Origin of the sequence: Rhizobium sp. NPDC092011, assembly GCF_044756305.1 — a bacterium.
GTDB lineage: Bacteria > Pseudomonadota > Alphaproteobacteria > Rhizobiales > Rhizobiaceae > Rhizobium.
In genome coordinates, this window is sequence record NZ_JBIVSO010000004.1 from 225,603 (window position 1) to 630,016 (window position 404,414).

358 protein-coding genes, 3 tRNA genes, 1 pseudogene and 2 riboswitches (1 of these 364 only partly in view) are annotated in these 404,414 nt (G+C 60.2%); of the genes and pseudogenes, 175 read left to right on the forward strand and 187 right to left on the reverse strand.

Annotated features, from left to right (window positions below; all coding sequences use genetic code 11):
- Nucleotides 1-119, forward strand: the 3' portion of a protein-coding gene (locus ACIQJ2_RS19400; RefSeq protein ID WP_199143839.1) for an SRPBCC family protein. 325 nt of this gene lie to the left of the window's left edge; 119 of the gene's 444 nt are visible here — the last part of the coding sequence; its start codon lies beyond the left edge, outside the window; the stop codon is at nucleotides 117-119.
- 185 nt (nucleotides 120-304) lie between these two features.
- Here ACIQJ2_RS19400 and ACIQJ2_RS19405 read toward each other — a convergent pair whose 3' ends face one another.
- Nucleotides 305-1,312: an MBL fold metallo-hydrolase gene (locus ACIQJ2_RS19405; protein ID WP_400674638.1), complete on the reverse strand. Its 1,008-nt coding sequence runs from the start codon at nucleotides 1,310-1,312 to the stop codon at nucleotides 305-307.
- On the reverse strand, nucleotides 1,309-2,286 hold the full coding sequence (locus ACIQJ2_RS19410; RefSeq protein ID WP_400674636.1) for a hypothetical protein: 978 nt from the start codon (nucleotides 2,284-2,286) through the stop codon (nucleotides 1,309-1,311). The genes ACIQJ2_RS19405 and ACIQJ2_RS19410 overlap by 4 nt, the downstream gene beginning before the upstream one ends.
- Before the next feature lie 374 nt (nucleotides 2,287-2,660).
- Between ACIQJ2_RS19410 and ffh the strand changes: the two genes are divergently transcribed.
- The 5 genes from ffh (at nucleotide 2,661) to trmD (ending at nucleotide 6,553) form a co-directional block, all read left to right on the forward strand.
- Entirely contained in the window at nucleotides 2,661-4,229 is a 1,569-nt protein-coding gene (gene ffh / locus ACIQJ2_RS19415; RefSeq protein WP_199143845.1) for a signal recognition particle protein, read from the forward strand.
- 17 nt (nucleotides 4,230-4,246) lie between these two features.
- A complete protein-coding gene (locus ACIQJ2_RS19420; RefSeq protein WP_199143847.1) occupies nucleotides 4,247-4,549 on the forward strand; it encodes a chorismate mutase in 303 nt (100 codons plus the stop codon).
- A gap of 108 nt (nucleotides 4,550-4,657) precedes the next feature.
- Nucleotides 4,658-5,017, forward strand: coding sequence for a 30S ribosomal protein S16 (rpsP, locus tag ACIQJ2_RS19425; protein ID WP_400674632.1), 360 nt, complete (start codon nucleotides 4,658-4,660; stop codon nucleotides 5,015-5,017).
- Nucleotides 5,018-5,245: 228 nt separating this feature from the next.
- Complete coding sequence (gene rimM / locus ACIQJ2_RS19430; protein ID WP_199143849.1) at nucleotides 5,246-5,836, forward strand: ribosome maturation factor RimM; 591 nt, start codon at nucleotides 5,246-5,248, stop codon at nucleotides 5,834-5,836.
- 24 nt (nucleotides 5,837-5,860) lie between these two features.
- A complete protein-coding gene (gene trmD, locus ACIQJ2_RS19435) occupies nucleotides 5,861-6,553 on the forward strand; it encodes a tRNA (guanosine(37)-N1)-methyltransferase TrmD (protein WP_400674629.1) in 693 nt (230 codons plus the stop codon).
- Nucleotides 6,554-6,687: 134 nt separating this feature from the next.
- On the opposite strand, the gene ACIQJ2_RS19440 is transcribed toward trmD, so the two are convergent.
- Nucleotides 6,688-7,407 (reverse strand): alpha/beta hydrolase, encoded by a 720-nt coding sequence (locus ACIQJ2_RS19440; RefSeq protein WP_400674707.1) that lies wholly within the window; start codon nucleotides 7,405-7,407, stop codon nucleotides 6,688-6,690.
- Nucleotides 7,408-7,687: 280 nt separating this feature from the next.
- Between ACIQJ2_RS19440 and ACIQJ2_RS19445 the strand changes: the two genes are divergently transcribed.
- The 7 genes from ACIQJ2_RS19445 to leuC all read left to right on the forward strand — a co-directional run bounded on the left by ACIQJ2_RS19445 (nucleotide 7,688) and on the right by leuC (nucleotide 14,398).
- The gene (locus ACIQJ2_RS19445) at nucleotides 7,688-9,298 is read left to right on the forward strand and encodes a winged helix-turn-helix domain-containing tetratricopeptide repeat protein (protein WP_400674626.1); all 1,611 of its coding nucleotides are present in this window, start codon (nucleotides 7,688-7,690) and stop codon (nucleotides 9,296-9,298) included.
- Between the two features lie 136 nt (nucleotides 9,299-9,434).
- Complete coding sequence (locus ACIQJ2_RS19450) at nucleotides 9,435-9,851, forward strand: DUF1801 domain-containing protein (RefSeq protein WP_400674624.1); 417 nt, start codon at nucleotides 9,435-9,437, stop codon at nucleotides 9,849-9,851.
- Between the two features lie 276 nt (nucleotides 9,852-10,127).
- Nucleotides 10,128-10,670: a 50S ribosomal protein L19 gene (gene rplS / locus ACIQJ2_RS19455; RefSeq protein WP_199151661.1), complete on the forward strand. Its 543-nt coding sequence runs from the start codon at nucleotides 10,128-10,130 to the stop codon at nucleotides 10,668-10,670.
- Between the two features lie 214 nt (nucleotides 10,671-10,884).
- Nucleotides 10,885-11,682 (forward strand): basic amino acid ABC transporter substrate-binding protein, encoded by a 798-nt coding sequence (locus tag ACIQJ2_RS19460; protein WP_400674621.1) that lies wholly within the window; start codon nucleotides 10,885-10,887, stop codon nucleotides 11,680-11,682.
- 34 nt (nucleotides 11,683-11,716) lie between these two features.
- A complete protein-coding gene (locus ACIQJ2_RS19465) occupies nucleotides 11,717-12,595 on the forward strand; it encodes an amino acid ABC transporter permease (RefSeq protein ID WP_199146395.1) in 879 nt (292 codons plus the stop codon).
- 201 nt (nucleotides 12,596-12,796) lie between these two features.
- Nucleotides 12,797-12,919, forward strand: a complete 123-nt coding sequence (locus ACIQJ2_RS19470; RefSeq protein ID WP_280949825.1) for a hypothetical protein — start codon at nucleotides 12,797-12,799, stop codon at nucleotides 12,917-12,919.
- Nucleotides 12,920-12,988: 69 nt separating this feature from the next.
- The gene (leuC, locus tag ACIQJ2_RS19475) at nucleotides 12,989-14,398 is read left to right on the forward strand and encodes a 3-isopropylmalate dehydratase large subunit (RefSeq protein ID WP_400674618.1); all 1,410 of its coding nucleotides are present in this window, start codon (nucleotides 12,989-12,991) and stop codon (nucleotides 14,396-14,398) included.
- A gap of 75 nt (nucleotides 14,399-14,473) precedes the next feature.
- Here the strand turns inward: leuC and ACIQJ2_RS19480 are convergent, their stop codons facing one another.
- Nucleotides 14,474-15,370 (reverse strand): EamA family transporter, encoded by an 897-nt coding sequence (locus ACIQJ2_RS19480; RefSeq protein ID WP_400674615.1) that lies wholly within the window; start codon nucleotides 15,368-15,370, stop codon nucleotides 14,474-14,476.
- Nucleotides 15,371-15,452: 82 nt separating this feature from the next.
- Between ACIQJ2_RS19480 and ACIQJ2_RS19485 the strand changes: the two genes are divergently transcribed.
- Complete coding sequence (locus ACIQJ2_RS19485) at nucleotides 15,453-15,944, forward strand: MarR family winged helix-turn-helix transcriptional regulator (RefSeq protein WP_400674613.1); 492 nt, start codon at nucleotides 15,453-15,455, stop codon at nucleotides 15,942-15,944.
- Here the strand turns inward: ACIQJ2_RS19485 and ACIQJ2_RS19490 are convergent.
- On the reverse strand, nucleotides 15,914-16,843 hold the full coding sequence (locus ACIQJ2_RS19490; RefSeq protein WP_400674610.1) for a LysR family transcriptional regulator: 930 nt from the start codon (nucleotides 16,841-16,843) through the stop codon (nucleotides 15,914-15,916). The two genes, ACIQJ2_RS19485 and ACIQJ2_RS19490, sit on opposite strands and share 31 nt — an antisense overlap.
- Nucleotides 16,844-16,977: 134 nt before the next feature.
- Here ACIQJ2_RS19490 and ACIQJ2_RS19495 point away from each other — a divergent pair, with 134 nt between their 5' ends.
- A complete protein-coding gene (locus ACIQJ2_RS19495; RefSeq protein WP_400674705.1) occupies nucleotides 16,978-18,438 on the forward strand; it encodes an MFS transporter in 1,461 nt (486 codons plus the stop codon).
- A gap of 40 nt (nucleotides 18,439-18,478) precedes the next feature.
- Here the strand turns inward: ACIQJ2_RS19495 and ACIQJ2_RS19500 are convergent, their stop codons facing one another.
- Entirely contained in the window at nucleotides 18,479-19,189 is a 711-nt protein-coding gene (locus ACIQJ2_RS19500) for a glutathione S-transferase family protein (RefSeq protein WP_400674607.1), read from the reverse strand.
- A gap of 113 nt (nucleotides 19,190-19,302) precedes the next feature.
- Between ACIQJ2_RS19500 and ACIQJ2_RS19505 the strand changes: the two genes are divergently transcribed.
- Nucleotides 19,303-20,235, forward strand: coding sequence for a LysR substrate-binding domain-containing protein (locus ACIQJ2_RS19505; protein WP_400674605.1), 933 nt, complete (start codon nucleotides 19,303-19,305; stop codon nucleotides 20,233-20,235).
- Between the two features lie 71 nt (nucleotides 20,236-20,306).
- Here the strand turns inward: ACIQJ2_RS19505 and ACIQJ2_RS19510 are convergent, their stop codons facing one another.
- Nucleotides 20,307-21,137, reverse strand: coding sequence for an aldo/keto reductase (locus tag ACIQJ2_RS19510; RefSeq protein ID WP_400674602.1), 831 nt, complete (start codon nucleotides 21,135-21,137; stop codon nucleotides 20,307-20,309).
- 485 nt (nucleotides 21,138-21,622) lie between these two features.
- Here ACIQJ2_RS19510 and ACIQJ2_RS19515 point away from each other — a divergent pair, with 485 nt between their 5' ends.
- Together ACIQJ2_RS19515 and ACIQJ2_RS19520 are read left to right on the forward strand one after the other, a co-directional pair.
- Nucleotides 21,623-22,306, forward strand: a complete 684-nt coding sequence (locus tag ACIQJ2_RS19515; protein ID WP_199146377.1) for a response regulator transcription factor — start codon at nucleotides 21,623-21,625, stop codon at nucleotides 22,304-22,306.
- A gap of 9 nt (nucleotides 22,307-22,315) precedes the next feature.
- A complete protein-coding gene (locus ACIQJ2_RS19520; protein WP_199146375.1) occupies nucleotides 22,316-22,771 on the forward strand; it encodes a cyclic nucleotide-binding domain-containing protein in 456 nt (151 codons plus the stop codon).
- 41 nt (nucleotides 22,772-22,812) lie between these two features.
- Here ACIQJ2_RS19520 and ACIQJ2_RS19525 read toward each other — a convergent pair whose 3' ends face one another.
- The 6 genes from ACIQJ2_RS19525 to tesB all read right to left on the reverse strand — a co-directional run bounded on the left by ACIQJ2_RS19525 (nucleotide 22,813) and on the right by tesB (nucleotide 30,418).
- Nucleotides 22,813-23,616, reverse strand: a complete 804-nt coding sequence (locus tag ACIQJ2_RS19525; RefSeq protein WP_400674597.1) for an exodeoxyribonuclease III — start codon at nucleotides 23,614-23,616, stop codon at nucleotides 22,813-22,815.
- Nucleotides 23,617-23,831: 215 nt separating this feature from the next.
- The gene (locus tag ACIQJ2_RS19530) at nucleotides 23,832-24,482 is read right to left on the reverse strand and encodes an outer membrane lipoprotein carrier protein LolA (RefSeq protein WP_199146371.1); all 651 of its coding nucleotides are present in this window, start codon (nucleotides 24,480-24,482) and stop codon (nucleotides 23,832-23,834) included.
- A gap of 154 nt (nucleotides 24,483-24,636) precedes the next feature.
- A complete protein-coding gene (locus ACIQJ2_RS19535; protein ID WP_199146370.1) occupies nucleotides 24,637-27,294 on the reverse strand; it encodes a DNA translocase FtsK in 2,658 nt (885 codons plus the stop codon).
- A 273-nt stretch (nucleotides 27,295-27,567) separates the two neighbouring features.
- Entirely contained in the window at nucleotides 27,568-28,941 is a 1,374-nt protein-coding gene (locus ACIQJ2_RS19540) for an ammonium transporter (RefSeq protein ID WP_199146369.1), read from the reverse strand.
- Nucleotides 28,942-28,968: 27 nt separating this feature from the next.
- Nucleotides 28,969-29,319, reverse strand: coding sequence for a P-II family nitrogen regulator (locus ACIQJ2_RS19545; RefSeq protein WP_034509110.1), 351 nt, complete (start codon nucleotides 29,317-29,319; stop codon nucleotides 28,969-28,971).
- 214 nt (nucleotides 29,320-29,533) lie between these two features.
- Nucleotides 29,534-30,418, reverse strand: a complete 885-nt coding sequence (gene tesB / locus ACIQJ2_RS19550) for an acyl-CoA thioesterase II (protein ID WP_400674592.1) — start codon at nucleotides 30,416-30,418, stop codon at nucleotides 29,534-29,536.
- An 83-nt stretch (nucleotides 30,419-30,501) separates the two neighbouring features.
- Between tesB and ACIQJ2_RS19555 the strand changes: the two genes are divergently transcribed.
- On the forward strand, nucleotides 30,502-31,716 hold the full coding sequence (locus ACIQJ2_RS19555; RefSeq protein ID WP_400674590.1) for a ubiquinone biosynthesis hydroxylase: 1,215 nt from the start codon (nucleotides 30,502-30,504) through the stop codon (nucleotides 31,714-31,716).
- 42 nt (nucleotides 31,717-31,758) lie between these two features.
- Here ACIQJ2_RS19555 and ACIQJ2_RS19560 read toward each other — a convergent pair whose 3' ends face one another.
- Nucleotides 31,759-32,538 carry an AraC family transcriptional regulator gene (locus tag ACIQJ2_RS19560; protein WP_400674587.1) on the reverse strand — a complete coding sequence of 260 codons (780 nt, stop codon included), beginning with the start codon at nucleotides 32,536-32,538 and terminating at the stop codon, nucleotides 31,759-31,761.
- Between the two features lie 101 nt (nucleotides 32,539-32,639).
- Between ACIQJ2_RS19560 and ACIQJ2_RS19565 the strand changes: the two genes are divergently transcribed.
- Nucleotides 32,640-33,059 (forward strand): nuclear transport factor 2 family protein, encoded by a 420-nt coding sequence (locus tag ACIQJ2_RS19565; protein WP_400674585.1) that lies wholly within the window; start codon nucleotides 32,640-32,642, stop codon nucleotides 33,057-33,059.
- Between the two features lie 77 nt (nucleotides 33,060-33,136).
- Here the strand turns inward: ACIQJ2_RS19565 and ACIQJ2_RS19570 are convergent, their stop codons facing one another.
- The 4 genes from ACIQJ2_RS19570 to ACIQJ2_RS19585 all read right to left on the reverse strand — a co-directional run bounded on the left by ACIQJ2_RS19570 (nucleotide 33,137) and on the right by ACIQJ2_RS19585 (nucleotide 35,957).
- Entirely contained in the window at nucleotides 33,137-33,325 is a 189-nt protein-coding gene (locus ACIQJ2_RS19570) for a Trm112 family protein (protein ID WP_037154712.1), read from the reverse strand.
- 112 nt (nucleotides 33,326-33,437) lie between these two features.
- Nucleotides 33,438-34,100 (reverse strand): LON peptidase substrate-binding domain-containing protein, encoded by a 663-nt coding sequence (locus ACIQJ2_RS19575; protein ID WP_199146363.1) that lies wholly within the window; start codon nucleotides 34,098-34,100, stop codon nucleotides 33,438-33,440.
- A gap of 214 nt (nucleotides 34,101-34,314) precedes the next feature.
- On the reverse strand, nucleotides 34,315-35,289 hold the full coding sequence (trxA, locus tag ACIQJ2_RS19580) for a thioredoxin (RefSeq protein ID WP_400674581.1): 975 nt from the start codon (nucleotides 35,287-35,289) through the stop codon (nucleotides 34,315-34,317).
- Nucleotides 35,290-35,447: 158 nt separating this feature from the next.
- Nucleotides 35,448-35,957: a prolyl-tRNA synthetase associated domain-containing protein gene (locus ACIQJ2_RS19585; RefSeq protein ID WP_199092343.1), complete on the reverse strand. Its 510-nt coding sequence runs from the start codon at nucleotides 35,955-35,957 to the stop codon at nucleotides 35,448-35,450.
- 243 nt (nucleotides 35,958-36,200) lie between these two features.
- On the opposite strand from ACIQJ2_RS19585, the gene ACIQJ2_RS19590 reads away from it, so the two are divergent.
- Nucleotides 36,201-36,275: transfer RNA gene (locus tag ACIQJ2_RS19590), tRNA-Gly, on the forward strand.
- A 210-nt stretch (nucleotides 36,276-36,485) separates the two neighbouring features.
- Entirely contained in the window at nucleotides 36,486-37,127 is a 642-nt protein-coding gene (locus ACIQJ2_RS19595; protein ID WP_199092341.1) for a DUF1007 family protein, read from the forward strand.
- A 38-nt stretch (nucleotides 37,128-37,165) separates the two neighbouring features.
- Here ACIQJ2_RS19595 and ACIQJ2_RS19600 read toward each other — a convergent pair whose 3' ends face one another.
- Entirely contained in the window at nucleotides 37,166-37,912 is a 747-nt protein-coding gene (locus tag ACIQJ2_RS19600; protein WP_400674578.1) for a phosphatase PAP2 family protein, read from the reverse strand.
- A 607-nt stretch (nucleotides 37,913-38,519) separates the two neighbouring features.
- Between ACIQJ2_RS19600 and ACIQJ2_RS19605 the strand changes: the two genes are divergently transcribed.
- Nucleotides 38,520-39,368, forward strand: a complete 849-nt coding sequence (locus tag ACIQJ2_RS19605) for a MipA/OmpV family protein (RefSeq protein WP_199146355.1) — start codon at nucleotides 38,520-38,522, stop codon at nucleotides 39,366-39,368.
- Here the strand turns inward: ACIQJ2_RS19605 and ACIQJ2_RS19610 are convergent.
- The 12 genes from ACIQJ2_RS19610 to ACIQJ2_RS19665 all read right to left on the reverse strand — a co-directional run bounded on the left by ACIQJ2_RS19610 (nucleotide 39,309) and on the right by ACIQJ2_RS19665 (nucleotide 51,159).
- Nucleotides 39,309-40,640, reverse strand: coding sequence for a cyclopropane-fatty-acyl-phospholipid synthase family protein (locus ACIQJ2_RS19610; protein WP_199146353.1), 1,332 nt, complete (start codon nucleotides 40,638-40,640; stop codon nucleotides 39,309-39,311). The two genes, ACIQJ2_RS19605 and ACIQJ2_RS19610, sit on opposite strands and share 60 nt — an antisense overlap.
- On the reverse strand, nucleotides 40,640-41,110 hold the full coding sequence (locus ACIQJ2_RS19615) for an EamA family transporter (RefSeq protein ID WP_199146351.1): 471 nt from the start codon (nucleotides 41,108-41,110) through the stop codon (nucleotides 40,640-40,642). Before ACIQJ2_RS19615 ends, ACIQJ2_RS19610 begins: the two co-directional genes overlap by 1 nt.
- Nucleotides 41,110-42,258, reverse strand: a complete 1,149-nt coding sequence (locus ACIQJ2_RS19620; protein ID WP_199146349.1) for a GNAT family N-acetyltransferase — start codon at nucleotides 42,256-42,258, stop codon at nucleotides 41,110-41,112. The genes ACIQJ2_RS19615 and ACIQJ2_RS19620 overlap by 1 nt, the downstream gene beginning before the upstream one ends.
- Nucleotides 42,239-43,054 (reverse strand): alpha/beta fold hydrolase, encoded by an 816-nt coding sequence (locus ACIQJ2_RS19625; protein ID WP_199146347.1) that lies wholly within the window; start codon nucleotides 43,052-43,054, stop codon nucleotides 42,239-42,241. Before ACIQJ2_RS19625 ends, ACIQJ2_RS19620 begins: the two co-directional genes overlap by 20 nt.
- A complete protein-coding gene (locus ACIQJ2_RS19630) occupies nucleotides 43,044-43,916 on the reverse strand; it encodes a fatty acid desaturase family protein (RefSeq protein WP_400674572.1) in 873 nt (290 codons plus the stop codon). Before ACIQJ2_RS19630 ends, ACIQJ2_RS19625 begins: the two co-directional genes overlap by 11 nt.
- Nucleotides 43,913-44,266: a permease gene (locus ACIQJ2_RS19635; protein WP_400674571.1), complete on the reverse strand. Its 354-nt coding sequence runs from the start codon at nucleotides 44,264-44,266 to the stop codon at nucleotides 43,913-43,915. The genes ACIQJ2_RS19630 and ACIQJ2_RS19635 overlap by 4 nt, the downstream gene beginning before the upstream one ends.
- A complete protein-coding gene (locus tag ACIQJ2_RS19640) occupies nucleotides 44,263-45,216 on the reverse strand; it encodes an arginase family protein (RefSeq protein WP_199146341.1) in 954 nt (317 codons plus the stop codon). Before ACIQJ2_RS19640 ends, ACIQJ2_RS19635 begins: the two co-directional genes overlap by 4 nt.
- A gap of 4 nt (nucleotides 45,217-45,220) precedes the next feature.
- Complete coding sequence (locus tag ACIQJ2_RS19645; RefSeq protein ID WP_400674570.1) at nucleotides 45,221-46,639, reverse strand: aspartate aminotransferase family protein; 1,419 nt, start codon at nucleotides 46,637-46,639, stop codon at nucleotides 45,221-45,223.
- A 20-nt stretch (nucleotides 46,640-46,659) separates the two neighbouring features.
- Complete coding sequence (locus ACIQJ2_RS19650; protein WP_400674568.1) at nucleotides 46,660-47,343, reverse strand: MtnX-like HAD-IB family phosphatase; 684 nt, start codon at nucleotides 47,341-47,343, stop codon at nucleotides 46,660-46,662.
- A gap of 103 nt (nucleotides 47,344-47,446) precedes the next feature.
- On the reverse strand, nucleotides 47,447-48,823 hold the full coding sequence (locus ACIQJ2_RS19655) for a sensor histidine kinase (protein WP_400674566.1): 1,377 nt from the start codon (nucleotides 48,821-48,823) through the stop codon (nucleotides 47,447-47,449).
- Nucleotides 48,820-49,476: a response regulator transcription factor gene (locus tag ACIQJ2_RS19660; RefSeq protein ID WP_199146333.1), complete on the reverse strand. Its 657-nt coding sequence runs from the start codon at nucleotides 49,474-49,476 to the stop codon at nucleotides 48,820-48,822. Before ACIQJ2_RS19660 ends, ACIQJ2_RS19655 begins: the two co-directional genes overlap by 4 nt.
- Nucleotides 49,477-49,746: 270 nt before the next feature.
- Nucleotides 49,747-51,159 (reverse strand): PLP-dependent aminotransferase family protein, encoded by a 1,413-nt coding sequence (locus tag ACIQJ2_RS19665; protein WP_400674564.1) that lies wholly within the window; start codon nucleotides 51,157-51,159, stop codon nucleotides 49,747-49,749.
- Between the two features lie 108 nt (nucleotides 51,160-51,267).
- Here ACIQJ2_RS19665 and ACIQJ2_RS19670 point away from each other — a divergent pair, with 108 nt between their 5' ends.
- The 4 genes from ACIQJ2_RS19670 (at nucleotide 51,268) to ACIQJ2_RS19685 (ending at nucleotide 54,809) form a co-directional block, all read left to right on the forward strand.
- The gene (locus ACIQJ2_RS19670) at nucleotides 51,268-52,131 is read left to right on the forward strand and encodes a DMT family transporter (protein ID WP_400674561.1); all 864 of its coding nucleotides are present in this window, start codon (nucleotides 51,268-51,270) and stop codon (nucleotides 52,129-52,131) included.
- 85 nt (nucleotides 52,132-52,216) lie between these two features.
- Nucleotides 52,217-52,681: a DUF1348 family protein gene (locus ACIQJ2_RS19675; RefSeq protein ID WP_400674560.1), complete on the forward strand. Its 465-nt coding sequence runs from the start codon at nucleotides 52,217-52,219 to the stop codon at nucleotides 52,679-52,681.
- Between the two features lies 1 nt (nucleotide 52,682).
- Nucleotides 52,683-53,246, forward strand: a complete 564-nt coding sequence (locus ACIQJ2_RS19680; protein WP_400674558.1) for a TetR/AcrR family transcriptional regulator — start codon at nucleotides 52,683-52,685, stop codon at nucleotides 53,244-53,246.
- Nucleotides 53,247-53,492: 246 nt separating this feature from the next.
- On the forward strand, nucleotides 53,493-54,809 hold the full coding sequence (locus tag ACIQJ2_RS19685) for a glucoamylase family protein (protein WP_400674556.1): 1,317 nt from the start codon (nucleotides 53,493-53,495) through the stop codon (nucleotides 54,807-54,809).
- 139 nt (nucleotides 54,810-54,948) lie between these two features.
- Here ACIQJ2_RS19685 and ACIQJ2_RS19690 read toward each other — a convergent pair whose 3' ends face one another.
- Both ACIQJ2_RS19690 and ACIQJ2_RS19695 read right to left on the reverse strand, forming a co-directional pair.
- On the reverse strand, nucleotides 54,949-55,938 hold the full coding sequence (locus ACIQJ2_RS19690; RefSeq protein ID WP_400674553.1) for an Ldh family oxidoreductase: 990 nt from the start codon (nucleotides 55,936-55,938) through the stop codon (nucleotides 54,949-54,951).
- 141 nt (nucleotides 55,939-56,079) lie between these two features.
- Nucleotides 56,080-57,363, reverse strand: coding sequence for an NAD(P)/FAD-dependent oxidoreductase (locus tag ACIQJ2_RS19695; RefSeq protein WP_400674550.1), 1,284 nt, complete (start codon nucleotides 57,361-57,363; stop codon nucleotides 56,080-56,082).
- A gap of 290 nt (nucleotides 57,364-57,653) precedes the next feature.
- On the opposite strand from ACIQJ2_RS19695, the gene ACIQJ2_RS19700 reads away from it, so the two are divergent.
- On the forward strand, nucleotides 57,654-57,890 hold the full coding sequence (locus ACIQJ2_RS19700; RefSeq protein WP_004125824.1) for an Lrp/AsnC ligand binding domain-containing protein: 237 nt from the start codon (nucleotides 57,654-57,656) through the stop codon (nucleotides 57,888-57,890).
- Nucleotides 57,891-58,123: 233 nt separating this feature from the next.
- Nucleotides 58,124-59,326, forward strand: coding sequence for a glycosyltransferase family 4 protein (locus ACIQJ2_RS19705; RefSeq protein ID WP_400674546.1), 1,203 nt, complete (start codon nucleotides 58,124-58,126; stop codon nucleotides 59,324-59,326).
- Here the strand turns inward: ACIQJ2_RS19705 and ACIQJ2_RS19710 are convergent.
- Nucleotides 59,293-60,147 (reverse strand): glycosyltransferase family 2 protein, encoded by an 855-nt coding sequence (locus tag ACIQJ2_RS19710; RefSeq protein ID WP_400674544.1) that lies wholly within the window; start codon nucleotides 60,145-60,147, stop codon nucleotides 59,293-59,295. The genes ACIQJ2_RS19705 and ACIQJ2_RS19710 overlap by 34 nt on opposite strands.
- A 184-nt stretch (nucleotides 60,148-60,331) precedes the next feature.
- On the opposite strand from ACIQJ2_RS19710, the gene ACIQJ2_RS19715 reads away from it, so the two are divergent.
- The 4 genes from ACIQJ2_RS19715 to ACIQJ2_RS19730 all read left to right on the forward strand — a co-directional run bounded on the left by ACIQJ2_RS19715 (nucleotide 60,332) and on the right by ACIQJ2_RS19730 (nucleotide 65,784).
- A complete protein-coding gene (locus ACIQJ2_RS19715; RefSeq protein ID WP_400674541.1) occupies nucleotides 60,332-61,846 on the forward strand; it encodes a lipopolysaccharide biosynthesis protein in 1,515 nt (504 codons plus the stop codon).
- A 70-nt stretch (nucleotides 61,847-61,916) separates the two neighbouring features.
- Entirely contained in the window at nucleotides 61,917-63,647 is a 1,731-nt protein-coding gene (locus ACIQJ2_RS19720) for an alpha/beta fold hydrolase (protein WP_400674539.1), read from the forward strand.
- A 63-nt stretch (nucleotides 63,648-63,710) separates the two neighbouring features.
- Nucleotides 63,711-64,379 carry a response regulator gene (locus ACIQJ2_RS19725; protein WP_400674536.1) on the forward strand — a complete coding sequence of 223 codons (669 nt, stop codon included), beginning with the start codon at nucleotides 63,711-63,713 and terminating at the stop codon, nucleotides 64,377-64,379.
- A complete protein-coding gene (locus ACIQJ2_RS19730; RefSeq protein ID WP_400674534.1) occupies nucleotides 64,369-65,784 on the forward strand; it encodes a sensor histidine kinase in 1,416 nt (471 codons plus the stop codon). The genes ACIQJ2_RS19725 and ACIQJ2_RS19730 overlap by 11 nt, the downstream gene beginning before the upstream one ends.
- 246 nt (nucleotides 65,785-66,030) lie before the next feature.
- Here ACIQJ2_RS19730 and ACIQJ2_RS19735 read toward each other — a convergent pair whose 3' ends face one another.
- The 4 genes from ACIQJ2_RS19735 to ACIQJ2_RS19750 all read right to left on the reverse strand — a co-directional run bounded on the left by ACIQJ2_RS19735 (nucleotide 66,031) and on the right by ACIQJ2_RS19750 (nucleotide 70,143).
- Complete coding sequence (locus tag ACIQJ2_RS19735; RefSeq protein ID WP_199094836.1) at nucleotides 66,031-66,912, reverse strand: ABC transporter permease; 882 nt, start codon at nucleotides 66,910-66,912, stop codon at nucleotides 66,031-66,033.
- 14 nt (nucleotides 66,913-66,926) lie between these two features.
- A complete protein-coding gene (locus ACIQJ2_RS19740) occupies nucleotides 66,927-67,745 on the reverse strand; it encodes an ABC transporter ATP-binding protein (RefSeq protein ID WP_199146307.1) in 819 nt (272 codons plus the stop codon).
- 121 nt (nucleotides 67,746-67,866) lie between these two features.
- Complete coding sequence (locus ACIQJ2_RS19745) at nucleotides 67,867-68,880, reverse strand: ABC transporter substrate-binding protein (RefSeq protein ID WP_199146305.1); 1,014 nt, start codon at nucleotides 68,878-68,880, stop codon at nucleotides 67,867-67,869.
- 249 nt (nucleotides 68,881-69,129) lie between these two features.
- Nucleotides 69,130-70,143 carry an ABC transporter substrate-binding protein gene (locus tag ACIQJ2_RS19750; RefSeq protein WP_400674531.1) on the reverse strand — a complete coding sequence of 338 codons (1,014 nt, stop codon included), beginning with the start codon at nucleotides 70,141-70,143 and terminating at the stop codon, nucleotides 69,130-69,132.
- 275 nt (nucleotides 70,144-70,418) lie between these two features.
- Here ACIQJ2_RS19750 and ACIQJ2_RS19755 point away from each other — a divergent pair, with 275 nt between their 5' ends.
- From ACIQJ2_RS19755 to ACIQJ2_RS19765, 3 genes are all read left to right on the forward strand, one after another.
- Nucleotides 70,419-70,727 (forward strand): hypothetical protein, encoded by a 309-nt coding sequence (locus tag ACIQJ2_RS19755; protein ID WP_400674529.1) that lies wholly within the window; start codon nucleotides 70,419-70,421, stop codon nucleotides 70,725-70,727.
- 192 nt (nucleotides 70,728-70,919) lie between these two features.
- Nucleotides 70,920-71,378 (forward strand): helix-turn-helix domain-containing protein, encoded by a 459-nt coding sequence (locus ACIQJ2_RS19760; protein ID WP_400674528.1) that lies wholly within the window; start codon nucleotides 70,920-70,922, stop codon nucleotides 71,376-71,378.
- A 300-nt stretch (nucleotides 71,379-71,678) separates the two neighbouring features.
- Entirely contained in the window at nucleotides 71,679-71,921 is a 243-nt protein-coding gene (locus tag ACIQJ2_RS19765; protein ID WP_400674525.1) for a hypothetical protein, read from the forward strand.
- Between the two features lie 218 nt (nucleotides 71,922-72,139).
- Here the strand turns inward: ACIQJ2_RS19765 and ACIQJ2_RS19770 are convergent, their stop codons facing one another.
- Nucleotides 72,140-72,823, reverse strand: a complete 684-nt coding sequence (locus tag ACIQJ2_RS19770) for a TetR/AcrR family transcriptional regulator (protein WP_199146295.1) — start codon at nucleotides 72,821-72,823, stop codon at nucleotides 72,140-72,142.
- Between the two features lie 96 nt (nucleotides 72,824-72,919).
- Here ACIQJ2_RS19770 and ACIQJ2_RS19775 point away from each other — a divergent pair, with 96 nt between their 5' ends.
- Complete coding sequence (locus tag ACIQJ2_RS19775; protein ID WP_400674522.1) at nucleotides 72,920-74,224, forward strand: efflux RND transporter periplasmic adaptor subunit; 1,305 nt, start codon at nucleotides 72,920-72,922, stop codon at nucleotides 74,222-74,224.
- A 9-nt stretch (nucleotides 74,225-74,233) separates the two neighbouring features.
- Complete coding sequence (locus ACIQJ2_RS19780; RefSeq protein WP_400674519.1) at nucleotides 74,234-77,386, forward strand: efflux RND transporter permease subunit; 3,153 nt, start codon at nucleotides 74,234-74,236, stop codon at nucleotides 77,384-77,386.
- A 408-nt stretch (nucleotides 77,387-77,794) separates the two neighbouring features.
- Here ACIQJ2_RS19780 and ACIQJ2_RS19785 read toward each other — a convergent pair whose 3' ends face one another.
- From ACIQJ2_RS19785 to ACIQJ2_RS19800, 4 genes are all read right to left on the reverse strand, one after another.
- Nucleotides 77,795-80,905, reverse strand: coding sequence for an efflux RND transporter permease subunit (locus tag ACIQJ2_RS19785; protein WP_199146291.1), 3,111 nt, complete (start codon nucleotides 80,903-80,905; stop codon nucleotides 77,795-77,797).
- The gene (locus ACIQJ2_RS19790) at nucleotides 80,902-84,021 is read right to left on the reverse strand and encodes an efflux RND transporter permease subunit (RefSeq protein WP_400674516.1); all 3,120 of its coding nucleotides are present in this window, start codon (nucleotides 84,019-84,021) and stop codon (nucleotides 80,902-80,904) included. Before ACIQJ2_RS19790 ends, ACIQJ2_RS19785 begins: the two co-directional genes overlap by 4 nt.
- Nucleotides 84,018-85,541 carry an efflux RND transporter periplasmic adaptor subunit gene (locus ACIQJ2_RS19795; protein ID WP_400674513.1) on the reverse strand — a complete coding sequence of 508 codons (1,524 nt, stop codon included), beginning with the start codon at nucleotides 85,539-85,541 and terminating at the stop codon, nucleotides 84,018-84,020. Before ACIQJ2_RS19795 ends, ACIQJ2_RS19790 begins: the two co-directional genes overlap by 4 nt.
- Nucleotides 85,542-85,757: 216 nt before the next feature.
- Nucleotides 85,758-86,864, reverse strand: a complete 1,107-nt coding sequence (locus ACIQJ2_RS19800) for an RHE_PE00001 family protein (RefSeq protein ID WP_400674510.1) — start codon at nucleotides 86,862-86,864, stop codon at nucleotides 85,758-85,760.
- 173 nt (nucleotides 86,865-87,037) lie between these two features.
- Between ACIQJ2_RS19800 and ACIQJ2_RS19805 the strand changes: the two genes are divergently transcribed.
- From ACIQJ2_RS19805 to ACIQJ2_RS19820, 4 genes are all read left to right on the forward strand, one after another.
- Nucleotides 87,038-89,551, forward strand: a complete 2,514-nt coding sequence (locus ACIQJ2_RS19805; RefSeq protein WP_400674508.1) for a heavy metal translocating P-type ATPase — start codon at nucleotides 87,038-87,040, stop codon at nucleotides 89,549-89,551.
- Nucleotides 89,552-89,654: 103 nt separating this feature from the next.
- Nucleotides 89,655-90,041: a Cu(I)-responsive transcriptional regulator gene (gene cueR, locus ACIQJ2_RS19810; RefSeq protein ID WP_199150854.1), complete on the forward strand. Its 387-nt coding sequence runs from the start codon at nucleotides 89,655-89,657 to the stop codon at nucleotides 90,039-90,041.
- Nucleotides 90,042-90,156: 115 nt separating this feature from the next.
- Complete coding sequence (locus tag ACIQJ2_RS19815; protein ID WP_400674506.1) at nucleotides 90,157-90,384, forward strand: type II toxin-antitoxin system VapB family antitoxin; 228 nt, start codon at nucleotides 90,157-90,159, stop codon at nucleotides 90,382-90,384.
- Nucleotides 90,384-90,779, forward strand: a complete 396-nt coding sequence (locus ACIQJ2_RS19820) for a type II toxin-antitoxin system VapC family toxin (protein WP_199150852.1) — start codon at nucleotides 90,384-90,386, stop codon at nucleotides 90,777-90,779. The genes ACIQJ2_RS19815 and ACIQJ2_RS19820 overlap by 1 nt, the downstream gene beginning before the upstream one ends.
- A gap of 22 nt (nucleotides 90,780-90,801) precedes the next feature.
- On the opposite strand, the gene ACIQJ2_RS19825 is transcribed toward ACIQJ2_RS19820, so the two are convergent.
- The 7 genes from ACIQJ2_RS19825 to hutI form a co-directional block, all read right to left on the reverse strand.
- A complete protein-coding gene (locus tag ACIQJ2_RS19825) occupies nucleotides 90,802-91,104 on the reverse strand; it encodes a hypothetical protein (RefSeq protein ID WP_400674504.1) in 303 nt (100 codons plus the stop codon).
- Nucleotides 91,105-91,195: 91 nt separating this feature from the next.
- Nucleotides 91,196-92,647 (reverse strand): MFS transporter, encoded by a 1,452-nt coding sequence (locus ACIQJ2_RS19830; protein ID WP_400674503.1) that lies wholly within the window; start codon nucleotides 92,645-92,647, stop codon nucleotides 91,196-91,198.
- A gap of 196 nt (nucleotides 92,648-92,843) precedes the next feature.
- A complete protein-coding gene (locus tag ACIQJ2_RS19835; protein WP_400674501.1) occupies nucleotides 92,844-93,506 on the reverse strand; it encodes a sulfite oxidase-like oxidoreductase in 663 nt (220 codons plus the stop codon).
- A gap of 736 nt (nucleotides 93,507-94,242) precedes the next feature.
- Complete coding sequence (locus ACIQJ2_RS19840; RefSeq protein ID WP_400674499.1) at nucleotides 94,243-94,812, reverse strand: HutD family protein; 570 nt, start codon at nucleotides 94,810-94,812, stop codon at nucleotides 94,243-94,245.
- Nucleotide 94,813: 1 nt separating this feature from the next.
- Entirely contained in the window at nucleotides 94,814-96,499 is a 1,686-nt protein-coding gene (gene hutU, locus ACIQJ2_RS19845) for a urocanate hydratase (RefSeq protein ID WP_199150846.1), read from the reverse strand.
- Between the two features lies 1 nt (nucleotide 96,500).
- On the reverse strand, nucleotides 96,501-98,036 hold the full coding sequence (gene hutH, locus ACIQJ2_RS19850; protein ID WP_199150845.1) for a histidine ammonia-lyase: 1,536 nt from the start codon (nucleotides 98,034-98,036) through the stop codon (nucleotides 96,501-96,503).
- Nucleotides 98,033-99,301, reverse strand: coding sequence for an imidazolonepropionase (hutI, locus tag ACIQJ2_RS19855; protein WP_400674495.1), 1,269 nt, complete (start codon nucleotides 99,299-99,301; stop codon nucleotides 98,033-98,035). The genes hutH and hutI overlap by 4 nt, the downstream gene beginning before the upstream one ends.
- A gap of 101 nt (nucleotides 99,302-99,402) precedes the next feature.
- Here hutI and ACIQJ2_RS19860 point away from each other — a divergent pair, with 101 nt between their 5' ends.
- Both ACIQJ2_RS19860 and hutC read left to right on the forward strand, forming a co-directional pair.
- Nucleotides 99,403-100,746, forward strand: a complete 1,344-nt coding sequence (locus ACIQJ2_RS19860; protein WP_400674493.1) for a formimidoylglutamate deiminase — start codon at nucleotides 99,403-99,405, stop codon at nucleotides 100,744-100,746.
- A gap of 80 nt (nucleotides 100,747-100,826) precedes the next feature.
- Entirely contained in the window at nucleotides 100,827-101,546 is a 720-nt protein-coding gene (gene hutC / locus ACIQJ2_RS19865) for a histidine utilization repressor (RefSeq protein WP_199151422.1), read from the forward strand.
- A gap of 13 nt (nucleotides 101,547-101,559) precedes the next feature.
- On the opposite strand, the gene ACIQJ2_RS19870 is transcribed toward hutC, so the two are convergent.
- Entirely contained in the window at nucleotides 101,560-101,715 is a 156-nt protein-coding gene (locus ACIQJ2_RS19870; protein ID WP_199151418.1) for a hypothetical protein, read from the reverse strand.
- Between the two features lie 401 nt (nucleotides 101,716-102,116).
- Between ACIQJ2_RS19870 and ACIQJ2_RS19875 the strand changes: the two genes are divergently transcribed.
- Nucleotides 102,117-102,731 (forward strand): hypothetical protein, encoded by a 615-nt coding sequence (locus ACIQJ2_RS19875; protein WP_400674492.1) that lies wholly within the window; start codon nucleotides 102,117-102,119, stop codon nucleotides 102,729-102,731.
- A 129-nt stretch (nucleotides 102,732-102,860) separates the two neighbouring features.
- On the opposite strand, the gene ACIQJ2_RS19880 is transcribed toward ACIQJ2_RS19875, so the two are convergent.
- Both ACIQJ2_RS19880 and ACIQJ2_RS19885 read right to left on the reverse strand, forming a co-directional pair.
- Nucleotides 102,861-106,019: an efflux RND transporter permease subunit gene (locus ACIQJ2_RS19880; RefSeq protein WP_400674490.1), complete on the reverse strand. Its 3,159-nt coding sequence runs from the start codon at nucleotides 106,017-106,019 to the stop codon at nucleotides 102,861-102,863.
- Entirely contained in the window at nucleotides 106,019-107,188 is a 1,170-nt protein-coding gene (locus ACIQJ2_RS19885; RefSeq protein WP_400674487.1) for an efflux RND transporter periplasmic adaptor subunit, read from the reverse strand. The genes ACIQJ2_RS19880 and ACIQJ2_RS19885 overlap by 1 nt, the downstream gene beginning before the upstream one ends.
- A gap of 197 nt (nucleotides 107,189-107,385) precedes the next feature.
- Between ACIQJ2_RS19885 and ACIQJ2_RS19890 the strand changes: the two genes are divergently transcribed.
- Nucleotides 107,386-108,012 (forward strand): TetR family transcriptional regulator, encoded by a 627-nt coding sequence (locus tag ACIQJ2_RS19890; protein ID WP_199151494.1) that lies wholly within the window; start codon nucleotides 107,386-107,388, stop codon nucleotides 108,010-108,012.
- Here ACIQJ2_RS19890 and ACIQJ2_RS19895 read toward each other — a convergent pair.
- A complete protein-coding gene (locus ACIQJ2_RS19895; RefSeq protein ID WP_199151495.1) occupies nucleotides 108,009-108,479 on the reverse strand; it encodes an Lrp/AsnC family transcriptional regulator in 471 nt (156 codons plus the stop codon). The genes ACIQJ2_RS19890 and ACIQJ2_RS19895 overlap by 4 nt on opposite strands.
- Nucleotides 108,480-108,627: 148 nt before the next feature.
- On the opposite strand from ACIQJ2_RS19895, the gene ACIQJ2_RS19900 reads away from it, so the two are divergent.
- From ACIQJ2_RS19900 to ACIQJ2_RS19920, 5 genes are all read left to right on the forward strand, one after another.
- The gene (locus ACIQJ2_RS19900) at nucleotides 108,628-109,377 is read left to right on the forward strand and encodes a tryptophan 2,3-dioxygenase family protein (protein WP_400674484.1); all 750 of its coding nucleotides are present in this window, start codon (nucleotides 108,628-108,630) and stop codon (nucleotides 109,375-109,377) included.
- A gap of 508 nt (nucleotides 109,378-109,885) precedes the next feature.
- On the forward strand, nucleotides 109,886-111,244 hold the full coding sequence (locus ACIQJ2_RS19905) for an Nramp family divalent metal transporter (protein ID WP_400674482.1): 1,359 nt from the start codon (nucleotides 109,886-109,888) through the stop codon (nucleotides 111,242-111,244).
- Nucleotides 111,245-111,376: 132 nt separating this feature from the next.
- Nucleotides 111,377-113,212 carry a M23 family metallopeptidase gene (locus tag ACIQJ2_RS19910; RefSeq protein ID WP_400674479.1) on the forward strand — a complete coding sequence of 612 codons (1,836 nt, stop codon included), beginning with the start codon at nucleotides 111,377-111,379 and terminating at the stop codon, nucleotides 113,210-113,212.
- Between the two features lie 280 nt (nucleotides 113,213-113,492).
- Entirely contained in the window at nucleotides 113,493-114,110 is a 618-nt protein-coding gene (locus tag ACIQJ2_RS19915; protein WP_400674478.1) for a TetR/AcrR family transcriptional regulator, read from the forward strand.
- A 143-nt stretch (nucleotides 114,111-114,253) separates the two neighbouring features.
- Nucleotides 114,254-114,631: a DUF427 domain-containing protein gene (locus ACIQJ2_RS19920; RefSeq protein WP_400674475.1), complete on the forward strand. Its 378-nt coding sequence runs from the start codon at nucleotides 114,254-114,256 to the stop codon at nucleotides 114,629-114,631.
- 96 nt (nucleotides 114,632-114,727) lie between these two features.
- On the opposite strand, the gene ACIQJ2_RS19925 is transcribed toward ACIQJ2_RS19920, so the two are convergent.
- The 4 genes from ACIQJ2_RS19925 to ACIQJ2_RS19940 form a co-directional block, all read right to left on the reverse strand.
- The gene (locus ACIQJ2_RS19925; RefSeq protein ID WP_199151463.1) at nucleotides 114,728-115,798 is read right to left on the reverse strand and encodes a sn-glycerol-3-phosphate ABC transporter ATP-binding protein UgpC; all 1,071 of its coding nucleotides are present in this window, start codon (nucleotides 115,796-115,798) and stop codon (nucleotides 114,728-114,730) included.
- A gap of 20 nt (nucleotides 115,799-115,818) precedes the next feature.
- Nucleotides 115,819-116,667 (reverse strand): carbohydrate ABC transporter permease, encoded by an 849-nt coding sequence (locus ACIQJ2_RS19930; RefSeq protein ID WP_400746569.1) that lies wholly within the window; start codon nucleotides 116,665-116,667, stop codon nucleotides 115,819-115,821.
- A complete protein-coding gene (locus ACIQJ2_RS19935) occupies nucleotides 116,660-117,598 on the reverse strand; it encodes a carbohydrate ABC transporter permease (protein ID WP_199151465.1) in 939 nt (312 codons plus the stop codon). Before ACIQJ2_RS19935 ends, ACIQJ2_RS19930 begins: the two co-directional genes overlap by 8 nt.
- Before the next feature lie 72 nt (nucleotides 117,599-117,670).
- Entirely contained in the window at nucleotides 117,671-118,972 is a 1,302-nt protein-coding gene (locus ACIQJ2_RS19940) for an ABC transporter substrate-binding protein (RefSeq protein WP_400670798.1), read from the reverse strand.
- Nucleotides 118,973-119,192: 220 nt separating this feature from the next.
- Here ACIQJ2_RS19940 and ACIQJ2_RS19945 point away from each other — a divergent pair, with 220 nt between their 5' ends.
- The 3 genes from ACIQJ2_RS19945 (at nucleotide 119,193) to ACIQJ2_RS19955 (ending at nucleotide 122,404) form a co-directional block, all read left to right on the forward strand.
- Nucleotides 119,193-120,395: an ROK family protein gene (locus ACIQJ2_RS19945; protein WP_400670801.1), complete on the forward strand. Its 1,203-nt coding sequence runs from the start codon at nucleotides 119,193-119,195 to the stop codon at nucleotides 120,393-120,395.
- Nucleotides 120,396-120,535: 140 nt separating this feature from the next.
- Nucleotides 120,536-121,636, forward strand: coding sequence for a Gfo/Idh/MocA family protein (locus ACIQJ2_RS19950; RefSeq protein ID WP_400670803.1), 1,101 nt, complete (start codon nucleotides 120,536-120,538; stop codon nucleotides 121,634-121,636).
- Between the two features lie 126 nt (nucleotides 121,637-121,762).
- Complete coding sequence (locus ACIQJ2_RS19955; RefSeq protein ID WP_199088379.1) at nucleotides 121,763-122,404, forward strand: ThuA domain-containing protein; 642 nt, start codon at nucleotides 121,763-121,765, stop codon at nucleotides 122,402-122,404.
- 78 nt (nucleotides 122,405-122,482) lie between these two features.
- Here the strand turns inward: ACIQJ2_RS19955 and ACIQJ2_RS19960 are convergent, their stop codons facing one another.
- On the reverse strand, nucleotides 122,483-123,781 hold the full coding sequence (locus ACIQJ2_RS19960; protein WP_400670807.1) for an ABC transporter substrate-binding protein: 1,299 nt from the start codon (nucleotides 123,779-123,781) through the stop codon (nucleotides 122,483-122,485).
- A gap of 152 nt (nucleotides 123,782-123,933) precedes the next feature.
- Between ACIQJ2_RS19960 and ACIQJ2_RS19965 the strand changes: the two genes are divergently transcribed.
- The 4 genes from ACIQJ2_RS19965 (at nucleotide 123,934) to ACIQJ2_RS19980 (ending at nucleotide 128,578) form a co-directional block, all read left to right on the forward strand.
- Nucleotides 123,934-124,956 carry a LacI family DNA-binding transcriptional regulator gene (locus ACIQJ2_RS19965; RefSeq protein ID WP_400670810.1) on the forward strand — a complete coding sequence of 341 codons (1,023 nt, stop codon included), beginning with the start codon at nucleotides 123,934-123,936 and terminating at the stop codon, nucleotides 124,954-124,956.
- 41 nt (nucleotides 124,957-124,997) lie between these two features.
- Entirely contained in the window at nucleotides 124,998-126,854 is a 1,857-nt protein-coding gene (locus ACIQJ2_RS19970; RefSeq protein ID WP_400670812.1) for a DUF2264 domain-containing protein, read from the forward strand.
- Nucleotides 126,851-127,876, forward strand: a complete 1,026-nt coding sequence (locus ACIQJ2_RS19975; protein ID WP_400670815.1) for a hydroxyacid dehydrogenase — start codon at nucleotides 126,851-126,853, stop codon at nucleotides 127,874-127,876. Before ACIQJ2_RS19970 ends, ACIQJ2_RS19975 begins: the two co-directional genes overlap by 4 nt.
- A 114-nt stretch (nucleotides 127,877-127,990) precedes the next feature.
- Complete coding sequence (locus ACIQJ2_RS19980) at nucleotides 127,991-128,578, forward strand: transglycosylase SLT domain-containing protein (RefSeq protein ID WP_400670818.1); 588 nt, start codon at nucleotides 127,991-127,993, stop codon at nucleotides 128,576-128,578.
- Between the two features lie 51 nt (nucleotides 128,579-128,629).
- Here the strand turns inward: ACIQJ2_RS19980 and ACIQJ2_RS19985 are convergent, their stop codons facing one another.
- From ACIQJ2_RS19985 to ACIQJ2_RS19995, 3 genes are all read right to left on the reverse strand, one after another.
- Nucleotides 128,630-129,892, reverse strand: a complete 1,263-nt coding sequence (locus ACIQJ2_RS19985; RefSeq protein ID WP_400670821.1) for a Gfo/Idh/MocA family protein — start codon at nucleotides 129,890-129,892, stop codon at nucleotides 128,630-128,632.
- Nucleotides 129,893-130,003: 111 nt separating this feature from the next.
- Nucleotides 130,004-131,425 (reverse strand): mandelate racemase, encoded by a 1,422-nt coding sequence (locus ACIQJ2_RS19990; RefSeq protein WP_400670824.1) that lies wholly within the window; start codon nucleotides 131,423-131,425, stop codon nucleotides 130,004-130,006.
- 284 nt (nucleotides 131,426-131,709) lie between these two features.
- Entirely contained in the window at nucleotides 131,710-132,444 is a 735-nt protein-coding gene (locus ACIQJ2_RS19995) for a TetR/AcrR family transcriptional regulator (RefSeq protein WP_400670826.1), read from the reverse strand.
- A 180-nt stretch (nucleotides 132,445-132,624) separates the two neighbouring features.
- On the opposite strand from ACIQJ2_RS19995, the gene ACIQJ2_RS20000 reads away from it, so the two are divergent.
- From ACIQJ2_RS20000 to ACIQJ2_RS20025, 6 genes are all read left to right on the forward strand, one after another.
- Nucleotides 132,625-133,911: an ABC transporter substrate-binding protein gene (locus tag ACIQJ2_RS20000; RefSeq protein ID WP_400670828.1), complete on the forward strand. Its 1,287-nt coding sequence runs from the start codon at nucleotides 132,625-132,627 to the stop codon at nucleotides 133,909-133,911.
- A 37-nt stretch (nucleotides 133,912-133,948) separates the two neighbouring features.
- On the forward strand, nucleotides 133,949-134,884 hold the full coding sequence (locus tag ACIQJ2_RS20005) for a carbohydrate ABC transporter permease (RefSeq protein WP_400671257.1): 936 nt from the start codon (nucleotides 133,949-133,951) through the stop codon (nucleotides 134,882-134,884).
- Complete coding sequence (locus ACIQJ2_RS20010) at nucleotides 134,877-135,761, forward strand: carbohydrate ABC transporter permease (RefSeq protein WP_400746572.1); 885 nt, start codon at nucleotides 134,877-134,879, stop codon at nucleotides 135,759-135,761. Before ACIQJ2_RS20005 ends, ACIQJ2_RS20010 begins: the two co-directional genes overlap by 8 nt.
- Nucleotides 135,762-135,834: 73 nt before the next feature.
- The gene (locus ACIQJ2_RS20015; RefSeq protein ID WP_400670835.1) at nucleotides 135,835-136,860 is read left to right on the forward strand and encodes a Gfo/Idh/MocA family protein; all 1,026 of its coding nucleotides are present in this window, start codon (nucleotides 135,835-135,837) and stop codon (nucleotides 136,858-136,860) included.
- A 7-nt stretch (nucleotides 136,861-136,867) separates the two neighbouring features.
- A complete protein-coding gene (locus ACIQJ2_RS20020; protein ID WP_199146460.1) occupies nucleotides 136,868-137,938 on the forward strand; it encodes a Gfo/Idh/MocA family protein in 1,071 nt (356 codons plus the stop codon).
- A 44-nt stretch (nucleotides 137,939-137,982) separates the two neighbouring features.
- Nucleotides 137,983-139,062, forward strand: coding sequence for an ABC transporter ATP-binding protein (locus tag ACIQJ2_RS20025; RefSeq protein ID WP_400671260.1), 1,080 nt, complete (start codon nucleotides 137,983-137,985; stop codon nucleotides 139,060-139,062).
- A gap of 21 nt (nucleotides 139,063-139,083) precedes the next feature.
- Here the strand turns inward: ACIQJ2_RS20025 and ACIQJ2_RS20030 are convergent, their stop codons facing one another.
- From ACIQJ2_RS20030 to epmA, 7 genes are all read right to left on the reverse strand, one after another.
- Nucleotides 139,084-141,552, reverse strand: coding sequence for a glycoside hydrolase family 2 protein (locus tag ACIQJ2_RS20030; protein WP_400670838.1), 2,469 nt, complete (start codon nucleotides 141,550-141,552; stop codon nucleotides 139,084-139,086).
- Between the two features lie 77 nt (nucleotides 141,553-141,629).
- A complete protein-coding gene (locus ACIQJ2_RS20035; protein WP_400670840.1) occupies nucleotides 141,630-142,589 on the reverse strand; it encodes a DUF1839 family protein in 960 nt (319 codons plus the stop codon).
- Nucleotides 142,590-142,597: 8 nt separating this feature from the next.
- The gene (locus ACIQJ2_RS20040; protein WP_400670842.1) at nucleotides 142,598-143,506 is read right to left on the reverse strand and encodes an amino acid--[acyl-carrier-protein] ligase; all 909 of its coding nucleotides are present in this window, start codon (nucleotides 143,504-143,506) and stop codon (nucleotides 142,598-142,600) included.
- Between the two features lie 5 nt (nucleotides 143,507-143,511).
- A complete protein-coding gene (locus ACIQJ2_RS20045) occupies nucleotides 143,512-144,705 on the reverse strand; it encodes an acyl-CoA dehydrogenase family protein (protein ID WP_400670845.1) in 1,194 nt (397 codons plus the stop codon).
- The gene (locus tag ACIQJ2_RS20050; RefSeq protein WP_069611561.1) at nucleotides 144,705-144,956 is read right to left on the reverse strand and encodes an acyl carrier protein; all 252 of its coding nucleotides are present in this window, start codon (nucleotides 144,954-144,956) and stop codon (nucleotides 144,705-144,707) included. Before ACIQJ2_RS20050 ends, ACIQJ2_RS20045 begins: the two co-directional genes overlap by 1 nt.
- A 439-nt stretch (nucleotides 144,957-145,395) precedes the next feature.
- Complete coding sequence (locus ACIQJ2_RS20055) at nucleotides 145,396-146,463, reverse strand: lysine-2,3-aminomutase-like protein (protein ID WP_400670849.1); 1,068 nt, start codon at nucleotides 146,461-146,463, stop codon at nucleotides 145,396-145,398.
- Entirely contained in the window at nucleotides 146,460-147,524 is a 1,065-nt protein-coding gene (epmA, locus tag ACIQJ2_RS20060) for an EF-P lysine aminoacylase EpmA (protein ID WP_400670852.1), read from the reverse strand. The genes ACIQJ2_RS20055 and epmA overlap by 4 nt, the downstream gene beginning before the upstream one ends.
- A 151-nt stretch (nucleotides 147,525-147,675) precedes the next feature.
- Here epmA and efp point away from each other — a divergent pair, with 151 nt between their 5' ends.
- Entirely contained in the window at nucleotides 147,676-148,245 is a 570-nt protein-coding gene (gene efp / locus ACIQJ2_RS20065) for an elongation factor P (RefSeq protein WP_199088411.1), read from the forward strand.
- A 213-nt stretch (nucleotides 148,246-148,458) separates the two neighbouring features.
- Here efp and ACIQJ2_RS20070 read toward each other — a convergent pair whose 3' ends face one another.
- Nucleotides 148,459-150,309 (reverse strand): ABC transporter ATP-binding protein/permease, encoded by a 1,851-nt coding sequence (locus ACIQJ2_RS20070; protein ID WP_199146448.1) that lies wholly within the window; start codon nucleotides 150,307-150,309, stop codon nucleotides 148,459-148,461.
- A 165-nt stretch (nucleotides 150,310-150,474) separates the two neighbouring features.
- On the opposite strand from ACIQJ2_RS20070, the gene ACIQJ2_RS20075 reads away from it, so the two are divergent.
- The 9 genes from ACIQJ2_RS20075 (at nucleotide 150,475) to ACIQJ2_RS20115 (ending at nucleotide 159,585) form a co-directional block, all read left to right on the forward strand.
- Nucleotides 150,475-151,317 carry an AAA family ATPase gene (locus ACIQJ2_RS20075; protein WP_400670856.1) on the forward strand — a complete coding sequence of 281 codons (843 nt, stop codon included), beginning with the start codon at nucleotides 150,475-150,477 and terminating at the stop codon, nucleotides 151,315-151,317.
- A gap of 214 nt (nucleotides 151,318-151,531) precedes the next feature.
- Nucleotides 151,532-151,609, forward strand: a riboswitch (SAM riboswitch).
- Between the two features lie 47 nt (nucleotides 151,610-151,656).
- Nucleotides 151,657-152,583: a homoserine O-succinyltransferase gene (metA, locus tag ACIQJ2_RS20080; RefSeq protein ID WP_400670858.1), complete on the forward strand. Its 927-nt coding sequence runs from the start codon at nucleotides 151,657-151,659 to the stop codon at nucleotides 152,581-152,583.
- Nucleotides 152,584-152,586: 3 nt separating this feature from the next.
- On the forward strand, nucleotides 152,587-153,780 hold the full coding sequence (locus ACIQJ2_RS20085; RefSeq protein WP_400670860.1) for a VWA domain-containing protein: 1,194 nt from the start codon (nucleotides 152,587-152,589) through the stop codon (nucleotides 153,778-153,780).
- A gap of 106 nt (nucleotides 153,781-153,886) precedes the next feature.
- Nucleotides 153,887-154,309, forward strand: coding sequence for a hypothetical protein (locus ACIQJ2_RS20090; RefSeq protein WP_400670862.1), 423 nt, complete (start codon nucleotides 153,887-153,889; stop codon nucleotides 154,307-154,309).
- A 254-nt stretch (nucleotides 154,310-154,563) separates the two neighbouring features.
- Nucleotides 154,564-155,589, forward strand: coding sequence for an aldose epimerase family protein (locus ACIQJ2_RS20095; protein ID WP_400670864.1), 1,026 nt, complete (start codon nucleotides 154,564-154,566; stop codon nucleotides 155,587-155,589).
- A gap of 121 nt (nucleotides 155,590-155,710) precedes the next feature.
- Entirely contained in the window at nucleotides 155,711-156,484 is a 774-nt protein-coding gene (locus ACIQJ2_RS20100) for a GntR family transcriptional regulator (RefSeq protein WP_199146436.1), read from the forward strand.
- Complete coding sequence (locus ACIQJ2_RS20105) at nucleotides 156,481-157,512, forward strand: SIS domain-containing protein (RefSeq protein ID WP_400670867.1); 1,032 nt, start codon at nucleotides 156,481-156,483, stop codon at nucleotides 157,510-157,512. The genes ACIQJ2_RS20100 and ACIQJ2_RS20105 overlap by 4 nt, the downstream gene beginning before the upstream one ends.
- A complete protein-coding gene (nagA, locus tag ACIQJ2_RS20110; protein WP_400670869.1) occupies nucleotides 157,512-158,669 on the forward strand; it encodes an N-acetylglucosamine-6-phosphate deacetylase in 1,158 nt (385 codons plus the stop codon). Before ACIQJ2_RS20105 ends, nagA begins: the two co-directional genes overlap by 1 nt.
- Before the next feature lie 187 nt (nucleotides 158,670-158,856).
- Nucleotides 158,857-159,585, forward strand: a complete 729-nt coding sequence (locus ACIQJ2_RS20115) for an SIS domain-containing protein (RefSeq protein ID WP_400670871.1) — start codon at nucleotides 158,857-158,859, stop codon at nucleotides 159,583-159,585.
- Between the two features lie 208 nt (nucleotides 159,586-159,793).
- Here the strand turns inward: ACIQJ2_RS20115 and ACIQJ2_RS20120 are convergent, their stop codons facing one another.
- The 5 genes from ACIQJ2_RS20120 to ACIQJ2_RS20140 form a co-directional block, all read right to left on the reverse strand.
- Nucleotides 159,794-162,973, reverse strand: coding sequence for an efflux RND transporter permease subunit (locus ACIQJ2_RS20120; protein ID WP_400670874.1), 3,180 nt, complete (start codon nucleotides 162,971-162,973; stop codon nucleotides 159,794-159,796).
- A complete protein-coding gene (locus ACIQJ2_RS20125; RefSeq protein WP_400670876.1) occupies nucleotides 162,970-164,151 on the reverse strand; it encodes an efflux RND transporter periplasmic adaptor subunit in 1,182 nt (393 codons plus the stop codon). The genes ACIQJ2_RS20120 and ACIQJ2_RS20125 overlap by 4 nt, the downstream gene beginning before the upstream one ends.
- A 315-nt stretch (nucleotides 164,152-164,466) precedes the next feature.
- Entirely contained in the window at nucleotides 164,467-166,296 is a 1,830-nt protein-coding gene (locus tag ACIQJ2_RS20130; RefSeq protein ID WP_400670878.1) for an ABC-F family ATP-binding cassette domain-containing protein, read from the reverse strand.
- Between the two features lie 2 nt (nucleotides 166,297-166,298).
- Nucleotides 166,299-166,952, reverse strand: a complete 654-nt coding sequence (locus tag ACIQJ2_RS20135; protein ID WP_400670880.1) for a thiamine diphosphokinase — start codon at nucleotides 166,950-166,952, stop codon at nucleotides 166,299-166,301.
- 73 nt (nucleotides 166,953-167,025) lie between these two features.
- Nucleotides 167,026-167,553 (reverse strand): MarR family winged helix-turn-helix transcriptional regulator, encoded by a 528-nt coding sequence (locus ACIQJ2_RS20140; RefSeq protein ID WP_199146422.1) that lies wholly within the window; start codon nucleotides 167,551-167,553, stop codon nucleotides 167,026-167,028.
- A 166-nt stretch (nucleotides 167,554-167,719) separates the two neighbouring features.
- Between ACIQJ2_RS20140 and ACIQJ2_RS20145 the strand changes: the two genes are divergently transcribed.
- From ACIQJ2_RS20145 to ACIQJ2_RS20165, 5 genes are all read left to right on the forward strand, one after another.
- Entirely contained in the window at nucleotides 167,720-169,255 is a 1,536-nt protein-coding gene (locus tag ACIQJ2_RS20145) for an MDR family MFS transporter (RefSeq protein WP_400670884.1), read from the forward strand.
- 167 nt (nucleotides 169,256-169,422) lie between these two features.
- Nucleotides 169,423-169,539, forward strand: a riboswitch (TPP riboswitch).
- Between the two features lie 50 nt (nucleotides 169,540-169,589).
- A complete protein-coding gene (gene thiB, locus ACIQJ2_RS20150) occupies nucleotides 169,590-170,618 on the forward strand; it encodes a thiamine ABC transporter substrate binding subunit (protein WP_400670886.1) in 1,029 nt (342 codons plus the stop codon).
- Nucleotides 170,619-170,628: 10 nt separating this feature from the next.
- The gene (thiP, locus tag ACIQJ2_RS20155; protein WP_400670889.1) at nucleotides 170,629-172,263 is read left to right on the forward strand and encodes a thiamine/thiamine pyrophosphate ABC transporter permease ThiP; all 1,635 of its coding nucleotides are present in this window, start codon (nucleotides 170,629-170,631) and stop codon (nucleotides 172,261-172,263) included.
- Entirely contained in the window at nucleotides 172,260-172,988 is a 729-nt protein-coding gene (locus tag ACIQJ2_RS20160; protein ID WP_400670892.1) for an ATP-binding cassette domain-containing protein, read from the forward strand. Before thiP ends, ACIQJ2_RS20160 begins: the two co-directional genes overlap by 4 nt.
- 401 nt (nucleotides 172,989-173,389) lie before the next feature.
- A complete protein-coding gene (locus tag ACIQJ2_RS20165) occupies nucleotides 173,390-174,790 on the forward strand; it encodes a M48 family metalloprotease (RefSeq protein ID WP_199146476.1) in 1,401 nt (466 codons plus the stop codon).
- 37 nt (nucleotides 174,791-174,827) lie between these two features.
- On the opposite strand, the gene ACIQJ2_RS20170 is transcribed toward ACIQJ2_RS20165, so the two are convergent.
- The 5 genes from ACIQJ2_RS20170 to ACIQJ2_RS20190 all read right to left on the reverse strand — a co-directional run bounded on the left by ACIQJ2_RS20170 (nucleotide 174,828) and on the right by ACIQJ2_RS20190 (nucleotide 181,160).
- Complete coding sequence (locus ACIQJ2_RS20170) at nucleotides 174,828-175,691, reverse strand: RNA polymerase factor sigma-32 (RefSeq protein WP_199146412.1); 864 nt, start codon at nucleotides 175,689-175,691, stop codon at nucleotides 174,828-174,830.
- A gap of 408 nt (nucleotides 175,692-176,099) precedes the next feature.
- Nucleotides 176,100-176,672 (reverse strand): CarD family transcriptional regulator, encoded by a 573-nt coding sequence (locus ACIQJ2_RS20175; RefSeq protein WP_199146411.1) that lies wholly within the window; start codon nucleotides 176,670-176,672, stop codon nucleotides 176,100-176,102.
- Nucleotides 176,673-177,069: 397 nt separating this feature from the next.
- On the reverse strand, nucleotides 177,070-177,408 hold the full coding sequence (gene fdxA / locus ACIQJ2_RS20180) for a ferredoxin FdxA (RefSeq protein ID WP_004127002.1): 339 nt from the start codon (nucleotides 177,406-177,408) through the stop codon (nucleotides 177,070-177,072).
- Nucleotides 177,409-177,614: 206 nt separating this feature from the next.
- Nucleotides 177,615-178,019, reverse strand: a complete 405-nt coding sequence (locus ACIQJ2_RS20185; RefSeq protein ID WP_400670898.1) for an RNA-binding S4 domain-containing protein — start codon at nucleotides 178,017-178,019, stop codon at nucleotides 177,615-177,617.
- Nucleotides 178,020-178,022: 3 nt separating this feature from the next.
- Complete coding sequence (locus ACIQJ2_RS20190; RefSeq protein ID WP_400670900.1) at nucleotides 178,023-181,160, reverse strand: helicase-related protein; 3,138 nt, start codon at nucleotides 181,158-181,160, stop codon at nucleotides 178,023-178,025.
- Nucleotides 181,161-182,453: 1,293 nt separating this feature from the next.
- On the opposite strand from ACIQJ2_RS20190, the gene ACIQJ2_RS20195 reads away from it, so the two are divergent.
- The 3 genes from ACIQJ2_RS20195 to ACIQJ2_RS20205 all read left to right on the forward strand — a co-directional run bounded on the left by ACIQJ2_RS20195 (nucleotide 182,454) and on the right by ACIQJ2_RS20205 (nucleotide 183,240).
- Nucleotides 182,454-182,609 carry a DUF3309 family protein gene (locus ACIQJ2_RS20195; RefSeq protein WP_120666106.1) on the forward strand — a complete coding sequence of 52 codons (156 nt, stop codon included), beginning with the start codon at nucleotides 182,454-182,456 and terminating at the stop codon, nucleotides 182,607-182,609.
- 44 nt (nucleotides 182,610-182,653) lie between these two features.
- Nucleotides 182,654-182,911 (forward strand): YMGG-like glycine zipper-containing protein, encoded by a 258-nt coding sequence (locus ACIQJ2_RS20200; RefSeq protein ID WP_199088468.1) that lies wholly within the window; start codon nucleotides 182,654-182,656, stop codon nucleotides 182,909-182,911.
- Between the two features lie 155 nt (nucleotides 182,912-183,066).
- The gene (locus ACIQJ2_RS20205) at nucleotides 183,067-183,240 is read left to right on the forward strand and encodes a hypothetical protein (protein ID WP_199146408.1); all 174 of its coding nucleotides are present in this window, start codon (nucleotides 183,067-183,069) and stop codon (nucleotides 183,238-183,240) included.
- 42 nt (nucleotides 183,241-183,282) lie between these two features.
- On the opposite strand, the gene phbB is transcribed toward ACIQJ2_RS20205, so the two are convergent.
- On the reverse strand, nucleotides 183,283-184,008 hold the full coding sequence (phbB, locus tag ACIQJ2_RS20210) for an acetoacetyl-CoA reductase (protein WP_400670904.1): 726 nt from the start codon (nucleotides 184,006-184,008) through the stop codon (nucleotides 183,283-183,285).
- Nucleotides 184,009-184,111: 103 nt separating this feature from the next.
- Nucleotides 184,112-185,293, reverse strand: coding sequence for an acetyl-CoA C-acetyltransferase (locus tag ACIQJ2_RS20215; protein ID WP_400670907.1), 1,182 nt, complete (start codon nucleotides 185,291-185,293; stop codon nucleotides 184,112-184,114).
- 241 nt (nucleotides 185,294-185,534) lie between these two features.
- Here ACIQJ2_RS20215 and phaR point away from each other — a divergent pair, with 241 nt between their 5' ends.
- On the forward strand, nucleotides 185,535-186,107 hold the full coding sequence (gene phaR / locus ACIQJ2_RS20220) for a polyhydroxyalkanoate synthesis repressor PhaR (protein WP_199096913.1): 573 nt from the start codon (nucleotides 185,535-185,537) through the stop codon (nucleotides 186,105-186,107).
- A 332-nt stretch (nucleotides 186,108-186,439) separates the two neighbouring features.
- Here phaR and rpmF read toward each other — a convergent pair whose 3' ends face one another.
- The 4 genes from rpmF to mtgA all read right to left on the reverse strand — a co-directional run bounded on the left by rpmF (nucleotide 186,440) and on the right by mtgA (nucleotide 189,101).
- Complete coding sequence (rpmF, locus tag ACIQJ2_RS20225) at nucleotides 186,440-186,625, reverse strand: 50S ribosomal protein L32 (RefSeq protein ID WP_003543812.1); 186 nt, start codon at nucleotides 186,623-186,625, stop codon at nucleotides 186,440-186,442.
- A gap of 169 nt (nucleotides 186,626-186,794) precedes the next feature.
- Nucleotides 186,795-187,442, reverse strand: a complete 648-nt coding sequence (locus ACIQJ2_RS20230) for a glutathione S-transferase family protein (protein ID WP_199146405.1) — start codon at nucleotides 187,440-187,442, stop codon at nucleotides 186,795-186,797.
- A gap of 16 nt (nucleotides 187,443-187,458) precedes the next feature.
- A complete protein-coding gene (locus ACIQJ2_RS20235) occupies nucleotides 187,459-188,181 on the reverse strand; it encodes a DUF1868 domain-containing protein (protein WP_400670933.1) in 723 nt (240 codons plus the stop codon).
- A gap of 95 nt (nucleotides 188,182-188,276) precedes the next feature.
- Nucleotides 188,277-189,101 carry a monofunctional biosynthetic peptidoglycan transglycosylase gene (gene mtgA / locus ACIQJ2_RS20240; protein WP_400671263.1) on the reverse strand — a complete coding sequence of 275 codons (825 nt, stop codon included), beginning with the start codon at nucleotides 189,099-189,101 and terminating at the stop codon, nucleotides 188,277-188,279.
- A 100-nt stretch (nucleotides 189,102-189,201) separates the two neighbouring features.
- On the opposite strand from mtgA, the gene ACIQJ2_RS20245 reads away from it, so the two are divergent.
- Nucleotides 189,202-190,116, forward strand: coding sequence for a polyprenyl synthetase family protein (locus ACIQJ2_RS20245; protein WP_400670936.1), 915 nt, complete (start codon nucleotides 189,202-189,204; stop codon nucleotides 190,114-190,116).
- A 176-nt stretch (nucleotides 190,117-190,292) separates the two neighbouring features.
- A complete protein-coding gene (locus ACIQJ2_RS20250; protein WP_400670939.1) occupies nucleotides 190,293-190,934 on the forward strand; it encodes a LysE family translocator in 642 nt (213 codons plus the stop codon).
- An 80-nt stretch (nucleotides 190,935-191,014) separates the two neighbouring features.
- Here ACIQJ2_RS20250 and ispG read toward each other — a convergent pair whose 3' ends face one another.
- Both ispG and ACIQJ2_RS20260 read right to left on the reverse strand, forming a co-directional pair.
- The gene (gene ispG, locus ACIQJ2_RS20255) at nucleotides 191,015-192,268 is read right to left on the reverse strand and encodes a flavodoxin-dependent (E)-4-hydroxy-3-methylbut-2-enyl-diphosphate synthase (RefSeq protein WP_199151552.1); all 1,254 of its coding nucleotides are present in this window, start codon (nucleotides 192,266-192,268) and stop codon (nucleotides 191,015-191,017) included.
- Between the two features lie 127 nt (nucleotides 192,269-192,395).
- Nucleotides 192,396-193,595: an MFS transporter gene (locus ACIQJ2_RS20260; RefSeq protein WP_400670942.1), complete on the reverse strand. Its 1,200-nt coding sequence runs from the start codon at nucleotides 193,593-193,595 to the stop codon at nucleotides 192,396-192,398.
- Nucleotides 193,596-193,850: 255 nt separating this feature from the next.
- On the opposite strand from ACIQJ2_RS20260, the gene ACIQJ2_RS20265 reads away from it, so the two are divergent.
- Together ACIQJ2_RS20265 and ACIQJ2_RS20270 are read left to right on the forward strand one after the other, a co-directional pair.
- The gene (locus ACIQJ2_RS20265; protein ID WP_400670945.1) at nucleotides 193,851-194,723 is read left to right on the forward strand and encodes a DMT family transporter; all 873 of its coding nucleotides are present in this window, start codon (nucleotides 193,851-193,853) and stop codon (nucleotides 194,721-194,723) included.
- Nucleotides 194,724-194,943: 220 nt separating this feature from the next.
- Nucleotides 194,944-195,531 carry a hypothetical protein gene (locus ACIQJ2_RS20270; protein WP_400670947.1) on the forward strand — a complete coding sequence of 196 codons (588 nt, stop codon included), beginning with the start codon at nucleotides 194,944-194,946 and terminating at the stop codon, nucleotides 195,529-195,531.
- A gap of 14 nt (nucleotides 195,532-195,545) precedes the next feature.
- On the opposite strand, the gene ACIQJ2_RS20275 is transcribed toward ACIQJ2_RS20270, so the two are convergent.
- Nucleotides 195,546-196,076: a GNAT family N-acetyltransferase gene (locus ACIQJ2_RS20275; protein ID WP_400670950.1), complete on the reverse strand. Its 531-nt coding sequence runs from the start codon at nucleotides 196,074-196,076 to the stop codon at nucleotides 195,546-195,548.
- Between the two features lie 219 nt (nucleotides 196,077-196,295).
- Between ACIQJ2_RS20275 and ACIQJ2_RS20280 the strand changes: the two genes are divergently transcribed.
- From ACIQJ2_RS20280 to ACIQJ2_RS20295, 4 genes are all read left to right on the forward strand, one after another.
- Nucleotides 196,296-197,069 (forward strand): amino acid ABC transporter substrate-binding protein, encoded by a 774-nt coding sequence (locus ACIQJ2_RS20280; protein WP_400670952.1) that lies wholly within the window; start codon nucleotides 196,296-196,298, stop codon nucleotides 197,067-197,069.
- An 87-nt stretch (nucleotides 197,070-197,156) separates the two neighbouring features.
- The gene (locus tag ACIQJ2_RS20285) at nucleotides 197,157-197,837 is read left to right on the forward strand and encodes an amino acid ABC transporter permease (RefSeq protein WP_199151596.1); all 681 of its coding nucleotides are present in this window, start codon (nucleotides 197,157-197,159) and stop codon (nucleotides 197,835-197,837) included.
- The gene (locus ACIQJ2_RS20290) at nucleotides 197,834-198,595 is read left to right on the forward strand and encodes an amino acid ABC transporter ATP-binding protein (protein WP_400670954.1); all 762 of its coding nucleotides are present in this window, start codon (nucleotides 197,834-197,836) and stop codon (nucleotides 198,593-198,595) included. The genes ACIQJ2_RS20285 and ACIQJ2_RS20290 overlap by 4 nt, the downstream gene beginning before the upstream one ends.
- A gap of 259 nt (nucleotides 198,596-198,854) precedes the next feature.
- On the forward strand, nucleotides 198,855-200,096 hold the full coding sequence (locus ACIQJ2_RS20295; RefSeq protein ID WP_400670956.1) for an MFS transporter: 1,242 nt from the start codon (nucleotides 198,855-198,857) through the stop codon (nucleotides 200,094-200,096).
- A gap of 43 nt (nucleotides 200,097-200,139) precedes the next feature.
- On the opposite strand, the gene ACIQJ2_RS20300 is transcribed toward ACIQJ2_RS20295, so the two are convergent.
- The 4 genes from ACIQJ2_RS20300 to ACIQJ2_RS20315 all read right to left on the reverse strand — a co-directional run bounded on the left by ACIQJ2_RS20300 (nucleotide 200,140) and on the right by ACIQJ2_RS20315 (nucleotide 205,895).
- Entirely contained in the window at nucleotides 200,140-200,598 is a 459-nt protein-coding gene (locus ACIQJ2_RS20300) for a GNAT family N-acetyltransferase (RefSeq protein ID WP_400670958.1), read from the reverse strand.
- 76 nt (nucleotides 200,599-200,674) lie between these two features.
- The gene (locus ACIQJ2_RS20305) at nucleotides 200,675-201,496 is read right to left on the reverse strand and encodes an MBL fold metallo-hydrolase (protein WP_400670960.1); all 822 of its coding nucleotides are present in this window, start codon (nucleotides 201,494-201,496) and stop codon (nucleotides 200,675-200,677) included.
- 80 nt (nucleotides 201,497-201,576) lie between these two features.
- A complete protein-coding gene (gene pyc, locus ACIQJ2_RS20310; protein WP_400670963.1) occupies nucleotides 201,577-205,038 on the reverse strand; it encodes a pyruvate carboxylase in 3,462 nt (1,153 codons plus the stop codon).
- A gap of 116 nt (nucleotides 205,039-205,154) precedes the next feature.
- Nucleotides 205,155-205,895: an autoinducer binding domain-containing protein gene (locus ACIQJ2_RS20315; protein ID WP_400670966.1), complete on the reverse strand. Its 741-nt coding sequence runs from the start codon at nucleotides 205,893-205,895 to the stop codon at nucleotides 205,155-205,157.
- A 368-nt stretch (nucleotides 205,896-206,263) separates the two neighbouring features.
- Here ACIQJ2_RS20315 and ACIQJ2_RS20320 point away from each other — a divergent pair, with 368 nt between their 5' ends.
- A complete protein-coding gene (locus tag ACIQJ2_RS20320) occupies nucleotides 206,264-208,033 on the forward strand; it encodes a glucan ABC transporter ATP-binding protein/ permease (RefSeq protein ID WP_400670969.1) in 1,770 nt (589 codons plus the stop codon).
- A 771-nt stretch (nucleotides 208,034-208,804) separates the two neighbouring features.
- Here ACIQJ2_RS20320 and ACIQJ2_RS20325 read toward each other — a convergent pair.
- From ACIQJ2_RS20325 to ACIQJ2_RS20380, 12 genes are all read right to left on the reverse strand, one after another.
- The gene (locus tag ACIQJ2_RS20325; RefSeq protein ID WP_400671266.1) at nucleotides 208,805-209,959 is read right to left on the reverse strand and encodes an OpgC family protein; all 1,155 of its coding nucleotides are present in this window, start codon (nucleotides 209,957-209,959) and stop codon (nucleotides 208,805-208,807) included.
- A gap of 700 nt (nucleotides 209,960-210,659) precedes the next feature.
- Nucleotides 210,660-210,818 (reverse strand): hypothetical protein, encoded by a 159-nt coding sequence (locus ACIQJ2_RS20330; RefSeq protein WP_199150978.1) that lies wholly within the window; start codon nucleotides 210,816-210,818, stop codon nucleotides 210,660-210,662.
- Between the two features lie 163 nt (nucleotides 210,819-210,981).
- Complete coding sequence (locus ACIQJ2_RS20335; protein ID WP_199150977.1) at nucleotides 210,982-211,170, reverse strand: hypothetical protein; 189 nt, start codon at nucleotides 211,168-211,170, stop codon at nucleotides 210,982-210,984.
- Nucleotides 211,171-211,430: 260 nt separating this feature from the next.
- Nucleotides 211,431-212,180: an ABC transporter ATP-binding protein gene (locus ACIQJ2_RS20340; protein ID WP_400670974.1), complete on the reverse strand. Its 750-nt coding sequence runs from the start codon at nucleotides 212,178-212,180 to the stop codon at nucleotides 211,431-211,433.
- Nucleotides 212,177-213,010 (reverse strand): ABC transporter ATP-binding protein, encoded by an 834-nt coding sequence (locus ACIQJ2_RS20345; protein ID WP_199150975.1) that lies wholly within the window; start codon nucleotides 213,008-213,010, stop codon nucleotides 212,177-212,179. The genes ACIQJ2_RS20340 and ACIQJ2_RS20345 overlap by 4 nt, the downstream gene beginning before the upstream one ends.
- Nucleotides 213,007-213,933, reverse strand: coding sequence for an ABC transporter permease (locus ACIQJ2_RS20350; protein WP_199150974.1), 927 nt, complete (start codon nucleotides 213,931-213,933; stop codon nucleotides 213,007-213,009). Before ACIQJ2_RS20350 ends, ACIQJ2_RS20345 begins: the two co-directional genes overlap by 4 nt.
- Complete coding sequence (locus ACIQJ2_RS20355) at nucleotides 213,930-214,997, reverse strand: ABC transporter permease (RefSeq protein WP_199150973.1); 1,068 nt, start codon at nucleotides 214,995-214,997, stop codon at nucleotides 213,930-213,932. The genes ACIQJ2_RS20350 and ACIQJ2_RS20355 overlap by 4 nt, the downstream gene beginning before the upstream one ends.
- Before the next feature lie 21 nt (nucleotides 214,998-215,018).
- The gene (locus ACIQJ2_RS20360; protein WP_199150972.1) at nucleotides 215,019-216,659 is read right to left on the reverse strand and encodes an ABC transporter substrate-binding protein; all 1,641 of its coding nucleotides are present in this window, start codon (nucleotides 216,657-216,659) and stop codon (nucleotides 215,019-215,021) included.
- A gap of 35 nt (nucleotides 216,660-216,694) precedes the next feature.
- Entirely contained in the window at nucleotides 216,695-217,765 is a 1,071-nt protein-coding gene (locus ACIQJ2_RS20365) for a dipeptidase (protein WP_400670979.1), read from the reverse strand.
- A gap of 276 nt (nucleotides 217,766-218,041) precedes the next feature.
- Nucleotides 218,042-219,067, reverse strand: coding sequence for an ABC transporter permease (locus ACIQJ2_RS20370; RefSeq protein WP_400670982.1), 1,026 nt, complete (start codon nucleotides 219,065-219,067; stop codon nucleotides 218,042-218,044).
- A 32-nt stretch (nucleotides 219,068-219,099) separates the two neighbouring features.
- Nucleotides 219,100-220,641, reverse strand: coding sequence for a sugar ABC transporter ATP-binding protein (locus ACIQJ2_RS20375; protein ID WP_400670985.1), 1,542 nt, complete (start codon nucleotides 220,639-220,641; stop codon nucleotides 219,100-219,102).
- Nucleotides 220,642-220,713: 72 nt separating this feature from the next.
- Nucleotides 220,714-221,643: a sugar ABC transporter substrate-binding protein gene (locus ACIQJ2_RS20380; protein ID WP_400670987.1), complete on the reverse strand. Its 930-nt coding sequence runs from the start codon at nucleotides 221,641-221,643 to the stop codon at nucleotides 220,714-220,716.
- A gap of 477 nt (nucleotides 221,644-222,120) precedes the next feature.
- Here ACIQJ2_RS20380 and ACIQJ2_RS20385 point away from each other — a divergent pair, with 477 nt between their 5' ends.
- Entirely contained in the window at nucleotides 222,121-222,627 is a 507-nt protein-coding gene (locus tag ACIQJ2_RS20385; RefSeq protein WP_400670989.1) for a DUF1993 family protein, read from the forward strand.
- 6 nt (nucleotides 222,628-222,633) lie between these two features.
- Here the strand turns inward: ACIQJ2_RS20385 and ACIQJ2_RS20390 are convergent, their stop codons facing one another.
- From ACIQJ2_RS20390 to ACIQJ2_RS20405, 4 genes are all read right to left on the reverse strand, one after another.
- On the reverse strand, nucleotides 222,634-224,202 hold the full coding sequence (locus ACIQJ2_RS20390; RefSeq protein ID WP_400670992.1) for an alkaline phosphatase family protein: 1,569 nt from the start codon (nucleotides 224,200-224,202) through the stop codon (nucleotides 222,634-222,636).
- Complete coding sequence (galE, locus tag ACIQJ2_RS20395) at nucleotides 224,180-225,163, reverse strand: UDP-glucose 4-epimerase GalE (protein WP_400670994.1); 984 nt, start codon at nucleotides 225,161-225,163, stop codon at nucleotides 224,180-224,182. The genes ACIQJ2_RS20390 and galE overlap by 23 nt, the downstream gene beginning before the upstream one ends.
- Nucleotides 225,164-225,312: 149 nt before the next feature.
- Nucleotides 225,313-225,996: a DUF1275 family protein gene (locus tag ACIQJ2_RS20400; RefSeq protein WP_199151227.1), complete on the reverse strand. Its 684-nt coding sequence runs from the start codon at nucleotides 225,994-225,996 to the stop codon at nucleotides 225,313-225,315.
- 1,257 nt (nucleotides 225,997-227,253) lie between these two features.
- Complete coding sequence (locus ACIQJ2_RS20405) at nucleotides 227,254-227,442, reverse strand: hypothetical protein (protein ID WP_246762464.1); 189 nt, start codon at nucleotides 227,440-227,442, stop codon at nucleotides 227,254-227,256.
- A gap of 261 nt (nucleotides 227,443-227,703) precedes the next feature.
- On the opposite strand from ACIQJ2_RS20405, the gene ACIQJ2_RS20410 reads away from it, so the two are divergent.
- Nucleotides 227,704-228,990 (forward strand): nucleotide sugar dehydrogenase, encoded by a 1,287-nt coding sequence (locus tag ACIQJ2_RS20410; RefSeq protein WP_400670996.1) that lies wholly within the window; start codon nucleotides 227,704-227,706, stop codon nucleotides 228,988-228,990.
- 17 nt (nucleotides 228,991-229,007) lie between these two features.
- Here ACIQJ2_RS20410 and ACIQJ2_RS20415 read toward each other — a convergent pair whose 3' ends face one another.
- The gene (locus ACIQJ2_RS20415) at nucleotides 229,008-229,943 is read right to left on the reverse strand and encodes a UDP-glucose 4-epimerase family protein (RefSeq protein WP_400670998.1); all 936 of its coding nucleotides are present in this window, start codon (nucleotides 229,941-229,943) and stop codon (nucleotides 229,008-229,010) included.
- A gap of 190 nt (nucleotides 229,944-230,133) precedes the next feature.
- Here ACIQJ2_RS20415 and ACIQJ2_RS20420 point away from each other — a divergent pair, with 190 nt between their 5' ends.
- Nucleotides 230,134-230,709, forward strand: a complete 576-nt coding sequence (locus tag ACIQJ2_RS20420; RefSeq protein ID WP_400671270.1) for a sugar transferase — start codon at nucleotides 230,134-230,136, stop codon at nucleotides 230,707-230,709.
- A gap of 258 nt (nucleotides 230,710-230,967) precedes the next feature.
- Nucleotides 230,968-232,344, forward strand: a complete 1,377-nt coding sequence (locus ACIQJ2_RS20425) for an O-antigen ligase family protein (RefSeq protein WP_400671000.1) — start codon at nucleotides 230,968-230,970, stop codon at nucleotides 232,342-232,344.
- A 95-nt stretch (nucleotides 232,345-232,439) separates the two neighbouring features.
- Here the strand turns inward: ACIQJ2_RS20425 and wecB are convergent, their stop codons facing one another.
- The 20 genes from wecB to ACIQJ2_RS20525 all read right to left on the reverse strand — a co-directional run bounded on the left by wecB (nucleotide 232,440) and on the right by ACIQJ2_RS20525 (nucleotide 254,774).
- Nucleotides 232,440-233,567 carry a non-hydrolyzing UDP-N-acetylglucosamine 2-epimerase gene (gene wecB, locus ACIQJ2_RS20430; RefSeq protein ID WP_400671002.1) on the reverse strand — a complete coding sequence of 376 codons (1,128 nt, stop codon included), beginning with the start codon at nucleotides 233,565-233,567 and terminating at the stop codon, nucleotides 232,440-232,442.
- Nucleotides 233,568-233,615: 48 nt separating this feature from the next.
- On the reverse strand, nucleotides 233,616-234,623 hold the full coding sequence (locus ACIQJ2_RS20435) for a polysaccharide biosynthesis protein (RefSeq protein WP_400671004.1): 1,008 nt from the start codon (nucleotides 234,621-234,623) through the stop codon (nucleotides 233,616-233,618).
- A 1-nt stretch (nucleotide 234,624) separates the two neighbouring features.
- A complete protein-coding gene (locus tag ACIQJ2_RS20440; protein WP_400671006.1) occupies nucleotides 234,625-235,497 on the reverse strand; it encodes a dTDP-4-dehydrorhamnose reductase family protein in 873 nt (290 codons plus the stop codon).
- Nucleotides 235,498-235,499: 2 nt separating this feature from the next.
- Nucleotides 235,500-236,735, reverse strand: coding sequence for a glycosyltransferase family 4 protein (locus ACIQJ2_RS20445; RefSeq protein ID WP_400671008.1), 1,236 nt, complete (start codon nucleotides 236,733-236,735; stop codon nucleotides 235,500-235,502).
- Complete coding sequence (locus ACIQJ2_RS20450) at nucleotides 236,732-237,760, reverse strand: glycosyltransferase (protein ID WP_400671010.1); 1,029 nt, start codon at nucleotides 237,758-237,760, stop codon at nucleotides 236,732-236,734. Before ACIQJ2_RS20450 ends, ACIQJ2_RS20445 begins: the two co-directional genes overlap by 4 nt.
- Nucleotides 237,757-239,433 carry a glycosyltransferase gene (locus ACIQJ2_RS20455; RefSeq protein ID WP_400671012.1) on the reverse strand — a complete coding sequence of 559 codons (1,677 nt, stop codon included), beginning with the start codon at nucleotides 239,431-239,433 and terminating at the stop codon, nucleotides 237,757-237,759. Before ACIQJ2_RS20455 ends, ACIQJ2_RS20450 begins: the two co-directional genes overlap by 4 nt.
- Nucleotides 239,430-240,398: a glycosyltransferase family 2 protein gene (locus tag ACIQJ2_RS20460; RefSeq protein WP_400671015.1), complete on the reverse strand. Its 969-nt coding sequence runs from the start codon at nucleotides 240,396-240,398 to the stop codon at nucleotides 239,430-239,432. Before ACIQJ2_RS20460 ends, ACIQJ2_RS20455 begins: the two co-directional genes overlap by 4 nt.
- Before the next feature lie 23 nt (nucleotides 240,399-240,421).
- Nucleotides 240,422-241,177: a TylF/MycF/NovP-related O-methyltransferase gene (locus tag ACIQJ2_RS20465; protein WP_400671017.1), complete on the reverse strand. Its 756-nt coding sequence runs from the start codon at nucleotides 241,175-241,177 to the stop codon at nucleotides 240,422-240,424.
- Between the two features lie 62 nt (nucleotides 241,178-241,239).
- Nucleotides 241,240-243,147 carry an asparagine synthase (glutamine-hydrolyzing) gene (asnB, locus tag ACIQJ2_RS20470; protein WP_400671020.1) on the reverse strand — a complete coding sequence of 636 codons (1,908 nt, stop codon included), beginning with the start codon at nucleotides 243,145-243,147 and terminating at the stop codon, nucleotides 241,240-241,242.
- 1 nt (nucleotide 243,148) lies between these two features.
- Nucleotides 243,149-243,952 (reverse strand): hypothetical protein, encoded by an 804-nt coding sequence (locus tag ACIQJ2_RS20475; RefSeq protein WP_400671022.1) that lies wholly within the window; start codon nucleotides 243,950-243,952, stop codon nucleotides 243,149-243,151.
- 208 nt (nucleotides 243,953-244,160) lie between these two features.
- Nucleotides 244,161-245,408, reverse strand: coding sequence for an ABC transporter ATP-binding protein (locus ACIQJ2_RS20480; protein WP_400671025.1), 1,248 nt, complete (start codon nucleotides 245,406-245,408; stop codon nucleotides 244,161-244,163).
- Entirely contained in the window at nucleotides 245,405-246,217 is an 813-nt protein-coding gene (locus tag ACIQJ2_RS20485; RefSeq protein ID WP_400671027.1) for an ABC transporter permease, read from the reverse strand. The genes ACIQJ2_RS20480 and ACIQJ2_RS20485 overlap by 4 nt, the downstream gene beginning before the upstream one ends.
- A 3-nt stretch (nucleotides 246,218-246,220) precedes the next feature.
- The gene (locus ACIQJ2_RS20490) at nucleotides 246,221-247,570 is read right to left on the reverse strand and encodes a glycosyltransferase family 4 protein (RefSeq protein WP_400671030.1); all 1,350 of its coding nucleotides are present in this window, start codon (nucleotides 247,568-247,570) and stop codon (nucleotides 246,221-246,223) included.
- 2 nt (nucleotides 247,571-247,572) lie between these two features.
- Nucleotides 247,573-247,920, reverse strand: coding sequence for a hypothetical protein (locus tag ACIQJ2_RS20495; RefSeq protein WP_400671033.1), 348 nt, complete (start codon nucleotides 247,918-247,920; stop codon nucleotides 247,573-247,575).
- A 5-nt stretch (nucleotides 247,921-247,925) separates the two neighbouring features.
- Nucleotides 247,926-248,915, reverse strand: a complete 990-nt coding sequence (locus ACIQJ2_RS20500) for a class I SAM-dependent methyltransferase (RefSeq protein WP_400671036.1) — start codon at nucleotides 248,913-248,915, stop codon at nucleotides 247,926-247,928.
- Nucleotides 248,912-249,889: a class I SAM-dependent methyltransferase gene (locus ACIQJ2_RS20505; protein ID WP_400671039.1), complete on the reverse strand. Its 978-nt coding sequence runs from the start codon at nucleotides 249,887-249,889 to the stop codon at nucleotides 248,912-248,914. Before ACIQJ2_RS20505 ends, ACIQJ2_RS20500 begins: the two co-directional genes overlap by 4 nt.
- A 91-nt stretch (nucleotides 249,890-249,980) precedes the next feature.
- Entirely contained in the window at nucleotides 249,981-252,845 is a 2,865-nt protein-coding gene (locus ACIQJ2_RS20510; RefSeq protein WP_400671042.1) for a glycosyltransferase, read from the reverse strand.
- A 430-nt stretch (nucleotides 252,846-253,275) separates the two neighbouring features.
- Nucleotides 253,276-253,349: transfer RNA gene (locus ACIQJ2_RS20515), tRNA-Gln, on the reverse strand.
- 236 nt (nucleotides 253,350-253,585) lie between these two features.
- A complete protein-coding gene (locus ACIQJ2_RS20520) occupies nucleotides 253,586-254,221 on the reverse strand; it encodes an NrsF family protein (RefSeq protein WP_400671044.1) in 636 nt (211 codons plus the stop codon).
- The gene (locus ACIQJ2_RS20525) at nucleotides 254,208-254,774 is read right to left on the reverse strand and encodes a sigma-70 family RNA polymerase sigma factor (protein ID WP_199148607.1); all 567 of its coding nucleotides are present in this window, start codon (nucleotides 254,772-254,774) and stop codon (nucleotides 254,208-254,210) included. Before ACIQJ2_RS20525 ends, ACIQJ2_RS20520 begins: the two co-directional genes overlap by 14 nt.
- 243 nt (nucleotides 254,775-255,017) lie before the next feature.
- Here ACIQJ2_RS20525 and ACIQJ2_RS20530 point away from each other — a divergent pair, with 243 nt between their 5' ends.
- The 5 genes from ACIQJ2_RS20530 (at nucleotide 255,018) to ACIQJ2_RS20550 (ending at nucleotide 257,820) form a co-directional block, all read left to right on the forward strand.
- Nucleotides 255,018-255,284 carry a DUF2282 domain-containing protein gene (locus ACIQJ2_RS20530; protein ID WP_199148606.1) on the forward strand — a complete coding sequence of 89 codons (267 nt, stop codon included), beginning with the start codon at nucleotides 255,018-255,020 and terminating at the stop codon, nucleotides 255,282-255,284.
- Between the two features lie 46 nt (nucleotides 255,285-255,330).
- Nucleotides 255,331-255,615, forward strand: coding sequence for a DUF2282 domain-containing protein (locus ACIQJ2_RS20535; RefSeq protein WP_199148605.1), 285 nt, complete (start codon nucleotides 255,331-255,333; stop codon nucleotides 255,613-255,615).
- An 81-nt stretch (nucleotides 255,616-255,696) separates the two neighbouring features.
- Complete coding sequence (locus ACIQJ2_RS20540; protein WP_400671047.1) at nucleotides 255,697-256,551, forward strand: DUF692 domain-containing protein; 855 nt, start codon at nucleotides 255,697-255,699, stop codon at nucleotides 256,549-256,551.
- 9 nt (nucleotides 256,552-256,560) lie between these two features.
- Entirely contained in the window at nucleotides 256,561-257,316 is a 756-nt protein-coding gene (locus ACIQJ2_RS20545) for a putative DNA-binding domain-containing protein (RefSeq protein ID WP_400671049.1), read from the forward strand.
- A gap of 18 nt (nucleotides 257,317-257,334) precedes the next feature.
- Nucleotides 257,335-257,820, forward strand: coding sequence for a DoxX family protein (locus tag ACIQJ2_RS20550; RefSeq protein ID WP_400671051.1), 486 nt, complete (start codon nucleotides 257,335-257,337; stop codon nucleotides 257,818-257,820).
- A 39-nt stretch (nucleotides 257,821-257,859) separates the two neighbouring features.
- On the opposite strand, the gene ACIQJ2_RS20555 is transcribed toward ACIQJ2_RS20550, so the two are convergent.
- Entirely contained in the window at nucleotides 257,860-258,816 is a 957-nt protein-coding gene (locus ACIQJ2_RS20555; RefSeq protein ID WP_400671054.1) for a phytanoyl-CoA dioxygenase family protein, read from the reverse strand.
- A gap of 475 nt (nucleotides 258,817-259,291) precedes the next feature.
- Between ACIQJ2_RS20555 and ACIQJ2_RS20560 the strand changes: the two genes are divergently transcribed.
- Nucleotides 259,292-260,209, forward strand: a complete 918-nt coding sequence (locus ACIQJ2_RS20560) for a DUF1003 domain-containing protein (protein WP_400671057.1) — start codon at nucleotides 259,292-259,294, stop codon at nucleotides 260,207-260,209.
- Between the two features lie 141 nt (nucleotides 260,210-260,350).
- Here the strand turns inward: ACIQJ2_RS20560 and ACIQJ2_RS20565 are convergent, their stop codons facing one another.
- Nucleotides 260,351-261,532 (reverse strand): TCR/Tet family MFS transporter, encoded by a 1,182-nt coding sequence (locus tag ACIQJ2_RS20565; RefSeq protein ID WP_400671059.1) that lies wholly within the window; start codon nucleotides 261,530-261,532, stop codon nucleotides 260,351-260,353.
- A gap of 75 nt (nucleotides 261,533-261,607) precedes the next feature.
- Here ACIQJ2_RS20565 and ACIQJ2_RS20570 point away from each other — a divergent pair, with 75 nt between their 5' ends.
- On the forward strand, nucleotides 261,608-262,219 hold the full coding sequence (locus ACIQJ2_RS20570; RefSeq protein ID WP_199148598.1) for a TetR/AcrR family transcriptional regulator C-terminal domain-containing protein: 612 nt from the start codon (nucleotides 261,608-261,610) through the stop codon (nucleotides 262,217-262,219).
- 51 nt (nucleotides 262,220-262,270) lie between these two features.
- Here ACIQJ2_RS20570 and ACIQJ2_RS20575 read toward each other — a convergent pair whose 3' ends face one another.
- Nucleotides 262,271-262,933, reverse strand: a complete 663-nt coding sequence (locus ACIQJ2_RS20575) for a flavin reductase family protein (RefSeq protein ID WP_199148597.1) — start codon at nucleotides 262,931-262,933, stop codon at nucleotides 262,271-262,273.
- Nucleotides 262,934-263,094: 161 nt separating this feature from the next.
- On the reverse strand, nucleotides 263,095-264,459 hold the full coding sequence (locus tag ACIQJ2_RS20580; protein ID WP_199148596.1) for a GGDEF domain-containing protein: 1,365 nt from the start codon (nucleotides 264,457-264,459) through the stop codon (nucleotides 263,095-263,097).
- A gap of 533 nt (nucleotides 264,460-264,992) precedes the next feature.
- Between ACIQJ2_RS20580 and ACIQJ2_RS20585 the strand changes: the two genes are divergently transcribed.
- The 5 genes from ACIQJ2_RS20585 to ACIQJ2_RS20605 all read left to right on the forward strand — a co-directional run bounded on the left by ACIQJ2_RS20585 (nucleotide 264,993) and on the right by ACIQJ2_RS20605 (nucleotide 270,316).
- A complete protein-coding gene (locus tag ACIQJ2_RS20585; protein WP_400671064.1) occupies nucleotides 264,993-266,063 on the forward strand; it encodes an ABC transporter ATP-binding protein in 1,071 nt (356 codons plus the stop codon).
- Between the two features lie 136 nt (nucleotides 266,064-266,199).
- On the forward strand, nucleotides 266,200-267,159 hold the full coding sequence (locus ACIQJ2_RS20590; protein WP_400671067.1) for an ABC transporter substrate-binding protein: 960 nt from the start codon (nucleotides 266,200-266,202) through the stop codon (nucleotides 267,157-267,159).
- Nucleotides 267,160-267,170: 11 nt separating this feature from the next.
- Nucleotides 267,171-268,850 (forward strand): ABC transporter permease, encoded by a 1,680-nt coding sequence (locus tag ACIQJ2_RS20595; RefSeq protein ID WP_400671070.1) that lies wholly within the window; start codon nucleotides 267,171-267,173, stop codon nucleotides 268,848-268,850.
- Nucleotides 268,851-269,103: 253 nt separating this feature from the next.
- On the forward strand, nucleotides 269,104-269,691 hold the full coding sequence (locus ACIQJ2_RS20600; protein WP_400671072.1) for an IMPACT family protein: 588 nt from the start codon (nucleotides 269,104-269,106) through the stop codon (nucleotides 269,689-269,691).
- Between the two features lie 229 nt (nucleotides 269,692-269,920).
- Nucleotides 269,921-270,316, forward strand: a complete 396-nt coding sequence (locus ACIQJ2_RS20605) for a cupin domain-containing protein (RefSeq protein ID WP_400671074.1) — start codon at nucleotides 269,921-269,923, stop codon at nucleotides 270,314-270,316.
- Between the two features lie 58 nt (nucleotides 270,317-270,374).
- Here the strand turns inward: ACIQJ2_RS20605 and ACIQJ2_RS20610 are convergent.
- A tRNA-Ser gene (locus ACIQJ2_RS20610) sits at nucleotides 270,375-270,464 on the reverse strand.
- 305 nt (nucleotides 270,465-270,769) lie between these two features.
- On the opposite strand from ACIQJ2_RS20610, the gene rplU reads away from it, so the two are divergent.
- The 11 genes from rplU (at nucleotide 270,770) to modC (ending at nucleotide 280,655) form a co-directional block, all read left to right on the forward strand.
- Nucleotides 270,770-271,087 (forward strand): 50S ribosomal protein L21, encoded by a 318-nt coding sequence (rplU, locus tag ACIQJ2_RS20615; protein ID WP_400671076.1) that lies wholly within the window; start codon nucleotides 270,770-270,772, stop codon nucleotides 271,085-271,087.
- A gap of 32 nt (nucleotides 271,088-271,119) precedes the next feature.
- Nucleotides 271,120-271,389, forward strand: coding sequence for a 50S ribosomal protein L27 (gene rpmA / locus ACIQJ2_RS20620; RefSeq protein ID WP_092846384.1), 270 nt, complete (start codon nucleotides 271,120-271,122; stop codon nucleotides 271,387-271,389).
- A gap of 129 nt (nucleotides 271,390-271,518) precedes the next feature.
- Nucleotides 271,519-272,154 (forward strand): GNAT family N-acetyltransferase, encoded by a 636-nt coding sequence (locus ACIQJ2_RS20625; RefSeq protein WP_199149566.1) that lies wholly within the window; start codon nucleotides 271,519-271,521, stop codon nucleotides 272,152-272,154.
- On the forward strand, nucleotides 272,151-272,738 hold the full coding sequence (locus ACIQJ2_RS20630) for a GNAT family N-acetyltransferase (protein WP_400671080.1): 588 nt from the start codon (nucleotides 272,151-272,153) through the stop codon (nucleotides 272,736-272,738). The genes ACIQJ2_RS20625 and ACIQJ2_RS20630 overlap by 4 nt, the downstream gene beginning before the upstream one ends.
- Nucleotides 272,739-273,005: 267 nt before the next feature.
- Entirely contained in the window at nucleotides 273,006-274,118 is a 1,113-nt protein-coding gene (gene obgE, locus ACIQJ2_RS20635; RefSeq protein ID WP_400671083.1) for a GTPase ObgE, read from the forward strand.
- Complete coding sequence (gene proB, locus ACIQJ2_RS20640; protein ID WP_400671085.1) at nucleotides 274,115-275,284, forward strand: glutamate 5-kinase; 1,170 nt, start codon at nucleotides 274,115-274,117, stop codon at nucleotides 275,282-275,284. Before obgE ends, proB begins: the two co-directional genes overlap by 4 nt.
- Nucleotides 275,277-276,560 (forward strand): glutamate-5-semialdehyde dehydrogenase, encoded by a 1,284-nt coding sequence (locus ACIQJ2_RS20645; protein WP_400671088.1) that lies wholly within the window; start codon nucleotides 275,277-275,279, stop codon nucleotides 276,558-276,560. Before proB ends, ACIQJ2_RS20645 begins: the two co-directional genes overlap by 8 nt.
- A gap of 37 nt (nucleotides 276,561-276,597) precedes the next feature.
- Nucleotides 276,598-277,179, forward strand: coding sequence for a nicotinate-nucleotide adenylyltransferase (locus tag ACIQJ2_RS20650; RefSeq protein ID WP_400671273.1), 582 nt, complete (start codon nucleotides 276,598-276,600; stop codon nucleotides 277,177-277,179).
- Between the two features lie 656 nt (nucleotides 277,180-277,835).
- A complete protein-coding gene (gene modA, locus ACIQJ2_RS20655) occupies nucleotides 277,836-278,627 on the forward strand; it encodes a molybdate ABC transporter substrate-binding protein (protein WP_400671091.1) in 792 nt (263 codons plus the stop codon).
- A 256-nt stretch (nucleotides 278,628-278,883) separates the two neighbouring features.
- The gene (gene modB, locus ACIQJ2_RS20660; protein WP_199149559.1) at nucleotides 278,884-279,585 is read left to right on the forward strand and encodes a molybdate ABC transporter permease subunit; all 702 of its coding nucleotides are present in this window, start codon (nucleotides 278,884-278,886) and stop codon (nucleotides 279,583-279,585) included.
- Nucleotides 279,582-280,655, forward strand: coding sequence for a molybdenum ABC transporter ATP-binding protein (gene modC / locus ACIQJ2_RS20665; RefSeq protein ID WP_400671094.1), 1,074 nt, complete (start codon nucleotides 279,582-279,584; stop codon nucleotides 280,653-280,655). The genes modB and modC overlap by 4 nt, the downstream gene beginning before the upstream one ends.
- A gap of 106 nt (nucleotides 280,656-280,761) precedes the next feature.
- On the opposite strand, the gene ACIQJ2_RS20670 is transcribed toward modC, so the two are convergent.
- Nucleotides 280,762-281,145 (reverse strand): winged helix-turn-helix domain-containing protein, encoded by a 384-nt coding sequence (locus ACIQJ2_RS20670; RefSeq protein ID WP_400671097.1) that lies wholly within the window; start codon nucleotides 281,143-281,145, stop codon nucleotides 280,762-280,764.
- A 276-nt stretch (nucleotides 281,146-281,421) separates the two neighbouring features.
- Between ACIQJ2_RS20670 and rsfS the strand changes: the two are divergent.
- From rsfS to ACIQJ2_RS20700, 6 genes and pseudogenes are all read left to right on the forward strand, one after another.
- Nucleotides 281,422-281,864 (forward strand): annotated as a pseudogene (gene rsfS / locus ACIQJ2_RS20675) (ribosome silencing factor).
- 169 nt (nucleotides 281,865-282,033) lie between these two features.
- On the forward strand, nucleotides 282,034-282,516 hold the full coding sequence (gene rlmH / locus ACIQJ2_RS20680) for a 23S rRNA (pseudouridine(1915)-N(3))-methyltransferase RlmH (protein ID WP_199149555.1): 483 nt from the start codon (nucleotides 282,034-282,036) through the stop codon (nucleotides 282,514-282,516).
- Nucleotides 282,517-282,686: 170 nt separating this feature from the next.
- Nucleotides 282,687-284,138, forward strand: coding sequence for a murein hydrolase activator EnvC (locus tag ACIQJ2_RS20685; RefSeq protein ID WP_199149554.1), 1,452 nt, complete (start codon nucleotides 282,687-282,689; stop codon nucleotides 284,136-284,138).
- On the forward strand, nucleotides 284,128-285,456 hold the full coding sequence (locus ACIQJ2_RS20690) for a S41 family peptidase (RefSeq protein ID WP_199149553.1): 1,329 nt from the start codon (nucleotides 284,128-284,130) through the stop codon (nucleotides 285,454-285,456). The genes ACIQJ2_RS20685 and ACIQJ2_RS20690 overlap by 11 nt, the downstream gene beginning before the upstream one ends.
- Nucleotides 285,457-285,682: 226 nt before the next feature.
- Nucleotides 285,683-286,867: a divergent polysaccharide deacetylase family protein gene (locus tag ACIQJ2_RS20695; RefSeq protein WP_400671101.1), complete on the forward strand. Its 1,185-nt coding sequence runs from the start codon at nucleotides 285,683-285,685 to the stop codon at nucleotides 286,865-286,867.
- A gap of 16 nt (nucleotides 286,868-286,883) precedes the next feature.
- The gene (locus ACIQJ2_RS20700) at nucleotides 286,884-287,423 is read left to right on the forward strand and encodes an RNA pyrophosphohydrolase (protein ID WP_199149551.1); all 540 of its coding nucleotides are present in this window, start codon (nucleotides 286,884-286,886) and stop codon (nucleotides 287,421-287,423) included.
- 106 nt (nucleotides 287,424-287,529) lie between these two features.
- Here ACIQJ2_RS20700 and bfr read toward each other — a convergent pair whose 3' ends face one another.
- The 5 genes from bfr to ACIQJ2_RS20725 form a co-directional block, all read right to left on the reverse strand.
- Nucleotides 287,530-288,015 (reverse strand): bacterioferritin, encoded by a 486-nt coding sequence (gene bfr, locus ACIQJ2_RS20705; RefSeq protein ID WP_069611399.1) that lies wholly within the window; start codon nucleotides 288,013-288,015, stop codon nucleotides 287,530-287,532.
- Complete coding sequence (locus tag ACIQJ2_RS20710; protein ID WP_199095147.1) at nucleotides 287,981-288,292, reverse strand: (2Fe-2S)-binding protein; 312 nt, start codon at nucleotides 288,290-288,292, stop codon at nucleotides 287,981-287,983. The genes bfr and ACIQJ2_RS20710 overlap by 35 nt, the downstream gene beginning before the upstream one ends.
- A 142-nt stretch (nucleotides 288,293-288,434) precedes the next feature.
- Complete coding sequence (locus tag ACIQJ2_RS20715) at nucleotides 288,435-291,908, reverse strand: error-prone DNA polymerase (protein WP_400671106.1); 3,474 nt, start codon at nucleotides 291,906-291,908, stop codon at nucleotides 288,435-288,437.
- The gene (locus ACIQJ2_RS20720) at nucleotides 291,905-293,332 is read right to left on the reverse strand and encodes a Y-family DNA polymerase (protein ID WP_400671275.1); all 1,428 of its coding nucleotides are present in this window, start codon (nucleotides 293,330-293,332) and stop codon (nucleotides 291,905-291,907) included. The genes ACIQJ2_RS20715 and ACIQJ2_RS20720 overlap by 4 nt, the downstream gene beginning before the upstream one ends.
- Nucleotides 293,333-293,372: 40 nt before the next feature.
- Nucleotides 293,373-294,341 carry an ImuA family protein gene (locus tag ACIQJ2_RS20725; protein ID WP_400671109.1) on the reverse strand — a complete coding sequence of 323 codons (969 nt, stop codon included), beginning with the start codon at nucleotides 294,339-294,341 and terminating at the stop codon, nucleotides 293,373-293,375.
- A gap of 277 nt (nucleotides 294,342-294,618) precedes the next feature.
- On the opposite strand from ACIQJ2_RS20725, the gene ACIQJ2_RS20730 reads away from it, so the two are divergent.
- The gene (locus tag ACIQJ2_RS20730; RefSeq protein WP_199149548.1) at nucleotides 294,619-295,056 is read left to right on the forward strand and encodes a metallopeptidase family protein; all 438 of its coding nucleotides are present in this window, start codon (nucleotides 294,619-294,621) and stop codon (nucleotides 295,054-295,056) included.
- Nucleotides 295,057-295,123: 67 nt separating this feature from the next.
- On the opposite strand, the gene ACIQJ2_RS20735 is transcribed toward ACIQJ2_RS20730, so the two are convergent.
- Together ACIQJ2_RS20735 and ACIQJ2_RS20740 are read right to left on the reverse strand one after the other, a co-directional pair.
- Complete coding sequence (locus ACIQJ2_RS20735) at nucleotides 295,124-295,330, reverse strand: DUF1737 domain-containing protein (protein WP_400671113.1); 207 nt, start codon at nucleotides 295,328-295,330, stop codon at nucleotides 295,124-295,126.
- Between the two features lie 20 nt (nucleotides 295,331-295,350).
- Entirely contained in the window at nucleotides 295,351-296,283 is a 933-nt protein-coding gene (locus ACIQJ2_RS20740) for an HpcH/HpaI aldolase/citrate lyase family protein (protein ID WP_400671116.1), read from the reverse strand.
- A gap of 111 nt (nucleotides 296,284-296,394) precedes the next feature.
- On the opposite strand from ACIQJ2_RS20740, the gene ACIQJ2_RS20745 reads away from it, so the two are divergent.
- The 3 genes from ACIQJ2_RS20745 to ACIQJ2_RS20755 all read left to right on the forward strand — a co-directional run bounded on the left by ACIQJ2_RS20745 (nucleotide 296,395) and on the right by ACIQJ2_RS20755 (nucleotide 298,522).
- Nucleotides 296,395-296,631: a hypothetical protein gene (locus ACIQJ2_RS20745; protein WP_199096262.1), complete on the forward strand. Its 237-nt coding sequence runs from the start codon at nucleotides 296,395-296,397 to the stop codon at nucleotides 296,629-296,631.
- 187 nt (nucleotides 296,632-296,818) lie between these two features.
- Nucleotides 296,819-297,427, forward strand: coding sequence for a 3-isopropylmalate dehydratase small subunit (gene leuD, locus ACIQJ2_RS20750; protein WP_400671119.1), 609 nt, complete (start codon nucleotides 296,819-296,821; stop codon nucleotides 297,425-297,427).
- A 276-nt stretch (nucleotides 297,428-297,703) separates the two neighbouring features.
- On the forward strand, nucleotides 297,704-298,522 hold the full coding sequence (locus ACIQJ2_RS20755; RefSeq protein WP_199149544.1) for a sugar phosphate isomerase/epimerase family protein: 819 nt from the start codon (nucleotides 297,704-297,706) through the stop codon (nucleotides 298,520-298,522).
- Nucleotides 298,523-298,779: 257 nt separating this feature from the next.
- On the opposite strand, the gene ACIQJ2_RS20760 is transcribed toward ACIQJ2_RS20755, so the two are convergent.
- The gene (locus ACIQJ2_RS20760) at nucleotides 298,780-299,073 is read right to left on the reverse strand and encodes a GIY-YIG nuclease family protein (RefSeq protein WP_199149543.1); all 294 of its coding nucleotides are present in this window, start codon (nucleotides 299,071-299,073) and stop codon (nucleotides 298,780-298,782) included.
- A 360-nt stretch (nucleotides 299,074-299,433) separates the two neighbouring features.
- Between ACIQJ2_RS20760 and leuB the strand changes: the two genes are divergently transcribed.
- The 7 genes from leuB to ACIQJ2_RS20795 all read left to right on the forward strand — a co-directional run bounded on the left by leuB (nucleotide 299,434) and on the right by ACIQJ2_RS20795 (nucleotide 306,490).
- A complete protein-coding gene (gene leuB / locus ACIQJ2_RS20765) occupies nucleotides 299,434-300,546 on the forward strand; it encodes a 3-isopropylmalate dehydrogenase (RefSeq protein WP_199149542.1) in 1,113 nt (370 codons plus the stop codon).
- 287 nt (nucleotides 300,547-300,833) lie between these two features.
- Entirely contained in the window at nucleotides 300,834-301,634 is an 801-nt protein-coding gene (gene lpxE / locus ACIQJ2_RS20770; RefSeq protein ID WP_400671123.1) for a lipid A 1-phosphatase LpxE, read from the forward strand.
- Between the two features lie 165 nt (nucleotides 301,635-301,799).
- Entirely contained in the window at nucleotides 301,800-302,090 is a 291-nt protein-coding gene (locus ACIQJ2_RS20775; RefSeq protein ID WP_400671126.1) for an ArsR/SmtB family transcription factor, read from the forward strand.
- 159 nt (nucleotides 302,091-302,249) lie between these two features.
- A complete protein-coding gene (locus ACIQJ2_RS20780) occupies nucleotides 302,250-302,999 on the forward strand; it encodes a glucose 1-dehydrogenase (protein ID WP_199150537.1) in 750 nt (249 codons plus the stop codon).
- A gap of 400 nt (nucleotides 303,000-303,399) precedes the next feature.
- Nucleotides 303,400-303,909 (forward strand): DNA starvation/stationary phase protection protein, encoded by a 510-nt coding sequence (locus ACIQJ2_RS20785; protein WP_199150536.1) that lies wholly within the window; start codon nucleotides 303,400-303,402, stop codon nucleotides 303,907-303,909.
- Between the two features lie 376 nt (nucleotides 303,910-304,285).
- Nucleotides 304,286-305,320 carry an aspartate-semialdehyde dehydrogenase gene (locus tag ACIQJ2_RS20790; protein WP_199097163.1) on the forward strand — a complete coding sequence of 345 codons (1,035 nt, stop codon included), beginning with the start codon at nucleotides 304,286-304,288 and terminating at the stop codon, nucleotides 305,318-305,320.
- Between the two features lie 348 nt (nucleotides 305,321-305,668).
- Complete coding sequence (locus tag ACIQJ2_RS20795) at nucleotides 305,669-306,490, forward strand: lytic murein transglycosylase (RefSeq protein WP_199150535.1); 822 nt, start codon at nucleotides 305,669-305,671, stop codon at nucleotides 306,488-306,490.
- A 73-nt stretch (nucleotides 306,491-306,563) separates the two neighbouring features.
- Here ACIQJ2_RS20795 and ACIQJ2_RS20800 read toward each other — a convergent pair whose 3' ends face one another.
- Together ACIQJ2_RS20800 and pdxY are read right to left on the reverse strand one after the other, a co-directional pair.
- The gene (locus ACIQJ2_RS20800) at nucleotides 306,564-307,208 is read right to left on the reverse strand and encodes a carbonic anhydrase (RefSeq protein ID WP_199150534.1); all 645 of its coding nucleotides are present in this window, start codon (nucleotides 307,206-307,208) and stop codon (nucleotides 306,564-306,566) included.
- 72 nt (nucleotides 307,209-307,280) lie between these two features.
- Nucleotides 307,281-308,156 carry a pyridoxal kinase PdxY gene (pdxY, locus tag ACIQJ2_RS20805; RefSeq protein WP_400671131.1) on the reverse strand — a complete coding sequence of 292 codons (876 nt, stop codon included), beginning with the start codon at nucleotides 308,154-308,156 and terminating at the stop codon, nucleotides 307,281-307,283.
- Nucleotides 308,157-308,450: 294 nt separating this feature from the next.
- Between pdxY and ACIQJ2_RS20810 the strand changes: the two genes are divergently transcribed.
- Both ACIQJ2_RS20810 and ACIQJ2_RS20815 read left to right on the forward strand, forming a co-directional pair.
- Nucleotides 308,451-313,241 (forward strand): NAD-glutamate dehydrogenase, encoded by a 4,791-nt coding sequence (locus ACIQJ2_RS20810; RefSeq protein ID WP_400671133.1) that lies wholly within the window; start codon nucleotides 308,451-308,453, stop codon nucleotides 313,239-313,241.
- Between the two features lie 50 nt (nucleotides 313,242-313,291).
- Nucleotides 313,292-314,683: an MFS transporter gene (locus tag ACIQJ2_RS20815; protein ID WP_400671136.1), complete on the forward strand. Its 1,392-nt coding sequence runs from the start codon at nucleotides 313,292-313,294 to the stop codon at nucleotides 314,681-314,683.
- A 66-nt stretch (nucleotides 314,684-314,749) separates the two neighbouring features.
- On the opposite strand, the gene purH is transcribed toward ACIQJ2_RS20815, so the two are convergent.
- From purH to htpX, 4 genes are all read right to left on the reverse strand, one after another.
- Entirely contained in the window at nucleotides 314,750-316,366 is a 1,617-nt protein-coding gene (purH, locus tag ACIQJ2_RS20820; protein ID WP_400671139.1) for a bifunctional phosphoribosylaminoimidazolecarboxamide formyltransferase/IMP cyclohydrolase, read from the reverse strand.
- Nucleotides 316,367-316,533: 167 nt separating this feature from the next.
- Nucleotides 316,534-318,237 carry a heparinase II/III family protein gene (locus ACIQJ2_RS20825; RefSeq protein WP_400671141.1) on the reverse strand — a complete coding sequence of 568 codons (1,704 nt, stop codon included), beginning with the start codon at nucleotides 318,235-318,237 and terminating at the stop codon, nucleotides 316,534-316,536.
- Nucleotides 318,238-318,440: 203 nt separating this feature from the next.
- The gene (locus ACIQJ2_RS20830; protein ID WP_400671278.1) at nucleotides 318,441-319,856 is read right to left on the reverse strand and encodes an RsmB/NOP family class I SAM-dependent RNA methyltransferase; all 1,416 of its coding nucleotides are present in this window, start codon (nucleotides 319,854-319,856) and stop codon (nucleotides 318,441-318,443) included.
- Nucleotides 319,847-320,833: a zinc metalloprotease HtpX gene (htpX, locus tag ACIQJ2_RS20835; RefSeq protein ID WP_400671143.1), complete on the reverse strand. Its 987-nt coding sequence runs from the start codon at nucleotides 320,831-320,833 to the stop codon at nucleotides 319,847-319,849. The genes ACIQJ2_RS20830 and htpX overlap by 10 nt, the downstream gene beginning before the upstream one ends.
- Nucleotides 320,834-321,013: 180 nt before the next feature.
- On the opposite strand from htpX, the gene ACIQJ2_RS20840 reads away from it, so the two are divergent.
- Nucleotides 321,014-321,232: a DUF1674 domain-containing protein gene (locus tag ACIQJ2_RS20840; RefSeq protein ID WP_199150526.1), complete on the forward strand. Its 219-nt coding sequence runs from the start codon at nucleotides 321,014-321,016 to the stop codon at nucleotides 321,230-321,232.
- Between the two features lie 132 nt (nucleotides 321,233-321,364).
- On the opposite strand, the gene acs is transcribed toward ACIQJ2_RS20840, so the two are convergent.
- On the reverse strand, nucleotides 321,365-323,323 hold the full coding sequence (gene acs / locus ACIQJ2_RS20845) for an acetate--CoA ligase (RefSeq protein ID WP_400671146.1): 1,959 nt from the start codon (nucleotides 323,321-323,323) through the stop codon (nucleotides 321,365-321,367).
- A gap of 223 nt (nucleotides 323,324-323,546) precedes the next feature.
- Between acs and ACIQJ2_RS20850 the strand changes: the two genes are divergently transcribed.
- On the forward strand, nucleotides 323,547-324,254 hold the full coding sequence (locus ACIQJ2_RS20850) for a DUF1013 domain-containing protein (protein ID WP_199151389.1): 708 nt from the start codon (nucleotides 323,547-323,549) through the stop codon (nucleotides 324,252-324,254).
- 314 nt (nucleotides 324,255-324,568) lie between these two features.
- Nucleotides 324,569-324,832 carry a hypothetical protein gene (locus ACIQJ2_RS20855; RefSeq protein WP_400746575.1) on the forward strand — a complete coding sequence of 88 codons (264 nt, stop codon included), beginning with the start codon at nucleotides 324,569-324,571 and terminating at the stop codon, nucleotides 324,830-324,832.
- Between the two features lie 38 nt (nucleotides 324,833-324,870).
- On the opposite strand, the gene ACIQJ2_RS20860 is transcribed toward ACIQJ2_RS20855, so the two are convergent.
- Complete coding sequence (locus tag ACIQJ2_RS20860) at nucleotides 324,871-325,530, reverse strand: YggS family pyridoxal phosphate-dependent enzyme (RefSeq protein ID WP_400671151.1); 660 nt, start codon at nucleotides 325,528-325,530, stop codon at nucleotides 324,871-324,873.
- Between the two features lie 199 nt (nucleotides 325,531-325,729).
- Between ACIQJ2_RS20860 and leuS the strand changes: the two genes are divergently transcribed.
- Genes leuS through holA form a run of 3 tightly spaced genes read left to right on the forward strand, consistent with a single transcriptional unit; the run spans nucleotide 325,730 to nucleotide 329,922 of the window.
- Complete coding sequence (gene leuS / locus ACIQJ2_RS20865; protein ID WP_400671153.1) at nucleotides 325,730-328,360, forward strand: leucine--tRNA ligase; 2,631 nt, start codon at nucleotides 325,730-325,732, stop codon at nucleotides 328,358-328,360.
- On the forward strand, nucleotides 328,350-328,871 hold the full coding sequence (locus ACIQJ2_RS20870; protein ID WP_400671156.1) for a hypothetical protein: 522 nt from the start codon (nucleotides 328,350-328,352) through the stop codon (nucleotides 328,869-328,871). Before leuS ends, ACIQJ2_RS20870 begins: the two co-directional genes overlap by 11 nt.
- A 13-nt stretch (nucleotides 328,872-328,884) precedes the next feature.
- On the forward strand, nucleotides 328,885-329,922 hold the full coding sequence (gene holA, locus ACIQJ2_RS20875) for a DNA polymerase III subunit delta (RefSeq protein WP_400671159.1): 1,038 nt from the start codon (nucleotides 328,885-328,887) through the stop codon (nucleotides 329,920-329,922).
- 27 nt (nucleotides 329,923-329,949) lie between these two features.
- Here the strand turns inward: holA and ACIQJ2_RS20880 are convergent, their stop codons facing one another.
- The 8 genes from ACIQJ2_RS20880 to hemE form a co-directional block, all read right to left on the reverse strand.
- Nucleotides 329,950-330,834, reverse strand: coding sequence for a ParB/RepB/Spo0J family partition protein (locus tag ACIQJ2_RS20880; RefSeq protein ID WP_400671162.1), 885 nt, complete (start codon nucleotides 330,832-330,834; stop codon nucleotides 329,950-329,952).
- Between the two features lie 30 nt (nucleotides 330,835-330,864).
- A complete protein-coding gene (locus ACIQJ2_RS20885) occupies nucleotides 330,865-331,662 on the reverse strand; it encodes a ParA family protein (RefSeq protein WP_004127412.1) in 798 nt (265 codons plus the stop codon).
- A 21-nt stretch (nucleotides 331,663-331,683) separates the two neighbouring features.
- Entirely contained in the window at nucleotides 331,684-332,301 is a 618-nt protein-coding gene (rsmG, locus tag ACIQJ2_RS20890; protein ID WP_400671165.1) for a 16S rRNA (guanine(527)-N(7))-methyltransferase RsmG, read from the reverse strand.
- A gap of 26 nt (nucleotides 332,302-332,327) precedes the next feature.
- On the reverse strand, nucleotides 332,328-334,208 hold the full coding sequence (gene mnmG, locus ACIQJ2_RS20895; RefSeq protein WP_400671168.1) for a tRNA uridine-5-carboxymethylaminomethyl(34) synthesis enzyme MnmG: 1,881 nt from the start codon (nucleotides 334,206-334,208) through the stop codon (nucleotides 332,328-332,330).
- 108 nt (nucleotides 334,209-334,316) lie between these two features.
- A complete protein-coding gene (gene mnmE, locus ACIQJ2_RS20900) occupies nucleotides 334,317-335,636 on the reverse strand; it encodes a tRNA uridine-5-carboxymethylaminomethyl(34) synthesis GTPase MnmE (protein WP_400671170.1) in 1,320 nt (439 codons plus the stop codon).
- Nucleotides 335,637-335,883: 247 nt separating this feature from the next.
- Entirely contained in the window at nucleotides 335,884-337,149 is a 1,266-nt protein-coding gene (gene rho / locus ACIQJ2_RS20905) for a transcription termination factor Rho (protein ID WP_004127423.1), read from the reverse strand.
- Between the two features lie 199 nt (nucleotides 337,150-337,348).
- The gene (gene hemJ / locus ACIQJ2_RS20910; RefSeq protein ID WP_199145794.1) at nucleotides 337,349-337,894 is read right to left on the reverse strand and encodes a protoporphyrinogen oxidase HemJ; all 546 of its coding nucleotides are present in this window, start codon (nucleotides 337,892-337,894) and stop codon (nucleotides 337,349-337,351) included.
- On the reverse strand, nucleotides 337,894-338,928 hold the full coding sequence (gene hemE / locus ACIQJ2_RS20915) for a uroporphyrinogen decarboxylase (RefSeq protein ID WP_400671174.1): 1,035 nt from the start codon (nucleotides 338,926-338,928) through the stop codon (nucleotides 337,894-337,896). Before hemE ends, hemJ begins: the two co-directional genes overlap by 1 nt.
- A gap of 400 nt (nucleotides 338,929-339,328) precedes the next feature.
- Here hemE and ACIQJ2_RS20920 point away from each other — a divergent pair, with 400 nt between their 5' ends.
- The 5 genes from ACIQJ2_RS20920 to dnaQ all read left to right on the forward strand — a co-directional run bounded on the left by ACIQJ2_RS20920 (nucleotide 339,329) and on the right by dnaQ (nucleotide 343,064).
- Nucleotides 339,329-340,150, forward strand: a complete 822-nt coding sequence (locus ACIQJ2_RS20920; protein WP_199145790.1) for a pyruvate, water dikinase regulatory protein — start codon at nucleotides 339,329-339,331, stop codon at nucleotides 340,148-340,150.
- Between the two features lie 137 nt (nucleotides 340,151-340,287).
- Nucleotides 340,288-340,887 (forward strand): Maf-like protein, encoded by a 600-nt coding sequence (locus ACIQJ2_RS20925; protein WP_400671176.1) that lies wholly within the window; start codon nucleotides 340,288-340,290, stop codon nucleotides 340,885-340,887.
- Nucleotides 340,880-341,737, forward strand: coding sequence for a shikimate dehydrogenase (locus ACIQJ2_RS20930; protein WP_400671178.1), 858 nt, complete (start codon nucleotides 340,880-340,882; stop codon nucleotides 341,735-341,737). Before ACIQJ2_RS20925 ends, ACIQJ2_RS20930 begins: the two co-directional genes overlap by 8 nt.
- Nucleotides 341,737-342,336 carry a dephospho-CoA kinase gene (gene coaE, locus ACIQJ2_RS20935; RefSeq protein ID WP_400671180.1) on the forward strand — a complete coding sequence of 200 codons (600 nt, stop codon included), beginning with the start codon at nucleotides 341,737-341,739 and terminating at the stop codon, nucleotides 342,334-342,336. Before ACIQJ2_RS20930 ends, coaE begins: the two co-directional genes overlap by 1 nt.
- A gap of 17 nt (nucleotides 342,337-342,353) precedes the next feature.
- Nucleotides 342,354-343,064, forward strand: a complete 711-nt coding sequence (gene dnaQ / locus ACIQJ2_RS20940) for a DNA polymerase III subunit epsilon (RefSeq protein WP_400671182.1) — start codon at nucleotides 342,354-342,356, stop codon at nucleotides 343,062-343,064.
- 118 nt (nucleotides 343,065-343,182) lie between these two features.
- Here the strand turns inward: dnaQ and secB are convergent, their stop codons facing one another.
- Both secB and ACIQJ2_RS20950 read right to left on the reverse strand, forming a co-directional pair.
- Nucleotides 343,183-343,665: a protein-export chaperone SecB gene (gene secB / locus ACIQJ2_RS20945; RefSeq protein WP_199145780.1), complete on the reverse strand. Its 483-nt coding sequence runs from the start codon at nucleotides 343,663-343,665 to the stop codon at nucleotides 343,183-343,185.
- Between the two features lie 93 nt (nucleotides 343,666-343,758).
- On the reverse strand, nucleotides 343,759-344,277 hold the full coding sequence (locus tag ACIQJ2_RS20950; RefSeq protein WP_199145777.1) for an FxsA family protein: 519 nt from the start codon (nucleotides 344,275-344,277) through the stop codon (nucleotides 343,759-343,761).
- A 146-nt stretch (nucleotides 344,278-344,423) separates the two neighbouring features.
- Between ACIQJ2_RS20950 and ACIQJ2_RS20955 the strand changes: the two genes are divergently transcribed.
- From ACIQJ2_RS20955 to gyrB, 5 genes are all read left to right on the forward strand, one after another.
- Entirely contained in the window at nucleotides 344,424-345,125 is a 702-nt protein-coding gene (locus ACIQJ2_RS20955) for a Tim44/TimA family putative adaptor protein (RefSeq protein WP_199145775.1), read from the forward strand.
- Nucleotides 345,122-346,240: a murein transglycosylase A gene (locus ACIQJ2_RS20960; protein WP_400671187.1), complete on the forward strand. Its 1,119-nt coding sequence runs from the start codon at nucleotides 345,122-345,124 to the stop codon at nucleotides 346,238-346,240. The genes ACIQJ2_RS20955 and ACIQJ2_RS20960 overlap by 4 nt, the downstream gene beginning before the upstream one ends.
- Nucleotides 346,240-346,824 carry a Smr/MutS family protein gene (locus tag ACIQJ2_RS20965; protein ID WP_400671190.1) on the forward strand — a complete coding sequence of 195 codons (585 nt, stop codon included), beginning with the start codon at nucleotides 346,240-346,242 and terminating at the stop codon, nucleotides 346,822-346,824. The genes ACIQJ2_RS20960 and ACIQJ2_RS20965 overlap by 1 nt, the downstream gene beginning before the upstream one ends.
- The gene (locus ACIQJ2_RS20970; protein WP_199145770.1) at nucleotides 346,821-347,186 is read left to right on the forward strand and encodes a helix-turn-helix transcriptional regulator; all 366 of its coding nucleotides are present in this window, start codon (nucleotides 346,821-346,823) and stop codon (nucleotides 347,184-347,186) included. The genes ACIQJ2_RS20965 and ACIQJ2_RS20970 overlap by 4 nt, the downstream gene beginning before the upstream one ends.
- A gap of 147 nt (nucleotides 347,187-347,333) precedes the next feature.
- On the forward strand, nucleotides 347,334-349,769 hold the full coding sequence (gene gyrB / locus ACIQJ2_RS20975) for a DNA topoisomerase (ATP-hydrolyzing) subunit B (RefSeq protein ID WP_199145768.1): 2,436 nt from the start codon (nucleotides 347,334-347,336) through the stop codon (nucleotides 349,767-349,769).
- A 113-nt stretch (nucleotides 349,770-349,882) separates the two neighbouring features.
- On the opposite strand, the gene ACIQJ2_RS20980 is transcribed toward gyrB, so the two are convergent.
- Nucleotides 349,883-350,482 (reverse strand): nitroreductase family protein, encoded by a 600-nt coding sequence (locus ACIQJ2_RS20980; RefSeq protein ID WP_400671194.1) that lies wholly within the window; start codon nucleotides 350,480-350,482, stop codon nucleotides 349,883-349,885.
- Between the two features lie 57 nt (nucleotides 350,483-350,539).
- Nucleotides 350,540-350,839, reverse strand: a complete 300-nt coding sequence (locus ACIQJ2_RS20985; protein ID WP_400671197.1) for a DUF2218 domain-containing protein — start codon at nucleotides 350,837-350,839, stop codon at nucleotides 350,540-350,542.
- Nucleotides 350,840-350,999: 160 nt separating this feature from the next.
- Here ACIQJ2_RS20985 and ACIQJ2_RS20990 point away from each other — a divergent pair, with 160 nt between their 5' ends.
- The 11 genes from ACIQJ2_RS20990 (at nucleotide 351,000) to ACIQJ2_RS21040 (ending at nucleotide 363,071) form a co-directional block, all read left to right on the forward strand.
- A complete protein-coding gene (locus tag ACIQJ2_RS20990; protein ID WP_400671200.1) occupies nucleotides 351,000-351,953 on the forward strand; it encodes a glutathione S-transferase family protein in 954 nt (317 codons plus the stop codon).
- 64 nt (nucleotides 351,954-352,017) lie between these two features.
- A complete protein-coding gene (locus tag ACIQJ2_RS20995) occupies nucleotides 352,018-353,436 on the forward strand; it encodes a pyridoxal phosphate-dependent decarboxylase family protein (RefSeq protein ID WP_400671203.1) in 1,419 nt (472 codons plus the stop codon).
- A 254-nt stretch (nucleotides 353,437-353,690) separates the two neighbouring features.
- The gene (locus ACIQJ2_RS21000) at nucleotides 353,691-354,533 is read left to right on the forward strand and encodes a fumarylacetoacetate hydrolase family protein (RefSeq protein WP_400671206.1); all 843 of its coding nucleotides are present in this window, start codon (nucleotides 353,691-353,693) and stop codon (nucleotides 354,531-354,533) included.
- 302 nt (nucleotides 354,534-354,835) lie between these two features.
- The gene (locus tag ACIQJ2_RS21005; protein ID WP_199145754.1) at nucleotides 354,836-356,113 is read left to right on the forward strand and encodes a polyhydroxyalkanoate depolymerase; all 1,278 of its coding nucleotides are present in this window, start codon (nucleotides 354,836-354,838) and stop codon (nucleotides 356,111-356,113) included.
- A 321-nt stretch (nucleotides 356,114-356,434) separates the two neighbouring features.
- Nucleotides 356,435-356,875, forward strand: coding sequence for a DUF2852 domain-containing protein (locus tag ACIQJ2_RS21010; protein ID WP_199145752.1), 441 nt, complete (start codon nucleotides 356,435-356,437; stop codon nucleotides 356,873-356,875).
- Between the two features lie 202 nt (nucleotides 356,876-357,077).
- Nucleotides 357,078-357,839 (forward strand): M48 family metallopeptidase, encoded by a 762-nt coding sequence (locus tag ACIQJ2_RS21015; RefSeq protein WP_400671211.1) that lies wholly within the window; start codon nucleotides 357,078-357,080, stop codon nucleotides 357,837-357,839.
- Nucleotides 357,840-357,931: 92 nt separating this feature from the next.
- Nucleotides 357,932-358,606 carry a phosphoribosylanthranilate isomerase gene (locus ACIQJ2_RS21020; RefSeq protein ID WP_199145749.1) on the forward strand — a complete coding sequence of 225 codons (675 nt, stop codon included), beginning with the start codon at nucleotides 357,932-357,934 and terminating at the stop codon, nucleotides 358,604-358,606.
- The gene (gene trpB / locus ACIQJ2_RS21025; RefSeq protein ID WP_199145748.1) at nucleotides 358,603-359,817 is read left to right on the forward strand and encodes a tryptophan synthase subunit beta; all 1,215 of its coding nucleotides are present in this window, start codon (nucleotides 358,603-358,605) and stop codon (nucleotides 359,815-359,817) included. Before ACIQJ2_RS21020 ends, trpB begins: the two co-directional genes overlap by 4 nt.
- Nucleotides 359,818-359,827: 10 nt before the next feature.
- Nucleotides 359,828-360,667, forward strand: a complete 840-nt coding sequence (gene trpA / locus ACIQJ2_RS21030) for a tryptophan synthase subunit alpha (protein ID WP_199145747.1) — start codon at nucleotides 359,828-359,830, stop codon at nucleotides 360,665-360,667.
- 107 nt (nucleotides 360,668-360,774) lie between these two features.
- Nucleotides 360,775-361,686 carry an acetyl-CoA carboxylase, carboxyltransferase subunit beta gene (accD, locus tag ACIQJ2_RS21035; RefSeq protein WP_199145745.1) on the forward strand — a complete coding sequence of 304 codons (912 nt, stop codon included), beginning with the start codon at nucleotides 360,775-360,777 and terminating at the stop codon, nucleotides 361,684-361,686.
- Between the two features lie 32 nt (nucleotides 361,687-361,718).
- Nucleotides 361,719-363,071 (forward strand): bifunctional folylpolyglutamate synthase/dihydrofolate synthase, encoded by a 1,353-nt coding sequence (locus ACIQJ2_RS21040; protein WP_400671216.1) that lies wholly within the window; start codon nucleotides 361,719-361,721, stop codon nucleotides 363,069-363,071.
- Between the two features lie 277 nt (nucleotides 363,072-363,348).
- On the opposite strand, the gene trxA (ACIQJ2_RS21045) is transcribed toward ACIQJ2_RS21040, so the two are convergent.
- The 12 genes from trxA (ACIQJ2_RS21045) to ACIQJ2_RS21100 form a co-directional block, all read right to left on the reverse strand.
- A complete protein-coding gene (trxA, locus tag ACIQJ2_RS21045; protein ID WP_400671219.1) occupies nucleotides 363,349-363,669 on the reverse strand; it encodes a thioredoxin in 321 nt (106 codons plus the stop codon).
- A 75-nt stretch (nucleotides 363,670-363,744) separates the two neighbouring features.
- Complete coding sequence (addA, locus tag ACIQJ2_RS21050; RefSeq protein ID WP_400671222.1) at nucleotides 363,745-367,311, reverse strand: double-strand break repair helicase AddA; 3,567 nt, start codon at nucleotides 367,309-367,311, stop codon at nucleotides 363,745-363,747.
- Nucleotides 367,304-370,495: a double-strand break repair protein AddB gene (gene addB, locus ACIQJ2_RS21055; RefSeq protein ID WP_400671225.1), complete on the reverse strand. Its 3,192-nt coding sequence runs from the start codon at nucleotides 370,493-370,495 to the stop codon at nucleotides 367,304-367,306. Before addB ends, addA begins: the two co-directional genes overlap by 8 nt.
- Before the next feature lie 4 nt (nucleotides 370,496-370,499).
- Entirely contained in the window at nucleotides 370,500-371,231 is a 732-nt protein-coding gene (locus ACIQJ2_RS21060) for a nucleotidyltransferase family protein (protein WP_400671227.1), read from the reverse strand.
- Nucleotides 371,232-371,306: 75 nt separating this feature from the next.
- Complete coding sequence (tsaE, locus tag ACIQJ2_RS21065; protein ID WP_400671230.1) at nucleotides 371,307-372,818, reverse strand: tRNA (adenosine(37)-N6)-threonylcarbamoyltransferase complex ATPase subunit type 1 TsaE; 1,512 nt, start codon at nucleotides 372,816-372,818, stop codon at nucleotides 371,307-371,309.
- Complete coding sequence (locus ACIQJ2_RS21070) at nucleotides 372,815-375,262, reverse strand: ATP-binding protein (protein ID WP_400671280.1); 2,448 nt, start codon at nucleotides 375,260-375,262, stop codon at nucleotides 372,815-372,817. Before ACIQJ2_RS21070 ends, tsaE begins: the two co-directional genes overlap by 4 nt.
- Nucleotides 375,263-375,711: 449 nt before the next feature.
- A complete protein-coding gene (gene ahcY / locus ACIQJ2_RS21075) occupies nucleotides 375,712-377,112 on the reverse strand; it encodes an adenosylhomocysteinase (RefSeq protein WP_199145733.1) in 1,401 nt (466 codons plus the stop codon).
- 179 nt (nucleotides 377,113-377,291) lie between these two features.
- On the reverse strand, nucleotides 377,292-377,567 hold the full coding sequence (locus ACIQJ2_RS21080) for an HPr family phosphocarrier protein (protein WP_400671233.1): 276 nt from the start codon (nucleotides 377,565-377,567) through the stop codon (nucleotides 377,292-377,294).
- An 18-nt stretch (nucleotides 377,568-377,585) separates the two neighbouring features.
- Nucleotides 377,586-377,987 carry a PTS sugar transporter subunit IIA gene (locus ACIQJ2_RS21085; RefSeq protein ID WP_199145731.1) on the reverse strand — a complete coding sequence of 134 codons (402 nt, stop codon included), beginning with the start codon at nucleotides 377,985-377,987 and terminating at the stop codon, nucleotides 377,586-377,588.
- Between the two features lie 153 nt (nucleotides 377,988-378,140).
- A complete protein-coding gene (locus tag ACIQJ2_RS21090; protein ID WP_400671236.1) occupies nucleotides 378,141-378,593 on the reverse strand; it encodes an HPr kinase/phosphorylase in 453 nt (150 codons plus the stop codon).
- An 8-nt stretch (nucleotides 378,594-378,601) separates the two neighbouring features.
- Nucleotides 378,602-380,395, reverse strand: coding sequence for a sensor histidine kinase (locus ACIQJ2_RS21095; protein WP_199145806.1), 1,794 nt, complete (start codon nucleotides 380,393-380,395; stop codon nucleotides 378,602-378,604).
- Between the two features lie 195 nt (nucleotides 380,396-380,590).
- Nucleotides 380,591-381,322: a response regulator transcription factor gene (locus ACIQJ2_RS21100; RefSeq protein ID WP_199087150.1), complete on the reverse strand. Its 732-nt coding sequence runs from the start codon at nucleotides 381,320-381,322 to the stop codon at nucleotides 380,591-380,593.
- Between the two features lie 348 nt (nucleotides 381,323-381,670).
- On the opposite strand from ACIQJ2_RS21100, the gene ACIQJ2_RS21105 reads away from it, so the two are divergent.
- The 4 genes from ACIQJ2_RS21105 (at nucleotide 381,671) to ACIQJ2_RS21120 (ending at nucleotide 385,973) form a co-directional block, all read left to right on the forward strand.
- The gene (locus tag ACIQJ2_RS21105) at nucleotides 381,671-383,281 is read left to right on the forward strand and encodes a phosphoenolpyruvate carboxykinase (protein WP_400671239.1); all 1,611 of its coding nucleotides are present in this window, start codon (nucleotides 381,671-381,673) and stop codon (nucleotides 383,279-383,281) included.
- Nucleotides 383,282-383,497: 216 nt separating this feature from the next.
- The gene (gene arfB, locus ACIQJ2_RS21110) at nucleotides 383,498-383,932 is read left to right on the forward strand and encodes an alternative ribosome rescue aminoacyl-tRNA hydrolase ArfB (RefSeq protein WP_184704982.1); all 435 of its coding nucleotides are present in this window, start codon (nucleotides 383,498-383,500) and stop codon (nucleotides 383,930-383,932) included.
- 176 nt (nucleotides 383,933-384,108) lie between these two features.
- On the forward strand, nucleotides 384,109-384,717 hold the full coding sequence (locus tag ACIQJ2_RS21115) for an alpha-ketoglutarate-dependent dioxygenase AlkB (RefSeq protein WP_400671242.1): 609 nt from the start codon (nucleotides 384,109-384,111) through the stop codon (nucleotides 384,715-384,717).
- Nucleotides 384,718-384,758: 41 nt separating this feature from the next.
- A complete protein-coding gene (locus ACIQJ2_RS21120; protein WP_400671245.1) occupies nucleotides 384,759-385,973 on the forward strand; it encodes a glycosyltransferase family 87 protein in 1,215 nt (404 codons plus the stop codon).
- Here ACIQJ2_RS21120 and coaA read toward each other — a convergent pair.
- Genes coaA through hisB form a run of 7 tightly spaced genes read right to left on the reverse strand, consistent with a single transcriptional unit; the run spans nucleotide 385,960 to nucleotide 390,628 of the window.
- On the reverse strand, nucleotides 385,960-386,955 hold the full coding sequence (gene coaA, locus ACIQJ2_RS21125) for a type I pantothenate kinase (RefSeq protein WP_199087131.1): 996 nt from the start codon (nucleotides 386,953-386,955) through the stop codon (nucleotides 385,960-385,962). The two genes, ACIQJ2_RS21120 and coaA, sit on opposite strands and share 14 nt — an antisense overlap.
- A gap of 6 nt (nucleotides 386,956-386,961) precedes the next feature.
- A complete protein-coding gene (locus ACIQJ2_RS21130; protein ID WP_199145723.1) occupies nucleotides 386,962-387,276 on the reverse strand; it encodes a phosphoribosyl-ATP diphosphatase in 315 nt (104 codons plus the stop codon).
- Nucleotides 387,277-387,290: 14 nt separating this feature from the next.
- On the reverse strand, nucleotides 387,291-388,079 hold the full coding sequence (gene hisF / locus ACIQJ2_RS21135; protein WP_199145721.1) for an imidazole glycerol phosphate synthase subunit HisF: 789 nt from the start codon (nucleotides 388,077-388,079) through the stop codon (nucleotides 387,291-387,293).
- Nucleotides 388,076-388,819 (reverse strand): 1-(5-phosphoribosyl)-5-[(5-phosphoribosylamino)methylideneamino]imidazole-4-carboxamide isomerase, encoded by a 744-nt coding sequence (gene hisA, locus ACIQJ2_RS21140; RefSeq protein ID WP_400671250.1) that lies wholly within the window; start codon nucleotides 388,817-388,819, stop codon nucleotides 388,076-388,078. The genes hisF and hisA overlap by 4 nt, the downstream gene beginning before the upstream one ends.
- Nucleotides 388,820-388,844: 25 nt before the next feature.
- Nucleotides 388,845-389,495 (reverse strand): imidazole glycerol phosphate synthase subunit HisH, encoded by a 651-nt coding sequence (hisH, locus tag ACIQJ2_RS21145; RefSeq protein ID WP_199145719.1) that lies wholly within the window; start codon nucleotides 389,493-389,495, stop codon nucleotides 388,845-388,847.
- Between the two features lie 2 nt (nucleotides 389,496-389,497).
- Nucleotides 389,498-389,995, reverse strand: coding sequence for a DUF2628 domain-containing protein (locus ACIQJ2_RS21150; RefSeq protein ID WP_400671253.1), 498 nt, complete (start codon nucleotides 389,993-389,995; stop codon nucleotides 389,498-389,500).
- Nucleotides 389,996-390,019: 24 nt separating this feature from the next.
- Complete coding sequence (gene hisB / locus ACIQJ2_RS21155) at nucleotides 390,020-390,628, reverse strand: imidazoleglycerol-phosphate dehydratase HisB (protein WP_015338215.1); 609 nt, start codon at nucleotides 390,626-390,628, stop codon at nucleotides 390,020-390,022.
- Nucleotides 390,629-390,841: 213 nt separating this feature from the next.
- Between hisB and hslV the strand changes: the two genes are divergently transcribed.
- The 5 genes from hslV (at nucleotide 390,842) to ACIQJ2_RS21180 (ending at nucleotide 397,853) form a co-directional block, all read left to right on the forward strand.
- Nucleotides 390,842-391,369 carry an ATP-dependent protease subunit HslV gene (gene hslV, locus ACIQJ2_RS21160; protein ID WP_199145717.1) on the forward strand — a complete coding sequence of 176 codons (528 nt, stop codon included), beginning with the start codon at nucleotides 390,842-390,844 and terminating at the stop codon, nucleotides 391,367-391,369.
- Between the two features lie 47 nt (nucleotides 391,370-391,416).
- Entirely contained in the window at nucleotides 391,417-392,727 is a 1,311-nt protein-coding gene (gene hslU / locus ACIQJ2_RS21165; RefSeq protein WP_400746577.1) for an ATP-dependent protease ATPase subunit HslU, read from the forward strand.
- Between the two features lie 162 nt (nucleotides 392,728-392,889).
- Entirely contained in the window at nucleotides 392,890-393,843 is a 954-nt protein-coding gene (locus tag ACIQJ2_RS21170) for a DUF1402 family protein (protein WP_199145715.1), read from the forward strand.
- Between the two features lie 184 nt (nucleotides 393,844-394,027).
- A complete protein-coding gene (locus ACIQJ2_RS21175; RefSeq protein ID WP_400678167.1) occupies nucleotides 394,028-395,422 on the forward strand; it encodes a cytochrome P450 in 1,395 nt (464 codons plus the stop codon).
- Nucleotides 395,423-395,684: 262 nt separating this feature from the next.
- Nucleotides 395,685-397,853, forward strand: coding sequence for a malate synthase G (locus ACIQJ2_RS21180; protein ID WP_400678166.1), 2,169 nt, complete (start codon nucleotides 395,685-395,687; stop codon nucleotides 397,851-397,853).
- Between the two features lie 266 nt (nucleotides 397,854-398,119).
- On the opposite strand, the gene ACIQJ2_RS21185 is transcribed toward ACIQJ2_RS21180, so the two are convergent.
- Nucleotides 398,120-398,794 carry a L,D-transpeptidase gene (locus tag ACIQJ2_RS21185; protein WP_400678164.1) on the reverse strand — a complete coding sequence of 225 codons (675 nt, stop codon included), beginning with the start codon at nucleotides 398,792-398,794 and terminating at the stop codon, nucleotides 398,120-398,122.
- Nucleotides 398,795-398,974: 180 nt separating this feature from the next.
- On the opposite strand from ACIQJ2_RS21185, the gene ACIQJ2_RS21190 reads away from it, so the two are divergent.
- The gene (locus ACIQJ2_RS21190; RefSeq protein WP_199145709.1) at nucleotides 398,975-399,463 is read left to right on the forward strand and encodes an MmcB family DNA repair protein; all 489 of its coding nucleotides are present in this window, start codon (nucleotides 398,975-398,977) and stop codon (nucleotides 399,461-399,463) included.
- Nucleotides 399,464-399,498: 35 nt separating this feature from the next.
- Here the strand turns inward: ACIQJ2_RS21190 and ACIQJ2_RS21195 are convergent, their stop codons facing one another.
- From ACIQJ2_RS21195 to hrpB, 3 genes are all read right to left on the reverse strand, one after another.
- The gene (locus ACIQJ2_RS21195; protein ID WP_199145707.1) at nucleotides 399,499-400,086 is read right to left on the reverse strand and encodes an ActR/PrrA/RegA family redox response regulator transcription factor; all 588 of its coding nucleotides are present in this window, start codon (nucleotides 400,084-400,086) and stop codon (nucleotides 399,499-399,501) included.
- Nucleotides 400,087-400,161: 75 nt separating this feature from the next.
- Nucleotides 400,162-401,499, reverse strand: a complete 1,338-nt coding sequence (locus ACIQJ2_RS21200; protein ID WP_199145705.1) for an ActS/PrrB/RegB family redox-sensitive histidine kinase — start codon at nucleotides 401,497-401,499, stop codon at nucleotides 400,162-400,164.
- A 2-nt stretch (nucleotides 401,500-401,501) separates the two neighbouring features.
- On the reverse strand, nucleotides 401,502-403,991 hold the full coding sequence (gene hrpB, locus ACIQJ2_RS21205) for an ATP-dependent helicase HrpB (RefSeq protein ID WP_400678162.1): 2,490 nt from the start codon (nucleotides 403,989-403,991) through the stop codon (nucleotides 401,502-401,504).
- Nucleotides 403,992-404,414 lie beyond the last annotated feature (423 nt).

Below are 404,414 nucleotides of genomic sequence, written 5' to 3' on the forward strand. Positions count from 1 at the left end.
AAGTGAATATCACCCAGGCCGGCGTGCCTGATGTCATTCCACCGGAAGCCTGCTATCTCGGCTGGCAGGAATCGCTGCGCAATCTGGCAAAGCTGGTCGAGCCTGAAATCAACCAGTAAGGTCCACCGTACTGGAGCTCCTGCATAATTCCTTAAATCGGAATCGATTTGAGGATAAAATTATGCAGCAGATTTAGAGTGCTGCAGCGACCTTTGCGCGTCATGTATGACGCGCGGCGCTGTAGTAGCAAAAGCCGCCTCGAAGAACAGGGCGGCTTTTTTTGCGTGACCATAAAGGTCGCGGCTTAAACGGCGGGCACGTCGAAGATTTCGCCGGCCCGCAGCGGGCGAAACCGATCCGGCTCCACACCCTCAGCCTTCAACGCCACATCGAGCGCATGAACGGGTTCGTCAATGCCTTCATCGGTCAACTGGAACGTCGCGAAGTGATGCCCGGCGACATAGGCTGCGTTGCAGAGCTTCATGCCCTTCACCGCCTCTTCCGGATTTTGGTGCTGCCCCTTCATGAACCAGCGCGGCTCGTAAGCGCCGAACGGCAGGATAGCGAGGCGGAAGCCGCCGTGCTTGCGGGCAGCCGCTTCGTAATTGATGCCATCGTGAAAGCCGGTGTCACCGACATGATAGATCTTGCCAACTGGCGTGGTCAGTACGAATGCCGCCCAGAGCGCCATGCGCCGGTCGCCCATACCGCGCGCCGACCAGTGATGGCAGGGCTCGACATCGATGGTCACACCAGCATCGAAGGCGATGCGATCGCCCCAGTCGACAACGGCAATCTCGGCATCGGGAACGGCGCGCCGGATGATCGTGTCGTTGCCGAGCGGCGTCACGATCCTGGGCCGGTGTGCCTGATGCAGGCGAGCCAGCGTTTCAAGATCGAGATGATCGTAGTGATTATGCGTCACCAGCACGAGGTCGATATGCGGCAGGTCTTCGAAACGGATGCCAGGCGGCACCACGCGCTTCGGCCCCATGGAGCGAAAGGGGCTGACCCGCTCCGACCAGACGGGATCGGTCAAGATGTTCAACCCTGCAATCTGCACCAGCATCGAAGCATGGCCGACCATCGTCACCCGCATCTGCTCGCCGAAGACGTGGCGATCGGGCCTTGCCGGGGGAAAGGCGCTGATAACGGGATTGGGCCAACGCACCCGCCCGCCACCGAACTGCCATCTCAGCAAAGCTAGAATATTGCCCGGCGCGACACCGCCGGGATTGAAGAAGCGACGGCCGTCGAAATGGTCAGAAACCGGGCCCTGGTAATAGGGATTCTTCTTATCCGAGACGGTCATGGCGTATCGGCTTCCTGCGATCCCGGTTGCACGCCGACTTTCGCGAGCCATTCCTCCGCTTCTTGCACCGTCAGCGTCTCCTCAAGCACGACATTCGCCGGCATGGCGAAAAGCTGCGGCGTGAAGAAGCTCGTATCCCAGAGCGCCGCCCCTTCGACCGGAGGAGAAAGCAGGATAACCTGCCGGCCATCGATGCGGGCAATCGTCTCAACGGGCGCCTCGCCGGAAATCTCGACGGGTCCCGGCGCATCCGGCCGAACTGTCTGGTAACGCCACCAGGGTTCGTCGTTGCCCTCCTCGGCCACCGTCACACAGCGCGCCATGTCGACGATGAACCTGTTGGGCGCACGGCCACCGGGCAATGTCTCGCCGAATAGAGCCTGGATCAGCGTGAACAGATGAAAGCCGTTGACGATATTCTCGTAGCACAGGCGAAAGCCCCGCCTGCTCGGCAGATGCAGCACCAGCAGGGCGTCGCTCCGGCTCATAAGTACCTGGCGAACCCAGGCCGCACCCGGCGTATAATCCTGCAGCTCGGCAAGCTGCGCCATCAGCGCCCTGTTGTCCGCCGCTTGCTTGCGTTCCTGCGGCATGGCGGAGAGATGCGAAACCGCGGACTGACTGAGCAGCTGGAAGGCATCGAGCAGCTGTCTTTGCCGCGGGCTCAGCTCCTTGCGGCCGGCAAAGCCGCGGTGGATCTGCGGCAGCCATGCTAAATAGAGATCCCATACGGCAGCGCCGCTACGCTCCACAGATCCGCCCTTCTCGATGATGGTGCCGAGCATATTGGCAAGGATCGCGGCGCCTGGCGGCGGCAGGCGGCCAAGCTCGCGCGCCGCACGCGCCACGATCTTGGGCTGCGCCTTGGCGCTCGCATAAAAGGCTTGTGCCGCTGCGTTGAAGCGTTGGTCGACACGACCGCCGGCGTAAGCACGGCAGGCGGCAAGAAGATCGGTCAGGGCTGCATCATTCATTCGGTCTGTCTCGGGGAATCGCTTGACGGCGGGGATCGATACAACATTTCGGTGACGGCATTGCCGATAAACCGACATTCATATAGCGATCTCAGCCGCACATCCCAGGCATTTCCGCCGCTTTGGGTTGACTTTGCCGGGCTTTTCCTGTTTATCGCCCGCAATCTGCGACGAGCACAAGCCTCCGAGCCACCGACCGGGACCCATAAAGGTATAAAGAGATCCCGGAGGTCAACACCCGACAGCGCGATGCGCCCTCGGGTGGTTTTTGGCTTTGCGTCTTGTTTTCGTCATGGAAAAGCACGACGTTTTCGGGCAACGACGCGCGCCTATGCGCAAATCCAAAGCTCCAAGCGATCGATAAGGAAGAACTGATGTTTGAAAACCTCCAGGACCGTCTTGGTTCCATTCTGAATGGACTGACAGGCCGCGGCGCGCTTTCGGAAGCCGATGTTTCCGCAGCACTTCGCGAGGTTCGCCGTGCGCTCCTCGAAGCCGACGTGGCGCTGGATGTCGTTCGCTCCTTTACCGACCGCGTCCGTGAAAAGGCCGTCGGCGCCGAGATCCTGAAGTCGATCAAGCCCGGCCAGATGGTCGTCAAGATCGTCCATGACGAGCTGATCGAGATGCTCGGCGGCGAAGGCGTAGGCATCGACCTCAACGCTCCGGCCCCGGTCGTCGTCATGATGGTCGGTCTGCAGGGTTCTGGTAAAACCACGACGACGGCCAAGATCGCCAGCCGCATGACGAGCCGCGACCGCAAGAAGGTCCTTATGGCCTCGCTCGATACGCGCCGCCCGGCTGCTCAGGAGCAGCTGCGCCAGCTCGGCGTGCAGACGGGCGTCGACACGCTTCCGATCATTGCCGGTCAGTCCCCGACCGATATCGCCGCCCGCGCCGTGCAGGCTGCCAAGCTCGGCGGACATGACATCGTCATCCTCGATACCGCCGGCCGTACGCATATCGACGAGCCGCTCATGGTCGAGATGGCGGATATCAAGAAGAAGTCCAATCCGCACGAAATCCTGCTGGTCGCCGATAGCTTGACCGGTCAGGACGCCGTCAATCTCGCCCGCAATTTCGACGAGCGCGTCGGTATCACCGGCCTCGTGCTGACCCGTATGGACGGCGACGGCCGCGGCGGCGCGGCCCTTTCGATGCGCGCCGTGACAGGCAAGCCGATCAAGCTCATCGGCGTCGGCGAAAAGATGGGCGAGCTGGAGGAATTCCATCCCCGCCGTATCGCCGACCGCATTCTCGGCATGGGCGACATCGTTTCGCTGGTCGAAAGAGCCGCTGAAAACATCGACGCTGAAAAGGCGGCTGCCATGGCCGCCAAGATGGCCAAGGGCAAATTCGACCTGAACGATCTGGCGGATCAGCTCGGGCAGATGCAGAAGATGGGCGGCATGGGCGGCATCATGGGTATGATGCCCGGTATGTCCGGCATGAAGGACAAGATGGCCGCAGCCGGCCTCAACGACAAGCTTTTCGGCCGCCAGCTCGCCATCATCTCCTCGATGACCAAGGCAGAGCGCGCCAACCCTGACATTTTGAAGCATTCCCGCAAGAAGCGCATCGCCGCCGGCTCCGGCACCGACGCCTCCGACATCAACAAGCTTCTGAAGATGCACCGCCAGATGGCGGACATGATGAAGATGATGGGCGGCAAGGGCAAAGGCGGCATGATGAAGCAGCTGATGGGCGGCCTTGCCGGCAAGATGGGTCTCGGCGGCGGAATGGGCGGCATGCCTGACTTGTCGAACATGGACCCCAAGCAGCTTGAAGCCCTGCAAAAGCAGGCCGAAGCCGCTGGTCTCGGCCGTCCCGGCGGTCTGCCAGGTCTCGGCGGCGGCGGTGGATTGCCAGGCCTGGGCGGCGCCAAGCTGCCAGGCCTCGGCGGTGGTTTCCCGGGACTTCCCGGTCTGCCGAAGAAGAAGTGAGAAGGATCGCTGACACCATGATTGATCCAGACATCAAGGCCCAACTGGGCAACTATCGCCAGTCGATCGACAATATCGATGCCGCACTGGTGCACATGCTGGCCGAACGCTTCCGCTGCACCAAGGAAGTCGGTGTGCTGAAGGCCAAGTACGACCTGCCGCCGGCTGATCCGGCGCGCGAAGAATACCAGATCGAACGCCTGCGCCGACTGGCAAAGGACGCCAATCTGGACCCGGATTTCGCCGAGAAGTTCCTGAACTTCGTCATCAAGGAAGTCATCCGGCATCACGAACAGATCGCTGCCGATCTGAAGGCGTGATCCCGAAATGCGTAGAGCGGCTTATCGAAAGAGCGCCGGCGACACGTACAATAGAAACGAACATGCCGCCCAAACGAAGCGGTCAAGAAAAGCCTAAGGAGAATTAACATGGCACTGAAAATTCGTCTCGCCCGCGGTGGCTCCAAGAAGCGCCCGTACTACCACGTTGTTGTTGCCGACGCTCGCTCGCCGCGCGACGGCCGTTTCCTGGAGACCCTCGGCTCCTGGAACCCGATGCTTGCCAAGGACGACGCCAAGCGCGTTGAACTGAAGGCCGAGCGCATCAAGCATTGGCTCGACCACGGCGCACAGCCGACCGACCGCGTTCTGCGCTTCCTCGCCGAAGCTGGCATCGCAACGCGCGAAGCCAAGAGCAACCCGGAGAAGGCAAAGCCGGGCAAGCGCGCTCAGGAGCGTGCTGCTGAAAAGGCACAGAAGGCAGCTGACGCCGCTGCTGCTTCCGAGTAATCGGCCACTGCAATTATCAAAAGCGGGCGGCATGGCGACATGTCGCCCGTTTTTTTATTTCCCATCTCCGGGTGTTGAGCCTATGAGAGAACGCGATTACAGCGCCGCGCGTCATATATATGATGCGCAAAGGTCGCTGCAGCATTTTAGATCTGCTGCATAGTTTTGTCCTTGGATCGATTCCGATTTAAGGAGGTATGCAGCGACCCGGCAATCGGCGAAGAGACCATGACGAAACTGCAAAACCCGGTATTGATGGCCAGCATCGGCGCGGCACAGGGCCTGCGGGGCGAAGTGCGTGCCCGCGCCTACACTTCGGACCCGACCGCGCTCGGCGACTACGGCCACCTACACAGCATGGACGGCCGCAGCTTCGAAGTGCTGGAGATCCGCGAAGCCAAGAACGTCGTCATCGTCCGCTTCCGCGGCATCAACGACCGCAATGCCGCCGAGGCGTTGAACGGGCTCGAGCTCTATATCGAGCGCGACAATCTGCCGGATGACGAACTCGACGACGACGAATTCTTCTACACCGATCTCGAAGGGCTGGAGGCCGTCGACGACGAGGGCACCGGCTACGGTACGGTCAGCGGCGTCTATGATTTCGGTGCAGGCGACCTCCTCGAATTGAAGGGACCGGGCAAGCGGCCCGTACTGATCCCCTTCTCCGAGGCTGCCGTGCTCGAAATCGATCTCGAGGGCGGCAAGATTTTAATCGACCCGCTGGCAGCCGGTTTGGTCGACAACCCCGACGACCTCATCGGCAAACCGGAAAAGCCGGAAAAGCCGGAGAAACCACAGGGCAAGCCGAAGAAGTGAGCCTCATAGGGAAATGACGACGCCATGAGTTTCCGGGCGACCATCCTGACGCTTTATCCCGAGATGTTTCCCGGCCATCTCGGTACGTCCCTTGCCGGCAAGGCGATGGAGCGGGGACAATGGGCTCTCGATACCCTGCAGATCCGAGATTTTACCACCGACAAGCACCGCACCGTGGACGATACGCCAGCCGGCGGCGGCGCCGGCATGGTGCTGAAGCCGGATGTGCTGGCCCGCGCTATCGATCATGCCAGTGAAAACGACAACCGCCCCCGCCTGTTGATGAGCCCGCGCGGCAAACCCTTGACGCAGAAGCGCGTGCGCGAACTTGCAAGCGGCGACGGCGTCATCATCGTCTGCGGCCGCTTCGAAGGCGTTGACCAGCGCGTGATCGACGGCCGGAACCTCGAGGAAGTCTCGATCGGCGACTATATTCTCTCCGGCGGCGAGCCGGCCGCGTTGATTTTGCTCGATGCCATCGTCCGCATCCTGCCCGGCGTCATGGGCAACGATCTCTCCGGCCTGCACGAAAGCTTCGAGGGTGGCCTGCTGGAGCACCCGCACTATACCCGCCCACAGATCTGGGAAGACCGCGAAATCCCCGCCGTGCTCACCTCGGGCAACCATGCGGCCATCGCCAAATGGCAGAAGGAGCAGGCCGAACGACTGACGCGGGAGCGCCGGCCGGATCTGCTGGACAAGCCCCAGGGCAAGTAAGCCGGCGCACGCTCATCGTCGCAAGACTCTGCTTGCAGCCTCACCTTCACCCATCGGGATCGCCGAATGAAACGGGCATCCCGCGCGGAGACGACGGGATGCCCTTGGCCAATCGGTAGCCGAGCCTTGCTCGGTTACTTCTTTGCGCCTTCCGCTGCAGTTTCGATGAGCTTGGCGACTTCACCGGGCTTCGAAACATAGATGGCGTGGCTTCCGGCCACCTCGATGGTGGTGGCACCGGCACGCTTCGCCATCATCCGCTGTACGGCCGGCGGAATCATGCGATCTTCCGTGGTGACCATGTACCAGCTCTTCTTCTCTTTCCATGCCGGCGTCGTGACCGTGCCGCCTGCGGCGCCAAGTCCCCATGGAACCTGAGAGGCTGCCATAAACTGGGCAATATCCGGCTTCACGTCGGCGGCGAAGGCCGCCGCGAACTTGGCCTTGTCGAGAAACAGGAAGCCATCCTGCGGCGGGAGGATTGGGGGCGGAGCGGCATCCTTCGGCGAATTGGCCTTCAAGACGGAGATGACCGATTCTCCCGCGTCGGGGGCAAAGGCCGTGATGTAAACCAGAGCTGCAACCTTTGGATCGTTGCCCGCCTCCGTGATGACGGCGCCGCCATAGGAATGCCCCACCAGCACGACGTCTCCCTTGGTGGCGTCGATCGCACGCTTGGTCACGGCAACGTCGTCGGCAAGCGAGATAGTGGGATTCTGCACCACCGTCACGTCATAGCCGTCCTTCTTCAGCTTGGCGTAGACGCCCTCCCAGCCGGATCCATCGACAAAGCCGCCATGCACAAGAACGATCGGCTTCTTGGCGCCTTCAGCCGCAAGGGCCGGAACCGCCATAAGGCTCGCCGCCGCGATTGCCAGAACCGAGGATAATGATATCAATGGACCTCTCCCTTGCTTGATACAACGGAGGAGGTTGTACAGAGGCAGCAAGGACCGGTATCGAAGCTTTGCCGAAAAATTTCCGAAAATTGAGTATCCGCACCTGTAACAGACGGCTTACACTCCGCGTAAAATACCAAACCAGGGGCGGCATGGATCCATCCCGCGCCGCGACATTCAAATGACCCGAACACGGGTTCGACAACGCGCCTAAAACCGGCGGAAAACACACTTGATGCTGAGACGTCGTTTTGCCTTCGGCGAATTCCTCCTAAACCCTGAGAACGGTACGCTGACCAAGAGCGGAAAAAGGGTAGCGATCGGCCGAAGAGGCGCCTTGCTGCTGGAGACATTGCTGAAACGGCAAGGTGAAATCGTTACCAAGGAAGAGCTGATCGATGCTGCCTGGACAGGCAGATGCGTTGAAGAGAGCAACCTTTCCGTCCAGATCGCCCTTTTGCGCAAGGCGATCGGACTCGATCCCGAGGGGCGTGAGTGGATCGACACTATCCCGCGTGTTGGCTATTGCCTTCGCGCCGATCCGGCCCAGGCGGGATCGCGCGCCACACCACGGGAAAGGCAATCCCTCGCAGTACTGCCCTTCATCAACCTCGGGCCGGAGCAGGACGAGGATTTCTTTGCCGACGGCCTGGTCGACGAAATCATCTCGACCCTGTCGAAAGTGCCCGGCCTCATGGTCACAGCCAGAACATCGAGCTTCGTCTATCGCGGACGCTCGGTGGATATCCGGAACATCGCCGAGGAACTCGGCGTCCGCTTCATCCTGGAAGGCAGCATCCGCAGGAGCGGCGCCCGCATTCGCATCGCCAGCCAACTTTGTGACGGCGCCACGGGCAGCCAGCTCTGGAGCGAAAGATACGAGCGGGATTTTGCCGATATATTCTTGTTGCAGGACGACATTGCCCGCCGGGTCGGCATTGGGCTGCTTACCGTGCTGAACCCTGTCGAGGCCGCCGAATGGCCAGCACTGCCCTCGGCGGGAACGGCAAATCCGGAGGCCTATCTGGCCTATCTTCGCGGCCGCGCCATGCAGCGCGGCGCAACCCAAAATGCAGAAGTGTTCCGCCGCACGACGGAGTTCTTTCGCCAGGCCATCGCCTGCGATCCGAAATATGCGGCACCTTATGCGGCGCTCGCCATGGCCCTCGCGCACAATCACTACAACCGCTGGACCGAGGATGCGGATCGATCGCTGGACGAAGCCGAACGTCTCGTGGCGGAAGCTATGGCTAGGGACAGCAACGATCCTCTTTCGCACGGCGTCGCCGCGCTGATCGCCAAATATCGCAAAGACTATGAAAAATGGGAGACGGAGGTCGAGACGGCACTCGCCCTGAACCCGAATTTCGCGCCGGCCCTATCGCTGCGAGGGACCTTGCGGATGTATAGCGGCAATCCGCAGGCGGCGATCCGCGATCTCGAGCGCGCGATCCGGCTGGATCCTCATTTTTCCCAGGCCTATCTTCACCATCTCGGCGTCGCCCACATCGTGATCGGCGAGTTCGAAAAGGCTCTCACAATACTTAAGGATAGGATCGCACTGGTTCCGCAAACCGATATGAGCCGGGCATGCCTGGCCTCGGCGCTTGGAAACCTCGGGCGCATCGACGAAGCCCGGCAGATCTGGAGCGAGCTTCTCGCGATCCACCCGCAATACACCTATGCCGACGGAATCGGCCAGATGCCTTTCAAGAACCCCGATGACCTCGCCAGGATCGCAGCTGGCCTTGTGCGAGCCGGCCTTGTGCGAGCCGGACTATGTACCGCAGATCAGAACAATTTCGATGGTAGCGAGCGGGATCAGGCGATAAAACCTGGAGCATGATGCCGAAAAGTGTGAGCTGTTTTCAAACGACGCCGCGCTCCAATTCGATTCCATTGCGGATTCAGATTTAGGCCGAACCGACTTAGAGTCCTTTGGCTCTGTGCCGCAGGCCACGTCAACGAGGAGGACAAAGAGGATGACGAAGAACGACGCCGCGGATGATCAGGAAATCTCCCCGTCCCGACTGATAGACCCGCGGATCCAGGAACTCGACGATTGGCGCGGCAAGACCTTGGCGAAAGTCCGGACGCTCATCAAGCAAGCCGAACCGGATGTGGTCGAGGAATGGAAATGGCGCGGCGTGCCGGTCTGGTCGCGCGACGGCATCATCTGCACCGGCGAAACCTACAAGAGCGTCGTGAAGCTCACTTTCGCCAAAGGCGCCTCACTCGAGGATCCCTCCCGCCTCTTTAATTCGAGCCTCGAAGGCAACACGCGGCGGGCCATCGATATCCGCGAGAACGAGGATATGAACGAAGAGGCGTTGAAGGCGCTCGTTCGCGCGGCAGCAGCGCTGAATGCATCCACGCGGAAAAAGCCAAAGAACGGCTGAGCGGTATCCCAGGCGCTGATGTCTATGATAAATTGCCGTTTAGGCCGCTGACACGGCAGTAAAGCCCACTTAATTCCGCCGCAAGGGGTGACAAGGGCGCGACAATAGGGTATGTGCGCGCCCGGTATGGGAAACTTCCCATCAACCACCAAAGAAAAGCAGACGTATTCGCCCCTGCCTTTGCAGGCATATATCCGAGGCGAGACCTTGATGGTCCGACCGGGGATAGATCGTTCAGGGCGCTCTGGCTGTTGAAGCAACAACGAGGTTGATACTATGAACATCATTCAGCAGTTGGAAGCCGAACAGGCTGCCAAAATCGAAGCCAAGCGCACCCTTCCCGAATTCTCCGCTGGCGACACCGTTCGCGTCAACGTGAAGGTCACGGAAGGCAACCGTACCCGCGTTCAGGCCTATGAAGGCGTTTGCATCGCTCGCTCGGGCGGCGGTCTGCAGGAAAACTTCACGGTCCGCAAGATCTCCTACGGCGAAGGCGTCGAGCGCGTATTCCCGGTTTACTCGCCGATGATCGAAAGCGTCGAAGTCGTTCGCCGCGGTAAGGTCCGTCGCGCCAAGCTCTACTACCTCCGCGACCTGCGCGGTAAGGCTGCTCGTATCGTTGAAAACACCGGCACCCGCGCCCGCAAGCTCAACGACGCCGAACGTCAGGCATTCGCCGAAGAAAAGGCTCGCATCGAAGCCGAGAAGGTTGCAGCCGCTCAGGCTCTCGCAGCCGAGAAGGCAGCAGCAGAAGCCGCAGAAGCAAAGGCAGCTGCCGAAGCTGCTGCAGCCGCAGCAGCCGAGCCGGCCGCAGAATAAGTTTCGATCCAAAAGGATCGCGATGCTTGAAGGCGACCTCGGGGTCGCCTTTTTGCTGCCTGCCGCAGGCGCTCGCCGGCAAACGGGAAATTTCTCCTTCTGCCGCTCGATTTAGAGTTACTTTTCCATTTTTGTGATTGCGGCCATGGCAACGGCCTTGCCATAGGCTTTCCAAATATGACACCTTTCCGCCGCGCTAATCGGGGAGATTTCCATGGCATTCCGTCGTTCGTTCCTTCTGGGCCTCAGCGCCCTCGTGCTTGCACCTTTCGCTTCCTTCGCCGCCGATCTTCCGAACCTCAACGGCAAGACCGTCATCGTCGTCACGGAGAACGCCTACCCGCCGCTTCAATTCGTCGACGCCAAATCCGGCAAGGCGATCGGCTGGGAATATGACGCGATGAACGAGATCGCCAAGCGGCTGAATTTCAAGGTCGAATACCAGAACACCAGCTGGGACGCGATGATCCAGGCGGTCTCGGAAGGCCAGTACAACATCGGCATGACCGGCATCACCATCAAGGATGAGCGCAAGCAGAAGGTCGATTTCTCCGATCCCTACATGCGCTCCGAGCAGTTCATGCTCGTGCGCGGCGACGAGAAGCGCTTCACCGATGCCAAGAGCTTCGCCGCCCTCAAGGAAGGCCTGATCGGCGCGCAGCCGGGCACCACGCCCTTCTACACGGCGGTATATTCTGTGCTCGATGGCAACGAACAGAATCCGCGCATCAAGACCTTCGAAACCTTCGGCGCCACAGTTCAGGCACTGAAGACCGGCGACGTCGATCTGGTTCTGACCGATGGCACTGCCGGTAAGGGCTATGTCGACGCCTCCAACGGCGGCCTGAAGCTCATCGGTGGCCCGCTCGGCTCGGAAGACTTCGGCTTCATCTTCCAGAAGGGTTCCGATCTCGTCGCTCCGATCAATGCGGCAATCGCCAGCCTCAAGGCCGACGGCACCTTCGACGCTTTGAACAAGAAGTGGTTCCTCGACTACAAGATGGGCCAATGAAATTGGCAGATCGACATACTGGAAGCCCGCTCTGATGGCGCCTTTGTCAGGCCCGGGCGGGCACCGCGGCAAGGATGACTTTCCCTGGTGGTTGGTTGCCCTTGCCATTCTCGGCGTTGTCGCTTCCGTCGCTATCGCGGCGAACGGCCTCTATGCTCAGATATTCTCGCTATTGCTCAACGGCATCGGTGTCACGATCTTCGTGACGCTGGTGGCGTTCACGCTTGCCATGCTGCTTGGCCTTGGGCTTGCGCTACTCGGGCTGTCCGATTTTCTCGTACTGCGGCAGGTAACACGCTTCTACATCGAGATCGTGCGCGGCATCCCGATGCTCGTACTGCTCTCCTACGTCGCCTTCGTCGGCACCCCCGCCTTCGTCGCCGTCTACAATTTCATCATCTCGCCGTTGATATCAGCCGGTTGGGCAAGCCCCCTCGTCACCCGCGACGTACCGTTCGTCTGGCGCACCATCATCGCGCTGACGATCGGCTATTCCTCCTTCATCGCCGAGATCTTCCGCGCCGGCATCCAGGCGGTCGACCAGGGCCAGATCGAGGCGGCAAAGGCGCTGGGTCTCAGCCGCTTCCAGCGTTTCCGCCTCGTCGTCTTTCCGCAGGCGATCCGCGTCATCCTGCCGCCGCTCTCGAACGACTTCATCGCCATGGTCAAGGACAGTTCGCTGGTGTCAGTGCTTGGGGTTGCCGATATCAGTCAGCTCGCCAAGCTCTACTACTCGGCCAATTTCCGCTATTTCGAAACGCTGTCGATCCTCGCCTTCATCTACCTGCTGCTGACGATCGGCCTGTCGCTGTTGCTGCGGCAGCTCGAAGCCTGGATGCGTCGGCGTTCGGGCAGCGACCGCTCCGCCTTCCCCCGCATGGCGGCCGGCCAGCCGCCCGGCGCACAGGTGTGATCGAGACAAGCGTGATCGGTGCGGCCTACTGCATAATTCCTTAAATCGGGATCGATTTAAGGATAAAATTATGCAGCAGATTAAAAGTGCGACAGCGACCTTTGCGCGTCATGCATGACGCGCGGCGCTGTAGCGCCGACCGTACCGACACGCCCACAGTCGCCATTGCCGAAGGTTTTGAAAATTGATATGAGCATGCTCATGAGTAAGATCATGAGCAAGGACGGACAATACGTCACGGCTTTCGTGCTGCAGGACCACAAGCGCCTGCCGGCACGTTTCTTTGCGATGATTTCGGGCGCGCTCAACAGCCGACTTCGCTGATCACACCCGAGGCCGGCGGTCCTGATCCGTCACCCCCACCTTCGACAATGCCAATATGGATCTTTAGCCATGAGCGCTCCACGCACACTTTACGATAAAATCTGGGATGACCATCTGGTCGACGCGCAAGACGACGGCACCTGTCTTCTCTATATCGACCGCCACCTCGTTCACGAGGTGACGTCACCGCAGGCATTCGAAGGCCTGCGCATGACCGGTCGAAAGGTTCACGCTCCCCAGAAGACGCTGGCTGTCGTCGACCATAACGTTCCGACCTCGGCCGATCGCCACCTCGGCATCAAGAACGAGGAAAGCCGCATCCAGGTCGAGCAGCTGGCCAAGAATGCCGCCGAATTCGGCGTGGAATACTACTCCGAGAGCGACAAGCGCCAGGGCATCGTCCACATCATCGGCCCCGAGCAGGGCTTCACCCTGCCCGGCATGACCATCGTCTGCGGTGACAGCCATACCTCGACGCACGGCGCCTTCGGCTCGCTGGCGCACGGCATCGGCACCTCCGAGGTCGAGCATGTGCTCGCGACCCAGACGCTGATCCAGAAGAAGGCCAAGAACATGCTGGTGCAGGTCGACGGCCAGCTGCCGCCGGGCGTCACCGCCAAGGACATCATCCTTGCGATCATCGGCGAAATCGGCACCGCAGGCGGCACCGGATACGTCATCGAATATGCCGGCGAAGCTATCCGCTCGCTGTCGATGGAAGGTCGCATGACCATCTGCAACATGTCGATCGAAGGCGGCGCCCGCGCCGGCCTCATCGCTCCCGATGACATCACCTTCGAATACATCAAGGGCAAGCCGCGCGCGCCGAAGGGCGAAGCGCTGGAGCAGGCAATCGCCTATTGGAAAACCCTGCAGTCGGACGAAGGCGCGCATTACGACCGCATCGTCAAGCTCGACGCCGCAAGCCTGCCGCCGATCGTGTCCTGGGGCTCCTCGCCAGAAGACGTCATCTCCATCCAGGGCATCGTTCCGAACCCTGACGAAATCCAGGACGAGACCAAGCGCACCTCCAAGTGGCGCGCGCTTGACTATATGGGCCTGAAGCCGGGCACGCCGATGACCGAGATCAGCATCGATCGTGTCTTCATCGGCTCCTGCACCAACGGCCGCATCGAAGACCTGCGCGCCGTCGCCAAGGTCGTCGAAGGCAAGACAGTGGCTGCCACGGTCGACGCCATGATCGTTCCGGGCTCCGGCCTCGTGAAGGAACAGGCGGAAGCCGAAGGCCTCGACAAGATCTTCAAGGCTGCCGGTTTCGACTGGCGCGAGCCTGGCTGTTCCATGTGCCTCGCGATGAACGACGACCGCCTGAAGCCGGGTGAACGCTGCGCTTCGACCTCGAACCGCAACTTCGAAGGCCGCCAGGGCTTCAAGGGCCGTACGCATCTGGTCTCGCCGGCGATGGCCGCGGCAGCTGCGATCGCCGGCCACTTCGTCGATATCCGCGAGTGGAACTGATCCTCTCAAAGGCATTGATGTCAAAGGGCGGCCCAATGGCCGCCCTTTTCATTTGTTGATGCAGAATGTGCGCTATCACTTCGATACGACGGGCTGGTTTCCAGGGCTGGCTTGAACCGGCTGCGGAGCCTGCTGCGCTTTCTGGCTGAGCCAGACGCTGCCGAGTACCACGACGATGCCGAAGATCTGCATCGGGCTCAGCTGCTGGCCCAGCACTGCCCAACCGAGGATCACGGCCATCGCAGGGCTGAGAAAGCCGAGTGGCGAGACAACGGATGGCTCCAGCCTCGACAGGCCGCGGAACCAGAGAATATAGGTCAGCGCTGCACCGATCAGCCCGAGATAGGCAAAGCCGAGAATGTTTGCGCCGGTCAGATGCGGCAAGGGCGGCTCAAGCAGCAAGGCGACCGGCAGCAACAGGAGGCCACCTGCGGTCAACTGCCAGGCCGTAAAGGTCAGCGGCGATACATCAGGCCGCCAGCGGCGGCTGAGGACGGTTCCAGCCGCCATGGAGAAGGCGCCGGCAATACCGGCAACGATGCCGATCGGATCGAGCGTCGCATTCGGCGTCAGGATCAGCAGCGCAACACCGGCAATGCCGGCAATGGCAGCGACGATCGAAAGACTGCGGATCGGCGACCCCAGCAGCAACCGCGCCAGCAGGATGACGATCAACGGCTGGATCGAGCCGACCGTCGCCGCCACACCTCCAGGCAGGCGATAGGCCGAGATGAACAGCAGCCACCAGAAGATGGAGAAGTTCAGCGCCCCGAGCACGAGCGACTTCAGCCACCAGATCCCGTGCGGTAGACGCCGTACGATGGCAAGCAGCAGCAACCCGGCAGGAAGGGCGCGCAGCATGGCAACCGTGAGGGGATAGCCGGCCGGCAGCAGCTGTGTCGTCACGATATAGGTGCTGCCCCAGATCGCGGGGGCGATAGCGGTCAGCAGCAGGTCGAAATTGCGGTTCATGGCCTTGGCCTCAAATTTATCTTGACCTCAAGATAATCCGAAATATCTTGACGTCAAGATAAATCCATGGCGATGTCACGCCATGGATCGCATCGACAAAATTCTTGCCCAATGGCGCCGCGAGCGGCCGGATCTCGATACCACGGCGATGGGCCTCTTCGGGCGCATGCGCAACCTTACGCTCCATCTCGCGCGCGAAATGGAAAAGACCTTCGCAGGCTTCGACCTCAATTCGGCAAACTTCGACATGCTGGCGACCCTGCGCCGCTCGGGCGAGCCTTATACCCTCTCCCCGAGCGACCTGATGGAAACGATGATGGTGACATCGGGTACGATGACCAACCGGATCGACCAGCTGGAAAAAGCCGGCCTCGTGGCCCGTAGCCAGAACCCGAATGACGGCCGCAGTTTCTTGGTATCGCTGACGCCGAAGGGTTTCGAACTCATCGACGCGGCGGTGACGGCGCATGTCGAAACGCAGGTCCGGCTGATCTCGACGCTATCGGAAGAGGAACGGACAGCGTTGGATGGCCTGCTCCGCACCTATTTAGCCAGCTTCGAATCCAGCACCTGATCCAAACGCCGCTCGGAGCAAACATCGCGAATGCAGCCGCGTAGCCAGCGATGCGCCGGATCTGCGTCCATCCGCGGGTGCCACAGCAGCGAAATCGCCACGCCTGACGTCGGAACAGGCAGCGTGAAGCTATGCATGTCCGTTCGCAGATTACCCGTATATCGTTCCGGCACGCTGACGATCATATCGGAAGCCCGGGCCAAAGCCAAAGCCGCCGAAAAGCTGCCGACAATGGTCGCGATCTGCCGTTCCAACCCCACGCCTGCAAGCGCCTGATCAATCTCCCCTTTTCGCAAGCCGCGTCGCGAAACGAGAATATGCCGACCGGCAGCGTAGCTCTCCGGCGTCATCGAACCCACGCTCAAAGGATGCCCACGGCGCACGACGCCAACAAATCGGTCGTGAAACAAGGCCTGCGTCCGCAATTCCGGGCCGGTATCATCACCCACAACGCCGGTTTCCAGGTCGATCGTGCCGTCACGCAATGGCGCGCTGTCCTTGTCGAGCTTCTGCGTGAAGTAGAGCCGCACTCCGGGCGCCTGTTCGGCGAGGCGTGCGATCAGCTCCGCACCGAAATTCTCCACGAAGCCCTCGCGGGTGCGAATCGTGAAGGTCCGGGCAAGCTGCTTGAGGTCCAACACCTCGGAGGGCCGCAAGGCTGCCTCCGCTTCCTGAACAAGCTGCCCGACCCGCTCGCGCAACTCCAGAGCCCTCGGCGTCGGCACAAGCCCGCGCCCGGCCCTGACCAGCAACGGATCGCCGGTCGTCTCACGCAAGCGGGCGAGCGCCCGGCTCATGGCAGACGGGCTCAGCTGCAAGCGCCTGGCCGCGCGGGCAACGCTGCCCTCAGCAAGCAGGACATTGAGAGTGACGAGAAGATTGAGATCAGGCGTGGACATGAGGCGACCATAACATGATTTCATCGATATATAGCGTCAGGCGCACGAATGAAGTGCAAATGCTGCGCATTCCGCCACATCAGGTGAATGACTACGATCCGCGAGACCTTTGGACCTCGTCAGAATCGGAGCACATGTTGAAACCAATCGCCGAAACATCGGAGAAAACGACACCCGGGCGCACGCAAGCCGCGCCTTCGATCCGCTGGGCACTCGCCAGCCTTTCGCTTTCCATGCTGATGCCTTCGCTCGGCACCAGCATCGCCAATATCGCTCTGCCGACGCTGGCCCAGGCATTCGGCGCACCCTTCCAGCAAGTGCAATGGATCGTGCTTGCCTATCTGCTCGCCATCACGACACTGATCGTGAGCGTGGGACGCCTTGGAGACATGGTCGGCCGCCGCAGGCTGCTGTTGGGCGGAATAACGCTCTTCACCCTTGCTTCGCTCTTGGCCGGGATTGCACCGACGCTGTGGCTGCTGATTGCAGCTCGCGCCGTACAGGGCCTCGGCGCCGCCATGATGATGGCGCTGACGGTTGCAATGGTCGGTGAAACAGTGCCGAAGGAGCGGACAGGTAGTGCCATGGGCCTGCTCGGCACCATGTCCGCCATCGGCACAACCCTTGGCCCTTCCCTCGGCGGCATCCTGATCGCCGGCTTCGGCTGGAAAGCCATCTTCCTCATCAACATCCCCCTCGGCATCGCGAACTTTCTTCTCGCCATGCGCTTTCTGCCAGCGGATCGGCGGAACCATGGGGCAAGCCAGGGACGGCTGGATACGATCGGCACCCTGCTCCTGGCTCTTACCTTGGCCGCCTACGCGCTCGCAATGACCATTGGACATGGCAGCTTCGGAGCGGTGAATGTCGGCCTGCTACTTGCCGCAGCTTGCGGCGTCGCTCTCTTTGTGGTCGCCGAAACGAAAGTGAAATCGCCGCTGCTGCGCCTTTCGATGTTCCGCGATACGGCGCTGAGTGCCGGCCTTGCCATGAGCACCCTCGTTTCGACGGTCATTATGGTGACACTGGTGGTCGGGCCTTTCTATCTATCGCGCGCACTCGGCTTTGATGCCGCTCATGTCGGCGCCATCATGTCTGCCGGGCCACTGGTTTCGGCACTGACGGGCGTGCCGGCCGGCCGTATCGTTGATCGTCTCGGCGCTCACCGCATGACTGTAACAGGTCTCGTCGGCATGATGATCGGCCTGTCCTTGCTCGCAGCCCTGCAAGGCAAGTTCGGAATTGCCGGCTATGTCGGCCCACTGGCCATTGTCAGCGTGAACTATGCGCTGTTTCAGGCGGCCAACAACACCACGATCATGAGCAACATTTCTCAAGAGCAGCGCGGCGTCATTTCCGGCATGTTGAGCCTGTCGCGGAACCTCGGGCTGATAACAGGCGCATCCGTCATGGGCGCGGTTTTCACATTCGCCTCCGGAGCTACCGACATCACGGCAGCGCGTGCGGACGCAGTTGCCGCCGGAATGCAGGTAACATTCATCACTGCCGCTCTGCTGATCGCCGCGACGCTCGGTGTCGCACTGACGAGCCTTCTTTTTACCCGACGCTCCAACCTTCTCGAAGACGTGTCATGAAAGGAAAAGCCTGAAGCATTGACTTCAGGCTTTTCGAAGTTCAGGCGTTCGGACGGACGCGCTTCAGCGCATCATCCACGCTGATGCCGCCGAGATAACCGCCGGCCGACTGCGCCGGCTTTTCGTCCTCGATCGCGTGGGCGAATTTGACGGCTGGGTCCTCTTCCAGCTGCAGGTATAGCCGCTCGATATTGGGATAGTCGGCACGATCCACCACGTCGTGGTAGTCGGTCCAGCGGGCGATGCCCAAGAAATAGGCGTCGGCCAACGACTTGCGATCTCCCAGCAGCCATTTCTTGTCGCCAAGCATCCTGTCGAGATCCGCATGCGCCTTGCGCACCTTGAAGCCCCCATACTCTCGCAATGCCGCCTTTGCCGCTTCGTCTCCACCGTGTTCATACACATACCAAAGCGGCGCAAACGAGCTGAAGAAGCTGGTATTGAGATAGGCAAGCATGCGGTTGAGCCTGTCAAACTCTTCGGTTCCCTGCGCAAACGCCAAACCCGTATCGGTGCTCTCAGCGCCAAGATGGTTGAGAATGGCGATGCTTTCCGTCAGCACGGCACCGCTGCCCGTGATCAGGGCAGGCGTCTCACCGACAGGATTGATGAAGCGATAGCCGCCGCTCATGAAGTCTTCCTTGATCATCTCGACGCGGGAGAGCCTGTAGGGCTTTCCCAACCACTCGAGTGCGACGATCGATCCGAAGGAGCATCCCGAGGGGACTCCGTAAAACAGTATCGGTTCCATATTTTCTCCTGAAGTTACGAGGCACAACCTCGATATCAGCAATATGGATTTGTGGACTTTAAACCGGTAGACCGTTAAATTCGAACCAAAAGTCTCCCCATGTGGACATTTCTATGCCGCTAAACCTCAATGATTTGCAGATCTTCGTCCACGCGGTCGACAATGGCGGCTTCGCCGCCGCCGCGCGCAGGCTGGACATGCCGAAATCGACGATCAGCAAACGCATTGCCGCTCTGGAAGCGGATCTCGACACGCGCTTGCTGCACCGCACCTCGCGCAGCTTCATGCTGACCGATTCCGGACGGGACTTCTACGAGCACGCGACAGCCGCGCTGATCGAAGCGGAAGCAGCTGAAAACGCAGTGCGGCGACGTCACACCGAGCCGAGCGGCGTCGTTCGTATCACCGCTTCCGTGCCGTCAGCCCAATTCGTGCTCGCGGATCATCTTCCCTCGCTTGCCGTTGCCTATCCCAAGCTGACACTGCAGATCCATGCCACCGACCGTTTCGTCGATCTGGTGCAGGAAGGTTTCGATATCGCCGTGCGCAGCCACTTCTCGCCGCTGCCGGATTCCGAACTGGTCCAAAGGCAGGTCGCGGTTGACGACGTGATTCTGGTGGCTGCCCCCGCCTATCTCGAAAAGCACGGCTCGCCCACCGATCCGCAGGCGCTGCAGCATCATGACGGCTTGCTCGTTTCGCAGACCGCCAAGACATGGCAGCTGCAGAATGCGAAAGGCTTATCGCTTGCGGTTTCCCCCCGCTGCCGATTCGTCGCCGACGAGACGCTTGTCTTGCTGCGGGTGACGATCTCGGGCCTCGGAGTCGCCTGCCTGCCGGAAGCCGCGTGCGAAGCGGCACTTGAGCGCGGTCAGATCGTTCGGGTCTTGCCAGGCTGGACGGCCGGCAGCGTCACCACCACGATCCTCACCACCCACCGCCGCGGCCAATTGCCGGGCGTGCGCGCCGTCGTCGAGTTTCTCGCAAGACGCTTGGCGGCCCGCCATGGCGATACGGATGACCCAACACACCGGGAGATGCGCTGAAAAGAAGAAGGCCCGATGCGATTGCACCGGGCCTTCCTTTGAAATTTCAGATTATTCGCGCGAGCCAGATATCAGAACGTCGCCGTCATCGGATCCGGGCCGATACGGCCGCTGGCCGAATCGAGCTTGGCGATTTCGGCCAGATCGTCGCTGTCGAGCTTGAAGTCGAAAACCTTGAGGTTTTCCTCGATACGGCTCGGCGTTACCGACTTCGGGATGACGATCAGGCCGTTGTCGATGTGCCAGCGAATAATGACCTGCGCCGGCGTGCGGCCGTGCTTGGCCGCGACCTTGCCGATCGTGGCATTTTCCAGAAGCTTGCCCTGGCCGAGCGGGCTCCAGGACTGCGTTTTGATGCCGAGCTTGTCGTGCACTTCACGCAGCGCCTTCTGCTGGAAGGTCGGATGCAGCTCGATCTGGTTCAGGACGGGCGTGACGCCCGTCTCGCCGATGATGCGGTCGAGATGCTCCTTGGCGAAGTTGGAGACGCCGATCGAGCGGGCACGGCCCTCTTCCTTCAGGCGCACAAAGGCTTTCCAGGTATCGAGGTAACGGTCGCGATGCGGCGACGGCCAGTGGATGAGATAAAGATCGATATAGCCGGTTCCCAGCCGCTTCAGGCTTTCGTCGAAGGCCTTCAGAGTGGAATCGAAGCCTTGCGCCTCGTTCCACAGCTTGGTGGTCAGGAAGATATCCTTCCGGGCAACGCCCGACTGGCGGATACCTTCGCCGACGCCATCTTCGTTGGCATAGATGGCTGCGGTATCGACATGGCGATAGCCGGCTTTCAAAGCGGTGCTGACGGCCATCGGCGCGACGTTTTCCGGCGTCTGCCAGACACCGAGGCCAACCTGTGGAATGGAATTGCCGTCGTTGAACGTAATTGTCGTTTGCGTAGTCACGGTAAGTCTCCAGGTGATCGATAGGGAATGGAGTGAAGGCGTGATTTAAATTTTGAAAGAAACAATTTGGGCCAAGCCCGCGCGGGCGCGCCGGTAGAAGACCTATATAATGGAAAGGTTCCGGATTTTAACCCCAGGCGATAATTGAGGCAACGTGAACGGTCGGCCTTTTGCTGCAGAACAGTTGCCCATCGCATCGCCGACACTCGCTGTCATCGCAATTCCAAGGCAGGAACGATCGAGGACTTTAAACGAGCAAGGCGATAACGGTTACCCGGCGTAGCAGACACAGCACATGCGAAAGCAACCCGGATGAGCCCACCCTTGCCTTTTCCATTTCGCTCACATGTTTTTGCTTTGCGCGTGATTTCATTTGAAATCATAGCAGTTTCAAGCAAACCACCAAGCCTAGGCTGCGTCTCGACTTGCTAAAAATGCAATTTGGCGTAGGACTTAGGAGGGATTAGAACGAGGATCCGAACGGCATGACCGCACGCACCATTCTCCTGGTGGACGATGACAACGACCTGCGCGAGATGCTGGTCGAGCAATTATCGCTCTACGAGGAATTCAACGTCCTGCAGGAAGTGACGGCTGGAAAGGGTGTGCAGACCGCTCGCACCGTGCCTGTCGACCTCCTCATCATGGATGTCGGGTTGCCTGACATGGATGGCCGCGAAGCCGTGAAGCTGCTGCGTAAGAACGGCTTCAAGGCGCCGATCATCATGTTGACGGGCCATGATACGGATTCGGATACCATTCTCGGCCTGGAGGCCGGCGCCAACGATTATGTGACGAAGCCCTTCCGCTTCGCCGTGCTGCTTGCCCGCATCCGCGCTCAATTGCGCCAGCACGAGCAGAGCGAGGACGCGACCTTCACTGTCGGACGCTATCTCTTCAAGCCGAGCCAGAAGCTTTTGACCACTGAAGACGGCCAGAAGATCCGCCTTACCGAAAAGGAAGCGGCGATCATCCGCTATCTCTATCGCGCCGACCAAAAGGTCGTGACCCGCGATATCCTGCTCGAAGAAGTCTGGGGCTATAATTCCGGCGTGACCACCCACACGCTCGAGACCCACGTCTATCGCCTTCGCCAGAAGATCGAGCGCGATCCATCCAATGCCGAAATTCTGGTGACGGAAAACGGTGGCTACAAGATCATTCCATAGGCCACAGACATGGCACTGAACGACGATATCCGCCTGCTGTCGCAACTGCCGCTCTTCCACGGCATGGGCGATGAACCGTTGCGGCTGATCGCCTTCGGCGCCGATCGCCGTCGCGTGTCCGAAGGGCAGACCCTGTTTCGAGAGAAATCGCCGGCCGAATGCGCTTATGTCGTCACGCGCGGCAGTTTCGAGCTCAGCACCGTCGACACCTCGGGGCAAAGGCAGGTGGAAGCCGTGGTGCAGGCCGGCACAATGCTCTCCGAACTTGCCCTGGTGACGCTGGTGGAGCGAAAATATACGGCCGTCGCCGCCGAGGAGTCTGATGTCATCCGCATCACACGCGCCCTCTTCCACCGGCTGATCGAGGAATACCCCGACGCCGGGCTGCTGATCCAGAATCGCATCCGCGAAAACTTCGCGGCCCTTGCCCGGCAAACGGCCGCGCTTCTCGGCCGTTTTTCCTGAGGGCCTGCGATCAAGGGCCTTCGACTAGATCGTCCTAAAGATTAGAGATCGAAATGCGCCACGACCGGCACGTGATCTGACGGGCGATCCCAGCCGCGCGCTGCCTTCAGAATCTCGATTCGCTGGAGGTGCGGACCAAGATCCGATGACGACCAGATATGGTCGAGCCGGCGGCCGCGATCGGCTGCTTCCCAATCCTTGGCGCGATAGCTCCACCACGTATAGAGCTTCTCACTGGCAGGCACCTGCTGGCGCATCAGGTCAAGCCAGGCGCCGCGCTTCATCACTTCGATCAACCCGTCGGTCTCGATCGGCGTATGGCTGACGATCTTCAGCAGCTGCTTGTGCGACCAGACATCGTGTTCCAGCGGCGCGATGTTGAGATCGCCGACGAGAATTGCAGACGTGTTCTGCTCGGCATTGGCATGCAGCTTCTTCATCTCCTCGATGAAGTCGAGCTTATGGCCGAATTTCGGATTAATAGTGCGATCCGGCTCATCGCCACCAGCCGGAACGTAGAAATTGTGCAGGCGGATACGGCGACCACCGCGCTCGAAGATCGCGGAGATGTGCCTGCTGTCCCCGACATTGCAGTAATCCTGGCGGTGATCTTCAGTCAGGGGAAAACGCGAGGCGATCGCCACGCCGTGATAACCCTTCTGGCCGTGGATGATGATTTGCTCGTAGCCGAGCGCCTTCAGCGGCGCATAGGGGAAAAGCTCGTTCGGAACCTTGGTTTCCTGCAGGCAGAGAATGTCGGGCCGAGCCTGCATGACGAACTGTTCGACGATGGGCATGCGCAGCCGCACCGAATTGATGTTCCACGTCGCAATCGAAAATCCCATGCCCAAGCCTTTCCCGTCGTGAGCGTAAGGCTTTAGACCGGCTGCAGCGGAAAGAAAAGGTCATTCCGGCACGTCTCCAGCCCCGGAGTCATTCGAGGATAAGCGCGAGGCGGTTTTCCGTCCGGAATTGCGGAACGACAAAAAGAAAAAGCCTTTCCGCGATTCGAAGAAAAACGGAAAGGCTCTGGGGCCGGAGATACCGGTCGGTGCTTGCGTCAGCGCGTGTAATCGATGCGGAAAACGCTGTCGTCGAAGGCGATGTTGGTCTTGACGTTGTTGATGATGACGTCGGTCGTCTTGCCCTGCGGATCGATCACCGTCCACTGACGCAGGTCGTAGGTCTTCGAATCGAAGATCATCGTGATGGTCGAATCGCCAAAAACGGTACGATTGCCGAGCGTGATCTTGGTGAGATCCGGCTTCGAGTCGACATCCCTCACCATGTCGGCAGAAAGGTCGATCTTGTTGGCAAGCAGCAGGCTCAGCGGTGTCTTCGACAGCTGATACATGTTTCTCGTCTGCGTCTGATCGTTGAGGACCTGCACGTTGTTTCCGTCGCAAATTACGCGCATGCGGGACGGTGGATCGTAGTTGAAGCGCATCTTGCCCGGGCGCAGAATGAAAAACGTGCCGCTCATCTGGTCGCCGCGCGGCCCGATCTGCAGAAAGCCTCCCTTCATCGACTTGATGGACGAGAAGTGATCGGCGATGGCTTGCGCAATGCTGGGATTGACGGCCGCGGCCTGCGCCTGCGCAAGGGCCGAAACCGGCAGAGCGCTTGCCGCACCGACCGCGACCACGGCGCCGAGAAAATGTCGGCGGCTCAGGGAAAGTCGGGTGGACGGCTGCGCATCAAACTTTTTCATCGAATTCTCCTTCATGCTTCGTCCATGGCGCGCAAAATCGGCGTCTTCATGGCGCGGCGACTCAGAGCCCCTGAGGGGCCGCGATCAAATTTGCCTGATCATAGGCGCAGTTACGAACATAGGCAGGGATAGGTGACACGGAAAGTGGATCGCCTCAGCGATCCAGAATATCCGCCTCGGTGGGAACGAGAATTTCGCGCTTGCCTGCATGATTGGCAGGGCCGATCACGCCTTCCTGCTCCATGCGCTCGATCAGCGAAGCGGCCCGATTGTAACCGATGCCGAGCCGGCGCTGGATGTAGGAGGTCGAAGCCTTGCCGTCGCGCAGCACGATCGCAACGGCCTGATCGTAAGGGTCGTCCGATTCGGAGAGGTTGGAGGTGCCGGCCGGCCCGTGGCCGTCTTCGTCCTCATCCTCGTCGATGGTGATGGCATCGAGATATTGCGGCGCGCCCTGGGTCTTCAGATAGGCAACGATATCCTCGACTTCGCCATCGGCGACGAAAGGACCGTGCACGCGCTGGATGCGGCCGCCTCCGGCCATGTAGAGCATGTCGCCCATGCCGAGCAGCTGCTCGGCGCCCTGTTCGCCGAGAATGGTGCGGCTGTCGATCTTTGACGTCACCTGGAAGGAGATGCGCGTCGGGAAGTTTGCCTTGATCGTGCCGGTGATGACATCGACCGAGGGGCGCTGGGTCGCCATGATGACATGGATGCCGGCTGCACGCGCCATCTGCGCCAGGCGCTGCACCGCGCCTTCGATATCCTTGCCTGCGACCATCATCAGATCGGCCATTTCGTCGATGATGACGACGATATAGGGCATCGGCTTCAGGTCGAATTCTTCCGTCTCGTAGATCGCCTCGCCGGTGTGGCGGTCGAAGCCGGTCTGCACCGTACGGCTGATCGCTTCGCCCTTGGCGACGGCCTGTTCGACGCGCGTGTTGAAGCCGTCGATGTTGCGCACGCCGATCTTCGACATCTTCTTGTAGCGCTCTTCCATCTCGCGGACGGTCCATTTGAGCGCGACGACGGCCTTCTTCGGATCGGTAACGACAGGCGACAGCAGGTGCGGGATACCGTCATAGACGGAGAGTTCCAGCATTTTCGGATCGATCATGATCAGGCGGCACTGTTCCGGCGTCATGCGATAGAGCAGCGACAGGATCATGGTGTTGATGGCGACGGACTTGCCCGAGCCGGTGGTGCCGGCAACGAGCAGGTGCGGCATCTTGGCGAGGTCGGCAATGACCGGCTCGCCGCCGATCGTCTTGCCAAGCGCCATGGCCAGCTTGGCTTTCGACGACTCGAAATCGCGGCTGGCAACGAGTTCGCGCAGATAGACGGTCTCGCGCGTGGAATTCGGCAGCTCGATACCGATGGCATTGCGGCCGGGAACGACTGCGACGCGGGCAGCAATCGCGCTCATCGAGCGGGCGATGTCGTCGGCAAGACCGATGACGCGGGAAGACTTGATGCCGGGCGCCGGTTCCAGCTCGTAAAGCGTGACGACGGGGCCGGGACGAACATGGATGATCTCGCCCTTGACGCCGAAATCTTCCAGCACGCCTTCGAGCATGCGGGCATTCTGCTCCAGCGCGTCGGCCGAGAGCGTTGCATCGCGGGTGACGGCCTTCGGTTCGGCGAGCAGATGTACGGCTGGAAGCTGGAAGCCGTATGGACGAATGAAGGAGGTCTGCGCTTCGCGCTCCGCCCGCGCGCCCGGCTTCGGACGCGATGCGGGGGGAACGACACGCTGACCGGCTGCCGCCTTCGGCGAGGCAGGACGCAACGGCCATTCATCGTCATCCTCGTCGTCGGGCAGAATCCCGGCAGGGCGCGGCGGATCTCGGTCATAGGCCGAATCATCGTCCTCATCGTCGCCGAGGCTGATGGAGGGCGCGGATACGACGCGACGCGCAGCCGAGCCTTCGAGCGACGGTTCGACGCGGGCCATCGGCGCCTTGGCTCGAGCCGGCTCATTCAAGGTGCCGAATTCGTCGTCATTGAAATCGTAAGGAGCATCAAATGCATGGTCGCGGCGCTTGCGCGGCCCCATGCCGAACAGGCGGCGAAGGCGGGCCTGCGTATTGTACCAGGCGTGCATGACCGCACCGAAGGCCATGAAGTTGCTCAGGAAGCTGCCGCGGTCGTCATCTTCGTCTTCATCACCGACACGGCGCGCGCGGCTGCGTGTTTCCTCGTACTCTTCTTCATCCTCTTCGTCTTCGACGGGGCCCTCTCCGATCACGCCAGCGCCGAAGAGCATGAGCCAGATCGCGGGAACGGCAAGCACGGAACCTATGACGATAGCAACGACGCCGCTTGGATAGGTGCCGATGAAGAGCGCGGGAAAACGCAGCAGGATATCGCCGATAACCCCGCCGATACCGTTCGGGATCGGCCAGGTCGGCGGCGCTGGGAAGCAGGCCATGGAACCGGCCGCGACGATGCAGCCGCCGAGCCACGCGCCGAGACGCGACGGTACGCGGTTGAGCTTGCGATTGGAGATGAAGGCGAAGGCCCAGGCGGCAACGGGCAGCATTGCGACCAGGGACGTCAGGCCAAGGGCTTGCATCATGATGTCGGCAAATGCGGCACCGGGAAAACCGAGCAGGTTCGTCGGAGCATTGCCTGTGGCGTAAGAATAGCTGGGGTCCATGACGTTCCACGTCGCCAGCGCCGCAACGGCGAGCGCTAACAGGAACAGCAATGCGAAGCCGGCCAGACCCTTGACCTGACGCCAAACCACACTCGATAGCGATAAACGGTCGGGGCGACCGCTCAACGCCGCCGAATTGCTTCTGCCCATGATATCCAGCCCCGTTCCGTGTCGAAAGCGCAAGCGAATCGGTCTATGCCCACTCGCCGGCAGGTTAGCCCTACCTAATCAGAGGAGGGTTAATGGCATATTAACCATGCGCCCCAAGCTCTCGGATGACAGTCATTTGCAGGCAAATGGTAGTGCATAAACAAAAAGGGCCCGAACCGAGGTTCGGGCCAAAAGCAACCCGCTTGCGATGAAGCGGGCTGCGACGGGACGTTCAGCGATGCCGGCTTCTGGCACCGGCATCGCAAGCTCCGATCAGGAATTGTGGTAGGCGGCTTCGCCATGCGAGGCGAGGTCGAGACCTTCGCGCTCAGCTTCCGGAACCACGCGCAGGCCGATGATGACGTCGACGATCTTGTAGAGGATTGCCGAGCCGATACCGCACCACAGGATGGTGGTGACGACGGCGGTCAGCTGCACCATCACCTGGCTGCCCATGGTGACGCCATCGGCATAGCCGACGCCGCCGAGCGATGCGCTGGCGAAGATGCCGGTTGCGATAGCGCCGAAGATGCCGCCGATGCAGTGTACGCCGAAGACGTCAGCCGTATCGTCGTAGCCGAACTTGTTCTTCACCACGGAAACGAAGAAGTAGCAGAGCGGCGAGACGATCAGGCCCATGATGATCGCGCCCATCGGACCGGCGATACCAGCGGCAGGCGTGATGGCGACGAGGCCGGCAACCATGCCCGAAGCGCCGCCGAGCATGGAGGCTTTGCCGCGGGTAAAGGTTTCAACCAGCGACCAGGAGATGATGGCAGCTGCGGTTGCGACGAAGGTGTTGACGGTTGCGAGCATCGCACCGCCGGAGGCTTCGAGGTTGGAACCGGCATTGAAGCCGAACCAACCGACCCAGAGCATGGAAGCGCCGACCATGGTCAGCGTCATGGAGTGCGGGGCCATCATGTCCTTACCGAAGCCGATGCGCTTGCCGACGAGCAGCGCGCCGACGAAGCCGGCGATACCGGCATTGATGTGAACGACCGTGCCGCCAGCGAAATCGAGAGCGCCCATCTTGAAGAGCATGCCGTTGGAATCCCAGACCATATGGGCGATCGGGAAGTAGACGAAGGTCGCCCACAGTGCGCAGAAGAGGATGGCAGCGCCGAACTTGATGCGTTCTGCGAAGGCGCCGATGATCAGAGCCGGCGTGATGGCGGCAAAGGTCATCTGGAACAGCATGAAGATGAATTCAGGAATGACGACGCCCTTGGAGAAGGTCGGAGCGGTTGTCGCGGTCGAGACGCCCGAAAGGAACATCTTGGCCGTACCGCCCCAATAGGGGCTGGTGCCGCCGCCGAACGCGAAGGAATAGCCATAGAGAACCCAAAGGAGCATCACCACGGCGCCGATCATGGTGCACTGCATCAGGACCGAGAGCATGTTCTTGGAGCGGACGAGACCGCCATAGAACAGGGCAAGGCCCGGCACGAGCATGAACAGCACGAGAATGGTGGAGATGAACATGAAGGCGGTATCGCCCTTGTCCGGCACCGGCGCAGCGGCGGTTGCCGCAGCCGCAGCGGCAGCCGGAGCTGCATCCTGCGCGAAAGCGATCGCCGGCGCGAGCACCGCCGCAGAAAGCATGCCGACCCGTGTCAGGGCGGAGGAAAGCTTGGAAATTGACATGCAAATAACTCCCTGATCAGCCGTGTTTTACAGAGCTTCAGAATCGGTTTCGCCCGTACGGATGCGCACGGCATGGTCGATCGAGTAGACAAAGATCTTGCCGTCGCCGATCTGGCCGGTCTTGGCGGCAGACGCGATGGCCTCGACGGCCTTGTCGACGATCTCGGACGCGACCGCGACCTCGATCTTCAGCTTCGGCAGGAAGCTGACGGCATATTCCGTGCCGCGATAGATCTCGGTGTGCCCCTTCTGGCGCCCGTAGCCTTTCACTTCGGTAACAGTCAGGCCCTGAATGCCGACAGCGGTAAGGGCCTCGCGGACCTCATCGAGCTTGAACGGCTTGATAATGGCCATCACAATTTTCATCTGGTTTCCCATCCTTTGTTTAGCCTCGGCATGGAGCCGACTCTCCTTGCCGCCGACGAAAGTTTCAGCAGCGACTGGAGATAGACATTCAAAGGGCGTGCCAGATTCGGAGCGCCGTCTTAAATTATTGAAATTAAACGGATTTATTGCCGAAGCCTAATAAGTTGGCGTTCAGCGGCAACGCAATAGCACAAATAAAGTGCATCTTTATAGGTTTGCACCTTATTTAATCATTTGCCTTCTTGCGAATCAGGCCCTCCTGCGCCACCGACGCAATCAGGACACCGGATCGCGTAAACAGGCTGCCGCGGGTGAAACCGCGCGCGCCGGAAGCGCTGGGGCTTTCCTGGCTGTAGAGCAGCCAGTCGTCGAGTTTGAACGGACGATGAAACCACATGGCGTGGTCAAGGCTCGCCACCTGTATGCTCGGGTCGAGGACCGAAGTGCCATGTGCATTAAGGGCAACGTCGAGCAGGGTCATGTCCGAGAGATAAGCGAGCACCGCCTTCTGATAGAGCCGGTCATCCGGGACAGGCCCGGTCAGGCGCACCCAGATATTCTGCTTCTGGCTCGGCTGAGAGCGGGAAAAATAGCTCTCGATCGAGACGGGGCGGATCTCGATTGCTCGCCTGCCGGCCCAGTAGCGACGCACATTCTCAGGCGCATGAACGATGTAGCGCGCCTTGATCTGCTCTTCATCCATCAATTCCTCTGGCATCGGTACGGCTGGCATGTCTCCCTGATGCTCGAAGCCGGGTTCATCAACCTGGAAAGAGGCCGTCAGGGCGAAGATCGCCTTGCCGTGCTGGATCGCCAGCACGCGCCGCGTGTTGAAGCTGGATCCGTCGCGCAGCCGATCCACCTGATAGAGGATCGGCACCGAAGGATCGCCCGGCAGCATGAAATAGGCATGCAGCGAATGCGCGAAACGATCGCCCTCAACCGTCCGCTGCGCCGCCATCAGCGCCTGACCGATAACCTGGCCGCCGAAGACGCGCTGCCAGCCCACCTGCGGGCTGTTGCCGCGAAACAGGTTCATCTCGATCGTTTCCAGATCGAGCGTCGCCAGCACGGTTTCCATGGGGGTGGGCTTTTCCGTCTCTCGCGACATTTTGCTTGAACTCCGATGGTAGGAACCGTGAACAGGATGATCTATATAGAGCAGGAAGTGACAGTAAGACACAGGGAAGCGCTATGTTGGACATGCTGGTAGTGGGTGGCGGATACGTGGGTCTTGCCGCAGCGGTCGCAGTCAAGCAGGCAGCTCCGCATCTCGACGTCATGGTCGTGGAGGCCGCTCCGGAATCCGTATGGAAGAAGGATATGCGGGCATCGGCGATCATTGCCGCCGCATCCAAGATGCTGGAGGTTCTCGGCGTCTGGAACGAGATCGCGCCGGAGGCCGAGCCGATCACGCGCATGATCGTCACCGATTCGCGCACCAGCGATCCCGTGCGGCCGGTCTTTCTCACCTTTGACGGCGAGGTTGCCGAAGGCCAGCCCTTCGCCCATATGGTGCAGAACGTCACCATGGTCGGCGCATTGCGCGGCGCCTGCGAGTGCCTGGGCGTCACCATACGCCACGGGCTCAGCGCCACCGGCTTCGTGACCGATGACAGCAAGACCACGCTCACCCTTTCGGATGGCAGCACACTGGAGACGAAGCTTCTGGTTGCCTGTGACGGCGTCCGCTCCAAACTGCGCGATATGGCCGGCATCAAGACGGTCAACTGGGACTACGGTCAGTCCGGCATCGTCGTCACCGTCGAGCACGAGCGGCCGCACGAGGGCTGCGCGGAGGAGCATTTCCTGCCCTCCGGTCCCTTCGCCATCCTGCCGCTGAAGAACAACCGCTCCTCGCTTGTCTGGACGGAACGTACCTCCGATGCCGAACGACTGGTCGCCTCCGACGACCTCATCTTCGAAGAGGAGCTGGAACGCCGCTTTGGCCACAAGCTCGGCACGCTGCGCACAGTCGGCGATCGCCGCGCCTTCCCGCTTGGTCTGACGCTTGCCCGCGCCTTTGTTGCACCGCGCTTTGCGCTGGCGGGCGATGCCGCCCACGGCATCCACCCGATCTCCGGCCAGGGCCTCAATCTCGGCTTCAAGGATGTGGCGGCGCTCGCCGAAACCATCGTCGAAGCCGACCGCCTCGGCCTCGATATCGGCTCGATCAATATCCTCGAGCGCTACCAGACCTGGCGCCGCTTCGACACCTTCCGCATGGGGGTGACCACCGATGTGCTCAACCGGCTGTTCTCCAACGACAACACGCCGCTGCGCATCGCCCGCGATTTCGGCCTCGGCATCGTCGACCGCCTGCCCAGCCTCAAATCCTTCTTCATCGGCCAGGCCGCCGGGACCACAGCCAAGGACAATCCGCGCCTGCTGGCTGGTGAAGCGATCTGAACGCGCCGGAGCAAGCGCATTTGATCTCGGGCAAGGGGCCAATCAGGCCGAATGCTTGAAATACAGCGCTGGTGTCGTGCCGAAATGCGCGCGAAACAGTTCGATAAAAGCGCTGACCGTTTCGTAACCAAGGTCAAAGGCGACCGTAGTTACGGAGTTTCCGGCTGCCAGCATTTCCAGAGATCGCAGCAATAGTGCGCGCTGGCGCCAGGAGCTGAATGTAAGGCCGGTCTCCAGCACGAACCGCCTGCTCAGCGTGCGCGGCGCGATGCCGGCCCAAACAGCCCAATCCTCCAAGCGCCGTCGTTCCGCTGGTGTATCCGAGATGACGCGGGCAATTCTTTGCAGGCGGGGATCAGCGGGCATGGGTAGGTCAAGGGCTTCTCCCGGTATCACGGCGATCTCATCCAGAATGACGCCCGCAATCCGCCACTGCGCTTGGGAAAATGGCCCCTCCTGCCAACTCGCGGCTCGCGCCACGGCCTCATTCAGCAAACCAGAGAGGCGGATCACCCGCGGGGTATTCGGCAAGGCGGCACACGCGGCTTCTGCAACATAGACGCTCCAGCCGTGAAAAGCGCCGTGCGAGACGAAATCATGCTCGATGTGCGGCGGAAGCCATACCGCGTTGACGGGTGGTATGAGCCAGCGGCCATGATCCGTACCGATGGTGACCACCCCCCGCACCGTGCCAAGCAATTGACCTCGCGCATGGCTGTGTCGCTCCGTGCGCCGAATTTCAGCCTGTTGGCGGCGACTGACCAGGATGACTGACTCCGCCGTCGAATCGAGGCGTAGGGGATCGATAAGGAAATCGCACATGGCCTCAAAGCCGTATTGAATGGCATTGATACGTTAGCAAGGCAAAAGCCGGCAGGCTAGATGAAAGGCACTCCCAACCTGACAACACAATGGAGATAATGATGACGACCGAAGCTGTGATGACACAAGGCGAAGTTCATGAACTGCTCCACCGCATGTTTGCTGCCTTCACCGATCCGGCTACCAAACCGGAAAAATTCGCCGAGTTGCTGACACCCGATTACATCCAACGGGTCGACGGAAAGCAGCTCGATTACGAGGGCTTCCTTCGCCACAGCCGAGCGCTTCAGGCCGACCTTGCCTCAAGCAGCGTCAACTTTGAGCATGTGGTAACAGACGGCGTTTCCGCGGCCACGGTGCACATCGCCGAAGCAGTGAAGATCACCGGCGAGCGCATTCGTCTCAAGGTGATCGCCTACTATCAGTTTCGCGGAAACCGCATCAGCCTGGTGGACGAGCTGACACACCTGATCGAGGGAACGGCGCATGATCGGGATCTGGGTTCGAGAATGCCGGATTGAGCGCTGGTGCACGGTATGGCGGCGGATCCAAACCCGGCAGACCCAATGGAATTCAGCGCCCTGATCCTGAAAGGACCTCAATCCTCGATGCGGCGCGCTTCCGAAATCAACATGATCGGAATGCCGTCGCGGATCGGATAGGCAAGGCGCGCTTTTTCTGAAATCAGCTCGTTCTTTTCCCGATCGTAGCTCAGCCGCCCCTTGGTGAGCGGGCAGACGAGCAGATCGAGCAGTTTCGGATCAACCTTGCTGACCGTGACGTCCATGGACAAACTCCCAGAGCAATTCCAGGAAAAGTGAAGAGCGGTTTTCCATCCGGAATTGCGTGACAACAAAGAGATAGAGCATCTCCGCATTTCGAAGAAAAGCGGAGATGCTCTATTGCAGGATTGATCCGGTATCGCCGGAGCCCGCGAGCACGATCTTGATGATGGCGATGAAGGTTTCCGCTCGTGTCTTCAGATCGTGAGCTTCGAGAAGCGCCTGCTTCTCGGCGGGCTCAAAGGGCGCCATCATCGACAGCGAATTGACCAGCATCATATTGTCGGCCCGTTCGACGCTCTCCCAATCCGCCTCCAGCTTATTGGCATCGAGATAACTGCGGAAGGCCGCAAGCAGCGCCGCGCGATCGACGGTGCCTTCTTCGTGGTGCGACTTGAGGTCCGAGATAAACGGCGTGATGCGGAACGTGCGGTAAGGTTGCTGATGACCGGTGACTTCGTCCATCAGCCGAAAACGGCAGATGCCCGTCAGCGCCGTAATATAGCGGCCGTCGCCGGTTTCGGAGATAGAGGTGATACGGCCGAGGCAGCCGACATGGGAGAGATTGGGCGAGTCCGCCGGTTCTCCAAGTGCCGGTTGCACCATGCCGATCAAACGGTTGCCGGTGATGGCCGCGTCGAACATGGCGAGATAGCGCGGTTCGAAAATATTGAGCGGCAATTGCGCGCCGGGCAGCAGCAAGGCACCGGACAAAGGAAAGACGGCGGCGGTTTCAGGCAGATCGCTTGGCTTCAGATATCTGGCATTACCTACTTGCATGTTTCCATCCCGCTAGATCACTGCGCCGCGCGCCGCAGTGGGCGCGCAGGAACGACATCCAGTCGCGGCCGTTGCCCATCTCGCGCCGCGCACCCGACAATGTGGGCTCGTCTGCCGAAAACACAAGAGTATTTTGCAGCAAAATGCCATCCACTTCCCTCTCGGCCGCCTCAAGGCGCTCGAGAGCAGGAAGGGCAGCGCCGTCTCTGCCTGTTCAGGAAAACAGGATCGACGAAAGCTTGCGGCGGGCGGCAATCGTCGCAGGATCCTTCGGGCCCCAGACATCGAAAAATTCGAGCAGCTGGCGGCGAGCGCCATCATCGTCGAAACCACGATCCTTGCGCATGATGAGAAGCAGATGTTCGGCCGCCTCGTCACGCTTGCCTTCGACATTGCGGATCTTGGCGAGCTTAACCCGCTGCTCGTGATTGTCGGGGTTGGTCGCGAGCTCATGCTCGATCGCGACGGGATCGCCGAGCTTGCGGGCTTCCTCGATCTGGTCGAGCTTCTTGACCACGGCCTGGATGCCGGCATCGTTGGCAAGCGTTTCCGGCAGGTCCGTAAGAGCTTCGCGGGCACGCTGGCTCTGGCCGGCGGCAATCATGCATTCCGCCATGCCGGCGAGCGCCTTGGCGTTCTCCGGATCGGCCTGCAGCACGGCGCCGAAGAGTTCGGCAGCGCCATTGACGTCGCCGGCGGCAAGCAGGCCACCAGCCTCTTCCAGAACGGCGGCGATTTCGGCGGCCTGATCGTCAGCGCCGCCGGCCGGACCGCCGAGGCGATCGATGAACTGGCGGATCTGGCTTTCCGGAACCGCACCCATAAAACCATCGGCGGGGCGGCCGTTGACGAAGGCGATGACGGCCGGGATCGACTGGATGCCGAGCTGGCCGGCGATCGACGGATGATCGTCGATATTCATCTTCACCAGCTTGACCCGACCCTGGGCTTCCGTGACGACCTTTTCCAGAACAGGCGTCAGCTGCTTGCAGGGACCGCACCAGGGCGCCCAGAAATCGACGAGTACGGGCTGGTTGCGCGATTCCTCAATGACATCCTTGGTGAAACTTGCCGTCGTCGTGTCCTTGATCGGCGAGGCGCCGGATGCCACAGGCGCAGCGCCAAAGGATGCCGAGGCCGACATCTGCCCGCCAAAGGAAGCGTTATAGGGATTGTTCGGACCGCTCATAAGTGTCTCCCGCCTGCCGGCATCCATGATCCTGTGAAAAGCATGTACCTCTACGAACCCATCAGGTCCGGATAGTTGCACGCTCTATGACGTCGTCAAAGCGACGGGACCATCCGAAGACATCCCGCTCGCGATAATCTCAGCGCTAAAATCGTACCTTACGCCGTTACTTTCAAGACTAGCGGCGCATGTCCCGTCGCCTCCATGAAGCGCAGCAGATCGGCGCTGGCAATCGAGGTGGTCGCGTCGTTCGATAGAGGATGGCAATTGACGATATCATGCGCCATCAGCTCGGCATCGAGAATGAAGGTGACGTTCTTGCCGATATCGTTGATCGCGCCGAATGCCGTGACCGAGCCTGGAATGACGCCGAGATATTCCATCAGCTTTTCCGGTTTGCCGAAAGAAACCTTGCTGGCCGCGCCGATCAGCGTGTGCACGGTCTTCAGATCGACCGTCGCGTTCTCTTCGACAGTCAGGAGGAAGAAATTGTCCTTCTTGTCCTTCACGAACAGGTTCTTCGTGTGGCCGCCGGGAATCTCGTCGCGCAGCGACACCGATTCGGCAACGGTGAAGACCGGCGCGTGATCCTTGGTGCTGTGGCCAATGCCAAGCCCATCAAGGAATCGGAAAAGATCGTCTCGTGTTTTCGGGCTTGTCTCTGTCATGGCATCTCACGGCATAAATGATCTGCTCCTGATACGTCGCCGATAATTTCATTGCAATCTTTCAGACGCGAAAGGCCGACGTTTCCGGGCTTTTCGAAGGCCACGGCAAAAAAGCTGAAATTTTTCTTGGCTATCTCGTCATTTCCCTGTTGCATTTGAAAAACGGTTAGGCCATATAGCGCCCGTCGCCGCAAGACGACGCCCAGCGGTCCAACACACTACCCCGGATCGCGACGGGAATGAGCGGGTGTAGCTCAGGGGTAGAGCACAACCTTGCCAAGGTTGGGGTCGAGGGTTCGAATCCCTTCGCCCGCTCCAATTTTCTCAGAAGCATGTATTGACGACTAGGCCGGTAACGGCCTTTCGTCGTTTTCGACTCGATGAGCGGAGTTACCGCAAGCCGCGATGTCTCGCATTCTGCGAATCGGAATGATCGATGGTTGCGGAAGTTCTTCAGGTCTCAAATCAGTCTCAATTGACGTTCAGGTCTGCGGCTCAGGCTGACGGACAAAACGCGGTATTGCTTGCATGAAAAGAAAGACGCCCCTGCTGATTGCGATGTTGTCGCTTCTGCCCGGGCCCGTGCTTGCCCATCCGCATATCTTCATCGACGCAAAGTTCGAGGTCGTAGCGGCGCCGGACGGCTCTATCAGCGAGCTTCGCAACGTCTGGAGCTTCGACGAGGTCTTCTCTTCGTCGGTGGTCATGGATTTCGACAAGGCCGGCAATCCGACGCTCACGCCGAGCGAGCTCAAGGCGGTCGGCAAGACGGTCAGGGATTCGCTTGCGCAGTACGGCTACTATACGAACGTGACCAGCAACGGCAAAGCGGTACCGATGGCCAAGCCCGATGCCATCCAGGCCGATTACAAGGACGGCTCGCTGATCCTCACCTTTTCGCTGAAACCCGAGCAGAAGACCTTCCTCAAGGGAAATACGATCTTCGGGATCTATGACAAGACGCTCTACACGGCGGTCGATTTTGCTACCGACAACGACATGACCGTTTCGGGCGCGAATATGGGCCGCTGCAAGCGCAAGGTCATCAGACCCAACCCCAAGGAAGTCATGGCGGAGAATCAGGCGGCACTGACCAGCATGTTCTTCAGCGACCCGCAGGGCACGGACTATTCGCTGCTGGTGGCGACGCGACTGGAAGTCCAGTGCTGACCCCCAATCCACAGCCTTGAGGCGCTCTGACGCCCCTCTCACGCCAATGGCGGCAGATCCGTGCGTATCGAACCATCCGCTCGCCGTGAGGGCGATATGAAGCGGCGAGCGACAATCCAGCAGGCGAGCGCCCAGGTCGCCCCGGCACACCAGCCTCCAAGCACGTCGGTCGGATAATGCACGCCGAGATAGAGGCGGCTCATACCGATCAACAACGTCAGCAGGATGCCGACCGCGATGATGAAAATCCGTGTCGACCGATGAGGACGCGTGCCGGAAATCAGGGCGGCCAGCGTCAGATAGGTCACGGCCGAAACCATTGCGTGGCCGCTCGGAAAGCTCAGATCGTTCACCTCGACCAGGTGCGGCACGATATCCGGTCTCGGGCGCGCCACGCTTAGCTTCAACACGGCGCTCAGCGCCCATCCGCCAAGCACGGACACCAGCACGAAGATGGCGATCGCACGGCGTCGATCCAGCAGCAGGTAGATCGTCACCAGCACCGTCATCATTGCCAGCACGGTCGTTCCACCAAGGCTTGTAATGTCCTTGACGGCATGGGTTAGCCAGCCCGGCCCTATCGGAACAGACAGATCGCCCGGCTGGCGCAGGGCCAGCAATATCGCTTCATCGAAGCTCTTCGTACTTCCCTCGAGCACCTCGCCCGTCAGGTAGACGAACAACAGGATTCCACCGGAAAGGGCGGCGAACATTAGGAGCAGCAATGGCTCGTAGCGGCCCAGCCGTCCAATTATGCCCGTGTCGTGAGATCCCTGATCGTTCATACCCTGTCGCCTGCCTACCCTATCTTGCTGTTGCCGTTTCCATACTTGGAGCGATCTGTCGTCGCCCGCAGTTCTGTCCGAAATGAGGACCATCGCTATCTAGTGATGGAATTCATGCAATCCAACCGCAAAAAGCCGCTAATCGGATCGCGTTTTTCGCGAGGTTTCAGGTTCGTGAAATATTGCGCCTTTATTCTCACGCTGACCCTTTGCGATCATCGTCGACAGCAGGGCACCATTTGCTCATGAGGGAGAGCATCCCGGATGCCGCCAAACGAACGCAGTAGCGCCGTCAAGTTTCATCGCCTCCGAGGACCGCAGAGAGCCTTTCCTATGCAGATTGCCAAGCACCTGCCAAATCTCGTCCAGGACGCCTTCGGCCGGTTGGACACAGGCATGGCGAAAACCGGCTCGCGGAATCGCCTCCCCTTTATGGGCGGCGGCCTATGAAACCAGGTAGACGCCACTCCCGGCTTTCCACAGGCGGAGCAAGACGCTCGATTAATAAGTCAACCTTACAGTATGCTTCTCAAATTTTCTCTATTTTGGGAACCTCGAGCTGTGCTATTGGTGCAGCAAGGGCGATCAGGGACCGGGTATTGTCAGAGTGTTAAGTGTTGGGACATCTTTCGCCGCCCGGTTGCTGGCGACGGCCGGATTGAGCCTGCTGGCGGCATCCGCTGCCGTTGCGCTTCCCGCCTCATCCACGACCTCAGGCTCCCAGAAAGCCACCTCGGACACATGGGTGGTAACGCTGGGCGCCACGGTGGAGTATGGCCCGACTTACGAGGGATCGAAGCACTATAGCTTCGGCGCCTTGCCATCCTTCGATATCCATCGCCTTGGCGAGACCCCGGAATACAGTGCACCCGACGACAATTTCGACTATGGCCTCTTCGATTTCCACGGCCTCGAAATCGGGCCAGTGGTCGGCTTGAGGGACGATCGTCTCAATCTCGATAATCTGCAGCTGGAGAGCCAGCGCAGGGTGCATTGGGACTTCGATGCCGGCGGTTTCGCGCAATATTGGTTTAGGGACAATCAGCTCAGATTCCGCACGGAAGTGCGCCAGTCCCTTTGGGGCGGCGACGGCCTTGTCGGCGATCTCTCGCTCGACTGGTTCCAGCCTGTCGGAGACAAGTGGCTGCTATCGGCGGGGCCGCGACTGTCGCTGGCAAACGGCACCTATATGCGCAGCAACTTCGGCATCTCGCCGGCCCTTGCGGCAAGAAACGGCCGCGTCAGCGCCTTCAACGCCGGTGGCGGCTTGAAATCCGTCGGCGTTACGGTCGCTGCGACCTACACATTCTCGCCCGAATGGAGTGTGCAGGTCTACGGAAAGTATAACCGTCTGGTGGGCGACGCCGCCGATAGCCCGATTACCTCGCGCTTCGGCTCACCCAACCAGAACATTATCGGCTTTACGCTCAACCGAACCTTCAACATCAATTTTTGAGCCATTGCGCGCTTCGTGATCGCCGATGTAGTTTCGCGTCAGCGGAATAATGTCGTTGCGCTTGGCGATCTGGATCTGAAAGACGACGAGATCCTCGTAACGAAACGCGGCTTCCGCCGTCGACAGATAGTACTCCCACATGCGGCAGAAGCGTTCGTCATAAAGCTTGGCGACCTCGTCCCAGCGCGCCATGAAACGCTCGCGCCAGTGTTCGAGCGTCATCGCATAATGCAAACGCAATATCTCGACATCGGTGATTGCGAGCCCTGCCGCCTCGATTTCGGGAACGATTTCCGAAAGCGCCGGAATATAGCCGCCCGGGAAGATGTACTTGTCGAGCCACGGCGTCGTGAAGCCTGGCGTCGCGGAGCAGCCGATGGTGTGAAGCACCATCACGCCGTCATCCTCGAGCAACTCCGCGCATTTGCGGAAGAAGGTACGATAGGAGGCAAGGCCGACGTGCTCGAACATCCCGACCGAAACGATCCGGTCGAAGCGGCCGGTCAGGCTGCGATAATCCCTGAGCGCGAACTCAACCTTTGCCGGCGTCCCGCCCGCCTTTTCGGTCACGCGCCTGGTGGCATATTCATGCTGCTCCTCGGAGAGCGTGACGCCGAGAACCTGGCCGCCGGGTGCATGCTCGGCCATATGCAGCGCCAGGCCGCCCCAGCCGCAGCCGATGTCGAGAATTCGGTGCTTGGGTTCGATCAGGAGCTTGGCGGCAAGATGCCTCTTCTTTGCGATCTGCGCGTCGTCCAGGGACTGGCCGGCATGTTCGAAATAGGCGCAGGAATATTGCCGGTCCGGATCGAGGAAAAGCTCGTAGAGCTGGCCGTTCAGATCGTAGTGATGGGCGACATTGGCCTTCGAGCGACCCGGCATGTTGCGGTGGCGAAAGATCCGCAGCCGGGTTCTGATATCGTCGATGATACGGGCGATCAGAGGATGCGTGCTGTTCTGCGCCTCGCGCAGCATCATCGCCACGAAATCATAGAGCGTGCCCTGCTCCACGATAAACCGGCCGTCCATGTAGAGCTCCCCAAGCCGCCCATCGGCGTCGATCAGGAGGATCCATTCGGCCCGGTCGTCGGTGAAGCGGACGCGAACGGGCTGCCCGGTGCCGTCGCCGAACGTCAGAACGCGGCCGCTTGCCGTCGTCACCGTCAGCGCGCCGCGCGTGACAATGGACGACAGCGCGCGCTTCACGCACCAGTCGACAAGGCTGGAGAAAATACCCTTCGAGCTGTTGTCAGCTTGCTGCACGTTGGTCATTACCTATCCTTGCCAGTCCCCGTGCGCAGTTCATCGCGCTTGGCGTCCCAATCGTTTTGGTCTCTTTTTGTCTCGCCATGGCTCTCCTCCGCATCGCCATGATCGCCGTTCTTTTCGACACTGGCGCCTGCGATCAGCCAGACGCCCGCAAGAATCAAGCCGCTACCGACCAATTGCAGCGCCACCACCTTTTCGTCGAAGACGAACCAGCCGGTTGCGATGATCAGCACATAGCTGATCCCCGAAAGCGGGAAGGCGCGGCTGAGATCAAGCTCGGCCAGCACATTCATCCAGATGAAGAACGTAACGACTTCGACGGCGATCGCCGCCAATATCCAGTAGGAGGAGAGCGCCTGCCACAGCCATGCCTCGACGTCGCCATGCCCCAGTTCCTCCGCACCGAGCTTGATGAAAAACTGGAACAAGGTGTTGAGCACCGGCACGGCCAGCCAGGAAAGACGCATCGACATTACGCATCCGCCTCATCTGTGGAGAACAGCGGCGACACCAGTCGCAGCAGCCCCTGGAGCACAGGGTTGCGATGGCGGAAGAACATCGCATTCGCCGTCAGCTTGCTGCCGAGGCGCACCTTGTTTTCATAATAAGCCTGGCCGCTCTGGTACCGGCTTATGCCGTGATCCAGGCAATAACGCAGATTGGTGAACCAGCTGAGGAAATAGAGGTTATAGGGCCGCCCCTTTTCGCCATCCATGCAGAAGAACTTGTCGATGGCGACGCGGTCGTCATGCACGATGAGATTGGCGGCCAGCAATGTTTCTTCAGCGAAGTAGAAGGCGCAGTAGGAGCGCCCGCTCATACGATCGAGAATTCCCTGGAAATATTCCGGAGTAAGCTCCTCGAACTGCCAGTCGCTGCGATTGCGCGTATCGTGGTAGAGCGCCATGACCTGCGGCAGGAACTCGCCGAAATCGGTCCTGATCTCGACCTTCACCTGCTCGAAGGACTTCATCTTGCGGCGCATGTCCTTGCGGGTGCCGGAAGAGAGCCGTGCGAGATACTCGTCGATCGTCTTGAAGTCGACGTCGAGCCAGGCCGTCGGCAAACCGCCGATCGAGGCATAGCCGCGGGTGGACAGCACGGTTCCGAACTCGGCCGATGTCGGCTCAGGAATGTCCTTCAATCCGACCAGCGAGCAGCCTTCTTTCGCCGCAAAGCGTTCGAAGAAGGTGACAAGCTCCGCAAACAGCGCGCTGCGGCGCTCCTGCGGAACATCGGGGTGGAAGCCGATCGCTCCCGTCTCGGTGCAAGGCGAGCCGAGGCAGGCAAGGCGCAGTTTCAGGAACTTCGGGAAAATGCCCTGCACACGGCGGACGGCCCGGCGCAAGCCGCCTTCTTCGAGCGTCGTGTCAAGCGCATAAAGGCAAAGGAAGGCCGGCATGGCAGCACTGATGCGCCCGTCTTCGACGACGGTGATATAACGCCACTCGAAACCCTCGATACCAGCTTCCTCGATGGCAAGCAGGCAATCATAGTCCTCGACCTGGCCTTGGAAGCAGGCATTCCATGCGTCACGGCCGATCGAGCGGATGCTGGAATGAGCTTCCGTTACTGGATTGCCGGCTGGTTTGGGCACGAGCTTAAGCTGCGGCTGCGACATGGCGCGCCTCGAAGAATTCCGCGGTAAAATCGGCCACCTGACGGTGCTGTCGGTCGACATGGATCATGTGATAGCTGTCCTTGATCCACTTCAGCTCATGCGGGCTGCCGATGTGATCTGAAATATAGCGGGCGTGTTTCGGGCTGGCGAGGTCGTCGTCCTCGGCATGCAGGATCAGCGTCGGCGTCTGCATCTTCGGCAGGATACCCTTCAGGGTTTTGCCCAGTCGGTGCATTTCGACCAGGCCCTTGCCGGGGAATTTTTCCAGAACGCCCTCGCTTGCCATGCCCTCGATCAGCCGCCGCATCCGTTCGTCCTTGATCCCGAGCGAGTTCGTCTCGCTGAAATTCAGACGATCGAGGAAGGGCACGCGCGAAAGCCAACCGATCTGCGACGAGAGCAGCGGATAGTAGAAGGGAACGTCCCAGCCGTCATACCTGAAGCAAGGCGAATAGATCGCCGCTGCGCCAATGGTGCGCGGCTGCTGCTCGGCGGCAAGCATCGCCAGCTTCCCGCCAACGCAGATACCGGCGGCGAAGACCTCCTGGGTCCTCGTCGCCAGCAAGGCTGCCCCTTCGACGACGCTTTCTAGCCAGTCCTCCCAGCGGGTGCCGCGCAATGTTTTCGCATCGACGCCGTGACCCGCCAGAAGAGGCGCATAAATGCTGTAGCCTCGACGGTTGAGATGGCGGGCAATCAGCTTCATTTCGGCTGGCGCACCCGTCAGCCCATGCACGAGAAGAATGCCTTTTCCATTTGAGCCTTCCATATGGAAGCTCAACTCATCAGCTTTCATGTGAGAGCTCCGACTGCCGGTTCTCCTTGGCCATGAAGCCAAGGGCATGGCAGGTGCTGATGACATGCGTGCCGGCCTTTTCCTGCTCGTCCTTGATCTGCTCGTGCAGCTGAGGGAGCTTCGTCCAATGTGTACGGGGGCGGTAATGATGCTCTGCATGATAGCCATTGCCGAACCAGAGCCAGTTGTAGAACGGCTTGTGGCTCGAAACGCCCCAGGCGATCGGCTCGTCGGGATCGCCATGCAGATGCTCGTAGTAACCATTCAGCGACGACAGGCAGTTGCCGAGATAGTAGAACGGTACGAAGAACAGCACGGCCTTCCAGTCGTAAAGAAGTGCGGCGGCGGCAAGAGCCAGGAAGAAGAACAGTTCGAACCGGCCCCAGGCCGCATCGAACGGACGATTGCGAGCGATGGCCTTATGAATGTCGCCGAGGCTATCGCGGAAGAAGCTCAGGAACGTATAGGACCAAACGTTCTCCGGCTTGCCGTCATGACCATGGCGATAGATCGACAGCAGGTCGATGGTGTCGCCCTTTTCGTCCGGCCGGTCGCTGTTGCCGGAATGATGGCGCATATGCACCCAGTGATAATAGGTCTGCGAGAAACCGATCGCGGCGGATTCCAGCAAGCTGAAGCCGTAGTTCATCCAGCGCGGCTTGAAATAGGGCGTATGGATGAAGTTGTGCGATATGCTGTTGATGTTCCAGGAAATCGACACGGCATAAAGGCTGCCGAGGATGACCGAAACCCACAAAGGGCGGCTTTCGAAACCGACGATCAGATAAACGTCGAAAGCGAGATGCGCAACGGCAGCAAGAACCGGCGCCACATCCCATCTGGTGTGCGCAAAGATTTTCATAATCCGGTAACTCCCACACAGGCCACGCCGGCGGTCACGAGAAACACGCCCGTCGCGTGGCGCAGGTTGATGGTTTCTTTAAAAATAAAGGCGCCGGCGAATACGATCACAACGTAGCTCAGCGCCATGAGGGGAAATGCGATGGTGAGGGGAACATGCTCCAGAACCGCAGTCCAGGCAAAAAGCTCCACAGCCCAAAAAACGATGCCGAGCCAGGTGATCGGCCTGGCCATCGCCGAAAGGAGGGCATGCTCGTTGGCGGACTGCTTGAAGCAGACCTCGCGAGCCGTCTCCGCCAAAATGCAGAAGAGGATCAGCCCGAGCATGGGAAGTGTCAGGATGCCGCTCATTCCATATACTCCGCCAGCACTTCAAGCAGCGCATGATTGGCGGCGCTGTTGATGTTTCTGGTCGTTTCGGCCCCCTGCCGGACACGAGGCTGGTCGATGAAGATCTCAGCTCGCTTCATGAACTGGGTCCGCAGACCGCCAGCATAACTCGGAACAGAATAATCGCCTATGACATCCGCACCGATGATTCGATGACGGCTGCCGATTTCGCTGATCAGAGCCAGCAGATAGGGCAGCCGCATGCGGCCCTGATCCCAGTTCGTCACGGCGTCGTCCGCAGCCAGCACATCCTTGTCGATCGTCACGTAAACCGCTTCCGTGCGAATGCGGCTGAGCATGCGGTCGATGAAATTCTCCTCGCCGATCTCCGAGATCGACTTCCAGTGCAACGCACCTTTTTCCTGCCGATAGCTGGCGCCATTGCCGTAATCGGCAACGACGCGGCTCGGCGGATGCTCGTATGGGTAAAGCTCCAGCTTGCCTTCGCCGAGCCAGTGCAGATTGGCACCCTTGCGCTCGGGACTGCGAAGATCGTGGCTGCAGACGCCGATCGTGATGACCTTCTGGATGTTCGAATTGGCAAGGGCGCTGTTGACCCACGAGCCGCAGTGCATGCCGCCGTCGAAGGTGACCCAATCCGGATGGTTGTCGAAATGGATCAGCGTCGCCGGACCGGGATTCCGTTCCAGTGCGCCCTCGAGAAGCAATGCGGTAATGTGATGGAAGTCGCCGGAACCCATGAAGCAGAGCTGGGGATCCTTGCCGGTTGCTGGCGTATTCTTGACGATTTCGCGACCGAGTTCGGCAAGGGCATTCTGCTTGCCCCAGAGCCGAACCGTACGCCCCGCGTTCTTGTCGAAATACTGGTGCGCGCCGGCAAATTTGCAGGCGCGCACGAAATCCGGCTGCAACTCCAATGCGTCATCGAGATGAAGAAGCAGGAGTTGCACCGTCTTATCTCCGGGCAGCGCGCGTCAGAAGCTGATCGAGCAGGACAAGCGCCAGATCGATCTCTTCGCGAGTGATGAGCAGGTTCGGCGCGAAGGTAATGACGTTCTTGTGGTAGCCGCCGACGTCGAGCACGAGGCCGTAGGTCTTGCCGCCGACCTGAAGATCGCCCTTCATGCCTTCGTCGCACATCCAGTCCATCGTCGCCTTGCTAGGCGTGTAGCTGTCTTCCTCGCAGATTTCCATGCGCAGTGCGAGGCCGAGACCATCGACTTCGCCAACGATGGCGTGGCGCTTCTGCAGCTGCTGCAGGCCGTCGAGGAAGTGCGCGCCCTTTTCCATGATGGCAGCGCCGAAATCTTCTTCTTCCAGCATCTTCATCGTTTCGAGCGCGACGGCAGTACCCATCGGGTTGCTGGCGAAGGTCGAATGCGTGGAGCCGGGCGGGAAGATGGTCGGATTGATCAGCTCTTCGCGAGCCCAGACGCCGGAAAGCGGGTTGAGACCGTTGGTGATGGCCTTACCGAACACCAGCGCATCCGGCGAAACGCCGAAATGCTCGATCGACCAGAGCTTGCCGGTACGATAGACGCCCATCTGAATTTCGTCGACGACGAGCAGGATGCCGTGATCGTCGAGCACCTTCTTCAGTTCGACGAAGAAGTTCATCGGCGGGATGACATAGCCGCCGGTGCCCTGGATCGGCTCGATGTAGAAGGCGGCATATTCTGACTTGCCGGCCTTCGGATCCCAGACGCCGTTATATTCGCTCTCGAACAGGCGGGCGAACTTCTGGACGCAATAGTGACCGTATTCTTCCTTCGACATGCCCTTCGGGCCGCGGAAGTAGTAGGGGAATTCGACGAACTGCGCGCGGTCGCCGAAGTGGCCGTAACGGCGGCGGTAGCGGTAGCTCGAGGTGATCGCCGAAGCGCCGAGCGTACGGCCGTGATAGCCTCCTTCGAAGGCGAACATCAGGCTCTTGCCGCCGGTGTAGTTACGCACCAGCTTCAGCGAATCCTCGACGGCCTGCGAGCCGCCGACGTTGAAGTGAACGCGGCCCTTGTAGCCGAACTTGCTCTCGGCATCCCGGGCGATCATCGCTGCAAGCTCGACCTTCTCGCGGTGCAGGTACTGCGAGGCGACCTGCGGCAACACGTCGAGCTGGCGATGAGCGGCAGCATTCAGACGCTCGTTGCGATAGCCGAAATTGACGGCGGAATACCACATCTGCAGATCGAGGAACGGCGTTCCCGTGCGATCATACACGAAGGAGCCTTCGCATCCTTCGAAGAATTTCGGCTTGTCGGTATAATGAACCGTATCGCCATGGGAGCAATAGACTTCCTCAAGCGCGCGCAATTCTTCTTCGGAGCGGACGGACTCGGTCGCGCCGCTGAAGGCTTCGGCTATGTTCGTTTTCATTCAATGCCTCTCGGTCAAATTCACGCTGTCTTGAAATGCGGCAGCGCACGGGAGCGTCGCTCGACGCTCGGGAGAACGGCTTCCATCTTTGGAAGCAGATCGGAAAAGTCTTCGAAACCGACATAGGGGATGTCGTTTTCTTCGCAGTAATCGACAAGCTTGGCCTTCGCGAACACGAGGTCGACCTTATCGGAAACGCAAAAATCGCTTCGCCCGTCACCGATATAGACCTGAAGGTCGTTGCTATCGACAACGCGACATTTGCAGACGCCGGCGCCGGACACGCAGCCCGTCGCCTGAAACGGCGGGAACAGCGAATAGGCCTCACGGCCCTGGGTAACGCTGCAGGTGAGCACGTTGGCAACGATCGGCAAGCTGTTGATGCCGTGACGCGCCAGGATCCGGCGGATGAAGTAATCGACGCCGTCGCTGACGACGGTCACGGGCAATTCGCCGCTGCGGCAATAAGAGAGGAAGCCTTCGAAGCCCGGATCGATCGACACCGTGTCGAGAAACTGGTCAAGCTCCGACCTGCTTGCCTGAATAAGAGCGATCTGCCGGCGCATACATTCGCCCGAACCGATCTGGCCCTGCTTCCACAGCTGCTCGATATCTTCCCACTCGGAACCGGCGAAACGTGTCAACACCATATCCGTCGCGTCTTCGATGGATATGGTTCCATCAAAATCGCAAAACACCTGCATGAAATACCCTTTCGCCTTATCCCAAGTTGCGTCTAACAACCTTGGATGAGCCGGGCATGAGGGGAAAATGAAGCGAAAATGAAAAACGATGGGAAGTTGATTTTCAGCCCGCGAGCAATCTCAGGTCTACTTGCAGACCTTTGCTCCACCGTGGCGTGGAAAGCTCGACGGTCGCTGAAAGCCGGTCGGCGGTATCGGCGACAATCGCAAGGCCAAGCCCGGCGCCTTCGGTATGAAGCGTGTTGAGCCGATAGAACCGCTGGAACACCGCCTCGCGCTCCTGAAGCGGAATACCGGGCCCGCTGTCGCTGATCGAGATCTGCCCGACGCCATCGTCCGAAGAAATCGCAACCCTGATCTTCCCGCCGACGGGTGTATATTTGATGGCATTGTCCAGCAGGTTGCTGACCATCATGCGCATGAGGGATTCGTCTGTCTTGACTTGAACCTCTTCGTCGCCTTCGAGCGCGACGTCGAGTTCGCGGCTGGTGATGATCTTGCCGAATTCGGCAAGCACCGACGCCACCAGATGATGAAGCGTCACCGAGGTCGGATTAAGGGGATGATGGCTCACCCTTGCCAGCCGCAGAAGCTGCTCGATGAGGTAAGTGGCATTGTTGTTGCTCGCCACGAGGTCGGCAATGATTGCCTGCCGCTCGTGCTCGTTTTCGCTGTTGCCAAGCATCTGCAGGAGCAGCTTCACGCTGGCCTGCGGCGTGCGCAGCTGATGCGCGGCAAGGTCTGAAAAGCGCCGCTCCAGCGTCAGCGAGCGGCCAAGCTTCTCCAGCAGCTGGTTGATCGAGCGGCCGAGCGGCAGGAGATCGCGCGGCAGGCTTTCGACCGGGATGGCCGAGAGATCGTCCGGCGAGCGGGTGCGGATCTGCCGCACCAGCCCGTGGATGGTGCGCAGGCCGCTATTGATGCCGAGCCAGATCAGAAAGCCGATGACCGGTACGAGGATCAGCAGCGGGAAGAAGAGATTGAGGAGAATGTTGGAAACGAGGGTCTCGCGCAGCTCGATCTTTTCGCCAAGCTCGATCACGATGGTCGTGTTCGGAATGGGCAGCGAATAGATGCGCCAATCCTCGCCGCCATAAGTCAGTGTCGTGAACCCCACCTTCTGCTGCGGCACGTCGGACAGAAAGGCCGTGCTGCTGTAGAAGCGGATCTTGCCGTCGACCCAGGCGCGAAACATATGCGCATCGGCGTAGTCGTCGGCATCCTCGTTAAAGGCCAGCTGATTGTCCATGTTGAAGTCGATGTCGTCGATCTGCTTCGCGGCATGCCCGGGCGTCTTTTCCAGCGGGTGGCGCAGCAGGCTCCAGATGACGTTGGCATCGTCGATGAGCTGGGCATCGTAGATATTGTTGATCTCTCGCGTCGCGCTGTTGAAGGCGAAGGCGCCGATCACGACGATCGTCACAACGACAACAGGCGCAATGCGCAGAAACAGCTTGCGGGTGAGCGTGGAGTTGTTCATCGCTCGATCATGTAGCCTACGCCGCGGATCGATTTGATGAAATCCGTGCCGAGCTTCTTTCTGAGATTGTAGATCGTCACTTCGATCGTGTTGCTCTCGACGGTGTTTTCGGCGTCGTAGAGCGCATATTCAATATCGTTCTTGGTCACATAACGGCCGCTGCGCTCCATCAGCAGCTTCAGGAGATGGAACTCCTTGGCCGTCGTGTGCACCGGCGTGCTGCCCTTGCGCGCAACCATGGCGGAAGGATCGACCTCTACGTCGCCACAGCGGATGACGCTTTCGGTGCGGCCGTCGCGTCGGCGGATGAGGGCACGCAAGCGGGCCAGCAATTCATCGAGATCGAACGGCTTGACCAGGTAGTCATCCGCGCCCTCATCAAGACCCTCGACCTTCTGCCGCACGGAATCGAGTGCCGTCAGCAACAGAACCGGCACGGAATTGCCGCGCTGCCGGATGTGCCTCAAAACCTCCATGCCGCCGAGCCGGGGAAGATTGATGTCCAGGACGATCGCCGCGAAATGCGAATGCTCGGCAGCTTCCAGGCCAGACTCGCCATCGCGCATCCAGTCGACACCATAGGCGTGCTTCTCCAGGGCCTTCTTCAGCGAGGACCCAAGGATATTGTCGTCTTCAACAAGCAAAACGCGCACGCTCGACCCCATTTAGCCGAAAATTCTGTAGGACATGATGCCGAAAAGTGTAAGCGGTTTTCGGACGACGTCATGCTCTACTTATTTGATTCTAGAACGAATTCAGATTTTAGGTCGAACGGGCCTAGAATTATCCGGTTCTAGCAGATGCGGCCGCAATTGGCGTGGCCTTGTGGCAAAGCTATGACGGATCATTTCCGTATGGCAAGAGCATCGGCCTCTTTGATCTCGAAACACGGGTGCCACGATCCACATTCGGCCTCCCGGCGGCTACAGACGCAACCTCCGCATGGATGCTTCCAATGCGCTGAATATCCGCGCGTCGGTCGATTGCGCAACGTTGAAACGCATGAAGCTGCCGGCATTCTCGGCCATGCTGAAAACATTGCCCGGGGCAAGGACAATGCCTTCGGCAATGCACGCCCGGGCGACATCGGCTGCATTCGTCCCTTCGGGAAGCCGGCACCAAAGGAACATGCCTGCTTGCGGCTTCAACCATGGAATAATGCCGATCGCCTCCAGCCGCGCCGTCACGTCGCTCATGGTCTTGGCAAGTCGGACGCGCAATGCCTCCGCATGCTTGCGATAGCTGCCATCCTTCAATGCGTGATAAACGAGCTCGGCCGATAATTGTCCGCAGCTGAAGCTGCTTGCGACCTTGAGATCGACGAGCCCGTCGATCCAATCCCGCCGCGCCGCGATGAAGCCGCATCGCACCGAGGCGGAGAGCGTCTTTGAAAAACTGCCGATATGGATCACCCGGTCGAGCCCGTCATAGGCAGCAAGGCGTGGGGCCGCGACATCCTCGAGATCGGCGAAGATATCATCCTCGATGATGATGAGATCGGAGGCATCCGCCAGTTTCAGCAGGCGATGCGCCGTCACCGGCGAGAGCACGGCGCCCGTCGGATTGTGAATGGCCGAGTTGGTGATGTAGAGCCGAGGCTTGTGCCGCTCGAGCGCCTGGCCGAACAGATCGACATCCGGCCCCGTCGGCGTAAAGGGTACGGTGACGACGTTGGCCCGATGCGCGCGCAGCAGCGCATGGAAATTGAAATAACAGGGGTCGTCGACCAGCACGGTATCGCCCGGCTCAAGCAGGAAGCGACACAGCAGATCGATCGCCTGCGTGCCGGACTCCGTCAGCAGGATCTGATCCGGCGGCACGGTAATGCCGTGATCGCTGAGGCGCCTGGCCAGAAGCTGCCGCAGCGGCGGCAGGCCGAGCGGCGTCCCGTAATTGGCGAGCGCCCCGACATCGCCGCGCGCCAGTGTCCGCATCGCGCGCCGCAGCGCCGCCTGCGGCAGCCAGGAGGGCGGAAGCCAACCGCAGCCGGGCTTCAAGACATCGTCACCCACCTCGAGCGACTGACGCGAGATCCACAGCGGATCGACATTGCGATCCGAGTTCGCGTCGGCCTCAGACAGCAGGAGCGGCGGCAGCGGGCCACACACATAGAAACCCGAGCCCGGCCGGGACCGGATCACGCCTTCGCCAGCAAGCCGTTCATAGGCCTCGACCACGGTAGAAACCGATACCTGCATCGTCTTGGCGAAGCTTCTTACGGAGGGAAGCCGCGCCCCCGGCACCAGGCTGCGAGCCGCGATTCGATCCGAAATCGCCGCCATTACCCCTTCGATGCGGGTGCCCCCAAGAGCCTCTGTTGCCGACAGATTACCCATTCGTACTGTATCCATATCCATAACAGTTCGCATGAATTGTACTGCACTGTCTCTGGTTTGACCAGACGAACTCGCCGATACCGCGAGAGAGCAAGAAGGAGCTTATGAATGGACAAGGCGACGGCAGGATGGGTCTATGGATTGATCGGGGTGGTGATCTTCAGCGGATCATTGCCGGCGACGCGCGTGGCCGTCATGGACTTCGACCCGCTATTTCTGACCGTTATCCGCGCAGTCATCGCCGGCCTGCTGGGTCTGGGCCTGCTACTCCTCTTTCGCGAAAAGCGGCCCGTGCACAGCGATATCGTGCCCTTGGCGATCGTATCGCTCGGCTGCGTGATCGGCTTTCCGTTGCTGACGGCGCTGGCGCTCAAGCATGTAACCTCGGCACATTCCATCGTCTTCATCGGATTGTTGCCGTTGGCCACGGCCATTTTCGGCGTCTTGCGCGGCGGCGAACGTCCGCGTCCGGCCTTCTGGATCTTTTCCGCCATCGGCAGTGCGCTCGTCAGCGGCTATGCGCTCGGACAAGGCGTGTCGGCCTCGCCGGTCGGCGATCTCCTGATGCTGGCGGCCGTCCTTATCTGCGGTCTCGGCTATGCCGAAGGAGCGGTTCTGTCGCGCCGGCTCGGCGGCTGGCAGGTCATCTGCTGGGCGCTCGTCCTATCCCTGCCGGTCACGATCGTGCTCTGCTTCGTCACCATGCCGCACAGCATTGTCGGCATCGGCGGCCCCGCCTGGATCGGCCTTGGCTATGTTTCGCTCTTCAGCATGCTGATCGGCTTCGTCTTCTGGTATCGCGGCCTTGCCCAAGGCGGCATCGCAGCCGTCGGCCAACTGCAGTTCCTCCAACCCTTCTTCGGCTTTGCGCTTGCTGCTGCATTGCTCAAGGAAAGCGTCAGCTGGTCCATGCTCGTCGTGACGATCGCCGTCGTCGGCTGCGTCGCGGGTGCCAGGAAGTTCGCGCGCTGAGCCGGCACGCCAGCTCCAATCGCGCCGCTTGACCTTCTAAACCGATCAGTCTATTAAAAACCAATCAGTTTAGAAGGAGCCCGCCATGCCGACCCCTCTTGTCCCGCCATTCACTCTTGAAACCGCGATCGCCAAAGTCCGCATGGCGGAAGACGGCTGGAACAGCCGCGACCCCGAGCGCGTCTCCAAGGTCTATACGGAAGACAGCCAATGGCGGAACCGCGCAGAATTCCCGCGCGGTCGCAAGGAGATCGTCGAATTCCTGACACGCAAATGGGCAAGGGAACTCGATTACCGGCTGATCAAGGAACTCTGGGCCTTCGACGGCAACCGTATCGCCGTGCGCTTTGCCTATGAATGGCACGACGACAGCGGCCATTGGTTCCGCTCTTACGGCAACGAAAACTGGGAATTCGATACCAACGGCCTTATGCAGCGCCGTTTCGCCTCCATCAACGACATGCCGATCACGGAAGAAGACCGGAAGTTCCATTGGCCGCTCGGCCGCCGACCGGACGATCATCCCGGCCTTTCGGAACTCGGCCTCTGAGATGGTGCGCACCGTCTTCGAAAAAGCCGATGCCATTGCCCTTGTCGCCGAGGTCTTTCGCGAGCTCGGCTACGAGGGGGCGTCGATGAGCGAGATTACCGCCCACACGAAACTGTCCAAAGGCAGCCTCTATCACTTCTTTCCCGGTGGCAAGGAAGAGATGGCAGCGGAGATCATGGCTCATATCGACGGCTGGTTCGTGACGGAAATGTTCAGACCGCTCGAAGAGGAGGAGCCGAGCGTCGCCATTTCCCGCATGTGGGAGACGACGGAAGGCTACTTCCGTTCCGGCCGCCGCATCTGCCTGATCGGAGCTTTCGCCCTTGACGACACCCGAGACCGTTTCCCAAGCGTGATTCAGGGCTATTTCCAGCGCTGGATTGACGCGCTTGCCGGATCTTTGATCAAAGCCGGACTGCACGACGACGACGCGAAGGCACTGGCCGAAGACGCCGTTGTCGCTATCCAGGGCGCATTGACGCTCGCCAGAGCCCTTTGTGACGACACCATATTCGGCAGAACCCTCACAAGACTGAAGCTGAGAATGGAAGCCGCATTGAAATAGGCCGGGGACCAAATCGAATCACCCGCTTTCATGCGACACGCGCACCGGGAACGCGTGACCTCGAATGGGCCAAACACCTGCTGAACTCGCGGGATCGATGGCAAGATCTGATTATGAACGGTGCATAAGGCCCTGATCTTAAACAATCCTCCATAAATATGTGGCATTATTAACCATGTTTGATTTGCAACTATCCAAGCTCCCATGTTCAGCAGGAAATGGGAGCGCCGAGGAGACGGATAGACGATGCTGCAGCAGGTAAACGAAACCGACGACGCACTGATCGATCGCTTGCAACGGTCCGCGTTCGAATATTTCATGCTTCATACCAATCCGGAAAACGGACTGGTGGCCGATACATCGATCAAGACGAGCCATTGCAGCATCGCCGCAGTCGGCTTCGCACTGTCGAGCTATCCTGTCGCGGTGGAACGCGGATGGATCAGTCGGGCCGACGCCGCCAAGCGCGTGCTGACCACGCTCGATTTCCTCGCCGACAGCCAGCAGGGCACCGAGCGCGGCGCCACCGGCCATCGCGGCTTCTACTACCACTTCCTCTACATGGAGACCGGCAAGCGCGCGTGGAACAGCGAGCTTTCAACCATCGACAGCGGTCTGTTTCTGATCGGCGTGTTGACGGCGGCAGCCTATTTCACCGGCAACAGCCAGACCGAGCAGGATATCCGCAAACAGGCGAAATTCCTCTACGAACGCTGCGACTGGCATTGGGCTCTGAACAGGGGACCAACGATCAGCATGGGCTGGAAGCCGGGGAGCGGTTTCCTGCGCTGGCGCTATCAGGGCTATGACGAGGCGATCTTCCTCTATGTGCTGGCGCTCGGCTCGCCGACGCACCCGATCCCACCGTCAAGCTACGATGCGTTCGCCTCGACCTATACGTGGATGATGTTCCAGGAAACGCCCTATCTGTATGCCGGGCCGCTGTTCATTCATCTGTTCTCCCACGCCTGGATCGACTTCCGCGATATCCGCGACAAGCACGTTGCCGAAAAGGGTGTCGATTATTTCCGCAATACGCAGACGGCAATATCAGTCCAGCGTGACTATACGGACCGCAATCCGAACCATTTCGCCGGTTACGGGAAGGATATCTGGGGCCTCTCGGCCTGCGATGGTCCCAATCAGACGGGTACGAAACATAGCCTGCGTTATGCTCCGAAGCTTCTAGGTTACGCCGCCCGTGGCGCACCGCTCGGACCCGATGACGGCACGATCGCGCCATGGGGCCCGCTGTCCTGCCTACCCTTCGACCGTCAGGCCGCGCTCGACGGCACGAAGGCGATCCTTTCGAACTACCCGAACCTGCTGCTCGACGGCCGCTTCCCCGGCGGCTTCAATCCGAGCGTCAAAGGTCCTGGCGTCGAAGGCTGGGTGGACGACCGCTCGGTCGCGCTCGACCAGGGCTTGCTGGTCATGATGATTGAAAATGCCCGCACGGGCATGATCTGGAACCTGATGCGCCAGTCGCCGATCCTTCGCACCGGCCTTGAACGCGCGGGCTTTACCGGTGGCTGGCTGAACGAAAAGCCAGCTGTCGCGTGATTTGAAGATCACCAGCCGGTCTCGGTGCTCGCACTTATCCCCTCACCATAACCCTCTCCCCGCGGGGAGAGGGCTGGGATCTGGGGCCATATCTAGCAACACGGCAAAACATCGCTCCCCCCATCATCTCTCCAGCACTTCAAAGCTGCCTGATCGCCTCGATCACCTCATCCTCGACGGTGATGCCCTCGGCCAGGGCAAGACGCCGTAACGTCTGACCGCGCCGACCGGGCAGGCGGACATCGGGATCTCGAGTGATCTCGTCTGCAAGCCGGGCCAGCCGATGCGCGGTATCGGCGGTGCTCGTTGCGGCGGGATTGATGGCTATGATTGTATGGCCGAGCGCCGGCGGCGCTCCCTTATCGTCGAAGAGCGAAGAGGCTTCGAAGGCGTAGTTGGCGCCGGTGAGGCCAGCCGCGAGAATTTCTACCATGAGAGCAAGGGCGGCGCCCTTGGCATCGCCGGAGGGAGCCATAGTGCCCTCAAGCGCCTCTTCGGCGCTGGTGGTCGGCCTTCCCTCACGGTCGAAAGCCCAATCCGCAGGAATGGGAGCGCCCTGCTGCCGCGCTGCCATTACCTTGCCGCGCGCCACCTTCGAGAGCGCTAGATCAATGACGATAGGATCCTCGCCGGGAAGCGGCGCAGCAAAGGCGATGGGATTTGTGCCGAAAACCGGCCTCCTGCCGCCCCAGGGCGCCATGGCCGCCGGCGCGTTGGCAACCATCAGCGCCACCAGCCCCAGATCGGCAAAGCGCTCCACGGTCAGGCCCATGACGCCGGCATGGTGGGAGCGATTGATGGCGGCAAGCGCAATCCCCTGCTCGCGGGCGATGTCCGGAAGCTCGGCAACGGCAAGATCGAGCGCAGGATAGGCATAGCCATTGCCGGCATCGATACGCAGCACGGCGGGGAACGGCCTGCTCCTCCCCGGCACGGCGAAACCATCGGCCTTACCGGCTTTGGCCTGCCCGGCATAGGCTAGCACGCGGCGCAGGCCATGGCCTTCCTGCCCGGCAGCCTCTGCCGCCACCAATGCCACTGCCACGGAGCGGGCATTCTGCGCACTCACCCTGTTGCGCCGCAGCGCCTCCACGACCAGCGTTTCAGCTTCGAGGAGCGACAGGTGCATGATGTGAAACCTTAAAAAGAAGGAGAGCAGAGGCTTTCTACGCCTTCACTCTCCTTATCGCAATGCAGCAAGGCGCCAACCGTTCCATTGTGCCGCATGGTTATCGGCAGCTTGCCCTTCCCGTGGCGGTGACGCGTTCTTTTAAACCCTGGCGCCGACGAAATGCGCGGCCTGGGCGCCGGCCTCGTACCACATCTCTTTCACTGTCCTGAAACTTGGCTCGATGACATCAGTCACCGGCAGCGGCAAATCGGATTCGGGGACATGTCCAAGGACGTGACCGGCCAGCACCTTGCCGAAGACAGTTCCTGGCGCGATGCCGCGGCCATTGTAGCCGGAAAAGCCGACGACATTCGGCGCGAACCTGTGAAAGCGCGGCAGCGCGTTGTCGGTCATGCCGATCTTGCCGTACCACTCGCATTCGAAGGGAATCTCGCCGAGCTGCGGGAAGAGTTTCCTCAGCGATCGCCGCGCCCAGTTCTTGTGCACCGAAAGGCCGGTGTTGCGCAGCGCCCCGACACTGCCGAACACCAGCCGACCGGCTTGATCCATGCGGAAAGACGACAGGATTTCCTTGGTATCCCACGCGCCTTCGCGGCCGGGCAGCACGGATTTTCTAAGATTGTCGCCAAGGGGCACGGTGGCGAAATTGAAATAGGGCAGATGCACCTGCTCGTTTCGCACCTGCTCCCAAGGGCCTGTGCTGTATGCATCCGTCGCGACGACGATCCAATTGGCGCTGACCTTGCCGCCATCGGTCGTTACAACCCATTTCGTGCCGCTTTTTTCCGTTGCCGTGACGCGGCTACTGGTGTGAATGGCAACGCCGGCCTTGGTGACGGCATGGGCAAGGCCGCGCGCATAGGCAAGCGGCTGCAGCGTGCCGGCACGCATGTCGAGCAGGGCACCGGCATAGGCGGAGCTGCCGATGCGGCGCTCCGTCTCTTTCGCATCGAGCACCGTCACCGGCGCACCGCGCTTGCTCCACTGGCGCGCCCGCTCTTCGATCTCCTTCAATCCCTCCTGTCCGACGGCGCAGTGCAACGTGCCCTCGCGCTCGAGCTCGCAGGCGATGCCATGCTTGTCGATCAGCTCCATAACCAGTCGCGGCGCATTGCCCAGAAGATCGAGGAGCCGTTCGCCATGAACGGCGCCAAGCTCGCCGGGCAGATCGTCCGGCATCACCCACATGCCGGCATTGATGAGACCGACATTGCGCCCGGCACCGCCGAAGCCGATTTCGTTTGCCTCCAGCAACACGACGCTGCTGCCCGCTTCGGCAAGATGAAGCGCCGACGACAAGCCGGTATAGCCACCGCCGACCACAACGACATCGGCCGAAACCTGACCGGATAGCGGCTTCGTCACCGGCGGTTGCGGCGCGGTTTTTTCCCAGAGACCGTGAGAGCGGGGGTCATTCAGCATGAAATCGGTCCAATCGACGGAGACAATTCAGCCACTGTAACGTTCCGTTTCCGGTTGCGAAAGCGGCAAGAACGACATCCGGTAAGCGGAGCATGATGCCGAAAAGTGTGGGCGGCTTTTGAACGATATCATGCTCCAGCTCCTTGGTTCCGGAGCGGATTCAGATTTTAGATCGAACAGACCTAAAATCATCCGGCTCTGGAGAAAAACTTGCGTGGCCACGGCGCTTTCGAGCATTATAGGGAAACGCTGGCCGCCGTTTCGGCCGCCGAAAGAACCAGGACAATCTCATGAAGCCCATTTTCGTTCAGCTCCAATGCGCCCCCGGTAAGACCTATGAGGTCGCCGACGCAATCTATCAGACGGAGCTGGTGTCGGAACTCTATTCCACCAGCGGCGAATACGACCTGCTGATGAAAGTCTACATCGCCGAGGAACAGGATATCGGCAAGTTCATCAACGACCACATCGCCAATATCCCCGGCATCATCCGATCGCTAACAACCCTGACCTTCCGAGCGTTCTGAAAGGATGAGGTGAGGGGCGATGCGAATCGCCCTGTCACCTCACCTCGCCAGCGCACTGCTCTCCAGCATCTGCTCCGTCATTAACCCTCTTGCCCGAAACAGCATGGCCTCCACCCGCGATTAAGCCCTTTTTAACCGCCCGGGTGATCTGCTTTGCCGACTGATCAACAAGCGGCGCGCTGCAGCGTCGGGCTGCCGGCGCTTCGCGTGGCATAGGGGTCGAGGGTGGATCGATGACATCGGCTGTTGCGGATAATCAGGCGAACAGGCAGGCCGCGCCGCTGATCGTGCATGTCGTGCGCCAGTTTCTGCCGAACAAGGGTGGCCTGGAAGATGTCGTTGCCAATCTCTGCCGGCAGTTGATCGCCCGTGGTTATCGCGTGCGCGTCGTCACCTGCAACAGCCTGTTCTCCGATCCCGACCGTGAATTGCTGGCCAACGAAACCATCGACGGGATTGAAATCGTCCGCATTCCCTGGTCAGGCTCCACCCGCTATCCGTTGGCGCCGCAGGCTTTCCGTCATATCGCCGACGCAGACCTTGTGCATGTCCATGCCGTCGATTTCTTCTTCGACGCGCTCGCCTGGGGCAAGCTCATGCACGGCCGTCCCATGGTTGCCACGACGCATGGCGGCTTCTTCCACACATCCAAATACGCCGCGATCAAGAAGATCTGGTTCAACACGGCGACAAGGCTTTCGGCACTCGGCTACAACTCCGTCATCTGCTGCAGCCAGTCCGACGCCAAGCTTTTTTCAAAGATCGCCAAAAGCCGCGTCCGTCTCATCGAAAACGGCGCCGATGTGGCCAAATTCGCCAATTGCGCTGCCCTGGAGGCGCGTCGCCGCATCGTCACCATCGGCCGGTTCTCGGTCAACAAGCGGCTCGATCGTATGCTCGACGTCATGAAGGTGCTGGCTGCCCGCCACACCGACTGGCATCTCGATATCATCGGCGCAGTCTCGGATCTCGACCGGCCGACGCTCGAAAGGGAAATCGCCGTTCGTGGCCTGCAGCGGAACGTCTCCTTGCATGTGTCGATCGACGAATGCTCGATCCGCAACATCATCGCGCGCGCGTCGCTCTTTGCCTCCGCCTCGGAATATGAAGGCTTCGGCCTGGTGGCGATCGAGGCGATGAGCGCGGGTCTCCTGCCCGTACTGAACACCAACGAAGCCTACAAGGCGATGGCCGAAACCCATCCGGCCCTGATGCTCTCGGATTTCTCCAATCCGCAAGCAGCGGCCGATAGCCTGACCGCAGCTTTCGAACGCCTTCAGGCCGACGACCTCACCCTGCGGCAGGAATTGCTGCGCGACGCCCGAGCCTATGCCTGGGACGAGGTGGCGCAACGCTATATGGATGTCTATGCCGAAACCCTGACGCCGAAGGGCACGCCGCCTCAGTTGCTGCGCCAGCGCGGCCAGGCCGCATAACCTTCCAGGATCCCCATGAGCCAGGCGCGCCTGTAACGCGCGGCATCAAGGTTGAAACGGACCAGAGCCAAAAGCCAGCCGATAAGGGGCCGAAGCAACCGATACGCCACATAAGGCAACGGAAAGGCTTGCTTGCGAATAAGCGCACCGAAGCCCCGCCCGTATTTGCGCGCCCGCTCGACCTGTCGCGGACCATAATCCGTTGTGACCCGGTCGTGATGAACGATCAGGTTCGGGAAGAACCTCACCCGCTTGCCGACGGCCAGAGCCCGCAACAGAAAATCTGCTTCTTCGCCGCTCTGAAAAGGGGAGTGCGAGCCGACGCCGAGATTTTCATCGAAACCGCCAATTTCGGCAAGCGCAGCACCGCGCACGAAGATCCCGTTCGAGTTGCCGCACTTGAGATAGTTCCAACGGGTCAATGCGAGCTCCACCTCGCCGGTCGGGCTGACGGAGGATATCCCTTCCGCATCCAGCGTCCGGCCGGTGACGATCGCAAGCTCCGGATGATTGATGAACAACGTCTCGGCGGTGACGAGCGTATCAGGCTCGTACCAGCAATCGTCGTCCGGAAAACAGACATAGTCGCCCTTGGCGACCGCAATGCCATTGTTGCGTGCCCGCGAAAGTCCTTTTGGCGACCGGATGTGCCGGATGGTGAATTGAGCCACGAAACGTTCGATGAGGGTATGGAGACGATCATCAACATTCTGGTCGACAACGATCACCTCGAAATCGCGATGGCGTTGATCGACCAGCGAGCGAAACAGGCGCTCGAGCTGGTCGAAGCGATCGACCGTGCAGACGATGAGGCTGAACAACGGAACCCTCCGGGCAAGTCCGATGCGGCCAACATCAGAGGAACGAATATTAGCCGAAGTAAAAAGTGAACTTGGTGCAGCATTAAACCCTAAATATTAAGGCATATGAAATAAAGCTGACGCTATCTCCACGAAGAGCCGACATGTGCATTGAGTTTCGGCGAATTGAGGGACGGTCATCTTCATGACGAAGAGCATCATGGCAAATTCGGTATTGAACGCGGTGGCGGGTTTGAGCCTGCTCGCGACCGGCTTTGCATGTTCGATCATCGCCGCGCGCCTGCTCGGCCCGGAAGCCAACGGTATCATCGCCTTCTCACTGTGGCTGACGACGACGGGAGCGCTCGTTGCCGAGCTCGGCGCCGGCGTTACCTTGCTGCGCCTGCTGCCGCAATTGAAGGGACGAGGCTATTCGACGGAGGAGCGGCTGGGCTTTGCCGCCTATCTCCTGCAGCCGACCATCCTTGCAACGGTGGTCCTGCTCGTTGGCTATACCGCCTATTATTGGGATACGGAGCGATTGCATTGGGCCGGCGACGCATCCGCGGTCGTTGCCATCACCGGCGTCTTCTTCGTCCTTCAGTCGCTCGGCGCCTATAGCAAGAATTACCTGATCGGCGAGCAGCAGCTCGGCGTATTCCTGCGCCTCACCCTGATGAGCTCGGGGTTGCAGCTCGTAACCGTACTCATCGGCGCGATCTTCTATGGCGTGAGCGGCGCCCTTGCCGGCTACGCGATCGGCCAGCTGCCGATGTTCTTCGCGACCCTCAGGATCGCCATCGCCCGCAAAAACAGCTGTGGCGTCGGGCTCGCCTCGCTCGTCAGCTCCTCGCTTGTTCTTTCCGTCGAGCTCATCAACAGCTCGATCTTCCTAAACCGCATCGAGCTGTTGTTCCTGCAGCATTACTGGGGCATCGAAGCGGTCGGCTTCTATGCCGTCGGCCTCTCGCTCGCCAATCTGGCGTTGCAGCTACCGGTGCAGCTGAGCGGCAGCCTGCTGCCCTATTATTCCGAGCAGATGCATGCCCGCGCTTCCGACAAGCTGCCGGTGCACGTCTTTGCCGGCGTGGCGCGTAGCTTGGCCTACATCACCCTGCCGATGAGCTTCGGCCTTGCCGCCATCGCGCCCGAGCTGGTCGTGACGATCTTCGGCAAGCCCTTTGAGCCGAGCGGCAGCATGGTGGCGCTGCTATCGCTGACCGCGGCACCCTACGTCGTCATGCAGATCTGCACGCAATATCTCTATTCACTCGATCGCGTGCGTGAGCGCACCATTATCGGCCTCGTCGGAAGCGTGGTCATGGTCGCAGGCTGCTTCATCGCCGTGCCCTTCTATGGTGGCGAAGGCGCCGCGCTGGTCCGCTTCCTCGCCTTCACCGCCATCTGCCTGCTGATGGTGCGACGCATGGAATTCGAGGGATCGACGCGCGGAATGCTGATCAACCTCGCCAAGGTGACGATTGCAGCCATCTTTTGCGCCGCAGCCGCCTACAGCTTCGTTCAAGCCCTGCCGGGTATTGCAGGGCTGGTGGGCGCCGTCATTGCAGGTGCCCTCGCCTATGGCATCGCTCTCAGGCTGTTGAAAGCCGTGCCGGCCGAGGACATCGACGTCCTGCAGAAAATTGCGGCACGACTGCCCGCCCGCGCGCATCCGATTGCTATTCATGCTCTGGCGTTGCTGGCGCCGCGCCGAATGTGAGGAGAAGTTAATGGCTGGTTGGGGAGCCGCCGGAGATCAAAGTCAAGCGAGAAAGATAAGATCGGCAGCAATGCCCGTCACCTTCGCCGGAACGGTCGGGCTGTTCATGGCCGCCGCCAAGCCATCGACAGGCACGGCGGTGCTGTTTCTCAGCCCTTGGGGCTTCGAAGAAATGTGCGTCCGCAAGTTCTGGCGGATTCTCGCGGAAGATCTCGCTGATATCGGCATAGCCAGCCTGCGTTTCGACTATGCCGGCACTGGCGATGCTCTTGATGTCCTCGATGGCGGCGAAGGTTTGTCGCCATGGGAAGACACGGCGTTTGCCGCCGCGACAAAGTTGAAGTCGCTCTCCGGCTGCGAACGGCTCATCCTCATCAGCCAGGGCCTCGGCAGCACTCTCGCCGCTCCGCTGGCGGAACGGCTTTCCAATATCGACGGCATTGCCTTTCTCGCACCGGTCATCTCGGGGCGGGCGCATTTACGCGAACTGGCAATCTGGTCGAAGATGATCGACGAGAGCATGGGGCTTTCTGAAACGCAACGGCAGACGGAAGGCGTTACCGTTGCCGGCCTGCGCATGCCGGACACTGTCGCCGACGCCGTCAAGAAACTCAATCTTATGAACCTTGCCGGGCTCGCAACGCCGAACTGCCTGGTGCTGACGCGGCCCAATCGGCCCGGCGACGCGGACTTTGCCTGTCATGTCAAAGCACTGGCTCCGCATGTCGATCAGGCTGAATATGAAGGCTACGACGAGCTGGTGTCCAACCCGACTATCGCCGTGATGCCGGCGGAGACCGGCCGCGCGGTGGTGGCATGGACAGGATCGATCGCCGGCGAAACCCATGCCGCAGCGCCGGTCGGCTTCGAGGCGGCGAGCGCCGCACCTCTCGTCGGTGACGGCTTTGCCGAGACGCCGCTGCGTTTCGGCAGGAACCATCGCCTCTTCGGAATTCTCTGCGAGCCCGGGGGCAAACGGACCGGCGCTACGGCGCTGCTGCTGACCACCGCCTATGACAGGAATGCCGGCTGGGGGCGCATGTCTGTCATCATGGCCCGTGCGCTTGCCCGCGACGGCATTGCTTCGCTGCGCTTCGACACCGCCAATGTCGGAGATAGCCCACCGCTTCCAGATGCACCGGAGCAGGTGCTCTATTCACGGGAACAGCAGCACGACGTCGCCGAAGCGCTCGATTTGCTGGAAACTCGCAATCTTCTCCCGGCCTTTGTCGTCGGCCGCTGCAGCGGCGGTTATCTGGCCTTCCAGGCGGCGGTGCACGATGCCAGATGTCAGGGCCTCGTGACGGCCAATCCCTACAGCTTCTCCTGGGACGAAAGCCGATCGGTTGACGAAGCCCTGCGCTTCGCGCCACGATCCCTCGAAACCTACGGGCGGAAATTCCTGCAACTGGAAACGCTGAAGCGGCTGGTTGGCGGGCAGATCGACGCGAAAAGCGCCCTGCGCAACCTTGCTACAGTGCTGAGCCGTCGTGCGGCGCGTTCGGCCCGCAGGCTGCTCGGCGTGCTGCCTTTCCTCGCCGGCACGCAAGGGCCAGTCATCAATGGCTTCCGCACGCTCTCCAAGCGCCGGGTCGACATGTCGCTGATCTATAGCGCCCACGACATCGGTCTCGATCATCTCCATGAACATTTCGGACAAGATGCCTCCGGCCTGAAGCATTTCCCGGAGATACGTCTCACGCTCATTGCCGAGGCAGATCACAATCTGACCCCGCCCAATGCGCGCAGGATCTATCTGCAGGAGGTGAAGGAGATGGGATTGAGGCTTGGAAAGGCTTGAATCTCGACTGCAATCAGCGCCCGCAATACTCGCCATCTCAGGCCGTTGTTGTATAGTTAGTCCATGAGGCTCCTGATCGTCGAAGACAACCGCGAACTGGCGTCCTGGCTCGGCAAAGCGCTGCGTCAGGCGCAGTATGTCGTCGACATCGCCTATGACGGCGAGGATGCCGAGCACATGCTGAAGGTCGCAGCCTATGCGGTTGTTATTCTGGACCTCTCACTGCCGAAAATGGACGGGCTGACGGTGCTGAAACGCCTGCGCCAGAGCGGCAACAAGGTGCCGGTCATCATCCTGACGGCCAATGCCAGTCTCGACGGCCGAGTGGCCGGCCTCGACAGCGGCGCCGACGACTACCTCGCCAAGCCTTTCGAGATTGCGGAACTCGAGGCGCGCATACGTGCAGCCGTACGCCGCGGCCACGACCGCGCCGCTCCCGAGATCGCTGTCGGCGACTTGCTGTTCGATGGCGGAACCAGGCAATTCTACCTTGGCGGCGAAGCGCTGTCGCTGACCCCACGCGAACATGCCGTGCTCGAGCACCTCATCATGAAGGCCGGAACGACCGTGACCAAGACGACCCTCTCGGAGAGCATCTTCGGCTTCGACGATCTTGCCGATACCAGCGCCATCGAAATCTACGTCCATCGCGTTCGCAAAAAGCTCGAAGGCAGCACCGTGCAGATCGCGACGCTGCGCGGCCTGGGTTACCTCCTTCGCCATGCGCAATGAGGACGCCCCCCCGGCAAAAGGGCATCTCAGCCGAACTATTCGGGCATTGACGAGCAGTCTGCGCGCCCAATTGTTCGCCTGGGTGGTGCTGACATTGATCGGGGCGATCTGCGTCAATCTCTATCTCAGCTTTCGCTCGGCCGATGTCACCGCCAAGCTCGTCACCGACCGCATGCTGCTCGCCTCAGCCCGCGTCATTGCCGAGGCCGTGCATGTCGATCCCAACGGCAATGTCCAGCTCGACATTCCGCCGTCTGCACTGGAAATGTTTGATACGGGCTATGGCGATCGCGTCTTCTATCAGGTGGTGACCGCCTGGGGGAACCTCATAGCCGGCTATCCGGGCTTGCCGCGACCGAAGCGGCAGCAAACCGGCGAGGATATGACGTTTCGCACCGACGGGATGCGGCTGATGATGCTGGATCATCCGATCGTGGGCCTTGGTCAGGACAGCACCATTTCCGTTACGGTCGCCGTCACCCATCACAGCCAGTACGCGATGCGGCGTAGGCTATGGCTCTCGGATTTTACCAAGCAACTCGTGCTGGTGCTGATCGCCGGCCTCGTCACCATCCTCGGCCTGCAGCGTGGCCTGTCACCGGTGCTGCGGTTGCGCGACGCCGTCCGCGAACGCGGCCGCGAGCGGCTGGATCCGCTTGAACCGGACATGGTACAGAGCGAACTGCGCCCCTTGGTCCACGCCCTCAACGATCACATGGAACGCGTGCAGAACCAGATGGCGGCGCAACGGCGCTTCGTCTCCAACGCCGCCCATCAGCTGCGCACGCCGCTTGCCCTCATCTCGACGCAGGCAAGCGTGGCTGCACGCGAAACGGATGATCGCAGCCGCGACGAGGCGCTCGCCGCTCTGCGCTCCAGCACCCGGCATGTGACGCGGCTAGCCAGCCAGCTCCTGACACTCTCCCGCGCCGAGCCCGGCAGCCGCCGGCCGCGAAATGACACCATCGATCTCGCGGAAACGGCCCGGCAGGTGCTGCAGATCCTGGCGGAGGAAGCGCTGCGTCGAAATATCGACCTCGGGCTGGAAGCGGACGAAACACCGGTGCATGTCGAGGGCGACGGCACGATGCTGCGCGAGATGGTGGTCAATCTCGTCGACAATGCCCTGCGCTATACGCAGGCCGGCGGGCGGGTGACGGTCGGCATCGGGCGAGAAGGCGACACCGCACTGCTCTGGGTGGAAGATAACGGGCCGGGCATTCCGGAGGCAGAGCGCGCCCAAGTGTTCGAACGCTTCTACCGCATCATGGGCACCGAGCCGGAAGGCAGCGGCCTGGGACTTGCCATCGTCCGCGAAGTCGTCGACGGCGCCGGCGGCTCGGTTGCCCTTGGCGACGCGGCCGATGGCGGCCTGGTGGTCCGCGTGCGACTGCCGGCTGTTTGAGAGTGGTTCTCCATCACCCGCCCTCGTGGTTCGAGGCTTCGGCTTTTCGGCCTGCGCGCCTCACCATGAGGGCTAGCCTTCCGTGCAAAACCGGATATTGACTCCGTCATGAGCTGCAGCACTCGCTCCATCCTCACCCTGAGGAGCAAGCCTCGAAGGCGAGGGTGGCCCCCGGCTTCTGACTGACAAAAAAGGCCGGGCAAGATGCCCGGCCCCTGACCTTGGGAGGTACCAGTAATCGGCGGCCTAGTGCGTATCGAGGCTCTGCTGCGGACGCCAGCGCGTGATGTGGTTCTCGATGAGTGTCATCACGTATTCGGCGCCGAGCGTCACGATCATCACCAGAATGATCGCAGCATAGAGGCCGGCCGCGTCATAGGTGCCCTTGGCGATGGAGATGAGGTAACCGATACCGGCCAACGAACCGACGAACTCGCCGACGATCGCACCGATGATGGCGAAGGAGAACGAGACGTGCAGGCTGGCGAAGATCCAGCTCATCGCCGATGGCAGGATGACGTTGCGGGTGACCTGCCAGTTGGACGCGCCGAGAATGCGGGCATTGGCGATCATGTTGCGATCGGCTTCCCGCACGCCCTGAAAGGCGTTGGCGAACACGACGAAGAACACCATGATGAAGGCAAGCGCCACCTTGGAAGGCAGTCCCAGACCCATGATCATCACGAAGATCGGTGCGAGAACGACGCGCGGGATCGAGTTGATCGCCTTGATGTAGATCGACAGGATATCGGAAGCCAGCTTGTTGCGACCAAGAGCGACGCCGACAAGCACGCCGGCCACGGAGCCGATGACGAAGCCGATCAACGCTTCTTCCATGGTGACGCCGAGATGATACCAGAGCGAGCCGCTTTCGGTGCCCTCGGTGATCCACTCCCACATGCGCATCGCGATGCCGTAAGGGCTGGAATAGAAGAAGGGGTCGATCCAGTGCAGGTCCGAGGCGATCTGCCAGAGACCAAGGATGGCGGCGAGAATGGCGACCTGCCAGAACAGCACGACATATTTGCGCCGTGTCATCGCCTTCAGTGCTGCGGCTTCGATTTCCGCGTCCGAGGTGCCGGCGCGAAAGATCGGGGCGTTGCCTGCTTCAAGAGCTGTGTTTGCCATGATCAATCCTCCCCCTATGCCGCTTCCGCGGCACGGCGATAGCTGGTTTCGACTTCTTCGCGAAGGTCGTCCCAGATCGTCTTGCAATAATCGATGAAATTCTGCTCGTAGCGGATCTCTGAGACCACACGCGGGCGCGGCAGGTCGATCGTGTAGACCGATTTCACCGTCGCCGGGCCGGCTGTGAGCACATAGACCTTGTCGGCAAGAGCGACCGCCTCTTCGAGATCGTGCGTCACGAAAACCACAGAGGCCTGGCGTTCTGCCCAGAGCTTCAGAAGCTCTTCATGCATGACCGTGCGGGTCTGCACGTCGAGCGCCGAGAAAGGCTCGTCCATCAGCAGGATTTCCGGCTCGTTGATGAAGGTCTGCGCCAGCGACACGCGCTTGCGCATGCCACCCGAAAGCTGATGCGGATAGTGATGCAGGAATTTCGTGAGGCCAACGCGAGCGAGCCAGTCCTTGGCGCTCTTTTCGGCCTCAGCCTTCGACTTGCCGCGGAACAGCGGGCCGGCCATCACATTTTCGATGACGTTTTTCCACGGGAAGAGCGCATCCGTCTGGAAAGCGAAACCGACGCGCGGGTCGATGCCGTTGACCGGGCCGCCCATCAGGCGGACTTCGCCGGCGCTCGGCTTGGCAAGGCCGGTGACGAGGTTAAGCGTCGTCGACTTGCCGCAGCCCGTCGGTCCGACAACGGCAACGAATTCGCCGCGCTCGACGGTCATGTTGAAATCGCGCAGTGCGGTCAGCGACTTGCCGGTCGGGGATACGAAACGGCGACTGACATTGATGAGCTCGATCGCCGGGGTGCGGCGTTCATCCTGTTGCATGGTGCTGATCCTGACGCGTGCCTTTAGGGCGTGCACGCAAAGCCCAGTGAACTGCAAAGTCTCTTGAACTGCCGCTTCCGGAACTCGCCTGAAAACTGGCCGGAAGCGGCGTTCTGACTGCTTACTTGACGTTCTTCACGAATTCCGTGGTGTAGGTCTTCGACAGATCGATCGTCTTGCCCTTGACGTTCTTGGAGAACTGCGAGAGCACGGCGAGAACGGTCTTCGGACCATCTTCCGGCATCACGCCATCAGGCGTGAACATTTCCTTGCCGGCGTCGAGAGCCTTGATGTAGCCCTCCTTGTCGCCGACGTAGAAATCCTTCGGCATCTTTTCGGCGATTTCAGCGGCGGAGTGCGTGTTGATGAAGCGCAGCGTCTTCACGAAGGCGTTTGCAAGCTTCTGAACTTCATCCTTATGAGCGTCGACCCATGCGGCATCCATATAGAGCGAAGCGGCGGGATAGGTACCGCCGAGCGCTTCCTCGGTGCCCTTAAGCGTGCGCAGATCGACGAGAACCTTGGCTTCGCCCGTTTTCAGCAGGCGAGAAATCGTCGGCTCGGTGGTCATGCCCACCTGAATGGCGTCCTGCTGCATGGCGGCGATGAAAGTCTGGCCGGCACCGACTGGAACCGGCGTGATGTCGGCAGGCGACAGGCCGGCCTTCGATGCCATGTAGAGCGTTAGAAAGTTGGTGGACGAGCCGAGGCCGGTGACGCCGGCGCGCTTGCCCTTCAGATCGGCGAAGGACTTGATATCAGGATATTTGGACGACACCAGCTCGACTTCGCCGGGCGCCTGGCTGAACTGCACGACCGACTTGATGAACTTGCCTTTGGCCTGCAGGTCGACACAGTGGTCGTAGAAGCCGACGACGCCCTGGACTGCGCCCGCCAGCAACTGGTTTTCAGCGTCGACGCCGGCGGATTCGTTGAGGAGCTCGACCTCGAGGCCTTCATCCTTGAAGTAGCCGAGGGATTCGGCGAGCTTGGCCGGCAGATAGATCTGCTTTTCGTAGCCGCCCACCATGATGGAAATCTTGTCGGCCGCGTTGGCTGCCGTGGCTGCAAGCGAGGCAGCTGAGATGACAAGGGAAAGGGCTACGGTATGAAAAAGGCTGCGCGATGGACGCATCAATGTCTCCTCCAGATTGAATAGCTGCGCCACACGACGCTGCAAAAATGTGCTTCCTCCACGAAGCTCGGCGAACCTAACGTGGGCAACCTTTCAGTCAGCTTTCAGCACACAATCCCTGTAAGGCAGCATTGCAATTTTATTTCAGTGGGGCCGGCGGCACGATTATGGCCGCCGACGCTGTCTTCTACTTCGGGTAGGGAGATGAGGCCCCGAAGCATCCGGTCAAAACCGGAAGCGATACTGGAGCTACTTGGCCGCCTTCACGAACTCGGTCGTGTAGGTCTTCGACAGATCGATCGACTTGCCCTGAACATTCTTGGAGAATTCGGAGAGCACGGCGAGAACGGTCTTCGGACCGTCTTCGGGCATAATACCGTCGGGCGTGAACATCGCCTTGCCGTTTTCGAGCGCCTTCACATAACCTTCCTTGTCGCCGACATAGAAATCCTTCGGCATCTTGTCGGCGATTTCGGCAGCCGAGTGCGTGTTGATGAAATGCAGCGTCTTGACGAAGGCGTTCGCCAGCTTCTGCACTTCCGCCTTGTGATCCTTGATCCAGGACTCCTGCATATAGAGCGACGCTGCTGGATAGGTACCGCCCAAGGCGGCTCTTGTTCCGGCCATCGTGCGCATGTCGATCAGAACCTTGGCTTCCCCGGTCTTCAAGAGATGCGAAACAGTCGGTTCCGTCGTCATGCCGGCCTGGATCGCGTCCTGCTGCATGGCGGCGATAAAGGTCTGACCGGCCCCGACGGGAACGGAGGTGAAGTCCCCGAGCTTCAAACCGGCCTTGACGGCCAGATACTGCGTCAGGAAGTTGGTAGAAGAACCGAGGCCGGTGACGCCAAGGCTCTTGCCCTTGAAATCGGCGGCCGACTTGATTTCCGGATGCTTGGCCGACACCAGCTCCACCTCACCCGGCGCCTGACTGAACTGCACGACGGATTCGACGAATTTGCCCTTGCCCTGAAGATCGATGCAATGGTCGTAGAAGCCAACGACGCCCTGCACCGCGCCGGCAAGCATCTCGTTCTCTGCATCGACGCCGGCCGGCTCGTTGAGAAGCTCGACGTTCAAACCCTCGTCCTTGAAGTAGCCGAGCGCTTCGGCAAGCTTGGCCGGCAGGTAGATCTGCTTTTCATAACCGCCCACCATGATCGAGATCTTGTCGGCAGCCCGAGCGGCCGTCGCCGCAAACGTTACGGCAGTCACCGCGAGGGAAAGAGCCACTGAATATTTGAGAATGCCTGATGCACGCATGAAGTCCTCCTCTCCATTGATGTGCCCGTGTCGGCTGAACGCGGCACGGCACGCGCTTCCAGGTGAAGCGGGAAAGACATGCACATCCAACCTTTCATTGAGCTGAAAGGGGGTCTCGCAGACATTCCGGAGTAGAGAGCCCGATAGCATCGATGATTGCTATCGTCATCGCATTGCAGAGCCGGATCACTTTGCAACGAGAGGCATCGGCCGACCTTGGCAATTCCCCTCCGGCGACTATCTAAGACCTATCGCTTTCACCAAGAGGACGACCAATGAGAACGGCAGCCGCGGCTCTCATTTTGACGACGCTCATGACTGCCGCTCCAGCGGCGGCGATCTCACGCTATGAGTCGCCGGGCAAGGACTGCGCCGCCGTGCAGCAGCTCATAGCAAGCGAGCGCGCCGTGATTTTGCGCTATCCCGCCCGCAGCAACCGTCTGGTTCTTTATGATCGTTATGTGTCCGACAGCGCGCAATGCGGCATGTCCGACTATGCGGCACGCGCCTATGTTCCCACCAGGGACAATCCGCTTTGCCCGGTCTACAATTGCAAGCCGTCTTCCGTCTTCAATCCACATTGACGCGAATCGGCTTTTCTGCCGTTTATTCATCCGCCTTGACACAAGGCTTTACAGAAAAAAGACTTTTGGTTGAACTTTACTCATATTTAACACACATTTTGCGGGCAGGTTACGCACATGCCGCTTACTCTATTGTGTCGTAGGTAAGGTGGCGTCCACCGGGGCCCCCTATACTGATAAGGAGATTGCGCAGTGAGTGCAAAAGTACCGAATCCGATCGACGCTTACGTCGGCTCCCGTGTGCGCACACGGCGGTTAATGCTCGGCATGAGCCAGGAGCGGCTCGCCGAACAGATCGGGGTCACCTTCCAACAGGTGCAGAAATACGAAAAGGGCAGCAACCGCATCGGCGCCAGCCGGCTGCAGGCCATTGCTGGTGTTCTCGCCATTCCGGTTGCGTTCTTCTTCCAGCAGGACAGCAACCAGCCGCTGAACACCGACGGCCTGGGTACGATCAACGGTCTCGAAGATCTGTCGGAGTTCCTGACTTCCAAGGAAGGTCTGAACCTCAACAAGGCCTTCATGAAGATCACCGATCCGGGCATCCGCCAATCCGTGCTGACGCTGGTCAAATCCCTGGCGACTGCGTCCGAACCGCAGACCGGCCATACGGCGCGAGCAAGCGATACCTCGATCAGCCTTCACAGCTGAGGTTCGGGTGACCGAATAGAACAGAACAGAGGCGTGCATCGGCCCGATGCACGCCTTTGTTCTTTCAGCCTCGGCGTCATGCACCGTCATCGATCGCGAAAGAGGTATTTTACCTGCCGAACCGGCATCAAACTCCCTCCTCTCACGTCTCTTGGATTGCGGTTCGCACTTCTTCCACAATCAAAAATAGTGTCACGCTTTATGTCACGCGCCAAGCCGCGAAACACTCGTTATGATTTACTTATATTCTGGGCTGGATGCGGTTCGTCTGCCCGGAATCGGGGCAATAGAGGGTGTAGCATGACAGCAATATTTCCGATCGGAGCAACAAACCAGGATCCGGACTCTCTCAAGGAACTGGCATCGATCGCTCGGCTTATCACTTATGCGCGTCAGAGCGCGAAAAACCTCAATGCGGAGTTTCCGGTCTGGTGCCTGGATCTGGCACTGGGGGCGGTGCTGCAGGAAATGTATACGAACGGCCTGCAATCATCTTTGCTGGAAGAGGGCGCAGACGCGGCGAATATGGCCGTGGCACATTGACGGAGCCATATCAGGCTCTAAGGGCAACGTGTAAAATGCCGATATGGTTGGGGCACTCTATCGGCATCCTCGCGGAAGCAACAGAAATGCATCAGGGAAATCGAAAGACACAAGGTTTCCCGAAAGGGGCATGGCGGCTGTCAGCCCGCGGCGCCTGGAGAAACAATTGATGGAGCGCGCTCGCCATTCGAGGAAAGGCGGAAATACTCGGGGGTTGACTATCGGCCATTCGCGCGCGGCTGCACGCCAGCCACGAAAATTGCGATGCACTGCCGCAAGTGCCGCAAGCGTGTTTCCCGATCCGGCCAATCATTGGGGTGGCCGGGCTTAGAGGTCATCGCACCGAAAATCATCGTCATCAGCATGCGCGCGCCGCTTGGGATATCGCCAATCTCGATCAAACCGCGCTGACATTGCTGGTCCAGCCAGTCGGCGAGCATCTGCTGCGACTGTTTTGCCCCGTAGGTATGCAGCAGCATCGCGACCTCCGGATATTGCCGGGATTCGCTTATGGCGAGATGCACGAAGGCTTCGCGCTCGCGCTCCCTGGCTTCATCGATATCGATCATGAAAATCTGCTCAAGCGCCTCGTCGAGCGGCAGATTCTCGTTCGGGTCACGCGGCAAGGCCAGCATGGAAGCGCGATGCTCGGCGATAATCGCCATGAAGAGATCCGTCTTGCCGGGAAACAGACGATAAAGGGTCTGTTTCGAGATCTTGCAGCGCGCAGCGACGAGATCCATCGTCGTACCGCCGTAACCCAACTCGTAGAATGTGTCGCGTGCCGCCTTGACGATTTCGGCCCGCCGCGCGTCGTCGCTGACAGTTTTTGGGCGGCCGCGTGGGCGGCGTATCGCGGCCTGATCCGCCTTGCCTCCCCGCTCTTTTGTCAGTACCTCCATCTTAACCTCGACGACCGAATGCGATTGACATTTCAAGTAATACAAATATTTTCCGTACGACCCCGTACTGTAAATAAGGCAACAGGAAATAGCAACGTGCGAAAGCTTGCCTCTTCCACCTCTGCATCCGTATCTCCCACGGTATCCACTCGCCTTCTGTCCACCCGCACGGCGCTGATCGCCGCGGGTGTTGCCGCCATGACGCTTTTGGCCGGCTGCAATGACCAGAAGGCCGCCCAGAACAATGCACCCGTCGTAAAGATCGACGTCAGCGCCATGGCGCTGCACCCGCAATCGGTCGCCATCACTGCCGAGCTGCCTGGGCGCACCAGCGCTTACCTCGTCGCAGAAGTGCGACCGCAGGTCGGCGGCATCATCCGCAACCGTAATTTCAAGGAGGGCAGCGAGGTCAAGGAGGGCGACGTCCTCTATGAAATCGACCCGGCCTCCTACCAGGCGTCCTACGACAGCGCCGCGGCAGCCCTGCAGAAGGCGCAGGGCGCCGTGCCGAGCGCCCAGTCGAAGGTGGACCGTTACAAGAGCCTCACCCAGCAGGACGCGGTCAGCAAGCAGAATCTGGACGATGCGATTTCCACGTTGGCGCAGGCGAATGCCGACGTGGCATCCGCGAAGGCGGCCCTTGAAACGGCACGCATCAATCTCGACTACACCAAGATGCGCGCGCCGATCAGCGGTCGTGTCGACGCCTCCACCGTCACCGTCGGAGCTCTCGTGACCGCCGCCCAGACGACGGCGCTGACCACGATCCGCAAGCTTGATCCGATCAATGTCGACGTCACGCAATCAAGCACCAATCTGCTCGAGTTTCGTCGTGCGGTTGCCGACGGCCGGCTGAAGACCAGCGGCGACAACGTCTCGGTTCACCTGACGCTCGAAGACGGCAGCCAGTACAAGGAAACCGGCACGCTGGAATTTGCCGAATCCTCGGTTGCCGAAACGGTCGGCACGATCACAGTGCGCGCCACCTTCCCCAATCCCGATCGCATCCTGCTGCCAGGCATGTACGTGCGCGCCACCATTCAGGAAGGCATTGCCGAAAACAGCTTCCTCGTGCCCCAGCGCGCCGTTTTCCGCAACACCAAGGGCGAGCCGACAGCCATGTTCGTGACCGCCGACAACAAGATCCAGCAGCGCGTCATCAAGGTGCAGCGCAGCATCGGCAACAGCTGGCTCGTTAACGAAGGCATCAAGGATGGCGACCGCGTTATCGTCGAAGGTAGCCAGCGCGTCCGCGACGGCCAGGAAGTCACGGTCTCTCCCGTCACCATCGATGACGCAACCGGCGAAGTGAAGCAGGCAGCCGCCGCGGAAACCAAGTCCACGGAGCATGCCGAATTGGAAAAGACCGATATCAAGGCCGCCTCCGGCGCCCAGAAGTGAGATTAGACGATGTCTCGTTTTTTCATCGACCGGCCGATCTTTGCCTGGGTCATCGCCATTGTCATCATGCTGGCAGGTGCGCTGTCCATTTTGACGCTGTCGATCTCGCAGTATCCGCAGATCGCACCGACCACGGTCAGCATCAGCGCCACCTACCCTGGCGCTGACGCCGCAACCGTCGAGAACTCGGTGACAAAGGTCATCGAGCAGGGCATGACCGGTATCGACAACCTCGACTACATGACGTCGACTTCGACCTCGACGGGCCAGGCCTCGATTTCGGTAACCTTCAACAACAAGGCAGACCCCGACGTCGCGCAGATGCAGGTGCAGAACAAGCTGCAGCTCGTTACCGCGCAGCTGCCGCAGACCGTTCAGTCGACAGGTATCGTCGTTTCGAAGTCGACCTCGAACTTCCTCATGGTCGTCGGCTTCGTCTCCACCGACAACAAGCTCAGCTCCAACGACCTCGCAGACTATGTTTCCAGCACGCTCAACGATACGCTGAAGCGCATCGACGGCGTCGGCAACACCCAGATCTTCGGCGCTGGTTATGCGATGCGCATCTGGGTCAACCCGGACAAGCTGGCCAAATACCAGCTAATGGTGAGCGACGTCACCGCCGCGATCCAGGCGCAGAACTCGCAGGTTTCGGCCGGCCAGCTCGGCGCCCTGCCGCAGCGCAAGGGCCAGCAGCTCAACGCGACCGTGACGGCCAAGAGCCGCTTGCAAACGCCGGAACAATTCGAAAACATCATTCTGAAAAGCCAGCCCGACGGCTCGCTGGTGCGCATCAACGATGTCGCCACCGTCGAGCTCGGGGCCTCGTCCTACACGACGTCGAGCACCTATAACGGTCACCCCTCCGCCGGTCTCGCCGTGATGCTCGCATCCGGCGCCAACGCCATCAGCACGGCGGAATCGGTAAGATCGGTCATCGGCAATCTGAGCCAGACCCTGCCGCCGAATGTCGAGATCGTTTATCCCTATGATACGACGCCGTTCGTGAAGCTCTCGATCGAGGACGTGGTCAAGACGCTGTTCGAAGCCATCGTGCTCGTCTTCATCGTCATGTTCGTCTTCCTGCAGAACATCCGCGCCACATTGATCCCGACGCTCGCCGTCCCGGTCGTCCTGCTCGGCACCTTCGGCGTGTTGTCGCTGTTCGGCTATTCGATCAATACATTGACTATGTTCGGCATGGTGCTCGCCATCGGCCTACTCGTGGATGACGCCATCGTCGTGGTCGAAAACGTCGAGCGCGTGATGGAGGAAGAAGGGTTGTCGCCACGCGAGGCGACGATCAAATCGATGCAGGAAATCACCGGCGCCTTGATCGGTATCGCCACGGTCCTGTCGGCCGTGTTCATCCCGATGGCCTTCTTCTCCGGTTCGGTCGGCATCATCTATCGCCAGTTCTCGGTGACGATCGTCTCGGCGATGGTACTGTCCGTGATCGTTGCCTTGATCCTGACACCGGCACTTTGCGCCACGCTTCTGAAGAAGCCCAAGCATGGCGCGAAGGAAAAGGGCGTCTTCGGCTGGTTCAATCGCGGTTTCGAGCGCGCCACGCATGGCTATCAGCGCGGCGTGCACGGCATGATCAAGCTCAGCATCGTCTTCCTGCTGGTCTTTGTGCTGATCGGTGGCGCCGTCGCCTATCTGTTCAATCGCCTGCCGAGCTCGTTCCTGCCGGACGAAGACCAGGGCATCCTGCTGACGGCGATCCAGCTGCCTCCAGGCGCGACGGAATCACGCACTTGGACGGTGCTCGATCAGGTTCAGAACTACTATCGCAATAACGAGAAGGACTATGTCGACGGCGTGTTCGCCGTGGCGGGCTTCGGCTTCAGCGGCCAGGGCCAGAACGTCGGTATCGTCTTCGTCCGTTTGAAGGATTTCGATCTGCGCAAGACGCCGCAGTCGAAGGCACAGGCTATCGCCGGTCGCGCCATGGGGGCGTTCTCCAAGATCAAGGACGGCAGCGTCTTTGCGCTGGCGCCACCGGCAATCCCGGGCTTCGGTAGCTCGAGCGGCTTCGACTTCTTCATCAAGGATATCAATGGCGCCGGCCACGCAGCGTTGATTGCCGCTCGCAATCAGCTGCTCGGCGCAGCCTCCAAAAACCCCAAGCTCTTCGGCACCCGTCCGAACGGACAGGAAGATACGCCTCAATATTCCGTCAATATCGACCAGGAAAAGGCGAGCGCACTCAATATCACCCTGTCTGATATCGACTCGACCCTGTCGACCGCCTGGGGCGGAACCTATGTCAACGACTTCATCGATCGCGGCCGCGTCAAGCCTGTCTACGTTCAGGCCGACAAGAACTTCCGCATGCAGCCGGAGGACTTCGGCCGCTGGTACGTGCGCAACTCCAGCGGCGATATGGTGCCGTTCTCCGCCTTCTCGAGCGGTGACTGGACCTATGGTTCGCCGCGTCTGGAGCGCTATAACGGCTCGTCGGCCGTCGAAATCCAGGGTGCAGCAGCACCGGGCGTCTCATCGGGCGATGCCATGAACGAGATCGACAAGATCATGGCCACCCTGCCGCCCGGCTTCAGCCACGAGTGGACCAGCCTGTCCGCCCAGGAAAAGCTCTCCGGCAACCAGGCAACCCAGCTCTACGCCATCTCGATCCTGGTCGTCTTCCTGGCACTCGCAGCCCTCTATGAGAGCTGGTCGATCCCGCTCGCCGTCATGCTGTCAGTTCCGATCGGCATCTTCGGCGCGCTTCTGGCAGCCACCCTGTTCGGACAGTCGAACGACGTCTACTTCAAAGTCGGCCTGCTGACGACAATCGGCCTGGCGGCCAAGAACGCCATTCTGATCGTCGAATTCGCCATCGAGCAGCAGAACCAGGGCAAGAGCCTGATCGACGCGACGCTCGAGGCGTCCAGGCAGCGTCTGCGACCGATCCTGATGACCTCGCTCGCTTTCATCCTCGGCGTCATGCCTTTGGCCATCGCCAACGGTGCGGGATCGGGCAGCCAGAACTCGATCGGTATCGGCGTCATGGGCGGCATGATTTCGGCGACCGTGCTCGGCGTGTTCTTCATCCCGCTGCTCTTCGTCTCGGTGCGCCGCATCTTCAAGGGCGGAGTGAAATCGACGGTAACGACACCGCCCGGCGACACACCGGCCACGGACACCGCACACTAACAGGCGACCTGCCCGCCTCCGACTCGGGAAGCGGGCGTCGACCCAGATACCGACCACTCAAGCAAAAGGGCTCCTGCGGCACCGCCGGAGCCCTTTTTCTATTGATGCGTACTTGCAGTTTAGAAGACAGGCTATCGCAACAATGCTTGTGCCCCCCTTGCAAGTCGGCACAGATCTCGGAACCGGCTCCGGAACGGTCCTTTTCATCAGCGAGCATGAGCTTCGTTTGCCTTCAACGAAACCAAAGACAAAGAACAATTGCAGAATTCCAGCTGCGGGACGTCCTTGTCATCCGCGCCCGCAGTCCGGTTGGACCGCATCCGGGAAAGGGCGCGGCGGCTCTCCGTCAAGGATTGCGTGAGCGCAAAGAGATTGAGCGATCGGGCATTCCAGGAAAAGGCGAACGCTTTAGCTGGATGGTGAAGCGGCAGGCGCTGCAGGCTGCTGCGGCTTCGGTGACCATTTTGCATGAAGCTTGGCGAGCATCAGATAGATGATCGGCGTGGTATAAAGCGTCAGTATCTGCGAGACGACCAGGCCGCCAACGATGGTGATACCGAGCGGACGGCGCAATTCGGAGCCGGGACCGGTCGCAACGATCAGCGGGATGGCGCCCATCAGTGCCGCCAGCGTCGTCATCAGGATCGGGCGGAAACGCTTGAGACAAGCCTGATAGATCGCTTCCTCGGGCGGCAAGCCGAGCGTACGCTCGCCCTGCAAGGCGAAGTCCACCATCATGATGCCGTTCTTCTTGACGATGCCGATCAACAGGATGATGCCGATGAAGGCGATAATCGTCAGCTCGGTGCCGCTGATGACAAGCGCCAGCAGCGCGCCGAGGCCGGCTGATGGCAGCGTCGAGATGATCGTCAGCGGATGCGCCAGGCTCTCGTAGAGAATGCCGAGAACGATGTAGACCGTCAGCAACGCGGCCAGAAGCAGCAGCGGCTGACTGCCCGATGACTGCGTGACGCTCGCCGCATCGCCGGCGAAATCCGCATGCAGCGTATCCGGCAGATGCATGTCGAGCACCGCCTTCTGGATGGCGTCGTTGGCCACTTGCAGCGGTGTGTTGAGCGCCAGATTGTAGGAGATGGTGACGGACGGATATTGCCCCTGGTGATTGACCACCAACGGCGCGAGCGTCCGGTCGATGGAGGCGACGGCGCTGAGCGGCACCTGCCTGCCGCCTGAGGCCGGCACGTAGAGCTTGGAGATGTCGTGCGGGTCGAGCGCATAGTTCGGATCCGCTTCCAGCACGACCCGATACTGATTGCGCTGGGTGTAGATCGTCGAGACCTGACGCTGCGCGAAGGCGTTGTTCAGCGCGGCGTCGATGGATTGGATGCTGACGCCGAGTTGCGAGGCCAGGCTTCGGTCAATATTTACAGTCGCTTGCAAGCCGTTGGGCTGCCTGTCGGTTGCAACATCGGTCAGGCCCGGAACGGCCTGTAACCGCTCCATCACCTTCGGCGCCCATTCCACCAGCTCGTCGTAGTTCGCGCCCCAGACCGTGAACTGATACTGCGATTGCGACTGGCGCGCGCCGGCGCGAATGTCGCCCGGCGAGAACAGAAATGTGCTGACCCCCGGGACAGCCATGAGCTGCTTGCGGAGCCTGTCGATGATCTCGGCAGTCGGCGCCCGTTCCGATTCCGGCTTGAGCGAGATGTAGAGCTGTCCGCGGTTGACGGAGCTGGAAAAGCCGCCGCCGCCCACCGAGGAGCCAAGGCCGGACACAGCCGGATCCTGAGCGACGATGTCAGCCGCCTGCTGCTGCAACTTGACCATGGCCGGATAGGAGATATCGGTCGCAGCCTGCGTTCCGCCCTGGATGAAGCCGGTATCGTCTTGCGGAATGAAGCCCTTCGGCACCTTGACGTAGAGATAGGCCGACATGACGACGCAGGCGATGATAACGAGCACCGACAGAAAGCGATGATGCAGCATCGCTTTCAAGGTCCGGCCGTAAAAATCGATCATTGCATTAAGCGTGCCCTCGACGATGCGGCCAAACCGGCCGGGCTTGGCATCGATATCGTGCGGACGGAGCCGATGACCGCAGATCATCGGCGTGAGCGTGAGCGACACCAGCGTCGACACGACGATGGTAAATCCGAGCGTCAGCGAAAACGTCTGAAAGAACCGGCCGACAATGCCGCCCATGAAGAACAGCGGAATGAAGGCGGCGAGCAAGGACAGGCTGATGGAAACGACCGTGAAGCCGATCTGCTTGGCACCTTCGAGCGCCGCCTTCATCGGCTTCATACCGGTTTCCAGATTGGCATAGATGTTCTCGATCATGACGATGGCATCGTCGACGACAAAGCCCACCGAGACGGCGAGCGCCATGAGAGAGAGATTGTCGATGGACAATCCGAAGAGCCACATCGCGGCGAGCGTTCCGGCCAACGACAACGGCACGGTAACGCCGGCGGCAAAGGTCGGGGTCGCACGCCGCAGGAAAACGAAGACCACAGCCATGACCAGACAAATCGTGGCAAGCAGCGTCCACTGCATGTCGTTGACGCTGGCGTGGATCGTCGTGGTCCGGTCGGACAGCACATCGATCTTGACGCCGGCGGGGATGAGCCGCTGCAGTTCCGGGATCAGCTGCTTGACGCCATCGACCGTCGCAATGACGTTCGCATCCGCCTCCTTGGTGATGTTGAGCAGCACGGCCGGTTTGCCGTCGAACCAGGCATCGGAGCGGCTGTTGCGCACACCCGGCTCGACTGTCGCAATATCGGAGAGCCGGACAGCCGTACCGTCACCGCTCTGTATGACAATCCTGCCGTAAGCTTCCGGCGTCCGCAATTGCCCGTTCACGGCAATGGAGAAGGCCCCTCCGCTGCCGTCCAGCGAACCGACGGGACCAAGCACGCTGGCGTTGACGATCGCCGTTCGGACGGCATCGAGCGACAGCCCCATGGCCGAGAGACGGTCCGGGTTGAGCCTGACGCGAACCGCTGGCTGATCGGCGCCGCTGACCGTTACGCCTCCAACGCCATCCACCTGCGAGATACGCTGAACGACCACCGTATCGGCTGCGTCATAGATGGCGCTCGGTGCCACATTGTCCGATGTCAGGGCCAGGATCAGCACGGGTGCAGCGGCGGGGTTGATCTTGCGGAAAGCCGGCAATGTCGGCAGATCGCCCGGCAGGTCCGTCGCCGCAGCGTTCAGCGCTGCTTGCACATCCTGGGCCGCGCCATCGACGCTGCGCGAAAGATCGAATTGCACGATAATGGTGCTTGAGCCGAGCGAGCTGACGGAGGTCAGCTGAGTGACGCCGGCAATAGTTCCGAGATGCCGCTCCAGCGGCGCCGCGACGCTCGCCGCCATGCTGGCCGGATCGGCGCCGGGGCGGCTGGCGGAAACGACGATCGTCGGCAGGTCGACGGTCGGCAGGCTCGCGACCGGCAGGAAGCGATAAGCGACGAAGCCGAGGATCATCAATCCGATCGCCAGAAGCGTCGTCCCGACCGGGCGTTTGACGAACGGCTCGGAGATATTCATGTCTCGCCACCCGCCATTTCATTCATCTCGGGGCTGGGCATTCCGCTCGTGCGGCCGACGACGCGGGCGCGCAGGCGCTCGAAGGCCAGATAGATCACCGGCGTCGTGTAGAGCGTCAGGAGCTGCGACAGCACCAGGCCGCCGATGATGGTAATGCCGAGCGGAATACGCAGCTCCGCGCCCGTGCCCTGCGCCAGCGCAAGCGGCAGGGCGCCGAAGAGGGCCGCCAGCGTCGTCATCATGATCGGCCGGAAACGCAGGATCGAGGCTTTCAGGATGGCTTCGCGCGGCTCCAGGCCTTCCTTGCGCTCGGCCTCAAGCGCGAAGTCGATCATCATGATGGCGTTCTTCTTGACGATACCCATCAGGAGCACGATGCCGATCAAGGCGATGATGGACAGATCCTGCCCGAACAGCATCAACGCCAGCAACGCCCCGACGCCGGCCGAAGGCAGCGTCGACAGGATCGTCACCGGATGGACGGCGCTTTCGTAGAGCAGGCCGAGCACGATGTAGATCGTCACCACGGCAGCAAGGATCAGCCAGGGCTCCCCGGCGAGCGAGGAGGCAAACTCTTCCGCATCGCCCGAGTATTTGCGCTGAATGTTGTCGGGCACGCCGACGTCCTGCTCCGCCGCTTTGATCTCGGCCACCGCATCGCTCAGGGAAGCGCCCTTGGCGAGATCGAAGCTGATCGTCACGGCCGGGAACTGCTCGTCATGACTGATGACCAGTGGCGCGGTCGTGAAGGTTGCCGACGTGAAAGCGTTGAGCGGCACCTGCGTGTCGCTGGCGCCGGCGACATAGAGCTTGTCGAGCGACTTAGGATCCGATTGATATTGCGGCGCCGCCTCCAGGATGACGCGATACTGGTTGGCCTGTCCGTAGATGGTGGCGATCTGGCGCTGACCGAACGCATCGTTCAGCGTATCGTTCACGGCCTGCATCGATACGCCGAGCCGCGAGGCCGTCTCGCGATCGACATCGACGAAGATGCGGCCGCCGCCCATCTCGACCTCGGAAGCGACATCCATGAGCTTCGGGCTTTCCTGCAGCCGCTTGGCAAGCTTCTGCGACCAGTCAACCACCGTATTCGTGTCCGTGCCTGTCAACGTATATTGATAGGGCGCGCGGCTGGCCCGCGTGCTGATCGAAATGTCGCGCACGCTCTGGAAGGTCACGTGGATGCCCGGCATGCCGGCGACCTCGTCGCGCATCCGTTCGATGATCTGATCGGCGGAGACGTTACGCTCGCTGCGCGGCTTCAGCACCAGGCTGAGATTGCCCGTATTGAGCGTCAGGTTGCTGGCGCTGGCGCCGATGACGGCCACCACGCCGGTCACGTCCGGGTCCTTGCGCAGCCGGTCGGTCACCGATGCCTGGATCTGCTTCATGGTCTCGAAGGAAGTCGTCGGCTCCGCCTCGATGACGGCGGTGATGAGGCCGGTATCCTGCGCGGGCAGGAAACCCTTTGGAATGGCGACGTAGAGCGCGATCGTCGCAGCCAGCGTCACGACCGTAATCAGCAGCATGAGCGCGCTGCGATCCACGGCCCAGACGAGACTGCGTTGATAGCCTTCGATCATCCAGTCCGTAAAGCGGTCGGCGCCAGCCAGCAGGCCGCCCTGGCGATCCTTAGGCTTGCGCAGGATGCGGGCGCACATCATTGGCGTCAGGGTCAGCGACACGACGGCCGATACGACCACGGCGATGGTCAGCGTCAGCGCGAATTCGCGGAACATGCGGCCAACGATGCCGGTCATGAACAGCAGCGGAATGAACACCGCGACCAGCGAGACGGTCAACGAAATGATCGTGAACCCGATCTCGCCTGCACCCTTCAAGGCCGCCTGCATCGGGTTCTCGCCCTCTTCGATGTGGCGGGCGATGTTCTCGATCATGACGATGGCGTCGTCGACGACGAAGCCCGTCCCGATGGTCAGCGCCATCAGCGAGAGATTGTCGAGGCTGAAACCGGCGAACCACATGACGCCGAAGGTCGCAATCAGCGACAACGGCAGAGCGACGCCGGCAATGAAGGTCGCCGTCATCGTCCGCAGGAAGAGCAGCACCACGAGGATGACGAGGCCGATACTGATGACCAGCGTCCATTGCACGTCATGGATCGAGGCCCGGATGGTTTCGGTACGGTCGTTGACGATATCGAGGGAAACGCCGGCCGGCATGGCCTGCTTCAGCTTTGGAAGCTGCTTCAGGACGTTCTCGACCGTCTGAATGACGTTGGCCCCCGGCTGCCGCATGATGTCGAGAATGACCGCGGGCTTTCCCTGATACCAGGCGCCGACGCGATTGTTCTCAAGCCCCTCGACAACATTAGCGACATCCTTCAGCTGCACCGGAGCGCTGTTGCGATAAGCGATGATGACCGACTTGTAGACGTTCGGGTCGACGATCTGGTCATTTGCAGCGAGCGTGAAACTCTGCTGCGTGCCGTCAAGCGCACCCTTGGCACCGGCGACGCTGGCATTGGTGATGGCCGAGCGAATATCCTCCAGTGCCAGACCATAGGAGGCAAGACGCGGCAGATCGACCTGAATGCGAATCGCCGGCTTGACGCCGCCCTGAATGCTGACATTGCCGACGCCGGAAACCTCGCTCAGCCGCTGCGCCATCATCGTGTCGGCAAAGTCGCTGAGTTCGCGGATCGAGTAACTGTCAGAATGCAGGGCCAGCGTTACGATCGGCGTGTCGGCCGGATTCACCTTTGAATAGGTCGGCGGATAGGGAAGCGTGCGCGGCAGGGTCGAGCCGGCGGCGTTGATTGCCGCCTGCACGTCCTGCGCTGCACCGTCGATGTCGCGGCCGAGGTCGAACTGAAGGGTGATCTGGCTGATGCCGAAGGCGCTGGAAGAGGTCATGGAGGCCAGCGACGGAATCTGCCCGAGCGGACGCTCGAGAGGCGCCGTCACCAAGGCGGCCATCGTATCGGGATCAGCTCCCGGAAGCTGCGTCGTCACCTGGATCGTCGGAAAATCCACCTGCGGCAGCGGCGCGACCGGCAGGAACAGAAAACCGAGAATGCCACCCAGAAGAACCGCGACCCCGAGAAGCGAGGTGGCGATGGGCCGGGAGATGAAGAGCGACGAGACGTTCATTGTTGCTGTGTCGGCGTTGCGGCGGAATTGCCGGGCGCGGTGCTGGCGCTGGTGTCTGCACCCTGGCCGGCGCCGGTAGCAGGCTGGGCGTTGTCGTTTTGGCCATCCTGGCCGGCATTGGCGCCGTTACCGTTTTTGCCACCGTGGCCATTCTTGCCGCCCTGGCCGTTGTGACGATGATGCTGCTGCCCGCCGCCACCGGCATTGGCACCATTGCCCTGACTGCCCTGCGCATCATTCTCCGCGACGGGCTGCCCCTGCTCAGTCGCTGCCGGCGCATTCGGCGTCGCCTGATCCGGGCTTGCCGAGATCTGGATTTTCGCTCCGTCCTGAAGCCGCGCGAAGCCGGTGGTCACCACCTTGTCACCCGCGGAAACGCCATCGGCGATAACGGCAAGCGTATCGTCCTGCTGCCGCACCTTGACGGACTTCATGGCCACGGTCTGTTCGGGACTGATGATATAGACGAAAGTGCCGTTCGGCCCGCGCTGGACGGCAGCGCTTGGAATGACTGTCACGCCCTTCAGCGTCTCTACGAGCAGGCGGGCATTGACGAAAGCGCCGGGCCAAAGCGCCAGCTTCTCGTTCGGAAAATTCGCCTTCAGCTTGACTGTGCCCGTCGTCGGGTCGACCTGGTTGTCGACGACGGCCAGCTTGCCGTTGTCGACAACAGTCTGGCCATCATTGTCCATTGCCTGAACGGCAAGCGTTCCGGCAGCGCTTGCGGCGTTGACACGCGCGAGCTGCTGCTGCGGAATGGAAAACAGCAAGGAAATCGGTTTGATCTGCGACAGGGTCACGATACCGGTCGCATCGGACGAGCTGACGAGGTTGCCGACATCGACGTTGCGGATGCCGGTTCGCCCGTCGATGGCAGCCTTGACGGTCGTATAGTCGAGCGTGGCCTGCGCGCTTTCGATCGCCGCGCCGTCGGCCTGGACCTGGGCCGTATATTGCGCCACCAGCGATAGCTGCGTATCGACCTGCTGCTGCGTGCCCGAAGCGCTCTTCACCATCAGCTGGTAGCGTGCAAGATCGCGCTGGGCGCCGGCCAGGAGCGCTTCATCCTGCGCTTTTTTGGCAACCGCCTGATCGAGCTGCGCCTTGTAGACGGAATCGTCGATGCGGGCGATGACGTCGCCCTTCTTGATATCCTGGCCCTCGACGAAATCGATTTCCACGATTCGTCCGCTGACCTGCGCTCGTACCGTCACCGTATTCAGCGCCTTCACCGAGCCGACGCCATTGATGTAGACGGGAACGTCGGCCGTCGTCGCATTGGCGGCCAGCACGGGAACCGGACCGCTGAACTGGCCCGCACCGCGTCGCCTGCCGCCGCCACTGCCTTGTCCCTGGCCGCTGCGGCGCTCGCCCTGGGCCTGCTGGGCAGGTGCCGAGGCGCTCTGATAACCCAGCATCCGTTCGGCGCTGGCAAGCCAGAGATCACGGGTCGCATAGGCGCCATATCCCACCGCGCCAATTACCGCCAAAGACATTACGACCCGAAATGCACGAGGCATCAGTCTACCTTCCTTCAAAGCCTTCGGCGATCAACGATCGGCCGTTATCCTATGGCGCGACTCTAGCTTGCATCGTGTCGCTTAGGAATTTGGTATAGCCATTAAATTTTGTCCATTTTTGCGGCGACTTAGCGAAATAAATTGTCACATTACATAAAATCAGGGTTGTGGCCGCAAACGCTCGCTGCCGACGCAAGTTGCTGTTGCCGTTGGGCGTCAGAGCACACCCCAACCGCGATAACGTCCGCGACCCGTCATCTCGCGCAGGCCAAGCTCGTTGACCAGATTGAGCGCGCCTCTGGGTGTCACACCGACATGCCGGGCGATCATCTTTGCCGAAACGATCGGCCGCGACAGCACGATATCGATCACCTCTGGCAGGCTGCTGTTCGATCGCCGGTCCTTGAGGCGCAGTTCCATCTGCAGCTTGGCAAGCGAAAGGCGGTCGAGCTCCTTGAGGCCCGAATCCGCTGCATGCACCATGGCTTCGAGAAATGCCGTCAGGCGCGTGATGCGATCCGATGCACGCCGGCGATCATGTCGCACCGCCTTCAGGCCGACGTTCAGGCAGAAAAGATGCGAGGTGACCTTGCCGCGACTGCGCAAATAGGCGCTGACCAGCAAACCGCCGAGCCAATGCTGCCGCCGCAGCGGCTCGATCCGCTCCCAGGCGTCGAAAAGCACGGCCGCGCCGAGAACGGGGGGCAGAAGATCAGCCTCGCGGATGACGCTACGCCAGTTTTCCAGGCGCTCATCCTCGTCCCAATCCTCATCATGCACGAGGGCGAACGGATCGTCGATCGTCTCCGGTCTCGCCTCGGGAGCGCCGCCGCTCAGGATCTTTTCCGATCGGGCGAGAATGGCGTCGATCTCGGCGAAATCGACGCCGAAATCGTTCTCCTCATCCTCTTCCTGGCTGTCCGGCTCCGCAATCTCCGGCGAGAACGGACGCCGCGCGACGGCCTCCTCGACGTCTCCCACATCGCCGCGCAAGGCGGCAAGGCCTGCCGCATCCAGCCCCCAGGAAGGGTCGGCATTCCAGAGGCGCCGCCGAACCCGCAGCACCGCGTGGGCGATGGTCAACTCATGCGTCGGCGCACGCGCATCCATGCGCGCATCGTGCAACACCAGATCCTCGACATGCACCAGCTCGCCGCCGACCCAAAGCGCGCCTGCGGCATCGAAAAAGTGCCCGCGCTCGCGAAAGCCTTCCCCCACGACATGCCGCAAAACGCGCTCGTCCAATCGCGCCAGCATGTCTTCCGCCTTGACGATAGCAGGCAGAAGCGTTGGCAAAGGAAGCGCGGTCAGATCGTATCGCATTGGAATCGCATCATTGAATCGGTCTTACGGAACCTATCATTGCCGCATGCTGCAAGATAGAAAGGAGCCTCTGTGAACTGTGGACGATAATTCCTATTTTTGGCCTTGACCTTCCAGTGACAGGAAGGTTCATAACCCTATCCAACGCTCCCTTCGGGGCAATGGAGTTTGATATGGCATTGCACGACGAACACGATCACAGCCATCACGGCCATGGTCATCACGACAATCACGACCACGGCGGCCAGCAGCAGGAGGCCATAACGCGCGATCCCGTATGCGGCATGACGGTCGATCCGAATGCGGGCAAGCCGTCGGTGGATTATCAGGGTCGCACATTTCACTTCTGCAGCAATGGTTGCCGCACGAAGTTCGAGGCGACGCCCGAGAACTATCTGACCGCCAAAGACCCGACCTGCGGCATGACGGTCGATCGCGCCACCGCACGCCATCTTGCAAAGCACGAAGGCGAGAAATTCTACTTCTGCTCCGCCGGTTGCAAGACCAAGTTCGAAGCTGACCCGACGGCCTATCTGAACGGCAACAGGCCCGCACCGAAGCCGGTGCCGAAGGGCACGCTCTATACATGCCCGATGCATCCCGAGGTGGTCAGCGACCATCCGGGCGATTGCCCGAAATGCGGCATGGCGCTGGAGCCCATGGGCGTGCCCGCCGCCGACGAAGGGCCGAACCCGGAACTGGTCGACTTCACGCGCCGGCTCTGGATCAGTGCCGCTTTGTCGCTGCCCTTGCTTGTCATCAGCATGGGCCCGATGGTCGGCCTGCCCTTGCGCGACCGGATCGGCGAACCCCTCGCCACCTGGGTCGAGCTTGTTCTTGCGACACCCGTCGTGCTTTGGGCAGCGCTGCCCTTCTTCCGGCGCGCCTGGAACTCGATCGTCAATCGCAGCCCCAACATGTGGACGCTGATCGGGCTCGGCGTTGGCACCGCCTATCTCTATAGCGTCATTGCCACGCTGGCGCCCGGCCTGTTCCCGATGAGCTTTAGAGGGCATGGCGAAAGCGTACCGGTCTATTTCGAGGCGGCTTCGGTCATCATCGCCCTTGTTTTCGTCGGCCAGGTTCTGGAGCTGAAGGCCCGGGAACGCACGGGCTCGGCCATTCGCGCCCTGCTCGATCTGGCGCCGAAAACCGCGCGCCGCATCGGCACTGATGGTAGCGAAACCGATGTGCCCGTGGACGAGATCCAGGCCGGAGATCGGCTGCGCGTGCGCCCCGGCGAGCGTGTCCCGGTAGACGGTTCCGTTATCGAGGGGCAATCCACCATCGATGAATCGATGATCACGGGTGAGCCCCTGCCGGTCGAAAAGGTGAAGGGCGACGCCTTGACCGGTGGCACGATCAACAAGAACGGCGCGCTCATCATGCAGGCGGAAAAGGTCGGCGCAGAAACGACGCTGTCGCGCATCGTGGAACTCGTCGCCAAGGCGCAGCGTTCGCGTGCGCCAATCCAGACGATGGTCGATCGCGTCTCCGCCGTTTTCGTGCCTGCCGTCGTCGCGGCCGCAATCATCGCCTTTGCCGTCTGGGCCTTCGTCGGGCCGGAGCCACGGCTTGCACATGCGCTGCTCGCCGCCGTCGCCGTGCTGATCATCGCCTGCCCCTGTGCGCTTGGCCTGGCGACGCCCATGTCCATCATGATCGCGACTGGCCGTGGCGCGCAGGAAGGCGTGTTGGTGCGCGACGCCGAGGCGCTGGAACGCTTCGCCAAGGTCGACACGCTGATCGTCGACAAGACGGGCACGCTCACCGAAGGCAAGCCCAACCTGACCGATATCGTCGCCGTCAACGGTATGGAGCAAGGGCGACTGCTGTCGCTCGCCGCCAGCCTCGAACGCGGCTCGGAACATCCGCTCGCCGAGGCAATCGTTGCCGGTGCCGAGGAGCGCGGAGCAGGTCTTGTCGACATCTCCGGCTTTTCGGCGATAACGGGCAAGGGCGTGAAAGGCAGCGCCGGCAACACGCCGATCGCACTCGGCAATGCGGCGATGATGGCCGATCTCGGCATTTCCACGGAGGCGTTGAAGGTTGAGACCGAACGTCTGCGCGGCGAAGGCAAGACCGTGATGTTCGTTGCCATCGACAACAGGCTCGCTGGCCTTGTCGCCGTCGCGGATCGGATCAAGCCGACCACGGCAGCCGCGATCAAGGCACTGCACGAGAGTGGCCTCACGATCGTCATGGCGACCGGAGACAACGGCAAGACTGCGGCCGCCGTCGCAAGGCAGCTTGGGATTGACGAAGTGCGTGCCGACATGCTGCCGGAAGGCAAGAAGGCGCTCATCGACGAATTGCGGGCCAAGGGCCACATCGTTGCCATGGCCGGGGACGGCGTCAACGACGCTCCGGCGCTCGCCTCCGCCGATGTCGGCATTGCCATGGGCACAGGCGCCGACGTTGCGATGGAAAGCGCTGGGATCACCCTGGTCAAGGGCGACCTCAACGGCATCGTCCGGGCACGCCGCCTGTCGGAAGCAACCATCCGCAACATCAAGCAGAACCTCGCCTTCGCCTTCGGCTACAACGCCCTTGGCGTGCCCTTGGCAGCCGGCGTGCTATATCCGATCTTCGGCCTGCTTCTGTCGCCGATGATTGCTGCAGCCGCGATGAGCCTGTCCTCGGTCTCGGTCATCGCCAATGCGCTCAGGCTGCGGCTGGCGAAGTAAACAATCCGGGGAGGATCGGCTAGCGACTCCCCGGAGTTACATGAAGACATGCAGAAGGGCTCGTCGATCCCGTCAATCGACGAGCCGTTTCAAGGAGAAGCAGATGAACATTGGTGAAGCATCCGGCCGCTCGGGCCTGCCGGCCAAGACGATCCGCTACTATGAGGATATCGGCCTCATACGACCCGATCGTAGCGACAACGGTTATCGCGACTATGGCGCCGACGACGTGCACAAGCTGCGCTTCCTGCACCGCTCGCGCAGCCTCGGATTCTCGGTCGAGGAATGCCGGCAGCTGCTGGCGCTCTATGAAGACAAAAGCCGTGCCAGCGCAGACGTCAAGGACATGGCGAGCACGAAGCTTGTCGAGATCGACCGCAAGATCCGCGAGCTGACGGAGCTGCGCCATACGCTGGAACATCTGGTGCATGCCTGCCACGGCAATGCGCGGCCCGACTGTCCGATCCTGGAGGAACTGTCGGAGGGGTGAAGGCTGGAATGAGGAGCCTTTCGGCAACAGCTCAAGACCCGTAAGGACCCAGCGGCAGATTGCCGTTCCGGAAAACATGGCCTAAGGATATCGTAAGTTTGAAAATGGATATCCTATGCCTCTCTACATCAAAGACGACGCCATCGATCGCCTCGCACGGCGCTACCAGGCCTTGACGAAAAGCCCCACTAAGACCGAAGCCGTGAGGCTCGCCTTGCAGAAGGCGTTGGATGAAGAACTGACCAAGCCCGCACTTGCCGATGTCGCCGTCGCCTTCTGCCGCAATCTCAAGCAGAAGGCGACGGTGAAGGCCGAAACCGAGAGCCGTGAGGGGAACGTCTGATGTTTATCGACGCTTCGGTCCTGTCGGCAATGATGACCAATGAGGAGGATGCGCGCGGCTTCGCCAATCGCATGCAGTTGGCGACAGCAAGAATGACATCGCCGCTGGAGGCTATGCATGCGGCAATCGGAATTTCGGCGATACTGGCACTTTCGCCAATCGAGGCAGGAGAAGCGGTGCGCACCTTCCTGCAGCTCATGAACATTCAGCTGCTCGCCGTGCCACCCCGCGCCGCCTTTATCGCTGCGGAGACGTATGAGCGTTATGGCCAAGGCGGCCACCCGGCCCGCCTCAGCCTCGACGATTGCATGACTTACGCCTGCGCTCGTTACTATCGCCAGCCGCTATTGTCGAAAAGCGGCCGGTTCGATCACACCGATATCGAGCTGGCTTGAAACGGGTCGATCCGACAAACCGTTACGGGCAAAGGGACGACGGGCCTGCCGCAAATGTCGAGCGCACGCCGACTGCGTTCGGAGCAGCAGCGCATTGCAGACGGGACATGGAGTCGCCGGCGCGGATCGGGCCGGTCACGGACGGGTCGGTGTTGATACGGCCGTCCGGAAGGATCGCATCCTTCGAATGGTCGACATTGCCGACATCGGTCTGAATTGCCTCAACCTTGAGGTTCTTTGGACGATGCTTGTGCACCTGCTCGGCCATAGCGGCGCTGGACATGCCGATGACGAGAGCGGAGATAGCGAGAGTTTTGAGCAGCATAAGACTGGCTCCTATAGGAGTTGAGGCCCCACACATATGGGAACTGACAAGTGAATTTACAGCGGCTTGCCTGTCAATATCGTTAAGAGCTTTAAGGTTTTGATGACGACTTTACCCTGTGCCGCGACACCTCGGCGCCGGCGTCGTGGGGCAGGCTGATGAAGCGCAATGCCGAGACGGCACCGATAAGACCAACGACGAGGAAAGCCCAGTGAAAATCGACAAGCGAAAGCGTTTCCCCACCATGAATCGTGCGCGAAAGATTGAGCACGGCGGCGGCGACCGCAACGCCGAGTAGCAACGAAACCTGCTGCAACATGCTCGACAATGTCGAGGCAGAGCTGCGTTGCGCTGCATGGATATCGGCAAAGCCGAGCGTGTTCAGCGCCGTGAAGTTCATCGACCGGGAAAGTCCGGCGATGAATAGCAGGCAATAGATCAGCAGATCGGGCGTCGACGGCGACAGGAACGCGCATCCGGCAATGCTGGCCGACGAAATCAGGCCGTTCACCACGAGCACGTTACGGAAGCCGAAGGCCCGCAGCATCTGCGTCGTGATCGCCTTCATGCCGAGATTGCCGGCGAAATAGAACAGCAGATAGGTGCCGGCGTCGATCGCCGTGCGTCCAAAGCCGACCTGGAAAAGCAGCGGAATCAGGAACGGCGTGGCGTTGATCGCCACACGGCTCGCCGTACCCGCCGAAAGCGTCGACATGGCGAAGGTCTGCACTTTGAAGGCCGAGAGATCGAGCAAGGGCGCATCGACCTTCATGAAGTGGCGGGTAGCGATGACGGAGAAAACCACGCCCACAGCGATAAGCCCGATGCTGGGCGCCAATCCCGTCGTCCCCTGAACCACGAACTCCAGACCGGCGAGCAGGAATGTCAGCCCGGCTGCCGACTGCAGGAAGCCGACGAAATCGAGCCGCGCGACCTTCTCCTCACGCTGATCCGGCACGAAGCGGAGGACGAGGCCGAGACCGATAATGCCGATCGGGATATTGATCAGGAAGTTCCAGTGCCAGCTGAGATAAGTGGTGATGAAGCTGCCGAGCACCGGGCCGATGACGGGCGCCGTCAACGCCGGCCAGGTGATCATCGACATGGCATGGACGAGATCGGATTTGCGCGCGCTCTTCAGCACGATGATGCGGCCGACGGGCGTCATCAGCGCGCTGCCGACCCCCTGGACGGCGCGGGCAATAATGAATTCCGCGAGATTGCCCGAGAGACCGCAAAACAGCGACGCCACGGTGAAGATGGTGATTGACGCCAGAAACACCCGCCGCGCGCCGTATCGATCGCCCGCCCAGCCGGCCAGCGGCACGAAAGCCGCCATGGTGAGCAGATAGACGGTGATGCCGATGCTCATCGACACTGGCTCGACGCCGAAGGTTTTCGCCATCTGCGGCAGGGACGTCGTGACGATGGTCCCGTCCAGGATCTGCATGAAGAAGGAAACGGCGACGACGAAGGCGACGATGCGGGATTGCCGGCCGAAACTTTCTTCGGAAGGCTGTTCTGTGGTCCGGACAACGGTCATGGTATGAAATTTCGGAGGACGAGGTTTAGGGAGGCCGGGCTCTCCCGACAGCAATCGTGGGATCAATGAATACGCCCATCGTTGCGGCTTGCAAAGCCGCAAACCCATGCGGAGATCATCAAATATTGACATGGTGACATAAGAAACCCGGATCCGCCCAGGCAGAATCCTCAGCACGCCGGACATCGCTCGAGCATCAATCGTCCGAGTAGCGCTGCTCCCGCCATGGATCGCCGTACATATGATAGCCGTTTTTCTCCCAGAATCCGGCTCTGTCGGCGCCGATCAGTTCGATGCGGTTTAGCCACTTCGCACTCTTCCAGAAATAGAGATGGGGCACGACGAGACGCATCGGTCCGCCATGTTCTGGGGTCAGCGGTTGTCCTTCCCAGGCGGTTGCGAGGATGGCGTCTTCGGCGGCGAAATCTGATAGCGGCAGGTTGGTGGTGTAGCCGTCATAACTCGTCAGCAGCACATGCTGCGCCTCGGCCGTCGGCGTGACGAGATCTAGGAGATCGCGCGTCGAAATCCCTTCCCAGCGATTGTCGTAGCGTGACCAGGTCGTCACGCAATGAATGTCGCTGACATAAGTGCTTTGCTCGATCGCCTGGAAAGCCGCCCAATCGAGGCTGAGCCGCTTTTCCACGAAGCCGAACACATCGAGCCGCCAGCTGGACAACGAGATTTGCGGCCGCTCGCCAAGATCGAGCACCGGCCAGTTCTTCACCAGATGCTGCCCCGGCGGCAACCGCTCCGTCTCCGGCCGGCTCATACGCCCCGTCAGAAACTTGCCCTCCGCCGCCCAGCGGCGCTTGGAGGTGGTGAGCTTGCTATCGGCGGGGATCTGGTCGTCGCTCATAGAGGCATCCTTGCAAAGGCCGACCATTGGAACGCTGGAGAGGCTGGGGTGTCAAGAAGATCAACCCAGCCCGAGGACGGAATATGCTTGTCCGAAGCCTTTAGACTCTGACTTTACATGATGGTAATAGTAATGGCGTGTTTCAATCTTGGCGGTCAATTTGCCTTGCCTAGCGATGAATTCCTCTATGACGATGTTGCCGTTCATCGCATTCACGAGATCCGCTATTCGAAATTTGCGGCGATTCGTGCAACCATACTGATTTAGACAATAATGGCCTTCTTTATTGGGTTATTGGTTGTTACCCGTCATCAAAATTCCGACCCGCTAATTTGGCGATTTCGCATCAATGATGCCGTCATTCTCATTCTATTTTGTGCGGCAGCGATAGTGCGTGTTTCGATCTACATTCGCCGAAACTACGAAGATCCGATCATCATTATTGGCCCGGATGGCATCCAAGATACACGCGTCGCCGAGACTGTCATTCCCTGGACTAATATCGCAAATGCCGATCGTATATCGGCTGGCAAAGTGTCCGGGTGCCTTACGCTTCACTTGATAGCAAATGACGCCTCGCTCGCCGGGCCAGCAGTAAGAACCATCACCAATGCCTCAGGTGGTCGAGAGACTGAAGTTCAGATCAAGGCAGACCTGTTCGACCGACGCTGTTCAGACATCTACAACATAGCGATGGCGTTCCATCGAGCCTATCGTTTCGGCTGGCTATCTTCGCCTAGCGACGGCGATTGGTTTGAATATCAATCTGAAACAGCTCCGCTTTTCCGGAAACGTTTATTTCCTGCCCACCCGCTTCCAGAAGCAGGCAATCCAATGCCGAAAGCGAAAGCGTGGCGACTTCGGCATGGCCACGATGACAAAGAATAAGGGTCGCACCGCTGCGAAGGGCAAATTTGATCGTCCCATCGACGGAAACACGTCGCACCGAATGCGTGAGACGGCCACGCCGCGTCATGACATTGAGATCTGTAATCGTGCCGTCGATCAAGGTCGCGGAAGTCGGCGCATCCGCCGCAAAGGGCAGCGGATCGCTTGCCTGCGTCAGACGCTCGGGCTCGCGTCCCTCAATGAAGAGGGTCATTCCCTCTCCCTCGAGAATGGATAGCGTGCGATCGATGCCTGGAAAGACCGAGAACGGTCCGTCCGAAGCAACCGTCGCCATGCTGACGCGCCAGTCGAAGTCGGCAAGCCCGGCGCCGTCGGGCGAAACGGCGATTTCCACCGTTTCCCCGCCGCCGTTTTTCCAGGGCATGCGCTTGTGATCACTGGCGCGTAGCAGCTTCATCTCAGTTCCCCAGGATAGCCGGCAGGCGCAGACCCTGCTGCTTGGCCCAATCGAGCGCGATGTCGTAGCCTGCATCGGCATGGCGCATGACGCCGGTTGCCGGGTCGTTCCAGAGAACGCGCTCTAGACGGCGGGCTGCATCATCCGTGCCGTCGGCGCAGATGACCATGCCCGAATGCTGGCTGAAGCCCATACCGACGCCGCCGCCATGATGCAGCGACACCCAGGTGGCTCCGGAGGCGGTGTTGAGCAGTGCGTTCAGCAGCGGCCAGTCGGAAACGGCATCGGAGCCGTCCTTCATCGCTTCTGTTTCGCGGTTCGGCGAAGCGACCGAGCCGGAGTCGAGATGGTCGCGGCCGATGACGACAGGAGCCTTCAGCTCGCCATTCCTGACCATTTCGTTGAAGGCGAGGCCGAGGCGGTGACGATCGCCGAGACCGACCCAGCAAATGCGCGCCGGCAGGCCCTGGAAGGCGATGCGCTCGCGCGCCATGTCAAGCCAGTTGTGCAGGTGGGTATTGCCGGGGGTGAGTTCCTTCACCTTGGCGTCGGTCTTGTAGATATCTTCCGGATCGCCGGAGAGAGCAGCCCAGCGGAACGGACCGATACCGCGGCAGAACAGCGGACGGATATAGGCCGGCACGAAGCCCGGGAAAGCGAAGGCGTTTTCAAAACCTTCGTCCTTGGCGACCTGGCGGATGTTGTTGCCGTAGTCGAGCGTCGGCACGCCGGCATTCCAGAAGTCCACCATCGCTTCGACATGTACCTTCATCGAGGCGCGGGCGGCAGCTTCGACGGCCTTCGGATCGCTTTCGCGCTTGGCTCTGTGTTCGGCGACCGTCCAGCCGGCCGGCAGATAGCCGTTCAGCGGATCGTGCGCGGAGGTCTGGTCGGTGACGATATCCGGGCGCGGACCGCCGGCCTTCATGCGCTTCACCAATTCCGGGAAGATTTCGGCGGCATTGCCGAGCAGGCCGACAGACTTGGCTTCGCCGGCCTTCGTCCACTTGTCGATCAGGGCGAGCGCTTCGTCGAGGCTCGATGCCTTCTCGTCGACATAGCGGGTGCGCAGGCGGAAATCGATGCGGGTTTCGTCGCTCTCGACGGCGAGGCAGCAGGCGCCGGCCATGACGGCCGCCAGCGGCTGTGCGCCGCCCATGCCGCCGAGACCGCCGGTCAGGATCCACTTGCCCTTGAGATTGCCATTGTAATGCTGGCGCCCGGCTTCGACGAAGGTCTCATAGGTGCCCTGCACGATGCCCTGCGTGCCGATATAGATCCACGAGCCGGCCGTCATCTGGCCGTACATGGCAAGACCCTTCTTATCCAGCTCGTTGAAGTGGTCCCAGGTTGCCCAGTGCGGCACGAGGTTGGAGTTGGCGATCAGCACGCGCGGCGCATCCTTGTGGGTGCGGAACACGGCGACCGGCTTGCCGGACTGCACCAGCAGCGTCTCGTCTTCGTTCAGCGTCTTCAGCGTCGCGGCGATGCGGTCGAAATCGTCCCAGGTGCGGGCAGCGCGGCCGATGCCGCCGTACACGACCAGTTCGTTCGGGTTTTCCGCAACGTCCGGATCGAGGTTGTTCATCAGCATGCGCAACGGCGCTTCGGTCAGCCAGCTCTTGGCATTGAGTTCCGGGCCGCGAGGAGCGCGGATTTCGCGGATATTATGGCGTGGATTGGTCATATCACATCTCCAAGGAAGGCAGGATGTCGGTTGAAATCGAGGCATTGAGCGCGCCGGAAGCGATCAGATCGCTGGCGGCCTTGAGGTCGTTTGCCATGTAGCGGTCCACCTCCAGCGACGGCACGGCGGCGCGGATTGCCGATATCGCGAGTGTCAGTTCCGGGCTGGTGACGAGAGGCGCGCGCAGCTCGACACCCTGGGCAGCCGTCAGCGCCTCGATACCGATGATGCCGAAGAGGTTTTCGGTCATGCCGAGCAAGCGGCGCGCACCATGGCAGGCCATTGAGACATGGTCTTCCTGGTTGGCCGAGGTCGGGGTCGAGTCGACGGAGGCCGGATGCGACATCTGCTTGTTTTCCGACATCAGCGCCGCCGAGGTCACTTCGGCAATCATCAGGCCGGAGTTCAGGCCCGGCTTCTTGGCCAGGAAGGCCGGGAGGCCGTAGCTGAGTGCCGGGTCGACCAGCAGCGCGATGCGGCGCTGTGCGATCGCACCGATTTCGCAAACCGCAATGGCGATCTGGTCGGCGGCAAAGGCAACCGGCTCGGCATGGAAGTTGCCGCCGGAAACGACGGAATTGTCCGACAGCACGAGCGGATTGTCGGTAACGGCGTTGGCTTCGATTTCCAGCGTGCGACCGACGGACCGCAGCAGATCGAGGCAGGCGCCATCCACCTGCGGCTGGCAGCGGATGCAATATGGATCCTGCACACGCTCGTCGCCTTCAATATGGCTTTCGCGGATCACGGAACCGGCGAGCAGGCCGCGAAGGGCAGCAGCGGTATCGATCTGGCCCTTATGGCCACGCAGCGTGTGGATATCAGGATGGAACGGAGCGGAAGAGCCCATGGCCGCGTCCGTCGACATGGCGCCGGTAATCAGGGCGGCCTGGGCGGCGCGATGGGCACGGAAGAGGCCGGCAAGCGCAAGACCGGTCGAGACCTGCGTACCATTGATGAGCGCCAGCCCTTCCTTGGCGGCGAGCACGACCGGCTTCAGGCCAGCCTTTTCGAGCGCAGCTGCGCCGGAAAGCTGCTCGCCGGCATAAAAGGCTTCGCCATGACCCATCATCACCGCGGTCATGTGCGCCAGCGGAGCAAGGTCGCCCGATGCGCCGACAGAGCCTTTTTCGGGAATGAGGGGTACAACACCCTTTTCAAGCATGGCTTCGATCAACCGCACCAGTTCCAGCCGCACGCCGGAGGCACCGCGGCCGAGCGAAACCAGCTTCAGCGACATGATGAGACGAACGACATTCTCAGGCAGCGGCTGGCCGATACCACAGCAATGCGAGAGAATGAGATTGCGCTGAAGCGTGGCGACGTCAGCGCTGTCGATCTTGATCGACGCCAGTTTGCCGAAGCCGGTGTTGATGCCATAGACGGGCGCATTGCCTGCGGCAATTTCCGCGATGCGGGCTGCGGCCTTGGCAATGCCTGCATCGAAAGATGCATCGAGCCTGGCCGGCTCGCCGGTCCAGTAGATCGCCGCCAGTTGCTGTAGCGAAACGGAGCCTGGATGGAGAACGATAGTCATCGGTTGAACCTTTTTCCCTTGAAAACATGGGCATGAAGGGGATTGAAGCCGATGCGGTAGACAAGCTCCGCCAGGCTTTCGACATCCCAGATGGCGAAATCGGCCGACTTTCCGGCTTCCAGCGTACCGGTTTCGGAGAGCAGCCCGAGGGCGCGCGCGCCTTCGCGCGTTGCACCGGCAATGCATTCCTCGACCGTCAGACGGAAAAGGGTGGCAGCCATATTCATGGTCAGCAGCATCGACGTCAGCGGCGAGGTGCCGGGATTGCAATCCGTGGCGATGGCGATCGAAACGCCCGCCTCGCGGAGCGCGTTGACCGGCGGCTTCTGCTTTTCGTTGATAGCATAGAAAGCGCCCGGCAGCAGCACCGCAACGGTCCCGGCCGCAGCCATCGCCTTGACGCCATCCTCGTCGAGATATTCGATATGATCGGCCGACAGCGCGCCATAAGAGGCCGCAAGCTTGGCGCCGCCGAGATTGGAAAGCTGTTCCGCATGCAGTTTCACGGGAATGCCGAGCGACTTGGCAAGATCGAAGACGCGGGCGATTTCGGCCGTCGAGAAGGCAATCCCTTCGCAGAAGCCGTCGACGGCATCGACGAGGCCTTCCGCGTGCGCCTGGCTCAGGCCGGGCAGTACGACATCGCTTATATAGTCGCCGTTTCGACCCTTGTATTCGGCCGGCGTGGCATGGGCACCGAGATAGGACGTGACGACCCGGACGGGACGCACCGTCTCCAGCTTGCGCGCCGCCTGCAGCATCTTCAATTCGGATGGGATATTCAGGCCATAGCCCGACTTCACCTCAATGGTGGTGACGCCTTCGGAAAGCAGCGTATCGAGGCGCGGCAACGCAACGGCAACCAGTTCATCCACCGAAAGCGCACGCGTCGCATTGACGGAAGAAACGATACCGCCACCTGCGCGAGCGACTTCTTCGTAGCTCGCCCCTTCCAGCCGCATTTCGAATTCGCGGGCGCGATTGCCGCCATAGACAATGTGCGTGTGGCAATCGACGAGACCTGGGGTCACCCAGCGGCCTTCGAGATCGATGCTTTCTGCACCGGCGACGTCGGACAGATCCGCTTCCGGACCAGCGAAGACGATGCGGCCGCCCTTGGTCAGGATCGCACCCTTCTCGATCGTGCCGAGCCGGGCCTCGCCCTCTTTCAAGGTCGCAAGGCGGGCATTGCGCCACACGCGGCTTGCCGCGCCGTTTTCCTTGCCACCGTTGGGGCCATCTGCGGAAAAATTGTTCCCACCCATAAGCTTTACGCCTTTCCTCGTTGGCTCATAATGTATATACATATTAAAAAGGCTGACAAGAGGGATTTTGGACTCTGTGTCCGAAAGGAAAGGGTGAGACCATGACGATACTTCATGCACGCTCGGCACTGCTTGGCGACGGATGGCACGAAAATGTGCGGATTACCCTCGAAGGCGGTCGCATCACCGACGTCGCGACAGACGTCGCGCCAGAGGCCGGCGACGACAGACAGGATATTCTGATACCTGCGATGCCGAACCTGCACAGCCATGCCTTCCAGCGCGCCATGGCCGGCCTTGCCGAAGTGCGCGGTCCAGCGAACGACAGCTTCTGGAGCTGGCGCACCGTGATGTATAAATTCGCGCTGTCGATGACGCCGGATCATGTCGAGGCGGTTGCGGCACAGCTCTATATGGAGATGCTGGAAGCCGGCTTCTCTCGCGTCGGCGAATTCCACTACCTGCACCACGACAAGGACGGCAGCCATTATGCCAACATCGCCGAGCTGGCGGAGCGCATTGGCGCCGCCAGCACCGAAACCGGCATTGCGCTGACACTGCTCCCTGTCTTCTACGCCCATTCCGGTTTCGGAGGTGCAGCGCCCATTGAAGGCCAGCGCCGCTTCATCAACTCGCTCGAAAGCTTCGAAGCATTGATGGCCGGCTGCCGTAAGGTGACGAGCCGTCTGCCCGGAGCCGAACTCGGCATTGCGCCGCATAGCCTGCGCGCAGTCACGCCCGAGGAACTGGCAAAGCTTATTCCCATAGCAGGCGATGGACCGATCCATATCCACGTCGCCGAGCAGGTGAAGGAAGTGGAAGACTGCATTGCCTGGTCGGGCGCCCGCCCGGTACAATGGTTGCTCGACAACGCGCCCGTTAATGAGCGGTGGTGCCTGATCCATGCCACGCACATGACCGAGGATGAAACCCGGCGCATGGCAAAGAGCGGCGCGATTGCCGGCCTTTGCCCGATCACCGAGGCCAATCTCGGCGATGGCGTCTTCGCAGCGCCCCTCTTTCTTGATGAAGGCGGCCGCTACGGCGTCGGATCCGATTCCAACATCATGATCTCCGTTCCGGAAGAACTGCGACAGCTGGAATATTCGCAGCGCCTCGCATTGCGCGCCCGCAACGTCATCGCCATGACAGGCGGTTCGACCGCCCGCAAGCTGTTCGACAGCGCCCTCCTCGGTGGCGGCGCGGCACTGAAAGCGCAGGCAGGAATCGCCGTCGGCAATTACGCCGACATCGTCTCCCTCGACGCCAGTGCCGTGCCCTATCTCTCCGGCGACCGCGTTCTCGACCATTGGACATTTGCAGGCGGCTTTAAAGTCGATAGCGTATGGGCCTTGGGCAAGAAGCAGGTCGAAGGCGGCCGGCATATCAAGAGAGAGGCGATTTCCGCGCGCTTCCGCCAGACCATGGCCGAGCTGATCGGTTAAGAAACCGCTTTTCCTGCCGCCGATTGGCCCTTAAATAACTCGCGGAAAACCCGATGTCTTACACGGAAAAGATGGGCGGCATGGCCACAGGCAAAGAGGCGACCCTACATCAGCGGATCCTGAGCGATATCGAAAGCCAGATCGTCTCCGGCGCTTGGCCTCCCGGTCATCGTATTCCGTTCGAAATGGTGCTGGCCGAGCAATATGATTGCTCGCGCATGACGGTGAACAAGGCGCTGACCCAGCTCGCCCGTGCGGGGCTGATCGAGCGGCGCAAGCGCTCGGGCAGCTTCGTCACTCATCCGCACGCCCAATCAGCCGTGCTGGAGATCCACGACATCAAATCGGAAATCCAGTCGCTCAACCTGCCCTATTCACACAGGCTGGTGAAAGTCGCCGAGCGACGAGGACGAACGGAAGACTCCCGCCGGCTGCAATTTGCCGGTCCCGTCAATGTGCTCGAAATCAGCTGTATCCACTATGCCGGCTCACGACCCTTCTGCCTGGAGGATCGCGTCATCAATCTCGATGCCGTGCCCGACGCAGCCGAGGCCGACTTCGCGACCCTGCCGCCCGGCCCGTGGCTGCTCAATCAGGTGCCCTGGAGCACGGCCGAACATCAGATCCGCGCCATCGCGGCCGAGGGAGATGCCGCCGCGAGCCTCGACGTCGCCAAGGGTACGGCCTGCCTCGTGGTCGAGCGGCGCACCTGGAGTTCGACCGGCCCGATCACCCATGTCCGGCTGACATATCCTGGCGATCGTCACAGCCTGGTGGCACGTTTTACGCCTTCAAGCTGACCGACAGCTGCAGCTACGGCCGTTGCTGCGCCGGCTCGGTGTGCATGGGAATGAGGCTTTCCGATTGCCGAAAGGGCTGCGCGGGATCGACAAGCAGAATGCTGAGCGCAACCAGCACCAGTGCCAGAATCAAAAGAATCCCGATCAACAGTGGACGAATCGCGGTCATTTCGTTCTCCAATCTCCCCAGCCCGGCGCCGTGGCGCGATAGGGAATTCGAGACAGCCCGCATAGTCTAGCATGAAATATTAAGTAATGTTTTATGTTCCGGAAATTATCCGGCTACAGCATCGGCCCGAAAATCGGAATCGATTTTCGGAAAGCCTGATGCGTATATTCAAAAAGATAGAGCGACCTTTGTGCTTCCCAAAGGAAGCACGGCGCACCAGTTCAAAGGATTATACTGTCCTGGGAGCCGGAAAGGCCGCCTCACGCTTGTTTGAATGGCGAACCGCAGAAGGGACGAATAGGATTTCGGCTGCTGGCGGCTATGCTCGCCTGGCCGCGGCCGGAAATCCTGCCGCCAAGCCCATTCATTGCTCGACCGACAATTCAAGAGAGGCAATGCCCATGCATCGCAAACGTCTGACTACGGGCGTGCTGACGCTCACCATCGCAACGCTCGCCGCCCTTCACAGCGTTTCTGCCGCAGAACGCGTCAAGGTGCGCGGCACCGTCGAAAGCCTTGACGGCGACACGCTCAAGGTCAAATCCCGGGATGGCAACGAGGTGAAGGTGGCGCTGAAGTCCGGCTGGAACGCCACCGGCGTCGTCAAGGCAGACGTGGCCGACATCAAGCCGGGCGATTTCGTCGGCATCGCCTCGCAACCGACCGATAGCGGCATCAATGGCGCCATCGAGGTCGTGATCTTCCCGGCCGCGATGAAGGGAACCGGAGAAGGCGATCGTCCCTGGGATTCCGCGCCGAACGGCTCCATGACCAATGCGACGGTCGCCAATGCCGTCACCTCGGTCAACGGCCCGACGCTGACACTCACCTATAAGGGCGGCGAGCGGAAGATCAACATTCCCAAGGGTACGCCTGTCGTCACGCTGGCATCGGCGACGAAAGCCGATGTGAAGCCGGGCGCGGGCGTCTTCATCAGCGGAGAACGCACCGACGATAGCACCGTATCAGCCGACCGCGTCGCTGTCGGTCTCAACGGCACTATGCCGCCGATGTGACCTCGCCGTTCGACTGCTTCCGCATTATTGGATAGCCGGCAATCAAACGAAAACAGGCGGATCGCAAGACTGCGATCCGCCTGTTTTCATCTCAATTCGGCGCAAGACGCTCGCACCGGATAGGAAACCCTACTCCGCCGCTTGCGCATGCGGGCGTTGCTCGATTGCTTCGTCCTCGTCATCCTCGTCCGGCTTCGGCTGTTTCCAGGCGATGAGGCGATAGAACATCGGGATGAAGAAGGTGGCGATGAAGGTCGCCGCCAGCATCCCGCCGATGACGCCGGTGCCGATGGCATGGCGGCTCGCAGAACCCGCACCGCTGCTGATGGCAAGCGGCACGACGCCGAGGATGAAGGCGAGCGAGGTCATGACGATCGGGCGGAAGCGCAAGCGCGCCGCCTCGAGTGCCGCCTCGGCCGCACCCATGCCTTCCTTGCGTTTCAGCACTGCGAACTCGACGATCAGGATGGCGTTCTTCGCCGCCAGGCCGATCAGCGTCACCATGCCGATCTGGAAGTAGACGTCGTTGGTGAGCCCGCGCAGATAGGTCGCAAGCAGCGCACCGAACAGCGCGAAGGGGATCGCGGTGATGACGGCGAGCGGCAGGCTCCACTTTTCATACTGGGCGGCCAGGATCAGGAACACCATGATGATGCCGAAGATCATCGCCTGCGTGCCCGCGCCGCTGGTCTCCAGTTCCTGATAGGCGGAGCCTGTCCAGGCGATCTGGAATCCCTCAGGCAGGCTCTCCGCCGCCACCTGCTGCATGGCCTTGATCGCATCGCCGGACGTATAGCCGGGTGCCGGGTTGCCGGTGATCTTGGCGGCATTGAAGGCGTTGTAGCGTTCGAGCTGGTCCGGGCCGATGACGCGCGACACCTTGATGAGCGTGTCGAGCGGGATCATCTTGCCGCTGTCGGAGCGCACGAAGACCTGACGAAGATCCTCGGGCGATTCGCGGAACGGTGCCTCCGACTGCAGGTTGACCTGATAGTTGCGGCCGTAGAGCGTGAAGTCGTTCACGTAGAGGCTGCCGAAGGTCGCCTGCATGGCGTCGAAGACCAAATTGATCGGCACGCCGAGCGCCTTGGCCTTCTCTCGGTCCAGATCGGCGCGGAACTGCGGAACGTTGGTGTCGAGCGTCGTGCGGACACCCGCAAGCTCCGGACGCTTGGAGGCGGCCGCGACCAGCTTCTGTGCCTGATCTGAAAGCCCTGCCACGCCCTTGCCGCTGCGATCCTGCAGATAGACTTCGAAACCGCCCGTCGTCGACAGACCCATGATCGGCGGCGGATTGAAGGCAAGCACCATGGCATCCTTGATGCCCATATTGGCGCCGATGATCGGACCTGCGAGATTGCGGGCATCGAGTTCCGGCGTCTTGCGCTCGCTCCAGTCCTTCAGCGTCACGAAGGCGACGCCGGCGCTGGTCTTCAGACCGCCCGACAGAAGATCGAAGCCCGAAACTGCAAAGACGTTTTCGACGCCCGGCAGCTTCTTGGTATTGACCAGAGCCTCGTCCATGACAGCCTGCGTGCGCGTGAGCGAAGCAGCCGGCGGCAGGATGGCGATCTGGAACAAGGCGCCCTGGTCTTCATCCGGCACCAACGATCCCGGAAGCGTGTAGAAGAGATAGCCGGTCACGCCGAGCAGGCCGGCAACCAGCACGCAGCCGACGATGACGCGCTTCAGGAAGAAGGCGACACCGGCCGCATAGCCCGCCGTCAACCGGTCGAAAGCTCGGTTGAAGATACGGAACGGCAGGATCGGCTCGTGATGGCCGGGCTTCAGGATCAGCGCGCAGAGTGCTGGCGTCAGCGTCAGCGCCACGATACCGGACAGGGTGACCGAGATCGCGATGGTGACGGCGAACTGCTTGTACATCTGGCCCGCCAGCCCGCCCATGAAGGAGACCGGGATGAACACGGCGCAAAGGACGAGCACGATAGCGATGACCGGGCCGGTCACTTCGCCCATCGCCTTGATGGCAGCCTTTTTCGGCGACAGCTTCTCCGTCGCCATCAGGCGCTCGACGTTTTCGAGCACGACGATGGCGTCGTCCACCACGATACCGATCGCCAGCACCAGGCCGAACAGCGTCAGAAGGTTGATCGAGAAGCCGAGCAGATACATGCCGGCGAAGGTGCCGACGATCGAGATCGGCACCGCGATGATCGGGATCAGCGTCGCCCGCCAGTTCTGGAGGAAGACGAAGACAACGATGACGACGAGAAGGATCGCCTCGATGAAGGTGTGCACCACCTCCTCGATCGACACCTGGATGAACTTCGTCGTGTCGTAGGGAACCTCGTAGGCAACGCCGTGCGGGAACGACTTCTGCAGCTCGTCGAGGCGCGACTTGAGCGCAGCCATCGTGTTCAAAGCATTGGCGCCCGGCTGCAGGTAGACGGCGATCGGAACCGCCGGCGTGCCGTTGAGACTGCTCTGTACCGAATAGCTCTTGGTGCCGAGTTCGATACGCGCCACGTCCTTCAGCCGGAGCGTTGCGGCATTGGCCGTCGAGCGAAGGATGATTTCGCCGAAAGCGTCGACATCGGGCAGGCGTCCCTGCGTCGTCACGGTATAGGTGAAGGCCTGCGGATTGTTGCTGGGCTGATCGCCGAAGCGGCCGGCCGCAAACTGGGAGTTCTGCTCCCGGATCGCAGTCGCGACGTCGCTCGGTGTCAGATTGTATTGCGCCAGCTTGTCCGGCCGCAGCCAGATGCGCATCGAGTAATCGACATCGCCAAGCAGGTTGACGTCGCCGATGCCGGGAATGCGCTTGAGGTCGTCGATGACGTTCAGAAGTGCATAGTTACCGACAAAGGTACGGTCATAGCGGCTGTCGGTCGAGTACATCGCCACGAAGCCGAGGATCGACGTCGAACGCTTGGTCACGACGACGCCCAATCGCGTCACGTCCTGCGGCAGCGTCGAGACGGCGCGCTGGACACGGTTGTTGACGTTGATCGCAGCCTGGTCCGGATCCGTGCCGAGCGCGAAGGTCACGGTGATCTGCATCGCTCCGCTGTTGGAGTTCGTCGACTGCATGTAGAGCATGTTTTCGACGCCGTTGATCTGCTGCTCCAGCGGAGCGGCAACGGTCTGCGCTACCGTCTCGGCGCTGGCGCCGGGATAGGTTGCTGTTACAACCACCTGCGGCGGCGTCAGCTCGGGATATTGGGCGATCGGCAGGATACGCAGGCAGACAGCGCCCGCAAGCAGGATGACGATCGAGATCACCGCCGCGAAAACCGGGCGGTCGATAAAGAATCGGTTGCCTAACATCAGTTCTGCACCACCTTTTTCGCGTCCTTAGGCGTTGCGTCCGCCGTCGCCTGCACCGGTGCGCCGGGGCGTACCTTGATGATGCCTTCGGTGATCAGCTTGTCGCCGGCCTTAAGGCCGGACAGCACCAGCCAGGTATCGCCGATCTTCTGGCCGAGCGTCACAGGATTGATGTGTGCCTTGCCTTCCTGGTCGATCGTATAGACGAACTGGCCCTGCGGGCTCTGCATCAATGCCACTTCCGGGATGGTGATGGCGTTGTCGAGCGACACGCCCGTCACCCGCGCACGAACGAACTGGCCGGGCAACAGCCGGCGGGTGGGATTGTCGACCACGGCTCGAGCCTGCAGCGTCCCCGTCGACACGTCGATCGTGGAGGAGGTGAAGTCGACGACACCGTCATGATCATAGGTGGTGCCGTCACCGAAGGAGATCTTGACGCCCAGATTCGGCGCCTCGCCCTTGGCCTTCTTCATGTCGATCAGCCGGCGCACTTCCGCCGCCTCGGCATCCGAGAAGGAGAAGTTGACGTAGACCGGGTCGAGCTGCGTGATGCTGGTGAGCAGGCCGCTATCGCCCGTAGTCCCGATCAGGCTGCCTTCGGAAACCTGCTCGAGGCTGGTAATGCCACCAACCGGCGCTGTCACTTGCGTATAGTCGAGATTGAGCTGTGCCGTCTGAACCTGCGCCTGCGCGGCGGCAACCGATGCTTCCGCGAGCTGGCGCGTCGAAATCGCGTCGTCGCGGGCCTTCTGCGTCGCGGCATTCTGTCCAAAGAGATTGATGTTGCGCTTTTCCTCGCGCTGCGCCTGCTCAAGCTGTGCTTGCGCCTGCTGGAGCTGCGCCTTGGCCTGGGCGAGCGCTGCCTGGTAGGATGCCGGGTCGATCAGGAACAGCACGTCGCCGGCCTTCACCTCGGCGCCTTCGACAAAGTTCCTTTTCAAAAGGATACCGCCGACGCGAGCGCGCACGTCGACTTGCCTAAAGGCGGAGATGCGCGCAGCATATTCGTAGGAGAGCGCCACGGTCTGAGGCTTGAGATCGATAGCCGTCACCTGCGGCGGCGGCATCTGTCCGGCCTGCTGCGCGAGGGAGGGAGATACGCAGAAAAAGAGGAGCCCGGCGGCAACGAGACCGTTGCGCAGAAGGGAGGATTTATACGTCGTCATGGAAAAATCACCGTGAGATTCGACATTTTTATTGCGTCGCAACATACAAACATTCATGAATGATTGTAAATAACAAATCGACATGGTTTTTATGACTCATATCGGGAACCACATGTGGGTTTCGGATATTGAGATATAAAATCAAACATATGAGTGAGACGACAGCCCCTCGTCTCGCGGAAACTTCGAGGAGGAGCATGCGCAGAACCAAGGAAGATGCGGCCAAGACAAGAGACGAAGTTCTCGCCGCGGCCGCCGATATTTTCTATGAAAACGGCGTCAGCGGCTCCAGTCTCGAAAAGATCGCCCAGCGCGCCGGCGTAACGCGCGGCGCGATTTATTGGCATTTCAAGGACAAGGCCGAGGTTCTGACGGCTCTGCATAGCGAAATCCGCCTGCCGCAGGAAACCATCGTCGACTATGCGATAGAGCATGGCCATGACGACCCGCTCGGACTGATCGAGCAGGGCACAGTCCAGGTTCTGCAGAATCTTGCCAAGGACGAACATCTGCAGCAGGTCTTCGCCATCATGATTCTCGGGTGCGAATTCACCAAGCATCGCTCTGACGCCGCGCAGAGAATCGTGACCGCCAATCAGCAGATGTTCGGCAAGCTGCAGCGGCTGATCGAGATGGCCGACCAGCAAAAGACGCTGACGCCGCTATGGACCCCCGATGCCGCCGCCCGCGCTATTCAGTGTTCCATGAACGGTCTGCTTGCCGAATGGCTTCGGTCGAGCAAATCCTTCTCTTTGGTCGATATAGGCGAGCGGCTGATCCACAGCCTGGTCGGCTCCATGCGGCTGAAAGGCCATAGCAGCTAGCCGCCAGCATGCCTCCTGGCTTCGGCCAGCGAGATGTCCGACTTGATCTCCCGCGTCGACATCGACGTTACGGTGTGACGTACGCCGGGAAGTCTGTTGAGTTCCTGTCGCAGCAGTCGATCGAGCGCTGCCATGTCGGTGGCCAGGATATGCAGGAGATAATCCGCCTCGCCCGTCGTCGCGTGGCAGCGCCAGATGAGCGGATGGCGACGCACGGCGGCCTCGAAGACATCGAAGCGCTCGACATCGATCGACACCTGCACGAAAGCCTCGAGGCCGAAGCCGAGCCGCGACGGATCGAGAAGCGCCCTGTACCCCCGAATTACACCCGCCTCCTCCAACGCCTTCACCCGCTTCCAGCACGGCGTCTTGCTGAGCCCCACGAGATCGGCAAGCGCCGCAAACGAGATGCGGGCATCGGCCTCCAGCGCGGCAATGATCTTGTGATCGAGCGCATCCAGCTCCATCGTTCTCTCCCTTCACTTTAGAGGAGCCAATCGTACTCCTATTCCGCAATTATGAATGACAAATAGGAACAATGTTCAAGGCAAATTGCTTATTCTTGGAAAAGGCAAACATGCTTGTCGGCCAAAGGCCGGAACAAAGGGAACGAAGATGCAGAAGCAAGACTATTACGCCCGCATCGAGGCGCCTGACATGCTCGACTACGGCGTCTATCTGCAATGCGACAAACTCCTCGCCTGTCAGAAGCCGTTGAACGGCATGGTCAACGGCGACGAGCTGCAATTCCAGATCGTTCATCAGGTGGAAGAACTCTGGATGAAGCTGATGGCCTATTCGCTGGTCGACGTCATCGGCTTCATGGAAGAGCGCAACACCCATCGCGTCGTGACGCTGATGGGCCGCGTGCACAAGATCATGCGCATGATGACCACCCAGCTCGATCTTCTCGAAACCATGTCGCCGAAGGAATATCAGCAGATCCGCCTGCAGCTCGGCAATGGCAGCGGCCAGGAATCGCCCGGCTTCAAGTTTCTGCTGCGCATGCCGCCCGATCTCTGGCACGCCTTCAAGGCGAATTATCTCGATGCGCCCGGCCTGACGATAAAAGATATCTATGACGGCAAGTACGATCATGGCGACAGCTATGTGGTCGCCGAAGCGCTGGTGGAATATGACGAACTGTTTCAGAAATTCCGCGCCAACCACATGTATCTGATCCAGCGCTCCATCGGGCTCGGCTCGAAATCCCTGAAGGGACGCCCGGTCGAGCTGCTGCAGGCAGGCGCCCGCCACCGCTTCTTCCCCGAGCTCTGGGATATTCGCCACGAAATGACCGACAGTTGGGGCAGCCAATACGGCGTGGTGCGCGATTCCATTTCCAAGCATGACGCCGCCGAATAGACGCTGATCGAATATCGCCTTCCGTTGCCTCTTGCGAGGCAACGGAGAGCGCTCATACAGAATAGCAGGCCGACCGTTGGCGTCCGCACGAAAGTGCGATGACAAATCATCCCGGTATCGGCTTTTCCGGCCGGATCTATCGCCACTGCCGGGCATCCCTCTTCCCCTGAGCATTCCAGCACCATCCTCTCCCTGACCGCATGCCGCGTGCGGGGTTGTCCTAGAGCATGTCGCGCAAAAGTGTGCAGCGGTTTTGCGACTACGACATGCGGGAAATCAAAGAGCTAAAGCGCATGAAGCGAATCTTAGAGATCGCGACGCGCTTTAGTCTGCCCATGTCTCCCTCAGAATGAGCGGTGAACGCGATCGCCCGCGCTGCCGGGAATGGCGTCAGTGATGCAATCTCCATTTGCAAAAAGCTAGAACCAAGAAATATAGCATATTGCATAAATCTATTATTGTGCGTAGTTCTTTAGCCAATTCACACCACGATTCTCCCGGAGACGTCATGACACCAATTCAGGAAGCCGCTGCGCAGGAACGCGCGTGGAAATTTGCCAGTGCAGGGGACAGCGTTCGCCCCAGCCTTCCCGAGGTTAACTCCACAATAAAAGTGCCGCATGGCGGCAGCTGGATCCGGCGCCTGCTTGCCTTCATCGGACCGGGCTACATGATCTCCGTCGGCTACATGGATCCCGGCAACTGGGCGACGGACCTCGCGGGCGGCGCGCAGTTCGGCTACACGCTCCTTGCCGTCATCATGCTGTCCAATCTGATGGCGATCCTGCTGCAGGCGCTGTCGGCTAGGCTCGGCATCGTCACCGGCCGCGATCTCGCCCAGGCCTGCCGCGATCACTACCCACGACCGGTCAATCTGGCTCTCTGGTTTGTCTGCGAACTCGCCATCATCGCCTGCGATCTCGCCGAAGTCATCGGCACCGCCATCGCCTTGCAGCTACTCTTCGGAATTCCGCTGATCGGCGGCGCGCTGATCACCGCGCTCGATACGTTCCTGCTGCTGCTTCTGATGAACAAGGGCTTCCGTTATCTCGAAGCCTTCGTGATCGCGCTGCTCATCGTCATCGCCACCTGCTTTGCCGTGCAGATCGCCGCCGCCGCACCGCCGATTGCCGCCGTTCTCGACGGCTTCATCCCTTCTCCCGAGATCGTCACCAATCCCGCGATGCTCTACATCGCCATGGGCATCATCGGCGCGACCGTCATGCCGCATAATCTCTACCTGCATTCCTCGATCGTGCAGACCCGCGCCTACAAGCGCAATGACGAAGGCCGCCGTGACGCCATCAAATGGGCAACCCTCGACAGCACCATCGCACTGATGCTGGCCCTGTTCGTCAATGCGGCGATCCTGATCGTCGCAGCCGCCGCCTTCCACAAAACAGGCCATTCGGACGTTGCCGAAATCGACCAGGCATACGAGCTGCTCTCGCCGCTGCTCGGCCTCGGCATCGCCTCCACCCTCTTTGCGGTCGCTCTGCTCGCATCGGGCCTCAATTCGACCGTGACCGCCACGCTTGCCGGCCAGATCGTCATGGAAGGCTTCCTTCGTCTGCGCATCCCGCACTGGGCAAGACGACTTTTGACCCGCGGCCTTGCAATTATTCCGGTTGTATTCGTGACTGCAATTTATGGTGAAAAAGGCACCGCCAACTTGCTTGTGCTCAGCCAGGTCATCCTGTCCATGCAGCTGCCCTTCGCGGTCATTCCGCTGGTCCAATTCGTGACGAATCGCGACAAAATGGGCAGTTTCGTCGTCTCCAGGGGTGTCGCGATCCTCTCCTGGCTGGTCGCGGCAATCATCCTCGCGCTGAACTTCAAGCTGCTCTACGACACCATCTTCAGTTGACGAATCATCTTGAACGCGCGAATCTGGACTTGTGGACGATCACGGCAATTAACAGACTCGTAATATTTGCCTAGATTTCGCCATGATTTGCCCTAGTTTGGGCCCACCGCAATCTGCAGGGTTCCTCACTTCATGGCCGAAAGTCCATTGCGCGTTCAATTTCCTGCAGAGGCTGCGATCCAGGCGCGGCCGCATCATGATTTTCATATTCCTTTTTTGCCCCGCTCGGCGCATCTGCGCCACCTGATCGCCATCGGGTTGGCCGGAACCGCGTCTTTCGGCCTGCTGGCCACCGTGCTTTATCCGCTATTGGCGCGTCACGAGATCGAGCAGGCTGTACCCGTGCGCACGGCCATGCTGACGCCGCAGCAGCCTGCCATGCCAAAGAGCACCCGACTGGCCGCCAAGCAGCGCTTCGACGGCGCGCGCTTCGCGCAGGTCGCTGAAAAGGTTTCCAGCGGCGAAACCCGCATTTTCACCTATCACCGCACCACCCTGGTGTTTAAGTCCGGCGAAACCGCAAACACTCATGCCAGCGCCAGCGCCATCAATGCTTCCTATGGCCGGCAGCACCCTCGGGAAGTCGCCTTCGCTCCGACATCGCTGTCGGATATGCGTAACGGCATCTATCCGCAAACCACGCATTACGACGCGGTGCGCCGCTCGCGCTTCCCGGTTCGCGGCGTGCCGCTGAACGTCAGCGTCTCGCGGGCGACGACCGGAGAACCCGGCCGCGAATTCCGCCGGCTCGTCTCCATGCCGAAGGACAAGCAGGACCTTCAGGATATTCTGGCATCTGCCGGTTTGAGCAACGATGCCGGCGACGAGCTGCAGCGCGCGCTCGAAACCGATACGGTTTCCCCGGGCGACAGCCTGGAACTGCTGCTGGAGAAAAAAGGCCCCGGCGCTCGACCGAAGCTGGTCATGGCCCGCCTGAGCGGCGACAAGACGCCGGAACGGGTCGTTGCTCGCGACGACGCGGACAGTTTCGTGCCAATGGCCAACGACCGGCTGTTCTCAACGCTTTACAGTGAGAGCCAGGCTGACACGCCGGCCTCTTCGGACGTTGCCGCAGTCGACCTCAAGAATATCGACGATAGCGATGAAGCAACCGTCGCCGCCAAGCTCGAAAGGGCGGGACTGACCAAGGAATGCGCGTCACAACTGGTCAAGCTCGCCAAAGCCAAGGGCGTTTCCCTTACCAGCATCGAAGACGCGCCCGACAGCGTCGATCTGCTCTTCCGTAAGGCGGAAGATGGCAAGAGCGAGCTGATGTTCATCGAATTCCATGCCGATGGCGATACGCACCGCTTCTATCTGCATAGGAACGGTGGCGAAGGCCCTTCGGAATTCTACGACGAAGGGGGTCATTCGGTCGCCAAGTCGCTGGTACATCGCCCCGTGCCCAACGGTACGCTCGGCGATGGCTTTGCCTGGCGCGTCCACCCTATTCTCGGCGTGAAGAAGTTCCACAACGGCGTCGATTTCCGCGCGCCGATGGGCAGCCCGATCCAGGCCGCCGGCGATGGTGTCGTCGAAAAGATCTCCTGGGAAACCGGCTACGGCAAATACGTCCGCATTCGCCACGACGGCGGCTACGAGACGACCTATGCCCATATCTCTGCAACGCCGTCTGATCTGCGCGTCGGTCAGCGCGTCACCCAGGGACAGGTCATCGCCTATGTTGGCTCGACCGGCTATTCCACCGGCCCGCATCTCTATTACGAGCTGCGCGTCAACGGCCGCTATGAAAACCCGCTGACGGCACAATTGCCGGCAGGCACCAACCTGACGGGCAAGTCGCTCGACAGCTTGCGCTCGCAGGTCAGCCACGTCGAAAACATCATGAGCTATCTCGATGTTCCGGCAGCGCGCAACGCCCCGTCGCAGCCCTTTGCCGCCTTCGGACAGGGACCGAACCTGGGACCGAGTTTCGGACCGAACCACTTCGGCGCACCATCCCCATAATCCGCCAGAAAGCCTGCATCGCGCATCCAGGAGTCCCCGGTGATGAAGGCGGCGATGGCGCCCTGATGCCGAATGCGATAACACTCTTCCTCTAGAGCATGTCGCGCAAAAGTGTGCAGCGGTTTTGCGGCCACGACATGCGTGAAATCAAAGAGCTAAAGCGCGTGAAGCGAATCTTAGAGATCGCGACGCGCTTTAGATGCCACGAAGAAAGTCTCCGCGAACCCTCGTGCGGCAGGCTCTCGCGGCGTGGTCGTACGGAGTTCGCAAGGAGTTGAGGTTGGCGCGCAAGCCGTTGCCGGAACAGAAGGAAACGATGCCGAACGAAAACCGGCCTCTGCGTGCCGATGCGCGCCGCAATCGCGACAAGCTGATCGAGGTCGCGGCACTGGTCTTTGCCAGCCACGGCACCGCCGCATCTCTCGAGGATATAGCCCGGCAGGCCGATGTCGGGATCGGCACGCTCTATCGCCATTTTCCCAGCCGGGAGCATCTGGTCGAAGCCGTCTATCGCCATGAGGTGGAGGCGCTTTGCGATGCCGCCCAGGAACTCGCCACGCGGCTAGCACCCGATCAGGCCCTGGAGGAATGGATGCATCGCTTCGTCGGATATATCGCCACGAAACGTGGTATGGCCGACAGTCTCCGCATCCTGCTCAACAGCAACTCCAAGCTCTTTGCCGAAAGCAACGGCAGGGTGCCGGTGGCGCTCTCCGGCTTGATCGCAGGGGCGGTCGACGCGGGTACGATCCGCCCCGACGTTGACGGCACCGATGTGCTGCATGCTCTCTCAGGCACCTATTCCATGCCCCATTCGCCCGAATGGCACGATCGCTCCCGCCGTCTCGTCGGGCTGCTGATGGACGGGCTGCGCTCGCGGGCGCCTAAGGCGCAATGACAATAGAGCCCTGATAATCGCCGACGCGCTTCCTATATCCTCCTAGAGCATCAGGCTTTCCGAAAATCGAAGCCGATTTTCGGAAAGCCTGATGCGTAGATTCAAACAGAAGAGGTGTCCGCCTCTTATCCCAGGAGCCCCTCATGTCGGAAAAGCCAGTCAAGATCCCCGGTCCCGATCATCCCATCACGATAGAGGAAAAACATGCGCATGTCACGGTTTCCGTCGCCGGCAAGGTGATTGCCGACACGCATGAGGCGCTCTCGCTGAAGGAGGCGTCCTACCCGGCGGTCATCTATATTCCGCGCAAGGACGTCGACATGTCGTTGCTGCAAAAGACCAGCCACGAAACCTATTGCCCCTACAAGGGCGAATGCTCCTACTACAGCATCCCCGCCGGCGGCGAGCGCTCCGTGAACGCCATCTGGACCTACGAGAACCCCTATCCTTCGGTCGGTCAGATCAAGGACTACATGGCTTTCTATCCCGATCGCGTCGATTCCATCGACATCGTTACCTAAAGCATTTACGTTTTCTTTGAATCGCGAAAACGCTCTATCTCTTTGTTTTTACGCATTCCAAACGGAAAACCGCTGCGCACTTTTCCTGGAAATGCTCTAAAGCGCCAGACCACTTGAGGCGTCGAAGACATAGACCTGCTCAGGACTGACGGAGACGTTCAGCGGCTGGCCGTAGCGCACCGGCGCTTCGCCATCGACCACGGCCGTCACCTGATCGCCGGCAAGGTCGAATAGCACATGCGTCTGCGCGCCGGTTGGCTCCACCAGCAGGGTCTGGCCTGACAGCGGCGAACCGCCGCTGGCAAGGCTCAGATGCTCGGGCCTGAGACCGACCTTCACACTCTGCCCTGCCTTCACCTTGCGTTCCCCAGCAATACGGATCGGTGTGCTATCCTTCAGCCGCACGGCTGGCGAGCCATCGATCCCATCCACCACACCATCGAGGAAGTTCATCGCCGGCGAACCGATGAAGCCGGCCACGAAGAGATTGGCCGGCTTGCGATAGAGCTCGATCGGCGTGCCCTGCTGCTCGATGCGGCCCTGGTTCAGCACCACGATGCGGTCGGCCAGTGTCATGGCTTCGATCTGGTCATGGGTCACATAGATCGAGGTGGTCTGCACCTTCTGATGCAGCGCCTTGATTTCGGAACGCATCTGCACGCGCAGCTTCGCATCGAGATTGGAGAGCGGCTCGTCGAACAGGAAAACGGCGGGATTGCGCACGATAGCGCGCCCCATGGCGACACGCTGGCGCTGGCCGCCGGAAAGCTGCGCCGGCTTGCGGTCGAGCAGCTTGGTGAGATCGAGCATGCGCGCAGCTTCGTTGACCCGCTGCTCGATGGACTGCTTCGTCTCGCCCGATAGCTTCAGGTTGAAGCCCATGTTCTCGGCAACCGTCATGTGCGGATACAGCGCATAAGACTGGAAGACCATGGCGATGTTGCGCTCGCGCGGCGTCATGGCGTTGACCACCTGTCCGCCGATCGACACATCGCCATCGGTGATTTCCTCGAGACCGGCGATCATCCGCAGCAACGTCGATTTTCCGCAGCCCGAAGGACCAACCAGAGCGATGAACTCGCCATCATCGATCGAAAGCGAGATATCGTGGATGACGGTCAGCGCGCCATAGGCCTTGTGGATGTTGTGCAGTTCGACGGATGCCATGCTTTTTGCTCCAGTAAGGCTCAGGACTTCACCGCACCGGCGGTGAGGCCGGCGATGATGTGCTTCTGCGCCAGGAAGAAGACGATGATGGTGGGAAGGATGGTCAGCGTGATGAACGCGAGCACCAGTTCCCATTCGGTGCCGAATTCGCCGCTATAGACCATCATGCCGAGCGGCCAGGGATAGATCGAATCCGAATTCAGCATGATCAGCGGCAGAATGTAGCTGTTCCAGCTGCCGACGAAGGAGATGATGCTGACGGTCGCGATGATCGGCCGCGAGAGCGGCAGCGAGATATGCCAGAAGAAGCGGATATAGCCGCAGCCGTCGACAAAGGCGGCCTGGAACAATTCTTCCGGAAGGTTTCGAAAATAATTTCGGAACAGCAGAATGCTCATGCCGAGGCCGAAGGCCACCTGCGGCAGCACCACGCCCCAATAGGTATTGAGCAGGCCGAGATCGCGGATGCGGATGAACAGCGGCAGGATGGCGGTGGCGGCCGGGAACATCAGGCCGATCAGGAAATAGTTCAGCAGGAAGTTCGAGCCGAAGAATTTGACATGCGCGAAGGCGAAGGCGGCCATCGCCGAGACCGACACCGTCAGGAATACGGTGAGAACGGCGATGATCAGGGAATTCATCATCTGCCGCCAGTAGCGGTCGCCGAAGAGGATGCTGGTGTAATTCTCGACATGCCACTCGGCCGGCAGGCCGAAGGGATTGGTGCGGAGATCACCGAGCGTCTTGAAGCCGCCAAGCGCGGTGGTCAAAAGCGGAATCAGCACGATGGCGGCGATGATGGTCAGCGACACATAAAGATAGATCTTCGTGCCGGCGGTCAGTCGAACGGATGAGGCGATATCAGTCATTGCGCATAAATATCCGTTTGTAGCCGAAGGCGAGGGTGACGCAGATCACGAACAGCACGACGCCGACGGCGCTGCCGAGGCCCACCTGCATGCGGGTGACGCCGAAATTGTAAAGGAAGGTCACCATCGTCTGGGTCGAGTTGAACGGGCCGCCGCCAGTCAGCGGCATGATCATGTCAAAGAGCTGCAGCGATCCCACCACGGCGAAGAAAACAGAGAGACGCAGCGTCGAACCGAGCAGCGGCAACGTCACGTAGCGGAATTTTTGCCAGCCGGTGGCGCCATCGATCTCGGCCGCCTCCAGCACGCTCTTGTCCAGCGACTGCATGCCGGCGATGAACAGCATCATGTGAAAGCCGAAATATTTCCAGACGATCACGCCGAGCACGGCGTACATCGCCAGATCCTTGTCGGCGAGCACGTAAGGGGTCGCGGTGCCGAGGAAATGCGCGAGCGCGGCAAAAAGACCGTAGTCGCCATCATAGACGAAGCGCCAGATGAGGCCTGCCGCCACTTCGGCCAGCACGTAAGGCAGGAAGAAAATCAGGCGGAAGAGCACGACGCCGCGAATGCGATTTGCCAGCATGGTCGCCAGCCAGATGGCAAGCGGCACCTGGATCGCGATCGACACCAGGATGATCAGCGCATTGTTCTTCAGCGACGTCAGGAACGCGCCGTTCTTGAACAGTACCTCGAAATTGCGTGTGCCGACGAACTCTGTCGGCAGGCCGTAGCCGTTCCAGCGATAGAGGCTGTACCAGGCCGCTTCGCCCATCGGCAGGATGACGAAGATGGTGAAAAGCAGAAGTGCGGGCGGCAGAAACAGCAGGATAACAGGCATACGCCCCTGTGCGGCAGGCGATTTTCGCTTTGCAGCGGGTCTCACTCTGGCGACGTTAGGCATAGCAGTCGTGGCGCTGACATCGGTCATGGGCGGTCTCGACAATTGCAGTTCAAAGAAAAGTCGGCGCCGGCACAAGGGAGCGGCCGGCGCCGGATGCCGCTAGAGCTGGTCCTGTTCGAAGGCGTCCTGAACCTGCTGTGCGCCATCCTTTGGCGTGATCTGGCCGGAGGCGATACCGACGGAGATGTCGTTGACCACACGGCCTACGGACGGGCCGAGATCCTGGTCGAAGAAGTTCTGGTGCCAGGTCGAGTGCGCCAGCTGATCGGCCGCGCCGCGCATCAGCGGAGACTTGATGCCATCCTCCGCACCGATAGCCACCGGAATGATCAAGCCGGACTGGGCAATGGTGCGCTCATTCTCGGCATTGGTGAGATAAGCGAGGAAATCGAGGGTCTCAGGCGGCGCCTTCTTGGTGACGGCCCAGCCATTCAGGCCGCCGAGCGTATCGGTCGGAGCGCCAGCTCCGCCTGTTACGGCCGGGAACGCGAAACGACCGATATTGTCGTCCGCCAGGCCCTTCCCGTCGCCGGAATTGACGCGCTGGGTGGCAACCGTCGTCTCGAAGCTGAGGATCATCGCCGCCTTGCCGTCACCGAAGACACCAAGCGTCTGCGGCCAGGTGGCGCCGAGGTAGCCGGGCTGGAAGGGCTCCAATTTGCCGAGCTCGGCGAGCTGCTCGCCGGCCTTGATGATGGCCGGATCGTTGAAGCCGTTGCCCTTGCCGTTCTTGGCATCGTTGAAGACCTGCTGACCACCGTCACGCATGACGAGGTAGCTCCAGTAGAAATGGATCGGCCACTTCTCGCCGCCGCCGCCCGCGATCGGAACGATGCCGGCCGCCTTGATCTTCTTCACCGCGGCCAGATAGTCGTCCCAGGTCTTGATGGCGTCGGCATCGACGCCGGCCTTGGCGAAGAGTGCCTTGTTATAAAAGAAGGAAACGGTGCCCATCTGATAGGGAACGGCGCTGACCTTGCCGTCGAAGGTCAGGCCCTTGATCGCAGCCTGATTGTAGCTCTTCTTCCAGGCGCCGTCCTTGGCATCCATCGCCGAGGTCAGGTCGAGCAGCGTGCCGGTCTGCTGCTGCTGCTTCAGCACGCCGCCGCCCCAGCTATAGAACAGATCGGGGGCGTCCTTGGATTGCAGAAGGGTCGGCAGCTTGGCCTTGAAGGCTTCGTTTGCCAGGAACTGCATCTCGATCTTCGTGCCGGGATGCTTGGCCTGATATTCGTCGGCGATCTTGCGCCAGATCGCAACGTAAGCCGGATTGGCCTCAAGATGCAGCCACTTCACGGTGGTCTCGGCTACAGCGCTCGTGACGCCAGCCAGAATCGCCAGCCCGCTCGTCGCGGCAATAGCGGCAATGCGAAGGGCTTTCGCCCCACGTAGATGGATCATGATTTTCTCCTCCCAAGGGAACCAAGAACCTCAATATTTTTTCCCTTATGCGGAATAATTCAACGGAGCTTTGATGAAATGTCAACCGCCGCAGCTAAATTTTCGGCAGATCGACCGCGAAACGGCTTGACATTGGGCGGTCACCATAGGTTATTTAATTCGCATTCCGTTAAAAATACCAGGCCGCAGCCGAGCGGGTTCATCATTCGGCACCAATCTCATGAAAACAGCAGATCCCGAGCTTATGCGGGCGATAAACCGCTTCAACGTGCTGGATACGATCCGGCGGGCAGGCTCCATCGCACGTATCGAAATCAGCGACCGCACCCAGCTTTCGACCACGACGGTCTCGGCAATCACCGCCTCGCTGCTGGATGACGGGCTGATCCTCGCCCGCACCGAAGGCGACCTGCGCGAGGCAGCCACACGCGGCCGGCCCCGCGTCATGCTGGAACTCAATCCCGATGCTGCGCGCGTCGTCGGCGCGAAAATCGCCGCCAATCGCATGGTCTTCGTCGTCACGGATTTTTGCGGCGAGGTTCTCTCGACGCTGACGCTGGCACTGCGCGTCGATCGGCAACCCATCGGCGTCATCGCCGATCTCATCGAGGACGGCGTGCGCCGCTGCGTTGTCGATGCCAATCTGGCTCTGGACGAGATCGATTCCGTTTGCCTCGGACTGCCCGGCGTCATCGAACACCGCACCGGCCATGTCCGCACCAGCCCGATCTTCCGCGAGACAGGCGTCGACTTCGCCAGGGAAATGTCGGAGCGCCTGGGCGTTACCACGATCGTCGAAAGTGATGCCCACGCCATCACGCTCGCGCATCACTGGTTCGGCAAGGCGAGAGACCTGGATGACATGGTGCTGGTGTCGCTGGAACAAACACTGGGGCTCGGCGTGCTGCATGGTGGCCAGCTCTTTCGTGGCGCCGGCGGCCTCAGCCACAATCTCGGCGATCTCGTACTCGGCATCGGGCCGCAGGGCACGATCAGGCTGGCAAGCCTTGCCGGCGAAAGCGCCATTCTCGGCGACCAGCCAAGCGGCCGATTTGCCGAAGCCATCCGCCTCGGCCGGGGAATGGCACATGCCAAGACATTGATCGACGCGGAGGACAACGCACTGATCGGCGCGGCCATCCGTGCCGGCGAAGCCTGCGGCATGGCACTCGCCAATATCGTCACGCTATTTGCTCCGCCGCGCGTCATTCTGGTGGGATCGAGCCTGGCGCTCGGCCAGCCCTTCCTGGACAGCTTGCGGGAGGCCTATTCGCTGGCGATCCCGCCATCGATCAAGGGCGTGACCGAACTGGTTTTCGATCAGTCGACCGACGAGACCTGGGCGCAGGGCGCTGCGGTCGTGGCGCTGCGCGAACTTTACGAATCGCCCTGGGGAACGACGGGGCCGGCACCGGCCCTCTGATCCCTACAGCAATTCCGGAAAACTGCGCAGCTGTTTTCCATCTGGAATTGCATCGAAACAAAAGGATGGAGCGGCTCAGCGCTCACATGAAACGCCGAGCCGCTCCAGGACAGCAAAGACAAGTCATCTGGAGGAAGCTTATGAACAAGGTCGGCATCGGCATTATCGGCTGCGGGAACATTTCCGGCGCCTATCTCAAAGCCATGAAATCCTTTCCCATTCTCGACATCAAAGGCGTCGCCGACCTCAATCGCGAGCTTGCCGAAGCGAAAGCTGCCGAATTCGGCCTGAAGGCGGTCGATATCGCCGCCCTGTTCGCTGATCCCACGATCGAGATCATCGTCAACCTGACCATCCCGAAGGCGCATGTCGCTGTCGGCCTGCAGGCGCTGGACGCCGGAAAGCACACCTATTCGGAAAAGCCGCTCGGCATCAATTTCGCCGAAGGCAAGAAGCTTGCGGATGCGGCTGCCGCCAAGGGTCTGCGCATCGGCGCGGCACCCGATACCTTCCTCGGCGGCGGCCATCAGACGGCTCGCGCCATCATCGACGAAGGTGCGATCGGCATCCCGGTCGGCGGCACCGCCACGTTCATGTGCCCGGGCCACGAGCGCTGGCATCCGAATCCGGCTTTCTATTACGAAGTCGGCGGCGGCCCGATGCTCGACATGGGTCCCTACTACATCACCGATCTCGTCAATCTGCTCGGTCCCGTCTCCCAGGTTGCCGGCTTTGCGGTGACGCCACGCAAGGAGCGCATCATTACCAGCGAGCCACGCAATGGCGAGCATATCCCCGTGCATGTGCCCACCCACGTTGCCGGCGTCATGGCCTTTGCCAATGGCGCGGTCGTGCAGATCGGCATGAGCTTCGATGTCGCCGGCCACAAGCATGTGCCGCTCGAAGTCTACGGCACCGAGGGCACGCTGATCGTGCCCGATCCGAACCATTTCGGCGGCGCGGTCGAGTATCTCAAGAAGGGCGGCCAATTCGAAGACCGTGAGGTTGCGGCTCCCTATGCCGATGGCAATTACCGTTCGCTTGGCGTCGCCGATCTCGCGCATGCCATCCGCTCCAACCGGCCGCACCGCGCCAATGGCAGCCTGGCGCTGCATGTGCTCGAGGTCATGGAAGCCTTCCAGACCGCCTCCGAGACCGGGCGCACGGTCACCATCACGACCCAAACCGAACGTCCGGCCCCTCTGTCCGAATCCCTCGTGGACGGAAAAATCGGCCGCTAGAACGGTTCAGCGTTTCATAGAACCGCCGAACCGTTCTCGCTCTTTGTTCTCTCGCAATTCCGGACGGAAAACCGCTACGCACTTTTCCTGGAATTGCTTTAACCACACAATTTCAGGAGGAATATCATGCGTGAAGCACTTATCGTCTGGGGCGGCTGGAGCGGCCATGAACCGCAGGAATGCGCTCATATCATCCGCGACATGCTGGAGGAGGACGGCTTCAAGGTCTACCTCGAAAACAGCACCGAAGCCTTCGCCGATCCCTCGATCCACGATCTCAGCCTGATCGTGCCGATCGTCACCATGTCGAAGATCGAGAAGGAAGAGGTGAAGAACCTCGCCGCTGCGATCGAAAGCGGCGTCGGCATCGCCGGCTATCATGGCGGTGCAGGCGACTCGTTCCGCGAAAGCGTCGAGTATCAGTTCATCATCGGCGGCCAATGGGTCGCCCATCCCGGCAACATCATCGATTACACAGTCAACATCACGCGCCCTGATGATCCGATCATGGAGGGGATCACCGATTTCCCCTACACATCGGAGCAATATTACATGCATGTCGACCCGTCGAACGAGGTGTTGGCGACCACGACCTTTACCGGCGACCATGCCTACTGGATCGACGGCGTCGTCATGCCGGTTGCCTGGAAGCGCAAATACGGCAAGGGCCGCGTCTTCTATTCATCGCTAGGCCACCAGGCCAAGGAATTCGCGGTGCCGCAGATGAAGACCATCTTCCGCCGCGGCGCCAACTGGGCTGCGCGGTAAAGATTGAGAAGTTGACGGTGGAATTCAAAAAGGGGGCGCGAACGCCCCCTCAAATCAAAAAGCCTCGATCGACCCCGCTTAGCTCTTCTTGATCTTCAGCTTCGCCTTACCTTCATCCACCAGCTTCTGCGCGGCTTCCGCAACCGTGATCTTGCCGAAGGCAAGCTGATCGGCGACGGGGCGCATCACATTGCCGTCGAATTCCTGAGACCCCATCGGGGCAGGCGGCGGATAATCGCCCACCTGGTCTTTCAGCAGCTCGACATATTTCACCGTCAACTGCTCCGTGGGATTGAGCTGCGGCAGGATAGCTGCGCGCACGCTCGGAGACATCGGCACGCCACGCTCGACGCCGAGAATCTTGCCGGCTTCGATATCATTGACGAAGAAATCGATGAATTTCGCTGCCGCTTCGCCATTCTTGCTCGTGGCGCCGACGCTCCAGATCAATGCCGGGCGGTAGTAGTGACCGGAAGGACCGTCCTTCTTTTCACGCGGCAACATGGTGATCGCCAGCTTGCTCTTGACCACGAGCTGATAGCCGACGAGCTGGTTGGAATAAGCCATGCCCATGGCGGACTTGCCGAGCGCCAGGCAGTTGCTTTCGATGACATTCTGATCGAGCGTCTGCACATCCGGCGGCACCGTGCCGCCGCGCTTGCGCAGCTCCTCCCAGTAGGAATACCATTCCTTGGCGTCATCGACGCCGAAGCCAAGCTCACCTTCCTTGGTGAAGAGGCTTTTGCCACGCTGGCGCATCCATGCATCCAGCACATAGTTATAACGCGCGCCGTAGGGACCGCCCCAATAGGCCCGCTTGCCGGCAGCCTTCGTCATCTCGACGGCGAGATCGGCATATTCGGCCCAGGTCGTCGTCGGGCCAGGCGGGGTCAGGCCCGTTTTCTTGAAGATCTCCTCGTCGTAAAGGAGCGTGAATGAGTTGAGGCCGAGCCCGACACCATAGAGCTTGTCGTTGACCGTCGTCAGCTTCAGCATGTCCTTGCCGAACGCATCGACCTTCAGCGTCGAGGGCACGAACTGATCGAGCGGCAGGCAGGCGCCGCGTTGCGAATAGTCCGAAATCGAGCTGGGCTCGAGTTGGAAGACATCGGCAATGTTCTGGCTGGCCATGCTTGTCGCAAGCTTGGCCCAATAGCCGTCGCCGGCGAGACTTTCACCGATAACGGAAAGGTCCGGGTTCTTGCTGTGAAACAGCTCGGCAACCGCAACAGTGCGCTTGCCTCGGTCGGGCGAGCCCCACCACATGGCGCGCAGCTGCGTCGCATCGGCGAATGCCGGCGACACCCCTCCCCCGAAGGCGAGACCAGCCGCGGTTCCCGCAGCTCCGATCATGAATGAACGGCGATTCATGCGCATGAGATTCCTCCTTCTCTTGCGTTGTCGTCCGCAGCGATCTCCCCGACGCCTCAAGCGGACTAAGGTGGCGCGACGATATGCAACTTCATTGCAATGTGCAATAAAAAAACTTTCTATTGCAAATTTGCATAATTTTGCATACCGTTTGCAATATGAACGACATTCGCTCCAAACGTATCAGGCAGGCCGATATTGCCGCTGCCGCTGGCGTCTCCGTCTCGACGGTGTCGCGCGTCCTGACCAATGAGCCAGGCATCAGCGAAACGATCCGCCAGCACATCTTCAAGGTCGCAAGCGATCTCGGCTATCCGCTGAAAACCGCGGCGGAGACAGCAACCGGCGGCCTGGCGCTGATCGCCAGCGACAGCGTCACCGGGGGCTTGAGCGTTTTCTACGAAGGCATTCTCGAAGGTCTGCGCGCCGGTGCTGCGGAACGCGGCATGCGTTTCGACATCCGACTCATCCGCGAAACGAGAACGGAGCCGGACCTGGTGCAGGAATATCTGCAAACCGCGGGCGCCGAGGGCCTGTTCCTCGTCGGCATCGACCCCTCGGAGGAGCTATGCCGGTGGCTTGAAGCAAGCGGTACGCCGACCGTGCTCGTCAACGGCACCGACCCAAAGCTGCGTTTCGACGGCGTCTCACCTTCGAATTTCTTCGGTGCCTATAATGCAACCCGACGCCTGCTCGATGCCGGTCATCGCCGCATTCTGCATCTCACAGGTTCGCATCGCCAGACGATCCGCGAGCGCATCCGTGGCTTCGAAGCTGCGGTCGCTTCCGTCGAAGGCGCCGAAGGCCGGCTTGTCGAAATGAATTTCCGCGGCAGCTCCAGTCATGAGGCCCATGACGCGACAGCAGCGATCTTAGCCGCAGACGAAGCTTATACCGCCGCCTTCTGCATGAACGATTTCATCGCCGTCGGCGTGCTCGATGCCGTGATCGAAGCCGGCCTGCGCGTGCCGGAAGACTTCGCCATCGTCGGCTTCGACGATCTTCCCTGCGCCTTGATGACCAATCCCCGGCTGGCAACCATGCGCGTCGACCGCGCGGCGCTCGGCCGCGAAGCCATCGGCCTGATGATCGCACGTTTCCGCGATCGCGATGCGCCGGCCCGCCAAATCTGTCACGGCGTCCCCCCCATCGCCGGCGGCACGCTGCCACCCGAAACCTGAAGCCCAATCCCGCCGCGGAAACGATCGAGAAAGCCGAACCGATGATCTACGACCCCGCCAGCTCCAATCCGCTCGCCGGTAACCCGCTTGCCAACCGCGCCGACATGCGCCGTGCGCTGACCGACCTGTTCGATCCGCTGCTGCCCTATTTTTCCGAAGGCAATGCCCGCGTCCGCATCGATGGCGCCGGGGCACATTTCGATCGGGCGGCCGCCGATCTCGAAGGCTTCGCCCGCCCGCTCTGGGGCCTTGCACCACTCGGCGCCGGCGGCGGCGACTTCCGCCATTGGGCCCGCTACGCCGAAGGTCTTGCCAATGGCGTCGACCCCAAACATCCGGAATATTGGGGCACGGTGAACGGCCGTGACCAGCGCATGGTCGAACTCGCAGCCCTCGGCTTCGCGCTTGCCCTCGTGCCGGAAAAGATCTGGGAGCCGCTCGATCAGCGCGCGCGTGACAATCTCATCACCTACCTCAAGCATGCACGCACCTTCGATTATGCCGATAACAACTGGAAATTCTTCCGCATCTTCGTGGATATCGCGCTCGACCGGCTCGGCGCCTCTTTCGACCGCAGCCTGACGGAAAGATACCTGAACGAACTCGACGGTTTCTACATCGCCGACGGCTGGTATCGCGATGGCGATGTCCGGCGTATTGATCACTACATTCCCTTCGCCATGCATTTTTACGGGCTGATCTACTCCAAGCTCGTCAACGACGATCGCTCGGAGCGATACCGCGAGCGTGCAATGTTGTTCGCAAGGGACTTCCGCCATTGGTTTGCGCCGGATGGCGCTACCATCCCCTTTGGCCGCAGTCTGACCTACCGCTTCGCCTGCGCCGGCTTCTGGTCGGCGCTTGCCTTTGCCGATGTCGAGGCGCTGCCGTGGGGTGAGGTCAAGGGGCTGTGCCTCCGACACTTGCGCTGGTGGGTCGACAAGCCGATTGCCCATCGCGATGGCACCCTGCCGATCGGCTTTGCCTATCCCAATCTGCTGATGTCGGAAAACTACAATTCCGCCGGCTCGCCCTACTGGGCTTTCAAGGCTTTCCTGCCCTTGGCGATCCCCGAAACGCATCCATTCTGGACGGCGGAAGAAAAGCCGCTGGAAAATGAGCCGGCTATCATCCCACAGAAGCATCCCGGCATGGTGCTGATGCGCAGCAAAGCCGATGTCGTCGCGCTCTCTTCCGGCCAGGAAAACCAGCAGATGCGCTTCGGCGCCGAGAAATATTCGAAATTCGCCTATTCCGCCCGCTACGGCTTCAGTGTCGAAAGCGACGAGCGCATCTTCGCCGGCGGCGCCTTCGACAGCATGCTCGCCTTCAGCGACGACGGCCTGCATTACCGCGTGCGCGAAACCAATGAAGAGGCCAAGCTCGCCGGCGATACGCTCTATGCCAAGTGGTCACCCTATCCGGATGTGACCGTGGAGACATGGCTCGTCCCTGCCGCACCGTGGCATATTCGCCTGCACAAGATCAGCACGCCGCGGCCGCTGCAGACGGCAGAAGGCGGGTTTGCCATCGCAAGGCGCGACCTGGAGAAGGATACGCTGGTCTCTGCCACGGATGCCGCTTATGTCGTCGGCGAAGAAGATTTCAGCGGCATTCTCGATCTCGGCTCGACGATCAGGCGCGAAGGCATTGCGCAGAAAGCACCGCCGAACACCAATCTCATCGCATCGAAGACGCTGGTGCCACAGCTGCGCGGCACCATTCCCGCTGGCGAGACCACTCTCGTCTCGGCCGTGCTTGCAGAGAAGGACATTTCGGCCGTCGATCACGCCTGGACCAGACCGCCAGCGAGACCCGATATCGACGCTCTGCGCGCCCTTGTCCGGGACAAGGGCATCACGGTCAGCGCCATCGAGGCGCCCGGTCGCCTGCCATGACGCAATTTGCCTCCGGCCGCCCGGCCATCGCCCTTGCCATGCAGCCGTCGCGCACACAGCACGTCCTCCCGGAGGCGCTCCTGCAGCGCCTCGATACCGTCGGCCGTGTGCTGGATGTCGCGCCGATGCAAAATTTCAACGGCGCACGCGCGGCAAAGCTGCTTGCCGAAACCGAGATCCTTGTCACGGGCTGGGGCTCGCGAACCATCGATGCTGCGGCGCTCGCACAGGCGCCGCGTCTGAAGCTGGTCGCTCATTCCGCCGGCACGGTGAAGGGTCTGCTTGGTGATAGCCTGTTTGATCGCGGCATAGTGGTCAGCCACGCAGCCCAGGCCAACGCTCTGCCCGTTGCCGAATTCACGCTTGCCGCCATCATCTTCGCCGGCAAGAAGGTCTTCCAGTTCCGCGATTTCTACGTTGCCGACCGCGACCGGAAGAGAACCGTGCCGATGCAGGCCGAAGCCATCGGCAACTATGACCGCACTGTGGGCATCATCGGCGCTTCGCGGATCGGCCGGCGTGTAATCGAGCTTCTATCGCCCTTCGACTATCGCATCCTGCTTTACGATCCCATGGTCGGCAGCGCGGAAGCAGCCCAGATGGGCGTCGAGAAAACCGAGCTGGATACCTTGATGGCATCCGCCGACATCGTTTCGCTGCACGCTCCTTCCCTGCCCGCCACGCATCACATGATCGACGCAGGTCGCCTGTCGCTGATGAAGGAAGGAGCGACCTTCATCAACACGGCGCGCGGCGCCTTGGTCGATGAAGCGGCTTTGATCGCCGTACTCAAGACCGGCCGCATCGACGCGATCATCGACGTCACCGACCCTGAAATTCCGGAGGCGGCATCGGCCTTCTACGACCTGCCGAATGTCTTTCTAACCCCGCATATCGCCGGCGCCGTCGGGCTGGAACGCATTCGCCTCGGCGAGATGGCTGTCGACGAAGTCGTTCGCTTCATCGAAGGCAAGCCGTTGCTCTACGAGATCCGCCGCGAGGACATGGCGCGCATGGCATGATGCGCCGCAGCAGTTCCACGAAAACTCCCTGAAATCGCCCCATTTCGGCACAGGCGAACAACTCGTTTTTAATCATTCCGCGCTAGCAATCTCTTGAGTAAAGAGGTTTTAGTAATGCGTACCCGCGTCATTTCCATTCTGGCCGTAATGCTGCTCGGCGCGCTGGCGGGCTGTGCGACCGCACCCCATCATACCCGCAACATCTGCGCGATCTTCGATCAGCGCGACGGCTGGTTCAACAACTGGCAGCGGGCCGCAGAGCGAACGGAACGCAAATACGGCGTACCGGTGCCGATTCTGATGGCCACGATCTACACCGAATCCGGCTTCCGGCCGCGCGCCCGCCCACCGAGACGCTATCTGCTCGGCTTCATTCCCTGGAAACGCCCGACGACGGCCTATGGCTATTCGCAGGCGCTCGACGGCACCTGGGACAAGTACAAGCGCGAAACGGGCAACTGGGGCGCAAGCCGCACCGACTTCTCCGACGCCATCGACTTCGTCGGCTGGTATCACTACCAGACGCACCTGCAGACCGGCATTCCGCTGAACGATTCCTACAGCCTGTACCTCGCCTATTATTCGGGCGCGAAGGGCTATCTGCAAGGATCGTGGCGCGGCAATTCGACCGCTCTGGCCGGCGCCAAGCGCTTCAACGGCATGACGAGAATCTACGCGCAGCAGCTGCCAAGCTGCAACTGATCTCGGCATCTGTTTCGGATAAAGCACCCCGAAAACCGATCAGTCGTCGCCTCAGGGCCGCGGCTCCAGCAGATTGAGACCGCCATCTTCGCCCCAGATATCGGCGACCGATACCTGCTGGCCCGTGCGGCTGCTCTGCAGAGCAGCGATACCGCATAGGACGGACATCGCCCCCGCCCGCGAACCAGCGCGCTGCTTGAGCTCGTCGTTCGGTCCCGAGCGCAGCAGCATGTTGCGCAGCCGGTCGTCGCCGCCATAATGCCCACCGGACGAATGCGGCACCCAGATGCGCTCGACATCGCCGAAATTCTTCATCACGACGATTTCGTCGGCAGGCGGCGTCGTCCATTTCTGCTTCTCGTATTGGCGCAGCTCGATGCGGCCCTTATGCCCGTTGAAGGCGATGTGATGCCCTTCGATCGGCATGTAGGTATTGAGGGAATAAGAGACGTTGACGCCGTTGCGATAACGGATCGAGGCGACCATCGTATCGGGGATATCGATATCCTCACGGAAGACGCAGGCGTCGCGCACATAGCCATCGACGGCCGAAGGATCCTCATAGAGGCTCTCGAGCAGCGGCGTTGCGCTGATATCGAGATAGTAGTTGCACTCATCCTTGTACCGACAGCCACGACAGCGCTCGCCGCGAAATGGACCTTTGCGGCCGTAATGCTTGAGATCGGCAAAGGCGGCGACCGTTTCCGGATCGGAATCCAGATACCAGTTCAGAAGATCGAAATGGTGTGTCGCCTTGTGAACGAAGAGGCTGCCGGAATTTTCCGTAAACGCATGCCAGCGGCGGAAGTAGTCGGCACCATGGCTGGTGTCGAGATACCAATGGAAATCCACCGACGTGACATCGCCAATGACACCCGAATTGATCAGCTCCTTGATCTTCGCCGGGGTCGGCGCAAAGCGGTAATTGAAGGAGATATCCAGCCGCTTGCCGGTGCGGGCTTCGGCATCGAGGATGCGCTTGATCTTGTCGACCGTCGTCGTCATCGGCTTCTCGCTGATGACATTGGCGCCCGCCTCCATCGCCTTGACGATCAGATCGTCATGGGTGGAATCGCGGGTGCAGACGATGACGAGATCCGGCTTTTCCGCCTGCAGCAGCGCGTCGAAGTCGGTATAAACCGGCACGGACACGCCAATATATTCCAGCGCCCGCTTCGCGCGCATGGCATTGAGATCGCAGACCGCAACAAGCTCGACATCGTCGCTCCAGCCCTCGATCAGCTCCTTGCCCCACATGGTCGCGCCACGATTGCCCGTGCCGACCAGAACGTAGCGTTTCTTCGATGACTGCATCTGCTCCTCCAGAATCTGCAAACAACGATGACGAGGCCTCAGCGGCCTAGATTTGTCTCGATGGGGCCATGCCTGAGAGGACTGAAGGCCCTCATGACCTTGACCAAAATCCTATGCCGGCGACCTTTCCATCGCCGCCCAATCCGGCGCAACCGCAGAACCAAGGCCGACAGCGGCGATAACGGAGCCAATGGCAAGCTGTCCCGCCTCGATCCGCAACCGCGTGCGGCCATTGCTGACGCGGTAGAGATCGGAGTGTGCCTCAGCAAAAGCCGCTTGCTCGGCCTCCGGCGCGCCGGCCATGCCGTCGACATAGTGATGGCCGTTGCGCTCGATATGGGTCATGCCGATCAGCGAGGCGAGCGCGAGATCCTGCTGCACGGCAAGGCCACCTTGCGTCGTCAGATCCTCCGCCGACATGAAATAGGGAACACCATCTTCCGCACTCCATTTGGCAACGCGTGCCCGGTTCAATAGCGAGCGATAGAACCCTTTGCACGATTTCGAGGAAATGCCAGTGTAGCCAAGCACCCTCGCCGTGACGAAAGCATCGATGTCGGCATCGGATTCGTCGATCTCCACCGGCTTGAAACCGGCAAGCGCCTTCACCGGCTTCTCGAAGGCATGGGCGCGGGCGATCGGCTGCTCAACAAACAGGATGGAGGCGGCAAACCGCGCCAGCCTCGGCTCCTCCTTCACGCGGGCGAGCAGATCGGCGACCGCTTCGGCGGATGAAAACTGCTCGTTACCGTCAAGCGTCACCGAATAAGCGGGCACCTTGGCGTCGATAACGGCAGCAACGCGGCAGAGGCGGTCGATATCGGCATCGGCAACGCCGGAAACCTTGACCTTGAAGAAGGTCAGGCCATAGGCATCGATGGCCTCCTCGAAACTCTCTGGCAAACCGTCATTCAACCGCTCGTTTGTCGCAATGTCGCCAGCCACGATGGCATCGACCAAGCCGACGGTATGGCGCGCGGCAAGGCTAGCCGCCGGCTCCAATGTCGAGAGAAAACCTGAAAGGTCGAAGCCCGCGAGATCGCGGGCTGTCGAAGCATCGATGCCTGGGCGATTGGCCTTGATCGCCTGCGCAATGTTCAGCGCTTCCAGCCGGCAGAGCGCATCAAGAATGGCCCTATTGGCGAGTGCCAGGCCGAAAGAGGCCACCAGCCCGTTCAGCTTTTCTCCCGCGGCCCGCGCATGATGCGAGGCTTCGACAGCCGCATGCAGTCCGAAAGCCGTTCCCGGACCTGCATTCCTCAGCGCATCGAGCGCCAATGCCAACGAACGGCGGAGCTGGTTTTCGTTGTCTGCATTGGAAAGCTCCGGCGATTTGTCGAACCATTTCGGCACCATCAGCTCGGCGGCCATCCCTTCGGCAGAGCGTCCCCGCGCGTCTTCGATGCGCACGCGCAGAAAAATCTGCCGCGCCTCGCGCAAGGTCGCCGCCCCGAAGCGGAAGGGCAGCCGCAGCTTGACCGGGCGTTCGAACGTCTCGGCCTCGACAAGCCTGATTTTCAATGAATCGGTCATGATGCTAGGCGGCTCCCGTGATTGTCAGGCAAGTCTGCTTGCATAGGGGGCAATATACATGGCCCGTTACCCCACCCTCTTTTCAAAGTGGAGAGGCGGGTGTGCGGCCATTCGTTCGTCGCAGAAGCGGCTCTTAAAATCACCAGCCACGTCGCATGGCAGCCAACAGATTTCACGATGTCTCCTCCTCGCCTGATTCCCTCCAGAATCAAGAAAAGCAAATGCCCTGCCGCCTAAGCAATGTAACCATATGGTTACAAGATCGCGCGTTACCTCCGGCCTTGTCAATCGTCTTTTGAAAATTTTCCGGAACGCCCCGCATCTGCGGCCTTGGGGAGCTGGATCGAAGCAAGCGTGACCGCGACAATATGCTCGCCCCAGGCATTCAGCGCCTCCTGCGATGTCAGCTTGCGCGCGAAAATCGTCGATAGCGTGTGACGGTTCGACAGATAGAAGAAGCCGAGTGCGGCAATGGTAAGATAGACGGAAATCGGGTCGACGGCCGGCCGGAAAATACCGAGCGCCTCCCCACGGCGCAGCACATCGGCAAGCTCGTCGATCAGATGCGAATGCATGATCGAAACCTTTTCCGACCGCTGCAGATAGCGCGCATGATGCAGATTTTCCGTCGCAAGCAGGCTTAGAAACTCTGGATGCGCAAGAAAATGCCGCCAGGTGAACAGGGCAAGTTCCCGCATTCCCTCCTCGGGGTGGCGGCGCGCGAGATCGAGCTGTTTTTCAGCATTGCGGATCGTCGCATAAGTCGCTTCCAGCACGGCGAGATAGAGGCCCTCTTTATCTCCGAAATAATGATAGAGCATCCGCTTGTTGGTCTGCGCCCGTGCCGCGATCGCATCTACTCGAGCGCCACCGAAACCATGGGCCGCAAATTCTTCCGTCGCCGCCTCCAGGATTGCAGCCTGGGTGCGCTGCGGATTGCGCGAGAGCCGCTTCTCCGCAACCTTGCCGGCGCTCACTTTCGCTTTATTTTCAGCCTGTTGTCTCGCCCTGCCCGCCATGGACGATCTCCTTTCGGGCCGATGCCTTTTGCGATTGACGCAGCCGGCGCCGGCATGCCCGTTTCGATTGTGATGCGATTGACGCTTGACAGCGGTCGCGTTTCTATCCAACTTGTAACCAAATAGTTATATCATGCAAAGCAGTTCGTAAATCATCGGTTCGCTGGGGAGGAGACCAGGATGACGTTGACGATCGACCGCCGGCAGTTGCTTGCCAGTATGGCAGCGACGCTTGCCTTCAGTAGTTTGGGACTTTCCCGCGCCAATGCGGCAACAGCGATGCGCCTTCTTTGGTGGGGTTCAAAGGAGCGTGCCGACCGGACTTTTGCAGCGGTGAAGGCCTATCAGGCCAAAAACCCAGACATCACCATCGCCGGCGAATCCTTCGGCTGGGACAGCTACTGGACGCGCCTTGCGACGCAGACGGGTGGCGGCAACGCGCCTGATCTCATCCAGATGGATTATCGCTACATCTTCGAATATGCCCGCCGCGGCGCGTTGCTCGACATGACGCCCTATCTTGGCAAGAGCCTCAGAATAGAAGATTTCGGCGCCGCCAACATCGATTCCGGCAAGGTCGACAACAAGATCTATGGCGTCAGCCTCGGCGTGAATTCCTTCATGGTCGTCGTCAACTCGGCCGCATGGGCCGAAGCCGGCGTCGAGCCGCCGCATGACGCCATGACATGGGAGCAGATCGGCGATGCCTGCACCAAGGTGACGTCAGCCAAGAAGCGGCGCGGATTCTATGGCACTGGCGATGCGAGCGGCAACGAACCGGCTTTCGAATGCTGGCTGCGCCAGCGCGGCAAGGCGCTCTATACGGCAGACGGCAAGCTTGCCTTCGAAGCTAAGGACGCAGCCGACTGGTTCGATTTATGGGGCCATATGCGCAAAAGCGGCGCCTGCGTGCCGGCAGACGTCCAGGCACTCGATCAGCTGACCCTCGAAACCGACATGCTCGTGACCAAGAAGGCGGCGATCAGCTACGCTCATTCCAATCAGTTCGTGGCCATTCAGGGCCTGGTCAAGGAAAAGCTCGAGATCGTCTCCTATCCGGTCGCAGGCCCGGACAGCAAACCTGGCCAATATCTGAAGCCGTCGATGCTGATGTCTGTTTCGGCTACCTCGCCGAACAAGGATGCCGCCGTCGCCTTCGTCAATTATCTGGTGGAGGATCCGGAGGGCACCAAGACACTTGGCCTCGAGCGCGGCGTTCCGCCGTCGCCAAAGATCCGCGATCTTCTGACGCCGGATCTGGATCCCGTCAGCAAGCAGGTCGTCGATTATATTGGCCGGCTAACGCCGCATGTCGGAGCGCTACCGCCGTCTCCGCCGAACGGCGCGGGCGAGAATTCATTCCTGCTGAAGAAGATCGCCGAGGAAGTGGCTTTCGGCAAAACCAGCGCGCAGGACGCTGGCGCCAAGTTCACCGAACAGGCAGCAGCAAACATTACGCGAGGCTGATACCGTGGGTACAAACAGCAAGAGCGTTGCCGGCGGCTTGGCCGTCGGTGCGCGCGCGCCGTTGCGCGTGGAAACCGCCTACAAGGCGCCGGGCGCTTTCGCGCGCAACGCGCCTGGATACCTCTTTCTCCTGCCGTGGTTCATCGGCTTCTTCGGCTTGACGCTGGGGCCGGCAATTGCCTCGCTCTACCTTTCTTTCACCGATTACAATCTGCTGCAGTCACCAAACCTTGTGGGACTGGACAACTATGTCCGCATCGCCACCGCAGACGACAAATTCCTGTCGTCGCTGAAGGTGACGCTGTTCTATGTCGTCTGTTCCGTGCCACTGAAGCTGGCCTTTGCGCTGCTCGTCGCGCTGCTGCTGAACCGCGGCATCAAGGGCCTGCCGGTCTATCGCGCCATCTTTTACCTGCCGTCGCTGCTCGGCTCCAGCGTCGCGATCGCCGTGCTCTGGCGGCAGATCTTCGACGCCGACGGCATCGTCAACACGCTGCTCTGGTATGTTTTCGGCATCAACGGCCCGAGCTGGATCTCCAATCCGGACTATTCGCTCTACACGCTTGTGATCCTTGCCATCTGGCAGTTCGGCTCGCCGATGATCATCTTCCTGGCCGGCCTGCGCCAGATCCCGACTGATCTCTATGAGGCCGCGAGCCTCGACGGCGCCTCGAAAGTGCGGATCTTCTTCAAGATCACCCTGCCGCTTTTGACGCCGGTGATCTTCTTCAACGCCGTGGTCCAGACGATCGATGCCTTCAAAGCCTTCACACCGGCCTATGTGATTTCCTCCGGCACCGGCGGACCAATCGATTCGACGCTGTTCTACACGCTCTACCTCTACCAGGAAGCCTTCGGTTATTTCCGCATGGGTTATGCCGCCGCGCTCGCCTGGGTCCTGGTGATCATCATCGCCATCTTCACCACCTTCTCCTTCCTCTCCGCTCGTTATTGGGTTCATTACGATGACTGACGCGAAGCTCACCCATTTTGCCGAGGACATGAAGCCGCCGCGCGAGCGCCCGTGGTTCCTCTCCGCCCTCATCCACATCGCCCTTATCGCCGCATCGATCGTGATGCTCTATCCGCTGCTGTGGATGCTCTCCGGTTCGATCAAGGACCAGAACGAGATTTTCGGCACGGCATCGCTGATCCCAACCCAATTCGACTTCAGCGCCTATGCCCGTGGCTGGTTCGGCGGTCAGGTTACTTTCGGAACCTTCGTCTGGAATTCGGCCGTCATCGCCGTGCTTTCGGTCATCGGCAACGTCATTTCCTGCTCACTGGCGGCCTATGCCTTCGCCCGGCTGAGTTTCTGGGGCAAGAATTTCTGGTTCGCGCTGATGCTCGGCACGCTGATGCTGCCCTATCACGTCACGCTGATCCCGCAATATATCCTCTTCCTGAAACTCGGCTGGGTGAAGACCATGCTGCCGCTGGTCGTGCCGAAATTCCTTGCGGTCGACGCCTTCTTCATCTTCCTCATGGTGCAGTTCTTCCGCGGCATCCCGCGCGAGCTGGACGAGGCTGCCATGATGGACGGCTGCAGCGCATGGCGCATCTACTGGCGCATCATGCTGCCCCTGTCTCTGCCCGTTCTGGCGACGGCCGCCATCTTCTCGTTCATCTGGACCTGGGACGATTTCTTCGGGCCGCTGATCTACCTCTCCGACATCAATACCTACACGGTGCAGCTCGGCTTGCGGTCCTTCGTGGACTCCACCGGAAGCTCCGACTGGAGCAGCCTGTTCGCCATGTCGAGCCTGTCGCTGATCCCGGTCTTCCTGATCTTCCTCTTCTTCCAGAGGCTGCTGATCGACGGTATCGCCACGGCAGGTCTCAAACGCTGATACGAACCGCGCGGTCCCGAACTCCCAAGGCTTGGGACCGCATATTGAGAAACCCATTGAAAGGAAATGTCGCATGAGCGCGCTGCGCTTTGCCGCCATCGGCCTCAATCACGATCATATCTACGGCCAGGTCAACGTCATGCTGCGAGCCGGCGCGGAGCTGGTCGCCTTCCACGCCGAGGAAGACGACCTTGCCGCCGTCTTCGCCGGTCGCTTCCCGCAGGCGAAACGTGTCGCCGACAAGCGCGAAATCCTGGAGGACAACTCCATCGCGCTGATCGTCAGCGCCGCGATCTCCAGCGAAAGGTCAGGCCTTGCCATCGAGGCCATGCGCCACGGCAAGGACGTGATGCTCGACAAGCCCGGCATGGTGACGCTGGATCAGCTCGCAGACGTCCGAAAGGTGCAGGCCGAGACCAGGTGCATCGTCTCCATTCTCTATTCCGAGCATTTCGAGACGGCGTCGACCGTCAAGGCCGGCGAGCTGGTGAAATCAGGCGCCATCGGCAAGGTCATCCACACGACGGGCCTTGGGCCACACCGGCTGCGCAAGCCGACCCGGCCGGACTGGTTCTTCGACCGCAAGCGCTATGGCGGCATCATCACCGACATCGCCTCGCATCAATGCGAACAGTTTCTGTTCTTCGCCGATTCGCTCGAAGCCGAGGTGCTGTCGGCTACGGTTTCCAACCGGGCTAATCCTGACACCCCCGGCCTGCAGGACTATGGCGATTTCCACCTGCGCACGCCCGATGTCACAGGCTATGTCCGCGTCGACTGGTTCACGCCGGATGGTCTTTCCACCTGGGGCGACGGCCGCCTCTTCATCGTCGGCACCGAGGGGACGATCGAGCTGCGCAAATATATCGACGTTGCCGGTCGGCCCGGCACCGATCACCTCTTCCTCACCGATCGTAAAGGCATGCAGCATATCGACTGCACCGGCTTCGACTTGCCCTATGGCCGCCAGCTTGCCGCCGACATAAGGGACCGCACCGAAACGGCGATGGGCCAGGAACATTGCTTCAAGGCGATGGAACTGGCGCTGAAGGCGCAGGCGCTCGCCGAAGCGACGTCGCTCAAGAACATTCAGAGGTAATTGCGTTATGTCCGACATCAAGAAAGTCGCGATCATCGGCCTCGGTATCGGCCGCTCCCACATTACCGAAGGCTATCTGCCGCATTCAGATCGCTACGAAGTTGCCGTCCTCTGCGATCTCAACGAGGAACGCCTGAATGCCGTCGGCGACGAATTCGGCATAGAGAAACGCGTCAAGGATTTCTCCGAAGTCCTCAACATGCCCGATATCGACATTATCGACATCTGCACCCCGCCCGGCTCGCATTTCCAGCTGATCATGCAGGCGCTATCAGCCGGAAAGCATGTGGTCTGCGAGAAGCCGCTGGTGGGATCGCTCGCCGATGTCGATGCCGTCATCGCAGCCGAGAAGACCTCCAAGGGGCGGCTGATGCCGATCTTCCAGTATCGCTACGGCGACGGCATCCAGAAGGCCAAGCGCATCATCGATGCAGGCATCGCCGGCAAGCCCTATGTCGCGACCTCCGAGACGCATTGGGTGCGCGGCGCCGACTATTATGCCGTCCCCTGGCGCGGCAAGTGGGAAACGGAACTCGGCGGCGTGCTGATGACGCATTCCATCCACCTGCACGACATGCTGACCTATTTGATGGGGCCGATCGCGGGCCTCTTCGGCCGCGTCGCCACCCGCGTCAACGATATCGAAGTCGAGGATTGTGCCAGCGCCAGCCTGCTGATGGAAAACGGCGCGCTCGCCACCATCAGCGCCACGCTCGGCTCGCAGGAACAGATCAGCCGTCTGCGCCTTGCCTTCGAAAACGTCCTGATCGAAAGCAATCACGAGCCCTATAGCCCCGGCCAGGATCCCTGGAAGATCGTTCCGGCCAATGACGAGATCGCAGCCAAGATCGATGCGTTGCTCGCCGACTGGTCACCGATCCCGATCCGCTTCAACACGCAGATGAAGCTCTTCCACGAGGCCCTGGTATCGGGCGGCCCGCTGCCGGTAACCACAGCAGATGCCCGTCAGGCCCTGGAACTGGTCACGGCACTTTATGAATCGTCTGAAACGCGCACCGAAGTCCGCTTCCCTGTCGGGCCGGAAAGCGCAAAATACAAAAGCTGGAGGCCGGCATGAACGTTGCGCCGCGAGCCATCAGAACCAACAAGGAGGAAGCGCCCATGGCGACGAGCGTATCGCTGCAGAAAGTTATCAAGCGCTATGGCGAGCTTCAGGTGGTTCACGGCATCGACCTGGAAATCGAGCCGGGAGAGTTCACCGTTTTCGTCGGCCCATCGGGCTGCGGCAAGTCCACGCTCCTGCGCATGATCGCCGGTCTTGAGCCGATTTCGGGCGGTGGGCTCTATCTCGACGGTAGCCGCATGAACGATGTCCCCGCCTCCAAGCGCGGCATCGCCATGGTCTTCCAGTCCTATGCGCTCTATCCGCATATGAGTGTCTACAAGAACCTCGCCTTCGGTCTTGAAACCGCCGGCATGAAGAAGCACGAGATCCAGCCGCGTGTCGAAAAGGCGGCCGAGGTGCTGCAAATCACCCAGTTGCTGCAGCGCAAGCCGAAGCAGCTCTCCGGTGGCCAGCGCCAGCGCGTCGCGATCGGCCGCGCCATCGTGCGCGAGCCCAACATCTTCCTCTTCGACGAGCCGCTGTCGAACCTCGATGCCGAACTGCGCGTGCAGATGCGCGTCGAGATCGCCCGCCTGCACCAGCGGCTCGGCAATACGATGATCTATGTTACGCACGATCAGACGGAAGCCATGACCATGGCCGACAAGATTGTCGTGCTCAACGGCGGCAAGATCGAGCAGGTCGGCGCTCCCCTTGACCTCTACAACAAGCCGAAGAACAAGTTCGTTGCCGGCTTCATCGGTTCGCCGAAAATGAATTTCCTCGAGGCGAAGATCGTCGGCTCCGACGACGGATCCGCCGTCATCGATCTCGCCGGCCAGACCGTTCGCCTGCCGCGTCGGCTGGGTGGCATCCAGCCGGGAGAAGCCGTGACCCTCGGCGCACGTCCCGAGCATCTCAATGTCGGCGATCGCGGTGTCGCTCTCGGCAGCGCGCGCGTCGATCTTGTGGAGCATCTGGGTGGTCAGACCATTCTCTATGCCACCTTGCACGGCGGCCAGACGCTGACGGTCGCGCTGGAGGATCAGCAGGCCATCCGCGCCGGAGAGATGGTCAACATCCGCATTGATCCGGAACGCTGCCATCTGTTCGGACCGGACGGTACGGCCTTGTAACCGCAACCGGCAGCGGATCGATCAGATCTCGATGACCCGCCGGCCGCCGATCGTGCGGACCTGGCCCATCGGAATGGCATCGGCCGGAACACCCTCGCGCCGGTGCAGCCGGAGCCGCCGGCTGCCGGGCGCAAGGTGGAACCAGTCATCCTCGGCCCGGTAGGCTTCCAGATCGATCTGAACCGATTGCGCCAGCCGATCCGTGCTTAGATCGAGGAACCAATCCTCGCCCTCCTGAACGGCCAATGCCGTGATCTCGGCATCATGAAACGCCTTCGTGCGGCCAAGCGGGAAGTAAAAAGCATGGGCGATCGTCGCGCCGGTCGCCGGCGCGGTCAGACGCGCCACGGCCACATCATGCGACGGCGGCCCGAAGCGGAAGGCATAGGTCGCATCGAAGAAAGCGCCGAAAAGATCCGTGCACGCTATCTTTTGCTTGCTGCGCGCTTCGAGGACCAGATCGCGACCACCGCCGACGACAACCTGACGGCCGTCGCGCAGGCAAGAAACCTCGACGGTCAGGTCGAGCGCCGCATCGCTTTCGTTGATGATATGCACGTCGAGACCATTCGTGCCCTCGTCCATCAATAGCACCTGCACGGGCCGGAAGGCACGGCGAAGCGCATACCAAACCGGCTTTGGCTCCCCGGTCGAGTCGATCACGCCCCAGCCGGCGCCGGGAAGCAGGTCCTGCAGCGTCCAGACGAGTGCTCCGTTGCAGCCGGAACCGTGCCGCCGCCACTCGGCATAGGTCTCCTCGGCGACTTCGCCGGTCACGGCTCGGGAAAGGTTGAGATAGAGATCAGGGTCTTCCCGCCGCAGGCGGTTGGGCTCAAAGCCGTAAAGCTCCTGAAGATAGTGATCGCGCACGTCCTCGAAATCCCAGGATGCGCCGCGATCTCGCGGCACACGCTCTTTCCATAGCGGGCTATGAACGGCGGGAACGGGCAGATGGCGCCCGAGCGTCCTTGATTGCGGCACATGCGCGAAAGCCAGGCTCTCCGCCGCGAAGCGCACATCAGCGCGACGCGCATCGGCGAGCGGCCGCATGTAGGCGCCGACGCCGTAATAATGTGTAACGCCAACATCCGAAGAAAACGGCATCGCGCCGCCGGAGGGCGAATTGGCGACATAAGGCACATCCGGCCGCAGCGACTGAACCAGCGGTGGGATGATCTCCTCGACAACAGGACTTTTCCAGAACTGTTCGGGCAGCCCCATCATCGCCGCCTGCTGGTGGATTTCGCTGCCGCCGCAAAGAACCGCCAGCGAGGGCGAGAGGCGCGAGCGGTTCAGAAACTGTGAAACCTCGGTCTCGACATGAATGTTGAAGGCCTTGTCGTTCTTTGGATAGTCGAAATTGGCGAACATGAAATCCTGCCAGACGAGCAGACCAAGTTCGTCGCAGAGGCGGAAGAATTCCGCCGTCTCATAGGCCATCGTGCCGCCGATGCGGATCATGTTCATGCCTGCCTCGACCGTAAGCCTTAGCCAGGGTTCGTAATCTTCGCGACCACCGGGCAACCGCGCAATATCGGCTGTCGTCCACACCGCACCTCGGCAGAAAATCCGCTCGCCATTGACGATCACAGCGAAATCCTGCCCGTCGGCACCGCGATCGACCGATAGCCGGCGAAAACCGGTCTGCCCAAGCGCATGCTGGACGCCATCGACGATGAGTGTGACATCGAAGAGCTGTGGCGCGCCATGCGTATGCGGCCACCAGGGCTTTACATCCGGAATTCTGAGGATCGCGGTATAACGGTCTGCCCCGTCTTTCTCGAAAGCCTGTTCGGCTTCTCCGCACCGCAGCACCAGATGTTCGACATCGCCTTCAATCGAAAGCGAAGCATAGAGCCTGCCTTCGCCGTTCTCGAGCAGATCCGGCCGCAGGGAAAGATCGCGGATGACGGGCGCGCTTGGTCGTAGAAGCCAAATCGGCCGCCAAGGACCAACGGCCTGAACCTCCGAGCACCAGCCGGGCATATGGCCGAGCAGCGTCGTGCGCACCATCCGCAAGCCTTGCGGCGTCATCATCTGCGGCCGCCAGCGGGCGCGCGGACCTGGCTCGGAAAGCCTTGGCTCCAGCGCGCGGAAGCATAGTGCCAGCTCATCGCCACCAAGCAAAGTGACGTCGACGTCATGGGCCTCGAACATGCTTTCGGACACAAGGATCTTCTGGCCGTTGAGGAAGACGTCGCAAAGCGTCGCCAGCCCTTCCAGCCGCAAAACCGCCTCGCCCGCCTCGGCATCCACCAGACGGCAGATGTACCAGGCATCTCGGTCGTTAAGGGGTAGAGGCTTCGTTCGATCGAAACGTCCGGCCTTTTCCAGTGCCTCCGCCACCGTGCCCGGCACCGGCGCGGGAATGAGCCCGGACATCATTGGTACATCGGACGGCGAGTTGCAGGCGCCTGCATCCGTCAACACCAGATTCCAACCTTCGCTCAGCCGCATTCCGCCGCCGAGATCCGCCAAGCGCCCGCCCATGACATCTTCCGAGGGATTACCCCCGCCCCAATATTTTCAGAAATGACCCATCCGCATCGCGATCGAACGGAAGCCGCTTACAGCTTCCGTTCGAGTTCGCTCATCATGGCATCCCATGCATCTGCGGCAGGATCAAGGGCTGTCCGCAGCGGCTCGAATTTCTTGCGCGTGATGGCGCGGGCAAGCTGGAACTGCACCGATTTCGCGATTTCGGAAATTTTGCGCGCCTCGCCGGCCGCATCGGACAAATCGGCCGAAAGCCAATCGAAGTGACTGCCGGCAAGCTCGAAATTGGCGCCGAGCTGACGCAGCGTGTTGAACGCATATTTATGGAAGAAGCCGAAGGGCCTTTCGGCGACCGCCTCTACCTGCGCCGGGAAAACCTCAGCAAAGGCTCGGATAGGATTGGCGTTCGGGCGACGGCGGAAATGGAACGACAGGATCTGCCGTGCGACCTGACGGATCGCGGCTTCGCCCGGCACTTTCTCAGGAAACTTGGCAAATTCCGTGTAAGGCAGGAAGGGCAGGTCCTCATCCGTCAGATGCAGCTGGAACAGACCGTCGAAATCCTCGCCCGACAGCTGAAAGAACCCACCATTGTGGAAGTAATCAAGCGTTCGGCCTTCCATGTCGAGCCGATTGATCGCCACCGTCGTCTTGCCGTGTTCGCGGCGATAGCCGATCCCTTGAGTATCCGGCATGAAGAAGGAATCCATCTCCACCAGGCAGAGCCGGCCGCGGCCGATCTGCGCGGCGACATGGTTCTCGACCTTGTCGTAGATCGCAAGCTCGGTGCAGCGCACACCGTAAAGAGCCTCCAGATCTTCCAGCGGCACCTTGAAGAAAGTGAATTGGTCGCCCTCGAAGTCCTGCGTCACCGTGAAGCCGAGCATGGCTTCAGGCGGCAGCTTCAGGCTCGAAAGCACTTCGATCCACAGATCGATATAGCAATTCGTCTCGGGCCACATGCGCTCGCTGTCGTGCAACGCATGTGGCCTATAGGCGGCGGGATTCAGTCCCTGAAACACTGAAACCATGGAAGCGATCAGCCCCACAGCGTCTTGCGCACGCTCTCGGGCCATTCCTTGACGTCGAGACCGTGGGAGTGGAAGAGCGCCAATGCAATGCGCTCCAGCCCGAAGCCAACGCAAGCCGTGTGCACGACACTGCCGTCAGCAAAGTTCAGGCCCCACTTCGTGCCGAAGGCATCCTGGTGATAGTTGAAGCTCATGCAGGCGGTCGGCTTGGCGACGGAGGTAATCGGGATCAGCAGCTCGAACTTGAGGTTCTGGTCGCGCTGGTTGTTGGCGAGCATCTTGCCGGCGCGGCCGAAGAACGGGTCGTTGGCGACGTCGATGGTCACGTCGAGGCCGACGGCTTTCATCATCTCGACACCGCGATCCATCCAGCTCTGGCGGAAATCCGTCACGTGCTTTTCGCTGCCCATGCAGACATATTCGCGCATGCGGAAGAGTTGCTGACGGGCAGGGTCCTTGGAAGGCTCGTGGCGGAAGCAATAGGACTGAAGGTCGTAGAGCGCGCCGTCTTCCGAAATGGCGCCGCGCTTGGCGACCGTCGGATAGAGCGGATAGCAGGCCGCCGGTGTCAGCACGATATCGGTCGCCTGCTGGTCTTTCGTCCAGTCGTCGCCGACTTCCATGCACTTCAACAGGCTCATATGATCGAGTTCGTTGCCGCAGAAGCTGTGCACCGTGCCGGCAAGCTGCGGGAAGCTCTTCATATAACCGCTGGTTTCGAAGAAAGCGCGGTTCATGCCGGGCGGAAAGCGGATGGCCTCGGCGCCATCGGCACCGCCGAACTTGTCGATCAGGCGTTCGAAAGCCGAAATGACGTCTTCGAACTGACCGCTGCGGCCGTAGAGGCCGTCAACGCCGGTATCGATCAAAAGACCAGAATCGAAAAGACGGTCGAGAAACGAGGATTGCATATCCATGGCGGTTACCCCAACAGGCTGGTGTCTTGTTTGTGGACGAGCAGCATCGTCGACGTATTGCCGAGGATGCGGTCGTTCGAGATCATCAATTGCGCCGAATGCGCGTCGCGCAGGTGGCGGCCGAGGCTGTAGGGCGTACCGTTCTTGTAGCCCATGATGCCGCAGATCAGCATCGCGTGGTTGATGATCGGCAGGATCATCTCGGATGATGCGATCTTGACGTTGTTCATCGCCACGGCAAAGGCCATCGACGACAGCCGATCCGCATCGAGCTTCGCCTCTTCATAGGCCTTCAGCCCGGCAACCACATTGGACTTCACCATCTGCAGCATGCTGGAGGCTTCGGCGAGACGCAGCGCGCCGGGCGGTGGCGCACCGGGAGACTTGCGGGCGGCGGCCCGCACGAACGCCTGCGCGCGGGAAACCGCATCGGCGGCTATGCCGTACCAGACGCCGCTCCAGAGCAGATGCGAGCTTGCCAGCATCGATTGCGCGGCAATCTCGGCAAACGGCTTCGGCAGGATCTGCGTGGCCGGAGCCTCACCCTTGAAGAGGAAGCCGTCGGAGCAGGTGCCGCGCATGCCGAGCGTGTTCCACTCGACTGTGCGCTTGATCTCGTACTGATCTCTAAGGAAGCAGGTCAGCACCTGGTCGGAAGACGCAGCGTCAGCATGGCTGCGCGAGGTGATCAGGATAGCATCGGCATGCGCGCCATAGGAAATGACGGTCGCATCCTTCTCGAGATAGCAAGTATCGCCTTCGACCTTGATGGCGCAAATACTGTTGCGCAGGTTGCCACCGATCCCGCCTTCGGTCGTGGCCGAGGCCAGCAGCAGCTGTTCCCCAGCGATGCGGCGCATGAATTCGCGATGCCAGTCGCTGTCGGCGCCATGCTCGACCAGGCTCGAAAGCTTGATGTGGTGCATGGCGAAAACCATGGCGCTTGCCGCGCAGGCCTGACCGAGAATGGAGCACAGCTCAGCGATTTCGGTGATCGACGTACCCTCGCCGCCAAGCGCGACAGGGATCTGGATCGAAAGCAGCTTCTCGGCGCGCATCGCGTCGACGGCTTCACGCGGGAACCGGCCCTCGAGATCGACGGCATCGGCGTGCTGGCTGGCGATCGCTGCGACGCGGGCGGCGCGCACCGCCGCTCCCTCGCCCGTCCCAACCTCGAGTAAAGCGACCGCCACACTCATCACGCGACCTTTCTGCCGTCCAGGATCATGCCGACGGTTCTTTCGATCGCGGCGATGCTGGCAAAGGACTTGCGGTTCAGCAGGTTATCGGGAAACTCGATGTCGAATGCCTCTTCGATACCGAGCATCAACTGAACGGAAGCGAATGAGGACAATCCTGTCGCATAGAGATCGGCATCGTCTTCGATCTGATCGATAGCAACGGGAAGCGCACCGAACTTGGCCAGCAAATCGCGAATCGTCTTGTTCATAGTCTAGTCCCTTCTGGCAATTGCAAGCATAACCGTGGTTACGCAGTCTTATTTTCGCCAAGAAGTAACAGACAAAATAGAACATTCCGCTAATCGACGTGGTAAATACAACCAACTTATACTTTGCAGAACAATTCTATATTCATCATTTGTTTGATAAAAATTTACTAAACATAAACCATGCAAACTGCCGTCCGCACGCACATATTCAATAATCCCAATATTATGTGTCGGTGATTTTGTGAAAAGACGGTACGCGCAAGAAGGTTAACGCGCCAACTCGCCGCCACGTTTTATTCGACAAATCTCATAACAATCATAGCGTCAGTAAAAGTATAGAATGGAAGGGCCTGTTCTACAGCGCCGCGCCGCATGCGACGCGCAAAGGTCGCTGTAGCACTTTAAATCCGCTGCATAATTCCTCAAAATCGAATCCGATTTACGGAACTATGCCGTGGCCCTCGGGCGGATAGCGGTGCTCGCCGCCGCGATAATCCGAAACAGAATAGCAACCTTCGCCAACTGGGCGAACCGAACTCCCCCCAATGTCAGCCTTGCCGTAGCCACCTGGGATATCGAGGATATAAGTCGGCTGGCAAAGACCGGAGATCCGGCCGCGCAACGCCCCCACGATCGCCTGCCCCTCCGCGATGCCAAGACGGAAATGGCTGGTGCCGGGGGCAAGATCGGGGTGATGCAGATAATAGGGCTTTACCCGCGTTTCGACGAAAGCCTTCATCAGCGCCGCCAATACATCGGGGTCGTCGTTGACACCCTTGAGCAGCACGGACTGGCTGACCAGCACGATCCCCGCATCGACCAGCCGTGCGCAGGCAGCCCGGGCCTCCTCCGTCAGCTCGCGCGGATGGTTGGCATGGAGGGCGACATAAACGGTCTTCCCGCTTGCCTTCAGCGCCGCGATCAATGCCGCATCGACCTTGGAAGGATCGACAACGGGAATGCGCGTATGGAAGCGAACGATCTTCACATGATCGATATCGGCAAGCTGCCTGAGAATCTCTTCCAGCCGCCTCGGCGAAAGAACCAGCGGATCGCCACCGGTCAGGATGACCTCCCAGATCTCCCTGTGATCGCGGATATAGGCGAAAGCACCATCGAGCGCATCGCCGTCAAGCATGCCGAGCCCCTGCGGCCCGACCATTTCGCGGCGGAAGCAGAACCGGCAATAGACCGGGCAGACATGCACGGCCTTCAGCAGCACGCGGTCCGGATAGCGATGCACGATGCCTTCGACCGGGCTGTGCGCGTGATCGCCGATCGGATCGGCGCGTTCCTCTGATGTAACCAGCAACTCGGCCGCATCGGGTACGAATTGGCGGGCGATGGGATCGGCGGGATCCGCAGGGTCGATCAAGCGCGTGACTGATGGCGTCAGCGCGACGGCATAGCGCTCCGCCACCGCTTCGAGCGCCATCGCCTGCTCGGCATCGATCAACCCGGCACGCTCGAGCTCACCGATATTGCGGATCGGACGCATCGAATTCATGCGCCATACTCCGCGACGGGCGCCCAGAGCACCTGCTCGATGCGCGAAGCACCGGTTGCCAGCATGACGAGCCGGTCGAAGCCGAGCGCGATGCCGCTTGCATCGGGCATTAGGGCCAGCGCCTGCAAGAAATCCTCATCCAGCGGATAGGTCTCGCCGTAGACGCGCTGCTTTTCCGCCATTTCGATCTCGAACCGGCGGCGCTGTTCCTCGGCATTGGTGAGCTCGCCAAAAGCATTGGCAAGCTCGACACCGCAGGCATAAAGCTCGAAACGTTCGGCGACGCGATGATCCCTTGCCGACGGGCGGGCAAGCGCCGCCTCCGAAACGGGATATTCGTCGAGAATGGTGGCGCGGCCGAAGCCGAGATTGGGTTCGATCTTCTCGACCAGCACACGGCTGAAGAGATCCTGCCAGAGGTCGTCGTCGGCAAAACGAATGCCTGCCTGGCGCATATCGGCCGCCAATCGCTCGCGATCGGTCGATCCATCGAGGCCGATGGAGGCAAACAGGTCGATGCCGGCATAGCGCTCAAACGCGGCTGCGACGCTGATCCGCTCCGGCTGCAGGAACGGATCGATCTCGGCGCCGCGATAGGTGAGTTTCTTCGCGCCGACCGTCTCGGCTGCCAGCGCCAAGAGCGCTGAGCAATCGGCCATCAGCATCTCATAGCTCTCGCCCGCCCGATACCACTCCAGCATGGTGAATTCGGGATGGTGCAGCGGCCCGCGCTCGCGATTGCGATAGACGTGGGCAAAGCAGGCAATGCGCTCCTCGCCGGCCGCAAGCAGTTTCTTGCAGGCAAATTCGGGCGAAGTATGAAGGTAGAGAGGCGATGCCTTGCCGTCCGTCGTCAGCCCCTCGGTCTCGAAGGCATGAAGATGCGTCTCGTTGCCCGGCGACACCTGCAGCGTCGCCGTATCGACCTCGATAAAATCGTTGCTTGCAAAGAACACGCGCATCGCCGCCTGGATCGCATTGCGGCCGATCAGGAACGGCCGCCGGTCCGCATGGACATTGCGGGTCCACCAGGGGGACGCTTTGCTCGTCGTTGGCTTCATTCCTAGCTTTCTTCGGGGCGCAAGCCGCGTTGGGGGTGGCAATTTCCATTGATTTAGGGTAGTTGCGCCCCCAAGCAAACAATTGCTGCGTCTCGGAGAGCATTTAGACAGTCCCTCTACGACGCAAAGCGCAGCGTTACAAGGAAGTCTTATGGTCAAGGTCATCGCCTCTTCGGTCCGCAAGGGCAACGTTCTCGACGTCGACGGCAAGCTCTACGTCGTTCTCACCGCTCAGAACTTTCATCCGGGCAAGGGCACTCCGGTCACCCAGGTCGACATGCGCCGCATCGTCGACGGCGTGAAGGTTTCCGAGCGCTGGCGCACCACCGAACAGGTCGAGCGCGCCTTCGTCGAAGACGTGAACTTCCAGTACCTCTATGAAGACGGCGAGGGCTTCCACTTCATGAACCCGGCCACCTACGACCAGGTCGTCGTCGATGTCGACACCATGGGCGACCAGAAGGCCTACCTGCAGGAAGGCATGACCTGCATCCTGTCGATCCACGAAGGCATTCCGCTGGCGCTCGAACTGCCGCGCCACGTCACTCTTGAGATCACGGAGACCGAGCCGGTCGTCAAGGGCCAGACGGCATCCTCCTCCTACAAGCCTGCCATGCTGTCGAACGGCATCCGCACTCTCGTGCCGCCGCATATCAACGCCGGCACCCGCGTCGTCATCGCCACGGAAGACAATTCCTACGTCGAGCGCGCCAAGGACTGATCTTCAGGCTTTTAGCTTGCATCAGAAGCGCCTCGTCCTCGCGACGGGGCGTTTCGCGTTTCAGCTGGATTGAAATCGCATCGCTGTGGCCGCGCCGGCAGGCAGGATCACACTACAGCATCGGCCCGAAATCGGAATTGATTTTCGGAAAGCCTGATGCGTAGATTCAATAAGATAGAGCGTCTTTGTGCTTCCGAAAGGAAGCACGACGCCCTAGCGCGTGCTGGCTTTTTTACCGCTCTTTTCTTCGGCTTTGGCGGGTTCCGAAGGCGCATCTGTTTCGGTGCTGTGCTCGTGCGGGGCCAAAGCCTGCATGTGCAGAACGCGTGGCGACATCGCCTGCATGTAAGCATCAGAGCGGCCGATATAGATCATCGTCGCATCGGTGAGGTCCGCCAGCATGGCGCAGGCCTTTGCCTGAACTTCAGCCTCCAGCCCTTCAAAGGCATCGTCGAGGATGATCCATTTCGGTTTCGCCAACAGCAGATGCGCAAAACCGACGGCCTTCTGCTCCTCGGTATCGAGCAACCGATCCCAGCGGGCTTGGGTATCGAGGCGGCTCTTCAGGCGGCCGAGTCCCACCTTGTCCAAGACGGCATCGACGGCGGCATCGTCATAGGCGTCCCTGTCGTCCGGGAAGCAGATCGCCTCCCGAAGGGTGCCCGTGGGAACATAGGGTATGTGCGGCACGAACATCATGTCTTCCATCGGCGGAAGGCTGACCGTTCCGGCGCCGCTGTACCATTGATGTGCCAACACCTCGAACAACAGCCTGCGGTTCACGCCATGGTCGCCGTTGATCATGATGTGCTCGCCGGCATTGATGGTGACGGTGCCCTCGGCGATCCGGAAACCATTTTCCGTGGCCTCGTCATTGGTCTTCGTCGACACCTCCAGATCGGTCCAGACCATCGTGCCCGGAGCAGCCTTGTCGAAGGTAAGGGTGTGCGGCATCGGCGGCTTGTCATCCATCTCCGTCAGTGCCTGCCGGAAATCGGTGACGCGCATCAGCGTTGCGCGCCATTCCGCGATCGGCCCGAAATTGGCGACGTACCAGCGCAGGGCCGAATTGACCTGATTGAAGGCGCCGACCGCCACCATGAGCTGGCCGAAAGTCAACCCGCCGGAGAAATAGGCGGGCGCCGCCACCAGGATCGGGATGATCAGCACCAGCCAGCCATAGCCGGCGGAAACCCAGGTGAGGTTGGTGTTGGCGATGGCAAGCTGACGGATGACGCCAAGCACGGCCGATATATCGAGGTTGATCCGCTTGCGCTCATTCTCCTCACCGCCGGCAATGGTGATCGCCGGCATATGCTCGTTGGCATGCATGAGCGCGAAACGCAGCTCGGCTTCCTTCGAATAGCGATCGGCATTCAATCGCACCAGACGACGGCCGACGAACTGGCTGAGAAAGGATGCGGAACCGGCGTAGAGGATTGCCGCCCAGACCATGTAGCCCGGGATGGAGAAGTTCGCTCCCTTGAAATGGAAGACCATGCCGCTCGACAGCTCCCAGAGCACGCCGATGAAGCTCAAGAGCAGGATCGTCGCCTGGACGAGACCGATGGCAAGGCCGGTGGTGCTTTCGGCGAGGTTGCGGGCATCCTCGTGCAAACGCTGGTCGGGATTGACGCCGATCAGGCCGGAGGACGCGAGGCGAAGCGCCCGCTTGGCCTGCAGCCACTGGTTCACCAGATCTCTCGCCAGCCCCTCGCGCATGTAGAGCGCCGTCATCTGGTTCAGCCACGCCTGGATGACGTTGAGCACCAGCAGCGAGCCGGCGATGATGCCGAAAACGCCGAGTTGATGGAAGAAGGCTGAGATATCGCGCCGTGCCAGTGAATCGTAAAAAGGCGCATTCCAGCTGTTCAGCAGCACCTGGACGTAGGCGGTGAGCAGGATGATCACCAGGAGCGCTGCCGTCAGCGAAATAATCTTGATGCGAACCGGCGAATTCCAGAAGGCCGAGAACATCATTTTCAGCCGAAAGAAAAGGCTGAAATCGTATCCGACCTGCTCGTTCCCCTGGATATTCGGCTTGGCTTGCGCTTCAACTGCCATCAGCACTTCCCTGCGACGCACGTCCCGTCAATTAATCATGACCCGCCCTCATGTCCATCCTTGCAACAGATCGGTGCGATCACGTTCCTATATACACGGTTTCGCGTCTTGAACCGAATTAGGTCAGCAATTAGCTTGCACTCGAAAGATTGAGAAAGCCTTCCGATGCAATTTCAAGGAACTGCCGACTATATCGCCGACAAGGACCTGATGGTCGCCGTCAACGCCGCTATCCGGCTGGAACGCCCCCTGCTGGTAAAGGGTGAACCGGGCACGGGCAAGACCGAACTGGCCCGCCAGGTGGCGGCGGCGCTCGGGCTCGAGATCATCGAGTGGAACGTCAAATCGACCACCAAGGCGCAGCAGGGCCTCTACGAGTACGACGCCGTATCGCGTCTGCGCGACAGCCAGCTTGGCGATATCAGAGTTCACGACGTCGGCAATTATATCAGGCGGGGCAAGCTCTGGCAGGCCTTCACCTCATCCCAGAAATGCGTGCTGCTGATCGACGAGATCGACAAGGCTGATATCGAGTTCCCAAACGACCTGCTGCAGGAACTCGACCGCATGGAATTCCATGTCTACGAGACCGGCGAAACCATCCGTGCCGCCATCCGCCCGATCGTCATCATCACATCGAACAACGAGAAGGAACTGCCGGACGCCTTCCTGCGCCGCTGTTTCTTCCACTATATCCGCTTCCCCGACATGGAGACGCTGGCCCGCATCGTCGAGGTGCATTACCCCGGCATCAAGCAGGCCCTGGTACACGCCGCCCTGACGCAATTTTTCGAAATCCGCGACGTACAGGGCCTGAAGAAGAAGCCCTCGACCTCAGAGGCCCTTGATTGGATCCGCCTGCTCGTGGCTGACGACGTCGACCCCGCCACGCTGCGCGCCGATGCGAAGAACGCGCTGCCGAAGCTGCATGGCGCATTGCTGAAAAACGAACAGGACGTGCATCTCTTCGAACGGCTGGCGTTCATGGCGCGGGGACAGGGAAAGTGAAGGAAGCCAACCACCCGTCCTCGTGGTTCGAGACGGCCCTGCGGACCTCCTCACCATGAGGTCTGATCTTTCGCGCAATGTCGGAAACTCTCTCCGCCTCACCCTGAGGTGCCTTGGCGTTGAAGCGCGAGCGCAAACGCCGAGGCCTCGAAGGGCGAGGCGGCCTCTCGGCTATCCGTTAGCCCATTGACCCGCCGCGACAGCGGGTTTATGGATTTTGCTCTGTGGTGATTTGGCCGGCCGGCTTGCAGCCACGTTAAATAAGTCGCTAAAGGGCCGCGTGCGGACCGGTAGCGATTCATCGCGGCCGGTTTTTTTGTATTTGGTTGAGTGGAAACAATGCCCATCAAGATTCCCGATACGCTGCCCGCATTCGAAACCCTCCAGAGCGAGGGCGTGCGGGTGATGACCGAAACGGTGGCGTTCCGTCAGGACATCCGCCCGCTTCAGATCGGGCTCCTCAACCTCATGCCGAACAAGATCAAGACCGAGATCCAGATGGCGCGCCTGGTCGGCGCATCGCCGCTGCAGGTCGAGTTCTCCCTGGTGCGCATCGGTGCTCACAAGGCGAAGAACACCTCCGAGGAGCACCTGCTCTCCTTCTATGAAACCTGGGAAGAGGTGAAGCACCGCAAGTTCGACGGCTTCATCATAACCGGCGCACCGATCGAGCTGCTCGAATACGAAGAGGTTACCTACTGGGACGAGATGCGGCAGATCTTCGACTGGACGACGACCAATGTCCATTCGACGATGAACGTCTGCTGGGGAGCCATGGCCGCCGCCTATCATTTCCATGGCGTGCCGAAGCATACGCTGAAGGAAAAGGCCTTCGGCGTCTATCGCCACCAGAATCTCGCGCCATCCTCCGTCTACCTCAACGGCTTCTCCGACGACTTCGCCATTCCCGTCTCTCGCTGGACGGAAGTGCGCCGCGATGACATCGAGAAGGTGCCGAGCCTGCAGATTCTGATGGAATCGAGCGAAATGGGCGTCTGCCTCGTGCACGAGCAGGCCTGCAACCGGCTCTACATGTTCAATCACGTCGAGTATGATTCCACCTCGCTGGCGGATGAGTATTTCCGCGATGTGAATGCGGGCGTGCCGATCAAGATGCCGCACAACTATTTCCCACATAATGACCCGGAAATTCCGCCGCAGAACCGGTGGCGCAGCCACGCCCATCTATTCTTCGGCAACTGGATCAACGAGATCTACCAGACCACGCCGTATGATCTGGAGGAGATCGGCCTGGAAAGGACCTGAGGCTTGTTCATTCCCTTCTTCCTGAAGTTGAGGCAAGCGAAGGTTCCGGTCACACTCCGGGAATTCCTGTCGCTGCTTGAGGGAATGGAAGAGGGGATCGCCGACTATGACGTCGAGGCCTTCTACTATCTGGCGCGCACGACGCTCATCAAGGACGAGCGCTTTATCGACCGCTTCGACCAGGTCTTCGCCGATTATTTCCGCGGCGTGGAAGCGATCGGCGGCAATGCCGAGGGGGAGGTGGTCGAAGCGTCAGCCATTCCTGAGGAATGGCTGCGCAAGCTCGCGGAACGGCATCTGACCGAAGAGGAAAAAAGAGAGATCGAGGCGCTTGGCGGCTTCGACAAGCTGATGGAGACGCTGCGCGAGCGGCTGGCCGAGCAAAAGGGCCGGCATCAAGGCGGCTCGAAATGGATCGGCACGGCTGGAACCTCGCCCTTCGGCGCCTATGGCTACAATCCGGAAGGTGTGCGCATCGGCCAGGAAACCTCACGCCATCGCCGCGCGGTCAAGGTGTGGGATCGCCGCGACTTCAAGAATCTCGACGACGGCGTCGAGCTTGGCACCCGCAATATCAAGGTGGCACTGAAACGACTTCGCCGATGGGTGCGCGAGGGCGCCGCCGAGGAGCTCGATCTTTCCGGCACCATCCGCTCCACCGCCGAGCATGGCTATCTCGACGTCCAGACGCGGCCGGAACGGCGCAATGCCGTCAAGCTATTGATGTTTTTCGATGTCGGCGGCTCGATGGACGATCATATCCGCGTGGTCGAGGAGCTGTTTTCCGCCGCGCGATCAGAGTTTCGCCACATGGAATATTTCTATTTCCACAACTGCCTCTACGAAGGCGTGTGGAAGGACAATCGCCGCCGCCGCGTCGACATCACGGCGACAACCGATCTCATCCGCACCTTCGGCCCCGACTACCGCGTCGTCTTCGTCGGCGATGCCTCGATGAGCCCCTACGAAATCAACCATCCTGGCGGTTCTGTCGAGCATTGGAACAAGGAAGCGGGCGAAGCCTGGCTTGGCCGAGTAACCGGCCATTTCCGCAAATGCATCTGGCTCAACCCCGTACCCGAAAACGACTGGGGCTACACGACCTCCATCTCCATCATCCGCCGCCTGATGAGCGACCGCATGTATCCGCTGACGCTCGGCGGGCTGGAAAAGGCGACGAAGGAATTGTCGCGCTGACGGATCGGCATTTGCATGCCGTGGCGCCACCAAATAGACACAACCATTTGCGGAAATGTGCAGGGGATATCTTCCCGCATCGCTGGGAAAACCGGTGGAGATGTGCGTGCGCCACGCTTTGAAACTGCTTCTCTCCATCGCAACCATTTTGCTCGTCTCGCAGCAGGCACGATCCGAAGAGGGAGGCTTCTCCGGGCAGTGGGACCAAGTTTATTCCAGCACCGGCGCCCGAGAAAAATGTCGCGCCGGAATAATCAGGCAGGGCAGGTTTATGAGGATCAGCACCAGCAACGGCTGGAGCGCCACCGCGGAGACGAGCGGCTATGGAAATGCCAGCTATGCGGCAGGCATGGGGCGCTGGCGCTCCTATGTGGAAAAATACAGTCAAAAAGCGTTCTATGTGCTTCTCGCCGTTCGCGGCGACAGGTTGATGGTGATCATGAAGGCCGAAAAAGCGGATGGGTCGAACCAACTGATCAAAACGGTCTTCAGTAGGCGGACAGCCAAACCTCTCAGGAACCAGCCCTAATCGCCGGAGGACGAAACCGACAACCTATCATGCGCGCGGCACATTCAACGCGTAGCCTGTCGGTCCGATGTGCAGATTCCGAGGCCAAGGAGCCTTTTACGCCTCCGAACGGAAGCGCCGCGCTCCGGGAACAAATCACAATCAGACCCTGATCCCACCACCGCTCCTAAATTTCATCACTCGATCGGTTGCGGAACGACGAGAATGGGGGCAGGGTCTGGCCTTGCCTTTTCGATAGCCATGGATGAGCTGATATGACGGAAAATACTTTGCAGCGGGAAGCTTTTGGGACGACGGCCGATGGGGAAACCGTCTATCGCGTCAAGATCGTCGGTGGCGGCCTCACCGCGCATGTCATCTCTTGGGGCGCCGTCATCCAGGACCTGCGGCTCGAGGGCCACCAGCCTGCGCTGTTGCTCGGCTTCGACAATTTCCCCGATTATCCCGCCCACTCCTCCTATTTCGGCGCCACGCCCGGCCGCTGCGCCAACCGTATCGGAGCCGGCCGCTTCACGCTGGATGGCAAGCAGTACCAGCTGGAGCTCAACGAAAAGGGCGTTACCCACCTGCACGGCGGCAAGGACAATATCGCCAAACGCAACTGGACCATCGTCGAGCACGATACCGACCGCGTCGTCCTGAAGATCGTCGATCCCGATGGCCGCGCCGGCTATCCCGGCAACTGCACGATCCAGGCGACCTATCGCGTGCATGGCAATGGCGAACTGTCTGTCACCTACGAATCGACCACGGACCAGCCGACGCTGGCCAATGTCTGCCAGCATGCCTATTTCAACCTCGACGGCCGCGACGACACGCTTGGTCATGACATCATGATCGCCGCCGATCACTATACCCCGACCGACGAAAAGCAGGTGCCGACGGGGGAAATCCGCTCGGTCGAAAGCACAATGTTCGATTTCCGCGAGATGTCGCCGATGAAGCGCTTCGAAGGGTCGGAGCAGGCGCTTTACGACCACAATTTCTGCCTTTCCAGCGAGCGCACGGCCAAGCGCTCCGTCGTGCTCGCCCGCAGCGTCAATTCAGGCGTGTCGCTGGAAGTCCGCACGACCGAGCCAGGCGTTCAATTCTACACCGCCTTCAAGCTCAACGTTCCGGTTCCGGGCCACGACGGCCAAAAGATCGGGCCGTTCGCGGGCTTCTGCCTGGAAACCCAGGTCTGGCCGGATGCCATCAATCATGAAGGCTTCCCCAATGCGGTGCTCCGCCCCGGCGAGGTATTGCGGCAGGAAACGGACTATATCTTCACCAAGAACTGAGCCGGGCATGCCCAACGCTCACAATCATCGGCCGGGCGCTCCAAACGCCCGGCCGTTTCTTTTTGCCCTGCGAACAGATTCATCTTGTAAATTGGTTCTAAATAGGTTCTAAATAACATTCATGGATAGAACCAGTTTGATCGCTGAATTGAACAATCGCGGTCTCGGCGAGGGCACCGGGAGCGGGCCGCTCTATAAGCGGCTGGCACGGGCATTGACCGGGCTTATCCAGGAAGGCCTGCTGAAATCGGGCACGGCGTTGCCGGGCGAGCGCGATCTTGCCGGCGCCCTGCAGATCGGCCGGGTCACGGTGCGGACGGCCTACCGCGACCTGCTGGCCTCAGGCGTCATCGAATCGCGCCACGGCAGCGGCACTTTCGTCTCGCAGCACGTCGAGCGCATCGAGCAGCCGCTCTGGCGGCTCTCCTCCTTCTCCGCCGACATGCGCTCGCGTGGTCGCGAGCCGGCTGCCCGCATCCTTCAGCGCACCATCAGTCCGCCAGCGCCCGAAGAAACTTTCCTTCTCGGCCTCGGCCTTGACGAACCCGTGCTGCGGCTGGACCGCCTGCGCCTCGCCGACGGCCAGCCGCTCGCCATCGAGCGCGCCGTGGTTCCGATGAAGTTTCTGGGCGAAGACGCCATAGCCGAAGGGTCGCTCTACGATGCGCTCGCCGCACGAGGCTTCAAGCCAGTGCGCGCGCAGCAGAGGCTGACCGCCGTGACGCTGGACCCCACTTCCGCATCGATCCTGACCGTCAAGGCCGGGGCGCCCGCGCTTCTGATCGAGCGTGTCTCTCGCCTCGCCGACCAACGCGTCGTTGAATATACCCGCTCGCATTATCGCGGCGATGCCTATGATTTTGTTACTGAATTAAGAATTGGAGATGACCTATGAGCAACACCCAATCCCTTATGCTGACGGAAGCCGGCCAGTCGCCCGACGTGGTCGCGACGCTGCTTGAAAAGGAAAAACCCGCCTTTGCGGAAATTGCAAAACTCTTCTCCTCCGCTCGCCCCTCGCTGATAACGACGGCGGCACGCGGCTCGTCCGACCACGCGGCAACCTTCTTCAAGTATCTGTTCGAAATCTCCTGCGGCGTCCCGGTCGCCTCGGTCGGCCCGTCGATCGCCTCCGTTTATGGCGCCCCTCTCCACCTTAAGGGCGGCATCCACTTCACCGTGTCGCAGTCCGGCGGAAGCCCCGACATCATCGCGCTGCAGGCCGCGGCGAAGAAGGGTGGCGCAACCACGATCGCCGTCGTCAACGTCACCGACAGCCCCCTCGCCCATGAAGCCGACATCGTGCTCGGCCTCAATGCCGGCAAGGAACAGAGCGTCGCAGCAACGAAATCCTTCATCGCTTCGGTCGCAGCGCTTGCCGGCGTTACCGCCGCGGTTTCGCAGGACAAGGCCCTCGCTGACGGTCTTGCCAAGCTGCCGGAAGCACTGGCCGCAACCTCGGGCATCGACGGCAAGGCGGCAGAAGACGTGCTCTTCAATGCCTCTTCGCTCTACACCGGCGGCCGCGGTCCCGCCTTCGCCATCGCGCTTGAAGCAGCCTTGAAGGCCAAGGAAACCGCTGGCATCCATGCGGAAGCTTTCTCGCTCGCCGAACTGATGCACGGCCCGATGCGCCTCGTGCAGCCGGGCTTCCCGATCGTTGCCTTCTCGCCCGACGATGCCGCCTTCCCCAACAACGCTCAGGCGCTGGAGCGCCTGCAGAAGCTCGGCGCCACCGCCGTCTCCTTCTCGACGGCGCCGCTTGCCGGCATCAATCTGCGCATGCCGAGCACCGGCAATGGCCTGCTCGACCCGCTGGTATCGCTGCTCTGCTACTATCGCCTGATCGAAGCGGTCACACGCCGCAAGGGTTTCGATCCGGACAAGCCGGCTAACCTCCTCAAGGTAACGGAGACCATGTGATGGACTACAGGGTCTTTACAGGTGCGCGCATCTTCGATGGCGATCGCTTTCACGAAGACAGCGCTTTGGTGATCGGCAACGGCCGCATCCACGCCATCACCGGCGTCAACGATGTGCCGGACAATGCCGAAACCATTCAGCTGAAGGGCGGCGTCCTTTCCCCTGGCTTCATCGATGCGCAAGTAAACGGCGGCGGCGGCCGCATGCTCAACGACGAGCCCTCGCCCGCATCCATGTATATGATCGCGGAGGGGCATCGCCCCTACGGCACGACGTCGGTGCTGCCGACGCTGATCACCGATGTCGCTGCAGCAACCACCGCATCCATCGAGGCAGCGGTCGAAGCCGTGAAAGCCAATCGCGGCGTCGCTGGCCTGCATCTGGAAGGCCCGCATCTCGCGCCGGCCCGCAAAGGCGCGCATCTCGCCGAACTGATGCGTCCGGTCGAAGACAGCGACGTCCGCACTTTCATCCGCGCTCGCGAAGCCATCGGCACGCTGCTGGTCACCATGGCCGCCGAACAGGTGACAGAGCGGCAGGTGCAGGCGCTTGCCGAAGGCGGCGTCATCGTCAGCATCGGCCATAGCGATTGCACGACGGAAGCGGCCAACGCGCGTTTCGACGCCGGTGCCCGCGGCGTCACCCATCTCTTCAATGCCATGAGCCAGATGGGCCATCGCGCACCCGGCCTCGTCGGCGCCGCCATCGACCACCCCGCGCCCTGGTGCGGTATCATCGCCGACGGCCATCATGTCGAGCCGACGGCGCTCAGAGTGGCGCTGCGCGCCAAGCGTGGTGAAGGACGGCTGTTCTTCGTGACGGACGCCATGTCGTTGGTCGGCACGGATCTCCCGAGCTTCACGCTCAACGGCCGCACGGTCTACCGCACCGAGGGCGGCTATTGCTCGAAGCTGACGCTGGATGACGGCACGCTGGCCGGCTCCGACGTCGACATGGCCTCCACCATCCGCTACGGCGTCAACGTGCTCGAGCTGCCGCTGGCGGAAGCCCTGCGTATGGCAACCTCCTATCCCGCCCGCTTCCTGCGGCTTACGGATCGGGGCCACCTGACACCGGGAGCCCGTGCCGACCTCGTTCATATCAACGACGGTATCGAGGCCACCGAAACATGGATCTCCGGCCAGCCTTCGGCCTGAAATATTGGAGCGTTTCCGCCCATTCTTTGAATAGCGGAAGCGCTCCATCTTGTTGTTCTCACGCATTCCGGACGGAAAACGGCCGCGCAGCTTTCCCGGCAATGCTCTAAACTTTTGTTGTTACGCAATTCCGGACGGAAAACCGCTGCGCACTTTTCCTGGAATTGCTTTAAAATGGAGGCTCGGCATGACCGCAGTCACGGACAGCTATTTCTCCGCTCTCATCGGCCGGCTGGAAACCCTGCGCGAAACGCTTGCCGAGCCCATGTCCAGGGCTTCCGCCGCCATTTGCGCGGCAGCGCGCAGCGATCGTCGCGTCTACATCTTTGGCACCGGTCATTCGCACATGCTAGCGGAAGAGGTGCATTATCGCGCCGGCGGGCTGGCCTTCACCATCCCCGTGCTCATCGGATCCGCGATGCTGCATGAAGGCGCCGTCATCAGCACGGTCTATGAGCGTATCGAGGGCCTCATCCGCCCGGTTCTCGAACGCTACGGCATGCAGCCCGGCGACGTGCTGATCATCGCCTCCAATTCGGGGGTCAATGCCGCACCGATCGAGGCGGCGGACTACGGCCGCGAGATCGGCGCCACGGTAATCGCCATCACCTCGCTCGCCTATTCTTCCGCCATCGCCGATGGTCGCAGGAAGCTCGCCGATCTGGCCGATATCGTGCTTGATAACGGCCTGCCGCCGGGCGACGCCATGATCGATCTGCCGAGCACGGAGCTAAAGGTCGGGCCGGCATCGACCGCCGTCGGCACCACGGTATTGAACGCCATCTTCGCCGATGTCGCCGCCGAGCTTTGCAAGGACGGCAATCCGCCCGTCTACCTCAGCGCCAACATGCCCGGCGCCAAGGAGATCAACCAGCAGCTGGTCAAGAAGTATCGACCGCGCAATCCGCACCTCTGAGCATTTCCAGGAAAATGCGCAGCGGCTTTCCGTTCGGAATGCGCAAGAAAACAAAAGGTAGAGCGCTTTCGCGTTTCGAAGAAGAACCGAGACGCTCCAAGCCAAGAACAGAAAAGCCCGGCAGCTGTTTCGCCGGGCTTTTCATATTGGGCAAACGGTAGGAGCGGTCGAGTGATTCCCGTGAAACGCCGAACCGCCCCAATTGTCGTTATTGTGCCGCTGCGTCGTTCGACAACGGCTCTTCTGCAGCAGTCTCAGCCTGCTTGCGCCGCCGGCGCAGGACGACATAGAACACCGGCGTCAGGAACAGACCGAACAGCGTCACCCCAAGCATGCCCGAGAAGACGGCGGTGCCCAGCGACTGGCGCATTTCGGCACCCGGGCCAGTCGCGATCATCAGCGGCACCACGCCGAAGATGAAGGCGAAAGCCGTCATCAGGATCGGACGCAGGCGCAAATGGCTGGCCTCGATCGCCGCCTCCACTGCACTCTTTCCTTCCGCCTGTGCCTGCCGGGCGAACTCGACGATCAGGATCGCGTTTTTGGCCGCGAGGCCGATCAGCACGATGAGCCCGATCTGCGTGAGGATATTGTTGTCCATCCCCCTCAGATGCACGCCGATCAACGCCGCAAGGACGGCGAGCGGCACGATGAGGATGATGGCGAGCGGCAGGATCCAGCTTTCATATTGCGCCGACAGCGCCAGGAAGACGAAGATCACCGACAGGGCGAAGATATAGATCGCCGTATTGCCGGTATGCTTCTCCTGATAGGCAAGCTCCGTCCACTCGAAGGTTGTGCCCGACGGCAGCAGGTTCTTTGCTATGCCTTCCATGGTGTCGAGGGCTGACCCGGTGGAGACGCCCGGCCCCGGATTACCCTGAACCGGCACGGAGACATACATGTTATAGCGCTGCACGAGCGCCGGTCCGGTCGTGTCGCGGATATCCACCAGCGTACCGAGCGGCACCAGCGCGCCCGTCGCCGAACGCACCTTCAGCGCCAGAATATCGTCGCGATCCATACGATACTGCTGATCGGCCTGCGCCCGCACCTGGTAGACGCGGCCAAAGGCATTGAAGTCGTTGACGTAGGACGTACCGAGGTTGATCGACAAGGTTTCGAAGATATTCGGGATCGGCACGTTCAGTGCCCGCGCCTTGTCACGATCGATTGCCAGGAAATATTGCGGGCTGTTGGCGGAGAAGGTCGTGAAGACGCCGCTCACGCCCTTGTTCTGCGCGGCAGCGCCCATCATCTGGTAGGCGAGCGGCAGAATGCGGCGCATGTCCGGATTTTCGCGGTCCATGATCTGCATCTTGAAGCCGCCGGAATTGCCGACGCCGCGGATCGAGGGCGGCGGAATGGCGATGATGAAAGCCTCCTGGATGCCCTGGAGGCTACCGTAAAGCGTGCCGATGATCTTGCTGGCGGTATCGCCGGATTTCAACCGTTCTTCGAAAGGCTTGAACGGCGTAAAGATGACGCCGGAATTCGAGGCGTTGGTAAAGGTGGCGCCGTTAAAGCCGGCAAAGGCGACGGCATTCTCGACGCCCGGCGTCTTGTTGATGATTGCGGTCGCCTTCTGGATGACGGCGTTGGTGCGCGCCAGCGACGCGCCGTCGGGCAGCTGCACGACGACGATGGCGTAGCCCTGGTCCATCGTGGGAACGAAGCCCTGCGGTACGATCCTGCCCATATACCAGGTGCCGGCGAGGAGAACGGCAAAGACGAGAAGCGCGCATGCAAGCGCTGTCCAGGTCGTAACGAGGTGGCGCACGATCCAGGAATAGCCGCTGCTCATCCGCTCGAAACCGCGATTGAATCCATCGCCCAGGGCTCGGCCGAAACGCGAGAAGACATTGTTCGACTTCTTATGGTCATGGGGGCGCAACACGATCGCGGCTATCGCCGGCGAGAGCGTCAGCGAATTCAGACAGGAGATCGCCGTCGCGACAGAAATCGTCACGGCGAACTGCCTGTAGAATTGCCCGGTAATGCCCGGAATGAAGGCCGTCGGCAGGAAGACCGCAATCAGCACCAGCGAGATTGCCAGAACGGCGGTTCCCACCTCGTTCATCGTCACATGTGACGCCTCCTTCGGCGTCATGCCAAGTGCCAGATTGCGCTCGACATTCTCGACCACGACGATGGCGTCGTCGACGACGATACCGATGGCCAGCACCAGGCCGAACAGCGTCAGCATGTTCAAAGAGAAGCCGAAGGCCAAAAGGAAAGCGAAAGTGCCTATCAGCGAAACCGGAATGGCGACGATCGGAATGATGGCCGTCCGCCACGATTGCAGGAACACCAGCACGACGATGGCAACGAGAACGGCCGCCTCGAAGATCGTCTTGTAGACTTCGTTGATCGATTCCGCGATGAAGTCTGTGGGGTTGTAGATGATGCGATATTCGAGCCCCTGCGGGAAATCCTGCGACAGGCTCTGCATGGTCTTCTGGATGTCGGCGGCGGCATCGAGCGCATTGGTGCCGGGCCGGGCGAAGACACCGAGCGCGACCGCCGGATTGCCGTTCAGATAGCTGTTGGTGACATAGTCCTGCGCGCCGAGTTCGATGCGGGCGACATCCTGCAGCTGCACGAGACGGCCGTTGCCTGTCGCCTTGACGATGACGTAGCGGAATTGCCGCGCGTCGGAAAAGCGCCCTTGCGTCGTCACCGTATATTGGAAAGCATTGGTACCCGAGACGGGCGGTCCGCCGATCGTGCCGCCGGAGACCTGCACGTTCTGGTCCCGAAGCGCCTGCACGATATCGCCTGCGGTCATGCCATAAGCGGCGAGCTTCTGCGGATCGAGCCAGATACGCAGCGAATATTGCCGCTCGCCGAAAAGCTGCACATCGCCGACACCATCAAGGCGGACGAGGACGTCGCGTAGACGCGTGCGGGCATAGTTGGAGATATAGAGCTGGTCGTAGCGATTGTTCGGCGACAGGAGATGCACGACCATCATCAGGTCGGGCGAGCTCTTGACCGTGGTGATGCCGATGCGGCGGACATCGTCAGGCAGGCGCGGTTCGGCGATGGCCACGCGGTTCTGCACCAGCACCTGCGCCTTGTCGAGGTCGGTGCCAAGCTTGAAGGTGATCGTCAACGACATCGAGCCATCGGCGCTGGAATAGGAGGACATATAGAGCATGTCCTCGACGCCGTTGACTTCCTGCTCGATCGGCGTCGCCACCGTATCGGCGATGGTCTGCGCATCAGCACCGGGATAGGAGGTGCGAATGACGATAGTGGGCGGCGCAACCTCGGGATATTGCGCCACCGGAAGCTGGAAATAGGCGATGCCGCCGACGATCAGCAGCACGATTGACAGCACCGATGCGAAAATCGGTCGGTCGACGAAAAAATGGGAGAACCTCATTGATCCGTCCCCTGTGTATCGGCCTGTGCCGGCGGCTCATCATTCGTCGCCTGCTGCGGCAATTCGATCAGCTGCGGCGCAACCTTGACGCCCGGCCGGATCCGCATCAGCCCGTTGACGATGATGGTTTCGTCGCCGGTCATGCCGTCGCGGATGACGCGATAGCCGTAGAGCTTCGGCCCGAGGCGAACGGATTTCGGCGTGATGTTGCCGGCGGTGTCGACGGTATAAACCACGCGCTGGTTCTGGTCCGAACCGATGGCTTCGTCCGGAACGAGGATCGCCTTGTAGCTGTTGGATCCCTGCACCTGAACGCGCCCGAAAAGGCCGGGTTGAAGGATGAGATCCGGGTTCGGGAAGCGGGCGCGAACGCGGATCGTCCCCGTTTCGTTGTCGACGCGGTTTTCGGCGAAATCCAGCTTGCCCTTGAACGGCTTCTGCTTGGGATCGGCGATCGTCACCGTCACATCGAGCCCGCCGCCGCCCTGTTGCAGGGCGCTGCCGTTCTTGCGCGCCTCATCGGCGTAGGAGAGCAGCCGCCGTTCGTCGACGTCAAAATAAAAATCGATCGGATCGAGCGACACGATCGTCGTCAACGCGGTCTGGTCGGCCTGCACGAGATTGCCGACGGAGATCAGCCGCCGGTCGATGCGGCCGCTGAGCGGCGCGGTAATCCGGGTAAAATCCATGTCGAGATTGGCGCGATCGACGGCGGCTTGCGCGCCGCGCACATTCGCCTGTGCGGCAAGAAGATCGCGACGGCGGTCATCCAGTGTCGAGGCCGACTGGCTGCCCGTAGTCGACAGGGATTCCGCCCGCTTGTACTGCGCATCGGCGAGCGTGAGCGACGATTTCGCCACCTCCAGTGAGGCAGTCGACTCGTTCAACGTGGTGATGAAGGGTCGTTGGTCGATGACGAAAAGCAGGTCGCCCTGCTTGACCAAGGTGCCATCCTTGAAATGCACCTCCTGAAGATAACCACCGACGCGCGAGCGCACGGAAACTTCATCGACTGCCTGAAAACGGCCGATGAATTCATCGCTATCGATGACATCGCGAACGACGGGTTTGGCGACAGTTACGGGCGGAGCCGGCGGCGCGCTCTGCGCAAGCGCCTGAGCTCCGGAGAAAGCAACGATGAGACAGCTGAACAAAATGGCACGCGGCAGCACTGGCATGAAGGCCCCCTCGAAAAACCGCGCACGGTGAGAGGCACCGCCGCGTTAAGCGTCCACGATATTTGCCTGCAAATTTTCACGAAGGATCTGTTCGCCATGGGGGCGAAATTCCAATCAGATCGCTTCGAACTTCCCCAACATGCGCCACGGGCCACGTCGGCCCGGGGGTATAAACCGGCTCTCCGTCCGGCAACATGCCTTAATGTATAAACGGTTTATCGAATTCGACAACAGGGAAAGAAGCGGTTGTCGCTGAGCGCAACCGCTTGTTTTTCTTGATATAGATAGACCCGCATAGGATGAGCTGGCGGCGGCTTAGCCCTCCAGCTCCTCGCGCAGCATTTCAAGCTCCAGCCATTCCTCTTCCATCTTCGTGAGGCTCTCGCGCAGCTTTTCCATCTCGACCGCGAGACGGTTGAACGTTGCAGGATCCTTGGTGAAGAGGTTCGGATCGGCCATCTTCTTTTCGCGAGCGGCGATCTCGGCCTCTGCCTTGGCCATTTCCTTGGGCAGGTTTTCGAGCGCGAACTTCTGCTTGTAGGAGAGCTTGCTCTTGCCTTTCGAAGCATCATTAGACGACGGCGATGCTTCGGCAGTCTTCGGCTTCTCCGCAGCCTTCTCGGCTCGCTTGCGCTCTTCGATCGCGCCCTTGCGCTGGGCGAGCATGTCGGAATAACCGCCGGCATATTCGATCCAGCGGCCATCGGGATCATCCGGATTGGCGGGCGCGATCGTCGATGTCACGGTGCGGTCGAGAAAGTCGCGGTCGTGGCTGACGAGGATGACCGTGCCGGAAAAACCGGAGACGATTTCCTGCAGCAGATCGAGCGTCTCGATGTCGAGGTCGTTCGTCGGCTCGTCGAGGATCAGGAGGTTGGTCGGTCGTGAGAGGATACGCGCCAGCATCAGCCGCGCGCGCTCGCCGCCCGAGAGGTTCCTGATTGGCGTGCGCGCCTGCTCCGGCTGAAACAGGAATTCCTTCATGTAGCCGGTCACATGCCGCTGTTCGCCGTTGACGAGGAGGTTCTCGCCGCGACCGTCTGTCAGGTAATTGGCGAGCGTATCCTCAGGATTGAGCTCTTCGCGCTTCTGGTCGAGCGTAGCGATCTCAAGATTGGTGCCGAGCTTTACCGTGCCGCTGTCGGGCTCCAGCTGACCGGTCAACATCTTCAAAAGCGTCGTCTTGCCGGCACCGTTCGGGCCGACGAGACCGATGCAATCGCCGCGATGCACGCGGATCGAAAACGGGGTGACGATGGCGCGATCGCCGTAGGTCTTGGTGATCTTGTCAGCCTCGATCACCAGCTTGCCGCTTTCCTGCGCATCGGACGCCGCCGCCTGCACGGTACCCAACGCACCCTTGTGCCCACGATGGCGCGATCGCATGTCCTGCAATTCGCCGAGGCGGCGCATATTGCGCTTGCGCCGGGCGGTCACGCCGTAGCGCAGCCAGTGCTCCTCACGCTCGATCGCCTTGCCGAGCTTGTGCTGTTCCAGCTCCTCGGCCTCAAGCACCTGATCGCGCCAGGCTTCGAAATGACCAAAGCCTCTGTCCAGCCGGCGCGACGTGCCGCGGTCGAGCCATACGGTCGCCGTAGACACTTTCTCAAGGAAACGACGGTCGTGCGAGATCAGCACGAGCGCGCTGCGGCTCTTCTGTAGTTCGCCTTCAAGCCATTCGATGGTCGGCAGGTCGAGATGGTTCGTCGGCTCGTCGAGCAGGAGAATATCCGGCTCCGGCGCCATGACGCGGGCGAGAGCGGCGCGACGGGCCTCGCCGCCCGAGAGGTTTTTCGGATCCTCCTCTCCAGTCAGGCCGAGATGCGAGAGGAGATAGGTGACGCGATAGGGATCGTCGCCCGGCCCGAGGCCGGCCTCGGCATAGGCCGCGACCGTCTTGTAGCCGGCAAAATCAGGTGCCTGCTCGAGGTAGCGCACGGTCGACGACGGATGGCGGAACACTTCGCCCGATTGCGCCTCGACCAGGCCGGCCGCAATCTTCAGAAGCGTCGACTTGCCGGAACCGTTGCGCCCGACCAGGCAGATCTTGTCCCCCGGCTCCACCTGCAGCCCGGCGCCGGCCAGAAGGGGGGCGCCGCCGAAGCTCAGGAAGATATCGTCAAGTTTCAGAATGGGAGGGGCCAAGATCAGACTCCGGTAAGATCATACGGGCGGGCAAGGACGACTGCCCTGCCGCTGCCGAGCGAAAAGCGCACTGGGCCCTCCGCCACGTTGGAAATAGTCCGCGATCCTCCGAAAGGCAGATGGAAATCTCTGAGGGGATAGCGGGCATTGTCGATGAACAGGCCATCGAGATCGCTGAAACCGAGAACGGAAAACAGCGAACCGGCCGGGAGATCCATCTCCAGTTTTCCCGGCGGGAGCGGCACCGCCTCTTCATCGCCCGAAGTCAGCAGCACATCGAAACCCTTCTCGGCAAGCTGGAGTCCATAGAGCAAGTGCTGGATGGCATGATCCGAACGCTCGCCGCCCATGGCGCCGGCCAGGATCAGCCTGACGGCGCCACGATCAATCGCCTCCGATACGGCAATCTCGCCGTCGGTCGCCGCTTTCGCGGCCGGATAGGGCTGCCTCGTCACGCTGGGAAAGGCTTCGAGCAAATCCGCCGGCGTGGAATCGAAATCCCCGACCCATAGTTCCGGCTCGATTCCGAGCGCGATGGCATGGCGCATCCCGCCATCGGCCGCAATGAAACGGCTGCCGGAAACAGCAGCACGCAGCCGGTCCGTCAGACGAAGCGCGCCGCCAAGCAGGATGGTGAAGGTGGTGGACTGGTTCATGGGCCAAGCCCATAGCGCAAAGTCCTACACCTAGGGAAGAGCGCCGTTCGCCAGAACGGCCCAGACGGGCCGGTCAGTCGGTGGTTTCCTTCATGCAGTCCTGGAAAATGCGTTCATAGCCGGTGACATACCGATCAAACAGCCATGAAAAATTCTCGACATCCTCGGGCGACCAATCGGCGAAAATGCTTTCGATCACGGCGTGCTTCTGCGCCTGGATATCGGCCAGCAGGCGTTGCCCGAGTGCAGTCAGCACCACGACGATACGCCGCGCATCCGCCTGCGATGCCTTGCGCCGCAACACGCCGCGCGCCACCATGTCGGCGACGATGCGGCTTGCGCGCGAAGGATCGATGCGCAGCAGTTCGGCAATTGTGCCGACGGTCACTTCGCCCGTATCCTCAGCCCGCCTCACGGCATCGAGCACATCGAGATGCGAAAGCTCGAGTCCCGGGGCAACGTTGCGAATGGCAAGCCTGCCGATCATGCGACGGCCGGTCAGCAGACGCATGCGCAACATCGCCTGGCCGATGCGCTGGAACGTCTCGTCCTCGGCCGGCGTCTGGGCTTCAACTTCGCGTGTATTCGTCACAGATGTCATCTTTCCACCATAGCAGAGGTCGGGCGGAAACGAAACATGCAAATAGCATTCAACTGCCATTGACAATTATATGCTAATAGCACATATGTTTTGGCCATGAAGACTGGGCGTCCCGCGCATTCGCTCGATAGCGCAACGCTCCGGCCAAGCTCGGATTTTTTGCCCCATGAATATGCAGACAACGTTCACGCCTCTCGTGGCGGACCATAAACGGCGGCTTATTCTCTTCCTGCTCCTCATGACGGCCATGTTCATGGCGACACTCGACAACCAGATCGTATCGACAGCGCTTCCGACGATCGTCGGCGAGTTCGGGCATCTGGAGCGCTTCGGCTGGATCGGCTCGGCCTATCTGCTCTCCCTTTCCGCCGTCATGCCTGTCTACGGCAAGCTCGGCGATCTCTTCGGCCGCAAATATGTGATGATGACGGCGATCGCCATCTTCACCGTCGGCTCCGCCGTCTGCGGCCTTGCCGTGTCGATGAACACGCTGATTGCCGCCCGCGTTCTGCAGGGCTTCGGCGGCGGCGGCATCATGGTCTCGATCTTCGCCGTCAATGCCGACCTCTTCGAGCCGCGCGAACGTGCCCGCTACCAAAGCTATTCCAGCCTCGTTCTGATGGCCTCCGGCGCCGTCGGTCCCGTTCTCGGCGGTACGATGAGCGATCTGTTCGGCTGGCGTTCGATCTTCCTCGTCAACGTGCCGATCGGCTTCCTCGTACTGACCGGCCTCGCATTCATGCTGCCCTACCGCAAGCCTGCCCGTCGACCGAAGATCGATTATGCCGGTGCAATCGTCCTTGCCTTGACCACAACGAGCATCGTGCTTGCGGCCGACGGCAGCGAGCTGTTCGGATCGCTCTTGTCGCCGCAATGTCTCGGCATCATCGCTTTCGGCGTCATCTGTGCCATCACCTGGGTCTTCATCGAGCGCCGCGCGCCGGAACCCATCGTGCCGATGACGCTTTTCCGCAACCCGACATTCGGACTTCTGTTGATCATCTCGATCACCAGCGGCGCCGTCGCCATCGGCATGGTCAACTACTTCGCGCTGTTCCTGCAGACCACGACGGGACTTTCGCCCTCGATGACCGGGTTGCTGTTCATCCTGCTGACCGGAGGCCTCGTCTGCGGCTCTCTGTCCGCCGGGCGGTTGATCGCGGCAAGAGGACGCTACAAGCCCTTTGCCATCGCCAGCGCCACCTGCAGCACGATCGCCTTTGCCTCGCTCGCCTTCGTTCATGCCGGAACGTCCATCGCAATCCTCGGCGCCCTGATGCTGTTGCACGGCATCGGCATCGGCCTTGCCCAGCAAGTGCCTGTCATCGGCGTGCAGAATGCTGCCGGCAGTCGCGACGTCGGCGCCGCCACCGGTGCCGTGACACTATCGCGCATGGGCGGCGCGTCGATCGCCATCTCTATCTACGGCGCTATCATTGCCGCCAAGCTCGGGAATGTCGGCACTTCGATTTCAGGCGTTGCCGACATCGAGCAATTGACGCCGAAGATGATGGCCGCCTTGCCGGAAGCCACCCGCGAAGCCGTCGCCAACGCCTATGCAAGTGCCTTCAGCCCGCTGTTCATGACGGCCGCCGGCATCTGCCTGCTCGGTCTGCTGACGTCTCTCACGCTGAAAAACGTGCAGCTTCCCGGCGCCAGCAAGAAGCACGAAAGCCCGGCCGTAGCGGAAGCTGCCGAGTAGAGCGTTTCCGGGAAAAACGCGCAGCGGCTTTCCGTCCGGAACGCACAACAAAGACAACGAGCGTTTTCGCGCTTCAATGAAATGCGGAAGCGCTCTGGTTTTCTGCCCTGCAATCGACAGGCGAATCATTTCCCTTGTCATCCCTTCGTCACGGGGCTAAATCTGCCGACGCTCTAACGGGGTGCCTTATGTCCTATCGGATATCTGGCTGAGAGGCTTTCACCGGCCAACCCGCGGAACCTGATCCGGTTAACACCGGCGGAGGGATTAGACGCGTGACGAAATCATAGCGCCCTTTTCCCCTTCCAGACGAAACCAAAGAGGAGGCGCTGTCATGCACGACCGTTCGCTAATGTCATTCATCACCGGCCTGGCACTCGCCGCCGGAACGACGTTTTTCGCCGCCCAGCCTGCCGCTGCCGCCGACAAGACGCTGACCATCTACACCTATGAGAGCTTCACCTCCGAGTGGGGTCCCGGCCCGAAGGTGAAAGCCGCCTTCGAAAAGACCTGCGGCTGCACGGTCAATTACGTCAGTGTCACCGATGGTGTGGCTCTCCTGTCCCGGCTCAAACTCGAAGGCGCCGGCACCAAGGCCGATGTCGTCCTCGGCCTCGATACCAATCTCGTCGACGAAGCCAAGGATACCGGCCTGTTCGACGCAAGCGGTGTCGACACATCGGCCCTCAGGGTTCCCGGCGACTTCAAGGATGATGTGTTCGTGCCTTATGATTACGGCCATTTCGCCGTCATCTACGACACGCAGACGATCAAGAATCCGCCTAAGAGCATGAAGGATCTCGTCGAGGGTGACCCCAAGCAGAAGATCGTCATCGAGGATCCGCGCACCTCGACGCCTGGCCTCGGCCTGCTGCTCTGGGTAAAGTCGATCTATGGCGACAAGTCAGCCGATGCCTGGGCCAAACTCAAGGGCCGCATCCTGACGGTAACGCCTGGCTGGTCGGAGGCTTACGACCTCTTCACCAAGGGCGAAGCGCCGATGGTGCTCTCCTACACGACATCGCCGGCCTATCACATGATCGAGGACAAAACCGATCGCTATCAGGCGGCAGCCTTCTCCGAAGGACATTACATCCAGATCGAGGTCGCCGGCCTCATCAAGTCGTCGCAGAACAAGGATCTTGCTCGCGACTTCCTGAAATTCATGATCTCTCCCGGCTTCCAGGACATCATCCCCACCAGCAACTGGATGATGCCGGTTTCCGCGACCTCGACGCCATTGCCGGACGCTTTCGGCAAGCTCGTGGTGCCGTCGAAGACCTTCCTCATGAGCCCCGCTGACGTCGATAAGAACCGCAAGGCCTGGATCGACGAGTGGCTGACGGCCACCAGCGGCAACTGATATCGCGACCATGCTCACGGCATCCGAAAGAAGGCGCGCCATTTCCGGTGGGGCGCTCAGCCTTGCTGGCATCGCACTTTTCGTCGGGATCGCCGTTGTGATCCTGCTTGCCGCCGGTATCGAATCCGGCGGCGACACTACGCTCGCCGATCCCTATCTGCTGCGCGTGCTGCGCTTCACGCTGCTGCAGGCAACATTATCAACGCTGTTATCCGTGGCACTTGCCATGCCCATCGCCCGCGCCTTGGCCCGCCAGCCGCGCTTTCCCGGCCGGCTGTGGCTGATCCGGCTGATGGCCGTGCCCATGGGTCTGCCTGTCTTGATCGGCGCGCTCGGCCTGCTCGGCATTTGGGGTCAGCGCGGATTGCTCAATCAGGCGCTCGCAGCCCTCGGCCTGTCGGAACCCGTCAGCATTTATGGCCTGACGGGCATTCTGCTGGCGCATGTCTTCTTCAACATGCCGCTCGCCTGCCGGCTGATGCTCGCCGGGCTGGAGCGTGTCCCCGCGGAATATTGGCTCGTGGCCGGCGGCCTCGGCATGAAATCCGGCTCGGTCTTCCGCTTCATCGAGTGGCCCGTGCTGCGCGGCCTTATCCCAGGTATCGCCGGGTTGATCTTCATGCTCTGCGCCACCAGCTTCACGCTGATATTGACCCTCGGCGGCGGGCCGGCCGCAACGACGCTGGAAGTGGCGATCTATCAGGCGCTGCGGTTCGATTTCGATCCCGGACGGGCGGTGATGCTGTCACTGCTGCAGATCGGCGTGACATTGGTCATCCTCGCAGCGATGACGCTGTTTCCCTCACCGGATGATCATGGCCTGACGAGCGGCCGACCGCTACGGCGCATCGACGGGCAAATGCGCGGCGCGCGATGGGCAGATGCGGCACTGTTGCTGGCCGCCACACTTTTCATCGGCCTGCCGCTCGCATCCGTCATCCTTGCCGGCCTCGAAGCCAATCTCTTCAAGCTCGCCGGTCAGGCTATCTTTCTTCAGGCGGCGGTGACGAGCCTGGCAATCGCGCTCGCCGCCGGGCTTCTCGCCGTCGCCATATCCTTCGCCATCATTCACGCCCGCTCCGTCATCTCTGCCGAACGCAAGAGCGCGCTGGGATTGCGCGGCCTGGCCGCAGCCCTGACAGGAGCCTCCTCGCTCATCCTGCTCGTTCCGCCGATCGTCCTGGCGACCGGCTGGTTCCTGGCGCTGCGTCCCTTTGGCGACCCCAGTCGATTTGCCGCAATCCTGATCGTCGTCATCAACGCGCTGATGTCGCTTCCCTTCGTCATCCGCGTGCTGGAGCCGGCCTATGCCGTGCATCGCCGCCGCACCGCGCGGCTGGCGGCAAGCCTCGGCCTGCGTGGAATTTCGCGCCTGCGGCTGATCGACTGGCCCGGCCTTCGCAAGCCGCTGTTCACGGCGCTCTCCTTCGCCATGGCCCTCTCGCTTGGCGATCTGGGTGCCGTCGCCCTCTTCGGCTCCAGCAGCCTGATGACCCTGCCATGGCTGGTTTACAGCAAGCTCGGCAGCTACCGCACCAATGACGCCGATGGATATGCCCTGATTCTCGGCGTGATATGCTTTCTCCTCACCATCGCCGGCACGGCGGGCCAGGGCGCGCGCGACGACGAAGGCAGACAAAAATGACTGACGGCAGCACCATGATCTCGCGCAGCATCACCATGACCGACGTCGAGTTGCGGCTCGGCACCCATGATTTTCGCTTCGACTGCGCTTTGCCGCAGGGACAGATCATTGCCGTCGCGGGCCCATCCGGCTCCGGCAAATCCACCTTTCTCAATCTGCTTGCCGGCTTCGAACAGCCCGATCGCGGCCGCATCCTGCTTGCCGGAGAGGACATGACGGGCAAGCATCCTGCCGAACGGCCGGTATCGCTTGTCTTCCAGGACAACAATCTCTTTGCTCATCTCGATCTCTTCACCAATATCGGCCTCGGCATCAGCTCCTCGCTGAAGCTCTCGACACGGGATCGGCAAAGGGTTTCGGAGGCGCTCGTACGCGTTGGGCTTGCCGGCTTCGAACGCCGCAAACCGGGAACATTGTCCGGCGGCGAGCGCCAACGCGCGGCCTTTGCCAGAGCATTGGTGCGCGACAAGCCGATCCTGTTGCTGGATGAGCCTTTTGCCGCGCTCGATCCGGGCCTGCGCTCGGGCATGGTCGAACTGCTGAAAACCCTGCATCGAGAAACCCGCAATACGGTTCTTATCGTCTCGCACGACCCGGCCGAGGTGCGGCGTCTTGCCGACCACGCCGTCTTTGTCGATGGCGGCAGGATCGCACTTTCAGCCCCGATCGAGGCCTTTCTGAACACCGCTGACATCCCCGCACTTGCCACATTTCTCCGCCATTGACGGCGTCGCGGCATCATGCCGCCGGCTTTGCCTTAATTTCGTCGCGCCGTGCGGCTGAAAGTCCAGGGAGATGCTTGCTAAAATACAACGCTGCCACATTTAAACGGAGTCTCGCTATGCAACCGGTGCCAAAATCGGCTACAGCAAGGGGTGGAGACCGTCCGGGCAAATGCGGATCGATGGGGTAAAGGCAACCTCTATCGGCGCGCGACGATGATCCGCCCGGTCACGATCAACCGGATTTGGCGCCGAGCCGGCATGGCAGCGAAATGAGTGATACACTGGTAGACGAGCAGAGCGAACGAGCAAAACGAAGGATCAGCGTGACCGTCGCAGCCCGCTTGCGCCGCCTGGCCCCGCTCCTTGTCGCCGCGGCGATACTGAACAGCTGTCAAACGGTGATGGATCAGTCGTATCAACCGAGCGTTTCGCCTTCGGCCAATCCGCAGATCGTTTCCGAGGTACAGAAGAACGACCCGCGCGCGCAGATGGGCGCTCGCGAGCATCCGCGTATTCTCGCCAGCTATGGCGGCGAGTACAAGGACGCCAAGACGGAGCGCCTCGTTGCCCGCATCGCCGGAGCCCTGACCAGCGTGTCGGAGAATCCGCAGCAGTCCTATCGCATCACCATCCTCAATTCGCCGTCGATCAACGCCTTCGCGCTGCCGGGCGGCTATCTTTATGTGACGCGAGGCCTGCTGGCACTGGCCAATGACGCCTCGGAAGTCGCCGCTGTCCTGTCGCATGAAATGGCGCACGTCACTGCCAATCACGGCATCGAACGGCAGAAGCGCGAAGAGGCTGAAGTCATCGCCAGCCGCGTCGTTGCCGAAGTTCTGTCGAGCGACCTCGCCGGCAAGCAGGCGCTTGCCCGCGGCAAGCTGCGTCTCGCCGCCTTCTCGCGCCAGCAGGAATTGCAGGCCGACGAGATTGGCATCCGCACGCTCGGCCAAGCCGGCTACGACCCCTATGCCGCCGCGCGCTTCCTCAATGCCATGGAAGACTACAGCCGTTTCATGACGGCCAATTCCGACGCCGATCAGAGTCTGGACTTCTTATCGAGCCATCCGAGCACGCCGCAGCGTATCGATCTTGCCAAGGCGCATGCACGCCAGTTCGGTGAGGAAGGTAAAGTCGGCGATACCGGGCGCGACTATTATCTGAGCGGCATTGACGGCCTGCTTTATGGCGACAGCCCCGAAGAAGGCTATGTGCGCGGCCAGACCTTCCTGCATGGCGGCCTCGGCATCCGCTTCGACGTGCCGCCCGATTTCCGCATCGACAACAAGGTCGAAGCCGTCATGGCGACCGGCCCAGGCGACATCGCCATCCGTTTCGACGGTGTTGCCGATACCCAGAACCAGAATCTGACGAACTATATTTCCAGCGGCTGGGTAACCGGCCTCGATCCCTCGTCGATCAAGTCGATCACCGTCAACGGCATGCCGGCCGCGACTGCGCGCGCCTCCGCCGACCGTTGGGATTTCGATGTCACGGTGATCCGCGACCGCACGCAAATCTTCCGTTTCCTGACGGCCGTTCCGAAGGGAAATATCGCCCAGCTGGATCAGACGGCCAATGTGCTGCGCTCAAGCTTCCGGCATATGACACCGGAGGAGGCTGCCTCGCTGAAGCCGCTGCGCGTCCGCGTCGTCACGGTAAAGCCCGGCGACACAATCACCACGCTTGCCGCCCGCATGATGGGCACCGACCGCAAGCTCGACCTGTTCAAATTGATCAATGCCCTGCCCACCGGCGCAAGCATAGCACCGGGCGACAAGGTCAAGATTATCGCCGAATAGGGGTCGTTACCTTCTCCCGACCGGGAGAAGGTTGTTCTCAAGCATAGCTTGCCATGCGCGGATCGGCATCGACCAATGCGCTGCGGAGCTTGTCCATTGCACGGCTTTCGATCTGCCGGACGCGCTCCTTGGAAATGCCGAGATCGGCGCCGAGCTCCTCCAGGGTCGCTCCGTCTTCGACAAGGCGGCGTGCACGGATAATCTTCATTTCGCGCTCGTTGAGATGCTTCAGAGCGGATGCGAGCCAGACGCGGCGGCGCTCGCCGTCGATCATGTCCGATACCTGCTCGTCCGGAAGTGGCTCGTCGCTGATCAGGAAATCGATGCGCTCAGCGCTGTCGGAATCGCCTGATATCGACGGCGCCTGCAACGAAGTGTCGCTGCCGGAAAGACGTGCATCCATCGTCTGGACATCGGCGAGACTGACGCCGAGCGTTACGGCGATTTCCTCATGGATGGCCTGAACGGTGACGTTCGAATCGCTTCGCGCGAGCTTGGCGCGCAAGCGGCGAAGATTGAAAAACAGCGCCTTCTGGGCCGAACTCGTGCCGCCACGAACGATCGACCAGTTGCGCAGGATATAATCCTGGATCGAAGCACGGATCCACCAGCTGGCATAAGTCGAGAAACGTACTTCCCGCTCCGGTTCGAACCTTGCCGCCGCTTCCAACAGACCTACATAGCCTTCTTGTACCAGATCGCTCATCGGCAGGCCGAAATTGCGAAACTTGCCCGCCATGGAAATAACAAGGCGCATATGGGCGGTTGCGATCTGATTGCGCGCGCCGCGATCCTCATGGTCCTTCCAGCGTATGGCTAGGTCATGCTCTTCGTCGCGATCGAGATAGGGAGCAGCCATCGCGACTTTTATCATACGCCGATCTGCAGACATATTCGTCATATGCATCTCCTGGGTTCGGCCTCAAATCGTCTCTATGCCGCGGTCGACGAAAAGGGCAGCAGCCATCGTTTCCGAACATTGCCGTTCGGATGAAAATCAATTGAATGAAATGCGAAATTGGAGACCGATCTCCGGCGGCGCCGGGCGATCGATGACTAGTCTAGTTCGATCTCATCGAACGGGTCTGACGATTGAAGCATCTTCAGGTCGCCGGGGAGCTTCGAATGAAAACGCATAGGCCGGTCCTCGTGAACGTTCATGAAGCGGTCTGCCTGGAAACACTCCTACCGGAGTGCCCCCACACCAACCGCCAACACGAGGCTATAACGCGGTAGACCAAAAAAGGTTCCAAAGAAAAAACCCGGCACGAAGGCCGGGTTTTTAAAAGCGGTATGTGTTGTCTCAGCCTTATGCGGCTTCGTCCTGGGAATCGTCTTCCTCGATGACCTTGCCACGCTTCGGACCCTTGTTGAGGTTTGTCTCGACAAGGCGAACGGCTTCCGTTTCCGACATCTTGTTGACGGCGGCAATTTCGCGCGCCATGCGATCAAGCGCAGCTTCATAGAGCTGACGTTCGGAATAGGACTGTTCCGGCTGGTTCTCTGCGCGATAGAGGTCGCGAACCACTTCCGCGATCGAGATCAGATCGCCGGAATTGATCTTGGCATCATATTCCTGGGCGCGGCGCGACCACATGGTGCGCTTCACGCGGGCCTTGCCCTGCACGACCTTCAATGCACGCTCGACGAAATCCGTCTCGGAAAGCTTGCGCATGCCGATGCTCATGGCCTTGGCCACCGGCACCTTAAGACGCATCTTGTCTTTCTCGAAATCGATTACGAACAGCTCGAGCTTCATACCCGCGACTTCCTGCTCTTCGATCGCAGTGATCGTACCGACACCGTGGGCCGGATAAACGATCGCTTCGCCAGTCTTGAAGCCATGGCGTGCTGCTGAAGGTTTTTTCTGCTGGGTCGTCATTCTTTTCAAAAACTCCCTGTTACGCGCCCGGATTAAGGGCCGGGGCCGGGTCAGTCAGGCCCGGATGAGACGGAAGTACCGTCAAGGACTTCATCCTGGTCCAGCCAGACTCATGCAAACACTAACCCATCCATCGCGACCCCAGACCCGACACACAAAACGTTGATATGGCAGGGAAACCGCGTACGGATTGGTTATTTGCTTTCGTGATGGTTTTGGGCATGCGAAATGCCGCTGTGGATCAGTATGAGCAAGCTATCACAAAAATCTGAGGAAATCAATAATTTGCTTCACGCGCGCCAAAATGGCCACGTTGACCACCATGCGGCTCAGCCGTGGTGATTCGCTCCGTGCAATATCGACTACACCTTTATGGGCGGCCTGTCACCGCCCCCGATCAATCGCCGGCGCCGGGGTTCGTCGAGAAATATTTCTCGAACTTGCCCTGCTCGCCATCCATCTCCTTGGCCTCCGGCAGCGCATCGCGCTTGACGGTGATATTTGGCCAGATGGATGCGTATTCGGCATTGATCTTCAGCCACTTGTCGAGACCCGGCTCCGTATCGGGCTTGATCGCCTCGGCAGGACATTCCGGCTCGCAGACGCCGCAATCGATGCATTCGTCAGGATGGATGACGAGGAAATTCTCCCCCTCGTAGAAGCAGTCTACGGGGCAGACTTCTACGCAATCGGTATACTTGCAGCGGATGCAATTGTCGGTCACGACATATGTCATGAAGCACTCCAGGAATGTCTCTAGCTTCCGCGGTTGCGCAACCTGGAACGTCGCACCCTTCCACGGAGCCGAACGAGCAGACGAATGCGCATTGCGCAAACTCGCCGTCCAGCTGGTTACCGGCAGGTTGATCGTGAGGTATCGACTTTATCAGCCAATTTCAAGGACAAACAATCTTCAAAACCGCCAGTGGCAGACAGAGTTTTCTAATCATCATCCGAGATCAGACGATCGATCGCACGCCGATCGCGCTTTGTCGGCCTGCCGCTACCCGGCGCCCGCTGAGCCTGCTCGAAGGGGGTGAGGTGTTTTGTCTCACTTGGGGGTGGCGTCAGGTCTTCGTAAAGCAGCCTGGCTTCCTCGAAAGGCCCCCTGCGCTCGCCGGGCGCCCGCACGACGAGGATGATGTCGCGGCGCTCGAGAGAAAGTTCTATCCGGTCGCCGACCTTGAGGTTGTGGCTGGGCTGCACGACGCGCTCGCCATTCACCTGCACATTGCCGTTCTGCACATAGACTTGCGCCAGCGACCGGGATTTCACCATACGGGCAAAGAAGAGCCATTTGTCGATGCGCTGACGCGAACCGGAAAATGGCTGCTTCTCGTCCTTCATGGCTTATTTCTTCATTTGCTCCTTGAGGGCAGCGAGCTTTGCGAACGGAGAATCCGGATCGATCGGCTTTTCCTTGCGCGGCGGCTTGGCTTCGAAGCGCAAAGGCTGCGATGCGCCGCGATTATTGCGATCATTCCGGTTGTTGCGGTCGTTCCGATCGCCCCGCTCCTGCCGGTCGTTGCGCTCGCCACGGCCACCCTGCTGCTGCGGACGTCCGCCCTCGCGATTGTTGCCGCGCGGACCCTTGTCTCCACTGCGGGCTTCGCGCCCGTCGCGGCGATCCCGGCCTTCGCGATTGCCTTCGCCGCTTGCCTGCTCGCCGCCACCGCGACGATTGCCCTGTTGGCCGCGGCCTTCGCCCTGCTGGCCGCGACGATCGCCGTGACCCCGGCCGCCTTGGCGCTGCTGCTGATCGCTGCGTCCGCCAAGACGCCAAAGCAGAACCGGCTTCGGCTCCACGGGCTCGGCAGCAACGGCGTCGGTTGCGGTCGCTTCCACAGCTTCGGTAACGTCCGTTACCACGGGCTCCTCAGCGGGCGCGGCTTCTTGCGCAACGGCTTCGGTTTCCTTAGCCGGCTCGTCGCCTGCCGCGTCAGCATCGTCGTGATCGGTCCTTTCCGCAACGGCTTCGGCAGCGGGTGCCGGCGCCGCGCTGGCATCCTGCTGAGCGAGGAAGGCCGAAGCCTCCTCCGGCTTCACGGAATCGGCGCGATAGCCGAGACCCTTGAGGATTTCTTCCATATCTTCAAGCGTTGCGCCGAGGATCGAGAGCATCGCCGTCGTCGTGGTGAAGCGGCGGCCGTCATAAGCACCTTCGGGGCGCGAAGCCTGACCGGGCTTCCACTGCAGCAGCGGGCGGATCAGATCCGCCAGGCGCTCGAGAATATCGATGCGCACCGCGCGCTTGCCGAGGAACCGGAAGCCCGCGAGCTTGTAGAACATGCGCTCGTAGCTCGGATCGGTGACAACAGACGTGCGGCCAGCCGCCAATACCGGGATCAGATCGCCATAGCCCGGCTTGTCCAGACCATCGTTCTTCAATGCCCAGAGCAGCGTGATGAGCTCAGCCGGAGCCGGCTTCAGCAGCGCGGGCACGAAAATATGATAGGCGCCGAAGCGAACGCCATAACGGCGCATGGAAGCGCGACCATCCTGATCCAGCGACTTCACCTCTTCGGTAACGTCGCGGCGGAACAGAACGCCGAGATTTTCCACCAGCTGGAAGGCCAGCCCCTTGGCAAGGCCTTGCAGATCCTCGGCGCGCGACAAATCGTCGAGCGGCTTCAGGATCGTGCTGATGTGATGATTCACAAAACGCTCGATACGAGCGGCAACATGATCACGCGCATTGCCCGTCAATTGCTCGTCGGCGAGCAGGATGACGCGCGGCCGCATGATATGATCGCTACCCGACAGGCGCGCCACGGGGTCGCCGAGCCAACGCACCAGGCCATCGGCACTGATCGCAAGATCTCCATTGCCGGCCGCATGCATGCGGGCGGCACGCGCCTCGAATTCCAGCGCGAGCGCCTTCAGCGAGGCAGCCTGGACAGCCTTGGCGTCCGGCCCCTCGGTTCCCGAGATAGGCGTGAACCGGAATCCGGTCAACTGTCCCACATGATGTCCCTCAACGAAGACATCCCCATTCACACTGATTTCAGCTTCCAGCATCGCATTCTCTCTCAGGCGCTTCATGAGCACAGATGTCCTGCGATCAACAAAGCGTTTCGTCAACCTCTCATGTAACGCGTCGGACAATCGATCTTCGATTTCCCGCGTCTTTTCTTGCCAGTGTGTCGGATCGGCAAGCCAGCCGGGCCGATTCGACACATAGGTCCAAGTCCTTATCTGCGCGATTCGCGCCGAAAGCGTGTCGATCTCACCATCCGTCCGATCGGCGCGATGCACCTGTTCAGCGAGGAAATCCTCTTTCACCGTGCCATAGCGCACAAGATCGGAAAAGAGGGTAGCAATGAGATCTGCATGCTGGGCAGGCGTAATGCGCCGGTAGTCCGGAAGCGCACAGGCTTCCCATAATTTTTCAACCCGGGCCGGGTTGTTGGCAAGATCGACAATCTCCAGATCGCGTGACAGATATTCCAACGCCTGCTGGTCTACCGCAGGCAGCGCCCGCGTCAAGCCCTGCACGCGTGGCGCGTCTTCCAGACTGCTGCGCAACGCGGGAATCGAGGAGAAATCGAAATCCTTGGTGCGCCATTGCAACACCTTCACCGTATCAAACTCGTGCCCTTCGATCCGGCGTACCAGCTCGTCATCGAAAGGATCGACCTGGCCCGTCACACCGAAAGTGCCGTCCTTGAGGTGACGACCGGCACGGCCGGCGATCTGGCCGAGCTCGCCCGGATTGAGATTGCGGAACTGATAGCCGTCGAATTTGCGATCCTGAGCGAAGGCGACATGATCGACGTCGAGGTTCAGGCCCATGCCGATTGCATCGGTCGCCACCAGATATTCCACGTCGCCGGCCTGATAGAGCGCGACCTGGGCATTGCGGGTACGTGGGCTGAGTGCCCCGAGCACGACGGCGGCGCCACCGCGCTGACGGCGGATGAGTTCGGCGATCGCATAAACTTCGTCGGCGGAAAAGGCGACGATCGCGGTGCGCTGTGGCAGGCGCGTGATCTTCTTCTGGCCGGCATAGAAAAGATGCGAAAGCCGTGGCCGCTCAAGGACGGTGATCCCGGGCAGGAGCTGCTCGAGGATAGGCCGCATCGTGCCGGCGCCGAGCAGCAACGTCTCGTCCCGGCCGCGCAGATGCAGAATGCGGTCCGTGAAGATGTGGCCACGTTCGAGGTCACCCGCCAACTGCACCTCGTCGATGGCGACGAAGGCGGCGCGCGTCTCGCGCGGCATGGCCTCCACCGTGCACACCGAATAGCGCGCGTTGGGCGGCGATATCTTTTCTTCACCCGTCACCAGCGCGACGTGCTGCGCCCCGACCTTCTCGACCACACGCGTATAGACCTCGCGCGCCAGCAGCCGCAGCGGCAGGCCGATAACGCCGCTGCCGTGCGCCACCATACGCTCGATGGCATAATGGGTCTTGCCGGTATTGGTCGGTCCGAGCACCGCGGTTACGCCGCGTCCGCTCAGGATCATAGGCTGCGAATTTTTAGTCATTGGTCCATGCATGGGCGAGAAACTACCGTCTTCCGATCAGCAAGCTCCTCTTGGAAGAAAGGAAGAGATGACGACCATATGTGACAAAGGCAAGACCTGAATGAAAAAACAACAGCCGCAACAATCGATTTCACAATGAGTCGCCTCAACCAAAAGCTACATTATCGATACAGCCCATACGAGTCTTGAAGATTCCGGAACAGCCTGAGAACGAATCGGAGACGAATCGCTGACTCAATCACGTTCCCTATTCGTTCACTACTATATGTGGATTTCAATTCATAGAGTCCCACCAGATACTGAATCACAATTTCCCCACCTTCATTCTGGCACGGCGAGTCTCGCAACACGTCCGAAGTCGCCTGCTATCCCGATGCACTTTTGGTTAATCATTTGTAAAATATCGATATTTTCACGAATTCGACCGCCCGGTTAAGATTCGGGCCAAAGCCTGAACGAATCAGCGACGAATCGGCGATTCCAACCGATTCCTCCTTTGTTCTCCACAATATGTGGTGTCTCCCTGCCGAAATCGCACAGGACTCTGAAGGGTTGAAGCCGTGATTCGCACCGAATCCTGGATTGCGATTAACCTTTCAGCGAGCGCAAATATAAAAATCAATTGATACAATCATAAGATGTGCGCATTAACACTTCGATCAAAGCCGGAACGAATCGGCGACGAATCATTGTTTCACCCGCGTATTTCATTTGTTCACGGCTATATATGGTAGCCCCGGATTGATGATATCGCGACATGGAGAATTGCGATCGGCGGTAGGCCGCTCGTAAAGGCGCCGTCGTTAACGATTGAAACGCCCGAACGCTACTTTGCGGCGACTATGGGCGGCACCTATCGGCTGATGCCTCGCCTTTGTTCCCACCCCCGCCTGGGAGCAGAGCCCTGGTCCTGGCGGCTTCGATGTTAACCAAAGCCCAAATGCAGAACGAATCATCGACGAATCGCTGACGTCGCCGTTTTCCCGTTTCGTTCACCACAACCCATTGTATTTTAACTATATTATAACCATAGAGCCAGTTCGCACATCTCGGCCATCACAGCCTATCTGAGGCCGCCCGTTAATATTTTGCTGACCATGGAAACAGTCCGCAGTGAGGATTTTTATTTCTCAGCCGGAACAATTTTCGAGGAAATAAGTTTCTACAGCAGAAATACAGGGAACTCCGGCCGCACTTCCTACGAGTGGATATGGCGGAGACGCTGAGGCATATCGCTAGGTGGCTTAGGCCCCGGGGGACTATTTCCAGCGACGGACATAGAGGAGACATATCATGCTTGGTACGGTATTGCTCATAATACTGATTCTGCTGCTGGTTGGCGCACTTCCTAGCTGGGGTTACAGCCGCGCTTGGGGGTACGGCCCGTCGGGTGGTCTCGGGCTTGTTCTCGTCATTGTCCTTATTCTGCTATTGATGGGGCGGATCTGATCCGCAGATCATTGTTGAAAACCTCGAAACACCAGGGAGCTAACATCATGAAGAAGATCATCGTCGCGATCGCCCTCGTCGGCGCACTGGCGTCGTGCACGTCAACCGAAAAAGGCACGGCCATCGGCGCAGGTACGGGCGCGCTGATCGGCGGCGTTGCCACGCATAGCTGGGGCGGCGCAGCCGTCGGCGCTGTCGCAGGTGGCCTCGTCGGCAACCTCATCGGACAGTCCGAAGATCGTCGCGGCTACTGCATCTATCGCGACCGCTACGGCCGCCGTTACGAAGCTCGTTGCCGCTAACAGCATCGTCACATGACCAACCGCCTGATCGGTCGGTCATGTGATCTTCAGGCTCCCCGCACGCCGGATGCTTGAGACTGAAGTTGCTGAGACAATTCTCTTCCCGCACCGATAGGCTGCGGGGAGAAAGCAGTGTTTTGAGAAGGAACGGCATCATGGCCGCAATTATCGCAAGCATTGCAGCACTGGTATTCGTCGGCACGACCTTCTACGCGCTCGGCAGCGCGGCAAGGGCCCGCGACAAGGAAAAGCGCCGTCCGGCGCTCGAAGCTGTTGTATTGGAATTCAAGCCGCGGGACCGGCGTTCGGCCAACTCAGGCCGGGGATGATTGCCGGGCTAACCCGGCAATCCCGAAGATATAGAGATCACCTTAAGAGAAGAACTGTCCGCCATTGGCGCTGATGGTCGATCCTGTGATGAAGCCGGCATCGTCGCTGGCAAGGAAAACCACGATGCGTGCGATTTCCTCGGGCTCACCCAAACGCCCGACCGGAATCTGCGGAATGATACGCTCGTTCAATACCTTCTCCGGCACGGCAAGCACCATTTCAGTCCCGATATAGCCGGGGCAAATGGCGTTGACGGTGATATTCTTAGCAGCGCCCTCCTGCGCAAGCGCCTTGGTGAAGCCGAGATCGCCTGCTTTAGCGGCCGAATAGTTGGCCTGCCCCATCTGACCCTTCTGACCATTGATCGAGGAAATATTGATGACACGGCCGAAGCTGCGATCGCGCATGCCCTGCCAGACGTGATGGGTCATGTTGAACAGGCCGGTGAGGTTGGTACTGACGACCTCGTGCCATTGCTGCGGCGTCATCTTGTGGAACATCGCGTCGCGGGTGATGCCGGCATTGTTGACCAGGATCTCCACATGGCCGAGATCGTGCTCCACCTTGGCGATGCCTTTGCCGCACGCCTCATAATCAGCCACATCCCACCTGTAGACGGAGATACCCGTGACCTCGTGGAAAGCATGAGCCTTTTCCTGGTTGCCGGCGTAAGTCGCCGCAACCTTGTAACCCGCATTGTGGAGCGCCATTGAAATGGCCGCCCCGATACCGCGCGTTCCACCGGTTACCAATACCACTCTGCTCATGTGCCACTCCCCTTTGTTGCGACGGAGACGTGACAACCGATCGTGAGGTCGCCCGCTCCGCCTCTCTTCACCACTTCTTCCGGAAAATATTACTGGCGAGGCGTCAGAGCGCCTCGAAGCACATGGCGACACCCATGCCGCCGCCGATGCACAGCGTGGCAAGTCCCTTGCGGGCGCCGCGGCGCTTCATTTCGAACAGCAGCGTGTTGAGAACGCGCGCACCGGATGCACCGATCGGATGACCGATGGCGATGGCGCCGCCATTGACGTTGACGATCGACGTATCCCAGCCGAGATCCTTGTTGACCGCGCAGGCCTGGGCGGCAAAGGCTTCGTTGGCCTCGACGAGATCAAGATCGCCGACCGACCAGCCAGCCTTCTCCAGCGCCTTGCGGGATGCCGGAATGGGGCCGGTGCCCATGATCTGCGGATCGACGCCGGCCGTTGCCCAGGAGACGATGCGGGCGAGCGGCTGGATGCCGCGGCGCGAGGCTTCCGCCTCGGTCATCAGCACGGCGGCAGCGGCGCCGTCATTGAGGCCGGAAGCGTTGCCGGCGGTGACTGTGCCTTCCTTGTCGAAGGCCGGACGCAGCTTCACCATGCCGTCCAGCGTGGCGCCATGGCGGATATACTCGTCGGCATCGACGGTTACGTCACCCTTTCGCGTCTGGATGGTGAAGGGAACGATCTCGTCCTTGAAGCGTCCCGCCTTCTGCGCCGCTTCCGCCTTATTCTGCGAGGAAACGGCGAACTGGTCCTGCTCCTCGCGAGAAAGCTGCCACTGACGCGCGACATTCTCGGCCGTGATGCCCATGTGATAACCGTAGAAGGCATCCGTCAGGCCGTCCTTGATCATGGTGTCGATCATCTTCATGTCGCCCATCTTGGTGCCGGCACGAAGATTAGCGGCGTGCGGGGCCATCGACATGGATTCCTGGCCGCCGGCGACGATGATTTTCGCATCGCCGGTCAGGATCTGCTGCATGCCGAGCGCCACGGCGCGCAAGCCCGAGCCGCAAAGCTGGTTGACGCCCCAGGCGGTCGCTTCCTGCGGAATGCCGGCCTTCATGGCAGCCTGCCGGGCAGGGTTCTGCCCTTCGCCGGCCTGCAGCACCTGGCCGAGAATCACTTCGTCGACTTCCTTGGCATCGACGCCTGCGCGTTCCAGCGCGCCCTTGATGGCGGCAGCACCAAGCTCATGAGCGGGAACCGCCGCAAACGCGCCATTGAACGAGCCGACGGCTGTACGGGCCGCGCTGGCGACAACGATGGATGAATTGCTCATGGAAGCCTCCTCACAGGATGAACATATATATGAGGCGAAACTGTCAAAGCTTTGCGTCCGAGTCAAACAGCAAGAATTTCCGGCGCGCAGATTTCATGAAGCCGTCATTGCCCGCAAAAAATCCAATCAAAGGAAAGGGCTTGCCGCATCGCACAAAGCGATTGTCACCAAGCTTCTTTTGCGTCTACACTCAGCGGTGGAGGAGTATTCCATACAATCAGACGGGGCCAGGAGACTGATAATGGCGAAGAATGACGGCCAGATCGTAATCAAGAAATACGCCAATCGCCGCCTATACAATACCGGAACCAGCACCTACGTGACGCTGGACGACCTGGCGGAGATGGTGAAGAAGGGTGAGGAGTTTACTGTCCAGGATGCCAAGAGCGGTGAAGACATCACGCATTCGGTCCTGACTCAGATCATTTTCGAGCAGGAATCAAAGACCGGCAACACTTTGCTGCCGATTTCCTTCCTTCGTCAGCTGATCGGCTATTACGGCGACCAGATGCAAATGGTCGTGCCGAGCTTCCTCGAGCATTCCATGCGCGCCTTCACCGAGCAGCAGACGCAGATGCGCGAACAGATGAACCGCGCCTTCGGCGAGACGCCGCTTAGCAAGAACCTGCAATTGCCGATGCAGATGGTCGAGGAACAAGTTCGTCGAAACACCGAAATATTCCAGCAGGCCATGCAGATGTTCTCGCCCTTCATGAAGCCGCCAGCCAAGGAAACGCGCAAGGCGGAAGCCAAGGACATCGATGAGCTGAAGGAACAGCTGCGCGCCATGCAGAGCAAGCTGGATAGTTTGTGAGATATACGGCGCATCAGTGCGCTTACGGAGAGCTCTTAGCCCCCTCTGTCCCCGACTTGACGTCTCCCAGCAGGGGGGATCGGTAACTCGCAGATCCCTCTCACCTCAAGCAAATGGCGAAGCCATGGAAACTGCGGTTTGTAGGTTTGACGATGGTGGGTAGCATATTTCAGCGATCTCCCTTGCGGGGGGATGCCCTGAAAGCGATAGAGGATTAACGGAGCTTCGGCCTGCAGAGACGCGCGCTTTCACCCGCGGCATGCACAGATCAAACAGAAAAAGGCTGGCGAAACGCCAGCCTTTTTATTCATGCCATCGAGGCAGCGCTTAAATTATGCGCTTTCCTTCGGCGTCAGAACCTGACGACCGCGATACATACCGGTCTTCAGATCGATATGGTGCGGGCGGCGCAGTTCGCCGGAGTTCTTGTCTTCGACATAGGTCGGAGCCTTCAGTGCGTCAGCCGAGCGGCGCATACCGCGCTTGGACGGGCTCGTTTTTCTCTTCGGTACAGCCATTCTCGTTACTCCAATTGGCGGACGAAACATATCCGCGGCCAGCCAGGCGGCCGAAATAGACATGCATCAATTTCGGAATTTGGGCGGGCTTATACATGGCTTACGGGGCTTTGACCAGTCCCTTCCAGCATTTTTTGCCCGGCGCGCCGGAATCCGATCGAATCGGCCTTCAGTCCTCATCTTCCGGAACGATCCAGGTTTCCTTCAGCGCCGCCTCTTCCCATTTCTTCCAGGCAGGCAGCGCCTTCATAACAGCCATATAGGCCCTTGTCTCGGCCGACACGGCGATATCATAGCGTTCGAGGCGGCTGACGACCGGTGCGAACATCGCATCGGCGCCGGAAAAAGCGCCGAACAGGAACGGACCGCCGGAACGGGAGCGGGCTTCGTGCCAGATGGTTTCGATGCGTGCCACATCCTTCATGACCTCGCCGGGCAGATTTGGGCGGCCAACCGGACGACGCATGTTCATCGGGCAATTGCCGCGCAAGGCGCTGAAGCCCGAAACCATCTCCATGCTGTAGGAACGCGCCAGGGACCGCGCCTGCCGATCCCGTGGCAGCAGACCGGCATCGGGGAAGAGTTCGGACACATATTCGATGATGGCGAAAGACTCCCAGACCTTGAAGCCGCCATGGTCCAGCATCGGCACTTTGCCGGTCGGTGAAACCTCGCGGATCTGCGGATTGCCAGCTGGAAAATCGAACGGGATCAACACTTCCTCGAAGGCGATGCCACAACCCTCCAGCGCGACCCATGGCCGAAACGACCAGGAGGAATAATTCTTGTTGCCGATGTAGAGGGTCAGCTTGTCCATGATTCTTGTTTCCTTGTCAGTCCTGGAATTCAAACACGAGGAGCTCCTCGAAATGATTCATGTCCTCGAACGAGCAGAAAGCGGGCGGCCGCAACTCCAGAACGGGCACCTCAGCACGAAGCTTAGCGGCGACCTCGTCCAGCATAGCTTGCCAGCGCGGCAGCGCCTCGTCCACCAGCCGCTCGATGGCATAGGCGAACGTGATGTGGAAAGGGTAGCTTTCGTGGTCGGGATGGCGATAACCGAAAAGATCCGCCAGCGCATTGCGCCAGGCGCGCATCGTCCTGCGGTCCGCCTCCGTTGCCCCGTCGACCAGAAGACCGCTCGGTCGCGCCTTCGTCACCGCCACCTTGAAGGGATCGCGCATGGAAAAGGCCTTCAGGCGCTCGCCCATGATCTCGGTCACCTCGTCGATCGGCGCATCGAGCGCGATATCGGCAGGCCAAAAGGGCCGGCTGCGGCGATATTCGATGATGCCCTGAAACAAGGTCATGTGCAGGCTTGAGACCGGCGTGAAGGCGAATTGTCCGGCCTCCGGCATATCGAGATATTTTTGCCGGGCGGCAACCATCGCACGCTGCGTCTGCGATCCCTCCGTCACATGGCAGACGATCGTATTGCCGGGTTCAGGCTTGAACACGCCGGAACGATCGTAGCGCGTGCCGAGATAGCGCGGCGGCTCCGGATGCAAGCTCTTGGCATATTTGAGCAGCTCGGGAGAAAAAGCGTCGAAATCCATGGGTGCGTCCGATCTTCGTTGGCAGATCATCCGCCCTTACGTCATGGTCAAGAATGCCAGATGACGATCAGGCGATCGAACGACAAGTTCTGATCTCAATCATAAAGACATTTGATGTATGCGTCGGCATTGCGCGCACGGCGCTGGATCAGTGAGGCGAGCTGGCTGAGCCCACGCCCCGGCCTGCTGGCGACCCGATCGATCGGGTTCGGAAGAGAGACGGCAAGAAGCGCCGCCTGGCGGCCCGTCAGCTTGGAAGCCGGCACCTTGAAATGATAGCGCGCCGCCGCTTCGATACCGTAGATGCCAGGGCCCCATTCGGCGATATTGAGGTAGATTTCCATCATCCGCCGCTTCGACCAGATGGTGGAGGCGGAAACCGCCAACGGCAATTCCAGCGTCTTGCGCACGAAGGAGCGGCTGTTCCACAGGAACAGGTTCTTCACCGTCTGCATCGGGATGGTGCTGCCGCCACGCGTGGATTTGCCCCGCATCGTCTCCTGGACGAGCATGCGCATCTCTCCCCAATCGACGCCGCCATGAAAGCAGAACTGCCCATCCTCCGAGACCATGACGGATTTCACCAGCACGGGCGCGATGTTTTCGAGCGGAACCCAGCGGCGATCATATCCCTGGAAAGTTACCGCGTCGCCGATCATCAGCGTCGAGACTGGATGGATGAACGGCAGGACGTAGAACAAGATGAAGAGATAGGGCAGCAAAAACAGGCCGATCACCACGAGGACGATGCGCTGCCAAAGCGGACGGGCACGGAAGCGCGCCAACAAAGAGGACCGTCGCGGCACCTCGGCTTCCTCTTCATTGTCCGTCGATATGTCCAATTGCCTGACGTCCACGGTCGCTCCATCCCGGTGCACTCTCAATGCATCCGGGAAACGCTCTGATGCTGCACTCGTCATACCGTCTACACAAAGCGATGACCAGAGTGCGACGTCATTCCCCACGCCGCTGTTGACAATTCTCGTTGCCAGCAATCGCCTCTCATGCCAAACAGCCGCCATGGACAGCACCCACCCTTCATTCGAGCACCTCCTCAAGGAAAACTCCGGCAAGATCGAAGCCCTCCTCAGCCGGCTTTTGGCCGATGCCAGCCTCGATGACGAGATCGTTCGCCCCGCGCGCTTGCTAAAAGCGATGCGCCACGGCGTGCTGAATGGCGGCAAGCGCCTGAGGCCGTTTCTGGTGATGGAATCCGCTGCACTTCTCGGCGGGGACGCGGATGCGGCGCTCAGGATTGGTGCGGCGCTCGAATGCGTGCATTGCTATTCGCTCGTTCACGACGACCTGCCGGCCATGGACGACGACGACCTGCGCCGCGGCCAGCCGACCGTGCACATCGCCTATGATTATGCCACGGCGATCCTGGCGGGCGACAGCCTGCTGACCTACGCCTTCGACATCATAGCAGCCCCGGAAACGAATTTGCCCGCTGAGCGGAAAATGGCGCTGGTGCTGGCGCTGTCACGCGCAGCCGGGATCGGCGGCATGGCCGGCGGTCAGGCGCTCGATCTCGCCGCAGAAAAGGAAACGCCCGACGAACGCGGCATCACGACGCTGCAGGCGATGAAGACCGGCGCGCTCATTCGCTTTGCCTGCGAAGCCGGCGCCATCATCGCAGGCGCTTCCATCGAAGACCGAAAGCGCCTTCGCACCTTCGGCGAAAAGATCGGCCTCGCCTTCCAGTTGGCGGACGACTTGCTGGACCTCACCGCTGACGCCGCCACCATGGGCAAGGCGACGGGCAAGGATGCCGCGCGCGGCAAGGGGACGCTGGTCGGCCTGCATGGTCAGGAATGGGCTGAAGCCACCGTTTCCAGACTGGTCAGCGAAGCCGGCGACTTGCTATCCCCCTATGGCGACAAGGCAGCCATTCTGGCCGAGACGGCCCGCTTCGTGGCGAACCGCAGGAGCTGAGCTCCTCTCCCATCATCTTGCCCGGTCACAGGCCAGCCAAACTCGGCGAATGTCACCATGACAAGAATCCGGCTGCCGGAGGGTGATTTTCGCCGGGTTCTGTGACAAATTCCGCATCCGAATTGACCTTTGGACGCGAAATTCTTCGCGTCGGCCGATCTCCCGGGATGCCCACCATGCGCGAAGCGCTTGCCTATCTGCCGCAGATCCTGCCGGCCTACCTCGCCTACATCATTGCCGTCGTCAGTCCAGGCCCGGCCATCATGGCCATCATCGGCACGTCGATGACACACGGCCGCAAGGCGGGCATGACCCTCTCGCTCGGCATTTTTGGGGGATCGCTGACATGGGCGATTGCCGCTGGCGCCGGGCTTGCCACTCTGCTGCAGACCTACGCCGTCGCGCTGGAATTGCTGAAGATCTTCGGCGGCCTCTATCTGCTTTATCTCGCCTACAAGGCGTTTCGCGCCGTCCGTGCAAATGGAGAACTGACGACCTCTGCAGAGGGGCCGAAAACACCCAGCTTCAAATCCCTGATTCTACGCGGCTACGGCATCCACGTCACCAACCCGAAGGCGATCTTCGCCTGGCTCGCCATCATCGCGCTCGGCATGCCTCAAGGTGCGCCAGCCTCCGTCGCGGCGCTGATCATCGCCGTGTGCTGCAGCACCGGTTTCGTGATCTTCATGGGCTATGCGATCCTGTTTTCGACATCGCATGCCCTCAAGGTCTACCGCAATGCGCGTCGCTGGATCGAGGGGGTCATGGCCGGCTTCTATTGCTTTGCTGGCATCAAGCTCCTGACCAGCAATATCTGAAGCCATTCCGGAAAAGCCGCGTAGCGGCTTTCCGATCAAACCATTTGAAAGCAAACTGATAGCACGGCCGCAGCGGCGGATCACTCCGCCGCGACGTCCTTCCGGCCGAAGCGCTTCTCGATATAGTCGGCAACAAGCGCCTCGAAATCGGAGGCGATGTTCGGGCCGCGCAGCGTCATGGCCTTCTGGCCATCGATGAAGACGGGAGCAGCCGGCGTTTCGCCGGTGCCGGGCAGCGATATGCCGATATCGGCATGCTTGCTTTCGCCGGGACCGTTGACGATGCAGCCCATGACAGCGACGTTGAGCGCTTCCACGCCCGGATACTTCTCACGCCAGATCGGCATGTTCTTGCGGATATCGTTCTGGATGTTCTGCGCCAGTTCCTGGAAGACCGTCGACGTCGTGCGGCCGCAGCCGGGACAAGCCGCGACGACGGGAATAAACTGGCGGAAGCCCATGACCTGCAGCAGCTCCTGCGCCACCTGCACTTCACGGGTACGGTCGCCATTCGGCTCCGGTGTGAGCGAAACGCGGATCGTGTCGCCGATGCCGTGCTGCAGCACATAACCCATGGCCGCGGACGAAGCGACGATACCCTTGGAGCCCATGCCGGCTTCGGTGAGGCCGAGATGCAACGCATGGTCGGAGCGCTCGGACAGCATGGAATAAACGGCGATCAGATCCTGCACCTGGCTGACCTTGGCCGACAGGATGATGCGGTTGCGCGGCAGGCCGATTTCCTCGGCAAGATCGGCGGAGATCAGCGCCGATTGCACGATCGTCTCGCGCGTCACCTGCCGGGCCGACAGTGGCGAGCCCTCGGCGGCATTCTTGTCCATCAGCGCAGTCAGGAGGTCCTGATCGAGCGAACCCCAGTTGACGCCGATGCGCACCGGCTTGTCGTAGCGGATCGCCATCTCGATGATCTCGGCGAACTGCTTGTCCTTCTTGTCCTTGAAGCCGACATTGCCGGGATTGATGCGGTATTTCGCCAGCGCCTCTGCGCAGGCCGGATGATCGGCAAGCAATTTGTGGCCGATATAATGGAAATCGCCGATCAGCGGCACATCCATGCCGAGACGCAGCAGCCGCTCGCGAATTTTCGGTACGGCGGCAGCGCTTTCATCACGATCGACGGTGATGCGCACCAGCTCCGAACCGGATTTGAACAGAGCCGCCACCTGCGCCACGGTCGAGTCGATATCGGCCGTGTCTGTATTGGTCATGGACTGTACGACGACAGGGGCACCGCCGCCGACGATCACGCCGCCGACATCGACGGCAACGGAGGAACGGCGCGGTTTCGGGTCGAAATCGGTGGCGGACGACATGGAAAGCTCTCGCAGGCCTTTGAAACGGGTGCCTTTCAGGTGGATCACGAAGCGGTCGTTGTCAACCGCTCCGGACATCTCTTTTGATCGGCCGGGATCCACCGGTTACCGAGCAAAAGCGACGAAATTAATGCTTGGCATCTCCAATGCCGTCAGCGTAGCGCGCCAGCGACGATAGCGCCAGCACGACCAGCAGCAGCGCTGGCAGTGCCATCAGCACCGGCGAGAAGCCGATATGTTCGGCGGCAAAGCCGATGGCCGAAGGTGCAACCAGCATGCCGGAATAGCCGAGCGTGGTGACGACGGAGATACCGATGCCCGGCTGCAGGCCGGGAATATTGCCGGCGGCAGAAAAAGCAATCGGCACCATGTTGGAAATGCCGATGCCGCAGAGCGCAAAGCCGAGGATGGCGAGTTCGGCGCTCGGCGCCAGCGCCGCCGTCAGCATGCCGACGATGGCAAAGACCGTGCAGACACGCAGCGTCCTGATGGCGCCGAGCCAATCGCGCACGAAATCGCCGGCAAAGCGCATGGTCGCCATTGTGGCCGAGAAGGCGGCGAAGCCGAAGCCCGAGAGCGCCACCGACGCGCCTTTTTCCTGACTGAGATAGAGCGCGCTCCAATCGAGGACGGCGCCTTCCGGCACCATGCAGAACAGTGCGACGATACCGAGCAGCCAGGGCAGCGGGATCATCGGCAGCTTTGCCTTCGGCTTGGCCTCGTCATGATGCGGCTGATCGCTGAGAACCATCGGCCACGCGACCATCAGGAACAGGGCGGCGATGACGGTCGAGGCTTCGGCATGGCCGAGAACGCCCCAACGCGAAATCAACAGACCGCCGATCGCCGAGCCGAGCAGGCCGCCAAGGCTCCAAAAGGCATGACACGAGGACATGATCGCCCGGCGCATGGATTTTTCGACGGAGACGGCGTTGGCATTCATCGCCACATCCATGGCGCCGATGAAGCCGCCGAAAAGGAAAAGCGAAATCGCGGCTGTCCAGACATTCGGCGCAAGCGTCAGAGCCAGGATCATCGGCAGCGTCAACACGGCGAGGACCTTGACGACGATGTGCGAACCGCGCACGGCGATCTGCGCGCCGGCAAGCGGCATCATGGTCAACGACCCGACGCCGAAGACCAGGATCATCAGGCCAAGCTCGAATTTCGACAGTTGCAGGCGCTCGGCGAACTCCGGAATCTTCGGCGCCCAGCAGCCAACGATGAAGCCGTTCAACAGGAACATCAACGAAACGGCCGCACGCGGTTTTGTGAAAAATCCGCTTCGCCGGGCCTCCAGACCCTCCAATCTCGTCATGTCATCCATAAGAATTCCTCCAAATCGGTGCCGCAGTCTATTTAAATCGATTGAAATCTCAACGATCGAAAAGAGCCGCACCGGTCACATTTCGTCTCCCTCTGTTAAAGCGGAGGCAAAGACGTCACAACCTCAAATAAATAATTCATATGCGTACGGCATTGGCAAAAAGCGCTATTGACGGCGAAAAAGTAGGCTCCTATCGATTGAAGTCTGAAAGATTCTTCAGCCGACCTGCCGTCGGCTATCCGTTGGTGCTCCCCCGTGAAAAATCCCATCAGCTACGGCATCCTTCTTACGGTGTTTGCCTACATGCTGTTCACCGCTCACGATTCGGCGGTGAAGCTGCTCGTCTCCTCCATCCCGGTCTGGCAGGTCCTGTTCATCCGGAGCTGCACCATCCTTGCAGGCTGCTTCGTTTTCGAGGGCCCTTCCCTCGTTCACAAGGTAGCGCGTTCGCCGATCATCAAGCCGATGATCCTGCGCAGCATCATCATCCTGATCGCCTGGATCTCCTATTATACGGCAGCCTCCTACCTGCAGCTCGCCGAAGTGACGACCCTTTATTACGCCGCGCCGATCGTCGGCACCATTCTCGCCACCATCGTGCTGCGCGAAAAGGTCACCTTCGCCCGCTGGATGGCCGTCGGCGTCGGCTTCTGCGGCGTGGTGATTGCCTCTAATCCTGTTGGGTTGTCGATCTCCTGGCCGGTCTATCTGGCGCTGCAGGCGGCTGTCCTTTGGGCAAGTGGCATGGTGCTCCTGCGTAAGACCGCGCTGCACGAGAAGAGCCACATCCAGATGGCCGTCTCCAACATCCTGTTCATCATCCTGACCGCCGGCATGGCCATTGCCTACTGGCACACCCCGACGCCGTTCCAGATCGTCCTGCTCGCGCTCACCGGCATCGTCGCCGGCGCCGGCCAGCTCGCGCTGTTCGAGGGCATGCGCCAGGCGCCCGTCTCGGTACTGGCGCCGTTCGAATATACGTCGCTCGTCTGGGCCTTCCTGCTCGGTTACGTGATCTGGGGCGACATCCCCGGCAGCAACACCTTCATCGGCGCCATTCTGATTCTCAGTGCAGGCCTGATCATCATCGTCAGCGAACGGATGAAGCGGCGCACGGCTGCGGCTTGAGGGGCCAAAGGGCAAATTCTAAAGTGCGCAGCCGTCTTTCAGACAGGCCTTTCGCGCTTTAGGCCCTTGATACCGCGCATGTCGGTACCGCAAAACCGCTCCACGCTTTTGCGCAACATGCTTTATCGCTAAAGGTGTCGTCGGCAGATTTTCGCGGCAAGGTATGATATAGCCCGCCGTGGTGCCGGGCCTTCACATCCGTGGGTGATGATTGAGATAGATGATGATCGACAAATCCTTCTCCTGGCCTCGCGAACCGATTGCCATTGTCGCGATCGGCGATTCCGGCGAAGCGCTTCTGTTAAGGGCCATTCTCGAAAGCCTCGGTGCGGCGGTCCTCCTGCACTTGCCGGGAACGCCAGCCGATGTTCTGAAATGCCTGGATCAAGGATCGGTCGCGCCGGAATACATTATCCTATCCGGCCACGGCGATGAAACAGGCTTCGTCCTTGGGGAATTCGTCGAAGACATCGACACGTCAGCCCTCGCCAAAGGAAGTTTGCCCGCGGCCAATCTCACGAACCGGGTCAATCTGCCGAGCAAAGTCGTTCTGAGTACGGCTTGCCTGACGGGCAGCGAAGCCTTTGCACAGGCATTTCTTTCCGGCGGCGTACGTGCCTACATCGCTCCCGCCGAATACCCGGATGGCGCTGCCATCCCGCTCTTCGTACACGGCTTTTTCTATCACCTCCTTCAAAAGCAGGCCCCTTTGGAGGAGGCGCTCAAGCTGGCGAGCGCTTTCGACGAGGCGGAATTGGCGATTACCCTTTTCAAAGGGACAAGCGGCGAAGCCTCCGCGGGATCGTAAGCAGCTTGCCTCGATCACATCGCCGCGACGACCTCGTTCCATTCAGCCCTGAGCATTCCCATGATCGCGGTATCCCATCGCTCCTCGCCGACCTTTGCGGACGATCGCCTCACGCCTTCGCTGACAAAGCCGAGTTTCGCATAGGTGCGTATCGCAGGCTCGTTCCAGGTATAGACATTGAGCTCTACCCGCTCGATTACGTCTTCCGAAAAAGCCCTGGCCAGAACCAACTTCAGCATTGGGGCGGCATGTCCCTTGCCGCGCATGGCAGGCGCCAGGACGACCCTTGCTATCCGCGCCACCCCGTTTTCCCAATCATAGACCAGCTGAACATGGCCGACCGGGCTTAAACTTTCGTCTTCGGCCATCCAGCAGCGCCGCTCTGGACGGTCACCGTGGCCCGCCTGAAGCAGAGGGGTAAGCTGCGAAGCGTCAAGCGGATGGCTGAAACCCGGACCGCCCCACTGAGCCAACTCCCTCTCATTGTCGAACCAGGTAGACAGAACTGCGAAATGCTCAGTCGAAAAGGGTTTTAGCGATAGCATAATAAGTGTTTCCAAGGGCGGATCGTATTGTAGTCCAGCTGTTTGCCGCGGCTCGAACGATAACGAACCGCACCGCACTTAAAACCACTCAACGTCCTCTTTGAGAAAAATATTCGCATTTGCCGCATTCTTTCGCAGTTTTCTACGCTTTCTCGATGCGGTATTTCTGCGATGTATGCCGCATTGATTGAAACCGCTCTCAAGAAACGGAAGAAAACGATGAACTGGTTGAAGACTGTTGCCGCCGCCGCCCTCGTGCAGGCCGCGCTTCTCGTGCCCGCCCATGCCGGCGACAATCTCAAGGCGATCCAGGCTGCCGGTGTGCTGAAGGTTGGCACGGAAGGCACCTATGCGCCCTTCACCTATCATGACGAGAGCGGCAAGCTCACCGGCTTCGATGTCGAGATCGCCGAAGCCATTGCCGGGAAGCTCGGCGTCAAGGCGCAGTTCCTGGAAGGCAAGTGGGACGGCCTGATCGCCGGCCTCGACGCCAACCGCTACGACACCGTCATCAACGAAGTCGGCGTCACCGATGCCCGCAAGAAGAAGTATGATTTCTCCGATCCCTACATCGCCTCCAAGGCCGTGCTGATCGTCAAGGAAAGCAACACCGACATCAAGGATTTCCCCGATCTCAAGGGCAAGAAGTCCGCTCAGTCGCTGACAAGCAACTTCGGCAAGCTCGCCACCGAGTCCGGCGCAGAACTCGTCGGCACCGACGGCTTCGACCAGTCGATCCAGCTCGTGCTGACCGGCCGCGCCGATGCCACGATCAACGACAGCCTCTCCTTCCTCGACTTCAAGAAGCACAAGCCGGATGCGCCGGTGAAGATCGTTGCCCAGCAGGCCAATGCCGATTTCTCCGCCGCCATCATCCGCAAGGGTGAGCCGGAACTGCAGGCTGCCATCAACAAGGCACTGGCCGACATCAAGGCCGACGGCACCTATGCCAAGATCTCGGAGAAATACTTCGGACAGGACGTTTCGAAGTAAGGGGAATAGGCAGAAACGCTAAATTGTGAAAAAGATGCGTCCGGGGACATCTCCGGACGCATTCTCTTATGGAAAGGTCGCTTCTGCGTGGAGCACTGGTTGCAACTGATGTGGGAGTCTTTGGGCACGCTGCTTTGGGCGGGGCTCGTCTTCACCATCCCACTCACCCTGATCACCTTCGTTCTCGGGCTGCTGCTCGGTCTTGTCACTGCCGTGACGAGGCTGTTCGGGCCGCCGCCGCTTGTCGCTGTTGCACGTTTCTACGTCTGGGTGATCCGCGGCACACCGCTTCTGGTGCAGCTCTTCGTCATCTTCTACGGCCTGCCGAGCCTCGGCATACTGCTCGATGCCTTCCCGGCCGCGGTGATCGGCTTCACGCTCAGCGTCGGCGCCTATACGTCGGAAATCATTCGCGCCGTCATCTCCTCCGTGCCGAAGGGCCAGTGGGAAGCCGCCTATTCCATCGGCATGAACTGGCGCCAGGCCATGAGCCGCACGATCCTGCCGCAGGCAGCCCGTGTTGCCGTGCCGCCGCTGTCGAACACCTTTATCTCGCTGGTCAAGGATACCTCGCTTGCCGCAGCCATCACCGTGCCGGAATTGTTTCAGGCGGCACAGCGCATCGTGGCGACGACCTATGAACCGCTGATCCTCTACATCGAGGCCGCCATTATCTATCTGGTGCTCAGCACTTTCCTCTCGACGCTGCAGGGCTATCTCGAACGCCATTTCTCCCGCTCCGGCGGCACGCTGGAGGCGCAGGCATGATCGAACTCCAGCACATCGAAAAGCGCTTCGGCGAGAACGTCATCCTCAAGGATATCAGCCTCGTCATTCCCGAAGGTACGGTAACGGCGCTTGTCGGCCCGTCCGGGGGTGGCAAGAGCACGCTCCTGCGCTGCATCAACCTGCTGGAGATCCCGACGGCGGGCACGATCCGCATCGGCGACGAGACGGCCACCTTCCAGCCGGGCAAGAAACCCGCCTGGCAGGAGATCCAGAAGATCCGCCGGCAGACCGGCATGGTCTTCCAGAATTTCCAGCTCTTTCCGCATCAGACCGCCATCGGCAATGTCATGGAGGGCCTGACGACCGTGCTGCGCTGGCCGGCCGACAAGGCGCGCGCGCGCGCCGTAGAACTGCTGACCAAGGTCGGCATGGCCCACAAGATGGATGCCTGGCCTTCAACGCTCTCCGGGGGTCAGCAGCAGCGCGTGGCGATCGCCCGCGCACTTGCTCCCTCGCCACGCGTCCTGCTTTGCGACGAGCCGACCTCGGCGCTCGATCCGGAACTGGCGGCGGAAGTGGTCGATGTCCTTGGCAAGCTTGCAAAAGAAGGCACGACCATGGTGATGGCAACGCACGACCTGCGGCTTGCATCGAAGATCGCCAACAACGTGGTCTTTCTCGAAGCAGGCAACATCGTCGAGACAGGCTCCTCCCGCAACATCTTCGGCGCCCCGGCGCAGGAGCGGACCAAGCAATTCATCTCGACGCTCAACGCCGGACACAGCTACGACATTTGAGGCTTGCAAACGCAGCACTCGCTTCGGCCGACTGGCCGCGCATTGACCATGCGCGGCTTTCCGTTTAGCTCTTGTGCCATGAACACGACATTGGTTCTCGTAGTGGTAGGAAGGCGCATGGGCAGGATGGTGTAACCATCCGGCGAAAGCACCCATGCGCGGTAAGCAGGCTCCTGACGGGGCCTTTTTTATTGCCCGAAATCCGGGTGGCCCCTCGTCAGATTTCCCTCGACTTTCCATCCACACGACGGACAAGGCCATGACGCGCACGAGAAGCCGCATCGAACGTTCACCCAGGCAAGCCATCGAAGAAGAAGCGGGGCACGCAGCCGCACCACCGAGGCTGACGACCCTCATCCTGCTTTCGGCACTGGCCGTGCTGCCCGTCAACATGATCCTGCCGTCGCTGCCGAAAATCGCCGCGGCATTCCATGCCGATTTCGCCCTCGTGAACCTCTCCGTCGCCGGCTTTTCCATCGTGACTGCGTTCCTGGAAGCGATCGGGGGAGCGATATCGGATCGCTTCGGCCGCAGGCTGGTCGTGCTGACGGCACTCTCCGTCTTCATTGTCGCCTCGATCGGCTGCGTTATCGCGCCCAATATCGGCATCTTCCTGCTATGCCGCATGATGCAGGCCTGTATCGGACCCTGCTATTCCGTCGCGCTCGTCGTCATCAAGGAAACCTCCGACGATCGGGAGGCCGCAAGCAAATTCGGCTATCTCGCGATGGGATGGGCGCTGGCCCCCATGGTAGGGCCTCTGCTCGGCGGAACCTTGGACGAGCTTTTCGGCTGGCAGGCGAGCTTCGTCGTCCTCGCGATCTTCGGTGTTGCCGCCTTCCTTCTGTCCCTGCGCGAATTGAAGGGATCGCAAGCGCCATCCCTGGCAGCACCTGGAAACTATCTGGCCTCCTATGGGCTGCTTTTACGTTCGGCACGGTTCTGGGCCTATACGCTCTGCATGGCCTGCTCGATGGGGGTTCTCTATATCTTCCTTGGGGGAGCACCGCTTACGATCGGCGATACGCTTGGCGGATCGAGCGCAAGGCTCGGCTTCTATATGGGCCTGATCCCCGCCGGCTTCATTCTGGGCAGCTATCTGGCCGGCCGCTACGGGGCGAAAATCCAGCTCGGCACGATCCTTGTCGCCGCACGGCTTCTAACCTGCCTTGGCCTGGCAACCGGTCTTGCCTTGTCGCTATCGGACACGATGCATGTTTGGGCGCTCTTTGGCCCCTGCATCTTCATCGGCATCGGCAATGGCCTCACCATGCCGGCCGCCAATAGCGGCGCGATGTCGGTACGAGCGGATATGGTCGGAACAGCTGCGGGACTGGCGGCGGCCATGCGGATATCGGGCGGCGCGATCATCGGCTCTCTTGCCGGACTGTTTCTTGCCCAATCCCCGGTCATTCATACCTTGTTCGCCCTGATGCTGATGTCAGCCTTGCTCGCATTGCTGGCTGCATCCTGGGCTGCGATGATCGAAAAGCGGGGTTAAGAAGATAGAGCCTTTCCACGTTTTGAAGACGTGCGGAAAGGCTTTATCCGACATGTTTGCTCATATGGACGAGAAGGCCATCCTTGAGCGGCTCTTCGCGATCGATCGCGTAGCCGTTCTTCAGATAGAGTTCCACATTCTCGGCAAAGCGCTTGTTGGTATAGAGGCGGATATCGTTCACACCGAGCGAGGCGGCAACCTGCTCGGCATGGGCAAGCAGCCTCCTGCCGATGCCACGCCCTTGATGGCGGGGCGATACGGCGATGTTCTCTATCAGCAGATGATCGCCGCCGGCCACCATCTCGATCAGGGCCACAAGCTCGCCATCAGCCTCAAGGAGATCGATGCGATGCTTCCGCACCGCTTCGGCGTAGTCAGCCGTCATCGGCAGCGGTTCACGACCGATGAGCGGCACCCATTTGCCATAGGCCTCGCGTGTCAAGGCACGAATGGAGCCAACATCGGCATCGGTCGCCGCACGCAAGAAAATCTCTTCCGCCACTTCCAAACTCCCTTTCGGTCAGCCGACCCAATTGTGCAGCTCTTGCAAGGGGGGCAGGCTTCCACTGCCGGATATGTCAAGCTGGCAGAATCCTGTAGCCGCCTGTATCCCGTGTCACCCGCCCAAAACCAGTGATATGCCCACCGGCGACGATCCACCCCTGACGGGCAGCGTCCTCCAGGGCGGCGAGACGGGTTCTGGCCGCCTGCCCGGGATCGAGATCATAGGTCAGTCCGATCTTCGGATCGACGGGCTGCAGATCCCCCAGATGCAAGGTATCGCCCCAAAGGAGCAGGGAACGGTCCTTACCGCGAAGCAGATAGCCGATATGGCCGGGCGTATGACCCGGCAGCGGATGAACCTCTATGCCTGGCAGCACTTCCCCTGCCCCGATCCGTCTTACGCGCGCGCCATAGACCCGCTGCAGCTGCTCGGCAATCTTGAAACCGCCGCGTCTCGCCTCCGGCAGCGCTTCACGTTCGGCTGGATCGGTGAAAAAGGCGATATCGCGTTCCGATACGAACACCTCTGCATGCGGGAAGTATGCCGTGTCGCCATCGAAGAGACCGAGCGCATGATCGCCGTGGATATGAGTGAGCAAGACGCCCTGGACCTCATCAGGCGAAACTCCCGCGTCACGCAGCGCTGCACGCGCATGGCCATATTTCGGCCCCCAGGACGAGCCAGTCCCAGCATCGAAAAGAAAAATACCGGCCGGTCCGCGCAGAAGGAAGCAGTTCACATCAACCTGAAGCGTCGGCTTGCCCCAGCTTGCGATCGCATGCTGCCGGGCAACATCGCCGTCCGCGTGGATCAACACGTCCGCCGGCGCCTCAAAGAGGCCGTCAAGCAGAAGCGTAACGTCGTACTGCCCAATATGGAGGGAATGATCGGTCATGACTGTGCTCCGCCTGGGATTTGCAAAAAAGAAAGGGGCGGATCAGTGAGCCGCCCCTTTTATTCTATTCTCACCTATGCTCAGGCGCCGTAGACGACGAGCAGGTCCTTGGCGTCGATCTGGTCGCCGGCACTTACCAGTACCTCGGAGATCGTGCCGTCCTTTTCGGCATGCAGCGCCGTCTCCATCTTCATGGCCTCGATCGAGACGAGCACATCGCCGGCCTTGATCGCCTGGCCGGGCGAGACGAAGACGGTGGAGATGACGCCCGGCATCGGCGCGCCGACATGGGCTGCGTTGCCGACATCGGCCTTGCGGCGAACTGCGCTTCCGGAAGCGCCGTGGGCACGATCCGGCACCTTGATGCGGCGCGGCTGGCCGTTGAGCTCGAAGAACACCGTCACCATGCCCTTGTCGTCGGTCGCCGTCATTGCCTGGTTGACGATGACGAGGGTCTTGCCCTTCTCGATTTCGGCAAAGAGCTCGTCGCCCTCCTTGAGGCCGTAGAAATAGGCCGGCGTCGGCAGCACCGAGACGGGGCCGTAGGTGTCAGCCGCCAATGCATAGTCGGTGAAGACCTTCGGATACATCAGGTAGGAGGCGAACTCGAAATCGTCGACCTTGCGCTCGAGCTTGGTCTCGATGACCTTGCGCTCCGCATCGAGATCGGCTTCGGCGAGCAGAGAGCCAGGGCGCACGGTATAGGGCTTGTCGCCCTTCAGAGCCTTCTTCTGCAGGGCTTCCGGCCATCCGGCGGGCGGCTGGCCCAGATCGCCCTTCAGCATGGAGACTACCGAATCCGGGAAGGCGATATCCTTGGCCGGGTTCTCGACATCGGCGACCGTCAGATCCTGGCTCACCATCATCAATGCCATGTCGCCGACGACCTTGGAGGACGGCGTCACCTTGACGATATCGCCGAACATCTGGTTGGCGTCTGCATAGGCCTGAGCCACCTGATGCCAACGGGTCTCGAGACCGAGCGAGCGGGCCTGTTCCTTGAGATTGGTGAACTGTCCGCCCGGCATTTCGTGCAGATAGACTTCGGAAGCCGGTCCCTTGAGGTCGCTTTCGAAGGCGGCATACTGGTTGCGCACCGCTTCCCAATAGAAGGAAATGCGACGGATCCATTCGGGATCGAGGCCCGGGTCCCGCTCGGAACCCTTGAGGGCTTCGACGATCGAGCCGAGGCAGGGCTGCGAGGTATTACCGGACAACGCATCCATTGCCGCATCAACAGCATCGACGCCGGCATCGACGGCAGCAAGCACGGTTGCGGCTGCAATGCCCGAAGTGTCATGCGTGTGGAAGTGGATCGGCAGCCCGGTCGCCTCGCGCAGCGCCTTGAACAGCACCTTCGCTGCCGCCGGCTTCAGAAGGCCGGCCATGTCCTTCAAGGCGATGATATGGGCACCGGCTTTTTCCAGCTCGACGGCGAGATCGGTATAGTACTTCAGATCATATTTCGGGCGAGCGGAATTGAGGATGTCGCCCGTGTAGCAGATCGCCGCCTCGCAGAGCTTGTTTTCCTCGGCAACCGCATCCATCGACACGCGCATGTTCTCGACCCAGTTCAGGCAATCGAAGACGCGGAAGAGGTCGACGCCGCCTTGAGCCGCCTGGCGGACGAAATATTTCACGACGTTGTCGGGATAGTTGGTGTAGCCGACGCCGTTGGCGCCGCGCAGCAGCATCTGGAGAAGCAGGTTCGGCGCACCCTCACGGATCAGCGACAGACGCTCCCATGGGTCTTCCGTGAGGAAGCGCATGGAAACGTCGAAGGTGGCGCCGCCCCAGCATTCCAGAGACAGGAGCTGCGGCAAAGCGCGCGCATAGGTGCCGGCAACGCCGGCGATGTCATAGGTGCGCATGCGGGTCGCGAGCAGCGACTGATGGCCGTCGCGCATCGTCGTATCGGTCATCAGCACGCGCTTTTCGTTGCGCATCCATTCGGCGAATTTCTGCGGGCCAAGCTTGTCCAGCAGCTGTTTGGTGCCATCCGGAACAGCGCTATCGAGATAGGGCACCACCGGCTGGGCAGCCTTGGGCGACGGCGCGGGACGGCCGCGCGCCTCGGGATGACCGTTGACGGTGACATCGGCAAGATAGGTCAGGAGCTTGGTGGCGCGGTCCTGGCGCTTGACCTGCTGGAACAGCTCCGGCGTCGTATCGATGAACCGCGTCGTATAGCTGTTGTCGCGGAATTTCGGGTGGGTGATGATCGCTTCGAGGAAGGTAAGGTTGGTCGCGACGCCACGGATGCGGAATTCGCGGAGCGCACGGTGCATGCGCGAGATCGCTTCCTGCGGGTTCGGCGCCCAGGCCGTTACCTTCACCAGCAGCGGGTCGTAGTAGCGGGTGATGATGGCGCCCGAATAGGAGGTGCCGCCGTCGAGGCGGATGCCGAAGCCCGAAGCCGAGCGGTAGGCGGTGATGCGGCCGTAGTCCGGGATGAAATTGTGCTCCGGATCCTCGGTCGTCACGCGGCACTGCAGCGCGTGTCCGTTGAGGCGAATATCTTCCTGCTTCGGAACGCCCGATTCCGCCGTGCCGATGGCGAAGCCGTCGAGGATATGGATCTGCGCCTTGACGATATCGATGCCGGTGACGACTTCGGTCACGGTATGCTCGACCTGGATGCGCGGATTGACTTCGATGAAGTAGAATTTGCCGGTATCGGCATCCATCAGATATTCGACGGTGCCGGCGCCGACATAGTTCGTCGCCTTGGCGATCTTCAGCGAGTATGCCGCCAGTTCCTGGCGCTGCGCCTCGCTGAGATAGGGCGCCGGCGCACGCTCGACGACCTTCTGATTGCGGCGCTGAACCGAACAGTCGCGCTCGAAGAGATGAACGACATTGCCGTGCGTATCGCCAAGAACCTGGCTTTCGACGTGCCGGGCGCGCTCGACGAGTTTTTCAAGATAGACCTCGTCCTTGCCGAAAGCGGCCTTCGCCTCGCGCTTGGCCTCCGTCACTTCCTTGGCGAGATCCGCCTCGGAGCGGATGACGCGCATGCCGCGACCGCCGCCGCCCCACGAGGCCTTGAGCATGACCGGATAGCCGATTTCGGCCGCCATCTTGGCGACCACCGCCATATCGTCAGGCAGCGGCTCGGTTGCCGGCACGACGGGCACGCCGACGGAGATTGCCAGATTGCGCGCAGCAACCTTGTTGCCGAGCTGGCGCATCGTATCGGCGCGCGGCCCGATGAAAATAATGCCGGCGGCATCGCAGGCGTCGACGAATTCAGGGCTTTCCGACAGCAGGCCGTAGCCAGGATGAATGGCATCGGCGCCGGAAAGCTTGGCGACGCGGATGACCTCGTCGATCGACAGATAGCTCTCGATCGGCCCGAGGTCGCGGGCCAGATGCGGGCCGCGGCCCACCTGATAGCTTTCATCGGCTTTGAATCGATGCAGCGCGAGTTTGTCTTCCTCGGCCCAGATGGCCACCGTTTTTATGCCAAGCTCGTTGGCGGCGCGGAATACGCGAATGGCGATTTCAGAACGGTTGGCTACCAGGATCTTGGAAATGGGCAATGCAGTCTCCTCACGGCATCGAAACGGGCAATGCTGCACCCGCGAAGAAAATTCTTAACTTCTTGTTACGAGAAGTGTCAATTTCCCCGACGCTTCGGAAATCAAAATTGTTGCCGCTACGGAATAAGTCCGTTTCTGAAAGCGATGGCAACAATGTGCTGCCGGTTCTTCGCATTCAGCTTGTCCTGGATACTGTTCATGTACCAGTCGACGGTGTGGTTGGAGATAGTAAGCAGGCGGCTGATCTCGATCGACGTCATGCCTTCGGCCAGGTGGCTGAGCACCTCCATCTCGCGCTTGGTCAGCTTGGCATCGACATTTGCGGCCTCTTCCAGCGATTGCGCTTCGTCGCGCAGCTCCAGCAGGCGCCAGAATGTCTTTCTGGCAACGGCATCGAAGAGAGACAGCTCCGTCGGCGACAGATCCACCGCGTCGCCGCCGATCGTCATGCTGCCGAGCAAGCCGTTGCGGCCGTGAATCGGGAAAATATAGCCGTCGAGCAGGCCGTTGGCGCGGGCGTCCGCCATCATCTGCTCCATCCGGCGGCGCAAAGGATCGCTCTTGAGCGCGGTCATGGCATCGCGCCAGCGGAACGGCCGCTGCGCCCGGCCGAGATAACGCGCAACCGGGTCGACAAGCATGTATCGCTTGTTCTCGTAGGTCAGTGGCCATTTGTCCGGCCAGCGGCCGGCAAGCATGAAATTCGCAAGATCGATGTTTGGCCGCGGTTGTTTCAGCAGGCCATAGAAGTCGAACTTGTAGGAACGAAGCACCAGCTCCAGTTCGGTAACGACATTCTTGGCAAGCTTGCATTCCTCTATGACCACAAGCAGTTGTAATAACGAATGGATATTCACATCTACCCCTTGGCTTTACAGCCTGAATTGCTGGCGCCCGGACATTCCCATCGATGTCTCGCCTAGCCCAAAACGCGTCCAATCGCCGGCAACATACTCAGCCCGGAACAAAATTAAACGCTTTTGGCGAAATTTTTATCATTCAACCTTAGATGGCAGATCTTGTGCGATATGGCAACGCGACACCAAGGCAGTTTCAAACTGTCACATTTTAACCAAAACCGATAGGGTCAACTATATATACTCGCGCGCATGACGCGAAAAATCGCTTTGAAAAACAGCGCAGGATTCCGTTAATCGCCGGTTCAGGTAGCGATCTGTAGCATCCCAACATTCCGAGTTTTGCCGATGCAAAGAGGGTGCCAGACGTGTCACTGTTCAAAGTCTATGCGAGAGCCCTGAAGTATCTTGGCGCGTATCGATACCGCGTTTGGATGGTCGTGATCGCAAACATCGCTTTAGCGATGACCACCATCTACGAGCCGGTTCTGTTCGGCCGCATCTTCGATGCGATTGCCAAGAAGGAAGCCGTCACGCCGACCATGGCGTTGTGGGCCGGCTTTGCCGTCTTCAGTGCAGTAGCCTTCATCGTCGTGTCCCGCGAAGCCGATCGCTTGGCGCATGGTCGCCGCGCATCCCTGCTTACCGAGGCATTTGGTCGCATCATCTCGATGCCGCTCTCCTGGCATAGCCAGCGCGGCACTGCGAGCGCGCTGAATACGCTCCTTCGCGCCTGCGAAGCCCTGTTCGGTCTGTGGCTCGAATTCATGCGCAACCATCTGACGACTGCCGTCGCGCTCGTCGTGATGGTCCCGACCGCCATGGCCATGGACCTGCGTCTTTCGGCCGTGCTCATCCTGCTCGGCACCTTCTACTGGATCATCGGCCGCCTGGTCATGAACCGGACGAAGGATGGCCAGACCTCGGTCGAAAGCCATTACAATACCGTTTTCTCGCATGTGAGCGACTCGATCAGCAACGTGTCCGTACTGCACAGCTATAACCGCATCGAAGCCGAGACCAAGGCGCTGAAGTCGTTCACCGAACGTCTGCTGGCCGCCCAGTATCCGGTTCTCGACTGGTGGGCCCTTGCCGGCGCTCTGAACCGCACGGCGTCGACCGTTGCCATGATGGCGATCCTGATGATCGGCACCGTGCTTGTGCAGGACGGCAGCCTGAGCCTTGGCGCGCTCATCACTTTCATCGCTTTCGCCAACGTGCTGATCGGCCGTCTGGAGCAGCTGCGCAACTTCGCGAACCAGATTTTCGAAGCCCGCGCCAAGCTCGTGGACTTCTATACGCTGGAAGATTCTGTCCGCGACCGCGAAGAGCCGGCTGGTCTTGCCGAGATCAAGGACGTCAAGGGCGAGGTGGAATTCCGCGACGTTTCCTTCGGCTTCGCCAACTCGTCGCAGGGCCTGCACAACATCTCCTTCACGGTGAAGGCAGGCCAGACCGTCGCCATCGTCGGCCCGACCGGCGCCGGCAAGACGACGCTCGTCAACCTGCTGCAGCGTGTTTTCGATCCGCAGTCTGGTCAGATCCTCGTCGACGGTCACGACATCACCAAGGTGACGCGCAAGTCGCTGCGCCGCTTCATCGCCACCGTCTTCCAGGATGCCGGCCTGCTGAACCGCTCGATCAGCGATAACATCCGCCTCGGCCGCGAAGGTGCGACGCAGGAGGAAATGATCCGTGCCGCCCAGGCCGCTGCCGCCAACGACTTTATCGAAACTCGCGAAGGCGGCTACGATACCCGCGTCGGCGAGCGTGGCAACAAGCTCTCGGGTGGCGAGCGCCAGCGTATCGCGATCGCCCGCGCCATCCTGAAGGACGCGCCGATCCTCGTGCTCGACGAAGCGACCAGTGCGCTCGACGTCGAAACCGAAAACCGCGTCAAGTCGGCGATCGACAATCTGCGGCAGAACCGCACGACCTTCATCATCGCGCACCGCCTGTCGACGGTACGCGAGGCCGACATGGTCCTCTTCCTGGACAACGGCCGTATCGTCGAGAACGGCAGCTTCAATGAGCTCAGCCAGAGCAACGGCCGCTTCGCCGCCCTGCTGCGCGCCAGTGGCATCCTGACGGACGAGGAAGTCCGCAAGGCATATGCCACCGAAAGCGAAGCCGCCTGATCTTCGCAAGGGGTCCAAGATCGAAGCCGGGAGAGCACTGCTCTCCCGGCTTTTTGCTATCGAGGCTGGCCCGGACGATATCTGTCGGGCAAGCGCGATGGCACCGCAACGAGGGCCTCAGCCCCCGCAAACCAAACCTTCACCCCTTTGAGCGGGGAGAGGCGCTTGCCGCGCAAGATCTGCGCCTTCCATCCACACGGGTACCGCAAGCGCGAGAAACAGTCCCCGCTTCCGCCTGTGGGAAGAGGATTAGGGTGAAGGGCTTTGGTTGCGAGAAACCTGCATCGGGATGACACGACCAACTGAAAAAGAGAAAAGACCCGGCAGAGAACCGGCCTTTCCATCTTGTGATCGGAGGTCGCCTCGACTGGGCCCAGCCGGGAAGTTAGCATCGACGGTCAACCGGGATTGGGTCAGAACTTGCGCTGGAGCATGTCGCGCAAAAGTGTGCCGCGGTTTTGCGACTACGATATGCGTGAAATCAAAGAGCTAAAGCGCGTGAAGCGAATCTTAGAGATCGCGACGCGCTTTAGAAGCGGAGGAGCCTGCCCGCCGGGCTCGATCGACAGCATACCAGTTCGAGCAGGGATTCAGGCTGGACCGAGAGATCCCTGACCGGACGCCTGGCCCTTAAACGCCACAAATACGAGCTTGCTGAAGCGGTTGCTGCTCGGCAACGACAACGGCGTCGGCAGCCGCTTGCGCTCCCGAGCGCGGCCACGCCGGTGGCCGAACCACTCCGTTCATGGCTTGCACATAATTCAAGCGAACTCAGCGGTGCTTCCCAGCCGCGGCGGACACAGCCGCCGTTCCTGCCGGGATCTTTGCCGACCGCTGGCCGGCAATCTGAAGCCGCTTGTGCTCGAGATGGTAGGCATAGAGGAACTGCGCGGCGATGCCGATCACCACATAGATCGCGCCGACGACAGGGCTCTTGTTGGTCACGTAGAGAAGAACCTGGCCGGCCATGGCGAGGATCGTACCCGCAACGAAGATATTGAGCGAATGCCGCCCGAGGATCGTCAGCGGATGATGGGCCGAGCGGCGCAGGAACTGCGAAATCGCAGGCACACTGACGATCAGATAGGCCAGCGCCAGGACATGCAGCAGCCGCGGCAGCGACAGGAAGGTTTTGTCGAAGCCGGTCACCACGGTGGGCAGGCCCAGCATCGCGAGATAATCACCAAGCACCCAGAGCTTGTCGGTGACCCAGACGAAGGATACCAGAACATAGACGGCGGCAAGCGCGATCAGCGCCGGATGCGCGGGAATCCGGCCACCCTTCTTCACATGCATGCAGGCGGCAAACCCGATAACGAACAGGAATTGCCAGGACAACGGGTTGAGGAACCAGAAACCTTCTAGCAGCGTCGTGTGAGGCGCGATGTAGTAGATGCCGGACACCAGCCATACGCCGGCTGAAACCAGAAGCAAAAGCAGCGGGCTTCTCGCCTCCAACAGCATGATCAGCGGTAGCATGACAAACAGGGCGGCATACATGGGCAGGATGTTGTTATAGCCGATCTGGTGCCCAAGCGTGAGCAGCGCCGGAATTCCGCCGGCCGGATCCATGAGCACGGCGAGAATATTCACCTCGCACAACAGACCCTTTTGCTGAAATATCCACGCGCCGGAGATGAAGAGCACCAGCGTCACGAAGGTGGTGATCATATGCGCGGTATAAAGTGTGAAGGCACGTCTGACCGCTTTCCACGCCACCGACAGCCTGCTGCCGGGAGAAAAGCGGGTTCCGTAGGCAAGGCCGACCGATATGCCGGAAATCAGCACGAACGCTTCGGCTCCGTCGGAGAAGCCGAAATTCTTTGAGGTCATGAACTCGAAAATCTGCCCCGGCACATGATTGATGAAGATCATGATCAGGGCCAACGCCCTGAGGACGTCCAGACGCGTATCTCGCTGAGACATCGGCTTCGGCAGAATGTTCTTTTTTGCCGTTGCCGGGCCGATATTCGCCCCTGAGTTCATGAAACTCTCCTGTTCCGACAATCAAATGCGATCGAAGCCAAAGAGTTCCCTCCTTGCCGCCGAACGACGACGCAAAACAGTGCAGAAATGCGACTGTCTGATCGGCTGCGCCTCCGGGGAAACGCAACCGACCGTAAATTTTGATGACCGAGTAACCGCCGCATCGGGCGCTTTTGAGACGGAATTAGACATTTTTCCGCCCAGCGGTTCAACACCCGCTCAAGAGCCGTTCCATGTCGAAAGCTGCCTCGACGTAACATGACATCTTCCATCCCGATACGGATGACCCAAAAGCCTTCGATCGCCACACAACACTATACCGATCGGCGGATCCTGCACGTCAGGTCCAGCCGCCTCGGCCGGTCAGTCTCTCGCTAGCATAAATATCAGCCGCCGCGAGTCGCGGCTTTACACGATCGATATCGGCCCAATCACGATCGCGTGCAAGCTCGATCAGGCTTGCATATCGAGCAGCAGCCGATCTTTTGATTTCCTTGCACAAGCGAGGCGAGCACGTAAAAGGCGCGGCATCGACAATCATGTCGGCCACGCCTTCAACGCCAGTTATCGTGGGAAGAAATTATGAAGAACGCGACCGGCAGCAGAGCCCTCAGATCGCCTCATGCGCAAACGGCTTCGGTCAGACCACGATGCCGCAAACAATAGCCGCGACAAACAGGAACGCCGCCGAGAACAGCACGACGTGAATGGCCGTCTGAATCTTCTGCCGCGTCTTCGTAGCCCGCTTGGAACCATCGAACTGATTCACATGCGCATTCGAAATGCCCAAATTCGCCATGTGTTGCCTCCGTTCGTTTTTCTTTATGCGCCTCGTGTCGAACTCGAAACAGACATTCATACATTTCCTATCAATTAGGTAGAGATGAATTTCTGTCCAGAAGATCGCTCGAGAAAAAATAAACCACTGGATTGCTGGGGCTCAAAAGATCGGCAAAGCCAAATCAGCAGAGAATGCGACGAGCCCAAATCAAGCTGCGCTCTATGGCGCTTGCGTCGGCAGCCTGCTCTTCGGCAGGTCCGGCCTGGCGGCGGCACTTTTCATCGGAAAGAGAGGCAGACCGTGCAGCTTCCTGTTTCGCCGGTATCGGCGGATGGAGATAGCCCATCGTCATGCCACCCATGAAAAACATGCCTGCCTCCACTTACGTGTGACCCATGATCGGGATCACGAAAGTTAACCGCCATTAACGAGATCATGACAGAATTGCGGCAGGTGTCAATAGTCTATACGATTGGTCGTGTTTCGGCGGCTGGTTCATCACGCCGTTCCGGCAAAGGCAAACAGCAGTTTTCGGCCAGGAATTCCATCAAAACAAGCAATTAAAGCGGCCCGGCGATTTCGTGAAACACCGGGCCGCTATAGGTTAACAAGCCGACCGGAATCGTTCGCTCAAGTGCGGACGAAGCCCTTGCTGGCAACCATGAGATTGCGTGTGTAGTCTTCCTTGACGTCGCCTGCCGCCAGCTCCCTGGCACTCAGGCGTTCGACAACGGCGCCGTTTCGCATGACCACGAGACGTTCGCACATATGCGTCACGACACCGAGGTCGTGGCTGACCATAACGAATGTCAGCTGGCGATCCTTGCGAACCTGCTCGAGCAGATTGAGCACTTCGGCCTGCACCGAGGCATCGAGTGCCGAGGTCGGCTCGTCAAGCAGCAGGATGGAAGGCTCGACGATCAGCGCGCGGGCGATGGCGACGCGCTGACGCTGGCCGCCGGAGAGCTGATGCGGATAACGAAAACGAAACCCGTTCCCGAGACCCACTTCGTCGAGCGCCCTGGCAATTCGCGTCTCCGCATCGCCGATGCCGTGGATCGCCAAGGGCTCCAGCAGCAGCCGGTCGATCGTCTGGCGCGGATGCAGGGAGCCGTAAGGATCCTGAAACACCATCTGCACCTGGCGATAGAAGGCCTTGCTGCGTCTTGCCCCTTTCAGCTGCTCGCTGCCGACACGGATCGTGCCGCCGGTGACGGGTGCAAGACCTGCAACTGCGCGCAGCAGCGTCGACTTGCCTGAGCCTGACTCCCCGACCAGACCGAAGGATTCGCCCTTATTGACATCGACGTTGACCGCATCGAGGGCGTAGTAGCCGTTATAGACGACGTTGAGGCCGTCAACCGCAAGTACCGTCGTCATGCTGCCCACTCCGGTTTGCGGTCGAGTACCGGCAGAGGATGTCTGTTCTCACCGATGACGGGCATGCAGTTCAGCAGGCCACGCGTATAGGGATGCTGGGCATTGGTAAGCTCGGAAGCCTTGAGCTCCTCCACGACCCTGCCGGCATACATCACGAGCACCCTGTCGCAGAAGGAGGAAACCAGCCGCAGGTCGTGCGACACGAAAATCAGCCCCATGCCGCGCTCCGACACCAGCTTGTCCATGATCTTGAGAACGTCAAGCTGCACGGTAACATCGAGTGCCGAGGTCGGTTCGTCGGCGATCAGGAGTTCCGGCCCGGCAATCAGCATCATCGCGATCATGACGCGCTGACCCATGCCGCCCGAGACTTCGTGCGGATGCAGATCGTAGACTCGGCCGGGATCGCGGATCTGAACGGCTTCGAGCATGGCAAGCGCGCGGTCCCGCGCCTCTCCCTTGCTGATTTTCTCATGCGTGCGCAGCGTCTCGGTGATCTGCTTGCCTATGGTCATGACGGGATCGAGCGAATATTTCGGATCCTGCAGCACCATGGCGATGCGTTTGCCGCGCAAGGAGCGCCGCTGCTTCGCGGAAATCGACAGAAGATCGATGCCGCTGAAATTCAGGGTGTCAGCGCTGACGAGCGCGTGCGGCGGCGTCAGTCCCATGATGGCTCGACCGGTCTGCGACTTGCCGGAGCCGCTCTCACCGACGATCCCGAGCCGTTCCCGGCCAAGCGTGAAGGACACACCCCGAACGGCTTCGATGACGCCAGTGCGCGTGGGATAGCGAACCCTAAGATTGTCGACTGTCAGCATCGTTGTCATTGGCCGCTCTCCTTCGGATCGAGCGCGTCGCGCAGGCCGTCACCGAGCAGGTTGAAGCCGAGGCTGACGATCAGGATCGCGATGCCGGGCATGGCCGCCACCCACCATTGATCGAGATAGTACTTGAAGCCGCTGGCGATCATGACGCCCCATTCCGGCAGCGGCGGCTGCGCACCGAGGCCGAGGAAGCCAAGGCCGGCGGCGGTCAGGATCACGCCCGCCATATCCAGCGTCACGCGCACGATCACCGAAGAGATGCAAAGCGGCATGACGTGGCGGAAGATGATGCGCAGCGACGAAGCCCCCATCAGCTGCACGGCCGAGATATAGTCAGAGTGCCTGACGGTCATCGTTTCGGCACGCGCCAGACGTGCATAGGGCGGCCACGAGGTAATGGCGATGGCGATGACGGCGTTCTCGATGCCGGCACCGAGCGCGCCGGCGAAGGCAAGCGCCAGCACCAGCTTCGGAAAGGCAAGGAAGATATCCGTGATGCGCATCAGGATGGTATCGGTCCAGCCGCCGAGGTAGCCGGACACCATGCCGACGATCAACCCGATCGGCGCCGATATGATCGCGACCAGAATGACGATGTAGAGCGTCCATCGCGAGCCGTAGATCAGGCGCGAGAGAATATCGCGCCCGAGGTCGTCTGTTCCAAGAAGATAGCCGGGCGTGCCGGGTGGCTTCAGATAGGCATTGGTCAGATCACCGATGACGGGCGAATGCGGCGCAATCACATCCGCAAGCGCTGCCACCAGAACCAGCGCGATGATGATGAGCAGGCCAAGTACGGCCAGGCGATTGGCGGAAAATTGCCGCCACGTGACATAGGCGCGCCCGAGTCTGGCCTGCCGGCGCGATTGCGGCCGATCGGACAGCAACCAGTCCCGCAAGCTGGGTTGTGTGGTCTCAGCCGTCATTTACGTCGAGTCCTTGGATCGAGAGTCCGATACAAGAGATCGGAAATAAGGTTGATGCCGATGAAAACCGTGCCGACGACGATTGTGCCGCCGAGGACGGCGTTCATATCGGCATTGCGCAGCGAACTGGTGATGTAGAAGCCGATACCGGGCCAGGAGAACACGATCTCCGTCAGCACCGAACCCTCAAGCAAACCTGCGTAGGAAAGCGCGATGACCGTGATCAACGGCACCATGGCGCTGCGCAGGGCATGCCCCCAGATCACTCGCGTCTCGGAAAGGCCCTTGGCGCGGGCCGCCACGATATACTCCTGCCCCAGCTCGTTCAGCATGAAGCTGCGGGTCATGCGGCTGATATAGGCGAGCGAGAAATAGCCGAGCAGCGATGCAGGCAGGATAATGTGGCGGAACACGTCCCAGAAGACGTCCCACTGCCCCTGCAGGGCGCTGTCGAGCAGGAAGAAGCCGGTGATCGGTGTGAAGGTATATTCGTAGGCGATGTCGATACGGCCCGGATAGGCCACCCAGTTCAGCTTCGCATAGAAGATGACGAGCGTCACCATCGCCAGCCAGAAAACCGGCACCGAATAGCCGACAAGACCGATGACACGGACGATCTGGTCGATGAAGCTGTTTCGGCGAACGGCGGCGAGAACGCCGAAGGGGACACCGAACACGGCACCGATGATCGTGCCGACGGTCGCAAGCTCCATCGTCGCCGGGAAGACGCGCTTGATGTCGTCCATCACGGGATTGGTTGTCAGCACCGAGATGCCGAAATCGCCGCTCAGAGCGCTGATCAGGTAATAGTAGAACTGCAGGTAGAGAGGTTGGTCGAGATGCATCTCACGACGCAGGCGCTCCAGCACTTGCGTGGGGGCATGGTCGCCGGCGATCGCCAATGCCGGATCGATCGGAATGACGCGCCCGATGAAGAAGGTTACGGCCAGAAGGCCAAGGTAGGTCGTGACCGCTACGGCAAGAAACCGTAGCAGACCCATGAGAAAAGGAGCGGCACGGCCCTTCTTGGGCCGCACCTGCATTTTCCGTTCGACTGTGCTCAAAGAACTAATCCTGCCGGATTATTACTTGGATATCGGCCAGACGAAGTTGTTGTCGAAGCTCGGACCGAGCTTGAAATCCTTCACGTCCTTGCGATAGCCGGCGACTTCCGTCTGCTGATAGAGGATGACGAACGGGCTGGCTTCCAGGAATTTTTTCTGGATGTCCTGATACATGGCGCCACGTTTGGTCGCATCGGCTTCGAACAGCGCTGCCTTGGCTTCCTTCTCCAGCTCGGGAGAGGTCCAGGTGTTGCGCCATGTCAGCGTCTTGTTGGTGCTGGTATCGGAATTGTCGTCGTTCGTCGTGAAGGTGTCGGCGTTGGAATGGGGATCCCAATAGTCCGGGCCCCAGTTGCCGAAATAGATGTCGTGACCGCGCGCACGATACTTAGTCAGCTTCTGCTTGCCGTCGCCAGGGATGATTTCCACCTTGATGCCGGCCTGACCGAGCGTCTGCTGGATCGCCGTTGCGATGCCGGTATCCGGCTCGACACTGCGGACGTCCATGGTCACGGAGAAGCCGTTCGGCAGGCCTGCTTTGGCCAGCAGTTCCTTGGCCTTGGCCACGTCGAGCTTGAACGGATTGTCATCCAGCGAACCGAGCATGCCCTTCGGTTCGAAGGTCTGGTGGATCTCGCCAATGCCCTTGATCAGGGTCTTGCCGATGGCGTCATAATCGACCAGCGACTTGAACGCCTGCTGCACTTCCGGCTTGGCAAGGTTCGCATTCTTCTGGTTGAGGCTCATGTAGTAGATCGTGCCCTTGGGCGCGCTGGTGGAAGCGAGCTGCGGGTTCTTTTCCACGGCCTGAAGGTCGGTCGGCGAGAGATTGCGGGCAACGTCGATATCGCCGTTCTCAAGTGCCAGGCGCTGAGCCGAGCTTTCCTTCATGAAGCGATAGATGACGCGGTTCAGCTTCGCCTTCTCGCCATAGTAGTTTTCGTTGCGCTCGAGAACGATGGCTTCGTTGGCGCGCCATTCGCGCAGCTTGAAGGGACCGGAGCCGGCAAAGCCGGTCTTCAGCCAGGCATTGCCGAAATCGTTGTCATACTTGTAGTCGGCGGACGGAGTGACCGGCTTCACATGCTGGAGAACCAGCTTCTTGTCGACCACTTCGGCAACGGTCGCCGTCAGGCAGTTGAGCACGAAGCTCGGCGCATAGGGCTTGTCGACGGTGAAGGTGAAGGTGTTCGGATCGGTGGCCTTGGCCTTTTCCGTAACATTCCCGCCGTTGAGGCCGAACTGGGTGAAAATGAAGGCAGGGCTCTTATCGAGCTTGACGACGCGCTCGAAGGACCAGGCGACGTCTTCGGCAGTGATCGGATTGCCGGAGGCAAACTTGAGACCCGGCTTCAGCTTGAAGGTATAGGTCAGGTGATCGTCGGAGACGGACCAGCTCTCGGCAATATCGGCCTTGATCTTGGAGGTGTCGTTGATGTCGAGGCGGACGAGCAGGCTGTAGGTGTTGCCGGTGATTTCCGCGGCGGACAGCTCATAGGCCTCGGCCGGATCCATGCTCAGAATATCGTCGAAAGCGAAACCTTCGACCAGCGTGTCCTTGGGCGTAGCGGCGTAGGCATTCGGCGCCGCCATCAGCAGAAGCGACAAAGCCGCGCCGGCAGACAATGCGCGGAATCCGCGGTTCATCTTGGTAATCATCATTGTTTTCATTCCCCTTTTTTAAACTCTACGCAATATCAGGACGCACGTCTTCCGCTGTCTTCCTTCCAGGCGGAGGCCAGGATCCGAAGCCAGTTCTCCCTGCACAGCTTTACAAGATCGGTTTCAGCATAGCCAGCTTTGCGAAGGGCAACAATCAGGTTTTGATTGCCCGCCGCATCGGTGATGTCTTCCGGGACAGTCGCGCCGTCGAAGTCCGATCCGAGACCGACGCAATCGATGCCGACGCGCCCCACCAGATAGTCGACATGGCGCACCATGGCCTCGATCGGCGTATTGGTATCCGAACGCGCATCCTCACGCAGCATGGCCGTCGCATAGTTGAGACCGACGATGCCGTGGCTCTCCTTGATGGCGTCGAGCTGCCTGTCGGTGAGGTTGCGCGCGACCGGCGTCAGCGCATGCGCGTTGGAATGGCTGGCCACAAGCGGCTGATCCGAGGTCTTGGCCACGTCCCAGAAGCCCTTCTCGGTAATATGGGCGAGATCGACGACAATGCCGAGCCGATTGCACTCGCGCACCAGCGCGAAGCCCGCATCCGTCAGCCCCGGCCCGGTATCGGGAGAGCTGGGAAAGGCGAAGGGCACACCATGGGCGAAAATGTTGTTGCGGCTCCAGACCGGGCCGAGCGAGCGCAGGCCGGCGGCATAGAAGACCTCAAGTGCCGCCAGATCCGCATCGATGGCTTCGCAGCCTTCCATGTGCAGCACCGCTGCGAAAACACCCTTTTCCATGCAATCGCGGATTTCGGAGGTGGAGCGGCAGAGCTTCCAGGCGCCGGCGCGATCGAGCCTCAGCGCGATCGCCGCCATTTCAAGCGCAATATCAAGCGAAGGCGCCCGCTCCAGAGGGGCTGAAAGCGGCGTCGAATAGTGACCATTGCTGTCGGGATCGGCAAAGACGAGATCGTTCGACGGGATATAAATGGCGCAGAGACCACCGGCCAGGCCGCCAGCGCGCGAACGAGGCCCATCGATATGGCCGCTGGAAATCCCATCCCTGAATTCGGCGATCGGGTCGGCGCCTTCGCGCGCATGATGCCAGAGCCTCAAAAGAACGTCATTATGACCATCAAATACGGATTGCATCGTCTACCCTGGATGAAGTGCCCCACTTGGGGCAGATGGAAAGCGGCCAGAATAGAAAAGCTGGCGGGATTCGCCATACCCAAATGAAAAAAATTTGCATTTGCATGGAATTGCACATTCAAACGGAAAAGGCGGGGTAACCCCCCGCCTCAAAAGCATTTCCAGGAAAACGCGCAGCCGGTTTCTGCCCGGAATGTGCAAAGAGAAGAAATCGAGCGTTTTCGCTATTCGAGTAAAAGCGGAAACGCTCGAGAGCACTGATATGTGTGGGGCATTTCAGCGCTTGGCTCGCTTCTTCTGGCGATAAACGTCGATCGCGACGGCGGCGATGATGATGACGCCCTTGGCGATTTCCTGGTAATAGGCATCGACGTTGAGGAAGGTGAAGCCGGAAATCATCACGCCGAGGATGATCGTGCCGATCACCGTTCCGGCGATGCGGCCGACGCCGCCGGTGAGCGAGGTGCCGCCGATGACGGCCGCGGCAATGGCGTCCAACTCATAGGTGACGCCCATGCCGGCCTGCGCCGTCTGCACGCGGGCAGCGGTAATGATCCCGGCAAGACCGGCCAGAAGCCCGGCAATTGCATAGACCTTGACCAGATGTCGCTCGACATTGATGCCGGATACGCGCGCCGCCTGCACATTGGCGCCGATCGCATAGGTAAACTTGCCGTACCGCGTGTAGCGCAGCACCACATGGAATATGACCGCGATGATCAGGAAGACGACGACGGGCCAGATGCCGGAGCCGATGAAGTTGAACTGATCGGTTAGGCCCGAGATCGGCTGGCCCTTGGTGTAGAGCTTAGACAGGCCGCGCGCCGAGACCATCATGCCGAGCGTTGCGATGAAGGGAGGGATCTTCGTCTTCGTGATGAGCTGGCCGTTGATATAGCCGGCAAGCAGGCCGATCAGCAGGCCGATGCCGATCGGCACGAAAAAGGGCATGTCGGTCAGCGCCGGATAGACGGCCCGCGCCCAGGTGGATGACTGGGCGAAGCTGGCGGCGACCATGGCGGTGAGGCCGACGACCGAGCCGGAGGAGAGGTCGATACCGCCAGTGATAATGACCTGCGTCACGCCGACGGAGATGATGCCGATGACGGAAACCTGGAGGATCATGATCTTCAGGCGCTGCAGGTTCATCAGGAAACTCTGGCCGACGAAGATCCAGCCGAGGACTTCGCAGAGAAGCGCAATGCCGATCAGCACAAGGAAGATGCCGAGTTCGGGCGGAACACGGCGACGTCTTGGCCGCGTGACTGCCGGAGCGGTCGCCTCTGCAACTTTGGTAACCATGGTTCAATCCTCCCTTGCGACGGTTGCCGGCGTCACTGCGCGGCCAGTTCCATCACCTTCACTTGAGTTGCGTCCGCGCGATCCAGGAATCCGGTCACCCGCCCTTCATGCATCACCATAATGCGGTCGCTCATGCCCAGCACCTCGGGCATCTCCGACGAGATCATGATGACGGCGACGCCGTTGCGCGCCATTTCGGTGACAAGGCGATGGATTTCCGCCTTGGCGCCGACATCGATGCCGCGCGTCGGCTCATCCAGAATGAGAATGCGGGGATTGGTGAGCATCCACCGGCCGATCAGCGCCTTCTGCTGATTGCCGCCGGAAAGATTTTCGATCCTCTCATCGAGGTTGGGCGTCTTGACGCGCAATTTTTTGGCCATTTCCTCGCAGGCCTGCTCGATCGGCCCTTCCTGCACGAAACCGCCGCGCACGAACTTGTCGTGCAGCACCGCGACCTGCATGTTCTCAAGCACGCTGAGAATGAGAAGACAGCCCGTATCCTTGCGGTCTTCTGTCAGGAAGGCCATCCGGTGACGGATGGCGTCCGCCGGTGAAGAAATCGCGGCCGTCTTGCCGAAGAGCTGGATGGTCCCGGACGAGGCCGGCGTCACGCCGAAAATGGTTTCGGCGACATTGGAGCGTCCGGAGCCGACCAGCCCGGCGACGCCGAGGATTTCACCGGCCCTGACATCGAAAGAAACATTCGAGAACACGCCGTCGAGGCTCAGATCCTTGACCGAAAGCACGGTCTCGCCGATCGGCACCTCCTCCTTCGGGAACATCTGGGTGATCTCACGGCCGACCATCATGCGGATGATGTCGTCGCGGGTCACATCGGTGGAGGCATGCGTGCCGATATATTTGCCGTCACGGAACACCGAGAATTCATCGGCGATCTCGAACAGCTCGTTCATCTTGTGGGTGATGTAGACGATGCCGATGCCCTGGGAACGCAAGTCGCGGATGATGCTGAAGAGATGCTCCACCTCGCGCTCGGTCAGAGCCGAGGTCGGCTCGTCCATAATCAGCACATCGGAATTATAGGAGACCGCCTTGGCGATTTCGACCATCTGGCGGCTTGCAACGGAAAGCTCGCGCACCTGGATTTCGGGGTCGAGGGCGATATTGAGACGCTGGAAAAGCTCTTGGGTCTTGCGGCTCATCTCGGCATGATCGACGAAACCGAAACGGTTCTTCGGCTCGCGACGGATCCAGATATTCTCCGCGACTGTCATGAAGGGCATCAGGTTGAGTTCCTGATGGATCATGGCAATGCCGTTTTCCAGCGCATCCAGCGGCGATTTCAAACGGATTTCGACGCCCTTCAGGCGTACCTCGCCCTGGTCGGGGATATAAATGCCGGCGAGGATCTTCATCAGCGTCGATTTGCCCGCGCCGTTTTCGCCCATCAGCGCATGCACCGTGCCGCGCTTCAGGTGAAAGGAAACGTCGTCGAGGGCCAATACGCCGGGGAATTCCTTGCGGATGCCGTCCGCGCTCAGCAGAAAGGCTGAATTGGGAACGGCGCCGCTAGCGCGCACCGCCGCCATGGTGGATGGGCTCACAACCATTTTTCCCTCCCGGGCAGATCTGATTTGTGGGGATGCGGGCATTGAGACCCGCATCCATCGATCGTCAGGCGATCAGTTCTTCTTCACGAAGTCCTTGACGTTTGCCGGCGTTACGAGCTGGAAGGGGATGTAGACCTTCTTGTCGATCTTATCGCCCTTGGCGAGCTTCAGTGCAGCATCGACTGCGCCCTTGCCCTGGCCGGCCGCATCCTGGAATACGGTGACCTTCAAGTCGCCGGCCTGCATGGCGGCAAGCGCGTCCTGCGTCGCGTCGACGCCTGCAACGACGATCTTGTCCATCGACTTGCCCGCAGCCTTCAGCGCCTGGATGGCGCCGATTGCCATTTCATCGTTGTTGGAGATGACCGCATCGAATTCGAGGCCGCTAGAGAGCCAGTTGGTCATCAGGTCGGCACCCTGGGTGCGCTGCCAGTTGGCGGTCTGCTCCTGAACGATCTGGAGGCCCTTGCAGGCGTCGGTGGCGATGACGTCATGCACGTCCTTGGTGCGCATGCGGGCAGCCTGGTTGGACAGCTCGCCCATCATAACGACGACCTTGCCCTTTCCACCCAAAAGGCGGCAGACTTCCTTGGCTTCCAGCGTGCCGGATTCCTGCTCGTTGGAAGCAACGAATGCCTGTTTGTCCGGAAGGCTGTCGACGTTTGCCGGCTCGCGGTTGACGTAGACAAGCGGGATCTTCGCTTCGGCAGCCAGCTTGGAAATGGCGGCCGTCGCATCGGTATCGACCGGGTTTACGATGATGGCATCGACCTTACTGGCGATGAAGTTCTGGATCTGGCTCTGCTGCTTGGCGATGTCGTTCTGCGCGTCTTCGACCTGCAGCGTCACGCCGTTCAGGCCCTTTGCATAGTCCTGCATGCCGTTGCGCAGAACGGTCAGGAAGTTGTCGTCGAACAGCGCCATCGACACGCCGATCGTCTCGGCATGAGCGGCAGTCGACAGCATGAGCGCCATCGCCGAACCAAGAATGAATTTCTTCATGTTTTCCTCCCAGATACGGTGCCCGGCCACACCCCTCCTGAATGCCGGAACCCCCGGTCTCGACCGCGGGGCCTGTCAACCAATTCGACCAGCACTCCCATGCCGGTCACATCGAGAAAACGGAACAAACAAACCGTAAAACTTCAAGTACGGAATATTCATTCCATTTTTAACAACAAAGGTCAATACAAATTTGGGAGAGCACCGCTAAACGCGGCGAGGGCGGATTCCCTGCCAGACCGTATCGCGATCTCTCAGATTCGCTTCCGGCGCCTTAGTTTTCTGATTTTGCACATGCCGCAGCGGCAAAACGCTGCACACTTTCGCGAGGCATGCGTCGGAGCCGATGCAAGTATCGACCGCAGCACCTACATAACGGCACCCCATTCGATGAAACGGTTATTCCATCGCCATAGGAACGGGGTAGGATAATACTGATCCCGGTCGCCCGACGGCGGCCCGTAACGGAGAAAAGACATGCCCTCGATGTACAGTTTCTCGGTCCCCGTCTTTCAACGCGGCCTGCACAACCTTTCGGCCTATCTCGATAAAATCGAAGCCTATGCCTCTGAAAAGGGTGTCGATGCGGGCGAAATCATCACGGCACGCCTCATTGAAGACATGCTGCCGCTCTCCGGCCAATACCAGCGCGCCTCCGATACAGCGAAGCTCACCATCTCCCGGCTCGCCGGCATCGATGCGCCGCGTTTCGAAGACAATGAGACCACGATTGCCGACCTTCGCGAGCGCCTGAAGAAAACACAGGATTTTCTCGCGACAGTGACGCCGGCCACCATGGAAGGCAGCGAAACGCGGGAGGTGACGATCTCGCCAGGCGGTAACAAGACCGTCTTCAAGGGTGAGGATTATCTTGCGAAGTTCGCGTTGCCGAACTTCTTCTTTCACATCACCACGGCACACGACATCCTGCGCAGCCGTGGCCTGCCGATCGGCAAGATGAACTATCTGGGATCGTTTGCCTAAGAACGATCAGGGCCGGCGCGAAACCGGCCCTTCTTCCGTCAGCTCGGTATAAGCAAGCGTCTGATCCAGATGCTCCGCCCGCAAAGAGAGCAGTTTTTCCGCATAGACAAGCCGGGTCGACGCATAGGTACTGTCGCTTGCGACGTTTTTCAGCTCCATCGGATCCTTTGCCAGATCGAACAAAACGGGCGGAAGACCGGCAAAATGGACATATTTGAACCGCTCGTCGCGGATGACGGAGAGGTTGCAGGCATTGGATTTCAAGCCGAAATGCCGCTCCGGGTTTTCCTTGGCGATGTCGCGGAAATCGAACTCCCAGAAAGCGGCCTCGCGCCAGCTGTCCGGCGCAGAACCGTCGAGGAAAGGCAGCAGAGTTTCGCCATCGACATGGTTTGACGGAGTAATCCCGATCCTGTCGCACAAGCTCGGGAAGATATCGGCAGCACTGGTGAAATGATCCACCTGCCGGCCGCGTGCGGCGGCCCGGCCCGGATCGCGAATAATGAGCGGCACATGATAGCTGGCGTCATAGAAGCCACCCTTGCCGAGCATCCAATGATCGCCCATCATTTCCGCGTGGTCGGAGGTAAAGACGATCACGGTGTTGTCCCAGGCGCCGGCGTCCTTCAGTGCCTGCCAGATCCGACCGAGCTGTGCGTCGACTTCGGCGATCATGCCGTAGTAGATGGCACGGATCGCCGACAGATCCTGTGCGGTCCAGTCTGCGATCGGACCTTTGCCGCCATGGATGAAGCCGCCCTTGCCGATCTGCGGCAAGGCAAAAGCAAGCAGCGGATGCACCGCCATCTCCGTTTCGCGATCGGCTGCCCGCGCAAAGGCCGGGCCATCGGCGGCGGAAAACATGCTGTTATAGGGTTCTGGCACCGAAAACGGCGGATGCGGCCTCAGGAACGAAACATGCGCGAACCAGGGCGCGTCCTGCTCGCCGACCCAGCGGATGAATTCGCCCGCCAGGAAGGCCGTCTGCGTCTCATCCTTAGAATAGGCGGGCGCATTGTTGGAAATCTCGCCCGGCGCCGCGCCGACCGGAATATGGATATCGCGGCTGACGGCATCGGCATGGCCGCGCGAGCGCAGCCAGGAAAGCCACTGCTTTTCATGCTCCGGCAACAGCTGCCGCGCGGTGAAGCCAGGCAGCACGCCTTCATAAGTCGTCAGATGCGGGTCATGCGGATCGCGGCCGCGCGGATCGGGGGCCGTATCAGTATAACCAAAGAGCGTGGGGTCGTAGCCGGCGCGACGGGCGGCAAGCGCGACATTGTCGAAACGGGCATCCAGCGGCGATCCGTTGCGGCAAACCCGATGGTTCATCTGGTAGAGGCCGGTATAGAGCGTCGCCCGCGCCGGCGAGCATGGTGCCGCGCCAGCATAATGGCGGCGGAAAAGTACCCCTTCCCGCGCCAGCGCATCGACATTCGGCGTCTTCACGCATTCATGACCGACGGCGGACAGGCAGTCCCCCCGCCACTGATCGGCCGAGATCAGCAGAACGTTCGGGCGCTTGCCCCCGACACCACTTCCGGAAGAACGCTCAGTGCTGGTTGGATTTGGCATGCCAGTTCCACGCGGATTCGATGATGCGGGTCAGATCATATTGCGGCGACCAGCCGAGAATATCCCGGGCCTTGTCGTTGTTGGCGACGAGCGTCGTGGAATCGCCCTCGCGGCGGCCGACATATTCCACCGGGAACGGTCGGTTCGAAACGGTTTCGATCGTTCCGAGCAGTTCCTTGACCGTCGTTCCCGTACCGGTGCCGAGATTGAGCGCGACGGAATCGCCGCCGCGCAGCAGGTACTCCACCGCACGGACATGGGCGTCCGCAAGATCAAGCACATGGATGTAATCGCGCACGCAAGTGCCGTCGCGGGTGTCATAGTCGCTGCCGAACACCTTGAAGCCCTGGCGGCGGCCAAGGGCTGCATCGATGGCGAGCGGGATGGCATGGGTTTCCGGCGTATGCCACTCGCCAATGCGGCCTTCGAAATCGGCGCCGGCGGCATTGAAATAGCGCAGCACGACGGAGCGCAGCCCCTTGTACTGATCGTAGTCGGCCAATGCCTGCTCGACGATGTATTTCGTGCGGCCGTAAGGGTTGATCGGCACCTGCCGGTGGCTTTCGTCGAGCGGCACACTCTGCGGCAGGCCATAGGTGGCGCAGGTCGAGGAAAAGACGAAAGCGTTGACGCCGGCCGCCTGAGCGGCCGAAAGCAAGGTCAGCGTGCCAATGACGTTGTTTTCATAGAAAGAGACGGGGTCCTTGACCGACTCGCCGACTTCGATGAGCGCAGCAAAGTGCAGGATGGCGGCAGGCTTGTATTTGGCCAGCACCTCATCGAGGCGAGCCCGATCGCGAATATCGCCCTCCTCGGCCGGACCCCATTTGACGAATTCGCGATGGCCGTTGGAGAAATTGTCGTAGACGACGGGCTGAAAACCCTTGTTCGCCAGATCCAGACATGTGTGCGAGCCGATATAGCCGGCTCCGCCTACCACAAGCACCGTTTCTCCTGCCATGACCACCCTTTCTCAACCACAAGGATTTGTCGCTCCAAGCGCGACAGACCGGTTCGATCCGACGCGTACACTTAGAGAGCTGTAGCCGACTTGCAAGGCGGGAGAAAGGAACAAGATTGGGACTGTTTGAAATGCATGGCAGCCGAAAGCTAAGCCGGCTTTGTCTCCGTTTTGCCGGTATGCATCAGAATTCCGGCAAGCGCCAGAACCGGCGGAAATAGAAAACAGGCCATGCCGACGAGCAGGAAAAGCGATGCCGCCAGCGCACAGCCAAGCGCAAAGCCGCCGACGGCAGCGCCCATACGGCCGAGCCTCGCCTTCATGGCGGCTTTTTCCTCAGGCTTGGCGCCGCGCGCGAGATCGGCGATGTCGATCATGATCTGCGTCGTCGTGCCCGTCATCATCGTTGTCGGCGGTGTCGAGCCGAGATGGATGCGATGCGCGGTCGTCTGAATGGCCATGGCGGCGATGAGCGTCATACCGGTCAGGATCGCCTGCCAGCCGTCGCCGTCGCCAAACGGGCCGAAGCGCAGGGCCAGGATCGCGGCCAGCACCAGCAGCAGCAATTTCAGCGACAGGATGATCTGCAGCGTCGGCAGATTGCGCCGCGTGAGATCGCCGCCCACGAGACGGGCAAGAAAGACGACGATGCAGAACATCGGCAACGCCAGCAGCTTGGCGACGGCCCCGGAGGTGCCCAGGGCAAGTGCAGCGCCGAGCGTGACGAAATTGCCCGTAACATGGGCGGTGAACAGGCCATGCAGGGCCAGGAAGCCAGCGGTATCGACATAGCCGCCGTTGATGCTCAGAAGAGTGGGCAGGCTCGGCTTCATCGGCTCCTCGCGCGTTTCGATCGTCTCCAACCTTATCGCGCCGAACCGTCTAGCCTGTCGAGATGTTTGCGTAGCTGCATCACAAAACGCCGCCGCTGAATGCCAGCCGAACGACGGAAGCATCCTGCAGACCAAAGTTGCATCCACTTGCTTAACCGAGTTGTGTTTTACTGACTCTCCATATCCGACCGGTGTTGGGAGGCACCGTTTCATGGTTCAAGCAGTTTTCTTGCATCCTGCGCGCCGTATTGCCTGGATCTGTCGGCTGGGCGCCATCGCGGGACTAGGCCTCTTTGCATTGACTGCGGCAGCGACGGCACAAACGCCGGGCGCACCGATGCAGTTCATGCTCGTTCATGCCGATCCCAGCTCCGGCAACTGTCGGCCCGAGGGCTGCGTCGACTGGATTGCGGCTGAAGGCATGATCGACGCGAGATCCCCCGGCGACCTGCGCAAACTTCTGGCCGGCATCGGCAACAGGAAACTGCCGATCATCGTGAACTCGCCGGGTGGGAATGTGGAAGCCGCGATGGAAATGGGTGAGATCATTCGGAAACGCGGCCTGTCCGTGGCCGTGGGCGGAACCCGGCTGCAATCCTGTCCAAGCGGCCAGCCGCTCTGTGGTGACGGCTGGCGTTCAGGCGCAAAAGGTGTGGTCTATTCTGCGGGGAGCAGATGTCTCTCCGCCTGCCCTTTCGTGCTGGCCGCCGGGGTCAGGCGCATCGTCAGCCCCTTCGGCATCATGGGCGTCCACCAGGTCAAGACGACCTACGACCGGGAGCGGATCGTCTACCGGATGAGATATCAGATCGTTAACGGCAAGAAGCGCCTCATCAGCCGGCAGGAAATCAGCCGCAAATTTGTCGGGCTGCACGACAGTACGAAACTGTCAAAATCGCAACGATCGAAATTCCTCGCTTATTTCAAGCAAATGGGCATCGATCGGTCGAAACTGGATCTGGCGATGAGTGCCCCTCCAAGTTCGATACGGCTCATTACGCCGGATGAGGCGATGAAAATCGGCCTTGAGACCGATCTGGCCTCAGCCGAGGACTTGATCAAGGCGGGCGCTTGCGCGGCCGGCCAGCCGTTTTCGGCCTGCCAGGCCCCGGTATCCACGGATTCAGCCGCTCTTTTGACCAACCCACCCTTTGCGGATTGGCAACTGAACCCGGTGCAGGACTTTCTCACACCTGCTACCACGACGAATGGCAACGGAGGTGAGCAAGATGGTGGCTGCGTCTCGCAATCGGCGGACTACTCGCCCCATTGGGTTTCAAGTACGGTGATTTCGTCGGATAATTCCGCAATGCGTTGCCGCAGCTCCGCCTCGGTGCCGTCGTCCACCTCTCCATCGCCAAAACAATAGCGCGCTATATGCAGCTCAAGTTTGGCTTCAAGCGCCTCTCTCTGAGCCCGTAACTGCTTTAGATAGCTGTTTCGCATCGCGAACCACGCGTTCCGATAAGATAAGTCCTACCCTCATAAATAGGTTCGGCGGCACAAAGTTTCGATAGGCATCCTATCCATCTCCCGAAAACTGCAGCCACGGCATGCCGCAATGCCTTCATCTCGGGCCTGTTGCAAAGCGGGCGGCCGGTCATCACATTCATGCGACTGGCACCTGAAATGATCCTGAAAGCAAATATTGCCGCTGACAGAGACTTCGGATTTGGGCTAATTCAGGTGGATTGTTCGAGGTAAATTGTGTTGAACGAAAAAATTGCCGTTATCGGCCTGGGTTATGTGGGCCTTCCCGTCGCGATCGCGCTCGCCGAAAAATTTCATGATGTGGTCGGTTTCGACATCAAGGCCTCGCGCGTCGCCGCGCTGAAGGCCGGCGAGGACGATACCCGCGAGGTTTCGCTTGACCGACTGCGGTCGAGCGGACTGCGCATCAGCAGCGAGATCGAGGATCTCAGCGATCGGGATATCTTCATCGTCGCCGTGCCGACGCCGATCGACCAGAATCGGCAGCCGGATCTGCGACCAATGATTTCCGCTTCGCGCACCGTCGGCAAGGTTTTGCGTGAAGGATCGATCGTCGTCTACGAATCGACGGTCTATCCCGGCGTGACGGAAGAGGTCTGCGGCCCGGTCTTGGCGGAGGTTTCCGGCCTGCGGCAAGGCGTGGACTTCCATGTCGGCTATTCCCCGGAACGCATCAACCCCGGCGACAAGGAACACACCTTCGAGCGCATCGTGAAGGTCGTCGCCGGCGACGACGAGGAAACGCTGGAAAGGATCGCCGCCGTCTACGGCGCCGTCGTGGAGGCCGGCATCCATCGCGCCCCGAGCATCAAGGTCGCCGAGGCCGCCAAGGTGATCGAGAATACCCAGCGCGACGTCAACATCGCCCTGATGAACGAACTCTCGATCATTTTCGAGAAGATGGATATCCGCACCGCCGACGTGCTGAAGGCGGCCCGGACGAAATGGAACTTCCTGCCCTTCACTCCCGGCCTGGTGGGCGGCCACTGTATCGGCGTCGATCCCTATTATCTGACGGCCAAGGCCGAAGAACTCGGATACCACCCGGAAGTCATCCTCTCGGGCAGACGCATCAATGACGGCATGGGCGCCTTCATCGCCCAGAAACTCATCAAGATGCTGGTTTCGGCCAAGAAACCCATCAATGGCGCCCGCATCGGCATCTTCGGCCTGACCTTCAAGGAAAACGTCCCCGATCTGCGCAACAGCCGCGTTCCCGACATCATCCGCGAGCTGCATCAGTTCGGTTTGGAACCGCTTGTCCATGACCCCATGGCGAACCACCCGGAAGCCGAAGAAGAATATGGCATACGCCTGGCCGCGCTGGAGGATTTTGGCAAGCTCGACGCCGTCGTTCTCGCCGTGCCACATAAGTCCTATCTGGCTGATGATGCTGCCGATATCCTCAATCTGCTGAACGAAAACGGCGTGGTCGTCGATGTGAAGGCGGCACTCGACCGCGGCAATCCCCTACTGCGCGGACATTCCGTCTGGAGCCTCTAGCAAGCTCCAGCGCCGGCTCAGCCGCCCTTCGCCTTCGAGCCGGCAACCGTCGCCTCCAGCCCCTGTTCGAGCGAATAGGGTGGCGACCAGTCGGCGGCCGCTTTCGTCTCACCGATATCGACCTGAAGCGAACCGAGCAGGCGCCGCGCCGCCGCACGGCGTCCGAGCAGTGCCGCAATCCCTTCCAGCAGCACTGGCGGCACGGGCAGCATCAGAGCCTTCTTGCCCTGCGCTGACGACAATTTGGCGATCAATTCGCCGATCGAGAGATCCGCGCCGTCGCTGACTAGGAAGACGCGATTTCCAACGGCTGGATGCGCGATGCAAAGCAGCATGAAGTCGACGAGATTGCCGACGAAGACAAGCGACCTGCGGTTTCGAACCGCACCGAAGGGCCACGGAAACGGCTTTGCCGCCCATTTCATCAGGCTGGCGAAATTCGCCCTGACGCCGGGGCCGTAGACCAGCGGCGGCCGTATGATGACGATTTCCATTCCCGTTTCCGCGCCGATGGCGAGGAGTGCCTCCTCCGCCTCCAGCTTCGAATAGCCATAGGGATCTTCCGGATTTGGCGCATCGGAAGCCCGGAACGGCTTTCCAGGTGCAGTTTCCTCGCCATTGACCTTGATCGAACTCAGGAAGACGAAGCGCCTCACCCCGGCTCTCGCTGCCTGACGCGCCAGATTGACCGCAGCATCGACATTCATGGCGCGAAACGCGGCTAGCGGATCGGCAGCATTTTCATTCATGACATGAACGCGCGCTGCCAGATGCATGACGACATCGATACCGGCTAGGGCGTCGGACCAATCGGTCGCGGCATCGATCGCGCCGATGGCGAGGTGACCAGGCCGCGGCGTGCGGCTCACAGGCCGATAGGCCATCTGCCGTCGCGCTAGCTCTGCGCAAAGCGCCTGCCCGACAAAACCCGTCGCTCCGGTGATCAGGATCATCCGTCCGTTGCCTCCGCTCGTTGATGCCAACCGTGTTTGTTTCGATGCTTTGCACTGGATATCGGCTCAGAACAAGGCCGGGGAATCTGGAGCAAGACGGTTGTGCACCCATCCGCAATATGAGATGCACAAAATAACAAACCACCGTCACCGCCCTTGTGCGCGGGAGACGATGCAACCGCAAGAGACGATGCTTTATACGATCGCCAAGCGCATTTTCGATTTTCTCGCCGCCCTCGCCGCGGCCATCGTCTTTTCCATTCCGATTCTGATCGTCGCTCTTGCCGTCAGGCTGACATCTCCGGGCCCCGTCCTCTACTGGTCGGATCGGGTCGGCCGTGGAAACAAGATTTTCCGCATGCCGAAGTTTCGGAGCATGCGCACTGACACGCCTGCCGTCGCGACACATCTGCTGAAGGATCCCAAGATCTATCTGACGCCGATCGGCTCCTTCCTGCGCAAGTCCAGCCTCGACGAGCTGCCGCAGCTCCTGTGCATCCTGAGGGGCGAAATGAGCATCGTCGGCCCGAGGCCCGCCCTTTTCAATCAGCACGATCTGATTGCGCTGCGCACCGAGCGCGGCGTCGATGCGCTTCTCCCCGGCCTCACCGGCTGGGCGCAGGTCAACGGCCGCGATGAACTACCGATCCCGCAAAAAGTGGCACTGGACGAAGACTATCTGCGTCGGCGCTCTTTCTTCCTCGATCTCAAAATCATCTTTCTGACGGTTTTGAAGGTAGTTCGGCGTGATGGAGTAACGCATTAGAGCAATTCCAGGAAAAGCGCGCAGCGGGTTTCCGTCCGGAATGCATAAAAAGACAAGACGATAGAGCGCGCGATTCCACGAAAAGCGGAAACGCTCTGGCAACATCCGGCGAAATCGTCTGGCGAGATAGTGTCTCGCTGCGAAAACGCCGTATTCCTGCCCTTTTGCGCTCCTAGGGGCCGTCATGAGCGCTTCGGCAGGCGAAACAGGGGTATCGAATGTGGACGAAGGGGGACGACGACATTGGATGACTCGCACATGAACACACCATCTGCCGATCTCGCCGTCCGCGCTGCGGGCATGACGACGGCCGCAAGCGTCATGCCGAAAGCCATGGCAATCATCGGTGGCCTGCTTTGGCTGCTGGTGGCCTCGCCGACCGTCGTCGAAAGCGACGCCTACCGCTATGCGACCGCGCTGCTATCGCTGATCGCCCTCTACTATTATGTGAAAGCGCCGGTTAAGCCGCGCACGGACTGGATCGGCTGGCTCTGCATGGGCTGGGCCTTTTACGTCATGGTTCGCTTCGCCATCATCTGTTGGCTGACGCCGCAGCACGATATCGGCGCTTCGGACTGGCTCTATGCCTTCCCCTTCTTCTTCCCGATCATGGGTGTCGCCTTCCTGCTCTATGAGGAGCTGATGGAGAAGATTGTCGCCGCCTATTTCGCGATGGTCCTCATCATGCTGATCGCCACCCAGCATCTGCGCGAGGTCTTTGCCGGCGAAACCATTCGCCCGCTGATCATGAACAACCAGATCCACGGCGCCGTCGCCTGCGGCATGATCATAATCTTCACGCTGTTCTGGCTGCTACACTACTTGACCGAAAAATCCAGCGACCGCCGCATTGCTCGCTTCGCCTACATCGCCTCGCCCTTCATCTTCGCGCTCTGTTTCATCGCCATCTACGGCGCCAAATCGAAAGGCGTCTGGCTGTCGCTCGGCGTCACCATCCCGTTGCTGGCACTGGTCACGCTGACTTATCTGCGCATGAAAAGCGGCGTCATCGCCATCGTAGCCGTCGCCGCACTGCTGGTTGCCGGCATCTACGGCGTCCGGCACAATCTCGACAAGACGGCAGGCCCGACCGTATCGGCCGCGCTCTCTATGGTGGAAGGCGTCACCGGCAGCCATGACGTCGGCGGTGTCGTTTCAAATGCGATCAGCTCCGCCAAAACTCCGGTGTCGATGGACGAGCGCCTGCAGCTCTGGGCCAACAGCTGGGAGGTCTTCTCCTCCGCGCCGATCTTCGGCTGGGGCAATCAATGGCTCGAGCGGTGGGCACAAACGCGCTACTCGAACATTCAATATACGCTGCTGCACAATGGCTACTTCGAGATCCTGGTGCGCTTCGGCCTGTTCGGCGCTGCCGTGATGGCCCTGATGCTCGGCGTCTTCCTTCGCGCGGCCTGGCGAGCCCGCAAGGCAGGAATCATCCCGCGCGCCGCATGGCACGCCTATGTCCTATGCCTTGTCTTTTTCTCGCTGACTATGCTCAGCAACTCCAACAACCGCCTCGCCATCGGCGAAAGCCTCGCCTTCGCCTCCTCGGCTTTCGCCTGCTGGTGCCATATGCGGCTGAAAGGCGAATTTCTGGCGGCGGCGCGGCAGGACGCTACGACGGCCGCCTGATCGACTGCTAAGTCGAATACCATCGCAGGACGAGGCCGGTCGCTTAGACAACATGTGGAACGGCCGCCCTTACGGAAGGCCGTTCGCCACGCGGTTTATTCCTTATGCCACACGGTTCGATTTATGTAATCGACGTAGCTTAGGACAATCCGCAGGATCTGCTTCGACACAGGACCGGCTTCGTAATCGCCGACGGTGCGGAACACACGCTCGCTGCCATTATGCTGCGACGTGACAACGGCAACAGCTTCCAACACGCGGGCACTGCGCAGGCCACTCATGACAAGGGTGCCGACATCCATGCCTTCCGGTCTTTCATGCGCATTGCGCAGCGTAATGGCCGGAAGATTGAGGAGCGAAGCCTCTTCCGTGATCGTGCCGCTGTCGGACAGCACGCAGAAAGCCGACATCTGCAAGTGGATGTAGTCGACGAAGCCGAAAGGCTTCATGAAGTGCAGCAGCGGGTGATCGATAGGTTCGCCCAGCGCATCGAGCCGCTTGCGCGTGCGCGGATGGGTGGAGATCAGCACCGGATAGCCATAGCGTTCAGCCAGATCTCTCAGCGTCTGCAGCAAATCACGCAGGTTTTCCGGCGTATCGACGTTCTCCTCGCGATGAATGCTGACGATGAAGTACTTGCCCTTTTCGAGCTTCATGCGCTCGAGCACATCCGAGGCGGCGATCTTCGGCATGTAGAAATCAAGGACTTCCTGCATGTGGGAGCCGCTCTTTATGATCGTCTCCGGCTTGATGCCTTCGGCAATCAGGTAGCGGCGCGCATGCTCTGTCAACACCAGATTGATGTCGCTCAGATGATCGAGAACCTTGCGGTTCAGTTCTTCCGGCACGCGCTGATCGAAGCAGCGATTTCCCGCTTCCATATGAAAAACGGGGATCTTGCGGCGCTTGGCAGCGATAACGGCAAGGCAGGTGTTCGTGTCGCCGTAAAGCATCAGAGCATCCGGCTTTTCCGCCTCGAAGACCTCATCTGCTTTTGCGATGACATCAGCGATGGTCTTGGCAGCCGTTTCTCCGGCGGCGCCGAGGAAATAGTCTGGTTTGCGGATTTCAAGATCGTCGAAAAAGACCTGATTGAGCTCGTAGTCGTAATTCTGACCGGAGTGAACGAGCACATGCTGCACATGCGCATCGAACTCCGCGATCACACGGCTCATCTTGATGAGTTCAGGTCGGGTGCCGACCAGGGTCATGACCTTCAACATTGCATTTTCTGCTTTCGGCGTGAGTTGGAGGAGGTTGGCGGCTCGTTTTTACGAGGCGAGTTCCTCACGAATATAGTCGAGCGAAAGAAGCAGCTTCTTGACCCCTTCGACATCGAGGCGCTCGGTGTTATGCGACGTATAATCGTCGATTTCGGAGATCTTCTGCTCACCCTCGACGAAATACTTGTTGTAGTTCAGGTCACGATTGTCGGCCGGTATGCGGTAGTAGCGTCCGAGATCGTAGGCCTTGGCCATCTCCTCGCGGGCGACCAGCGTTTCGTAGAGCTTCTCGCCGTGGCGCGTACCGATGATCTTGATCGGATTGCTGGCGTTGAACAGATCCTTGAGCGCAAGCGCCAGATCTTCGAGTGTCGAGGCCGGAGCCTTTTGAACGAAAATATCGCCCTGAGAGCCGTTCTCATAGGCATGGATCACCAGATCGACGGAATCTTCGAGCGACATCAGGAAGCGGGTCATGTGCGGATCGGTGACCGTCAGCGGCAAGCCAGCCTTGATCTGGCTGATGAAGAGCGGAATGACCGAGCCACGTGACGCCATGACGTTGCCATAGCGCGTGGCGCAGAGGACGGGGCCGCCATTCATCATGCGCGACTTGGCCACCACGACTTTTTCCGCCATCGCCTTGGAGATACCCATGGCGTTGATCGGGTAGACGGCCTTGTCCGTGCTCAGGAACACGACGCGCTGAACGGATTTCTCCGCAGCCGCGCTCATGACATTCTCCGTCCCAAGCACGTTGGTCCGCAGCGCTTCCATCGGATAGAATTCGCAGGACGGAACCTGCTTCAGCGCCGCGGCATGAAAGACATAGTCCACGCCCGTCATCGCGTCGCGGATGCTGTCATAGTTACGCACGTCGCCGATGAAGAACTTCAGCTTCTCGTTGCTCAGCGCGATGCGCATATCTTCCTGCTTCTTCTCGTCGCGGCTGAAGATGCGAATCTCCTTGACCTTCGTATCGAGAAAACGGCGCAGCACCGCGTTGCCGAAGGATCCAGTGCCGCCCGTGATGAGAAGCGTCTTGTCGTCGAACATTCTATTTGTCTCCACGGAAATCGGTGTCGTGCATGCGCTTGATCAAGATCGGCCACTCGGCGGCAACATAACCCGTTGCCTTCGAGAATCTGGACGAGTCCAGAGAGCGGTCGATCGCAACCTTGTCATCGCGAATGATCGCTATGTCCTTGCCGTATTCGGCCGCGATCAACCGCAGCAGCTCATACTTCGAAATAGGCTTTGCCGAAACATGATAAAGGCCGGTCAGCGCCGGGTTCGGAAGAACCACGTCCCTGATCACTGCTGCCAGCTCACAGGTCGGCAGGCCGGAAAAGATCGCCTTGTCATATCCTTTGACCTCGCCCTGCTGCGCCAGGAACCAATCGACCAGCGAGTTGTTGGAGGTAAGCTCGCGTCCGATGATCGAAGTGCGCAGGGTAACGGCGTTGTCGTAGGTCACGACTTCGCCGAGATGCTTGGACACGCCATAAAGATCCGTCGCGTCCGCCACGCTGTCTTCAGTATAATTCCCCGTCGCGCCCGAAAAGACGCAATCGGTGCTGACATGAACCAGCCGCGTTCCCGACAAGGCAGCAAGACGAGCCAGCTTATGGGGAAACAGCGCATTCAAGGGCAGCGCAACCAGAGGATCCTTCGCCGCCGAAAGCTGCTTGATGAGACCGACGCAGTTTATGACCACATCGGGGCGCACCTTGTTCAAGGTGGAGATCAGGACATCCTGATTTTCGACATCTATCCCGGTCAGTATCCGTTTCGCAATTTCGCCTTCGAAATGTCGAAGCCCACCCTCCGAGCGCAGCGTTCCATAGACCTCAAGATCTGTGTTTTCTGAGAGCGTCCGGATCGTTGTGCTGCCGAGCATGCCCGATGCCCCGAGGACCAAAACCTTCATCACTATCTTTCTTTCTCAATCGTGAGCAGAGCCTCAAACATGCTAATGAGCCTTTGGCTCAGAAAACTCAAATCGAAATTAGCAAGAAAGTAGCGCTTGCCGTTTTCACCGAGCCGTCGCCGGCCCTCTTCATCGAGAGCGTACAATTTAACTATTGCAGCGGCCAGATCTACAGGGTCTTCTGCCTTGCAAGCAACGCCAGCCTCAGCTTCGAGAACGATACGGGCGCCTTCGCCGTCCATGCAAGCGATTATCGGTTTGCCCGCCGCAAGATAGCTCTGCAGCTTGCTGGGGATTGTCGCTTCGCCCACGGCATCGGCGGCAAGGCTGACGAGCAGCGCGCCCGAGGCTGCCATGATTTCCGGCATGTCGGTGGTAGGGAGGCGATCAGAAAGGACGACATTCGTCAGGCCGCGCTTCTCAATTTCGGCCTCGACCCATGTCGACAAGCTCCCAGATCCCACAAGATGCAGTTCGATCAGCGGCACGTTCGACAGGATTGCCGCAGCACTCAGTACCGTATCCAACGCCTGCGCCTTGCCGAGATTTCCGGTGAAGGTTACGGCGAACACGCGCCTCATGCGTGCTGCAAGCTCCGTCGCACGCTCGGTCGGCTGAGCGCCGGCCGCAAATCCTTCCGCTGGATTCGGCATATATTGAATTCTCTCCGGATGCCGGGCAAGCCGGCTGACGGAGCGGCGAAACGCCTCGGATTGAACCAGCAGCACGCTCGACCGATCATAGATGAAGCCCACGACGCGCTCCACCGCACCGATGATGAACCGATTGCGCAAAGCGCCACGGCCCATCAACACTTCCGGCCAGATATCCTGTATCCAGAGCACACTCGGAATTCTCTTTAAGCGCGAGAAGAAAAGAGCCGGCAGCGCCTGGAATATCGGCGAGGGCGCATAAATGAAAATCAGATCGAAGTTTCGTCCACGAAGGGCGCGTGGCGCAAACAAATAGCCTGAGGCGACGAACGAGAGGTAATTGAATGCCAGTCGCAATTGCGAACGGCCACGCCGGATGAGTGGAATGCGAACAACCTCAACATTCTGCCAGTTTTCCCGCCTTACCCCCATGAGACCGTAACCCGGGTAGTAATCGCCTTCGGGATAATTTGGCTTGCCGGTCAGCACGGTGACCTCATGCCCGAGCCTCGTCAGGTAGGCAGCAATATCGTTGATCCTGAAGGTTTCCGGCCAGAAATACTGGCTCCAGATCAAGATTTTCATGACAGGATATCCGCCAGAAAATCAGAGGCGCTCGAAACTACGACCGGTTCCTCCGGCTGCTTGAGATAGCGCTTTACCGCCCGCGCGATCGACAAAGCTGAGGTCGGATCGAAGGTTTCCACGGGGTCTGCCACATCACGCACATAATCCCGCTCCGGCGCGAGAATAGGCAGCCTTGCCTGATGCGCTTCTAGAAGCGGTAAGCCGAACGATTCGACCAGCGACGGATAGATCAGCGCGCCGCTTTCCGCATAGGCTCTTTGAAGCTCCGATGCCGAAAGCCATCCTGCGTTCGTAATGGCAAGACCATCGTCACGCACCGCGGCGTCGATAGCCGATGCCAGAGCCGTGTGACGAGCGGGATCGACAGTTAGGCAAAGGCTCGGGCGGAGCCCTGATCGCGCCAATAGACGCCAGGCTTCAAGCAGCACGGCATGGTTCTTGTGAGGGTCGCCACCAGCCGCGTAAATGAAATCGAAACGCCACACCGCACCGTCCCGATCCGGACGTGCGGCCATCTGATCTTCTTCGGTGAATGGCACGATCGATATCAGCTTGTCCGCACCGACGAGCCGGCGCAACATCAGCGCCATCGATCTTGACTGAACGACATATCGGCTTGCCTGATGGCGACGGCCTCGCAACCAAAGACGTTCCAACCCGATGCGAGCGCGAACGAACAATGGATAATCCCTAAGCCCGTAGCTCTCCACCAGCAGCCGGTTTTGCACAAAAACTACCGACTTGCCGCGTATGTCAAACAGCGGCGGCAAATTGTTGAAACAGAGAATCACATCGCCTGAGCGGGATATGCGACGCAACCGCCATTCTGCCTTGAGACGGCCTCCGAAGCTTTTTGCCACGTAGTCGGTTTCTAAACCGGCAGGCACATCCAACTTGCCTCGCGCCCTTTCGTCCAGCTGCGCGATGGCAAAAGGCGATGGTCTCACACGCAACATGGCGCGAAGAAGGCTCAAGCCCCCACCCACATGAACATTCGGCGCATGCAGCAAAAGCCTGCTCATGGCAGCGCGCCGCCGTCGGCCTTCGATGGGGTATGGATGTCTTCAAGTGCCCAAAGGCCCAGGCACTTGTCCTGATATTTGCCCCGCTCCTCCGTGCAGCCTTCGTTGATCAAGGCAATAGGTTCGGGAAAGTTGAAAGGGGCAGCCTGCATGTTTAGCGGCCGCCAGAAGGCATTGCTGCCGGCCAGCTCGTTATTTTTTAGCCGATCCGTAAACGTGGTGGTCAACAGGTAGCGGGCGCCGGACCGCTTGAAATTCTCGATGATCCTTAGGGCATCAGCGGATGTCAAATGCACCAGGCAATCCCGCGAAAAGATGACGTCGACACGCGGCAGCGCATCCCTGGTCAGATCCAAACTCGCGAAGCGTACATGCTCATTGCCGAACTTCCGGTTGTTGAGATCGATCATCTCCTCGACGAGATCCACGCCGATATATTCGTCCACGCCAAGCTCGGTTTTCTGCATCCAATGCCAGTCGCCGCAAGGCGCATCCAGCAGCGAGCGTGCGCCAAGCCGATTGAGGAGCGACGGAATTTCGCGGCGGATGATTTCCGTCTGCACGAGATCCGAGCCTTCGCCCGAACGGGAAACGCCACCGCCGAAGATATTCTCCTTGTAGATGCGAGAAAACCGCTTTTTCAAATCACCGGTCTCAAGGCCACGCACACGCCGTCTTGCTGTCAGCAGCGATGCCATCATGCGCAGGCGCGCCCGGCGATGTGGCGATAGAACGCGGCGAACCGTCTGCCAAAACCGCATTTCCAGCGGCGCCAGAGCAAGCATTGATAGAGGGCGAACCTGACCGGAGAACGGCACCTCATTGCGCGCCGAAAATGCTGCGCTGCTCGCCGCACGGGCGGCCGGCACGAAACTCCTGCGCCAAAAACTCCGCGCCAGCGTCGCATAGGCGTCGAAACGGTTGGCATGTCCGGCGGCCTTGAAATCGGCGGCCGTCAACCCGCCAAGGAAGCGCACAAGTAGGGCATTATTCTCCTCGTAGGCCGTGCCTGCCATCTTCACGCTGCCCTGTTCGGCATGACTGCGAGCATAAACGAGCACCTCTGGCAGATGGTGAAAGCGATATTGGCCTGCCAGACGGAACCAGAGATCGAAATCCTGGGTGGTGCGTAATCTCTCATCAAAGCCACCCGACTCTGCGAAGGCCCTGCGCGGAACGAGAAGCGTACAACCATGAAGCGCGTTCTTGATCGTCAACCAGTAGCGGAAAGCTTCGGGCCTGACACCCTCCATGCGCACCTCCGTCGCCCGTTCAGGCGTATCGGAAAAGACAGCGTAATCGCTATAGATGATGCTCCTCTCCCGCTCCTGAGCGTCGAGGGCAAAGAGAGCGTCGACATCCCGCTCGACTTTCTGCGGCGCGTAGAGATCATCATGGCTCAGCCAGGAAAGATAATCGCCGGTCATAGCCTCGACAGCGGTATTCAACGCTGCGGCGACGCCGCCATTCTCCCTGGCGATATAGCGGATCGTATCGCCATATTCGCGCGCGATCGCATCGGTCGCGCCGCCATCCTTCGAGCCATCGTTAACGACGATGATTTCGAGGTTGCCATAGGTCTGCGCTAAGGCGCTGAGGATCGCCTCGCGCAGATAATCGGCACCGTTATAGACCGGAATAACCAGGCTGACCTTGGGTTTCAAATCGCTCATTGCTTCAAACCCTTCGAGCCAGTCCGAGCGCGCAATATAGCGCCTCCCAAAGTTCTGATAGCGCGCAGCGCAATGCCGGGGCTGCGACCCGGTGCATAGGAGATCGCCCGAGCGAGCAACGACAGCCCCTTACCTCGATGATCCTCGGCCAAGAGAAGAGCGCGGCCATAATATTCGCAAAGCCGCGACGCGCCCTGGCGCAGGGAGGGCATTCCCCTGTCGGCGTCGTCGCGAAACACCTTGGTGATGTAGTAGTCGATAGCCCGAAGGATCTTCCCGGGATTCTGGCTTGCCAGCGAATTATCATCGTGGGTCGTCAGCAGACAGGTAACCTCCGGCATCGCGCCAACGCGATGGGATTTCGCAATACGGCGCCAGAGATCCGTATCCTCGAAGCGCTCCATATTAATATCGAAACCGCCCACCCGATCCATGACGGCTCGGCGCACCATAACAGTCGGAAGCGTGATCGTCAGCGGCTGAAAGAAGGCAATAAGATTGTATATGTCACCCTCTTCCCGGGCGTTGTATGCCTGAACCGCCAACGGTTTGCCCGCCTCGTCCACACAGGTTGCCGACGTATAGATCATGTCCACATCGGGCTTGCTATCGAGATAAGCAACCTGCTTGGCGAGCTTTTCGGGAAGATAGCTGTCGTCTGAATCCAGGAAGGCGATATAGGCGCCCCGCGCTACGGCGAGCGCCCGGTTTCGCGCCTGCGAGCGGCCCCGATTGTTCTGCTTGATGTAAAGAACCCTGGGGTCATCGAGATAGCGGCCAACAACTTCCGGCGTTTCGTCGGTGGAGCCATCATCCACCAGAACAACTTCGAAGTCGGTGAAGGTCTGCGCAAGAACACTCTCTACGGCCGCGCCGATAAAACGTGCCCGATTGTAGGTGGGGATGATCACCGACACCTTCGGGCCGTCTTGACGCGCTGGGGTGGACTGTTCGTAAGCCGCCATCTCGAACACCTGCTCTTTCGCCGTCAGCAGGCCGCGACGGTGAACGCCTGTCCGTGGAATCCGAAATCGACGAACTGGTTTAGCTTAATCTGAGGGTTGCGCTTCAGCCATTCGCTGCATGCCCGCTGCTGGCCATAGTCAGCCAGATTGCGATAGCAGCGCCAATCGTCAAACAGGATAACTGATCCGACCGAAAGCCGTCCGACGAGGAAATCCAGGACGGGAATGGTGGATTCGTATAGATCGCAATCGATCCAGGCGGCTGCCACCTTGCCGACGTCTCCGGTTTTGCTCGAACCGAGCTTCAAGCTTTCGTCGAACCAACCCTTAATCATCGAGATGCGCGTCATATCGGCACCGGCGGTGCGCAGATTGCGTTCGAAATCCGCAATGTCGCAGGCAAACTGCCCCGCATAGAAGCCGCTCGTGTAGTTGTCGACCTTGTCGAGACCCCTGGGTTCCGGCAATCCCTCAAACGAATCAAGCGCGACGAACCGCATCTTTGGAAACAATGAGGCCATGGTGCGATAGGTGTAGCCAAAGGTCGTACCAAGATAGACACCGAATTCCAGGTAGTCGCCTTCGATTTCTGAGCCGACGAGATAGTCGGCAAGTTTGTCGACTACATCGAAACGGTTTTTGTAATAGCTGAGCAAACGGTCTTCCAGATGGCTGACCTTGGCTGCAAGAACATCCAATTGGCCGCTCTGCTGCTCGATCTGGGCATTCAGACGCTCAACATGGTGGCGCCAACCGAAAAACCTGTCAAAGATCGTCATGTGATAGTCCTAGTTTCAAGTATTCCGGTCCGCCGCATCACGGTCTCGTATCGATACGTCGCTCATTGCGAGAGTACCTCTCTACGCCAGAGTTCGGTCACCATCAGAAGCCATGGATGCGACCAGGGGCGACGCCCTTGATGGAAATCATCGAGGACGCGCTCTACGATATCCGGATTGAATAAGCCAGCCTTGATCACCGTCTCTCGGGACAGGCAATCATTGAGGACATCCGACAGAGGGCCCTTCATCCAGTCGCCATAAGGCAGCGCAAAGCCACGCTTCGCCCTAGTCTCGAAGAATTCGGCTGGCAGATAGCGGCGCGCCACGTCGCAGACGATTCTCTTCACTCCCGCCGCGCTGTAGCTGGCGTAGGGATTGAAGGTCTCTTCCGAAATCTGGATCTTGCTTGATGTCGGCAGGGAAAAAGCGAAGTCGGCAATGTCCACATCCAGGAAAGGGACACGCACTTCAAGCGAATGTATCATCGAACAGGCATCGATGTCGCGCAGAAGCTGGTTTCGCGTGTAGCCGTTCAGGCAAAGCACGCTGCCGCGGTCGAGCCAGCTTGCGTCCCGAAGCTCGTCGCAACCACCGATCTCCTCGGCGAAGCTTCGGAGCGATACCGTCTTCCGGGCATCGCCAGATAGCAATTCGTGCGCGAGATCCGGCCCGAAGCAATGATACTGGCGTCCGAAAATCTCATGAAACGCTGCGGGATCGATTTCCTGCGGCGCCATGCGGGCGGTAATCGCCCGCCCCATCGGCAAGCGTGACAGGAACTGGTTGACACGGCCGTGGTTGCCTTCGAGCGTCTGCTTGATCGTCCGCTCGACGCTCGCAAACCATGGATAGCCGAGAAAGAGCTCGTCGCCACCGGTTCCTGAAAGCGATACCGTCACATGCTGGGCGGCCGCATGCGCCACGAAATAGCTGTTCAACCCATCAACGGAGGGCTGATCCAGCCCGCGGACAAAGTTTTGCAGATGCTCGACCATGTCTGAGGCCGCAATTTCGACGCGGCTGTGATCAGTCTCGAGAAGCTTGGCAATCTCGGCGGCTTCGTGGCTTTCGTCAGCGGCATTGGCACCGGCTTCGAACCCGACGGAGAAGGTCTTGATATGACCGCCCGCTTCCCGTGCCATCAGCGCAACGATCAGCGACGAATCCACGCCGCCGGAGAGAAACGCGCCGACGGGGACATCGGCGACCATTTGCTGGCGCACGGAATCGCGCATCAGCGCAGCAAACCGTTCGACCTGCTCGCGGTAAGGTCGGCTGCGAAGACCTGCCACCCTGTCGAGCCCATAAGACCAGTAGCGCTTGATTGCGATGCCGTTGGCGTTGACGCGCATCAGATGCGCAGCAGGAAGAGCCTTCACCCCGGCGACAAGCGTTGCCGGTTGATAGATCGAACCGAGACTGAGCAGCTGCTGGAGCGACTGATGATCGACAGTGCGGGCAACCTTGCCGCTCGCAAGCAATCCTTTCAGCTCGGAAGCGAAAACGAGACCCTTGCCGCTTTCGGCATAAAGCAGCGGCTTGATGCCAAACTGATCGCGCGCGAGAAGAAGCGTATCGCGCCCGTCGCGGCGATCGTAGATCGCAAGCGCAAAGATGCCGCGCAACCGTGCAAGAAACTCCTCACCGAACTCCTGATAGAGCTTCAGGACCACTTCCGTGTCGGAACTGGTTTGGAAAACATAGCCACGCGCTTCGAGGATTTGGCGTTCGCTTTTAAAATTGTAGATCTCGCCGTTATAGACCATGGCGATCTTGCCATCTTCCGAGAACATCGGCTGATGGCCCCCACTCGACGTGTCGATAATGGCAAGTCGCGCCTGCGCAAGCACGACCTTTTCATCGGCAAACAGGCCGGTATCGTCAGGCCCGCGATGCCGCATCGCCACGATCATCGCCTGAACAGCATCACGATCCGCAGCCTGAAAACTTCCGGCTATTCCGCACATTCTATTTCTGCCCACCCAAAAGACGCTTCAGAATACTCCCGAAGGTGTTTTTATGCTCAGGCTCGTCGATCGACCGGCCTTTGGTGTTTTCCCAATTGCCACCCTTCAGATAGGGGGAAAACTCCGTTTTCAGCGGATCGGCGCTCGAAGCCATATAACCTTCGAGCTGATTGTTCGCTGCGAACATTCCATCGAAGGGCACACGAAATTCTCTGTCATCGACCTTCTTGAAGCAGGCATAGAACAGTATGTCGTGAGAATCCCACTTCTGAAAATCTCCGCGAGTATAGCCGGTCAGTGCAGGCTTATAGTCAACCGTAAACGACAAATCTATGACTTCATAGCCGTTCGCCGTCGCCAGATCGGCGAAGAAGCGCGGATGATAGTTGTAGAAAGCATGGTTCACGTTGCCTTGCGCCGGCAGCGCGTGAATCATCAGGCCGCCGACCTTGCAGAGATTATGGATGTTCGAAAAGACCGTACGTTGATCGAAACAATGCTCTGCGGTCCCGAGATTGGTGACGAGGTCGAATGTTTCGAAGTAATTGTAGCGTCGTTTCAAGTCTTCGTTCAGATCGAAGAGAAGTGAGTCCTGCTCACCACTGGCATCGATCGCGCGATAGGTGGAAAAGCCCAACAGCTTGTAAAGATCCGCCGCGCCGGAAATCGGCTTCGTGGCCTGCGGCAGAGCAAAACGGGACAGGATGCGGCCGATAATGTCATCGACGACGCAAACGTCCTGTGCGCCCAGTTCGATAACCGACGCACCCCTCAGCTTTCCCGACTGGCGCAACGATGCTGCCATATTTACCAGCTCTGCATTAATACCCATCGTACCCAGGCCCGATCGTTTAAGTTACTGTCAAGCGCTCCGCGTGCAGACAGCCTTATCGCACACCGCGTCCTTCCAGACCATTGTAGCCCGGATGAACGTCGATTTGGGAAAGACCGGCTTTTTCACTTCGGCCTTTGTCTGCATCATCCCAAAGGAGTTGTATTCACGCTTGATACATTTAGGCATCGTCGATCAAAAGACTTTCAAGGTTTACGAGGCCAGGAAAATTGGCGGCACTGCGCGATTCAATGACTATTGCGTCGCCGACAAAGTGAAGCAAGGAGTAGTGTTCCTTGGATTCAAACCCACTTATCAGCTCGGCGACAGCCACAGAAATAAAGTAGGAGCCGTTGTTCAGTCGCGGCGTCAACTCGAATTTGAGCTCCCGCACCTGGCCGGCTGTCAGTGAGATATCTTTTGCATTAGAGCAAAAGGTCGACGATGCGCCATAAACCTGAACGCCGGTCTGTGTCCGGATATCGAAACCGATTGACACAGACGGAATGTCGACACTGCTCTTCACATTGATCGCAAGATGGTATGTCTTGTCGTCTTCGAGATACCGCACGGCTCCGCCAGTCCTGTCGGTAATCATCGACGATATGACCTCCGCCTTGCGGGTGGCATCGGCCATGCTGGCACCTATCTCCATAGAGGGTGCCGTATCCGCCCCGTGGAGGTTCGCCATTTCCTCATGCACCATCTGCTCGTAAAGATAGCCAACGCTACGCGGATTACCCGTCGCAGCAACGGTGCCTTTGTTCAAGAGGATCGCCTTGTCGCAGAGGTCGTATATCTGCTGTAGGCTATGGGTCACAAACAGGACGGTTGCGCCGCTGCGCGCGATTTCGCGCATACGGGCGTAGCTCTTGGCATTGAAGATCATGTCTCCGGTCGAAAGCGCTTCGTCGACGATCAGAATATCCGGCTCGACGCTGACGGCGATGCTGAAGGCAAGGCGGGCAACCATGCCGCTCGAATATTCCTTGCAGGGCGACTCGATGAAATCCTGCAAGCCGCTGAAGGCGATGATCTCATCGGTCTTGGCCGAGATTTCCTGGTGAGTCATGCCGAGGCAGAGACCGCCTAAGAGAATATTCTCTCGTCCGCTCAGATCCATGTTGAAGCCGGTGCCGAGCACCATGATCGCCGACACGCGGCCGCGCACGTCGACAGTTCCGACCGTATGGTCGAGCGTGCCTGCGATGATGCGCAGCAGCGTGGTTTTGCCGGCACCATTGCGTCCGATGATCCCTACGACCTCACCACGGTGAACGTCGAAGCCGATATCTTTCAAAGCCCAATGTTCGCGGTGCCGCGTCTTGCGGGTGACGAGTTCGCGCAAGACATCCGATGGACGGTTGTAGAGGCGGTACATCTTGCCAAGCCCGCTGACCTTGATGGCGATTTCCTTGTTTTCGCTCACAGGTAGCTCCCGAAATGCGGCTTCAGCCGCGCAAAGATCGTAGCGCCAATCCATGTGGAGAGGAGTCCGACGGCACTTGCAATGATCCAGACCAACCAATTCCTGATGCCGCCGTAGTAAGCGGCGTCATGGAACGTCTCGATAAAAAGCGTCACGGGGTTGGCATAGAGCACGGGCCTTACCGCGGCCGGCACCCAGTCCATGAAATAGAAGATCGGAGCGATGTATACGCCGATCAGCGAATACATTTGAACGACTTCCCTGATATCGCGCAGGAAAACACCGATTGCCGACAGCGTAAACGCAACGCCGAACAAGAAAAGGTAAAGCGGTACGGCCGCCAAAGGATACAGCAGGATGCCGAATGATATGCGGCCGGTTGCCACCGCATAGATCAACAGCCCGCTGAAGCCGATCAGGAAGGTGGGCAAGGTCGCCAGCACCATTTTCACGGGCAGGATCTCTACCGGAAAAACCACCTGTTTCACGAGCGACGCCTGATGCGAAATGATCGAGGAACTGCGGCCCAATACATCGGCGATGACCAGCCATGGAATAAGGCCAGACAACATGTACAGCGTATGGTCACCGGGTATTTTCAGCGTGTCATCCACCTTGACCCGAAAGACCACGGCGAAGATGAAGATGAAAACCAGCACGGTCATGACGGGATGCACGACAGCCCAAACGGAACCGAGCATTTGGCCGGCATAGCGATCGGAGATGTCGCGACGCGCCATTTCGAGGAGCAGACGGCGGTTTTTCCTGAGGCTGCTAAAGAGAAAAGCGGTCGCAGAAGCGTTGGACATAGATCAGTTTTCCGATGTTTTGCGACGGATGCGCGACATTTCGGCAATCGTTTCGTAGAAGGAAAGGGCTCGAAGCTTGACTTGCTGCCTGTCCGCCATTTCCCGTACCCGTACCAGATTGTTCGAGGCCATGCGATCAACCAGCTGATCGTCCGTCATCAGGCGTACGAGAGCTTCGCCGATCTCATCCGGGTAGAGGTTGCGCGCAAATAGCACATTCTCTTCGTTCTTAACAACGGGCGCGATCGTATCAAGCGGGGAAACCAGAGGCGCGGCGCCGAGGGCCATCGCCTCCATCATCGTATTGGGAATGCCGTCGCTGAGCGAGGGCGCCAGCATGACGCGTGCCGACGCAATCCGCTTCAAAGTCTCCTCCCGCGTCAGCCTACCCGCCGTTGGGCAATGAATCTTGATATGCGGCGGGAACATCTTTTCGTACCAGATTTTGATGTCCGGCTGCACCATCCAGATCATCTCGATGCGGCAGGGCTGGATCCGCTCCCAAACATTGATGATGGCCTCAAACACGGGCATGGCCTTCGCGGTGTAGGTTTCATAGGCCTTTGGCCACAGAATTACCCTCTCACGCTGCGATGGCGGGAGCGTCCACATGCTACGAAGCGCATCGATGTCCATACCACCGGCGCCCGATACCACGCCCATGCCCGGTTCACGCATTTTCTCAGGCGCGAGTCCAGCGGTGAGCGCATAGTCGTAGTTTGGCTGGTTATCGGCTATGAAGTGATCGCAAGTACGCAGCACCTCTTCGATCAATTCGCGATATTCGGGCTGGTACCGCTGAAGTGCAAGATCCGGCCCTCCACGCGCCTGCGCCACCCAGCGGCCTAGGCCCTCAAGCCCAAACTGCTTGCGGGTGCGAAGATAAAGATAGCTCGCCGAATCGAAGCCAAGCGTGTGGATTATGTCCGGTTGCCAGTCCCGTATGGTTGCCGCCAGAGCCGCCTCGATCGTTGTCGGTTGCCCATTTCCGCCAATCTTTTCAGCAAGTCTGACACCACCATGGACCAAACGCGATATGCGTGGTCGCGCCGAAAGGATCCCGCGGTCAAGTGCGCTCCGCGCCGTTACCGCCAACCCCATCAGAGTGCTATCGGCCGGCGGAAAAACCAGTTTTCGGTCGGGTCTGTTTTGGTTGGCGCCGCCGGTGAAGGTCACATAGGTCTTGACAGGCCAGTCAGCCGGAGGATCCGCCGAAGGTAATGCAAAAAGCCGCACGTTGAAGGATGCATCTGCCAGAAGGTCGATCCAGGAATGCGTGTGTGAACTTTCCGGGAATCCCACGAAGAGGATCCTGGGTCGTCCCGGATACCGATCGGTGTCAAAGGTATCCATAATCAACTCAACTCTCGGCCGCTATCCCGGACTTGTTTTACCAACTGGCCCAGGCGTTGCAATTCGAGGCCAAGTTCCCGCAGGCGCATCTCATCCTTGCTTGCCCCAGACGCGATTTGCTTTGCTATCTGTTGAAGAGAAACCTCGACATTCCGCAAGGTTTGCTCGAGCTTCAGCTGACGATTCGTCGTTGCCGCATGCCATCCGGCAGCACGTAACTCCTGCTCCGCCAAAATCCGGTTCGTGGCGCTTACATTGTTCTGGATATTGTTCTCGACGTTACTCAATTGCGCCCTCAGGGCTGTAATACCGAGAGCATTGAGGATTGCGGCTCTGAGCGACTTCAACATGGCGATCACCGTTGATCCGCGGAGGTAGCGGAAACAAGAATTGTATGGCCCACTACATTCTGCAGCCAGCGGATGCCGGCAGCGCGCATGGCAGCCGCCGCAAAGCCGGCGCGCTGACCAACATCTTCAAGACCCCGCGCCCTCGCCAACGGATCGAAAATGAGCGCAGGCCAGATCGGCTCGTCCCATACGACAGGTAAATAAGAGTCCCACAGATAGTCAGGGAGCGGCTCAAAGCGCACCGCAGATACATTCAGTTGATGTGCCTCACACAATGCGCGGAAGCTCCGCTCGGTCCAACGTGTCGTATGATGAGGCGGCACCTCGGTCAGCGCCCGCGGGAACGCCCGTATTGGTCCTTCGGAATTGGGAGTGGTGATGACGAACGTCCCACCCGGCCGCAACAGCGGCAAAAAGGTCTCGATGAAAGTCACTGGGTTATCGACATGCTCCAGCACCTGCATCATGCAAATCGCGTCGAACTGCAGCGGAGCGCCATCCGCTGTAGCGAAAGCCGCAGGATCGACCGGCAATGTGCCATAGCCACGTTTGGCGAGATCGAGCAGCAACTGCTCATTCAGCTCGTATCCGAACAGCGAAGCTTCCGGAAGCCGCGCCCTCAGGTAGTCGAGAAACAGACCTGAGCCGCAGCCAACGTCAAGAATCGAGCGCGCGCCCACCTTCTCGATCTCGCTGGCGGCAGCGTCGAATTCCCATTTGTCATTGTTGTAATAGTCGACAGCGGCAATCGCCTGATAGAAATTCGAAGTACCGGCCACGATCGGATGAAACTGTCCAAAGCCGCACGCGTCACATGTATATAGCGAAACTGGCTCATCACCCACCGACCGATAATCGTCCCAGACTTCAGGCTTCAGCTGCTCCGGGATGGCCGTCTGCCACTGGTTTAGTACCTCAGGCAAGTGAACCGAGACATCGGACGGCTGGAGTGATCCGCGGCTGCAGATCGGACAGGTGCTCACGCCTTCGCTCACGACGTTGCACCCGGCTTGACCCGCATCCAGAAAGCGCTCGGCTCCGACATCGGATAGTCCTGCCGCATGCGATTGAACTCGGGGAACACCGCCAACATCCTGTCAGGGTGATTGATCATCATGTAATTCCCCGGCCAGACAATCTCGAAGCGATTATTGTAAGTCAGGAAAGCCTGCAGGAGATACTGTTCGTTCCAGTACAGCTGGTTCTCGAAATAGACCTTGGGATAAGGCTTTGGCATACTGATATCATGCACATGCACGAGCACACCGGGCTTCAGCCGTGGCAGGATTTCCAGGAATTCGTAGTGAACGTCGTTGCCGCTGCGGATCACATGGCTGGAATCGATGAACAGCATGTCGTTCTCTTCCAGTTCCTCGAAGAAAGAAACCGGCACATCCTGCACACGCTCCGGGACCAACTCATCCAGGCCCTCATAGCCGCCTTGAAACATCGGCCAGGGATAGGGGTCGATCGACGTGACCTTCGGTCTCCGGCCCGTTTCCGCCTTGTTCCTGTCCGCCGCGGCAATGGACAGCAATGTCGAGTTGCCATTGCCGATCTCGACGATCCGCTTGGGCTTGAAATGCCGGATAAGGCAATAGAGGACATGGGCATCGACAGCCATGTAGCCGCCATTGATCAGATAAAAGCCAGGCGGGTTGACCGGCCCATCTATCGGAAAGCGCTCCCGGAATTCCGGCAGGTATTTCGGGCAGATGCTTTCCATGACTTCAAACGCCAAAGGCTCGTTCGGATCAATGCCGACCATCTCCGAAGGCTTGCCCCAGAACTCATCCAACCTGTCGGTGTCATCCGGCACGGGAAGGTAGAAGTGCTTGCGCAGCATATGGAAGCCATGCCGATAGAAAATATCATGGCACGGATTTCCTGGTTGACCGGACATTCGTCCTGCCAGCTCTTCCGCCAGAGCGTCGGTAGAATAGCCGGACAATCCAACCGCAGGCTTCATCAGCCCATTGACAGCGCGCAGGCGATTTCTGACGGCCCTCAGACCGGATCGAATTCTTGTCTTCATGTGATTTGAAACGAACCGCACGAATCTATAGGCCTTGCGCATCGATCAGGCGTTCCCAAGCTGGCACGATCTGTTTGACATCGAAAGCAAGTGCGCGTTCGTAACCCTTTTCTCTAAGTTGTTGGGCAAGCCCCGGGCTGTCCATCAATGTTGATATTGCCTGTGCAAAAGCCCCTGGAGAAGTCTCGTCAACAAGCATACCGAAGTTTCCGCCACCCAATACATCGGATGGACCAACAGGGCAATCCACCGAGACAACGGGTGTTCCACAAATCATTGCTTCGACCAAAACGAGGCCAAAAGCCTCGAAGTGGGATGTCAATGCCAGAGCATCGGCCGCTGCGATCCAAGGTGCCGGGTTTTCTTGTTCGCCGATCAACGTGATGTGATTTGAAAGTCCCAGTTCCGCAATCCGTTTTTCCAAGGCAGGGCGAGCCCAACCATCTCCCACCAAAGCAAGCGAGAAATCTCGTTTGGCGCTCATCAACTCTCTGCACGCCAGGAACAGCAGTTCATGGTTTTTTTGCGGATCGAGCCTTCCAACATGAACAAGCCGGAAGCCCGGTGATTTCCGGACCCAATCCTGAACTGCGGGTAAGCGCTGGAACGATTGCCTTCGGATACGCGAGCAATCAACCGGATTTGGAACGACATCAATAAGACCGCCGCCTACTTTGAAAACGTCGACCAGATCATCCTTGCAACCAGCAGACGGTACCGTCACCCTCCCCGCTCGTTGGCATGCATTCGCCAGAAACCACCGCTCCGATTGAATCCTTTTAGGCTCCTTGTAGATGTCGTCGATGCACAAACTTTCCATGGTGTGAAGTGAGGCAACGTAGGGAAACGACCCTTCAGCCTGAGCCATCCACGCAGCGACGGACGCTTCCTCCATGACAGCTATCACCACGGCGCCAGCAGGAAGGTTGCCGGCTGCCTTGCCGAGGGCCTGCGCCTGAATTTGATGATGAATGACGGAAGGTATGAGACTAAATTTTTCACCGCCCATTGAGAAGTCCGCAGACATCTCGGCCTTTGGCTGGATGATTCGGCGCCGATGCCTCGATCGCCAGATGCCACGCAAGGTCTTGCCGACCGCCAGCCTCTCGCGCAGTCGCTCGCTCAGCATTCGGTGATAGATCTTTTGTCCTAAGCCTACTGCGCCACGCATGTTTTTCACAACGACACCAGAAGTTTCGGCAACCTCCTCCTGAGTGATGAGACGAAACGATGCGCGCCCAAGGTCCGGCACTGCATTGTGCTCTTCAAACATCGTCCAGATTTCGGGCTTGTAGCGCCGGCGATCGAGGTGTCGGGTGAGATCAAGCACCACCCTTTCGGCGCCTCCACCCGTCAGCACACGCTCCAAGAAAACCACGGGCCGAACTGGTTCCGAGTCATTATTCAGAACCGCAAAAACAGCCTTAACGAACTCCTCAACGTCGGAATCGCCACGCATGTCGATCGCAGCAAGTGAACCAAGCCAGGAATTGCGGCCTATACCATCGAAATAGACGGCGAGATCGACATCTCCAAGCCAAGGCAAGGTGTTCATATCGAAGCGCTCGACCGAAACCGCGGCAACGCCGCCGTGAACGCTCCAGTTAGGCGTGCCCAGTTCGTCGCCCACCGCCAGAATGACAGGTCGCAAGCCAAGCGACAAAAGTTGCCTTGCGGCAGTAAAGAGCGGCGCCTCGCCATCGAGACTCTGGTTACTCAATAGGGCAATACGTGCTCGATGCGAGGCGCCAAAGCCCCTATCTTCAACTTCGACGTTGTCAAACCGAGACAGATAATCCGACAAAGAGCGGGCATCTGAGCCCTCGTGACCAATCCGCGATTCCCATTCTCGCAGAGCGACGTCTACCGGGTTCACTGGTTGGTAGGCAAAGTGCCTCTCCGCTCTCGTCAACGAGAGCGCAAGCTGCTTCCACATCCAACTCCAGTTGCTATCATCCTGCTCGAAAGCCATGCCGCGAACTCGATCTTCGACCAATTCGCGAACAGCCGGCCACTCGCATGAGGCTGAATATACCCATTCCAGAATGCGCAGTATGAGGGCCGGATGGGCGCCCATGGCATAGATAAAAGCAGTGGCTTCGCAAGCAACGTCGAGCGCCTCGGAAACGGCTTTGAGCGCCGTCTCCTCACGCGTCAGATCAGCATGGGGAACGAGGGCATGAAAAGGATGCTCGTTCAGAAATCGGATTGCAGCCTTGGAGGTGTCAAAATAGCAAGCCGCCGGAAATGTCTCCGAGCCCTGCTCGGCATGATTTCGGCTTATGACGGTCCATTCAGAAACAAATGTAGCCTTGTTCCTTTGCAAAAGGCGCAGCCACTGATCATAGTCTTGCGCATAACGTAGCGCCGGGTCGAAGAAGCCGACATCTTCCCATGCCGTCCGCCTGACGCAGATTGAAATGCCGCTAATATAATTCCGATAGAAAAGCGTGAGGATCTGATGATCTTCGACGGGCACCGGACCCCAGAGGTCACGCCGCTCCAGATCGCCGGTCGATTCTCGCAGCAGGGTGAAATAGGAGAAAAAGAAGCTGGATTGTGGATGCGCCGCAATCCAGCGGCGATTGATTGACAGTTTGGTTGGCTCAAACAGGTCATCGGAGCTCAGCCAGTGAATCCACTCACCAGTAACATGCTGAAGCGCCGTGTTCAGTGCACGTGCGACTCCACCGTTTTCTTGATGAATGCATTTAATACGGCTATCCCTTTTGGCGTAGGCTTCAATGATCTCGCGCGTCGAATCCGTCGAACCATCGTTCACGACGATCGCTTCCCAGTCAGCATCGGTCTGGCTCATTATGCTGTCCAGGGCCGCACTAATGTACTTGTCCTGGTTGTATGTCGGAACAACAATTGAATGGAATGGCATGCCGTTATCGTGTCTCCACTAGCCTGTTTCGCCTGGAATGCGATGCAAGCCTATTGACCGGATTCTGATTTTGACTGGGGTGTTGGACAAGTTCAACAGAAAGCTGATTGCCATCGCGGCAGTCGCCATCTGCTGGCTATCGTCTTCGCTCACCAATCTAACATGTGACATTCCCTAGCGCGGCGGCTGGGCACGATCAACCCATGCGCAAAGGCGGACTGGCAGCCCCATTGAAAGAAGACGGTGTTTTCTGATTTCGAGTCTGCGTATAAATGATTGGAGTATCAGTCATGCCCAGATCGGAATTGACCATAACTGCGGTGAACCGCTTCAGAGCGCGATGGCACTCCAAATGCTCAGCCGCGACAGCCGGTATCCCGAAACAAAAAATGACGATATCGGGCAGAAGACAAACTTTAAAGCTAGGATTTGGCTGGGGAACCTGGACTCGAACCAAGATTAACGGAGTCAGAGTCCGTCGTTCTACCATTGAACTATTCCCCAACGACCGCCGAGCGATGAAATCGTTCGTGGCGAAGGTGGGGCCTCTATAATCGAATTTGCCGCAGATGCAAATACTTTAACGCGGACAAATGCAATTTTTTGAAAGCGAGGGTGCGGCGTCCACGTCAGTCGGCGGATGCTCATGCATTTGGGGGATTTCGCGAGCTTCGTGGCCTGTTTCGCCGAGAGCATGGGATCCGGGCAGCATGCCTCGGCAGCTCCACATTCGGCTGGGCTTACCAGCGCAGAAGACGCCTGCCGAGGACATATCCGATGCCCGTTACGATGGCGATCGCGATCGGATACCAGAGCAGCACGAAGAGTGGGCTGTCGTCGGTGCAATTGGAGGCATAGAAGGTTGCCGCGATGCCGCTGGCGGCAAGGCCGGCGACGGCTCCGGCGACGCCCGGCCGCTCGGGCGCTCCCTGGCGCAGGGCAAACAGGAAGCAGGCAAGCGGGCCGATCGACAGCAGCGGTATCAGCGTCAGGCAGAAGCGCGCATTGTGCCCGATCATCCGCGCGCTCCAGCTATCGGCCGGCATGACCGCCATCTCCGCAACAACGGCGCCGAGTAAAAGGACGGGCGCCGCCAGAAGCATCCAGCCCCAAAGGCGCAAGGATGCACCCGGCCGGCCGATGCGGAAGACGACGGCGCAGGCCGTCACGGCAAGCGCGATCGTCACGACGAACTTGAACAGGAAGCGCACGGTTTCCATTGCCGTGTCTATGTCGGCGCGAAAGCCGATCATGGCAAAGAAGAGGCCGCCGCTGATCAGGATACCCGCGATGACCGCCATGGTCAGGGCTTTGCCGATCCGCGAACGGACCGGCGCATCCTGCGCCAGAAGATGGATAAGGTCATCGGTTTTCACTGGTTTCACTCCGATACAGGGCCGCAAGCACTTTCAGCGCACGATGCAGCGCCACGCGCACCGCCCCTTCCGTCATCTTCAGCCGATCCGCCGTTTCCCGCACGCTCGTTCCCTCGACGGAAATCGAACGCACGATGGTCTTCTGCGGGTCCTTCAACTGCTCCAGCATGCGGTCGACGTCCAATCGATCCAAGGCGTCGGCATGCTCCTCTGCCTCGAGAACATCGATCACGTCGTCGATCGGCACGCTCATATGTCGTCCACGCCGCCTGAGACTGTCGATGAGCTTGTTGCGCACGATCGTCGACAGCCAAGGCCCGATCGGGCGTGCCGGATCCCAGGTCCCGCGCTTCAGGTGGATGGCAAGCAGCACTTCCTGAACCACGTCCTCGGCCTCGCTCACCGGCGCACCGAACTGGTCGCAACGCCGGCGCGCCATAGCGCGCAGATGCGGCGTCACTGCGGACAGGAAGCGATGGTAGGCCTGCGCATCGCCGCCAATCGCAGCGCGCATCCAGACTGCCCATTCCTCTTCGCGCGCCGAATGGCCCACCCGATATCTCCTCTACGCAGGACCGCAGCATTTCGTTACCGGCAACGGTCCTTCTTTTTCAAGTCTTTTCGGCTTTCGTCCCGAAACGGCCGGCAGGCGCATCGGCTCACTGGGACATATAGCCGGCACAGAATATGTCAGTGCCGTTAAAAAAATTCGCGCGGTCTGTAACATCGCCCCCGCAGCCTCCGTAGACCTCGATGCAAGCCAATGACGGCTCGCATCCATCTAGGAGACAGATCCATGAAGAACAGCATCATCACCCTGGCTATCGCAGGCTCGATCGCATCGGCCATTGCATCCATCGCTGTCCCGGCATCGGCAGCCGACTCCAAGGAAAAGTGCTATGGCGTAGCGCTGAAGGGCCAGAACGATTGCGCAGCCGGCAAGCATGACTGCGCCGGAAAATCGACCATGAGCTATGATAAAATGTCCTTCAAGCTGGTTCCCACGGGCACCTGCACCTCCATGAAAACCCCGAAGGGCCATGGTTCGCTGACCCCGGCCTGATCCCGGTCACACCAACCAATCCAACATCTGATGTAAGGAATTTGTCATGAGCAGGATTTCCGCAGTCGCCTTGGCCGCATCGGTCGCAACAGCCGTCACATTGGCCGCCGGCATCACAGCCGCTTCGGCCGCCGACGCCAAGGAGAAGTGCTACGGCATCGCACTCAAGGGTCAGAATGATTGCGCCGCCGGGCCCGGCACGACCTGCGCCGGTACGGCGAAGATCGATTATCAGCGCAACTCGTGGAAGCTGGTTCCCGCCGGAACCTGCGAAGCGATCAAGACGCCGAACGGCCATGGCACCCTTATGCAGGGTCCGGCGCCCGTCTGAGCGGATGCGCTGACGCGGGGCGGTGCATGTATCAGCGCCGCCCTCCTTCCACGATCGAGCCCATCCGAACGGAGGCCTGCAATGAAACCGTCAGAACTTCCCCGTTGCGCCGGGGTCGGCTTCAAGCCGGAACATTTCGCTGAGATCAATGCCGCCAGCCAGCCGATCGGCTTCTTCGAGGTCCATGCCGAAAACTATATGGGCGCCGGCGGGCCGCCGCACGCTCAGCTCGGCAAGCTGCGTCGCGACTATGCCCTCTCCATTCACGGAGTCGGCCTCTCGATCGGCTCGATGCAACCGTTGGACAAGGAGCATCTTGCCCGCCTGAAGATCGTTTGCGACCGCTACGAGCCGGAGAGCTTTTCGGAGCATCTCGCCTGGTCCAGCCACGACACGACGTTTCTCAACGATCTGCTGCCCCTGCCCTATACTGAGGCTACCCTCGCCCAGGTGTGCGCCCATATCGATCAGGTTCAGACATTGCTAGGCCGGCAGATGTTGCTTGAGAATCCGGCTACCTATCTGCTCTTCGAGGAGAGCACGATAGAGGAGACGGAGTTCCTTGCGGAAGTCGCGCAACGCACGGGCTGCGGCCTTTTGCTAGATGTCAACAACGTCTTCGTCGCCGCCACCAATCACAGACTGGATCCGCGCGACTACCTCAAGCGCTTTCCGGTGCAATGGATCCGCGAGATCCATCTGAGCGGCCATTCGGAAACCCTCGACGATGCCGGCGCACCGCTCCTGATCGACAGCCACGATACGCCGGTCAAGGACCCGGTATGGGATCTCTATGAAGAGCTGATCGCCCGCACCGGCCCGATCGCCAGCCTGGTCGAATGGGACAATGATGTGCCCGAGTGGCCGGTTCTGCGCGCCGAAGCCGAAGCTGCCGGCGCCATCCTGCGCCGCGCTACCGAACGCCATGCGGCGTAAGGAGGATCCATGTCTCTCGTGACGCAAACGGAATTCGCCGCAGCACTCGTGGATCCCGGCCTTGCCGTGCCCGAGGGGCTGACCGCCTGGAACGGCCCGAGGCCCGAAAGGCGCTTCGGCGTCTATCGTAACAATGTTGCCGTCGGACTGATCGGCGCCCTAGCTTCGCGTTTTCCGGCCGCCGGTAAAATCGTCGGAGAAGAGTTTTTCGCTGGTATGGCGCATGAATTCATCCGCCTGCACCCGCCGCGATCGCCGCTGCTTTTAGCCTATGGCGATGACTTCGCCGATTTCGTCGAGTGTTTCGAGCCGGCAGCGGAAATTCGCTATTTGCCCGATGTCATCAGGCTGGAAGCGGCTCGCGGCAAGGCCTATCACGCTGCCGACGCCGTGCCGATCGACGCGGCCTTGTTGGCGACAGTCGAACCCGCGGGACTGGAAAGCCTGTGCTTCACATCGCACCCATCGGCCTCGATCATTCGCTCGACCCATCCAGCGGTCACCATTTGGGCAATGAATGCCGGCGAGATGGAACTTGGAGAGATCGCCGATTGGACGGGCGAGGACGCGCTCGTCATTCGCCCTGAGATGACGGTGGAGGTGCACAGATTGCCGCCGGGCGGCGCGGTCTTTCTAATGCGGCTGTTTGATGGCATCGATCTCGGCCACGCCTTCGAGGCCGCTCTTGCCGAAGAAGCAGATTTCGATCTTTCCGCCAACCTCGCCGGTGCGCTCGCCGCCGGCGCGTTCACGGCCATTCGCTGAGCGCCAGGGAGAACCGACATGCAAGACCGAATGATGACGGCCACCGCGGCCGAAGCTGAAACCATGCCTCAAAGGCTCTACGGCGCCTTGAAGCTTCTCGACCGCATCCCGCACGACCTGATCGCGCTCGTCGCGCGCCTGTCGATCGCCGCCGTCTTCTGGCAATCCGGCCAGACCAAGGTCGATGGCTGGCATGTGACGGACAACGCGGTCTATCTCTTCCAGACGGAATATAAACTGCCTCTCGTCGATCCCTGGATCGCCGCGCATATCGCCGCCTTCAGCGAGCACTTCTTTCCGCTACTGCTCGTCATCGGCTTGGCGAGCCGGCTTTCGGCGCTGGCGCTGCTCGGCATGACGCTGGTGATCGAGATCTTCGTCTATCCGGACGCCTGGCCAACCCATGGGACATGGGCAACGTGTTTCCTGGTCATCATCGCTGGCGGGCCGGGGCGGATCGCGCTCGATCATTTCATCGCCAGGCGGTTTGGCCGGGCAAAGTGACATCGAAGCAAACTGGATAATTGCCCGAGCGCGGGGGGCCTACCGCAAGACAGGTTCCCCGTGGAAGCGGCGCTGCGACGGCTTGGAAACGCCGAAGCCGACTTCCATCATCAGGCGCGGCTTTTGCGTGGGGACGGTGCCCATGTGAAAGCCGAATGGGTCCTCCACAAAACCCGAACCGGCCCTGCCGGTCAGCGTGACGGCGCTCTCCTGCCCGTAATAATCAAGCACTTCGTCGGCCGAATGCCCGACCAGCAGGGTCAGCTGATGCTTGACGCGCCGCCGCCTGTGGCTGCCCTTGACGAAGACGTGCGGCCCGGTGCCTTCGTCCACGTCAACCAGATTGAAGAAGAATTTCAGCATACGCCAGTCGTCGAGATCAAAATGATACTTGTCGAGCGACGCCATGCTACGATCCGCTTCCGAAGCCTGCGTCGGAAAGCTCCACCAGATGCGCGTGGTAATCACCTTGGCCTGCCCGCCGAGATATTGTCGGGCGACGTCGATCAGCAGCGGATCGCGCTGCACCGCCATGACGGCATCGCAATCCAGCGAGCGCTCGAAGAAATGACCGCTGAGGATCGGCCGTTCAAAACGGGTTTCCGCTTGCCTGTGGTCTCCCGCGACGAACTCCAGCTTGCGGCTGAAATTGCCGAAACAGCCGGTGGTCAGCGCGAATTCCGCGATCTCCCGGTGGATAGGATCGGGCAGCATCAGGCCGGAGAAAATCCCGTCCGTCCGCAGTGCAGCGACGACATCTCGGCGCTCGAGCCCGGCGAACATCGACGTACCGGAAACAGGCAGCGAAACGCGCTGCCTGGTTGCGAACCAATGCATGCGCCGAAACGGCAGGGTTCGCGCCAACAGGAACATCGGCAGCCATGCCGGGTTTTCCCGAAGATCGGTCAGATAGGTCGGTATCCTGACGGCCATGCGCTTGAAGCGCCCGCCTTGCCGCGCAATGGACTCGAGGTCTTTTGCCGGGGAATTATGCATGGCTATTCTCTCCACACGCGTGCAAAGCCGTAGCGACAGGATCAACATCCTGTTGCTATTAATTCATTGAGACTTTAGCGTTTATTCGCAGCAGCGAATGTGCTGTGCATCGCGGCAAATAGAAGCCTGCCGCCCTTGGTCAAGGGGGCGGAAAATCATAAACTTGATTCAAACGGTAGAAAATTCCCGTATCGACACGCGGGGCTTTTGAAGGCGTCCGGAGATCGCGGCACGGTTGCTTTTCGCCCTTGAAAATCGACAGCGCGCCCAAAATGAATACCGGAACGTCACATCTCATTTGCCGTTACTTAGGAGAGTGGTGTTATTGCTCCTTCGACAGACGCGAACGGAGCCATGGCATCGACACAGCGGGAAGAGTTTGAGGTCAGCTCGACATGACTGTCTTCTAACAGTCACATTCCTGTTGGCATTGTTGGCTAAATGAGCGGCAACACATGAAAGAAGGCCCCCATAGATGACGGAAACGAAGACCTTTGATCCCGCGGATGGAATTGTTGACTTCGATGCCGGCGAGGGCGAAGCCCCGACCGTCGTGGAGATGGACGATTATACCAAAAGTCTAGCCCGGGCGAAGGCCAAGTCCGTCAAGCTCGTCGATGCCATTACCGGCCAGACGCTGAAGAAGAAGGATGCGGTGCACGTCGATGACCTCCGCCCATCCCTGGCGGATTTCATGCGGCTGAAGCATCCCGAGCTTCGCGCCGACGATTATGTCAGCCGCAAGGTCATGGACGACTATCGCGCCCAGTACATCGCCCAGCTTCTGACGGTCGAGCGAGGCGAGCTTTCCAACCTCGAGGACGAGGTGGTCGAGAGCCTGAAGACCCATGATACGCTCGCCGAGAACATCGAAGAGGACTACGAAGACAACCGCTCCATCGGCGACCGTATGGCGGATGCAGTCGCCACCTTTGGCGGCAGCTGGACCTTCATCATCTCGTTCTGTCTGTTTCTCGCGGTCTGGATGGCCGTCAACGTCATCATAGGCGAGAAAGAGGCATTCGATGCCTATCCGTTCATTCTCCTGAATCTTGTGCTGTCGACGATCGCAGCGCTGCAGGCGCCCGTGATCATGATGAGCCAGCGACGCCAGGAAGAGAAGGACCGCCTGCATGCGCTCAACGACTATAAGGTGAACCTTAAGGCCGAGCTGGAAATTCGTCACCTGCATGAAAAGGTCGACCATCTCCTCAACCGCCAATGGGAGCGCCTGACCGAAATCCAGCAGATCCAGATCGAAATGATGCTCGAACAGGCCAAGACCGCCACACGCGCGTTGAAGACCAACAAGGCTGCGAAAGCAAAGACCAGCGGCCTCAAGAGCCTGTTCGTCAAGGCCAAGGATCCCGATCCGGACGATTCCGTGAATTGACTTGGCGGGAGCTCGCTCCGGGCCTGCTTCCGTTATGACGCTACGACAAGCGGGCCGTTCGGCCCGCTTTTTCATGCCCCCTCCACGTGATGCAAGCCAGACGTTTCACGTGAAATATCATGTTGCCGCCGGCCCTTAAGTTCACGCATCGGCCGTCTTTCTCTGGGTCGCAGGCAACATCGGCATGCAGGCAAGATAAAGCAGGGCGCCGAGGATCCAGACCAGGCCCGGGAAGACGGATCTGGACGCGAAGTAGATCTCGCTGATGGCCAAGGGCGCGATGACGGATGCAAGGCTGGTCAGGCTGCCCAACACGCCTTGCATGCGCCCCTGATCCTCCGACCCCACGCGCTGCGTCATCATCGACAACAATGCGGGCTGGCCGATGCCACCGAGGCAAAACAGCGGAAAGAGCAGGAAGGCAACGAAACCGCGCGTGGCGAAAGCGATTGCGATATAGGCGGCGCTGTCGCAGACGATCGCGACAACGAGCGCCCGCCGCTCGCCCCAACGCTCGCTCAGCGGACCGGCGACAAAGGCCTGGGCAAGCGCATGAAACAGGCCGAAACCCGCAAGCGAAAGGCCGACGGTCGCCGTGTCCCACGCAAACTTGTCCTGACCGTAGAGCACCCAGATGGTGCCGCCAATTTCACCGACCATGCTGAGGATGACGGACATTAAAAGCAGCGGCAGCAATGCCGGAAACGCGCCGATCCAGCGCAAGGGCGCCAGCGGATGGAAAGCGGCCGGATCGAGGCGTTCCGGCTTGGCGCTGCGCGTTTCCGGCAGAACGGTGAGCGCCAGGATGAAATTCACCATGACAAGCAGCGCCGCCGCGACGAATGGCGCTCGAATGGAAACCGTGCCGAGCACGCCGCCGATCACAGGGCCGAGAATGAAGCCGATGCCGAAGCAGGCACTGAGCAGCCCGAAAGCGCGCGCGCGTTTCTCCTCGGGCGTAATATCGGTAAGGCATGCCGCCGCGACGGACGCGTTTGCAGCCGTGAAGCCGGCAACGGCGCGTCCGAGGAACAGCCACCAGAAACCCGGCGCCCATGCCATGAAGGCGTAGTCGATCATCCCGCCCGCCAGCGAGACCAGCAGCACCGGCCTGCGCCCATAACGATCGCTCAATGTCCCGAGGACGGGAGCGGCGAGGAACTGCAGCGCGGCATAGAGCGACAGGAACGCGCCGTACCGCCAGCCGAGATCGGGCGTATGCGCCACGCTGCGAAGAAGCTCCGGCAGGATCGGCATCACGAGGCCCGTACCGGCGGCGTCGAGAACGACGACGGACAGGATGGTCAAGAGCATCTTGTTCATAGCACAAAACTTATCGTTGATAAGGAACTTTATCGCTGATAAATTATGGCTTCGAAACTGTCAATCGGAGATGCCATGAAAATCGACCGGGCCCAGATCGTCGACACGGCGCTGACCATCTTGAACGACGTGGGGATCGACGGGCTGTCCACACGGCTGATCGCTCAGCGCCTCGGCGTGCAGCAGCCGGCGCTCTACTGGCATTTCAAGGGCAAGCAGAGCCTGCTGGCGGCGATGAACACTGAAATGTTGAAGCGAAATCACAGCCGCCGAACGCCGCAACCGGGCGAGACCTGGCAGGACTTCCTGCGCGCCAATGCCCGTAGCTTCCGCTTCGCCCTGCTGGCATGGCGCGACGGAGCACGCGTCCATGCGGGAACGGAGGCCGACCCTTCCGATCTCGATACGATCGAGATTCAGCTTAGCTGCCTGAGCACCGCCGGCTTCACGCCGGGCCAGGCACTGGAACTGCAGATCGCGATCGGCCGCTACGTGGTGGGTTGCGTCCTGGAAGAGCAGGCCGATGGGGCAGGCGCACCGGATCGGCCGGATCTCGACGCCGCCGCAAAAGGCCACCCGACCTTCGCCAAGGCGATCGCGCATTATCGCGCCAACGGGCACGAAGCTTTCTTCGAAAGAGGTCTCGATCTGCTGATCCGCGGCGCCGAGGCCGTGAACCAGACCTGATGCGCCGCAAGAATGGCGAGAGGCAGGCTGCGAGACGGTCGCAAGCAGGCCTCACGCCTCGGCTTTAAAGGTGCGGCCAAGATCCGGACCGGTGCCGAAGTAGTGGCGAAACACATACAGCAGCGGGCTCCATCGGCCGGTGTCGATATGGTTCGTACCCGGGATGACGATATCCCGGTGCGCATGAACGCGGAGCACTTTCGTCTCTATGATCCAGAAATCCTCCTGCCGCTCCGCGGGCCACTCGCCGCCGGGAGCATGCGAGGCAACGACTTCAACCTCAAGCTGGATCGGGCATTCGGCTATGCGAGGCGGGCGGACGAGGTCGGACGCCTGCGGCGTGAAACCGGATACGTCGAACTTGTCGGCCTCGAAACGGTAGCCGATCTTTTCCTTGTGTGGGGGAACCGGGTCGCGGCCGGTGGTCGGGGCCAGCGCTTCTATCTTGGGCCAAAGATCCGGAGACGGGAAATTCAACACGAGCTGGCGCTCGCGCATGGCGTTTTCCCGTCCCTTGCTGGTGGCTGTAAGGCCGAGAACGATACGATCGAAGAGCGCCCAAGCCGAAGACATGGGCGAGATATTCGTCGTGCCATCGGGATTGAGGCTGGTAATCAGCACGACGGGCGTGCCGACATAGAGCACGCTCGGTTTGATGACGATATGCTCGCCGGTGCTCTCGGCGGGCGTGGATGCGGCTATGCTGGTCAACATTGCAAACTCTCCTTTGAGAGCTGCAGCTTAGTCCAACCGCTCATTTCATAGTTCGGTTACGGCCGAACTATGAGATTTGGAAGTCATGCCAGCCGACGCGCAACGACGGGCCGCCGCAAAATTGCATCCTGGTTTTGCGACGCGGCCCGATATCATCGCCGTCAGGCCGCCGCGACGATCCTGTTCCGCCCGGCTTCCTTGGCCTCGTAGACGGCCTTGTCGGCGCGCGCCAGGATGCGCTCGTAGTCGAGCTCTTCCTTGAAGGCGGCAACTCCGATGCTGACGGTGACGGCAAGCCTGTCGCCATCGGCAAGCGGAATGGAAAGCTTCGCGATCTGCGCGCGGATTTTTTCCGCGACTTGCATACCCATCGCTTCGTCGCACTCCACAAGCACGATCAGCATCTCTTCGCCGCCGTAACGGAAGAGAAAATCGGTTTGCCGGACGCTTTCCGTCATTGCTGTTGCGACCGACCTGAGCGCCACATCGCCGACCTTGTGGCCATGCGTATCGTTGATGCGCTTGAAGTGGTCGATATCCAGCAGCAGCACGCAGAAGCCTGTGGCGGCGGGCGTTTTCTGCAGCTGTATCTCACGCATCAGCACCGACGGCATGAACCGGCGCGTCAGCAGCTGCGTGAGCGGGTCGCGGCCGCTCTCGACCTCGATATGCGCCTCGAAGATGCCATTCAGCAGGAACTTGATTGCTGACAGCTCCTCTTCGATCCTCCCCGCCCCGTCTCGGATCTGGGACCGGTCCTCGAAACTTGCCCGTTCCAACGCAGGGACCAGTTCGCCATCGACTTTGTTGACGAGCTGCTTGATAAGCTCAAGCTTCGGCTCGCGTTCGAAGAGGATGTGGGCCTTGTGGTTCAGCCACAGGCCGAATTCGCTCTTCCAAAGCCGGGGAAGCTCGCTGGAAGCGGCATTCTGATAGAAGGTGGCGAGAAGCCCGTGCCCCCACTCCATGAGGGCAGCCCTTTGCCGCTCCCGCTCCATCGCCAGATTCTGACCCAGCAGATGAAGACGGTAGGCTTCGTTGACCCGCGCATTGGAGGCGACGCCCTTCTGATAGCTCTCTTCGCGCACTTCTAGAGCAATATCGAACAGCCCGATGACGAAGGCCATCGCATCGACCAGCTGCTGCCGCGAGACATCGGCCTCCGCGAGGTGCCGCAGGAACCAAAGCTTGATCTTGCGGATGGACCGCGAGACCGCGTGCGGCGGGAAGCCGATACGCGCCATGGCCTCACCGATGCTATCCTGCTCCGAGAAGAAGATCTGGCCCGACGTGGCCCTCGGATCGACGAGCTTTTTCATCCACTCCAGGAACCGCGTGGTGAAGGCCGCCAAGTTTGCGCCTTCGCCAATGAGGGATGCAAGATCGGGATCCCCTTCCAGATAGGCCCTGTAGCGCTGCCGTAGCTCTTCCTCGTGTTCGTGGACGATCGCATAGACGATCTCGTGCGTTTCCGTCGACGTCCGCTCGACAAGGCTGTTCCATTCCCGTGCGATACGTTCAGGCATTACGGTGCTTTCTCGGCTCAAAAAATCGGTCCCTGATATCGCGCCATTCGATCGATGCCCAGCCCTCTTGAGATCGGGCTTCGGAGGCACATTCATCCACGAACTCCATTCCCGCATCGAAGCTGAGAAGGAATTGCGAAGCCGGCGCGCAGCTTATTCCGCCGCCTGCCACCATTCTGACAGTTCGATTGCAGATCGAGACGATGCAGAGTTGAACAGATGATTCCGGTGGCTCAATAACCGATTAAAATGAAGAGTAAACCCCTTCCGCCACACCAAAGACGAATGGCTGTATTGCCAATCTAATCGATCAAAATCTTATTTATTAGTTGAATAAATCATTCGACGAACGACACGAGGAGAAATCAACTTTCATCGGCCTGCCGATGTACCACGCCCCTCTGTTGGTTGCGCAGCACTGACATTGCAGCCCTCGGCTGCCTTCTCGCAGCAAATTCGTCACATCATTGTCATGCCGCTGTCATGCTGCGCCTCTACTCAGGCTTGTAGCTTTTAGAGACACCGATTTTCCGATGACAAGTGACCCAAACCGGATCCAGGCTGCCGTTTCGGCAACAGGATTGGAACTTCATTACGATAAGACGATCGTTCTGGGCGGCATCGATCTTTCGCTCGCCAAGGGACGAACGCTCGCTTTGCTCGGGCCTTCCGGCTGCGGGAAGACTACTCTTCTGCGCCTGGTCGCCGGCCTTCTTGCGCCCACCAAAGGCAACATAACCATTTCGGGCCAAGTGGTCGCCGATGCGGCGGCAAGGACTTTCGTGCCGCCCGAGAAACGCAACCTGGGCATGGTGTTTCAAGACTATGCGCTGTGGCCGCACCTGACGGTTGGCGGCAATGTCTCCTTCCCGCTCGAAATGCGTGGCGTCTCGAAGGCTGAGCGCGAACAGCGCACCATGCGGGCACTGGAACGCGTCGGTCTGGCGGCCCTTGCCGATCGCCGCCCGAGCGACCTTTCCGGCGGTCAGCAGCAACGCGTCGCCATCGCCCGCGCGATCGTTGCCGAGCCGCAGCTCATCCTGTTCGACGAGCCCCTGTCCAATCTCGATCGCGAGTTGCGTGAAAACATGGTCGGCGAGCTTGCCGAGCTGATCGCCACGCTTGGACTGACGGCAATCTACGTCACCCACGACCACAGTGAGGCCCTGACGCTCGCCGACGAAGTTGCCATCATGCGATCCGGCAGGATTGCTCAACTTGCCTCGCCGGATATCCTGATCGAAAACCCGGCTTCGCCTGAAGTCGCCGAGTTCCTGCGGCTTGGCAGCACCGCCGATCTCGAATGGCACGATGATGGCTGGCGCTTGGCGGGCAGCCCGCATGTTCTGTCGGACACGGCGCGACCCGGCCAACAGAAGGCCAGAATTCTCATCCCCACCCGCGCCATATCGCTCGCCGAGCCCACATGGCCGAGCCTGCCCGCAACAGCTCTGCGCTCGCATTTCAGAGGTGACGGGCATCTCGTCACCGCCGCCCCGCACGGCGCAACGGGCATCGAACTTCAGGTTCTGAGCCCGATGAAGATCCGCCCTGGAGAACAGATCGGCCTTTCCGTCGATAGCAGCGGCATCCTGTGGTTCTGATGCAGGTCGCGCAAAAATGTGCAGCCGTTTTGCGACAACGACATGCACGAAACCAAAGACGTCAGGCGCGAGAAGCGAATCGTAGGGATCGCGATGCGCTTTAACGACAAAATCACGAAGTCATAGAGAGGAAAAAATGTTTAAATCACTGAAGCATATCGCTATTTTTGTCATTTCGACAGCACTCCTGAGCGGCGTCGCCCGTGCCGACATCACCGTCTACACCGCCGGCCCGCAGAACCTCATCGACAAGCTTTCCGCCGGCTTCACCGCCCAGAGCGGTATCAAGGTCAACGTCTTCCAGGCAACGACGGGCAAGGTCATGGCACGTATCGAGGCCGAAGCCGCCAATCCCGTCGTCGACGTGCTGATCTCGGCTTCCTGGGATACGGCGACCGATTTCGCCAAGCGCGGCTGGCTCGTGTCCTACACCAGCCCGAATGCCGAAAAAGTCCCGGCATTCCTGAAGACCGATACGGCGGTTGCTCAGGGCGTCTCGGCGCTCGGCATCGCCTGGAACACCAAGAGCGGCACGTCCCAGCCGAAGGAATGGGCCGATCTCGCCAAGCCGGAGTTCAAGGATCTCGTCAATATTCCGGATCCCGCCCAGTCCGGTTCGTCCTTCGAGCTGACGGCGGCCCTCGGCGGCAAGGACGACTATAAGCTCTTTAGGGAACTCAAGGGTAACGGCGCCATCATCGCCGGCGCCAATGCCGAAGCGCTGAACCCGGTGCTGCAGGGCGCCAAGGCCGCCGTCTTCGGTGCGGTCGACTACATCACCTTCGCCGCCAAGGCCAAGGGCGAAAGCATCGACGTCGTCTTCCCGCAATCCGGCACGGTCATCGCGCCGCGTCCGGTCATGATCCTGAACTGGTCCAAGCATCAGGAAGAAGCCAAGAAATTCGTCGACTACATGCTGTCGGATGAAGGTCAGAAGACGGTCGCCGGCACCTTCCTGATGCCGGCCCGCTCCGACATCCCGGCCTCGCGTCCCCTCGTCAGCGATCTCAAGCTGCTCGATTACGACGTCAACGCCGTCTACGGCAAGCGCAAGGAAATCCTGAAGCAGGTCGGCGATCTGTTCGGCGGCAAGTAAGGCTTTATGCGATGAAGACGAAAGGAACAGGCGCTCCAGTGCCGGCGGCGTGGCTGGCTGGCCTAGGGCTGATCATCATCGTTGCCTTTCCTTTCGCGGCCGTCGTGCTGCAGGCAGTCTTCCCCTCCTTGGGGCAAGGCTCGTTTGCGGCCCCCTTCTCGGCCATCGGCAAGACGCTGGCCGACGAAGCGCTCCTGGGGATGACCGCGAATACGGTCATTCTCGGCTGCGCCGTCGTCCTGGCCTCGGCCCTCGTCGCCGTTCCGCTCGGCGTGCTGCGCGCCCTCTACCGCATTCCCTTCGCGCCACTCTGGGATGTGCTTCTGCTCACGCCCTTTATGATTCCCCCCTATATCGCCACGCTCGGCTGGATCATGACGCTGCAGCCGCGCGGCTATCTGGAGCAGCTCGCCGGCTTCAATCTCGCCTCCACCCTGTTCTCGCTGACGGGCATGACCGTGGTCATGACCTTCAACACTTTTCCGGTGGTATACTTCGCCGTCTCGCGCACGGTCGAGGCGGTCGGCGCCCGCTATGCCGATGTCGGCCGCGTCTTCGGCGCTTCGCCGGCACGCGCCTTCTGGCGCATCACGCTGCCGCTATCCGCCCCCGGCCTTGCCGCCAGCCTGTTGCTTGTCTTTGCAGCGGCGATCGAGGAATATGGCACGCCGGCAGCGCTTGGGCGCCGCGCCGGCTTCCAGGTTCTCGTCACCGGCATCGACACTCGCATCGGCGATTGGCCGATCGACCTGCCCGGCGCCGCCATCCTGTCGCTGACCCTCGTCATCATCTCGCTGATCGCATTCCTCATCCAGCGCCGGATCCTCTCGCGACGCTCCTACCAGACCGTCAGCGGCAAGCCGCAGAACAAGGACAAGCGACCGCTTGGGAGCCTGACGGCACCGGTTCTGCTGGCCTTCGGCATCGTCTCGTTCCTTGCGACGGGCGTGCCCATGCTCTCGATCCTCGCCACCGCGCTGTCGAAGACGATCTCGCGAGGCCTCGTCGCCAGCAATCTCGGCCTCGACAATTTCGCCTCCGTCTTCGGCAATAGCGCCGGCGCGCTCGCCGCGCTCGGCAACAGTCTGGCGCTCGGCATCGGCACCGCCGTCATCACAGGTCTTATCGGCGTCACATCCGCCTATGCCGTCGTCAAGACGAAGATGCGCGGCCGCATGCTGATCGACATCATGACCGTGCTGCCCAATGCGCTCCCCGGCATCGTCGTCGCCGTCGGCCTGATCCTCGTCTGGAACATGCCGGGCCTGCCCTTCACGCCTTACAATACCGCAATCATCCTGCTGCTCGCCTATTGCTGCATTCTCCTGCCGCAGACGGCGCGTTATTCCTCGGCTGCCTTCCAGCAGATCGGCGACAATCTCGAGGCCGCCGCCCGCGTTGCCGGCGCCGGCACGCTGACCACTTTCCGCCGCATCCTGCTCCCGCTAGTGCTGCCAAGCCTCGCATCCGCCATGCTCCTCGTCTTCGCACTGGCATCGCGTGAACTCGTCGCCTCCATCGTCCTGGCACCTGTCGGCATGCAGACCATCGCCACCTTCATCTGGCGGCAGTTCGAGCAGGGCTCGATCGGTCTTGGCATGGCCATGGCCTTCGTGACCATCATCGTCACGACGCTCATTCCGCTTGCCTTCCTCGCGCTTCTGCGCCGCAGCGGTCTCGTCGCAGAATAAGAATCCACGCTGATGTTTGCCGGCTAATAAACACCACGTTCTTCCATAGCATGGCCGTGCGCGCGGTGCTGCGCGCACCTCCCCCCCTCGCCTCACCGCAGATCGCCGGGGCCTGCCTGTCGGAAAATTGATATTTCTGCGCAATAGCATCGGCCCGAGAATCGGAACCGATTTTCGGAAAGCCTGATGCGCAGCTGCAAAGAGATAGAGCGTCGCGCTTCCGTAAGGAAGTCCGACGCTCTATGAACGGTTCATGTTTACGCTCATGACCGCCAGCAGCCATTCCCAGGATATCAAGCGCAGCCGCTTTCTTGCGACAGCCGGCCCTGTGGCTGACGAACAGGCTGCGAGAGACTTCATTGCAGACCATGCGGCCGCGGACGCCAACCACAATTGCTGGGCATGGCGTATCGGACAGAACTATCGGTTCAACGACGACGGCGAACCGAGCGGTACCGCAGGCAAGCCGATCCTCCAGGCAATCGATGGACAGGAACTGGATTGCGTCGCCGTCGTGGTGACCCGCTGGTTCGGCGGCATCCTGCTCGGCAGCGGCGGGCTGATGAGGGCCTATGGCGGCACCGCAGCCCTTTGCCTTCAAGCTGCGGAAAAGACCAGGATCGTCCCCAAGATCTCCGTCGACCTGGAGGTTCTGTTCTCGGATCTCGCTTTGCTGAAATCGCGCCTCGCCGCGCTCGCGGATACCGGCATATCAGCAGAACAATTCATCGCCACCGGCGCCGTACTGACCTTGAGCATCCCCGCGGCGGACGCCGACGGCATCCTGCGCATGGTCACGGACCTCACGAGCGGTCGAGTGGTTGTCGATAGGCAGGAATAGGGCATCAGCTTGCGAACACAGCCCCTGAAAGGCAAAAGCACCGTCACTGCGCTGTTGCGCTCGAACTGAGCAGCGAAAGCAGAGTACAGGCCCACGATACGCATCGTGCCATGCCATACCCCACGCAGGGTGCATTCGAGCGCACGACCATCCGATGCCAGTCCGGTTGACATTCTCTGCGGGTGTGACACCGTTCCGGACGGTTGCTGACACAGCGTTTCGAGGCAAAATGACAAAACGATCGCAGGCGGTTATCACCACCGCAGAGGAGCGCCCGCGCGACGGATGGAACGATCCTCTCCACGGCTCCATATCCTGGCACACGCTGCTCAGCAGCGACATCACCCCCACCGACAGCATGAGCGCCGGCATCGCCGAACTCGCGCCCGGCGGCGAACTGAAGCCCCATCGCCACGACCCGTCGGAAATCTATTTCATCTTCGAGGGAACCGGCATCGTTCAGATCGAGGGGCAGGAAACCACGGTCAAGGTCGGCACCACCGTCTTCATCCCCGGCAATGCCGAACACGGCATCCGCAACGAATCGGCAGGCAACCTGAAATTTTTCTACGTCTTCCCGACCGGCTCATTCGCCGACGTGGTCTATCGCTTCCCGGAAAACTGAGAAGGTCTCGGCTGGATGTCGGGATATCGCTTCATGTCGGCCGACAATTGCAGCCAGATGGCGGAGAGGGTGGGATTTGAACCCACGATACCCTTGCAGGTATGCCGCATTTCGAGTGCGGTGCATTCGACCACTCTGCCACCTCTCCGGTTATGCTGGTCGGCGCGTGTCTCAGCGCGGGCTGTCTCATAGCGACAGTCGGAGACGATGGCAAGGGTGAATATGAAAGCTTTTCATCCTTTTGCCTTGACAGATCAGGGACGCTTATATATCCCGTGCGGCGCAATAGGTGTGGATAAGTCCGCGCCTTGCCAGCCCAGCTTTCAGCAGGGCTTCACCGGCAGACCTTTTTGAAGGCTAAGGCCTTTGGATCCCTGCTAAACCTAGACTGATAAAAAGACGGCCGCTCGCCCATATGGCGAGAGAGCCGGAACGAACATGAAAGGATAAAAAATGTTCGCAGTCATCAAGACCGGCGGTAAGCAGTACCGAGTGGCAGCAAACGACGTGCTGACCATCGAGAAGCTCGAAGTCACCGCCGGCGGCACCATAGAATTCACCGAAGTCCTCGTTATCGGCGAAGGCGCCGACGCTGCGATTGGTGCTCCCTTCGTCAAGGGCGCTTCCGTCAAGGCCGAAGTGGTCGAGCACAACCGCGGCAAGAAGGTCATCGCCTTCAAGAAGCGCCGTCGTCAGAACTCGAAGCGTTCGCGCGGCCATCGCCAGCACCACACAGTTGTCCGTATCACGGACATCGTGGCTGCCAAGTAAGTAACGGGATCAGGGTTTAAAGGAGAACTCCAATGGCACACAAAAAAGCTGGCGGTTCCTCGCGCAACGGTCGCGATTCCGAATCCAAGCGCCTTGGCGTGAAGAAGTTCGGCGGCGAAGCCGTCATCGCAGGCAACATTATCGTGCGTCAGCGCGGCACGCAGTGGCACCCGGGCACCAACGTTGGTCTCGGCAAGGATCACACGATTTTTGCGCTTACGGCGGGCAACGTGAACTACCGTACGAAGGCCAATGGCCGCGTGTACGTGTCTGTAATGCCGAAAGCGGAAGCAGCGGAATAAGCCGGTAGCGCTCTAAAACAGCCGGCGTCTCATCGACCCGGCTGAGCGTATCAGGTTCAGTCCAGAAAACAGGGGAGATGGGACGCCATCTCCCCTTTTTCTTTACCCTCAACCAAGGAGGACTGAACCATGCAAGGCGAATTGTTAAGGGAAGACCAATCAAGGTCTCCCGAAGAGCGGCTGAGGCCGGAACGGTTAAGGACCGATTGCCCTGTCTTACTGTCGGAAAGGCTCGTTCTGCGCGCGCCCCACGAAGAAGACATCGACGCCCTTGCCCATCTCGCCAACAACGCCAATGTCGCTACTATGGTATCGCGTATGCCGCACCCGTATACGACCAATGATGCCGCCGATTTCGTGCGACGCACGAAGCTTGGCGAGATTGGCAAGTGCGTCTATGCGATTACGAAAGCCGACAACGGCGCCTTTCTAGGATGCTGCGGCGTCGAGCCGACGGCCGACCCGGACACGGTCGAGATCGGTTACTGGCTGGGCGAGCCTTATTGGAACCAGGGCTACACGACGGAAGCCGCGCATGCGCTGGTCGACATGGTCTTCCGGACGCGCGAAAACGTCGCTCAGATCGATGCTCGCTGCAGGGTCATGAACGTCGCATCGAGGCGGGTCGTTCAGAAGTGCGGTTTCCAGTTCCAGGGGTCCGGCCTTGCCGCGTCGCTCGCACTCGGCAGCACCGTGCCGGTCGAATGGTACAGGCTCGACCGCAAGACCTGGATATCCTTGCGTAGCTGGGGAGGCATGAGATGAACGCGCTCGCCCTCAACCGCCGCAATGACAGGATGCTGATGCCCGGCCCGACGCCGGTCATCCAGACTGGACGGTTGACGCTGCGCCCGCACCGGCTCAGCGACGCCGATATGATTGCGGAATCGCTTTCAGATTTCGCCGTCACCCGCATGCTGGCTCGCGTACCCGCGCCCTATGACCGGCAGGATGCGCTCGACTGGCTGGTCGAGCACACCTCCGGCTTCGGGGCTGATTGGGAATTGGCCATCACCGAGCGGGATGATGCCCATATCGGCAACGTCGGCATCGAGCTCCGCCACGGCCGCTGGCACCTCGGTTATTGGCTGAACCGCTTCTACTGGCGGCAAGGCATTATGACCGAAGCGGTCAAGGCTTCGCTCGAGCGTTTTGCCCGCCGCATGCCCGATGTCGCCGTCCATTCCGGCGCCTTCGCCGACAATCCGGCGTCCTTGAAGCTGCAGCAGAAGCTCGGTTTCGAGATCATCGGATGCTCGGAGCTCTACAGCTTCGCTCGCAACACCATGGTTCCGCACATCGAAACCGTGCTGAGGCCGGGGGCTTTGCGGCTGTCGCAGGCAGCATGACGTCTTGAAACCTGCTATCGCCGGCCTTGCCGGCGATAGCACCGCATCAATCGCGCTGTTCTTCATCTTCTGGCACGAAGACCGCACGATATTCTTTGACCTAAGCCCGAAGCGCCTATATCGAAGGCGACATGACGGGTAAACAGCCGGCCGATGCGCATTCACGGATGCACAAAGGGCGGCGGAAATCGATAAAGAGCGCATAGGCTTTTCCGACTCCCATTCGATCCGAAGGGATATGCGCCGACACCGGGTGACGGACGTAAGATGAAATTTCTCGATGAAGCAAAAGTCTATATTCGCTCAGGCGATGGTGGCGCGGGTAGCGTCTCCTTCCGGCGCGAGAAATTCATCGAATTCGGCGGCCCGGACGGCGGCGATGGCGGCCGCGGCGGCGATGTCTGGGTCGAGGCCGTCAACGGCCTCAACACGCTGATCGACTTTCGTTATCAGCAGCATTTCAAGGCCACGATCGGCATGCACGGCATGGGTAAGAACCGCGCCGGTGCCAAGGGTGCCGACGTGACGCTGAAGGTTCCCGTCGGCACGCAGATCTTCGAGGAAGACGGCGAAACCTTGATCTGCGACATCACGCAGGAAGGCCAGCGCTTTCGCCTGGCGCCCGGCGGCAATGGCGGCTTCGGCAATGCCTATTTCAAGTCCTCGGTCAACCAGGCTCCGGACTGGGCCAATCCCGGCCTGCCGGGCGAGGAAAAGACCCTCTGGCTGCGGTTGAAGCTGATCGCCGATGCCGGTCTCGTCGGTTTGCCGAATGCCGGAAAGTCGACCTTCCTCGCAGCCGTCAGCCGCGCGCGGCCGAAAATCGCCAACTATCCATTTACAACGCTGCACCCCAATCTCGGCGTCGCCACCATCGACGGCCAGGAATTCGTGCTGGCTGACATTCCCGGTCTGATCGAGGGCGCGCATGAAGGCGTCGGCATCGGCGACCGCTTCCTCGGCCATGTCGAGCGCACCCGCGTGCTGCTGCACCTGGTCTCCGCCCAGGAAGAAAAGGTCGGCAAGGCCTACAAGACCGTGAAGCACGAGCTTGAGGCTTACGGCAACGACATCCCCGACAAACCGGAAATCGTCGCGCTATCGCAAATCGACGTGGTCGACGAGGAAACGCTGAAGAAGAAGACGCGCGAGCTGGCGCGTGCTTGCGGCAGAACGCCCTTCCAGATTTCCGCCATCACGGGGCGTGGGATGACGGAAGTGCTGCGCGCGCTGCGTGACGTCATCGTCGAAGCCAATTCAGGCGAGGCGGACAAGCCGGCCAAGGCACCCAAGGTGCGGCACCGTGACATGCAGCTCTCGGACGACGCCGGTGAGGATGAAGACGAACATCGCAGCAACGACGGGGACCAGCAGGGATGACTGCCCGCAAGCCGCTCGACCGTTACCGCCGCATCGTCATCAAGATCGGCTCTGCTCTTCTGGTCGATCGCAAGACCGGCTTGAAGAAATCCTGGCTCGACGGCATGTGCGCCGATATCGCGGCGTTGAAGGCCAAGGGCATCGACGTTCTGGTCGTCTCCTCGGGCGCCATCGCACTCGGTCGCTCCGTACTCGACCTGCCCTCCGGCGCACTGAAGCTGGAGGAGAGCCAGGCCGCCGCGGCCGTGGGCCAGATTTCGCTGGCGCGCGCCTGGTCGGAAAGCCTCTCGCATGACGATATCGTCGCCGGTCAGATCCTGCTGACACTCGGCGACACCGAAGAGCGCCGCCGTTACCTGAACGCCCGCGCCACCATCAACCAGCTTTTGAAGATCGGCGCCGTCCCGATCATCAACGAGAACGATACGGTCGCGACGAGCGAAATCCGCTATGGCGACAATGATCGGCTCGCCGCTCGCGTCGCCACCATGACCGGCGCCGACCTTCTGGTGCTGCTGTCTGATATAGACGGGCTCTACACAGCTCCGCCGCATCTCGATCCCCAAGCGAAATTCCTCGATACCATCGCCGAAATCACGCCGGAGATCGAAGCCATGGCCGGCGGCGCCGCCTCCGAGCTGTCGCGCGGCGGCATGCGCACGAAGATCGATGCCGGCAAGATCGCGACCGGCGCTGGCTGCGCCATGATCATCGCGTCGGGCAAGACGGACCGTCCGCTGCACGCGATCGAAAGCGGCGCCCGCTCTTCCTGGTTCGCCCCGTCGGGTACGCCCGTCACCGCGCGCAAGACCTGGATTGCCGGACAGCTACAGCCGGCTGGCGAACTGCATGTCGACGACGGCGCGGTCACCGCACTCGGAGCCGGTAAGAGCCTGCTGCCCGCTGGTGTGCGCAAGGTCGTTGGCCATTTCGGCCGCGGCGACACGGTTGCCGTCATCGGTCCTTCGGGCCGTGAAATTGCCCGTGGCCTTGCTGGCTACGATGCCGAAGAAGCCCGCCAGATCACCGGCCGCAAGTCGGCGGAGATCGAGGCGATCCTTGGTTATGCCGGCCGCGCCGCCATGGTGCACCGCGACGACCTCGTCATGACCGCGTCCGTCAAGACGAAGGCCGAGAAATCGAAGAAGGATGAAGCTCATGCTTGATACCGTCGCACAAAGCCCCGACATTGATGCGCTGATGAACGATATCGGCCGCAAGGCCCGGGCTGCGTCGCGACCTCTAGCCTTTGCTTCGACTGACAGCAAGAACAAGGCGCTGAACGCCATGGCGGATGCCATTCTTGCCCGCAAGGATCATATCCTCTCTGAAAACGCTAGGGATCTGAAGGATGTCGAGGGCACGGACATGCTCGCCTCCTTCGTCGATCGCCTGACGCTGAACCACAAGCGCGTCACTGAGATGGCCGAGGGCATCCGCGCCATCGCCGCGCTGGCGGATCCAGTGGGCGAAGTCATCGCCGCCTGGGACCGCCCGAACGGGTTGAAGATCGAGCGCGTCCGCACGCCGCTCGGCGTCATCGGCGTCATCTTCGAAAGCCGCCCGAACGTGACGGCCGATGCCGGTGCGCTCTGCCTGAAGGCCGGCAATGCCGTGATCCTGCGCTGCGGCAGCGATTCCCGCCGCTCCTCGCAGGCAATCCATGACTGCCTGGTCGAAGGTCTGAAGGCTGCAGGCCTGCCGGAACATGCCATCCAGCTGGTGCCCGTCAGCGATCGCGCCGCCGTAGGCGCCATGCTGCGTGGCCTGGAAGGCAATATCGATGTTATCGTGCCGCGCGGCGGCAAGAGCCTTGTCGCCCGTGTGCAGGCCGAGGCGCGCGTACCGGTCTTTGCCCATCTGGAGGGTCTTTGCCACCTCTATATCGACGCCTCGGCCGATCTCGACATGGCAAAATCCATTGTCGTCAACGCCAAAATGCGCCGCACGGGCATCTGCGGCGCAGCCGAAACGCTGCTAATCGATTCCAAGGTCGCCTCCACGCATCTGAAGCCGCTCCTTGACGGACTTGCCGCCGCAGGCTGCGAAATCCGCGGCTCCGCCGAAGTCCTCAAGCTTGAGCCCGGCGCAAAGGCCGCAACGGAAGAGGATTGGTCGACGGAATATCTGGCGCCGATCATCTCGGTCGCTCTGGTCGACGGTATCTCCGGCGCGATTGCCCATATCGGCAAATATTCGTCGAACCATACCGAAGCCGTAATCACCGAGGATCCTGCCGTCGTCGAACGCTTCTTCACCGAGATCGACTCGGCGATCCTGCTGCACAATGCCTCGACGCAATTCGCCGATGGCGGCGAATTCGGCATGGGCGCGGAAATCGGCATTGCCACCGGCAAGATGCATGCTCGCGGGCCTGTTGGCGTCGAGCAGCTCACCTCCTTCAAATATCGCGTGCGCGGCACCGGACAGATACGGCCCTAACGTGCTGCAAGAAGAGGTCGATCAACGCTATCTGCGCATGCCCCATGCCGAGCGCGGCATGGTGGTCGGTCTATTCGGTGGCTCCTTCAATCCGCCGCATCGCGGCCATGCCCTGGTGGCCGAGATCGCCATTCGACGGCTCGGTCTCGATCAGCTCTGGTGGATGGTGACACCGGGCAATCCGTTGAAGAACCACAATCACCTGGCGCCGCTCGCCGAGCGCATTGCACTCAGCGAGCAGATGCTGCACGATCCACGCATCAAGGTGACGGCATTCGAGCAAAAGCTGGGTATGAGCTACACGGCCAATACGCTGGCGCATGTGAAGGCACGCAACAAGCATATCCACTTCATCTGGATCATGGGCGCCGATAGCCTGAACACATTCCATCTCTGGCAGAAATGGGAAGAAATCGCCCGCACATTCCCGATCGCCGTCATCGACCGGCCAGGATCGACGCTCTCCTATCTCTCCGCCAAAATGGCAAAGACTTTCCATTATGCGCGCGTCGACGAAGATGATGCCCGCGTCCTCTGGAAGAAGCGCGCGCCGGCCTGGACCTTCATCCACGGGCCACGCTCGGCGCTCAGCTCGACAGCGTTACGCGCGGCGCAATAGAGCATTTCCACGAAAAGTGCGCAGCGGTTTTCCGTCCGGAATGCGTAAACACAAGAAGATGGAGCGTTTCCACGATTCATCGAAGAGCAGAAACGCTCTAACCAACTGATTTTTTTCGGGAAGATAGAAAATAAAAAGCCCGACGCGGGAGGAGGATGCGTCGGGCTTTAAACCTGATCAGCAACTGGGAGGAGGAGAGTTGCTGATCCATATCGAACGGCATTGGGAGGAGGAGATCGCCGTTTCGATGCTTATGTTTTAGCAGGTTTTACCAATTGATAAATAATCGATTGCGCAATGCAGCAATGCAATAGACGCATACATCCAAAAGATTCTTGCCCAAAAATCGCTTCTTTTGCTTCTTGGATGCCATTCAGACATTATCCGAACAAACGTACACCAGCTAAAATCCGCATAAAATCCACGGTTCGTAACGTTGCGTCTTGTTTCGTGAGCGTTCGCCAATCCGTTGGGCGGATGAGCCATGCGTTTTCGCAATGCCCGCGAGCGGCTATATGCGCCACAAAATAGAAAACCCATAAATTTCGTAGGGTTAGATGGCGGTAGGCGATATATTTTTCCAAACACATCCCTAGCCAAGCTTCGCGCGTCGTTATATCTCTCGATGCATGTCGACATCTTTGGGGAGAAATAAGATGGCTACCAGCCGACGCCGATGGATCAAGCTTGCAACCGCCGCACTATCAGCCGCATGGCTCGGGCTTTCGGTCACACCGACCTTTGCCGCCGACAAGATCGTCGTCTTCGCTGCCGCCAGCATGAAGAACGCGCTCGACAATGCCGATGCCGCCTTCACCAAGGAAACCGGCAAGGAAGTCACCGTTTCCTACGCCGCGAGCGGCCCGCTCGCCAAGCAGCTTGAAAACGGCGCGCCGGCCGACATCTTCATTTCCGCCGACACCAACTGGATGGACTATGTTGCCGGCAAGAAACTGATCAAGGACGACAGCCGGGTGAACCTTCTCGGCAACAAGCTCGTCCTCGTTGCCGCCAAGGACAAGGCAAAGCCCGTCGACATCAAGCACGGCTTCGATCTCGCTGCCCTGCTCGGCGATGGCCGACTGGCGATCGGCCAGCCGGAATCGGTGCCGGCTGGCAAGTACGGCAAGACGGCGCTGGAAAAGCTCGGCGTATGGGCTTCGGTTGAAAAGAAAGTCGCCGGCGCCGAAAGCGTGCGTGCAGCACTTGCGCTGGTCTCGCGTGGCGAAGCACCCTTTGGCATCGTCTACCAGACCGATGTCTCGGCCGATCCGGGCGTCGCCGTCGTCGGCACCTTCCCGGCAGACAGCCATCCGCCGATCGTCTACCCGATCGCCATCACCGCGAGCAGCAAGAACCCGGATGTGCAAGCCTATTTCGATTACCTGAAATCGGCTAAGGCTGTTCCCTTCTTCGAGCATGAGGGTTTCACTGTCCTGAAGCGATAAATATCATCGCTGGAGCTTTCTCGCATTTGCGCAATTCCGGACGGAAAACTGCTATGCACTTTTCCTGGAATTGCTCCAGACATCCGGGATAGGGAAAACAAAAACCTAGAGCGTCGTGCTTCCTTTCGGAAGCACAAAGGCGCTCTATCTCCTTGAATCTACGCATCAGGCTTTCCGAAAATCGATTCCGATTTTCGGGCCGATGCTGTAGACTCGCCGGTTCATGGCGAGCCCGATTTGTTTCAAGAGGCAGGATTTGGACGCATTGGGTTTGAGCAGCGACGAATGGACGGCCATAGAGCTGAGCCTGCGCGTGTCGATCGTCGCCATGCTGGTGAGCCTGCCCTTCGGCATCGCTGCCGCCTATCTGCTCGCGCGCGGCCGGTTCTGGGGAAAATCGATCCTCAACGGCATCATCCACCTGCCCTTGATCCTGCCGCCCGTCGTCACCGGCTTCATCCTTCTCATTCTCTTCGGCCGCAAGGGGCCGATCGGGTCGCTGCTCGAGCAATATTTCGGCCTGGTATTCTCGTTCCGCTGGACGGGCGCGGCGCTGGCCTGCGGTGTCATGGGTTTTCCGCTGATGGTCAGAAGTATCCGTCTGTCGATCGAGGCCGTCGACCGCAAGCTGGAAGAAGCCGCCGGCACTTTGGGCGCCGGCCCCATCTGGACCTTCGCGACGGTCACGCTGCCGCTGATCCTTCCCGGCATCATTGCCGGCATGATCCTCTCTTTCGCCAAGGCCATGGGCGAATTCGGCGCCACCGTAACTTTCGTCTCAAACATTCCGGGCGAGACGCAGACCTTGTCTTCGGCTATCTACACCTTCACCCAGGTCCCCGGTGGCGACGCCGGCGCCATGCGGCTCACCATCGTCGCCATCGTCATTTCCATGGCGGCGCTGCTCGCCTCCGAATTCCTCGCCTATCTCGCCGGCCGCAGGGTGGATTTCGAATGACCCTCTCCGTCGACATCCGCCACCGCCTCGGCGCCTTTTCTCTGGAGGCCGCATTCACCTCCGATGGCGGTGTGACGGCCCTCTTTGGTCGCTCGGGCTCGGGCAAGACGTCGATCGTCCGCATCATCGCCGGCCTCACCCGGCCCGATCACGGCCGCATCAGCCTGGACGACACCGTACTTGCCGATACAAGCCGGCAGTTTTTCGTGCCGCGCCATCGTCGGCGCTTCGGCTACGTCTTCCAGGAGGCGCGGCTGTTCCCACATTTGTCCGTGCGGCAGAATCTCAGTTACGGCCGTTGGTTCGCGCCCAAAAACGGACGCAGCGAGAGCTTTGACGGCGTTGTCGATCTTCTCGGCATTGGCACACTTCTCGATCGACGGCCGGCAAAGCTCTCCGGCGGAGAGAAGCAGCGCGTCGCGATCGGCCGTGCCCTGTTATCCTCTCCTCGGCTTCTGCTGATGGACGAACCGCTCGCGGCGCTCGACGAAGCCCGTAAGGCGGAAATTCTTCCCTATCTCGAACGGCTGCGCGACGAGACGAAGATACCGATCATCTATGTCAGCCACTCCATTGCCGAGGTGGCGCGCCTTGCCAACCGCGTCGTCGTCATGCACGACGGCAAGGTGGAAACGATCGGTGCTGCCGCCGATGTCTTCAGCCAACTGTCCGGTCCGCTGGCTACAGATCGTCGCGAAGCCGGCGTGCTCCTGGAAGGCCGTGTGGAATCGTTGGACGACCGGCATCACCTCACCGTCGTCGCCCTGAAAACGACAAAGCTGTTCGTTCCCGGTCAGGCTGCGACCGTCGGCAAGACGGTACGCGTCCATATCCCAGCCCGCGACGTCATGCTGGCGACCACACGGCCGGAAGGCCTGAGCGCCCTCAATATTCTCGACGGCAAGGTTTGCGATATCGGCACGGCTGCGGACGGAACGGCAGAGGTCAGGGTCGATTGCGGTGGCGATATCGTCACGGCCCGCATCACGCAATTCTCGGCCGAGCGACTGAGGTTACGGGTGGGCCTGCCGATCCATGCGGTCATCAAGACCGTGGCACTGGAACAATAGAGCATTTCCAGGAAAAGTGCGCAGCGGTTTTCCGTCCGGAATGCGTGAACACAACAAGATAGAGCGTTTTCGCGATTCATGAGAAGCAGAAGCGCTCTGCAAGCTATCAAGCTTTCTTGGGCGATGCGTCCGCCGGGCTGCGATTGGCTTCGAGCCAGTTCAAATCGTCGGCAATGGCCGTGCGCAACGTCGTTTCCATACTGCGGAAACGCCGAAGCAGCTCCTCGCCGAACGGCGTCAGGGCAGCCCCGCCACCCTTCTGGCCACCGCGTTGCGATTCCACCACCGGCTCGCGAAACATATGGTTCAATTCGCTGATGAGCAGCCATGCCCGGCGATAGGACATGTCCATCGCGCGACCGGCAGCCGAAATGGATCCGGTCTCCTGAATATGCTCCAGAAGCTCCATCTTGCCGCGCCCAAGCCGATCCTGCCCCGAAAAGCTGATGCGGAGGATAGGCTTCAACGATGGCTGCGGAGCGTCTGTCATGGCATCTGGAATGTTTTGCTATGTTTCCGTGTATACGCGGCCTTCGCGCGCCTGGAAAGGACGATGGGTGGAGCGAGCGAGGAATTTGCCCGTCAATCGTGCGTTGCGAGGCGAAAAGGCGGGAAATTGCCCATAACTGTCCATATCTGGTGGCAATTCATCGATTTTCGCCACAAATCCTTGTTCCCGAGGTCGATTGGCGACCTCGGGCGTCTTGAAACCTTTATACAATGATGCCTATCTTTGTAGCGTGATCGACTCAGATCGCGTATGTGCATGTTCTGTTACTCAAGGAAGGAAGAGCACTGACAACAGTACACGCCAAGGGAAGAGCGCCTGTCGTTATCCCGAAGAGCCCGGAACGTGGCGCTGATGCCGCTGCCCGAGCCCTGCAAGCCGTCCTCGTAAGCCTCGAGGACTCCAAGGCCGAAAATATCGTCCCCATCGACATTGCTGGCAAATCCGCACTCGGAGACTACATGGTCATCGTCTCCGGTCGCTCGAGCCGCCATGTCCTGGCGATTGCCGACCATCTCATGACCGATCTCAAGGACGAGGGCTTCGGCAATGCCCGCGTCGAAGGTCTGGATGGCGGCGACTGGGTGTTGATCGACACCGGCGACATCATCGTTCATGTCTTCCGTCCGGAGATCCGCGAGTTCTACAACATCGAAAAGATGTGGGCAGCACCCGATCTCGACGAAGGCACGCTGCACTAACCGAGCCACAGCATTTCCAGGAAAAGTGCGTAGCGGTTTTCCGTCCGGAATGCGAAATGCTTCAAGAGCGCCGTTCCCGGCCCGGTTGGCAGCTTTTCATCGCCGGACCTGATCGTCCGGCAGGAATCTGTTTGTGTCGCCATAGCGGCGAATATGCGTGGGAGCGGGAATGCGGATCGGTCTTTTTGCGGTGGGACGGTTGAAAACCGGCCCTGAAAAGGATCTTGCGGCTCGCTATCTCGACCGTTTCGCCAAAGCCGGGCCGGCCATCGGCCTGGAGCTGGCGCGCATGACCGAGGTTGCCGAAAGCCGCGCCTCCAATGGCGAGACCCGCAAGCGCGAAGAGGCGGGCCTCTTGCAAAAGGCGCACCCGGAAGGTGGCGTCCTCATTCTTCTCGACGAACGCGGCAAAGCTTTGGACAGCGAGGCCTTCGCTGCCATGCTCGGCACGTTCCGCGATCAGGGCAAGCGCGACCTGACGATCGCAATCGGCGGTGCCGATGGCCTCGATCCCTCTCTTTACGACAAAGCCGACATGACCATATGCCTCGGCAAGCTGACCTGGCCGCACCAGCTGGTGCGCATCCTCATTGCCGAGCAGCTCTACCGCGCGGTGACCATTCTTTCCGGCCACCCTTACCACCGGGTGTAACCGCGTCCCCCTCATCGAAAACAGTTTGGCTTTCGGGCTTTTTGCGTTAACGAAACGCTCACACAGGCGTGTTTTGATTCCCGCCTCAAAAGTGACGATGCTTCCTAGCTGATCGCGACAAATCGGCTTATTTTCACGCGATCCGAAGGGACCAGGCCCGAATCGACCGGATGAAAAAAGCCCTGCCCATGCTTTCCCGCTTTCTGCTGCCCTCTCTGGCGGCATGTCTTGGCGTGGGCGCCTATGCGGCCGGTCCGTTTTCTCTGAGCGACATGGCCTTCGCACAGCAAGCCGCCGACGGCACAGCGCAGGCACCGGACGACCGCCCGGCGGCAACGGCAGCCCCCGCAGAGCCGGCCCCGGACCCGACGGCCGAACTTGCCCGCAAGCGCGATGAAACGCGTACGCAGCTTGAGGCTCTGTCGAAGACGATCAGCCTCTCCTCCGGCAAGACCAAGGAGCTGGAAGACAGCATCGCGTCGCTCGACAAGAGCACGGCGAGCCTGCGCCAGGCGCTGATCGACAGCGCGGCCCGACGCAAGGATCTGGACCGCAAGATCCAGCAAAGCGAGAAGACGCTGACGGACCTGGCGGTTAAGGAAGACAAGATCCGCGGCTCACTCCATGAGCGCCGCGCCCTGCTGGCCGAAGTGCTGGGCGCGCTGGAGCGCATGGGGCGCAACCCCCCGCCGGCGCTGCTGGTGACGCCCGACGACGCACTCGCCTCCGTGCGCAGCGCCATTCTGCTCGGAGCCGTCGTGCCGGGGATGCGCAAGGAAACTGACCAGCTCATTGCCGATCTCACGGATCTCAGCAAGCTGCATGCGGCTGCGGCTGCCGAAAAAGCCGACCTCACCACCACCATGACCAACAGTCTGGAGGAGGAGCGGCGCATGGACCTGCTGATCGCCGAGAACGACAAGCACAGCAAGGAAAACTCAGCCCAGCTCGAGGCCGAGCGCAAGCGTGCCGAGGAACTGGCGGGTCAGGCGACCAGTCTGGAGGGACTCGTCGCCTCGCTCGAGAGCCAGATCGGCTCGGTCCGCGACGCGGCCGCTGCTGCCCGCGCCGAAGAAGCGCGGCGGGCGCTGCTCACCGATCAGCAACGGGAGCAGGCAAAGGCGCTCGCCGAGAGCGGCGTGCCCGATAAAAACCGCATTACGCCCGCATATGCCTTCTCCGACCTTAAGAAGAAGTTGGAGCTGCCCGTGGCGGGCGATACCCTCCGCCAATTCGGCGACGACGACGGCACAGGCCACACGGCGATGGGATTGACCATTGCGACCGGTCCGAATGCGCTCGTCACCGCTCCCGCCGATGGTACGGTTGTCTATGCCGGCGCGTTTCGCAGCTACGGCCAGATGATCATCCTGGATACCGGCGACGGCTATCATATGGTGCTGTCGGGCATGGACGCGATCAAGACGCGCCCCGGCAGATTTGTTTTCGCCGGCGAGCCGCTCGCCGCGATGGGCCAGAAAAGAGTCGCGAGTGCGACCGCATTGGCGCTGGAAACGGATCGGCCAACGCTTTACATTGAATTCCGAAAAGATGGGAAGCCGGTCGATTCTCGACCGTGGTGGACCTCCAAAGACACTGGAAAGGCACGCAATGATACGTAGGGCTTCTCTTGTTCTCGTTGGCGCATTGATGGGTGCGACGGCGATGGGCGTTATCTATACGGCGGTGGCGCCGGCCGAAGCCGCGGGAACGTCCACCTACAAGGAGTTGTCGATTTTCGGCGACGTCTTTGAACGCGTTCGCGCCCAGTATGTGACGCCACCCCAGGAAGACAAGCTGATCGAAGCCGCCATCAACGGCATGCTGTCATCGCTGGACCCGCATTCCAGCTACATGAATGCCAAGGATGCCGAAGACATGCGCACCCAGACCAAGGGTGAGTTCGGCGGTCTCGGCATCGAAGTCACGATGGACAATGATCTCGTCAAGGTCATCACCCCGATCGACGATACCCCAGCCGCCAAGGCCGGTGTCCTTGCAGGCGACTACATCACCGCCATCGACGGCCAGTCGGTGCGCGGCCTGAAGCTGGAAGATGCCGTCAACAAGATGAAGGGCGCCGTCAAGACGCCGGTCAAATTGACCTTGATGCGCAAGGACGCGGACAAGCCGATCGAGCTCACCATCGTTCGCGACGTGATCGCCATCGCTGCCGTCAAGTCGCGCGAGGAAGGCGGCAATGTCGGCTATATCCGCATCATCTCCTTCACGGAAAAGACAACGCCGGATCTCGAAGCCGCGATCGCCAAGATCAAGAAGGATATCCCGGCTGACAAGCTGAAGGGCTACGTTCTCGACCTGCGCCTGAACCCCGGCGGTCTGCTCGACCAGGCGATCAACGTCGCCGACGACGTCCTCGAACGCGGCGAGATCGTTTCGACCCGCGGCCGCAACCCGGACGAGACCCGACGCTTCAACGCCACGCCTGGCGATCTGACCGACGGCAAGCCGATCATCGTGCTCATCAACGGCGGCTCGGCCTCGGCTTCGGAAATCGTCGCTGGCGCTCTGCAGGATCTGCGCCGCGCCACTGTTGTCGGCACCCAGTCCTTCGGCAAGGGTTCCGTCCAGACGATCATTCCGCTCGGAGACGGCAACGGTGCGTTGCGCCTGACGACGGCGCTCTATTACACGCCATCGGGCCGCTCGATCCAGGGCACCGGCATCACCCCTGACATCAAGGTCGACCAGCCGCTGCCGGACGATCTGAAGGGCAAGCTGACGTCTGAGGGCGAATCCAGCCTTCCGGGCCATATCAAGGGCCAGAGCGAAACCGACAAGGGCTCCGGCTCCTCGGCCTACATGCCGCCGGATCCGAAGGACGATATCCAGCTCAACTACGCGCTGGATCTGCTGCGCGGCAACAAGACCGATCCGGCCTTCCCGCCGAACCCGGAAAAGGCGGTTTCCTCCAAGTAAGGATATGGCGCCGGGCTGGAAACAGACCCGGCGCTTTCACTATCGTGAGAGCGGAACTCGCGTATCGTTCCGCTCTGTTCGATCGGGCAAGCGCGGCCTTGTTCCAGTACTGTTTCGTCGATGTTTTAATACTTTGAGCCTGAGCCAGGATTTTCCATTGCGGTAACCGCTGGAAAACGGAATGCTCAGCGCCGGAACAAATTCCCGTTTGGGGTGGATACGGACTTTGGGAACGGATTTGCATGCACCGCTGGGACAGAATCGCGGCCCCGGCCGCCAACGGAGAACCCCGCCCTTCGGGCGTATTCTCGGCGGCCTCTGCCTGATCGCGATCGCCGGCTTCTCCCTTTATTCGGCGCTGCTGCACGACGATCTCAAGAAAACCCAGCCGATCGAGACGGCCAAAAAGGAAGATGCAGCTCCGCCGGCCGACACCAGGCCGTCCACCAACGGCACGAGCAGCCTGACACAGGTCGACCCGCAATCAGGAGCCAATACCACACGTGTCGTCACCGATGACGGTTCCGTCGTCACCATGTTCAGCCCCGGCAGTCGCGATGGCAATGGTCCGGTCCTGATCAATGCCAATCAGATCGGCCAGGATCCTCGCATGGCGACGACGCCGAACGACAGCCTGCTGGAGGATTCGCCGTTCGGCAAGCTGCCGATCACCGGGCCGAGTGGGCTGAGACCGATGGATCAGTATGCCAGACCCTGGTCCGGCGCCCGCGGCACGCGCATCGCCATCGTCGTCAGCGGCCTCGGCCTCAGCCAGACCGGCACGCAGCGCGCCATCGAGAAGCTGCCGGAAGAGATCACCCTGGCCTTCGCGGTCAGCGGCAACAGCCTTCAGCGCTGGATGCAGGATGCACGGCGCGGCGGCCACGAAATTCTCATTCAGGTTCCCTTCGAGCCATTCGATTATCCCAGCAACAATCCGGGACCGGACACGTTGCTGACATCGCTGTCTGCTACGAAGAATATCGACAATCTGCACAAGGCGATGGGCAAGATTACCAACTATACCGGCATCATGAACTATCTCGGCGGCCGCTTCCTTGCCAATCCCGGCGCTATGGAGCCGGTGCTGCGTGATATCGGCAAGCGCGGCCTGCTTTTCCTCGACGACGGCTCGTCTGCGCAATCCAAATCCGGGACGCTCGCCAAGACGCTTGAGGTGCCGCACGCCTTAGCCGACGTGCAGCTCGATGGCGAATTGCAGCAAGACGCGATCATGCGGAAGCTTGACGAACTGGAGCGGATTGCCCGTCGTAACGGATCCGCGATCGGCGTCGCCTCCGCCTTCGACGAGAGCGTCGACGCCATCAGCAAGTGGAGTGAGGAAGCCGCCATGCGCGGCATCGAAATCGTCGCGGTCTCGGCGCTTGCCAACGACCCGAAACGTCCATGATTTATTGGAGAAACAGATGAGCAAGCCGCAAGCGCCCGTAAGAGCCGAAGACCTGCCCTATCGCCCCTGCGTCGGCATCATGATCCTGAACCGGGACGGCCTGGTCTGGGCCGGCAGGCGCATCCCGGACGGCAACTCGGAGTATGATGGTTCGCCGCAGCTCTGGCAGATGCCGCAAGGCGGCATAGACGACGGCGAAGACCCGCTGAAGGCCGCCTATCGCGAGCTCTACGAAGAAACCGGCATGAAGACGGTGACGCTGCTGGCGGAAGCGAAGAACTGGATCAATTACGATCTGCCGCCGCAGCTGATCGGCATCGGCCTCAGAGGGAAATATCGCGGCCAGACCCAACGCTGGTTCGCCTTCCGTTTCGACGGAGATGAAGGTGAGATCGCCATCAACCCGCCGCCCGGCGGCCATGAGCCCGAATTCGACGCCTGGGGATGGAAGCCGATGACGGAGCTTCCCGGGCTGATCGTGGCCTTCAAGCGATCAGTCTACGAACAGGTCGTTGCCGAGTTCCAGCATCTCGCCGGCCTCAAGGCTGAGGACTGAATAGAGCATTTCCAGGAAAAGTGCGCAGCGGTTTTCCGGCCGGAATGCGTCAGAAATGCTCTACGAGGAAACCGGCCGCTGGAAGGGCGGCCGGATCCATATATTGTTATTCGGCGGAATCCGCAGAGTCGGCATTGAGCTGGCCATACTTGGCTTCGCCGATCTTTCCGAGCAGCTCGAGCTGGGTTTCCAGAAAGTCGATGTGACCTTCTTCGTCCGCCAGCAGTTCTTCGAACAGCTTCATCGAGACATAGTCGCCTGCGTCGTGACAGATATCGCGGGATTTCTTGTAGGCCGTGCGGGCGTCGTACTCGCCGGCGAGATCGGCTTCCAGCACTTCCTTGACATTCTGGCCGATGCGAAGTGGCGCCAGCGTCTGCAGGTTCGGGTGGCCTTCGAGAAAGATGATGCGTGCAACGAGGCGATCGGCATGCTGCATCTCTTCGATGGATTCCGCACGCTCCTTCTTGGCGAGCTTGGTGTAACCCCAATCCTCGAGGAGCCGGTAATGAACCCAATACTGATTGACTGCGCCAAGCTCGAGGAACAGCGCCTCGTTAAGCCGCTCGATGACTTTTTTGTCGCCTTTCAATGTCCGCTCTCCTGTTTTCTTCGTGGAATTTCTTCAGGCGGGACATGAAATCAAAAATTTCGGCTTCCGTCGAGTGGCGACGGGCATGATACTCTTCGGTTGTCTGTATAATGATATCAACGACATTCGGGAAACAGCCGCAGCAACGGCCGCGCTTTTCCATGGCGTGATAGACCTTGGCGGGAACGATGAGCTGCCAACAGTCCTGATCCAGGAACTCGTTGATGACGTCCCGGATTTCCTTGTCGGTGATATAATTACAGCTACAAACCAGCATTCTTCGCTCAGCCCGTCAAACATGACATCCGCTGTCTTGTTATCTGCTAAAGAAGACGGACTTTGTCAAGAAAGAAACGATTCATTTTGATCGGCAGGCAAAACCGGGGGCATGTTGCCCCAACGATGCGAGGCTCTGCATCTCAATGAAAATTGCGGCCCCGCGGCATGACTTTCACCGTTTCGGTCGTATCGCTGCGTCCTTCGGTCGCTGGTCCGGTATTGCGCGTCAATAGGTCCGGCGAGGCGCGTTTCTTCTTCTGTCTGTGATCCATGGTCGGCCGCAGCGCCTCGTCCGCCCGGTCGCTGACGCCGAAACGCCGTGCCTCACGTTGCAGGATACCCAGCGCCGAGGTGATATCCTCGATATAGTCGGCCACCACATGGATGACGCCGCTTTCACTCTGCAGACGGCCGCGGATCTTCACCAACCGCGCCCCTATGACGATGGCGCGATATTTATTGAATATTTTTGGCCAGACGATCGCATTGGCAACGCCATTCTCGTCTTCCAGCGTCATAAAGATCACCCCATTCGCCGAGCCCGGCCGCTGGCGCACCAGCACCAGTCCGGCAACCGTCACCATCCGGCCACTGGCGATATTGGACAGATCCCGGCTTTGCACGATGCCCTGCCGCGCGAAATCGCCGCGCAGGAAAGAAACCGGATGCGCCTTCAGCGACAGCGACAGATAGCGATAATCCTCGATGACCTGCTCGCCAGGCAGCATTTCAGGCAGCGTAACCGCCGGCTCGACCTGCAGTTCCGTATGATCGGCGCCGAAATCGAAAAGCGGAAGCTTTTCGGCAGCGCTGCCGGCATCGAGCGCCCGAACTGCCCAGAGCGCATCCCGCCGGCTGAGACCGATGGAGCCGAATGCATCCGCATCCGCCAGACGCTCGATCTGCGCCTTGGCAAGCCCGGAGCGTAGCCAGAGATCACGCACGGACCGATAGCCATCGCCACGACGCGTGACAAGCAACTCTATCTCCTTATCCGACAGGCCTTTAACCTGCCGGAAGCCGAGACGGACGGCACATTGCGTCTTGATATCGTCGCGCATCGACGCATGGCGCTGCTCGATCGCGCCAGGATCGAAATGCGCCTTCTCCAACAGGCAATCCCAATGCGACCGATTGACATCGACAGGCCGAACCTCGACGCCATGCTCGCGGGCATCGCGCACCAGCTGCGCCGGCGCATAAAAACCCATCGGCTGGGCATTGAGGATCGCCGCACAAAAGACATCGGGATAATAGGTCTTCAGCCAGGAAGAGGCGTAGACGAGTAGAGCGAAGGAAGCCGCATGGCTCTCGGGAAAGCCATATTCGCCGAAGCCCTTGATCTGCTCGAAACAATTCTTGGCGAACTCGCGATCATAGTTGCGAGCAACCATGCCTTCGACCATCTTCTCCTCGAAAGTGTGAATGGTCCCGGTCCGCTTGAAGGTCGCCATCGACCTGCGCAATTTGTCAGCCTCCGCAGGCTTAAACCCCGCTGCCGTAATGGCGATTTGCATGGCCTGCTCCTGAAACAAGGGCACACCCAACGTTCGCTTCAGCACCACCTCCAGCTCGTCGCTCGGATAATCAAGCACCTTTCCGGCTCGCTTGGCCTCCCGCCGCTTGAGGTAGGGGTGCACCATATTGCCTTGGATCGGCCCGGGCCGGACGATCGCCACCTCGATAACCAGATCGTAGAATTCACGGGGCCGCAGACGCGGCAACATGCTCATCTGCGCCCGGCTTTCGATCTGGAAAACGCCGATCGTGTCGGCGCGGCAGATCATGTCATAGACCGGTCCACCATCGGGATAATTAGCGTAACCGAGATCGGCGAGTTCCTTCTTCACGTTGTAATGCAACAGCAGCAGATCGAAAGCCTTGGCGAGACAGGTCAGCATGCCGAGCGCCAGAACATCGATCTTCAAGATGTTGAGATTGTCGAGATCGTCCTTGTTCCACTCGATCATGTAGCGATCGTCCATCGCCGTATGCATGATCGGTACGACTTCATCGAGCCGATCCCGGGTGATGACGAAGCCGCCGACATGCTGCGTCAGATGCCGAGGAAATCCCATCAGCGTCGTGGCATAGGAAAGGACATTCCGCGTCGTCTTGTCGGTGAGATCGAGGCCGGCAACCTTCGCTTCGCGCTCGGACAATTCCTCCGTCGACCAGCCCCAGACACCGCTTGCAAGGGCAGACTGCACATCCTCCGACAGGCCGAAGGCCTTGGCCACCTCGCGGCCGGCCGAGCGGGCACGGTAGCTGGTGACGGCCGCCGTCAGTCCAGCATGCTCCTTCTTGTAATGCCTATAGATGAACTGGATAACCTCTTCACGCTTCTCATGCTCGAAATCGACATCGATGTCAGGCGGCTCCTCGCGTTCCGTCGAGATGAAGCGCTCGAACAGGAGCATCGTGATCTCCGGATTGACCTCGGTAATCCGGAGGCAATAACAGACCGTTGAATTCGCGGCCGATCCACGCCCCTGGCAGAGGATATTTTCGCTGCGGGCAAACTCCATGATCCGATGCACCGTCAGGAAATAGGGCTCATATTGCCGTTCCCGAATAAGAACGAGCTCATGATCGATCTGTTTAGCGACCTTTTCGGGGATTCCATTGGGATAGCGCCATTTCGCACCCTCCCGCGTCAACCGCTCCAGCGTTTCCGAAACGGTTTCTCCCGCAGTGCTTTCATCAGGATAATTATGCTTCAGCTCGTCTAGCGAAAAAGACAGCCGACTAAAGAATTTCTGCGTATTGGCAAGGGCTTTCGGATAATCCCTGAGAAGACGGCCCATCTCGGCAGCATCCTTCAGATAGCGTTCGGCGTTGGCCGCCAGCTCGAAACCGGCCTCGGCGATCGGCACATGCTCGCGGATCGAAACGACGATATCGGCAAGCGGCTTGCGTTCGGTTGCATGATAGAGCGGCTGGTTGCTGGCAATCAGCCGCACGCCGTTTCGGAGCGCGATGATGGAGAGCGTGGCGAAGACCAGCCGGTCCCGCCCGTCATAGGCCGGCGACAAGACCATATGAAATTTCCTGCCGAAGCGCATCCATAGCCGCACCAGGCATTGTTCCAGCTTTGCCTGCCCTTCCGTCGTCTCCACGCTCGCAGCATCCGGAACGAGCGCCAGCATCATCTCGTCGCCCCATTCCATCAGGTCGCTTTCGTTGAGGATGCAGGTGCCTTTTTCACCACGCAGGTTGCCTGCGCTCAACAGCCGGCAAAGATGCGCCCAGCCTTTGCGGTTCTGCGGATAGGCAAGAATGTCGGGGGTGTCGTCCGAAAAGACCAAGCGAGCGCCAGGCTGGAAAGCGACCGGCTTCAGGAGCGGCTTTTCCGGTTTCCCTTTGGCTCGAAGTTCAATGTTTTCCTCAATGGTCCTCTTGTATTCCGCCCAAAGAAGCTTGGTATGCGCATGCGCCTTGACCACGCCGGCAACGGAATTGCGGTCTGCAATCCCAAATCCGGAAAGTTTCAGGAGAGCGGCTTGCGCCACCATCTCTTCCGGATGCGAGGCCCCTTCAAGAAAGGAGAAATTCGTTCTCACCCCGATCTCGCAGAAAGGCACGGGTGCGTGAAAGCTCGGGCGCGCGTTCATGCGAAGACCCCATGCATATACCAATCCGGCGCCGTTCCGCCTCGGCCGTAGAGACCCTTGCGGAACAGCCAGAAGCGATGGCCCTCTTCATCCTCGATCTGGAAATAATCGCGGGCAGGCTCTTCCTTTTCCTCAAGCCACCATTCCGCCGAAAGCCGTTCCGGCCCTTCGGCCCGGCTGACCCGGTGCATGATCCGCCGCCAGCGGAATTGCCGGGGAGGGCCATCGGGCACCTCGGCGGCAACGGTTTCGACCAGCTCTGGCGTGCGGAACAGCCGTAGCGGTCGCTCGCCGCGGAAAAAGCCGTGGCCGGCATGGTCGCTGCCCGTCCGTCTATGAGCGGCGAGCACATGCATGGCCGGCACCGGCCGGGAGGCCCGCTCGGGAATATGGCTCTGCCGCAGTTCGAACCCCTGGATGCAATCCGGCCCCAGCCGGGCAGCCACCCGGTCGACAAAGGCGGCAAGCGAGCTGTCCTGCCGGCCCTCCCCGACGAAATCGCCCTGCGTTGCATCGAAGGCCGCATGCTGCAGCACGTTGAGGCGGACGATCTCAAAACCATAGCCGACATCGAGATCATCATGAATGGCGGTAAAGCGCTCGGTGAACAGGCCTGCGATCCGCTTTGGCTCCCGCAGCGGCTGCGAAGCGCCGGCGGCTATGCGGAAGACCGCGCCATCCACCCGGAAGAGCAGAAGCTCAAAGGAACGGCCGCCGATGCCGCGCGCCTCAAGCCCCGGCTTCAGCGTGTCGGCAAGCTGCCGGGCAAGTTCCAGAAGATCCGCCTCCGCCTGCACCGGCTCGGCCAGCCGGCGCTCGGCCGACAATTGCGCGACCGGCCGGCGCGGCGAGATCGGTTCTTCGACAAGGCCGACGGCCTGATCGAGCCGCAACAGCAGCTGCGCGCCGAAACGGCGGGCAAGCGGCGCACGCGGCGCGGCCAAAAGATCGCCCGTCTGTTTCAGACCCATCTTCTGCAACGCGGCAATAGTTTCCTCTCCGAGCCTTAAGGAGGCCACCGGCAGCGGCGCCAGAGCCTCCTCCATGGCTTCGGGAGCAACGACACGGCTGTCGTCGAAGCGAGCTACCGCCCAGGATAAGCCGGGCGCGGAGGAAATCGCGCCGCGCACATCGAGCCCCAACCGGGAAATCCGGATCAGCACGTCTTCGAGCAGAGCCTCTTCTCCGCCGAAGAGATGAGCGCAGCCGGTAATGTCAAGAAACAGGCCATCCTTGCCATCGATCGCCACCAGCGGCGTATAGCGATCGCACCAGTCGGCGATCGCTTCCAGAAGCTTGCGATCCGCCATCGGATCCTCCTCGACGACATCGAGGGTAGGGCAGATTGCTCTCGCTTCGGCCACGCCCTGGCCCGGCTTCAGGCCGATCATCTCCGCCCGCTCGTTGAGCGCGGTTAGCCGCACGGCATTGTTGAGCTTGCCGGCACAGACCAGCGGCGGCGTTTCAAGCCTGCCTGTCGAACGCCACGACAGCCCCCAGCGCTTGCGCGCGATGCGGTCGGTCGGCAGATGCGGAAAGGTCAGCGCCAGAATACGCTGCGTGTTCGCCGGGAAAGGCAGGGTGCTGAACGTCGGAGACAGGGGCAAAGCGGCGGTCATGGGCATTCCACTCCAGGGTTATGGAAAGAGGCGCCGGGTTGCGGCTCTTTTCCAAGGTCAGACGAAAAGCCGGATGACCGATGCTGCCGCCAAGCACCGATCCGTCCGGCAGTGGCCGCGCCTGCGCCGGCGCGGGTTCGACGGAGAAGCGGAAGAGGGCGCTGCTCGCCTCCTCCTCGCCTCCCTGTCGCAACAGAAACAAGGGCCGTCCCGCCGCCTTGGCCCTCAACGCCAGCCGCCGGCTCTCGGTCAGGCCGAAACGCGAGGGATTGCCGCGCACTTCCAGAATGACGACGGCAAAGGCCGCACTGCCAAGGGCCGCCTCCGCCAGCCAGAGCGCCTCCTCCAGCTTGCGCGGCGAAGCCTGCAGGAAGGTCGTCGGCTCCAGCCCGAAATCTCTGAGACCGATGGCATAGGGCAGGCCCGCTTCCATCGTGGCGACCGTGTCGCCGATCCACAGGATCGGAGAGATAGCCGCTGCGTCCGCACCGGCAGCTTGCGCTCCAACCTGCGCGGCGAGCGCAAGGGTGAAGCCGCTGGCCGCCCCGGCATCGCGCAGCCCGAGCGAGCGGATTTCCGTCAACGCATCGAGCGGCAGGCCGCCCTGCATCGCGACATCGAGATCCTCGACCCCGGTTGCAAGAACCGGTAGCTCGGACAGGGAGGTCGCAAGACCTGCCCCCCGCGTGGCCGGCGTGGCCGCCAGCTTTTCATGCGCCGCTGCAGCCAGTGCCGGGATCGGCCTGCCTTCCAGTCTGGCAATGGTTTCACGCAGGGCAAAAAGCGTTTCCCGCGCCACGGCAGCCTCGGCCATGACGGTCACTCCATATCAGTAATGTTCCTGTTATGTTCTTATGGATTCCAGAGCTTGATAAAAGAGTCAACACCATTTCATGAGAAAATATTCCTTTGCTTAGAGCCGGATGATTTTAGGTCTATTCGACCTAAAATCTGAATCCGCTCTAAAATCAAAGAAGTAAGGCATGATGTCGTCCGAAAACCGCTCAAACACTTTTCGGCATCATGCCGTAATCCGCTCTCGTAAAAGCTGCGCAAAGTCTCTATATGACCAGCCAAGGAAGGAAGCATTCATGGCTCGCATTGACCAGAGCGAGGATTGGCGGGACCGCCACGCGCCCTCAATCAGCACATTCGAATCTCTGGCTATGGAGGCTTACAGCCACCTGCCGGACGAATTTCGCTCGCTCACAGGTAACCTCATCATCCTCATCGAGGATTTTCCCGATGACGAAGTCTTCGAGGATATGGCGCTGGAAACCCCCTTCGACCTGCTCGGCCTCTTCGAAGGTCGCGGGATTTCGGAGCGCTTTACCGCCCAGACCGGCGACATGCCGAACAAGATCCGCCTCTACCGGCGGCCGATCATCGATTACTGGGCTGAAAACGAGGAAACTCTCGGCGATATCATCACCCACGTCCTGATCCACGAGATCGGCCACCATTTCGGCCTGAGTGACGAGGACATGGAGCGCATCGAGGCAAGCGCCGAGGAAGCGACGGATCGGTGATATCGGCCCTGACCGCAAGACGGTCAGGGAAGGGCATCAAACCTTCGATAAGGCAACCACTTCCGGGTCATTGCTCGGAAAGCTTCATCTCCGGCTCGTAATCCTGACCGGCAACTTCCTTGACGACAGCCTGGCCGCACTGCATCTGGCCCGACGCGGCATTGAAGGCATAGGTCGGCGAGCCCGACAGCTCCCAGCCCTTGTTCAGCGCTGCAGTCACCTTGTGGCAGAAGGAAGCGTCGTCGGGACCGGTGAGGAAGCGGTAGAGTTTCATCAGAACATCTTTCTTGTTTTTCAGTCACACGCCGGTGCAAGCGCTGCGGCCGCGCCGGAACGCTGCTCGATCAGGCGAGCTTTATGGACGAGTCTCTCCGCCTGGACAAGGTGCAGCCGCTCCACCATCCGCCCGCCAAGATTCACGACGTTGAGAGTGGCGGCATCCGGTTCGGCAAAGGCTGATATGATGGCTCTCGCCTCGGCAATGGCAGCCTCGTCGAGGCCGAAGTGCCGGTTGGCGGCTTCGATCTGGTTCGGATGGATCAGCATCTTGCCGGAAAAACCCATGAGGCGACCCTGGCCACATTCGGCGTCGAATGCCTCGGCATCCTTGAAATCGTTGAAGACGCTGTCGATAGCCTCGAGCCCATAGGCGCTGACCGCCAGCACCACCTGCATCAGCCAGGGCACAAGATAGCTGCGCCCCGGTTGCGGTGGCACTCCCGTTTCCTTCCTGAGATCGTTGAGACCAACGACGAAACAATCAAGCCGGCTGCCGGCCGTGCGCCCTGCCTCGGCGATCGCGGCCGCATTCAGGATGCCGCGCGGCGTCTCGATCATCGCCCAGATGCGCAGGCTCTCCGGCGCATCGGCTTCCGCAAGCCGATCGCTGACGCCGGTCACGTCCTGCGGCTCATCCACCTTCGGCAGCAATACCGCATCCGGCTCCAGCTCCACGACCAGCGCCAGGTCGTCAGCGCCGAAATTGGAGGAAAGCGCATTGATGCGGATGATCCGCTCTTTACCGGGAAGCGGTGTCTCAGCGAAAAAGGCCCGCAAATTCTCGCGCGCCTCCGCCTTCTTCTCCGGAGAAACGGAATCCTCCAGATCGAAGATGACGGCATCGCAATCCAGACTCGAAAGCTTATCCAGTGCGCGGCGGTTGATAGCGGGAACGCTCAAGACCGAACGGCGCAGGCGGGCGGGGCGGGAAGGGGAAAATTCGCTCATAGCGCCGTTTTGCCGCGCTTTTAATCGGCAGGCAAGTCAACAAAAAGCCACGCTCCTCTTGCAGATGACAGGGATGAGGACCACATTGCTGTGAGTAGAGAGGTCTCGACCATGCAAAATATCCGTTCCGTGTTCATTGCGCTTGCCGGTATCACCGTCTTTGCCGCCATGGCGCTGTTCACCGTGTCACTCACGCTTGCTGTCGGCGGTATTCTGACCGTGCTCATGGCCGCCCGCGCGATTTCACTGCGCATGAAGCCGGCACCGGTGCGTGCCAAGGCGAAGACGAACAGCCAGCGCGAAATGCGCATCTGGAACGACGGTCGCGGCACGATCATCGACCTATAAGGTCGAACAAAGGGCAGGGCAGCCTGTTGCCGTACGCTTTCGCCTCGGTCCGAACTTGTGACCGAGGAACAGACTGCGACCAAAGCGCTGCGCTTTAGAGCACTTCCAAGATTCTCCTTCATTTCGGGCCGGATTTGTTCTATTGGCAAGATAATTCGTGCTTAGACGAGAATGAAGGCAGGACCCCATGGACAAGTTCGTGAAGTTGACCGGCGTCGCAGCGCCGCTCCCGGTCGTCAATGTCGATACCGACATGATCATCCCGAAGGATTATCTGAAGACCATCAAGCGCACCGGCCTCGGCAAGGGCCTCTTCGCTGAAGCCCGCTACAACGAAGACGGTTCGCCGAACGAAGACTTCGTGCTGAACAAGCCGGCCTATCAGAACGCCAAGATCCTCGTCGCCGGCGACAATTTCGGCTGCGGCTCTTCGCGCGAGCATGCACCCTGGGCGCTTCTCGACTTCGGCATCCGCTGCGTCATATCCACAAGCTTCGCCGACATCTTTTACAACAACTGCTTCAAGAACGGCATTCTGCCGATCAAGGTAAGCCAGGAAGATCTCGACAAGCTGATGGACGACGCCTCGCGCGGCTCCAACGCCATCCTGACCATCGATCTGGAAAACCTCGAGATCACCGGCCCGGACGGCGGCTCGCTGAAGTTCGAACTCGACGAATTCAAGCGCCATTGCCTGCTGAACGGCCTCGACGATATTGGCCTGACGCTGGAAAAGTCCTCCGCGATCAACGATTTCGAGAAGACGAACGCCGCATCGCGCCCCTGGGCCGCCTGATCGGCTTATCACCATCTCTCACATTTCAAAGCCGGGCCTTATAGCCCGGCTTTTTTCATGCCGAAAAGGACACCCTCTCCCCGTCAAAACGGAAAGAGGGAACTATGTGCGCTTGCCTCCCTCTATAACCGGGAGCCACAAATCTCGGAAACGGGCCGAACATCTCTTTTCACCCGCTGTAATATGTTCGACAAGAAGCAGGTCCATATAGGCCTGCCGAGACCCTTCGGGCCTCTCTCCCACCCTATTCCCCTCTCCACACAATGGAGCCTCTCCATGACCTCCCTTCCTATTGTCGGCGCCGCCATGACGCTTGACGACGTCGAAACTCATCGCAACTGGCTGCTCGAAAAGCCGCGCGATCTGGAGCTGCAGAGTTTTGTAGAAGCCAACGTCCTGAACGGCGACTGGCAGCCGCTGGCCGAACGCGCCCGCAAGCTGCTCGACGGCCATCAGGGCCGCCTCGGCATCCATGGCCCGTTCTGGGGCTTCATCATCGCCTCGCAGGATCCGGATATCCGCGCCGTCGTTTCCAAGCGCCTGCTGCAGGCACTCGACGTCTGCGCCAATATCGGCGCCACGCAGATGGTCATCCATAGCCCCTATACGTCTTGGTCCTACAACAACCTCGACAACAACAAGGGCGAGCGCGAAAAGATCATCGAATATACGCATCAGACGCTGAAGGAAGCCGTCAAGCGTGCCGAAGACATCGGCCTGACCATGGTCATCGAGAATATCGAAGACAAGGATCCTCATATCCGCGTCGGCCTCGCCGACAGCTTCAATTCACCTGCCGTCGCAGTTTCGATCGATACCGGCCATGCTCATTATGCCCATGGCTACACCGGCGCCCCGCCTGTCGACTACTACGTCCACGCGGCCGGCAACCGCCTGCAGCATATTCACCTGCAGGATGCAGACGGCTATGCCGACCGTCACTGGAGCCTCGGCGAAGGCAACATCCACTGGCGCGCCGTCTTTGCCGCCCTTGCCAAGCTCGACAGCAATCCGCGTCTGATCATCGAGATCAAGGATAAGTCGAAGATCCCGGCCTCGGCTGCCTACCTCGCTTCGCTCGGACTGGCCGAGTAAAGCACAAGGTAAAACAAGCCACCCGCCCTCGTGGTTCGAGACGGCTCTCTGAGCCTCCTCACCATGAGGGCTAATCTCCTCATCAGCCTTTCGGCTCATTTCCCCCCTCGCCAAAGGATAAGCGCGTCGAAGGATGAATTTACCGGGTTATCGGGATATGCCGTGTTATGGCGCGGTACTCTCTCCGCCCTCATGGTGAGGTGCGAAGCCCGAAGGGCGTAGCCTCGAACCACGAGGGTCGGCCTGCTAAATCTCTGTCATTTTCGCACAGCCCCCCGCCGAGACAATGCCGGCAGTGCTTCATAGTCCAGTGCAATCAGCGCCTCTTTCTTCCGGCGTGACCAGCCCTTGATTTGCCGTTCACGCGCGATCGCATCAATGATGCGATCATAGACCTCATGGAACACCAACTCGACTGGTCGCCGCGTGGTCGTATAGCCATCATAAATGCCAGCATTATGTTCCCACACTCGGGCTTCGATCTCTTGCTTGGTGAGACCTGTGTAATAGGAACCGTCGCTGCAACGTAGAATATAGACAGTGACTTCCATGATGGGCTTTCGGTTTAAGATCGCCCGATTTCTACCATCGGATGTATAAGGCGATCAATTCCTTTCCCTTACCCGCCCTCGTGGTCGAAACGGCCTGCGCACCGCGAGGGCCCGTCCTCTCGTCACGTCGATAACTCACCCCATCCTCATTCGAAACTCATAGGAGGATCGTTGCTGTTACGACCGAGCAAGAAAAGTAGCCCTCACCCTGAGAAGGCCTATAAGGCCGTCTCGAAGGATGAGAGCGGCCAACAGCCTTCAAAAGCCCGAAAACCGTACCGTTTCGGCCCCTTCCTCGCTTGAAAAGCCGCATTGGCGGGTCTAAAAACCCCCCAACTTTTCTCTCGCGGAGGCTTTCCCATGACAGTGCGCAATCTTTTCCTTCTGCCGGGCGACGGCATCGGCCCCGAGGCCATGGGCGAAGTCCGCAAGATCATCGCCTATATGAACGAGGCGAAGGACACCGGCTTCGTTACGGACGAAGGCCTTGTCGGCGGTTGCGCCTATGATGCGCATGGCGCGGCGATCTCCGACGCCGACATGGAAAAGGCAATGGCCGCTGACGCCGTGCTCTTCGGCGCCGTCGGCGGTCCGAAGTGGGATGCGGTTCCTTATGAAGTGCGCCCGGAAGCCGGCCTGCTGCGCCTGCGCAAGGATCTCAAGCTGTTCGCCAACCTGCGTCCGGCCATCTGCTACCCGGCACTGGCATCCGCTTCTTCGCTGAAGCCGGAACTGGTCGACGGCCTCGACATCCTCATCATCCGCGAACTCACCGGCGGCGTCTATTTCGGCGAGCCGAAGGAAATCATCGATCTCGGCAACGGCCAGAAGCGCGGCATAGACACCCAGGTCTACGACACCTACGAAATCGAGCGTATCGCCGGCGTCGCCTTCGAACTGGCGCGCACCCGCAACAATCGCGTCTGCTCGATGGAAAAGCGCAACGTCATGAAATCAGGCGTGCTCTGGAACCAGGTCGTCACCGCGACGCATAAGGAAAAATATGCCGACGTGCAGCTTGAGCACATGCTCGCCGACGCCGGCGGCATGCAGCTCGTACGCCAGCCGAAGCAGTTCGACGTCATCGTGACGGACAACTTGTTCGGCGACATGCTGTCCGACGTCGCCGCCATGCTCACCGGCTCGCTCGGCATGCTGCCGTCCGCCTCGCTCGGCGCACCCAATGCCAAGACTGGCAAGCGCAAGGCGCTCTATGAGCCCGTGCATGGCTCGGCGCCTGACATCGCCGGCAAGGGCATCGCCAACCCGATCGCCATGATCGCCTCCTTCGCCATGTGCCTGCGCTACTCCTTCGGCATGATTTCCGAAGCCGATGCGCTGGAAAAGGCGATCGCCAACGTTCTCGACAGCGGCATCCGTACGGGCGACATCATGTCGGCCGGTAGCCGCCAGGTCGGCACCGCTGAAATGGGCGACGCCATCCTCGCCGAATTCAAGGCTCTCTCGGCATAAATCGTCTGCTATATTTCACGTGAAACACGAAGCCCCGTTCTTCATCCGAAGAGCGGGGCTTTTTGCTGCGGTGGCCCAGGCCAGAGCACCGCGTATCATATGTGGTGCCATAGGGCGCCGCAGCGCTTTAAATTTGCTGCATAATTCCATTTCGGGCAAAGGCCTGGAAATCCTCTATCCCCTTGTTTTCATGCAATTCCTGTCTCTGCGCCACAATTCTTTAGAAGAATTGTAACAAGTCGCTGTTAAGTGTCATCCCTGATTGGACATAAAATCAGGCGGTGAGTATGCAGGGGATCTTGGCATCTCTCGATCGGCGTTGGCGGCGAAGCGATGCGGCGCTTGCACCATGCCATTGGAAGACCTGCCTGTTTCTGACAGCCAATATCGTGCTGCTCTCTGCGCTCCTGTTCGACTGGCCGGTGGGCGCCGCCCTGGGGAGCCTCTCACCCGCTATTCGCTTTTTCGGTGGGCTGCTGACCAATTTCGGCGATTCCGGCTGGATCATCATCGTTAGCGCCTTCCTGTTTTTCGAAGGTTGGGCTGCCAGTCGGTTACTGCGCGCGCCGCGCTGTCGCTGTCAGGCGCAACGCATCTGCCAGATCGGCGGCTACCTGCTGACGACCATCGTTCTCTCGGGCCTTCTCGCCAATATGCTGAAGCGCGCCATCGGCCGCGCCCGACCGACGCATTTCGCCGATTGGGGACCTTTCGGCTTCTCGCCCTTCAATGGCCGCGCCAGCTTCGAGAGCTTCCCGTCTGGTCATGCCACGACCATCGGCGCCCTGTTCGTGGCGCTTGCCTTCCTCTTCCCGCGCTATCGCTACATCTTCGCCGCCTGTGCCCTGTGGCTGGCAATCACCCGCGTCATGGTCGGTGCGCATTATCCGAGCGACGTCATGGCCGGCCTTGCGCTCGGCGGGTGGTTTTCCTTCATGACGGCCATCGTCTATTCCCGTTATGGCATTCTCTTCCGCATCAACGCCGCTGGCTTGCCGACCCCGAGATGGCCGCTGCTGAAACGCGGAAAATTCCCCGGCCTACGCCTGCCAAGCCGCCTGAGACCCCTCAGCCAAATCACGGAATGACGCCACGCGCCCACCGGCAAGGGAACTCGCTTGGTCTACCAAGTCGCAACCTTGCTGCGCCATTCCATCGCAAAGGTTGCCAAGGTCATCACCCGTTCATATATCTGACGAGGTGTCGACCGCCAGAAATGGTCAACCCGATTTCGTTTTCAGTCTGATGAACCCATGGATATCGGCCCTATACATTTGAGCGAAAGGCAGCTGGGATTGATTTCCCGAGCGCTTGCCGAGCCGCGCCGCGTGCAGATGCTGAAGGAGATCGGCAGCCGCACCCAGCCCACGCCCTGCAGCCTTCTGAACGAGTGTCACACCGTCAGCGCCGCAACCATGTCGCACCACATCAAGGAACTCGAAAACGCAGGACTCATCGAGATCCAGCGCGAAGGCAAGTTCGCAAGCCTCGTCCTGCGCCGCGATACGCTGAACGCCTACATGGCCGAACTCTCCAAGATCTGACGCTTTCGTTCGCTCGATCGGCATTTTTTATCCCCGCCCTTGTATCAATTAGATGATTATCTAAATATCAAAGTGACGATGCCGAATAGTTTTCGGGTCGCATACGTCAAACGATTAGATAATTATAAAACTATCGAACAATTTCCGAAGGAAAATGACATGAGCAAATTGGCAGGCAAGGTCGCGATCGTAACCGGAGCATCCAAGGGCATCGGCGCCGGAATCGCCAAGGCGATGGCTGAAGCGGGCGCATCCGTGGTCGTCAACTATGCGTCGAGCCGCGAAGGCGCCGACAAGGTTGTGGCTGACATCGCGGCCAAGGGCGGCAAGGCGCTCGCCGTCCACGGCGATGTTTCCAAATCCGAAGACGTCAAACGCCTCTTTGCGGAAACGAAACAGGCCTTCGGCGCCGTCGACATCCTCGTCAACAATGCCGGCGTCTATCAATTCGCGCCGATCGAGGAATTCACCGAGGAGGAATTCCACCGTGAATTCAATATCAATGTGCTCGGCACGCTGCTGACCACACAGGAAGCGGTGAAGCATTTCGGTCCGCAAGGCGGCAATATCATCAACATCGGCTCGAATGCGGTCAGCATGAACCTGCCGACTGCATCGGTTTACACCGCAACCAAGGCCGCCGTGAGTTCGATCACCCAGGTTCTTGCCAAGGAACTGGGTTCGAGGAACATCCGGGTCAACAATCTGGCGCCAGGCGGCGTCGAGACGGAAGGCGTCGTCGCCGCCGGCTTTCTCGGCAGCGACTTCGAAAAGCATCTCGTCTCGCAGACGCCTCTTGGCCGCCTCGGCCAGCCGACCGACATCGCTCCGATCGCCGTCTTCCTCGCTTCATCAGAGTCCGCCTGGCTGACCGGTGAAACCATCTATGCCGGCGGCGGCTTGAAGTAATCGCGCATTCGCGATGCCGTCTTCAGAAAAGAGAACCATCGGCCGGGCGCAGCGCAACCGCGCACCCGGCCGATGGCTTAGCAAGCGATTGCCAAACCATTCGATTTTCCTATCTAGTATGGGTGTTCGGGTTTTCCGCCTAGCATCGTAGCCGACCATGCAGCAAAGCGATGTGTCGGCGCAATTTTTCAAAACAGATCCCTGTCTTCAATCCGATCCAACGCAGCAGCGAATATCATCGAACTCCCTTGGAACATTTCCAGGAAAAATGCGCAGCGACTTCAGCCCGAAATACCCGGAGAAACAAGAAGATAGCGCATTCTAACGTCTCGACGAAAAGCGGAAACGCCCTGAGATCCGCCGCAACCGCTGCCGTGAACAACAAACGGAGGACGTGTGTATGAATACCGCCAATACCAAGTCGAAATTGGGCACCCACACCAATCTCAGCGAGGACGCGACCCGCGATATTTCGGCAGCGCTCAGTGCCTTGCTGGCCGATGTCTTTGCCCTCTATCTGAAGACCAAGAATTTTCATTGGCACATGAGCGGTCCGCATTTCCGCGACTATCACCTGCTCCTCGACGAGCACGGCGACCAGATCTTCGCGATGACTGACCCCATGGCCGAGCGCGCCCGCAAGATCGGCGGAACGACCCTGCGATCGATCGGCCAGATCGCCAAGCTCCAGCGCATTCCGGACAATGACGCGGAATATGTCGATCCGCAGGACATGCTGGCCGAACTTGCGGACGACAATCTCAAGCTCTCGGCGGAAATGCGCGCCGTCCACGACGTCTGCGATGAATATGGCGATGTCGCCACCGCCAGCCTGCTTGAAAACTGGCTGGACGAAACGGAACGCCGCACCTGGTTCCTGTTCGAGACCACGCGCAAGTCCAACCGCTGACATCAGAAAGCCTCCGTCTTCGAACACGATATGTTGAAGGCGGCACGCAGCGCCCTCGATTTCCTCGCTCGCGCCACGGCAACGGCGAGGAAATCCTTGACTCCTGTGGAAAACATCTTAGAACCGGCGACGGAAAAGGAAGACTTCCATGCTTCGCTTCGAACAGATCGACAGCTTCAGTCACCTGGCTGGTTATGCCGGGCGGGATGTCTATTTTCCGGTTTCTTCCAAAACCATGGCCAAAACGACGACGAAAACCGTCTGACGTCTCTGGCCTGCCGCTCTCTCCCCGGCTCGGCTGGGGACAGGAACCGGTCGTCACGGCCACGGTTCCCCCCTTCGCCCAAGAGGAGAGAAGAGAAAGAGAGCTTGAGAAATGGGTTTCAAAGTTGCAGTAGCGGGCGCGACCGGGAATGTCGGCCGTGAAATGCTCAACATCCTGTCCGAACGCGGCTTTCCGGCCGATGAAGTCGTAGCGCTCGCATCCGCACGCTCGCAGGGAACTGAAGTTTCCTTCGGTGACCGGACGCTGAAGGTTGCCAACCTCGAGAATTACGATTTCTCCAGCACCGACATCTGCCTGATGTCTGCCGGCGGCGAAGTCTCGAAGAAGTTCTCGCCGAAGATCGGCGCCCAGGGCTGCGTCGTCATCGACAACTCCTCCGCCTGGCGCTACGACGCCGACGTGCCGCTGATCGTGCCGGAAGTGAACCCGGATGCCATCACGCAGTTCACCAAGCGCAACATCATCGCCAACCCGAATTGCTCGACCGCGCAGCTCGTCGTCGCGCTGAAGCCGCTGCATGATTTCGCCAAGATCAAGCGCGTCGTCGTCTCGACCTACCAGTCGGTCTCCGGCGCCGGCAAGGACGGCATGGACGAACTGTTCAATCAGACCCGCGCCGTCTTCGTCGCCGATCCGATCGAAAATAAGAAGTTCACCAAGCGCATCGCCTTCAACGTCATCCCGCACATCGATAGCTTCATGGAAGACGGCTACACCAAGGAAGAGTGGAAGGTGCTGGCCGAAACCAAGAAGATGCTCGACCCGAAGATCAAGGTCACCTGCACGGCCGTGCGCGTGCCTGTCTTCATCGGCCACTCCGAATCGGTGAACATCGAGTTCGAAAACGAGATTACCGCCGATCAGGCCCGCGATATCCTGCGCGAAGCACCGGGCTGCCTCGTCATCGACAAGCATGAAAACGGCGGCTACATCACGCCTTACGAATCCGCCGGCGAGGACGCGACCTATATTTCGCGTATCCGTGAAGATGCGACCGTCGAAAACGGCCTCAACATGTGGGTCGTCTCCGACAACCTGCGCAAGGGCGCCGCTCTCAATGCCATCCAGATCGCCGAACTGCTCGTCAACCGTGGCCTGATCAAGCCACGCAAGCAGGCTGCATAAGCATTTCTAAACCAATTTACGGTTTATAAACCTTGTCTAGCTAAGCATGACTATATGGAAGCCTCGCCATTTCGGACCGAAAGGCGGGGCTTTTTTGCAAATACATTTGGCGGTTGTTTCACGTGAAGCAAAAATATTGATCGCTAAAATGTGATAATGACAGGACGGTCGGATACTGGCATGGTCCAGCGATGACTAGAGCATTTCCAGTCGAAGCGGGACCGTTTCGGCGTCGGGCAATGCGGCAAGACTAAAGAGATAGAGCATGAGCCTGAAGATTGGCGGGTTTGTGCGCCTTCCAAAACAGTTACCGCGTTTCGCATCGCGGTAAGAATTCGGGGACATTGAATGCGCATCACAAAGTCTGGAATGGCAGCTCTCGTCGCGGGCGGGCTGCTGCTCGCCATGCCGATTACGGCAAACGCTGCATCCTGCGGCAACACATCTGCCGGTTTCGAGAATTGGGTGCAGGAATTCAAGCGCGAAGCGCAAGGACAGGGCGTCAGCCCCTCCGTCCTCGACAAGGCTTTCGCCAACGTTCATTACAACCAGCCCACCATCCGCGCCGACCGCGGCCAGAAGAGCTTCAAGCTTTCCTTCGAGGAATTCATGAAGAAGCGTGGCGGCCAGACGATCATCAATCGCGGCAAGAGCATGAAGCAGGCCAATGCCGCGCTATTTGCCAAGATCGAGAAGCGCTTCGGCGTCCCTGCCGGCCCGATCATCGCGATCTGGGGCATGGAAACCGGCTTCGGTAGCTATATGGGCGACCAGCATACGCTTTCTGCGGTCTCCACCCTTGCTTATGACTGCCGCCGTTCCGCATTCTTTACCGAACAGCTCTATGCCGCCCTGAAGCTCGTCGGCGAAGGCTATCTCAGCCCCGCGGCACGCGGCGCTGCTCACGGCGAAATCGGCCAGACGCAGTTCATGCCCAAGAACGTCGTTCTCTACGGCATCGATGAAGATGGAAACGGCAGGGTCGATCTTGTGGGATCGCGCGCCGATGCGCTTGCCTCGACGGCCAACTTCCTGCGCGGCCATGGCTGGCAGCCCGGCGCCGGCTATCAGCCCGGAGAGCCTAATTTCTCCGCCATCGCCGGCTGGAACGACGCCAAGGTCTATCAGCAGGCAATCGCTTACATCGGCCAGCAGATCGACGGCCGATAATCCGGTTATCGGATATAAAAAAGGCGCTGCAACCAAACGGTTCGCAGCGCCTTTTTGTTTCAGCCGTTGCAGATTACGAAATATCCGGACGCTTGAAATCCCGGGTCTGAGGATCCATCACCCACAATTCGCCGGTCGAAATGTCAAACCATGCGCCATGAAGATTGAGCTTGCCCTCTTCCTCGCGCGCCTTGATCTCCGGAAAGCTGCGCAGGTTATCGAGCGAATTGCGGATCGAAATGCGCTCCAGCGCCGTCTGACGCTCGGTCTGGGTCATGATGTCGTTGCTCTGGATCTGTTCGGCCGCCGGCTTCAGCAGGGCCATCCACCGGCCGATGAAATCGCCCGGCGACAACGGCTCGGCATTGGGATCTAGCGCGGCGCGGATGCCACCGCAGCGGCCGTGGCCCATCACGACGATATCGGACACCTTGAGCGACAGGACGGCAAATTCGAGCGCCGACGAAGTCGCGTGGAAATTACCGTCCGGTTCATAAGGCGGCACCATATTGGCGACGTTGCGGATAACGAAAAGTTCTCCCGGGCCGGCGTCGAAGATGGTCTCCGGGGCCGCGCGGGAGTCACAACAGGCAATCACAAGTGTCGACGGGTTCTGGCCGAGCTCCGCCAGAGTGCGATAACGTTCGCGCTCATCGACGTAACGCCCGCTCATGAAGTTGCGATAACCGTTCAGAAGGGTGTCGGGAAAGCTTTGCATGATATTGAATTACAGCGCACCGGGATCGATGGCAACTGTTGCGCTGCAAAAACCGTTAACTGTTGCGTAACACTATTTTTTCCGCCGTTGCGCCGGATGCACGAGATGACGCAGCTGCACCATCGCCATCGGTGTCGAGAGGCTCGCTGAATCGACGGCGAGCGTCAACTCGTTGCTGCCGCGTTTGACGGCGCGTGCCAGCACTTCGTAGACACTTGCGGTCGTCAATTGCAGGGCCCGTTCTTCATCCAAGCCGGACAGGATGCGCGACAGGAACAAGGCACAGAGCAGATCGCCGAGCCCATTCGGCGCACCTTCTATGCTGCGGTGCTCGGCAAGCAACGCGTTCCGGCCGCTGAGATAGAGATTGCCGATACCACCCGCCATCATCGGCACCGCCGATGTCACCAGCATGCGTGAAGGCCCGAGCGCGAGCGCCGCCTCCATGATGGCGTTGTTGTCCTCAAGCGGCGCGCCGGCGAGCCAGGCAAGCTCGTAGCGGTTCGGTGTCGCGAGAGACGCAAGCGGGATCAGGTGATCGCGGATTGCTTCCGCAGTCGCCGTCGGCACGTAGAGGCCGCCGGCATCACCGATCACGGGATCGCAGGCATAGAGAAGATCCGGATTCTTTTCGCGCAACGCCGTCACCAGCCTGGCGACGGAAAGCGCTTGTGCAGCATTGCCGAAATATCCCGACAGAACCGCCTTTACCTCGGACAGCCAGGGCGCGGCGATCAGATCGTCGATTGCATGGTCGAAATCCGCCTCGTTGAAGGTCAAACGCGTCGAGCGGCCGTGGCCTGGATGCCATGGCAGGACGATGGTCGGCAGCGCCCAGACGGGGTGGCCGAGCGTTTCCAACGCAAACACCGCCGCCCGATTGCCGACGGAACCACGCACGACATGACTGGAGATGACGATAACGGCGCCGGCCGAGACTTGCGACATGATGCTAGCTTCCAAAATCGGGGCTTCAAACTGCCTTGGTGCCGTTGATGATCCCTTTGGCGGCACTCTGTCAACGGCACTTCACAGAGACATGAAAACCTCTGTTGACGAACTGATTCCATCAATTTCTTGCCGACGATATGAGCTTTTCGTCGAGAACACGCATTCCGGCAAGTTTTTTAAAAAAACGGACCAAAATCAGTCCGAAACCAACCAAATTCGCAATCTTTTTGCCAGTTTTTTCGCTAAACGTTCTGATATTGTGGTCAAAATTCGAAAATCGGGAGGAATTCCATGGCGCCCAAGACCAATCCGAAACGGGAAAAACAGATCGAAGCGGCACAGAAAATTGCCGCTGCGACGGGCGGGGCTCACCTCGATCCCGAAATCCTGTTCGGCCGGGCTAGCAATGATGACATGGGGCGTTACAGCCCGGAAATGCTGGCTCTTGCCGCAGCTCATGCGGCCAAGGAACTGGCAGCCTGGAGCAAGACGGCTCCGCGTGTCAGCATCGAGCAGGTGGCCGGCATCGAGCCCGATGGCGTCGCCGTGTCGATCCTCTCGATCACCGACCACAACATGCCGTTCCTCTACGAATCAGTCATGGGAGAGGTCAGCAGCAGCTATCGCGATCTCTACATGGCCGTGCATCCCATCCTCGTCATGGAAGAGGGCAAGGCGGCAAGCCTTTATTCCGCCGATCATCCGAGCGATCCCGCCCATCGGGTCAGCCACATCCAGCTTCATCTCTCCCCGCTGACGACAGCCCAGGCAGCAGACCTGGTCAAGCGGGTGCAAACCGTGCTCGATCAGACGCATCTCGTCGTTTCCGGCTGGAAGCCGATGCTGTCGCGCCTGGATACCGTCATTTCGGAGCTTTCCACCTATGAGGCGGCCGGACGTCGCAAGAGCGACCGCGACGAGGCTCTCGCCTTCCTCGCCTGGCTGCGCGATGGCAACTTCACCTTCCTGGGCATGCGCGAATACGTCTATTCCGGCAAGGGCGCCAACGCCACGATCGAGCGCGACCGAGGCGCCGGCCTTGGCATTCTCTCCAATCCCGATGTCCGTGTTCTGAGACAGGGCAAGGACGCCGTCACCACGACACCGGAAATCCTCGCCTTCCTCAATGGCCCGGATTTCCTGATCGTCACCAAGGCCAACGTCAAGTCGATCGTGCATCGCCGCGCCTATATGGATTATGTCGGCATCAAGCGCTTCGATTCGGAAGGGAACGTCACGGGCGAACTGCGCATCGTCGGCCTCTTCACCTCCACCGCCTACACCAGCGCCGCCTCGGAAGTGCCGCTGCTTCGCTCGAAGGTGCAGAAGGTCAAGGATCATTTCGGTTTCGATCCCACCAGCCATTCCGGCCGCATGCTCGACAACACGCTGGAATCCTACCCGCGCGACGACCTATTCCAGATCGACACGACCCTGCTGGCAAGCTTCGCAGAGCAGATCAACGACCTGACCGATCGGCCGCGCGTGCGCGCCCTGCCGCGCATCGATCATTTCGACCGCTTCGTTTCCGTCATCGTCTATGTGCCGCGCGAGGAATATGATTCCGTCGTCCGCGAAAAGATCGGCAATTATCTGAAGACCGTCTATGACGGCCGCGTCTCCGCCTATTATCCTGCCTTCCCGGAAGGCGGCGTGGCACGCGTGCACTTCATCATCGGTCGCAGCGCCGGCAAGACGCCGCATGTTCCCCAGGCCAAGCTGGAAGAGGCGGTCCGCGGCATCACCGCTCGCTGGGACGAGCGTTTCGTCATGCTGGCAGGCCCGAAGGCACCGAGCATCTCGGTGAGCCAGGCATTCCAGGAAGCCTTTTCGCCGGAAGACGCCTTTGCCGATCTGCCTGACATCATTGCCACAGCCGGCGCCGAGCCGATCCGCATCGGCTTCTATGTCCGCAAGGACGAAGCAGGCGAGATCCTCTCGCTGAAGATCTTCCACGGTCAAGGCAATCTGGCGCTGTCGCGCCGCGTGCCTCTCCTCGAAAATCTCGGTTTCAACGTCATCAGCGAGCGTACCTTCGACATCTATGTCACGGCGAAGGACGATTCGACCGGCCACGTCGTACTTCACGACATGGAGCTGGAAGCCCGCAGCGGTCTGACGATCGATCTTGCCCGCCACGGTGCTACACTGGAAGAGGCTTTCCTCGCCGCCTTCGGTGGAACGATCGACAATGATGCCTTCAACCGGCTGATCGTCTCCGCCGATCTCTCGGCCCGCGAAACCAACGTGCTGCGCGCCTACTCGCGTTACCTGCGCCAGGCCGGCATTGCCTATTCGCAGGACTACATCGCCGCGACGCTGGACAAATATCCACGCATCGCCGCCGCGCTCTTCCGCCTGTTTCACGACACGCTCGATCCGAAACTCAGCGACAAGAACCGCACGAAAAAGCTCACCGAGCTGCACGAGGCTATCGAAAGCGAGCTGGCCGACGTACCGAGCCTGGACGACGACCGCATCCTGCGCCGCTACGTCAACGCCATCGATGCAACGCTGCGCACCAACTATTTCCAGAAAAATGCCGACGGCTCGCCGAAAGCCATGTTGGCCTTCAAGCTCGATCCGAAACTTCTCGACGGCCTGCCCGAGCCGCGGCCCTTCCGCGAAGTCTTCGTCTATGGCGTGGAGGTCGAAGGCGTGCATTTGCGCTTCGGCAAGGTGGCGCGCGGCGGTCTGCGCTGGTCGGACCGTGCCGAGGATTATCGTACCGAAGTGCTCGGCCTCGTGAAGGCCCAGCAGGTCAAGAACGCCGTTATTGTCCCGGTTGGGGCCAAGGGCGGCTTCTATCCGAAGAAGCTCCCGGTCGGCGGCAGCCGCGACGAAATCTTCAACACAGGCCGCGAGGCCTACAAGACCTATATCCGCACCCTGCTGTCGATCACCGACAATATCTCCGGCGCCGATATTATCCCGCCTGATGATACCGTGCGGCTTGACGGTGACGATCCCTACTTCGTCGTCGCAGCCGACAAAGGCACCGCGACCTTCTCCGACACCGCCAATGCGCTGGCTCAGGAAGCCGGCTTCTGGCTGGATGATGCCTTCGCCTCGGGCGGTTCTGCCGGCTACGACCACAAGAAGATGGGCATCACAGCCCGTGGCGCCTGGGAAACCGTAAAACGGCACTTCCGCGAGATGGACATCGACATCCAGACGACGCCCTTCAACGTCGTCGGCGTTGGCGATATGTCGGGCGACGTCTTCGGCAACGGCATGCTGCTCTCGCCGAAGATCCGCCTGCTCGCCGCCTTCGATCACCGCGATATCTTCATCGATCCCGATCCGAACGTGGAAAAGACGCTCGCCGAACGCCAGCGTCTCTTCAACCTGCCGCGTTCCAGCTGGCAGGATTTCGACAAGTCCGTCCTGTCGAAGGGCGCGATGATCATTTCCCGCTCGGCGAAATCTGTGACGCTGACCCCGGAAGCGGTTGCCGCCATCGGCATCGACAAATCCGTCGCAACACCCTTCGAGATCATGACGGCAATCCTCAAGGCTCCCGTTGATTTGCTGTGGTTCGGCGGCATCGGCACCTATGTGAAGGCACCGGCCGAGACGGATTCCGAAGTCGGCGATCGCGCCAACGATCCGATCCGTATCGCAGCCGACGAAGTACGCGCCAAGGTCATCGGCGAAGGCGCCAATCTCGGTGTCACCCAGAAGGGCCGTATCGCCTATGGTCTCAAGGGCGGTCGCTGCAACTCCGACGCCATCGACAACTCCGCCGGCGTCAACACCTCCGACGTCGAGGTCAACATCAAGATCGCGCTGGCGTCCGCCATGTTCGACGACCGGCTGACGCGCGCCAAGCGCGACACGCTGCTCGCCTCCATGACCGATGAAGTGGCCGTGCTGGTATTGCGCAACAACTATCTGCAATCCCTGGCGATTTCGCTGACGGAGCGCAAGGGCACCGGCAATGGCCTGGAACTCAGCCGCTTCATGAGCGTGCTGGAAGCCGCCAAGCAGCTCAACCGCAAGGTGGAGACCCTGCCCGACGACCAGACCTTCGCAGAGCGTTATGCCAACGGCCGGCCGCTGACGCGCCCAGAAATCGGTGTGCTGCTTTCCTACGCCAAGATCGTTCTCTTCGACGCCCTCGTCGCCAGCGATCTGCCTGATGATCCCTACTTCGCTGCAACGCTCAGCCGCTACTTCCCGGCCAAGATGCAGCGCTCCAATGCAGCCGATATCGAAACCCATCGCCTGCGCCGCGAGATCATCGCGACGGGGCTCGCCAACGAGGCGATCAATCGTGGTGGTCCAGGCTTCGCCGTCAGCATGATGGATGCAACGGCGGCATCGGCTGCCGAGGTGGTCAAGGCGGCCGTGGTCGCTCGCGACGGCTTTGATCTCGACCGGCTCTGGAACGAGACGGACGCGCTCGACGGCAAGGTCGGCGGCCAGATGCAGAACCGCGTCTACGGCGAAATCACCGAGGTCTATACGGTATTGACCCGCCTGCTCTTGAAAACCGGCGCGGCCAAGGGTGACATCGAAGAGACGGTTAGCCGGCTTCGCGCCGCTCTCAAGAAACTGCGACCCGTCTTCCTCACCCACATCCCGGCAGATTTCGCGGCCGAAATCGCCGCACGCGAAGCGGAATATCTGGCAGCGGGCCTGCCCGAAAAGCTGGCTTCGGAGATCGCCACGATCTACGCGCTCGTGCTCGTTCCGGAAATCATGCAGATTGCCGAACGCACCGGCGACACGCTGAACCGGGCGGCGGAAAGCTACTTCACCGTCTCGCAGACCTTCCGCGTCGGCCGGCTGCTGCTGGCCGGCAACCGGATCGTCACCGGCGATCACTATGAGAGCCTCGCGCTTGCGCGCAGCCTCGACCAGATCGCCGGCGCTCGTCGCGATATCGTCATCTCCGCGCTATCAAACCATCCGAAGGACAAGCAGCCGGTCCAGGCATGGCATGCGGAGGACCGGATCCGCATCAATCGCATCGCCGAAGAGCTCGGTGGCCTCAGCGAAAGCGGCGATCCGAACCTCGCCCGCATCACCGTTGCCGCCGGCCTGCTCAGCGATCTTGCGAACGGCCGGGCAAGATGACACAGTCCGCCCCGACCCCGGCAAACGGGTGAGGGAGCAAGGGGCTGGATTTGGTGACGACCGAGATTGACAACGACGTGCCGGCAAAAGTGCCGGCACGCGGCATTTGGGGCTGGATGTTCTTCGACTGGGCGGCTCAGCCGTTCTTCACCGTCGTCACCACCTTCATTTTCGGACCCTATTTCGTCGCGCGGCTGACCGCCGATCCCGTCTCCGCGCAGACGACCTGGAGCAACATGGCGACGATCTCCTCGGTGATCATCGCCATCCTCTCGCCAGTCCTCGGCTCGATCGCCGATCAATCCGGCGCCCGCAAACCATGGATCGCCTTCTTCGCCGTCATCAAGATCGCCAGCCTCTTCTGTCTCTGGGGAGCCGCGCCCGGATCGCCTGTCATCTATCCCGTCATTTTCATGATCCTGGCTTCGATCTCGGCCGAATTCTCCATCGTCTTCAACGATTCGATGATGCCCCGGCTCGTCGGCAAGGACGATGTCGGCAGGCTATCGAACACGGCCTGGGGGCTCGGCTATCTCGGCGGTATGATCGTGCTGATCACCGTCGTTACGCTGCTCGCCGGTAATGCACAGACCGGCAAGACCATTCTCGGCATGACGCCGCTCTTCGGCCTTGATGCCACGCTCGGCGAGGATGCCCGCATCACCGGGCCGATTTCGGCCGCCTGGTATCTGATCTTCATCCTGCCGATGTTCTTTTTCACGCCGGACGCCGCCCGCGGCCTGCCGTTGCGCGCCGCTGTTCGTTCAGGCTTGCACGAACTGTCGGCGACCCTGGGCGAATTGAAACGCCGGCGCGGTATCAGCCTCTTCCTCATCGCCCGCATGGTCTATCAGGACGGCGTCAACGGCCTTCTGATCCTCGGCGGCACCTTCGCAGCCGGCATGTTCGGCTGGGCAACGATCGAAATCGGCATCTACGGCATTATCCTCAACGTCATCGCCATTTTCGGCTGCTTCGCGGCCGGCTATGTCGACCGCTGGCTCGGCTCGAAGACGACTGTCGTCATCAGCCTGACTTTGCTGCTGGTCGCGACCTTCGGCATTATCTCGACTGGCCCCGGGTTCACGCTCTTCGGCCTCGTTCCACTCTCGACCGTTAGCACCGGAGGCCTGTTCGGAACCGCGGCGGAGAAGGCCTATATCGGCTATGGGCTATTGATCGGCATCGCCTTTGGCCCCGTGCAGGCCTCGTCGCGCTCCTATCTCGCCCGCAGCGTCAGCCTCGCGGAAGCCGGGCGCTATTTCGGCATCTATGCGCTCTCCGGTCGCGCCACCAGCTTTATGGCAACATTGTTCTTCTCGCTGGTAACCCATTTCAGCGGTTCTGCCCGCCTCGGCATGGCGACGCTCGTCCTCTTCCTCGCCGGCGGCCTCTTGCTTCTGTTACCGACACCCTATCCCGCCGACAGGGCAACGAAGTAGGCAAAGAAAATCCCGGCTGGCGAACCAGCCGGGATATATATTTTCTGTATTTGGTATATCCGCCGATCAATGACGGAAATGGCGCACGCCGGTAAAGACCATCGCGACATTGTGCTCGTTGGCCGCGTCGATCACTTCCTGGTCGCGCATCGAGCCGCCGGGCTGAATGACGGCGGTGGCGCCGGCAGCGATTGCCGATAACAGGCCGTCCGCAAACGGCAGGAAGGCTTCGGAGGCGACCGCAGAACCCCGCGTCAGAGGCTCGGCCAGACCCATGGCCTTTGCGGCTTCCTCGGCCTTGATGGCGGCGATGCGAGCGGAATCGACACGGCTCATCTGTCCGGCGCCGATACCGGCCGTCTGGCCATCCTTGGCGTAAACAACGGCATTCGACTTCACATGCTTGGCGACACGGAAGGCGAACTTCATGTCCTCAAGCTCCTGCGCCGTCGGCGCACGCTTGGTGACGACCTTAAGCTCCATATCCTCGACCAGTGCGTTGTCGCGGTTCTGCACGAGCAGACCGCCGGAGACGGTCTTGGCAGTGAGGCCGGCAGCACGCGGATCGGGCAGGGCGCCCACCGAGAGCAGGCGCAGGTTCGGCTTGCGAGCAATAATCGCCTTGGCTTCCTCGGTGACATCAGGCGCGATGATGACCTCGGTGAAGAGTTTGACGATCTCCTCGGCCGTTTCTGCGTCGAGCAGGCTGTTCAGCGCGATGATGCCGCCGAAGGCTGAGGTGGAATCGCAGGCGAGAGCGCGCTTGTAGGCTTCGACCAGGCTCGGGCCTGTGGCGACGCCGCAAGGGTTGGCGTGCTTGATGATCGCGCAGGCTGGACCGTTTTCCGGCAGGAACTCGGCGACGAGTTCATAGGCCGCATCGGTATCATTGATGTTGTTGTAAGAGAGCTGCTTGCCCTGGAGGAGGGTTGCCGTGGAGACGCCGGGGCGGTTCTCGCCGGTAACGTAGAAGGCCGCCTTCTGATGCGGGTTTTCGCCATAGCGCATTTCCTCGCGCAGAACGCCGCCGATGACGCGGTGACGCGGCGTGGCGATATCCAGCGCTTCGGCAAACCAGTTGGAGATCATCGCATCGTAGGCGGCGGTACGGGCAAAAGCCTTGGCGGCCATGCGCTTGCGGAAATCATAGGTCGTCTGGCCGGCATCGCCGGAGAGCTGCGCAAGCAGCTCCGCATAATCGGCGGGATCGGTCAGCGTCGTTACGTAGGCGTGGTTTTTGGCCGAAGCGCGGATCATCGCCGGACCGCCGATATCGATATTCTCGACCGTCGTCGGGTAATCGCCACCCGCCTTGCGAACGTCCTCGAAGGGATAGAGATTGATGACGGCAAGATCGATGCCCTCGATGCCGTGCTCTTTCATTGCCGCCTGATGCTCGGCATCGTCACGGATGGCAAGCAGGCCGCCGTGTACTTTCGGATGCAGCGTCTTGACGCGGCCGTCCATGATCTCCGGAAACTCCGTCACTTCGGAGACGTCGGTGACGGCAAGGCCCGCCGCTGTAATCGCCTTGTGCGTGCCGCCGGTCGACAGCAACCGCACGCCCTGTTCGCTGAGCGCACGCGCCAGCTCGACGATGCCGGTCTTGTCGAAGACGGACAGAAGCGCGGTTTTCACCTTCACCTTGTCGGGAGCAGGAATTTTCTTGGAAACGACGGCCATGGGCTTTCTCCGGTCTGAAGCAATTCCAGGAAAAGTGCAGGGCGGTTTTCCGTCCGGAATTGCGAGATAACAAAAACAGAGCGAAAAACGCTCTGGCATGAGGAGATGTCCGGCGGAAAAGCGCGGGACGATAATGCCGCCCCGTTAGCATAGCTGGCGCGGTTAGCCTATGGCCGATGGGATAAAAACCAACGGATTTCCGGCTTTTCGGTAATCCGGAAGACGATCTCGAGCTGGTCGGAAGAGCGCATTCCCGAGGGATCGGCAAAGAAGATGTCTTCGGCGACAAGCACTTCGTTCCCGGGCGAGGAGAAGACCCAGGTCTCGCCATCCGGCGCGATCAGCAGGGCGGAATCCGTTTCTGTCTGCAGCAGGCTGATGGAGGGATGGATGTGGAAGCGTGCAGAGGCGATGCCTTCGCCCTTCGGCGCCTGCTTCCTGCCCTCCGGCACGAAGAAGCGGTCGCGGCCGGCCAGGATAGTGCCTTTGGCGTTTAGGCTGAGTTCGCGCTCATGAGCATAGCCGAAGGTCGCGAGATAACCGTCATGCGCTGCCCGCACGTAATCGCGCCCATCTTCGGTCTCGGCACGCTCGACGATGACTTTCTTAACACCGCCGACCATGATCGGGCCTAAAGACTTCGACTTGGAGAATTGCGACGATGAGGTGTCGTTGAGCGTAACGGCTGAATGCGCAGCCGTCGCCCGTGCGGCCTGCACGTAACGATCTCCGGCAAATTCCGGCGAGCCCGAATTGATGATGAAGCGTGTCTTGCCCGACGACATCTCGAAGGAAAGGCAGCCGGCATGTGCCGTACGGCTGAGATCCGTCGAGGCGGGGGCGCCAGCATCGACGATGACGACGGCCTGACCGGCGGCTAGCCGGTGATACTTCGTGTGCGGCAGCGCCTTGAAAATCTGCCCCGCCGTCTCGTCGTAGCGCAGCACCGACATGAGCTCGTTGGCAAGCGTCGATGTCGCCCCGTTGAACAGCGCAAGATCACCGTCCTGATGGCGGAAGAATCGCAATGCCGGATACATGCGATCGATACCGGGAATGAGCCGTATCGGCACGTCGTGGCCAAGATTGACGTAGGTCTGCCGCAACGGCAGCAGGTCGAGCAGCAGCTCCAGCGACACCCGCGGATTGCGGGAGATATGGCCGCCGTCTGCCAAGATCTGCCGGTCGATTTCACGATCGAGCGCCTGGCCGGCGCGCTTTACCGCCAGCGCACTGTTCGGCATGGCAACCGACGACATGGCAAGCGCGATGCGCACGCGAAACCGCGTCGTTCCATCCCGCGCCGATGGCGCCATGCGGCGCAAAAAGCGGACATGGAAAACGAGCATGCGCATGAAGCGGCGATAAAAGCCGCTATCCGTCCCATGCAGAAGCACCGGCGAATGCGACAGGAGAGCAATGAGCCGCTGCGCAGCGATATCGGGCGCCCAAGCAAGCCCGTGCAGGCGGCGACCGTGGACGGCGATCCAATCCGTGAGGATGGATCGCGCCAGCGCCGATGCCTGATCGCTTTTTTCCGACCGCAAGTGCCGCAGCCAGCGGAAATTATGCAGCCGCGCCGCAAATGCGCGCGAAGGCAGCTCGAGCGAAAAGGGGGAGACACCTTGCGTTTCGAGAACACGTCCGGCGAGCAGGATGCGGCCGTTCAGAAGTTCTTCGACGAAAAAAGGATCGACGCTGCGCAGATCTGTCGGCGCCACGATAAGGCGTTCCGGCACACGCATCGTGTGGCGGGTGAGACGCAATCGCGTCAACGCCGCGCGGCGAGACATCCGCCGCCATGCTTCCCGCATGTATGAACTCACAAAACCCTGCCGCAGACCTGCATATTTGCTTCTGCTTACTCTCATTACCCGTGGTTAAAAAGAGGTTACAAATATACCAATTAAGAACAGGTTACCGACTTTTGAACCACTTTCGAAAGCCTGTGGAAACCACGACTAGAGCCGGATGATTTCAGGTTCGTTCAACCTGAAATCCGAATCCGCTCTGGAAACAAAGAAGTAGCGCATGATGTCGTCCGGAAACCGACGACAATTTTCGGCATCATGCTCTAGCGGGTGCGCCGAAGCACGACCGCGTAGAAACCGTCCAGGCCCGAAGCAAAACCATCACCAAGCGGCAGCATATCAGGCGTAGTGCGGAAGGCGCCGAGCGGAGAAATCGCCGCTTCGAGGCCCGGCCAGTCGCTTGCCGCGATCGGAACCCGCTCGACATTGTCGGTATCCGCAAGAAGCCGGGCGACGAGATCTTCGCCCTCCTCGGGATCGAGCGAGCAATTGGAAAAAACGACGATGCCGCCGGGCTTGACCAACGTCAGGGCGTGGCGGAGCAGACGCTCCTGCAGCGCGGCGAGCTTGGCGATATCCTCCGGCCCCTTGGTCCAGAGCACGTCGGGATGGCGGCGTGTCGTTCCGGTCGATGAGCAGGGCGCATCGAGAAGGGCGGCGTCGAAAAGTTCGTCGGGTCGATATTTGCTCATGTCGGCGCCGACGGTTTCCGCCTCGAAACCGAGACGCGCGAGATTGCCGGACAATCTTTTCAGCCGGTTGGCGGATTGGTCGAGAGCCGTGACCTTGGCGCCTGCGAGAACGAGCTGTGCTGTCTTGCCGCCCGGGGCCGCACAAAGGTCGACCACCCGCTTGCTCGCCAGTGAGCCGAATAGCTTCGCCGGAATGCTGGCAGCTGCATCCTGCACCCACCATTCGCCTTCATTGAAGCCCTCGAGCGAAGGGATAGATCCCTCGAATGCAGCAAGCCGCACGCCACCGGTCGGCAGAACAACGCCGTTGAGGCGCTTCGCCCAGCCTTCAGCATCGGACTTTACGGTGAGATCGATTGCGGCCGGCTCAAGCTGCGTTTCTGAAATTCTGAGCGCGGCGGAAGCGCCGTAAGCCGCCTCCAGGCGGGAGAGAAACCAAGCCGGCATCGCGGCGACGCCCGCGACCTGCTCGAGAATCTCCTGCTTTTCCCGGCCGATCCGCCGGAGAATGGCATTGACCAGCTTGGCAAAGCGCCGATTGCGGGGATCGCGGTTGGCCTGTTCGACGGCAAGGTCGACGGCGGAATGGTCCGGCACATCCAGATAGAGCATCTGCGCCGCACCGACGACGAGCACATGATGCAGCGCGCGGGCGCCTTCCGGCAGCGGCGAATCGAGCAGGGACGATATCGTCGCCTCAATCCGCGGCAGATGCCTGAGCGCGCTGTTCAGGATGGCGCGCACCAGCGCCCGATCGCTTTCACCAAGAGCCTTATAGGCTGGGTTGCCGCCTTCAGCGTCCAGCATGCCGTCGAGCGGTGTCTTGCGATCGATGACGGCGGCGAGGATTTTCGTCGCGGCGGCACGCGCCGCAAAACCGGGTTTCGCCGGCACCGAATCATGCGGCCTGGAATCGCTCGGCCTCCTGCCGGATCTCTTTCCGTCTTTGTTGAAAACTTTGTTTTTCGTGTCAGAACTCAAGACCAGGGACCCTTCGGCGGTTGCGAACCACCGCGACCCGTATTCGGCACGGAGCGCGATTTCCGCTCCGGATTAGCAGTCATGGCCGGTCCCGTCGAGCCAAAGCCGGAAGATGGCGTCATGGGCGAGGCGTTGCCGCCGCCGTAACGGGCCATGTCATGCAGCGCGGCGATGCGGTTTTCGGTATTCGGATGGGTCGAAAACAGATTGTCCATCCGCTCGCCCGAGAGCGGATTGATGATGAACATATGCGCCGTGGCCGGATGCCCCTCGGCCTCTTCATTGGGGATATGCGACGCACCGCGGGCGATCTTGCCGAGCGCCGAGGCCAGCCACAGCGGGTTGCCACATATCTCGGCGCCACGACGGTCGGCGGAATATTCGCGCGTGCGGCTGATCGCCATCTGCACCAGCATCGCCGCCAGAGGTGCAACGATCATCGCGACGAGAACGCCGATCATGCCGAGCGGATTGTTGTTGTCACGGCGACCACCGAACAGGAAGGCGAAGTTGCCGAGCATGGAAATGGCGCCGGCAAGCGTCGCCGTGATCGTCATGGTCAGCGTGTCACGGTTCTGTACGTGGGCAAGCTCATGCGCCATCACGCCGGCCACTTCCTCCGGCGTCAGCGCGTGCAGGAGGCCGGTGGAGGCGGCAACGGCGGCGTTTTCGGGGTTGCGCCCCGTTGCAAAGGCGTTCGGTTGCAGACTGTCGTAGAGATAAACCCTAGGCATCGGCAGGCCTGCATTGCGGGCGAGATCCCGAACGATGCGATAGAATTCCGGGGCGCTGCGTTCATCCACCTCCTGCGCATTGTAGGTGGAGAGCACCATGCGGTCCGAATTCCAGTAGGAGAAAAAGTTCATGCCGGCAGCGACGACAAATGCGATCAACATGCCGGATTGACCGCCGATCAGATAGCCAACCCCCATGAACAGGGCGGTCATGAAGGCGAGCAGCATGGCGGTACGCATAAGATTCATCAAAGGGTCTCCAACAGATCTGACGTCCAAACCTTTTTCTTTGCGGCCGAACGCATCCGTCTCCGAAATCAAAAAACAGAGCATGATGTCACCCGAAAACCGTTCACACTTTTCGGCATCATGCTCTATGATTTGGCTATTCCTCCCCTCATTTCAATATTTCGGAGGTCGCTCGAGACCATGCAATCCGCAGATAACGACAATAAAATAGACACTGAAGCCGGTGAAACCACGCGTAAGCCGCTCTCGCCCGCCGCCAAGCGCGCCCTTGCCGAAGCCGAAGAGCGCCGACAGGCGCAAGCCGAAGCGAACCCTCCCGCCGAAATCGGCGGTCGCGGCGGCGCCGATCCCGCCCGCTTCGGTGACTGGGAGATCAATGGTCGGGCCATCGATTTTTGAGAGATAAGCGCTGAGATATGCCATGCCGGGTGCATTTCAAATCACCGGCTCAGAGGTAGGCAGCGGAACACTCAAGCGTCCGAAGTACATTTGAAAAGGCGCCGTGCCAAAAGGCACGGCGCCTTGAGAGTTTTAAGCAGCATCCGCCTTGTTCTGCCGGTTGGCAATCAGATCATCGACCACAGCCGGATCGGCAAGCGTCGAGGTATCGCCGAGCGCGCCGAAATCGTCCTCCGCGATCTTGCGCAGGATACGGCGCATGATCTTGCCGGAGCGGGTCTTCGGCAGGCCGGGCGTGAACTGGATCTTGTCCGGCGAGGCGATCGGCCCAATTTCGGCGCGAACATGCTTCACCAGCTCCTGCCGCAGCGTGTCTGAGCCCTCCAGACCGACCATCAGAGTCACATAGCAATAGATGCCCTGGCCCTTGATCGAATGCGGGTAGCCGACCACGGCTGCTTCCGACACTTGGCTGTGCGATACCAGCGCCGATTCCACTTCCGCTGTGCCGAGACGGTGGCCCGAAACGTTGAGCACGTCGTCGACGCGGCCGGTGATCCAGTAGTAACCGTCTTCGTCGCGACGGCAGCCATCACCCGTAAAATACTTGCCCTTGTAGGTGGAGAAGTAGGTCTGGATGAAACGCTCGTGGTCGCCATAGACGGTGCGCATCTGACCCGGCCAGCTATCGGCGATAACGAGATTACCGTCGACGGCGCCTTCCAGCACATTGCCCTCATTGTCCACTAGCTGCGGCTGGACGCCGAAGAAGGGCAGGGTGGCTGAACCGGGCTTCAGATCGGTCGCGCCCGGAAGCGGCGTGATCATGTGGCCGCCGGTCTCGGTCTGCCACCAGGTATCGACGATCGGGCAGCGGCTATCGCCGACAACCTTGTAATACCATTCCCATGCCTCGGGATTGATCGGTTCGCCGACCGTGCCGAGCAGACGCAAGCTGGAGCGCGAAGCGCGCTTGACGAAATGATCGCCGGCACCCATCAGCGAACGGATCGCGGTCGGTGCCGTATAGAAGATGTTGACCTTGTGCTTGTCGATGACATCCCAGAAGCGGCCCTGGTCCGGATAGTTCGGCACGCCTTCGAACATCAGCGACGTCGCCGCATTCGCAAGCGGCCCATAGACGATGTAGGAATGACCGGTCACCCAGCCGACATCGGCCGTGCACCAGTAGATATCGCCGGGGTGATAGTCGAACGTATATTCATGCGTCATCGCGGCATAGACGAGGTAGCCGCCCGTCGTATGCAGCACGCCCTTGGGCTTGCCGGTGGAGCCGGAGGTGTAGAGGATGAAGAGCGGGTCTTCGGCTTTCATCTTCGCCGGCGGACAATCCGGCTTCGCCTTGGCGGTTTCCTCATGGTACCAGAGGTCGCGGCCAGCTTCCCAGGCGATCTTACCGCCAGTGCGGCGCACGACGAGAACGTTCTTGACGTCGACCTTCTGCTTCGCGGCAATCTGGATCGCCTTGTCGGTATTGTCCTTCAGCGGAATGGACTTGCCGCCGCGAACACCTTCATCGCAGGTGATGACGAAGGTGGATTCGCAATCGACGATGCGACCGCCCAGAGCGTCAGGCGAAAAGCCGCCGAAGACGACGGAATGCACCGCGCCGATGCGGGCGCAGGCGAGCATGGCATAGGCTGCTTCCGGGATCATCGGCATGTAGATGGTGACGCGATCACCTTTCTTGACGCCATGCTTCTTCAGGACATTCGCCAGCCGGCAAACCTGATCGTAGAGCTCGTTATACGTGACCTTCTTGTCGATATAGGGGTTGTCACCTTCCCAGATGAAGGCAACGCGATCACCGTGCTTCTTCAGATGACGGTCGATGCAATTGTAGGAGACGTTGGTGACGCCGTCCTCGAACCATTTGATCGAAACCTTGCCGGTAAACGACGTATTTTTCACCTTTGTATAAGGCTTGAACCAGTCGATACGCTTGCCATGCTTGCCCCAAAATTTGTCGGGATCCTCGACGCTCTGCTGATACCATTTCTGGTACTTCGCCTCATCGATCAAAGCATGTTCCTTGACCGATTTCGTCACCGGATGAATCTTTTCCGACATAGTCTCCTCCTTGAACCCTGGCACCCTCTCTCGCAATTATGGGTGCGCTTTCCGCGCAATCAATAGCAGGTCAAACCATGACAGCAATTGGACAAAGTGCATTTCATGCGCAAAGAATTGCAATTACGCGACACTATCGCTATATAGGGCCGTATTTCCCGGACATTGAGGTGTTACACCCCGGACCGCGACACCGGCGCGGACTGACAGAAGGACTATATCCATGGCTCAACAATTGCTCATGCCGAAGGCAACTGCCATCTGGCTTGTCGACAATACAGCCTTGTCATTCGACCAGATCGCGCAGTTCTGCAAGCTGCATCCGCTCGAAGTGAAGGCGATTGCCGATGGCGAAGCCGCACAGGGCATCAAGGGCCTCGACCCGATCTCGACCGGCCAGCTTTCGCGTGATGAAATTGCTCGCGCCGAAGCCAACCCGAACCACAAGCTGAAGATTTCCGAGCCGAAGGTTCGCGTGCCGGAATCCAAGCGCCGCGGCCCGCGCTACACGCCCGTCTCCAAGCGTCAGGATCGCCCGAACGCTATCCTCTGGCTGGTGCGCAATCATCCGGAACTGAAGGATGCGCAGATTTCCCGCCTCGTCGGCACCACCAAGTCGACCATCGAGCAGATTCGTGACCGCACGCACTGGAATTCGGCGAACCTGGCACCGATGGACCCGGTAACGCTCGGCCTCTGCAGCCAGATCGATCTCGATATGGAAGTCGAGAAGGCCTCCAAGGGCCGTCCGCTGCCGACCGCCGCCGAACTCGGCGCGACGTTGCAGCCGGCTCAGGAAACCGAAAAGCTCGGCTTCAGCTACGATCGCGAAGAAGAGAAGGAAAAGGAAATCGACGCCGACGCCGTTTTCGCCAAGCTCAAGTCGCTGAAGTCAACGACGCGCGACGACGAAGACGACGACCAGTTCTAAGACCTGATCGATCTTCTCAAAATTTCAAAGCCCTGGTTTTCGACCGGGGCTTTTTTCATGACGTTGCGTATCCGCGCTTGCAACCGAATTTTGCGCCATTGCACAGAAGACAACCATGAGGATATAGTAGGCTCACACGAAGCGATCGTGCGAAAGTTGCATCAGCCATGTCGATCCTGGTCATCGGATATTATAGCTACGCATGCGGGCTGATCTTTGCCGTGGTGTCTGCACTGCGCACGCGCCGGAGGGTAATCCGCGGGCCCTTCGGAAAATTCGCGATATTCGAACATATCATACTGCCGATCGTGTTCGTGATCGTCGGCGCCGTCATCTATTCGCTTGTCGAAGTCGACAAAGTGATCGTCACCGGCCTCGTCATTATGTTTTCGGCGCTGACACTCGTGATGCTGATGGTTTTTGCGCCGTTCCTCGTTTTGGCATTTGCGTTCCTCGCCTACGTCTTCACCATCTCGTGGGAACAAATTGGCGAGATTGTCGCTGTCTCATTCATGGGCGCAACAATTGGCAATATGATCGGTTATGGATGGGGAAGCCGAGCAAAAATCGCGCATTAGCGCAATTTACGTGACCCGCTGGCGGATTTTCGCTGGCGCTATCGCGCACCGAAAATCGCAGAGCCCACCCGAACACTCGTCGCCCCGAAGGCTACTGCGGTTTCATAGTCGCTCGACATGCCCATCGAGAGCTTTTCAACGCCCGCCTGCTTGGCGAGTTTTGCCAAAAGGGCAAAATGCGGCCCCGGATTTTCTTCAGCCGGCGGAATGCACATCAGGCCCTCGATCGGAAGGCCGAGCTCCTTACGGCACAAATCGACGAAAGCCTCCGTATCGTCAGGCGCAATGCCTGCCTTTTGCGGCTCCAGGCCGGTATTGACCTGCACGTAAAGTTTGACCGTCTTGCCCTGGCGCTTGATTTCATCGGCGATGGCACGCGCGATCTTTTCCCGGTCGATCGTTTCGATGACATCGAACAGTGCCACGGCGTCGGCAGCCTTGTTCGATTGCAGGGGGCCGATCAGATGCAGCTCGATCCCGGCAGTCTCCGCCTTCAGTTCCGGCCATTTGCCTTGGCTTTCCTGCACGCGGTTCTCACCGAAGACGCGCTGGCCGGCCGAAATCGCCGGGCGGATTGCGTTCGCATCGAATGTCTTGGACACCGCAACGAGCTGCACGGAACCGGCTGGTCTGCCGGCCTGGCGCTCCGCTGCCGCGATATGGGAACGAACTTCGTTCAGACGCTCTTGAAGTTCCATCTTTTCGCCTCGATATTTCGACTGCTTCTCAATCCTTGCAGTAATGAGGCAGGCAGGCTTTGCCAAGGGCGAAAGCGCCCGAATCCGGCTTTGCTTTGCAAGATAAGGCACTTGCTGCACCCGCTAAACTTGACGCTTGGGTGGTTTCGTGGTGAAGGTCACGCCTTACTCCCCATGATTTTCCGGAATACAAGATCAGATGTCTATCGAACGTTATAATCCGCGCGACGCCGAGCCCCGCTGGCAGCAGAAATGGAACGAAGAAGAAGTCTTCGTGACCGACAACGCCGATCCGCGCGAGAAATATTACGTCCTAGAGATGTTTCCCTATCCGTCCGGCCGTATTCACATGGGTCACGTGCGCAACTATGCCATGGGCGATGTCGTCGCCCGTTACAAGCGCGCCCGCGGCTATAAAGTGCTGCATCCGATGGGCTGGGACGCCTTCGGCATGCCGGCGGAAAACGCCGCGCGCGACAACAAGGTGCATCCGAAGGAATGGACCTACCAGAACATCGCCTCGATGCGCACCCAGCTGAAGGCGATGGGCCTGTCGCTGGACTGGAGCCGCGAATTCGCGACCTGCGACGTCGATTATTATCACCGGCAGCAGATGCTCTTCATCGACATGATGGAGAAAGGTCTCGTCTACCGCAAGAAATCCAAGGTCAACTGGGATCCGGTTGACAACACCGTTCTCGCGAATGAGCAGGTCATCGATGGCCGTGGCTGGCGCTCTGGCGCGCTCGTGGAGCAGCGCGAGCTGACGCAGTGGTTCTTCAAGATCACCGAGTTCAGCCAGGATCTCCTGGATGCTCTGGATACGCTCGACCATTGGCCCGAAAAAGTGCGGCTGATGCAGAAGAACTGGATCGGCCGCTCCGAGGGTCTGACCATTCGCTGGGAGATCGTCCCGGACACCGCGCCCAATAACGATCGTGAAATCACGGTCTACACGACACGCCCGGACACCTTGTTCGGTGCATCCTTCCTCGCAATTTCGGCCGACCATCCTCTGGCCAAGGAAGCTGCAGCCAAGGACGCGGCCATCGAAGCCTTCTGCGAGGAATGCCGCCGTGCCGGCACCTCGCTCGCCGCGCTGGAAACTGCGGAAAAGAAGGGCATGGACACCGGCATCCGCGTTCGCCATCCCTTCGACCCGTCCTGGGAACTACCCGTCTACATCGCCAATTTCGTCTTGATGGACTACGGAACGGGCGCCATCTTCGGCTGCCCCTCCGGCGATCAGCGCGACCTTGATTTCGCCCGCAAATACGGCCTGCCGGTCGTACCCGTCGTCATGCCCGCAGACGGCGATGCCGCAAGCTTTACCGTCGGTGATATCGCCTATGACGGCGACGGCGTGATGATCAACTCGCGCTTCCTCGACGGCATGAGCACCGACCAGGCCTTCGAAACCGTGGCAACGAAGCTTGCCGAAACGAGCGTCGGCAATGCGCCGCAAGCCGAACGCAAGGTGAATTTCCGCCTGCGCGACTGGGGTATTTCCCGTCAACGCTATTGGGGCTGCCCGATCCCGGTCATTCACTGCGACGACTGCGGCGTGCTGCCGGTGCCGAAGCAGGATCTGCCGGTCAGGCTGCCCGATGACGTGACTTTCGACCAGCCCGGAAACCCGCTCGATCGGCATGTCACCTGGCGTCATGTCGCCTGCCCACAATGCGGCAAGGACGCGCGTCGCGAAACCGATACGATGGATACCTTCGTCGATTCGAGCTGGTATTTCGCGCGCTTTACGGCTCCTTGGGAAGACCAACCGACAGATAAGAACGCCGCCAATCACTGGCTGCCCGTCGATCAGTATATCGGCGGCATTGAGCACGCGATCCTGCACCTGCTCTATTCGCGCTTCTTCACCCGCGCCATGCGCGAAACCGGCCATCTCGACGTGAAGGAACCCTTCAAGGGCCTGTTCACGCAAGGGATGGTGGTGCATGAAACCTATAGCCGCGGCAAGGGCCTGACCCGCGAATGGGTGTCCCCCGCCGATATCAATATCAAGGAGGTAGACGGCCAGCGTCGCGCTACCTTGCTGTCGACTGGCGAGGACATCGCAATCGGCGCCATCGAAAAGATGTCGAAATCGAAGAAGAATGTCGTCGATCCCGACGATATCATCGCTTCTTACGGAGCCGATACGGCACGCTTTTTCGTGCTCTCCGATTCCCCGCCGGATCGCGACGTCATCTGGTCCGAGGCCGGGGTAGAAGGCGCTCATCGTTTCACGCAGCGCATGTGGCGCCTTGTGTCCGAAGCCGCCGATGCCCTGAAGACCATCGAATCGAAGCCGGCTAAGGAAGGCGACGCGCTAGCCATCTCGCAGATCGCTCACCGCACATTGAAGGCCGTTCAGGGCGATTATGACAAGCTCGCCTTCAACAAGGCCGTGGCGCGCATATATGAGTTCGTTAATGCCCTGGCAGCGCCTCTCAGCAAGGTTGCAACTGGTGGCGCCGATACAGGCTATCGCGCCGCCGTACGCGAGGCAGTCGAGATCCTCATAGCGCTTGTTGCGCCGATTACACCGCACCTCGCGGAAGAATGCTCGGCTGCGCTCGGCAACACCAATATGATCGCCACGAGCGCTTGGCCGGTCTACGACGACGCGCTCGTGATCGAAAACGAGATCGTCTACCCCGTTCAGATCAACGGCAAGAAGCGCGCCGAATTGACAATCGCGCGCGATGCAGATCAGAATGCCGTGCAGCAGGCCGTGCTCGCCCTGGATGCTGTCAAAAGCGCATTGAATGGTCAGGCGCCAAAGAAGATCATCGTCGTTCCACAGAGGATCGTGAACATTGTCGTCTGATAGCCTTTTCAAGTTCGCCCGCATCGCAGGCGTCGCGTCCCTGGTGGCGGTTACCGGCCTTTTGTCGGCCTGCCAGGTCAAGCCGCTCTATGCCGTCAGCACCGGCGTCACGCAAAAGCTTTCGCAAGTCTCGTTTTCCGAAGTCGGCGACCGCGTCGGCCAGGAGGTGCGAAACCAGTTGATTTTCATTGCAGGTCGCGGCGCTGGTGAAACGAAGACACCGAAATACACGGTCGATCTGAGCGTAAGCTCGAGTGTGGGCGGCGTTCTCTACCTTCCATCGTCCGATACGTCGGGAGCCGGCCGCACGACCGTCACTGCTTCCTTCGTTCTCAAGGAGAAGGACACCGGTAAGGTGGTTAAATCCAGCACGCGGGCGGTCACCTCGCTCATCGATTTCCCGACGCAGGAGTTTGCGAAATATCGGGCAATCCTCAACTCCGAAGATCGCGCCGCCCGCGAGGTCGCGGAGATGGTTGCGGCTGACATAGCCGCCGCGCTCAGCCGCTGAACGGGCGCGCGGTATGGCGGAAATCAAGTCCCACGAATTTGACGGATTCCTGCAAAGTGCCGCGCGTAACTATCGGATTTTTGTCATATACGGCCCGGATCGCGGCCTGGTTTCCGAGCGCGCGGCGCAAATTGCCGGCAAGACGAATGTCGACTTGAGCGACCCCTTTTGCCTCATCAAACTGGACGTCGGAGATCTTCAAAACGACGCGGGCCGGCTTCTGGACGAAGTCAATGCCATCGGTCTGTTCGGTGGCGAAAAGCTCGTTTGGATTCGAGGCGCCGCGAATGAGAAAGCTCTGATCGATTCGCTGCAGATCATTGCCGACAATCCCCCGGATGCAAGTTTTGTCATCATAGAGGCCGGCGATCTCAAGAAGGGATCTGGGCTTCGCAAGGTTGCCGAAGCAGCCCGTACCATCGCCACCATCTCCTGCTACGCCGATGACATCAGGGCGCTTAACGGCCTGATAGATACTGAGCTAGCGAGTGAAAACCTGCGAATCACGCCGGCCGCCCGACAGGCGCTTTTGGAGCTTCTCGGGGGTGATCGCATCGCATCGCGCAACGAAGTCCGCAAGCTGGCGCTTTATTGCCGGGGGCAAAGCACGATCGAGGAAGACCATGTCATTGACATCATTGGCGACGCAAGCGCCGTCTCCACCGACGATGCCGTCGACGCCATCCTGAAGGGCGACGCAGAGACTTTCCTGCATGCAATACAGAAGATCGCCACGTCAAAGACGCCGATGTTCCTCCTGCTTCAAGGATGTCTGAAGCAATTTCAGTTGCTCGACACCATGCGCGCGGAAATGGACGAGCGAAAATTGGCGCCGGCCCAGGTCATGCAGACGCATGGGCGTCATCTGCATTTTCGGCGCAAACCGATCATAGAACAGGCACTCAAGACCTGGACAGCTCCTGCGATCGCACGCGAAATGAACAGGCTGCAATCCGCCATTCTTCAGACGCGTCAGCGCGCCAGCCTCGAAGACACGATTGCCACGCAGACCCTTCTGGCAACGACTTTGCAATCAGCCCGAAAGGGCTGATGTCTTAGAGTTAGAGACGGCCTTAGCTCAGCGTCGCTCCAACAGACGGCAAATTTCTTCAAGCTGCTCCAGCGTCTTGTACGATATCCTGACCTGACCGCCATTGCCGCGGTGGTTGATCGAAACATCCAACCCGAGCGTATCAGAAAGCGTGCGCTCCAAAGCCAGTGTATCGGAATCCTTTTCGTCCCGGTGCGCGCCAGCTGGACGTGGGTCGTTCTGCGCCTTGATATCGTTCTGTGCCAATCGTTCCGCATCGCGAACCGACATGCCCTTGGAAACGATCGTGCGCGCCAAACCGGAGGGATCCGAGGTTGATACCAGGGCGCGAGCGTGGCCGGCCGAAAGGCTGCCGGCAGCGAGCATATCGCGCACGGGATCGGGAAGCTTCAACAGGCGAAGAGAATTCGCGACATGGCTACGGCTCTTGCCGATGATTTCACCGAGGTCATTCTGCGTATAACCATGCTCGGCGATCAACTGCTCATATCCAAGCGCCTCTTCCAGTGGATTGAGATCAGCGCGCTGAACGTTCTCGACAATGGCGATTTCCAGGGCTGTCTTGTCATCCACATCGCGAACGATGACGGGAATTTCTATGAGACCAGCCAATTGCGCTGCGCGCCAGCGCCGTTCACCGGCGATGATTTCATAACGATCCGCTGAAACCGTGCGCGCCACAACCGGCTGAACGATACCGTGCTGCCGTATGGAGCTAGCAAGATCATGCAGTTCCGTCTCATCGAAATAACGGCGAGGATTGCGCGGGTTGCGCGAGATGAATTCGATCGGCACCAGGCGATCCGGATTTACCGAAGGCTTTCCCGCTTCGACCGGCGTAGGCTGATCCATCTCACCGATGAGAGCCGCCAAGCCGCGCCCAAGGCGCCGTTTCGAAAGATCATCATTCATCGCCGATACTCACTCTGTAACAAAAATATATCAGGCTGCAGCCTTACGCTGCCGCTCCCGCTGGATCACTTCCGAAGCCAGTTGCAAATAAGCTTGGCTGCCTGCGCACTTCAGATCATACAGGATCGCAGGTTTGCCGTAGGAAGGCGCTTCAGACACGCGTACGTTGCGTGGAATCAACGTATGGTAGACTTTTTCCCCCAGATGCGTACGAACGTCACTCACAACCTGTTGTGCAAGATTGTTTCGCGAATCAAACATCGTCAAGACGATGCCTTGAATATCGAGCGAGGGATTGACCGTACGGCGCACCTGATCGACTGTTTCGAGCAGCTGGCTAAGGCCTTCCAACGCAAAGAATTCGCATTGCAACGGCACGAGAACCGAATGAGCCGCCGCCATGGCATTCATGGTTAACAAATTGAACGAAGGCGGGCAATCGACCAGGATGTAGGAAAAGGAGAGGGCATCCGGGCTATTGAGTGCGCGCCGAAGCCGGAAAACTCTATCTGGCTGCTGTGCAATCTCCATCTCGACGCCCAACAGATCCATCGTCGATGGCACGATGAAGAGATTGGGAACCGCAGTTTCTAGAACAGTCTCAAGAATCGTATGCGTCCCGGCCAAAAGGTCGTAAGAGGATTGCTTACGATCACGTCTCTCGATACCCAATCCAGTGCTGGCATTGCCCTGCGGATCGAGATCGACAATCAGCACACGCTCGCCGATCGCAGCCAGCGCCGTCGCCAAGTTGATCGCGGTCGTCGTCTTGCCGACGCCACCCTTTTGATTTGCGATGGTAATAATCCGGTTTCGCTCGCCGATCATGTCACGCACATCCAATTTCGGTTAAATCAGGCGCCGAATACGACTTAACTCCAGAATGACAGAATCTCGCTCGACGACACTTGGATGTTTTAACAGATCGAATTCCCAACGACCACGGGCTTTCTGGAGCTCGCGCTCATAATCCCGGCCTTTATGCAGCACAAGATGCAGATTTTCATTGCGCGCCAACCAAGGCGCTGAATAGTCGAGAAGCAGATCCAGCTCCGCCAGCGCTCGTGCCGAAATCGTATCGCAATGCTGTATGATGGCAGGGGCTTCCTCGATTCGGATCGCATGAACCGCGCCGCGTGCCTCGCACTCCCGCAAACAAACCCGCAAGAAAGCCGCCTTTTTGTGATTGCTCTCTACCAGATCGACGTGTCCGGCTCCTTGTTCCGCCAGCAGAATCGCCGTTATCACACCTGGAAAGCCGCCGCCACTACCCAGGTCGACCCAGCGGTTCGCATGCGGGTAAAGCTGAAATATCTGTGCGCTATCGGCAACGTGGCGGCTCCAAAGATCGCCAATTGTCGACGGCGCCACGAGATTGATCGTCTTGGCCCATTTCTGGAACAGCTCCGCAAAATGCAGCAACCGACCCTGTGTTTCACGTGAAACACGCACACCGTTCAATTCCATAGGATGGACTCTCAAACCTTGCAATACTAAGAAACGAGCTTCCGCTCTTCCGTCATTCCCGTCTTCCGAAGATGAGCTAGAAGCAACGAAATAGCCGCCGGCGTCATTCCGTCGATCCGCGAAGCCTGCGCGATATTCTTCGGGCGCACCGCTGTCAGCTTCTGCTTCAGCTCGTTGGACAATCCCGAGAGAAGGGTGAAGTCAAACTCGGTGGGAATCGCGCGCTCTTCTTCTTTTCTAGCTTGGACGATATCCGCAGTCTGGCGATCCATATAAACGGCGTAGGCGGCTTCGATCTCGATGGCCTCGGCAATACCTCGTTCCAGAGAGTTCAACTCGGGCCAGAGTTTGGAAAGGGCCGCAACTGATTGACCGGGATGCGACAGCAACTCGTAGGCTGACCGTCTTTGCCCATCCTTGTTGAGATGTAATCCGGCCTTCTCCGCCTCGTTCGGTGTAATCGTCAGTTCCTTCAATTGAACTCTAGTACGCTCCAACGCCTGCATGTAGCGGCTAAAGCGCGACGCGCGCGCGGTTCCGACGCTCCCCATAGCAAGTCCAATTGGCGTCAGGCGCACGTCGGCATTATCCGCGCGCAACGACAGCCGATACTCCGCCCGCGAGGTAAACATCCGATAGGGTTCGGCGACGCCGCGCGACGTTAGATCGTCGATCATCACTCCAATATAGGACTCGGTGCGGCTGAATTCGACGGCCTTACCTCCCGCCGCCAATCGCGCCGCATTCAGACCGGCAACGAGACCCTGTGCACCGGCTTCTTCATAACCAGTTGTGCCATTGATCTGACCAGCCAGGAAAAGACCCGGGATTTTTTCGACCTCCAAAGACAATTTCAACTCGCGCGGGTCAACATGATCGTACTCAATAGCGTAGCCGCATTGCAGAATACGGACTCGTTCCAGACCCGGAATAGTTCGGATGAAAGCGTCCTGGACCTCCTCGGGAAGGGAGGTGGAAATACCGTTGGGATAGACGGTCGTATCGTCCAATCCCTCCGGCTCGAGAAAAATCTGATGGCCGTCGCGCTCACCAAACTTGACTATCTTGTCCTCAATCGAGGGGCAGTAGCGCGGGCCAACTCCCTCGATCTGGCCGGAGTACATGGCAGAGCGCCTCAGATTCTCCGCAATGATCTTGTGGGTTTCCGGCGTCGTGCGCGTCACCCCGCATTCAATCTGCGGATTCACGATCGAATCCGTCATGAAAGAAAAAGGCGTCGGATCTTCATCGGCGCCCTGGCGGCCGACGGATTCCCAGTCGATTGTCGCGCCGTCAAGGCGAGCTGGAGTTCCTGTTTTCAAGCGGCCGAGCGCCAAACCATAGCGCAATAATGTTGCTGAAAGCCCGACTGAAGGCTCTTCGCCGACGCGGCCGGCCGGAATTTTCTTGTCACCGATGTGGATAAGCCCGCGGAGAAACGTGCCCGTCGTCAAAACAACGGCGCCACACCGGATCGCCCTTCCGTCCTTGAGGACAACGGCAGAGACCCGACCATGCTCGATCGTCAAATCAAACGCATCGCCTTCAATCACCTCGAGGTCCGCTGTCGCATCGATTTCCGCCTGCATGGCTAGTCGATAAAGCTTGCGGTCGGCCTGCGTCCGCGGCCCTCGAACTGCTGGCCCCTTCTTGCGGTTAAGCATCCGAAACTGGATGCCGCCGGCATCGGCAATACGACCCATGAGCCCGTCAAGCGCATCGATTTCGCGGACAAGATGCCCCTTGCCAAGACCACCAATGGCAGGATTGCACGACATGACGCCAATGGTGGCGCGCTTATGTGTAATGAGCGCCGTGCGCGCACCCAGGCGCGCGGATGCAGCAGCGGCTTCCGTGCCTGCGTGGCCGCCGCCAACAACAACCACATCATAAATATTGTCGCGCATAATCACGATCCTCGATGAAGCCGTCTGTTTGGCACATCAATCTATGGAGTCAAGAAGGTTTCACGTGAAACGCTCCAGAGAGCTTTCTATCGGTACGTTTCACGTGAATCATTTGCCAATGCAAAATTCGGAGAAGATCACATCAAGCAGATCCTCGACATCGACACGGCCCGTTATTCGGCCGAGGCTGTTCGCACTTTGCCGGAGGTATTCCGCTCTGATATCGAGGCCTTGGTTATCTGATTGGATTGCTGCACTCAATGCATCCAGACTTTGGGTCAGCAGCATACGGTGGCGCAACCGGCTGGGAAGAGCAAGCGAGAGCGACGAGGAACGATCCCGCAGATCGCTGACAAGAAGCTGGTGTAACGCCGCCAACCCAGCGCCTGAAGTCGATGAGATCAGCAGATCGTATTGACCATCAGTTCCCCTCGGAAGGTCGGCTTTCGTACCCAACTTGATAACTTTGCCGTTGAACCCGGGAAATTCGGCTTGAGTCGGTTGACCAATTTCCGCCAGCGAGAGAACCAGATCCGCATCCGCGACTGTCCTTAGCGCGCGCCGAATACCCTCTTTCTCTACGATTTCATCCGTCTCGCGTAGGCCGGCGGTGTCGTAGAGCCTTACCGCATATCCCTCAATATTCAGATCTACATGCAGGACGTCCCGGGTCGTGCCGGCGATGTCAGTAACGATCGCTACCTCGCGCTTTGCCAGCGCGTTTATCAGACTGGATTTGCCTGCATTTGGCGGACCGGCGATAACGACCCGCAATCCATCTCTTACGATCTCACCAAAGTCTGCCCCGGCCAAATGTTCGGATACTTCGGAACGGAGGCGTTCCATGTCACTCCAGACCAAGTCGGAAACGGATCCCGGCACGTCGTCTTCATCGGCGAAGTCGAGCTCGGCTTCAATAAGGGCGCGTGCGCGCGTCAGCCTTTCGGCCCAACCCTCATAGATATGCGAAAGGCCACCGGCCGCATGTTCCATGGCGAGGCGTCGCTGCATTTCCGTTTCCGCGCTGATGAGATCGGCGAGACCCTCGACCTCGACAAGGTCCATCTTGCCATTTTCCAGCGCGCGTCTCGAAAACTCCCCGTGCTCCGCCAGGCGACAGCCATCGAATGTTGCAAGTTCCGCTAGAAGCGCGGCAACGACTGCCTTTCCGCCATGAACGTGAATTTCCGCGCAATCTTCCCCTGTGAAAGAGGCGGGACCGGGAAAAGTCAAAACAAGGCCTCGATCGAGGGCAAGACCGTTACGAGTCCGAATCGTTTTTAGCGTCGCATGCCGAGCTGCCGGGACAGATCCTGCAAGTGATTTGACCACATGCATCGTTTCGCTGCCGCTGATGCGAATAACGGCAACACCGGCGGGTAGGCCGCCGCTGGAAAGAGCGTAGATCGTCTGGTTGGCTGCATTCATAAATTTGATCCGGTTCCGAATCGATTCTGTCAGGGTACTTGATACTCAGTTCACGCAAACGCTAAAGGGCCGCCATCATCCGGATTTGCATCTCGCGCTTTGTATCCCCGATACCGCACCTGCCGGCAGATCTGGCAGTTAAACAAGTTGCGTGACAAGCCTCAAACGGAATTCGGGTCGCACAAGGCGACCCGATCCTATCATTCCACAGCCTCTTCAAAAGAGGCTACCGTCAATTGACGAGCGATTACGTGTTCATCGAGTCGAAGAAATCCGGATTGTTCTTCGTCTGCTTGAGTTTGTCGATGAGGAATTCGATCGCATCGGTGGTGCCCATCGGCGCAAGGATACGGCGAAGAACGAAGATCTTCTGCAGATCCTGGCGCGGCACCAGCAGGTCTTCCTTACGAGTGCCGGACTTGAGGATGTCCATGGCCGGGAAGATACGCTTGTCGGCAACCTTGCGGTCGAGCACGATTTCCGAGTTACCGGTGCCCTTGAATTCTTCGAAGATGACTTCATCCATGCGGCTACCGGTATCGATCAGCGCGGTCGCGATGATCGTCAGCGAGCCGCCCTCTTCGATGTTACGGGCGGCACCGAAGAAGCGCTTCGGGCGCTGCAGCGCGTTGGCGTCTACACCACCGGTCAGAACCTTGCCGGAAGAGGGGACGACGGTGTTGTAGGCGCGGCCGAGGCGGGTAATGGAGTCGAGCAGGATGACCACATCGCGGCCGTGTTCCACGAGGCGCTTTGCCTTTTCGATGACCATTTCAGCCACCTGCACGTGGCGAACCGCCGGCTCGTCGAAGGTCGAGGAGATGACTTCGCCGCGCACGGAGCGCTGCATGTCGGTCACTTCTTCCGGACGTTCGTCGATGAGGAGAACAATCAGATAGCAATCGGGATGATTGGCGGTGATGGAGTGGGCGATGTTCTGCAGAAGAACGGTTTTACCGGTGCGGGGCGGAGCGACGATCAGGCCGCGCTGGCCCTTGCCGAGCGGCGCCACCAGGTCGATGACGCGAGGAGAGAGATCCTTCGACGTGGGAACATCGAGTTCCATACGGAAACGCTCGTTCGGATAAAGCGGCGTCAGATTGTCGAAGTGAACCTTGTGACGGATCTTTTCCGGATCGTCGAAATTGATGGTGTTGACCTTGAGGAGAGCGAAATAGCGCTCGCCTTCCTTCGGTCCGCGGATCGGTCCCTCGACCGTGTCGCCGGTCTTCAGCGAGAAGCGGCGGATCTGGGAGGGAGAGATGTAGATATCGTCGGGGCCGGGAAGGTAGTTCGCGTTGGCGGAGCGAAGGAAACCGAAGCCGTCCTGCAGAACTTCGACGACGCCCTCGCCGATGATTTCCACGTCCTGGCTCGCAAGCACTTTGAGGATCGCAAACATCAATTCCTGCTTGCGCATCGTGCTGGCATTTTCGACCTCGAGCGATTCGGCAAAGGCCAAGAGATCAGTCGGGGATTTATTTTTCAGTTCCTGAAGCTTCATTTCAGCCATGAAGGGAATTACTCATTTTTTTGAAGGGGAAAGGCAATGTTGCTCGTATTCAGAACCGCGATAGGGGCGCTCGCGGGCGACAGAATGGATACATGCCACGAAGAGAAGATGGCGGGAAAATAGCGACTCACTTTCCGAACCGCAAGGGGGGACGGTGAAATGAAGGAAATTTAACGTCCCCGCCAAAAATGAGCGAATCTCACGCGAATGGCTTTACCACCGCGAGAATAACGATGACGATCATCAAAAGCGTCGGCGCCTCGTTCATCATGCGCCAATAGCGGGCCGAGTGCTTGTTTTCATCGCGGGCGAAAGTGCGCACGGCACGGCTGAAGAAGCCGTGAAGGCCGGACATGATAACGACAAGCCCGATCTTGGCGTGTAGCCAGCCGCCCTGGAAATCATAGACCGACCAGGCAAGATAGAGCCCGAATATCCAAGTCAGGATCATCGCCGGCGTTATGATGTAACGCAACAAGCGCTTTTCCATCACCTTGAACGTCTCGGATTGTTGCGAACCTGGCTCCGCGTCGGTGTGATACACAAAGAGGCGCGGCAGATAGAGCATCCCCGCCATCCATGAAATGACGGCGATGATGTGGAGAGCCTTGATCCAGAGATAGAGATCGACGGGATGCCAGGCGAACAGACCGATCGCCAGAACGGCAAAAATCAGGATCATGAAATAGGCGCGCGTGCCTGCTTTTCTGCCAGGCGCTTCGTCCGTCTGCTTTTCCATCGCCATCAGCCTCTCCATCCGCGCACGCGCTCGACAAGCGCAGAAACATGGGCCGGGTCGGTCTGCGGCGTGATCCCGTGCCCAAGATTGAAAATCAGCGGCCCGTTCCCGAGATGTTGCAGGATGTCGTCGATCCCTTTCTCAAGAGCCCTTCCGCCGGCGACGACGCGCATCGGATCGAGATTGCCCTGCACGGGGCCTTCCTGCTGCAGCTCCCGGGCAAAAGCCAGGGGCACAGACCAGTCGAGGCCGATCGCGTCGGCACCGGTCTTCTGCCGGTAGGTTTTCAGCTGGTAGCCCGCGCCCTTGGCGAAGGCGATGATCCGAGCCTGCGGTCGCTGCGCCCTGACGGACGCAATCATTCTGGCAACCGGCTTTACGGCGAAAGCTTCGAATTCCTTCTCCCCAAGCACACCTGCCCAGGAATCGAAAATCTGCACTGCGTCGGCACCAGCGTCGATCTGCGCCACGAGATAAGAGGCGGAAATATCTGCAAGCAGCATCAGCAGATGCTCAAAGGCTTTGGGATGGCGATAGGCGAAGAGACGGGCGGGAGCCTGATCCGGCGTGCCATGACCGGCGATCATATAGGTCGCAACGGTCCAGGGAGCGCCACAGAAGCCAAGCAGCGTCGTTTCCGCGGGCAGGTCCTGCCGCAACCGTCGGACCGTCTCCATGACCGGCGCAAGATGCGCAATGACCCCTTCGGGTTTCAAAGCCATGATCCCGGCTTCGTCGATTGGATCCATTTCCGGCCCATGCCCCTCGGTAAACCGGACGTTTCGCTTCAGCCCATCCGGGATCACCAGGATATCGGAGAAAAGGATAGCTGCATCGAAGCCATAGCGACGGATTGGCTGCAGCGTCACCTCCACCGCATGGTCGGGCGAATAACAGAGATCGAGAAAGCTTCCGGCCTTGGCGCGTGTCTCGCGATATTCCGGCAGATAGCGTCCTGCCTGACGCATCAGCCAGAGGGGGGGAGGGGAAAGCGTTTCTCCGCTCAGCACCCGCATGATCTTCCGGCGTTCATCGGTCAAAGACGTCGTCCTATATAAAATCAAAGATATATCTAAGGTTTCTATTTCTTAGAGTCGGTGACTATCAAGGATTAAAGTTCATCCAGTACCTGTCCAATTTGTCGCGGCTCAGGCGCAAATTTGCAAACAAATCGGCCTGCTGACTGGATATGTGGAAAGAAGAACGGATTTTTCAATTTTTTGAATGGGTTGCCGCAGATTCCGTTTCGAGCCTGCCTGGGGATAAGCTGGGGGATGATCAGGCGCAACTCAACTTGTCCACATTGCCCACAAGCGCCGCGAAGACGTCTCCGCCGAAACGCCAAATGTGGAAAACTCGGCGGTTTTCCACTTGCCCTGGATAGGCCGGTTCCCGTACCTCTCTTTTGTCCCGAGATATCAACAGGTGATGGAAAGTAGCGTGGAAAACCGAACAAGCTTCTTTCATCTGCACCTGATTTCTGACTCAACCGGAGAGACTCTCATCTCGGCCGGACGTGCCGCTTCCGTGCAATTCCATGCCACACAGCCGATCGAGCACGTCTATCCGCTGATTCGGAATCGCAAGCAGCTTCTGCCGGTTCTGGAGGCAATCGATCACAGCCCCGGCATTGTCCTCTACACGATCGTCGATCGCGAGCTTGCCGATTTCATCGACGAGCGGTGCCGCGAAATGGGCGTGCCCTGTGTCAATGTGCTCGAGCCGGTCATGAATGTCTTTCAAACCTACCTCGGCACGGCATCGCGCCGCCGGGTCGGTGCGCAGCATGTGATGAATGCCGATTACTTCGCCCGCATCGAAGCGCTGAATTTCACGATGGATCACGACGACGGGCAGATGCCCGATGATTACGACGATGCCGATGTCGTCATCATCGGTATCAGCCGCACGTCGAAAACACCGACCAGCATCTATCTGGCGAACCGCGGCATCAAGACCGCCAATATTCCGATCGTTCATGGCGTGCCCTTGCCAGAAAGTCTGGCCAGGGCAACGAAACCGCTGATCGTCGGCCTGGTGGCGACGACCGACCGGATATCGCAGGTGCGCGAAAATCGTATCCTCGGCACGACGCCTGGCTTCGATCGCGGCGACTACACTGATCGCGCCGCCATCTCGGAAGAGCTGAAATATGCCCGCTCGCTGTGCGCGCGGCACAATTGGCCGATCATCGATGTCACCCGCCGCTCGATTGAAGAGACCGCCGCCGCGATTGTTGCCCTGCGTCCCAAGCTGCGTTAGAGCGCCGTGCTTCCGAAAGGAAGCACAAAGGTCGCTCTAACTTTTTGAATCCACGCATCAGGCTTTCCGAAAATAGATTCCGATTTTCGGGCCGATGCTGTAAGCGCTCGATATCAACATATTCAGAGGCAACAGTCATGACCGTGCCCCTTATCCTCGCATCATCAAGCCCGTTTCGCCGGGTGCTGATGGAAAATGCGGGACTTCATTTTCAGGCCATAGCCGCTGATATCGACGAGCGCGCCATAGAGGCGCCGCTGGAGCAAAATGGCGCCAGCCCCGATGCCGTGGCTCTGGTCCTGGCCAAGGCGAAGGCGAAAGAGGTGAGCGATCGCTTTCCGGGATCGCTCATCATCGGCTCGGATCAGACCATGTCGCTCGGTAGCGAGGTCTTCCACAAGCCGAAGACCATGGTCGATGCTGAAAACCATTTGAAGACGCTGTCAGGCGAGACCCACCGGCTGAATAGTGCCATCGCGCTTGCCCGCAACGGCGATATCATCTGGGAGCATGTATCGCATGCCGAGCTGACCATGCGGACCCTCTCGGCAGACTTCATTCACCGGCATCTGAACCGTGTCGGGGAAAAGGCATTGTCGAGCGTCGGCGCCTATCAGCTCGAAGGCGAGGGCATCCAGCTCTTCTCCAAAATCGACGGTGACTATTTCACGATCGTCGGTCTGCCGATGCTGCCGCTTCTGGAAAAACTACGCGAGTTGGGGACAATCGATGGATGATTCACGTGAAACACACGGCGTAAACGCTTTCGTAACGGGTTATCCGGTCAAGCATTCGCGCTCGCCTCTGATCCACGGCTACTGGTTGCGTCAGCTCGGACTTGCCGGCAACTATCGTGCCCATGAAGTTTCCGTCGAAGACTTTTCCTCTTTCATCGCCGCCTTGAAAGACGGTACGAGCGGCTTCGTCGGTGGCAACGTCACGATCCCTCATAAGGAAGCGGCATTCAAACTGGCCGATCGGCCGGATGAACTGTCCAGCGAACTTGGTGCATCCAACACCCTGTGGCTCGAAAATGGTTTGCTCCACGCGACGAATACGGATGGCCGCGGTTTCACGGCAAACCTCGATGAGCGCCATCCTGGCTGGGATAGCAGCGATCGAGCCGTCATCCTCGGAGCGGGGGGAGCGAGCCGCGCCATCATCCAGGCTGTGCGCGATCGCGGCTTCAAGGAAATCCATGTGGTCAACCGCACGGTCGAACGGGCGAGGGAATTGGCAGACCGCTTCGGCGAACGCGTTCATGCCCATCCGATGGCAGCGCTCGGCGAGGTCATGCAGGGCGCCGGCCTGTTCATCAACACGACCTCGCTCGGCATGGATGGCGAAGCGGCACCTCGGATCGACTTCACCCCCCTTGTCCACGGCGCCGTCGTTACCGACATTGTGTATGTGCCGTTGAAAACGCCGCTTCTGGTGCAGGCTGAAGAACAGGGTTTTGCCATTGTTGATGGTCTCGGCATGCTGTTGCACCAAGCGGTGCCCGGCTTCGAAAAGTGGTTCGGAAAGCGGCCGATGGTCGACGAAACATTGCGGGCTTTGGTCATCGCCGACATGGAAAAGCATTGATGTTGAGGATCGGGCTGACAGGATCGATCGGTATGGGAAAATCCACCTCGGCGAAACTCTTTGCCGAGGCAGGAATCCCGGTGAACGATTCCGATGCGGTCGTGCACGATCTCTATAGTGGCGAAGCCGTTCCGCTGGTCGAGGCCGCCTTTCCGGGCTCCACCGGTAGCGGCAAGGTTGATCGGCAGGAGCTTAGTCGGAAGCTTGCGGGCGATCCCTCCGGTTTCAAGCGGCTCGAAGCCATCGTTCATCCGCTCGTGCGCCAGCGAGAAAACCAGTTTCTGGAGCAGCATCGTCAAGCCGGCGCCGATATGGTGGTGCTGGATATCCCGCTGCTGTTCGAGACAGGTGCCGACCAAAGGCTGGACAAGATCGTCGTCGTCAGCTGCGATCCACAGATTCAGCGGGAAAGAGTGCTTGCCCGGCCGGGTATGACAGAGGAAAAATTCAATATGATTCTCTCCCGCCAAACGCCGGATGCGGAAAAGCGGGCGCGGGCCGACTATGTTATCGATACCGGCGGAAGCATCGATGCGGCACGCGGGCAGGTGAAGGAAATCATTGCGGATCTGCGGCGCAAGCAGCAGGGCGGAAACTAGGAAGGCGGAGCCTCGACATGCGCGAAATCATTTTCGATACGGAAACCACGGGCCTCGACAACAAGGCGGACCGTATCATCGAAATCGGCGGGATCGAGCTGATCAACCACTTCCCGACCGGCAAGACGCTACACCTCTTTATCAATCCGGGCGACCGCAAGGTGCATCCGGACGCTCTGGCCGTCCATGGCATCACGGATGAATCGCTGAAGGACAAGCCGCCCTTCGAAGAGGTTGCGGACCAGATCCTCGAATTCTTCGGCGATGCCAAGTGGATCGCCCATAACGCCACCTTCGACATGGGCTTCGTCAATGCGGAGTTCGCAAGATTGGGCCGGCCGCCGATCCTGCCCGATATGGTGATCGATACGCTCGCCATGGCAAGGCGCAAGCATCCTATGGGGCCGAACTCGCTGGATGCGCTCTGCCGGCGCTATGGCATCGACAATTCGCACCGCACCCAGCACGGCGCGCTGCTCGACTCCGAACTGCTGGCCGAAGTCTACATCGAGATGATCGGCGGCCGTCAGACCGCTCTCGGCCTCGGCAGCAACTCATCGTCACGATCGCGGCAGAACGAGGATTCGGACGAGGTCGTCGCCGACGTCTTTGCAAGACCCAGTCCTCTCGCCAGCAGATTGAGCCAGGAAGAGCAAGCCGCCCACGCGGCCCTGGTCGCCAAGCTCGGAGAGAAGGGCATCTGGTCCAAATACCGCACTTCGGAATAAAACAGTTCCAGTAGGAATGCGCGACGCGCTTTAGGCGGGATATCCCAAATCACCAAAAAGAAAATGCCCGGATCGATGTCCGGGCATTTCAGTTTCCAGAGATGGAAAAGATGGGTGCTTAGTTCGGAACGGCCGAAACCTGCGAGCGGGCCTGTTCTTCGGCCATGCGCTGCGTGAACATCTGCGCGAAATCGATCGGGTCGATCATCAGCGGCGGGAAGCCGCCATTGCGCGTGACGTCTGCAATGATCTGACGGGCAAACGGGAAGAGCAGGCGCGGGCACTCGATGAAGAGCAGCGGCAGCATGTGTTCCTGCGGGAAGCCGGTAACGCGGAAGACGCCGCCGTAAACCAGCTCGGTGTGGAAGAGCACGCGCTCGCCATCCTTGGCTTCGGCATTCAGCGTCAGCACGACATCGAAATCTTCGTCCGACAGCGGGTTGGCGTTCACGTTGACATTGATATTGATGTCCGGAGCATTTTCCCGGGCCTGAAGCGAGCGCGGCGCACCCGGATTTTCGAAGGAAAGATCCTTGGTGTACTGAGCAAGGATGCTGAGGCTCGGGCTGGCTGCACCGTTGCCGTTGGTCTCGTTGGCCATGGGGTGTCCTCTCACGTCTCGATGGGTGTCGCCATCTAGCATTTCGAATAGTGGCTTACAACCCTTATGCCCCAGCGCCTTCGGGCTGTCGTTCTAGTCCTCGAGCCGCTTCTGGTCCGACCAGGGCGAGTTGCGCTTGGGCTCGCGATGGAAATCGCTTTCGTCGAGATCGACCACCGTTCCGGCATCGCGCGGCCGGGCTTGCGGGCCGGCGCCGGCTGCCTGCCCACGCCGGAAGGCGCGGGAATTGCCGACGACAACGATACGCTTGCGCAGCATCGTCCAGGCAAGATCACGCACGGCCGGAATGAAAAGCAGGAGGCCGATGATGTCGGAGATAAAGCCGGGCAGCATCAGGAAGATCGCGGCAACGACGATCATGGCGCCATGTACCATCTCGCGGCCGGGATCGCCGCCGTTGCGGCTTTCCGCCGAGATGCGCTGCAGGATGCCAATACCCTGAATCCTGAGCAGCATGGCGCCGAGAACGACGCTGAGGATGACGAGCCCCAGGGTTGCCCAGACGCCGATCAGCTTTCCGACGACGATGAAGCCGGCAATTTCAGCCAGCGGCATCAGAAAAACGAAGATAGGAAGAAGTGATAGGCGCATGTTACGGTGGTCCTGAAAGCGGGTTTCTTCGCGTAGGCGTTGGTTTCTCGCATATAATAAAGAAAGTGGTCCGCTATTTGAATGATAGATCGATGCGGACTATATGGGGATTGTTCTTTTAATTTTAACGGTGGTTCCGATACGAGATGGGTGCAAACGACTTTGTGACGATCTTTTTCCTGGTGGCGGCGGTGCTGATCTTCTTTCAGTTGCGCAGTGTCCTTGGCCGCCGCACGGGGAACGAGAAGCCGCCGCGCGATCTCTATGGTTCCGCTGATTCGGCAAATGGCCCGACGCCGCCGGATGCAGGCAAGGTGGTAACGCTGCCGCGCCGCGATGCGACCGAAGAGGAAGATCGTTTTGCAGCCGTCGATGCCTTCACGCCGGCCGGTACGCAGCTGAATGACTCGTTGCGCGAGATCAGCAAGGCCGATCCTTCCTTCAACCCGAAGGAATTCGTCAACGGCGCCCGCATGGCTTATGAGATGATCGTCATGGCTTTTGCCGACGGTGATCGCAAATCCCTGAAGGGACTTTTGTCTCCCGAGGTCTATGAAGGCTTCGATGCTGCTATCGCCGAACGCGAAGGCAAGGGCGAGAAGGTCAAGTCGACTTTCGTCGGCATCGACAAGGCCGATATCGTCACGGCCGAGGCCAAGGGAACCGAAGCATTCGTCACCATGCGCATCGTCAGCCAGATGATCTCGGCCACCTACGACAAGGCGGGTACCTTGATCGACGGCGATGCAGAGGCTGTGGCGGAGATCAGCGATCTCTGGACCTTTGCCCGCGACACGCGTTCCCGCGATCCTAACTGGAAACTTGTGGCAACCGAATCCGAACAATGACGAGCCCATCGCAGGAATTCAGGCTGGAGCCGGCAACCTTCGCTGATTTGAAGGGCTGGGGGGATGACGATCCTTCCAGCCTTTTTCGCGCCATGAAGGACTGTCGGACCCATATCCGAGATGTAAAACCCTATCGCACCGGCATGGCAGGGCTGACCGCCGACGATCTGTTGGCACTGCTCGACGCGGCCGAGACAAACGACCCGCGAGATGCCGCGGAAGCCCGTGCTTTCTTCGAGGAGCACTGCCGGCCGTTCTTCGTTCGTCGCAGCGACGGTGGCAGCGGTTTCGTTACGGCATTTTTCGAACCGGAAATCGAAGTCTCGGCCATTCCGGACGAAACCTATCGATATCCCTTCTATCGCCGGCCGGATGATCTGATCGATCTCGACGATGGCAATCGGCCCGCGACCCTCGACGCTTCCTATATGTTCGGGCGCCTTCGCGATGGAGCCATCTCGGCCTACCCCGATCGCGGCGAGATCGATCGGGGCTACCTTGAAGGCAAGGGTTTGGAAATCGCCTGGGCGAAATCCAGGGTCGACGCCTTCTTCGTGCATGTGCAGGGCGCGGCGCGTCTGCGCTATCCGGATGGACGTCTTGGCCGCATCACTTATGCCGCCAAGGCCGGGCACCCTTTCTCTGCCGTCGGACGCCTGCTGATCGACCGTGGCTTGCTGGATCGCGCGACGATCTCCATGCAGACGATCCGCGATTGGCTTTATGCGCACCCGGAGCAGGTCGATGAAGTCCTCGCACACAACCGGTCCTACATTTTCTTCCGCGAGGCAGATGTCAGCGATGAGACCCTCGGTCCGATCGCAGCCGCCAAGGTGCCGCTGGTCGCCGGCCGCTCGCTGGCGGTCGATCGGCTGATCCACACGTTCGGTTTCCCATTCTTTATCCGCTCGGAAAGCCTGACGCATCTCGATGGCGGCAAACCGTTTGCACGGCTGATGCTGGCGCTCGACACCGGCTCCGCTATCGTAGGTCCGGCGCGGGGCGATATCTTCACGGGCTCGGGTTACGACGCAGGCGAGCTTGCCGGCACCGTGCGCAATGACGCGGATTTTTATATATTCATTCCAAAGGCGGCAGCGCGAAGGTTTGGCTGATGGCCCCGGAACGAAAAGACAAGGAGCGCAAGCTCAGCACAGAGGATCGCATTCTCTGGGGCAGGGTTGCCAAAAGCGCCCGGCCCATGCCCGGTCGAATGGCCGAGATGGAGGCTTTTGAAGCGGCGCTGGCAGCCGAAGCGGAGAACGAGGAAAAGACCCGCGCCGCCAAGGCAGCAATGGCGCCGACAACTGCAGACGCTCAAAATACGCCGGCACCGGCAAAGCAGCCTTCCGGCCAGCATCATCCATTCGAACGTCCGGTCAAGCGCAAGATCGCCAAGGGGCGGCTGGCGCTGGAGGCTCGGATCGATCTTCACGGCCTTATCCAGAGCGAAGCGCACGGCATGCTTCTGGATTTCCTTCTGCGTGCCCATGGGCGCGGTCTGCGCCATGTGCTCGTCATCACAGGCAAGGGCAGCTCGATGGGCAGCGAAGGGGCGCTCAAGCGCGCCGTGCCGCTATGGTTTTCCAAGCCCGAATTCCGCTTCCTGATCTCCTCTTACGAGACGGCGGCGCAGCACCACGGCGGCGACGGTGCACTTTACATTCGTCTCTCGCGTGGGAAGGAGGAGAAGCTTTGACCCCTTTCGGCGAAGCGGTGCGAAAACTGAGATTGCGCAAGGGCGTCTCGCAGAAGGAAATGGCCGCAGCGCTGAATGTGACACCCGCCTATCTATCCGCCTTGGAGCATGGAAAGCGCGGCACGCCGACCTTCGATCTGCTGCAGCGTATCGCCGGCTACTTCAACATCATCTGGGATGAGGCCGAGGAATTGTTCCTGTTGGCGCGATTTTCCGACCCGCGGGTCGTGGTCGATACATCGGGGCTTTCCGCCGAACATACCGCCTTCGTCAACCATCTGGCGGTCAAGATTCGTAACATTGACGCCGCAACGATCCAAGAGCTAGCCCGCGTTCTGGAAAATGCCGGAAAAACCGGCTGAAAAGCGCCTTAATCCCCTGCTTTATGCCGGATGTGGGGGCCTTCCGTTTGGAAGTTCGGGGTGAAACATCCTATATTCAGAGCAAGAAAAGCCGCTGATTCGGCAGTGATCGGCGAGATTCTCTAAACACTGGAAAGACTTCAATAAATGACCGATACATCCGTAACCGAAAACGGCGGGAACGCCGAGTATGGCGCAGATAGCATCAAGGTTCTGAAGGGCCTCGATGCCGTGCGCAAGCGTCCCGGCATGTATATCGGTGATACGGACGATGGCTCGGGCCTGCATCACATGGTCTACGAAGTCGTCGACAACGCGATTGACGAAGCCTTGGCCGGTCATGCCGATATCGTCACGGTGACCCTCAATCCCGATGGCTCGGTAACGGTCACCGACAACGGTCGCGGCATCCCGACGGATATCCACACCGGCGAAGGCGTCTCCGCTGCCGAAGTCATCATGACCCAGCTGCACGCCGGCGGCAAATTCGACCAGAATTCCTACAAGGTTTCGGGCGGTCTGCATGGCGTCGGCGTTTCGGTCGTCAACGCGCTGTCTGTCTGGTTGAAGCTGAAGATCCGCCGCCAGGGCAAGATCCATGAAATGAGCTTCACCCACGGCGTCGCGGATGCGCCGTTGAAGGAAACCGGCGATTCCAGCAACTTGACCGGCACCGAAGTGAGCTTCATGCCGAGCTCAGAAACCTTCACCATGATTGAGTTCGACTACGGCACGCTCGAGCATCGCCTGCGCGAACTTGCCTTCCTGAATTCCGGCGTTCGCATCCTTCTCACCGACAAACGTCATTCGGACGTCCGGCAGGAAGAGATGCTTTATGATGGCGGCCTGGAAGCCTTCGTCGCTTACCTCGATCGCGCCAAGAAGCCGCTGGTTCAGAAGCCGGTGTCGATCCGCAGCGAAAAGGACGGCATCACGGTCGAAGTGGCCATGTGGTGGAACGACAGCTACCACGAAAACGTCCTCTGCTTCACCAACAACATCCCGCAGCGCGACGGCGGCACGCATATGGCCGGCTTCCGTGCTGCCTTGACGCGCCAGATCACCTCCTATGCCGACTCCTCGGGCATCACCAAGAAGGAGAAGGTGACGCTGACGGGTGACGATTGCCGCGAAGGTCTGACGGCCGTGCTGTCGGTCAAGGTTCCCGACCCGAAGTTCTCGTCTCAGACCAAGGACAAGCTGGTTTCCTCCGAGGTTCGCCCGGTCGTGGAAAGCCTGGTCAACGAAGCCCTCAGCACCTGGCTCGAAGAACATCCGTCCGAAGCCAAGGTTCTGGTCGGCAAGGTCGTAGAGGCAGCGGCCGCTCGCGAAGCAGCCCGCAGGGCGCGTGAACTGACCCGTCGCAAGGGTGCGCTCGATATTGCATCTCTGCCCGGCAAGCTTGCCGATTGCTCCGAGCGCGATCCCGCCAAGTCCGAAGTCTTCCTCGTCGAGGGCGACTCCGCAGGCGGTTCGGCCAAGCAGGGCCGTTCGCGCGAAAACCAGGCCATCCTGCCGTTGCGCGGCAAGATCCTCAACGTCGAGCGCGCCCGTTTCGACAAGATGCTGTCCAGCCAGGAAATCGGCACGCTGATCACCGCGCTCGGCACCGGCATCGGCAAGGACGAATTCAACGCCGACAAGCTGCGCTATCACAAGATCATCATCATGACGGACGCAGACGTCGACGGCGCCCACATCCGCACGCTGCTGCTCACCTTCTTCTTCCGCCAGATGCCTGAACTCATCGAGCGCGGCCATCTCTATATCGCCCAGCCGCCGCTCTATAAGGTGACGCGCGGCAAGTCGGTTCAGTATCTGAAGGACGAGAAGGCGCTGGAAGAATATCTGATCGGGCAGGGCCTCGACGATGCGAGCCTGCGGATCGGCGGCGGCGAAGTCCGCGCCGGCCAGGATCTGCGCGAAGTGATCTCCGACGCGTTGCGCCTGCGCACGCTGATCGACAATCTGCACTCGCGCTACAATCGCGATGTCGTTGAACAGGCGGCGATTGCCGGCGCCCTCAATGCCGAACTGGTCAGCGATCAGGCCCGGGCGACGGTTCTTGCGGATGACGTTGCCAAGCGGCTCGACCTCATTGCCGAGGAAACCGAGCGTGGTTGGAACGGCATCGTGACGGGTGAAGGTGGTTTGCGCTTCGAGCGCATGGTGCGCGGCGTCAAGGAAGTCGTGCTTCTCGACATGGCGCTGATCGGCTCGCAGGATGCGCGCCTCATCGATCAGCTCGGCGCGCGGCTTAAGGAAACCTACATCGTGCCGCCGAAGCTCGTACGCCGCGATGGCGAGACCGAGATTTCCGGACCACGCAAGCTACTGGAAACGATCTTCACGGCCGGCCGCAAGGGTCTTACCATGCAGCGCTACAAGGGCCTCGGTGAGATGAATGCCGAACAGCTCTGGGAAACGACGCTTGATCCGAACGTCCGCACGCTGCTGCAGGTAAGGGTCAACGATGCGACGGATGCCGATGGCCTGTTCGCCCGCCTTATGGGCGACGAGGTAGAGCCCAGACGCGAATTCATTCAGGACAACGCCCTGAACGTCGCCAACCTCGACATCTGATCTGGGTATTTTCAGGAGAGGTCCGCAGCGGTTTTCCGTCCGGACGGAGAAAAATGCCGCAAAAAGAAAAAGGCCCGCCGGAAATCCAGGCGGGCCTTTTCTATTCGGTTCAATTACTTGGCGATGAAAGTGCCGTTGAAGGCGACGTCCGAAAGCGGCTTGCGCTGGCTTGGTACTTCGCGCTCGCGCAGCTTTTCCGGAAGCTGGTTCTTGTCGCCGATCTTGCCGATCGCGACGGCGGCCTCGACGCGGAAACCATTGGGAATGCCGAGGACTTCATAGGATTCTTCGACGTGGAAGCCGGTCATCCCGTGCGCTTCGTAGCCGGCTAGATGTGCCTGGACCGCAAGGAAGCCCCAGGCCGCGCCAGCGTCGAACGAGTGGCTGTAGCTGGGCTTCTGTTCGTCGGAACCAAGCTCACCGCTATGGGTGCGGGAAATAACGAAAAGCAGCGCGGATGCGGACTTTACCCAGCCTTGGTTGAACTCGACCAGGACGCTCAGGAACTTGTCCCAGTTTTCCGAGCCGCGAAGGGCATAAAGGAAGCGCCAGGGCTGAAGGTTCGATGCGGACGGCGCCCAATGCGCTGCTTCCAGGATAGTCAGCAGGTCGGCTTCTGGCATGGGTTCGTTGGAGTAGGCGCGCGGCGACCAGCGATCCAGAAAGAGCTTGTCGATCGGATACTGGGATTCGCGGCTGTTGCTTGATGTCATAGGGGCTTCTTTCGTCTAGGTGAACCAGTTGCAGGTCTTGGGAGTTGGATAAGAAAGTTACGCGGCACTCGCGTCGGGGATCCAGACAAAGTCGAGTTCTTCGCGGAAGGCGAAGCGCTTGAGATGATCGGCGACGACATCCTGCAGGCGCTCGAGATCCTCTGGCTTTGCGACGTTCAACGTCAGGATCAGCTTCGCGGTATCTGCGGCCAATTCAAGGGATGCTCCCGGACTGAACGGCACCTTGCCAGCGGTCTCGTTGAATTCCACTTCAAATTTGTGGCTCCAGTGCTTGCAGAGTTGCTGCAAATAACGGCTGGCATGATCGGTCGTGACCGTGGAAACGGATGTCGCCATAGGATGCTCCAGTGAACTTGATCAAAAGTTGCAGGTTTTCATACATAACCGCATCTGCCTGCGCCAGGTAGACAGTCTGTTTCAAGTTTGCGTTATTCCAGTGAAATTCTGTTCCGCTATGCTGTGGTTGAATAAGAAACCCGCGCGTGGAGACTGAGCTTTGCTGGTAAACGGAAAATGGACGGAAGATTGGCAACCGGTCCAGGCCAAGGATGAGAAGGGCGGCTTCGTTCGCCAGACCTCGAGCTTTCGCAATTGGGTCACGCCCGACGGCCGGGCTGGCCCGATGGGCGAGGGTGGTTTCAAGGCGGAAACCGGCCGTTACCATCTCTATGTCGCTCTGATCTGCCCTTGGGCATCGCGCACGCTGATCGGGCGCAAGCTGAAGGGCCTGGAAGAGGCTATTTCCGTTTCCATTGTCGAGCCCGTGCTCTCCAAACAGGGCTGGCGTTTTGGCGATTATCCCGGTGCCACGAATGACGCCGTCAATGGCGTCACCTACATGCACGAGATTTACACCAAGGCCGACCCAGCCTTCACCGGCCGCGCCACCGTGCCCGTCCTTTGGGACAAGAAGACCGGCACGATCGTCAACAATGAGTCATCCGATATTCTGCGGATGCTGAATGAGGGCTTCGGCGATCTCGCCCGTCAGGATATCGATCTTTACCCGGCATCCAAACGAGCGGACATCGACAGCTTCAACGCCCGGATCTATCCCGCCCTCAACAATGGCGTCTACCGCGCCGGCTTTGCGACAACGCAGCTTGCCTATGAAGAAGCCTTCACCGAGGTGTTCGATTGCCTCGATCGGGTCGAGGCGGAGCTGGAAGGTAGGGACTTCCTCTTTACCGATCATCCCACCGAAAGCGATATCAGGCTGTTCGTCACCCTCGTTCGCTTCGATGTCGCCTATCACGGCCTGTTCAAGTGCAATCTCCGCCGGCTCTCGGACTATGCCAATCTCCAGTCCTTCTGCCGCCGCATGCTGGACTGGCCCGGCATTGCAGAGACGGTCAGTTTCGATCACGTCAAGCGCGGATACTACTCGATAGCCACGCTCAATCCGAGCGGTATCGTGCCGCTCGGGCCTGCTCTCGACGAGCTTTTCTGATACTCGACCCTATTCCAAAACCGGTCTAAGGTCCGCCTCAATCGATAAAGCGGGGAGGATCGGCATGAATTGGGAAGAGTTCCGGCAATGGTCGGAGAAGGCGGCAAACTGGGGCGCGGACTATCGCGCCTCGCTTCGTGACAGGCCGGTTCGGGCGAAGATGGCGCCGGGCGAAATATCGGCGCATATTGCTGATTCTCCACCGGAATCGGGCGAAGCCATGGAGGATATCTTCAAGGATTTTGAGGATATCCTCGTTCCCGGGATGACGCATTGGCAGCATCCGCGCTTCTTTGCCTATTTCCCCGCCAATGCAGCTCCGGTCTCCGTGGTCGCCGAATATCTGGTCAGTGCCATCGCCGCCCAATGCATGCTCTGGCAGACATCGCCTTCCGCCACCGAGCTTGAAACCAAGGTGGTCGATTGGCTACGCCAGGCCCTCGGCCTGCCGGAAAGCTTTACCGGCGTCATACAGGATTCTGCGTCGACGGCAACTCTTGCGGCCGTGCTTGTCATGCGCGAGAGAGCGCTTGACTGGCAGGGAAACAGCCGTGGCCTCGCGGCCAACAAGACCGTGCGCATCTATTCCACCGATCAGGTTCACACCTCGATCGATCGCGCCATTTGGATTGCCGGCGTCGGTGCCGAAAATCTGGTCCGCATTCCCTCCGGTGGCCCGAACAAATCAATGGATCCGCAGGCGCTTGCCGACGCGATAGAGCGGGACCGCGCCGCCGGTCTGCTGCCCGCCGGCGTCATTGCCTGCGTCGGCGGCACCAGCGTCGGCGCCTGCGATGATATCGCTGCCGTCGTCGATGTTGCCCATGCAAACGGTCTTTATGTGCATGTGGATGCCGCCTGGGCCGGCTCCGCGATGATTTGCCCGGAATTCCGTGACCTGTGGCGGGGTGTCGAGCGGGCCGATTCCGTCGTCTTCAACCCGCATAAGTGGCTCGGAGCACAGTTCGATTGCTCCGTCCAGTTCGTCCGCGAACCGGATGCGCTGGTAAGGACCTTGGCGATCCAGCCGGAATATTTGCGCACCCACGGCCACGACGGCATCATCAACTATTCGGAATGGTCGGTGCCGCTCGGTCGCCGCTTCCGGGCGCTGAAGCTCTGGTTCCTCCTGCGTTATCACGGGCTGGAAGGGCTGCGCACGATGATCCGCAACCACGTCGCCTGGTCGCAGAATCTGGCTAAGCGCCTCGCGGCAGAGCCGGATTTCGAGATCGTCACCCAACCGTTCCTGTCGCTGTTCTCCTTCGATCACAAGGCGCCTTTGGGCGTTGCTCAGGAGGAGCATACTCAGCGCCTGATTACAGCGATCAACAATGATGGTCGCATCTATCTGACGCAGACACGCGTCGCTGGCCGTCTCGTCATTCGTTTCCAGGCCGGACAGTTCGAAGCGACGGCTGATGACATTGATACAGCTTTCGATGTCATCCTCGAAATCGCCAGATCGTTGCCTGCCTCCTGAAGCATGTCGCGCAAAGGTGTGCAGCGGTCTTGCGGTAGCGACATGCGCTAAATCAAAAAGCTAAAGCGCACGAAGCGAGGCTCAGAGATCGCGATGCGCTTTAGAGAAACTGTTGTTCCGGCGCGGCAGCGCCGGACATGCTATGCTCTTCGAAATCGCTTGATGACACTGGTGAATAATTCGTTCATATATGGCGCCATCAATTTTGGCTCTGAAAGCAATCTCGTCTTTGAAAATGCAGGGAAGGAAAATCCATGAAATTGTTGCGTGTTGGCGAAGTCGGCAAGGAAAAGCCGGCGCTTCTCGATAGCGATGGCAAGATCCGCGATCTCTCCGCTCACGTCGCCGATATTGGCGGCGAGGCGATTTCGCCCGCTGGCCTCGCGAAGATCGCAGCGCTCGATCCGAAGAGCCTGCCCGAACTGGCCGAAGGCCGCCTCGGCGCCTGCGTTGCCGGCACCGGCAAGTTCATCTGCATCGGCCTGAATTTCTCCGACCACGCTGCCGAAACGGGCGCCACCGTGCCGCCGGAACCGATCATCTTCATGAAGGCAAGCTCTGCTATCGTTGGCCCGAACGACAACGTGCTGATCCCGCGCGGCTCTGAAAAGACCGACTGGGAGGTCGAGCTCGGCGTCGTTATCGGCAAGACGGCGAAATATGTCAGCGAAGCCGATGCTCTCGATTATGTCGCCGGTTACTGCGTCTCGCACGACGTTTCCGAACGCGCCTTCCAGACCGAGCGCTCGGGCCAGTGGACCAAGGGCAAGTCCTGCGACACCTTCGGCCCGATCGGCCCCTGGCTCGTTACCAGGGACGAAGTTGCCGATCCGCAGAACCTCGGCATGTGGCTGAAGGTCAACGGCAAGACGATGCAGAACGGGTCGACCAAAACCATGGTCTATGGCGTTGCCTTCCTCGTGTCCTATCTCAGCCAGTTCATGTCTCTGCACCCGGGCGATGTCATCTCCACCGGCACGCCTCCCGGCGTCGGCATGGGCATGAAGCCGCCGCAGTATCTGAAGCCTGGCGACGTCGTCGAGCTTGGCATGGAAGGCCTCGGCACCCAGAAGCAAACTTTCCTTGCCGACGCTTGATGCGTGCAGGCTCAGGAACTTTAACTTTTTGAGATCAATCTTGATGCCGGAGAAGCGATTCTCCGGCATTTTTTATCGAAAGAACCGGCAATGGTTATGTTGCTCTGCAGCAAAAAGCTGTTAGGCTGGATAGTAAGAGCTTAAAGGATAATGATTGCGCCTGAGGAGCCGCGATTATCCTGCTGCACGGCGCGACCGGAGGAGCGCCGCAGCGAAGGCAAGCGACGCGCGAGGAGCGTGCGTTTCAATGATCAGGTGATTGGCGAGGTCGCAGACCCGCATCACGAAAGGTAAAGCCCCCCATGTTTTATCAGTTTTACGAACTCAATCATGCCGCCCTCGCCCCTTTTCGCGTCGCGGCTGATATGATGCGCCTGGCCTATGCCAATCCCCTCAATCCCCTCTCGCATACGGTGTTCGGCCGCACGTTGACGGCAAGCCTCGAGGTTTTCGAGCGCACGACCAGACGTTACGGCAAGCCGGAGTTCGGGCTGCACGAGACCGTCATCGAGGGCAGGCCGGTGTCCGTCTACGAGAAGATCGTCTGGAAGAAGCCCTTCTGCAACCTCATTCGTTTCGAACGCAGCTTGCCCGCCGGCCACGGTACCGATCCCCGCATCCTGATCGTGGCGCCGATGTCGGGCCACTACGCCACGCTGCTACGCGGCACCGTCGAAGCCCTTCTGCCGGGTGCCGATGTCTACATCACCGACTGGATCGATGCCCGCATGGTGCCGATGACGGAAGGCACCTTCGATCTGGAAGACTATATCGATTACGTCATCGAGATGCTGCATCACCTCGGCCCGGATACCCATGTCGTCGCCGTCTGTCAGCCGTCGGTGCCGGTATTGGCGGCAGCAGCCGTCATGGAAGCGTCCGGCGACCGTCTGGCGCCTTCGTCGATGACACTGATGGGTGGTCCCATCGATACCCGTATAAATCCGACGGCCGTCAACCAGCTTGCCAAGGACAAGCCGCTGGAATGGTTTGCCGACAATGTCGTCATGAACGTACCCTGGCCGCAGCCGGGCTTCATGCGCCCGGTCTATCCGGGCTTCCTGCAGCTTTCCGGCTTCATGTCGATGAACCTCGACCGGCACATGATCGCGCACAAGGATTTCTTCGTGCATCTCGTCAAGAACGACGGCGAGCCGGCCGAAAAGCACCGCGATTTTTATGACGAATATCTGGCTGTTATGGACCTGACGGCGGAATTCTATCTGCAGACGGTCGATCAGGTTTTCATCAAGCATGCGCTGCCCAAGGGCGAGCTCATGCATCGCGGCCAGCGTGTCGATCCCACGGCCATTCGCAATGTCGCGCTTCTGACCGTCGAAGGCGAGAATGACGATATCTCCGGCGTCGGCCAGACGCATGCGGCGCAGACCATCTGCACCAATATCCCCGACCATATGCGCATGCACTATCTGCAGCCGGATGTCGGCCATTACGGTGTCTTCAATGGCTCGCGTTTCCGCCGCGAGATCGCGCCGCGCATCCTGGCCTTCACGCGCGAACATGCCCGCACCGGTCGCCCGGTCGTCAAGCGGGTCATCAAAGGCGGCAAGTCGGCCTGATGAGGCAAGACCCCTAAAACTGCCGTGCAGTTTTGGGGGCAAGCAAAATCAAAGCATCCGCTGGCAAAGCAAAACATTAGCTTTTGTTGAATTATCCCGGCGGATTCAAGCACTTGTCCGATTCCGTCAGGCAATGCCATTGAAGCCTCACGAAGAGGTTACCATCTCGATTCCAGCGGTACCGCAGAGATCGGGCCGTTTGCCGCGCCGCGCGTCCTTGGAACGCGCTGAGATGCAGGTAGAGCTTTAAAAAACGCGCAGAAAGCTTTCCATCGATCGGTATCGGTCGGAGGGCGATGCGCCGTGCGAGGATACCTGACAATGAACCAATCTGCATTGCTTCGCCCGGATTGGACTCCGGCTACTATTGCCTTGATGGTGCTCGGCTTCGTGGTCTTCTGGCCGCTGGGCTTCGCCATGCTCGCCTATATTCTCTTCGGAGAACGTTTGCGGGAATTCAAACGGGATGTGAACGAAAGGACCGACGGCATGTTTGCTGGCTGCGGACGTTATCGCAATCGTCATCGCCATTCCTTCTCTTCGACCGGCAACGTCGCCTTTGACGACTGGCGCCGGGCAGAGCTTGAACGCCTCGAGCAGGAACGCCGCAAGCTGGATGAAATGCGCGCCGACTTCGATGCCTATGCCCGCGAACTGCGCCGTGCCAAGGATCAGGAGGAGTTCGACCGCTTCATGCGCGAGCGCAACAGCGTCAAGCGCAACGACAATGGCGGCTCGCCGACCGAATTCCAGACCCCGTGATGGGCTTATGAAGGCAACCGCATCATATAGTCGAAACCGGCATCAACGGATGCCGGTTTTTCTTTGCCGGAGCCCGCAAAGCAAGTTGTGCAAAATTGCGCAGCGGCTTTGCGACAACGACATGCAAAAATCGAAGGCCAAAGCACCGGAAGCCAATCTGAAAGATTGCGACGCGCTTTGGCGAATCATATAAAACTGCCTCATGTTTCCGCTGCTTTCCAGATCCCGAAAACCGCAGGCCAAACCAGCCGCGCCGGAAACGCGCACCCTCGATGTCGCCGGCCGCTTGATGCCGCTCACCATCCGCCAGCATGAGCGCGCAACGCGCATTACGCTCAGGATCGAGCCCGGCGGACGGGCGTTGAAGATGACCGTCCCGCGCGGTCTCTCCGCCCGTGAGGTCAATGCCTTCCTCGACCGTCATCAGGGCTGGCTCCTGACCAAGCTCGCGAAATTTTCCGCCGAAAGCAATCTGCGCAGCGGCAGCGAAATCCTCCTGCGCGGTGTGCGCCATCGGATCGAGCACACGGGAACTCTCCGCGGCCTCACCGAAGCCGTCATCGTCGATGGTATGCCGGTGCTGCGCGTCAGCGGCATGCCCGAACATGCCGGCCGCCGCATTGCGACGTTCCTGAAGAAGGAAGCCCGCGCCGATCTGGAAAGGCTTGTCGCAATACACGCCAAGGCCATCCGCGCCACGGTCACGTCCATCACTATGAAGGATACCCGCAGCCGCTGGGGCTCCTGCTCCTCGCAGGGTAATCTCAGCTTTTCCTGGCGCATCGTCATGGCGCCGCCCTTGGTCATCGACTATCTCGCGGCCCACGAAGTCGCGCATCTGCGCGAGATGAACCACGGTCCGCGCTTCTGGGCGCTCTGCCTCAAGCTTTGCCCAGACATGGACGAGGCGAAGACCTGGCTGAAACGCTACGGCAGCCAGCTGCACGCCATCGACTTCGATTGAGCTATGCGTCGCCAAGGTAAGAGCCACGCAAAAATCCCGCCAACGTCGCCTTTAGGCTCGACTCTTTCCAATTTTCATGTCACTCCGCTGCCATGAGCCCCGATGTCAAAATTTGTGGTCTGAAGACGCCGGAAGCGGTGGATCGCGCTCTTGAGCGCGGCGCGACGCATATCGGCTTTATCTTCTTCGAAAAGAGCCCGCGCTATATCGAGCCCGACATGGCCGGCCTGCTGGCCGAGCGTGCCCGCGGCAAGGCAAAGATCGTTGCCGTCACGGTCAATCCCGGCAATGACGATCTCGACGAGATCATGTCGCTGGTGAAGCCGGACATATTGCAGCTCCATGGCAATGAAAGCCCGGAGCGTGTGCTGACGATCAAAGCGGTCTATAATGTCCCCGTCATGAAGGCGATGTCGGTGCGTGACGCCGACGATCTGAAGCGGGTGGAATCCTACATCGGCATTGCGGACCGTTTCCTGTTCGACGCCAAGCCGCCCGCCGGCTCGGATCTGCCGGGCGGAAACGGCGTGTCCTTCGATTGGAGCCTGATGAGCTGGCTCGACGATCGGGTGGACTATATGCTGTCCGGTGGGGTCAACAAGGACAATGTCGCCCGCGCTTTGGCATCCACCAGGGCCACGGGTGTGGATCTTTCCTCCGCCGTCGAAAGCGCGCCGGGTGTGAAGGATCTGGGCAAGATCGACCAGTTTTTCGACGCTTTTGCAGAAGCATGCCTGCCGGAACCGGCAGCAGGGAGTAGAAAGTGAACCAGACGCCTAAACCCAATTCCTTCCGCGCCGGCCCTGATGAGGACGGTCGTTTCGGTATTTACGGTGGCCGTTTCGTAGCCGAAACGTTGATGCCGCTGATCCTGGATTTGCAGGAGGAATGGAACAAGGCGAAGGACGACCCGGTCTTCCAGGCTGAGCTGAAGTCGCTGGGAACGCATTATATCGGCCGCCCGAGCCCACTGTACTTTGCCGAGCGCCTGACGGCCGAACTCGGTGGCGCTAAGATCTATTTCAAGCGCGAGGAGTTGAACCACACCGGTTCGCACAAGATCAACAACTGCATCGGCCAGATCCTGCTCGCCAAGCGCATGGGCAAGACCCGTATCATCGCGGAAACCGGCGCCGGCCAGCATGGCGTTGCCTCGGCGACGGTTGCTGCCCGCTTTGGTCTTCCTTGCGTCGTCTACATGGGCGCGACCGATGTCGAGCGCCAGGCGCCGAACGTCTTCCGCATGAAGCTTTTGGGCGCCGAGGTCATTCCGGTGACGGCAGGCAGCGGCACGCTGAAGGACGCCATGAACGAGGCGCTGCGTGACTGGGTCACCAATGTCGACGACACCTATTATCTGATCGGCACCGCCGCTGGACCGCATCCCTATCCGGAAATGGTCCGCGATTTCCAGGCGGTGATCGGCACCGAAGCCCGCGCCCAGATCCTGGAGGCCGAAGGCCGCCTGCCTGACCTCGTTGTCGCTGCCGTTGGCGGTGGCTCGAATGCCATCGGCATCTTCCATCCCTTCCTCGATGACGAGGGTGTCAAGATCGTCGGCGTCGAAGCCGGCGGCAAGGGTCTTGAGGGCGACGAGCATTGCGCCTCCATCACAGCCGGTTCACCCGGCGTGCTGCATGGCAACCGCACCTATCTGCTGCAGGATGGCGACGGCCAGATCAAGGAAGGTCATTCCATTTCGGCCGGCCTCGATTATCCCGGCATCGGCCCGGAACACTCCTGGCTGAACGATATCGGCCGCGCCGAATATGTTCCGATCATGGACCATGAGGCGCTGGAAGCTTTCCAGACGCTGACGCGCCTCGAAGGCATCATTCCGGCGCTCGAGCCGAGCCATGCGCTCGCCGAAGTGATCAAGCGTGCCCCGAAGATGGGCAAGGACGAGATCATCCTGATGAACCTCTCCGGCCGCGGCGACAAGGATATCTTCACCGTCGGCAAGATTCTGGGAATGTGAGTTAGACGCCATGACCGCACGTATGGACAAACGCTTCGCCGCTCTGAAGGCTGAAGGCCGCCCGGCACTCGTCACCTATTTCATGGGTGGCGATCCCGATTACGAGACCTCGCTCGGCATCATGAAGGCGCTGCCGGAAGCCGGTGCCGATGTCATCGAGCTCGGCATGCCTTTCTCCGATCCGATGGCCGATGGCCCGGCGATCCAGCTCGCCGGCCAGCGCGCCCTGAAGGCCGGCCAGACGCTGAAGAAGACGCTGCAGCTGGCTGCAGATTTCCGCAAGACCGATGCCGACACGCCGATCGTGATGATGGGTTACTACAATCCGATCTACATCTATGGCGTCGAAAAGTTTCTTGACGATGCGATCGTCGCCGGCATCGACGGCCTGATCGTCGTCGATCTGCCGCCGGAAATGGATGACGAGCTCTGCATTCCCGCCATCCGCAAGGGCATCAACTTCATCCGCCTGGCAACGCCGACGACCGATGACAAGCGCCTGCCGACGGTTCTGAAAAACACATCCGGTTTCGTCTATTATGTCTCGATGAACGGCATTACCGGTTCGGCCCTGCCGGACCCGTCGCTGGTCTCGGGTGCCGTCGAGCGCATCAAGGAACACACCGCATTGCCGGTTTGCGTCGGCTTCGGGGTCAAGACCGCCGAGCACGCCAAGCTGATCGGCGCTTCCGCTGACGGCGTTGTCGTCGGCACCGCCATCGTCAACCAGATCGCCACCAGCCTTACCAAGGATGGCAAGGCGACGGCTGACACCATCCAGGCCGTCGCGACGCTTGTGCGCGGCCTGTCGACGGGAACGCGCTCCGCGCGCCTTGTTGCCGCCGAATAGTTTCCCCATATAGGCCTGTCTTCGATCATTGCGGATTGAAGAAAAGGCCTATGGGCATTAGGTGGTGACTACGATATCGATGAATTTGGTCGATTAGGAGTTTCGAATTGAACTGGATCACGAACTACGTCCGCCCGCGGATCAACTCCATGCTGGGCCGTCGCGAAGTTCCGGAGAATCTCTGGATCAAGTGCCCGGAAACGGGCGAGATGGTCTTCCACAAGGATCTGGAAGACAATAAGTGGGTTATTCCGGCCTCCGGCTTCCATATGAAGATGCCGGCCAAGGCCCGCCTTGCCGATCTCTTCGACAGGGGGGAATACGAAGCCCTGCCGCAGCCGAAGGTCGCGCAGGACCCGCTGAAGTTCCGCGATTCGAAGAAATATACCGATCGCCTGAAGGACAGCCGCATCAAGACCGAGCAGGAGGATACGATCCTTTCCGGCCTTGGCAAGGTTCGCGGCTTGAAGCTCGTGGCCGTCGTCCATGAATTCAATTTCATCGGCGGTTCGCTCGGCATGGCGGCCGGCGAGGCCATCGTGAAGGCTTTCGAACGTGCGATCGCCGAAAAATGCCCGCTGGTCATGTTCCCGGCTTCGGGCGGCGCCCGCATGCAGGAAGGCATCCTGTCGCTGATGCAGCTGCCGCGCACGACGGTTGCCGTAGACATGCTGAAGGAAGCGGGCCAGCCCTATATCGTCGTGCTGACCAATCCGACGACCGGCGGCGTCACGGCCTCCTACGCGATGCTGGGTGATATCCAGCTTGCCGAACCCGGTGCCGAAATCGGCTTTGCCGGCAAGCGCGTCATCGAGCAGACCCTGCGCGAAAAGCTTCCCGAGGGCTTCCAGACCTCGGAATATCTGCTTGAGCACGGCATGGTGGACATGGTCGTCAAGCGCCATGACATTCCGGACACCTTGGCAACTCTGTTGAAGATCCTGACCAAGGCGCCGGCAAACGATGTGGCCGCTGCGAGCAAAAATGGTGCCGCGCTGCCGGTAGCGGTAAAGGCCTGATATCATAGACAGCCGAAAGGCGGAGGTGCGGGATGACGGCTATGGATCAATCCGCAAAGAGCGAAGCGGCACGGGAAATCGAGAAGCTCTTGGAGTTGCACCCCAAGGGCTTCGATCTCTCTCTGGAGAGAATAACCCGGCTGCTCGATATCCTCGACAATCCTCACAAGAAGCTGCCGCCGGTGATCCATGTCGCCGGCACCAATGGCAAGGGATCGGTCACGGCCTTCTGCCGTGCGCTGCTTGAGGCCGGCGGCTACAGCGTGCATGTCCATACCTCGCCGCATCTGGTGAACTGGCATGAGCGTTACCGCATGGGCGTCAAGGACGGCCGTGGCGAGCTCGTCAATGATGCCGTCTTCGCTGATGTGCTGCGCCGTATCGCTGAGGCCAATGCCGGCCAGAAGATCACTGTCTTTGAAATCCTGACGGCTGCAACCTTTCTTCTCTTTGCCGAACATCCGGCGGATGCCGCCGTCATCGAAGTCGGCCTTGGCGGTCGCTTCGATGCCACCAACGTCATTTCCGATCCGGCCGTCTCGGTCATCATGCCGATTTCGCTCGATCACCAGCCCTATCTCGGCGATCGCGTCGAGCTGATCGCCGCCGAGAAGGCGGGTATCATGAAGTCGGGTCATCCTGTCGTTATCGGCCATCAGGAATACGATGCCGCACTCGATGTCCTGATATCGACGGCAGAGCGACTTCGTTGCCCGACGGCGGTTTTCGGCCAGGATTTTTCCGCCCATGAGGAATATGGCAAGCTGGTCTATCAGGACGAGTTCGGCCTGGCCGACCTGCCGCTGCCGCGCCTGCCGGGTCGCCACCAATATGGCAATGCCGCCGCCGCCATCCGCGCCGTCAAGGCTGCCGGCTTCGTCGTGACCGAAGCGATGATGGAAAAGGCGATGACCTCTGTCGAGTGGCCGGGGCGCCTGCAGCGGCTGACGGAAGGCGATTTGATATCGCATGCGCCCGAAGGCGCGGAAATCTGGGTCGATGGTGGCCACAATCCCGGTGCCGGCGAAGTGATCGCCGAGGCCATGGCCAATTTCGAGGAACGCCAGCCGCGGCCCCTGTTCCTGATCATCGGCATGATCAATACGAAAGATCCGGTCGGCTATTTCAAGGCTTTCGCCGGTCTTGCGGAAAAGGTCTATTGCGTTCCGATCCGCGGCAGCGATGCCATGATCGATCCGGTCATTCTGGCAAATGCGGCTTATGATGCAGGGCTGGTGGCGGAACCCATGTCGGATGTCGGCGAGGCGCTGGATGCGATCAAGGCGTTCGCCGTGCCGAATTTGCCGGCGCCGCGCATCCTGATCGGCGGCTCCCTCTATCTGGTTGGCGATGTCCTCGCCGATAACGGCACGCCGCCGCGGTAAATCCGGCGGGATTGCTATTTACCATCCGCCCTCGTGGTTCGAGGCTCCGGCCTCTTCGACAAGCTCCGAAGCCTACGCACCTCACCATGAGGGCTAATCTTCTGCACGAGCCGACACATTGAGCTCATCTCATGCGCGGGGGATCGGCTTTGTGTGACGGTGTGCGCTCCATCCTCACCCTGAGGAGCGAAGCCTCGAAGGGCGGGGATGGCCCGTGCTCTCCGACCAACAAAAAAGCCCCGTCTCCGGGGCTTTTTATTCATGCGGTCGATACCGATCAGGATGCGCTGGAGATCCAGCTCTGCAGAGCTGTCTTCGGAGCGGCGCCGACCTTGATGTCAGCAACTTCACCGCCCTTGAACATGGCAAGCGTCGGGATCGAGCGAACGCCGAACTGGGCAGCCAGCTCCGGGTTTTCGTCGATGTTGAGCTTGGCGACCTTGACCTTGCCTTCGAACTGAACGGCCAGCTCTTCGAGAGCCGGAGCGATCATCTTGCACGGGCCGCACCATTCGGCCCAGAAATCGACCACAACGGGCTCGGCGGACTGAAGGACTTCGGTGGCGAAGTTGGAGGTATCGACTTTAACGGTAGCCATAGGCTGCTCCTTTACCAGGATTTGCGGTTGCTAAATATGTGAGGCGGCGACGCCTGAATTTCAATGTCCGATATTTCACTTTGTCTGGAGCTCTGCAAGCGCCGATGCCAGGGCGTCGTCAGAGAGCCTATAGATCGAGGCGCCTTCGGTATAGACCAGCAGGCAATCGATCTGCTTTCCCGGATAGAGCGGGGAAAGGATGGCGCGATAGATCGCAAGCTGCGCTCGGTGGGCGAAAGGAATGTCGATGTCGCTGCGGGGAGGCACGCGGTTGGTCTTGTAGTCCAGAATGACGACGCGGTCCTCAAGGTCAGCCAGGCGGTCGATCCGGCCGGAGACGGAGTAGGACTGGCCGCCGAGTTTCAGCGTTCCCATGAGCGAGACTTCGGCCTGTGCATGCGTGCCGAACGTACCCTGAAGTTCCGGATGCGCCAGCAGCGCCATGACCGAGGCGATCAAGGCTTCCCGCTCCGCTTGAGGCCAGAAGCGCGCGGCCCGCTCGGCATAGCGTCGGGCCGCATCCGCCCGGTCCTGCGGTGCGATGTCGGGCAATGTCTGCAGCATGCGGTGAATGAAGCGGCCCTTCTGCAGGGCGCGATCCGACTTCGCCTTCTCGCCGAAAAGCGCTGATGTAACGAGCAGGCTGTCGGCTTCGTCATCGACGACGGTGCCGACGCCGGAAGGGCTGAGCGGGCGGGGGAGGCTCTTCTGCGGTGGCAGCGGCCGGCTGAGACCAGCCGGCAAGCTTGCTCGTTCCACCCGTTTCTCCGGCTCTTGCATGGCCTCGAAATCACGGCGAACCTGGGCGACACGCCAGCTCAGACCCTGCCAGTCGCCATCGGGGCCGGAGAATGTCGTCAGCGTGCAGTGCTGCTCGTCTCCGCGCAGGGCGCCCGAAATCATGGCATGCCATGTGTCTGCATTCTCGCGGATGCCGCGATAGCCGCAAATGATCAGCCGGTCGGCAGCGCGCGTCATGCCGACATAAAGCAGGCGCCGATATTCCTCCTCCGCCAGGGATTGCAGCCGGGCCGTGTCTGCCTGTGTCAGTGAATTGGCAAGCGCCGAGACTGGAACCCAGACCGGCAGCGGAATCTGGTCCTTGCCGGTTTCGATCAGCCGCATCTTCGGCAAGTGCGTGTGAGTGAAGGACTTGCCGCCGCCATCGACGAGGAAGACGATCGGTGCCTCCAGCCCCTTCGAGGCATGCACGGTCATGATCCGCACTTCGTTGCGGCCCTTGTCCTGCTCGCGCTTGACCGTCGGCGCTTCCAGCTCCAGCGTCGAGATGAAGGATTGCAGGCCGGGCAGACCGCTTGTTTCGTGCTCCAGTGCAAAGGTGAGGAATTCGTCGAGGATATCGCTGACCTCAGTGCCGAGCCGCGCCAGAAACTGCCGCCTCCCGCCGAAACTACCGAGCACACGGGCGTAGAAGTCATGAACAGGCAGGCTTTTCGACAAAGCAAGAAAAGTCTTCAGCCGGTCGGCTACCAGCAGGAAGCGATCATGGCCATCCTCGGCGAATCGCTGCAGGTGGCTCCAGACACTCTGGCCGTCATCGCGATAGGCGGCGACCGCAAAGACGTCTTCTTCGCTGAGGTCGAATAGCGGGCTTTTCAGCAGGGCACAGAGAGAAAGATCGTCTTCCGGCAGCAGCAGGAAGCGGCCGAGTGCCAGAAGATCCTGAATGGCGATATGGCTGGTCAGGATCAAGCGATCGGCGCCGGCAACCGGAATATTGCCGCGCCGCTTCAGCGCTCGGGTCAGCGCGTTGACGAAGCTGTCGCGCTTGCGCACGAGCACAAGGATGTCACCGGCCTCGATGAAACGGGCCTTGCCCTTCTCGATGATCGTCTCCCGCCCGACCAGATTGCCGATAGTCTGCGCCATCCGCCGCGCGAGAATAGCGGCAGGCGCGCTCTCGGGAGTCGAATCGAAAGGCGCCGTCCAGTCTTCCTCCTTGGCCGCCGGCTCCGGTGCGATCATCTCCCAGAGATCGACGGCGCCGGGGTGGCCAATGCGGCTGGAGCGGTGCACCACTGGCTCGTTGACGGCGCTGAGACCCCTGGAATTGTCCGGACTGGTGAAGACATGGTCGACCGCGCCAAGCACATCGGCCGTCGAGCGGAAGGAGAGGGGCAAGCGGATCGATGAGAACCGCTGGCCGCTGGCGCCCACCCGCCGGCGCGTCCGGTCGCTCTCCTCGGAAAAGCGTTCCGGCCGCGCCCCCTGGAACGAATAGATCGATTGCTTTTCGTCGCCCACGGCAAAGATTGTTCTGAGCGTCGGCCGTGCGCTTTCACCGGAGAAGAAGTCTTCCGCCAGAGACTGGATGACGCTCCACTGGATCGGGCTGGTATCCTGCGCCTCGTCCACCAGAATGTGATCGATGCCCTGATCCAGCTTGTAGTGGATCCATGGGCCGACGCCTTTCTTGGTCAGAAGGTCGGCCGTGCGGGTGATCAGATCCTCGAAATCGAGCTGGCTGCGCCGCTTCTTCAGCTCCTCATAATCCCGGTTCAGCCGGTCGGCGAGAATGAGGGCCGCGCGGGTCGCCCGGTACATCCGCATCAGTTTCAGCCGGTCGCGGCAGGCAACGACATGCGCACGCGCCTCGGCGATGGCCTCGTCAAGGGCAGGTGCGTCCGCCAGCATCGCCTTGACGAAAAACTGGCTGTCGGATTTCGGTTCGCCTTTCGCGGTGAGCATGGTTTTTTCCAGTATCTCGGCGCGGGTGACTGGATCTGGTTCGCGTTTGGCGAGGCGCAGCGCATAGGCGATCTCTTGTGCCTTGGCGCCGCCTTTCTGATCGGCAAGCGTCAGATAAAGCTCAAGCGTTGCTCCGGAGAGGCCGGGAAGCGGCCAATATTGCCCTGCGATGCCGGTCTCCGTGTCGCTGGCGGAGAGGCCGAGCCGTGTCAGGAGTGCCGCTTCAATGCCGCCTTGACGCTCTGCCGGCCCCGTGAAGCGGCGAATGGCGTTGCGATTGGCGACGATATCACCAAGCAGCGTTTCCAGACCCGATTCGTCGCCAAGATCGAGCACATAGGCAAAGGCGTCAGCCAATTCGGCGTCGCCATGCGGTGTCGCTGAGGCCAGCAGCGCGCGCCGGGCATCGTCGAGCAAGGTGGCGGCGGCGCGATCGTCGAGAACGGAGAAATGCCCGGCAACGTTTGCCTCGAGCGGGAATTGATGCAGCAAGGCCTCGCAAAAGGCATGGATCGTCTGGATCTTCAGGCCACCCGGCGTTTCCAGCGCCTTGGCGAACAGCCGGCGGGCTTCGGCAAGCTTGAAGAGATCGGGCTCCTTGCCTTCAATATCGGCAATGCGCTTTTTCAGCTCCTCGTCCGGCATCGTCGCCCATGCCGCCAGCCGGTCGAAGACGCGGTTCGACATTTCGGACGCTGCAGCCTTGGTGTAGGTGAGACACAGAATGGCCGAGGGACGCGCACCGGCCAAAAGCAGGCGGATGACGCGCTGTGTCAGGACATGCGTCTTGCCGGAGCCGGCATTGGCCGAAACCCAGGCCGAGCGTTCGGGATCCGAGGCAATGGATTGCTGGATTGTCGTCCAGCTGATCCAGACGCCCGGATCGTCGCTTTCGGGCAATGTGGCGAAGTCATCGGCGGGAAATTCACTCATCGCCGCCGCCTTCCTGTTCGGTCTCGGCCGTCGACCACTCCGAAACGCGGGCCAGATGATCGTAATCGCCGCCATATTCGAACTGCTGCGCCGGGATCAGCCGCGACGAGAAGCCCTTCTCGCCGGACTGCAGCAGCGAGACGAATTTCACCAGCTGGTCCATCGATTCCTGCGCCAGATCCATAGCCGACTTTGTTTCCGTCTTGCCGCCGCGGCTGGAATGTTCGTTGTTGACCTGGTCGACCTTGAAGCGATCGCCGGGCCGTAGCCGGACGTAAAGCAGGTTTTCCGGCAGCAGTGTGCCGATGTTGCGGAAGGCGCCGGCTTTCAATGCATAGGCTTCGAGCGCCAGCTGTGGGTCGAGCAGTGCGCGCGCCTGCGGCGGCGACGGATTGTAGCCGGTCTTGTAGTCGATGATGTCGGCGGCCTTGTCGCTTTTGATGTCGATACGGTCGGCGACACCGGTCAGCCTGACGCCGATCGGTTCGATCTCGACCCCAGCCGGCACTTCCGTCGCCGTTTTTCGCACCTCGGGTCGTCGTTCGGCTTCCCAGTCAAGAAAAGCGCGCGCCACCTCGCGAAACCGCGGCCGCCAGACGCTATCGATATGGTCAGGCAACCGTTCGGCATCGAAGAGATCTGCAATGATGCGATCCATGGCGAGTGCCGCATTCGGCGTGCCGGCAATATGTCCTTCACGGACGAAGCGGTCGATGATCTTGTGATAGAGCGTGCCGCGCTCGGCCGGGCCGGGATCGCGGTTGAACGGATCGACCGCATCGAGCCGTAATACGCGCCGGGCATAGATGGCATAGGGGTCGCGGCGCAGGCGTCCCACCTCGCTGAAGGAATAGCTCTTCGGCTGCAGCTCGGCGGGTGGTCGGGGTGCGGGCCGTAGGGCCGGGGCCTGATTGTCGCCATCGTCGATCAGACCGGCCCAGTGACGATACTGATCGCCTCGTTCCCTCATGGCGCTTTCGAGATCTTCGCCCCCAAGCGCGATCAGTCGCTGTAGCCAGCGTGACGCCACAGTCGGCGTCGAGCCCTGGCGCAGCGCGCGAGAGTAGATGAGGTCGCGCGTACCGTTGGCCATTTCGAAATCGTGGGCGAGCTGGCCGATGCGCCGTTCCGGCGGCTCAAGCCCGATCTCCGTCTTCATCGTGCGGGAGATGAACGGATTGTTCGCCGTCTGCCCCGGCCAAGACCCCTCATTCAGCCCGCCGAGAATCAGCGTATCGACGCTTTGCAGGCGTGCTTCCAGTGTGCCGAAGATGAAGAGGCGAGGGTGGCTGAGCGCTTGAGGCTTGACCGCCTGCCCCACGCAGAGCGCCGTCATGATATCAATCCATTGCGGGCCATCCGCCTCGAGCTGGCCGTCTGTATCGATGACTTCCTTCAACAGGCTGGCGAGCGTATCTCCAGCCTCTCCGGACCAAAGTGCGGCCAGATCGCCACGTTCGTCGGCGGCCACGGCTTCCAATGCCCGGCCGGTGTTTTCAGCCCATTCCGAAAGGGTCGGGAGGCCCTCGACCGTCTGCAACGAAAGCGCGGATACAAGCGGCTCGCATGCCTTGCTGACCCGTCGCGCCAGCTCGCGGGCATGTTCCACGGAGTCCGAAGGAAGAGATTTGCGCCATTGCGGCGCGTGACGGTCGTTCGCCTGTTCCGCCAGCCTGAGATCGAGCAAGGTTTCCAGCGTGCCGATATCGACATTGGCGACGCCACCTCGGAGCGCCAGGATTTCCAGGGCATCGACGCTCAGCCGGTGCATTTCCGGCGACAGGCCAAAGCGGGCGAGGGGGTGCTTAAGCAGCGAGACGACCGCAACGGGATCGCCGGGGCGAAGCGTCGCCTCGAGTAGCAATTGCAGCAGTGTGCCTTGCGGTGTGGCGTTGAGCGGCGTACCGGCCGAATCGTCTGCGGTGATGCCGAAGCGGGCGAGCTCGGACGTGACCCGCCTGGCAAGATTGCGGTCCGGCGTGATCAAGGCCGCCTGGCTTTCGCCGCCGTTGCGGCCGGGCTTGTCCAGCGCCAGCCGCAGAGCGATGGCGATCGCCGTCGCTTCCTCCCGCTCATTCGACGCCTCGATCAGCGATACATCGGCAAAGGCTTGGCTGATCGCGTCAGGGGAGAGCGTCTTGCGCCAACTTCCCCAGCCGCTTGTCGCCTTCGCCGGCGCCAGCGCTCGCGACAGAATCTGAGCGCGCATCTGCATGGTCTCGGATGCGTCTTCGATGGTTTCGACGTCGCGCCGGGTGATATGCAGCCGCTTGAGCAGCAGTGACAGGCCATATTGCGGATGGCTGCGGGTTGTGGGGTCTGACCGCTCTCCAGCTGCCGTTTCCGGCGCAACGAGTTGCCAGTCTTCCTCGGGCATTGTCACATCGAGCCCCGGCAGCACGATCACTCCCTGCGGCAGTGAGGCGACGGCCGCGATCAGCTCCGCGGTGGCCGGTACCGAACCGGTCGACCCCGCAATGATCACCGGCCCCGGATGCTGGGCTGCCGCGATCCGCTTCGCCTCTGCGCGCAGAACAGCGTTGCGATTGCGGGCGGAAGAGGATTTGCCCAGCTCTTCGAGGCGCGCCGGCCAGAAAGCGCTGGCGATGCGCAGAAACTCGGCGGTCAGCTGCCACCACAGCGCATGTTCTTCCGCGCTAAGCGTGGCAAGCTCGCTCCACTCGCGATCCTCGGTCTCGAGTGAATCGATGAGTTCGGCAAGATTGCGCGCGAGCCATATGGCATCGGCGGGGCTGGCCGGGGCGACGAGCGGCGAATCGGAGTGAATGTCGCGCACGATCTGCGGCAGCTTGTTGCGCCAGGCAAGGATCAGCCGCGCCAGTTCCAGCAATCGTGCCGTATTGGCAAGCGGCTGCGCCAGATCGGCGGTTTCAGGCAGGGCTTCCTCAAAATAGCCGCTGTCGTCGTCGGTTTCACCAAGCGCGCGGATGACCGGCAGGATGGCCGAACTGCCGCCGAGCAGATCGACGAATTCCGAGCGCAGCACGCGCACTGCACGCCGCGTCGGCAGGAAGATGCTGACCTTGGCGAGCGACAGCGGGTCGCCTGGATCATGGCGGAAATGGTCCGTAAGCCTGCCGTCGCAGAGCGCCGCCGCAAGGGTCTTCAGGAAGGGCAGCCCTGCAGGAATCGTGAGAATGCGTTGCTGGTGCCTGCCCGTCATAGGCTCACGCAAACGCCCGGAACGTCCGGATCGCTTCCTCCGCCTCGTCGACCGCCTCCGGCGTGCCGACTGTCAACCAATGACCGTCGAGCATGGTGCCGTAGAGCCGGTTCTTGGCGATCGCCTTGTCGAAGTAGATGTTGACGTTGAAAGCATCATCAGGCGCGTCGTCCAGGAACGAGGGGCTCATTGCGATGGCGCCTGCATAGACGACGCCGTCGCGTCCGACATCGCGATAGCGGGTGAGTCGCCCGTCCTGCGCCATGCCGAAGTCATTCTTGCCGTTATGACCCGTGGTCCGTTCCAGGTCGACACAGAGCATGGCCATATCCATGCGTTGCTTGTCGTAGAATCCGGCTAAGCGCTCGAGGTTCGTCGGATGGCCTGGCTTCTCTCCGATCCAGAACAGGTCGGCATTCATGACGAACACGGGATCGCGGCTCAGCAGCTTCAGGCCTTTGACGAGGCCGCCGCCATTGTTCATCAGCGCGTCCCGTTCGTCGGAGATCAGGATTTCGAGGCCACGGTAGCCGCGCAGATGCGCCTCCATCTGGTCGGCATGATGATGAACGTTGACGACGGCACGCTCGACACCTGCCTGTACCAGTGCATCCAGCGTATAGTCGATCATCGGCTTGCCGGCGATTTTCACCAGCGGCTTCGGGATGGTGTCGGTGATCGGTCGCATGCGGGTTCCGAGCCCCGCCGCCAATACCATGGCTTGCTTGATGGTCATCTGGTCTCGAACTTTCGATTCGCTATCAGCTTTCCTTAGCACAAGGCCGGAAAGCCGTCGCCCGGTCTCTGGCTGTTATGCCCGGCCGATCCCGGCCTTCTCGCACCATTCCTTGAGAGGCGCGAGCGCATCGTGCTCGAAGGCGATGGCGAGATAGGCGAGCGTGCGCGGCATATGCTTCAGATAGCCTGGCTTGCCGTCGCGTTGCAGCAGCCGCACCCAGAGGCCGGCAAGCTTGCAATTGCGCTGCGCCGACATGATCGCCCAGCTCTTCAGAAACTTCGTCTCGTCGAAGCCGCCTTGCGCATGGCGCAGCCTGAGGTAATCCGTCATCAGCTGGTCGTGCAGATCGCGCTCGATCGTCACCCGCGCATCCTGCACGAGCGAGGCGACATCGTATGAGGTCGGGCCGATCATCGCATCCTGGAAATCGATGATGCCGACGCGCTTTATACCCTGTTCATGCGCGCGCCAGATGATGTTCGGCGAATGCATGTCGCGCAGCAGCAGGTTCTTTTCCGCGTCGTCGAGCTGGTCGATCAACTCGTCCCATATCGCGAGGTAGCCGGCGCGTTCTTCGTCGCTTGCAGGCGTGCCGCGCTTCCAGGGCAGGTGCCAGTCGAGAAGCAGCCGTGCTTCCATTTTCATCGCGGTCCGGTCGAAATCCGGAATGTGATGGATATGGTCTGAAGTGACCGGAATGTCGTGCGGAATGGAGAGACCGTGAAGATGTGCGAGGCAGGCGACGCTCTCGCGATAGCGCTCGGCAATCGGCTTGCCATCGGCGTCGAGCACGCCGTCGGTACCGAGATCCTCGATCAGAAGAATGCCCTGATCGTAATCCGCAGCAAAGATTTCCGGCGTGGCGAAGCCGTTTTCGCGCAGGGTGTTGGCGATCGCCACGAAGGGATAGCTATCCCAGGCCAGATGCGCAACCTTCGGATAGGGCTTGCCATCGAGCACCGGCGGCCCTTCCGGCAGGCGCGGCCAATCCATCAGGATCACGCGGTCGTCGCCATTCTCCGGATAGATGGACTCATAGGCGCGCAGCGAGGCATCGCCAGTCAGGAAGCGCCTGTGTGCGCCGCGATAGCCATGCGAATCGAGAAAGGCGCGAATGGCAAGCACGCGCTCGATGCGCGCCATCTGCCTGGCCGGTGCCGTGATGATGGCTCGCCGTCCTTCGCCCTCATGCGTGAGCTTGAGATCGATACGTTCCTTGGGTAGCTCTCCTTCGGCCATTTCGGGCCATTCGACGAGGCAGGTGCCGATCTGCAGGGCTTCATCGAAGCCGAGTTCCGTCAATTCGCTTGGGTCGCCGAGGCGATAAAGATCGAAATGCGAGACCGGGATGCGCAGCTCGTAGGATTGCACGAGCGTAAAGGTCGGGCTCGGCACGTCCAGATCTGGATCGTCGGCCATGGCGCGCAGCAGCGCACGCGCAAGCGAGGATTTGCCCGCGCCGAGATCGCCCGACAGCGCCAGGCAGTCACCGACCTTCAAGGCCAACGCCAAGTCTTCTCCGAGCTCGGCGGTGGCCGTGTCGTCTGCGAGGAAGAGGGAAATGCTGCTGTTCGACGCTGTCATTCTGCTGCGACGGAATGGGGCAATTCAGCCGAGGGAATCCGGCAGGTTACGGTCGTGCCCTTGCCCGGCTGGCTCTCGATGGAGACCTCGCCGTCGTGCAGGCTGACGAAGCTCTCGACGATGGAAAGGCCAAGGCCCGCACCGCTGCGTTTGCCGCCCTTGCCGCCGGAAGCGAAACGATCGAAGACCGAGTGGATCAGATCTTCCGATATGCCCGGACCCTTGTCGGAGACCGAGAAGACGAAATCCGTGCCCTCGCGTCCGCACTTGAGCGATATTGTCGATCCCTCTGGTGCAAAATTGGCGGCGTTGGTCAGAAGCTTGAGCAGGATCTGCTTCAGCCTCTGCTGGTCGGCAACGATGGAACCGAGATGGGCAGGGACGGTGATTTCAAGCGTCACGCCGCTTTCCTGCAAGCGGTCGGCGATCTGCATCGACACTTCGTCAAGCAAGTCGCTGAGCACGATCTCGGAGTAGTTGAGCCGCATGATGCCGGCATCGACGGTCGCAAGGTCGAGAATGTCGTTGACCAGCGTCAGGAGCACCGAGGACGACGTCGAGATATGATCGATATATTCGGCCTGCCGGTCGTTCAGCGAGCCGATACCCGGCGTCTTCAAGAGGTCGGTAAAGCCGATGATGTTGGTGAGAGGCGAGCGCAGCTCGTAGGAGACGTGCTGAACGAAATCGTTCTTCAGCTCATCCGCCTTGAGCAGTGCGTCGTTCTTTTCGGTCAGTGCCCGCTCGGCGCGAACGCTGTCGGTCTTGTTGACGAAGGTCAGCATGGTCTGCGCGTTCGGCAGCGGAATGACGGCGTAGTCGAGCACCAGATTGGAGTAAAGCTCCAGGGTGCCTTGCGACGACGGCCGTTCGTCGTCGAAGCTGGTGATCTGCTCTGCGAACCGCTTCCAGCCATCCGGCCGGTCGTAGGAGGGAGCGCAGGCTTCGGCCAGCGTCTGGATATGCGTGCCCGGCTTGGCCTGTGCCTCCGTGATGTTCCAGAGGATGCGGAAAGCGGGATTGGAGAGCCGAATACGGCCATCGGGGCCGAAAACGGCGACGCCTTCGGAGAGATGATCGATGGTTTCGCCCTGAACCTTGACCAGCGTGTTGTAGCGCGTTTCGAGATCGACCTGTTCGGTCAGGTTCTCGAATACCCAGGTGGCGCCGCCTTGCGGATGCGCCGTTGCGAAAACCCTCAGGATCTGGCCGTTCGGCAGATGCCAGAGATCGGTCTGCGTATCGAGCGCGCGATAGACCGAAAGGACGCCGTCCTTCCATGTCTTCCAGTTCAGCTGTTCCGGCAGCTTCTTGGCGCCGCGCAGCCGGTCCAGAAGCTCGCTATTGTCGGGCCGCTTCTCAAGGAAGGCGATATCGAGTTCCCAGAGTTGGACAAAGGCCTGGTTGTAAAACTGCAGCCGCCTGTCGCCGTCGAAAATCGCGACAGGGGTCGCGAGATGATCGAGCGTTTCGGCATGGCTCTTCAGCGTGCGCGCCAGCTCGGCCCGAACGGCCTCCGCCTCGGAAACGTCGATCGCCATACCGGCGGAGCCGTTCGGCGATTTGACGTCGACGACGTCGAAGAAAGTACGGTTGCCGTGCACGACGGTTGAGATCTTGTCGTGGAAAGGAGATTCCGGGGTTGCGGATGCGCGGATGCGCTCGCGGGCCACGGTCGTCAGGAATTCACGCTCCTCACGGATAGCCTCTTCCGTAGAAATGGCCTCCACCGCCTCGCCATAGGCCTGGTTGACCCAGGTGAGCTTGCCTTCCGCGTCGCGCTGCCAGACCGGCAGATCGATCGCGTCGAGCAGGTTCTGAAAAGCGGAAATGGAGGTCATCAGCCTGTCGCGCTCGATCTTCAGTTCGGCTAGTTCGGCGCGCAGATTGTTGAGTGCGATGAAGCGAACGAAAGCGCGGCCGCCGGAAATGCGGCCCTGCGCTTCGAGAATTTCGTCACGGTTGGTTTCGACCACTATGTCGAAGCTCTGGCCGTTGCCGCGCAGCTTGTCGATCGCATTGTCGAGTTCGCCGGCCGACCATGATTTCAGCCAGCGGCCGAAAGCCAGGAATTCATTGTCCTGCGGCGCACCGGTTTCGACCGGCAGCTGACCAAGCAGTTCCGGCCGCGCATTCTGGCCGTCCCAGATGACGATGCGGCGGTTCTTGTCGGCGATCAGCGCCTGGTATTGTGAGATGCGTTGGTTGGCATCGGAGAGCGCCGTGCGGATTTCGCGGCTCTCGCTTTCCAGATTGCCGCGCTGCCGGACCATCCAGACGGTCGAGAGCAGGGCTGCGGAGATGACGCCGATGATAACGGAGAAGACGGCCATTTCGGAAGAGGTGAAAAGGCGCACGGTCGTCTGGGCCGCAACGTCGCTTTGAGCGAGAACGGGGCCCGCCAGGCCGGTAACAAGACCGCCGAAAACGCTGAGCCGCAGCATGCGGCTGAAGGAGGCCAGCCGGCCCTTGCCACGCTTCGCCTTCGCCGAAAGCCGCCAGGCAATGCCCTGCCGCAGTCGCGCCGCCGCCCGGTTTGGCGCTGGCTGATGCAGGTTGTCTTCCCCTTCAGACATAAGAGGTCTGTCTCCGTCTTTCAGAGCATGATGCCGAAAAGTGTAAACGGTTTTCCGACGAGATCATGCTCTACTTATTTGATTGTAGAGCGAATTCAGACTTTAGGCCGAACAGACCTGAAATCATTCGGCTCTACTGTGCCGCATCCTGACAAGACATCCCATTTTCATGGCTCCGGGCTCGCCCGGTTCGTCACGAATCAAGTGTAAAAACAATACTGCCTAAGGGAATCTGCGGGAAGGGAGCTGGCTAAAAAATAAGCCCCGGCATTTGTCAATGCCAGGGCCACAAGATGTTGTGGATACTGTTTTAGCAATCAGTATCTGTAGTGGTCGGACTTGAAAGGACCGTGCGGCGTTACGCCGATATACGATGCCTGCTCTTCAGAAAGCTCGGTCAATTTTACGCCGAGCTTGGCGAGATGCAGGCGAGCGACCTTCTCGTCGAGGTGCTTCGGCAGAACGTAGACCTCGTTCTTGTATTCGCCGGGCTTGGTGAAAAGCTCGATCTGGGCCAACGTCTGGTTGGTGAACGAAGCCGACATCACGAAGGACGGGTGGCCGGTGGCGTTGCCGAGGTTCAGCAGGCGGCCTTCCGAGAGCAGGATGATGCGGTTGCCCTTGGAGAACTCGACCATGTCGACCTGCGGCTTGATATTCGTCCACTTCTGGTTCCGCAGAGCGGCAACCTGGATTTCGTTGTCGAAGTGGCCGATGTTGCCGACGATCGCCATGTCCTTCATCGCGCGCATGTGGTCGATGCGGATGACGTCCTTGTTGCCGGTCGTGGTGATGAAGATGTCGGCCGAAGAAATGACGTCTTCGAGCTGAACGACTTCATAGCCGTCCATAGCGGCCTGCAGGGCGCAGATCGGATCGACTTCCGTGACCTTGACGCGGGCGCCGGCGCCGGAAAGCGAAGCGGCAGAACCCTTGCCGACGTCGCCGTAACCGCAGACGACGGCAACCTTGCCGGCCATCATGACGTCGGTGGCGCGGCGGATGCCGTCAACCAGCGATTCCTTGCAGCCGTACTTGTTGTCGAACTTCGACTTGGTGACGCTGTCGTTGACGTTGATCGCCGGGAAGGGCAGCAGGCCCTTCTGGCTGAGCTGGTAAAGGCGGTTGACGCCCGTCGTGGTTTCTTCGGTCACGCCCTTGATGGCGTCGCGCTGCTTGGTGAACCAGCCCGGCGAAGCCTTGAGGCGCTTCTTGATCTGCGCGAAGAGGATTTCTTCTTCTTCCGAATGCGGATTGGAGAGCACGTCTTCGCCGGCTTCAGCGCGGGCGCCGAGCAGGATGTACATCGTCGCGTCGCCGCCATCGTCGAGGATCATGTTGGACAGGCCGCCATCGGTCCACTGGAAGATCTTGTCGGTGTAGATCCAGTAGTCTTCGAGGCTTTCACCCTTGACGGCGAAGACCGGAACGCCGGAGGCGGCGATTGCGGCAGCGGCATGGTCCTGGGTCGAGAAGATGTTGCACGATGCCCAGCGGACTTCGGCGCCGAGTGCGACCAGCGTCTCGATGAGAACGGCGGTCTGGATCGTCATGTGCAGCGAGCCGGTGATGCGCGCGCCCTTCAGCGGCTTTGCTTCGCCGAATTCGGCGCGGCAAGCCATCAGGCCCGGCATTTCGGTTTCAGCGATCGAGATTTCCTTACGTCCGAAGTCGGCAAGGCCGATATCAGCGACGACGTAGTCCTTTTCAGTGCTCATGAATGTCTCCAGCCTGAACGATGCAGTCGCGCCAAGGGCAAACGCCTCAGCCGAATGCAACAAGAATTGCACGCTATAGCGTGTGGATGATGCCGTGTAGCAGGCTTCAAGGTGGAAATCAATAATGACATAAAGAAGTCTTTATATCTTTATATCCATGCGGCGCCAAAGAGGTCGGCCTACATTTCCTCGCCGAATTTGTTGGCAACCAGCTGGTCCAGCGCTTCGAGCGCTTCTGCGGCCTGATTGCCGCTTGCCGTTACCATGACGCTGCAGCCCGGGCTGGCTGCCAGCATCATCAGGCCCATGATCGATGTGCCGCCGACCGTCGTTCCGTCCTTCGAAACGGTGATGGCCGCATCATAGGCCTCGACTGTCTGGACGAATTTGGCAGAGGCGCGGGCGTGGAGGCCTCGCTTGTTGACGATGAGGAGTTCCTTGGAAAGCTCGGTCATAGGGGCGGTGTTGTCTCGTCATTTGCCGCTGAGCACGCGGCTGGCCACGTTGATATATTTGCGACCGGCCTCTGAAGCCTCCACCAGGGCTTTCTCCATGTTGTTTTCGCCGCGCACGCCGGCGAGCTTGATCAGCATCGGCAGATTGACACCGGCGATCACTTCCGTGTGGCCGCTGTTCATGACTGATATTGCGAGATTGGAAGGAGTGCCGCCGAACATGTCGGTCAGAATGATGACGCCGTGTCCGTCATCGGCACCGGCGACCGCCTGCAGAATGTCCTGCCGCCGCTTGTCCATGTCGTCTTCGGGACCAATGCATACCGTCTCTATGAACTTCTGCGGACCAACGACATGCTCGACCGCATGCCGAAACTCTTCAGCCAGCTTGCCATGAGTGACAAGCACAAGTCCGATCATGATATTACTGCTCCCATCGCATTACGCAAACAGGTGGCCCATATCGCAATGCAGCAATGGCGTCCACCAGTGGGGGGACATCTTGGCGATGAAAAGACGAAGTGCAAGCTTAAAATATAGGATTTGAACGCCTGCCGGGGCCAAATCGGCCGATTAATCCAGTCTCGCGCCGATTTTTGCCGTTATTATGGCGAGCGGGTTCGCTGAGGTTGCAGGCAATCGGATCAAGGGCAACCGGATCGAGTCCGTAATGTCGATCCGTTCGTCTTCCGGCGGCAACCTTTCCGCCGTCGCCGGATCGACCGGACGGATGGCAAAATGAATCTCTGCCTTCGAAACGTAAGGCATGCGAACGATACCGGTGTAGCGAATTTCGATCAGGCCGGCGATCGAAGGGGGGCATTCGGCAATGATCGAGCCCTCACGCTTCGCAATCAGCACACGGTCGTCGGCGATCAGCATCGCGTTGAGCCCCAACGGCTGGGCGGCCGCAAGGCAGGAAAAGGCGAGGGCGGATTTGCCGCTTCCGGACGGCCCGAGAAACAGAAGCCCGGTCTTGCCGATGACGATCGCGGTTGCGTGAATATTGGTTGCTTCGCCGGGCATGCGGCCGCTCACGCCGTCGTTTGCGCTGGCAGCGAGAGGATGAAGCGTGCGCCGATCAGCGTCGAGCCGTCGCTCTCGATGATGTTTTCGGCCCGCAGCGATCCGCCATGCGCTTCGGCGATCTGGCGGCTGATGGAGAGACCGAGGCCGGAATTCTGCCCGAACCCTTCGGATTCCGGCCGGTCGGTGTAAAAGCGTTCGAAGATCCGATCGATATCTTCCGCCTGGATGCCGGGACCGTTGTCCTCGATATAAATGACGCAGCGCGTGCGCGTGCGCGTCAGCCGGACTGTGATCTTGCCGGTATCGTTCGGCACGAAGGACCGGGCGTTCTCGATAAGGTTGGTCACGATCTGACCGATACGCAGGTCGTGACCTTCGACGGTGAACTTCGCTTTGTTCGCCGGTTTGCGGTCGACGACATACTCGATTTCGACGGCCTTCTTGCTGTGCCCGACCTGCCGCGAAATGTCGATCATGTCGCGCAGCAGCACTTCCAGGTCGAGCGTTCTTGCATCCGAACGGGCAAGCTCGGCATCGAGGCGCGAGGCATCCGAGATGTCACTGATCAAGCGGTCGAGGCGGCGGACGTCATGCTGGATCACATCCATCAGCCGCTTCTTCGAATCGTCGCTTTTGGCAAGTGGCAGTGTTTCGACGGCGCTGCGCAGCGATGTCAGCGGGTTCTTCAGCTCGTGGCTGACATCGGCCGCGAAGCTTTCGATGGCATCGATGCGGTCATAGAGCGCCGACGTCATGTCGCGAAGCGCGATCGACAAATTGCCGATCTCGTCCTGGCGGGCGGAGAAATCCGGGATTTCCTCACGCTCTTTCGCCCCGCCGCGGCGCACGCGGATGGCTGCGGCCGAAAGCCGGCGCAGCGGATTGGCTATCGTGGAGGACAAAAGTAGCGATAGCACGACGTTGACCAGCGTCGCAACGCCGAAGACCCGCATGATCGCCAACCGTTCAGCATGGACGATCTTGTCGATATCGCCGGCCTGAGTCGAGAGCAGCAGCACACCGAGCACGGCGCGGAAACGCTGGACGGGCACCGCGACCGAAACGATCAGCTCGCCCTTCTCGGTAGTGCGGACAACTGCGCCGCGCACGCCGGTGAGCGCATTCATCACTTCCGGGTATATCGAGCCATCGCCGCCGGGCGCTTCCTTGTAAACAGGCAGGTTACCCGGCTGCAGCATCTTGTTGAGCAACCCGCTGAACCAGTCGGACCAGCTCTGCTTCTCGTCGTCAACAGGGGGCAGGTCGTAGCGCAGCACCTGCCCGCGCGAATAGAGATGGCGGCTGTCGAGCAGCAGGTTCGCGTCGGCATCGAAGATGCGGGCGCGGGTGCGCGTCGGCGAGATCAGCCGTGTCAGCACCGGAGCGACCTTTTCCGGGTCGATCGGGAATTCCAGATCCTCGTCGTTCGGAACGGGCGTGATGCTCTGGCCCGCCTGCAGTTCCAGCAGTTTCTGCGGATCGATGGTGATGGAATTCGTGTCGACCGATGCCGAGGCCGAGACGGCGCCGGCGATGATTTCGCCCTGGGTCAGTAGGCTCTCGACGCGGGCGTCGATCAGGCCTTCGCGAAACTGGTTGAGGTAGAGGATGCCGCCGACGAGCACGACCAGTGCGGCAAGATTGAAGAACAGGATGCGCCGCGTCAGGCTCGAAAAGACGGCATTGCCGAAGATGCGGCGGATCAGAACGAAGGGATGCGTCCAGCGGCGGCGCGCGATTCGAGCGCCGCTCGGGCTTTCCGAGTCGTCTATATCTCTGTCCTGCACCAGCTGTGCCAAGCCTACGGCCCTTTCGAAGAACGGGATCACCGATCCCGTCCGCATGCTCTTATTCCATTCCCAGCCGTATGGTCCAGTTAACTATCCGAGCATGATGCCGAAAAGTGTAAGCGGTTTTCGGACCACATCATGCTCCATTCTTTGATCCTAGAGCGGATTCAGATTTTAGGTTGTTCGACCTAAAATCATCCGGCTCTAGGCTGCTTCGCGGAAGCGATAGCCGACGCCATACAGCGTCTCGATCATATCAAAATCGAGGTCGACCATCTTGAATTTCTTGCGAAGCCGCTTGATGTGGCTGTCGATCGTGCGGTCGTCGACATAGACCTGCTCGTCATAGGCTGCGTCCATCAAGGCGTCGCGGCTCTTGACGACACCGGGGCGCTGGGCCAGCGAATGCAGGATAAGGAATTCGGTGACGGTGAGCGTCACCGGCTCGCCCTTCCAGGTGCAGGTGTGCCGCTCCTGGTCCATGACGAGCTGGCCGCGCTCCAGCGAGCGGGCCTGTTGCGCTGCACCCGGCTTGGCAGCTGCGGTACCGCCGGCGGCGTTCGCGGCTTCGCGAGCCGAAGCGCGGCGAAGCACCGCCTTGACGCGCTCGACCAGCAGGCGCTGCGAGAAAGGCTTGGTGATGAAGTCGTCGGCGCCCATCTTCAGGCCGAAGAGCTCGTCGATCTCCTCGTCCTTGGAGGTCAGGAAGATCACGGGCAGATCCGACTTCTGGCGCAGGCGGCGCAACAGCTCCATGCCATCCATGCGCGGCATCTTGATATCGAAAATCGCCAGTTGCGGCGGCCGTGCCAGCAAGCCGTCAAGCGCCGAAGCTCCGTCCGTATAGGTCTCTACCTTATATCCCTCTGCTTCCAAGGCAATCGACACGGAAGTCAGGATATTGCGGTCGTCGTCAACGAGCGCGATTGTCAACATGGTATTCGTCTCCGTCATCAGTGCGCGTCTCCCGGATTTGGAATCCAGCCCAGGCGGTCTGCCAGCTCGGTGGCGGTAACCTGGCGCGCTTATGAGGATAAAGGTGGAACAAATTGTGGCAAAGATAAAGGGGAGGATTGTCGCGCGGCAATTCGCTTGCTCAAGGGTTGTGCGACGAAACGTCCCGGTGGCCGTTATTCAAACGATTTAAAATTGCTTCATTTTATTTAAATCGATTAAATATCTGATATCATTAAATATTTTTCGCTTTTTGCTCTTGTGCTTTTAAAAAGACGCCTCTACGCTTTAGACAATTCTAACGGCCAAGCCCTTGCAGAGGAAAAACTGATGGAGCAATTCGGCGTCCGCAATCCCGCAACCGAACTGGGATCGATCGGCCTGGGAGCCGCCGCCAGTGTGCGTTATAATCTCATGGAGGCTCACCTCTATGAGGAGGCGATTCGTCGCCGCGAAGCCGATCTGACGGCCGACGGCGCGCTGAGGGCGATCACCGGCCAGCACACCGGCCGCTCCCCGAAGGACAAGTTCGTCGTGCGCGATGCCACCACCGAGGACCAGATCTGGTGGGACAACAACAAGCCGATGTCGCCGGAGCATTTCGCACTGCTGCATGAAGACATGCTGGCTCATGCGCGCGGCAAGGACCTGTTCGTTCAGGATCTCATCGGCGGCGCCGACCGCGAATATGCCCTGCCGACGCGGGTCATCACCGAATTCGCCTGGCATTCGCTGTTCATCCGCAACCTGTTGATCCGTCCCGAGCGTTCAGCGCTTGAAAGCTTCGTGCCGAAGCTGACGATCATCGACCTGCCGAGCTTCCGTGCCGATCCCGAGCGCTACGGTTGCCGCACCGAGACGGTCATTGCCTGCGATTTCGTCAACGGCATCGTCCTGATCGGCGGCACCTCCTATGCCGGCGAAATGAAGAAATCGGTCTTCACGGCGCTGAACTACCTGCTGCCTGAGCGTGGCGTCATGCCGATGCACTGCTCGGCCAATGTCGGCCCGGATGGCGACGCGGCAATCTTCTTCGGCCTGTCCGGTACGGGCAAAACGACTTTGTCTGCCGATCCAACGCGCACGCTCATCGGTGATGACGAACATGGCTGGGGCGAAAACGGCATCTTCAATTTCGAGGGCGGCTGCTACGCCAAGACCATCCGCCTTTCGGCCGAAGCCGAGCCGGAAATCTATGAGACGACCCGCCGTTTCGGCACCGTGCTGGAAAACGTCGTGCTCGACGAGCATGGCCGGCCGGATCTCGACGATGGTTCGCTGACGGAGAACACCCGCAGCGCCTATCCGCTGCACTTCATCCCGAATGCTTCGGAATCCGGCATTACCGGTCATCCCGAGACGATCATCATGCTGACGGCGGATGCCTTCGGCGTCATGCCGCCGATTGCCAAGCTGACGCCGGATCAGGCGATGTACCACTTCCTGTCCGGCTACACCGCCAAGGTCGCCGGCACGGAAAAGGGCGTCGTTGAGCCGGAAGCCACGTTCTCGACCTGCTTCGGCGCACCCTTCATGCCGCGTCATCCGTCCGAGTACGGTAACCTGCTGAAGGAACAGATCGCCCGCCACGACGCCAGCTGCTGGCTGGTCAATACCGGTTGGACCGGTGGCGCCTACGGCACTGGCCGCCGCATGCCGATCAAGGCGACGCGCGCGCTTCTGGCCGCAGCTCTGAACGGTGATCTCGACAATGTCGAGTTCCGCATCGATCCGAACTTCGGCTTTGCGGTGCCGGTTGCCGTCGAAGGCGTCGAAAGCGCCATTCTTGATCCGCGCTCGACCTGGGCGGATGGAGAAGCCTACGATGCGCAGGCCGCAAAGCTGGTGCAGATGTTCGTCACCAACTTCGCCAAGTTCGAGGCCCATGTGGACGGTAATGTCCGCGACGCGGCACCGGGATTGCGGGTTGCCGCGGAGTAGATTTTCCGCAACAGCAGTGACTCACGTGAAACCCGGCGGCCATTCCGCCGGGTTTTTCGTTTCGCGTGATGTTTTCAAGCGCTTTACAATGTGGAATAGAGCGATTTCAGGAAAAGTGCTCAGCGGTTTTCCGCCCGGAAATGCGTAAACTGCCGATAGAGCGGGGAGGCGGCTTCAGCCGGATATTCTTCGACCTCTGCAGTTGCGGAGAAAACCATGGCCAGCGAAGCGCTTTACATTAACGACCGGATTACCATCGCCGGCTGGGAGCTGACGGAACAATTCGTTCTGGCTGGCGGCCCCGGCGGTCAGAACGTCAACAAGGTGGCGACTGCGGTCCAGCTGTTCTTCAACGTTCAGAATTCGCCTTCACTGACCGATCGCGTCAAGGCGAATGCGACCAGGCTCGCCGGCCGGCGCGTCTCCAAGGACGGCGTCCTGATGATCGAGGCCAGCCGTTTCCGCAGTCAGGACCGCAACCGAGAGGATGCGCGCGAGCGCCTGAAGGAACTGATCCTCGAGGCCGCCGCCCCGCCGCCACCGCCGCGCAAGAAGACAAAGCCAACCAAAGGCTCCATCGAACGCCGGCTGAAGGAAAAATCCGGGCGCTCCGAGGTCAAGAAGATGCGCGGCAAGGTTGGCGGCGATTAGAGCATGTCGCGCAAAAGTGTGCGGCGGCTTTTGCGGCTACGACATGCGTGAAATCAAAGAGCTAAAGCGCGTGAAGCGAATCTGAAAGATCGCGACGTGCTTTAGGCTTGCCTTTTCGGGCTGCTCCGAATCGCCTGCCGCGCTATCTTGCATGGATTGAATTTTGGAAGGCCGTCATGCTCCTCCCCAACGGAATTCGCCATCTCCCGGGCTATCTCGACCGCGCCAAGCAGGAAGCGCTGGTCGAGGCAATCCGCGCCATCGTCGCCGAAGCACCGCTGTTCACGCCTGTCATGCCCTGCACCGGCAAGGAAATGTCGGTACGCATGACCAATTGCGGCGAACTCGGCTGGGTTACGGACAAGCAGCGCGGCTACCGCTATCAGCCGACGCATCCGGTCACCGGCAAGCCTTGGCCGGCCATGCCATCGCAATTGTTCGACCTGTGGAGTGATATAGCAGGCCATGAAAAGCCGCCGCAGGCTTGCCTTGTTAATTTCTATGCCGACGATGCCCGCATGGGCCTGCATCAGGACAAGGACGAACTGGATCTCAATGCGCCCGTACTGTCGATCTCGCTCGGCAATACCTGCCTTTTTCGGGTAGGCGGTCTCGATCGCAATGACCGAACGCTATCTTTCAAGCTTTCGAGCGGCGACATCGTCGTTCTGGGTGGCGAGGGCAGGCTCTGCTTCCACGGTGTTGATCGGATCTACCCAACGACATCGACATTGCTGAAGAACGGCGGCCGGATAAACCTGACTTTAAGGCGGGTGGCCTTATAAGTAGATTACTGGATCTGGTGACGAGCACGTTAGGATCGATCGTGGCAAGACCGAGGGCGGAACAGTTTTTTGCAGCTCTGATCGTTGCTTTGGGGCTGGTTTGCGGCCTCTATCTTCTGAAGTGCCTATGGACTCTAACTCCGGACGGGCTCTCCCGCCTTTCCGACCGACTGCCTTATTGGGACTTTACAAATCTCTGGGGCGGTACGGTGATGGCTGTGAAGGGCAACGTAGCCTATCTGTTCGATGTCGAGGCCTATCGGCGGGAACTTCGACTGATTCTGTCGCCTCTACTGCCCAACCAAGAATGGAGCTATCCACCCTCCATGTTGCTGATCGGCATTCCCCTCACCGGGTTGCCGGTTTTCGTTGCTTATATCGCCTGGACTTCAGGAACACTCCTATTGCTTTTTTGGGCAACCAAGCTGCTCGAATTGGCCTGGTGGCTGCGTGTTCTCATCGTTGCATCACCTGCCGCCATCATGGATGTGGTCTTCGGACAAAATGGCGCGTTGACGACGGCTCTGTTGCTGTCCGGGTTGCTTCTTGCTCCGAGCCGGCCAATCATCGCGGGCGTCTTGTTCGGTTTGTTGACCATCAAGCCGCAATTGGGCCTCCTTGTGCCCTTCTGTCTACTTGCCAGCGGGAATTACAGGTCGATTCTCTCTGCCGGCGCGACGGCAGTTTTTCTGGTGGTCATGACGGGTCTGTTGTTTGGCTTCGAGGTCTGGTGGCTGTTCTTGACAGAAACGAGACCGCTGATGACGGCGATCCTGGAAGCACCATTTCCACAGAGCTACCAGATGAATGCAGTGACAATATTCATGTTGGCACGGTCATTCGGATTTGGTCCTGCCGCATCCTACGCATTTCAATTGATCGCCTCCGTAGCCGCTATCGTTTCGACTGTATGGCTCTGGCGCGGCAAGACGAGCGTCGATCACGGCAGCAGGGTCTGCCTGACGGCCACTTTGGCGCTTGTCGCCATGCCGTATGGCTATATCTACGACACCATTCCTCTAAGTGTCGCTATCCTGTATTTTTTCGTCAACTCTCGAGGTTTGCTGCCTCTGCTTTGCTCGGCCTGGCTCCATCCCCTGTTCAACCAGCAGGTGGCGGCATCTGTAGTGCCGCTCGGAGCCTTGTTCCCCGCCGGATTGGCGATATGCATGCTTATCCGCATCCTGCGCGATAGCGCTTTGCAGGAAACGGGAGCGGTAGCTGCAATCGAGGAAGCCCCTATCAAAGCTTCCTGAGCGCAACCTGTTCGATCAGATGGTTCTTGCCCTTCTGCAGGATGAGGTCGGCGCGTGGCCGCGTCGGCAGGATGTTCTGGCGCAGGTTCTTGAGGTTGATGTTTTTCCAGAGCCCTTCGGCGATCGTCAGCGCCTCCTCTTCGCTGATCGAGGCATAGCGGTGGAAGAAGGAGTTCGGGTCGCGGAAGGCGGTTTCGCGCAGCTTCATGAAGCGGGCGACATACCAGTTGTGGATCAGATCCTCGTCGGCGTCGATGTAGATCGAGAAGTCGAAGAAGTCGGAGACCATCGGCACGATCTTGCCGTCCGCCGGCAAATGCCGCGATTGCAGCACGTTGATGCCCTCGAAGATCAGGATATCCGGGCGGTCGACGGTCTTGAACTCGTTTGGCAGCACGTCGTAGACGAGGTGCGAATAGCAGGGCGCCTGCACGTTCGGCTGCCCGGCCTTGATCGCGGACAGGAAGCGCAGGAGTGCTGCGGTATCGTAGCTTTCCGGAAAGCCCTTGCGCTGCATCAGGTTGCGGCGCTGCAGCTCGGCGTTCGGGTGCAGAAAGCCGTCCGTCGTGATGAGATCGACCTTCGGGCTCGACGGCCAGCGACGCAACAACTCCTTGAGGATACGGGCCGTCGTGGATTTGCCGACTGCAACGGAGCCGGCAATGCCGATGACGAAGGGCGTCTTGGCGACATCGGATAGGCTGAGGAAGCGGTTGCGCTGCTCGAACAGGATCTGCGAGGATTCGACATGCGAGGACAAAAGCCGCGACAGCGACAGATAGATCCGGCGGACTTCCGTAAGATCGATCGGGTCGCCCATCGAGCGTAGCCGCGTCACTTCGTCGGCGGTCAGCGTCAACGGCGTATCGGCCCGGAACTTCGCCCACTCTTCCGAGGAAAAGAAATAATAGGGCGAATAGTCTTTCGCCTGGAAAATATCGAGCGTCTCGGGCGCAGGCGGGGTCTTGGTCGCTATGGTCATCGCTTTCTACCGGCTCGCCTTCTCTTGAAGGCCGGATTGGGCAGTGCGCCTTTCGAGCTCGCCCATGACATTCTGCAACGGAATGCCTGCAATCTTCAATACGACCAAAAGGTGATATAGTACGTCGGCGGCCTCATAAGTGAGGTTGTCGTGATCGTTGGTGATCGCAGCCATCACAGCCTCGATCGCCTCTTCGCCGAGCTTCTTGGCCGCTTTCGGCTGGCCGGCTGCAACAAGCTTCGCCGTCCAGGATTCGTCTGGTGATGCCTTGGAGCGTTCCTCGACAATTCGTTCGAGGTCGGAAAGGGTAAATCCGCTCATTGGTGCGTTGCCTTTTAATCGAGCCGCATGGGGATGCCGCGCTCGGCCATGTAGCGCTTTGCCTCGCCCACCGAATAGGTGCCGAAGTGGAAGATCGAGGCAGCAAGCACCGCCGTTGCATGGCCTTCCTTGACGCCGGCGACAAGGTCGTCGAGATCGCCGACACCACCGGATGCGATGACGGGAACGCGCACCGCATCGGCGATCGCCCGCGTCAGCTCCAGATCGTAGCCGACCTTGGTGCCGTCGCGGTCCATCGAGGTGACGAGCAGCTCGCCGGCACCGCGTTCGACCATCTTGCGGGCGAAATCGACGGCGTCGATGCCAGTCGCGTTGCGGCCGCCATGGGTATAAATCTCCCAGGCGCTTAGATTATCGCCACCGAGCGCTTCGGTGCGCCGTCGCTTGGCGTCGATCGACACGACGATGCATTGGTTGCCGAATTTGTCGGCCGCCTCGGCCACGAAATCGGGGTTGTTGACCGCCGCTGAATTGATAGAAACCTTGTCGGCGCCGCAGAGCAGCAGCTTGCGGATATCGGCGATAGCGCGCACGCCGCCGCCGACCGTAACAGGCATGAAGCATTGCTCAGCAGTGCGCGCCACCACGTCGAAGATGGTGTCGCGATTGTCGGAAGAAGCCGTAATGTCGAGGAAGCAGAGTTCGTCGGCTCCGGCGGCATCATAGGCCTTTGCCGCTTCTACGGGATCGCCGGCATCGACGAGGTTGACGAAATTGACACCCTTGACGACGCGGCCGTCCTTGACGTCGAGGCAGGGGATGACGCGAGCTTTCAAGGTCATTGTGCTGCCTCTCTGGCCTGCTTGATCAGCGCCAGTGCTTCCTTCGGGTCGATCCGGCCATCATAGAGCGCGCGGCCGGAAATCGCACCCTCCAGTTTGCGGGCGTCCGGCTCGATCATGCGCTTGATATCGTCAAGCGAGGCAAGTCCGCCCGAAGCGATGACGGGGATGGAAACGGCCTCGGCCAGTTCCAGTGTCGAGGCCCAGTTGATGCCAGTCAGAATGCCGTCGCGATCGATGTCGGTGTAGATGATCGCGGCAACGCCTGCGCCCTCGAACTTTTTCGCAAGCTCGATGACGCCGAGTTCGGAAGCTTCCGCCCATCCTTCGACGGCTACCTTGCCGCCCTTGGCGTCGATGCCGACGGCGACATGACCCGGAAATCTCCTGCAGGCTTCGATGACCAGCGCTGGATCGCGCACGGCGACGGTGCCGAGGATGACGCGTGTCAGCCCGCGCGACAGCCAGTTTTCGATGTGATCGAGCGTGCGGATGCCGCCGCCGAGCTGCACCGGGTTCTTCGTTGCCTTGAGAATGGCGTCGACGGCCGCGCCGTTCACGGTCTCGCCGGCGAAGGCGCCATTGAGATCGACCACATGCAGCCACTCGAAGCCCTGGTCTTCGAAGGCTTTTGCCTGCGCACCGGGATCGGGGTTATAAACGGTCGCCTGCTCCATGTCGCCGAGCTTGAGGCGCACGCATTGGCCGTCTTTTAGGTCGATAGCGGGGAAAAGAATCATGATGTCTGTCCTTGGAGCGCGAGCCTTATGGCTTCCAGCGCAAGAAATTGGCGATCAGGGCAAGGCCGAGCTTCTGGCTCTTTTCCGGATGGAACTGCGCGCCGGCGATATTGTCGCGGCCGACAAAGGCGGTCATCGAGCCGCCATAGCTCGTCGTCGCGATGACATCGTCGCCGTGTTCGGCAGCCAGATGGTAGGAATGGACGAAATAGGCGTGCAGGCCGTCAGGTCCGGTCGCGATCCCGTCGAACAGGGCGTGCGGATGGCGCAGGTCGAGCGTATTCCAGCCGATCTGTGGGATCTTGAGGCTAGGGTCGCTCGGCGTCATTTCCTTGACGTCCCCCTTGATCCAGCCAAACCCTTGGGTAACGGTCTTTTCCAGACCGCGCGACGACATTAGCTGCATGCCGACGCAGATGCCGAGGAAGGGGCGGGCCTTATGCTCGACAACGTCGATAACCGCTTCCGCCATGCCAGGTACGGCGTCCAGGCCGCGGCGGCAATCGGCATAGGCGCCGACGCCGGGAAGGACGATGCGGTCGGCCGTGGCAACGCGCTCGGCGTCATCGGTGAGGTCGATCTCTGCGTCGATGCCGGCCTCGCGGGCAGCGCGCTCGAAAGCTTTCGTGGCCGAGCGCAGATTGCCGGAACCATAGTCGATAATCGCGACGCGCATTGTCAGCGTCCTCCGTCATAGCCGGGAAGACCGAAGCTCGGGCCTGGGCGGCTGATATTGGTATTAGGTGCTGGAATATCCCAATTCCTTGGGTGGATATCCTCTTTTGACTCCTGCTCGAGCTGGGAAAAATGGATCTCTTCCGCTGTCGCAAGGTCGCGCGCAGAAACGAGATTCTCTACCTTCCAGCCCCGGTTGATCAGCCGCTGCCCTGCAGCGTCCGGTCCCTCAAGTCCCGCCAGGATGTGAACGCCGAGCCATATGGCGGCACCGGCGATGAAAAACCCCGAATGGCGCATCAGCTCCAGGGCAAAGCCCTGCAGCAGCACGGCAGCGACGGCGTGCAGCCAGAGGCGGTGATAGAGCATCCACAGGCTTGGAAATACGAAGGCTTTCCAGGAGAAGCCGTCGCGGATGAATCGCGTTCCGTCGCGATACCGGTCCGATGCTTCGGATCGATCGGGCGTCCCTGGCGGAGTCAAAATCAGATAGCTTGCCATTTCCTCAATTCCCCATTTTGGGGCTTAGGCGAGCGTGCCTTTCGTCGAGGGCACCCGGCCTGCCTGCCGCGGATCGATCTCGGTTGCGGTGCGCAATGCGCGTGCAACGGCCTTGAAGCATGTCTCGGCTATATGGTGATTGTTGGCGCCATAATGGTTGAGGATATGCAGCGTGATGCCGGCATTCTGTGCCAGGGCCTGGAAGAACTCGCGCACCAGCTCGGTATCGAAGGTGCCGATCTTCGGGGCGCTGAAGGAAACGTTCCAGACGAGGAAGGGTCGACCCGACAGATCGACGGCCGCCTTGGTCATCGTCTCGTCCATGGCAAGGTCGATCGAGGCATAGCGCGTGATGCCGCGCCGGTCGCCCAGCGCCTTGGCGATCGCCTGGCCGATCGCAATGCCGGTGTCTTCGACGGCATGATGATCGTCGACATGCAGATCGCCCTTGGTGTCGATCTCCATGTCGATCAGCGAATGTCGCGAGAGCTGTTCCAGCATATGGTCGAAGAAGCCGACACCGGTCGAAATCGTCGATTTACCGCTGCCGTCGATGTTGACGGAAACGGAGACCGAGGTCTCGTTGGTCTTGCGGGAAACGCTTGCCGTGCGGCTCGCTGCGGTCTCTGCCATGGGATGCTCCATCGGAATACGGGGGTTCCTTATCAGGCGTATCGGGAAATATCCAGAAGTTACGCGCGAGGCCTACGCCTTTAGCCGGCTCGCACGGATTAAACCGGCATGGCTGCCATTTGCAATCGTCAAAAGCCCTCTTACATAGGTGCTGACGGGGCCGAAACGCGGCCCGGCAGAAAGCCCGCCGGAACGGGGGCAAACAGGTGTTAAATGACGACAATCGTGACTATTCGCAAGAACGGCAAGGTCGTGATGGCTGGTGATGGCCAGGTGAGCCTTGGCCAGACCGTAATGAAGGGCAATGCGCGCAAGGTTCGCCGCATCGGCAAGGGCGATGTCATCGCCGGTTTTGCCGGCGCGACCGCCGATGCCTTCACGCTGCTCGAGCGCCTTGAAAAGAAGCTCGAACAATATCCCGGCCAGTTGATGCGCGCCGCCGTCGAACTGGCCAAGGACTGGCGGACCGACAAGTATCTGCGCAACCTCGAAGCTATGATGCTGGTTGCCGATAAGCAGGTAACGCTCGCCATCACCGGCAACGGCGATGTGCTCGAGCCCGAACATGGCGCCATGGCGATCGGCTCCGGCGGCAATTTTGCGCTCGCCGCCGCACGCGCGCTGATGGATAGCGACAAATCCGCTGAGGAAGTGGCCCGCCGCGCCCTCGATATCGCTGCCGACATTTGCGTTTACACGAATCACAACGTGATTCTGGAAACGCTGGATGCCGAAGTCTAAGACGTTCCTCTCTTGATAGTTTCTAGCCCTGATAGGGAACATACGAAATGACCACTTTTTCCCCCCGCGAGATCGTTTCCGAACTCGACCGCTACATTGTCGGCCAGCATGAGGCCAAGCGCGCAGTGGCGATTGCCCTGCGCAACCGCTGGCGCCGCCAGCAGCTCGAGCCCGATCTGCGCGACGAAGTCATGCCCAAGAACATTTTGATGATCGGCCCAACCGGTGTCGGCAAGACGGAAATCTCCCGCCGTCTCGCCAAGCTTGCCGGCGCGCCTTTCATCAAGGTCGAAGCCACCAAGTTCACCGAAGTCGGCTATGTCGGCCGCGACGTCGAGCAGATCGTCCGCGATCTCGTCGAGGTCGGCATCGGCCTGGTGCGTGAAAAGAAGCGCGCCGAGGTGCAGGCCAAGGCGCATATGAGCGCCGAGGAGCGTGTGCTAGACGCCCTGGTCGGCGCGACGGCGTCGCCGGCGACGCGCGACAGCTTCCGCAAGAAGCTGCGTGACGGCCAGCTCGATGACAAGGAAATCGACATCGAAGTTGCCGATACCAGCTCCGGCATGCCCGGCGGCTTTGAAATCCCCGGCATGCCCGGCGCCAATATCGGCGTGCTCAACCTGTCGGAAATGTTCGGCAAGGCCATGGGCGGCCGCACCAAGAAGGTGCGCACCACGGTCAAGGATTCCTACAAGGAACTCGTGCGCGACGAATCCGACAAGCTGATCGACAACGAGGCGATCCAGCGCGAAGCCGTGCGTTCGGCGGAGAATGACGGCATCGTCTTCCTCGACGAGATCGACAAGATCGCGGCGCGCGACGGCGGCATGGGTGCCGGTGTCTCGCGCGAAGGCGTGCAGCGCGACCTGCTGCCGCTGGTCGAAGGCACGACGGTTTCGACGAAGTATGGCCCGGTCAAGACGGACCATATCCTCTTCATCGCCTCCGGTGCCTTCCACGTTTCCAAGCCGTCTGATCTGCTGCCGGAATTGCAGGGCCGCCTGCCGATCCGCGTCGAGCTGAAGCCGCTGACCAAGGAAGATTTCCGTCGCATCCTGACCGAGCCGGAAGCCAGCCTCATCCGCCAGTACAAGGCGCTGATGGAAACGGAAGATCTGAAGCTCGATTTCACCGACGACGCCATCGACGCCCTCGCCGATGTCGCCGTGCACCTGAACTCTACCGTCGAGAATATCGGCGCACGCCGCCTGCAGACGGTCATGGAGCGCGTGCTCGATGAGATTTCCTACAATGCTTCGGACCGTGCCGGTGTCTCGGTGACCATCGATGCCGTCTATGTCCGCGAGCATGTCGGCGATCTCGCAACCAACACCGATCTGTCCCGCTTCATCCTGTAACAGGACGGATAAAGGCGATCTAAAACAGTAAATACTCGACAACAGGCCCCCAACTTTCTAGTTAGGGGCCTGTTTCCTTTGTCGGGTGGCTTTATTCGGCCAAGATTATCCGTCAGGCAACCGCAAGGAAACATCGGTTGAAACTTCGACAGGACAGCCATCTTGCGACGTATACTGATCACTCTTCTTCTGGCCGTCGTCAGCCTCGCTTGGGTGCCCGCCTATGCGGACGCGGCAAGTGCAGTGCCGCCAGGCAACCGCAATGCCGAACAGCCGCCGGTCCCCGGCGCTTCCGTCCGGCGCACGCGCGGCACCAGCTCCACCTTCGAGCGAAAATACCAGAAGGTGCGAGAGCTGCTGGCGACCGACAAGAAGCTGATGTCGAAGATCAAGTCGACGGCGCGCGCCTACGGCATCGATCCGATCCACATTATCGGTGCATTGGTCGGCGAGCACACCTATAATGTCGACGCCTATGACGGCCTGCAGTCCTACTACGTCAAGGCGGCCTCCTACGCCGGCCAGAACTTCCGCTTCGCCTATAATGGCGAAAACGTCGACGATTTCGTCGCCCGGCCGCAATTCGACGCCTGCAAGAGCAAGAAGGACTCCTACAGCCTCTGGATCTGCCGCGAAGATGTCTGGGAAGACGATTTCCGCGGCAAGACGGTCGGTGGAAAATCCTATCCGGACAATCGCTTTAGCGCGGTATTCTTCCAGCCCTTCTATGCCGGGCAGACCTTCGGCCTCGGCCAGGTTAATCCGCTGACGGCATTGGAACTCTCCGATCTCGTCAGCCGCACATCAGGCATTCCGAAGCTGGATGAGAAGGATGCCGGCGGCGTCTATAAGGCGATCATGGATCCCGATCTGTCGCTGGCTTTCGTCGCCGCGGCGATCCGCAAGTCGATCGATGACTATCGCTCGATCGCCGGCATGGATATTTCAGGCAATCCGGGCGTTACCGCGACCCTCTACAATCTCGGTAATTCGCGCCGGCGCGCCGCCGCCCTTGCCGCCAAGAATCGCGGCTCTTCGCAGCCGATCTGGCCGGAAGAGAATTATTACGGGTGGCTCATCAACAATAAGCTGAGTGATCTGAAGTCGCTGTTGTAAAGCATGTCGCGTAAATGCGTGCAGCGTTTTTGCGGCAACGACCTGCACGAGAGCAAAGATCCAAAGCGTTTAGCGCGACCTTTTACCGTCTGGATTTCGGGAGCGGCGTTCACCATATCGGATGGATGCGCCGCTCCTGTCGCAATAATCATCAATGGCCCGATTTTCGAGGAGAATGGATCCCATGGACATGTTTCCGGAAGCCTTCTCCCCACCGGCGCCTATCCCGCGCACCGTCCCGCCATCGCGATGGACGATCATCAAGACCATCCTGCGCAATCCGTTGGAGCTTTGGGGAGAGCCTTCCTACACGCTGCCCTGGATCAAGACGAAGTTCTTCAACGAGCGAACGCTGATCGTCAATGATCCCGGCCTGATCAAGCATATTCTGGTCGACAATTCAGCCAACTATCGCATGGCCGACATCCGCCAGTTGGTGCTTCGGCCGATCCTGCGTGATGGATTGTTGACGGCGGAAGGCCCTGTTTGGAAGCGCTCGCGCAAGGCCGTCGCTCCGGTCTTTACGCCGCGCCACGCTCAGGGCTTCGCCGGCCAGATGCTGAGCCAGAGCCTGGAATACCTGCACAAATACGATGAGGTCGACGGCGACGGCGCGGTGTTTGATATCGGCGCCGATATGACCGAGCTGACCTTCGTCATTCTGGCCGAAACCTTGTTCTCGGGCGAGATCGTCACCGAAAGCACGAGTTTTTCCGACGATGTCAACGAGCTGCTGCATCGCATGGGCCGGGTCGATCCGATGGATCTCCTGCGCGCGCCGTCCTGGGTGCCGCGCTTCACCCGCATCGGCGGTCAGCGCATGCTCGACAAGTTTCGCGGCATTGTCCGCAATACCATGGATCAGCGCCTGGAAAAGATGCGCAGGGACCGCGCAAGCGCACCGGACGACTTCCTGACCTTACTTCTGGAGAAAGCCGGTCCCGACGGGCTGACGATGGAGGAGATCGAGGACAATATCCTCACCTTCATCGGCGCCGGCCATGAGACGACAGCGCGTGCCCTGGCCTGGACGCTCTATTGCGTCGCCAAAAGCCCGCATATCCGCCAGGCCATGGAAGAGGAAATCGACCGGGTGCTGGCAACCGATGCCGAGCCGGTCGCCTGGCTTGATCTGATGCCCTATGTTCGTGCCTCTTTCGAAGAGGCGATGCGCCTTTATCCGCCGGCGCCGTCGATCAATCGCGCCGCCATCGCCGATGACGAATGGACGAGCCCCGAGGGCGAGCGTGTGACGATAGAGAAGGGGATCACCGTGCTGATCATGCCGTGGACCCTGCATCGCCATGTGCTCTACTGGGAAAAGCCGCGCGCCTTCATGCCCGAGCGCTTTCTTCCGGAGAACCGCGGCAAGATCAACCGCTTCCAGTATCTTCCCTTTGGTGCCGGCCCGCGGGTCTGCATCGGCGCGACCTTCGCCCTGCAGGAAGCGGTTATCGCCCTTGCCGTAATGATGCGGCGTTTTCGTTTCGATGCGATCGACGGCACGGATCCCTGGCCGGTGCAGAAGCTGACGACCCAGCCGCGCGGCGGATTGCCGATGCGCGTGACACGGCGATAGAGCATTTTACAGCATCGGCCCGAAAATCTGACACCATTTTCGGAAAGCCTGATGCGTAGCTTCAAAGAGATGGGGCGGTTCGACGCTTCAGCGAAAAACTGAACCACTTGGCTTTTTTGACACTTTCCGATTGTTGCCGGCTATTGTTTCCCGTGCTGCATAAATCTTTCGAATTATTGCCAAATTGACGGAGAGCGAAACAACCCGCAAAGTGGCAGCATATGAAAGTTGAGCCGTGAAACGGCCTTGAGGAGTATTTGGCATGAGCCGCATTGAAAAGAACGGTCTACAGATCGAACCGGTACTTTATGATTTTCTCGTCAAGGAAGCTCTTCCTGGCTCGGGCGTGGACGCCGAGAGGTTTTTTGCAGGCTTCTCCGAGATCGTCCACGATCTCGCGCCGAGGAATAGAGAACTTCTCGGCAAGCGTGACCGCTTGCAGGCGGCCCTCGACGACTGGTATCGCAAGAATGGCGCGCCGGTCGATCTCGCCGCTTACGAGACCTTCCTTCGCGAAATCGGCTACATCGTGCCGGACGGCCCGTCCTTTGCGGTCTCGACGACCAATGTCGATCCGGAAATCTCTCACATTGCTGGCCCACAGCTCGTCGTTCCCGTCATGAATGCGCGCTATGCGCTGAATGCCGCCAATGCACGCTGGGGATCGCTCTATGACGCGCTTTACGGCACCGACGCCATTCCCGAGACCGACGGCGCCGAGAAGGGCAAGGGATATAATCCCAAGCGCGGCGAAAAGGTCATCGCCTGGGTTCGCGATTTCCTCGATTCGACAGTGCCGCTCGCCGGCGCCAACTGGAAGGATGTTACCGGCCTTGCCGTGAAGGATGGCGCCCTGGCGATTGCGACCAAGGGCGGCGCGACCAAGCTGGCCGATGGCAGCCATTTCGCCGGCTACCTCGGTGATCCGGCCAACCCGACGCATATCCTGCTGAAGCAGAACGGTATCCATATCGAAATCGTCATCGACACGAGCACAACCATCGGCAAGGCGGATCCGGCCGGCATTTCCGATGTCCGCCTGGAATCGGCCATCACCACGATCATGGATTGCGAAGATTCGATCGCAGCCGTCGATGCCGAGGACAAGGCCGAGGTCTACCGCAACTGGCTCGGCCTGATGAAGGGCGATCTGGCGGAAGAAGTCGCCAAGGGCGGCAAGACCTTCACGCGCCGCCTCAATCCCGACGTCACCTATACCGCGCCGGACGGCAGCACGTTTGACCTGCATTGCCGCTCGCTGATGCTGGTACGCAATGTCGGTCACCTCATGACCAATCCGGCTATCCTCGACCGCGATGGCAACGAGGTGCCGGAAGGCGTTATGGATGCGGTCATCACCGGCCTGATCGCGCTCTACGATATCGGCCCGAATGGCCGCCGCAAGAACTCGCGCACCGGCTCGATGTATGTCGTCAAGCCGAAGATGCATGGACCGGAAGAAGTCGCCTTCGCCGTCGATATCTTCTCGCGCGTCGAGGACCTGCTCGGCATGCCCAGAAACACGATGAAGATGGGCATCATGGATGAGGAGCGCCGCACCACGGTCAACCTCAAGGAAGCCATCCGCGCCGCCCGCGAACGCGTCGTCTTCATCAACACCGGCTTCCTCGACCGCACCGGCGACGAGATCCATACCTCGATGGAAGCCGGCCCGATGATCCGCAAGGGCGACATGAAGCAGGCCGCCTGGATCGGCGCTTACGAGAACTGGAACGTCGATATCGGCCTCGAATGCGGCCTGTCCGGCCATGCGCAGATCGGCAAGGGCATGTGGGCCATGCCGGACCTAATGGCGGCCATGCTGGAGCAGAAGATCGCCCATCCCAAGGCAGGCGCCAACACCGCCTGGGTGCCGTCGCCGACGGCTGCGACGCTGCACGCCACGCACTATCACCGCGTCAACGTCGCCGACGTGCAGAAGAGCCTGAAGAGCCGCGCCCGCGCCAAGCTTTCCGATATCCTATCCGTGCCGGTTGCTTCGCGGCCGAACTGGACGCCGGAGGAAATCCAGCGCGAGATCGACAATAACAGCCAGGGCATTCTCGGCTACGTCGTTCGCTGGGTCGATCAGGGCGTCGGCTGCTCGAAGGTGCCAGACATCAACAATATCGGCCTGATGGAAGACCGCGCCACGCTGCGCATCTCGGCGCAGCACATGGCCAACTGGCTGCACCATAAGGTCATCAGCGAGGCGCAGATCATCGAGACGATGAAGCGCATGGCCGCCGTCGTCGACCAGCAGAATACCGATGATCCCAACTACATCGCCATGTCAGGCAATTTCGACGGCTCCGTCGCCTTCCAGGCAGCTCTCGATCTCGTGCTCAAGGGACGCGAGCAGCCGAATGGCTATACGGAACCGGTTCTGCATCGTCGCCGTATCGAACTGAAGGCAAAGCAGGCGGGCTGATCCTTCTGTCCGTGAGGGTTCATCTCGATCCTTCGAGGCCTTGTCGTCTGCGCTGACGCTTTGACGGCAAGGCATCTCAGGATGAGGTGGAGAGATCCTTGTGGCGAGGGGAGGAGATCGGCCCTCCTCCTGAGGCGCACAGCCAAAGGCGGAGCCTCGAAGGACAAGGACTGGTTGGAGCGGCGTAGCGTCGCCCCGGAATTTCCCAAACAAAGAGGCCGCCGGATCGCGATCCGGCGGCCTTTTTCAATCCCGATGCCAGCGTATTACTGGATAACGATGACCTTGGTGCTGTGACCCGGCAGAACGCGGCTGTAGAGGTCGATCACATCCTGATTGATCAGGCGGATGCAGCCGGACGAAGCGGCCGTGCCGATCGAAGCCCATTCCGGCGTGCCGTGCAGGCGGAACAGCGTGTCCTGGCCCTTTTCATTGTAGAGGTACATGGCGCGAGCACCGAGCGGGTTCGAGAGACCCGGGTTCATGCCGCCGTCGACATACTTTGCGATTTCAGGACGGCGAACGGCCATTTCCTTCGGCGGATGCCAGCTCGGCCATTCCTGCTTCCACGCGACGTAGGCGGTGCCCGACCAGGAGAAGCCCTGCTTGCCGACGCCGATGCCGTAACGCATCGCTTCGCCGTTGCCGAGGATGTAATAGAGATGGCGCTCGCGGGTGTTGACGATAATCGTGCCTTCAGCTTCGTCGGACTTGTACTCGACGATCTGGCGGCGGAACTGCGGCTTCACCTTCTGGATCGGGATCGCCGGCAGCTGGAAGCCGTTATCGCTGGTGATGCCATAGTCGCCATCGAACGTCTTGATGGTCTCTGCGGCGGATTTTGCGGTAGCGGTCGGCGCGGCTGCGGCAGTGGTGGCATAGCCAGCCGATGCGAGCATTGCGACAAGGCCGAGTGCGGTCGTAGCATTACGGATGCGCATGGAAGTCTCTTGAAATTTCGTGGCAGGGATCGGATGGCTATATACCATCGTTGTCTACGGTTTATTTTCCATTAAACTAAACTTTGCAAGCTGCTCTGGCGCTACAAAATACAGTCGCCGCGCAAATTAGAGAGACATGGTTTTTTTGCAACAATGCTTGCCGTGTCCTTGAGGCAATTCATGACGATTTTGAACGTTTACAATAACAATCCGTTAATAGATGGCCGGCAGTCGGAACGGGCCATGCTTGTACGCAAAGGTGTGCAACTTTTACTGCATGAGATGCGCCATGCCATCTTGCCGGAGTTGCCGCTTGCCAGCGGCCGCCGGGCCGACCTCATCAGCATTTCCGAGAAAGGCGAGATCTGGATCATCGAGATCAAGACCTCGATCGAGGATTTTCGGGTCGATCGCAAGTGGCCCGAATACCGGCAGCACTGCGACCGGCTGTTTTTCGCCACCCACAAGGACGTGCCGCTGGATATATTTCCGGAGGAGTGCGGGCTCTTTCTGTCGGATGGCTACGGCGCCCACATGATCCGCGAGGCGCCGGAGCATCGTCTTCCGCCGGCGACACGCAAATCGGTGACGCTGAACTTCTCCCGCGCGGCGGCTCAGCGCCTGCTCTTGGCCGAATGGGCGACGGGCAAATCCTTCGCCTCGGAATAACCGCTCAAGCGAGGGGAGCGCTTCGAGAAAACGCGTTATTTCGGCGCGCGCTTGGCGAGAATGCGCTGCAGCGTGCGGCGATGCATGTTGAGCCGGCGTGCCGTCTCGGAAACGTTGCGCTCGCACATTTCGTAGACGCGCTGGATATGCTCCCAGCGCACGCGGTCCGCCGACATCGGGTTCTCGGGCACCTCGGCCTTTTCGCCGGGACGTTGCGTTAGGGCCGCAAAGACGTCGTCGGCGTCGGCGGGCTTTGCCAGATAGTCGATTGCACCCAATTTGACAGCAGTGACGGCTGTCGCGATGTTGCCGTACCCAGTCAAGACGACGATATGCGTATCATCGCGCCGTTGGCGGATCGCCTCGATGACCTCGAGGCCGTTGCCATCGCCGAGGCGAAGGTCGACGACTGCATATTTCGGCGGGTTCACCTTGGTCTTGGCGACGCCTTCCGCCACCGATTCCGCCGTCTCCACCACGAAGCCGCGTGTTTCCATTGCGCGCGCCAACCGGCGCAAAAAGGGGCCGTCGTCATCGACGATCAGCAGTGTCGCATCCGCGCCGATATAGGCCGCGGCATCCTTATCCCCGACGTGTGGGGCAGCGATCTCTTTTTCCGTCATTCTATCTTCTATCCCGGCGACCATCCGCCTGCATATTCTACCGATTTTGACCAAGGCTGTTGTAAGCCGTCAAAATCATTTTGTCGAATTACTGTCGATCAATACGCGCGGCCATTCGACGCGGACGCGAGCTCCCGGCGTTTCCGGATCGCGGTTGGTGAAGGAGAGCGCGGCGCCGGAGCGCTCCAGCAGCGTCTTGGCAATGAACAGGCCAAGCCCGAGGCCCCCGGCCGTATCGTCGCGCTGCCGGGACGTGACGTAGGGCTCTCCGATCCGTGCCAGGATTTCGGGCGAATAGCCGCTGCCGTCGTCTTCGATGACGATCGTCAGCACGTCGGCCGTGTATTCCACGGTGACGGTCACCGTCTTGCGGGCATAGTCGACGGCGTTCTCGATCAGATTGCCGAGCCCGTACATGATGCCGGCATTGCGCGACAGTACCGGCTCGCCGGCGCGCGGGCTCTTTTCGATCAGCTCCAGCGCAATGCCGAATTCGCGATGGGGAGCAATGATCTCTTCCATCATCGAAGACAGCGTCAGCCGCCGCATATGCGCTTCGTCTTCCGAGGAAAGCGTCGTCAGCCGCCGCAGGATGTCGCGGCATCTTTCGCTCTGGCTGCGCAGCAGCGCCACATCCTCGCGAAAACGGTCGTCCTCGCGCAGCTCGCGTTCCATCTCCTTGGCGACGACGCTGATGGTGGCAAGCGGCGTCCCGAGCTCGTGCGCAGCCGCAGCCGCCAGTCCGTCAAGCTGCGACAGATGCTTCTCCCGCTGCAGCACCAGCTCGGTTGCCGAAAGGGCATCGGCAAGCTGCGAGGCCTCCATCGAGACGCGATAGGCGTAGAAGGCCGCAAAGGCCATGGTCGAGGCGATCGAGCACCAGACGCCCAGCTGCATGACGCTATGAACGTTTACGGCGACGCCTTCGTACCAGGGAAGGGGGAAGGGGGAAAAGGCAAGCCCGGTGATGCAGATCATCGCAAGCGCAATCAGCGTCACGCTGTAGCGGATCGGCTGCGAGGCGAAGGAAATGATGACGGGCACGCAGACCAGCACCGAGAAGGGATTGGCGAGCCCGCCGGTGATCAGCAGCAGGCCGCTGAGCTGCAGAAGATCGAGGCCGAGCAGCGCGAAGGCGGCCGGCGGCTCCAGCCGGTGCGTCGGGGGGAAACGCAGGGTGAGGAAGAAGTTGATCCAGGCCAGACAGGCGATCAGTACGCAGCACGGCATCAGCGGCATGGGGAATTTCAGCCAGAAGGCGACGATCATGACGGTGACAGTCTGACCGCCGACCGCAAGCCAGCGCAGGCGCACCAGCGTCTGCAGCCTCACCCGCCGGCTGCTGTGATGGTCGTCCTGTGCCCGGATCTCGGCCTCGGACAGCTTTTCCAATCCCCGGAAGAATCGTGCCATTGTCAGGTCCCCCTTGGCTTGGCGCGCGTGGTCGGCAAGGCATCGGCCGGATCTTCCGGCCAGGGATGCCGCGGATAGCGCCCGCGCATGTCGGCACGCACATCCTTCCAGGATCCCGCCCAGAAGCCGGGCAGGTCGCGCGTCGTCTGGATCGGTCGGTGGGCCGGCGATGTCAACTCCAGCAGGAGCGGCAGTCTGCCGCCGCCGACGGCCGGATGCTGCTTCAGTCCGAACAGCTCCTGCACGCGAATGGTGAGGAGTGGCTCCTCGCCGTCATATTGAATGGGGTGACGCTGGCCGGTCGGCGCCTCGAAATGCGTCGGCGCCATTCGGCTGAGATCGCGCTGCAGCTCATGCGGCACCAGCGCCATCAGCCCATTGGAAAGGCCCCCGATCGAAATATCGGAAAGACCGCGCGCCTCGCTTTGAAAAGGCGTGAACCATTCGTCGAGCCGCGCAAGCAGCGCTTCGTCGCTCATGTCAGGCCAGGGATCGCCGATCGTTCTATATAGGAAGCCGATCCTGTCGCGCAGCTGCGCCGCTTCCTTGGAAAAAGGCAGCACATCGACCCCAAGCTCGCGAATGCCCTCGGCCAGTGCTTTGGCAGCCTGCTCGCCGGAGGGGCGGGGCAGAGGCGTCTCCTCGAAGATGATGGCGCCGAGCCTCGTCGCCCGCCGCGCCCGCACCTGGCGGCTCGCTTTGTCGAAAAAGCTCTGATCTTCGGTGCGTATCTCGCCTGGCAGATGGTCTTCGACATCAGCACGCGAAATCTCCGCCGCCGCGAGAATACGTGCCTGCGCCGCCCGGCCAGTGAGATCGGCGATCACGAGCATCTGCGAGCCGGCAAGCCGTTCGGTCTCCGGCAGTTCGGCGCCCCGCCCATTGGCCATGACAAAACGGCCGCGCCCGCCGCGCTGCAGAGCGATGCGATCGGGAAAGGCATGCAGCAGCAACGAACCCGCTAAGGGGGAGGTGGAGGAAGCAGCGCCTTTGCCGCCGGCAGCAGATGCAAGCCGCCCGGCCAGCCGGCGGGCGGCTTCCGCCCGCTCGCCCTTTTCCGTCTTGAAGCGGCGCAGTCTTTCTTCGAGATCGATGCTCTGGCCGCCAAGCCCTTGCTCGGTCAGCAGCACAGCCAGCAATGCCGCTTCGCGCCCCTGGCCGAATTCTGCAGCCGAGATCACCATGGCCGCCAGGCGAGGCGGAAGAGCGAGCTCGCGCATCAGCCGGCCATGCGCCGTCAGTCCGTTTTCGGCGTCGAGCGCTCCCAGTTGCCGCAAGAGTGTCCGTGCCTCCGCGAGCGTGGTTGCCGGCGGCTGGTCGACGAAGGCAAGCGTCGAGGGGTCCTGCACACCCCAATGCGCGAGGTCGAGCGCCAGGCCCGAGAGATCGCTGGAAAGAATCTGCGGCGGCGTAAACGCGGGGAGTGCCGCCGTCTGGCCGGGATGCCAAAGGCGAATGGCAATGCCGGGCTCGGTTCGCCCGGCGCGGCCGGCGCGCTGATCGGCGGAGGCACGCGACACTCGCACCGTCTCCAGGCGCGTGATACCGGTCGAGGCCTCGAAAACGGGTAGCCGCTGCTGGCCGCTGTCGATGACGATACGGACGCCGTCGATGGTGATAGAGGTTTCGGCGATCGAGGTCGCAAGCACGATCTTGCGCGTGCCCTGCGGTGCAGGCTGGATAGCCGCATCCTGTTCCTTCTGGCTAAGATTACCATAGAGTGGCGCAATTACCGTCTCCGGTCCGAACCGGCCTTGAAGCCTCTCCGCCGTCCGAGTGATCTCGGCCTGTCCCGGAAGGAAGGCGAGGATAGACCCCTGTTCTCTGGCATGCGCATCGAGGATAGCCCGCGTCACCGTATCCTCGATCCGCTCTCCCGCCGGCCTATCCTGATGGCGGATGTCGATCGGAAAGCTGCGACCCATGCTTTCGATAACAGGCGGTTGCCCGAGCAGGCTGGCGACACGCTCGACATCGAGCGTCGCAGACATAACAAGAATACGCAGATCGTCCCGCAATGCCGATTGCACGTCGAGCGCCAGCGCCAGGCCGAAATCGGCGTCCAGGGAGCGCTCGTGGAATTCGTCGAAGATGACGGTCGAAATGCCCGAGAGTTCGGGATCGTCGAGGATCATCCGCGCGAACACGCCTTCCGTCACCACTTCGATCCGGGTCTTGGAAGAGATGCGGTTGTCGAGCCGCATGCGATAGCCGACAGTGTCACCCACCTGCTCGTTGAGTAACGAGGCCATGCGGGCGGCGGCGGCTCTTGCCGCTAGGCGCCGGGGTTCGAGAAGGATGATTCTGCCGTCGCCGCGCCATGGCTGCCCCAGAAGATAAAGTGGCACCAGCGTCGTCTTGCCGGCGCCGGGCGGCGCGGACAGCACCGCACGCCCATGGCCGGAAAGCGCAGTGCCGATATCGCCAAGCACATGCGAGACCGGAAGCTCCGGCAATGGAGGCACTTTATATGTCACGCCTGCTGGCTCCATATCGCTCTATATAGCGTGGTGCCGGATTCGTGTGGCAAACCCGTTTGCGCCCGCTCCTTGTGAAGAAGCAACATGCTTTGCTTCCCCTGTTCGTTTGATCTCTATTAGGTCCTGGGCGTTTTGCTGGCAATGAGAGGCCGGGGGTCTGCGCAGGCGGCGCGATTTGCGCCGGTTTGGGAAGGCAATCCGGACGATTCTTGCGAAAGGCGTAAAATGAATCCGGAAAACATATCCAATCCGGTAGAAATCTCCTGTATTTTCCAAACCACTTCAAATTTCCTTTTGAAATCAGTATGTTGTAAAAATGTCAGAATTTTTACAGCGTCAGTGTTGACTAGTTCGATGGGTAGGGTCTATAAGCCCGATCACTGACGAGGGCGGCGGCGCTGCTGGCGACGAAGTCCTTCGCTCTAGTGTTTCCTG

Coding starts and splice junctions, on each gene's coding strand:
- ACIQJ2_RS19405 (WP_400674638.1), bottom strand. CDS start 1,312: ATGACCGTCTCGGATAAGAAGAATCCCTATTACCAGGGCCCGGTTTCT.
- ACIQJ2_RS19410 (WP_400674636.1), bottom strand. CDS start 2,286: ATGAATGATGCAGCCCTGACCGATCTTCTTGCCGCCTGCCGTGCTTAC.
- ffh (WP_199143845.1), top strand. CDS start 2,661: ATGTTTGAAAACCTCCAGGACCGTCTTGGTTCCATTCTGAATGGACTG.
- ACIQJ2_RS19420 (WP_199143847.1), top strand. CDS start 4,247: ATGATTGATCCAGACATCAAGGCCCAACTGGGCAACTATCGCCAGTCG.
- rpsP (WP_400674632.1), top strand. CDS start 4,658: ATGGCACTGAAAATTCGTCTCGCCCGCGGTGGCTCCAAGAAGCGCCCG.
- rimM (WP_199143849.1), top strand. CDS start 5,246: ATGACGAAACTGCAAAACCCGGTATTGATGGCCAGCATCGGCGCGGCA.
- trmD (WP_400674629.1), top strand. CDS start 5,861: ATGAGTTTCCGGGCGACCATCCTGACGCTTTATCCCGAGATGTTTCCC.
- ACIQJ2_RS19440 (WP_400674707.1), bottom strand. CDS start 7,407: ATGGCGGTTCCGGCCCTTGCGGCTGAAGGCGCCAAGAAGCCGATCGTT.
- ACIQJ2_RS19445 (WP_400674626.1), top strand. CDS start 7,688: ATGCTGAGACGTCGTTTTGCCTTCGGCGAATTCCTCCTAAACCCTGAG.
- ACIQJ2_RS19450 (WP_400674624.1), top strand. CDS start 9,435: ATGACGAAGAACGACGCCGCGGATGATCAGGAAATCTCCCCGTCCCGA.
- rplS (WP_199151661.1), top strand. CDS start 10,128: ATGAACATCATTCAGCAGTTGGAAGCCGAACAGGCTGCCAAAATCGAA.
- ACIQJ2_RS19460 (WP_400674621.1), top strand. CDS start 10,885: ATGGCATTCCGTCGTTCGTTCCTTCTGGGCCTCAGCGCCCTCGTGCTT.
- ACIQJ2_RS19465 (WP_199146395.1), top strand. CDS start 11,717: ATGGCGCCTTTGTCAGGCCCGGGCGGGCACCGCGGCAAGGATGACTTT.
- ACIQJ2_RS19470 (WP_280949825.1), top strand. CDS start 12,797: ATGAGTAAGATCATGAGCAAGGACGGACAATACGTCACGGCTTTCGTG.
- leuC (WP_400674618.1), top strand. CDS start 12,989: ATGAGCGCTCCACGCACACTTTACGATAAAATCTGGGATGACCATCTG.
- ACIQJ2_RS19480 (WP_400674615.1), bottom strand. CDS start 15,370: ATGAACCGCAATTTCGACCTGCTGCTGACCGCTATCGCCCCCGCGATC.
- ACIQJ2_RS19485 (WP_400674613.1), top strand. CDS start 15,453: ATGGATCGCATCGACAAAATTCTTGCCCAATGGCGCCGCGAGCGGCCG.
- ACIQJ2_RS19490 (WP_400674610.1), bottom strand. CDS start 16,843: ATGTCCACGCCTGATCTCAATCTTCTCGTCACTCTCAATGTCCTGCTT.
- ACIQJ2_RS19495 (WP_400674705.1), top strand. CDS start 16,978: ATGTTGAAACCAATCGCCGAAACATCGGAGAAAACGACACCCGGGCGC.
- ACIQJ2_RS19500 (WP_400674607.1), bottom strand. CDS start 19,189: ATGGAACCGATACTGTTTTACGGAGTCCCCTCGGGATGCTCCTTCGGA.
- ACIQJ2_RS19505 (WP_400674605.1), top strand. CDS start 19,303: ATGCCGCTAAACCTCAATGATTTGCAGATCTTCGTCCACGCGGTCGAC.
- ACIQJ2_RS19515 (WP_199146377.1), top strand. CDS start 21,623: ATGACCGCACGCACCATTCTCCTGGTGGACGATGACAACGACCTGCGC.
- ACIQJ2_RS19520 (WP_199146375.1), top strand. CDS start 22,316: ATGGCACTGAACGACGATATCCGCCTGCTGTCGCAACTGCCGCTCTTC.
- ACIQJ2_RS19525 (WP_400674597.1), bottom strand. CDS start 23,616: ATGGGATTTTCGATTGCGACGTGGAACATCAATTCGGTGCGGCTGCGC.
- ACIQJ2_RS19530 (WP_199146371.1), bottom strand. CDS start 24,482: ATGAAAAAGTTTGATGCGCAGCCGTCCACCCGACTTTCCCTGAGCCGC.
- ACIQJ2_RS19535 (WP_199146370.1), bottom strand. CDS start 27,294: ATGGGCAGAAGCAATTCGGCGGCGTTGAGCGGTCGCCCCGACCGTTTA.
- ACIQJ2_RS19540 (WP_199146369.1), bottom strand. CDS start 28,941: ATGTCAATTTCCAAGCTTTCCTCCGCCCTGACACGGGTCGGCATGCTT.
- ACIQJ2_RS19545 (WP_034509110.1), bottom strand. CDS start 29,319: ATGGGAAACCAGATGAAAATTGTGATGGCCATTATCAAGCCGTTCAAG.
- tesB (WP_400674592.1), bottom strand. CDS start 30,418: ATGTCGCGAGAGACGGAAAAGCCCACCCCCATGGAAACCGTGCTGGCG.
- ACIQJ2_RS19555 (WP_400674590.1), top strand. CDS start 30,502: ATGTTGGACATGCTGGTAGTGGGTGGCGGATACGTGGGTCTTGCCGCA.
- ACIQJ2_RS19560 (WP_400674587.1), bottom strand. CDS start 32,538: ATGTGCGATTTCCTTATCGATCCCCTACGCCTCGATTCGACGGCGGAG.
- ACIQJ2_RS19565 (WP_400674585.1), top strand. CDS start 32,640: ATGACGACCGAAGCTGTGATGACACAAGGCGAAGTTCATGAACTGCTC.
- ACIQJ2_RS19570 (WP_037154712.1), bottom strand. CDS start 33,325: ATGGACGTCACGGTCAGCAAGGTTGATCCGAAACTGCTCGATCTGCTC.
- ACIQJ2_RS19575 (WP_199146363.1), bottom strand. CDS start 34,100: ATGCAAGTAGGTAATGCCAGATATCTGAAGCCAAGCGATCTGCCTGAA.
- trxA (WP_400674581.1), bottom strand. CDS start 35,289: ATGAGCGGTCCGAACAATCCCTATAACGCTTCCTTTGGCGGGCAGATG.
- ACIQJ2_RS19585 (WP_199092343.1), bottom strand. CDS start 35,957: ATGACAGAGACAAGCCCGAAAACACGAGACGATCTTTTCCGATTCCTT.
- ACIQJ2_RS19595 (WP_199092341.1), top strand. CDS start 36,486: ATGAAAAGAAAGACGCCCCTGCTGATTGCGATGTTGTCGCTTCTGCCC.
- ACIQJ2_RS19600 (WP_400674578.1), bottom strand. CDS start 37,912: ATGAACGATCAGGGATCTCACGACACGGGCATAATTGGACGGCTGGGC.
- ACIQJ2_RS19610 (WP_199146353.1), bottom strand. CDS start 40,640: ATGACCAACGTGCAGCAAGCTGACAACAGCTCGAAGGGTATTTTCTCC.
- ACIQJ2_RS19615 (WP_199146351.1), bottom strand. CDS start 41,110: ATGTCGATGCGTCTTTCCTGGCTGGCCGTGCCGGTGCTCAACACCTTG.
- ACIQJ2_RS19620 (WP_199146349.1), bottom strand. CDS start 42,258: ATGTCGCAGCCGCAGCTTAAGCTCGTGCCCAAACCAGCCGGCAATCCA.
- ACIQJ2_RS19625 (WP_199146347.1), bottom strand. CDS start 43,054: ATGAAAGCTGATGAGTTGAGCTTCCATATGGAAGGCTCAAATGGAAAA.
- ACIQJ2_RS19630 (WP_400674572.1), bottom strand. CDS start 43,916: ATGAAAATCTTTGCGCACACCAGATGGGATGTGGCGCCGGTTCTTGCT.
- ACIQJ2_RS19635 (WP_400674571.1), bottom strand. CDS start 44,266: ATGAGCGGCATCCTGACACTTCCCATGCTCGGGCTGATCCTCTTCTGC.
- ACIQJ2_RS19645 (WP_400674570.1), bottom strand. CDS start 46,639: ATGAAAACGAACATAGCCGAAGCCTTCAGCGGCGCGACCGAGTCCGTC.
- ACIQJ2_RS19650 (WP_400674568.1), bottom strand. CDS start 47,343: ATGCAGGTGTTTTGCGATTTTGATGGAACCATATCCATCGAAGACGCG.
- ACIQJ2_RS19655 (WP_400674566.1), bottom strand. CDS start 48,823: ATGAACAACTCCACGCTCACCCGCAAGCTGTTTCTGCGCATTGCGCCT.
- ACIQJ2_RS19665 (WP_400674564.1), bottom strand. CDS start 51,159: ATGGGTAATCTGTCGGCAACAGAGGCTCTTGGGGGCACCCGCATCGAA.
- ACIQJ2_RS19670 (WP_400674561.1), top strand. CDS start 51,268: ATGGACAAGGCGACGGCAGGATGGGTCTATGGATTGATCGGGGTGGTG.
- ACIQJ2_RS19675 (WP_400674560.1), top strand. CDS start 52,217: ATGCCGACCCCTCTTGTCCCGCCATTCACTCTTGAAACCGCGATCGCC.
- ACIQJ2_RS19680 (WP_400674558.1), top strand. CDS start 52,683: ATGGTGCGCACCGTCTTCGAAAAAGCCGATGCCATTGCCCTTGTCGCC.
- ACIQJ2_RS19685 (WP_400674556.1), top strand. CDS start 53,493: ATGCTGCAGCAGGTAAACGAAACCGACGACGCACTGATCGATCGCTTG.
- ACIQJ2_RS19690 (WP_400674553.1), bottom strand. CDS start 55,938: ATGCACCTGTCGCTCCTCGAAGCTGAAACGCTGGTCGTGGAGGCGCTG.
- ACIQJ2_RS19695 (WP_400674550.1), bottom strand. CDS start 57,363: ATGCTGAATGACCCCCGCTCTCACGGTCTCTGGGAAAAAACCGCGCCG.
- ACIQJ2_RS19700 (WP_004125824.1), top strand. CDS start 57,654: ATGAAGCCCATTTTCGTTCAGCTCCAATGCGCCCCCGGTAAGACCTAT.
- ACIQJ2_RS19705 (WP_400674546.1), top strand. CDS start 58,124: ATGACATCGGCTGTTGCGGATAATCAGGCGAACAGGCAGGCCGCGCCG.
- ACIQJ2_RS19715 (WP_400674541.1), top strand. CDS start 60,332: ATGACGAAGAGCATCATGGCAAATTCGGTATTGAACGCGGTGGCGGGT.
- ACIQJ2_RS19720 (WP_400674539.1), top strand. CDS start 61,917: ATGCCCGTCACCTTCGCCGGAACGGTCGGGCTGTTCATGGCCGCCGCC.
- ACIQJ2_RS19725 (WP_400674536.1), top strand. CDS start 63,711: ATGAGGCTCCTGATCGTCGAAGACAACCGCGAACTGGCGTCCTGGCTC.
- ACIQJ2_RS19730 (WP_400674534.1), top strand. CDS start 64,369: ATGCGCAATGAGGACGCCCCCCCGGCAAAAGGGCATCTCAGCCGAACT.
- ACIQJ2_RS19735 (WP_199094836.1), bottom strand. CDS start 66,912: ATGGCAAACACAGCTCTTGAAGCAGGCAACGCCCCGATCTTTCGCGCC.
- ACIQJ2_RS19740 (WP_199146307.1), bottom strand. CDS start 67,745: ATGCAACAGGATGAACGCCGCACCCCGGCGATCGAGCTCATCAATGTC.
- ACIQJ2_RS19745 (WP_199146305.1), bottom strand. CDS start 68,880: ATGCGTCCATCGCGCAGCCTTTTTCATACCGTAGCCCTTTCCCTTGTC.
- ACIQJ2_RS19750 (WP_400674531.1), bottom strand. CDS start 70,143: ATGCGTGCATCAGGCATTCTCAAATATTCAGTGGCTCTTTCCCTCGCG.
- ACIQJ2_RS19755 (WP_400674529.1), top strand. CDS start 70,419: ATGAGAACGGCAGCCGCGGCTCTCATTTTGACGACGCTCATGACTGCC.
- ACIQJ2_RS19765 (WP_400674525.1), top strand. CDS start 71,679: ATGACAGCAATATTTCCGATCGGAGCAACAAACCAGGATCCGGACTCT.
- ACIQJ2_RS19770 (WP_199146295.1), bottom strand. CDS start 72,823: ATGGAGGTACTGACAAAAGAGCGGGGAGGCAAGGCGGATCAGGCCGCG.
- ACIQJ2_RS19780 (WP_400674519.1), top strand. CDS start 74,234: ATGTCTCGTTTTTTCATCGACCGGCCGATCTTTGCCTGGGTCATCGCC.
- ACIQJ2_RS19785 (WP_199146291.1), bottom strand. CDS start 80,905: ATGAATATCTCCGAGCCGTTCGTCAAACGCCCGGTCGGGACGACGCTT.
- ACIQJ2_RS19790 (WP_400674516.1), bottom strand. CDS start 84,021: ATGAACGTCTCGTCGCTCTTCATCTCCCGGCCCATCGCCACCTCGCTT.
- ACIQJ2_RS19795 (WP_400674513.1), bottom strand. CDS start 85,541: ATGCCTCGTGCATTTCGGGTCGTAATGTCTTTGGCGGTAATTGGCGCG.
- ACIQJ2_RS19800 (WP_400674510.1), bottom strand. CDS start 86,864: ATGCGATACGATCTGACCGCGCTTCCTTTGCCAACGCTTCTGCCTGCT.
- ACIQJ2_RS19805 (WP_400674508.1), top strand. CDS start 87,038: ATGGCATTGCACGACGAACACGATCACAGCCATCACGGCCATGGTCAT.
- cueR (WP_199150854.1), top strand. CDS start 89,655: ATGAACATTGGTGAAGCATCCGGCCGCTCGGGCCTGCCGGCCAAGACG.
- ACIQJ2_RS19815 (WP_400674506.1), top strand. CDS start 90,157: ATGCCTCTCTACATCAAAGACGACGCCATCGATCGCCTCGCACGGCGC.
- ACIQJ2_RS19820 (WP_199150852.1), top strand. CDS start 90,384: ATGTTTATCGACGCTTCGGTCCTGTCGGCAATGATGACCAATGAGGAG.
- ACIQJ2_RS19825 (WP_400674504.1), bottom strand. CDS start 91,104: ATGCTGCTCAAAACTCTCGCTATCTCCGCTCTCGTCATCGGCATGTCC.
- ACIQJ2_RS19830 (WP_400674503.1), bottom strand. CDS start 92,647: ATGACCGTTGTCCGGACCACAGAACAGCCTTCCGAAGAAAGTTTCGGC.
- ACIQJ2_RS19835 (WP_400674501.1), bottom strand. CDS start 93,506: ATGAGCGACGACCAGATCCCCGCCGATAGCAAGCTCACCACCTCCAAG.
- ACIQJ2_RS19840 (WP_400674499.1), bottom strand. CDS start 94,812: ATGAAGCTGCTACGCGCCAGTGATCACAAGCGCATGCCCTGGAAAAAC.
- hutU (WP_199150846.1), bottom strand. CDS start 96,499: ATGACCAATCCACGCCATAATATCCGCGAAATCCGCGCTCCTCGCGGC.
- hutH (WP_199150845.1), bottom strand. CDS start 98,036: ATGACTATCGTTCTCCATCCAGGCTCCGTTTCGCTACAGCAACTGGCG.
- hutI (WP_400674495.1), bottom strand. CDS start 99,301: ATGGGTGGGAACAATTTTTCCGCAGATGGCCCCAACGGTGGCAAGGAA.
- ACIQJ2_RS19860 (WP_400674493.1), top strand. CDS start 99,403: ATGACGATACTTCATGCACGCTCGGCACTGCTTGGCGACGGATGGCAC.
- hutC (WP_199151422.1), top strand. CDS start 100,827: ATGGCCACAGGCAAAGAGGCGACCCTACATCAGCGGATCCTGAGCGAT.
- ACIQJ2_RS19870 (WP_199151418.1), bottom strand. CDS start 101,715: ATGACCGCGATTCGTCCACTGTTGATCGGGATTCTTTTGATTCTGGCA.
- ACIQJ2_RS19875 (WP_400674492.1), top strand. CDS start 102,117: ATGCATCGCAAACGTCTGACTACGGGCGTGCTGACGCTCACCATCGCA.
- ACIQJ2_RS19880 (WP_400674490.1), bottom strand. CDS start 106,019: ATGTTAGGCAACCGATTCTTTATCGACCGCCCGGTTTTCGCGGCGGTG.
- ACIQJ2_RS19885 (WP_400674487.1), bottom strand. CDS start 107,188: ATGACGACGTATAAATCCTCCCTTCTGCGCAACGGTCTCGTTGCCGCC.
- ACIQJ2_RS19890 (WP_199151494.1), top strand. CDS start 107,386: ATGCGCAGAACCAAGGAAGATGCGGCCAAGACAAGAGACGAAGTTCTC.
- ACIQJ2_RS19895 (WP_199151495.1), bottom strand. CDS start 108,479: ATGGAGCTGGATGCGCTCGATCACAAGATCATTGCCGCGCTGGAGGCC.
- ACIQJ2_RS19900 (WP_400674484.1), top strand. CDS start 108,628: ATGCAGAAGCAAGACTATTACGCCCGCATCGAGGCGCCTGACATGCTC.
- ACIQJ2_RS19905 (WP_400674482.1), top strand. CDS start 109,886: ATGACACCAATTCAGGAAGCCGCTGCGCAGGAACGCGCGTGGAAATTT.
- ACIQJ2_RS19910 (WP_400674479.1), top strand. CDS start 111,377: ATGGCCGAAAGTCCATTGCGCGTTCAATTTCCTGCAGAGGCTGCGATC.
- ACIQJ2_RS19920 (WP_400674475.1), top strand. CDS start 114,254: ATGTCGGAAAAGCCAGTCAAGATCCCCGGTCCCGATCATCCCATCACG.
- ACIQJ2_RS19925 (WP_199151463.1), bottom strand. CDS start 115,798: ATGGCATCCGTCGAACTGCACAACATCCACAAGGCCTATGGCGCGCTG.
- ACIQJ2_RS19930 (WP_400746569.1), bottom strand. CDS start 116,667: ATGACTGATATCGCCTCATCCGTTCGACTGACCGCCGGCACGAAGATC.
- ACIQJ2_RS19935 (WP_199151465.1), bottom strand. CDS start 117,598: ATGACCGATGTCAGCGCCACGACTGCTATGCCTAACGTCGCCAGAGTG.
- ACIQJ2_RS19940 (WP_400670798.1), bottom strand. CDS start 118,972: ATGATCCATCTACGTGGGGCGAAAGCCCTTCGCATTGCCGCTATTGCC.
- ACIQJ2_RS19945 (WP_400670801.1), top strand. CDS start 119,193: ATGAAAACAGCAGATCCCGAGCTTATGCGGGCGATAAACCGCTTCAAC.
- ACIQJ2_RS19950 (WP_400670803.1), top strand. CDS start 120,536: ATGAACAAGGTCGGCATCGGCATTATCGGCTGCGGGAACATTTCCGGC.
- ACIQJ2_RS19955 (WP_199088379.1), top strand. CDS start 121,763: ATGCGTGAAGCACTTATCGTCTGGGGCGGCTGGAGCGGCCATGAACCG.
- ACIQJ2_RS19960 (WP_400670807.1), bottom strand. CDS start 123,781: ATGCGCATGAATCGCCGTTCATTCATGATCGGAGCTGCGGGAACCGCG.
- ACIQJ2_RS19965 (WP_400670810.1), top strand. CDS start 123,934: ATGAACGACATTCGCTCCAAACGTATCAGGCAGGCCGATATTGCCGCT.
- ACIQJ2_RS19970 (WP_400670812.1), top strand. CDS start 124,998: ATGATCTACGACCCCGCCAGCTCCAATCCGCTCGCCGGTAACCCGCTT.
- ACIQJ2_RS19975 (WP_400670815.1), top strand. CDS start 126,851: ATGACGCAATTTGCCTCCGGCCGCCCGGCCATCGCCCTTGCCATGCAG.
- ACIQJ2_RS19980 (WP_400670818.1), top strand. CDS start 127,991: ATGCGTACCCGCGTCATTTCCATTCTGGCCGTAATGCTGCTCGGCGCG.
- ACIQJ2_RS19985 (WP_400670821.1), bottom strand. CDS start 129,892: ATGCAGTCATCGAAGAAACGCTACGTTCTGGTCGGCACGGGCAATCGT.
- ACIQJ2_RS19990 (WP_400670824.1), bottom strand. CDS start 131,425: ATGACCGATTCATTGAAAATCAGGCTTGTCGAGGCCGAGACGTTCGAA.
- ACIQJ2_RS19995 (WP_400670826.1), bottom strand. CDS start 132,444: ATGGCGGGCAGGGCGAGACAACAGGCTGAAAATAAAGCGAAAGTGAGC.
- ACIQJ2_RS20000 (WP_400670828.1), top strand. CDS start 132,625: ATGACGTTGACGATCGACCGCCGGCAGTTGCTTGCCAGTATGGCAGCG.
- ACIQJ2_RS20010 (WP_400746572.1), top strand. CDS start 134,877: ATGACTGACGCGAAGCTCACCCATTTTGCCGAGGACATGAAGCCGCCG.
- ACIQJ2_RS20015 (WP_400670835.1), top strand. CDS start 135,835: ATGAGCGCGCTGCGCTTTGCCGCCATCGGCCTCAATCACGATCATATC.
- ACIQJ2_RS20020 (WP_199146460.1), top strand. CDS start 136,868: ATGTCCGACATCAAGAAAGTCGCGATCATCGGCCTCGGTATCGGCCGC.
- ACIQJ2_RS20025 (WP_400671260.1), top strand. CDS start 137,983: ATGGCGACGAGCGTATCGCTGCAGAAAGTTATCAAGCGCTATGGCGAG.
- ACIQJ2_RS20030 (WP_400670838.1), bottom strand. CDS start 141,552: ATGGGCGGGCGCTTGGCGGATCTCGGCGGCGGAATGCGGCTGAGCGAA.
- ACIQJ2_RS20035 (WP_400670840.1), bottom strand. CDS start 142,589: ATGGTTTCAGTGTTTCAGGGACTGAATCCCGCCGCCTATAGGCCACAT.
- ACIQJ2_RS20040 (WP_400670842.1), bottom strand. CDS start 143,506: ATGGATATGCAATCCTCGTTTCTCGACCGTCTTTTCGATTCTGGTCTT.
- ACIQJ2_RS20045 (WP_400670845.1), bottom strand. CDS start 144,705: ATGAGTGTGGCGGTCGCTTTACTCGAGGTTGGGACGGGCGAGGGAGCG.
- ACIQJ2_RS20050 (WP_069611561.1), bottom strand. CDS start 144,956: ATGAACAAGACGATTCGCGATTTGCTGGCCAAGTTCGGTGCGCTTCCC.
- ACIQJ2_RS20055 (WP_400670849.1), bottom strand. CDS start 146,463: ATGAATTCGATGCGTCCGATCCGCAATATCGGTGAGCTCGAGCGTGCC.
- epmA (WP_400670852.1), bottom strand. CDS start 147,524: ATGAAGCCAACGACGAGCAAAGCGTCCCCCTGGTGGACCCGCAATGTC.
- efp (WP_199088411.1), top strand. CDS start 147,676: ATGGTCAAGGTCATCGCCTCTTCGGTCCGCAAGGGCAACGTTCTCGAC.
- ACIQJ2_RS20070 (WP_199146448.1), bottom strand. CDS start 150,309: ATGGCAGTTGAAGCGCAAGCCAAGCCGAATATCCAGGGGAACGAGCAG.
- ACIQJ2_RS20075 (WP_400670856.1), top strand. CDS start 150,475: ATGCAATTTCAAGGAACTGCCGACTATATCGCCGACAAGGACCTGATG.
- metA (WP_400670858.1), top strand. CDS start 151,657: ATGCCCATCAAGATTCCCGATACGCTGCCCGCATTCGAAACCCTCCAG.
- ACIQJ2_RS20095 (WP_400670864.1), top strand. CDS start 154,564: ATGACGGAAAATACTTTGCAGCGGGAAGCTTTTGGGACGACGGCCGAT.
- ACIQJ2_RS20100 (WP_199146436.1), top strand. CDS start 155,711: ATGGATAGAACCAGTTTGATCGCTGAATTGAACAATCGCGGTCTCGGC.
- ACIQJ2_RS20105 (WP_400670867.1), top strand. CDS start 156,481: ATGAGCAACACCCAATCCCTTATGCTGACGGAAGCCGGCCAGTCGCCC.
- nagA (WP_400670869.1), top strand. CDS start 157,512: ATGGACTACAGGGTCTTTACAGGTGCGCGCATCTTCGATGGCGATCGC.
- ACIQJ2_RS20115 (WP_400670871.1), top strand. CDS start 158,857: ATGACCGCAGTCACGGACAGCTATTTCTCCGCTCTCATCGGCCGGCTG.
- ACIQJ2_RS20120 (WP_400670874.1), bottom strand. CDS start 162,973: ATGAGGTTCTCCCATTTTTTCGTCGACCGACCGATTTTCGCATCGGTG.
- ACIQJ2_RS20125 (WP_400670876.1), bottom strand. CDS start 164,151: ATGCCAGTGCTGCCGCGTGCCATTTTGTTCAGCTGTCTCATCGTTGCT.
- ACIQJ2_RS20135 (WP_400670880.1), bottom strand. CDS start 166,952: ATGAACCAGTCCACCACCTTCACCATCCTGCTTGGCGGCGCGCTTCGT.
- ACIQJ2_RS20140 (WP_199146422.1), bottom strand. CDS start 167,553: ATGACATCTGTGACGAATACACGCGAAGTTGAAGCCCAGACGCCGGCC.
- ACIQJ2_RS20145 (WP_400670884.1), top strand. CDS start 167,720: ATGAATATGCAGACAACGTTCACGCCTCTCGTGGCGGACCATAAACGG.
- thiB (WP_400670886.1), top strand. CDS start 169,590: ATGCACGACCGTTCGCTAATGTCATTCATCACCGGCCTGGCACTCGCC.
- thiP (WP_400670889.1), top strand. CDS start 170,629: ATGCTCACGGCATCCGAAAGAAGGCGCGCCATTTCCGGTGGGGCGCTC.
- ACIQJ2_RS20160 (WP_400670892.1), top strand. CDS start 172,260: ATGACTGACGGCAGCACCATGATCTCGCGCAGCATCACCATGACCGAC.
- ACIQJ2_RS20165 (WP_199146476.1), top strand. CDS start 173,390: ATGGATCAGTCGTATCAACCGAGCGTTTCGCCTTCGGCCAATCCGCAG.
- ACIQJ2_RS20170 (WP_199146412.1), bottom strand. CDS start 175,691: ATGACGAATATGTCTGCAGATCGGCGTATGATAAAAGTCGCGATGGCT.
- ACIQJ2_RS20175 (WP_199146411.1), bottom strand. CDS start 176,672: ATGACGACCCAGCAGAAAAAACCTTCAGCAGCACGCCATGGCTTCAAG.
- fdxA (WP_004127002.1), bottom strand. CDS start 177,408: ATGACATATGTCGTGACCGACAATTGCATCCGCTGCAAGTATACCGAT.
- ACIQJ2_RS20185 (WP_400670898.1), bottom strand. CDS start 178,019: ATGAAGGACGAGAAGCAGCCATTTTCCGGTTCGCGTCAGCGCATCGAC.
- ACIQJ2_RS20190 (WP_400670900.1), bottom strand. CDS start 181,160: ATGACTAAAAATTCGCAGCCTATGATCCTGAGCGGACGCGGCGTAACC.
- ACIQJ2_RS20195 (WP_120666106.1), top strand. CDS start 182,454: ATGCTTGGTACGGTATTGCTCATAATACTGATTCTGCTGCTGGTTGGC.
- ACIQJ2_RS20205 (WP_199146408.1), top strand. CDS start 183,067: ATGGCCGCAATTATCGCAAGCATTGCAGCACTGGTATTCGTCGGCACG.
- phbB (WP_400670904.1), bottom strand. CDS start 184,008: ATGAGCAGAGTGGTATTGGTAACCGGTGGAACGCGCGGTATCGGGGCG.
- ACIQJ2_RS20215 (WP_400670907.1), bottom strand. CDS start 185,293: ATGAGCAATTCATCCATCGTTGTCGCCAGCGCGGCCCGTACAGCCGTC.
- phaR (WP_199096913.1), top strand. CDS start 185,535: ATGGCGAAGAATGACGGCCAGATCGTAATCAAGAAATACGCCAATCGC.
- rpmF (WP_003543812.1), bottom strand. CDS start 186,625: ATGGCTGTACCGAAGAGAAAAACGAGCCCGTCCAAGCGCGGTATGCGC.
- ACIQJ2_RS20230 (WP_199146405.1), bottom strand. CDS start 187,442: ATGGACAAGCTGACCCTCTACATCGGCAACAAGAATTATTCCTCCTGG.
- ACIQJ2_RS20235 (WP_400670933.1), bottom strand. CDS start 188,181: ATGGATTTCGACGCTTTTTCTCCCGAGCTGCTCAAATATGCCAAGAGC.
- mtgA (WP_400671263.1), bottom strand. CDS start 189,101: ATGACGAGTGCAGCATCAGAGCGTTTCCCGGATGCATTGAGAGTGCAC.
- ACIQJ2_RS20245 (WP_400670936.1), top strand. CDS start 189,202: ATGGACAGCACCCACCCTTCATTCGAGCACCTCCTCAAGGAAAACTCC.
- ACIQJ2_RS20250 (WP_400670939.1), top strand. CDS start 190,293: ATGCGCGAAGCGCTTGCCTATCTGCCGCAGATCCTGCCGGCCTACCTC.
- ispG (WP_199151552.1), bottom strand. CDS start 192,268: ATGTCGTCCGCCACCGATTTCGACCCGAAACCGCGCCGTTCCTCCGTT.
- ACIQJ2_RS20260 (WP_400670942.1), bottom strand. CDS start 193,595: ATGGATGACATGACGAGATTGGAGGGTCTGGAGGCCCGGCGAAGCGGA.
- ACIQJ2_RS20270 (WP_400670947.1), top strand. CDS start 194,944: ATGATGATCGACAAATCCTTCTCCTGGCCTCGCGAACCGATTGCCATT.
- ACIQJ2_RS20275 (WP_400670950.1), bottom strand. CDS start 196,076: ATGCTATCGCTAAAACCCTTTTCGACTGAGCATTTCGCAGTTCTGTCT.
- ACIQJ2_RS20280 (WP_400670952.1), top strand. CDS start 196,296: ATGAACTGGTTGAAGACTGTTGCCGCCGCCGCCCTCGTGCAGGCCGCG.
- ACIQJ2_RS20290 (WP_400670954.1), top strand. CDS start 197,834: ATGATCGAACTCCAGCACATCGAAAAGCGCTTCGGCGAGAACGTCATC.
- ACIQJ2_RS20295 (WP_400670956.1), top strand. CDS start 198,855: ATGACGCGCACGAGAAGCCGCATCGAACGTTCACCCAGGCAAGCCATC.
- ACIQJ2_RS20305 (WP_400670960.1), bottom strand. CDS start 201,496: ATGACCGATCATTCCCTCCATATTGGGCAGTACGACGTTACGCTTCTG.
- ACIQJ2_RS20325 (WP_400671266.1), bottom strand. CDS start 209,959: ATGTCTCAGCGAGATACGCGTCTGGACGTCCTCAGGGCGTTGGCCCTG.
- ACIQJ2_RS20330 (WP_199150978.1), bottom strand. CDS start 210,818: ATGGCGAATTTGGGCATTTCGAATGCGCATGTGAATCAGTTCGATGGT.
- ACIQJ2_RS20335 (WP_199150977.1), bottom strand. CDS start 211,170: ATGTTTTTCATGGGTGGCATGACGATGGGCTATCTCCATCCGCCGATA.
- ACIQJ2_RS20340 (WP_400670974.1), bottom strand. CDS start 212,180: ATGACGACGGTACTTGCGGTTGACGGCCTCAACGTCGTCTATAACGGC.
- ACIQJ2_RS20345 (WP_199150975.1), bottom strand. CDS start 213,010: ATGACAACGATGCTGACAGTCGACAATCTTAGGGTTCGCTATCCCACG.
- ACIQJ2_RS20350 (WP_199150974.1), bottom strand. CDS start 213,933: ATGACGGCTGAGACCACACAACCCAGCTTGCGGGACTGGTTGCTGTCC.
- ACIQJ2_RS20360 (WP_199150972.1), bottom strand. CDS start 216,659: ATGATGATTACCAAGATGAACCGCGGATTCCGCGCATTGTCTGCCGGC.
- ACIQJ2_RS20365 (WP_400670979.1), bottom strand. CDS start 217,765: ATGCAATCCGTATTTGATGGTCATAATGACGTTCTTTTGAGGCTCTGG.
- ACIQJ2_RS20370 (WP_400670982.1), bottom strand. CDS start 219,067: ATGGTTACCAAAGTTGCAGAGGCGACCGCTCCGGCAGTCACGCGGCCA.
- ACIQJ2_RS20375 (WP_400670985.1), bottom strand. CDS start 220,641: ATGGTTGTGAGCCCATCCACCATGGCGGCGGTGCGCGCTAGCGGCGCC.
- ACIQJ2_RS20380 (WP_400670987.1), bottom strand. CDS start 221,643: ATGAAGAAATTCATTCTTGGTTCGGCGATGGCGCTCATGCTGTCGACT.
- ACIQJ2_RS20385 (WP_400670989.1), top strand. CDS start 222,121: ATGCCCTCGATGTACAGTTTCTCGGTCCCCGTCTTTCAACGCGGCCTG.
- ACIQJ2_RS20390 (WP_400670992.1), bottom strand. CDS start 224,202: ATGCCAAATCCAACCAGCACTGAGCGTTCTTCCGGAAGTGGTGTCGGG.
- galE (WP_400670994.1), bottom strand. CDS start 225,163: ATGGCAGGAGAAACGGTGCTTGTGGTAGGCGGAGCCGGCTATATCGGC.
- ACIQJ2_RS20400 (WP_199151227.1), bottom strand. CDS start 225,996: ATGAAGCCGAGCCTGCCCACTCTTCTGAGCATCAACGGCGGCTATGTC.
- ACIQJ2_RS20405 (WP_246762464.1), bottom strand. CDS start 227,442: ATGCGAAACAGCTATCTAAAGCAGTTACGGGCTCAGAGAGAGGCGCTT.
- ACIQJ2_RS20415 (WP_400670998.1), bottom strand. CDS start 229,943: ATGATCCTGATCACCGGAGCGACGGGTTTTGTCGGGCAGGCGCTTTGC.
- ACIQJ2_RS20420 (WP_400671270.1), top strand. CDS start 230,134: ATGCTTTATACGATCGCCAAGCGCATTTTCGATTTTCTCGCCGCCCTC.
- ACIQJ2_RS20425 (WP_400671000.1), top strand. CDS start 230,968: ATGAACACACCATCTGCCGATCTCGCCGTCCGCGCTGCGGGCATGACG.
- wecB (WP_400671002.1), bottom strand. CDS start 233,567: ATGTTGAAGGTCATGACCCTGGTCGGCACCCGACCTGAACTCATCAAG.
- ACIQJ2_RS20435 (WP_400671004.1), bottom strand. CDS start 234,623: ATGTTCGACGACAAGACGCTTCTCATCACGGGCGGCACTGGATCCTTC.
- ACIQJ2_RS20440 (WP_400671006.1), bottom strand. CDS start 235,497: ATGAAGGTTTTGGTCCTCGGGGCATCGGGCATGCTCGGCAGCACAACG.
- ACIQJ2_RS20445 (WP_400671008.1), bottom strand. CDS start 236,735: ATGAAAATCTTGATCTGGAGCCAGTATTTCTGGCCGGAAACCTTCAGG.
- ACIQJ2_RS20450 (WP_400671010.1), bottom strand. CDS start 237,760: ATGAGCAGGCTTTTGCTGCATGCGCCGAATGTTCATGTGGGTGGGGGC.
- ACIQJ2_RS20455 (WP_400671012.1), bottom strand. CDS start 239,433: ATGAGCGATTTGAAACCCAAGGTCAGCCTGGTTATTCCGGTCTATAAC.
- ACIQJ2_RS20460 (WP_400671015.1), bottom strand. CDS start 240,398: ATGGCGGCTTACGAACAGTCCACCCCAGCGCGTCAAGACGGCCCGAAG.
- ACIQJ2_RS20465 (WP_400671017.1), bottom strand. CDS start 241,177: ATGACGATCTTTGACAGGTTTTTCGGTTGGCGCCACCATGTTGAGCGT.
- asnB (WP_400671020.1), bottom strand. CDS start 243,147: ATGTGCGGAATAGCCGGAAGTTTTCAGGCTGCGGATCGTGATGCTGTT.
- ACIQJ2_RS20475 (WP_400671022.1), bottom strand. CDS start 243,952: ATGGCAGCATCGTTGCGCCAGTCGGGAAAGCTGAGGGGTGCGTCGGTT.
- ACIQJ2_RS20485 (WP_400671027.1), bottom strand. CDS start 246,217: ATGTCCAACGCTTCTGCGACCGCTTTTCTCTTTAGCAGCCTCAGGAAA.
- ACIQJ2_RS20490 (WP_400671030.1), bottom strand. CDS start 247,570: ATGGATACCTTTGACACCGATCGGTATCCGGGACGACCCAGGATCCTC.
- ACIQJ2_RS20495 (WP_400671033.1), bottom strand. CDS start 247,920: ATGTTGAAGTCGCTCAGAGCCGCAATCCTCAATGCTCTCGGTATTACA.
- ACIQJ2_RS20505 (WP_400671039.1), bottom strand. CDS start 249,889: ATGAAGCCTGCGGTTGGATTGTCCGGCTATTCTACCGACGCTCTGGCG.
- ACIQJ2_RS20510 (WP_400671042.1), bottom strand. CDS start 252,845: ATGCCATTCCATTCAATTGTTGTTCCGACATACAACCAGGACAAGTAC.
- ACIQJ2_RS20530 (WP_199148606.1), top strand. CDS start 255,018: ATGAAGAACAGCATCATCACCCTGGCTATCGCAGGCTCGATCGCATCG.
- ACIQJ2_RS20535 (WP_199148605.1), top strand. CDS start 255,331: ATGAGCAGGATTTCCGCAGTCGCCTTGGCCGCATCGGTCGCAACAGCC.
- ACIQJ2_RS20540 (WP_400671047.1), top strand. CDS start 255,697: ATGAAACCGTCAGAACTTCCCCGTTGCGCCGGGGTCGGCTTCAAGCCG.
- ACIQJ2_RS20545 (WP_400671049.1), top strand. CDS start 256,561: ATGTCTCTCGTGACGCAAACGGAATTCGCCGCAGCACTCGTGGATCCC.
- ACIQJ2_RS20550 (WP_400671051.1), top strand. CDS start 257,335: ATGCAAGACCGAATGATGACGGCCACCGCGGCCGAAGCTGAAACCATG.
- ACIQJ2_RS20555 (WP_400671054.1), bottom strand. CDS start 258,816: ATGCATAATTCCCCGGCAAAAGACCTCGAGTCCATTGCGCGGCAAGGC.
- ACIQJ2_RS20560 (WP_400671057.1), top strand. CDS start 259,292: ATGACGGAAACGAAGACCTTTGATCCCGCGGATGGAATTGTTGACTTC.
- ACIQJ2_RS20565 (WP_400671059.1), bottom strand. CDS start 261,532: ATGAACAAGATGCTCTTGACCATCCTGTCCGTCGTCGTTCTCGACGCC.
- ACIQJ2_RS20570 (WP_199148598.1), top strand. CDS start 261,608: ATGAAAATCGACCGGGCCCAGATCGTCGACACGGCGCTGACCATCTTG.
- ACIQJ2_RS20575 (WP_199148597.1), bottom strand. CDS start 262,933: ATGTTGACCAGCATAGCCGCATCCACGCCCGCCGAGAGCACCGGCGAG.
- ACIQJ2_RS20580 (WP_199148596.1), bottom strand. CDS start 264,459: ATGCCTGAACGTATCGCACGGGAATGGAACAGCCTTGTCGAGCGGACG.
- ACIQJ2_RS20585 (WP_400671064.1), top strand. CDS start 264,993: ATGACAAGTGACCCAAACCGGATCCAGGCTGCCGTTTCGGCAACAGGA.
- ACIQJ2_RS20590 (WP_400671067.1), top strand. CDS start 266,200: ATGTTTAAATCACTGAAGCATATCGCTATTTTTGTCATTTCGACAGCA.
- ACIQJ2_RS20595 (WP_400671070.1), top strand. CDS start 267,171: ATGAAGACGAAAGGAACAGGCGCTCCAGTGCCGGCGGCGTGGCTGGCT.
- ACIQJ2_RS20600 (WP_400671072.1), top strand. CDS start 269,104: ATGTTTACGCTCATGACCGCCAGCAGCCATTCCCAGGATATCAAGCGC.
- ACIQJ2_RS20605 (WP_400671074.1), top strand. CDS start 269,921: ATGACAAAACGATCGCAGGCGGTTATCACCACCGCAGAGGAGCGCCCG.
- rplU (WP_400671076.1), top strand. CDS start 270,770: ATGTTCGCAGTCATCAAGACCGGCGGTAAGCAGTACCGAGTGGCAGCA.
- rpmA (WP_092846384.1), top strand. CDS start 271,120: ATGGCACACAAAAAAGCTGGCGGTTCCTCGCGCAACGGTCGCGATTCC.
- ACIQJ2_RS20625 (WP_199149566.1), top strand. CDS start 271,519: ATGCAAGGCGAATTGTTAAGGGAAGACCAATCAAGGTCTCCCGAAGAG.
- ACIQJ2_RS20630 (WP_400671080.1), top strand. CDS start 272,151: ATGAACGCGCTCGCCCTCAACCGCCGCAATGACAGGATGCTGATGCCC.
- obgE (WP_400671083.1), top strand. CDS start 273,006: ATGAAATTTCTCGATGAAGCAAAAGTCTATATTCGCTCAGGCGATGGT.
- proB (WP_400671085.1), top strand. CDS start 274,115: ATGACTGCCCGCAAGCCGCTCGACCGTTACCGCCGCATCGTCATCAAG.
- ACIQJ2_RS20645 (WP_400671088.1), top strand. CDS start 275,277: ATGCTTGATACCGTCGCACAAAGCCCCGACATTGATGCGCTGATGAAC.
- ACIQJ2_RS20650 (WP_400671273.1), top strand. CDS start 276,598: ATGCCCCATGCCGAGCGCGGCATGGTGGTCGGTCTATTCGGTGGCTCC.
- modA (WP_400671091.1), top strand. CDS start 277,836: ATGGCTACCAGCCGACGCCGATGGATCAAGCTTGCAACCGCCGCACTA.
- modC (WP_400671094.1), top strand. CDS start 279,582: ATGACCCTCTCCGTCGACATCCGCCACCGCCTCGGCGCCTTTTCTCTG.
- ACIQJ2_RS20670 (WP_400671097.1), bottom strand. CDS start 281,145: ATGACAGACGCTCCGCAGCCATCGTTGAAGCCTATCCTCCGCATCAGC.
- rlmH (WP_199149555.1), top strand. CDS start 282,034: ATGCGGATCGGTCTTTTTGCGGTGGGACGGTTGAAAACCGGCCCTGAA.
- ACIQJ2_RS20685 (WP_199149554.1), top strand. CDS start 282,687: ATGAAAAAAGCCCTGCCCATGCTTTCCCGCTTTCTGCTGCCCTCTCTG.
- ACIQJ2_RS20690 (WP_199149553.1), top strand. CDS start 284,128: ATGATACGTAGGGCTTCTCTTGTTCTCGTTGGCGCATTGATGGGTGCG.
- ACIQJ2_RS20700 (WP_199149551.1), top strand. CDS start 286,884: ATGAGCAAGCCGCAAGCGCCCGTAAGAGCCGAAGACCTGCCCTATCGC.
- ACIQJ2_RS20710 (WP_199095147.1), bottom strand. CDS start 288,292: ATGCTGGTTTGTAGCTGTAATTATATCACCGACAAGGAAATCCGGGAC.
- ACIQJ2_RS20715 (WP_400671106.1), bottom strand. CDS start 291,908: ATGAACGCGCGCCCGAGCTTTCACGCACCCGTGCCTTTCTGCGAGATC.
- ACIQJ2_RS20725 (WP_400671109.1), bottom strand. CDS start 294,341: ATGGCCGAGGCTGCCGTGGCGCGGGAAACGCTTTTTGCCCTGCGTGAA.
- ACIQJ2_RS20730 (WP_199149548.1), top strand. CDS start 294,619: ATGGCTCGCATTGACCAGAGCGAGGATTGGCGGGACCGCCACGCGCCC.
- ACIQJ2_RS20735 (WP_400671113.1), bottom strand. CDS start 295,330: ATGAAACTCTACCGCTTCCTCACCGGTCCCGACGACGCTTCCTTCTGC.
- ACIQJ2_RS20740 (WP_400671116.1), bottom strand. CDS start 296,283: ATGAGCGAATTTTCCCCTTCCCGCCCCGCCCGCCTGCGCCGTTCGGTC.
- ACIQJ2_RS20745 (WP_199096262.1), top strand. CDS start 296,395: ATGCAAAATATCCGTTCCGTGTTCATTGCGCTTGCCGGTATCACCGTC.
- leuD (WP_400671119.1), top strand. CDS start 296,819: ATGGACAAGTTCGTGAAGTTGACCGGCGTCGCAGCGCCGCTCCCGGTC.
- ACIQJ2_RS20755 (WP_199149544.1), top strand. CDS start 297,704: ATGACCTCCCTTCCTATTGTCGGCGCCGCCATGACGCTTGACGACGTC.
- ACIQJ2_RS20760 (WP_199149543.1), bottom strand. CDS start 299,073: ATGGAAGTCACTGTCTATATTCTACGTTGCAGCGACGGTTCCTATTAC.
- leuB (WP_199149542.1), top strand. CDS start 299,434: ATGACAGTGCGCAATCTTTTCCTTCTGCCGGGCGACGGCATCGGCCCC.
- lpxE (WP_400671123.1), top strand. CDS start 300,834: ATGCAGGGGATCTTGGCATCTCTCGATCGGCGTTGGCGGCGAAGCGAT.
- ACIQJ2_RS20775 (WP_400671126.1), top strand. CDS start 301,800: ATGGATATCGGCCCTATACATTTGAGCGAAAGGCAGCTGGGATTGATT.
- ACIQJ2_RS20780 (WP_199150537.1), top strand. CDS start 302,250: ATGAGCAAATTGGCAGGCAAGGTCGCGATCGTAACCGGAGCATCCAAG.
- ACIQJ2_RS20785 (WP_199150536.1), top strand. CDS start 303,400: ATGAATACCGCCAATACCAAGTCGAAATTGGGCACCCACACCAATCTC.
- ACIQJ2_RS20790 (WP_199097163.1), top strand. CDS start 304,286: ATGGGTTTCAAAGTTGCAGTAGCGGGCGCGACCGGGAATGTCGGCCGT.
- ACIQJ2_RS20795 (WP_199150535.1), top strand. CDS start 305,669: ATGCGCATCACAAAGTCTGGAATGGCAGCTCTCGTCGCGGGCGGGCTG.
- ACIQJ2_RS20800 (WP_199150534.1), bottom strand. CDS start 307,208: ATGCAAAGCTTTCCCGACACCCTTCTGAACGGTTATCGCAACTTCATG.
- pdxY (WP_400671131.1), bottom strand. CDS start 308,156: ATGTCGCAAGTCTCGGCCGGCGCCGTTATCGTCATCTCCAGTCATGTC.
- ACIQJ2_RS20810 (WP_400671133.1), top strand. CDS start 308,451: ATGGCGCCCAAGACCAATCCGAAACGGGAAAAACAGATCGAAGCGGCA.
- purH (WP_400671139.1), bottom strand. CDS start 316,366: ATGGCCGTCGTTTCCAAGAAAATTCCTGCTCCCGACAAGGTGAAGGTG.
- ACIQJ2_RS20825 (WP_400671141.1), bottom strand. CDS start 318,237: ATGAGAGTAAGCAGAAGCAAATATGCAGGTCTGCGGCAGGGTTTTGTG.
- htpX (WP_400671143.1), bottom strand. CDS start 320,833: ATGAATCTTATGCGTACCGCCATGCTGCTCGCCTTCATGACCGCCCTG.
- ACIQJ2_RS20840 (WP_199150526.1), top strand. CDS start 321,014: ATGCAATCCGCAGATAACGACAATAAAATAGACACTGAAGCCGGTGAA.
- acs (WP_400671146.1), bottom strand. CDS start 323,323: ATGTCGGAAAAGATTCATCCGGTGACGAAATCGGTCAAGGAACATGCT.
- ACIQJ2_RS20850 (WP_199151389.1), top strand. CDS start 323,547: ATGGCTCAACAATTGCTCATGCCGAAGGCAACTGCCATCTGGCTTGTC.
- ACIQJ2_RS20860 (WP_400671151.1), bottom strand. CDS start 325,530: ATGGAACTTCAAGAGCGTCTGAACGAAGTTCGTTCCCATATCGCGGCA.
- leuS (WP_400671153.1), top strand. CDS start 325,730: ATGTCTATCGAACGTTATAATCCGCGCGACGCCGAGCCCCGCTGGCAG.
- holA (WP_400671159.1), top strand. CDS start 328,885: ATGGCGGAAATCAAGTCCCACGAATTTGACGGATTCCTGCAAAGTGCC.
- ACIQJ2_RS20880 (WP_400671162.1), bottom strand. CDS start 330,834: ATGAATGATGATCTTTCGAAACGGCGCCTTGGGCGCGGCTTGGCGGCT.
- ACIQJ2_RS20885 (WP_004127412.1), bottom strand. CDS start 331,662: ATGATCGGCGAGCGAAACCGGATTATTACCATCGCAAATCAAAAGGGT.
- rsmG (WP_400671165.1), bottom strand. CDS start 332,301: ATGGAATTGAACGGTGTGCGTGTTTCACGTGAAACACAGGGTCGGTTG.
- mnmG (WP_400671168.1), bottom strand. CDS start 334,208: ATGCGCGACAATATTTATGATGTGGTTGTTGTTGGCGGCGGCCACGCA.
- mnmE (WP_400671170.1), bottom strand. CDS start 335,636: ATGAATGCAGCCAACCAGACGATCTACGCTCTTTCCAGCGGCGGCCTA.
- rho (WP_004127423.1), bottom strand. CDS start 337,149: ATGGCTGAAATGAAGCTTCAGGAACTGAAAAATAAATCCCCGACTGAT.
- hemJ (WP_199145794.1), bottom strand. CDS start 337,894: ATGGCGATGGAAAAGCAGACGGACGAAGCGCCTGGCAGAAAAGCAGGC.
- ACIQJ2_RS20925 (WP_400671176.1), top strand. CDS start 340,288: ATGACCGTGCCCCTTATCCTCGCATCATCAAGCCCGTTTCGCCGGGTG.
- ACIQJ2_RS20930 (WP_400671178.1), top strand. CDS start 340,880: ATGGATGATTCACGTGAAACACACGGCGTAAACGCTTTCGTAACGGGT.
- coaE (WP_400671180.1), top strand. CDS start 341,737: ATGTTGAGGATCGGGCTGACAGGATCGATCGGTATGGGAAAATCCACC.
- dnaQ (WP_400671182.1), top strand. CDS start 342,354: ATGCGCGAAATCATTTTCGATACGGAAACCACGGGCCTCGACAACAAG.
- secB (WP_199145780.1), bottom strand. CDS start 343,665: ATGGCCAACGAGACCAACGGCAACGGTGCAGCCAGCCCGAGCCTCAGC.
- ACIQJ2_RS20950 (WP_199145777.1), bottom strand. CDS start 344,277: ATGCGCCTATCACTTCTTCCTATCTTCGTTTTTCTGATGCCGCTGGCT.
- ACIQJ2_RS20955 (WP_199145775.1), top strand. CDS start 344,424: ATGGGTGCAAACGACTTTGTGACGATCTTTTTCCTGGTGGCGGCGGTG.
- ACIQJ2_RS20960 (WP_400671187.1), top strand. CDS start 345,122: ATGACGAGCCCATCGCAGGAATTCAGGCTGGAGCCGGCAACCTTCGCT.
- ACIQJ2_RS20965 (WP_400671190.1), top strand. CDS start 346,240: ATGGCCCCGGAACGAAAAGACAAGGAGCGCAAGCTCAGCACAGAGGAT.
- gyrB (WP_199145768.1), top strand. CDS start 347,334: ATGACCGATACATCCGTAACCGAAAACGGCGGGAACGCCGAGTATGGC.
- ACIQJ2_RS20980 (WP_400671194.1), bottom strand. CDS start 350,482: ATGACATCAAGCAACAGCCGCGAATCCCAGTATCCGATCGACAAGCTC.
- ACIQJ2_RS20985 (WP_400671197.1), bottom strand. CDS start 350,839: ATGGCGACATCCGTTTCCACGGTCACGACCGATCATGCCAGCCGTTAT.
- ACIQJ2_RS20995 (WP_400671203.1), top strand. CDS start 352,018: ATGAATTGGGAAGAGTTCCGGCAATGGTCGGAGAAGGCGGCAAACTGG.
- ACIQJ2_RS21000 (WP_400671206.1), top strand. CDS start 353,691: ATGAAATTGTTGCGTGTTGGCGAAGTCGGCAAGGAAAAGCCGGCGCTT.
- ACIQJ2_RS21005 (WP_199145754.1), top strand. CDS start 354,836: ATGTTTTATCAGTTTTACGAACTCAATCATGCCGCCCTCGCCCCTTTT.
- ACIQJ2_RS21010 (WP_199145752.1), top strand. CDS start 356,435: ATGAACCAATCTGCATTGCTTCGCCCGGATTGGACTCCGGCTACTATT.
- ACIQJ2_RS21015 (WP_400671211.1), top strand. CDS start 357,078: ATGTTTCCGCTGCTTTCCAGATCCCGAAAACCGCAGGCCAAACCAGCC.
- ACIQJ2_RS21020 (WP_199145749.1), top strand. CDS start 357,932: ATGAGCCCCGATGTCAAAATTTGTGGTCTGAAGACGCCGGAAGCGGTG.
- trpA (WP_199145747.1), top strand. CDS start 359,828: ATGACCGCACGTATGGACAAACGCTTCGCCGCTCTGAAGGCTGAAGGC.
- ACIQJ2_RS21040 (WP_400671216.1), top strand. CDS start 361,719: ATGACGGCTATGGATCAATCCGCAAAGAGCGAAGCGGCACGGGAAATC.
- trxA (WP_400671219.1), bottom strand. CDS start 363,669: ATGGCTACCGTTAAAGTCGATACCTCCAACTTCGCCACCGAAGTCCTT.
- addA (WP_400671222.1), bottom strand. CDS start 367,311: ATGAGTGAATTTCCCGCCGATGACTTCGCCACATTGCCCGAAAGCGAC.
- addB (WP_400671225.1), bottom strand. CDS start 370,495: ATGACGGGCAGGCACCAGCAACGCATTCTCACGATTCCTGCAGGGCTG.
- ACIQJ2_RS21060 (WP_400671227.1), bottom strand. CDS start 371,231: ATGACCATCAAGCAAGCCATGGTATTGGCGGCGGGGCTCGGAACCCGC.
- tsaE (WP_400671230.1), bottom strand. CDS start 372,818: ATGACAGCGTCGAACAGCAGCATTTCCCTCTTCCTCGCAGACGACACG.
- ACIQJ2_RS21070 (WP_400671280.1), bottom strand. CDS start 375,262: ATGCTGCGGCTCAGCGTTTTCGGCGGTCTTGTTACCGGCCTGGCGGGC.
- ahcY (WP_199145733.1), bottom strand. CDS start 377,112: ATGAGCACTGAAAAGGACTACGTCGTCGCTGATATCGGCCTTGCCGAC.
- ACIQJ2_RS21080 (WP_400671233.1), bottom strand. CDS start 377,567: ATGACCGAGCTTTCCAAGGAACTCCTCATCGTCAACAAGCGAGGCCTC.
- ACIQJ2_RS21085 (WP_199145731.1), bottom strand. CDS start 377,987: ATGATCGGACTTGTGCTTGTCACTCATGGCAAGCTGGCTGAAGAGTTT.
- ACIQJ2_RS21090 (WP_400671236.1), bottom strand. CDS start 378,593: ATGCCCGGCGAAGCAACCAATATTCACGCAACCGCGATCGTCATCGGC.
- ACIQJ2_RS21100 (WP_199087150.1), bottom strand. CDS start 381,322: ATGTTGACAATCGCGCTCGTTGACGACGACCGCAATATCCTGACTTCC.
- ACIQJ2_RS21105 (WP_400671239.1), top strand. CDS start 381,671: ATGGAGCAATTCGGCGTCCGCAATCCCGCAACCGAACTGGGATCGATC.
- arfB (WP_184704982.1), top strand. CDS start 383,498: ATGGCCAGCGAAGCGCTTTACATTAACGACCGGATTACCATCGCCGGC.
- ACIQJ2_RS21115 (WP_400671242.1), top strand. CDS start 384,109: ATGCTCCTCCCCAACGGAATTCGCCATCTCCCGGGCTATCTCGACCGC.
- coaA (WP_199087131.1), bottom strand. CDS start 386,955: ATGACCATAGCGACCAAGACCCCGCCTGCGCCCGAGACGCTCGATATT.
- ACIQJ2_RS21130 (WP_199145723.1), bottom strand. CDS start 387,276: ATGAGCGGATTTACCCTTTCCGACCTCGAACGAATTGTCGAGGAACGC.
- hisF (WP_199145721.1), bottom strand. CDS start 388,079: ATGACCTTGAAAGCTCGCGTCATCCCCTGCCTCGACGTCAAGGACGGC.
- hisA (WP_400671250.1), bottom strand. CDS start 388,819: ATGATTCTTTTCCCCGCTATCGACCTAAAAGACGGCCAATGCGTGCGC.
- hisH (WP_199145719.1), bottom strand. CDS start 389,495: ATGCGCGTCGCGATTATCGACTATGGTTCCGGCAATCTGCGCTCGGCC.
- ACIQJ2_RS21150 (WP_400671253.1), bottom strand. CDS start 389,995: ATGGCAAGCTATCTGATTTTGACTCCGCCAGGGACGCCCGATCGATCC.
- hisB (WP_015338215.1), bottom strand. CDS start 390,628: ATGGCAGAGACCGCAGCGAGCCGCACGGCAAGCGTTTCCCGCAAGACC.
- hslV (WP_199145717.1), top strand. CDS start 390,842: ATGACGACAATCGTGACTATTCGCAAGAACGGCAAGGTCGTGATGGCT.
- hslU (WP_400746577.1), top strand. CDS start 391,417: ATGACCACTTTTTCCCCCCGCGAGATCGTTTCCGAACTCGACCGCTAC.
- ACIQJ2_RS21175 (WP_400678167.1), top strand. CDS start 394,028: ATGGACATGTTTCCGGAAGCCTTCTCCCCACCGGCGCCTATCCCGCGC.
- ACIQJ2_RS21180 (WP_400678166.1), top strand. CDS start 395,685: ATGAGCCGCATTGAAAAGAACGGTCTACAGATCGAACCGGTACTTTAT.
- ACIQJ2_RS21185 (WP_400678164.1), bottom strand. CDS start 398,794: ATGCGCATCCGTAATGCTACGACCGCACTCGGCCTTGTCGCAATGCTC.
- ACIQJ2_RS21190 (WP_199145709.1), top strand. CDS start 398,975: ATGACGATTTTGAACGTTTACAATAACAATCCGTTAATAGATGGCCGG.
- ACIQJ2_RS21195 (WP_199145707.1), bottom strand. CDS start 400,086: ATGACGGAAAAAGAGATCGCTGCCCCACACGTCGGGGATAAGGATGCC.
- ACIQJ2_RS21200 (WP_199145705.1), bottom strand. CDS start 401,499: ATGGCACGATTCTTCCGGGGATTGGAAAAGCTGTCCGAGGCCGAGATC.
- hrpB (WP_400678162.1), bottom strand. CDS start 403,991: ATGGAGCCAGCAGGCGTGACATATAAAGTGCCTCCATTGCCGGAGCTT.